Below are 461,373 nucleotides of genomic sequence, written 5' to 3'. Positions count from 1 at the left end.
GTGTAGTTCTTGATGAACGCCTCATACAATGGACGGCCGATGAGCTGGATGCCCTTGTCGTTCAGATTGCTGGGGTCGGTGCCGGCCAGTTCGCCCGCCTGCTCCTTGATGATTTCCTGCGCCTGTGCGGGCGTGTAGTGCGCATGGAAGAACTGGTTGATGGTCCCCAGGTTGATCGGCATGGGGTAGACCTCGCCGTCGTGCGTGGCATAGACGCGGTGCTGGTAATCGGTGAATTCGGTGAAGCGGTTGACATAGTCCCACACGCGCTTGTTGGAGGTGTGGAAGAGATGCGCGCCGTACTGGTGGATTTCCGCACCGGTCTCTTCATCCATATAGGAGTAAGCGTTGCCGCCGATATGCGGACGGATATCGATGATCTCGACGCTGTGCCCGTTCTCCGCCGCCTGCTGCGCGACCGTAAGCCCAAAGAGCCCCGCACCCACCACGAAAAGATCGGGTAGATTCTTGTTTTCGTCGTTGGCCATTGCGTTTCCTTTTCTTGTCGTTCGTCACGTCGTTACTCGCTGCACGCGTTTGTACATGTCTGCGGTGATTGTTGTTTCCATGGTACTCGCCGGGTTGGTGTTACCTCCCGTTCCCCCTCTGCAGTGTCCGTTTGCTGAAGAAATCAGCTTTTTCGAGTATAGGGAAATCGATTTTCCTGCCTACTCGAATTTGCCGGTTGTCTTGGGCAGTGAGAATTTTCGTCCTGATCGTTTTGTCTCGGCAAGGTTCCGACGCACGGTCCGGGCATGGGGTATACTGGTTAAGCCTTCACGTGGCGTTATGTCACCCAAACCCCCCAGGGCAGGAATGCAGCAAGGGTAAGTGGCCTCTGTCGGGTGCGTGAAGGTTTTCTTTTTCGATGACGAAAGGGATTGCCGAATCTGGTCATTCAGTGTGATGCTTCAAGAATCGTGATTTATAAGCCGGAATATTTGATTTTAGGATTCGATGGTCATGTGCTTGTCTTGGCCCAATCCGTGTTGGTTTAAAGGTCAGGATTGTTGTGTCGTTGGTGCATTAAAAGGTCTAGAAGTCATTCGGCGCGTTGTTTTTATGGCGTGGCGCAGTTTATCTATTGAGTCACACTTTTTAATGATAATTAGTAATAGCTGTTTTATTTGAATATACTGGTCATTGTTTTCAACAAATGAGCGGTGGGTTTCTTGATGAAACTCGATGAAGCCTTGTCGATTCGTCGTTCATGGAATGGGTGTGGATATGTACAAGACGCAGTCGTCTGGTGTGATATCGGGTGTCCAGATACCGTATGGGGGACTGCAGCCTAGGAAGCGGAGGTTGCCAGCGGCGGTCAGGGTGATTCTTTGCATTCTCGCAGCGTTTGTGGCGATAGGAGGGGTTTTGGTGGCGATTCCGGTGGGGTCTAACGCATATATGAGGCACGTCGTTCACAGCAAAGAGGCGGATACGGCATTCAGGGAGACTATGAGGGGGGAGGACCCTCATGCCTTTACGAAGGAGGGCGTCATCCATTCATATACCATCGATGATAGCAAGACTCAGCATGACCCTATGGGCGGTATCATGGTGACGCTTTATGCCAATGGAGACCCCAGTTTGGAAGTGCTGGTAACCATTGATAAGCCTCTTAATGAGGATGGCAGCAGAAAGCCTTTGATTGGTCAAGGTGGAGGATCCTCAGCAAAGTTGGGAAATCTCGTGGATGAGAATGAGAAGAGGCTTGGTGGCAAGCCGGCTGCGTGGTCATCTGAAGATGATGGTGTGCTGGTTTGGGCGACGGAGTTCGGATTGGATGCCGGTATTGGAGAGGAACGTTTAGGGGGAATATGAGATGCGGCTATCTGGTGTGAGGCCTGATGCCCGGATGCCTGGTGTCGTTGCGCGGCCCAGGGAGCGTAGGTTGCCGGCGGTGGTCAGGGTGGTTCTTTGTGTTCTCGCGGTGTTTGTGGCGATAGGAGGGGTTTTGGTGGCGATTCCGGTTGGATATGACGCGTATATGAGGCATGTTGTACATAGTAAAGAAGGAGAGACGGCATTGAGGGACACGATGAAGGGTATCGATCCTCATGCCTTTACGAAGGAGGGCGTCATCCATTCTTATACGATTGATGATAGCAAGACTCAGCATGATCCCATGGGCGGTATCCTGGTTACGCTTTATGCCAACGGTGACTTTAGCCTCGATGTGCAAGTAACTCTCGATAAGCCCCTTAAGGAGGATGGCAGTAGGGGGCCTTTGATAGGTGAAGGCGGGGGATGGTCGGCAAAGTTGGGAAATCTTGTGGATGAGAATGAGAAGAGGCTTGGTGACAAGCCGTCTGCTTGGATGTTGATGGATAATAAGGTGTCGATTCAGCAGGCGAAGTTGCGACTGCTGGACGCGGTTTAAAAATGTTCGGTTGCCGCTCGGGCGGAGGATGCGTCCGGAGGGGGCGGAATTTTAGGGGATAATGGATTGTGTAGATTCCTGTCGTATCTCAGGTTTGATTTTCTGGTCGGTGGTGTGGGGAATCTGACATTGGAGCGGAGCTTCTTGTGGTTGGTGTCGTTGTCTTTTGCTTGTCTGCGGTAAAGCAGTGGTTGTTTTGTGTTTGCTGGCCTTTGCTTATATCTTCGGGATTACTAGGGGAAACAAGGGTTTTACGAGCTCGAAAAGCAACAGTGTAAAAAACATTTATTTCGCCGATGTTGAATTTTGGGGACCTATCGCGTGTGCCGGTTGATGTCTTAAACGTGCTTGATAAAGGTAATGCGGTTTCTGTTGCAGGGGCTATTGCTTCTTGATGATTATTGACAATACATGCACTTTGAAATATGATGATTGCTGCTTTTGCGAATCTGGCAGGGGCTGCTCTCGATGAGATTTGGTTGGAAGCAACAAGGGGAAAGATTGTGGGGCGTATGAATGCGGTCGTATGGCATGGCAACGGCTGATCAGATGCCGTATAACGGTCTGCAGCCTAGGAAGCGTAGGTTGCCAGCGGCGGTCAGGGTGGTTCTTTGTGTTCTCGCGGTGTTTGTGGCGATAGGAGGGGTTTTGGTGGCGATTCCGGTGGGATATGACGCGTATATGAGGCACGTCGTCCACAGTGAAGAGGCGGATGCCGTGTTTAGACGTGGTATGAGGAATATAGATCCTCATGCTTTTACGAAAGAGGGGATTATTCATTCGTATACCATTGATGACGATAAAATTGAACATAGCCCTATGGGCGGTATCATGGTGACGCTTTATGCCAACGGTGACCGGAGCCTGGAAGTAATGGTAACCCTGGACAGGCCACTCAATGAGGATGGCAGTAGAGAGCCTTTGGAGGGTCAGGGCGGAGGCTACTCCCGAAAGCTGTACGATCTCGTAGCGGAGAACGAACGGAAACTCGCGCAGCGGCCAAGTGCAATGGTCAGCAGCGATAAGCGGATTCAGTTAGAACAGCCAGAATTAAGGAATGAGGAGTGATAACTGATGGCGGAGCAATGTGACTGGTCGAAGCTGACTGATAAACAGCGTAAAGAGATTGCCAATGACGGTTATAGCGATTATTCTTCTGGCGCTCCCGTAACGGTAAATGACAACCGTACAATTGTTGGTTGGGCGGTTGGAGGGACGACTGACCCGGGGCACAATGGCGGTCAGGTGACGATTGTCGCGAATAATCCAGATCCGAACAAAGCCACGAATATAGCGGTGCTGTATCGTGGATCCAGCAGTCCCCTCAAGCTTACTGATGATCATTTTGCTTCTGATTTGAAACAGGATTGGATTGATAATGATCTTCCTGAAGGGTTGAACATCCTTGGAAGTAAGCAGAGCGCGTCGTCCGTGCCTCAACTGGCATCCGCTTCAAAAACGCTGAAGGATGTGATTCGCAAATATCCCAATGCCAAGATTGATGTGTATGGTCATTCGCTGGGCTCGATGGCAGGTCAGTATGCCCTAGCTGATTTGACTCCTGAAGAAGCGGCCAGAATCAATGGCGGTTATCTCTATGAGGGGCCTAATGTTTACAACTCACTTAATGACCGACAAAAGCATATGGCCGATTCATATGCGGGAACCGGGAAGGTTTTCAATTATATTGATTACCTCGATATCATTGGTGATGTCGGCAACTTTGGCGATTACAAAATGGTCGGTGACCGTGTTTACGTAGATCCGTCTTCATCAAGTAAGTTCTGGATGGGTTCTACCGGGCTGATTGTACGGTTCTTGTATTCGGTGGCTCATGAGCATGGTTGGGGCGGATATCAGTTCAAGGACGGCAAGTTTGTAAAAACCGATCAGGTATCGCTTGCGCGTACCTGGCAAATGGTCGACCATAATATGGAGCATTTCGGCGACATCCGCAAAGCGTTGCAGAGTAGCGGTGGCGGTTTGTCCGATGGCGAGAAGATTTGGCTCGATTGCGATGAGGCTGGCATTTTTGTACAGGGTATGCTTGCCCTTATCGCCCAAGGTGATGTCCAGTTCAAGGACTGGCTTGACGAGTCATGCTCGAAGGCGGATGAGGAATGGAAAGGCACGTTGGCTGATGCCAGCGGTGTCGGCGGTAGTCTTTCCGGTCAGGAGGTGCTCGATGCCTTGGCCCAGGGTGGAGCCACTGAAACCGTTATCTGCGAACAGCCCAAAGGCCGTTACCATGAATCGTTTACTAAGTTCACAGCTGTCGGAGAGGATTTCACTGACCTGGCCGGTCGGATTCAGAATGCGGCCAAGTCCGTTGTCTCCACCGATCAGGATCTTGCCGGACAATTGGCGGCGATGGCATGAAAGATTCCCGAGATTCCAAGGATTCCGAGGGCGACGAATATGCGCAGCGCCGGCGCCGGGAACTTTTGGATCACATTGACGGTCAACTTGACGATGAGCGAAGCTCTCATCGTCGGCGTATGCAGTTTCTGGATGAGGCCGCCGATGCCATTGCGCAGTCGCGTACCAATTACGAATTGCGCTTGCAGGACTTGGGAAGCACGACGATGAGCATCGTGAACCGCCGGGAACGACCGCAAGACATGGCCGATCCGATGCATGCGGCCACCATTGATATAGAACGTTATCGGCAGGAAGGCTTGCAAATGGCTGATCGGCGGTTGCGTCGCATAGAGGAACTCCGCGGCCAGATCGACGAGGAACATCGCAGGTATATGCGCGAGTTGGAAGAGTCCAGAGAACAGGCCGGAAGGAAGGGGAATCGTTGAGTATCAATATCGGGCAGTTATGGGACCAGGCCAAAGACGAAGCTGGAAAACTTAAGGACGATGCTGAAAACGAATTCAACTCCCTTCTGAAAAGCGCCGAGAAAACGATGATTGCCGATGTCATCGCGCCGTTTCATACTGAACTGTCAAAGGCCGGCGAACAGAACAGGAACAATCAAAAGCAGCAGTGCCTGGCAACGGATAAACAGGCATGGAATGATTATGCGAGCAAATTCGACACCAGCGCGAAGGGGCATTGGGTCGATACGGCCAGAAAATCGATTAACGACCATGCCGACAAGCTTGATGGCATTTAATTGTTGCAAGTCGGTCATGTAGATACCCGATCAACTCCCTTTTGTGCGTCAATGATTAGGTTTCAATGGATTAAGGGTTAGCGCATAAACGCCTACATATGCGACCACACCGGCCTTTAGACTTTGAACTATGGCTATGAGTGGGAACGACGTATTGGATTTCAACGATAATGCCGCAATGTGTGCGGTAAGAGCGATGCTGGATGATAACTCCGAGACGACCTCACACACATTGCTTGTGGCCGGGGCGCCAAGCTCCGGGAAGACCGAGTTCGCGCTCGCAGCGACGCTTGAGGGCATTTCGCGATTCGGCGATTCCAAGGTTTTCATGGCGGTTTCGGGGCGTCAGGCGGCAGACAAGCTCTCTGACCGGATCATTCGCGCCGTTGGTTCCGTTTCCAGCGCTCGGCCGGTGACCACGCTTTCGGCGATTGCGTTTCGACTGCTTTCCGAGGTCCGTGAAAACAGACAGGAGCCGTTGCCGAAACTGTTGAACGGAGCGGAGCAGGATGCGTTGTTGCGTCAGGTGGTTGCGGTTCATGTCGGTCATGCCCGAAGCGGCGAATTATGTGATACCTGCGAGTTGATGCGGCAATATTTTGCTGCCGATGACTGGGTGAATACCGTTTATGGCGATGACGGAAGCGAAACGGGTGGCAGGCTCCGTGGAGCGAATGACGGGGCGCGCGGGCCCATGTCAGGTCAGCAAGTCGCGAACGTTTCGGGTACCGATGGCCAGGTTCGCCCAACTTTCGAGGTCCAGCCTCGTTCAACCTCGAAAGGCATCGGTTCCAGCGACGTTCTGTTTGCTCGTGGTATCAACGACGCTTTTGTAATGCAATTGCGTGACATGCTGGCTCGCATGGATGAGCTTGGTTTGGGTCCCGAGCGCGAGGACGAGGTTCTCCAGATGCTTGCCGATTCGCAGGACTCCGGTGAAGGGTACAGTCTGCGAATCGAGCGACTTGGCGTTCAATGGAGGCTCGCATTTGCGCTGCGACGTGAGTATGCGCAGGCCACGATTGACGCCTATCCGGGGGAGTTCCGGCTTGATTCCTCGCGTTTGCTTGTTGAAGGCGCGCAGGCGGCCGCACAGATTGCCGAGGCCGAGCTTCCGAAATTTGTGGTGGTCGATGACTTTCAGGATTTGACACTTGCGGGGCTATCGTTCCTCGAGGCGTTGGTGCGGCGCGACGTGAAGCTGTTGCTGGTCGGCAACCCCGACGAGTCCGTGCAGACCTTCCGCGGGTCCTACCCGGAATATCTGTTCACACGTGCGCAGCAGCCACCGCTTTCGGCCGAGTTGATGACCTTGCCAGCTCGTCGGATTCGTAAGGTAGAGGATATATCGGATAAATCTGAGACATCGCCGTCATATCTCGACCTGCTGGCTTCGCGCGTCTCGCTTTCCATCGCGGCGAACGAGGATACTTCTGTAGCATTGCCGAATCGTCCCGGGAAACTGCCGCGTTTGACTGCAAGCCTACCAATTGAGACGTTGAACGCAAACAATCCTAAATTGCAGGATGGCAGTGTCAAAACCGCGCTGTACCGTACCTCGCGCGAGGAGCTGGACGATGTGGTCTGGCGCATCAAGGAAGCGCATCTTGGTGCCGGCCGCGATTGGAACAGCATGGCCGTCATCGCCCACGACAATGACACGGTGCGTGCTTTCGGCGAGCGGCTGCGCAGCGATGGGGTGCCGGTGCGTTATTCCGCGGTCACCAAGCCGCTGAAGGACGACCCGAGTGTACAAGGGCTGTTTGCGCTGCTGGAGCTGGCGAAACTGCGTCACGACGGCATCGACGCTTCCGATATGTCGTTGAGCGAAACTGCAAGGTATGTGCGTAGTCGCGTGCAGACCGTGCTGGAAAGCCCGTTGGTGAGCCTGCGTTCGTCTTCAACCTCTAACGGCCCGTCCTCGCCCGCGCGCTTGGCTCCTGTGGAATCGGTGATGAAAGCCATCGCATCGCTGGCGCAGGTTGCCGGAAATGAAACGGACAGGGTGGTCGAGGCCGATAATACAGGTGAGATAGAGGAAACGGCTAAACCAGACGAAGCGGATGGATCAAGCAATATAGATAAGGCCGATAATGCCGACACGACGAGCAATCAGAACACCCCGGGCACCCCGAACGTTGTGGCGAATTTGCCGAAAATCGATGCCGCTTGGCAGGCTTGGCGGCAGCAGGCGATCACACGTCGCCCAGCATCCAGCGTTGAGGTGGACGAGACGCTTGTGGGTGGCGCAAATCAAAAAGATGAAAATTCAATGCCTTTCGGGCTGGACGCTATGTATATTCTGCTGGCGTTCAACGATGATGAGGCTAAAGATGCGGGTGCCGATGAGGTAGTGGAGCTGATTTCCAACGTGGGCGGTGATGCCTCGGTACGCGCCTTCGCGCACGTCTGGGACTTGGTGAGCCAGGTCGAGCAGGGATTGTCGGCTTTGCCGAGCCGTGAGCCGCAATATGCGCTTTCCGTGGCTTGGGACGCGTGCCATGTGGCGAATACCTGGCAGGTTCAGGCGCTCGCGAACAACGCCGATGGCCGCGCCGCCAACGACAGGCTTGACGTGATGATGCGGCTTTTCGCCTATGCTTCGGGTTCCGGCGCGAAGCAGAGCGTCGAGGATTTCATTGCCAGCGTGCGTTCGATGCGCATTGAAGCGGATTCATTGGCGAAGGTTGCGCCCATCGATGAGGCGGTGACGCTGACCACTCCGGCTGGTGCGGCGGGTGGTCATTGGCGTTTCGTGTTCATTACCGAGATCCAGCAGGACGTCTGGCCGAATCTCGCCGCTCGCAACACCATGTTCGGTGGCGAAAACCTTGCCGATATTGTATTGCATAACGGAATGCGCGACGAGCGCGAATCGGGTATGGCTGGGGGAGACCCGGAACTCGCTCAGGTGCTTTCGGCCGAGCAGAAAAGCTTCCTGGTGGCTCTGACGAGGGCGAGCGAACAGGTGACATTGAGCGCCGTGCTGAGCGATGACACCGTGCCGTCCGATTTTCTCTATACCTACGTTCCGGAGCGGTTCGACCGCGTGCGCGATGCTGATTTGCAGACCCGTGACTACACACAATTGGCGGATTCCGGCCGTTTTGCAGGACTTGATACCGACCCGCGCGGGCTCGTCACCGCTTCGCGTATCGAATTGATGCGCCAAGCTGATAGCAGCGAAAGTGGGAAGGGTAAAACCACTCGAGCTGCTGGTGGTGAGGTCGACAAGAATGAGGATATGGCTGGTGTTGCCGGTGTCGAAAACAATTCCTCACATTCGGCTGTCGGACTTGATGCTGAATCTTCCGCGCGTGTTCGCGACGCTGCCGTGTCGCTGGCGCTGCTTGACGATGTCGGACTCGAGGCGGCCAATCCCAATAGTTGGCCGTATACCTTCGATACGCAAGACAAAACTGGTGCAAGACCGGGGGATGTACAAGACGAAACCAGTGTGCAATCCCGAGCTATGCAGAATGTAAGTGCCCAGGGATCGTCACATCGTGATGAATCGATTTCGACATCGGTTGTGCCGAGTTCGCAAGCCTTGAAGAGCGCCCCACAAGGCAATGGGCCATCGTCTTCGGTTCCAACGGTAACGCTTTCGCCCTCGCAGGTCGACCGCATCTGGGCCTGCCCGGTCTGCTGGATGTTGGAAAGCCAGTTCGCCGGCCCGCGTCCGTCAAATGCGGCTACGAGTTTCGGAACGTTGATTCACAAGGTCGCCCAGCTTGCCAGCGAGGCGGGCTTGGATGCCCCCGATTTCATGGCAGGCAGTTCCGAAGACGAGCGTATAGCAGCAATTTCCGTTCAGATGATGGATATGTACCACGAGCTTGCCGATGACCCTGACGCGATTGACGATCCCGAACAGCGTTATCGTGCCGAAAGCAAGGACGAAGGCGCGCAGCAGACGCTTACCGATATCGCGACCTACTTCGTGACCTCAAACGATAAGGATTATCCCTACGGAAATCTCAAGAACTTTGCCGTAGGTCGCTTGCAACGTGCCGATAGCGAGTATGAATTCGCGGCAAAATTCGGTCTGGACGATATTCGCGCGGCCTATAACGCCATCGACGGCATCGATCCGATTGGAACAAATGAGCTGGTTGCCATCATGGGTGTGCTCAATGGCGGATGGCCGGAAGGTATAAGCCTTGATTTGCAGATACGTTTGACCGGGCGTATCGACCGCATGGAATGGCGGGATCTGGGCGATGGCAAGCAGCACGTGCGTCTGATCGATTGGAAAACCGGACATGCGCATAACGGCAAGCAGATGTTCAACGACCTGCAGCTGGTCTGCTATCAGCTTGGCCTTGCCTTCCCCGAGGCGAATCGACCGGATGAGAACGGTGATGGAATCGGCACTTCCGCGGTTCTGCCCAATGCCGGATTGCATGGTGCCGAAGCGCTCAAAGTCATGCCCGATATCACTCAAAGCGCCCTGTTCGATGTGGATTCCGCCACGGCTCCAGCACTTGGTTATCGGGTTCCGGAAACGCTTTTCCAGCCGCCGCTTTTTTATGCCGGTGCGTTGAACAGTACCGGTTTTACGCCTCGCAGTCACTATTCCGATTTGCAAAAACTTGCTGATTTGCCTGACCTGCCAGCCGAAGCGCCAGCGGGTGTAAGCGCTCATGCCTGGCAGCAGTTCCTTTCGTTGCGCGGCACCCAGGCAGTGTGGGCGTTGACCATGATTTCGCGTATCTTCTATGCCGCCGCGGCCTCGCGTTCCAGCGTTTTGGCCGCCCGTCCGCAACCCGACCACGTAGCGTGGTGCAGGATGAAAACGGTATGCCCGGCCTGCGCCGGCGAAGTGGATACGGTCTACGAAGTCAGGAGGGGCTGAAATGACGAATGACGATAAATTCTCCCGATTCAATGGCATCGACGGCGTACGTGTCGGCATGGGGTTATCGGATAGTGATAACCGTGGTGGTAACGAGGTGGCCGGAAACGGGAACAAAACTGATGGCATTGGCAGGAACCCTGTAAAATCACCGATGCCAACGCAGGCATCAATCCACGAACCGGCTCGCGATTCCGGCGTTGCGCATCAAGCTCCGACCGACAGCCCCGAGCAGGCCGCAGTCATCAACGCGCCTGAAGACGCCGACGTGCTGGTGGTCGCAGGTGCCGGGTCCGGCAAGACCTACACCATGACCCGCCGCATCATCAACCTGATCAAGGTCGGTGTACCGCCCGAGAAAATCCTCGGTTTGACATTCACGCGCAAAGCCGCCTCCGAGCTCCTAAGCCGCGTATCGAGCGCTGTGGCCGAAAACGCCCGAATGGCCGAACTCGATGCGAATATCGCTGGTACGAATGTAGCCGGCAATCCGCGTCGTGTCAATGTTTTCCTCAAGCCGCAGGTTTCCACCTACGACGCGTTCTTCCAGTCCATCGTGCGTCAGTACGGCCTTCTGGTCGGCTTCGATCAGAACACCCAGCCGTTGAGCGAGGCGGGGGCCCACCAGCTCGCCGTCACGGTCATCGACGAAAACATGGACATCCTGCGTGGGCAGGGATTTGGGAGTTTTTCGGATATTGTTTCGAAGGTTCTGAGCCTTTCCAACGCCATCAGCGGCTCGATGATCGGCGAACATTGCGCCAGCGTGCCCGAGGCTATTGCCCGGATCCGTCAATGGGATCAGGCGTTCATCGCGCAGATGGATGCCGCCATCGGCGACGAAACGGTGCCTGAAGATGAGCCTAAAGCCAAGCCGCCGAAACGTAGAAAAAAGGATACCGACGAGCAATTTGCGGACCGCATCGCCGAATACCATGAATCGTGCCATCAGCTGGCCGTCTATCGCAGTGCAGGTTTGCGCGATGTCGCCCAAAAACGCGAGATTTTGCTGACCTTGGTCGAGCGATACCATGAACGCAAGCAGCAGCTCAATATGGCGGAATTCAACGATTTCACGGTGGCCGCCTACGCGCTGATCACCCGTTTTCCGTCGATAGGGGAACGGCTTCGTCATCGCTATACGCACGTCCTGCTCGACGAATATCAGGACACGTCCACCACGCAGGCCGCACTGATTGCTGCTTTGTTCCATCCCGATGATTCTCAGTTGGGAACGATAGGTGATTCGGGTTCGCAGGGAAGCCTTTCTTCGACGCATTCTCAGCGACGAAACCCGGCATCAGCCAGTTCCGCGGTCAATGCCGTGGGCGACCCCTTCCAGTCCATTTACGCCTGGCGTGGTGCAAGCCCGGGCGCCTTCCGTATGTTCCAGCGCGATTTCGGTATGGATGAAACTGATAGGCCCTATTCGCTGAGCGTCACCCGCCGCAACTCCCGCGTGGTGTTGGAGGCCGCCAACGACCTGACCCAGCCGCTGCGCACCCCGGACCGCATTCCCTCAAGCTCGCCAATGCGCGAGGTGCCGGTGCCGGCGTTGACCACGATCGACGACGCCAAAGAGGGGACGTTGGGCGTGCTCGGTTTCGATACGCTCGGCCAGGAAATCGATGCCGTGGCACGTTTCGCCAAGGCTTCCATCGCAAGGCATACCCCGACTGACCCGGACCAGAAAGACGTTCGCCCGCACGTTGCCGTTCTCTTCCGAGGCAAGCAGAACATGCCCCAATTCGCCGAAGGCCTGCAAAAAGCGGGATTGACCACGCTGACCGTGGGGTATTCGGCACTGCTGGACCGCCCTGAAATCCGCGACGTGCTGGCCTTGCTCCACGTTGTCGCCGATCATGCCGATTCCGGTGCCCTGATGCGGCTTCTGGCCACACCGCGGTTCGGCTTAGGCAGCAGCGATTTGAGCGCTTTGGCTAAGCTTGCCAGCCGTCGCAACGACGAATACCGCTTCCGTGCGCTGGTCGAAGCCGGTCTTGTTCCAGCCGATGCCAAGCCTAGCGAGCAGCCGAAACTGGTCGCCGAGTATCGCGACCAGGTGCCCAATATGGTCTTCCTTGCTGACGTTCTGATGGACGATAAGCTCGAGTCTTCGCTGGATTCGCCTCGCACCGCTTCGCTTTTCAGTGCTTCCGGGCTTGCGGCCATCCGCCACGCCTCGCAGGTCTTGCGGCAGGTCAACGCCGTCATGAACCATTCGCTCACCGAAATCATCGAAACGGCAATAGAATCGCTCGACCTTGATATCGACACGGTCGTCTCGCTTGCGTTGCAGGAGTCCGACAGGCCGGTAGAGCCGGCGTTGGCGCGCTCGCCGATGAACGCTTTGGCGGATTTGGTCAATACCTATACGCAGGAAATCACGGAAGGCGCCACGCCCACGTTGCGCGGGTTTGTCTCCTGGGTGGATTCGCTGAGCAGTATTCCCGATGAGATGGCCGCGGTCCCGAGCGATCCGGTCGACGTGGTGCTGATGACCATTCACCAGTCGAAAGGCCTTGAATGGGATTCGGTGGCCATCGTCGGTATGAAAGCCACGAGTTTCCCTTCCAATCAGGGCGACAGGCTCAAGGTCGAGTTGGACGAGGACCATATCGGCGGGTTGCGCGACGGCGTCTGGCAGTCGCCGCAATATCGCGAGACGGCCAATACCTGGCTTGACAATCCGGCCGCCGTGCCCGTTCCGGTACGTGCCGACGCCGATATTTTGCCGCGATTCCCGCACGATGCTGGGATCGGCGAAGATCCGCTTAGCGCTTTGCGGGAACTTTCCAGCGTTGAAAGAACGGCAAATGAGTCCGAAGGGCTGATGCGCTCTTTCGATGCCATCGGTGGCGACGGTGAAAGCGGTGACATTGACGGGATTTCTGCATCTGGTGACGGGGCTGAGGCCACGTATCTTTCTCAGCAGGAAGAGTATGGCCGCAGGTTGCATGCCGACGAACGCCGGCTCGCCTACGTCGCGTTGACGCGCGCCCGAGAAGAAGTGCTGATGACCTATAGCCGTCACGCCGAACTTTCGCGTGACCCCGAGGCTGCAGGTACAGGTCACGATTCCAAACCGTCGAACTTCTATACCGAGGTGCACGATGCTTTGAGCTATAGGGATGATGTGGTCGTGGTCGAGGACGATGTGAGCGGTAACGATTCTGATGAAGTTCAGACGAATCCGAATACCAAGACCGTAGCTGTCGACGATATATCACAAAGCGATAGTTCAGCGATTGAGGAAATCGGCGATAGCGATACTGGTACTGATGCCGGAAATACTTCGGCTGTCGATCCGCTGGTTCCGCAGACGTTATCCGAACTGAATGCCCCGAAACCGGACGGCCTTTTCGTTGGTTCGCATGCCGAAGAATACGAGCGGGCCGTCGTCGAGGAAGCATGGCAAGCACCGCTTGACGACGACGAGAGCCAGAAGGAAGACGAAACGCTGCCGTGGCCTGCTTCGATGAGTGAGTCAGTGGCGCGTCGGTTGCGTCGTTCCGCGATGCTGACCAGGCAAATGCACGGGCGCCTCGTGTCGGAGGTCGAGGAAAGTAAAGCTCGAGACAGCAATAATGTCGCAAGTGGCGACGAACCCCAAACTTTAAAGGGAGACGGAAACGATGTCGTCAGGCAAGCCGTGGATCGCATAGCCGCTGAGCTGCCGGAAGGTCAATCGTTGGCCAAACGTACGCAGATGCTGCTGGCCGATGACGATTTGATGCCCTCGATGGAAATCAGGCAAAACAGCAACACCTTCAATGACACCTCGAACAAGGTCGGTAAAGACTCCAGCGATTTGTACGGGAACGCTTCGAGTACTGAAAGTGCCAATGCCCTCGACGTCAAAGTGCGTCGCCGCGGCGAGCGGATTCTTGCCAGCAGACGGCAAAACGTCACTTCGTTGCAAGCCAGCGCGGGCAATATGAGCAAGCGGGAAAGCGAGAATTACTGGCGTGCCCTTGTGCGTCCGATTCCTCGCGTGGCCTCGCCTGCCGCTGAAGCCGGCACCCGTTTCCATGCTTGGGCCGAGCGCTTTGTGGATGCGTACGGTGTCGATGAAGTTGTCGATATGCCTACAGACGATGGTGTTTCGTCGATAGCCGGCAGTAGCCAGGCCGAGACCCGAGCCTCGCTAATCGCCGGTCTCGTTGAGGCAGAGCAGCACCCGGAAGCCGGACAAACCGCCACGGACCGTAAGATTCTCAAATGGCAGCGCCGGCTGGTCGACGGACGTTGGGCAACCCGACGCCCATATGCCGCCGAAGAACAGATTGTCGTCGCGATTCCCGAGCTTCAGAACCGTATTGTCAACGGCAAGCTTGATGCGGTGTTCTACGGTGGGCTTGACGAAAACGACCCAAGCAAACGTTTCACGATAGTCGATTGGAAAACGGGCAAAAGGCCGACAAAGCAGGAGGATATCGACCAGAAACTGGCCCAGCTCGACATGTACCGGCTGATGTTTGCGCAAATGAAGAACATTTCGCTCGACAGTATCGATGCCACTTTGTATTATGTTAGCGTCGCCAGCGAGGAACTTCGGGGGATAGAAGCGCAGCCCAAATCCAAGCCGGAGATTTTGAAGGAACTGAACGCGGGAATTCCTGTGGTCAGCGACGAGGACTAGGCATTTATGCTATTGATGTATACCTATCGGTAGTATGTTATGCGTTGTTTATCTAACAGCAGGCTTCAAATGCCGCCGATAGCGCGTGTATGGCTTGCAGTGTAATGGACTATGGGTATGATGTAGTGGTTTTGACTTTTGACTGGGCTTTCGGCTGGAGTTTCTGGCCGGAAGGCGAATCGCTATGTCGGTAGGGGCCGGCACACAGCGTAGGGCAAACAACTATGAAGGGATGCGAACGTATGGAAAATGTTGCGAAAGGCGATGCCGGAATCGGAGTGGTCTATTCCCCGATGATCTGGAGCGATGTCGAAGCCATCACTCGGCAGTTCGATGAGACCTGGGGTGACTATGCCCTTCTGCGTGGCGACAAAAAGCTTTCGATGCTGCTTTCCTATCATTTCGTTTTGCACTATATCGAGCCTGCCACTCGCGGCGAGATTGCCCATAAAAACGGTGAGTTCATGGGCGTCGTGCTTTCGCGCGTCGTTGGTCAGCCGGTGATGTTCGGCAATGTTGCCGAGGAAATGGCGAAAATCGACGAACGGCTCAATTCGACTCCGGCCGGGCACAAGGCGCTCGCGGACCTCGAACTTGGTTTCGAGATCGAACGGCGCATGGAGCGCCAGACCGGCATCAACGACAAGGCGCCCGCCGAAGTCGAACTTTTCCTGGTGTCCTCGGCTTCCCGCGGCCAAGGCGTCGGTGGCGAGCTGTGGAAGCGCACCATGGAATATTTCGAGCGCTTCCATGAGCCGATGTTCTATCTGCACACCGATTCGGATTGCGACGTCAGCTTCTACGATCGTCATGGCATGAAGCGCATCGCCGAGCGCGAGGAGCAGCGTCACCCCGACGACGGCCGCGACCAGCAGATGGCTCCAAACAAAATGTACATTTACGCCGGCGTCCCCGGCAAGGTCAAAACAACCGTTTCCCAGAAATGAGCCCGCGTCGCAAGTAGCTTAAGGTGATGGCAGATGGCAGTACTCTTGCCGTCTTGTCATCTTGCCGTCTTGCTGGATCAGTCGGCCTGCGCCTTCGCTGCAGTCCCTTCCGTTCCTTCTCTCGGCTTTGCCGGTTCCATTGCCGGTTGCGCTCCCTGCTTCAGCTTTACCGGAACCTCGATTCGCGAGACGTGCTCCTCGAAATGGTCAGATTCGTAAGAACCGATGAGGCACATTTCAATGGGATCGCCGCAAATCCGATAGCCTTGTTTGTCGATTTCCACTTTCATCTCGTCATAGATTTTCGCGCATTCCAGGAACGGGCCTTTGAACGTCCGACAGGCATAAAGTCTCTTGCTGATGATGTAGGGGATCTTGGGATTCTTTTCGCCGGTGTAAAGCATGATCGACTTGGAGGGGAAGCAACCGTTCACTTTCTGCGTGGTGTCCACCAGATAGGTCGGTATGCTGCGTAACGTTTTCAGGCGTTCGTGCTTGTTGACGGCCATGTATTGTGCGAAGGCGTAGGGAATGTCCTCGTAAAACAGCAGATCGGTCGAAACGAGCTCGCAGGGCCGGTCGTCGAGCTCTTCGATGGTCATCACGGAGGTCTGGGCCTCGGAAATCGCGCTCAGGTCATGCTTGAGTTCTCGCACGATATCCTGTTGCTGCCGAGTGAGCCTGTCGATTTGCTCTTGTAGCGAGCTGAGCTTTTTGTCCAGCAAAGTCAATGTTGACTTGAAATCATGGTGTGTGAGGTATTCCTGTATGTCCTCCAGATCTACGCCCATCGCGCGCAGCTCCATGATGACATTGAGTTTGAAGAAATCTGTTGAATCATAGACCCTGTAGGAATTATAGGGATTCCTTTTGGGGACCACGAGCCCGAGCTTCTCGTAGTAATAGAGGGTGTCGATGCTGACACCGTAGGTTTCGGCGGTCTCTTTGATTGACTTACCGCCGTTGATGAGATGTTTGACGTGCATAAGCGATGTCACCTTTGAAATCTCTTGACCAGCACAAGGGTTGTTTGTCATCATTTTAGTCCTTTAAACCGTAAATAAATGCTAATTCGTATAGATTAATCGTTATATATGGATATTTCTGTCGTATTTTTTCTCGCATTTCTGTTTTGACTCCCGTATGACACGGGGGTATAGCCTGAAGCCGATTTATGGATTAGGCGATGTTTTTGCGTGTGCATACATGGCTCAAATCCTCCTTAGAGAAAGGAACGATAATGCCGAAAGTTACTACTAAGACCGGTGTATTGACCGGCAAGGAGCTCGAAGGCGGCGTTCACGCCTATCTGGGTATCCCGTATGCCAAGCCTGCGGTGGGAGCACTGCGTTGGCAGTCGCCGCAGCCGCTGGAGGCGAGCGACCAGGAGATTGACTGCACCGAATTCGGCAAGGTCCCGATGCAGAAGGTCGATCCCGTCATGGTCGACTCCTTGATGGAAATGAGCGAGGACTGCCTCAACCTGAACGTCTGGGTTAAGAACCCTGAAGGCAAGAAGGACCTGCCGGTGATGGTCTTCATCCACGGTGGCTCCTATATGGAAGGCGGCATCGCCGATCCCGAGATCAACGGCGCCCAGTTCGCCCGTCGTGACGGCGTGATCATGGTCAACATGAACTACCGCCTCAACGCGTTCGGCTTCCTCAACGTGGGTTCCCTGCCCGGCGGCGAGGATTTCCAGGATGCCAGCACCTGCGGTATCCAGGATCAGATTGCGGCCCTGAAGTGGGTTCATGAAAACATCGCCGCGTTCGGTGGGGACCCGAACAATGTGACGCTGTTCGGCGAATCCTGCGGAGGTGGCTCGGTGCTGCTGCTGTGCGTGGCTCCAAGCGCCAAGGGGCTGTTCAAGAAGGCCATCTGCGAATCCGGCCCGATTCAGCTTTACAATACCCCGGAAACCAGCGCCCCATATGCCAAGGAGGTCATGGAACTGCTCGGTTGTAAGACCGCTCAGGAACTGGCCGCTGTGCCGGTGGGTATGGTTCAGGAGATCGTATGCAACAAGTTCTTCTATAACCACGAGCACGACGTCTCGCTGCTGTATGCGCCGACCTGCGATGGCCGAGTGCTGCCGAAGAAGCCGCTGCAGGCGCTCAAGGACGGTGCCGCCAAGGACATCGAGCTGATGATCGGCACCAACGCCGACGAGTTCGCCTATTGGGGTCTCTACTGGGACCTCGCCACGCAGATGCCGGACTTCTGGCATCATCAGGCGGTCATCCACTTCGACGGCAAGCTCGACAACGACAAGTACGAGACCGCTTGGGCCAATGCCTATCCCGACCAGGATCCCGGCGAGCGTTACCTCGAGTACACCAATCAGATCGGATTCCGCGTCGGTACCGACCTCATCGCGCAGTATCAGGCCAAGTACAACAAGGTCTATCACTATCTGTTCAAGTACGAGTCCAAGGTTCCGGGCATGCATTCCTGCCACGCGCTCGAGCTGCCGTTCGTCTTCGACAACCGCGACGTCCCTGGGGTCAACAAGGGCCTGACCGGCGAAGTACCGCCTCAGGGTCTCGCCGACCGCATGCAGGATGCCTGGGCGTCCTTCGCCCGCACCGGTGATCCGAGCAACCCGTCGATTCCGACGTGGGAGCCTTACGACGCCGAAAACCGCAACACCATGGTCATGGATGAGGATGCATGGGAATGCAAGAAGAACATCAACGATAAGAACGACGAGCTGCTGCGTTCGGCGTTTGAAGAATGCCTGCTCGAAAAGTAAGAGAAAAGAACAATCATGGAAAAGAAACAAGCTCCCGCATATCGCTGGGTCATCCTGGTGGTCGTATGCCTGATCGGAGTACTGTCCAACTATATGCAGTATCAGATTTCGGCCATGGCCGTCTCGCTGACACCGCTGCTGAAGATCGATCCCGCCGGCTTCTCGACGCTGCTGATGATGCCGATGCTCACCGCGGTGTTCCTGAGCATCCCGATGGGCACGTTGGGTGACAAGATCGGCCCGAAGCGCGTCGTCTTCTGGTGTCTCATCATCGCCGTCATCGGTGCGTTCCTGCGTACCTTCTTCCTGAACTTCCCGATGCAAGCCATCTCGATGTTCCTGCTGGGTGCCGGTATCGCCGCGCTCAACGCGAACCTCATCAAGATCCTGAGCGTCTGGTTCGGTGACAAGGCGCAGGTCGGCATGGGCTTCTTCTTCGGTTCCGCCGGCATCGGCGTGATCTTGGCTCAGATGGTCGCCCCGCGTATGAGCGTGTTCGTCTCCTACCTGACCGCCGCGATTATCCTGACCATCTTCACCGTCATCTGGCTCGTGCTCATCAAGGATGTGCCCGACGGGGTTCAGCTTCCGCCGGCCTCTGGTGAATCCCCGGTCAAGTACTTCGGTGTGGCCGCCAAGTCCCGCAACGTCTGGCTTATCGGCCTGTGCTATGGCTTCTCGATGGCCGCTTCCACCGCTTTCGCCGGCTTCATCCCGCAAACGCTGCGCACCATCGATCACTTCGATGTGACCACTGCAGGCCTTGTGGCTTCCGCTGCCGCTCTTGGCTCGATCATTGGCTCCGTCATCGGCCCGCAAATCAGCTCCAGGCTGCGTACCTGGAAGTGGTACCTCGTGTTCACCATCGTGGTGGGCGCTGCGCTGATGTGCTTCTTCTGGGCCGTTGTCCTGGGTATGAAGGCCGCGCCGGCCATCCCGGTGCTCTTCATCATCATGATGATCTCCGGCACTTTCGGCGCCATGAACGGCCCGATCGTGCAGGCCATGCCGTATGCACTCCCTGAGATTCGTGGCAAGTACGCCGGCAGCGCCGGTGGCCTTGTCACCGCTGTCGGCCTGCTTTGCGCGTTCCTGATTCCGGTCATCGTCTCCAAGCTTTGCGGCCCGAACCTGATTCTGAACCTCGCCATCGAAAGCGGCATCTTCCTGATTTCTGCGGTGTTCGTCATCGCAATGCCGGAACTTGGCCCTGGCGGCAAGATCGCTCAACAGATCGCGGCCAGCGAAGGTCATAAGGCCTGAAATCAAGCCACGCTGCCGTAAATTGATTCATACCAGTGAATCAATGGTTTCATGAAAAGAAGGATCCATCGTTGTGATGGGTCCTTCTTTCGTTGTGCGAACTTCTTTGTTTCTTTCGGTTACGCTGCAGGCAATGAGTCCGAGCGGGTTGGATAGACTGGATATATACACTGAAAATATCGAATTATGTAATAGGTAAGTAGCGTCATGATTCAGTGGTTTCGGCAGTGAATCTTGCGATTTTCTTGCCGCTACCTTCGTCATCCCGCTTTTTGTGGAAAGGATTGATGGGCTGTGAATAATACAGGTCGTAGTGTGCCGAGCCAGCGTCACCGGTCGCCGTACGGGCGGCTTTTCGCCATTCCCGGTGCCAAGGCGTTCTGTATTTCCGGGGCGGTCGCGCGTCTTCCGATCTCGATGATGAGCCTTGGCATCGTCCTCGCGTTGAACCATATGTACAACAATTGGACGGTCGCCGGCACGATGAGCGCCGTCTATATTCTGGCCGTCGCCGCCGTCACGCCTCTATACGCTAGGCTTTTCGACCGCTTCGGCCAGCACAAGGTCGGCTGGGTCGCTCTGGGGCTTTCCGTGGTCTTTATGCTCGTCTTCGCGCTGGCCGCCTGGGCTCGCGTCCCCATTGCCGTCTTGTTTGTTCTCGCAATTTTGATGGGCTTGACGCAGTTCTCATTCGGGGCCTTGGTGCGTACCCGCTGGGCCTACGCGCTGCGAGACCCGAAAGACGCCGATCTGCTCGACACGGCCTATGCGCTCGAAGCCGGCATCGATGAGATGGTCTTCATTCTGGGGCCGATTCTCGCCGCGTTTTTGGCGACTTCGGTGAGTCCCGTTTCCCAGCTTTTCGTGCCGACCATTGCTTGCGCCGTCGGGGGAGCGGTCTTTTTCTCACTCAAAGACACCCAGCCTCCCGTCATCGAGACGGTTTCCGTCGTCGCCGCCTCGCCGACAGATGAGGATGTGAAGGCTGCTTCCGAAAACCTTGGCGGCACCGCCGGCTACCGGCTTGACGAGGATGGTGTGAGCCTTCAGCAGCTGCATACCCACGCGGCCAAGCCCAAGAGCGTGCTGCTATACGCCGGTATCATTCCGTTGCTGGTCGTTTTTGTAGTCTTCAACATGAGCTTCAACGAATTCGACGTCTCCGTCACCGCGATGATGAAGGCCATCGGCCGCGAGCAGTTCCTCGGTCTGCAGCTGGCGATGTTTGCCGTCGGCTCCTGCATCGGCGCCTTCATTTTCGGCTCCAAGAAACCGAAAGGTTCCAACTGGCAGCACATGGTGTTTTTCCTCACTGTGCTGACCATCGGTTATGTGTTCTGCCGTTTGGCGATGGACAACCTGATTCTGCTCGGAATCGCTTCCGTGCTTTCCGGCCTGTTCGTCTCGCCGCTGTTCGCCACCGGCAACCTCATCGTCAAGGACATCGTCCCGCCGAGTTCGCTCACTGAGGGGCTTTCGTGGGTCACCACCGCCGGCTCAGTCGGTACCTCGTTCGGTTCGTCCCTTGCCGGCATGGTGCTTGACGTCTCCAGCCCTCACGTTGGTCTGCTCCTGCCCATCGCTACGACGTTCGCTGCCGTTCCCCTGGCTATCTTGGGCTGGTTCCTGGCCCGTCGCAAGCAGTCCGCGTGAGTTGGAATTGCTGTTCCGGGGACGGGTGTACGTCCAGTTGCAACCGGCGATAAAGTCAGTGTGCTCAGTGAATTGAGTGTCAGTTCCAGGCATTCGTCTCTGGTTTGGGACAAACGAAAACGCCGAAAAATATTTGCACTTTTTTCTTTATTACGCTACAGTATTTTTTGTAGTCACCGATACCTGATTACAAATAGAAAGTGGTATGGCGATGGAAATTCTAACGCAAAAGGACAAGACCAATGTTTTCGTCGGTACCAAAGAGGTGCGTCAGGCGGCACGGGAGACTTTGGAATCAATCGGCGATGTGCGTTCTTCTCTGGCGCTGATGAAAGGTGAAACTCGAATCGATTTGCCGGACAATCTTTCACGGTTGTTAGTCAGCCTTTTTAGCGCGCTCGGTGAAGGCAGTGTCATCTCTATTGAGACGACTCCGGAAGAGGTGTCAGCCAGTACTGCTGCGGAGATGCTAGGTATCTCGCGCCCCACGTTTTTGAAGAGGGCCAAGGAGCAGCATATTGATTCCTGCCCGTCTCCGTCCGGCAAGCAACAGCGTTTCAGGACCAGTGACGTCCTTCAAATGCGCAAGGTACAGCGGCAAGCGAAGATCGAAGCATTCAACGCTTTGCGCGACGAGTTGGATCAGATGAACGTCTGATACAAAAGTAATATTCGTCACATTTGGTAATCTTGACTATATGCAAAAGGTCTTCGTGGATGCGAACGTGCTTGAAAGCAAAACGCTTCGGGATTGGTTGTATGCTTTTTACGCGGCTGGAGATGGCTTGTTCGAGCTGTATAGCAGTGAAGATGTGGTAGTTGAAGCGGCTCATGCTGTACGCAAACAGTGCAAGACCATGTCCGGCGCGGTCATGCTTCATGTCATCGAAATGATGAAAGAGTGCGTAGAGCTTGTCGAAGATTATGATTGCGAGCACCCTACGCCGCCGTATCTGGGCGCTGATGAGGATGACAGGCATGTTCATGCAGCAGCGGTAGCCAGTGGATGTGAATACCTGCTTACTGATGACGACGATATGTACCCAGACCAAGAAATTCGAGATGGTCTCCCGTATTGTGTCATTGGCTCTGACGATTTCTTCTGCATGGCGGCTGAATCGTCGCCAATGATTTTTGGCGAGGCGACGCAGGGCCAGATAAATTATTGGCAGCATCGCAGTGATGAGCCTGACAAGTTGTCAAAAAAGCTGCGTGAAGCCAAATGCCCGAAGTTCGCCTATCTTGTGGAACGAGTGATTATGCGTTTGGCAGGTTTGTCGCCGGCAGAAATTGACCGCGCCAAACCTTTGGGCGAAGAGTATTCGTTGACGGCTCGTAGTCATTCGCTTTCCGACCTTCAGCGTTTGCCTGACGACATCATTGGATAGCTGTGAGTGAACGATAAATGTCGTCTCTTCCCGTTGCTGTTTTGCCACTGCTTCTTGTTTGTCATGCCTTGGCCAATCTCGGCTGATTTTTAGTTCCTAGTAAGCGCTTTTAGTAAGTGGGCATATATCGACGAGGTAGGGCAATTACTCCCAAAGTCTGACTCTCAACTGTTTTGTCGTCAGTTGATGGCAAATAACCACTGATATTTCATGTTATACTTAAGTTAAGCATTGAAATTTCAGTTCTTAAAGGTTTAGATATCATGAAATATGTGCCGGTTACTGCGAGGCGAGACTTAAGGACGCTGGGCAGGCAGTTCGCGACCCAGCGCAAGCTGCTGAAGTTGCGGGTCGCCGATGTGGCTCAGCGCGCCGGAGTCAGCCAGAGCACGGTTGCGAATCTCGAGCACGGCAAGGCCGTTGGTTCCGATGCGCTGCTGTCCATCGCCCGAATCCTCCAGCTGGCCGATTACATGGTGCAGTCAGCAGATCCGTACTCGCACACCCTGGGCATTGTCCGATCAACTGAGAATCTGCCCAAGCGCGTGCGCTGAGGGGTGGTGGCCTAGTCTTGGGCGTTTCGGTACGATTGGTGTGATGTTTGATGAAGGAAGTGGTTGCGTATGAGTGAGCGGCAGGTTGAAGTTCGCACAGGACTTGGCGACGGCCAGGAACTTGTGGCCGGCACATTGTATTTCCAGGGGAACACGTCCACTTTTCTGTATGCCGACGAGTACATACGCGATCCCAGGGCGTTCGAGCTCACGCCGTTCCTGCAATTCGCGACACGGTCGTTTTCGTTCGATAAGCTCGGACAGTTTTCTGATGCCGCTCCCGATCGTTGGGGTAGAAGGATTATCGACCGTAACCGCAAAGGCCGTAATCTTCCCGAATCGGAATATCTCCTCGGCGTGAACGATGTCACAAGGCAGGGCGCTCTGAGGTTTTTCAGTGACGGTAAGCCGCTGGCAGGTAACGAGGGTGTTCCCGTCCAGGCCAATTTGCCGGATTTGCTGGACACGGCAGACGCGGTGCAGAACAACCAGGACGTTGATGACGCCTCGTTGCGGCGTCTTTACCAAGCCACGGGTTCATTGGGTGGCGCGCGGCCCAAAGCGTCGGTGTCTGACCGTAACGCCTTATGGATGGCCAAGTTCCCCAAGCCTGACGGCGAGAATTGGGATGTCATTGGTTGGGAGGCGGTGACGCTCGAGATTGCCGAAATGGCGGGGATTGATGTGCCCGAGCATCAGGTTGTCAAAATTAAGGACGCTGCCCGGAGGCAACGGACGGTGCTGCTGACGAAACGTTTCGATCGTGCCGGTGAAGGCACGCCTGAGCACTTGGTGCGAATTCCTTACATTTCGGCGTTGACTGCCTTGCAAGCCGTGGATGGAGAGGGCGGCGACTGGGAGGACTTGGTGGCAACCGCGCGGGCCGTCGGGGCCGATACCCATGAATTGTGGCGACGGGCGTTATTCGGCGCGGCCATCGGCAACCGAGACGACCATCTGCGTAACCATGGTTTCCTGCGTGTGGGCAACGGATGGCAATTGTCTCCGGCTTTCGATCTGAACCCTGAGCCTTACTATGACGAGGATGACAATATCCATGAACTCTCGCTGTTCGAAGAACCGCATGTGGACATCGCGGCGTTGGTGACTGACAAAGCGTTGGGTTTGTTCGGCATCAGTCATCCGGAGGCCAAAAGCTACGAGTCGTCGTTGCGTTCGGCGCTCAAACAGGCCATCGGGCGGGCGCGAATTCGGGGCCTTGACCATGCTTCCATCAAAGCGATGGAAACACGGTTTGCTTGGGCGTTGGAGCAGCTGGAGGATTAAGAGGCCGCCAAAGAGAAGCTACGAAACGCGGATTGAGAAGGCGGCTTTGGTATGTTTTGCCGCCTTCGGCAGTTAGTGCAAATTTTGCACTAACTGGAATTCTGTCCGCACGCCTCCGTAGATACGGGGCTGGGTTGTTGCTTATAACCCAGGGTATCGGACATGCAATCGGCAGGTATCTCCCAAAACAGGTTTTGCAACTCAACGTTTTTGGGTGTTCGGCGTGTCTAATTATTTTGTCAGGGAATTTTTTGGAAAAAATTTTTGGAATTTTCTTAAAACGTTATACATAGATGAGTTGGCGGAAGACAGTCGGGTGGTGGTGGCAGTGAATGGGCGAATACAGTGCGGTTGGCTGAAGTGTTGCAATGCAAAGCGTTTGGTGTGAAATAGACGATCTGAGAAACGGTGTTGCCGCTGTTCTGCAATTTAATGATAATTGTCTGAATATAAAAAACCGAAAAGTCGTATTAAACGTTTGAAAGAGAAGATTATGTTTCATTAATTAGGCAGAAATGCGGTGCTCGTGTCGTGGTCGTGTTACAGTTTTGCGTGTCTGAAGTGTAGTTCCGCGCCGGGGTGGTTTGCGGTGCGGGTGTTTCCATTGATACAGGGAGAAGAAGGATGATGTCTCGTTTCACTAAGTGGTTGCGCGGTTTGCGTGACTTTGCCTCCCATCGCGGGGGGGGGGTGCGTTTAGGGCTCTAGTTTGCCTTGTGGCGGGTGTGGCGATGGTGCTGCCCGGCACGGCGACGGCGGTCGAGCCCGAAGGCGGCGAGGCCTCCGAGCAAACGCAATCACAATCCTCTTCTGCACAGCAGGGTCAGGCAGTGTCGCCTGGCGAATCCCAGCAGAGGCAGAAGTCGTCCGAATCTTCAAAATCAACCAAGCGTGGCAAGTCCGGCCTCCAGCCGCGTGGCGGCGGTATCAGCCCGCGTAGCAGTTGCTATGTCAACGTAAGCACGATTGCCCAGTGTTTCCCGGATACGTATCTGGCGGCCAAAGTAGCCTCTGCGGAACATGTAAACGTGAACTCGACCTTCACGCAGGCAATGGTTAACGGAACCACAAGCTTGAGCGCGGGCTGGTCGAGTATCGCAAGCCTTGAAGGCATACAGAATCTCGCCAATCTGACGACTCTGGACTTGGCTCACAATCAGGTAACTGATTTGTCGCCGTTGGCTGGTCTGACCCACTTGACTTACTTAAACTTAGGTAATAATCAGGTGACTAGTTTATCGCCGTTGGCTGGTCTGACCCACTTGACGTCCCTGACGCTCAATGGCAACAATATTTCGAGTCTCAATGGCATGCAGTATCTCACTCATCTGACGGACGTGAACTTGGATACTAATCCGTTTACCGATGTGTCGCCGTTGAGCGGCCTGACATCGCTGAGAAACCTGGAAATGGCCAACGTCCCGGTGTCCGATTTGTCGCCGTTGGCTGGTTTGACCGGCCTGACCAGCGCGGGACTGTACTACGATCGCATCACTGATTTGTCGCCGTTGGCAGGTTGGACCAACCTGCAAACTTTGAATCTACAGAATGTAGCTGGCTTGGCAAATCGTAACAGTATTGTTGATTTGTCGCCGTTGCGCGGTTTGACGTCGCTGGCGTACCTGCGACTGACCGGCAACAAGATTACCGATTTCTCGCCGCTGAACAGCCTGCATCTGAGTCAACTCGAAGCTTCGGGACAGGTAGTGACCGAGACAGCATATGACGACGGCTCGCATGTGACGATGTCGACAGCGAAGAATATTGATGGGACGCTCATTGCCGCGTCGAATATCAGCCCGTCGGGTGGTTCGTATGATTCCGCTTCTCATGTGGTGAGCTGGCCTTCCGGCACCGCCAATCCCAAGTTCGATTTCGCGGGCTCGCTTCCCGGCGGAGTGACCGGCAGCGCCCCCGCAGGTACGGTGACGGGTGATCCGGTGTCGCATGTCACCGGTCATCCGACGGTGCGTTTCGATTCGCAGGGCGGCGGCAGCATACCGGACCAGGAGGTGCCGTGGGGCGGTACGGCGCATGCTCCGGCGAACCCGACGAAAGCGGGATGTACTTTCGGTGCTTGGCATACAGGTAGCGCAACAGGTCCGGTGTACGGCTTTGACGTCGTTTACACCACGGCTTCTACGGTGACGTTGTACGCCTCCTGGGTTCCGGCCTATCATGATGTCACGTTCGATCTGAACGGCGGCACGTGGGACGGCACGCCGCAGGGTGCGGTATCCACTGCGTATGATGCGACGGTTCCCGAACCGACGAACCTGTCGCACCTTAAGGCCCCGGCGCACAAGCAGCGCAGTGGCTGGCAGTATCGCAAGACGAGCAGCAGCGACGACTGGGCGACGTTCACGTTCGGCGGCACGCACATGCCCGACTGGCCGATCACGGTGCGCCCGGTGTGGGAGGGAATCCCCCACCAGCTGACGTATGACAAGAACGGCGGCTCGTGGTCTGACATGCCCGCTTCGCCCGTGCGGGTTGGCGAGGATGATACGGTGTCCCAGCCGAGTTTGACCGATTTCGCGCCTCCGTCGAACAAGCACCAGGACACGTTGACGAGCGGCTGGGAGTATCGCAAGACGGACAGTACGGAGAATTGGGCCGAGTTCAAGTTCGGTGTGACCCATGTGCCGGCTTATGACATTACGGTGCGTCCGAAGTGGGTGACCGACCAATATAACGTGTCCTACCAAAAGGGCGAGGCGACTTCGTGGGATAGTAAGCCCACGGCCGAGGACCATGACTATGGTTCGACATTGGCTTCTGCTCCGCCTATCACAGATTTGGTGGCTCCTGCGAACAAGCATCATGCTGCTTGGGAGTATTCGAAGGACAACGGTGCTACTTGGGGCCCGTTCGTGTTTGGCGGTCCGGGTTCCGGTACTGCAATTCCGGCTCACGACATCATCATTCGGCCGACGTTCGCGTGGGATCAATATGGTGTCTCCTACGAGCTTGGCGATGCGACCTCTTGGGCGGGTATACCTAGTGACGTTAATCATGATTACGGTTCGACGTTGACCGAGCCTGGTACTTCTGATTTGATGGCTCCTGCGAATAAGCATCATGACGCTTGGGAGTATTCGAAGGATGATGGTGCCACTTGGAATCCGTTCGAGTTTGGCTCCACTGGTACGCATATGCCTGCGCATGCGATTATTATTCGTCCGACATTCACCATGGATACGTATAGCGTTTCCTATCAGCTTGGTGAGGCGACGTCGTGGGCCGGCAAGCCCGGTGCTGCTGACCACGCTTACAATTCCACGCTGAGCGAGCCCAGTATCTCTGGCCTGAACGCCCCGACCAACAAGCATCATGATGCCTGGCAATATTCACAGGACAATGGTGCTACTTGGAACCCGTTCGAGTTTGGTTCCACTGGCACGCATATGCCTGCGCATGCAATCGTCATTCGTCCGACGTTCGCGTGGGATCAGTACAGCGTCTCTTATGAGAATGGCGATGCGACGTCGTGGATTGGCAAGCCTGCGGCCGTGAATCATGATTATGGCTCGACTCTTAGCGAGCCTAGTACGTCCGGTCTGAATGCGCCTGCGAACAAGCACCACGATGCTTGGCAGTATTCGAAGGACAATGGGGCGACATGGGATTCGTTCGAGTTCGGGCCCACTGGTACTCATATGCCGGCGCACGCGATTGTCATTCGTCCGACGTTTGCTTGGAATCAGTACAGCGTTTCTTACCAGCTTGGCGAGGCGACTTCTTGGGCGGGCATGCTCGGCCCTGTGGATCATGACTATGGCTCCACGCTCTCCGAGCCGAGCACGTCCGATTTAGTGGCGCCTGCCAATAAGCACCACGATGCCTGGCAGTATTCGAAGGATAATGGTGCCACATGGGATCCGTTTGAGTTTGGTTCCACTGGTACTCATATCCCGGCTCATGGCATCATCATTCGTCCGACGTTCGCGTGGGATCAATATGGCGTGACCTACCAGCTTGGTGAGGCGACCTCCTGGGCCGGCAAGCCCAATGCTGTGAACCATGATTACGGCTCCACGCTGAGCGAGCCTGCTACTACTGATTTGACGGCTCCGTCCAACAAGCACCATGCTGCGTGGCAGTATTCTCAGGATGGCGGTGCCACATGGAATCCGTTCGAGTATGGGTCTACGGGCACTCATATGCCGGCGCATGCGATTGTCATTCGTCCGACGTTTGCTTGGGATCAGTACAGTGTGTCTTACCAGCTTGGTGAGGCGACGTCGTGGGCTGGTAAGCCTGGCGCCGTAGATCATGATTACGGTTCCACGCTGACCGAGCCGAATATTTCGGATTTGATTGCGCCTATGAACAAGCACCATAATGCTTGGGAATATTCGAAGGACAGCGGTGCCACATGGGACCCGTTCGAGTTCGGCCCCACGGGTACGCATATCCCAGCGCATGCCATCATTATTCGACCGACGTTCTCGTCCGATCAGTATAGTGTGTCCTATCAGCTTGGTGAGGCGACGTCGTGGACTGGCAAGCCGAGTGCTGCTGACCACGCCTACAATTCGACGCTTACCGAGCCCGGCACGTCCGGCCTGAACGCTCCGGCGCATAAGCATCATGACGCTTGGGAGTATTCGCAGGACAACGGCGTGACGTGGAACCCGTTTGAGTATGGTTCCACCGGCACGCATGTTCCCGCCCACAGCATCATCATCCGTCCTACGTTTGCTTGGGACCAGTACGGCGTCTCTTACCAGAATGGTGAGGCGACGTCGTGGACCGGCAAGCCCGGTGCCGTGGATCATGACTATGGTTCGACGTTGGCCACCGAGCCTAGTACGTCTGGTCTGAATGCGCCCGCGCACAAGCATCATGCTGCGTGGCAGTATTCAAAGGACAACGGCGCAACGTGGAGCGCATTCAAGTATGGTGCCCCCGGTACGGGCACTGCGATTCCTGCTCATGACATCATTATTCGTCCGACGTTTGCTTGGGATCAGTACAGCGTCTCCTATGAGCTTGGTGAGGCGGCTTCTTGGGCCGGCATGCCTGGTTCTGTCAACCATGATTATGGTTCGACGCTGGCCTCTGAGCCTGGCACCTCCGATTTGACCGCGCCTGCGAACAAGCATCATGCTGCTTGGGAGTATTCGAAGGACAACGGCGCAACGTGGAGCGCATTCAAGTATGGTGCCCCGGGTACGGGTACCGCGATTCCTGCTCATGACATCATTATTCGGCCGACCTTCGCGTGGGATACGTACAACGTTTCCTACCAGAACGGAGAAGCGACTTCATGGACGGACAAGCCCGCGGCTGATCGTCACGACTACGGTTCGACGCTGGCTACCGAGCCTGTCACGTCCGGTCTGACCGCTCCTGCGAACAAGCATCATGCCGCCTGGGAGTTCTCCCAAGATAACGGCGTGACGTGGAACTCGTTCACGTATGGTGCTCCCGGTACTGGTACTGCGATTCCGGCTCATGACATCATCATCCGTCCGACCTTCGCTTGGGATCAGTACAGCGTCTCCTACCGGCTTGGTGAGGCGACGTCGTGGGCCGGCAAGCCCGGCGCTGTGGACCATGATTACGGTTCGACACTGGCTACCGCTCCGCTTACGTCCGATTTGACCGCTCCGGCGAACAAGCATCATGCCGCTTGGGAGTATTCGAAGGATAACGGCTCTACGTGGAGCCCGTTCACCTACGGAGGTCCCGGTACTGGTACCACGGTTCCCGCTCATGACATCATTATTCGTCCTACGTTCGCTTGGGACCAGTACAGCGTGTCTTATCAGCTTGGTGAGGCCACTTCTTGGGCGGGCATGCTAGGCCCTGTGGACCATGATTTTGGTTCCACGCTGACTGAGCCGAGTGTTTCGGATCTGACGGCTCCTGCGCACAAGCATCACGATGCCTGGCAGTATTCGCAGGACAACGGCGCAACGTGGAACACGTTTGAGTTCGGCTCCACGGGCACACATATGCCGGCGCATGACGTCATCATTCGTCCGACGTTTGCCTGGGATCAGTACAGTGTCTCTTACCAGAATGGTGAGGCGACCTCGTGGACCGGCAGGCCCGGTGCCACGAACCATGATTATGGTTCGACGCTGGCCACCGCTCCAGTTACGTCCGGTCTGACGGCGCCTGCGCATAAGCATCATGTTGCCTGGCAGTATTCGCAGGATAACGGCGCAACGTGGAACGGGTTTACGTATGGTGCCCCTGGTACGGGTACTGCGATTCCTGCGCATGCGATCATCATTCGTCCGACCTTCGCTTGGGACACATACAGTGTCTCCTACCAGCTTGGTGAGGCGACGTCGTGGACGGGCATGCTCGGCCCGGTGGACCATGATTACGGTTCGACGCTGACCACCGCTCCAAACACGTCCGGTCTGACGGCTCCTGCCAACAAGCACCATGCTGCGTGGGAGTATTCGCAGGACAACGGCGCAACGTGGAGTGCGTTCAAGTATGGTGCCCCTGGTACGGGTACTGCGATTCCGGCGCATGCGATCATCATCCGTCCGACGTTTGCTTGGGATCAGTACGGTGTCTCTTACCAGAATGGTGAGGCGACCTCGTGGACTGGCAGGCCCGGTGCCACGAACCATGATTATGGTTCGACGCTGGCCACGGCTCCCATCACGTCTGGTCTGACGGCGCCTGCGCATAAGCATCATGCCGCCTGGGAGTTCTCGCAGGACAACGGCGTGACGTGGAGTGCATTCACGTACGGCGGCCCTGGTACGGGTACCGCGATCCCGGCTCACGCCATCATCGTTCGTCCTACGTTCGCCTGGGACCAGTATCGTGTGGGCTACGCTGCCGGTGACGGGGCTAGCTGGGCCTCCATGCCAGGCACTGATTTGCACGACTATGGCTCAACCATTGCCACGGCTCCGGGTACGGTCGACCTGACCAATCCGGCGCACAAGCACCAGGAAGGCTGGGAGTTCAAGGCTGCGTCCGGTGGGTGGCAGAACTTCGCGTATGGCTCGACCACGATTCCGGCTTCGGACATCACGATTCGCCCGAAGTGGGTTATCGATCAGTTCAACGTGACCTTCGACGCTGACGGCGGCACATGGCCGACCATGCCGGGCGTCTCCGCTCACAACTACGGCTCAACCATCGCGACCGCGCCGGCTGGCGGGTTCTCGAAGGCAGGCTTCCTGCCCCGTGGCTGGCAGTATTCCATCAACGGCACGGACTGGAGCGCGTTCACGTTCGCGGACGGGGATGGCACCGCCACCACGATTCCCGCGCACGACATCACGATTCGTCCGGTTTGGAAGACGCAACTGACCATCACGTTCAACGTGGAAGGCGGTGACCCGATCGCGCCGCGCATATTGGCCGACGGCGATCCGATCGGCGAGCTGCCCACCCCGGTGCGTAGCGGCTACCGCTTCGACGGTTGGTTCGTGGAGAGCATGCTGCGCAGCCTGGTGCCTTACGACCCGACCGCGATCGTGACCGGCAACATGACCGTGATGGCCAAGTGGACGAAGCTGCAGGTCACTGAGCCGCCGAGCCAAGGCTGGCTCGAGACCCCGGAGGGCCACCACTGGCTTGATACGCCCGAAGGCCAGCACTGGCTCGAGAGCTCCAAGGGTCATGCGTGGGTCTCCACCCCCAAGGGCCATGCTTGGTTACAGACGCCCGAGGGCCAGCACTGGCTGTCGTCGCAAGATGGCCATGCCTGGGTCTCGTCTCCTGAGGGTCATGCTTGGCTGCAGACGCCGCAGGGCCATCAGTGGCTCCAGACTCCGCAGGGTCACGCCTGGTTGCAGACGTCTGAGGGCTCCGCGTGGCTCGGCACCGATGGTGGTCATGCTTGGCTGCAGACGCCGCAGGGCCATCAGTGGCTGCAGACTCCTGAGGGCCATGCTTGGTTGCAGACGCCCGAGGGTTCCGCATGGCTTGGCACGAATGGTGGTCATGCCTGGCTTGCGACGGCCGAGGGTCAGCACTGGCTTTCGACTCCTGCCGGGGCTGCTTGGCTGGCGACTTCCAACGGCCATGCTTGGCTGGCTACACCTGCTGGCTGGGCTTGGCTGAAGACACCGGCCGGCCAGGCCTGGCTGAAGACACTGGCCGGGCAGGCATGGCTTGCCACGCCCGAGGGTCAAAAGTGGCTCGCGTCCCAGTCGAAGCCGAAGTCTGTGGCGGCCACGGGTTCCGACACCGCGGTGCCGATGGGCCTGATGGTGTCCGCCCTGGTCATGGCGCTCGGCCTGCAGATGGTGCGCAGGCGCCGCCGTGACTAGGTGATTAAATACTGGCCGCGTCTCACACACCCAACCTAGGCGCGGCCTCAGCTGGCATTCGCATCTTGCCGGCTCTTCTAGGGCCGGGCGCTGTCTTAAGGGAACCGGGGTTCTGCCCCTAACGTTCCTTCAGACAGCGCCCGGCTTTCTTCTATTCGTTTCTACTTGTTGTGTCGGCGTTGTTCGGTTTTCACAGCTTAGTCCTCGTTGTTCCCTTGCCGCCGTATTGTTGCTATATAAATAAAGGTATAAAACATGTAGAGAGGGCGGGGTTGTTATGATTCGAGTTTCAGTGGTTGGTGCGCTTGGACGCATGGGCGGCAGCGTGGTCGAGGCTGTCAAGGCTGCGGACGATATGGAGATCGCGCAACAAATCGGCGAGAACGACGATATCGCTGCCATTACGCCGGACAATACCGATGTGGCTGTGGAATTCACCGTCCCGACCTCGTCGCTGGGTAACGTGTTGAAGCTCGTGGCGCAGGGCGTGAACGTGGTGGTCGGTACCACCGGCTGGACCGACGAGAAGCTTGATCAGGTCAAAGCCGCACTCGCCAAGGCCCCGCGTGAAGGTCAGTCTGTGTTCATCGCGCCGAACTTCGCCATTTCTGCCGTCCTTGCCGACAAGTTTGCCGCCGAGGCCGCCAAGTACTTCACTTCTGCCGAGGTCATCGAGCTGCATCATCCCGACAAGGTCGATGCGCCTTCCGGCACCGCCATCCACACTGCTCAGGCTATTTCCGTGGCGCGTAAAGAAGCCGGTTGTGCTCCGATGCCTGATGGCACTCAGGGTGAAGCGGCTTCGCGTGGCCAAATCGTCGACGGTGTGCACGTTCATGCAGTGCGCCTGCAGGGTCTCAACGCCCACGAGGAAGTGCTGCTGGGCAACACCGGCGAGCAGCTGGTCATCCGCGCCGACAGTTTCGATCGTGCCTCGTTCATGCCCGGCGTTCTGCTCGCGGTGCGTAACATTGCCTCTGGCACTCATCCCGGCCTGACCGTCGGCCTCGATGCGTTCCTCGACCTCTGAGTAGGCGGGGGCGAAGCGTCCCGCCCGAGAAGTAGCGTTGAGGTATGAGTGAGTCTTCTATGCATCTACTTGATTCAGCGCCATTCGGCCGGGTTATTCCCGCTATGGTGACGCCGATGCACGATGATGGTTCCGTTGATTTCGAAGCATCTGCGGCATTGGCCAAGCATCTGGTCGCTTCCGGCGCCGATGGCCTGTTGGTCAACGGCACGACCGGTGAGTCGCCGGTCACCCACATGGACGAGAAAGTCAAGCTCGTCCAGGTTGTCAAAGAAGCCGTTGACGTGCCGGTGATTTCCGGTGCGGGTTCCAACGACACCGCCCACACGGTTCGCATGGTCGAGCAGACTCAGGAAGCCGGTGCCGATGCGGTGCTGGTGGTCGCTCCTTATTATTCTCGTCCTTCGCAAGAGGGCATTTTCCGCCATTATCAGGCGGTCAACGAGTCGGCGGACAAGCCGATTATCGTCTACGACGTTCCCGGACGTACCGGTGTGCATCTTACGCTTGAGACTTATTGCAGGCTTGCGCAACTTGACCATATCAAAGCCGTGAAGGATGCGACGGGGGATATTGCAGGTGCCGTGCGCAAGCGTATGGAAACCGGCCTGACTTGGTACTCTGGAGATGACGCGCTGTTCCTGCCGTTCCTTTCCATTGGTGCTGTCGGCGTTATTTCGGTCATCGCGCACGTCGCATCGAACCCGATGCGCCAGCTTGCCGATGCGTTTGACCGTGGCGACATCCACGAGGCCCAGCGCCTTGCGGTTCGTCTCGCCCCGCTGGTCGATGCCATCAACGGCACCGGATTCCAGGGAGTTTTGGCCAAGGCCGCGCTGCACGAGCGCGGATGGCTTGATGAGACCACGATGCGTCTGCCGAACGTCGGGCCAGGGGAGCCGGAATTTGAGCGTGCCCACAAGGGCATGGTCGATGCCGGTATCTTGGAAGCCTAGTTTTAAGAAGGTTTTGACGATCGGGCAGGGCAAAAGCATAACTCATTACAGCGGGGAAGTCGGTGGCGCGTTACGCGGCTACGGGCTTTCGTCCGCTGTTTTTATTCCTCGTCTGCGCATAGGTGCAGACACTAAGTAAACAGAAGTTCAGTAATAGATATGACAGATACAGAAGAAAAAACCACAGCGCCAACCACGCATCGTCGTGGCAGCGCCAGCAAGGCACGCGCCCGCAAAAGTGAGGCCGCTGCCGAGAAAACCTCAAAGCGCAGCAGTGCTAAGACCAGTACGAAAAACGGCGAAAAGCGCACGAGCAGCAAGCGTTCTGAATCCCGCGGTTCCTCCCGCTCGGGCGGACGTCGTTCCAACGCTTCCGGTTCCTCCCGTGGCGGACGCGGCGGCAACCGCTCTAACAGCCGTCGTTCCAACCCGCGCGCCGTTTCCCGCACTCCGGGAACGTCTCCCAACCAGGACGCCGTGCTGATCGCCCCGCCGAAGTATCGCAAGGGCTCCATGCGCATCGTGCCGCTTGGCGGCCTCGGCGAAATCGGCCGCAACATGAATGTGATCGAATACAACGGTCACCTGTTGCTGGTCGATTGTGGCGTGCTTTTCCCTGATGAGGAGCAGCCCGGTGTCGATCTTATCCTTCCTGATTTCAGCTATATCAAGGACCGGCTCGACGACATCGAAGCGCTCGTGCTGACCCATGGCCACGAAGACCACATCGGCGGCGTGCCGTACCTCTTGAACCTGCGTCCGGATATCCCGCTGATCGGCTCCAAGCTCACGCTCGCCTTCGTCAAGGCCAAGTGCGAGGAGCATCACCAGAACCCGCGTTGCGTCGAGGTCACCGGCCGCGACAAGCTCAAGGTCGGCCCATTCAACCTCGAATTCGTCGCCGTCACCCACTCGATTCCTGACGCATTGGCCGTGTGCATCAACACGCCCGCCGGCACTGTCATCGACACCGGCGACTTCAAGCTCGACCAGCTGCCCATCGACCATCGCATCACCGATTTGGTCGAATTCGGCAAGCTTGGCGAGAAGGGCGTCGACCTGGTGATGGTCGATTCCACCAACGCCGAGGTTCCTGGCTTCGTGCGCCCCGAAAGCACCATCGGCCCCGAGCTCGAGCGTGCCTTCAGCGAGGCCACCCGCAAGATCATCGTCGCCTCCTTCTCCAGCCATGTCCATCGCGTGCAGCAGGTCGTTGACGCTGCGCACAAGGTCGGCCGCAAGGTCGTTTTCGTCGGACGCTCGATGGTGCGCAACATGTCCATCGCCGCCGATCTCGGCTATCTGCACATTCCCGAAGGCACCGTCGTCGACCTGAAGAAGGCCAAGGATATCCAGGACAACAAGCTGGTCTACATGTGCACCGGTTCGCAGGGCGAGCCGATGGCCGCGCTCGGCCGTATCGCCGACGGCACCCACCGCGACATCACCATCAACGAGTTCGACACCGTCGTGATGGCCAGCTCCCTCATCCCCGGCAACGAGAACGAGGTCTACGGCCTGATCAACAAGCTCGTGCAGAAGGGCGCGCGTGTCATCAACCGTGACAACGCGAAGATTCACGTCTCCGGTCACTCCAACGAGGGCGAGCTCACCTACTTCTACAACATCCTGAAGCCCAAGTGCGTCATGCCGATCCACGGCGAGAACCGCCACTTGGTCGCCAACGGACTCGTGGCCGTCAAGACCGGCGTTGATCCGAAGAACGTCGTGCTCGCGGAAGACGGCGATGTGGTCGATCTCTATCATGGTCAGGCTGCGGTTGTCGGCTCCGTGCCGTGCGGGTATGTCTACGTCGACGGCGACACCGTTGGCGAGCTTACCGACGAAGAGCTCGAGAAGCGCAAGATTCTCGGCACCGAGGGCTTCGTCTCCGCCTTCGCTGTGGTCGACACGGATGCCAAGAACGTCATCTCCGGCCCGAAGGTCTACATGAACGCGATGCCCGAAGATGAAAGTGAATTCGAGAACGTGCGTCATCAGATCGTCCAGCAGCTCGAGGACGCGATGATGGATGGCACCCACGACACCCACAAGCTCCAGCAGATCATGCGCCGTACCATCGGCAGCTGGGTCTCCCGTCAGCTTCACCGTAAGCCGATGATTGTCCCGGTCGTCGCCGACGTCGCTCACGACGTCATCGACGGCACCTCCTACGGTGACTGAAGTTGAGGCTGAATTCGGCTTGTTGATGTCTTGCTGATATTTGGGTGAGTTTATCTCTGAAAATCCTAAACAAGTTGTTATATGATTTCCCCGGTAGGTTTCGCGCCTGCCGGGGAATTTACGAATGACGAGGAATGAACGTATGAAAAAACTGTTTCCTGCCACTGCGATTGGCGCGCTGGTTCTGCTGATTGTCGGCACGTTTGCCGATTTGCGCATCGACCAGGCGCTCTACCGGCCTGGCAACGGGTTCTCGGCTTTCTTCGAACGTTTGGCACCGCTCATCGGCGCGACCGTTCTGATGATTGGCGCGGCGCTCGTGTTCTGGACCTACAAATTCGTCAGGGAAAACCTTGCAAAACTCATACTTTCCGGTCTTGTCTATCTTGGCGCGACATTGGTAGGCCTTGCGCTTTGCTATAAATACTGCCATTTGTTCGGTGTGGCGTACGGGGCCATCGTCGCTATTCTGATTGCCTGTATCGTCTACAAAATCCCCGACGAGCTGAAGCAGCGCTACCGCTGGGCCGGCATCGCGATCGTGGCGGTGTTCCTGGTTTCGATGGGTGTTTTGGAAGTCGCCAAAATCATCTGGGGTCGCGTCCGTTTCCGCGCGATGCAAGGCAATCTCGATCTGTTCACGCCGTGGTATCATCCCAACGGCAAGCATTACCTTTCGGCCGTGACGGTGGCCGACAACATCAAATCCTTCCCCTCCGGCCATTCGCAATTCGCCGGTTCCGCTTTGTTGCTTTGCCTGCTTGCTTTGGTCAATCCGCGTTGGAAAAACAAGGAAAGCATGGTCTACGGTATCGCACTGGTCTACGCACTGGTGGTCATGTTCAGCCGCATGATGCAGGGCGCCCATTTCCTCTCCGATGTCACCGTCGGTTTCGCCCTTCCGTTCCTCGCTCTCTGGTTGGCGCGTCATCTGTTGCTTAAGCAGCTCGCTCAGCATTATCCGCAAGAATACGAGCTTGCGTGATTCTATTGTTAGGTAATGAGTGAGAGCGGTGGCTACCGGAATTTCGGCGGTCGCCGCTTTTGTCCTAAAAACTTATGCGGGTTGACGGCCGAAGCCAGCGACCCGCACAAATTCATTCAACAATTAGGACGTGAAAATAATAGCGCCCTGCCGATGAAGCCCAACGAGGCGAAGCTTTGAAGACCCGGGCAATTGCCTCGAAGCGAACCGGCTTTAACCGACACGTCGAACATACCATGCCAGATATCTAAATACAACTTTGTCTAATTAATTTATGATTTATAAACAATTCATTCATTGACATTGTTACGTATTATCGTATGTTAAAAACTTGTGTGGGCCGTTAGGCAAAGCCAGCGACCCGCACAAATTAGCCAAATAGTTAAGGCGAAAAGGTAATAACGCCCTGCCGATGAAGCCCAACGAGGCGAAGCTTTAGTGACCCGGGCAAATGCCTCGAGATGAGATGGCTTCAACTGACATGTCAAATTTATCATAGCAGTGTCAGATTCTCAAATTTTCTCAAGATTCTAGATTTCGATATCAAGGAATCTTGATTTTTCTTTGATATTGCCGTTTTAATTTGCAATTCAAGTTGTTGTGTGTCACGTTGGTTATGCCGCGCGTACGCGGCGGGCATTCCTATGAGATGGATTGCTGAAACGTACGTGCGACCGGCTTGGACCAAAAGGTCGGCTGACATCTGAATAGTTGGAGGCCAGAAATGGCATCTTATAAAGGTAACAAGCCTGGGAACTCTGGGCTCTGCTGGCTCGTGACAACGGTGTTGCTCACGATCGTGCGAAAGGTTGGCTCACTTGTAGCTGCGGCAATTTTGCTAATTTGCTTGCTGTATGCGATTAGCAGGATGGAGTAGTGCCAGCACCTCATTGTTTTAACGGATAGTGAGGCAGGATTGGCGGCGGAGCAATCTGCCGCCTTTTTATGTTTATCTAAATTGTCATTTCACTGCAGAAACGTAGACCTTGTGGCTGCGGGGGAATTCGCGTTTGAATGCCTGCTTGACGGCATGCTTGCATTCTCGGGTGGCTTCGGAATCGGTGCCGACGTTGAAAGTCGTGCTTTCGTCGCGATAGCCTTGTTCGTGCAGAATAACGCCACTTTTGTCATGTTCGAGGCAGAGTGAACGGTCCTTTTTCGCGGTCAGAAACGTGAGTTTCTTATACTCCGATTTCGCCGTCGCCGCGTTCTCCATCATGCTCAATGCCTGTTTAACAGGAATCAGTCGCATAGTCCGGCCTCTTTCAGGTCATGCTCGAGCAGATGTGTGAACTCGTCTTTTTGCAACGTTGAGGATATAAAAAGCACGGTGACGTCTGCGCTGTTTTCTTCACTTGCAAGGTCGCTGCTTTTGCCCAAAGTATCCGCGTCTTTGACGATAAAGGCAACGCGTGCCGAACCCGTGCGTTTGAGATTGACGCGAAATTCGTAGACACATTGCCCGCCGACCCTAGCCGATACCGCCCGCTTGACCTTCGACATTCCGGTTTTCAGCTGCATATCCAAAGCGTTTTCGATGCAGTTTTTGATGGTCTTTTCGTCGTCGCGATGCTTCTTGAAAAACTGCTTGCACCCGGAACGTTCATACTTCACGTTCATCACATCACGACCCAATTTGTTACTCGATACTCGTTTTCAGCATAAGGAATTGGGCGACATTCCATTCAATCGTATGCTCGCTCTGGTGGCTGTCAATTGCCTTCGTTGACATCATCGCGTACTCGTTACATTGCCCCTGAAAACTTGTATGGGCCGCCAGCCGAAGCCAGCGACCCACACAAATCAATCCAATAGTTAGGACGAAATGAAAGACGCCCTGTCGATGAAGCCCAACGAGGCGAAGCTTTGAAGACCCGGGCATGAGCCCCGAAGTGAACCGGCTTCAACCGACATTCCGAGCGTATCACGGAGGCATTGAATCCACAACTTTTCTCAAGGTTCCTCGATTTCGATATCAAGAAATCTTGATTTTTCCTTGATATCGCTGTTTTAATTTGCAATCCATCTCTAGATGTGTCACGTTGGTTATGCCGCGCGTATGCGGCGGGCAATCCCTGAACCGGAGAACCGAAAACGTACGTGCGACCGGCTTGGGCCAAAAGGTCGGCTGAAATACAATAAAGAAGGGAGCCAGAAATGGCACCTGATAATGAAAACAAGCCCGGGAACTCTGGGCTCTGCTGGCTCGTGACAACGGTGTTGCTCACGATTGTGCGCAAGGTTGGTTCACTTGTGGCTGCGGCAATTCTGCTGATTTGTCTGCTGTACGCAATCAGCAGGATGTAGTAGTGCCAGCACCGTGCCGCTGTAATAAGTAGCGCGGCGGGATTATCCGGCGGCGGAGTAATCCGTTGCCGGACATCCTCCATGGTATTGCGCGAAGAAGTATCGATTCGGCATGTGCGCTGTGGGCGTGGTGCTGACGTGCCCCGTTGCCATAATGGAATCAATCTCTTGATTTTGCGGCGCAAGCTGTTGCTGCCGTATGCATGAAATAATAGAAGGAGCGAAATGCCAGGAGCGAATCTCACACGTGTTGAAGCTGAGGAACGCAAGTCCGTTGTCACCGGGCCGGTCAGCTATCATGTCGATTTGGATTTGACCAAGGGGCCGAAGAATTTCCCTTCGGTTGCAACGATTACTTTCGATGCGAAGCCGGGTGCTTCAAGCTTTGCCGATCTTATTGCCGACGAGGTCAGCGATATCGAACTCAACGGCGAGAAACTCGATCCGGCGAAGTATTACGTAGACAATCGCGTTGAGCTGCCGGCTTTGAAGGAACACAACACGCTCAAGGTCGTCTCTTCCTGCCAATATTCGACCACCGGCGAGGGCCTGCATCGCTCTGTCGATCCTGCCGATGGCAACGTTTATCTTTATTCTCAGTTCGAGGTACCGGATGCCCGTCGCGTCTACGCCGTTTTCGATCAGCCTGATATCAAGGCAACCTTCGATTTCGAGGTCATCGCGCCGCAATCCTGGCTGGTCACCTCCAATATGCCGGTCAAGTCGACCGAAAATCTTGATGCAATGACGGCCGACGGTACGCTAGGAACGCACCCTGCCGAAACCACCAAGCGCTGGGTTTTCGAGACCACGCCGAAGATGAGCTCGTACCTCACCGCCATCTGCGCCGGCCCGTATGCCGAATGGCACACCACCTATGCCAACGAGGATGGTCGTACTGTACCGATGGCGCAGTACTGCCGCCAGTCCTTGAAGGACGACTTCGCCAAGGACGCCGAATACCTCTTCGACATCACCAAGAAGGGCTTCGCCTTCTATGCCAAGACCTGGGGCGTGCCCTACCCGTATGCCAAGTTCGACCAGATCTACGTGCCGGAATACAACGCCGGTGCGATGGAGAACATCGGCATGGTCACCATCCGCGACTCCTACGTCTTTGGCTCCAAGGTCACCGACGCGCTGGCCGAGCGCCGCGTGGTCACCGTGCTGCACGAGCTTGCCCACATGTGGTTCGGCGATTTGGTGACGATGAAGTGGTGGAATGATTTGTGGCTGAACGAATCGTTCGCCGAGTTCATGTCGACCCTGTCGACCGCCGAAGCCACGGAATGGAAGGATTCCTGGGCCACCTTCACCTCAGGCGAGAAGAGCTGGGCCCTCAACCAGGACCAGCTGCCGACCACCCACCCCATCACCGCGCCGATCAACGACCTGCACGACACCGAAGTGAACTTCGACGGCATCACCTATGCCAAGGGCGGCTCCGTCTTGAAGCAACTCGTGGCCTACGTCGGGCGCGACAAGTTCTTCAAGGGCATCAACAGCTACCTCAACAAGCACAAGTACGACAACGCGACGTTGAACGACTTGCTGGTCGAGCTCGAAGCGGCGAGCGGACGCGACTTGAAGACCTGGAGCAAGCAGTGGCTCGAGGAAGCCGGCATCAATACGATTGCGGCTGACGTTGAAGAAAACAGCGACGGCACCATTAAGTCGTTGACTCTTACCCAGACCGCTCCGGCCGAGCATCCTGTGCTGCGCGTCCATCGCATGGCCATCGGCTTCTACAACCGCGATGCGGCTACCGGAAAGGTCACCCGTACCGACCAGATCGAGCTGGATGTCGACGGCGAAACCACCGTGGCTGCTGAAGCCGCCGGCAAGAAGCGTCCCGACTTTATCCTCCTAAATGACGATGATCTGACCTATACCAAGCTGCGTTTCGATGAGAAGTCACGCGAGTTCGCCGCCGAGCACCTCTTCGAGTTCGACGACGCCCTGGCTCGCGCCGTCATCTGGTTGGCATTCTGGGATATGACCCGCGATGCTGAATTCCCGGCCGAGCGCTTCATCGATCTGAGTCTCAAGATGCTCTCCACCGAACATGAGTCCACCACGTTCCGCTATGCGTTGAGCACTCTCAAGACCACCGCCACGCACTATGTTGCGCCTGCACGCCGCGAGGCCGTCGACAAGCATGTAGCCGAAGGTCTGTGGAATCTTGCCAACGAGGCCGAGGCTGGAAGCGATGAGCAATTCCAACTCGTCACCGCCTATTTGGGCTATGGCGAGCAGGGCGATGCCCTCTTCATCTCGAACGTCAAGAATCTGCTTTCCGGGTCGCTCAAGCTCAAGGGTCTTGAAATCGACAACAATATGCGTTGGGTGTTGGTTCGTGCGCTCGCAGCCGTCGGTGAGATGGATGATGAGGCCATCGACGCGGAACTGAAACTCCGCGACACCACCGACAATCGCGAATTTGCCTATGGTGCCCGTGCCTCCGTGCCGACCGCTGAGGCCAAAGCATGGGCGTGGGATGCTTCGATTCACGACCTGACTCTCACCAATTCCCAGCTTGAGGCGGCCGCGCTCGGCTTCTCGTCGAACCTCACCGGAAAGCTCGCCGTTCCGTATACTTCCAAATATTACGACACGGTCGATTGGATTTGGGAGAACCGCACTTTCCATATGGCCGAAACGCTGTTGGAAGACCTCTATCCCACTTACGCCGACCCGGCCGAGCTGGTGAACCTAGGCGATGAATGGTTGGAATCCCATAAGGATGCCGCCCGCGCCCTGCGCAACATCGTCATCGGCAACGTCGAATCTTCCCGTCGTGCCCTAAAGGTGAGCGCCTACAACGCCAGCCTGAAATAAGCTTGGTGGCTTGGCGGTTCCGGTGATTGTGAAACGAATCTGAAGAACCCCATCAATAATTGACATTTTCGCCGCTTGTCGCAGACTGATTTTGCTCTGCAGCAAGCGGCGTTGTGTATAAACGTCAAGAAAATGAAATGCGACGAAATCGGGCAGTGTTGGGGGTGTGCGCGGCGTTCGTGAAGGCCGCTGAGTAAGATGAGGCTCAGTAACATTCGTGCAAACGGAGGATGTGGCACTATGCCCAATATGTTTGGAACCGATGGTGTTCGCGGACTGGCGAACAGGGATTTGACCGCAAGACTGGCGCTTGACTTGGGCGACGCTGCGGTGCGCGTGTTGGGCGATTCCTCCGGCACCGAGGAGGAACATCGCGAGGGGCGTCGGCGTGCGTTGATCGGCCGTGATACCCGCGTTTCCGGTGATTTCCTCGCTTCGGCGCTCGCTGCGGGTATGAGTGCGGGTGGTTTTGACGTTATCGACGCCGGCATCATTCCGACTCCTGGTGTGGCCTACTTGACCAGCGAACTCAATGTCGAAATGGGGGCGGTGATTTCTGCTTCACACAACCCCATGCCCGACAACGGCATCAAGTTCTTCGCGCGCGGCGGCTTCAAGCTGCCGGACAAGAAGGAAGACGAAATCGAAGCGGTGCTTGGCAAAGATTGGGATCGCCCGACTGGCGCCGGCGTAGGCCGTGTAAGCCATGACATCAACACCGCTACCAATATGTATATCGACCATCTGGTCTCGGCCATTGCGCCGATCGCGCCTGACAAGACCCAGCCCAAGCCGCTTAAGGGCCTGAAGATTGTGGCCGATTGCGCCAACGGTGCAACTTCGGTGGTTGCTCCGGAAGCGCTGCGTCGCGCCGGTGCCGAGGTGCTGGTCATCAACGCTTCGCCTGACGGCTACAACATCAACAAGAAGGCCGGTTCCACCCACCCCGAGCAGCTGCAGGCCATGGTCAAGGCCTCCGGGGCCGCGATGGGCGTGGCGTTCGACGGCGACGCCGACCGCTGCCTCGCCGTGGACGAGGACGGCAACATGGTCAACGGCGATCAGGAGATGGGCATTCTCGCGCGCGCCAAGAAGCGCGAGGGCAAGCTCAATCACGACACGTTGGTGGTCACGGTGATGAGCAACCTCGGCCTGAAGCTGGCCCTGAAAGACATGGGCATTTCGACGGTACAGACCAACGTCGGCGATCGTTACGTTCTTGAGGAAATGCTCAAGGGCGATTATTCTATCGGTGGCGAGCAGTCTGGCCATGTCATCAACCGCGAATTCGCCACCACCGGCGACGGAACCTTGACCGCGTTGACGCTTTGCAACGAAGTCGTCAAATCCGGCAAGTCGCTGAAGCAATTGGCTGTTGATTTCCCGCAACTGCCGCAGCAGCTGATCAACGTTCCTAAGGTCGACAAGAAGGCTGCGCCTACCAATGCCAAGGTGCAGGACGCCGTCGCTCGTGAAGAGAAGCTACTGGGCGCTACCGGCCGTGTACTGCTTCGCCCGAGCGGCACCGAGCCGTTGGTTCGCGTGATGGTCGAGGCCGAAACGCAGCAACAGGCCGACGAGGTCTGCCAGCGTCTGGCCGCCGTAGTCGCGGAGGAGCTGGCGATCTGATGTTCTCGCGCAATACCAAAGTCGACACCGAATTGAACCATGCCGTCGAGCAGCTCATCAAAACCGGCGGCAAGGAGAAGATTCTTCCCATCGTGCAGATGGGAGAGCCCGTGCTACGCCAGGACGCCGCCAAATACGATGGCCAGCTGAGCAAGCGGACACTTGCCAAGCTCATCGAAGCGATGCATGTGACGATGCTTGAGGCCCCGGGCGTCGGCTTGGCTGCGCCGCAGATTGGCTTGGGTCTGCGTATCGCCGTGGTCGAGGATCATGTGCGCGTTGGCGGTAGGGGAGTCGACGACAATCCTGAAGGACATGTCGGTAGCAAAGACGGCCAGGATTCATCGAATCAGCAAAACGGTTCAGATGATAGCGAAGTCATCGACGATACGAACGACCCGCGCGAAATCGCCGAATTCCCGTTCCGTGCCATCATCAACCCGACTTACGAACCCATCGGTAGCGAGCAGCGCAGTTTCTACGAAGGCTGCCTGAGTTTTGCCGGCTACCAGGCGGTTCGCCGCCGCTGGCTTGACATCACCGCCCGCTGGCAGGACGAGGACGGCAACAAGCACGAGGAACATCTGCACGGTTGGCCCGCCCGAATTTTCCAGCACGAGACGGATCATTTGAGCGGCGAGGTCTACATTGACCAGGCCGAAATTCGTTCGCTTGCCACTGACGAGAATCTCGAGGACTATTGGTGCGAGGACCCCGTCCCAACCGATGCCGCCAGAGAGCTTGGTTTCAAACTTGCCTGAACCAATGCACTCAACTGGCTGCCTACCTGTATTCGTGCATTCGCAAGCCAAATATTAGATTGCCTGTTCCTGCCTATATTCGCGTTTGGTATCGGCATTGTGCGTCCTCGAGACAGCGGGAAAGCCGTTCGCGCCTGATTTACTTCGTCCCGTTTGCCCTCTGGCTGACGAGCAGAGCACCAGTCCAGGTCTGCGTATGGCATTTGCCCTTGATATGGTTTCGATGAGAATAAATCGTGTTGACCGAAATGCCGAGCTGCCTTGCGACTTCGCGAGGTTTCAGACCTTTTCTGCTCAGCTCGACGACGCGCAATTCCATGGGTGTGAGCGGGACTACAGGTAAACGCCTCTGTTTGGCGGCTTTCATGCGGTTCCGTTCCGCTGCCAGGTCGTGGCCTTTGGGTCTCGATTCCGAGAAATCCCTGTTATGTTTTCTTTGATCGCTTTCTCGTAGGGAAATTTCACTTCGTTGTGAACATTTCCCATTACGGGGCGTTGGAATTCGGCCCCGCCCGAGTGCTGCAAACTCTGCTGCGTTTTTGGTTTTATCTGAACTGGCGAATCCATTCAATGGCTTGTCGTTGCGTTTTACAGTGGTTTGACAATAAGGTATCCCGCGAGAACAAGACAATTGGCCACTGGATTCTTTGCCGCCTTGAGCAGACGATGATCCCCTTTTCTTGCTTCCGTCAGCCGCACGCAAACGGCGACGAGGTGTTTTCTCGCGATAAATGGCATCGATGATTCGCGGTAGTTCGTGATTCAGCTTGTCTTTGCTGACAACGCACCGCACTTGCAGCGACTTCGCCGATGGTCGGGTATAGCGTTCGATGTGCGAAGCAATTCCGATAATCACAACATCTGGTCGCAGTCGTTTGATTTCGCGTGGAATATTCCTTTTGGTCCTTTCCAAAAGCGAAAGTTCCAGGATGACGGCATCGGCCGGATGGGTATCGTGCGCACACTTTTCTAAGCCATCCTTGAGATTGACGGTGCCCCATACTTGCAGACGGAATCCGTTGTAATTCTGCAGGTTGTTCAGATAAACCCTTTCGCAGTTCAAGGCCAACGGATCATCTTCAATGATGACTATGTTCAGTTCGCGTCGTTGCGGTATCTTTTTCTTTCTCATATCTCGATTTTAGGCAATATATTACAAATTTGCCAATTTATCGGGCAAAGTTCAAGCTTTCTTTATTTTTCCCCTTCTGGTTTGACTTTTATGAAATTTCGTGCAAGTCAAGACTTAGCAATTGACTAGTTGGCTTGCGCGTTGGTAGGAGATCCCTAGGGCCTGACCGATTTGACGCAGGGTAAGGCCGACTTGTCGCAATCCTTTTGCGGCTTTCCGAGACTCCTGCGCCGCCAACGTGTTCGCCTTCTTGGACTGCTCGCGGTAGTGCTTCATGGCCTCGAGATGTTCTTCCACCTCTTCGGGAAACTTCATTTCCTGCTTGATGGCGAAATTGCGGTCTCCTGTCATGATTTCGATGAGGTCGCGGGCCATGGTGTCCACTTCGCTCAAAGTCCGTGCCTGTGTCACCCCGACACCGGGAATGGTAAGAAACCAGTATTTTTCATCTGGTTCGACAGTGACCGAATAACTATCCTGGTGAACTGTTTTGTTGCCGTGTGCATCGTAGCCTGCTTTGAGTTTTTTGGGCCTCATTGCTTATCTTTCCTTTCTAGAGCGATTGCGACTTCTTTCATAATCGTTTCCGCTTGATGCTTCGCTATTTCTTTATGTCGGGGAATGGGAATCATTCGATTATTCAGATAGTAGATTTCGTGGTTTCCTCCTTGTCGTCTGTGATAAAACTCAGCCCCTTTTGCTTTGGCTTCCTTCTTTATTTGTTTGACAAGTAACTTCCTTTGAACCATATAGTAAACCCCAATCTAGACTTAAAACTCAACTCTGCACTAGATAAATCGATATTGTGTATCGCTTTCCTCGTGTTCTTCGTAGCTTAGGGAATTTGAGACGTAAACCGAGCCAAAAACGACCATTGTGGTCGGATGCTATGGCTTATCCACATCTCGGGCGTGTCGCGTCTGATTTATCCACATGATCGGTGGATGGTCGAATAAGGTTTTAAGGGTTGACTTGGCTTATCGTGCAATCGTAATGAGTCCGATTTATGGAAGATGTCCTGTTGGCAACGGCTACGTGTAAAATAATGCTTAGCAAAATGTGAGCGTTCACATTACTGTAGAAAATATAACCAACGACGGTAATGCGAGGCTTACAGAAGCGAGGAATATGGCTCGTTGCGGCAGATAGGGTTATGGGCTTTATCGAAGGCAAAGGCGGTTCCGCGCGAAGACAGCAGTCCGGACGATAGTAAAGGAGCTAGATCACGATGGCAGTTGCAAAAGACACCACGGAGCAGGTGGCGGCGATAGCGGAGAAGATACGCGCAGGCAAGACCTCGCTCGGTATCGAATTTGGATCCACCCGCATCAAGGCCGTGCTTATTGATGACACGTATACCACGATTGCCGCCGGCGATCATGGATGGGAAAATCACCTCGAAAACGGGCTGTGGACCTACTCTCTTGACGAGGTGTGGTCCGGCCTGCAGGCGGCGTATGCGTCGCTCGCCTATGATGTCGAAAACGCTTACGGCGAGAAGCTGACGAAGATCGGCACGATGGGCTTCTCAGCGATGATGCACGGCTATCTCGCTTTCGATAAAGACGGCAAGTTGCTCGTCCCGTTCCGCACGTGGCGCAATTCCAACACGCATGATGCACACGAAAAGCTTTCCGAACTTTTCCAGTACAACATTCCCGAACGCTGGTCAATCGCGCATCTTTATCAGTGCGTTCTCAATAAGGAAGATCACGTAGCAAACGTCGCGTTCTTCACCACGCTCGCCGGTTATGTCCACTGGAAGCTCACCGGCAAGAAGGTGCTCGGCATCGACGATGCATCGGGCATGTTCCCGATCGATCCGGAAACCCGCAGTTGGAACCAGCACATGCTGGCGCAATTCTCGGCGCTTCCGGAAGTCGCGGCCCAGCCTTGGAAGATCGAGGATTTGCTGCCCACCCCGCTGGTGGCCGGAAGTGATGCGGGAACACTGACAGCCGAGGGTGCGAAACTGCTCGATCCGAGCGGCATCTTGCAACCCGGTACGCCGCTGGCCCCTCCGGAAGGCGATTCCGGCACCGGTATGGTCGCTACGAATTCTGTGCGCGTGGGCACCGGCAACGTCTCGGCTGGAACCTCGATTTTTGCCTCCGTCGTGCTCGATCATCCGCTCGAGCGTCTGCACCCCGAAGTCGATCTGGTCTCGACCCCGGCGGGCGACCCCTGCGGCATGAGCCACGCCAACAATTTCACCTCCGATTTGAATGCTTGGATGAAGGTCTTCAGCGAATTCGCCAAGGCCATCGGCACCCCGCTCGACGCCGGCACGCTCTATGGCACGCTGTTCCGCACGGCCATCGGGCCTGACGCCGATGACAACGCAGGCGGGCTCATCAACTACTGCTTCTACTCCGGAGAGTTCCTGGCAGGGCTTGAGGAAGGCCGTCCGGTCTTCGCCCGTGGCCCGGAAAGTCACATGAACCTCGCGAACTTCATGCGTGCCCAACTTTTCGGCGCGTTCTCGCCGGTCAAGATCGGCATGGACATCATGACCAAGGACGAGCATGTCAAGGTCGACTCGATGGTCGGTCACGGCGGCATTTTCACCACCCCGAAGGTGGCGCAGAAGATTCTTGCCGCTGCGTTCGACACCCCGATCAAGGTCATGTCGACGGCGGCGGAAGGCGGCGCCTGGGGTATGGCGGTGCTCGCCGATTACCTCTGGCACAAAGATACCCCGCTTGATAAGTACCTCGACAAGCGTGTCTTCGCCGATGCCCAATCGACCACCGAAGAGCCCGATCCGAAGGATGTCGCCGGTTTCGAGGACTTCTTCGCCCGCTTTACCAAGGCGCTGCCGATTGAGAAGGCCGCCATCAAGACCATTGACTTGGAAAGCTGAACCGAAGCTTAGCCAGGTCAAGGCTTACCAATCAAAAATGTTAACCCAACAATGAAGCACAACAAAAGGAAGTAATGATGACATTCGAAAATCCATTTGAAGGCAAGACCGTCTGGTTCGGCGTCGGCTCACAGGACCTCTACGGCGAGGAAGCGCTGCGTCAGGTCGCCGAGCAGTCCACGAAGATCGTCGACGCGCTCAACGCGACCGGCAAGATTCCGGTCAAGCTGGTGCTGAAGCCCACGCTGAAGTCCTCCGACGGTGTGAAGCAATTCATGACCGAAGCCAGCGCCGACCCCAGCTGCATCGGCGTCATCGCATGGATGCACACGTTCTCGCCGGCCAAGATGTGGATTCGTGGCCTTGAGGTGCTCACCAAGCCGCTGCTGCAGCTCAACACGCAGTTCCACAAGGAGATTCCGTGGGACACCATCGACATGGACTTCATGAACCTGAACCAGTCCGCCCACGGCGACCGTGAGTTCGGCTATATCGTCACCCGCCTCGGCATCCCGCGCAAGATCGTCGTCGGCCACTATACCGATTCCGAAGTCGCCGAGAGAATCGCCACTTGGGTCCGCGCCTGCGCCGGTTGGAACGAGTCGCAGAACATGCGCGTGATGCGCTGGGGCGACAACATGCGCAACGTCGCCGTCACCGAAGGCGACAAGACCGAGGCCGAGCGTGTCTTCGGCACGCAGGTCAACACCTGGGCCGTCAACGAGCTGGTCGGCTACTACGAGAAGGTCAAGGACGATCAGGTCAAAGACATCATCGAGGACTACAAGGCCAAGTACGACGTGGCCCCGGAGCTCTTGGATTCCCGCTATGAAGAGCTGTTCATCGCCGCCAAGGAAGAGGCCGCGATGGTCAACATGATGAAGGACAACGGCGCCACCGCCGCCGTCGACAACTTCGAGGACCTCGGCACCCTGCCGCAGCTGCCGGGCGTCGGTGCCCAGCGTCTCCCGAGCGAATACGGCTATGGCTTCTCCGCCGAAGGCGACTGGAAGACCTCGGTGCTCGTGCGTATCGCCAGCGTGATGGGCTATGGCCTTGAGGGCGGCTCCAGCTTGATGGAGGACTACTCCTATAACTTCGTGTCGGGCCACGAGATGGACATGGGCTCGCACATGCTTGAGGTCTCGCCCTCGGTCGGCACCATCGCCAAGCCGAAGCTCGAGATTCATCCGCTCGGCATCGGCAACAAGTCTGATCCGGTGCGTCTGGTCTTCACCGTCGCCCCGCACAAGGCCGCCACGGTCATCTCCATGGCCGACATGCGTGAGCGTTTCCGCTTGCTGATGGACGTGGTCGATGTGGTCGAGCCTGAAGGTTCCTTGAAGGCGCTACCGTGCGCCCGTGGCCTCTGGAAGCCACGCCCGAGCCTCAAGACCGCGGCCGAGTGCTGGCTGCGTGCCGGCGGTTCGCATCACACCTGCATGACCACCTCCTTCGGTCGTGAGGGCTGGGAGGACTTCGCCCGCATCGCCGGTGTCGAGCTGGCGACCATCGATGAGAACACGACCCCGCGCGAGTTCGAGCGCGATCTCGAGATCTCCGAAATGTATCATCGCCTCGACAACCGCTGCTGAAGTTGGCCAGCCGTTTGATGGCGGTTGAGCCGCCGAATACCGCCGAAAGCGTGTGGTATTCAAACTGCCGTCTTTTCGATGATGGTCATGCTGCATCACCCTTGATTGGCCGCTTGAGGCCGAACCAATAAACCAAGTCGGACACTCTGTGGGAATCCACGGGGTGTCCGACTTTTTGTTGAAAGTTCTGTCAAGAGCACTGGCAGGGCTCAGAATCTCTTCTTGAATATGTTTTGCTAGAAATTACTGTATTACAATAAAATGGACATACCGACTCGAATTGACAAACTGATGCTCCTGTGTAATATAGAAATTGAAGCTGATACACAGTTGTACCAAACAATTGGGTATCCAAGGAGAAGCGCCTTATCAAGGCGATTCTACCGAAAGATAACCCAAGTAAAGCTCATGTAATGACAGCACCAAGCAAAGGAGCCGAAATGAGTAACGTAAAGAAGGTAGTCGCGGTTGTAGCCGCTGCGGCGACGATGGTAGGTCTGGCAGGATGTGGTTCGGGCAGCCAAGGGAACAAGGGCTCTGACTCCAAGGCCGATTTGGTTTTCTGGGGCTGGGACACCGGAAACTCGATGAAGAAGATCATCGCGAACTTCGAAAAGGAAAACCCGGGCGTCACCGTGAAGTTCAATAACACTGGAACCGCCGAGAAAACCTCCACCGCGTTGACCAATGCCGTCGCGGCCAAGAAAGGCATCCCGGACGTGGTGATGCTTGAGGATCCGACGGTTACGCAGTTTGCGGTCACTGGTGACCTTTCGGATCTGAGCCAGTTTGGCGCGGATAAGCTGGCCGATGATTTCACCGCTGGTCCTTGGAACAAGCTGCAATATAACGCCAAGCCCTACGCGCTTCCAATCGACGCTGGCCCTGAGATGTTCTTCTATAACAAAGCTGTTTTCGACAAAGCCGGGGTCGACGGCGAGTCCATCAAGACCTGGGATGATTACTATGAGGCCGCCAAAAAGGTCAAGGCCGCTGGCTCCTACATCACCAACAGTTCAGGCAGCTCAGGCGATTACCAGCCGTTCACCGCGCAGGCTTGGCAGGCCGGCGCAAAGCCTTGGAAGGTCGACGGCGAGAAGATCACCATCGATATGACCAAGGATGAGGGCATGAAGCGCTATATCGACTTCCGTCAGAAGCTGATTGACGAGGACCTCATCGATACCAAGACCGCGAACTGGTCGGACGAATGGAACCGTGAGCTGAACGACGGCACCCTCGCCTCGCTGACCATTGGCGCTTGGATGCCGGTCAACCTCATTTCCGGCGCTCCAGATCAGAAGGGTAACTGGCGCGTAGGCTCGCTGCCTCAGTGGGAAGCCGGCAAGCAGGTATCCGCTGAAGATGGCGGTTCGGCGCTCGCCGTGCCGAAAGCCGGCAAGTCGCAGGCTGCGGCCTATAAGTTCGTGCGTTACATGACCCATGATGCTGGCGCTCAGCAGATGGCCGATTCCGGCACGTTCAGCAGCTTGAAGAAGATTCTGAACTCCAGCTCCTTCACCGATCCGACCACCGCTGCTAACAAGAAGGTCAACGATTACTTCGGCGGTCAGAATGTCAATAAGATTCTCGCGGAAGGCGCACAGCGCCCGGTTGAGAAGTTCCAGTATCTGCCGTACAACCCGTTTGCCCAGACTGCTTATGGCGACGAAATCTCCAAGGCGTATAGCAAGAGCATCACTCTGGAGAAGGCCATGGAGAATTATGCCCAGAAGCTCGCCGACCACGGCAAGCAGGAAGGCTACTCCGTAACCGTCAAGTGACGCACGTAGCAGCATAAATACATGAGTGGAGAAGATCGTGGCATTGCCGACGTTCTTCTCCGCTATTACAAAGGAGTGAATTTTGTCAACGAAAATAGCTGAGTGAACCAAAGTAAAACAAACCTAACCAATCAAACCTAACGAAGCAAATCAAACAAAAAGCAAAGTCAGTCAAGCAAGTCAAGTAGCCAAACTAGCCGAACAATCCAGCCGGTCCGGCCAAAACAAATCAGCCTGGCCAAACCAAACTGCAACTAGTAACTCCGGAATACCGCTTTATCCCAACCGGCTAATCATCAATAAGGAACCAACTACTATGTCTGTTCGTAATACGACAACTCTTAGCCGCGATGGCCGGGGGCCCCGTCGTCAATTCCGATGGCCGAAACTGCTGACGTCTGATGGGCGCGGCATCGCCTATGGCGGCGACTACAACCCCGACCAATGGCCCGAAGAAGTCTGGGACGACGACATTCGCCTGATGAAAGAGGCAGGTGTCAATGTCGTGGCTTTAGGGATTTTCAGTTGGGGGCGCCTTCAGCCCGCTCCGGATACTTGGGACTTCGACTGGCTCGACCGCATCGTCGACAAGCTCGGCAAGGCTGGCATCGCCATAGATATGGCCTCCGCCACGGCGACCGCTCCGATGTGGCTCTATGAATTGCATCCCGAAGTACTTCCCGTGGAATCCGATGGCACAATCGTCCATCCCGGCTCGAGGCAGTCGTGGAGCCCGTCAAGCCCGGTGTTCCAGGAATACGCGCTGGCACTGTGCCGCAAAATGGCCGAACGTTATAAAGACAATCCCTACGTCGTCTCTTGGCATGTTGGCAACGAATACGGCTGGAACAATCGGCATGACTACTCGCAAAACTCGCTTCACGCCTTCCGCAAGTGGTGCAAAAGGGAATACGGCACCATCGAGGCCGTCAACGACGCCTGGGGCACCGCGTTCTGGTCGCAGCAGGTACGTTCGTTCGACGAAATTGAGTTGCCGATGCACCCCGGCGACGAGACGATGGTCAATCCCGGACTTCAGTTGGATTTCGAACGTTTCGGCTCCGAGGCCCTGAAGGATTTCTATCGGGCCGAACGCGATGCAATCGCCGAAATCTACCCTGATAAACCGTTCACCACGAATTTCATGGTGGCTACCAATCAATGCGTGATGGATTATGCCGATTGGAGCGACGAGGTGGATTTCGTCTCCAATGATCAATATTTCGAGCCGGGCGTGAAACATCTTGACTCCTTGCTGTGCGGCGATGCCTTGGTCGATTCAATTTCGCTGCGTAAACCTTGGTATCTGATGGAACATTCGACTTCGGCGGTGCAGTGGAAACCTGTCAATGCACGCAAGCGTGACGGCGAATTGGTTCGTGATGCTCTGGCGCATGTGGCCATGGGGGCCGACGCCATCAATTTCTTCCAATGGCGGCAGTCGAAGGCTGGCTCCGAGACCTTCCATTCCGCGATGGTCCCGCACGCAGGCGAAGAAACCAAGGTGTTCCGTGAAGTCTGCGAGCTGGGCAAGGTATTGGATATGCTTTCCGCTGCTGGCTTGCAGGGCAGCGAGCTCGAGGAATCGGACACGGCCATCCTTTTCGACGCCGAATCCGAGTGGGCGGTGAACTGCAAGACGCTGCCAAGCAGAAAACTCAGCCACTGGAATGATGTTTCGGCATGGTACAGCGCTTTTCTGGACACTGGGCATCGTGCTGATGTCGTGCCGTTACGTGCCGATTTCAGTGATTATAAGACCATAATTTTGCCAAGTATCCTGCTGCTTTCCGACGAGCAGGTCCGGCGTCTCGAACGGTTTGTATCTCAAGGTGGCACGGCGATCGTCGATTATGCTACCGGCCTCGTCGATGAGCATTTCCATGTGGGGCTTGGAGGCTATCCGGGTGCCGGAAATGGTCTGTTGCGCAAGGTTCTCGGAATCAATGGCGAAGAATTCAACATCCTCGGTGCAATCGAGGGTGAACCGGATTCGTTACTTCTTAGTAATGGAGCTATTTCGAAACTATGGCAGACCGTGGTTCGTTCCCATGCCGACTCGGCGGCCGTGCTCGCCAGATATCAGGGACGCGGGGCCAAGGATTGGGAGCTCGAAGGCGTCCCAGCGATTACATGTAATGCATATGGCAAAGGGAAGGCATACTATATCGGCTGTGATTTGGATCGTGACGCGTTAGCGGCGCTCTCTCAGGGCTATCTGGGATCGGATACTATCAATGCCGATACCATCTCCGAAGCCCAAGCCAAGGCCGAAACCGAAATGCACGACCAAAACCATATCATCTACGAAAAGGAAGATGGTTTTGATAACAATTCGAGCGAAAATCGCGATCTGGTCCATATCCGCCGGAAAAGCGACAAGCAGGTTTTCGATTTCTACTTCAACCGTGGCCGTGGATCGGTCAAAGTAGGGCATATCGACGGCGATGTCCTGTTCCTCTATCGCGGCTATACCCGAAATGTCGAAAGCGAATCGCAGTGGCTTAAAAAGGGCGAGGATGTCGTGCGCAAACCCGCAGAGAATGCCTATATTCTTGAGCGCAATGGGATACTGATAACTAGACGACAGGGAATGTGATACATTAAAAACGAGGCAAAGGGGATATGAAATGTCGCACAACGGAACGCACCATGATTTCAGCGCGCATCACAAGCACGTTACGTTGCGCAGTGTCGCCGAGGTCGCCGGGGTGTCGCTGAAAACGGCGTCGAACGTCATCAATGGCACGGGTCGTATGACCGATGCTACGAGGAAAAGGGTTAAATCCGTCATTGAGGACATGGGTTACCGGGTCAATATCGCCGCCCGCAACCTGAATCGCGGGCTTACCGGTTTTATTACTCTTGCTGTGCCGTCGCTGACGCCGCCGTATCTCGCGCGATTGGCCAACCGCGTGATCGATGAAGCCCGCAAACACGGCTATTCGGTCTATGTCACCACCTACGCGGAGGGTTCGGCAAAAGGTGCACGCGACGTGTTGCATTCGTTCAATCCCACCGTTTCGGACGGGATGATTCTCTCCATGAGCGAGTTTGAGGATATCTCTCCGGAAGATTTCGATGTCGACTATCCGCTCGTTGTGGTCGGTTCGCGCACCACTTGGCGGCGTGCGGACCACGTGACCCCGGACGATATACAGGCCGCCGAAAGTGCGACCGCGTACATGCTCGATCACGGGAGTTCGCGTATTGCGGTTATCGGTGCGCGCGAAGCGTTGGACGCGAAAAAGCTGCGCAATGCGGCAGAAGGTAACGCGCAGTTGCGAATGAAGGGGATTGTCGAGGAATGTCGCCGGCATCGGCGTCAACTTGATCCGGCGCTTGTCGGGGTCACTCCCGGTGATTGGACCATCAGCGCCGGAGTTCGCGCCACGCATCAGCTAATTGATACTGGCGTTCCGTTTGATGGCCTGATTGCGCTGAATGACCAGCTGGCTTTCGGCGCCCTTTTCGCGCTGGCGACTAGCGGCATCAGGGTTCCCGGCCAGGTGCAGGTTATCGGTTTCGATAACATCGAGGAATCCGCCTACCTGCAGACTCCGCTGACAACCATGGATTCTTGCCTGGATTGGACAGCTCCCACCGCCGTGGAGAGGATCATCGGCAGAATTCACGGGGAGATTACGAGCCCCGAACTGCTCAAGGTCAAGTCCAAGCTCATCGTGCGGCAGACGACGCGACCGTAAATGCTTTACAGAGAATGGATTGGTGATTTTATTGATTGACGCGACACGGCGCTCGACGAGTGTTGCCATCATTTTCACCAGTTTCGTTAACGCTGCAAGCCTATAAATTTAGTGCTTTTGTAATGAATTTCGCTTCGAGATAGCATCGTATTCAGCCTACAGTATTGTGTAATAGGCGTTTTCGTGGAATGCACCATCTTATTTCCTTTGATGTATGAGCCATGAATCGCCGCTGGAAAGGTGCTTTTATGTTCGATCGTCGGCTCTTCACCCTCGTTCCGCGCAGTGGCGCGTTCGTCGCAGCGAAAGTGCTGAGCCTTTGGGTTTCGCTGCTCGCCGATATCGGATTTGCGTTCATCGCCGTAGGGCTACTCGGCAATCTTTTCCCTGTGCTCACGTCCGCCAACGACAACCTCAAGCCAGCGGTAGTAAAAAAGCTCTTACATGATTTCCAGGCGGTTCCGCAGGGTTATTCGGCCTTCCTTTTTGCGCTGGTCATGGTGGCGATCATCAAATATCTGGCCATTCGCGCTTCTCATTTCTTCGGTACTGAAGCTTCGGAACGCGTCAAGATCGCTTTACGAGAACGTTTGTATAACAAAATGCTTGATTTGGGACCCACTTATTCCGAGCATGTTAAAACCGCCGATGTGGTGCAATCGCTGGGTGAGGGTGTCGACCATATCCAAAGTTTCTTCGAAGCCTATCTGCCGCAACTCGTTTTCGCAGTTCTTGCGCCACTGACCCTTTTCGTCGCGGTTCTGCCACTGAACGCACCGACAGCGGCACTGCTGTTGGTCTGCGTTCCTATTATCGTCGGCATCGTCTGGTGGGTGTCGGTGGCGACATCGCGAGTGTTCAATCAATACTGGGACTCCTACACCGATATGGGCGCCACATTCCTCGACAATGTTCAGGGCTTGGAGACGCTCAAGACCTTCGATGCCGACGAAGCTGCCGCCAAACGCATGAATGGCAAGTCAGAGGAATTTCGCAAGACTTCCATGAAGGTCCTTCATCTCGAACTTCGCGCGCGCCTGGCTCTGGATCTGGTTTCTTTCGGGGCGACGGCCGGTGGCATCGCCATCATTGTCTGGCAGGTAGCCACTGGGCATCTGAAGCTGCCCGCGGCTTTGGTGGCTATTCTGCTTTCGGTCAGCTTCTTCGTGCCGTTGCGCAAGCTCGCTTCTTGCTCCGATACCGCGATGAACGGCGTGGCGGCGATCAAACGGATTTATGCGATGCTGGACGTTCCGGTTTCCGGAGATGGGCAGTCGGCTTTGCCGCAGGGTGTGGAGGATTGCTCGATCACCTTCCGCAACGTCGATTATACGTATAAACCGATTGCCTCTGTCGTCGATAGCGAGGCAGGCGATAATGGCAGTGCCTCCATTCAAGATATTGTCTCCAAGAATGACAATGCCTTGAATAGTGACACTACCGCAAAGAACGTGGCCGACTCCGATGATAGTAACAATTCGGAAGCCCACAAAGCCTTGGATGGTGTCAGTTTCACCGCGCGCGCGAACGGCTTCACCGCCATCGTCGGGGTGAGCGGTTCCGGCAAATCCACTGTCGGCGCGCTGATTGCCGGCACTCGCAACGACTATGAGGGTTCTATCCGTTTGGGCTACAGGGTGTTGGGAAGCGTGGGAAGCTGCGAGTTGCACAGCCTCAAGAATCGTTCGCTGTGCGACGCGGTCACGCTGGTCGATTCCCGCAGCCACCTTTTCACCGGTTCCCTGCGCGAAAACCTGCTGATGGCCAAGCCCGATGCCACGGCCAACGAAATGTGGCTTGCCCTCGAAGGCGCTCACATTGACGATTTCGTTTATTCCCAGCCGCAACGCCTCGATATGCGTATCGAACAGGATGCCAGCAACCTTTCCGGCGGGCAGCGTCAGAGGTTGGCCATTGCCAGAGCTTTGTTGCGCGAGAGCCCGATTTATGTTTTTGACGAGGCGACGAGCAGCGTCGATGCGGAAAGCGAAGCGCTGATTGACGTGGCGATTCGTGACTTGGCCCGCACACGAACGGTCATCGTCATCACTCATCGTCTGACACAGGCACGTGACGCGAATAATATTGTCGTTCTTGATGGCGGACGGGTCGTTGAAAGCGGCACGCACGATGAACTTATGTCGAGCCGCGGTCGCTACGCCACGATGTTCGAAACCCAGGCGTCGATTGAGCACGTTTCGCACCGCAACAGCTGGGGGAGTGCCTACGCCAAGCCGCAGCCAGCCAACCCCAAGGTGCGCAGGCCGTTTGATTTTGCGTTGCTCGATTATCAGAGTCACGATGATTTCGATGATTTTGGCAATCGTTCCTCCCAGACTCGAGACCCCGAGTCTTCGGAAACGCAGGTGCAACAAGGGCATCAGACGCGCCATCGCTTGGCTGCTACTGCCGGTAAATCAGTGAAAACCGAAGCCGCGCGCACCCATACTGCAACGCTCAAAGCGGCGGTGGGTTCCGCCAAACGTGCCGCATCTGCAGTTACCCAGACTTCGACGAGGAAATCCGGAGTCGCTTCGTCCGGTCTCTATAATTCCGCTCTTGCCGCTGCCGGGAGCCGACATTCCAATGGCACGCGTTCCTACGAGCCGGCCAAACGGCACGATGAAAGTGAAGCGATACTCGATGTCGCGAACCGTCCACACGGCGAGAACAAACAGATGGGGACGTTCCATCTGACGCTGAGGCTGCTTGGTTGCGTCGGTCGCCTGACGCCGTTCGTCGTGGGCGCAAGCGTTTGCGGGACCATCGAGCGCCTTGCGGAAACCTTCATGCCTGTTTTCGGCGTGCTGGCGCTGATGGCGGTTTTCGGTCATCCCGTCTGGGATGTGAACGTCGCCTTCGCGCTCATTGCCGCCGCCGTGTGTGCGATTGCTAAAAGTCTTATGCACTATGCCGAGGAATATATGAACCACGAAATGAGTTTCCGCGTGGTCTCGCTCTTCCGTTCCAAGGCCTTCGAAGCGCTTCGTCGGCTCGCACCCGCCAAACTCGCGCGGCGGGGCAAGGGCGACCTGACCACGCTGGTGACTTCCGACGTGGAATTGTTGGAGACCTTTTTCGCGCACGCCATTTCACCGGTGATTATCGCGCTGACGACTTCGGTGGTGATCGCGATAGCGCTCTTCACCTTAGACCCTTGGTTCGCGCTGTTGCTGATTGTCGCCCATCTGTTTGTCGGCGTTGCGCTGCCGCGTCTTTATGCGGGCAACGTGCGCGGAATCGGTGCCCGAATTCGCAACGATTCCGCCAAACTTGGTGACAGGCTCGTCGATGACATGCACGGTATGGACGAGATCATCAGGTTCAACCAAGGCCGTCGCCGCCTGACCGATATCATCGCCGAAGACAAGAATCTTTGGCTTTTCGAGAGCAGGCTGAGCCGTAAAGACGGTGTGTTCGGGGGGCTCGGCGCGGTTTCGGTCATCGTCGCCACGTTTATCGCGGTGAGGGTCATGTTCGGTATCGTTACCGCCGATCCCGTCTCGATGGCCATGTGCGTGGTCGCGGTCATGATTATTTTCAGTTCGTTCGGCCCGACCCTCGCCTTGAGCGATTTGCCTGGTAATCTCAACCAGCCGTTGGCCGCCGCCAGACGTATGTTTGCCCTCTTCGACGAAGTGCCTGCGGTCGAGGAAACCGGAAAGGACAAGCCGAAATTCGAAACCGTTTCGCTTAAAGACGTGACTTTTGGCTACCCGCTTTCTTCTGCCGGTTCGACCTCCATTCCCGCTTCGGCATTGGTATTGAAAGACTTCAATTTCACCACGTTGCATTCAGGGATACTTGGTGTGCAAGGCCCGTCCGGACACGGCAAATCCACGATTCTGAAACTCATGATGCGCTACTGGGATCCGCAAGAAGGTTCCGTCGATTTCTCCGGCGAGCCGTTGCCGAATGTCGAGGCGCATTATCGTCGCCGCGTCGAGACGATGATGGATCAGGACACCTATCTTTTCGACGGCACGATTCGAGACAATCTGTTGGTCGCAGACCCGCGCGCCACGGATTCCGAGATGTATCAGGCGCTTCAACGCGCTTCCATCGATACGGTCATCGAGGCGTTGCCGGACGGTTTGAACACCCAAGTGGGCGAGCTCGGTTCCAGGCTTTCCGAAGGCGAGCGTCAGCGCATCAGCCTCGCCAGGATCTTCCTGACCGGCGCTTCGTTGGTGCTTTTCGACGAACCCACGAGCCGCGTCGACGCTTTGAACGAATCAGTCATCTTACATTCGATTAATACGCTCGCCAACGAACGCCCTGTCTCCATTGTGCTGGTTTCGCATCGCGCTTCCACGATGCAGATTGCCGACCGCGTCATCACGCTCTAGATTTGCCGGGCAGGGTTTGATTCCGTCGACTCCTCATTATCGGCTGTCTACACTGTCGGCTGGATGCTTGTCAGTTCCGGAAGACCGCTGAGTGAAGGTTTCCCGCAACTATTTTCTTGCTCGGACGTTGACGGATGCTGGAAATCGTTCACTTCTAGGTATATGGACGTGGTCGGCTAGTAGTCTGGGTACCAGTTGACGACAAAAGGAGCAATGTCGATGAACGCTGAAGAAACCAAAGGAACAGCAACGGAAATCCCTGATATCGCGTTAAGCGATGGCAATAGAATTCCGCAAATTGGACTTGGAGTGCTGCGTATCAGCGACGACGACGTGACCAGTGTCGTCAAGTCTGGCCTCGAGGTCGGTTACCGCCATATCGATGCCGCCGCGGGCTATAATAACGAGCCTGGTGTCGGCCGTGCGCTCGCGGAAACTGGCTTTAATGCCGGCGAGAAGCGTAAATCGCTCTGGGTAACCACCAAGCTCAAGGATTCCGAGCAGGGTTACGACAGCGTTCTTAAGGCTTTTGACCGACAGTTGGGTGATTTGCGCCTTGACTATGTCGACATGTACATGCTGCATTGGCCGACGCCGTTCAACTGGCGCTCCGGCGAAACGTGGAAGGCACTGATGAAGCTGCGCGACGAGGGCCGTGTGCGCACGCTTGGAGTCTGCAACTTCCTGCCGGAACATCTTGAACGTTTGCATCGGGAAACAGGGGAGTGGCCTACGGTCGATCAGATTGAGCTGCACCCCACCTGGCAGCAGCGTGAAGTCGTCGCCTTCTGCAAAGAGCACGGCATCGCCGTCGAAGCGTATTCCCCGATGGCCCGCGGAGCCGATCTCAATGCTGGCGATGGTACCATTGCCCGCATCGCGCAAGCCCATAATGTTTCACCCGCTCAGGTCATCCTGCGTTGGCATATCGAAAACGGCACCATCGTCATTCCCAAGTCCGTCCATACGGATCGTCAGCGTGAAAACCTCGACCTCTTCGGCTTCGCTCTGACCCCTGAAGAGCACGCGCAGATTGATGCGCTCGACGGCCCGACCCGTGCTGGTCATGATCCGATGACTTTCACCTACGCCTGAGAAGCGAAATAAGGTAAGATGCGGTTTCCTATGGCTGGGAATGAAAGAAGTGTTCTTCCGTATGGAATTTGACGGGATTCGATATTTCATCGGTTTGTTTCGAGATCGTTTTATCGATGGAAATGCGTCATTGCATTCGGGACGTCGATACCGGTGAAGTTGGAACGAATTTCTCTTAAAGTGACAAAATTCACTTCCCTCGATTGTTTTATTTTGTTTAAAGTAATTATAATATAATTATTGTTGTTCGTCTTGGGGACAGCGGAATGGGCTGCGCTGGATAATCAGCGCTCATATTCCGGTTGATTTTTCAAGCAAGCAATAATTGCGGGTTACGTCTGTAACCTGTAAAAGACGCAAAGGAGCGTGTATTATGCCGCAAACAATTAAAGCTTCAGTTGCTTATGGAATTGGAAAGGGGTTCGCTCAGCCCGAGGATATCGTCATTGACGATCCGATCGGTGCTGAGGTGCTGGTGGATGTGCAGGCTTCCGGCCTGTGCCATTCCGATCTGCATTTGGTGGAGGACGATGATCAGTTCTTCCCGTTCCCGGCAGTCATCGGCCATGAGATTTCCGGCATTGTGGAAGCCGTTGGTCCTGAAGTTGAAGGTATCAAGGTCGGTGATCACGTCGTTGCTTCTCTCGAGCAGGTGTGTGGTCATTGCGCGAACTGCTTGAACGGTCATCCGCAGTCCTGTTCTCAGCAGCAGGAGTGCGTGCGCAGATCGGGTGAGAAGCCGCGTCTGTCGTTCCCTGACGGCCGTCCGATTACCCAGGCTTTTGGCACCGGCGGTTTTGCCGAGAAGGCGCTGATTCATGAGAACCAGCTCGCTGTCGTCAACAATGAGGTGCCGTGGGATCAGGCCGCCTGCATCGGCTGCGCGACCATCACCGGCGCGGGTGCCACCATCAACACCGCGCATGTACGTCCCGGTGACATGGTCGCTGTCGTTGGTACTGGCGGTATCGGTCTGAATATGATTTCCGGCGCTCGCATTTGCGGTGCCAAGAAGATCATCGCCATCGACGTTTTTGACAACAAGCTCGAGTTTGCCAAGAAGTTCGGCGCTACGGATGTCATCAATTCCAAGAAGGAAGACCCGGTTGCCAAGGTCCGCGAACTGACGAACGGCGGTGTGGATGAGGCGTTTGAGGCCATCGGCATGGCTCCTACGATGAAGCAGTGCTGGGATATGCTCGGCGTTGACGGGAATGCATACTGCATCGGTTTGGCCAAGCCCGATGCGACGATCAACCTCGAGATCAACCCGGCGGATCTGCTGGTTCACCAGCGCGGTCTCAAGGGCGTCTGGATGGGTTCGACCAACATCAAGCACGACATCCCGATGTACGCCGATCTTGCCGTCGACGGCCGTCTGAATGTACGCGACCTGATTAGCCAGCATATCAACCTGAGCCAGATCGACGAGGCCTATGTCCAGCTGAAGAAGGGCGAGGTCATCCGCTCCGTCATCACTGAGTTCTGAAATTCGGCACGTTGGTGAAGCGCTAATTGGAATTGGATTTATATCCGATTGCCGCTTTACCCGCTATGGGCCGGTTCCTGCCTTTGGGTATGGAGCCGGCCCATTTTTATTTCCGGTAAGTGGATATCGCCCTTCACTGTTTTTATCGAGGTTAAGATCAGGGAGAGGCGCCAAATACCTGAGACGGGTGGGTTTGCCGCCGGGGATTCTATTGCATGTGATATTGAGATTTAGACTGGTTATATATTGTATTTTATAATGTCGTATTCTGGTTTATTTTTTGCATTTATGTGTGCTTACTGTTTATATTGTGTGAGTTTTCTGCGTTACGAATGTTTGTAAATGTTGCAGAAACGCGACGTTTCTTCGCTGCTTGCTGATGGAAGTCCGACCATTGTAATGTGAGATAGGTTACATTTTCGAGAATAAAAGGAGTAACCATGCCACAAAAAATCAAAGCTTCGGTTGCCTATGGAGTAGGCAAGGGATTCGCCCAGCCTGAAGAGATTATCATTGACGACCCCATCGGCGCTGAGGTACTGGTGGACGTTCAGGCTTCCGGCCTGTGCCATTCGGATTTGCATTTAGTGGAGGACGATGATCAGTTCTTCCCGTTCCCGGCCGTCATCGGCCATGAGGTCGCCGGCATCGTCGAGGCCGTGGGCCCCGAAGTGCAGGGCATCAAGGTGGGCGACCATGTTGTCGCTTCACTCGAGCAGGTGTGCGGCCATTGCGCCAACTGCCTGAACGGTCATCCGCAGTCCTGCTCGCAGCAGCAGGAGTGCGTCCGTAAGCCCGGCGAGAAGCCGCGTCTGTCCTTCCCGGACGGCCGTCCGATCACCCAGGCCTTCGGCACCGGTGGTTTCGCCGAGAAGGCGCTGATTCATGAGAACCAGCTTGCCGTGGTCAACAACGAGGTGAAGTGGGACGAGGCCGCCTGCATCGGCTGCGCCACCATCACCGGCGCCGGCGCTGCAATCAACACCGCGCACGTTCGTCCTGGCGACACCGTTGCCGTTGTCGGCACGGGCGGCATTGGCTTGAACATCATCTCCGGCGCTCGCATTTGTGGTGCCAAGAAGATCATCGCCATCGACCTGCTCGACAACAAGCTCGAGTTCGCGAAGAAGTTCGGCGCCACCGACGTGGTCAATTCCAAGAAGGAGGACCCTGTTGCCAAGGTGCGCGAGCTCACCAACGGCGGTGTGGATGAGGCGTTTGAGGCCATTGGCTTCGAGTCCACGATGAAGCAGTGCTGGGATATGCTCGGCGTTGATGGCACCGCGTATTGCATCGGCCTTGCCAAGCCCGATGCAACGATCAACCTCGAGATTAACCCGGCCGATCTGCTGGTTCACCAGCGTGGCTTCAAGGGTGTCTGGATGGGCTCGACGAATATCAAGCACGATATCCCGATGTACGCCGACCTCGCTGTCGACGGACGCCTGAACATGCACGACATCGTCAGCCAGCATATCAACTTGAGCCAGATCGACGAGGCCTACGTCCAGCTCAAGCAGGGCAAGGTCATTCGCTCCGTCATCACCGAGTTCTGATGCAGCTAAATTAAATGGAGGGTTCAGCTCTATTGAGTTGGGCCCTTCCGACATGTTTACAGGTTCGTCAATTCTGATTTCATTTAAACAGAAAGAACGGCTCATTACACTCTTGTTGTTTTGCTCCGCAAGAGGGAATATACCGGGTGTCTTTCCGTGCACAATTTATACGCCTCTTTGTCTTCACAGGCATATGTTTCCGTGGGGACAAAGAGACATAATTGAGTCGTCTATTGCCCTGTAGATTTTCTGATTAATGATACTGATCAGAAAATCCGATAAGACATTTTATTGCTCAATGTTTAAAGTTGAGTCGACAACTTTTCTGAAGCCAGGTTGAATTAGTTTACGAGGAGCCCGGATATCTTCATCTTCTTTGTAAGTCTTTTCAGCATTTTTTAAAATCTTGAAAGCTTGTTCGGGAGCAATATCATGGTTTGAATTATGGATCATATACAATATGTATAGATTCTCCTGCTTTGTGCATTTAAAAGTAGCTTTGTTGGAAAAATATTCCTCACAGTATTGGAAGACATTGTCTAAGAATTTACCGTCGTCATTTGGGAAAAGGTTGTTATACTCAGTCGAAAAAATTTTCTTTTTTTGATTAGTGGCACGACTTGGATCTTTTTTGATTGCATATAAAATTTGCCCAACCAGTTCAAGGCTAATGGATTGATTTTTAGGATTTTCTTTGCAAAGATCTCCAACTTTACGAAGATAAGTTATTCCGCCCAGTTTAAGCCGTTGTTCAATTAGCAATTGGACGTGATCAGTGGATTTAAGATCAACCGGTGATATCGCATTCTGACTATTTGTATATTCTGCAATCTTAGAACGAACGTTTGTGTCTTCGGTAGTAAAAATACGAGCTAGAACTTGGACTTGAGCTAATCTTTCCTCCGAAAATTCGTCTTGATTTGAATTGAACATAGTCCGAACAGTTTGTCCGCCATTAACGACTTGATAATTATGAATAGTTAAGATCGAAACACTATTACCATTTTTACTTTCCTGTCTAACCTTCTCACAAACAATAGTTATGCCATTATTGTAGGTGAAAAAATTTGAAGGATCATTTTTTATTGTATTCAAAATGCCCTGATTGTAGTCACTCCGAGTCAAGAACCCACGAACATTTTCAAAGAGAAACCCTGAATCAAGATGCTCATTTTCAAGATTGCCGTATTCTTCAATATTACAATCCAAACGTTTATCTGAGTCTTTACCCAAAATTCTGATTATATCAGCCATGGTTAGTGTAACTAGATAAGAAACATTGCCCGTTGCGCTATCTATGTGTCTCATCATTTCATCGCTTTTTACTCTAATTTTTGCTGTAGTTAAGCGATTTCCTGTTCCTGGTTTTTCCGCAAGTGCATCTACAATGTCTGGTAGTACAAAACCGTCGATATGAATTTGGTTCTTTACTAAGAATAATTTTTGGTGCTCTCGGGCATTTTGTGATAAACCATTATCTTCATTAGAAACCAAGATTAAGTTCATTGACCAATCTTGATTAGACTCATCATAAATCTGCTGAATTTTTTGTAATTTTGTTTTAGTTTTGCAGGCAGTTAATCCAGACAGATCCATGCTACCATTTTGAACACCTGCAATAAATTTACCAGCATCTAAGACGACTTTGTCACTCAGGCTGCTTCCTTTTTTATAATTTTCCCTATATTTGAAATTGAAAAGATTTATAGTTGACTCTTCATCATTTATATATACAGCATCAACCCCTAGATCATCATTTTGAACGCCATGAATTTTCGCTAAATAATCAGTATCGATGATCATATTGTCGAGTACGTCAAATTCAGTAATTCCAGTTTTTATTGAAAGTACTAAAAAATAAAACCCAAATCGGGCTTTATCTTTTTCCGTAAGCAAAGCTGGATCCACCCGAACGTCATTTTCCGAATTCATGAATGAGTCAAAACAATTAATGGCAATCTGTTCTACCATAGTGTAATCCATTGATTGATCTAAATTACCAGGCATGTTCTACCTTCTTGTTTCTCTAATTAATAAAAAAGAATATTCATGTGAGCCCTTACTTGTAAGGGGCTCACAGACAATAGTCTCTATATCTGCTGAAGTCTATTATCGGCAATTCTTGCATCGAGACTGGTTCGTAACTGGATTTACTCGACCATCATTCATATCTCTAAAACCGAAATCGCTTAGAGGTTTTTCTTGATGGCATTTCGGACAAATACGCATTGGTCCTTTTTGAGAATCATATCGATGAAACTCAATGATCATTTTTCTATTATTAGGATTTGCCATTTTGCACTCTCCTTAAGCGAAGCGGGAAAATAATCTTCGGGGCTTTTGCAAGTATCCGATTTATAATACAACAGATTTATTGTTAGATATTAATATTTATCAAATAGTAATTCGTAAAATTGGATCGCATATATTCAGCGTGTTAATAGAACGCAAAATGACAGCGGGATGCGGACAATAAGTTGTGCACTTTTGGTTTGCAGCCATGGTCATCTTCGCACAGTGTTTCACCTTGTTGGCCGTTACCGATTGAAACGCCACACACAGGTGATCAGGGCTGCAAACCAAAAGTGCACAAAGACCAGACACTATACCTAAGCGCGGCAAAGTCGCCCGTTCCGTCATCGCTGAGTTCTGACTAATTTGGGGGTGTCTCTATAATGTAGAGACACCCCCAAATGGATTATGCATCAATGTTTGGAAATTTCTTCAAATATTGAGAAAAAGCGTCAGCTTTTTGAACGGCAAGAAACGCACCAAGATTGATTTCTGATATTGTCGTCTCCCATATTCCGGAAGCCGAATGCGCTTAACGGCTTTTCTTCCCCGCAATGGGGGCATACTCTTGTAGGTTCATGCCCGTTATACCCATTTGTTTGCAAGTTTGGTCGATCGTTGTTTGTCCTTGCAGCCTTCTTTATCGTCGTTGCTCTACAAGATAATAAATAGAAGTCCTATGTAGAATATTCCGGTATTAAAGAATCTTGTTGCATCCGTTTGCTGAGTTCTATATTACTTTTACTCAGTATCAGTAATGTCAGGTAAAGAGCAAATCCAATGAAGCCAGCCATCCACACTGCTTATTCTACGGCGTAATGTTGCTCCAGGTGCACAAACATTGAGATCAGTCATCAGGCTTTGAATCTCATCTACACTGGAATAATCTCCATTATCGATAATCTCACCATATAAACGATGGAAAATCTCGTGTTTCAGCATCTGTCTAACGAAACCAAGCTGGCGTTCGCGATAAGGCAGGGATAATAAATGATGCCCTAAAGGTGTCAAAACGGTATGTTGACGACGAGAACGATCAAAAAGGCCAAGATATTCACCCGCTGCTAGGTAGTAGTCCCCTTGTCGCCTGTCGAAATTCATATACTCAGCAACGTCTTCAGAATTGACTCCTCTTTCTCTGGAAGGGTCATCGAGCCATTCAAGAATTGCTACAACCCGCTCGAATCTATCTGCTTGAATGAATGGCGGATTAGCCGGATCCTCACGATTGTCATCGGTTTCAACGGTGGTGTCTTCATAAAGATTAGCTAAATCATCAGATGTAATGCTTGTGTCTTCAAAGGTGTAAGAGCGTTGATTGACAAGATGAATTGAAGAATAATTATTTGGATCGGTAAATTCATATTCGAATAGGTGATAGATGAGATTAGTGTATTGAGAGAAAACTAGCCTGATAGGTTTCTGCACACGTTTCAGCCAACGACGGTATGGATAATAGAGTTGTCGTATGTGAAAATCTGGATGTGGTACATTTTTGGCTTCCATGATAATTATGGACTCGTCATTTTCGAAGCCACCATCAATTTCGAGCTGTGCGTGATCAACATTGACATGCAGTGAGGTACCGCTAAATCGATCAACATAAAAATCAAAGTCATCTGTACCCATACGACCATTAAAAGTCTCAACGGTGTCAGGAGTACCAAGAAAATCATCGAGCATATGACTGATGATTTCGACGTTGATGGCGTCCGACTCCGAACTAATTTGTTGAGGACTGATGGATTCGAATTCCGGGAAATCTAAATGTGTCGATTGATCGTGCGATTGTGGTGGGAAAGATTTATACAAATTGATGTCTGATACTATATAACCCTTCCTTGAGGTTGGAAGAATGTTCAAGTTTGCGTTGCGAAGACAAGGGGGTAGGCTTTCCGTTGCATCCCATTTAGCCATTAGCCGAGGTTCTCGATATTTCCGGATCATATCGGCAGAAATATCGAAATAACCGTTACTAGATACTTTATCTTTAATATTGTAGTCGTTAAGTAAAAGTTTCCAAGCTTCCTCGGCTGAATATTTGTTACCCATAAATCAGCACCTCATTAATTTCGCCTCGCCGATCAGCACGTGAATTAACTACCCTGCGTGCCTTTACTTTTGTTATCTTGTATTCAGAATATAGTTCTCTTATTTCCTCGCAATCGCTATTAGACTCGATAAAATTGACTCCTTTATCATGTAATTTGTCGCACTCTTCTTTTAATTGTTGTTGAGCTTGATAATTAAACCCGCCCTCAGTGTATCCCGTAAATGAGCTTGAACTAGAAATCGGCATGTAAGGCGGATCTAGATAAACAAAAGAATCTGAATTAAGTGTTGCCAAAACCTCTGTATAATCTTCAGAAAAAATCTTTACGTCATTTTCTTGCAGGTACTTTGCCAGTGCTCTTATTCCTACTTCATTGACGATGTCAGGATTTTTGTATCTCCCATATGGACTATTGAATTGGCCTGCTGAATTAACTCTGTATAGTCCGTTAAAGCAGGTTTTATTAAGATAAATTATTCTTGCGGCTTTATCGATTTTTGATTTTTTTGAATAATTCGCATTTCTATCCATGGCGCGAATCTCATAGAAATAATCAGCACCTTTATCGTGGTTTTGTTCTTTGTGTTCCTTAAGCCTTTTAACTAGTTCATCCGTATCATCTCTAACACATGTATAAACGTTAATAAGTTCGGAGTTTGCATCATTGATAATTGCATGTTTCGGCTTCAAAGCAAGTAATACTGCACCTCCACCGAGGAATGGCTCTACATAAGTTTTATCGGTTGGGATTGAAGGTACGATCTCATCAAGTAGCTGCCTTTTACCGCCAACCCATTTCACAATTGGTCTTAATAAATTTTTCCGTCTCATGAGCAACCTATTCCTAGCTAAATAATAAAATAATTCTATGGAGAAGTTGCGACTGAATCGGTTCGGACCGAGTTGCGAAGTCATTACTTTTAAGTTAAGACAGTAAATAATAACAAGAAGATGATACTCGGCAGAGTCTTTAGATTTGAATAATGAACAGAATCTATTTTTTGAAGTATTCTTGAGAAAAGTTAAATATTTCTCTTATAGGAGGCTAAGTTGGAGCAACTTAATAAAAGTGAAGTGAAAATTAAATATTCAGGATGGAACGGAGTGGAGCCTACACGTTTTTGTGTAAATTGTGATTTAGAGAAACCCCTATCTGAATTTGGTTATAGAAATGTGAATAAGAAAAAAGAGGGGGCGGATCGAGATCCCAAAGTGATAATGCAATCTTGGTGTGATGAATGCAGACCAAAAAAAGAAGGGGAAACTTCTAATGAATATCGACGCGTTTCAACTAAGAATACTAAATTAGTTCGAATAACTATTAGTAGCTATGATACTATCCCATTTAAGACTTGCAGTAGCTGCCATAATGAGTATCCATTAGCGAAGTTCAGCTGGGTTAGAGATAATGCTGGTCATGTATCGTTATCGGAAACGTGCGTTAGCTGTTCAAAATAATAAATACTAGTCGATTTTCCATTTTGTTCTAATATTGTTGAATAGAATGGAACGCTATTTTTTTAAGGTCAAATGATGTCGCAATAATTAGCTTTTGAGTAACCCTTATCTGAACACTTACTTGAGGTCTAAGGCATTTTCGATTTGCCTCATTTTGAGCTTTCGGTTTTATCTCATTGCGGATGGCAATGGCCGAGGCAAAATCGTGTTTACAACCTGTGAATCGTAATTAAATAATTGAACAAAATATGGTGCTGGTAGCTTACTTTTATTATCGTTTAAGCAACCAATCAAGGGCGTAAATCTGTTGAATGCCGTTGTGACTGGTGGGGAGTTCGTCGTCTAGGGTGATGAGGGTTTTGGGGTAGTTGTCATCGAGGGTACGGAACGACGAGAGTTCGCGTTCTAGAGTTTTGGGGTCGCGTACCGATTCTGAAACCTGATAATAGGCCGGGCCGTCTGTGCCGTTGGTGACGAAATCAATTTCGCCTCCTGCGGATTGGCCGATGTACACCGTTCCCGCTCGGCGTTTGAGTTCGAGAAATACGATGTTTTCCAGAATTCTGCCGGTGTCGCGCACGTTTCCTGAAACGAGTATGCGGCGCAGGCCCATGTCCACAACGTAATATTTGCGTTCCTGCTTGAGGATGCGCTTGCCTTTCACGTCATAGCGCTGCGCAGGGTAAAGAATGAACGCGGAGCACAATGCCTCGAGTAGATTCGCCACTGTTGGCGACGAGATACGTGTGCCGGCGGAAGTCATGGTGTCGCTGATAGTTTTGGCCGCAGTGAGATCGCTGATATTGTCGAACATGAAGCGAGTGACCGCTTCCACCGCTCCCGCGCGCGTGCCGCCAAGGCGCTGTGAGACGTCTTTGATGAGGATAGTGTTGAGAATGCCCTCCAGATAATCGTGAATAAGTGTGTCGTCGCCGCTGAATTCTGTGGTCGCGGGGAAGGAACCGTCATGGATATAGTGAGACCAAGTGCGCTGCGCCGATTCGTCTTTAGGCGCGGCCGAACGATATTCGGCGAACGAAAGCGGCATGACCGGTATCTCAACGTATCGGCCTGAAATGAGTGTGGCAAGTGTGCCGCTCAGCAATGTTGCGTTCGAGCCAGTGACGTAAAGGTCGATATTGGAGCGAGTCTGCAGACTGTCGAGAACTTTTTGAAAGTTCGGCACGTTTTGGATTTCGTCGAGCATCACATAGTACGTACCTTCGCTTTGGCAGCGATCGATGATGAATTGATGGAGCCGGTGATAATCAAGCAGTGGTTCGTTTTCGAGACGTTCCAGATTAATTGAGATGATATGGTCTTGTGAAATCTCTGAAGCAGCAAGTCGGTTGGCGAACAATTCCAGAATGGTTGATTTACCGCAGCGTCGTACGCCGGTGACTACTTTGATGACGGGTTTGTCTTTCCATTGCTCCAAGTGGTGGAGATATTGCGGCCTATCAATCATAGTTCCTCAGATACTTACGTAAGTTAAAAAGTATTTTTAAACTTCTTATAAAAATATAGCAAGTTTAAAAATGCTTTTCAACTTATATGAAAACTGCATTAGGTTAAAAAGTATTTTTAAACTTGCTGTTTTGCTGAAACCTGCTTCTGTTTATTCGAATGGGTACTTCAACCCCCACTTACCGCGAATCTGGTCCATGAGCTTCATGATGCGCAGGGTGTCGGCGTGGGGCATTTCGACGCATTCCGTCTTACCGTCGAGGATGGCGTTGGCGGAAGCTGCGACCTCGTACTCGTAGCCGGTGAGTTGGGCGGGAACGTCGACGTGGCGGGTCAGCTTGTGGTCGAGGTCGTAGAGATTGATGCCCTCGATATTGTTGATGTTCTGGCAGACCATGTAGCCCTTGGTACCCCAAATGGCGCCGGAACGGTCAGAGGCGCAAAGCATTGAAGCCGTGGCGGTGGCCATCACGCCGTCGTTATAGTGCAGCGCGATGGAATCGGTGGCGTCAACGCCGGTTTCGTAAGGAACCATCGAGGTCGAAATGTCGGAAATCTTGCGCTCGCTGGTATCAGCGCCAAGCGCCATGTCGAAGAAATTCAGCGGATAAACGCCGACATCGAGCAGTGCGCCGCCAGCCATTTCGGGGTCAGTCATGCGGGCCTTGTGCGTGGTGGGGTAGCAGAGGTTGGCAGTGGCGGCCTGTACCTCTCCGATTTCACCGGACTTGATGAGGTCGGCGACGATACCACGCGAAGGCATGTAGCGCGTCCAGATGGCTTCAGTGCAGAGTAGACCGGTTTCCTTAGCGACGTCGAGCAGTTTCTGTGCCTGCGAAGTGTTGGCAGTGAATGATTTCTCGACCAGAACGTTCTTGCCGGCCTCGAGGCACGCGATGCCCTGTTCGGCGTGCAGCGCGTGCGGCGTGGCGATGTAGACGAGGTCGACCTTCGGGTCGGCCAGCAGTTCGTCGTAAGAGCCGTAGGAAACGTCGAACCCATACTTTTGCGCGAAATCTGAGGCGTGATCGGCGTCGCGTGCGGCCACGGCGTAAGGCTCAATCAAGTTGCTATACCGTGAATCGCCGGCCATCTCGACCAGTGTGTTCGCCATCGATTTGGCGATGCCTCCGGCCCCAAGAATCGCGACGTTGACCTTGAGCCCTTGTTCTTCTGCCTCTGCGCGTTTGCCGTTCAGCCTGCTCATGAAAACCTCCCTGTGAATCATGCTCAAAAAAATACTTATTATCCATGATTCACAAGGAGGTGTACATCAGCGATTTCTGTAGCGATTAATCCGCGTTGTCTGCCTTAGCGTTAGGGGCTTCGTTTGCTTCGCTATCGTCAGCGACCAAGCCCTTCTTCTCGTCGTGACGACGCCACCAGGAGGAGAGCACCGAGCCGGAAATGTTGTGCCAGACGCTGAAGAACGTCGAGGGAATCGCGGTGATCGGTGCGGCGGCGAACGAGGTCAACGCCAAAGTCGCGCCGAGGCCGGAGTCCTGCATGCCGACTTCGAAGGTGATCGCCTTCTGCTGCGCGTAGCCGAAGCCCTTCGGATAAACCTTGTACATGAGTCGCGAGAAGCCGAATCCGAGTCCGTAGCCGCAAAGGTTGTGGAGGATGACGACGGGGATGGCCAGCGCGGTGGCCTTGCTGAAGAGGCCCGCGTGGTTGGCGGCGACGACGATACCGATGATCAGGAGAATCGCAGTCTGTGAGATGATGGGCAGTACTTCGGTCACCTTCGAAATCTTGTCCTTGAAAATCGTGTGGCAGATTACGCCGAGGGCGACAGGGATGAGCACGACTTTGACGGCGGTGAGGAACAGCGATTGCCAAGGAATCGCCACATACTGCGAGGCAAGCAGCTGCATCAAAAGCGGAATCATAAACGGCGCAAGCAGCGTGGAAAGCAAACCGATGGAAACGTCAAGCGCCACGTCGCCGCGTGCGAGGAAACTCATCACATTCGACGAAGTGCCGGATGGGCAGCAACCTACGAGGATGACGCCCACGGCGAGTGGTCCATCGAGATGGAATATCCAGCAAAGGGCGACGGCGACGAGCGGCATGATGACGTAATGGGCCACTGTGCCCACAATCACCATTAGCGGCTGCTTCAGAATTCGTGCGAAGTCGTCAAGCGAAAGCGTCAGGCCCATGCCGAACAGCACAATGCCCAGAAGCCAGCTCGTGTCGTGCTTGGCCCATTCGCTGGTTTGCGGCACGAAATAATTGAACACCGCCCAGACGATGACGATGAGCGTGAACCATTTCGTGATCCAATCCGCTACCTTTTTCACCTTTTCCATCTTCTCTCACTTCTTTCTCTGTTTTTGGTGTTGAGTGCCATGCTAGGTAGACGTTGGGCGAATTGATTGAGTTGTCTCAAAAATAGAAAACTTGTTTCATATAGTGGACTCTTGATTCGGCGATATAGCTATTTAAAGGCATTTCTGGCTATAGATCGCGGGATTACTGGATTCCGTTGGACTTCTGTCAAGCGTTCGCGAGCAACCTGCCGGGATGTCCGTTTCTGTGATTTGTCGCAGACTGAAAGTGGAATGGAACTGTGGCACAGCAATCAGAAACGGTGAACGACAAGACATCTTCGACCCAGAAGGACGTTTTCGCCGACACTTCTGTTGCTATAAAGCAGTCGATGAAACATGGCAACGATGATTCGGTGAAGATAGGAGATTCCCGGGAAACTCGGGAGGCCGCGAAACTGTCGGCGAAACGTCGCAAAAGTGGCTCGGTAAAGGCTCTCGCGGAGTCCAAAGAAACTCAGCAAATTGCAAAGTCAACAAAGAAACGCGGCAAAGGTGGCACCCGAAAAGCGAGGAAGTCCGGCAAATCAGCCAAGACTGCCGAAAAATACGAACGCGGCACCCGCAGCTATACGATGTCGCATATTCGCGGCAAGAATACGAAAATCGAAGTCCTCGTTCGTTCTTATCTATTCCGACGCGGGTTGCGCTTTCGTAAGAATGACAAGCGCTATCCGGGCCATCCAGACATCGTGCTGCCCAAGTGGCGCACGATGGTGTTCGTCAATGGCTGTTTCTGGCACATGCACGAAGGCTGCACGAAATTCTCGATGCCTAAGTCCAACGTCGAGTTCTGGACAGCCAAGCTCGTGCGCAACCACGACCGCGATATCCGCCAGCATGCCGAACTCGAGGCTGCCGGTTGGAAGGTGCTTGTCGTCTGGGAATGTGAGTTGAGCAAGGCCCGTCGCGAGGAAACGTTGGATCAGCTCTATCGGCAGATTGTCGGAATGGATGGTACCAATCCCGTAAATCGGGGAGATGACAGATGAACCTCTCGAGAATTCCGAGACGGCTCCATTCCATTTTTAAACGGTAAATAAATTCTAAATGTTGCCTTTTATTTCTTTTTGCTGTTATTGATCGGGGCAATCTCACCTGATCCTCGTTCGATGAGTTTCGTCGGCAAGACAATATGGTGAGCTTCGCTTGTGTCGCCTTCCAATCGATTGAAAATCTGCTGTGCGGCTACGGTTCCCAATTGGTTTGCATCTTGTGCGACGACAGTAATGGCAGGATCGACGATATCGAAAAGTTCATTGTCGTCGAATCCCACTAAAGCGACATCATGTTCTTTCTTGAGGTTGTGTAATGCGCGAATTGTCTCTCTGGCAATCAAGTTCTGAGCAGCGAAGATTGCTGTAGGAGGATTGCTTCCTGCTAGAATCTGTTTGACGGCGGGAAATACGGTTTTCTCGTCAAGATTATTGATTACGATGGCTTTGCCTTTCGAGCCTAATTGTTTTGTAGCTTCAAGGAATCCGCGTTGCCTTTCGTGAACGGTAAACACTTGTGGATCCGCTCCGAGATAGGCAATTCTTGTGTGGCCGTGTTCCATGAGATGACTTGTGGCGAGAAAAGCTCCTTGGAAATTGTCAGCCATGATTGAATCGGCCGATATGCCCAACGGCGGGCTATCGATAAAAGCGACGACAAGGCCTCTTTTTACTTCGGGCAGTAAGAATGACTGATTGGTGATTGGCGTGACCAAGGCTAAGGCGTCGATACGATGGCTCAGCATCGTGGTGATGATGTTGTGATCTTGCTCGGAATCTCCAGTGAGTGCTGATGCCAACACGAGATTTGAATGTTGAGTGGCAATTGTGTCGATGGCCCAATGGATGGTGCTTGAAAACGGATTGGCCTTAGAGCCCACCAATACCCCGATGGTATTGCTGCGTTTGTTGTTCCGCCGCAAGTTGGCGGCATGCGAGTCAGGAAGGTAATTAAGTTCGTTGATCGCTTCAATCACTTTTTCATGTAACTCTTTGGAAACGTAGCGTTCTCCGTTGATGACACGGGAAACGGTTTTGGGTGAGACCTTTGCCAATTGTGCTACGTCCTGAAGGGTTGGGCGCGAAACAGGCAAAGGGTCTTCTCGTGTTGAAGGTGGCTTTATTGGTGGTTCCACAGTAAGACACTTTCGTGAATTGACTTTAATTGTTTCTTAGTCTATCATAGCTGACAACGATGTCTGACATCGTTGTCAGGTTGTAGAAGACAACCTCTCGTTTACATCAAGGAGGAGTATATGAGAAGTGGCAAAGTGGTAAAAGCTCTGTCGATTGTGGCTTCAGTAGCCATGCTGGCCGGCATGTCGGCCTGTGGCGGCAATGCGAAGTCATCTTCCGACAGCAACACAATTACTTGGCTGAGCGCACGTCCGGCGAGTGAAGGGACAATCAAATCCATCAATGCCATCGCCAAAGAATATGCGAAGAAGCATCCTGGGTTTAAGCTTCAGTTCCAGAACATCTCCGACCGTAATTCCTACAATCAGAAGCTGAAGGTCTTGGCTTCAAGCAACCAGCTGCCGGATATGTGGGACGCGGATCCTGATCCTTATTTCAAGCAGCTCGTTTCCAATGGCAAGACCGAAGACATCGGTGCGCTATACAAGGAACTTGGTGTGCAGAACAAGTTCTATAAGATTTCGACGGACTATCCGAAGCTTGACGATGGTTCTCTGCATCTGATTACTTTGAGCGCTAACGCCGAGTATTTCTTCTATAACAAGGATGCGTTCAAAGCTGCGAATATCACAGAAGCGCCTACGACGTTTGATGAGTTCCTGCAAGACTTGCCGAAGCTGAAGCAGGCTGGGTATACGCCGTTGGCTGTTGATGGCAAAGATCAGTGGCCGTTCTATCGCTATCTCGGTATGCTGCCATTCCGTGAAACTGGCAATACTTATCTTGACCAGTTGAAGGACGGCAAGGTCTCTATGGGCAATCCTACTGGTAAAGAGGCCATAGAATTCCTGAAGAACGTTTCCCAGTACTTCCAGGAAGGTTTTACCAACACCGACGCTACCGCTTCGCTCAATCTGTTCAAGAGCAAGAAGGCGGCAATGACCTATGACGGTACTTGGGATTTGCCTGAACTTGTTGGTCCTGACGGCAACTTGAAGTCCGACATCGGTTATTTCCGTATGCCGATTCTCAGCAGCAAGGACAAGACAAAGCCAACTGATTTCTTCGCAAACTCCGGTATCGGGACGGCTATTTCAAAGGGTAAGTTGACACCTACTCTCAAAGACTTCCTGAAGTATTTCTTCAAGAACTATGGTGATGTTGCGTTCAATAAGTACGCTACGATTCCGTCGGTGAAGCCTGATACCGAATCCGGTGCTCCTCAGGTTTACCGTGACATCCTCAAGGATATCGCTGGTGTTAATACGTACGCGAAGGTTTGGGATGTCCAGCTCGACAGCAACACCACGAGCGTGCTAGGCCGGCAGTGCCAGAGCCTGCTTGTCAACCAAGGCAATGAGGCTACTTTCATCAGCAGCGTTGACCAGGCGATCAAGCAAAACAAGGAGTCGAAGTGAGATCAGCGTTGCATTTAAGCAAGGCTGAAGTATCTCCGCGCGTGTCTGCCAAGAATCATCGGCAGACACGCGGTGGGGGTGCCGCATGGCCTTATTTCATGCCTGCTGTGGTTGTATTCACCATTATTGTGGTTGTTCCAATCCTGTGGACATTGGTGGTCAGCCTTTTCAAATGGAATGGCATTGGTGGAATGAAATTTGCAGGTTTGGCGAATTTCCAACACATGATTTCAGATCCTGTATTCCGTCAAGCCTTTGTCAATAATCTGATTTTCACCTTGCTTGGTACGTGTGCTCAGATGTTTGGCGGTCTCGTCATGTCGTTGCTGCTCATCTGTATCGAGCATTTCCGCAATTTCATGCGTACGGTTTATTTCGTACCTTGTGTCATTTCTTCCGTGGCCATTAGCCAGATTTTCTCTCAGCTTTTGGCAGTGAGTCCTCCCGGAGTCTTCAACTCGATCATCCAGGCTTTCGGAGGGCAGCCCCACGCCTTCCTTTCGGATCCGAAACTTGCTCTGGTCCTTGTCACGCTCATTGATGCATACAAGTTCGCTGGAATTTACATGGTGATTTACTATGCGGCCTTGCAGTCGGTCGATCAGGAGGTCTTGGAAGCGGCGTTGATAGATGGGTGCAATTGGTGGCAACAGCTGATTTACATCAGGATTCCGCTCATTCGTGCCGTTGTCGAGGTCAGCATGGTCATGCTCGTTTCCGGCTGCCTCAAAGGCTTCGATGTTTCGTATGTGTTGACCGCTGGTGGTCCTGGCTCATCCAGTGAGTTGGTGTCGACGTATCTTTACAAGACGATTTTCCTTTCCGGCAACTTCGGCTATGGCAGCGCCATCAGTGTGTTCTTGGCTGTCGAATGCCTTGTGGCCATTTGGATTCTTCGCAAGCTTTTTGGCAAGGATGAATAGGGGTAATCATGAATATGAAGAAAATGCATCCCGGGAAAGCGACGCAGGGGATTGTCTATGCCATTATCGCCGTCATCGCATTGGTGCAGATTTACCCGATTATCTGGGTAATGCTTTCCTCGCTCAAGACCCCGACCGAATTGACCAACGGATTATCGTATCAGTTGCCAAAAGGCATTTATTTTGGCAACTATGCGAGGGCTTTCTCGCAATCCAATCTGCTTCGTTATCTGCTGAACAGCTCAGTAGTCGCCGTGGTGACCATCGTGGTGACTATCGCGCTGGGAGCTCCAGCGGCATTCGCGATCGAAAAACTGCGTTTCAGGGGTTCAGGCAAGGTCATGTCCTACCTGTTGCTGGGGCTGTTGGTTCCATCATTCGCAGCATTGCTTCCACTTTTTGAAGCCTTTAACAAGATAGGTATCAATAATACTTATTTGGCTTTGATTATCCCTCAGATGGCCTTTAATCTGCCAATGTGCGTTTATTTGTATGCAGGTTTTATGAAAGACATTCCTGATTCGTTGCTTGAGGCAGGCTGGATTGATGGAGCGAGTACCTGGCAGGTATTTACCAATATCGTTCTACCGTTGTCTCGTAATACTACGGTGACGGTGATTACCTATAACTTCGTCTTTATCTGGAATGAATTCGTGTTCGCAAATACGTTCATGACCAGTCCGGAAATGAAGACTTTGCCTATTGGCTTGAATGATTTCGTGGGTATGTTCGGGCAAACGGATTTGGGCGCCACCTATTCCGCGATTGTGGTTTCCATGATCCCGACATTGATTTTGTATTTCTTCCTCAATAAGCAAGTGATTGCCGGTATGGCTGCTGGCGCTGTAAAGTAAGGAAAATTTTAATGAGAATTGATATTTCTCAGGGTTGGAGTGTGCTCCAGGACGTTCATGATACAGGTGAAAGGCTGCATCTATACGATGACCCGGATGTTACTGGAATCGGTCCTCAGATTTCGGAGTGGGAGCCCATCTCCCGTCTCGAGCATCTGCAATTGCTGTTTGCTCAGCATCCCTATTGGGGGCGCGATTTGCGCTACTTCAACGAGGCTCCGTGGTGGTATAGAAATGTCGTTACCATATCCGAAGACATGTTGGGCAAGCCATGCGTTCTTAAATTCGAACATGTCGATTATTACGCGAAAGTTTGGATGAACGGAGTGCTGCTGGGCCAACACGAAGGCTATTCAGCGCCTTTTGAATTTGACGTTTCTCATGTTCTGAAAGCCGGAAGCAATTGCCTGATGGTAAAAGTCTCCTCTCCGTGGGACACGGATGTGCGTGACGACAAATTCGACAACAGGACAAGTCAGGTTGAGCGCAATCTGGTAAAGGGCACGTACGAGCATTCGGACGGTTTGATTGCACGCGATGTCAATCCGGTTGGCATATATGGTTCCGTCTGTCTCGAAGTCAAGGAATCCTCTTATTTGGCGGGTGGAACGCGAGTATCGACTGCGATTGCAGAAGATGGAACCGGCCTGCTTACGGTACGTGGACGCGTTGGAGGGAACTCTTCGGCATTGGATATTCAGGTATCCGATTGTGAAGGCAGGAAAGTGGCCGGGCAACATGGTAGCGCCGATGGAGAGTTTGAAGTCACACTTAAAGTCGATAATCCTCAATTATGGTGGACTTGGGACTTGGGCGAGCCTATCCTGTATTCGGTTTGTGTCTCTCTTGACGGCCGCAAAGTGTTGGAAGAAGCTGTTGGATTCCGCAAGTTTGAGTTGGAACGAAGCAATGATCTTACTCGTTTCAAACTCAACGGTACTTCTTTGTATCTGCGGGGCACTTCCTACTTCCCGGATGTCTATATGTCAACCATGACCCAAGCCCGTTATGAACGGGATCTCATGGCCATCAAGCTTGACGGGTTCAATGCCATCAGGGTGCATGTACATGTGGAAAACGAAGAATTCTACAATCTTTGCGACCGTATGGGCATTGCCGTTCTTCAGGATTCCGAATACAACTGGACACAGCCCAAATCGGAGGAGTGGGCCGAACGTTTCACTTCCATTTATGTGCAAACCGTCAAGCAACTTGATTATCATCCGTGCGTGGCTTGCTGGATCTGCCTTAATGAGCCTGGTGGCGCGGATGCGGTGAGTGGAACCAATGGGTATGCGATGTCCGTGCGTCCGGGACCCGGTATTTATAAGGCTGTCCGCGAGACCGATCCCACCCGTCCGATTATCAAAGGTTCATTCTGTGCCGATGATCTGACCAGTGGAGATAGCCATAACTATGTCGGTTCTTTATACGGGCCGGAACCATATACCGATATTGATGGTTCAAGGGAAAAGCTCAATACGGAATTCGGTTTTGATGCTCCTGGTGATTTCAACAATTTGAGAAAACTTGGTCCTTTGAGTCAGCGTATTTCCAAGATGGAAGCCATCGCACCAGAGCTTCAGCAGTATCAACTTCGTTTGTTGAAGTATTACATTGAACATTACCGTTGCCAAAAAGGCAAACCCAACTGGGGGTATGTGCATTTCATGTTCATTGATTTGTGTCCGCAAAGTTTCTATGGGGTGCTTGATTGGTGGGGTTTGCCCAAGCCGGCATTCCGAGAGCTTGAGATGATTAATCAGCCGGTTGGCGTTTTCCTCGACCAAACGAAAGAGAAAGTCAACGGAGTGGTGGCGGTCAACGACGGTAAAGTCGCCATTGAAGATGCCGAAATTTTCTGGGACGTATGGAACGAAGAGACCGGTCAGCGCCTTGAAGGTCACAGGTCAGCAATCTTGGATACTGATAAGGCTTTGAATATCGAAGGGCTTACGGTTGAAAAAGGGCGAAGCTGCTGGAATGGTGTATTGACCATCAAGGATTCAACCGGAAAGGTCATTGCCCAGAACAGGTATGAGGATATCTTTGGGCACCCACAGCACCCGAAGGGCCATCCTGCCCGTATTAGCCACGAATATGGGGTAAGGGTGTATTCCATCTGAAGTTAAGGGATACAAACAATAGAGGTCGGTAATGAAAATTATCCATTACCGACCTCTATTGGTATCAAAAATAATCTTGATACTACGCTACTTGTCTACTGCTGCAGCTCTTCCAGCTGTTTCTTGGCCTTGTGAAGCTTGACGTAGATCTCGTTGCGCTTGGTGCCGTCTTTCGCGCGGGCGTGGTCGCCTTCGAGCTTGGTGATTTGCGCGGTGAGCTCGGCAATCGCCGACTGCTTGGCGAGTCGTGCGTCCAGATTGCTGCCGTCGCTGTCGCCGAAAATCACCTGTGCGCATAGGCTTTGCCACACGTCGTCCAGTGTTTCGCCGGTTACCGATAGGGAAGCGGTTTTGGGATCCTGCCATTTGCTGACGTAAGTCTGCGTCTGTGCCTCGCCTTGATGCCCGGCGCGAACGGGCAGAATGCGTTGCAGCGCGAAGACACATTGCAAATCGTTGCTGTCTGTTTGAGTGCTGCCGCTTTGAGCGTCGCCGTCATCTTTGCCAAGACTCGCGTCGCGCATGCAAATAAAGAAGATATTCGAAGCCGAACGCAGTTTCGCGATATGCTCCATCACCTCGACCGGTGCGTCCTTGCAGTTTTGTTCAATGCCCATCACCAGGATTTCGCGGGTTTTCTTGCCTGCGGCGACGTTGATGGTGTTTGGCCGCAGCAGTGCGAGCATGGTAATCGATTCCACGTCGCTGACGAACCGCTGCTTGAGCCGTGCCGAAACCGGCGGCTTCATATAGAACATCTGCTTGGGAATCACGCTTTTCGCTTCGGGGATGGCACAAGAACCAGGTAATCCCAACGAAGTTGCGCTTACGGTTGTGCAGTGTGCGACGGTCATTGTCGGCCTTTCTCCTTGAAATAATACATTCAAGCGCTTGTTTTCGCGTGGGTTGCCGCAGCGGAATTCGTGCGGCAAGCGCTCACTAATCTACAGTATATCGGTATGTCATATCGATGCGATTAAAACGAGGCAATATGACACTGAGATTCACTACAGTCTTTCACGTCCGGTGCGTCGTCGTATGTCGCACGGCGCGGTACTCGCGTGGAGACGTCCCATACCGCTGCCGGAAAGCGGCATTGAAACTAGTGGCGCTGGGAAATCCTGCGGCTCGGCTGATGTCGGCGACGCTGCTTTTCGAATTGAGTAGTTTGGCGTGGGCGTCCTCGCAGCGCAATTCGGTGAGGTATTCCTTGAAACTGTTGCCCGTGGCGCGCTTGAAAAGCCGACTGAAATGCTCGCGGCTGTAGCCGAACTGCTGTGCGACGAACGTTTCGTTGAGCGGCTCGGTGTAATGCTTGTTGAGGTACCCGATGATTTCCATGATGATGTTGCGGCCTCGCCTTATCTCTTCGGGTCGGCGGATTCCACAGGTAAATCTGGTGTATAGCAGGCTGAGCATTTCGTACAGCGCTGCGTTGATGAGGAAACTGCGGTCGCGTTCCTGACGATTCGACAATTCCATAATCCGCATGAGCAAGGCGACCAAAGAGGCTCGGTCGTCGTCGCTCGCCGTAGGTGCTAACCAAGAGCAACGGTAACGGTCGGCGAAAGGATAGAGTTTGGCAATGATATCGCCGTTGAAGGTCACGGAAATTCCGCGGTAAGGCGAGTCAATCAACGCGTGGTGCAGCTCATAAGGGCTGATGATCAGGGTGTCTCCTGACTCGATGTCATAGACTTTGTTGCCCACGGTAAAGCGCGCGTCACCGCTCGCCGAATGCACGATTTCCAACCCGCGATGCCAGTGTGGGTGGACATACTCGTAGTTGCTGTCGTGGATGATTACCAAGGCAGGGTATTCCTCCGGATATACGTCCTCCTCGAGATAGTCGGGGGTGATAACGGTGTTGTATGTCGGTTTGGGTGATGAAAGCGCCATGTTTCCTCCCTCCTTCGAGCATAACGTATGAATAAGTCTGAAACTACTGTTTTTAAGCCAAAAATAATCACAAAACAGATTTTTAATATCACAAAATACACTCATTCGCCTTTTTGAACTTGATAGATTCTCTATTGAACATCGTTGTTAAACAAAAACGAAGGAGTAACAATGTCACAAAGCACTGATAGCTCGCCTTCTCAAGATGAAGCCGTCGAGGTTCTCGACCCCAAGATTCGTAGAAGGATTATTCTGGTATGCCTGGCTGGTGCCATGGGTGGCTTGCTGTTCGGCTACGACACCTCGGTGATTAACGGGGCCGTTGACGCCATCGCCGGCAAGGTTTCCGGATTCAACCTGAACAGTCTGATGAGCGGCATCTCGGTTTCGGGAGCGTTGCTTGGCTGCGTTCTCGGCGCATGGTTCGCCGGCAAACTGGCCGACCGTTATGGCAGGGTCAGGATCATGCTGGTCGCCGCCATCCTCTTCCTGTTGAGCGCCATCGGTTCAGGCTTCGCACCCGGCGTCTGGATTTTCGTCATCTTCCGTATCGTCGGTGGCGTCGGTGTCGGCTTCGCTTCGGTGGTCGGCCCGGCCTACATTTCCGAGGTCGCTCCTACCAAGATGCGTGGCTTCCTCACCAGTTTCCAGCAGTTTGGCGTGGCCATCGGCATGTTCCTTTCAACCATCGTCAACAACCTGCTGGCCAAGGGTTCCGGCAGCGCCGACAGGCCGTTCTGGTTCGGTATCTCCACTTGGCGCTGGATGCTTTTGATGATGGTCATTCCCGCGGTTTTGATGCTGATCGCCTGCTTCAAACTCCCTGAGTCTCCGCGTTACCTGGTGATGAAGGGCCGTGACAAAGAGGCTATGGGTCTGCTTCGCAGCCTCAATGGTTCCACCAATCCCAAGGCCAAGGTCGCGCAGATTCGCGCTTCCCTCGGCAACGACACCACCCCGCGTCTTTCCGACCTTCGCGGACACACCTTCGGCCTGAAGAAAGTGGTGTGGATTGCCATTGCCATCGCGCTCTTCCAGCAGTTCAACGGCGTGAACATCATCCTTTACTACGATTCTAGCCTTTGGCGTTCCGTTGGCTTTAGCGAGCAGCAGGCGCTCAACATCTCCGTGATCCGCAGCATCGTTGCTTTCATCCCGACGATTCTCGCCATGGTCCTGGTCGATCGCGTGGGCCGCCGCAAGATGCTGTCCTTCGGCTCGGCCGGTATGACCATCTTCCTCTTGATCGCCACTTTCGGCTTCTATCACGCCACCATCACTCCGAATGGCGTTTCCCTGAGCGGTTTCTGGGCTCCGTTGACGCTCGTTGCGGTCTACCTGTTCTACCTTATTTTCTGCGGAACTTGGGGCCCGGCCATGTGGGTGGTCATCAGCGAGATCTTCCCGAACAACATCCGTGCCATGGGCGTGGCCGTTGCCACTGCTTTCAACTGGATCGGCAACTTCGTGGTCAGCACGACCTTCCCGCCGATGCGTGACGGCTGGGGCATCGGCAATGCCTATCTGTTCTATGCGGTTTTCGCGGCCCTGAGCTGGATCTTCGTGGTCAAGGCTCTGCCGGAGACCAATGGCGTTGAACTTGAGGATATGAAAGCCGAGTGAGTGCCATGGATTTGAAGATCGAAGACGATGAGCGCAAGCTCTTCTCGACCTGGACTGAGCTTGACGGCGACCTTGCTGGTTGTGACGAACATATCGCCCAGACCGTTTTGGCCTCGCGTCTGATGTTCGCCCGCGGCGACCGTTCGCGTACCGCCTATTGGCAGGTTCCCGAAGGCATCGACGTCATCGCCGACATCCCGTACATCGACGACGGTACCCGGGCGCACAAACTCGATGTCTACCTGCCGCACGATGTGGTGGTGCGTGGCGGCAAAACCACTCCGGTTTACATCGATATTCACGGTGGCGGCTTCATGTATGGCCACAAGGAGCTCAATCGCAACTTCAACGTTCATCTTGCCGAACAAGGATTCGTGGTGTTCTCGGTCAATTACCGGGTCATGCCGGAAAGCGATTTCCTGGGTCAGCTTACCGACGTGGAAGCCGCGTTCGCTTGGATTCGAGACCATATCGACGACTATCCTGCCGATCCGCGTTCGATTTTCCTCACCGGTGATTCCGCGGGCGGCACCTTGGCGCTGTATGCCACGGCTGTCGAACGTAGCCAGGAGATGGCCGACGCATTGGGCTTGAAACGTTCCGGGCTCAGTCTCAAGGGGTCCACGCTAATTTCTGGTCTCTTCGAGCTTAAGCCGTATCTTGACGCGGTCGATGGAGTTGGCGATATCGACGAGAGCTCACCGACCGGTTCGATGATGGTCATCTCTCCGTTCTTCTTCAAGACCTTGAAGGAGCGGGGCGAGCAGTGGGCTGACCTTGGGTTTATGGCCGCACATGTCGACTTGCCGCCGCTGTTCCTCAACACGAGCAACGACGACTTCCTGCAGGGTGACGCCATGCGGCTTGCCGCGGCGCTTTGCGACGCGGGTCGCGACTTCGAGCTGCACGACCGGCACGCACCCAAGGGCGTAACTCTGGGTCACGTCTATCCGGTCTGCATGAGCTGGTTGCCCGAAAGCCAGGAGACGTTGCGTCAGATTCGCGATTTCTCCTACAACCACCTCTGATCCATTGATCGGTGGCCGATTCCGGCTTGCCGATTGATATGGTTTTCAGCCAATGTCCTCGTCATCATTGCGATGATGAGGACATTTTTACGCGCCGTGGTAGGCGGGCCAGGTTTGCGTGTACAATACCTTATGTTGCCCGGGTAGCTCAGGGGATAGAGCACCGCTCTCCTAAAGCGGGTGTCGTCAGTTCGAATCTGATTCCGGGCACAAAATTTCCTCGTTGGTATTTTGCAATACATTATTATCTGATAGTCGAGCCCGATGTTCTCGGTATGCGGCACGTTTTATCGCTTGCTCAGGGGTTGTGTTGAGTGGGTTTTGTCGCGCGGTATAAGTTTTTCCTTTAACCCGGTATACGTGTTCTGTCTCAATTTAATCGTTCTTCATGGTTTGGAAACACTTGGCGGGCATATAATCCAAAACGTAGTTATACGTGTAAATATATGTGTTTTACGGCTGCATGTGTTACATGCTAATAACGAGTGCAGGGAAGAAAGGGAAAATTATGGCTTCGAAATCATGGGGCATAAAAATCGTGGCCGCGCTGGCTGCGGGCGCGGCGTTGATTTCCGTTGCCGGCTGCGGCGGTTCGGGTAATAATAATGCCTCGACGCCAAAGAAGGCAGCGACCACCGATGAGATCATCAAGGTCGACAACACCGAGCCGCAAAGCCCGCTCGTGCCCTCCAACACTAACGAAATGGGCGGTGGCAAGGTCATCCGTTATCTCTTCGAAGGTCTGGTAAGCTACGACGCCAAGGGCAAGCAGCATCTGGAAGTGGCGAAGTCCATCACTCCCAACGCTGACGCCACGCAATATACCATCAAGCTCAACGACGGATGGAAATTCACCAACGGTGAGCCGGTGACCGCTTCGTCCTTCGCCGACGCATGGAGCTATGCCGCCAATGTCAAAAACGCTCAGAAGCAGTCCAGCCGTATGTCCATCATCAAAGGCTACGACGAGCTGCAGGACCCGAGCGTTGCGCCCGATACCAAACTTTCCGGCCTCGAGGTCAAAGACCCGCTGACGCTTGTGGTCACCTTGAAGAGCCCCGATTCGGTATTCCCGATTCAGCTTGCACACCAGTCCTTCTTCCCGCTGCCTACTGCTGCGTACAAGGACATCAAGGCGTTCGGCAAGGCCCCGATCGGCGACGGCCCGTACAAGTTCAAGTCATGGCAGCCCAACACCGACATTCTGGTCGTGAAGAATCCGGATTATCAGGGAAGCCGCAAGGCCGCCAACGCCGGTATCGACTATCGTGTCTACACCAACGAGGACGCAGCTTACGCTGACCTGCAATCCGGCAACCTCGACGTGATGGAAGAGGTGCCGCAGTCGGCATTGAAGACGTTCCGCACCGATTCCTCGGTAAAGGCGTTCGTCCAGCCCGGTTCGTCCTATCAGGGCTTCGTCATTCCCGAAAGCCTGCCGCACTTCGCGCTCGGCAAGGAAGGCAACCTGCGTCGCCAGGCCATTTCCATGGCTATCAACCGCAAGCAGATCGTCAGCAAGATCTACCAGAACACGAAGACCCCGTCCACCGATTTCACTTCGCCTCTGGTTCCCGAACATTCGAAGGAACTCAAGAATTCCGCCAATCTGCAATACAATCCCACGAAGGCCAAGGAACTTTGGAAGCAGGCTGACGAAATTTCGAAGTTCACCGGCGATTTCAAGATCGCTTACAATTCCGATGCCGCGCACAAGCCGTGGGTTGACGCGGTGAGCAACAGCCTGAAGAACACGTTGGGCATCAACGCATCCGGCGATCCGTACCCGACCTTCAGCGACATTCGCAACCAGGTAACCGACCGGTCCATCAAGACCGCGTTCCGTTCCGGCTGGATGCTCGACTACCCGACGGCCGAGGACTATATGACTCCGTTGTATTCCTCCTCTGCAGCTGATGGCCATGGTTCCAACGACGGCGACTACAAGAGCAAGGCGTTCGACGCGGCTTTGGCCAAGGCGTTGAGCCAGACCGACGTGGCCAAGCGCACCGCTGATTTCAAGTCCGCCCAGGAAATCCTGCTCAACGACCTGCCTTCGATCCCGCTGTGGAACGAGGACGTAGCCGCCGCGGCTTCCACCAAGGTCAAGAACGTGCACTTCGACTACACGAACCTGCCTACCTACAACACCGTCACCAAGTAAGGCGACGGTTCGTAACTGACTGAATAAAACTGAATAAAACTGAATAAAACTGAATAAAAAGGGTCGAGCAATGGCTTATGAAACTGTTGCCCGACCCTTTCATGTTTGTGGGATTTGCTTTATCGAAATTGCTGCGGGCCCGGCGCCGAGAATCTGTATACAACTACAGATTCTCGGCGCCGGGCCCGTTAAAGAGCCAGCCGGTAAACCAGCCGCTATATCAGCCCTGCACGTAACTGCCGGTGGGGGATTTGTATCCGCAGTTCATCATCTCGCTGTTGTAGGCGATGACGCCCTCACCCTTGGCCGGAAGCACGATCAGGCCGCCGTCGCCGCGATGGGCCTCGATGTCGTTGAGTGTGGCGCTCGCGGATTCAAGCGGGGTCTGCCCGGCGAACTTCACGCGGTCCGAGACCTGATGGCAGGCTACTGTGCGCACGAACGCCTCGCCGATGCCGGTACCCGAAACCGCAACCGTCTCGTCGTTGGCATACGTTCCGCAGCCGGGCAGCGGGGTGTCGCCGACGCGTCCGTGCATCTGGTTGGTGATGCCGCCGGTGGAAGTCGCTGCCGCGAGATGGCCCTGTGCGTCACGGGCGACGGCGCCGATGGTGCCGTGCTTCTCCCATTCGTCGCCGTTGGTTTGCGCTTCGATGAGCGATTGCTTGCGCTGTTCAGTGATGAAGTAGCTTGGGTCGCGCGTCTCAACGCCCCAATCCTCAAGTTCCTTGTCCTGCGGGTCCGCGAAAAGGACGTGCTTGGTCTGCTCCTTGACGGCGCGTGCGGCGTCGATGGGGTTCTTAACCGTGTGCACGCCTGCGACGGCGCCGACTTCTCCGTCCCCGCCCATGAGGCACGCGTCCATCTGGGCGATGCCGTCGCTGGTGAGCGCCGCCCCATGTCCGGCGTTGAACTCGGTGGCGTTTTCCATCACGTGGATGGCGGCCACAACGGCGTCTTCGGCGCTGGCCCCGGCTTCGAGCTCGGCGTACCCGGCGTCGAGTGCGCGCTGCAGATCCCTCTCCACCTGCGCCTGACGTTCCGGCGTGCTGTGCTTGCCGCGGCTTCCGGCCCCGCCGTGAATGACGAGCAGGATACCGTTTTCCCCACCTTTGGTAACGATTGATTTGACTGGACTGGGTGATGCCATCGGTTCGTTTCCTTTCGATAAAGCGATAGAGGCCATTGCGCAACAATGCCCACTGCGCCATGACGCCCATTGAGCGTTTGTTTGGATATCTGACATGGTACGCCGCTGGGCATGACTTCATATTGTGTCCGTTTGAAGATGGTGATTCTTATTGTGAAATATCGAGCACAATGTTCGATTATGACCGTATATTATGGTCTATTGTCTCAAGGTAACAAACCTGTATCGTACCGGTATCATTTGCCGGTGTAAGGTGAGATATCCTGTCAACCAAACGTCAAGAGAAAGAGAATAGGGAAAAGATGACATTCAAATCTTGGGGTACCCGTCTCGCGGCTGCACTGCTCGCTTCGGCGACGCTGGTTTCGGTGGCGGCCTGCGGGTCGAATTCGACAAGTGACAATAGCGCGAAGGCGGATCCCAACGCTATTATTTCGGTGAACAATACCGAACCGGAAAGCCCGCTGGTGCCGGCCGATACCAATGAAATGGGTGGAAGCCGTATCATCCGCTACCTCTTCGAAGGCCTGGTCAGCTTCGACGCCAAAGGCAAGCAGCATATGGAGGTCGCGAAGTCCATCACGGCCAATCCCGAAGCCACGCAATATACCATCAAGCTCAACGACGGCTGGAAGTTCACCAATGGCGAGCCGGTGACCGCGCAATCCTTCGCCAAGGCCTGGAGCTACGCCGCCAACGTGAAGCACGCGGAGAAGCAGTCCAGCCGTATGTCTGTGATCAAGGGCTATGACGAGCTGCAGAAGCCCGGCGCCGCCGACGATGCCCAACTTTCCGGCCTCCAGGTTCCCGACGACCACACGCTGATTGTCACGCTCAACAGTCCGGATTCGGTCTTCCCGACCCAGATCTCGCATCAGTCGTTCTTCCCGCTGCCGAGCGTTGCCTATAAAGACATGAAGGCTTTCGGCAAGAACCCGATCGGCAACGGTCCGTACAAGTTCAAGTCATGGACGCCAAACAAGAACATCACTGTTGTGAAGAACCCGGATTATAAGGGCTATCGCAAGGTCAAGAACGGCGGTATCGAATACCGCGTCTATTCCAGCCCCGACGCCGCTTATTCCGACGTGGAATCCGGAAGCCTCGACCTGCTCATGGACGTGCCTCAGTCCGAGGTCAAGACCTTCCGCACCGATTCGACCATTCACGCCTACAGCCGCCCTGGCAGCTATTATCAGGGATTCATCATCCCCGAATGGGCGCAGCACTTCGGCTTCAACAAGGAAGGCATCCTGCGTCGTCAGGCGATTTCCATGGCCATCGACCGCGGCCAGATCGTTGACAAGGTCTTCTCCAACACCAAGACTGTGGCCACGGACTTCACCTCGCCCGGCGTTCCGGAGCACCAGAAGAACCTCAAAGGTACGGCCAATCTCAAGCACAACGCCGCTAAGGCCAAGGAGCTTTGGAAGCAGGCCGATGCCATCTCGCCGTATAACGAGAAATTCAGCCTCGCTTATCCTTCCGATGGCGGCCACAAGCCTTGGGTTGACGCGGTTTGCAACCAGCTGAAGAACACGCTGGGCATCCAGGCCGTGGGCGACGCCTACCCGACTTTCAGCGACCTGCTCAACCGCGTGACCTCGCGCACTATTCAGACGCCGTTCTTCTCGGGCTGGTCTCTGGACTATCCTTCGGCCGAGGATTATATGACGCCGCTCTATGCCTCGGAATCCGCCGATGGGCACGGTACCAACGACGGCGACTATAAGAATCCTGAATTCGATGCTGCGCTGCTGAAGGCGAAGTCGCAGCTCGATCCCGCCAAGCGTACGGCCGATTTCAATGCCGCACAGGAGATTCTCCTGAACGACCTGCCTGCCATTCCGCTGTGGTGCGGCAACGTTTCGGCGGTTTCGACGCCGAAGCTCAAGAACGTGGACTTCGATTACACGAACCTGCCCACCTACAACACCATTACAAAGTAGGGCAACAGCAGGGCGCTGTGCGTGTGTTGCGCAGCACGCTGTTCCGTGTTCGGAAAATAGTTAGGCAGATATAGCAGGGGCGTTCCTCCAGGATAGATGTGGAGGAACGCCCCTGTTGTTTACAGCTGTTCAGCTTTGCACGTGGCTTTCCGAGCCCGAGCGGTAACCGCATTTCATCGCCTCGCTGTTGTAGGCGATGACGCCGTGGCCTTTGGCCGGGACGATGATGATGCCGCCGTCGCCGTGGTAGCCGTCCACTTCGTCGAGAGTCGCCTTGGCAGCTTCTTCTGGGGTTTGGCCGGCGAAACGTACCCTGGATGCGATTTGGTTTGCCGCTACGGCCTTGACGAACGCCTCACCGATGCCAGTGCAGGAGACGGCGAGCGATCGCTGGTCGGCGAAGGTGCCGCAGCCGGGCAGCGGGGTGTCGCCGACGCGTCCGTGCATCTGATTGGTGATGCCGCCGGTCGAGGTGCCGGCCGCGATATGGCCTTGCGCGTCGCGGGCGACGGCGCCGATGGTGCCATGCTTTTGCCAGTCATCACCGTTGTTTTGCGCATCGACAAGTTCTTCACGACGCTCTTGCGTGATGAAGTATTCGTTGTCTTCGGTTTCGATGCCCCATTCGGCGAGTTCCTGCTCGGTGGGCTCGGCGAACATGACGTGCTTGGTCTTGTCTTTGATGGCCCGCGCCACGTCGATAGGGTGACGTGCGCTGTCGAGTCCGGTAGCCGCGCCGACCCTACCGTCGCCGTCCATCAGGCAGGAGTCCATCTGCACGATGCCGTCGCTGGTGAGCGCAGCCCCACGCCCGGCGTTGAATTCCGGGGCATCCTCCATCACATGGATGGCGGCGACGACGGCTTCTTCAGCGCTTGCCCCGGCTTCAAGCCTGGCGTATCCCGCGTCGAGCGCCCGGTTGAGGTCGGCGTTGACTTCTTCGGCGCTATGATTACCGCGTGCCCCTGCGCCGCCGTGGATTACGAGAAGCGGGCCGTCCTCTGACTTGGTGGTGATGGTGATTACTCGTGCGTTGTGACCCGTTTCGGGCATGGCTCCTCGTTTCCTCTATTTCGTTTCGTATTATGACAGTAAAGGCTTTTTCGGCCGATGGATTTATCCTAGGCGTAGCCGGGCATAATGCCGCGGTATTGGCTAATATGAATGCAGAAATCATGCTAGGCAACCGCCGAGTCCCAATCAAGGTTGCGAATACCAGGAAGGCAATGTGAAGGCGAAAACCAAATCCAGAACGGCATCTCAAGGCAAGACGAAGTCGAGGTCGAAACCGACGCAAAAAGGCAAGTCGAAACCCAAAGCCGTCTCGAAAGCAGCTGCGAAATCCGCGCCTAAATCAAGGAAACGCGGAGGGTTTCTGCGTAAGGTTCTTGCGCTTCTGGCTTGGCTGTGTCTGCTTGCCGCGTTACTGGGGACGGTGAGCCGCGAGCTGCCTGAGGAATTGCAATCGCTGCCGTATGTGCCTGTGGTCGCCGCGTTCACGCCGTGGTTCGCCGCTTTGGGTGTGCTTGCGCTTATGCTCGCTTTGGCATCGCGCAGATGGTTTGCGGCGCTGCTGGCGCTGGCGTGCCTCGGGCTTCAGGGATGGTGGCAATATCCCTATCTCATCGCTAAGACCCATCTTGACGATGCCGCGGTCTCGGCGGTCGGAGAGAGCCACGCGGATACCCACGATTCGTACGCGCGCGTGATGACGGCGAATGTCTATAAAGGTCGGGCTTCGGCCAAAGCGGTGGTGGATGCGGTGCGCGACCAGCGCGTGGAAGTGCTCGCGCTGCAGGAAACCACCAAGCCATTCGTCCGTGCGCTCAAAGCGGAAGGCATCGACGATTACCTGCCGTATTCCCAGATTTCCTCGTCGGACGGCAAATACGGCAACGCGCTGTTTTCAGCGACGGCATTGGACTCACCGGCCGACGACGATGTCGATTCCAGCGCTTCCTTCATGCCGGGCGGCACCGTTTCCTTCGGGGGCGGCAAAACGCCGATTCGTTTCGTTTCGGTGCATACCACTTCTCCCAAGCCGGGTTATTGGGACGACTGGCGCGCCTCGCTTGACGAAGTGGCGACGATGCGCTCGCACAAGAACGACAGGTACGTGCTCATGGGGGATTTCAACGCGACCACCGACCATACCCCGTTCCGCAATATCCTGGGTTCGCGCTTCCATGACGCCGCGCAAAGTTCGGGCAGCGGGTTCGTCTTCACCTGGCCGGCGAACAAACCTGGGGTGCCGAAATTTGCGGGTATCGACCATATCGTCCTCGATCAGGGGATTACCGCCGGGCAGGTGAGCACTCTTCCGATACCTGGGTCGGATCACGCCGCTCTGCTGGCCACCATTGCCGTGAAATAAGTGGTGGATGGTCCCTCAAAGCTCTTTCCATATCCTTTCGTATAGCTTTTGTATCCCTTTGTGGTAGCGGTTTTTGGCAGCGGTTCAAACGAAAATGTTATGCCGCGATTCGCTTTAATTGTTTTGTGATAAAAATTGTGACATGATACACATTCATCTACATAGGCGGCTAAGATGGGGTGGAGGCAGAGAATGCCGAACGTACAAGTGAGATTACAACGAGGAGTGCTCATGGACGAGAAAACATTGGTAGATAAGCTTTCTAAGGTTACTACCATCACTGATTTGCAAGCGGTTGCCAAAGAGGTCGGAAAGCCTATGACCGTCGAACAGGCCGACAAGGCGCTGAATCGTCTTTTCGGCGCGGAGAACGACACGGGCGAGCTCATGGGCGACTCTGTGGCCAAGGCCGCCAAGGATATCTTCGGCTGAGTTATCGCTCTGGTTGTTAAACCATTTGGGCTTATCCACATACGGTTTCGTGGATAAGCCCAAATTTTTGGTATAGAACCCAAATTCTTCGGTTGAAAACGTAAATTATTTGGTTCACGATCTAAATTTTGTAAAAGTTGGGGTCTATCCGCTGATAGCAACGGATAGACCCCAACTGTTTTTATTTATCTGTTTTTGTGTTTTTGCGCTCACACCGCGTTCGAGATGGCTTCCACACTGGCTTTCGCGTCGCCGAAAAGCATCGACGTGTTGTCGTTGAAGAACAGCGGGTTTTGCACGCCGGCGTAACCGGTGCCCATCGAACGCTTCAGGACAACGACCTGCTTGGCCTCCCAGACGCGCAGCACGGGCATGCCGGCGATGGGGGAGTTGGGGTCTTCGGCTGCTGCGGGATTGACGGTGTCGTTGGCTCCGATGACTAGAACGACATCGGTATCGGCGAAGTCGTCGTTGATCTCATCCATTTCCATGACGATATCGTAGGGAACCTTGGCCTCGGCCAGCAGTACGTTCATGTGACCGGGCAAACGCCCCGCCACCGGATGAACGGCGAAGCGGACCTCGACGCCTTGAGCGCGCAGCTTTTCGACCAATCCTGCGACGGCCTGCTGGGCCTTGGCGACGGCCATGCCGTAACCGGGGGCGATGATCACCGAGTTCGCGTTCTTGAGCATTTCCGCCACGTCGGCGGCGGTGGTCTCGTGCACCTCACCGGTGATTTCCTTGGCATCGCCCGACTTGGCCGGCTTTTCGCCGAAACCACCGAGGATGACGGACATGAACTTGCGGTTCATGGCCTTGCACATCAGGTAGGAGAGGATAGCGCCGGAAGCGCCGACCAGCGAGCCGGTGATGATCAGCAGGTTGTTGTCGAGCATGAAGCCCGAAGCGGCCGCAGCCCAGCCCGAGTAGGAGTTGAGCATCGAGATGACCACGGGCATGTCGCCGCCACCGATGGCCGCGACCATGTGCAGGCCGAGCAGCAGTGCGAGCACGGTCATGATGGCCAGAGGCCAGATCGATTGCGTCGGGATGAACCAGGCGATCATTGCAATCATGACAATCAACACCATCAGATTGATGATGTTGTGGCCGGGGATGATCAGCGGCTTGGACTTCATCTTGCCTGCCAGTTTGAGGTAGGCGATGATCGAGCCGGTGAAGGTCACGGCGCCGATCAGTACGCCGATGTAGATTTCAGCCAGATGTGCGCCGTTCGGATTCTTTTCGGTAAGCCACGAGTTATAGCCGATCAAAACCGCGGAGATACCCACGAAGCTGTGGAGCATCGCGATCAGTTCCGGCATCTGCGTCATCTCGACGGTGCGTGCCTTCCAAATACCGATGGAGGCACCGACGATGAAAACGAGGGCGATCAATAGGGCCGTCACCCATACCGGGCGTTGAGAATCAACGAGCGCCAAGGCGATGGTGGCGACGATGGCGATGAACATGCCAATCATGCCGAGGATATTGCCGCGACGGGCGGTTTCCTGCTTGGAAAGGCCAGCAAGGGAGAGGATGAAGAGCACCGCCGCCAGCAAGTAGGCGGATTGAGCAATGGATTCGAGTGTCATGATCTTTAGGCTTCCTTCCTGAACATGCTGAGCATTCGGTAGGTCACCAGGAACCCGCCGAACACGTTGATCGAGGCGATGGCCGCCGAAATCACGGCGAGCACCGTCACTAGCGTATTGGTCGAGCCGATCTGCAATAGCGAGCCGATGAGGATGATGCCGGAGATGGCGTTTGTCTGGCTCATCAGTGGGGTATGCAGCGAATGGGTGACGTTGGAGACGACGTAATAGCCCACGAAAATCGCCAGAATGAAGATCGAGAACGTCATCAGAAGCTTCGTATCGGCGAAGGCTAGCGCGATGGCGAGCAGGATGGCTGCAATCGCCGTCAGTACGGTGTTGCGCTTGATCTTCTGCGCCTTGATCGCCGCTTCCTTGGCTTTGGCAGCCTCTTCCTGAGCCTTCTTTTCCTCGGGGGTGAGCTGTTTGGCTTTGTCGTCAGGCTTGGCCGCAGCGGATACCGCGACTTTTGGCGGTGGCCAAAGAATGCTGTCATCTTTGGTCACGGTCATGCCGCGCTGCACCTCGTCGTCAAGGTCGAGCGTGACAATACCGTCCTTCTTCGGTGTCAACAGCTTCATCAGATTGACCACGTTGGTGCCGTAAAGCTGCGAGGTCTGCTGGGGCATACGGCTGGCGAGGTCGGTATAGCCGATGATGGTCACGCCATTGTCGGTGGTAATCTTCTTGCCGGGCTGCGTCAGCTCGCAATCACCGCCGCCGCTTGCCGCGAGGTCGACGATGACCGAACCGGGCTTCATGCCCTTCACTGCGTCCTTGGTGATAGTCAGGACGCCTGCGCCACGCACCAGAGCGGTGGTGATGACGATATCGGCGTTCGCGGCCTCTTTGGTGTAAAGCGCCAACGTCGCCTTCTCCTGATCATCGCTCAACGCCTTGGCGTAACCGGTGTCGGACTTTTCCTGCTGTGCACCTTCCGCACGAACAAACGTGGCGCCGAGCGATTCGATCTGTTCGGCGGCTTCAGGGCGCACGTCGAAGGCGCGAACCTCGGCGCCCATCGATGCGGCCGCTCCGATAGCGGCCAGCCCTGCCACGCCTCCGCCGATGACGAAGACCTTGGCCGGGGCCGTCTTGCCGGCTGCGGTGACCTGCCCGGCGAACATGCCGCCGTAGGATTCCGCGGCCTCAATGACCGCTCGATAGCCGGAGACGTTCGACATGGTCGAAAGCACATCCAGCGACTGCGCTCGCGAGATGCGCGGTACGGCGTCGAGCGCGAGAGCCGTGATGTTGCGATGGGCCAGAATGTCGAGCAGCTTGGCGTTGCTATGTGGTGCGAGGCGCGAAACCAGCATCGCGCCCGACTTCATCTGAGCAATTTCACCAGGGGTCGGGGTGTCGACGGTGACGACGATGTCGGCGTTCCAGACATCCGTTGCCTTGCCGATTGCTGCACCTGCTGTTTTGTAATCAGCGTCGGAGAAACTCGCCTCTTCTCCGGCTCCGGTTTCTATCGAGACATCATAACCGAGCTTTTTGAGCTGGCCGACGGTTTTGGGCGTCGCTGCAACCAGCCTTTCGCCCGGAGCCGTCTCCTTGGGTATTCCGATAATCACGCTCGCTCCTTTCCTTGGGGTGGTAACGTTCCTACATTCATTATTGCAGCGCAACTTCGCTGTTGTCGTCCAGTGCTCATCCTTGGGTCTTATAAACACTAGTATAGTCCGCTATTATGCATTATAAGATGAGTTAGCGCTTATTGATAATGGCCAATATCGCCATGAAAAATTGATTTTCAGGGATATTGACCATTTCATGTTACTTAAGATAGGTGAGTCTGAAAGCGTGCGAAGACGGAATCCGATCTTGCGCTATTCAAGATTGGATTGCGTACCAGCCGTCGCGGCTGTCGATTGCTGCTCGGCCTCGGCGTTTTCGAGCTTGGCTCGGACGTCGTTCAAGAGGCTTTGCGCGCGCTTGGCCAGTGCCTCGCCGACCTCCCACTGGTGCATCGACTGGTCGAGGTTCAATCCGCCGGCCTCCAGTGCTTGCACAGCTTTGATGAGATTGTCGCGCGCCTCTTCATACGGCATTTTCGCGATCTGGTCGCGTTCCTTGTCGGTGAGGCTCGAAGCCGGGGCGGCGGCTTCTGCCGCTTTCGTGTCTTCGTTCTTGTCGTCGTGTGAGTCCTTGTTTGCTGTTGCCATGATTAGTCCTTTATATCTTTTGTTGATTGATGTTATTTATCTGTTTGTTATATCCAAAGTCGAAGGCCGTTATCAATATTCTGATTTCTGATTTCGGCAATCTCGCTTTTTATTCCGGATTCACCGATTTCGCTTCGGTGACTACCTCGCCCTTCTTCAAGGTCAAGGTCAGCACGTCTCCGGGGGAGACCGCTGTTGCGTCGTCAAGCACATGCCCGTTCGCTGCCTGCACCACGGCGTATCCACGGTCGAGCGTGGATTGCGGGCTCAGGGCGCTTAGGCTGGCGTGCAGTTTTTCGATGGTCAGGCTGGCGTCATCCACGATTCTGGTCAGCCCGAGCTGCATGCGCTGTACGGATTCGTCGAGGAAACGCTGATGAGGCTCGAGCATCGTCTGCGGGTGGGTGAGGCTTGGCCGGTTTGCATAACCTTCGATAACGCGGATTTCGTTGTCGACGCGAGCCCGGACCCGCATGTTCATCTGCGCACGGGCGTTGGTGATAAGCTGCCATTGCTCGCGGACGTCCGGTACCACTTTCTTCGCGGCATCGGTGGGGGTGGAGGCGCGCAGGTCGGAAGCCAGGTCGATCAGCGTCCAATCGTCCTCGTGGCCCACGGCCGAGATGATAGGGGTCTCGCACGCCGCCGTGGCGCGCACCACGCCCTCGTCGGAGAAGCCGATGAGATCCTCGAAACTGCCGCCGCCTCGAGCGACGATGATGACGTCGACCTCAGGGTCGGCATCCAGTTTTTGAATGGCCGCGATGACGTCGGACGGGCATTGCACGCCCTGCACGTGGGCGTGAACGACCTTGAATTTCACGGCCGGCCAGCGCAGGTTGACGTTGGTGATGACGTCGCCTTCCGCTCGTGCTTGTGGCGCGCAAATTAGGCCGATGCATTTCGGAAATTCAGGGAGTTCTACCTTGTTCTCCTGATCGAACAGCCCCTCGCCCTTGAGTTTCTTGCGCAGTTCGTCGATTTGCGCTTTGAGATCGCCCGCGCCGATGCGACGGATGTCGTCGGCCACGAAGCTCAGGCGGGTCGCCTTGATCCAGATATCCGGCTTGCCGTGGATGACCACGCGGTCGCCCTGATGGAAATTCGAAGCCATTGCCACGAAATTGCGGAATCCCATCACTGAAATGGAGATGTCCTCAAAATTGTCGCGTAACGTGATATAGCCGGAACTGGCGCGTCGCATATTGATTTCAACGATCTGCCCCTCAACCCATGAGCCGGGCCAACGTTTCACGGCATCATGGTATTTCTGGCTGACCACACTGACCGGCCAAGGATTTTCCGGGGTGGTGTCCCGCGCGAGCCGCGGCAACTGGTCCAGCGGTTTCGGGCCTTGTTCGTTTGTGCCTGCACCTGGTGCAAACCCTGCTCGGTCGGGCGCGGTATACCCATATCTCGTATTGAAAGCCATGCCTCCACAATCCTCTTTATGAAGGACAAGAATTTATTTCCTAGAGGGCAACGCCAAGATTCCTTTTGTAATACGTATTATGGTACGTGTGGACAATTTTGTTTGTGATGCAATGCGACACACCGAGGCCGAAAACTTTGTGGTGTATTTCACATTTTGTTTCCGCGTTATTCCGCCATTGTTACTATATCTGGGGTCGAAACGCCGAATATATCCCTAGATATAGTATTCATGAAGTCGTATAGTGAGTGAAGACACAGAAAGTTACACGCGTGTGATTTCATTCATGTGATTTGTAGGATTCTGTATCGGTTTCTTTACTTTTAGAGGAAGGTATGTGATGCAGGCTCAGGTTCTGGATGCGCCCACAAAGCCGACGACGGCGACGAAAACCGTGTTGGTGGAGAAGCGTGACGGGCGGATTGTTGATTTTGATCCGGTGAACATCATCGCCGCGGTCAAGTCGGCCTTTAAGGATCTTGACAAGGAAGTCGGTCCTGAAGAAGAACAGATGATTCGCGATCTTGCCAACAGCATTGAAGGCGAAGTCAAGGAGCGTTACAGCGGTCCGGCCAAGATCGAGGACATCCAGAATCTGGTCGAGCACGGTCTGGTCGAGAACCACCTTTACGACGTAGCCCGCAACTATACGAACTATCGGCTGAACAAGGATATCGATCGTGCTAAGGCCACCGATATCAACGCCGCCGTCGACCGCTTGGTCAACAAGGATGAGACGCTGGTGCGCGAGAACGCGAACAAGGATTCCAATGTCTACGCCACCCAGCGTGACCTGCTTGCCGGCGCCGTCTCCAAGGCTTCCGCCTTCTCGATGCTCCCGAAGCGCGTCGCCAACGCCCATATGAAGGGCGACATCCACTTCCACGATGCCGATTATTCGCCGTTCACCGCCGAGACCAACTGCAGCCTGCCGAATTTCGCCGACATGCTCCACAACGGTTTCGAGCTGGGCAACGCGATGATGGACACCCCGAAGTCCATCGGCACCGCCGCCACGCAGATCACGCAGATCATCAAGGACATCGCGGGCGACCAGTACGGCGGCCAGACCGTCAACCGCGCCGACGAGATGCTCGACGAATACGCACGCAAGGACTATAAGAAGTTCCTTGACCAAGCGCACACCATGATTCCGGATTCCATGCCGGAAGATGTGGCTCAGCAGATCGTTGACGGACTCAAGGCCAATGAGCCCAAGACCCTGCACTTTGATGCCGATCGCAAGCCGATTCCGCAGGATGTTCCCTTCCATACCGACGTGTCGCGCATGGAACAGATTCGTGAGATCTATGCCAAGATTATGACCCGCAAGGCCATCTATGACGCCATGCAGACCATGGAATATCAGATCAATTCCAACCGCGTCTCCAACGGCCAGACCCCGTTCGTCACCGTTGGCTTCGGCCTCGGCACCTCGTGGTTCGCCCGCGAGATCACTCGCTGCATCTTCCTGGTGCGTATCCTCGGCCTCGGCCGCGACCACCACACCGCGATCTTCCCGAAGCTCACCTACGCCGTCAAGCACGGCGTCAACTCCGAGCCCGGCGACCCGAACTACGATCTGAAGCAGCTCGCGCTCGAGTGCTCCACCAAGCGTATGTACCCTGACATTCTTTTCTATGAAAACCTCGTCAAGATCACCGGCTCCTTCAAGGCGCCGATGGGCTGCCGTTCGTTCCTGCCTGCCTGGACCAACCCAGACACCGGCAAGGAGGAAGAGGAAGGCCGCATGAACCTCGGCGTTGTCACCGTCAATATTCCGCGTATTGCGCTGGAATCCCGCGGCGACAAAGATCGTTTCTGGAAGATCTTCGACGAGCGTATGGATGTCGCCCACGAAGCCATGCAGTTCCGCATCATGCGCTGCAAGCAAGCCAAGCCGATTAATGCGCCGACGCTTTATCGTTACGGTGCTTTCGGCAGGCTTGATGCCAACGACAACGTCGACCAGCTTTTCAACCGTGACCGTGCCACCGTTTCACTCGGCTACATCGGCCTTTACGAAGCGACCAGCGTCTTCTATGGCAAGGATTGGATGACCGATCATAGCTGGGACGCGGATGGCAAGGAATTCGCGCTTTCGATCGTTCGTAAGATGAACGCGCTGTGCGCCAAGTGGGCCAAGGAAGAGGGCTATCACTATTCGCTCTATTCCACGCCTGCCGAGTCGCTGACCGACCGCTTCAACCGTATGGACCGCGAGAAGTTCGGCCGTGTGCCGGGAGTGACCGACCACGACTTCTATACCAACTCCTTCCACTATCCGGTCTGGCTCTCGCCGACCCCGATGGAGAAGCTCGATTACGAGAAGGACTTCCCGTACTACGCTTCCGGCGGGTTCATCAACTACTGCGAGTTCCCGACCCTGCAGACCAACCCGAAGGCGCTCGAGGCCGTGTGGGATTACGCCCACAACATCGGTATCGGCTACCTCGGCACCAACACCCCGATTGACCACTGCTACGTCTGCGGTTTCGAGGGCGACTTCGAGCCCACCGAAGAGGGCTTCAAGTGCCCCGAATGCGGCAACTCCGATCCTGACAAGTGCAACGTCACCAAGCGCACCTGCGGCTACCTCGGCAACCCGGTGCAGCGCCCGATGGTGCACGGCCGCCACGAGGAGATCACGCATCGTGCCAAGCACATGAGCGGCGAAACCGGCCATGTGGTGCTGAAGGACGGCACCGAGCGCGAATGGTACGAAGAGGCCAAGTAGTTCGGTAACGTTGTAAGGTTACGTAACCTTACGTAATGTAAAAGAGCAAAGGCGGTTCATCGTTCGATGTGCCGCTTTTACTTTGCCTGAAAATTCGTGTGACCTTCGCAACGAATGCGAATCAAGTCAAGACAAGGAAAGCGACAATGGGAAAACTGGCAGGCGGTAAGCTGCATGATTTCGCGGCGGACGAGCAAAACCGCGGGCCCTGGATTCCAACGAAGTATGCCAACAATCCCAAGGCGGGCCAATGGACCAGCGGCAAGCTCAGCCACGACATGATTGCCGACTACAAGCCGCTGGTGATGACCGATGGCGAAGGCATCCGATGCTCCATCTACGTTGCGGGTTGCCCGTTCCACTGCGTCGAATGTTTCAACGAATCCATCTGGGACTTCCAGGCCGGTCATCCCTATACGCAAGGCCTTGAGGACAAGATCATTAGGGATCTTTCGCAAAACGTCGTCCAAGGTATTACATTTCTTGGGGGCGAACCCTTGCTCAATACCGGTGTACTGCTGAAACTTTCCAAGCGTATCCGCAAGGAATTCGGCCATGATAAGGACATCTGGTGTTGGACCGGTTATACATGGGAAGAACTGATGCGTCCCGGCGAAAGCGCCGACAAACTCGAGCTGTTGCATTATGTTGACATACTCGTGGATGGACGCTATATGAAGGACCATCACGATTCTCTGCTGCAATTCCGAGGATCCAGCAACCAGCGCATTCTCGATGTGCCCGCCTCGTTGCGTGCGCACGAAGAAACCGGTACATCCGCACCCGTGATCTGGCCCAAACTCCATGACCAGCACCGCTTCATCCCCGAGGTCTACGGCAAAGACCGCTCCGCCGGCGAAGGCGCTGCCAGTTAATTGCGACAACGGTGACTTGCATGAATCATTTCGTTTGTCAAGAGATGTAGGTCACAATACTTGCCTCTGTAAGCTGAATCATTGCGAAGGGTCCGGTTACTGGGAAGTCCAACGACTAATCTGACTAAATAGTATGTGTGTAAGCTCACAGCGTTTTAGGCGCCAGATTACGCAAAACGCCGGGAGATTACGAGGAATGGTAAGGATTCAGGCATGGCTGACGTGATGAAAACCAAGACAACGGAGCATGAAGTTACGCCCCTGCAGGTCGGGCTCGATATCGGTTCAACTACGGTCAAGGCCGTCGTGCTGGACAAAAGCAACGACTTGAAGGATGTGCTCTTCTCGGATTATCGGCGGCACAATGCCAATGTTCGCGCCACGGTGGCAGGCCTGCTGCGTGACATCAAGAAGCAGCTTGAGCAAGAGGGACGCGGCTCCCAGCCGATCAATCTCGCCATCACCGGTTCCGGCGGCTTGGGCTTGGCCGACGATATGGACGTTCCGTTCGTCCAGGAGGTCATCGCCGAGACCAAAGCCATCGACCAGGTCTATCCCGAAGCCGACGTGATTATCGAACTCGGCGGCGAAGATGCCAAGATTACCTATCTGAAGCCGACTCCCGAGCAGCGTATGAACGGTTCCTGCGCAGGCGGCACCGGCGCGTTCATCGATCAGATGGCCACTTTGCTGGACACCGATGCGTCCGGCTTGAACGATATGGCCAAGAATTACAAGCTGCTTTACCCGATCGCCTCGCGTTGCGGCGTGTTTGCCAAGTCCGATTTGCAGCCGCTGATTAACGACGGCGCCGACAAGCCCGATCTGGCCGCCTCCATTTTCTCCGCCGTGGCTACACAGACCATCGCAGGTCTCGCCTCCGGCCGTCCGATTCATGGCAATGTCGTGTTCCTCGGCGGGCCGCTCTTCTTCCTTTCCGAGCTGCGCGAAGCCTTCGCCCGTGCGTTGGAAGGCAAGGTCGACAAGTTCATCGTCCCCGAGAACGCCCACCTTTATGTGGCATACGGTGCCGCGCTGATGTGCGGTGACGACAACGAGCTCGATAGTGGTCAGCATTTCGAGCCTCACAGTTGCCAGGAGATCATCGACGACCTTGAAGCTTTGAAGAACAAGCCGGTCGACACCGCCACGATGCCGCCGCTTTTCCCGACTGAAGAGGACCGTCGTAAGTTCAACGAACGTCACGGCAAGGAACAGGTCAAGGTCGGTACGCTTGAAGGTGCGAAGGGCCCGCATTTCTTGGGCATCGACGCCGGCTCGACCACCATCAAGGCGACGCTGATCAACGACGACCGCGAGATTGTTTGGTCGTCGTATGGCACCAACGACGGCAGCCCACTTGATGCGGCCGTTGAAATTGTACGCAAGATTGAAAAGGCGTTGCCTGCCGAGGCATGGATTGCGCGTAGTTGCGCCACCGGTTACGGCGAAGGGCTGATCACCACCGGTCTGCACTTGGATGAGGGCGTGGTGGAGACCATGGCGCATTATCGCGGCGCCGAAATGGTGAGCCCCGGCGTCACCGCCGTCATCGACATCGGCGGGCAGGATATGAAGTACCTGGCCATCGCCGACGGTGTTATCGACTCGATTTCCGTCAACGAGGCGTGCTCGTCCGGCTGTGGCTCGTTCCTGCAGACCTTCGCCTATTCCATGGGTTTGACCATTGAGGAATTCACGCAGGCCGCGCTCAATTCCGACCACCCGGTCGACCTGGGCTCGCGCTGCACTGTGTTCATGAACTCGTCGGTCAAGCAGGCGCAGAAGGAAGGCGCGAGCGTCGAAAATATCGCGGCCGGCCTGTGCTATTCTGTGGTGCGCAATGCCCTTTATAAGGTCATCAAGCTGCGTGACGCTGGCCAGCTCGGCGACACCATCGAAGTGCAGGGCGGCACATTCCTCAACGACGCCGTGCTGCGCGCCTTCGAGCTGTTGACCGGCAAAGAGGTCACCAGGCCGAATATCGCAGGCCTTATGGGTGCGTTTGGTGCGGCGCTGACCGCGCGTATGCACTATGAGGATGCCCACGATACCGACGAGACTGCGGAACATACCAAGTCGGCCATCGTACAAGGTGATGAACTCGATCATCTGTCGATGACCTCCGAGCGCGACGTGTGCAAGCGTTGCCAGAACCGTTGCAAGCTCACCATCACGACCTTCCAGGACGGTTCGCGCTATGTCACCGGTAACCGCTGTGAACGCGGCGCCGACGCCAAGGCCGAACGCAGCGACCGTCCGAATCTTTACGATTACAAGTACAAGCGTGTCTTCGCCTATCGTCGCCTGACCGATAAAAAGGCTTACCGCGGCGAAATCGGCATCCCGCGGGCGCTCAATATGTACGAGAACTATCCGTTCTGGTTCACGTTGCTTACCAACCTTGGTTTCAAGGTCCGGCTTTCCGGCCGATCCAGCCACGAGCTTTTCCAGACCGGCATCGAGTCCATCGCTTCCGAGAACATCTGCTACCCGGCGAAGATGGTGCACGGGCATATCAAGTGGCTGCTCGACCGCGGTGTCAAGACCATTTTCTATCCGTGCGTTTCGTACGAGGAGAACCTGGTCGAGGGCGATACCGACAACCATTACAACTGCCCGATCGTTGCCAACTACCCGGTGGTGATCGAAGCCAACATGGCCGAGCTGCGAGAACCGGGTATCCGTTATATGCGGCCGTACTTCAACCTTGCTGACCACGAGCTGATGGTCGACCGCATCGTTGAAGAGTTTGCGTGGACCAACGTCACGCGCGAAGAGGCCGAGAAAGCCGTCAAGGCCGCTTACGCCGAAGACAAGATCTTCAAGCATGACGTGCAGCAGGAAGGTCTGCGCGCACTCGCCTATATGAAGGAACACAACTGCCGTGGTATCGTGCTTGCCGGCCGTCCTTACCATATCGACCCGGAAATCAACCACGGCATCCCCGAGACTATCTGCTCGCTGGGGATGGCGGTGCTTTCCGAGGACTCCATCTGCGAGCTGCAACCGGGCGAGAAGCTGCACCTGAGCGAATACCTGAGCAAGGATGAGAAGGATCCGCGCACCAAAGACGAAGGCGGGTTCCGCGAGGTCGGCGACCGCAAGGTTATCAATATGCCGCTGCGTGTGGCCAATCAGTGGGCCTACCATTCCAGGCTTTACGTGGCGGCGAATTTCGTCGCGTCCTATCCGGGGCTCGAGCTCGTGCAGCTCAATTCCTTCGGCTGCGGCATCGACGCCATCACCACCGACCAGGTCAGCGAAATCCTTGCGGACAAGGCCGATGTCTACACGTTGCTCAAGATCGACGAGGTCAGCAACCTTGGTGCGGCGAAGATTCGTCTGCGCTCGCTCAAGGCGGCCATCGAAGAGCGCGAGAACAATAAGGCGAAGCTTAAGAAAGCTGCGGATAAGGCTGAACTTGAAGCAAAGTCAGCTGCCGACGATGTTGCAAACATCTCCGAGACCGCAAACGAAGAAGATGCCATGGAATCTGCACAGACTACTGCTGAGGAAGCAGCCAAGAAGGCCGCTGAAGCGAAAGCTCGCGAAGAGGCCGCTGCCAAGCGCAAGGCTGAGCTCAAGGACGCCGAAAGCAAGCTCGAAGAGGCCAAGGCACAGCTCGCTGCCGCTCAGGCTGCTGTCGATGCTGCCGAAAATCAGGCGCAGAATGCCAAGCAGAATATTGACTCTGCTGCCGCTGATTCAGCTAATTCTGCTGAAGACTCCGATAACGTTGAGGTTCCTGCCGACAAGCAGGGCGAGTTCCGCAAGACTGGTTCCGAGGCCCCGACCCCAGGCCGTCAGGTGTTGCTCGACAGCGTGATGAAGGCGAATCCGAAGCTTACCGAGTCGATGAAGGAAGCGTCGCGCCGCGCCAACGGCGAGACTGTAGCGACAGGCAGTGCGAAAACTGACCGAGCCAATGTCATCTCAAAGGATGGCAAGAAGTCCGCAAGTAAGTCCGCTGCAGGTAAAACCAAGAAACGCAGCAAGGGCACACTTTCCGCTTACGCCCACAAGGTTCGTTTCCAAAAGGACATGCGCCGCGACTACACCATCGTCGCCCCGCAGATGAGCCCGGTGCATATGAGCCTGGTCGAGTCCGTCATCCGTTCCGGCGGCTACAAGTTCGACGTGCTCAAGATGGCCGACCAGCAGGATGTGGAGACCGGCCTTAAGTATGTCAACAACGATGCCTGCTACCCGGCCATCATGGTCGTGGGGCAGCTAGTCGATTCGATCATCAAGGGCAAGTACGACCCGAACAAGGTTTGCTTGGCTATCACCCAGACCGGCGGCATGTGCCGTGCGACCAACTATTACGGCCTGATCCGCAAGGCGCTGGTTGACGCGGGCTATCCTCAGGTGCCTGTCATCGCGCTTTCCACACAAGGAATCGAGGACAACCCCGGTTTCACCGCGACTCCGACGCTGCTGTGGCGCGCGGTGAAGGCGCTCGTCATCGGCGATCTGCTGATGAAATGCCATTATCGTGTTCGTCCTTACGAAAAAGTGAAGGGCAGTGCCAACCAGCTTTACGAGATGTGGGATAAGATCGTGCGCGAGACGATCGAGCACCACGGCCATTCCGCGACCGCCAAAGCCAAGATTGGCAAGGGCTATCTGCCGTATCAGACGCTTTTGAACGAGATTGTCAAGAGCTTCGACGCCCTGCCGCTGCGCAACATTCCGCGCAAGCCGCGCGTCGGCGTGGTCGGCGAGATTCTGGTGAAGTACCACCCGGATGCCAACAACCACCTGGTCGACCAGATCGAGGAACAGGGTTGCGAAGCCGTGGTGCCTGGCATCATGGAATTCATGACCACCCGTCCTTATATCACCGACTGGAACGAAAAGAACACCGGTATGGGCGGCAACAAGAAGGCCTACGCTGTGATGCGCTGGGGGCTCGATCGGATTCTGAACCCGGTGCGCCGCGCTATCGATTTGTCACATGGCAAGTTCAGCCAGGACACCCCGATGCCCGAACTCGTCAAGCTCGCCTCCACCGTCACATCAATCGGCGTGCAGGCTGGCGAGGGCTGGCTGCTGACCGGGGAGATCTTGGAGCTCATCAAGTCCGGCTGCCCGAACGTCGTGTGCGCTCAGCCGTTCGCCTGCCTGCCCAACCACGTCACCGGACGCGGCATGTTTGGCAAGATTCGTCGCTTGCACCCCGAGGCCAACATCGTTTCGATTGATTATGACCCAGGTGCTTCGGCCGCCAACCAACTCAACCGCATCAAGCTGATGATCGCCGCCGCCAAGAAGGCCGACCAGAAGCTGGCCAAGGCCGACTGAGTCACTGTTCGAATGGCTTAATGGGCTAAATGTGACGCTCTAGAGCACCTTAGCGTCACATTTAGCCCATTATCTTACTGATTTACATTAAATGCGACGCTAAGAGTGGGGAAGGCGTCGTGTTTAGCCCACTATCTTATTTACCACTCAGCTCGCCAATATTGCGGTGCGGCAGGAATGTCCTGACGCGGAACGCCGAGACGTGCGGCGGCCATCGCAGGCCAGTGCGGGTTGCGCATGGCGGCGCGGCCGATCGAGACTGCATCGACCTGGTGAGTGCGCAACATCGTCTCGGCTTGCTCTGGGCAGGAAATGCCGCCGACCACGCTCACGACGGCATCGGTGTCGGCCAATGCCTGCTTCATCTGTGCGCCGAGGACGGCGTGGAAACCCGGGCCGGAAGGCTGCAGCGGAGTGTTGACCAGTCCGCCGGAGGAGACGTCGACCCAGGTGATGCCGTGGTGCTTGACCAGTTCGCGCATCAGTGGTGCGGTGGTCTCGATGTCAAGCCCGCCTTGAACCCAGTCGGTGGCGGAAATACGGATGCCGAGCGGTTTCGACTTCGGCCACACGGCACGAATGGCGTCAACGACCTCACAGATCAGGCGCGAACGGTTTTCGAGACTGCCGCCGTATTCGTCGGTTCTAGTATTGGTCAGCGGTGAAAGCGCCTGATGGAGCAGATATCCGTGGGCGGCATGAATCTGGATGGCATCGTAGCCGGCGGCGTCGGCCCGTCGGGCGGCGGAGGCGAAGTCCGAGACGATCTGCGCGATTCCGGCCTTATCCAGTTTCGTGGTCGGCCGGTAGCCTTTGGCAATGGATTCGTCGGTCATACCGACCGTCTGCCATCCACCGTCTTCGAGAGACGCGGAACCGCCATGGACTCCGGGAAGCCAAGGCTCACCTGAAGCCCGGCCGCCTGCGTGGTTGAGCTGCACGGCCGCAGCCGCGCCCTGCGAGTGAATGAAGGAGACCAAGTGTCGATGAGCTGCTTCCTGTTCGTCGCTATATATTCCGAGGTCAAGTGGCGAAATCCGTCCGACAGGATTGACCCCGGTCGACTCGATGGTCAGCAACCCGAACCCGCCGGCGGCAATGGCACCATAATGCTGCAGATGCCAGTCGGTGGCTACGCCGTCCATTTTCTCGACGGCATACTGGCACATGGGGGAGAGGATGGTGCGGTTGCGCAACGTGAGTCCCGTTCCGTCCGAGGTGGGCAGGGTCAGCGGCGAAAACAGCGTGCTGCGATTATCCGTGGTCATAAAGTGCTCCTTTGATTGTCAACGATTAAGATATCTTCATTCTAGATGGTTGATAGCATTGCAGCTTTTGCAGGCTTAATTTGTATGCCTGACGTGCGCTTCTCCTATACTGGAAACCATGTCAAAAGCCAAGCAGCGCCGAATCCGCAAGTCTCCAGAGGAACGCAAGAAGGAGATCACGCAGGCAGCTGCCAAGCTGATCAGCACGAAGGGGTTCAACGGCATCTCGCTCAAGGACGTGGCGGATGAAGTCGGCATGAGCCAGCCGGGACTTTTGCATTACGTTGGTAGCAAGGATGGCCTGCTCTCGCCGTTGATCACGGATATCTATGACACGACGGGAACGCCGGATGATTTTCTGAAGTCCGGATTGCCGGGCAGCGATCCGCAAGGCCCGTTTTTCCCTGCGTATCTGCGATTTCTGGTGCGGCATAATGCGGGTAGAAAGATGATGGTCCAGCTCTATATGGTCTTGGAAACGGAATCGTTCAATCCCTCCCACCCGCTTCACCGGTATTTCGACGAACGTTCTGATTCGGTATGGGGATATTATTCGAAATTCGATTGGGCTTTGCCTCCAGAATTTCGTCCGTGGACCGACAAAATGCGGCCGGTGGTCAGACAGTGTACCGAGGTTATGGACGGCATTCAGCTCCGTTGGCTGCGCGATCCGCCGATCGATCTCTACGATGAATGGCTGGGTTTCGAAAAAATTATTTTTCCGGATGAGGTATGGCGACATTATCGCTGAAATGGTATTGCTACGATGCGTTATGGAAATAATGCCAAGCATAAGAGTTCTCATTCGGCAATACGGGAAAAATATATATTCGAAGTAATGTTTCATGATTCTAAATCAATTTATCTAGTATTTATAAGTTATTTATCGGTTTTCTAATTTCGTCATAAATGACAAAAATAATTATTTATAACGAGAATTAACACGAAATTGCCGTTATTGAAGGAAGAAACGGCTAAAAAGGTGGAAACCGATGAAAACGACAATGGAAATTATTAATTATCTGATTTGACAAAAAATGACAAACTTATTATTATCGCATTTATCTAATAGGTAGTAGATAAGTTCAAAGACGCTATCGTTGGATACATCATTGTTGATAATGAAAGAAGTGGATCAATGAGTGATTCCATAGTCGCCAGCAAAGCCGAGCGCCTTGCCGAGCACAATGCTGCGATAGAGGCAGCGGAAAAAGATCCGGATCTGAGCCCTGAGACGGGTCAAAAGGTCCCCAAGAAAAAGCTTGTCCGTTTCGGCGCAGGGTTCTTCATGTTCGGCTTATTCTGGATGACAGGTCTTGGCATCGTCTCCATCGTGCTGCTCCCGGAACATTACAAACAGGTTATCGGCGTACGCCCGGATGTGCTCATAGGCAATGTCAACGCCTGCACCGCTGTGGCGTCGTTGGTTGCCAACCTCGTTTTCGGCACTTTCTCGGACCGCTCACGTTCGCGTTTCGGTCGCCGTACCCCATATATTCTCTTTGGCGGCGTGCTTGGCGGGGTGATGCTCTTCCTGACGGGCACCACCAACAATGCCATTCTCCTTACCGTCTACTACTGCCTGTGCATGGTTGGTCTGAACTGCATGATTGCCCCTGTGACGGCCACTATTTCCGATCGTATTCCTTCGGGTGTGCGCGGCACCATGTCCGCATTCTTCGGTGCCGGTTCAACCATCGGTTCGCCGATCGGCTCCCTGATTGGCGCAAGGTTCGTCACTAATCTGCTACCGGGCTTCGCCGTTGCTGGCGTCCTGATGTTCCTTGGCGGCGTGGTTGCCGTTATCCTGATTCCGCGGGAGGAATCCGCGGATTATCTGCCGCCGGCCAAGAAAGGCTTCAAGGACATCGTACTGTCGTTCCGTCCGCCGAAGTTCTCCACGGGCCACGATTTCTACAAGGCTTTCGTCGGTCGTCTGTGCATGCTCATCAGTTACCAGATGATTGGCGTCTACCAGATGTATATCGTCGAGAATTACATTGGCCAGTCCGTCAAGCAGGCCGCGAACACCATTTCGGTGATTTCTGTGATTACCATGGTCGTCTCACTGCTTGGCTCCATCGTCGCCGGCCCGTTCTCCGACTTCATCGGGCGTCGTAAGGTCCCGGTCGTCGTCGCCTCCGTGTGCTTCGCCATTGGCATCGCGATGCCTTGGATCTTCCCGTCTTCGATGGGTATGTATCTTTACGCAGCCATCGCCGGTTTGGGCTTCGGCGTCTATTCCTCCGTTGACCAGGCATTGCTCGTCGACGTTCTGCCGAACAAAAACGAGGCTGGCAAGGATCTCGGCATCCTGAACCTTGCCACCACTCTGGGCCAGATGTGCGGCCCGCTGATCATGGCACGCATCGTGGTCTCCGTCGGCTATTCGTTGGCGTTCCCGGTAGCCATCGCGCTCGCGTTGATCGGCTGCGTCTTCATCATGTGGATCAAGGGCGTCAAGTAAATCTTACGGACTTGCCTTGAATGAGGTTCTGTATCGCTGGCTTTCGTCGGGTTGTGGAACAGCGGACATTGTTCCGCAACCCGTGCGGAATCACAAAATATGATAGAAAGATTTTAAGAAGGGCGGAGTGATGACTGCAGTATGGATTGCATCGACTCCTGATGCGAAATTGGTGGAGACGACGTTGGCGTTGCCACAAAACGGTGCTGTTCACGTAGCTGGCAACAACAGCGATACCGGCGGGCTGAAACTGACCGGTGAGACATTCCAGAAAATCCGCGGCTTTGGTGGGTGTTTCAATGAGCTCGGCTGGCAGGCGCTCACCAAATATACGGACGAGGAAACTGCCGAAACGGTGTTCCACGAGCTGTTCGGCCAAGACGAAATGAACTTCCGTTTCAACCGCGCTCCGATCGGTGCCAACGATTTCGCCGAAGAGTGGTACAGCTACGACGAAACCGACGGCGACTACGACATGAGCCATTTCAGCGTCGAGCACGATGACAAAACGCTGGTTCCTTATATCCAGCGTGCGCAGAAGTACCAGCCGGATATGCAGCTTTTCTCGAGCCCGTGGAGCCCGCCGACGTGGATGAAGTTCCCGAAGGCCTACAATTTCGGCCGCATCGTGATGACCCCGGAAAATCTCACCGCCTACGCCAAGTATTTCGTGCGTTATATCCAGGAATACGCCAAGCGTGGCATCAAAGTCACCCAGCTGCACGTGCAGAACGAGGTCTTCGCCGACCAGAAATTCCCGAGCTGCCTTTGGTCGAGCCACGACCTCAAGATCTTCATCCGTGACTATCTCGGCCCGGCCTTCGAACACGAGGGCATCGACACCGACATTTTCCTCGGGACGATGAACGGCCCGGAGGACATGTCGTGGACCGGCGGCTACGGGATGAAGCTCAACAACTACAACCGCTTCATCGATGACATTCTCTTCGACGAGAAGGCGTGCGGCTACATCAAGGGCATCGGCTACCAGTGGGCCGGGCAGAACGCCATCGCCCGCACCCACGAATCGTGGCCGGAACTCGAGCTCGAGCAGACCGAGTCTGAGTGCGGCGCCGGCGACAACTCCTGGGCCTACGCGGAATATGTCTTCCACCTGATGAACCATTACTTCCGCAACGGGGCCACCGCTTATGTCTATTGGAACATGGTGCTGACCGAGATCCTGAGTACGTGGGGCTGGCAACAGAACTCGCTCTATACCGTCGATTCCAAGTCCGGCAAGCTCACACGCAACCCGGAGTGGTACGTCATGCGCCACTTCTCGAAGTACGTGAAGCCGGGTGCCGTGCGGCTCGGCACGACCGGGCGCTTCAACTCGATGGGCATCGCCTTCCGCAACCCCGACGGCTCCATCGTCGTGGTGGTGCAGAACGCACTCGAACGTCCGTTGGACTTCAGCTTTGAAGACCCGGACGACGCAACGCATACGGTGAAGGCGAACCTCGCCCCACGTTCGTTCAACACCTTCGTCATCGACTGAAGGTTGCATTAGCGGATTGCGATAACCGCTGACAAATTTTGCGGGTGTGGTCGTCGCTTGTCGTCGACGGCGGCCATGTCTGCATTTTAGTATTTTTGTGTATTCAATGAAGATGACACGTAAGACAAGGATGAATAACTATGAGTGAAGCGAACCGGACGGCGAAGCTGCCGGACAGGATTCTTTTCGGGGCGGCATATTACGACGAATACATGCCGCGCAGCCTTGACCGCGTCGAAACGGACATGGAGATGATGCGGCATATTGGCATCAATACCATCCGTATCGCCGAATCGACGTGGAGCACGTGCGAGCCGCAGCCCGGTATCTTCGATTTCTCGCATATCGATCGCGTCCTCGATGCGGCGCAGCGCCACGGCATTTCGGTCATCGTCGGAACGCCGACCTACGCGGTGCCGACCTGGCTGGTGCGCATGCATCCCGACGTCCTCGCTGTCACCCCCAATGGCCCCGGCAAATACGGCGCACGGCAGATCATGGATATCGTCAACCCTACGTACTGTTACTATGCCGAGCGGGTCATCAGAAAGCTGATCGCCCATGTCGCCCAAAATCCTGCGGTCATCGGCTATCAAGTCGACAATGAGACGAAATACTATGATTGCGTTTCTGCCGATATGCAGGCGTTGTTCGTAAAATATCTTCGCGAGCGTTTCCATGACAATCTGGATGAGCTCAATGCCACCTTCGGCTTAGATTATTGGTCGAATTGTATCAATGCCTGGGAGGATTTTCCTGACGTCACCGACGCGATCAACGAGTCGCTGCGTGCCGAGTTCGACAAGTTCCGGCGCTCGCAGGTGGCTCAATATCTGGCTTGGCAGGCCGACATCGTGCGCGAATACGCCAGGGACGACCAGTTCGTCACCCATAATTTCGACTACGAATGGCGTGGTTATTCCTTCGGCGTGCAGCCTGCGGTCGATCATTTCAAGGCGGCCAAGGCGCTGGATATCGCCGGTGTGGATATCTATCATCCCACCGAGGACGAGCTGACCGGCAAGGAAATCGCGTTTGGCGGCGACATGGCCCGCTCGATAAAGGGCGGTCAGAACTATCTGGTACTGGAAACCGAAGCGCAGGGCCAGCATGGCTGGTTGCCCTATCCTGGTCAGCTGCGGCTGCAAGCCTACAGTCATCTGGCCAGCGGTGCGGACAGCGTGATGTACTGGCATTGGCATTCCATCCACAATTCCTTCGAGACTTACTGGAAGGGCTTGCTGAGCCATGATCTCGAGCCGAACCCAACGTATGAGGAGGCCGGTGTTTTCGGGCGGGAAATTGCCCGGCCCGAGGTGCAGAGGCATCTCAAACACTTGAAGAAACGCAATCAGGTCGCCATCATGGTCTCCAACGAAGCACTGACGGCACTGGACTGGTTCACGCTGGAAACCGGGTTCCCGGCGGATGGCGGGCTTCGCTATAACGACATTGTCCGAATGTATTTTGATGCGTTGTTCGAGCTGAACGTCGAAGTCGATTTCGTGCCTACCGACGTTGACACCGAAAAGCTGAGCCAGTACAAGCTCGTGGTGACCCCGGCGCTCTATTGTGCTTCGCAAAACACCATCGACACCTTGCGGGATTATGTCAAGGCAGGCGGGCATTTGCTTTCGTCGCTGCGTTCGTTTGTCGCCAACGACGATGTCACCGTTTGGCATGACCGGGCTCCGCACGGACTGACCGACGTGTTCGGGATGAGCTACAACCAGTTCACGCGGCCGAACAATGTCGGTGTTGTGTCAGCGGGGAAGGTTAGCGATATCTCCATGTCGGCTTCCACCGGGACAGGAGTTGAAACGCGGGCCAAGGCGTTGATTGAATTGCTCAAGCCGAATGACGATGATACGCAAGTGCTGGCCCGTTATCAACATCCAGTGTGGAGGGCGTACGTGGCGATTACTCGCCATGCTTTCGGTTCTGGTTGGGCGCAGTGGGTCGGTACCGTTCTCGATGCCGACACGACTCGCACGGTACTCGCCGAAGCCGTTAAGGTGGCGGGTGTCAAAGTGCTGGGTGCCGATTTGGCCGGTCAGGTGACGGTGCGGTCTGGGTTCGACCGGCTTGGGAAGCGTATTGTTTATTTTCTGAATTACTCGCCTGCCCCTGTGTCCTTCGCTTTTCCGATATCCGGCAAGGTCATCGTGGGCGGCGTCAAGGTCGCATCCGACGGCTCGGCTGCCGAAGATCCCGCGTCTGGTCCGGCGTCGGGAGAACGGATTAGAAGCGGAACCGGGCTGACGATTGGCCCTTGGAATCTCGTCGTTGTTGTCGCTGAAGGAGATGAGGACTGATGCTTAGACGAGTATTGGCATGCGGGTGTTTATTCGATGTATCGTTCAACATCGGATTGTGAATCGTAAGGCAATATAAGTTCGTTATAATAAATCAAAAATTCAAGGATGATAGTCATGAATACAAATGAACAACTACCGTATCAAAACCCAAATTTAAGTGACAACGAGCGTGTCGCCGATTTGTTGGGTCGTATGACGCTTGAGGAAAAGGTCGGGCAGATGCTTCAGCTCGATGCCCGTGGAGGCGATTTGGAACATCTCGTCGTCGAAAGGCACGTCGGCTCGATCTTACATACACGCCCTGAGGATTTGCCAAAAGCGGTCGAGATGGTGCGCACGCAGACCAGGTTGGGCATTCCGCTGGTCATCGGCGACGATTGCATTCACGGTTATTCGTTCTGGCCCGGTGCCACTATTTATCCGGAAGAGCTGGGCATGGCCTCCTCCTGGGACCCGGCAAAGGTTGAAAAGGCTGCTCGTGCCACGGCTGAGGAAGTCTCTACTACTGGTGTGCACTGGACGTTCTCACCGGTGCTCTGCATCGCACGCGATACCCGCTGGGGGCGTGTGGGTGAGACCTTCGGTGAGGATCCGACACTGATTGGTGAATTCGGTTCCGCCATGGTGCGGGGCTATCAGGGCGGTGCCAAGGCAGGCGAGCCACTGGCGAAAGATGCCATCCTGGCTTGTGCCAAGCATTTCGCGGGATATTCTGAAACGCAGGGCGGACGCGACGCCAGTGAGGCCGATCTTTCGCACCGCAAGCTGACTTCGTGGTTCCTGCCGCCTTTCGAGCGGGTAGCTCGCGAAGGGGTTGGCTCGTTCATGCTTGGCTACGAGTCCATAGAAGGCGTGCCTGTGACCTACAACCACTGGCTGCTGAACCAGAAGCTTCGCGGCGACTGGGGCTACAAAGGCATGCTGGTTACCGATTGGGACAACGTCGGCCGCTCCGTCTGGGAACAGAAGATCAAGCCAGACTTCGTCCATGCCTCGGCCGATGCGGTCAAGGCAGGCAATGATCTGGTGATGACCACCGAGCAGTTCTATGACGGGGCGCTAGAAGCGGTCAAGTCCGGTCTTCTCGAGGAAAGTGAGATTGACGAGGCCGTATCCAGGATTCTTGCGGTGAAGTTCCGGCTGGGGCTTTTCGAGGACCCGCGTCTGCCCGACCAGAAGCGGATCGATGCCGTTATCGGCAGTGAGGCGCACCGCCAGACCAATCTTGAACTGACCCGTGAATCGATTGTGCTGTTGCGTAATGGTTCGCGCTCTTGGGGCTGCGTCGACATGAGAAAGAATGCCGATGGTTCTTGCGATGATGCCGATAGTGATGCTTCAGAGGCCAGCTCACAGAAGACGGTAGGTGTCAACGATGCAAACGGCGGCAACGCCGGGACTGAAGACATCGTAAGTACTGAACAAGTCAATGATGGCGGCAATGACCTTTCGAAGGCAGACAAGGCAGTGCTGCCGCTCGATGGCAAAGCCATCCACCGTATCGCTGTTGTCGGTCCGCTCGCCGATGATGCCCAGACTCAGTTGGGTGACTGGGCCGGCAATTCCGGTCAGGTTTCCTGGATGCCGGAAGGCCAGCCACGCGACATGATCACGACTGTGGTCGACGGCCTGCGTGCCATTGGCAAGGATGACGGTTTTGAAGTCACCTATGCCAAGGGTGCCGAAGTGGTGGAGCTCGTCGACGATCCTGCCGGCCCGGTATTCCCGGACAATCAGCCGCGTCCGAAGGTCGCCCAGTCCGCGCCGTTCAATCAGGGGCAGCTTGACGAAGCCGTTGCCGTTGCCAAGACTGCCGATGCCGTGGTCGCTGTCGTAGGTGATGTCATTCCGCTGATCGGTGAAGGCCGTTCGACTGCAACGCTCAAGCTGCAGGGTGGACAGGTGGCGCTGCTTGATGCGCTCGCCGACGTGGCTAAAGAGCAAAGCAAGCCGTTCGTCGTCGTCTTGATGAGCTCGAAGCCTCAGGTGCTTCCAGATAGCGCTTTGAACGCCGATGCTTTGCTCTGGGCGCCGAGTCCGGGCATGGAAGGTGGCCGTGCCATCGCCGAAATTATCATGGGTATTACTGCCCCGAGTGGCCGTTTGCCGATTACTTTTCCGCGTGATGCCGGCCAGCTGCCGGTCTACTACAACCAGATTCGTGGACAGCACGGCTGGCGCTATGCCGACCTCACGCAGGACCCGGCCTTCGCCTTCGGCGAGGGCTTGAGTTATACCACCTTCGCTTACGGTGATCCGCAGATCGAAGGCGGCGATACGACGTTCGCCGTAGATGATACGTTGCATGTTTCGATAGACGTGACCAACACCGGCAAGCGCGTCGGCACCGAAGTGGTACAGGCCTATGTCGGCGATTTGGTGACGTCGGTGAGCTGGACGGATCGTGAGTTGAAGACCTTCCGCCGGGTCGACCTGAAGCCGGGGGAGACCAAGTCGGTCACGTTCGATATCCCCGTTTCGGTCTGCTCCATCGTCGATGCAGATGCCAACCGCATCGTCGAGCCTGGCGAGTTCGAGCTGCTGGTCGGTCATTCTTCCCGTCGCCGCGACCTGAAGCGCACCACGTTTATGGTTGAGTGATCATTCGTAACGGTAAGTTCGGGAATGTGTGTGAATCTCTAGTGGATGCTGGCGGATTCACACACATTTTTCTTTGATGCGCTGTCCGGTGTTCTCTATGTGCATGGTTCAAGCAGAGTAATGCGCAACCCGCGTAATTACTCGATAAACCGGATGTAAGAGAATACGATATAAAGTATGAATACTACTCCATGGGTGAGTTACGCGCACGTCGGCGCGAAGGTGAACGGCAAACATGTGGACAGTCTGCTGCGCTTCTTCGAATCCGGCGCCAAGCCTGAGCGCGACGATGGCTACGGGGTCGAGATTGAGCACCTTCCTGTGCGCAACGGCAGCGACCGGGCGGTCAGTTACGCCGAAACGAACGGCATCGAAGTGTTGCTGGAGCGGCTTCGTCCTTATTATGACGCCGACAAGGAGTTCGTTGAAGATGGTCATCTACTGGGGCTTGCGCGTCCCGGTATCAGCCTTTCGCTAGAACCGGGAGGGCAGTTCGAAACTTCCATCGGTGTATTGCATACGCCGCAGGAGTTGCTCGATATTTATGGCAAGTTCCGCGGCGAAATCAATCCGATTCTCGACGACCTTGGATTTCGTCTGATCAATTATGGCTACCAGCCGGTCACCAGTTTTGCCGATATCAAGATCAACCCCAAGCGTCGCTACGCGGCGATGAACGATTATCTCGGCCATGTTGGCGCCTATGGACCTTGCATGATGCGCTGCTCGGCTTCGACCCAGGTGAGTATCGACTGCAGCGACGAGGCGGATGCCGTTGCCAAAATGCGTATCGGCTCCGCACTCGGGCCGATTATCTCTATGTTCTTCCGCAATTCACCGTATTTCGAGGGTGCGGTAAACCCGTTCCCACTTCTGCGTCAGCGTATCTGGGACAAGGCCGATCCGCAACGAACCGGCATCACGCCGGGTCTTTTTGACCCGCGGTTCGGCTGGGAAGATTATGCCCGCGACGTGTTGGCCACGCCGATGATGTTCGCCGATCTGACCCACACCCCGGAAGCGGCAGGCTTGAGCGAGGACGAGCAGGAATTCGTGGCCTTCAAGCGCAACGCTGCCGATATCTACCCGGACCGTGAGCTTAATGCCTACGAGGTCAGCCACATTCTTTCGACCCATTTCAATGACGTGCGCCTGAAGAATTTCGTGGAGCTACGGCATTGGGATTCACTGCCCATCGAGCGCGCTGAATTGCTGACGCAAACCGTCAAAAACGTCTTTTACGACGATGCCAATTTCGCCCGTTGGAAGTCGTTCGTCGAAGGTCTTTCGATTGTCGACGTCGAGCTGGCCAAGGACGATTTGCAGGCGCGTGGCATGGATGCCAAGCCGTTCGGTAAGCCCATGGACGAATGGCAGCATGCATTGGGTCTCGAAAATACCCGGGCCGACATCCCCGGTGACCCGGTTCATCCCGATGTGTTTCAGAGGTGAGGCTCACATTTTTTTCGAGCGTTTGAAAAATGTGAGCCCGGCCGGTTTACCGGTACCCTTCCCACAGTGGCATCGGCATGAGTTCGACTTCGCATTCGGCCCACATTTCGTTCAAGTCGCGTTCGGGCGCACGCAGCCACCGCAGCTGGATGCCGTCCATCATGCTGAAACCAGCCTCAAGCAGGGCTCCTATATTCGTGCTTTCGGGTACATACCAAGGAATCTGCAACATTTCCTCGAGCAGGTTCTGGTCGCGCTTTCTGAAGTATTCGTGAGCCGGGTGTTTGGGGTCGATCGCCTCGGCGTCCAATGTTGAGAACATATGTACCTGTTCGGGGCGTTTGGCGTTGATGGCCACCACTTCACGCCACATACGTGCGACATTGGGCCGGTTGGTCATTCTGAAATTATCCATGATGGTTTCGGTGCCTGGGTCGTATATTTCATCGAGTACGATATCTAGCAATCCCTCTTTGTTGCCCACGTGATGAAGAACCCCGGCCTTGGTCATTCCAACAGTGTTGGCGATTTTCTGCAGTGAAGTACCGTAATACCCACGTTCTCCAAATGAAACGACAGCGGCGTTGAGTATGGCGGTGCGGCTATCGACGTTGGTGTCACGTTTTTTTGCATGGGAAAGATGCAACAGAATGAAAAAGGCCTCTTTTATATATACGACAAATTATTATTATTCCTTATCAGCTAGACTGAATGCAAAATGGTGTTGTATAACGTGTAATCAAGTGATATTTCTGGTCTATATACAGCGATGCCATGCCCTAACGGAACTTGAGGACACGGCATCGCTGTCAGTTATCAGGTTTGTCTTACTTAACCTTGCGGATCATCATGATGAAGATGGTGCCGACGAGCAGGAAGACGATGGCGACGGGGAAGACGCCCTTGTAGCCGCCACAGATGCCGATGAACATGGTGGTGAAGGCGGGTGCGAGAGCCTGGCCGATGGTGTTGGCGAGATTCAGGATGCCGAGGTCCTTGCCGGCTTCCTGCGGATTGGGCAGGACGTCGACGTTCAGTGCCTGGTCGACAGACATGTAGCAGCCGTTGCCGAGACCGGCGAGCGTCGCATAGATGTAGATGCCAGTGGTAGTAGGCATGAGCCACGCCACGAGCATACCCAGCGCGATGATGACGCAGGCGATGGCCACGATGAACTTGCGACGGTGCAGATAGTCGGAAAGCGGTCCGGAAACCACGGAAGCGAGAATGGTGGCAACCAGAGTGATAATCGACATGACCTGCATGGCGGTGCCGGCTGCTTTGACAGGAAGATGGATGTAGCGCTCGAGAATCAGAAGCTGGTAGCCGGAGATCATGAACGTGCCGATGACGAAAGCGAGACGGCCGAACAGGGCGAGATAGAAGTCGCGGCAGTTCTTGGTCGGCGGGATGAAGGAGCGGAGGATTTCGCCGACCGAAGTGGCCTTGGTGTTGTTCTCTGCGGACTTCTCACGTGGCCAGATCAATACGGTGATGATGCCGGAGAAGAGGAAGACGCAAGTGCCGATGGTCAAACCGGTGTTGAGCTTCGTCAGGAAGAAGCTGCCGATGAAGTTGCCGGCCTGCATGCCGACGATCTGGCCGGCGCCGTAGAGGGCGGAGAAGGTGCCGCGAACATCCTCGGGGATGCGGTCGGATAGCACTGCGACAGCGGGGGCGATCAGGCAGTTGATGCCGACCTGAACGATGCACCAACCGATGACCATCCAGACCAAGGAAGTCGAATGGGCAGTCAGGAAGTAGCCTGCAGCGCCGATGACGCCGCCGGCGACAATCCACGGTGTACGTTTGCCGATTTTGAACTTGGAGACATCAGAGAAGGTGCCGAAGACGATGTTGGAAATCAGCGCGAAGATCGAGCTGACGGCATTCATTGTGCCGAGCGCGCCCTCAGCGGAAATGCCCTTGATACCGGAGAAGACCTGGGGCAGCAGCACGCCTGAGCCCATGGAGAAGGGGATGGCCCACAGGATTGAGACCAGCGCGAAGCCTGTGGCGAAGCGAATCTTATGCTCCAATGGTTTTTGGGTGTCGGGTGCCAGATTCGGTGGTGTCACAAATATTTCTGTTTTTGTTTCTGCAGCCATGCATTCCTCCTTGATTTCATGGTAACAACGGAGTTACCGTCCGGTCGGTAAGTATTATATCAGACTAACTTTGACGGAATAAAGTTTTTCTGGGAATTCCTGCATACGGCCATTCGCTTCACGGCAAAATCAATAAAACGTGGTGTCGGTGAGTATCGGAAATATTCTAAGAGCTTAAAAATATCAATCGTATCGAAAATCCGGTAATGGTGAACTATGGCTTGTTTGACGCGCGTTTCGACGGTCAAGATTGTAGCCGGTTTGTAATAGCGTTATATAGTCTGCCGGCTTCAGTAGTCCCTCGCTTCTGGCCGGGTACGCACTTCGCATTACACGTCGTATCGGCATGAGCGGGACGAAAGTCATGGGGGAGAAGCGACGGTTCACGTCAAAGCAAGAAAAGAAAGAGGGATGGATGAGCAAGGAACTTGATGCTCCCCAGAACACGCAGGTGATGGGAACGGATCAGGAACACCCCAAACACCTGATACGCACGTTGCTGCACAGCCTGCGCGAATACAAGCGCGAAAGCCTGTTGGCTCCGGCTTTCGTGATGGTCGAAAGCGTTCTCGAAATCGTGATTCCCACCATCATGGCCCAGCTGATCGACCAAGGCGTCTCCGGCGGCTCCATGCCGGCGATTTGGAAATTCGGCATTATTCTTCTGGGTTGCGCCGTCGTCTCGCTCTTTGCCGGGTTCATGTCCGGGCGTTACGCGGCCATTGGCTCGTCCGGTTTCGCCAAGAACCTGCGCCACGATCTTTTCGAGAAGGTCCAGTCCTTCAGCTTCACCAACATCGACCGTTTCTCCACCGGTTCGATCATCACCCGCCTGACCACCGACGTCACCAACATCCAGTTCGCCTTCCAGATGATCATCCGCGTGGCTGTGCGCGCGCCGATGATGGTCATCGTCGCTTGGATTTTCTCCTTCAGGATCAGCCATTCGATTTCGATGGTGTTTTTGGTCATTATCCCGATTCTCGGGCTGGCTTTGACGGGGCTTGCGCTTTCGGTCCATCCGATTTTCGAAAAAGTTTTCCATACTTATGACCACCTGAACAACATCGTTGACGAGAACCTGCAGGGCATCCGTGTGGTCAAGTCCTACGACCGCGAGGAGCACGAGGACCGCAAGTTCGGCCGCGTTTCCGAGCGCATCTTCAAACTTTATTGCAAGGCCGAGCACGTCATGGCCTTCAACTGGCCGATTTTGAACACCTGCATCTACGGCGCGATGCTTGTCATCTCGTGGATGGGCACCAAGCAGATCGTCGCCTCGCATAACAATCCTGTGCTGGGTCTGACCACCGGCGACCTGACCGCGCTGGTCACCTACGCCATGCAGATATTGATGTCGCTGAACATGGTCTCGATGATCGTGGTCATGGTCGTCATCTCCCGCGCCGATGCCGAACGTATCTGCCAGGTGCTGAACGAAGTGAGCACGGTGCGCGACAACAGCCACCCGATTATGCAAGTGCCGAATGGTTCCATCAAATTCAACGACGTCACGTTCCGCTACTCCGAAGGTTCCGAGCGACCGGTACTCGAAGATATCAACCTCGATATCAAGGCCGGCAAGACCGTCGGCATCGTCGGCGGCACCGGTTCGTCCAAATCTAGCTTGGTCCAGCTTATCCCGCGGCTTTACGACGTCTCGTCCGGCTCGCTTGAGGTCGGCGGACACGACGTACGTGATTACGATTTGGTGGCTCTACGCGACGCAGTCGCCATGGTGCTGCAGAAGAACGTCCTCTTCACCGGCACCATCGCCGAGAACATTCGTTGGGGCAATCCGGAGGCAAGTGACGAGGATGTGGTGCGTGTCTGCAAGCTCGCCCAGGCCGATGGGTTCATTCGTGAGTTTCCCAAGGGTTACGACACGTATATCGAAGAAGGCGGTTCCAACGTTTCCGGTGGGCAGAGGCAGCGTCTATGCATCGCCCGAGCACTGTTGAAGAAGCCGAAGATTTTGATTCTTGACGATTCCACCAGCGCCGTCGACACCAAGACAGACAAGCTGATTCGCAACGCCTTCTCAACCGAGATTCCGGACACGACGAAGATCATCATCGCCCAGCGCCTCGCTTCGGTGCAGGAATCCGACGAAATCATCGTGATGGAAGAAGGCCGTATCCTCGACCACGGTACGCACGACGAGCTCTTGAAGACCTGCGAGGAATACCGTTCGATTTACGAATCCCAGACGAAGAACCAGGGCAAGGGGGATGATGACGATGAGTGAAGCAACGATGACTACGAAGAACAGCAACGAGCAGGACGTAACTGCTCAAAATGACACGAACCAAGCCAAGGGCGCGATGAAGAAGAACAAGCCCGGTAAGCCCGGTATGCCTGCGGTGCAGAAAGCGCCGAAAGGCACCACCAAGCGGTTGCTCGGCTATATCTTCCACTATCGCTGGCAGTGCGTTGTTGTCATCATTGGCATCTTGATCTGCGCTTGCACCCAGTCCCTGCCCTCGTTCGTCTTGCAGCCGTTGATCGACAACTGCATCATGCCCTTCATCCATGCGCAGACACCCGACTGGGGTCCGTTGATTCACATGACTATCATCGTCGGCTCGATTTATGCGCTGGGTATGGTCGCCTCATTCGTATGGAACTATATGGTCGTTGGCATCGAGCAGGGCGTCCTGAAGACGGTGCGTGACGAGATGTTCGAGCACCAGCAGAAACTGCCGATCCGCTATTTCGACACCCACGAGCACGGCGACATGATGAGCCGCTACACCAACGACACCGACACCCTGCGTCAGATGGTCTCTCAGGCTATGCCGCAGCTCTTGATTTCCGGGGCGTCGGTAGTAGCCGCGCTGTTCGCGATGCTTTGGCTTTCCGTGCCGTTCACTATCTTTACCATCGTGTTCATCGTGCTGATGATGCTTTTGGTGCGGGTGATTGTCAGCCGTTCCGGGCGCTACTTCATGCGTCAGCAGGAAAACATCGGCGACGTCAACGCGTTCGTCGAGGAATCCGTCAACGGGCAGAAGGTCATTAAGGTCTTCAACCACGAGGACGCCACGCAGGCCCGTTTCGACAAGAAGAATGAGGAGCTCTTCGAAGCATCTTCCAAAGCGAACATCTACGCGAACATCACCATGCCGGTCATTGGCAACATGGGCAACGTGCTCTACGTGCTGCTGGCCATTGTTGGTGGCATCGCGGGCATCAACGGCTGGTTCAACTTCGGCTTTTCCGGGTCCGGTACGCTGACGTTGGGCATGATTGTTTCATTCCTGACGCTTTCCAAGGCTTTGATTAACCCAATTAGCCAGATTTCCTCGCAGATCAACATGATTATGATGTCGTTGGCCGGTGCGGCGCGTATCTTCAACCTGATTGATGAGCCAGTGGAATCCGACAATGGTACCGTGCGTTTGGTCAGCGTCGAGCTTGCCTCCGATGGCCGAACCATGACGGAAACCGACCGCGAGACCGGTCACTGGGCGTGGAAGCGTGCCGCGGATGACGATGGCACGCGTTCGCTCGAAGCTGCCAGGAAACTCAAGGGTTCGGCCCGTGAAGTGGCCCTGAAGGCGCACGAAAAAGCAATCACCTCGCCCGACGGCCGCCTGACGCTACTGCGCGGCGACGTGCGATTCACCAACGTCTCGTTCGGCTATAATCCTGACAAAACCGTTCTGCACGACATTACCTGGTTCGCCAAGCCGGGGCAGAAGATGGCTTTGGTCGGTGCCACCGGTGCAGGCAAGACCACCATCACCAACCTGATCAACCGGTTCTACGACGTGCAGGAAGGTCAGATTCTCTACGACGGCATCGATGTCAACAACATCAAGAAGGCCGATCTGCGTCGTTCGCTCGGCATTGTGCTGCAGGACGTCAACCTCTTCACCGGCACGGTGCTCGACAACATCCGCTACGGCAAGCTCGATGCCACCGATGAGGAATGCATCGACGCCGCCAAGCGCACCAACGCCGACGGCTTCATCCGCATGCTGCCGCAGGGCTACAACACCGTGCTGCAAGGCGACGGTTCAGGACTTTCGCAAGGCCAGCGCCAGCTGATCTCCATCGCGCGCGCCGCCGTGGCCGATCCGCCGGCCATGATTCTGGACGAAGCCACCAGCTCCATCGATACCCGCACCGAGGAGGTCGTGGAACAGGGAATGGACGCGCTGATGAACGGCCGCACCGTCTTCGTCATCGCCCACAGACTTTCCACCGTACGCAACTCCGACATCATCATGGTGCTCGACCACGGCCGCATCATCGAGCGCGGTACGCACGACGAACTCATCGCCCAGCACGGCGAGTACTACCAGCTCTACACCGGCAAGCTCGAACTGGAGTAAAGCGCCGGATAGCAATGGGAGTTCCCTCAGGGTTCTGATGCCCGTCATAGTCGAAAGACTGTGGCGGGCATTTTGCATTGTAGACGTTTGTCGAATTAAACACATGGTGATTTTTAGTTGTCTAGTTTTTATTGCCCGTTTTTTATCAGAAGATATGGATTTAATCACAAAAATTAGCTTTAAGTGATAAAAATTAGACAGCTTGCTTTTATCTAGCCATTAGTTTACTATCGAGCTCTGGCCGTATACCGGTCAATAAAAATTGGGGTGTCTAATTTGGCACAAGTTATGGGAATTATTGGCTTTAAACAGGAAAGTATTTAAGTAAATCGTTTCTCACAGGTATAGCTGCAGGCAATGATGCTGTGCCGGTCACGAAAGATTGGTAAGGGTGGCATGAAAGTAACATTATGGTCTAAGTTGCTGCATAGTATTACTTCCCAATTCTCTACGAAATCTCTTGTGCTGATTCCTATTGCAGTCGGAATCAACCTTATCGGCGGAACCTTGTGCTCCACGCTGAAATTGCCGTTGTTCATGGACATGATCGGCACCATGGTCATCGCCTGCCTGAGCGGACCCTGGGTCGCGGCGCTCTGCGGGCTGTTGACCAACGTCTTTTTGGCCATTGTGGCCAACCCGGTCTACTTGCCGTATGCGCTTTCCAGTGTCTTGTGTGGCTTGGTGATCGGCTATATGGTCAAGGCGGGATTGCTCAAGAAACTGTGGGGCATCCTCTTGATCTGGCTGGCGTGCTCTGCGGTCAATACTGTCACCGCCTCCGCGATTACCGTGTTCGTCTACGGAGGGGCTACAGGCGTCAACGGCACCTCCCTGCTCACCGCGGCGCTCACTGTGGCGTGGAAGAATATCCTCATCTCGGTCTTTTCCTCATCGATGCTGGAGAATTTGATCGACAAGGGCATCACGCTGGTCATCGTCAGCATCGTGGTGCGTAAAATCCCGCGCCGCTTCATGAGCCAGTATGCTTCGGGCAATATCAAGACCACCAGTTTCAAACCGATCAAGGCGGACGTGGCGGCCCGCAGCTACGATCTCGAATCCATTCTTGCCGATGTGCGGAAGAGCAGGGATGACAATACCAGCGCTCTGCCAAGCGATGCCGAAATGGACGAGCGTCTGCGCCGGGCCGACGCTGTCCACGACACACCGGGAGCGATGGGCAAGGCCAATCCTCTTGTCAAATTCCTTGGTGTCTTCGTGCTTGGTCTCGCCGCGCTTCTTTGGCCTGATTTCACGCTTGGACTGGCCCTTGTCGTGGTTCTGTTCGTGCTTGCGTGGCGCGTCGGTTGCCTTAAGCCGTTCTCCAAACTGATGTTCGGGTTCGGCGTTCCAATGGCCGTGATGCTGATGTTCATCCAAGGTTTCTATAGTCCCAAGAACACCACCGTCATCGGCGATTTCGGTTTCGCCCAGCTCGGCTTGCAGGGTGTGCTTTATGCCGCGAAGATCGTCGCGACCGTGCTGGTCTTCCTCGGCAGTTTCTATATCGCCAACAAAACGACCTATATCGGCTCGCTGGTCTCGGCGTTGACGCAGATAGGCTGCCCGAGCAAAGTCGGCTACCTGATTTTCGCCTCGCTGAATGTGGTGCCGCAGATGCAGCGCAAGACGACCGTGATCCGTCAGGCGCAAAGCGCGCGTGGGCTGGCTACGGGCGGCGGCTTGATTTCACGCTTCAAGGCGTTCCTGCCGCTGATGGGACCGGTGGTCATGTCGTCGCTGACCGACGCCCAGGAACGCGGCATGACGCTGGAAACCCGAGGTTTTGGTGTCAAGGGCGTGCGACGCACCAACTATGTCAAGGTTTCATGGACTTTCAAGGACGCCGTGGCGCTGTGGTCGCTGCTTACCGTATTCGTGATAATCCTTGTCCTTTCGATTCTCGATCATACCGGAACGCTTTCGGTGACCTATCCGTGGGGAGGTGTGCGATGAACAACGTCGTCGAAGTCGAGCATTTTTCATTCACCTATCAGGACGCCAAAATCCCGGCGGTCAAGGACGTAAGTTTCACCGTGCGCGAGGGGGAGTTCCTCTGCGTCGTCGGAGCCAACGGCGCGGGCAAGACCACGCTGTGCAACGCGCTGGTTGGGCTTATTCCGCACTATTTCACTGGGCATAGTGAGGGCAGCGTTCGCATCAATGGCGCGGATACTGCCGAAGCCAGCGTGGCCGATTTGTCGAACTATATCGGCTTGGTCTTCCAGAATCCCTTCAACCAGCTGACCTACGCCTCCGGGACCGTTGCCGAGGAACTCGCCTACGGGTTGGGCAACCGGGGCGTCCCGCGTGAGGAAATGCGTCGTCGGGTCAAATTGGTCGCGCAGCTGATGCATATCGAAGACTTGCTCGACCGCGACCCGCTGGAACTTTCCGGCGGGCAGGTGCAGCGCGTTGCGTTCGGCTCCACGTTCATTCTCGAGCCCAACATCCTCGTGCTCGATGAGTGCACCACGCAGCTCGACCCGCTCGGCGCCTCAGAGATTTTCGACATTGTCAAGCAGCTCAACGCTTCCGGGGTCACCGTCATCATGGTCGACCACGACATGGAACGCGTCGCGCAGTACGCCGATACCGTCGTAGTGATGGACCACGGCCAGGTCAAGCTCACCGGAAGCCCGAGGGAAGTATTCTCCGCTTCCGATATCAATCGTTACGGCATCGATGCTCCCGACTACGTCAAGCTTTCAAAAGGTCTTGATCGACGTGGGCTTGGTGACGGGAAACTGGCGATGACCTACGACGAAAGCGTGGCGATGACCAAGGAGGTGCTGCAATCATGAAAATCGAATTGAACGATGTGGGCTACAGCTATCAGGCCGGTCGCCAGGCGCTCGAGCACATCAACCTGAGCTTTACAGGCAATCAGTCCGTGGCGATCATCGGGCAGAACGGCGCCGGCAAGACGACACTGGCCAAGCAACTCAACGGGATATTGCGTCCGACAGAAGGAACACTCAAAATCGACGGAACCGAAATCTCGGAACGGACAACCGCACAATGGGCCAAGCGGGTAGGCTACGTCTTTCAGAATCCCGACGATCAGCTGTTTCTGGAAACCGTGCGCGAGGAGTTCGCGTTCGGTCCGAGAAACATCGGCATGGATGAAGCGACCATCGAGCGGCGCATCGACGAAGTCGCGGCATTGACCGGTTTGCAAGACAAGCTGGACGTTCATCCTGCCGATCTGAGTCCGACGGAGAAGAAATTCTGCGGCATCGGGGCGGTCGTGATGATGGACCCGGACGCGGTGGTCTTCGACGAACCGACCTGCGGGCAAGACTACGCGGGGGACGCGCGGCTGCATGACCTGATCGCCGAGCTGAAGTGCGAAGGCAAGCTGTGCATCGCCATCAGCCACGATATGAAATTCGTGGTCGCCAACTTCGACCGTGTCGTGGTGATGTGCCAGGGGAAGGTGCTCGTCGACGGCACGCCGCAAGAGGTGTTCTCGCAGATTGACGTATTACGTAAGTCCTATGTCACGCCGCCTCCAATCACCAGAGTGGCGCAAGGGGCCGGGCTTAAGGAGACCGTCTTCAAGGTTCCGCAATTCGTAGATGCGATTGAGGGTGCACGTTCGGGTTCGGGATACAGGTCTTGAAAACGATTGGAAATCAACAATATCAACATGAAATAGTCGGCCATGGCGGTAATCGACCATGACCCAACAGAAAAACAAGGGGAATGAATGTCAATGAAAATTCTGAATTTCGGTTCATTGAACATCGATTTTGTCTATGATGTCGTCGATTTCGTCACCAAAGGACAGACGATCACTTCAAGCGGACTGAACCAGTATCCGGGCGGCAAGGGGCTTAACCAGTCCATAGCCGCGGGCAAAGCCGGTGCGTCAATCAGCCATGCCGGCCTGGTCGGCAAGGACGGTGTGTTTCTGTACGACCTGCTCGCCGAGGCCGGAGTGGATACGACCAAAATGAGAACCACCGAGAAGGAGCGCACCGGCAACGCGATCATCCAGCGCAACCAGGATGGCGACAACTGCATCGTGCTCTACAGCGGCGCCAACCGTACCTTCACCGAGGAATTCGTCGACGAAGTACTCTCGAAATTCGACAAAGGCGACTGGCTTTTGGTACAGAACGAGACCAATCTGCTGGGCTATATCGTTGAGCAGGCGCATCGGCGCGGTATGAAAGTTGCCATGAATCCTTCGCCGGCCGATGAGTTGTTGGATCAGGTCGATCTGAGCCTGATCGATTGCTTTATCCTCAACGGCGGGGAAGCGGAGGCGATCACCGGCAAGACCGGTACGCCGGAAACCTTGCTGGACGCGATGTGCGAGAAGTTCCCGGGTGCCGCCACCATCCTCACCTCAGGATCCTGGGGATCGGGTTACGCGAGGGGAACCCAACGTGTGCGCCAGCGTGCCTATCGCGTTCCCGTGGTCGACACCACCGCAGCGGGCGATACCTTCACCGGTTATGTCCTGGCCAATCTGGTGGCCGGCGAGGACATCGCCACAAGCCTTGATCGGGCCTCGCGAGCCGCGGCGATTGCGGTTTCTCGTCAGGGTGCGGCCCCCTCAATACCGTCGGCCGGCGAGGTCGACATTTTCCAAGCTTCACCGATTATTTCAACGGAGGAATAACACATGAATACCAGAAAACCATTGATCATCGATACTGACCCGGGCATCGACGACGCCGCCGCCATCACTCTTCTGGTGGACGAGCCCAGCGTCGATATCAAGCTCATCGCTTCGGTTTCGGGCAATGTGGGCATCGGGCACACCACCAACAACGCGTTGAAACTGCTGACCTTCCTCGGTCGTAGGATTCCCGTCGCCAAGGGTGCTGTGGCGCCTCTGATGCGAGACAACCAGTTCGCCACCGAAGCGCACGGCAAGGGCGGCATGGGCATGTTCGATTTCCCCGAGCCGGACACCTCGCTTTTGACCGTGAACAATGCGGTCTTGGAAGAGCGTCGCGTGTTGATGGAAAGCGAAGAGCCGGTCACCCTGCTCACGTTGGGCCCGCTGACCAACATCGCCCTGCTATTCGCCACGTTCCCGGAAGTCAAGGAGCACGTCGAACGCATCGTGATGATGGGCGGCTCGACCAGCCGAGGCAACATCGGCGTCTACGGCGAATTCAACATCTCCGTTGACCCGGAAGCCGCCAAGATGGTCTTCCGTTCCGGCCTGCCCATCACCATGGTGGGGCTTGACATCGGACGCAAGGCGCACCTTGTCGTCGACGATCTGGAACGTATGGAATCCACCGGCGAGGTCGGCGTCATGATCGGCGCGCTCTTCCGTTCCTACGACGGCGGCCACATCGAAAACGGCATCAAGATGTACGATCCCTCCGCCGCGCTGGCCATGATCGAGCCTGATATGTTCACCATGCGCGAGGCGTTCGTCGACGTCGAGATTTCCAGCCCCCTGACCCTCGGTGCCACCGTGGTCGACTACGACGGCATCATCAACAACAACCGCAACGTCACCGTTTGTGTGGACGTGGACGTCGAACGGTTCCGTAAACGTTTCGTTGAGCGGATCGCATCCGTTGAGCGCGAACAACAATAAACAAAAATACTTTTCGAAGGGAAAGGAAAGTACATGACTGATACAGCAGTCAAGGAGCAGAGCAACGGGATACCGGTTCCTGAGGAAGGGACCCCGGAGTTCGAGAAAATGAACAAGATGGCCAAGGTCGCCATTCCGGTGATTCTCGCCCTGTTCACGCTGGGCGTGCTGCAGCAGCAGGCGTTCGGCATGGTCTATGTCAATATCGGCAAGCAGCTGGGGCAGCCGGGTCTGGCACCGTTGATCACTTCGATCCCGGGCATCGTGCTGGGTATCGTGAGCGTCATCTACGGTTCCTTGGGTGACTTCGTTTCGCTGAAAAAGATGGTCTGTCTCGGCACCATCGTCTTCATTCTGGGCTCGGTGTTGGGTTGCTTCGGCACCTTCAGCATCTGGATCGTCATCGCGGCCCGCGTGCTTCAGTCCATCGGCTGGCAGGTCTCCGGTTCCATCTTCCTGGTGCTCGTTTCCAAGTATGTCGAAAAGCGCAAGCGCGTGCTGTGGTACGGCGTTTTCGTCGCCGTCTTCCGTATCGCCGCCGCTCTCGGCGTCTTCCTCGCTGGCTACATGACCCTGATTGATTGGCGTTGGCTCTTCGGCATCGGCATCATCGCGGTCTTCTTCCTGCCCGCCCTGGCCAAGAACCTTCCTGACCAGCATGCCAAGGGTGCCCACATCGACGGTGTCGGCTTCACGCTCATCGGCCTCTTCGCGGGTGCGGTGACCATGTTCTTCACCGATATGAACTGGGGCTGGGGCATCGCCTGCATCCTCACGCTCGTGGCTTTCGTCATCTACATCAACAAGGCCAAGAGCCCGTTCATCACCCCCAAGATGCTCACCAACCCGGCATTCGCCGTGACCATGACCGTCATCTTCGTCGGCTACTTCTTCAGCTACACCCTGAACGCCGGCGTCAACAACATCGGCCTCAACGTCTACGGCATCGATTCCTCCAAGGTGTCCAACCTGCTGGTCTGGTCGATCATCCTCGCCGCCATCATGGGCTTCGCCGCAGGCCCGATCATCCAGCGCATCGGCCGCAAAGCCTCGATCATCCTGGCTCTCGCCTGCATGGGCACCGGCTTGATCGCCATCGCGTTCCTGATTCCGGCCGGCAAGATCTGGGCGCTCGCCGTGGCACCGTGCCTTTACTACTTCGGTACCTCCTTCTTCTACCAGCCGATCGTCGATACCGCGACGTTGACTGTGGAACCCGAGGAATCCGGACGTGCGTTGGGCTTCAACGATCTGATTCAGGCCATTACCGGCTCCATCGGCGTGGCGCTCTTCGGCCAGATGATGGCGAAGACCTCCATGAGCGGCGGCAGCATCGCCGGAACCCCTGCGGGCGCTGCGTCTTCGTATGCCAATGTGTTCCTCATCGGCGGCATCGTCATCTTCGTGGCGCTCATCATCTTTGTCTGCTCGATGAAGATGATCTACAGCCATTCCCGCGCAGACAGCAAGAAGTGAGCGTTTCGCTGCTGCGTGAGTGTAGGCTTCGTCTCGGCGAAGTCGCATAGTCTGCCGGCAGACGCTGGCGGGCTTACCTAACAACGTGTCCTGGTTCCTTTACCTGATGGAGGAACCAGGACATTTTTATTTTGCTGAAACTATGACTTCACTAACCGTGTGATGGCGGCGATGGCCTCGTCCATCTTCTGGTCGGCGACCGGTCCACCCTTGGCTGCAGCCGTGGCGACGCAGCTTTCGAGATGATCGTCGAGAAGCAACAATGCCACGGATTTCAGGGCGCTGTTAGACGCGGCAATTTGGGTTAAAATATCGATGCAATAGGTGTCGTTTTCGACCATCGCGGTAATCGCCCGCACCTGGCCTTCGATGCGACGTAGACGGGTGACCAATTTTTTCTTGTCGTGGACATAACCGACGTTGGCGCATTGTTCGGAAATTTCGGAAGTTTGAGCGCAATCGAACGATTCCTCATTGCAATGAGCGCAGCAGGTTTCACCGGGTTTGTCTGCCGGAGTAGTTTTGGCAGTTGCCGGTTCGGATTCGTGTTTTTTGGCTTTGTCTGCCACTTTGTCTGGATGATTGTTTTCGCTCTGTACAGCGCTTTCCATCATTGTTCCTTTCCGCCTGTTTCCACATTTTTTTCGTGTATTATGCATTACGATGCTGAGCTGAATATATTGACATTATATACCCTAGGGGGGTATGGTAGGTTTCAGTTACAGTGAATGAATACGTCGAAGTTGTCGGAGATGATTCCGGCGGCGGAATGTGGGGCGATATGGTTGGCAACATTGCAGTGATTCTGGTGGCGCTGGTAGTGAGCGTCGTCATTGTCTGGTACTTTTTCGCACCTCGCAAAGCGGCTCAGGCGAGCCGCGAAGGCGCGTTGCAGACCGCGCATATCGTGGTCAAAGGCGGCTATACGCCTGCCGAAATCGACGTGGAGGCCGGCTCTCCAGTGCGCTTGCAATTTGATCGGCAGGAGGATGGCGAATGCTCGTCGCACGTCGTTTTCAGTGACCTCGGCATCGATCAGACGTTGCCGCCGTTCAAAACTACCGACGTCGAATTCACTCCCACCAAGCCCGGCGATTTGCCCTACGCCTGCGGTATGAACATGCTGCACGGCATGGTGCACGTGTTGCCGAAAGGCGCAAAAAGCAAAGGCTGATTTTGCAGCTGGTCAAATTACGTAATTGACAGCGATAACGGTAAATGCAAACGAATGAGCAATAGCGATAAAAGATAACGTGGATGTGAAATGGGGCAGTCAATGAGTCAAGTCAGCAAGCAGGCGGCGAGGCAACCTGTCGCAAGCCAGGCGCAAGGCCAGGAAGATGATCCGGATGCGGTGCGCAAAGCCGAGATCAAGGCGCTCGACCGCCGGCTTATTGTCGCCGCGGTGCTGACGATTCCGGTGTTCGTTTTCGCCATGTTTCATATGTGGCTCAAGGCGTTCGTGCCGATGGGCGTCATTGATTTCTTCACCAATCCGTGGGTCGAGTTCGTGTTCATCACGCCGGTCATGTTTTATTCCGGATGGCCGATTCACCGCACCGGCTGGCTGGCGCTCGCACACCGTGCCCCCGAAATGAACTCGTTGGTAGCGCTGGGAACCGCCGCGTCCTATACGTATAGCGTTGTGGTCACCGTGATGCCCGGTATTCTGCCGTCGAGCGCTCGCGACCCGTATTACGAATCTGTCGGCACGATTATTACCTTGATGTTGCTGGGTCAGCTGCTCGAGGCCCACGCACGGTTGGGTACCGGTGAATCCATTCGTGCGCTGATTAATTTGACGCCGAAATCTGCCCATGTTGTGCGCAATGGTAAGGAGCTCGACATCAATGCCGACCAGGTTGAGGTCGGCGATATCGTTGTCATCAAGCCTGGGGAGCAGCTGCCGGTCGACGGCAAGGTGATTTCTGGCCAGACGTCCATCGACGAATCGATGATCACTGGCGAATCCATCCCGGTTGCCAAAGGCGAAGGCGACAACGTAACCGGCGCGACCATCAACGGCAACGGAACCTTGCGATATCGTGCCACCAAAGTCGGACGTGACACCGTGCTCGCGCAAATCATCAAGCTCGTGCGTACCGCCCAGACCTCTAAGGCACCGATTCAAAAACTTGCTGATAAGATTTCCGGTTACTTCGTGCCAGGCGTCATTCTTATCGCCATCTGGACGTTCGTTATCTGGTGGGTGTTTGGTCCCGCACCGCAAGGTTTGTATGGCCTTGTGTCGGCTGTGGCCGTGCTGGTCATTGCCTGCCCTTGTGCTTTGGGCATCGCCACCCCGCTTTCCGTGACGATTTCTACCGGCAAAGCCGCGCGATACGGCGTGCTCATTCGTTCCGCGGAGGCGTTGCAGACCGCGCGTGACGTCGATACCGTCGTGCTCGACAAAACCGGTACCATCACTCGTGGCAAGCCCGAGCTCACCGATATCGGTTGGGTGGATGATGCTGCGAGCGAAGCTGGAAATGACAAGTTCGATGGGTATGACGATGGCGCTGAAGGTGACGAGATGAATGGGCGCGATAAGTCGACCGAGCGCGACGCAAGCTATATGCAGTCGCGCCGCGATGATCTGCTCTCCTTCATCGCCGGGGCCGAACAGGTTTCCGAGCATCCACTCGCACAGGCCATCGTCAAAGGTACCGAGCAGCGCAAGCTGTCTGTGCCCGAGGCGGATTCATTCGAAGCCGTGCCCGGCAGTGGGGTAGTGGCGAAAGTCTGCGGTCACGATGTCATCGTCGGCAATGCTGATTTGATGAAAAGTCGCAATATTAGCACTTCTATGTCGTCGCCTGCAAATGGTGGCAACGAAAGTTTTTCTGTAGCCGTAAACGGTAAAAAGACGGAAGCGTCTGATTCGGATGAAGCCAGCTCCGGGCATGAGGTCCATTCGCAATTCAGCCATATCGAAAAGTTGTTTGCCGATTACGCTCAAAAAGGCAAAACGCCGATTCTGGCAGCCGTCGATGGCAAGTTGGTCGCCGTGTTGGCTGTAGCGGATACCGTCAAGCCGGACTCGGCCAAGGCCATCGCAGCACTGCGCGAACGCGGCCTGCAGGTGGTCATGCTCACTGGCGACAACAAGACGACCGCCACTGCCATGGCCAACGAGGTGGGCGTGGATCGCGTCATCGCGGGCGTTCGTCCGGAACGAAAGGCCGAAGAAATCGTGCGGTTGCAGAACGAGGGCCACATGGTCGGGATGGTCGGCGACGGCATCAATGACGCTCCGGCGCTCGCGGCTGCAGATGTTGGCTTTGCTATCGGCACCGGCACCGACGTGGCTATCGAGTCCTCCGACATTACGCTGGTCTCGGGTAGCCTCACCGGCTTGGTTACGGCCATCGACCTGTCGCGAGCCGCCATGCGCAACATCAAGCAGAACCTCGGCTTCGCCTTCGGCTACAACGGCATCGGTATTCCGATCGCCGCCGGCATCCTCTACCCGATTTGGCATATCATGTTGAACCCGATGATCGCTGGCGCCGCGATGGCGTTCTCTTCGCTTTCCGTGGTCTTGAACGCGAACCGTCTGCGCTCCTTCAATCCGGCCACCGTCAAGCCGCGCCACTTCACCTTCAAACTGCGTGAACGTCACGTCGAGCTCAAGGGTGCTTCAAAAGATACTGAAGTCCCGGAAAAGAAACCCGAGCAAAAACCTGTTGACGCGTCTGAAGATGCGCCGCACAACAACAACCAACCCGCGAAAGCGAAAGAAGGAACCACTATGGATATGAACATGAACGGCAGCGCCAGCACCGTCAAGGACCCGGTCTGCGGCATGATGATCGACCCGAAGACCGCCGCCGGCAGCCAAGACTATAACGGCAAGACCTACTACTTCTGCAGCGACAACTGTGCCAAGTCCTTCGCCGCCGACCCCGCCAAGTACGCGGCGTGACGCCGAAATACTCTTCGAAAATTCAAGGCTGTGACCGTCCAAGCAAGGATGGTCATGGCCTTTTTCATTAGTGCTTGCGGTTTTATTTTGTAACTCCTCGATTGCGACGCGATGTCGCTCGTTATAGTGCGACACGCCGGGAAATCCGCGGAATAACTTGTTTTGAGACTAAATATTAACGAAACGTCTCAAAAGCTGTTAGGAACGTGTACCATAATTCTTGTGACTTGAGAAGTCAAACCTTCTAATAGTTATTATAACAGGTTTTTGTTAATCGTCCTGCGTTGATAATTATTTGAAGATATCTAGCAGAAAACAGCCATTTTTGCTGTAATCGCTTGGGTTTCTCGCGTAGGTATCGATAATCGCATTGGTGATAAAGCAGTGACGTTGATGTGATTGCCGGAACGACATGGAAGGTTTGACGTAACCTGTCGGATGTATCTGGCCGGTCTTGTCGACAATGACGTGCAACAGCGCCGTGCCGCGAGCCGGCGGGGCATATCCGCATACAAGCAAAAGGAGAGATGAGGATATGCAAGAACCAGTAGCAACATTGGATGGCTGGTACTGCCTGGACCTGTGGTGGAAGATGGATTGGCCGTCGTTCCAAAAGCAGAACCCTGAGGCGCAACGTAACGAGGTCAGCCAGTTCAAGCAGATGCTTGCTGAATTCGAAGCCAACGAGGAAGCCGGCAAAGGCAGCTGGTACCTCTTCGACGTCAGCGGCACCAAAGGCGACCTCGGTCTGATTCTGTATCGCGAGACACTGGACGAGCTTAACGAAATCGAGAACCGCTTGGCGAAGCTGCCGTTGTCAGCGTACCTCACCAGGGCCGGTTCGTTCGTTTCGGTCGGCGAGGCGGGAACCTATTCCGGCAAGCCGAAAAGCGATCGCGGCTGGGCCTATGTCAACCGCGCGGTCAAGCCGAAGCTGCCGAAGAAGCCATATGTCTGCTTCTATCCGATGTCCAAAACCCGCAACCCGGGTGCCAACTGGTATACGCTTCCCTTCGAGCAGCGCCAGGCCTATATGAAGGACCATGGCAAAATCGGCCGTTCGTTCGGCGGCCGTGTGCTGCCGTTCATCACCGGCGCGATGGGCCTTGACGATCACGAGTGGGGAGTCCTGCTCCTGGCCGACGATCCGTTGGTCTTCAAAAAGATCATCGAAGCGATGCGTTACGCCGAAGCGAGCTCCATTTATGGTGATTTCCCTTATTTCGTATCAGGTACGTATCTTCCCGTTGAAGACCTGGACCATTTCTTCCTCGATGGCTGGGAAGTGAGCCGCCCGAAGCCAGGTGCCCGCCACACGCTGGAAGGCGAGATCATTCCCGCCGGAGCCGATAAGCCGGTTCCTTCCCAACCAGCTATGCCGCAACATCCAACCGCGTCGGAACAATCAGCCGCATCCGCATCAAATCCGGAGGCCCATCATCATGAGTGACGCTGTATCCAAAACTGCGACCGAAGCCGCTACTAAAGCCGCCGACGCCGCGAAAACCGTCGGCCGTGCCGTGCGCAAACCGCCGATCTGGTTCTACGCACTGGTCGTCTTCGTCACCCAGCTTGACAGCGGTTCGGCGGGCACCCTGCTTTCCTCAATCGTCAAGACCTTCGGCCTTACGACGCTGAGCTCCTCGTGGGTCGCCGGCATCTACACGCTGGGCCTCGTGGTCGGCACGCCGATCATGGCGAACCTTTCCGACACCCGCGGCACCAAGAAGGTCTTCCTCTGGGAGCTTGGCTTTTGGTTCGTCGGCTGCCTGATCACCGCCATCGCCCCGATGTATCCGCTGATGCTCGCCGGCCGTTTTATCCAGGCCATCGGCGACAGCGGCATCATGGTGCTTGCGATGAACGAGCTTATGCAGGCCGCCCGCAAGAATCATCAGGGCCGCAGGGTCTCCTTCGTCGGCGTGGTCGCCGGACTTTCCGCCGTCGCGGGTCCGGCGCTTGCAGGTATGGCCATCGGCATGGCTAAGAACTGGCGCGTGTTCTATTACGGCATGCTTCCTGTCCTGCTCATCCTCTTCGTGATGGCGTGGTTCGTCATGGACAACCAGCTTGCGGCTACGAGCACCAAAACCGATCTGGCCGGCCTGTGCTCCTTCTCCGTGGCTCTTTTGACGCTGATGCTCGGCATCACCTTATGCCAGCATTTCAAGCAGTACTGGATCATGGTTCTCGTGCTCTTCGTCATCGCTGTGGTCGCGTTCCTGCTGTTCCTCTACTCCGAAAAGAAGCTTGACAAATCCACGATGCCGTTCCTGCCGATCAGCCTGTTCCACAACCGTTCCTACGTCCTGACGCTGGTACTTGCGATGGTCGGCGGCAGCCTCTTCTCTCTGTTCGTCTACATTCCCACCTATGTCTTTGTGGTATTTCACCTTTCCAAGGCGCTTTCCGGCATGACCATGATGGGCACTGGTTTGGGCAGTTTGATCGGTTCGTACGTCGGTGGCATTTTCGTCGACAAACTCGGAAACAAGAAGGCCTTGATCGTCTCGAGTGCCATCAACGGCATTTCCGTCATCGGCATCCTTCTGACGGCACACAGCCTTCCGGCGTTCTTCGTGCTTTCGACCCTGTTCGGCTTCGGCCTAGGCGCGTTCATGTCCTCGCCGCTGCAGGTCATCGCCGGACGCTTGGCCGCGCCGGACCAGCGTATGCAGGCCATCGGCGGCGTCTCGGCGTGCAAGAAGATCGGCATGACCATCGCCCCGCTCATCTTCGCCTCCGCCCAGCTCATCGGCAGTGTACACGGCAATCCGACGCTGACTTCGTTCCGCGCCATGTTCCTCGTCGCGCTGCTCATCGCGGTGGTGTGCATCGTGCTGACCCTATTCATCCCCTTCAACAAAGGAAACATCGATAATGACAAGTGAAAATTCCGACAACGCAACCTCCGCCCCGAAGAAGGCGGTGCTCCTGATGGCCTACGGCACTCCGTACAAAACCGAGGACCTGATGGGCTATTACACCAACATCCGGCATGGCGTGAAGCCGCCGCAGAAGTTGTATGACGAACTGGCCGGCCGTTACGAGGCCATCGGCGGCACCTCTCCGCTCGCCGAGATCACCGACGACCAGGTCGCCGGCCTGCAGGCCGCGCTCGACCACGACCATCTGGGCGAATATGTGGTGCGCAAGGGCTTCAAATACATCGAGCCCTATATCGCCCAGACTATCGACGAATTCGCTGACGCCGGCATCACCGATATCTACGGTCTTCCGCTGGCCCCACAATATTCGGTCTATTCTGTGGAAAACTATCACGAGCGCGCACAGGAAGCCCTGAAAAAGCATCCTGAAATCGCCTATCATCCCATCCGCAGCTGGTGGAAGGATGAGAACCTCATCAAGTTCTGGGCCGACCAGCTGATTGCGATGAAAGACCTCACCGACCGTGCTGACACCAAGGTCATTTTCAGTGCCCACAGCCTGCCGATGCGCATCATCAACGGCGGCGACCCGTACCTTGACGAGGTGACCAACAACGCCAAGACCGTGGCCAAGGCCGCCGGCTTACGTAGCGACCAATACACCATCGCCTGGCAGAGCGCCGGGCGCACCGGTGAGCCGTGGATCGGGCCCGACTTCAAGGAAACTGCAAAGGATCTCATTCAAAACGGTGGGATTTCGACCATCGTCTCGGGTTCTCTCGGCTTCATTGTCGACAATCTCGAGATTCTCGACGACGTCGACATCGAGCTCAAAGGCGAAATCGAATCCGTGGGCGGCAAGCTTCGTCGCCTGCAGATGCCGAACGCCGATCCACTGCTTGAAGCCGCGCTCGAAGACGCTGTTTTGAGCGCCGAATGACGGCAGCATAGTCAGATAAGCAAACCAACACAAAGGAACAACGATGGGCCAACAAGTCACGGCGGTGCTGCTGATGGGTTTCGGCACGCCATATCAATCCAGCGACATCATGGACTTCTGCACTTGCATGTTCGGCGGGCACAAGCCGAGCGAGCAGGTATACGAAGGTGTGAAATCGCATTATGACGCGCTAAACATGGGCGGCATCTCGCCGTTGGCCCACGTCACCGACGATCAGGCCGAAGCGTTGCAGTGCAGGCTTGATCGCGATTTTCCGGGCCGCTACAAGGTCTACACCGGCTTCAAATATATCAAGCCCTTCATCGAGGACGTGGCTGACCAGATCGCCGCCGACGGGATTACCGATGTGCGTGGCATTGCGCTCGCGCCGCAATATTCCACTTCGACTAACGAGGGCTACCATCGCCGTGCCGAGGCCCAATTCGCCAAGCATCCGCATATGGTCTACACTGCAGTGCGCGGCTGGTGGTCCGACGAGCATCTGGTTCGCTTCTGGGCCGACAGGCTTGCGGAAGTTCGTGAAACCGTCGCCAAGCCGAATACCAGAGTTTTGCTTGTTTCGCACAGCGTCAAGAACACCGTCATCGAAGGTGGCGACCCCTATCGCGACGAGGCGGTCAACAACGCCAAGGCGGTTGCCGAACGTGCCGGACTTGAAGACGGAAAGTGGTCGGTGGCTTGGCAGTGCGGCGGTCCTTCGGCCGACAAATGGCTGGCGCCGGACATTGAAGTCGCTGTGCGTGATTTTATGAGCAAAGGCGAGGCGGACACGTTCGTCGTGGCCCCGCTGAGTTTCATTGCCGACAACGTCGAGGTGCTCTACGACATCGATATCGAGCTCAAGGCCAACGTCGAAAAGCTCGGCGGCACGCTGATTAGGCTGCGCATGCCGAACGACGATCCGTTGCTGGTTGAGGCGTTGGAAGACTTGGTATATGAAGGCGAGATTCGAGCTGGGGCGAAGGTTGCCGCACCTTGCGCTCGATAACAACTATCGTAATTTAATAATTTGTAGTAATAAACGTTGAACCCAACAAAAGGTTGACAATCATGGCAGAACAGAAAACAGCAGTGTTGCTCATGGGTCTCGGCGCTCCCGATACCATTGAGGAAGTTCGCGATTTCTATACCGGCATCCACGGCGGCAAACCCAGCGAGGAAATGTACCAGTCGGTAAAGAAGCATTACGAGATCATCGGCGGCACTTCGCCGCTCGGCCGCATCACCGGCGAGCAGGCCGAGGATTTGCAGCAAAAGCTTGACCAGGACCATCCCGGCGAATATAAGGTCTATCTTGCTTTCAAATATGCAGAACCCACGATTTTCGGGACCATCGACCAGATTGTGGCCGACGGCTATACACAGATCGTCGGTCTGCCGCTGTTTCCGGAGCGTTCTTATGCCAGCGGTGACTACCACAACCGCGCCGAAACCCGGCTTGCGCAGTATCCGCAAGTCTCCTACCGTGCGGTTCGCGGCTGGTGGCTTGACCGTAATCTCATCGAATATTGGGCCGACAGGCTCAAGGATGAGCAGGAGGTCATCGACCGCCCGGACACGAAAGTCATCCTGAGTTCGCATAGCCTGCAGACGCGCGTGGTCAAAAGCGGTGACCCATATACCGAGCAGGCCGTCGAAGTCGCCAAAGCGGTGGCGAAGGCCGCCGGGCTTGACGAAAGCAAGTATGTCATCGCCTGGCAGAACGGCGGCAGCACACCGGAGGAATGGGTCCTGCCCGATATCAATGACGTGGCCAAGGACCTGGTCGAAAACCAAGGCATCAAGACCATCGTTTCGGGCTCGCTGAGCTTCATCGCCGACAATCTCGAGGTGCTCTTCGGTGTGGATGTCGGCTTCAAAAAGACCGTCGAGGGCTTGGGTGCCAAGCTCATTCGCCTCCCGTTGCCGAACACGGATCCGTTGCTCATCGCCGCGCTTGAGGATGCGGTGCTCGGGGTTTGAGAACGACATGGCAAAAGCGGTGCATAAATTCAGCTTTATGCACCGCTTTCTGTATTTTACTGCGAACCATCTAGGTTACGACGGATATCAGCGTTCTATTTTCTCCTCAAGATAGGCAGCCACCTCATCCACGGTATGCACGTCCTTCTCGGTCCCTGAGAATCCTCTATCGGTTTCTTGCCTACGGATCCTGCAGAGGATGCCTTCGGGGTCGTCCGGATCGGCGAAAAAGGCGAAACCGTAACGGGCCGACGGCCACTCTTTGGAATAGGAGATGTCCAAACAGCGGGGATCTATCAAGCCGTCTGTGTTCATATAAGAGAACTCGGTGTCGCCGTGGACACCGTTAGCGTATTCAAGGTACGTCGTCCACTTGTGCTTCCCATGCACCCCGTTGAGCCGGGCGAGCGGTTCTCCGCGTTGCTCCTCGATTTTCATCCAACGACTGATGAGATTGATGACATCGTTGGCCTTGCTAACGATTTGGCGGTCTTGTTCGTCGATGAACGTGTCATCTGAGTCGCATGCGATGTCAAGTGCTTCTGCGGCCCGGTGCACTTGCTGCAGTCTGTATGCGAACAATGCCATTCTGCATATGGCTTTGGGCCGGTTGGTGCCTTTGAGCAGCGTTAGATACCCGGGATCTTCGTTGCGGGCTTGCGAATGAAGCGGACAGTAGACGAGGTCGTAGATTGCTGTGTCGCTTTGGCCGGCATCTGTTGCGTTATCAGAGTTGCTGGCATCTCCTGTGTCACTGGACGTGGTTCCAGATACGCAAGTGACTGCGGAATGGTCCGTGTCGCTTGCCATGGTTGCGGGAGTGGCCGTATGTCTCTCAACCAGCGAAACCGCCCCGGGCTTGGGGTCGTTCAATGAGAAGTATCGAGGGCTGACATTGTATTGCAGAAAATCGATGGCCGCTTGCGGGTTCGAGGGGAAGTCGTCGATGTGTAGCGCTGCCTGCCGAGCACTGTCGGCAGTGGAAGGATCCGAGGCGAGTAGCAGGTATAGGTAAAGGCTTTCCGGCTTTTGAACCGGCATGGGGTCGAACCAGCTTCCGTCGCATAATATGATTTGGTACCCTTCCTGGTCTTTGACAACAGCCGAAATGGTCTTGCTATCCAAACCGTTGACGAATATCAGCGGGTCGAGTTCGACGAGAATGAAGAGCAGCGCCTTGTCGATGGAGCTGAAGCGCAGGATGGCCTCGGCTCTTTGATCGGAAGGTTCTTCGAACGACCATGTCACCCGCTTGCACGGCAGCGAATACGACAATGTGACGTGTCCGTTGCCGGTTCTGGGCGCAGCGATGGTGATGATGAACGGTTTACGGCCCGGAGAAAAACAAAGGATGCGCTGGATTCCGGCCGTTTCCTGTGTCAATTCCGTGATTGCATCGCTGACGGGATCTCCGGTCGGGACACTATTCTTCTTTACGGTTTCCGTTTTGTCGTTTGCAGGCGTGCCCGGGACGATGGAATCGGGAATGAACCACCAACCGCTTCCGGCAAGCAGATATCGGAGGTTGTCAAAAAGCCAATCCATGTCATGCTGGGTCTTGCTGCTGGTTTTGTCAACGTTTTCGTTGATTTCTTCATCAAGGTTACTGACGTTTTGGACGGCTTCGACGTCAACCCTAGTGCCGTTGAAAGCATCGGCAATGACATTCGCATCGGGTTTGATATTATCGGATTCGCTGTTTTCGGCTTTGTCGGTATCAGATTTGTCACAGTCGTCTTTGTCGTAGGATTTGTCATCTTCGGATTCATTGCCTAACTCATCATTGCCGGAATCCTTGCCAAGGTCGGCAATGCCTGGATTGGCCAATATTTCATGAACGTCCGCGCAGCTGAATTTCCGGATGTCGATGCCGATTCGTGCCGCCAGTTCATAGAGATTTTGCAGACGCCACGCCCACAAGGTGAATGCAAGGAGATAGTGCTCTTTTGAAGAGTTGTCCGGGTCCCATCCAAGCGGGTAGTCTTGGTTGTTGTAGCATTCTCCCTCGGTGCAGGCGAAGTGCAGGTGGTAATCGCTATATTTTGCGCTCTGTCTGTAAGTGAGGCAGACCTTGCCATCCACGTCCTTACCCAACGAGTAATACTGGGGTTTCACCAACGACGTGAGGAATTCCGGAGCGTTGGCGAGGTCATTGTAGTTGCCTTCGTTGCGTTTGCAATAGAGCTCGATCTTGTGCGTGAGCGTTTTGTGGTCAGGTTCTCCGTATGGGTCGTCCGTCGGTTTTCCGGGGTTCGCGCGGCCAAGGTAAGTGGCCAGATACAGTCTGGCCGCCTCGATCCCATGCACATTGACACTGCCGAGATCGACATTTCCTTCGTTACGCAACAGATGGCAATGGTAGATATCGGTGGCATCGTCGGACACCTGCTCAAGATAAAAATGGAACGGATACGTCTTGTCTTTCGCGGTGATCAGAATACCCCCGCAGCTTTTGATTTGGTCGGGCCAATGAGGGTAATCGGCACGATCGGCCGGTGCGTAGCCCAGCGGAAGCTCGGTCTGTTCAAAGCCTCGCTCGTCGAGAAGCGCCGAAAGGGTTGCCATGTCACGCCGGCGGGTCACGGCATGGTCGATGACGTTCCACATGTGGTCCATCCCATGCGAACAGCTTCTGGCATATCTCACCACGACGTCCTCGAGGTTCGCGTCGTGCTTGATTCCCAGTTGGTCGGCAAGCTCGTAGACGGATCGCATCAGCATGGAAAGAGTCGTGAATGCCCTGACTGCATCGGTGTACGTGGTCCTTGCAGGGATGTCGTCTTTCTGCCAGACGCTCCATTTGTAGGGTTCCGGACTGCTGATGTATTCGGAGGTCCCGTCCTCGTTTACATAGTCGATTTCGTAGGTAAATCCCTCTTTGATGTGTTTCCATGGATCTTCGTGAATGCGTCCGTACATGTATATCTGCCCACGGTTCGGTGGGCAAAATGAGAAGGAATCCCTATCCGAGCGCCCGGGTGAGTATGCGAGCATCTGTTTCGGGTTGACGTCAATTTCGTCGAGCTTTCGCGCCTCATCCAGCGACGTCTGGGCCGTACGTGGGTCGGAGAAGAAACGTAGATAATAATAAATACTTTCCGATTGGTTGAGCTTGATTGACGCGATGCCCTGGCCGTCTTTGAAATAGACGGTGAAGCCATCGTCGTGAAGGCTGGCGAACGTAACGTCGTTGGGGGAGAGGGCGTGGTGCGTAAGGAATGGTCGGAAATTCAGCGCCAGATAAAGAACGACCATTCCCGCTTCGCCTTTGATGTCGTAGTGCCGATATTCGTGCTTGAATACGCAAGGAGAATCTAAATCAGCAGAAGGGGTTACCTTGGATTCTCGGGGTTTCTGCTTTTTGGTTGCCTTGGTGACGAGGGTGTGGATCCGGAAGCCGTTGAGCTTGGGGACGATGCAGATCATTTTCAATGCGGGTTCGGGCGAAATGCAGATGATGCGCTTCGCTTGCGGCATGTCGGGTTCGGGATCTATTTTCGTGACGCGGAAGGCCAGGTCTGCCTCCATCCGTTTGTCTTCCGTGTCGAAGACGGTGTCTCCGCCGTATTCGTCCATCAGCGTGCGCCAGCTGTAATGGTCCATGAAGGGCTTGAGCAGTTCGAAAAGTCTGTCCATTCTCGCGTCGAGTTCGTTTTCGTGGGTTTCGGGGTTCTCGTGGTTTGTGTCATTTACGTTGCTGCCGGCGTCGCTGTTTTTGACGCTGCCATCGTCGTTGTCGGCAGTCGGATTACTGGGGTTTGTGGTGGTCATGGGCTTCTTCGGTGTAGCTGTTGCGGGGAATTTGGGCATTTACCTTCTTGTGTTTACGATAGCATCTCTCTTGCGTGTGGTTGCGGGAATACCGCGATGTAATGCGTTTATAAAATTATGGGAAATGATGTGATGATGGTAAAAGTTTGAAAGCGAGTTGAAGGTGGGGACGCGATTGTCTTAAAGCGGAGGATTACGGCCGCCGTCATATCTGCCGAAGCCTTTGAGCCCGCGAAGTTTTGCTGCCCGATGAATTCGCGCGAGGGCTGCCAAATTCTCGATTGTCCGGTCTATCTTTAGAGACATAACTTAAAATAATATTTCTCATTACGATATAATAAATTTTCATATTTCGAGACGAAACTTTGTTGAAGTGTCGCAAAAGACGATAAAAGCGTGTACACTGTAATCAGTGATTCGATGAAGGCCTTGTCTCTTATCTTTCGCTGTTTGTAACGGGTGTCCGGTTTTACTGGAGGACTGGAAATCCGCAGGTTGTGTGGTGAAGCGGCGTCGCTTGTTCTTTCTTCCCAAATTCTTTTGGCTCCCTTCACCATGCCCGTTTTGCCTCCGCCCGTTGGTTTTCCTTGATTAACGAATAACTTTGTTTGCTTGTAATACTCGTTGGTTTTCGAGGACTGCCATTTTCGTATAAACGGGATTTGATTGTGCATGTAAGGCTTGTTTTATGATTAATTGGGAATGGATGACCGATACGTTTTTGAGGAGTGGCAATGAGACGAGCGGTGGTGGGGATTGCGGCGCATGTGGATGCGGGGAAGACCACGTTGTGCGAGGCGATGCTCTATCGCGCCGGCGAGATTCGCAAGCTCGGGCGTGTGGATCACGGTGATGCGTTTCTTGATACGGATGCCATGGAGAAGCGGCGTGGAATCACCATTTTCTCGAAGCAAGCGATTCTTGATGTTCGCGGAGACAATGTAGGCGGTACTTCTGCAAAAGAAAGCAAGAGTTCAAAAACCAGTGCGAGTCAAGGCGATTTCGAGTTCACGTTGCTTGACACCCCTGGCCACGTCGATTTTTCGGCGGAGATGGAGCGGACGCTGCGGGTACTAGATTACGCAATTCTCGTGGTGGATGCCAACGGTGGGCTGCAGGGTTACACCGAAACGCTCTGGCGGCTGCTCGCCCGCTACAACGTGCCGACGTTTGTCTTCATTAATAAAATGGACGCGGTCGGAGCTGACAAGGCTGGGCTTATTAGGCAGATGCAACAGAGGTTTTCTGAAGGTTGTGTTGATTTTGAAGGGGACACTGAGCCGGGCGAGCAGGAAGAAGTCGCGTTGCTCGATGATCGCGGCATCGCGATGGACGAGCTTTTGGACTCAGGCAGGATTTCTGATGACACCTTGCGTTCGATGGTCACCGCGCGTGAGATGTTTCCTTGCTACTCTGGTTCGGCGCTGAAGCTTGAAGGCATTGATGAATTCCTTGCCGGGCTGGAACGGTTTACGAAACAGAAGGATTATCCCAGCGATCTCGGCGCTCGCGTCTACAAGATTTCGCACGACGAGCAGGGCAATCGTCTCACTTGGCTCAAAGTTACTGGCGGCTCGCTTAAAGTCAAAGCAACGCTTACGAACGAGCGTGATAGTAATTCCCAAAAATCCGAAAGTGTCGATCGAAGCGGTGGCCATACCCCTAAATCCGAAGGTGACAGCTCGGAAGACAGCAATGACTTGGCTGAATCCGATACTGCAATCTGGCAGGAAAAAGTCGACCAGATTCGGCGGTATTCCGGGGCAAAGTTCGAGTTGGCCGACGAGGTTGGGGCCGGTTCCGTCTGTGCGGTGACTGGATTGACGCAAACCTTCCCGGGTGAAGGCTTGGGAGTTGAGCCCGATGCAGGCGAATCTGTATTGCAACCAGTGCTCACTTATACCGTATTGCCCGGTAAAGCTAATACTGGTGACAATCAACAACATAATGTTGATGAAACGCAGGAGAGTGATTCGTCGACAGGCGAGCAACAGGCCAAGTCTGCCGAAGTCACGCCGGAATTGCACAAGATTCTGGTGGCGCTGCGAACGCTCGAGGACGAAGACCCGGCGTTGCACGTGCGCTGGGTAGCGAGGCTCGGTGAAATCCATGTGCAGCTGATGGGTGCGGTGCAGGTCGAAATCATCACGCAGATGATGCACGACCGCTTCGGCATCGACGTTCATTTTGGCCCTGGCGGCATTCTTTACCGCGAGACCATTACGGCCCCGATCGAAGGTATCGGCCATTTCGAGCCGTTGCGTCACTATGCGGAAGTTCATCTGCTGATGGAACCGGGCGAGCCGGGCAGTGGCATGCGTTTCGAGTCGCGTTGCAGCCTCGACGATCTCGACCGCAATTGGCAACGCGCGATTCTGACCCATCTGCGCGAGAAGGAACATCTTGGTGTGCTCCTGGGTTCGCCGATAACAGATATGAAGATTTCCCTTGTCGCCGGCCGCGGCCACGAAAAGCATACGGAAGGCGGCGATTTTCGCGAGGCCACGTATCGTGCGGTACGGCAAGGTCTGATGGAACTCAAGGCAAAAGGTGAGTGTCGGCTTTTGGAGCCGTGGTACAGCTTCCGCTTGGAAGTCCCGCAGGACATGTTGGGCCGCGCGATGGCCGATATCCAACGGATGAGCGGCACGTTCGACGCTCCAAAATCCGACGGTGACTACGCCGAGTTGGAGGGCAGTGCGCCGGTCTCCGAAATGCGCGACTATTCGATGGATGTCAATGCCTATACCCACGGTCGCGGCTCACTGACCTGTGTTTTTGCTGGCTATAAGCCTTGCCACTACGCCGACGAAATCATCAAGCAAACCGCCTACGACCCTGAAACCGACCTCGAGAACACTCCTGATTCCGTTTTCTGTGCTCACGGCGCCGGCTACGCCGTCAAGTGGAACAAAGTTCCGGACTTCGCTCACGTCGAAAGCGGGCTGCAATTTAAAAACTAGACAATATACTCTAGTAGCTTAGTCTTTTCTTTCGCCGCGCATAATTTCGCACGACATTAATATCATGGGGTGAGCGCGGGTTTGCCGTGCGTAAGGCTTGGGCTACGGGAGGTCGTGCGATGGCATATATCGATGTGCGGGGCGAAACAAAGCAATACAAAACCGGTGATACCACCATTTATGCGAATCGCGACGTGACATTTTCCATTAACCAAGGCGAGCTCGTGGTCATTCTCGGCGCTTCAGGCGCGGGCAAATCGACATTGCTGAACATCCTGGGCGGGATGGATACCTGCGACGCAGGCCAGGTGATTATCGATGGCAATGATATTGCGCAATATAACGCCCGGCAGTTGACAACCTACCGTCGTTACGACGTCGGCTTCGTTTTCCAGTTCTACAATCTCGTCTCCAACCTGACCGCGCGCGAGAACGTGGAGCTTTCCGCCGAAATCGTGCCGCACGCCGCCGACCCGACGCAGACGCTGATTGACGTCGGGCTTCAAAACAGGCTCGACAATTTCCCGGCCCAGCTTTCCGGCGGCGAACAGCAGCGCGTTGCCATCGCCCGTGCCGTGGCCAAGAAGCCGAAGATTCTGCTGTGTGACGAACCGACCGGCGCACTCGACTATCACACTGGCAAACAGGTGCTGCGCATTCTGCAGGATCAGTCGCGCAAGTTTGGCTCCACCGTCATCATCGTCACCCACAACGCCGCCATCGCGCCGATTGCCGACCGCGTTATCCACATGCGCGACGCCCGAGTACAGGGCATTGAAGAGCACGCGACGCCAGCCGATATCAGCGATATCGAATGGTGATAGGCATGGCAAGTGACGATACAATAGGCCCGGATTTTCGGCAGGAAGACACCGTTCGGATTCCTCCTATCACACCGGGCGCGGCTACTTCAAACGTCGATGGGAAAGATTCGGAGCCATCGCAAGGCCACACTTCGAAACGGATGCTGTGGCGCGATATTCGGCAGGCGTTCTCGAAATCGAAAGGTCGGTTCTTCTCTATCGTCTGCCTCGTGGCGCTAGGTTCCTTCGCGCTGGTGGGGCTCACCGTCTCCGGGCCAGATATGCGAGACACAGGCAACGCCTACTTTGCCGAGCACCATTTGGCCGATTTGAGCGTCATCTCGAGTTATGGGCTCGACAAGGCCGACCGGCAGCAGATTGATAAGGCGCCGGGAGCCTCACGCATCGAATACGGATATCTCAAGGATGTTGTAATACGAAATAGTGATGAAAGCGTTCGCGTGCTCTCTGCGCCGGAAGATATTTCGACCTATCATCTCGTGGCAGGTCGGATGCCGAAAACTTCGCGTGAAACGGTTATCGATTCATCGCACAAGGGCAAATATCCGATTGGCTCGACGCTGCGGCTTACCGAAAAGCCGGACGCTCTGGGACGTAAGGTGTTGCGTCGCGACAACTTCAAGGTCGTCGGTTTCGTCGATTCCACTGAAATCCTGAGTTCGGTGAATATGGGGCCTTCGACTTCCGGTTCCGGCTCGCTGGATGGGTATGCGGTGGTGACGCCAAGTGCGTTCAAATCCGATGATTATATGATTGCAAGGCTTACTTATACCGACCTTGACCATATGCACGACCATTATTCATCGAAATATAATGACGCGTTGCAAGTGCACAAGAAGGCGCTCGATAAAATCTTGGCTGGACGGCCCAAAGCGCGGCGGCAAAGCATCGAAAAGCAGGTCAAGCCGCAGATCGACTCTGGGCAGCAGCAGGTCAATGATGCCAAGCAGCAGCTCTCCAGCGCACGGCAACAATTGACCGACGGCAAGTCGCAACTTGACAGCGGCAGCCAGCAGTTGGCTGCCTCCCGACAGCAATTGGCCACGCAGGTCGCTTCGGCGCAACAGCAGATTGCCGCGGCGCAAACCAAGATTGCGAACGGGCAGAACACTTACAACACCAACAAGCAACAGTATGATACCGGAGCCGCGCAAGTCGGTGCGGCGGCTCAGCAGATCAGCAACGCATACGCGCAGCTCAATGCCGTGCAATCGCAGATTGACACCAACTCGGGCAAACTTGAGGCAGGCAAGAAACAGGCCGATGATGCGGTGGCGCAGGTCGAAGCGGCACAAACGGCCAATCAGCAGGGGATTGACGCTGTGCAGGGGCAGATTAATGCTGGCAACGCTCAGCTTCCATCACTTTCCGGACCCGCTCACGACGCTCTGCAAGCTCAACTTGCCCAGCTCAATACTCAATTGCAGCAACTTCAGGTTCAGACTCAAGTTATCGCGCAAAAGTCAGCAGAAGCCAAAGCCGGACGCGACGCTTTCGTTGTCAATACCTATAATCTCGGAATCGCGCAGATTCAAGCTGCTCAGGCGCAGCTCAACGCCCAACGCGCCCAGGTAAATGCCAGCAATGCCCAGCTTGCCCAGAAGCAACAGCAGTTGGCCGCCGCCAAGACGTCGCTTGACCAGGCCGCAGCCCAGCTTGCACAGGCCAAAGCCCATGTCCAACAATCGCAACAACAACTTGCTGCCAACCAGCAGCAGGCGCAGGCTCAGATTAATGCTGCTCAAACCCAATTGACCGATAAAACCAACGAATACAACACCAACAAGGCGCAGTTCGATCAGGCAGAGCCCGGTGCACAAAAGAAAATCAAGGATGCCGAGCGCAAGCTCAACAACGCCACCGCGATGCTTAATGCCCTCGAAGATCCGGTCTATTCGGTGGATTCCAAGCGCGAAACGCCTGGCTCTGACGGCTACAAGATCTACGATTCGATTTCCGTGATCGTCGATTCGCTTTCGCGCATCTTCCCGTACTTCATGTACTTGGTTGCCGCGCTGGTCACGTTCACCACGATGACCCGTTTCGTCGACGAGGAGCGCATCAACGCCGGCACGCTCAAGGGGCTGGGCTATTCCGACCGCGACGTGATGAAGAAATTCGTGGTTTATGGCTTCGCCGCTTCGATTCTGGGCGCGGTTATCGGCATTTTCGCGGGCCATACGCTACTGCCGATGATCGTCTATAACGCTTATAAAGTCGGCTTTAACGTGCCGGTGATCCATCTCGGATTCCACTGGCAAGTCACGCTGCTGGCTTTCGTGCTGGCCATGGTAAGCGCCGTCGTGCCGGCCGTGTGGAGCGCCGCACGCGAGCTCAAGGAACGTCCGGCCGCGCTGATGCTGCCCAAGCCGCCGAGCGCTGGTTCCAAGATTCTGCTGGAACGTATACCTTTCATCTGGAATCATCTGAACTTCACTCACAAAGTGACCGCCCGCAACATTTTCCGCTACAAGCAGCGTATGTTCATGACCATTTTCGGCGTCTGCGGTTCGGTAGCGCTGTTGACCGCGGGCTTTGCGGTGCAGGGTTCGATTTCGGCCATCAACCAGCACCAGTTCGGCGACGTGATGCATTACAATCTCATTGCGGCGGAAAACGCTCACGTCACCGATTCCCAGAATAAGGCCATCGGCAAGCGGCTTGAGAAATCCGATATCAAGCGCTCGATGCCGGTTCATTACGAATCGATAACCAAGGTTGCCGGGCACAACGGCGACAAGCAGTCCGTCACCATGCTCGTGCCACGCGATACTTCAAGCTTCGATGATTACATCAAGCTTGACACGCGTCAAGGCCATCATCCTCTTTCGCTGGAGCCGAATGGGGCGGTGATCTCCGAGCGTTTCGCAAACCTCGTACACGCCAAGAAGGGCGACACCATCGACTTCCAGAATGGCGCCGGCAAGACCTACCGTGTCAAGGTCACCGGCATCTGCGAGATGTATCTCGGCCACTTCATGGTGATGAGTCCGTCGGCGTATCGTTCGGTTTTCGGGCAACGCTACCAGACCAACGCTTATATGGTCACGTTGAAGGACGGCAGCATGGCCAACACCAAGCGGCAGGCAGCCTCATTCATGCGACTGGGCGGCATCGAGGGCGTGGTGCAGAACACGACGCTCATGCACCAGATTGATGTGGTGGTCAAGGCCTTGAACCAGATCATGTGGGTGCTCATCATCGTGGCGACCATGCTCGGCGTGGTTATCCTCTACAACCTCACCAATCTCAACGTCTCCGAGCGTGTCCGCGAGCTCTCGACCATCAAGGTGCTGGGCTTCTACAACGGAGAGACCACGATGTATATCTACCGCGAAACGATTTTGCTTTCGTTGCTCGGCATCGTCGTCGGCTACGGCTTCGGCGCATGGCTACACCGCTACATCATCACCGCCGTCCCGCCCGACGACGTCATGTTCGACCCGTCGGTCACCTGGCTCGCCTTCGTGGTGCCGCTGGTCGTGGTCGGTTTCATCACGGCCGCGCTGGGTTGGTTCGTCAACACCAAGCTGAAGCATCTTGATATGCTCGAGGCCCTCAAGTCCGTGGACTGATTATGCGGTTATAGGCAGATATAAGAGTACAAGAAAAGACCTGCCGGTATTGCTGCTGGCAGGTTTTTTGTAGTAATTGCCTATTTGTGATGTCTAGTCAGGGCCTGGTTGAAGAAGCGGTATTCGTGCTCGGTGGAGCCTAGGGCGGCGTCCATCATACAGTCGTAGGCGCTCATGGTTCCGGCGGCTGCGAGCTTGTCACAGATATGCAGCTCCTCGAGCGTGCGTGAGGCAAAGCCGGGATCGGCGTACATGCGGATCCACAAGCCGTAAGGATGGTGGTCGAGGTCAAGTCGGCGTTCGCGGACCTGCCGTTCCATTTCCTGCCCGATGACAGAATAAACCCAGTAGCACGGCATGACCACGGCAACCAGCGCGGCGTACGAACCGGTGTCGGTGAAGCAGTGCTCATGGCCAAGATAAGCGGCGGTCGTCTCGCTCATCGGCGCGCGCTCGACGCTGAAGCCGTGTTCCCGGTACCACTGCTTATGGAACGTCAGTCCCTCCTCGAGTCCGTACGAGGCGGCGTCGGCGAAGAACGCACGTTCGTGTGGGTCGGTGGCTCGGCTGCTCGCCAGCGCCAGCAGCGAAGTGTAGTCGGTGAGATAAAGGTCATCCTGATGTAGGTAGAACGAGAAATCGTCGAGCGGCAGCGTTCCGTCAAGCATACGTTCGATGAAGGGCATCTTGGCAATGCGCTCGCGGATTCCGGCGGTACGACGCCAATAATCCTCGATAAAACTCAGCCCGGTCGGGGAGTGCTGCCAAGTGAAATCGACAGGCCCGTGGCCGTGACCAACATGCAAACTGTCTGCTGCGGCAATGGCTCTGGTCATCCATGCTTTGGCACGTTTCGTGGTTTCGACCCAGTCGTTGCACTGTGGACGCAAGGCCGCGAGCGTGCTGGAGAGGGTGTCGCCGGTTCCGTGCACGTTTTGGGTTGGAATCGCAGCACCTTTGATGTGGGTGCTTAACGGTTCCCCATCACCTGCTGAAGTCGGCACCGCAAGAATATCAGTGCATTCTTCATTGCCGTTCAGTGCCAGCGCACCGCCTTTCGCATACACGGCGACATTAAAATGAGCTGCGACCGATTTTGCCAACCGTTCCATCTCCTCGTAGGAACGTGGAGTTTGCGGAACGGTGTAACCAGTGCTAGTCGAGCTATCTGACGAAGTAGGGCCGTTTAATGGTTTGTTTTCAATATTTCTAATGGTTGAAATATCGCTGTCTAATTCTGATTCATTGCCCATCGCGTCGAGCGCGGCCAGTTCCATCGCGTTGGGAGTGATGATATCGGCCAGCGGAATCAGTGTGGTCAACGCTTGCTCGGCCTCGGCGGTGAGCAGACGGTCGCCGGACTTGGCATACATCACCGGATCGAGCACCACGGTCGGCTTGCGTTTGCCATTGGTTTCGTAAGTATTCAGCAGTTCCAACAGCCATTCTCGCACGGTATCCACCAATTCCGGGGTACCGAGCATACCGATTTTCATGGAGTCGATTTCGGCATCGTCGCTTACGGCCTTGAGCTGAGCGAGCAAAAACGACGGTTCGACGTTGACGATGTCGGTGACACCTTGCGTGTTCTGTGCCAGTACGCTAGTCATCGCCGCATAACCGAAGACGCCCTGCGCGGTGAACGCTTTCATATCCGCCATCGTGCCTGCTCCGCCGATGGGGTCGGAACCTTCGATCGAGAGCACGCGCAGGCGGGATGGCTTGGTTTTATCGAGGTCGTTGTCATAGCGTTGCTGCATCTTGAACAATTCGGCGATGGCCTGTTCAGATTCATTGTTTAGAGTCTCTGCGGTATTTTTATTTTCCGTTGTGCTTGGATTGTCGTTTAAGGCTGTTGTCGTATTTTCCATATCGCTTTTATCTGAATTGTCCGAAATTTCATTGAAGTTAACAGAATTAGTAGTGCCGTTCATTATTGAATTTCCTGTGTCTAATTTTTACTGTTGCGCCATTGCCAAGCATGGTCCATCGGCCCCGAACCGGCGCCGAGGTCGAGACCGGCGGCGATACAACCGGTGAGATAATCTTTACCGCTTTGCACGGCTTCAGCCAACGATTCGCCCTTGGCGAGCCCAGACGCGATGGCACTGGAAAGCGTACAGCCCGTACCGTGGGTATTGGGGTTGGTGATGCGTTCGTGACGGAACCAAGTGATTTGCTTGTTGTCTAATAACAAGTCGTTGGCACCGTTGTGCCCATGTCCGCCTTTGACAAGTACTGCGCAACCTCCGCAATGTTCCGTGATGCGTTGTGCTGCTTCGATGATGCTTGCCTCGTCGTGAATGGTTCCGCTCGTAGTCTCGCTCAGTATTTCGGCTTCGGGGATATTCGGCGTCACCAAGGTGACCAGTGGAAGTAGCTTCGTGCACAGCGCATCAACCGAACTTTTGCTACTCAGCCGGTCACCGCTGGAAGCAATCATCACTGGGTCGACCACGATATTGGTGGCGCGAAAATACTTAAGCCGATCCGCAATGACTTCGATGAGTTCGGCATTAGGTACCATGCCGATTTTTACGGCATCGGGCCGAATATCCTCGAAAACAGCGTCAATCTGCGCAGCCAGCATGTCCGGAGAAGTGGCAGCAGAGGCTCGTACACCAGTCGTGTTCTGAGCGGTCAACGAGGTAATGGCACTCATTCCGTAAACCCCGCAAGCCATGAACGTTTTGAGGTCGGCTTGGATGCCAGCTCCGCCGGACGAGTCGCTGCCTGCGATGGACAGTACCGCCGGCAAGCGATACGGGTGAACGCCTGTAGTCGGCATAACCGGCAGTTCATCGACAGATGGATTATGCGACATCGTCACCCACGCTTCGCGCGTGCGTCGTTCCAGGAATCCACCATGGCCTTGGTGGTGGCCTGCGGGTCGTCGGCACCGGCGATGGCGGAGACCACGAACCAGCCGGCGGCCTCGGTCTGTGCCAGATCCGGCAGATCTTCGAGCTTTACGCCGCCGCCCACGACGATGGGGTAGTGGGATTCACGGCACAGCGCGTTGATGGATTTGGTGTCCTGCGTGTGACGCTTGTGATCCGCGCCGATGACGATGCAATCGGGCTTGGTGGTGCTGGGGTGCAGCGGGCCGGCGCCGATGTAGTCGATGGTGCCCTCAGGTAGGGCGTTGGCGGCCTTCACTTCATCAAGCACTTTGCAGCTCAATCCGATAATGGCGTCCGATCCGAGCAGTTTGCGCGCCTCTACTGGGTTCATGTCATCTTGCCCGATATGCACCCCGTCGACCTTGATGCCCATGTCCCGGCACTGCCAGGCCACGTCCGCACGGTCGTCGATAACCAGCGGAACGGAGTCGGACGCACCGGCCTGAGCGATGACGTCGGCGGTTTGCCGTGCGATTTCGGTGATGTTCCTGGCGTCGCCCGGCTTGACGCGAATCTGGACGAAGGTGATGCCACCGGTCAGCGCCTGCCGCACGATGTCGGGGACGGGCCGTGATTTGGTATCCGCCGGGCCGAGCACGATATATGAGCTCAGGTCAAAGCGGTCGCGCATGGACGGGAATGGTGTCGAATTGGTTGTAGTCAAGATGGACTCGATTCTGCAAATAATAAATATTTACGTCTATAAAAATGTGTGATTAGCGCAAGCGCATCATGATGTCAGATTGCGCCAAAACGGGATGCTCAGGCCAGAATCGGCGAGGCGGCGATCTGCTCGGGAGTGGTCGACCAAAGCCCGTCAAGGAACGCGACTTGGAAGGAACCCGGGCCGTGCGAGTTGGTCTCGCCGGTTTCGCTGGCACGGTTGTAGAGCGCACTCGCGGCGATGGCGGCGGTCAGGGGGTCGGCGACGGCCAGATACGTTGCGACTACACCGCCCAGCGAGCAGCCGGCTCCGGTGATTTTCGTCATCATTGCGCTGCCACCGGGCAGACGATAGGTGTGCTCGCCGTCGGTGACGAGGTCAGTTTCGCCAGAAACGGCTACTGCGCCCTGGCCTTTCGCGTCGCCCTTGGCGATGAACTTCGCCAAAACTCGTGCGGATTCTTCCGCAGCTTCGACGTCATCGGCCGATTCCACGCCGACGGGTCCGCTGGATTTCTTGGATTTTCCGGAATCCTTCTCGTCCTCGTTCAGCGGCAGCTCCCACATTTCCCGCAGTTTGATGATTTCGGAAGCATTGCCGCGAATGATGGTCGGCGGCGCCGCCTTGAACGACTTCAGGATATCGGTGCGCGTCGTGCCGAGCCCCGCGGCCACCGGGTCAAGTACCCAGCGGTGGTGGTCGGCGTGGAAGTGCCTGGCGATTTCCTCGAGCGCGTCCTCGTAGAACGGCAGCAGCGTGCCGACGTTGATGTAACTGGCGCCACTGGCCACCTCGCCGTCGGCGATGTCGTCGGGCAGGAAGCTCATGGCTGCCGCGCCGCCCGCCGCCAACTGTGCGTTGGCCACGAGGTTGATGGTGACGAAATTGGTGAAGGACTGGGCCAGAGGCGTCGTGTCCCGTACGGTCTGTGCGGCCTCGCGGATGCTTTCACGCAGCGGATCATCCGTTGCCAAATCGTTCAGATTGTTGAGGTTATTATTTGCTGATGAGTATGCGTCATTGACCATATTCGCGTCTCCCTACGATGGTATTAACCAACAGGTTCCAAGGGTCGAGCGTTGTGCTCGTCTCAACTTGCGCGCCCGCCGAAGCCGGTCCGCAGGTTCCCCTGCACTTACAACCACGACGCTATGTGCTTCATTGGACAAACGTTGTTCCGTTTCGAGAAGTGGCCGGCAAAGGGTAGTTGTTGCGCCGGTCACTTCAGCCAACACCTCAGCCGACAATTCGGCAGCTCCGGCACAGTTGGCATAGGGTCTTATGGGAAAGAAAAGCTACAGCCTCTATTTTCGGCATCGAGGCGACGCAAGACGTGGCGATATACTTGGACGGTTGTTGTTCTGATTCATCACGACCCGGGAGATTTCGGCTATGACCGCGAGGATACGATATTTCGACATCGCCAAAGGTATCGCGATGATTTGCGTGGTCCTCGGCCACAGCGTGCTGATGGTCGTTCCGATGAGCGAGGCGGCTCGGCTAATCTATGTGTTCTGTTTTTCGTTCCACATGCCGCTGTTCTTCGTGTTGTCAGGCTATTTCATGCATCCCGACCACCCGTTCGCCTGGCGCAAGGAATCCCGCGAACTGCTGCTCACCTATGTGCTGACCGCCGCAGCCGTGGTGGCCCTTCACGCTTTGCTCGCCCTGGCCTTGCGCCACGATGCGGCTCACGTCACGGGCACTTGGTTTGTCGCGGCATTGTACGGTTCCGGTGCCGATACCAGTAACGCGCTGATCCCCATGTCCAGAAGCATTGGTGCCATTTGGTTCCTTCTTGCGCTGTTTTGGGCCCATTTGCTGGTCCACATTGCCTATCGTTTGCCCGCCACACCTTTGTGGATTATCAGTTTCTTTGCTTTTGGTTATTTTTCATCACGTTATATTTGGTTGCCGCTGAGCGTTCAAGCGGGTTTGACCTCGGCGTTGTTTGTTTATCTTGGTTGTTTGGCAAAGCGTTTTGATGTGATGGATCTGCTGTGTCGCAGGCCTTACTTGTGGATTGTGGCGGCGATTCCGTGGGGCGTGGCCATGTGGAAATTCAGTTCATTTGGCTTGGCTACCAATGCCTTTGGCGATACCCCGGCACTTTCAATCATTGGCTCTGTTGGCGGCACTGCTTGTATCGTCGGTATTTCCATAGCGATTGACCGCTGGGCGGCTTCTATCGGCAAGGCATTGGCATTCATTGGGCGATACACCTTGGCGATTTTCTGTGCCCATCTGCTGGAGAATGATGTATTGCCATGGGTCACCATCATGGGCAAGACCCAGCCCATCGTCGGCTATCAGCTTGAGCCGTTCTTTATCTTTGCCGTCAAATGTGTGCTGATTGCCGTAATTGCAGTGGCGCTTTATTACGTTCCTGCAATCAATTCCGTATTCTTCCCTACGTTACGCAAAAACAAGAAGACGGCCACGCTTAATGAACAGACCACCTGAGGCTAAGCCGCAGATGGTCTGAATAATTGGTATCAACGAGATTGCCGGCATACGGCTAGTTTCGATGGCTGCTGGCGCATAACCTCAAAAGTCGGTATTAACAATGGAGTATTAAGCTCGACCAGTCTCGATAGTTGCCAGTTTTAGGCCTGAATGCCGGGTTGGCTATAGGTTACCAGCGCACGGAAATGCGCTGGTGGTCGTGCGGTTTGTCCGCATCGATTTCGTCGACCATCGCCACTGCGTAATCCGCGTAGCTGATGGCACTTTTGCCGTCTTTATCGGTGGTGTATTCCTCGCCGGCCAAGACGTACTTGCCGGTGCGCGGGCCGTCGGCTTGGAAATCGCCGGCAGGGCTTACGTAGGTCCAATGCACGTCGTCCCGCTTGCGCAGGGCGTCGAGTGCCTTGCCCATCGCCAGCGGCACGCCCTTGATATTGTCGGGGAACGAGTCGGAAAGCTGCTTGGTATGCGCCTTGTCGGTGTAGAGGCTGCCAGCGCCGCCGACCACGAGCAATCGGGTGTCGCTTCCGGACAGGGCATCGGCCAAGTGCTTCAACGAAGTGCTGTGCTCGTCAAGCTTGGCAGGGTCGAAGATGCCGAACGCGTCCACCACGGCGTCGAAACCGGTGAGGTCGGCGGCGGTAAGGTCGTAAAGATCCTTGATAATGGCATGCTGCGCTTTGGTCTTGTTTTCGCCTCGCACGATGGCGGTAACATCCATGCCACGGTTGACGGCCTCTTCGACGATCAGTCGTCCCGACTTGCCGTTGGCTGCGACCACTGCGATTTTCTTGCTCATAGATATTGATCTTTCTGTTTCGATTACTTGCTGTTTGATGGTTTGATTGTTGCTGCATTTGCTTGCAGCCGTGGGCTGGGCTAGTTTACTTGACGACCTTGAAACCACTGGTCCACTGCGTGCCGCCGTTCATGGCCAAGACCATCTGCAGCGCACCGAAACCCTCCATGTAGGAGGCACGCTTGAGCGGGCCGGCGTCCACGAAGCGCAAGTCTGCACCTTCGATGACGGCTTGCAGCACCTTCTTCGCATCCTCGTTGTCGGAAGCCGCCATCACTGTGGTCGGCGCGCCGTCGTTGGTTCCGCTGGCGAGGGTTGCGGCAAAATCGGTGTTGAACGCTTTGATGACCTTGGAATTCGGCAGCTTGGAAGCCAGTTCTTCGGCTGCCGAATGCACGCCTTGCGGCAGCGCCAGGTCCATGGTGCTGAAATCGACGGGATTGCTCGGATCCACGACTATCTTGCCGGCGAGCTGTTTGCCGTATTCTTTGACGACACTGGCTTCGGCTGGGTAGGGCAGTGCAAGGATGACGATGTCGCCGGTGATTTCCTCGCTCCACTGCGAAGCGGTGACGCCCGGAATGGCTGCGGCCTTGGCTTTGTCACGGTCAACGACCTGTACGTCGGCTCCCGCCGCTACGCCGATACCTGCTACGGCTGCCCCGATATGTCCTGATCCGAAAACGGTAATGCTTGTCATGATGTGCTCTTTTCTGTGTGGTTTATGTGGCTGGGTACTTATCTTGCGCTGTGTCTTGATTCCAAAATCTAGAATCTCAGCAGTTGCTGTAATTGTTACTGTAGCGGAGAACGGCGTTGAAAGTTGGTAGTTACATTGGGGAGGTATAGGCACTTAAGAGTAACTTTTGCGAGTTTCCAATGAAAATGTATTTCAAGAATTCTCAAAGATACGCTATTGGAGTAATGGCTATTTACGGATATAAAGTCCAAAAGTACTGTTAGTTTCTAAAAGTAACTATAAATCATCCTTGATTTGTCCAGATAGCAATGAAGTCGCAACGTTACCTTGCGTATACACTAATCAGAATGTTGCAAGGAAGTGAAGCAGAATGCTTCATTCGCAGGTGGACTAGGGCATCGGCAAGGTAAGCCAATGCAAGCCCGGCGTCGTTCTGGATGATAACTGGAATGAACGGTAAAACGTGAAGATGGGAGCGACATAAACGGAATGAAGATTGATGAACAATTGAACGATTCCAGCGTCGATCATACAGGCAACGGCAATATTCGCAATGGCAACACAAGCGATAACAAGACGAGCAAGGGCACTGGCGCAAAGTCGCTACCGGCATGTCCGGTCGAAACGACGATGACCCTGATCGGCAACAAATGGACCGTGCTGATCGTGCGTGACTTGCTGCAGGGCACCAAGCGCTTCAGCGAGCTGCGCCGCTCGGTCGGCAACGTCTCACAGAAAGTGCTTACCTCGAACCTGCGCGAGATGGAGGCCGACGGCCTGGTCAATCGCAAGGTCTACGCTGAAGTGCCGCCGCGAGTCGAGTATTCCCTGACCGAAACCGGTCGCAGTCTAAAAACGGTCATTGACGCCATGCGCACCTGGGGCACCTCCTACCAACAGGCCATGCTTCATCCGGTCGATTAACCAAATCAGTGAGAAAAGCACCAAAATCGGCCGAAAAAGGTGCTTTTCTCCTCAGTGACATCCAAAACCTGTGCGAAAAGCACTATTTTGGGCCTGTTTTGGTGCTTTTCTCACTGATAAGGTGTGCTGGATGTGTCGACGGTATGAGTCTGCTTCCACGGGTGTGCGTTGGGGTAAAGTGGCAGGACGAAGTTGTGACGTGGCGGCAACGCGGCAACGCGGGAACGCGACAATTAGGCAGGCAGGGAATTCGTGCTACAGATCAAAGACATCAGCAAGCAGTATAAGACCGGCGATTTCGTTCAGCAGGCGCTGGACCATGTGAGCCTCACCTTGCGCGACAACGAGTTCGTCGCGATTCTGGGGCCGTCCGGTTCCGGCAAGACCACGCTGCTGAACATCATCGGTGGGCTCGACCGTTACGATTCCGGCGATTTGGTGATTAATGGCACGTCGACCAAGAAATACAAGGACCGCGACTGGGATTCGTACCGCAACCACACGGTTGGATTCGTCTTCCAGAGCTATAACCTCATTCCGCACCAGACCATCCTTTCCAACGTCGAGCTCGCGCTGACCATTTCCGGCGTCTCGCGCGCCGACCGCCGCAAGCGTGCGGAAGAGGCCTTGCAGAAGGTCGGTTTGGGCGAGCACGTCAACAAGAAACCGAATCAGCTTTCCGGGGGCCAGATGCAGCGCGTAGCCATCGCCCGCGCACTGGTCAACAACCCGAGCATCGTCTTGGCCGACGAGCCCACGGGTGCACTCGATTCAGAGACTTCCGTGCAGATCATGGACTTGCTCAAAGAAGTTGCGAAAGACCGCTTGGTCGTCATGGTCACCCACAACCCCGACCTCGCCCATCAATACGCCAACCGCATCGTCGAGCTCAAGGACGGTGTGATTCGCGGCGATTCAAGACCTGTCGAACCCGAGGAAATGGCCGATGAGAAGCCTGCCGTTCATCGCACCATGGGCAAGGCTTCGATGTCATTCGCCACCGCAGTCGCGCTGAGCTTCAACAACCTGAAAAGCAAGAAGGCCCGCACCATTCTGACCTCGTTCGCCGGCTCGATAGGTATTATCGGTATTGCGCTGATTCTTTCGGTTTCGACCGGCGTGAACCGCTATATCGCTGATATCCAGAAGGAGACGTTGACTTCGTACCCTATCGAGATCAACGAACAGACCTTCGACATGAACAAAATCATGGACACCGCCCAGGCCGCGGCTGATTCCAAGGAGAAAGCCAAGCCGCGCAACGGTATCTACCCTGATGATTCCAGCGTCAAGGGTGCCGCGTCGGTGACCAACGGCATCACCAGCAACAATCTGAGCCCGTTCAAGACGTATCTTGACAAGCCCGGCAACGACGTGCGCAAGTATGTGGGCGATGTCGGCATCCAATATTCGTATTCGCCCAAATTCTCCGTGTTCACCCACGATTCGAAAGATACGCTCGTAGACGTGGATGGTGTGAAAGTCGGGGGAAGCTCCGTGGCCACACAGTCCGCAGCCAGCACGTTCGCCGGACTGGATTCTTCCTCCAACGATTTCGGCAGCCTGCAATCCCTGCAGATCTCCAAGCTCACCGGCAAAACCGACAACAACAAGGCGCCGTCCGCGTTCTCGGAGATCATGCCCGGCGAGCACGCCAACAAGCAGCCGATCAGTTCCGTGATCACCGACAATTATCAGATGGTCAAGGGGCATTGGCCGAAATCGAGCGACCAAGTCGTGTTGGTTCTTGACAAGAACAACCAGATTCCGCTGACCCAGGTCTACGAGCTCGGCCTGCTTCCCAGCGCCGATTATAACGATATGATGAACAAGCTTAACAGCGGCGAGAAGGTCAAGACGGACACTTCACGCATTGATTATTCCAAGGCGATGAATCAGTCGTTGACGCTCTTGCCCGCAGCCGACCAATACGTCAAGGGTGCGGACGGCCACTTCAAATATGTGGGTAACGACGCCGACCAGGTCGGCAAGCTCATGGATTCCCAGGCTGCGGTGAAGCTTCACGTTGTTGGTGTCATCCGTGCCGACGCCAACGCCAAGACCACACCGTTGTCACCGGGCATCGGATATACGCGCATGCTCACCAACTCGCTGATTGACTATGCCAAATCCAGCGAAATCGTCAACGCTCAGAAGGCAGACCCGAACCATAACATCTTGAACGGCATGACTTTTGCGCCCTCCGACGATGCGACCAAGGCCGCCAACGCCAAGGCCTATGTGGCCTCGCTGCCTGTCTCCGAGCAGGCGAACATGGCCAAGAGCCTCATGACCCAGGCACCCGGCGGCATGGGTGCGGCGAGCTCCAGCCAGCCTGCCGAGGTGACCCAGCAACGCAACGCCGCCGCGGCCGCCGCAGGCAATGCCGCCGTCGCCAGCAACCCGCAGGAAGCGGTCTCCGGCATGGGTGAACAGCAAGTGGCGCAGGCTTTCAGCAACTACCTCGCCACGGCTCCCGAAAACGTGCTGGTCTCGATTTACAACCAGTACGTCTCCACTGGCACCTACAACGGCAACCTTGCCGATTTCGGTGTCATCGGCCGCGACGCCCCGAGCTCCATCAAGATCTACGCGGACAGTTTCGATGCGAAGAACAACATCGAGGACGCTATCAAGCGCTACAACGACGGCGCCAAAAAGAAGGACCGCATCGTCTACACCGACTACGCGGGCCTGATGATGAACTCGGTGACCACCATCATCAACGTCATTACCTACGTCCTGATTGCGTTCGTCGCGGTATCGCTGGTCGTCTCGTCGATTATGATCGGCATCATCACCTACATCTCCGTGCTTGAGCGCACCAAGGAGATTGGCATCCTGCGCGCGATGGGGGCTTCGAAGCACAACGTTTCCACGGTCTTCAACGCCGAGACGGGCATCATCGGGCTATGTGCCGGCGTCATCGGCATCGTAGTGACACTGTTGCTGATAATCCCCGGAAACGCGGTGATGCACCACTTCATGGGCACCGACCGTGTCAACGCTGCTCTGCCGCTTTCCGGCGCGATAATACTGATTATCCTGTCGGTGGTCCTCACCTTGATCGGCGGTCTTATCCCGTCGCGCAAGGCCGCCAAGCAGGACCCGGCCACCGCGCTGCGCACCGAATAACCTAGACACAATCGATGCATATGCGCATGCGTCCCAAGTCGCATGCGCATATGTTTTCACCTTCAAGGTAAGTCATTTTCGTTGTGCCTCATCGCCTCGTGAACCTTGTATAGATTTTTGATATGGCAAGGTGCGTGGCGGCGAAGACGCGACACGGTAACCTAGTGCCCAATACGTTTCGATATAGCGAAAATATTGGGGGAGCACTATGTCCAGTGACACCGAAACCGGCTTGGCGGGCTGTCCGAAGCCCAACGATTCCCATACTGACGATGCGCCGACTGCGGATTTCCAAGCTGTAAAGCGCCGGAAGCGGCAGCGTCAGAAGCAGCAACTGGCCTTTGAGACCCGTGCCGTCCATGCCGGCTACGACCCTTACGAACACAATGGTTCGGTAAGCATCCCGATCTATCAGAGCGCCGCTTTCGCCATGCACGACGCGGTTCGCGGCGACGGCCTTTCCTCCGGAGAAATCGAGGGATTCTCGTACTCACGTTGCGCCAACCCCACTGTTGATGCGTTGGAACGTCGCTTGGCTGATCTCGAAGGCGGGGTTTCGGCGGTGGCGCTGGCTTCCGGAATGGCGGCTGTGTCGTTCGCATTGCTTTGCGCGGCGGAAGGCGGCGGCAGGCTTATCGCGCCCAAAGACCTTTACGGTGCCTCCATCGATGCCATGGAAAGCTTCTTTCCTCAGTTCGGTATCCATACCGATTTCGTTGAGGATATCAACGATATCGCCGAAGTCGAATCGAAAATTACGTCCGACACTCGTGCCGTTTTCGCTGAATCCGTGGCCAACCCCTCCACCAAAATCACTGATATCAAGCCGCTTGCCGACATGCTTCATCGCCATGGTGTCGCCCTTATCGTCGACAACACCGTGCCGACCCCGTACCTGTTTCGCCCGATTGAATTCGGCGCCGATGTCGTCGTCCATTCCACCACCAAGGGCGTCAGCGGGCATGGCAACGCCTTGGGCGGGGTGGTGGTAGACTCCGGCAAGTTCGATTGGGCCAACGGCCGTTTCCCGCAATTTACGCGAAAGGAACTGGTGGTCAGCGATGAACGGAAGAGCATCTGGAAGAGTTTCGTCGAGGCTTATGGTAACGCAGCTTTTGCTGGTCGCGTGCGCATTAAATACCTGCACAACCTTGGCGCGGTGATGTCGCCGGCCAACGCCTATCTGCAGTTAATCGGTTTGGAGACGCTTCCGCAGCGTTTCCGTCGCGAAACCGACACGGCCCTGAAAATCGCGCGTCACTTGGAAACGGTGCCGCACGTCACCCAGGTCAATTACTCCGGTCTCGATTCCAGTGCCGACAAACCGCTCGCCGACCGTTATTTTCCCAATGGCATCGGCCCCGTGCTTTCCTTCCGTTTGGAAGGCGACGAATCACATATCAATCGTGTGGTCAATGCCGTGCGAGTGTTTTCCTACGTTCCCAATATCGGCGACACGCATTCGTTGATCGTCAATCCTGCGCGTATCACCCACCGTGAGGTTCCGGGCGACTATCGCTGTGCCGCCGGCGTCGATGACCACTTGCTAAGGCTTTCAATCGGTTTGGAAGAGCCGTCCGATCTTATTGCCGACCTTGATCGGGTTATCGCGCAAGCGTACTGACTGGCTATGAATCTTATTCCTGAATACCTTCAAGCTCTTTACTACGCTTGTCGGCAGCGGCCATTGCCAAAGAGCTCACGAAGTTAACCGGCTGGTCGAAGTTGGGTTGGAAGAGCATATCGGTGGAGGCCAGTTGATCGACGGTGAATCCCGCTTGAATAGCCACGGAAATGAGATTGGCGGCCATGGAGATGTCGTGCTTCGCGGCGAACTGTGCACCCAAGATGTGTCCGTTCGCTCGGTCGTAGACGATGGTCGCAGTCACCGGAGTGGTGGAGAGCATGAATTCCGGACGGTAATTCTCTTGGATGGTGGCGGAATCGGCCTCGATATGACGCCGGTTGGCCAGGTCAAGAGTCATGCCGCTGGAAGACATCGACAGGTCATAAAGCTGGATGGCGCTGGTCGCCTGCGTGCCTGCGTAGGCCTTGGTGGGCTCCTCGATGTTCTCGCCGATCAGCATCGCCTCACGGATGGCGTTGGTGGCCAGTGGGCGGTATTCGTCGGTGTTCGTCGGGTTGAAATGAACGGTGGCGCAGTCACCGGCGGCGAATACGTCATCGAGAATGTCGTTTTCCGGAGTGGCGGCGCGCATGTATTTGTCGACGATGATGGCGCCATAACCGAGCGTGCGCAGCTGGGCGGAAACCAGGTTGGTATTCGGCACAAAGCCTGCGCCCATAACGGCCAGATCCGCTGTGTATTCGCCAAGTTCAGTGACCACAGTGACCCCGGAATCATCCACTCCGTCGCTGCCGGTCTCGGGACGGAAGGCGACGACCTTCTGGTTCATGGCCAGCGTCACGCCGTGCTCCTCGAATGCAGCCTCAGCCTGATCAGTGACCGACTTGTCGTAATTGTTGTCGAGCACATGCGGCAGCGCGTCGACGAGGGTCACCTTAATGTCGCGGGTGCTCAGCTGCTCGGCCAGCTCACAGCCGATATAGCCGGCTCCGACCACAACGACCGACTTGATCTTCTTGGTGCGTTCGACGATGCGCTGGCCGTCATTGAAGTCCTTGCACAGCATGGCACGGCCGCTGTCGAGCGCCTCGCGCAGGCCTTGGATGAAAGGCGCCGCCGGCGAGGAACCTGTGGTGATGACGAGTTTGTCAAACCGGTATTGCTTCGACTTTCCGGTTTCGAGATCGGTGGCGTTAAGCTTCTTGCCCTTGACGTCGATGTCGGTGACCTCGGTGCGCATATGCATGCTCGCCCCGGTTTCTTCGAGCTCCTCGGGGGAAGTGTAGAACATTTTTTCGGTGCTGCTGACATGATTGCCGGCCCACAGGGCGATGCCGCAGGAAAGGAAGGAGACAGTATCGTTCTTCTCGAAGACGTCAACGGTCCAATCGGGGTGATTGCGAAGAATGGAAGTGGTGGCATACGTGCCTGCATGCGTGCATCCGATAACAGCAACTGTAGTCATGAAAATCCCCTCTGATAATTCCGATGTGCCATGTTGTACTCCAAAGGGGGTAAAACTTAGGCTTTCTTAACATCATAGCTAGAAGGCTCGACGAATGCCTTGTAAACGTAGGTTTATTAAAACGTTTTAAGCGCTATTCTGGTTTGAAATTTTTACTTGTAGTCAACAATATCAAACAGGCCAGCAGGTTCTGAAATTGTGGTTTGACTTTAACATAGAAAGTTTTCTTCAAAAAGAAAATGTAAATATGTAAATAAATATGCGACATTCTAATATTTATTGCATATATAAATCGATTTGTCATATAGACGGATTATTTTTGTTGCTTCGGATAATGTATCGGCTTGCAGGTGGTCTTGGCATATATCCGGCATCGGATGTTGCCGGTGAATGGGGGATTGGGTCATGGCAAGAAAGTCGGGTTCTTTCACCGTTTCCACGCTGATGGTCGCGGCGAGCCTGTTTGTCGGCGGGGCCTGCGGATCGTTGGTGCGTCTGGCGTTGAGCGCGTTGCAGCCGGCCGATGTTACCTGGCCGTGGATGACCACAACCATTAATCTCACCGGTGCTTTTCTGCTCGGATTCATTACAGCGTATATGGCCGCGCTCGGCCCTGATATCGGCGTTTGGAGGGTGACCAGACTCGGGCTTGGAACCGGGCTGATCGGAGGGTACACCACGTATAGCACTTTCATGCTTGAAGTTGCTAAACGCATCAAAAGCGGCGAGGCGGCAATAGCCGTGGCATATTTGCTGGTCAGCATCCTTGTAGGGCTTCTTTGCGCGATGCTGGGGTTGGCGGTCGGCAAGGCCGTAGGCAAACGTCGTGCCCGGCGCGATGGTCTGGAACTTGATGCCGCTGAAAGCCAGGGGAATCGGGGCAATGGCTCTGACGGACTGAATGGGCAGGCCGAAGCCTCCATCTCTTCCGTTTCTGCCGCCTCTCAGGATTCGGCGGGATTGGTTGATACCGATGAATCTGGTGAATCAGTTAACCCTGTTAAGCCCGATAAGTCCGCTGATTTTGCTGAGCCAGCCGAACCTATCGATTCAATCGATTCAATCGATTCAACCGAACCCAATCGCGGCCGGTTGGTAGGCGTCACTTTCCTGCTTTTCGCCTGCGTGGCCGCCGCCGCATTGCTGCTCAACCCGCATTGGTGGCAGGATATCATCGCCCTCGGCCTGCTTCTTGTGGCCTCGCTGCTCGGCGGTTTGGGTGCGTTCGCCCGTTATGGCGTCGACGCGTGGGTCAACAACCACATCCACCTTCCCTTCCCGTGCGGTACCATCGCCGTCAACTTCACCGCTTGCCTGGCCATGGGCCTCGTGGCCGGTTGGTGTGCGACGCACGTAGGTCTGACGACTTTGCAATACCTGCTCGCATCCGGTTTCCTCGGAGGCTATTCGACCTTCAGCACCGCCAGCGTAGAAGGCGCGAAACTGGCAAACGGTGGCAAGCCGCTCTGGGCTTTCGTGCACACGGCGGGCATGATGGTCATCTCTCTTGCGTTGCTGATGCTCGGCATGATGGTCTGAATACTGTTTTCTGTATTGTTTAGTATTCATCGAGAATGGATACCAGAGGTTCTGCTACGATTTGGCTAAAGGGTGTATCCGGAAATCGCGAAAACGCGCGATTGACGGGCATTGCTTTGATGTAATACATACGGAAAAGAGATTGAAGGGAATATCATGGTAGGGCTTATCCTCCTGATTATCGTTCTGGTAATCATTATCGCGTTGATTATCTCGGGTATCTTTGTGGTGCCGCAGCAGCAGGCGTATGTCATCGAACGCTTTGGCAGGTTCCTTAAAGTCGAGCTGGCTGGCATCCATCTCAAGATTCCCTATGTCGACCGCATCGCCACCAAGACGAACATGCGTGTCAACCAGCTGAACGTCAAGCTCGAGACCAAGACGCTCGACAATGTCTTCGTCACTGTCGTCGCCTCCACCCAGTTCCGCGTGGACCCCAACAATGTGGCCACTGCCTACTATGAGCTCCGCGATCCGGCCGGCCAGCTGCGAAGCTACGTCGAGGATGCCCTGCGCTCCGCGATTCCTGCGCTTTCGCTCGATGATGCCTTCGCCAAGAAGGATGATGTGGCCGCCGACGTGCAGAAGACGGTGGGTGGCGAGATGGCGAAGTTCGGCTTTACCGTCGTCAAGACCCTGATCACCGCCATCGACCCGAGCCCTGCCGTGAAGACCGCCATGGACTCCATCAACGCCGCCCAGCGCGAGAAGGAAGCCACCCGCCAGCGTGCCGACGCCCAGCGCATCCAGATCGAAACGCAAGCTACCGCCGACGCCGAAAAGACCCGTCTGCAGGGCGAAGGCCAGGCCAATTATCGCCGCGAGATCGCCAACGGCATCGTCGATCAGATCAAGAGCCTGAAGGGCGTGGGCATGGATATCACCGACGTCAACAACGTGGTGCTTTTCAATCAGTACCTCGACGTGATGCGTTCGTTGAGCGAATCCGGAAACGCCAAGACGGTCGTGCTTCCGGCTTCCACGCCTGGCGGCTACCAACAGCTTTTCGACGAGGTCACCAAGGCGATGGTCACTTCCAACGAAGCGAAATAAAATAGATTGGATTCACTTGGCTGGCAGGCCATTTTCTGGTGAGTTGCAAGCCGAATATCCACTATACTAAGCAGTACCGGCCAAGATGCCCAACAAATCCGGCAGCTTGACCAGGACACAAGGATGTGTCAGCAAGCTGGGCGGACTCCTCACTCACCCGAGGAATCCGCCCAATACTTATTTTTCTGCGGTTTGACACTTTGGTGCTGGCAAACGGTATTCCAGTTGCGATGAGAGTCCGTTTTCCAGCACCAATTACAAAGCCAGTTTTGACGGCCGATCAGCTTGCGATGAACGCCGGTATGGCCTCGGCTGCATCGAGCCCCTTCTGATACATCTTCTCCAAGCCTTCGGAATTCTTGCTCAACGTGTCGAGCCCGCACAAGTCATCGGGCGCCAGAATCAGCACCTTGCCTTCGGCGGCCAGCTTTTCGGCCACTTTCATTTCTTCGTTGTAGGTGCGGTAGCGGTTCTTCAGGCGTTCCGCGGCGACGGGGTAGGAGCGTTTCAACAATGCTGCCGGAGCGGTGTCTTTCTTGGCTTCGCGCACGAAATCGCGCTGATGGGTGAGGATGAGCACGATGCGGTCGTAGCCCTCGTCCGCTGCTAGCTGCACCGGAATCGGGTCGGCGATGCCGCCGTCATAGTAGGGGATGCCGTCAACGACGTACGGTTCGCAGGCCACTGGCACCGCGCTGGAGGCCTTCATCACGTCGTAATTGTCTTGATGTACGTCAGACTTGTCGAAATAGCGTGCGTAGCCGTTGCGTGCGTCGCAGGCCACCACGGTGAACTCGGTGGGAGAGGCGGCGAAGGTGGGGTAATCCACCGGATATTCGCCGTCTGAATTGGAAAGCGTGCCATAAATATAATCCAGATTGGCATAATTATGGAGCTTGAAGAAATTGTTCGCGCTCGCGTATTCGGGCCGGAAGGCGTACTCGGTATAGAACTTGTAAGTGCGTCCGCGCTGGCCGGAAATGTAGGAGACCATGTTGGCACTACCTGCGGAGACGCCGTAGCACTTGTCAACGGTAATGCCATTGTCCATAAGCCAGTCCATCACGCCCGCCCCATAGATGGAACGGAAGCCCCCGCCAACATCGATTAAAGCAGTTTTCGTCATCGTCTCACCTTTCCTCGAAGGCCGAAGTCACTATCGTTAGTTAACCGAGCATACGTCTGCCTTACGGACAATGTTTCGGTGTTGGCCAATGGTTGCACAAACGATGATATTGTGACGAATTGTCAGATGGCGCAGGCGGTTATAAGAATTGATATCCCGATTTTCTGTGCGGTCAGGCATTGAGACGTTTGGCGGCGAGGGCGGTCATGCGCTCGCTGGGGTCCGAGTTTTCGAGCGTGACGCTGCCTTGGGCATCGGGGGTGGCTAGGGCGTCCGAGGCGGCGAGGAGGTCGTGCAGGCGGCGGGCGGTACCTTCGTTGCCGTCGATGATGGCGGTGGAGGCTGGGAGCAGCTCGCGGAAATAGTTGCGGTAGAAGACGAAATGCGTACAGCCCAGCACCACCGAATCGATGGTATCGAGATCATAGTTATCGAAATAACGGTGCAGTGTAGACATCACGAGATCATGGTCTTCAAGTTGGTCGTGCTCCACGATTTCCACCAGGTCGGGGCAAGGCTGGCGGTAGATGGTGTTGGTGGCGCTGAAACGCTGCATCAACGCAGTGAATTTCTTCTCGCGCAACGTCAATGGGGTAGCGGCGACGATGACCCGCTGTGGCTTGCCGTGCCCCCGGTCGCAAGCCACTTTCAATGCCGGTTCCATGCTGATGATGGGCAGATCGTAGGTGGCGCGCAAGTCGTCGACGGCGGCTGAAGTGGCGGTGTTACAGGCGATGACAATGGCTTTGACACCCTTGGCGACGAACTGCTCGACGATGGCGAAGGAAAGTTTGCGCACCTCTTCCGGTGTTTTGGTGCCGTAAGGCGCGTTGGCGGAGTCGCCGAAATAGACGATGCGTTCGTTTGGCATTTCCGTGTGGATTTCGCGCACGACGGAGATGCCGCCCAGCCCCGAATCGAACACACCAATGGGAGCGTTTAATGCCATGCCATCCTCTTTCACCGCGATTTCAACCAGTCTGATTGTAAGTTTAGCGATTTTGCTTCTCGTTTGTAGCGACTCGAACGAACATCCACACGATGGGCAACTGCTTTCCCACAGCGCGGTTGGCTCTAGGCGTGACGGATGAATCGGTGGGGCAGGTAGACTATGGCTTATGAGTCTTCCGCATTTCGTCTATAAAGGGCATGGCACCGGCAACGATTTCGTCATCTATATCGACCGCGAGGGCAAGCTTGAGCCTACTGCCGACGAGGTTCGCCATATCTGCGACCGGCATTTCGGCATCGGCGCCGACGGTCTGATCCGCCTGGCCAAGCCGGAATATGTCAGCGACCTTTCGGCAGTTGCAGTCGAGCAATGCCACGAGGGCGGGGCCGATTGGTTCATGGATTACCGCAATGCAGATGGAACGCTTGCGGAGATGTGCGGCAACGGGACCCGTGTGACGACGTTGCTTGCCCAGCGTGCCGGTATAGCGGATGCTCCGGGCGGCGTGCCTTTCAAGCTTGGGACGCGGGCCGGGGTCAAGACGTTGCGCTCGCTGGGAACGCTTGAGCCCTACGGCGACGACGTGTTCCAAGTCAGTCTTGGTGCCGGCAAAATCGGGGATTTGGATACCTATAAGGTTACGATTCCGGGAACTGATGGTGAGACTGCCGGAACGTTCATCGATATGGGCAATCCGCATGTCGTTTCGATTGTGGAGGACGGCAAGGCCACGTTACCGGCCGTCGAGGATTTGAATCTCATCGTCAAGCCCGTGGTAAGCCCGGCGATCGAGACCGATCAGAACGCCGAATTTGTTCGCATCGACGCTTGTGACAAGGTCGCTGATACGGGCCGTGCCACCATGCGCGTGAACGAACGCGGCTGCGGCGAGACGCTTTCCTGCGGTACCGGGCTCGGCGCCACGGCGGTGACGTTGAGGGCGAAGACCGGTGTGAGCCATTGGGATATCAGCATTCGCGGGGGCTTGGTGCATGTTGACGTCAGCGATGAGGACGTACGGCTTACCGGCGCTGCGGTCATCGTGGCGAAAGTGGAGCTGTTGTAAAAGCAAGAAACCCGCACAGCCGTCCATCGTGACGAATATGCGGGTTTCTTTTAAAGGTTTGTCAAACGCTCAGGCGAAGATCGCGGCGCCTTCCTTGACGAAGATCAGCGCGATGATGGCGAAGATCCAGACGATGTTGACCATCCAGTCGTAACGCATGCGGTAGTAGGTATTGAGACCCTTGCGCCAATGTTTGCGCGGTATCTTCTGTACCGTAACTGTCGCATGTGTTAGCGCCATGAACATAATCGTCGTGGCGAACATCATGGTCATGCACCAGGGGCAAAGCGCCTTGATGACGAACATGGACTGACTCATCAGCCAGTAAGCGTAGGAGATCGCGGCCACACCGCCCCACCATGCTGCCATGGAGAACCAGTAGGGAAGCTTGACGTTGCAGGCGCCCACCACGGCGACGGTGATGAAGACGGAATAGAAGCAAATACCGAAGAACGCGTTCGGGAAGCTCAGTCCGCCGAACTTGATGATCTCAGCCTGCCAGGATTCGGCGACAGTGGAGCAGGAAAGCACGGAGTTGACGTCGCAGCCCAACGCCTTGTTTGGATTTCGAGCCAGTTTCAGGGTATCCGCAGCCAACATCAGCGAGGCGAAGAGGCCGATGCCTGCGCCTAGGCACATCATGCCGTAATTCCAGATGGGACCATGGAAGAATCCGGTAGGTTCACGATTGTCGCTCAATTCAGAAGGCAGCTGGCCGTTGAGATCTCTCGGTCCTCTTTCCATGTTCCTCACGGCGGTGGTGCTGTGTTTAGTCGACATGCATATCCCTGCTTTCTTATGCCCCTAGCGTCTCATCGGCTGTCGAGCTCATAGGCCTACGATAGGTCTATGACTAGCGACGAATATAACGATTGCGGTCCGGCTTCCGGCTGGGATCTTCACTGTCATACGGTCTTTTCCGATGGTACCAAGACCCCTGCCGAACTTGTTGACCTTGCAAAAGCTAACGGCCTGCACGGTATCGCAATCACAGACCATGATACCACCGCAGGATGGGACGATGCTCAAAAAGCCGCTGAGAGTCGCGGTTTCCCGTTGCTGCGCGGCAGCGAGATCACCGCTCAGGACCATCACGTTTCGGTGCATATGCTGGCTTACCAGTATGACCCGGAAGACGAGGGTATTGTGAACCTGTTTTCCTCCACGCGTGCGGCGCGTATCGAGCGGGCGAAGCGCATGGTATCGCGTCTGTCGAAGGATTTTCCTATTACGTGGAACGACGTGATGAATCAAACCAAAAAAGGCGACGAGACGACGGTGGGCAGGCCGCATATGGCCGATGCGCTGGTGGATGCGGGTTTCTATCACACGCGTTCCGAGGCCTTTGCCGGAGCTATATCCTCTTCGAGTAAGTATTACATTCCGACGCCTTCGCCGAGTGCGTTGCAGGTCGTTGAAGTCGTGCGGCAGGCCGGCGGGGTGAGCGTCGTTGCGCATCCTGCGGATTACAGCCGCAACAGGGTTCTGCTTTCCGGCTCCCAGATTCGTGAGCTGGCCGATGCAGGGCTGGGTGGCCTTGAGGTCTGGCATCGCGGCAATGATACCGAAGATCGTGAGCGTCTGCTGGGTCTTGCTCGCGAGCTTGGTCTGCTCGTTACAGGTGGTTCAGATTGGCACGGGGACGGCAAGCCCAACAAGCTCGGCGAAAACCTGACCGCCGACAGTGTTGTGGCGCAAATCGTTGAGCGAGGGGCCATTCCGTTGATTTCCTGAGCTTGGGCTAAACGGGACTGAACTGAGATGGGCAGAGCCAAGCTGGCTCGTTGCGGCGTGTTCGCCGAGTACTTTTCTTAGCCGACGAATGGTGGTTTTGATACTGCAATATCGTCGTGAACATGGCCGGGGTTGGCCTAGAAAGCATCTTTAGAAAATGAAAAATACCCAGCTCGTGAATCAAGTCGCAAGAGGCTGGGCATTATCGATAAATATTATTCCGCAAGCATAATTATATATTTGCGGCTGCTGTGTTTAAAGAGCTCCAAAGCCGACGGCGTGCTTGGTTTCCGAACCGATGATGGCGTAGCCCAAGGCACCGGCCGGCACCATGATGTGGCGGTCCTTGTCATCGATCAAATCAATTGGCTCGCCCTTCGCCACTGCATCCGAAATGGCGCGGCTGACTTCATCGGCGCTTTGCTCGGTCGTGAAATTGACCGGACGTGCCACGTTCTGAATTCCGAGTTCGACATCCATGTGTTACCTCTTTCGTATTTGAATGGTTCTTAGGTTTTATTGTGCCCGAAGGCTGGTCATTACGCTTCTGGCTAGGATTGGCACGCTTGTCCACTGGCGGGGGAACAGACCAAATCGGTGAGAGGGAACCGATTTTTATCTCAGTCAGAAGTGTCTTGTTCCTTGCCATCTTTGCTTGAGAGCGAGGGCTTGGCGGTGTCAGAGCCATAAAGGCCATCAGTGTCATCGTCGGAATCCGCGTCGTCGGTTTCGTCAGCAGGAGATGCGCTTTCCTTGGCCTCCGTATCATCGTCCTTGCCCGTGTCGTCCTGTTCGGCCGCGTCATCAAGCTCCTTGACGATTTCGGAATTTGTACCATCTTCAGCGCCGTCCTCACTCTGGGCACTGATATCGGTTCGTGAAGCAGCGCGTTCCTTCTCTGACTTTTCCTCGGCTTCTTCAAGCCCCATCTCGGCGTCGTGTAGGGCCTGCTGCTCCTGCTCGAGTAGAGGAATCAGCGTCGTTGGTGCATCGCGGTCGACGTCGCCCTTCTTCGCAGCCTCGCCATAGGCGTCGTCTTCCTTGGAATACTGGACGTGCCATGAAACCTTGCGTTCCCCGGTTTCGTCCTCGTCCTCTTCCGACTTTGCTCCGGACTGGCTTTCACTTTCGGCACTTGCGGTGCGCTCTGAGCTTTCGGAGGCGTCGTCGGTATCGGCTTCGATGCCTTCATCCTCGGCCCCGGCCTGTTTCTCGGCTTCGCTCAATACCATTGTGGCGGAAGACGAGGGATTGGGCATGTTGGCATAGAGCGGCTTGGATTGTGCGACGGGCTTCTTGTCGTCGGTGCGATCGTCGTCATCTTCGGATACGTCTGAGGTGTCAGGCTTGAAATGCACCGGGCGATCGGCGGTGCTGTCGCTCAAGTTCACCAGTTTGGTGACTTCGGCGGAACCGGTTTTGTCGTCGTCTTCCTCTTCTTCGGCACGTCGTGCATTCCTGCGACCCGAAGCGGAAGAGACTTTGTCGTCTTTCGGTGGAACGACAGTCGAAGCGGCTGTGGCGGCGCCTGCGGCTTTGTTGGCCACGACGGTGAGCTGATGCGCCAGATGTTCGACCTGCGCCTTGAATTGCAGAATCTTGGTATTGTCTGCACGTCCCAAAGCTTCGATGAAATCGCCGACCTGCTCCATCTGCAGCCACAGATTGGCACGAAGCAGGATGAGGTCGTCGATGCGCGAGCCCATCATCGCGCCGTAGGCGTTCATCAACGAGTTGCGATGAGATTCATTCATTTTGGCGAATATCCAAGCCAAGTCGCGAGCTGGATCGTTGACCTGCACATCCTGCCAGTTGCCAACCTGTGTAATGGTGGAGTCGGTGAAGAGGAAATCGCCATCCGCGAATCCTCCGTGGGTCAGCGTGGTGGAGAAAGACCAAAGACCTTCGGTTTCGATAATTTTAGCCCAGCTGGAAGTGATGGCGGGCGGCACATGGCCAGCCTGCTGCAGACGCTTGATCCAGCCGGTCAGTTGGGCGCGAATTTGCCCGGTGGTGAAAGCCGGATATTTCGCCTCGGTCAAAAAATCGGTACGTTGCCGATGAATGGCGCCGATGGCCGTCCCGACGCTCGCGGCGTCCTGAATGGTAAGCAAATCAAGCTGCCGTGGCTCGCCTTCCACATGGGGGGTGACCAATACCGAATTCTTGCCGGTCGGGCTGCCAGTTCCCGCAGCGCTGAACGCCAACGCACGATCCACAGCGAAGCCCAGCCCGCTCATTTCATGGGATTTGGCGAGAACTTTCGCGGCTTTCGCACGTCCCGTGAGCAGCTTTTTGCCTTTCGGCTCACTGGAGACGAAGACATCGTAACGTCGTCCTGCGGTATCCTGCACCACAACGTAATCGATACCGACGGCGTTGTCGGCCTTGTCGCTGCGGTTATGTTCGCACACCCCGGCCATGGAGGTCTCAGGCATGGCGGCGGAGGCGAGGGCCGCCAGCATAAACTTGCTTCGTAAAGTCACATCTACCAGATTAATACACCCCTATGTCCTAGAGTTTGCGCGCTTTCAAGGGATTATTAGACTATCGGGTGCAGCTGGCACAATGAGAAGATATGACTACCCGCGATGCCCAGGAAATGCTTGAAGGACTCGACGACGCCCAACGTGCCGCCGCCACGGCCCTCGACGGTCCGGTTCGCATCATCGCGGGAGCCGGCGCGGGCAAGACACGAACCGTCACCCGCCGCATCGCCTATGCGTGCGCCAAAGGTGAATGGGATGCAAGCCGCGCGCTCGCGGTGACGTTTTCGGTAAAGGCTGCCGACGAGATGAAACAACGTCTGGCTGCGCTCGGTGTGGGTGACAAGGTCACTGCTGCTACCTTCCATTCCGCGGCATTGCACCAGTTGCGGCGCGTTTGGTACGACGTGAGCGTCGCACCGTTCCCACATGTCATCGAAGATGCGCAGGAGATTATGGATCGGGCACTTAAACGTGCCACCGGAACCGACGAATACGACGGTATCGCCAGACGCAATCTGCTTGCCGAAATTAACTGGGCGAAGGTCTCGCTCGTTGCTCCGGAGGATTATGAACGGGTTTGCGCGGCTACGCATCGCCTGCCTCCAGCAGAGCTTGCCCCGCAACGTTTCACGGACGTTTACACCGCTTACGAGCAAGAGAAAACTTCGCGCGGAGAGATGGATTTCAATGACATTCTGTTGTTGGGTTGCCACGTGCTCGAGGCTTTCGACGAGCAGGCTGCGCAGATCCGGCAATCCGTTGGCTGGCTCACCGTCGACGAATATCAGGATGTCTCGCCCCTGCAGCACCGTCTGATGGACCTGTGGCTTGGAGACGACAACCGCAACGTGTGCGTGGTGGGTGACCCGGCCCAGACGATCTATTCCTTCGCCGGCGCTTCGAGCTATGACCTGCTTAATTTTGCTGGGGAGTTCGGTAAGCTTTCCGCTGACGTCAATCTCAATACCGATTACCGCTCCACACCTCAGGTCGTATCAATGGCCAACCGCGTGCTCGCCGCCGCGCCTGACCGCGACCAATATTTGCGCTTGGTTTCTGCGAGAAGCAAAGGCGAGGGCATGCGCGTGGTGAAAACCGCATACGAAAGCGACGAAGAGGAGGCCCAGGGCGTGGCCAAGCGCATCGCTCAATTCGTAGCCGAGGGTGCGAAACCCTCGCAATGTGCAGTGTTGACGCGGCTTAACGCCCAGCAGCAGGTGGTTTGCAAGGCCTTGAAGGCACAGGGGATTGCCTATCGTACGCGTCGCGATGCCAGTGGGCAGGATACGATGCTCGAAGACGGCAACGAAAGTCGTCGCGAAGCCATGGAAATCCTTGCCAGCAGGCGCGAGCCCGGTGTCATGATCTCGTCGATCCACGCGGCGAAGGGCTTGGAATTCAAACACGTCTTCATCATAGGCTGTTCGGAAGGCTTGCTACCGTACGGTTCTCCCGCGCCGGGGGAGGCTTTGGAAGAGGAGCGTCGGCTTTTCTATGTGGCCGTTACCCGTGCCGAGGATTCGCTGCACCTTTCCTTCGCGCGCAGCAAGGACGGTGCCTCGACCTTCTCGCGCACCCCGAGCCGCTTCTGGTAGGTTTTATGATGCTGAAGCATAAAGAAAAGGCCGTTATCGACTTTTATATGTCGATAGCGGCCCTTCCATTGCTGCTCAATACGATTTTCACCGATCGGTTACGGTTTCAGTTTTGGGGTTTATCGTCATCGTCCGGTTTGTCGTCGCCGGAGTCCTTGGATGTACCATCTGTACCATCATCGCTTTTGCCGTCAGCGCCAGAGTCTTCGCCGTTTTTATCATCGTCGTCGCCCTGAGCGTCGAGCAGCTTTTCGAGTTCGGCGTCCCAGTCGATGCTGTGCTTGGATGATGAGATATCGCTGCCGTCGGCGGCAAACGTCGTGATATTTGCATCGGGATTTGTATTACTGTCGGATTCGGGGGTTTCCGGCTTCTCGACCTCCGCCTTTTCGCCGTCGACATCCGGCAGTTTCGGCAGCAGGTCAGGGTGCGACCACTTCTCATCGCGAGCCGCGTCGCCTTGTTCGGCGCCGATTTTCTCCCAGATATCGGCTGCCTCGCGCATGCGCTTCGGGCGCAGTTCCATGCCGAGCAGGCTTTCGAACGTGCGTTCCGCAGGGCCGCCGACCGCGCGCTCGCGGCGCACCATCTCGCGCAGTTGATCAATATGCGGCAGATGGGCCACACCGGCCTTCCACGTCACCGCATCGACCCAGCCTTCGACCAGGGCCAGCAGTGTTTCGAGGCTTTCGAGCGCTTCTTTCTGCTCCGGGGTATCCGCGATGCCGACCTTTGTCAGGTCCACGGCACCGGAAATCGAATCCGGGTCCATCGAAGTCGCGTCGCGTAGCTGCTCTTCCATCGCGTCCAGATCGATATTGATGCCGCGCGCATACTTGCCGATCAGCGCCTCGAAACGCGGCATGAGCCATGGTACGTGCGCGAAGAGACGGGCGTGCGCCACTTCCTCAAGCGCGAGGAACGCGAGTACTTCGGACTGATCGATTTCCAGCGTCTTGGCATATTCGATCGAGTTCTGCGCAATCAAGGCCCCAGCCGGGTTCTTTTGAAGCGCGATGCCTTGGTCGAAGCTGCCGCGCACCTCGTGCGAAAGCTGTCCGGCGGCATGCCCTAGCTGCGTGGAGAACGCGGTATTGCCGAGAATCTTGATGAGATTGGCCGGGTCCTTCATATTGTCGGGAATCGGCACGGGAATCGGGCCGGCGAAAACCCCTGCGATTTCCCCGTCACCGAACTCGTCGCCGAAGCGTTCGGAAATGACGCTGGAAAGCGCATCGCTCATGGACTGCTCGACCGGGCTAGCGAATTTCGCCCATGAATCGACGGTCGCGTTGACCCAATCGGCGCGGGTGAAGACTTGCGGAACACCTGGAGCAGGATCAATCGCGCTGGCCGTGTCAAGCCAAAGATTCGCCTCGCTCATCGCTTGCCGCACGGCTTCACCCTCGGTTGCGGTGACGGTCTGCTCGCTGCCTTCATCGTTGGCGATGGCCAAGGCCAGCGAAGTCGCCAGCTTTACGTTGACCGGCCCTTCGTCGGCGCTCTGCTGCATGTCACCCATCGTGTTGAGTCCGCTGGTGGTGAACGCATTCATCAACGCCTTCACTTCGGCGGGCTTGGGCAGCTTGGAAGGATCCTGACCGAGGAGCTGGTCTTTGACCGCATCAGGCAGCGCGCTCAACTGTTGGAAGGCCATGTCGCCCTGCATCTGACCGAAGCAGTCGATCAGCCACTGGTGAATCGCGTTTTCGTCCATCGGTATCGTCCTTTATCTTGGAAGTCCTATCAAGCAATATACAGTCCGTATGTTGATTCCATATTATGGTCTTCTATGGTCTTCTCGGCGCAAACTTCCGCTACCGACGAGATTGCGGCAATGTCGGGAATATGTTGCTTGCTGGGTGCTGTTTTTGTGGTTTCGTCAGGACTCTGAACGGAGATGCTGCGTCTGGACGAGGCAGCATACTGGTGAGTTATGGCACGCAGGAATCAGGATCAACGGTATTCGGACGATCAAACGCCGATATCTCCGTCAAGCGAAGAGGCGACGGATTCGTCGTCTTACGGCAAGGATGATTTCAACAACATCATCGGCTCATCCAAAACGGATAGTAGTGCTGCCGGAACATCCGGAACCTCCGGAACTGCTGAAAGCTCAAACGATACCGACGGAGATTCCCTACTTGATAACAGTGCCGAAATCGAAGAGAGCGCTGTTTCGGTTCCCGGCCATCTTGGAATCTGGCATCGCTTCACCGGCTATTGCTCGCGCCATTCGCTGCGATATTTCGCGGGGCTTATCTGCGCGGTGCTGTGTTTTCTGGTATTGCTGCTTCCTAGTCCCTACGTCATCGAAATGCCAGGCCCGACCCAGGATGTGCTTGGCAAAGCCGACGGTAAAGAGGTCATCGCCATCACCGGCGCAGCCACGTACAAAAGCCGGGGCAAGCTGCTGCTGCTCACTGTCAACGCGCAAGGCATTCCTGGTGATCCGACGCTTGGCATCAACACACTGATTGCGTGGATCGACCCCCAGCAGCAGGTCATGCCCAGCGAGGCCGTGTTCCCGGTCGGCCAGAGCACGGATGAATACAAAAAGACTGCTACCAAGCAGATGACCGGATCCCAGGATTCCGCGACGAGTGCGGCGCTCGCTTTTGCCAAAAAACACAATATAGCAGGAGCGAAAACCGCCAAGGTTCAGATGCACGTCGACGACATCGGCGGCCCGTCCGCAGGCATGATGTATGCGCTGGGTGTCATCGACAAGCTCACTCCGCAGGACGAAACCGGCGGCAAGACGATAGCGGGCACCGGCACCATCGACGGCAAAGGCAAAGTCGGCAAGATCGGTGGCATCCAGCTTAAGATGCTGGGGGCCAAGCGCGACGGCGCCACCTACTTCCTTGCACCCGCCGGCAATTGCGACGAGGTCGTGGGTCACGTGCCGAGCGGTCTGCGTGACATCAAGGTTTCGACGCTCGACGAAGCGTATCGCGCTTTGGTTGCCATCGGGCAGGGCAAGGCCGATAGCCTGCCGCATTGCACCGCGAACTAGCGGGCCGATACGAGCGATACAAATGTCTAGTAATGCCCGCAATGTGGATACGTCCGAACGTTGTTGCGTGTGCTGTTCCGTATCTTTGCTATATTGGAAGGGTGAATGAAACGGCATCAAAAAACGCTGAAGAGTTCGGTTTTCACGAGGGCGACATCGTGCAGGAATGGCTGTGGGATGACGACGTGAGTGAATCCACTCGAGAGAAAATCATGGATTTGACCGGTCAGGATCTGGTTGACGAGGATTATGATTCTGCTGTGGATGGCGTCATCATCTGGTGGCGCGACGGCGATGACGAAGACGCCTTGGCCGACACGATTATGGACGCACACGGAGTGATTGGCGAGGACGGTCCGTTGTGGATTCTTACTCCCAAGCCCGGTCGTCCGGGAGCTCCGGCTTCCAATACGGTTCAGTCCGCCGCCAAGACTGCCGGCATGAACGCCGCTACGCCTTTGACGGTTTCCGAAGATTGGAACGGCATCCGTCTCCGCGCCTTCGGCAAGGGCCGCTAAAGCAGCAACTTTTCTAGGTTATTTTCAAGGCTATGTAAAATCCCCACCGGCGTTTGAACCGGTGGGGATTTTGGCTATTGAGTTTCAGCTGCGGCTTAGAGGCCTGGATACAGCGGGAAGTCCTCGGTCAGCTTGGTGACACGGGCGTGCAGAGCGTCGACATCCGCGTCCTTGCCTTGGGCGAGAGCGGTGCCGATGATGTCGGCAACTTCTTCATACTGCGGGGCGGCGAAACCGCGGGTGGCCAGAGCTGAGGTGCCGATACGCAGACCGGAAGCTACGGAAGCCGGGCGCGGATCAAACGGAACGGTGTTGCGGTTGACGGTGATGCCGCATTGAGCCAGCAGGTTCTCGCCTTGCTGCCCGTCCATCTCGCTGTTGCGTAAGTCGACCATGACCAGATGCACGTCGGTGCCGCCGGTCAGAACGGTGATGCCCTGGGCCTTGACATCGTCGGCGTTGAGGCGGTCGGCGAGAATCTTTGCGCCTTCCAGCGTGCGCTCCATACGATGCTTGAAGGCTTCGGTGCCGGCGACCTTGAAGGCCACGGCCTTCGCGGCGATGATGTGCATCAGCGGTCCGCCCTGCTGACCGGGGAAGACGGCGGAATTGATCTTCTTGCCGTATTCCTTCTTGGCCAGGATGAAGCCGGAACGTGGCCCACCGAGCGTCTTGTGCGCGGTGGAGGAGACGACGTCGGCGTAGGGGACAGGGCTCGGGTGCAGGCCCGCGGCCACCATACCGGCGAAGTGGGCCATATCGACCCAGAACTTCGCGCCGACCTCATCGGCGATCTCCTTCATCGCCTTGAAGTCCTCGATGCGTGGGTAGGCGCTCCAGCCGCCGATGATGAGCTGGGGGTGGACTTCAAGTGCGCGCTGGCGGATGATTTCGGGATCGATGAGGAAAGTATCGGGGTTCACGCCGTAGGATTCGGCGTGGTAGAACTTGCCGGAGAAGTTCATCTTCGTGCCATGGGTCAGATGGCCGCCATGGTCGAGCGCGAGCCCGAGCACAGTGTCGCCCGGCTTGATCAAAGCTTGATAGACAGCGGCATTGGCCTGTGCGCCCGAATGGGGTTGCACGTTGGCGAATTCGGCGCCGAAGAGCTCCTTGGCGCGGTTGCGGGCCAGCGTCTCGATGCCGTCGACGAACTCGCAGCCGCCATAGTAACGGCGTCCGGGGTAGCCTTCGGCGTATTTGTTGGTCAGCACGGAGCCCTGCGCGTCGAGCACGGCGCGTGGCACGAAGTTTTCGGAAGCGATCATCTCAAGGCCGTTCTGCTGGCGCTTGAGTTCGTCATTGATAAGCGACGAGATTTCGGGGTCCGCTTGAGCAATGGGTGCATTGAACACGTCCGACGGACTCTGCACGACTGCAGGGTTGGATGTGTCGGCTTTATATGGTTCAGCCATTTCGAACTCCTTTTAATACTCGTTAATACTTGTGACCTGCCGGGAATGTAGCAAGTTGTTTCCGCCTCGCCCGTCTTTTGAAAATTGGAATTCAGCGGATTGTGCAGTCAAGTGATTTTGCCTCATTGCCGCACTGTTTTCATTATGCCAGAAAAGAGCATGAACATGCCCCGCCTGTCCTTTTTATGGACAACCGGCTATCGCAAGAATTGATAATCCGTTATATACTAAGGAATACTTATAATCCGTTATCGATAAAACGGTGAAAAGAAACCGTGGGCGATGAGGGGCTCGAACCCCCGACATCCACCGTGTAAAGGTGGCGCTCTAGCCAGCTGAGCTAATCGCCCGAAGACTTTACTTACTTTACCGCAACCGTTGCCCAGCGGGGTGTCGCGAAACGACGTACCGAATAGTGGCAAGAAAGGCGTATTATCGCACCAAGTTTCATATTTTTTGATAAACGTCAGTCTGATGTGATATTTTCGATTAAGCTGTAATCGATTTATATCAGATACTTCGTTTCTGCCAGAATCGACGGAATCTTGTCAGGGGGAGAGGCTGGTGGCGAATAACGGCAATAGGTGGGTCGGCAAACGTTACGAGTTGCTGACGGAGATTGGGCATGGTGGCATGTCCACCGTGTATCTCGCCCTTGATGCCACGCTGCACAAGCAGTGGGCGGTCAAGGAGATTCGCCATATCCCCGATAAAGAGCAACGTCGCTTCATCATCGACGGCCTGATCAGCGAGGCCAACCTCATCAAGACCTTCGACCATCCCGCCATTCCCCGTATCGTCGATTTGATCGAGGAAAACGGCAGCCTCTATATTGTAATGGACTATATCGAAGGCGAAACGCTTTCCAAAGTGCTTGCCGACCAAGGTGCGCAGGACGAGGAAACGGTGACCTCATGGGGCATACAGCTATGCGATGTGCTCGACTATCTGCACCAGCGCAATCCTCCCATCGTCTATCGTGATATGAAGCCTTCTAATGTGATGGTGACCCCGGAAGGGACCGTGCGCGTCATCGACTTCGGCATCGCCTGCGAGATGCCTCCCGCCAAAGGCCCGTTGCCGCAAGGCTACGAGGCGCGAATGGGCACACCGGGATATGCCGCCCCGGAACAGTACGACGAATTCGGACGTAGCGACGCACGGACAGATGTCTATGGATTGGGCGCTCTGCTTTACGTCATGCTTACCGGCAAGCCCATTAAGGGTGAGCCTTACGATGCGGCGCCGTTGCGGCAGGTGCTCCCCAACGCGTCGGCTGGGCTGGAACGTGTACTGACCAAGGCCATGCAACGCGATTCGGAACAGCGCTACCAGGATTGCGCGCAATTCGCCTACGACCTTGAGCACTACTCCGACAGGGATGCGAAGCGGCGCAAAACAATGCAGCTCAAATGGAGGACGTTCTGCGTGCTGTGCGTGGCGAGCGTGGTCGCTTTGGTTGGCGGCGGCGCCACGTTGGCGGCGGGTGCGGTCAATGCGAATTCAAACTATGACCTGAAAATGAGCTTGGCCGCGCAGTCCAGCGATGACAATGCTGCGGAAGCCTACTACGTAACGGCCGCGAACATCAGGCCGAGTGCCATCGATCCTTATGAAGGGATGATCAAGCGGTACGAATCCGACGGCGTTTTCAGCGCTTCCGAGGAACATCAGTTGCAACAGACACTTGACGATCATTCTGCGGTATTGCAGAAGCAGGGCGGCAATTGGGGCCGCCTGAGCTTCGACGTAGGCAAGCTTTATTGGTATTACTATTCCGTCGATCCCTCCAAGAGTCCCGAGACGGGAAGTGACATTACCGCGCAAACGCAATATCTGCGCATCACCGCCGCGTCGCATTGGATGAACGAGGCCAGCAAGACGAGTTTCAAAGACCAGAAGCTGGCCAAGCTCTATGCCACTATCGCGGATTTCAACACCACGATAGTTCCTCTGATCAACGAGGGTTCGGACGCCGGAAAGTACGCGCCTTATTTCAAGAGCATGAACGCGCTCATGCACATGATGCAGTCCAACAACAACGACGTGATGAAGCTTTCGACCGTCAATACCGTCCTTGAGGCGTTGCGCACTTATTCCCGTAAGTTCCGTGCCGATGGCGTCACACAGGAGCAGTTGAACAAGGCCATCGACACGGCGCAGAACCTGGCGCAAAGCGTCGATTCCACGACCTCCAAGTTGCGGCAGGCCAAGGATCAGGCGACCGCTTCCATCGCCCCTGCCAGACAGGCAGTGGCCGAGGCGTTCGTGGATATCGCCGGAACCAATGGCGCCGGCGGTGCCGCCAATAACGGCGGAAAGGAGATCAGGCTATGAGTTCAGGATTCAAGATTACCGCTGTCGTGCTGTTCTCGCTGGCCGTGGTCTGCGCCATCGTGGCCGTCATTTTGTATTTCGCTTGGAACGTCAGAGGAGTTCGCGAAACGCTGACAGGCAAGACGGCAGAGCTTCGCATCGCCCAGCTGCGTCGCGAAAGCGGGCGTTGGAAGACGGATGTGAGGCGGTCTGAACCACAGGAGAAGGGTACGCCTTGGCGCGCCAGCCAGATACACGGCGTATCCGATTCATTGGATTCATCCGAATTGCAACCGTTGGGTAGCGGCCAGCCCTCCGTTGGGGATTCTGCTTCCGCTGCGTTGGCGGATGACGAAAACGTGGGCACCACGATGTTGGATCAAAGCCAGCGCTCGCAAGCCGGCAGCGGCGGGGCGGATGGTGATGAACAGCTTTCGACCACCTTGTTGAATCAGGTTCGTCAAGCTGGCGTTAACGATGACGAGGGCGTGACAACGCTGCTGAAGGGTTCGAAGCACGTGGGGAAGCACATTGCACCCAGCACGGCGGCTGACGGCGAGAGGCTTGAAACGACATTGCTTGGTGGCACTTCCACCCGCTCGGCAGATGCCGGCGAGGAGTGGGTTCCGACGACGTTGCTGCCTGAACGCAAGCCGGAAGGCGGTGGTCGACGATGACGTTTGGTGTCGGGGCGGCGCTTTCGCTCGATTGCGTTGGCGGCTGACTGTCTTGTTTTTAAGTTTTGTGATTTGTTGGTTTCGGTTGGGTCTGAGTGGTTTGGGGCTTGGCCGGTTGATTGAAAGGAAAAGAAGATGAGGTTCACAAAGAAAGGCGTGCGTAGGTCGTTGGCGGCCTGCGTTGCTGGTGTCGCGGCTGTGGCAATGCTGGTGCCGGGTTCGGCGAACGCCGTGGAGACGAAGGGCAATTGCGTGGTGGGCACGAGCACCATCGCCCAGTGCTTCCCCGACACGACTTTGGCCGCTGATGTGGCGGGTCAGGCAGGAGTGAGTGTTGGAACCGTCTTTTCTCAGCACGTCATTGACAATGTTACTGCATTACGAGATAACTATGATTCGTTGGCGGGGGCTCAATATCTCACCAATCTAGATTATTTGGAGATTGCTCATAGTTCGTTGAGCGATCTTTCTCCGTTGGCAGGCTTGACCAGGTTGACTCATCTGGCTGCATCATATACGGCAGTTTCGGATATTTCCCCGCTAAGGGGGTTAACGAATCTTACGTATCTCTCTCTAGAGCGTGACGAAATTGTCGACATCTCTGCCCTTTCTGGATTAACGAGGTTGACGAGTCTGTCAGTTGAGGGGAACCATGTCGCTGATATTCGTCCGTTGAAGCCGCTTATGTCCTTGCCTGGTATGAGTCAGTTTGTAACTGATCAGACACCAGCTGCGGATCCTCAGCCGGCTGCGACATGGCTGCAAACTCCGAGGGGCTTGGATGGGGAATACATTCGTCCGACGACCATCACTCCGAGTTCTGGGGTCTTCGATCCTGTGACGGGTGTGGTCAGTTGGTCGGGTCTCAATGAGGGCGATCCGATAGGCTTTACTGTTTATTATCATTTCCCCAACCAAGCACCCAACATCTACAACTATTCGTACGACAGTTCTACGACGTATTCCACTTCTGGCCCGGCTGTGCCCTCGGCGGCGGCTCCGGCTCCCGCTCAGAAGCCGGCTTCTGGCAATCCTGCTCCTGCCAATGCGCAACAGCCGAAGGCTTCCGCTTCCGGTTCTCTGGCTGAGACGGGCGCACCGGTCTTTGGTATCGCTGGTGTGGCGGTGTTGACGCTGCTGCTCGGCGCGGGTCTGTTCCTGGCACGTCGCCATGCCTGAAGGTCAATCCCATTAATGGATAGGCTTTTGTGGCTTGAGGGCTTTTCGGTTTTATAGATGAATGATGTGAGGAATTAGGATGAGAAACAAACGTTTTCATGGTGTCCGTATAACGGTTTGTGTGGCTGCGTTGTGTGCCGTGTTCGGATGCGGTGCTGCCGTTGCAGCGTCAGCTGCTGGAAATTCTCTGAGTTCTCAGCCTAATTCCTCACAAACCAATCTATCGTCAGGCTCCCAAACTGATTCGTCAGCAGGCTCGCAGCCTCAACGGGCTCCATCATCAGGGGCAACTACGACTCCTGGAACTTCGACACCAGATCAGAGTCTGATTGATCAACTGGCCGTGGCCCCCTATGCGGGAAATACGCAAAATAAGCTGGCTTCTTGTATCAAAATCACCTATGGTAATTCAACAGGTAAAGATGTCAATTATTCTGGAAACTGGTGGGAAAACGGAGCAAACGGCTTACACATTTGGATGAATAGCAGCAAATCTCCGGTTACTGTATCGGTTGTCAAAGGCGCTGACTCCAACGGCTGCCAAGTTTCGAATAATATTGCAAAAGATCAGCAGGGGAACATCGCGCTTGTTAATGGCGGTAGCTCTCAAAGTGTATCTGTAACTCCGTTCAACAATGGCGTTCCTTCTTATGTATTTGTGCAGATTGGTTCTGGCTTTACCGAAAATTCGGGGACTGGTATTCCTTACACATATTCAGATAAACAGATTGTAAAACTTCCGATTTATTCAGATCTTCAACCGCCAAAGTTGACTATTGACGCAAAAGAAATACATTATTCGGACAATAATGAGGATGCTGGAATAGTAAAATTACAAAATTCCAAAGGTGAATCCAGCGGTGCCGGAATTGTTGTTCAGGTCAGAGCAACTGACTCCGATCAGTCAGTGACAACGGGGTCGAATTCGCCGAGTACTGTCCCGTCTGTTTCAGGGATAGATTACGACACGATAAGTATTCAATATCCTCAAAATCCCCAAAATCCTCTTTCCAAAGGACTGGGAAACATTAAATCTGAAAAGTGTGAGGACAACCCAGCTTTGGGATGTTACCAGTTCCATATCGACTTAAAAACGATGGAAAGTTTATATTACAAAGTGCCCAAACAATCTACAGCTGCGGTTCTTGTGAAATTTAATAAGTTCCACGTTTCAATTTCCGATAAGGCTGGCAATAAATCTGATTCCCTTCTCGGTGATATTTTCCCTCTCAAGCTTTCAAACAATCAGTGGAATTTATATAACACTCCAAACGGTAAAGATATGATACAAGGTGTTTCTGAGCATATTATTCCTTTGGGTGATGATGGAAAACCCGTGAAGGATGGTGGAAAGCTGGTTTTCTGTTCTGAACCGAAAAAGGTGAATAATGCAAAGGGCTGTGTGCAAAATACGGTAAAGGCTCATTCTGCATTGGTGGCTCCGGAATTTGTTCAACCATTCCAAGATCTTATCGATACGATTCAGAATTATGATCCAAAAATAACCTATTCTGTTGGCAGCACGACTAAAACAATTGAGATTTGTCCTGCGGTGGATGGTATACGACATTGCGCAGATTTTGTTAAGGCTTCGTCATTCAGCAACGACATGATGATTAACTTGACTGAAGGCATATATACACCGGTGAAGTTTAGTCTTACCTATAGATCCGTCGCTGATTCGTCAGGTAAAGGAGAAGATGACGCGACAGCGCCTCGCTCGAAGCCGGAAGTTTGCGCTAAGGAAAACATACTTGTAGATGGCACAGGTCCGACGGTGTCGGCAAACGGGGATTCGTTGCCTGTATCGGTTCCGAGCAACTCGTTTAGTCAGGAACTGCCTGGGAATAAGCAGATACCCGTGCTTGCAACTTCGGCAGCAAAGCCGGTGAGTTATAGCATACGCATTCAAGATGTGTTGCCAACGCACCTTTCGGATTCCATATCGGCTATGAATGAGGATGGGACATCGCAAGTTAATCTGACGAAAAAAGTGGGTTCCGATCAATATCCGTCGTATATTCAATACAACAGATACGAGACGTATGCGGATGTCCTTCGTGCGGCGAAACAGGAAGCAAAGGACGGGAAACCTGTTGACTGCTCATCGCAAAAAGGATGTCATACGACGGCTGTCAACTTGACAGCGGAGACCGTTCAGACTTCTTCTGGTGGCACTTTAAAAGAGGGCTCTCTGAAAAATCCGTTAGTGCTCGGTGAGGATGGTGCATATCTGCTTTCTGACATCGTCGTGACCGTAGCCGACAACGCCGGGAATCAAACCGTTAAGACCTTCAGCCAGCTTTTCCCCGAAGGGGGTAATGAAGACGGTAACCGCATTGTTGTCTTTGATGACGGACAGCCAAACGATCCCAAGAAGGCAGATCTCAAGGTTTGTGATATTGAAAAAGGCAAGCAGGGCGATTGTGCGAACAGCAAATATTGGCACAGAAATTCTGTGGAGCTCAACGTCTCGGTGAAAGATAAGTGGTTCCCCGTTACTTCCAGATTGTCAGGCAACGAAAACATGCTTGTTCCGGGCCAAAACAATCCGGGTCAGGTATCTCTCGGGAAATTCACCCAGGATGACAACGGCAACTGGACTGTGGATGTGCAACTGCCGATCAATCAAAAAGGGGAGGGTGTAGGTAAGACCACAGAGGGGCGCTACAGCTTCAGTTTGGCCTACACACCTATTGTGGGGGATACAATAGGTAGCGGCAACAATCCGCTTACCTTCGGTGTGGATTACACACCTCCGAAGATTTCCAAGGTGAATTTTGCGACGGTAAATCCCGTGCAATGGAACTGGGTATTTGCGCCTCAGAAAGAAACCATCGACATATCCACTTCCGATGATGTTTCGGGCGTCTGCAATGTCAACGACGATCAGTGCCAAGGTGACGGCCCCACATTCCATGGAGTCTTTTCCGAACACGGAACCAACAATCCTCCCAGCAAGGTCGATAGTCGAGATGCCGGCAACCATACCACAGAGGTATCGGTGAATTTCGGCGACGATTCCGAGCGGTTGACGCTCAAAGGTTCGACGCTGCGTATTAGCGACAGGGCCGGCAACGTCAGTTCGCTGGACTTGGGTGATACGGTGATGCATTCCGGTTATGTCCCCGAAAAAGACAAGCCCAAGCTGCTTTCCAACCTGCCCAAGGGCACCACGGGTATCGCCATCGATACCAAGACGCCGACGATCGGTGTGGTCTATGACAACAACGACGTGCGCAACGGAAAGTATTACAAAGCCAAGCGCACGGCCACGGTGAGCATCAACGAATCGAACTTCGACTTCATCAAGGGCAACGACAAATACCGTGATATCGTCGTCACCCGGGCCGATGGCTCGAAGGGGACGGTTGACGCCGACAAATTTGACAACCCGAGCAAGGACGGTTCGACGTGGGTAGCGCAGGTGCCGTGCGACCATGACGCCGACTGGACCTTCGACGTTTCACTGACCGACCCGGCGGGCCATGTCGCTGCGCCGTATCATTCGGAATTCACCATCGACACGCAAAAACCGATACTCGAGATGAAATTCGACAACAACTCCTCCGAGAACGGCAATTACTACAAGGCCACGCGCACCGCAAGCATCAAGCAGACGGAACGCAACTTCAGCCCTGCCGACACCGCGGTGACCGTGAGCGCGAAGGATGCCAACGGCACGGCTGTGACTCCGCCGGCTGCGGCGCCTTGGTCGGCGCCCAGTAAGGATTACGAGCGCACTACCTCGGTTGCCTTCACCGGTGAGCTGCACTACTCGATCAAGGTGACGGCCACCGACCTTGCGGGCAACACCGCCGAGGCCGTCGAAGAGCCCGAGTTCATCATCGATATGACCAAGCCGAAACTGGCGATCAGCCAGGTCGCCGACAAAACCGCCTACGCGGGCAAGGTGACTCCGCAGATTGATTTCAGCGACACTAATTTCGACCCGATGTTCGCCGACTACAAGCTGACGCGCACCAGGAACCCCGACCCGAGCAAGAAAGACCAGAACGCCAAGCGCGGCAAGTCGAACGCCAACGACGTTTACCTGCAGAGCAAGGAACAGGACAGCAGCACTTCGAAGTCCGTGGCCCTGCCGGACGTGGAGCACACCGTCGACAACGACGACGTCTACACGCTCGACGCGAAGGTGAAGGACAAGGCCGGCAACGAGAGCGAGCAGAAAGTGGTGTTCAGCTTGAACCGCTTCGGCTCCAACTACATCCTCGACGGGGCAACGCAGAACATTCTGGGGCGTTATATCAAGGTTCCGCAGGAAGTTCACGTCACCGAGATCAACGTCAGCGGCCTCAACTTCGACAAATCGCATACGGAATTGGTGCACAACCAATCCGTCAAATCGATTTCTTCGGCGAAAGACTACCACCTGGTAAGCGACCGGACCAGCGGCTGGCAGGAAGACACCTACGATTTTCCCGCTAGCCTCTTCAACGCCGACGGCTATTACCGGCTGCGTCTGACCTCGGTCGATGCTGCCGGCAACCTCTCGCAGAACACGATGAACAAGAAGAACGAGGCACGCAACGGCGATGCCCAGGTCAACTTTGCCGTGGACCAGGACATGCCCAGCGCTTCGGTGGACGAGCTCAAAAACAACTCCGTGGTCTATGCGCCCTCGCGTGCCCTCGTGGTCGATGCCAAGGACGACGTGGCGCTCAAGTCGGCCGAACTCAAGGTCGACGGGCGAACCGTGGGGCATTGGGAAGGCAAGCGGACGCTCTCTCCGATGAGCTACCGCCTCGAGGCCGATCAGCACGAGCACGCTGTGGAGGTGATCTCCACCGATATGGCGGGTAACCGTACCAAGACCGAGTATTCCGGCATTGTGGTGGCTACGAGTTGGTGGGCCTACATGATGGCGCGCGGGCTGCTGCTGCCGCTGATCTTCGGAGGCATCATCGTGGTGGCGTTGGTCGCTATCGGCGCGGTCGCTGCGGTTCGTCGCAGCAAATCCGTCGCCTATAGGAGGAACGTCTTTAGGCACTCCAAGTCGGAATAGACCGTGAAGGGTTCTTCGCCGGCTGTCGCTTCCGCTAGGAAGTTGATACACCGCTAGACCACTACTTAGCCATTGCGATTGCTGGCGGATGTGGCGGGCTTGGCGACAGGCGATAGGCAGCGGCCGGCGAGGAATAACAATTAAAAATTTTGCGTCGAAATCCGGCGCAAGCTTCTCCGGGCCAACCGGGGAAGGCAAGGAAAGGAAATGAAAATGGCAAGTCAGATTCGAATTACGCCGGATCAGATGCGTAGCCGTGCAGGTGAGTATGACCAGCAGGCCAGTGCTGTCGGCGATGTGATCAGCAGAATGGACACTCTGCTCAATGAACTCCAGGAAGAATGGGAAGGCGCTTCGAGCCAGGCCTATGCTTCGCGTTTCACCGAGCTTCGTCCCAGCTTCACCCAGGCTCAGCAGTTGATCAACGATATCGCCACCAGCCTGCGCAATACCGCACAGTCCCTGGAAGAGACGGATCAGAACATCGCTTCTCAGTTCCGCGGCTGACATGGTTTGCCGTATCTGGTGAGGGAACGGCTGCGGGTCGCAGTCCCCTCACCAGATTACGCGGTGTGTTCATATTGGTTTGCATCCACCGCCGATAATGGCAGAATGCGGACGATCAAACCAATCGTGTCATGGTTTTGGCGGAGGTAGCCATGCTTAGCAGTGCATATGCAGTAACATTAATCGATGCCCGGCAGCTTGAGAACTTTGCCGTCGAAAGCGGATCATTCGGTGTCTGCCATATAGGTTTCAGCCGGAATGGTTCCAATACCCCCAGCGCCACGGTCCGCACCGATAAAAACGGGATGACGCTGACCGCGGATTCCGGTTGTTGTTTGTTCGGCGACGACGGCAAGCCGGTCGAACGTTACGATGTGATGCGTAACCCACAAGGCTGTGTGGTCACGTTGCGGCAGGTCGCCCACGACACCGTCGCGTTGCTTTTCATTCATCCGATATCGCCGGGTACCAAAAAATTCCACAAAGTCGCATTTGCGCAGCCCACCGATATGCCGATCGGGCGAGGTGCGGACAATGCGCTCGTCTATGCGATTCCTTTCGTTTCGGAGCATCACGCCACGTTGCGTTACCGGGATGACGGCTTTTCCATCGTTGACAACGGGAGCGTGAATGGTACTTTCGTCAACGGCATGAGGTTGGCGGCAGGGCAGACGGTTCGCCTTAATCCCGGTGATTTGGTGCAGATCATGGATCTGGTGTTCACCGTCGGCCTTCGGTTTATTTCGCTTAATGCCCCCCAAGGCGCACTGCTTAAGACTTCGCGCAACTGGCATGAAGTCTCCCACGAGAACATCGCGGCTTCCTCTCCCAAGCCAGACGACGATGTCGAAGAGCCGGAACCTTTCTATCCCGCTCCCAGGCTGATGCATACCGTGCATGTCAAGACCTTCCATGTCGACGAACCGCCGCAATCGCCGAAGCAGAAGGACCAGCCTGCGCTGATGCAGCTGGGGCCCTCGTTCCTGATGGGCATCGGCTCGGTGTTCATGGCCATTTCGGCGATGTCCAATATCTCGCATGGCGGCAATATCATGACTGCGTTGCCTTCCCTGGCAATGGCTGTGGCCATGATCGGTGGAACCGTAATCTGGCCGATGATCAGCAAACGGTATACCAAGAAAGTGGAAGGCCGGGAGGAACGCCGTCGTCAAAACAAATACACCGATTATCTCAATTCGATAACCGCCAAACTGTTGCAGGAGCGCGACCGGCAGATCGCAATCCTGAACGAGAACCGACCGCCGCTGGCACAGGTGCTGCAACGGGCCTATGACCTTTCGCCGCACCTGATGGACCGCAATGCCACGCACGATGACTTCCTGCAGCTGCGGGTGGGGACGGGCCAGCAGCATGTTCAGGCCAAGATCGAGGCCCCGCAGCGCAGATTCAGTATGGATGACGACGCCCTACTTGATCAGGCGGAGGCGCTCGCCGACAAGCCTACAATGATGGAGGCCCCTGTGGCCGTCGATCTGGCGGCGACAAAGACTTTGGGCCTGGTGGGGTCGCGCCCGCTTACTTGGGATTTCGTCAGGGGGCTTTTGGCTCAGGTCTGCGGGTTCTACAGCTACAACGAGGTGAAGATAGCGGCTATCGTCAACCCCCAGGAAGAGCGTGAATGGGGATTCCTCAAAGACGCCCCTCATGCACGCAGCAACGACGGGAAGGTGCGGTATCTTGCAGGGGATTCCACTGAATTGTTGGCATTGGACACGATGCTGGGCAGGGTTTTGGCGGATCGTGCGGATGATCATGAAGCCTCTGCACGCACGTGCATGCCGTTCTATGTGGTGCTTTGCGCCAACAAGGATTTGACCTCGGGCTCCTCTAGTGTCGCGAAGCTCTCTCAAGTCGGAAAGAACAAAGGTTTTTGTGTCATATTCCTGGCCGATGAACTCAAGGATTTGCCGAGGGAATGCTCGCAGGTCATCGAACTTGCCAAACCCGACGATGCTCAATTGGCGCGTGGGGATTACGCGTTGGGCACCCCGGGCGTGCTTGCCGGGGTCTCGAGGATATTCGACCGTAGCGACGTCGGGGGCACGGAACGCGATTTTCGTCCTGATATTTTGCTGTCCGAAAGCCGCGCACAGGACTTTGTCCTGGCACTTTCGCGCGCGCATCTTGGCAGCTCTCAGGCCGAGGGGTCGATGCCGGAGTCGTTGGGCTTCATGGAGATGTTCAAGGCGGGCAGCGTGTTGCAGCTCAACGTGGCCGACCGTTGGAAGAAACATGATTCCTCCCGTTCGTTGGCGGCTCCGGTCGGTGTGGGGGCCAAGGGCGAGCTGGTCGATCTCGACTTGCACGAGGACGCGCATGGCCCGCACGGTCTGATTGCCGGTACCACCGGTTCCGGAAAGTCCGAGTTCATCATCACATGGATTCTTTCGATGTGTGTGAATTTCTCTCCGGATGAGGCCGCGTTCGTGCTGATTGATTACAAGGGCGGCGGCCTGGCCGGCGCGTTCGACAACGACCGGTATCGTCTGCCGCATCTTGCCGGCACGATCACCAACCTTGACGGTGCCGCGGTGACGCGAAGCATGGTCTCGATCCAGAGCGAACTGAAACGGCGCCAGGCATTGTTCAACAAAGCCTGCGATATCACCGGCGAGGCGACGATGGATATCGGCAAGTACATCTCGTATTGGCGTCAAGGGGTATTGAAGGAGCCCTGCCCGCATCTGTTTGTAGTGGCGGATGAGTTCGCGGAGTTGAAGCAGCAGGAGCCGGCGTTCATGGACGAGCTGGTTTCGGCGGCGCGTATCGGGCGCTCGCTGGGGCTCCACCTGGTGTTGGCGACGCAGAAACCGACGGGCGTGGTCTCCGACCAGATTGCGAGCAACGCGCGGTTCCGTGTGTCGTTGAAGGTGGCGGATGCGGCGGATAGCCGTGAGATGATTCGTCGTCCTGACGCGGCCGAGCTGGACCGGCCTGGCGAATTCTATCTTTTGGTCGGCTACGACGAGCTGTTCGTGGGCGGGCAGGCGGCGTACGCGGGCGGCTCGTATGTGGAACGCGAAGTGTACGAACCCAAGCGTGACGTGTCGGTGGAGCTGGTCGGTCTGGCCGGCGAGCCGTTGGCGCGGCTTCGTCCGGCGTCGGGTGGAGCTTCGGGCTCGAAGGTCTCGGAACTGAATGCAGTACTGGCGCAGGTGTGTGAGGTTGCGGCGGCGTCGGGGCTTTCGGCGCATGCCTTGTGGCTCGACCCGCTGCCGTCTCGTGTGGTCATCGACGGGCTACGGGAGAAATTCGGTTTTGAGGCCCATAAGAATGGTCTGGAGGCTATTGTCGGTGAGTTGGACGATCCAGAGCATCAGCGCCAGGATGTGTTCTCGATGGATATCGCTGAGGCTGGGAATGTAGCGATTTACGGTGTCTCGACTTCCGGTGTGGAGGCTTTGGCGATGTCGATTCTGTGCTCGTTGATGGAGGATTACACGCCCGACGAGTTGAATGTGTACGTGTGGGATATGGGTGCCGGCTCATTGTCCGCTTTGAGTGACGCCCCCCACGTGGGCGGCGTAGTCCTTGTTGACGATACAGAGCGGATGGATAATCTGTTTCTGTTGTTGGAGCGTGAGATGGGTCGTAGGCGTGACCTGTTCGCCATAAGCGGCGGTAGCTATGAGTCGTATGCTGCTTATCCGGCGGAAGACAAAGAGTCTGTGCCCCGCATTGTGGTGGCATTGACGGATATCGCTTCGTTCAATGAGGCGTATGAGAAATATATTGACAGGTTAACCGCATTGGCCAGGGATGCTCCCCGGTACGGTATTCATTTGATTATTACGGCCGGTTCGTGGAATCAGGTCAATATGCGATTGCGTGCGTCGGTAGGGCGTGTGTTGGTGACCTCGTTCGGTAATGATGACGAGTACACCAGTGTACTGAACGGGATGCATGGCGTGACTCCGCCGAAGGGATATCTTGCCGGTTTGTTCCAGAACGGTAAGGGAGTCACTCAATTCCAAGGTGCGAGCCTTTGCATGGATGCAGCGGGAGAGGCTCAGGCTGTCAGAGATCTCTGTGGTCGGCTGTCCGATGAATGGCATGGTGCTTGTGCAAGACCAATCCCGACATTGCCGGAGCATGTGGTCCCTTCGATGTTCAGGGGTCGGCATCACCCGTCTCTTTCAGTGCCGGTTGGCTATGCCAAGGAAGGCGCGATGCCGATGGAGTTCGACGCATCACGCGGAGCCATGCTGGTGTCTTCGGATGACAGTGACGCGTTGCATGACTGGCTGGATGCATTACGTTTCACGCTGTTCGGGCAAGAAAGAAACTATGTGGTGCTTGATTCTGCCCAGACGTTTACCGGTGCTGGCGACGGGAAAATTCTCAGTAATTTGGATGATATCGACAAATGGCTTGACGGCATGCTTTCAGCAACATTACATGCCGATGTCGTGCTTGTTCCTTCCTTTATGCAGCTGATGCAGTCGATGTCTGGCGAGACTTCTGAAAAATTCAAAAAGTATTTGGAAGATGAACGATATAAGGGTTCTGTAGCGTTGATCATGGCGAGTGAGGCGTGGCGTATGCGCAGCGGCTTCGATCCGTGGTACAAGGCGTTGACGGCGAATCCAAACGGCCTGTGGGTCGGCAACGGGTTCACCAATGAGAGTGTCTTCCCTCATCTGAGTGTCGCCGAGCCATTTAAGCGGGCCATGGGGCCGCATGAGGGCGTTGTCCATATTGGTGGCGGCAACGAACGTGTGCAGCTGCTCGAACTCGATAGCGCTGAGCAAGTCGAAGAAAGGTGAAAACAATGAGTGTTGATTTCAGCCAATGGGGCGTGCAGCAGCAGTCTCCATCGCTTCCGTCTCCCAAGTCGCCGGTGCAGAGTACCGGACCTGGAATCCATTCAGGGCAGAGCGGCCAACCTGCGTCTCAGGAATCCGGCGAAAGACAACATGCGGGCGGCGGCATAAAACGACAGACAGCTTCGCTGCCTGCGCCTGTGTCTCCGGTGCAAACTCCTTCCGAACCTGGCATACAGGTCTATGCAGATGAATCAGAGACCAATGCAGAGGCATTGCAAGATGTTGCCAAGGACATGAAAAAGACATCGAAAGTTTTTCTTTTGTCCCGAAACTCTGTATCGGATTGCAAAGGTAATTGGTCTGATGCTTTGTCTGATGTTCTTCAGGAAGCGCATGATGTGATTTTCGGTTTCTCCGAAACAGTGGGCAAACATGGCGATCAAATCGTTCAGGCAGTTGATGATTTGGTTAAAACGGATCAGGCTGCCGCTAAGGCTATCCATGCGAGCCATACGAGAAAGTGAGTGATTCCAATGGCATTCATAGCAATGATGAATGAGCTGTCCGATGCAGAGGAAAAACTGTCGGGGGCATCCCAGACGTTTTCTTCCGATGTCTCTGTTGCACAGCGTCGTAATCAAATGGCTTTGTCGTCTGGTAAGGGCGAGTGGAAGGACTCGGCGCTCGATCGTTTTATGCTGCTTCAAACTGGGTTGCAGGCGCTGCAGAATGCTTTGGATGATCTTGGTAAGACGTGTGCGGCTTGCTTAGATGATTTGCAGGTGTTAGCTGGTCAACGTGATGCAGTACTCAACGCCGCCGGTACAAGTTGTTCCTCTGGAAACAGGATATATTGCGAAGGGTCGGCGCATATCCTGTCTGATGTCATGGCAGTGAAGGGTACCTTGGGGTCGCTGTCCAAGGGGGTTGAGGATGCCTCGTCTGGTCTTAGAAATCTGGAGCAAGGGAACGAGTGCGACAGAATAAGACAAGCTTTGGCAGGGCTTAGTACTGGTATTCGCGCGCAAACTGACTTCGTGCAAAAGATTGGGAATGCGTGGAATGTCTATCAGCCGAATGTGCAGAGTTTCGACGATAAATATCATGGCAAATTCAGCCAGCCATTGGTCACCCAACATATGATGGATATAGCGGGGGGCGACACGCTTTCGACGGTTATGGATTATTACAACGGCATCAAAACAGTGAATGAGAAGGCTATGGAGAGCTTCAGTCGAATACTCACGCTCGTGTCAACATTCACGGATCTCAGCAAGGTTTTGGAGGGGAATCCGAAGCTCGCGGGCAAGATTGTGCAATATGTTGGGGAAGCTGACAGATCGAACGCTCTTACGAAAGATGAGTTCGAGGCAATTAAGAAGGCGATTTTTGCTTCTTCGCATGGCGAGGACGAGGCGAGTTTCGCTAAGCGATTTTTGAAGAAATTGCGTCCGGGTTCCGATTATGAGAAGTGGACTGATATTTCCAATGAGGTGAAGGACCCGGACATAGGCGTTTCTGGCAAAGGCAAGCTCAATGGTATCGCCAAAGGGGCAGGTGAGCTTGGCACCATCCTGCAGTTCACCAGCATAGGCGTTGACGGCTACAACGCTTACCAATTCACTAAGGGCAACAGCGGAGACAAATGGGCCGCGGTCGTTACTGAAGTTGGTGCGGACGCACTCGATGTGGGAATAACTTATGGGGTAACGGCTGCGGCCAGCTCGGTGGCACCATGGCCTGTCGGTGCAGTCATTGGCGTGGCAGCTGGTGCAGCCATCGATTTGGTTTGGGAGAAACAGAAACAGAAATCTTGGTACAAGAACGGTAAAGAATGGTTTCGTAATCAAGCCGACAAGGCTTTGGGGGGTACTCATCATGACTAATATCGGATGTTCTTGCCTAGGGGATTCCATTTGTTGGCTTGGCCCGTTTCGTTTCGGTGTGGGTTATAGAGATTTTGTGGAGCTGTACCATGCGGAGAACGATCGGTATATGCGTGTGATTGGTTTTTGTGTTGTTCTTTTTTTTGCCATTCCTGCTATTGGAACATCGTCTGTCTTGGTGAATCCTCAAAAGTTTGGAAGTGGAAGTGACCAGATCCAACTTGGAGATCTGCTTGCGGCGTTGTTGTTTGTGGGCTTTTGGCTTCTGGGTTTGTGGTTGTTGGTGTGTCCGCCGTTGCCGTTTTTGTCGCGTGGTGTGGTGTGTGGCCGGTTTTTTGCGGCTCATGGTGCGGTGGTACCGGATGGTGGTGTGCCGGATGGCTGGTCGGTGTCGTTGCAGGTGTCGCTGGGCACGCTGGGCGGCGAGGAGGTGGCGGCGGACGGCACGCTGGTGCGTACGCCGTATGCGTTCATGCGGCGTCGTCCGGTGTTGACGCGGCGGTTTTTGTTCATGGGGCTGCGTGATGTGTCGCGTGAGTCGGCGTTGTGGAACATGGTGGGTGTGAACTGGGCGTTTCGCAAGGATTGGAATGGCGAGGGGGTGTTCGTGCCGAGGGCGGTGCTGGGCGGCGCGCGTGGTGTGCGTCGCGGGGTTCGTGGTCGTGTGCGTGCGGGGTCGCGCCGGTATCGCCGTGCGGTGTGGCTGGCGCGTCTGGGTCGTGTGCGTCCGGAATGCGGGCGTCGGGCGTTGGCGTTGATGCGTCCGGAGCTGGAGTGGCTGGCGGAGGGCGAACGCCTCAACCAGCAACACAAAGACGACTCGAATCGGGAAGTGTCCCTTTCCGGTGCCGGGTTTTCAAAGACAGATTCAAGAACAGAAAGGGGACAAGCATGAACGAGCTGGAAAAAACTGCCGAGGAATTCCGTCTGGAGGCGGAGGCGGCTGGCTTGCATGTCGCTCAGGCTGCGGCTCAGGGCGATGTGGATCAGTGGAATGCTCGTGCCAGTGACTTACAGGGACAAATATCTCGTAAAAGACAGGCGATACAGAATGCTTTGTCGTACCGCTATGGAGCGCTTGCCAGTTTAGATAAGTTTAGTGCCGCCGTAAATGATCGTTTGTCGGCTCTTGGGGATTCGGTTGTGAAAGGGACGGATGAGGGTAATGCGAAGCGAAGTATATCCGGCATTTCGCGCGGCAACGACAATGTGATAGGCGATGCGAAGAAAGCGTGCAATGATCTGATATCTAGGTTGCAGAGAGATCTCGGCGATTTGAATGGTCAACTCTCTGACGCACAGAACAACGCGGCTGCTGCGGTTAAGCGCAGAGACGGGATCGGTAACCAGATTTCAGCGGATGCTTCGAAGCTGAGAAAGCTGCAGCGTGCCTCGAGCTGATTGTGGCATGGTCGTGGCTTCTGTTCTGGCTGATCGTATCTGGTTTGATAAATAAGGAAAGTACGAGGGGTGTTGTGATGGTGGTTGTGAATTATGATGGTTGGCTTCCGGTGGGTTCGCTGGTTCATTTGAAGGGCGGGGAGCGTCTGACGATGGTGGCGGGCCATATGCAGGAGGAGGCTGGTACGGGCACGTATTGGGATTATCTGGGGTATCCGTATCCGGAGGGGCGTGCCGATGCGTCGAGGGATTATTTCTTCAACAGGGATTTCATCGATGGGGTGTATTTCGTGGGGTATCAGGATGTTGCTGGTGGCGAGTACCTGGATTTCCTGAGGGAGCATGAGGCGGGGTTCCGTGAGGAGCAGGCGAGGCGTGCGGGCCGTGGCGGTGACTTGCACAGGGACACCGATTCTGTTGACGGGGACGACGGAACGGAGCCCTCCGGTGGCGGTGCCGAAGGCAGTACAAAAGAAGGGGAGGCTTGATGGCTGAGTCTGGTGTGTTGGATGGCAAGGTGCTGGTGGAGGTGTTGTTGCCGGCGGACGGTCGGGTGTATTCGTTGCGTCTGCCTTGCGCGTTGCGCGTGGGCGCGGCGGCCGATTTGGCGGCGCGTCTGGTGGCGTCGCGCGCCTCGGGTGTGTTCTCGTATTCCGGCGGTGCCGACTTGGCTCGTCGTGACGGGTCGCCGGCGGGGCAGTTGCTGCCGCCGGGGGAGCTGGTGGGTTCGTTGGTGGCGCGAGGCGTGCTGGTCGACGGCAGCCCGCTCGTGCTCGTGTAGGTGCGGTTTCAGAGTTCTGTTGTGTGTCTGAAGGGAATGGATGCTGTTGGACAGTTCTGAAAATGTGAGGTTTTCGGCGGTCGGGTCCTTGGATGGGTGTGGTGCCGCTTTGGGGGCAAGCGACCGGTCTTCGTGTTCGTCTCCGTCTGGTGCTTGGTCGTTTGATTTTACGTTGACTGGGCCGATGTGGTGTCGGTTCGCGCAGGCGTCGAACGCATACGGCAGAGGGATACGCCTCATTAGTGTTCCTCTTATCTTTGTCGGCTTCGGTCTTTTGTCTTTGGAACTCTTTCGTCCTATCAGATACACGCCGTTTGAGGCGCTTCTTTTGGCGGCTATTGGTGCGGTTGGTTTGTTGGCGTGTACGAGGTCGTATTCGTGTTGGCTGTTGATGCATACGGTGTTGTGGTCGGCGTGTGACTGGTTCGATGTCCCGGCGTTGAATACGTGGCAGGCGAAGGAGACGGTCTCGGCGTGGCGTGAGCACCGGTTCGACGCGCGCTGGCTGACGCCGTGCCGCCTGTGGGTGGACGGAGACGGAGTGGTGCTGCTGCGTCGGGTGCGGGGCGAGGAGCATGAGGTGCGTGTCTCGTGGTCGCAGTTGGCGTGTGTGCGGCTGACGGAGGAGGCGGTGGTGTTGTCGCCTTCGGCGAGTGGCCTGTCGGGTGTGGACATCATCCCTGCGATTGCGGATGTGAAGTTCGCGGACTTGTCCGGTTGTGTGCTGGTGGATCGGCGTGTGGTGCCGGATGTGGATGGGTTCGTGGTTTGGTGCCGGGAGCGTATCGCGGCGGCGTCGCCGCGGTTGCGTGGCCCGCGTCGTTGGTGGCGTGGGTTGTGTTCCTGGCTGTATGCGGATGGGAAGTATCTGGACGGCCCGCCGGCGTGGGCGGCGAACAAATGAACGAGACGCGGCACGTGGTTGTTGACGGTGGTGTTAGTGGAAGGAGTCGGTGATGGCTGATGGTTTGGCCGGAAGTTTCCGTCCCGAGTGGACGTCGGGATCGATAGGTTCAATAGCGTTCAATCCGGAGCAGTTGTATATGTTGATTGGTGGCCCGGATTATCTGCGTTTCCTGGTGCCGGAGAGTTTGTTGCCGTTCTCGTATGTGGGTGAACCGGATACGTTGGAGAGGTTGCGTAGCCGTTTGGTCTTCTCGTTCCAGGGTCTGGGTTTGGTTGATGCTAATGGCGTTCCGTGCCCGGCGTTGGCATCGTTGGTGGCTCCGGTGCGTGACTGTGCGTTCGCGGTGGCGGACGGGCTGATGCCCGTTGTTGACAAGGGCGAAGAGGAGTACCGTTCGTTTGCCGCTTATTTCGGTGCCCAGTCCGCTACGTTCACGCGTTTTGCGTCGGGGCAGCCTACCAAGGATGAGTTTAACCTGCTTGCTTTGGGCGGCGTCAATGACTGGGAAGTTTCGTTCGCCCGGGATTCCAATCTTTCTTCGGTATTCAGGCCCGCCCGTACACCTCTGTATCTGCGGTGTCGCAATAGGTCAGAGAAGGATATGTTGATCGACTTGAGGAACGGCAACACGGAGGCGGCCCGGGCGCTGGCGTCCGCCCACGGGGTTGATGCCGGGTTACTGATGGGGCTTGCGGCTGGGCTCGCTTCGGGGAAGTATTCGGTCTATCCGGTGCAGGGCGTGGATTACCGACGGACCAGGCTCGAGGCCATCCCTCAGGCGCGTGATTTGCGGGTGGGGCCCCAGCCGTGGGTGTTCTCGTTCATGGTGCCGGATGCCGGAGCGCTGATTCGTATGGTCTATGTGCCAAACCCAGACCCGAACCTGTCGGTGTGGGACGAGCATCGAACATTGTATTCATACATGGACATCGAATTCATAATGGGCGGGAGCTTGTTGGAACGTCTTTCCGGCGTGCCCCGTGCCGAATGGGGAGTGGCTCCGAAACCTCAAAATACTCAAGGGACAGAAAAGGAAAACCGATGACACAGTCAAAGCAGCAGTTGCAATCTGATATGGCCTCGGCCAATAGCAATGCGTGGCAGTGCGAGCAAAATGCGGCAGCAGCGCAGATTCGAGTCGATGCGCTTAATGCGCAGATTAGTGCTGTGAATGCGGCTATCAAATACGCGCAGGATTTCAAGAACGGTGCGCTCGATAATCTCAAAAAGCAGGATGATGGGATTATGAAGTTGCTGAACACACTTGGTTCCGAGGCTGGTATGGGTATCGGTGATTACGATGCTTGTTGCCAAGCGAGAAACATCAGCTCGGGCAACAAAGACTTCATTGATCAGATTGACAACCAATGTAACAGCATCATTAATCGTCTGAACCAGCAGCTTTCTGGCCTGTCAGGTCAGCTCAGCGATGCTCAGAACACTGTCACAGATCAGAACAAACAAGCCAATAGCGCAAGGCAGAGAGCTGCTTCGGCCCAGAGACAGCTGCGACAGATACAGAGTTGAACCCTATCTTCTTTCAAGGGATTTGCGGGGTGACAGTAATGGGAATGACAAGGAAAGGTGAATAGGTATGTTCAGGACTGATGAGTGGCTTCCGATTGGCTCGGTGGTGCATGTGGAGGATACGAACCGTCTGCTGATGATCGCGGGAGCGATGCAGCGTGACGAGGCGACGGGAAAGCTGTGGGATTACATGGGCTACCCTTACCCGGAGGGTAGTACGGATCCGCTGAAGGGCGTGCTGTTCAACAAGTCGGGTGTCGACGGCGTCTATTCCATCGGCTATCTGCCGGCCGAAGGGCTCAATTACCTGCAGATGCTCAAGGAGAACGAGCCAGAGTACCTCAAAGCCAAGGCGCAGGCCAGTTCTGGCGCTGATTCCGTTCCGGCGGATGACGGGGATGAACCGGCCGGTGACGGTGGCGAGGCGTAGCCCCTCTGCGTGACATGGTTGTGGCGCGTGGCTTGTTCTGAACGTGGGCGGCAGATGATGGTTTCGTTTTGGTAGTGAGAAGGGTCGTGCTTGATGGCTGAGTCTGGTGTGTTGGATGGCAAGGTGCTGGTGGAGGTGTTGCTGCCGGCAGACGGTCGGGTGTATTCGTTGCGCCTGCCGTGCGCGTTGCGTGTGGATGCGGCGGCCGATTTGGCGGCGCGTCTGGTGGCATCGCGCGCCTCGGGTGTGTTCTCGTATTCCGGCGGGGCTGACTTGGCTCGCCGTGACGGGTCGCCTGCGGGGCAGTTGCTGCCTCCGGGCGAGCTGGTGGGTTCGCTGGTGGCGCGAGGCGTGCTGGTCGACGGCAGCCCGCTCGTGCTGGTGTAGGTGGCCGTATATCTGAGATTTGTGATGTATCGGTCAATGGGGAGGGGGAGAAGGCGTTGGCGCGTCTGATACTGGAATGGCTGATCGAGGAGAAATATTAGGCATGGGTCTGGTGGACGGTAGCCGGGTTACACTGGTGTGATGGTCGAGGGAGAACGTCGCAACTGGGAACGCGCATGGCAGGTCGATGGCGGTACCGTGTCCGAGGAGGCTGAGCGCTGATGAGCGGTGCTGGAAATGTGGGGTTGCCAGCGGATAGCTTTGAGGGTGTGCAGAGTGCCGTCGGGTCGGGTAGAAAGTCCCCGGATTCGTCCCGGTCTGCTGCTTGGTCGTTTGATTTCACGTTGACCGGGCCGATGTGGTGGGAGTTCGCGATGGCTTCTAATGCTTATGGGCGTGGAGTTCGTCGTATTTTCCTGCCGTTCGCGGTCTTATTCACTGTTCTTTTGCTGATAATGATTCCTAAGTGGTCGTCGAATGACGATAAGGGCGTATTGGCCTCCATGCTCATTTTGACGGTCTTGATGTGGCTGTGTTGTGGCGGCCCGTTGGCTCGTTGGGGTGTGGCGAACAAGCTGGCAGCGTGTGTTTCGGATTGGTTTGCGGTGCCGAGCGCGAGCACGGCGGATATCTGGCGGATTCTGGGCCAGCGGCGGAACAGTTCCTTCGATGCTCGTTGGGTGACGCCGTGCCGTCTGTGGGTGGACGACGCCGGCGTGGTGCTCCTGCATCGTGTGAACGGCGAGGAGTTTGCGACGCGTGCGGCGTGGTCGCAGTTGGATTGTGTGCGGCTGACGGAGCATGCGGTGGTGTTGTCGCCTTCGGCTGGTGGGAAGGCGTCGATGGATATCATTCCGGCGGTGCCCGATGTGAAGTTCATGGATCTGAATGGCTGCGTGATGGTGGACCGTTTGGCGGTGCCTGATGTGGACGGGTTCGTGCGCTGGTGCCGGAAGCGTGTGGCTGAGGCAGACCGTGGTGCGCGTCATTCTTCTCATGGTTCGTCCTCGCGTGGCCCGGGTGTGTTGGCTGTGTGGTGGGGCCGGTTCCGGCGCTGGCTATATGGGGACGACGAGTTCCTTGACGGACCGCCGAAAAACTGGCTGCGTGGCTTGGGGTTTCGGGGCGGTTCCGGCGCATCTGTCTGAGCGTTTGCCGGTGATGGTGTTGTTGTCTGGTGAAAAGGAGATTGGTGATGGCTGAGGGTTTGGCCGGTGGTTCCCGTCCGGGGCGGGCGGATGGCTCGGTGCGGCCTTCCGGTCCGGCTGCGGGTCCTTCACCGAGGGTGTTGGGTCCGTTCCGTTTCGTGTTGGGCTACCGGGAGTTCAAAGAGCTGTTCCGCGCGGAGAACGGCGTGTACATGCGCAAGATCGGGCTGATCGGCACGGTGTGCGCCGGATGGACTATCCCTGCCTCGTTCATCGGTGGAATAGTGCCGATGCTTAGGGGGCGGATTGAATGGACCGTGAGCAATGTCGCTGGGAATTTCGGCGCTTTTTTGATTGGTTGTTTTTTTGTGTGGTGTCTGGTGCGTCCGCCGTTTCTGTTCGTGTTCCGTTCGGGTGAGGCGCGTTCGTTCTTCCGGTTCCATGGGGCGCGTGTGCCGGAGGGTGCGGACCCGCGTGGTTTGTCGGTGTCGGTTTCGGTGTCGTTGGGTGCGTTGGGCGGGCAGGAGGTGGCGGCGGACGGCACGCTGGTGCGTACGCCGTACGCGTTCATGCGCAGGTGGCCGGTGGTGTCGCGTCGTTTCGTGTTCCTGCCGGTGGCGGATTGGCGCAGTGATTCGGCGGTGTGGAACATGGTGGGGGTGAACTGGGCGTTCCGTCCTGAGTGGGACGGTGAGGGTGTGGCGTTGCCGCGTTCGGGCGTGCGGGATGCGTGGCGTCTGCTGTGGGAGGTGCATGGGCGTGTGCGTGAGGCGTCGAAGCGGTACCGTCGTGCGAAGCGTCTGGCGGGGCGTGGTGTGCGTGACGCGTCGGCCAGGGCGGAGGCGTTGGTGCTGATGCGTCCGGAGCTGGAGTGGCTGGCCGAGGGCGAACGCCTCAACCAGCAACACAAGGAACAAGAAGCTGGCAATGTCATCCTCGAGGAAGGTGGACGATGATCGAGCCTGTTAGTGACGAGGTTAGAGGGTCTGCTGCGGGGCCGTGGCTGGGGCCGTTCCGTTTCAAGATCGGGTTCGACGGGTTCAGGCAGCTGTTCCATGCGGAGAACGACCGGTACATGCGCAAGCTGGGTGCCGGGGGTGTGTTGTGCACAGGATGGGTGATACCAGGTGAGATCTATTATTTGATAACTAATTTGCTTCGCCATACGTTTGTGTTTTCGTGGTCGGAGTTGTGGGATGAGCTTTGTGGTGCTGTGGTTGCGTTGGGTTTTCTTTGGTTGTTGGTCCGTCCTCCGTTTGGTTTTTCGTTTCGTTTGGATGAGGTGGCTCGGTTTTTTGTGGCGCATGGCGCGAATTTCACCGGTGAGGATGTGGATCCGCGTGGTGTGGCGGTTTCGGTGTCGACGTCGCTGTGTGAGCTGGGCGGCGAGGAAGTGGCGGCGGACGGGACGGTGGTGCGCACCCCGTTCGCGTTCATGCGGAGGCGTCCGGTTTGGACGCGTGATTTCTTGTTCCTTGCCGTGCGTGACACCGGCCGGGATTCGGTGTTGTGGAACATTTCGGCCGAGGGCGGCGGCCTGTTCCGAAAGGCGTGGGACGGTGACGGGGTGGCGTTGCCGCGCGCCTGCGTGCCGGATCGACGTGCGGTCTCTCGTGAGGTGCGGGCGCGGGTGCGTGAGGCATCGGGCCGTTACAAGCGGGCGGTGCGTTTGGCGAAACGTGCCGGGCATAGCAAGGTAAAGCGTGATGAGGCGCTGGCGCTGGTGGCTCCTGAGCTGGCGTGGCTTGAGGAGGCGGACCGGTTGAACGCGGAAAACAGGCGGTTGCGCGAGGCCGGTGTGGCGCCGCCGGTAGCGCAGAGGCTGGTGCCGGTCCCCGGTCCGGGCCGTATGGGCCGGGCGCTTCGTGTGCTGTGGCGTTGGGTGAAGGCCGCGGCGAGGCGGCTGCGGGTCCTGGCCGTGCGCTACAACAGGCCGCTGCCCGACATTGTACGTGGTAACCGCCCTGTCCCGAAAAGGTCGGGTGATGGCAAGAACGGTGTCAGGGATTCCCATACGAAAGAACGCGCTGAGATGGCTTCCGCCACGCAGCCTTCCAAGGATTCTGACCAGGATGCCGCGTTGAAATCACCACTTTCCAAAGAAGGTGAGGGAACCCGTTGAATCAGGGATCACGAGGAATTATGACTTCGAAAGATGAGCTGAAAGCGGCCGTGGCATTGGATGTGAGACGCATAGCTGCGGTGTTGGAACTGATGATGCGCTTGACGGAGGGTGGGCATGATGGATGAGTCAGAAGCAGACAATGTTGTTGCCAATGGCGATACGGTTCCGATTGCTGGTTCGGTGGCCGGCCGGGATAATGGCAGCGACTCTGGTGCTGGTGCTGGTGACGATTGGGATTCGGTTGTCGGCCCGTTGCCGGCGGGTGACCGGTGGGACAGGTTGATAGGCCCTTTCGACCGTGCGGGCGATCCGGGGGAGGATGACGACGGCCGCCCCGTGAAGGTGCCGTGGTATGCGCCTCATAATCCTCGAAAGTCTCATGTGCTCACGTATGTTTTGGGAGTCACGGAATGCCTTGTCTCGCTTTTTCTGGCTTATGAAATGGCCTATTCGATTCGTGAGAAACTCGATCCATGGGTCATTGACATGGTGTTGATTGTGGCTGTTGCCGCGATGTTCGTTCAGGGGCTTTTGGCATGCGTCTTCGCGTTCCGTCTTACGTGCAGAACGCTACGGGTGTTTGGAATTGGCTGTAAGGCGTTAAATCTCGTGTGCCTTCTGTGCCTTGTCTTTATGCTGGTGATGGAGCGTGATTTCGCTTATCTTTCCGTTTGTATCACGGCTTTGTTGTATGTGGGGCTTGTCTCGCCGCTTTATATGAATATGGCTAGCGATTTGGAGCTGAAATCATGAGTTTTGATATTGGTTTTTGAATCTGGTCGCCTTGAGCCGGATGCTGGTGGGTATATATATGAATCGAGCGGATACTGCTCGGAAGAGAACTGCAAGGGTGTGAACAAAGTAGCCAGGGAGGGAGAGCGGTGATGAGAAATAAAAGACGTACGGAACACCGGAGTATCTGGGAGGGCACAGACGACGAGGCGTTGATTGCCCAAAGGGCCAAGGGCAGGGTGTTCGGGGTTGGGGTGCTGCTTATCATCTATGCGGTTTGTATGGTCGGTCTGCTGTGTTTTGCCTTCTATCTTGATGAATCTTTTTCGATTTCGGCGGATGTTTCGTTGTGCGTTTCCGTGTTGGGTTCGTTGGTGTTTGGGGTGCTTGCGGTGGTGTTTGCGCATTGGTCGACGACGGTGTGGTACAGGCGCCTGTGGGTTTCGTATCGTGTGTTGATTGCCGTGATGGTGGTGTTGTGCGTGCTTGTGACGGTCGTGGCGCATAAAGAAAAGTATGTGGGTGACTATCTTGCTTTGTTCGGTGCTCCGATTTTTTGTGCTGTCGGTATTCTTCGTGAGGCTGCTTTGGTGAATGTCACGAATGCGGGGAAGCCCCGTGCTGGGCGGAGGAAAGACAGGCGACATAAAAGGTGATGTGGGTGTTTGCGCTGTGCCGGACGACCTGTTCGGTTTCGGGCCCTTGCTGTTTGTGATGGTGGCGAGGCCATGTGTGGTGGATGACTGATCAGGGTCCATGCCGGATTACGCGGATTTTGACCAATCTTCAAGTAATACAGCGCTATGGTGATAAAAAGAAACATGAAGTGGTAAGCAACGGATTGTTCCGAAGGCGGTAAACGGGCCAGAGGAAGTGTTTTGCTGTAAACCGGGATCAATGAGGTCCTGGCGGGAAGTGGATAATGGGTTCGTCGCTGCCGTAACAGAGAGGTGACGAGGGTGACGAAGCAAGGTTATGCAGATCAGGGGTCGGATCGTCAGGATGGTAATCGTCCGGTGTACCGGCGAAAGGACGCGGTGCCGGTCGTGCCGTCGCGTGCCAAAGGTTGCCTGATTGCGATAGGTGTGCTGAACGTGTGCGCGGCGATATTTCTTAGCGCAGCGATGGTGATGGCAGGCACGTCGACGTTCAGGCCGGTGGAAATGGTATCGCTGGGCGCGGCGGCTTTGGTGTGTCTGGTGGTGGGCGTGGTGACGTTGGTGTTTGTGGGTGTGCGCTCGGCCTCATTGCGTGAGGCGGTGCGTTGGTCGTGCCGCGTGGGGATTGCGCTGCTGGCTGTGGCGGCTGTGGTGGATGTGGTGCTGCGCTCGAGCAGCGAGTATATCGCGGTGTGTTTCTTTGCCCTGTTCATGGGCGCGTTCTTGGTCGATGGCGTGCTGCATTTCCTTGATTTTGTAGGGTTGAAATCATGAATCCTGGCACGGGTGTCTATGATTTCTTGGCTGCATATTGCCGGTATTATCGTTAATGAATTAGAATGACTATATTCAAATAATTCTGCCAAGCCGTATCTTGGGATGCGTGCGGTGGGAGTGCTTTTGCTCAGGCTTGAGGGAGAGAGCGTGAAAGAGAAGAAAGTAAAGGACCACCGTTCCGGTGCGCGCACGCTGACCATCCACACTACGCGTGGCGAGCAGCTGGATTATGAACGCGCCGAATGGCTGGCCACGTGGCCTTCCCCCGTGCTGCTCAGATTCAAATACGAGGTCAAAGGCCATAAGAACCTTTTCTATTACGACATTACCGGTCTGCCCACACTCAAGGAATATCTGGGCATGGGCATCTCGCGCTCGCAGTACGTCTCGTTGCTGCGCTCGCTGGGCAGGCTCGGCGACCTGTGTTCGAAGGCGAACCTGCCGATGGAGATATTGCGTTTCGAACCGGAAAACGTCTATGTGGCCAACGATGGAATGCTCTTCTGCTGCCTGCCTATGGTTCCCGTCGTTCAGCAGATGTCTGTGCTTGGCCTCTTGGGGCTTCTCGCCGATGTGAACAAGGTGAAATTCGTGCTGCCTGCCGACCAGGAGCTCACCGCTCGCACGATGGATTTTGTGCGGCGCTCTCGCGTATTTTCCGCGTTTGATTTCAATGAATTTCTGGCGGATAACTTCGGTGGCGGTTCAAGCCGTTCGTCCGAGCTGTCTTCGCCGTCGCGGGATTTTTCGGCTCGAAGTCACCCGCAACAAGTCGTGTTCGATCCATTTGCCGCCGATGCGCAACGTTCCGACGCCCGTCGTCAAGACGTGCAAGGCGATATGCGCCGGCAGACCCCTGCCTCGAATCCTTCGTTCGGGCAGGCTGCCGCCAATCTGAATTCGGCTAATGCGCCCGTCGGGCCTAGTGGTGTGTCACTTCCTCCTCAAGTTGCTCCTAGGCAGATTCGGGCTCAGGTCCAAGCTCATGATCAATCTGAAGTTGAGACGCGAGTTCAGGCTCAGGCTCAGGTTCAATCTCGAGTTCAGCGACAAGCAGCGTTTGGTGTCGGCATGCCGGCAAATCCGTCTTCGACCAACGCCGGTTCCACTTCCTCTGCCAACGAACAAACCAAACCCAGCCTCAAATATTCCGCTTCTGTGCCCGCCCAATCCTCGCAGCCTTCCGCTCGGCCCAACCTACCCGCCGTTGAAGGTCATGAAGCCGAGAATGCAACGAACGATCGCGCAGGAAAGACGGAAGCCTCCTTTGATTCCGGTACCCGCGCGCTCTCCGGGGCTTTGCGGCCTTCGAACCCCGGTCTCGTCGGTGCAGATGCAGCAGGAAATCTGCAGGCGGATAACTACCCAGTAGCGTTAAATATGGCCGCGCCGAGCGGTATGAGCAATCAGGCATTCCCTGTAAATTCCGGCTTTTCCCCGCAATCTGCAGTGCCTCGTTCCTTTGCAGTGGTGCGTGACAGTGACGGTTCTCGACTGTGCTCGGCTACCACCACGGTGGTCATCGGGCGCTCAAAGCGTTGTGCCGCAAGGGTTACCGGCAACACCAATGTCAGCAGAATGCACGCTTCGGTCACCGATCTCGGCGACGGTCGGTTCAGCGTCGCCGATTTGGGGTCGGCAAATGGCACCACGGTGGCGGGCAGGGTCCTTCACCAGGGTGATCAGGCGCAGATAGTGCTCGGCGAGCATTTTAGCGTAGCTGACGAATCACTTCATCTCGAATAGTCCGTCTGTGCGTTTGTGGATTTTGTCTGCGTGTATGTTCTGCCGTGTTTATGGTTTTCCGTTGTATCAGATCGAGGAATTTGTCCGTGCTTTATCGTTATTCAACGCTTTTTAAATGATGCTTTCTTGTGTATTACAAGAAAGCTTTGCCGTGAAATCCTGTTCTACGTTTAAGACATCGGTAGTTTGTGTTTCCGAACTACGCTTGAAATACAGCAAAATGCCAATAATGTCCTGCAAATCCAATAAGTGTAATGCGTTTGGATTGTTTGGGACTTTACTCTTGAAATGTGTCCTGAAAGACGTATTGTCCTTTTTCGTCAAGTAGTATTAATATATGTTTGTACTAGTGTTTGCGATATTTATGTGAAGGCAATCGTATTGCGTCGCAGCGACCACGTATAGTGGCAACTATGCATAGACCACCTCAGGAGGCAGAACTGATGGCTGAAGAGTCGGAGAACAACCAAAGCTCGACGGGAATAGAATATGCTGGAAAACGCAAGTGGGGTTATGACGTTGACCAGGTAGACGATTTCCTTGAGCGCGCTCATGAAATGTATGACAGGAATGATGGCGAGCTCACTCAGCAGGATATTCAGAGCGCTGCGTTTACCTTTACCAAGGGTGGTTATGTTATTGCCGAAGTCGACGCCGCGTTGGCGCGCCTTGAGCATGCGGTGGTAGACAAGGAGACGGCCCGTCAGATTGCTGGCAACGGCAACGTAGCATGGCAGGCTCGTACCCAGCAGCTTTACAGCATGATTAGCTCTCATGCTAAGCGCAGCCACAAGGATCGCTTCATCCGCGGGGAGAAGAAGCGTCCTTCCTACGACGTCAAGCAGGTCGATCGTCTCGTCGATCAGATCATCACCAAGACGGCCGACGATTTGGGCGTCAGATCGATGAGCAGTGAAGAAGCCAAGGATTTGGCTGATCTCAACTCCAGCACCGTTGCCAATGTCATCTTCACTCAGCGCAAGGGTAACAAAGGCTATGACGAACGTCAGGTAGATTATTATCTCGATGCCTGCGTCCAGCTTTTGAGCCGCGTCGAATCCTATGCACGTATCACCGATTACAACGAAAAGAACGTTGCTGCAGGAGCTGCTGCGCCGGCTGGTGCGCCTGTTGCCGCGCCGGTGGCGGTTCCGGTCGTTCCTGAGACCCAGCCCACTGCTGCACTCAACAATGGCCCTGTCAGTCCATTGATCGACAGCAACGATACGACTTCGTTCGTGGATCCCACGATTCCTACTTCTCAATCGCAAGCGGCGCAGTCCACTGCGACCGCAACGTTTGATTTCAACTCCACGGCTTCCAATATTGATGCTCCGGTAATTCCGAATTTGCCTGATGGTGTCGCTGCGGCGGCCAGTACTGCTGCTCCGGCGCAAACCAACGCTTCCGGCGCCGATGCCAATTCCTCATTGGCGGCTTTGGCGAATATGGCTAATAGCACCAGTACTTCCAGTGAGCCGGAGACGGAGGCTTTCGCGCCTAAGGTCCCGACGCTCAACACCTCGCTTCAGGGCACGGCCGGAGCCGATAACAGTGGCGACCAGAAGATTGGTGAGTGACACTTACACCAGAAGCGTACGCTGTGCCATGGGTCGTTTATCATGAACACTGTGGCGAACGAACATGACGTTTCTTCGGCGGTCAATGATTCCACGAACAATTCCAGCGTATCGTGGGGCCTTGGCCGCCGTCTTTTGGTTACCATTCCGATTTTCATCGTGCTGCTTGGTGTTTTGGTCACGGTCTCCAACCTCACCAGCGTGCCGTGGAAAAGGGAACCGACGGGGCAGTCGGTGTCCACGCTTTCGCCCAATACCGCCGTCACGTTCGATAATCCGAATAATGTGCCGCTTCCACATCGTGATAGTTTCAAGGTTTCCTCCCGGACGGTCACGCTGGACATTAAACGTCCGGCCACAGGCGAGGTGCAACATATCAATGTTTTGATTCGTGCGCCGAAAGATCCTGCGGGGCCGAACGCAAAGCACCCCGGCGTCGTCTTCATGCATGGTGCAGGTTACGGAACTGCGGAAAACAGCTTCGGTGACGCCGCCGCAGACCTTTCCTCAGCCGGTTTCGTCACCGCCGTGCTCGACAAACCCGTCTGGTCGACCAACGATCTGACCCGCGACTATCCGGGAAGCGCGAAGGCCTACGACCAGGTCGCGCGTTTTCTGCGTACGCAGCCCAACGTCGATCCGGATAAGGTCGGGCTGTACGCGACTTCCGAAAGCACGTGGATTTCCCCCTATGTCATCAAATACGACAAGCGCATCGCCTTCCAGCTTCTCTTAAGTCCGATGGTCTACGGGCCTAGGCAATCGTTGGGTTTCTTCGTCGGGCAGGACTTCTCACTGGTCGGAGCCAATAACGGCTACCAGTCCATCGTCCGTCGGCTTTTCCACGCCGATACGGATATGATGGGGCTGACCAATCTTGACTTTCCGATGGATCTGCCGCAAGCCTATGCCGTGCCGACCATGGTGGTCTACGGTTCCAAGGACGTCTTGACCGCACAGGTCGAGGGGCTTCAACATATCCTCTATTCGGCTCACCGCGCCGGCAACCGGGACGTGACGGTACGCAGCTATTCCGTGGCGAACCACGTCTTGCGGCTTGGCGACGAGGCGGACACCGGCACGCCGTTCGCCGACGATTACATCAATGACGTCATTTCGTGGGCCGTCGGCACCACTGCGGGGCTCAAGCAGACCAGCGAGCTGGTTGCCGGCACCACCATACGTCAGTCCATCGCCGTGCCACTGGAGCTCAAAGCGGACCGCAATCTCACCATTTACGGCTCTATCGTCAACGTCGGCATGGTGATTCTGCTTCTCGCGGCCCTGTTGATGGCGCTGGCTGGTTGCGGCATCAAGGCGTTCCGTATGATTCGCGGCAACCATAACAAGGTGTTCGGTTTCATGCGCGGATTCGGCAGCGAGCTTTTGGCTGTTGCTTTGACCACGCTGGCCACGTTCGTGCTTTTTGCTGCAGGTCTTGGGCAGGTCATCATGGCCGTGGTCAAGCTCGGCTGGGGTGGCGCGCCCACGGAGAATCCGGGCATGATGTATTGGAGCTGGCCGGTCATTCAGGTGGTTTCGATTCTTGTGGTGTGGGCGTGGGCCCGCATCCTCGCGCGTTGCATCGAAGTCGCGCAGGTGCGTGGTCTGGCGCAGATTCCGCCGCGCAAGGGTGCGATTCGCGATGTGTTCAGTGGTCACAACCCGGTCTTCGCCTCGAAGCGTTTCGGCCGCGTTTTCTTCTGGCTGGTCGCCGCCGCAATGTTCAGCGTCCTGCTTTTCTTCGCCTTCTGGGGCTTGTTCATCTTTTAAAAGACATAAGGGTCGTCGATGGTCGCTGACATTTCTAGTATGGGTGTGGTGTTGCATAATCGGGAGGTGGTTTTCAATGGCGCTGTATCGTGACGAAGGCGTGGTGTTGAAAACCGTCAAACTTGGTGAGGCCGACCGCATCATCACGTTGATGACCAAAAACCATGGCAAAGTTCGTGCCGTTGCGAAAGGCGTACGGCGCACCAAATCGCGTTTCGGCGGCAGGCTTGAGCCGTTCATGCGCGACGACCTACTGATCGCTGAAGGCCGTTCGCTCGATGTGGTTTCCCAGGCTGCTTGCATTTCCTCCTACGCCGCGCGGATCTGCGTGGATTACGATGCCTATACCGCCGCCAACGTCATCGCCGAAACCACTGACAAACTCGTCTCAACCGAACATGAACCTGCCCAGCGGCAATATATGCTCCTGATTTCCGCATTGGCAGCGCTCGCCCGCGCCCGTCACCCGGCCGAAGCAATCAGCGATTCTTACGTGATGCGGGCTTTGGCCCAAGCCGGCTGGACCCCGCGCCTTTCCTCATGTGCCGTGTGCGCCAAACGCGACGATCTTGACTACTTTTCCGTGGCTTCCGGCGGCATTCTCTGCTCCACCGACCACACCCCGGATTCACGCCGTATCGACGTCGATGGCCGCGAGCAGATGGAAGCGCTCATCGAGGGAGACTGGAATATACTCGACCGCGTGCCTTTGAAGGCCGACATACGTCGATTTGTTGAAGAATGGGGTGAATATTACCTTGAGCGGCCCATCCGTTCGCTGAAGTTGCTAGATTCGTAAATATGGCTTTTGAACATGTGGATTACACGTCGCTCGACGTTCCCGCGGCGCCGTTCTCCGACCCCTCAATCATTCCGGCATTTCCGAAGAACAAGGTGCCCCGTCACGTCGGCGTCATCATGGACGGCAACGGACGTTGGGCCCAACAACGCGGCCTGACCCGCACTCACGGCCACCAGGCCGCCGAGCCGGTCGTTTTCGACACCATCGCCGGTGCCATCGAAGCCGGTGTGCGTTACCTGAGCCTCTATACGTTCTCGACAGAAAACTGGAAGCGCAGCCCGCAGGAAGTCCGTTTCCTGATGGGCTTTTCGCGCGACATCATCCATCGCCGCGTCGCTCAGATGGACGAGTGGGGCGTGCGCGTGCGCTGGTCCGGCCGTCGGCCGAGGCTTTGGAAATCGGTGATCGACGAGCTCGAGGTCGCCATGGAGCGCACCAAACACAATTCCACCATCGATGTGGTTTTCTGCATCAATTACGGCGGTCGTTCCGAAATCGCAGATGCCGCGGCGGCCATCGCCAAGGAAGTGCGAGACGGCAAAATCAGCGGTGATCGTGTCACCGAATCAATGATTTCCGAGCATCTTTACAATCCCGATATTCCCGATTGCGATCTGGTCATCCGCACTTCCGGCGAACAGCGCACCTCAAACTTCCTGCCGTGGGAAGCGGCTTACGCGGAACTTGATTTCGCGCCCGAGCTGTTCCCGGACTACGGACGTGAAGCCTTTTGGCGTTCCATTGACCACTACGTTCACCGCGACCGTCGTTTCGGTGGTGTCAAGACCAAAACAAAATGATCGGTCGCTGAACCAGATGCGATCAAACGCGCATCAAGTGCATATCACGGCATAGAACATACGAGTAGAGGCTCTTCCGGAATACTGCGGAAGAGCCCCTACTATGTGACGAGTTATTTGGTAAGGTACATAATCCTTACAAAGCCAACAATATCGTCGTGTCAGTTATTGCCCGACGACCGATTGATTCTCGATAATCTGGCAATGGATGCATGCCGGAATCGCGGAATTGATTGGCGGCAGATCGATGAGATTCTTCGGGAATGGATCGTCGCCCAAGGAACGCTTCTCAATCAACGAGACCAGCTTGCAGACCGCCCAATAGCCCATTTCGTAATAGGGCATGGCGACGGTGGTCAGTCTAGGGGAGAAGGTGTCGGCGATGTTGCTGTCGTTGCCAACGCCGATGACCGAAAGATCCTTGCCTACGGTCAGACCGCGGCGTGCGGCGCATTCGTAGATGTACCAGACGCGTGCATCATCGTAGCAGAAGAAGGCATCGGGCTTCTCTTCGTCGAAAAGCGATGAAACCATGCCAAGTGCGTCCCCGTCCTGCGAGACGTTGACAACCAGATTCTTGTCGAACGGCATTTTCGCTTCTTTAAGCGCCTTGCGATAGCCCTCAAGTCTCGTGGCCTGAGCGATGGTCGGCGCGGCGTTGCCGATATACGCGATCTTCTTTCCTCCTGCATCGATCAGCCGCTTGGTGGCGTCGTAGCCGATGGCGAATTCATCGGGCTCGACGATGGGGAAGCGGTTGTCGACAGTATTGGTGGAAATCAGCACCAGCGGCGAATGAACGAGATCCTCGGGAACCTCAGTGACCTGGCTGGAAGGCTTGGAATAAAGGAATCCATCCATGCCGTAACGCTGGAGCACGGAAATCTGGTCCGCCTGACTGGCCGAACCGTCCGTATCGACGAACAGGATGATATAGCCATAGTGGCTGGCGGCATCCTGCGCGCCTTGCAGCGTTTGCGCGGTGTAGGGGATGTCGTAGATTTCATCGGCGATGAAACCCAGAATCCCGGTTTTGCTGGTACGCAAGCTGCGCGCCATCGGATTAGGCTTGTAGCCAAGCTCGTCCGCAATTTCCCGCACCTTTGCGGCTATCTGTGTTTTTACACGTCCGGCATCCCTATTGTTGAGAACCAAGGAGACAGTGGAGATTGAGACTCCGGCCTTCTCCGCGACGTCTTTCATAGTCATCATGGTTTTTAATCTATACCTATTTACGGACTAAGTAAACCCTGTGGCTACAATTTGAAATAAATGTCTATTTCGTTGGAAATCGGTGTTTATTTCGTTTGACCCAGAATCTCGTCAACAAGCTGTTGCTTTTCTTTGATTTGACCGGAAAAACCGGGACGTATGTCAAGTTTAAGCGTGACTCCGGTGCGATATCCCTGACCTGCTAGCGCCATGGTCGCGTCTCGAACGGTTTTGAGCACGTCGTCAAGATCGCCTTCGATATTGGTGAACATCGCGTTGGTTTCGTTGGACAGTCCGGATTCGCGGATTATGTTTACGGATTGCGCGACATATTCGCTCAGCTCCGAACCGGTTCCGCTAGGTGCGATGGCCACGGCGGCGACGGTGTTGATATAGGGTTTACCGGTTTTCGGGTCGGTCGGGACGGTTTGTTTTACGGCATTGCGGTCGAAGTTTTCGCTCATGTTGATCTCCTTGAATTGCTAATTGCATGCTACCTTTAAGGCTTGGCATTGCCGGCCGCCGCGTTCGCGCCGTGTGTCAGGCTGTGTCGGTAAAGTGGGCACACGAGTAAATGTCTTGAAATGGCTGATTAAAGCCGAAAGCGGAAGGTGTGTCGTGGCTCAATCCAAACTTGATGAAGTCGTATCGCTGGCCAAGCGTCGTGGTTTCGTGTTCCCTGCAGGGGAGATTTACGGCGGCACGCGTTCCGCATGGGATTATGGTCCGCTCGGCGTCGCGCTCAAGGACAATATCAAGCGCGAATGGTGGCGTTCCATGGTGGTCACCCGTGGCGACGTGGTCGGCGTCGACACCTCTATCATTCTTCCTTCCGCCGTCTGGGAGGCTTCCGGGCACGTCAAGGTCTTCAATGACCCGCTGATCGAGTGCCTCAACTGCCACAAGCGCCAGCGTGCCGACAAGCTTGAGGAATCCTACGCCGAGAAGCACGGCGACAAGATGCCGGAAGACGGTCTCAAGTCGATTGTCTGCCCGGATTGCGGCACCCGCGGCCAGTGGACGGAACCGCGCGATTTCAACATGATGCTGCGCACGCATCTCGGACCTGTTGACGACGAGAATTCGTTGCACTATCTGCGCCCGGAGACCGCCCAAGGCATCTTTGTGGACTTCAAGAACGTCATGACTTCCTCGCGAAGCAAGCCGCCGTTCGGCATCGCCAACATGGGCAAGTCCTTCCGCAACGAGATCACCCCTGGCAACTTCATCTTCCGCACCCGCGAGTTCGAGCAGATGGAGATGGAGTTCTTCGTCGAGCCCGGCACCGACGAGGAGTGGCACCAGTATTGGATCGACACCCGCACCCGTTGGTACACCGACCTGGGGATCAACCCGGAGAACCTGCGCCATTACGAGCATCCCAAGGAGAAACTCGCGCACTATTCCAAGCGCACCGTCGACATCGAATACAAGTTCGGCTTCAAGGGCTCCGATTGGGGCGAGCTCGAAGGCGTGGCCAACCGCACCGACTTCGATCTTTCCGCGCATCAGGAGCATTCCGGCGAGGACTTGGCCTTCTTCGACCAGGCCAGTGGCAAGAAGTACATTCCCTACGTCATCGAGCCGGCCGCGGGCCTGACCCGTTCGCTCATGGCCTTCCTTGTGGACGCCTACGCCGTCGATGAGGCTCCGAACACCAAGGGCGGCGTCGACCGCCGTACTGTGCTGCGTCTCGATCCGCGTCTCTCCCCGGTCAAGGCCGCCGTCTTCCCGCTGAGCAAGAAGGCGCCGCTGCAGGGCATCGCCCACGACCTGGCCGCCGAACTGCGCCAGCATGACTGGATGATCGACTACGACGAAGCCGGAGCCATCGGCCGCCGCTACCGTCGCCAGGACGAGATTGGCACCCCGCTTTGCATCACCGTTGATTTCGATACTCCTGACGATCATTCCGTCACCATCCGCGAACGCGACTCGATGAAGCAGGAGCGCGTTGACCTCGACAACGTGGCTCGCTACGTCGCCGACCGTATCGGCGAGAAGCGCGTGCGCTATCCCGAAGGTCCGGCCTCGGTCGTCGGCACCACCGCAGCCGACGGAGGAGTAGACTTCGCCAAGGAATCCGGCATCGATGAGTCCGCCCCGGTAAAGGTCGCAGAGGCTGGCGGTCTCTACTGAGTCGCTCTGAGGACTAGTTAATACAAGTTCTGTAAAACTTCAACTGACGTTGTTGGGTGTCGGGATATACAATGTCTAGACACCCTCCAGGCCGGTAGGCCAAGCTTTATGTCTAGCCATCGCATATCCCGACACCCAACACTCAGCGGAATCTAACTGTTTGTATTTGGATTCAAAGTAGTCATCTCCAGTTATTGATAGCTATTTGATTGAAATACGTAGAGTTTGGATGTGTTGAGTGGTGGGTCGGGGATATGCGATGCTTGACCGTAAAGACTTGGCCTGAGCGGCCCGGAGCGTGTCAAGCATTGTATATCCCCGGCCCACCACGTCAGTCGAAGTATTGTTTTTCTGGATATCGAGTAAATAAAAAATAGGTGATACGTGAAGGATTTTAAGGAATGGCTGAGCAAAGTCGATTATTCGGAGGCTCGGCAGCGGTTTGATGACGGTTGGGATCAGGTGTTGGGGGAGTTGCCCGGGCTCGATTCGAGCGAAACCAGTGCTCAGGACGGCGAATACGAAGCGAAAGATGACGGTAAACCGTTACCCAAGATTGCTCCGGTCGATTTGGGGCCATTGCATATTCAGACCCCGGTCGTCCTCTCTCCGATGGCGGGCGTGACCAACTGGCCGTTCCGAACGCTGTGCCGCGCATACGGTCCCGATGGCTTGTATGTCGCTGAAATGATTACCGCGCGTGCGCTTGTCGCCCGCAATCCCAAGGCGTTCAGGCTTTGCCGTTTTGCACCTACCGAGCATCCCCGCTCATTGCAGCTCTACGGCGTCGACCCCAACATTACCGCCCAGGCCGCGCAGATGGTGGTCTATGGCAATCTCGCCGACCATGTCGACCTCAACTTTGGCTGCCCGGTGCCCAAGGTCACCCGTCGTGGCGGCGGTTCTGCTTTGCCGTGGAAAACCGATCTCTTCCGCGAACTCGTCCACCGCGTGGTCGAGGTGTGCAACGATGCCAATATTCCCGTGACCGCGAAAATCCGCGTCGGTATCGATGCCGACCACACCACGTTCCTCGATGCCGCCCGTATCGCTGAGGACGAAGGCTGCGCCGCAGTGACGCTCCACGCACGCACCACCGCTGAATATTATGGTGGCCATTCCGACTGGAGTCGTATCGCTGAACTGGTTGAAGCCGTAGATATTCCGGTCTTTGGCAACGGTGACATCTGGGGTGCCGAAGACGCGCTGGAGATGGTGCGCGAGACCGGTTGCGCCGGCGTCGCCATCGGTCGCGGTTGCCAGGGCCGCCCATGGATTTTCTCCGACATCAAACACGCTTTCGCCGGTTCCGACGAACGCTTCAGCCCGACGCTTGGCGGTGTCTGCCAGATTATCCTGGCCCACGGTGAGCTTTTGTTGCGCTTCTACGACGGCGACGAGACGATGGCCGTGCACGACCTGCGTAAGCATATCGCGTGGTATTTGAAAGGCTTCCCAGTCGGTGGCAACACCCGTCGGGAGTTCATGGAATCCGAAACGTTGGACGACGTGAAGAAAGTAATGGGCAGACTCGACCCATCCGTCACATATCCGGAACGCATTACCGACAAGCCGCGCGGCCGTGTTCGCTACGCGAAAAAGGTCCACGTTCCATACGGCTGGTTCGATTCGCGCACCACGACTCATGAAGAGCGCGAGCAGCTTTTCGGCGATGACCCGATGGATGCCAGCTACTAATTTGAATAGCAATAAAATTAATGTGGTTGAGTGGTGGGGTGGGGATATGCGATGTCAGACCGTAAAGACTTGGCCTGTGCAAAATCAAAGATTTTGCCTTCGCGCTCGAGACATCGCGCTCACTTCGCCTACAGAAAGTCCACTGGACTTTCTGCTTTACGGCTCAGCCCAGAGCGTGTCGGACATTGTATATTCCCACCCCACCACGCCAGTTGCGTATCCCTGTTGATAATTTCGAATAAAAATCAGAAAATTGGAAAAATATGTGGTACACCCCGGGAAATACTCTTAATTTAGGCGTGTTCTGCGATAGAGTAATAGGCATAACCGTGAAGTGACAGGAGACTATGGTGAGCGAGATTGCCCAGAATGACAATTTCAACGATAAGACGAGCATCAAGGTGGTCGGTGTCGGTGGTGCCGGGGGTAACGCCGTCAATCGCATGATTGCCGAAGGCTTGCAGAACGTTGAATTTGTAGCGATTAATACTGATGCGAAAGATTTACTCCGCAGCGACGCGGATGTGAAGATTTCCCTGAGCGATCATTCGAGTCGAGGGCTTGGAGCGGGGGCCGACCCCGAAAAGGGTGCTAAGGCTGCGCAAGATCATCAGTCCGACATTGAAGAGGCACTGAAGGGTGCCGATATGGTCTTCGTCACATGTGGCGAAGGCGGCGGCACCGGTACCGGCGCAAGCCCTATCGTCGCTCGTGCGGCGCATCAGCAAGGTGCGTTGACCATCGCTGTGGTCACTCGTCCGTTCGCTTTTGAAGGCCCGCAGCGTGCGGCTTCAGCCAAACTTGGTATCGAGAATTTGCGTAAAGAAGTCGATGCGCTGATTGTCATTCCCAATGATCGTCTCCTCGAACTTTCCGACAAGACCATTGGCATCGTCGACGCCTTCAAGACCGCCGATACCGCGCTTCTGGCCGGCGTGCAGGGCATCACCGACCTGATCACGATGAATTCCTATATTCACGTCGATTTCTCCGACGTCACCGCCATCCTGCGTGGCGCAGGCACGGCGCTCTTCGGCATCGGCTCGGCTCGCGGCGAGGATCGCGCCACCCAGGCTGCCGAGATCGCCATCAGCTCGCCACTCTTGGAAGAGAGCATCGAGGGCGCTCATGGTGCGCTCATCAACATCGCCGGCCCCACCGACCTGAAGCTTCAGGAAGCCAGCGACGCCACCGAACTGGTGCGCAAGGCCATCCACCCCGAAGCCCAGATTATTTGGGGTCTCGCGCTCGACGACGCTTACGGCGACGAAGTCCGTGTCACCGTCATTGCGGCAGGGTTCGATGCCGAAAGCAAGAAGGACGCCGAAAATCTCGATGAGGTTTCGAAGTCTAACTCGCACAATGCCGGCGAGCCGTCAGGCCAGGGCTATGGCTCCGAATCTGAGACTCCTCTGGTACATCACGTGCCTGATCTGGACACCCCGACCGTCTCGCATACCCCGGAGACTCAGTCCTACGACGATCCCGATGAATCGTCCTCGCCCGATGATCCCGGCGATCTCGATATCCCCGATTTCCTGCGCTAAAGAGTAGACGAAAGGATTTTTATGGCTGGATACATGAAAAAGGCGATGTCATATCTCGGTATGGCTGACGTTGTCGACGATGACGACGACGAAATGCAAGAGAACGAGGATGCCGCGCCTACGGCTTTCGATTCGGACAGCAACGTGACGCCGATCGCCACGCAAACCTCCCCGGTTTCTACTTCGGAGAGCTCCTCGTCTTCGCGCGCAGCTAAGCCTTTCCCGGGCCGCATCAACCGCATCACCACCATTCATCCCAAGTCCTACGACGAAGCCCAGAAGGTCGGCCGCGCCATCCGTGACGGCATTCCGGTGGTTTTGAACCTTACGGGTGTCTCCGAAGCCGTTGCTTACCGCATCGTCGATTTTTCGGCGGGTGTGGTCTTCGGTGTCCGTGGTTCGCTGGAGCGCGTCACTCCTAGGGTCTTCCTGTTGAGTCCCGCGCAGGTCAACATCAAGGTGGATCAGTCATCGTCCGATGAATCCGAAGACGGCCTGTTCTGAGGTTTTATGTTGATTACCATCCTTAGTCTGATCAAATGGGTTATCGCCGTCTATTCGACGGTACTCCTCATTAGGGTGCTTATTGATTGGGTGTTCGCATTGATACCTAGTTGGCGTCCAGGCCGCGTGATTGGGTCGATTGTCAATGTCTTCTACGTATTGACCGATCCGCCGCTGCGTTGGTTGGGCCGTTTCATCCCTGTTATCCGGATGGGCAATATGGGTTTGGACGTCACTCCTGTAGTCCTGTGGTTTATCCTTGCGGTAGTGGATTTCATCATTTAAGTAATATCAATTTGGTTTACGTGTACTGAAAGGTCATCATGGCATTACTCTCTGCAGAAGAAGTCCGTAATAAAGCGTTCCAGACAGTTCGTTTTAAAGAAGGCTATGATGTCGAGGAAGTCGATGATTTCCTGGATCAGGTCGCGCACACCTTGGAGGAAGAGGAACGGCAGATTTCCTATCTGCAGGGTCAGCTTTCAGGCTCACCTTCCGGTATGGGCCCTGCTGCGGCTTCCGGTATGCGAGCTGTCAACCAGAATTTCCCTTCCACGTCACCTTCGCCATTCTATCCGCAGGGCCCGCAGACCGGACAACCAAACGGTGGGTTCCCGTCTTCGCAAGGCCTCGGGACCGAGCAGAGCGATGGCGGATTCTCCTCTTCGCAACAGGTTTCATGGGAACAATAGACAAACTTATAGCAAGTATCTATGCGGGATTCCCGAAACTGACGGTAGACTGTATGGTATAACATCTATTCAAGAGTCAAAAATCAGAGGCATCATGCCCAAAGTGAGGTGTAAAAGTTTATGGCACTGTTAACGCCGAAAGATATCAGGGAACATGCCTTCCAAACCGTACGTTTTAAAGAAGGGTACGATGTCGAAGAGGTCGATGACTTCCTCGATCAGGTCACCGAGACCGTTGAAGCTCTCGGCAAGCAGGCTATGGCAAACGGCAACGGACAGTCGACGCAGTCGCTCGGTCCGGATGTCAGCAAGCTCAATTCCAAGATTTCGGATCTGACCAGTCAGGTTCAGACCCTTAGCCGTGAGAACCAAACCTTGAAGACGGCGGCCAGCCAGCAGCAGAAGGCTGCCAATCAGGCTGCAACGGCAAGCGTTGATGCCTCCAAGCTTGCAGAGGCTGAGGAAAGCAACAGGGCGCTGGCCGAGCAGAACAAGCAGCTGAAGGATCAGGTCGATCGCCTGAACGCTCAGATCGATCAGCTTACCGCCCAGGCCGCGCAGGCCCAGGGCAAGAAGGACATCGACAATCAGCTTGTCGCCGTCCAACACGAGCGCGACGAATTCCGCAGCGGCAACGAGAAGCTCTCCCGTGAGCTTGAGCAGGCCAAGAAGCAGCTTTCCAGCACAAGCCAGCAGACTCAGCAGATGCGCGATCTTTCCCGCCAGCTCGAGGAATCCAGGCAGCGTGAGAACCAGCTGCGTGCCCAGGTCTCCAAGCTTGAACCGAGCACCGAGACCGGCAGCCTGCAGAAGATCGCAGGAGCCGCGGCTGGAGCCAACAGCGAGCCTGAGCGCGCGACCGCCATGCTGACGCTCGCCATGCAGCTGCACGATCAGTATGTCGACAAGGGCAAGGCCAAGGCCAAGGAAATCACCGACGCCAGCCAGACCAAGTATCAGGAACTGGTCAACAAGGCCAACGATTATTCCACTCGCACCCGCAACGAGTCCGATGAGTACTCCAAGCAGGTTCGCGGCAAGGCTGAGGACTATTCCAAGCAGACCCGTTCCGAGGCCGATGCGTATGCACAGAAGACCCGTGGCGCCGCTGACGATTACTCCACGCAGAAGCATACTTCGGCCGACAACTACGAGTCCGAGGTTCAGCGTCGTGCTGCCGAGTACGATCAGAAGACACGTTCCGCTGCCGAGACCTATGCCCAGCAGGTGCGTGACAACCTCGCTTCTCAGTCCAAGGTCATTGAGGCCAATATCCAGAGCCTCAAGCAGTTCGAGACCGAATATCGTACCCGCCTGACCGAATTCTTGGGCCAGCTTGTCTCCCAGGTCAGCGATACGAATACGTACAACAAGATGGAAGAAGCCAAGAACTGATTCGGCCATCGATATGAAAAATGTATCACCTAAACGGCTGCGCACTCGTGTGGCCGTTTTCGTTATCGTAGCGGTTGTAGCGCTTTTGCTCGACCGCCTTACCAAGCTATGGGCGCAAGCCGCTCTCGGTGATGGCAGGACCGTCATGGTTATACCCGGATTTTTGGGTCTGACGTTGGTTCATAACCCCGGGGCATCGCTGGGGATGGGTTCGTCGGTCACATGGTTGATTTCCTGCTTCGCGCTGGTAGCCTGCGTGGCGCTGGTGTATCTGGCATTGACCACGGTTTCGCTGTGGTGGACGGCAGCTTTGATTATCGCCTTTGCGGGGGCTTTCGGTAATCTCATTGACCGGGTGATTTTCGCACATGGGTTCCTCAATGGAAAAGTAGTGGATTTCCTCAACTATGGCTGGTCCGTAGGCAATGTGGCTGATATTGAACTGGGGATTGCCGCCGTTCTCATCATCATCCTGTTGTTGGTCAACGTGCCGTTCAGCGCGAAAGACATCAAAGACAGCGACGATAGCGGCGATGCCCACAATTCCAATGATAGCCAAGACCGTAAGAACATCCAGGAAGAACCGGTGAAAGCTGTAGAGGATAGAGGGGCGGACGGTCGATGAGCCGCTTGGTGCCAGCACCCGATGCGTTGATCGGCAAGAGATTCGACGTGGCCGTGGCGAAAATGCTAGGTGTCTCGCGGTCCAAGGCTGTTGAACTCATCGAGGCCGGCGAAGTGAGTGTCCTCCAACATAAGATTTCAAAATCCGGCACACTGTTGAGCGGCGATACCGTCGAATTCGACATCGAAGAAAAACAGCCGGAACCGGAACCGCTGGCTGAAGGCATGGCCGTCGTCTATGAAGATGACGACGTCGTCGTGGTCGACAAACCTGTTGGTGTCGCCGCGCATGCTTCTGCGGGCTGGACGGGGCCGACGGTGCTCGGCAGCCTCTTGGCCCGCGGAGTGCACATCACGTCCATGGGCGCTCCTGGCAGGCAAGGTATCGTCAGCAGACTCGACGTCGGCACCAGTGGGCTCATGCTGGTATGCAAATCGGACTTGGCTTATCGCGAGATGCGTCGCCAATTCGCCCATCACGAAGTCACCAAGATTTATCACGCTTTGGTACAGGGCAACTTGACCCATGACAAAGCGACTATCGAAGCGCCTATCGGAAGGGCGAAAGTCTCAGATTTCCGTTTCACCGTCACGCCGCTGGGCAAAAAAGCAATTACTCACTGGGATGTGCTGGAGCGCTTCAGCGAGGCGACGCTCGTGAGCGTCAACCTCGAAACCGGCCGCACCCACCAGATTCGTGTACATTTCTCATCCATCGGTCATCCGCTGGTAGGCGATCCGATGTACGGCGCGAACCCCGTGCTGGCCGAGCGCCTGGGCCTGAACCGCCAATGGCTGCACGCCATGCGTTTGGAATTCAAGCACCCCCGCACCCACGTCCGCACAGTGGTAGAATCCCGCTATCCCGCCGATTTGCAGCATGCGCTGAGCGTCGTGCGCGAAGATAAGCGTGAAAAAGAATAGGTTTTGATAGTAAATAGCATCTAGTGAGCATGGTTCGCTAAAGGCTTTCAGCGTCTGACCGGCTCGGTATCGTGGAGAGCATGGCTCATTCGGGAAACTTTGTTCAATTACATAACCATACGCATTACTCGCTGCTCGACGGCGCGTCCAAGATTCCCGATTTGGTCAACCGCGCCAAAGAACTCGAAATGCCGGCCATCGGCATCACCGACCACGGCAATATGCACGGTGCCTACGAGATGTGGAGCACGGCTGTAAATGCCGGTATCAAGCCGATTATCGGCATCGAAGCCTATGTAACCCCGGAAACTTCGAGGACGGACAAGGGCCGCGTGCACTGGGGCACGGAAGCCCAACGCAGCGACGACGTCTCCGGCGGCGGTTTTATCACCCATATGACGCTCTGGGCCGAAAACGACGAGGGGTTGGTCAACCTGATGAAGGCCTCGTCCGTGGCCAATCTCGAAGGCCGTGTGGGCAAGTGGCCCCGTATGGATTATGACGTGCTTCAGACCTATCACAAGGGCGTCATCGGAACCACCGGATGCCCGTCGGGTATCGTCCAGACCAGGTTGCGTCTTGGCCAATACAAGGAGGCCTTGCGTGCCGCGCATCAGTTGCAGGACATCTTTGGCAAAGATAATTTCTACGTCGAACTGATGGATCACAATCTGGAAATCGAAAAGCGCGTCTCTGCCGACCTGCTCAAGATCGCCAAAGATCTCGGTGCCCCCATCATCGCCACCAATGATTCCCACTACGTTCACGAAGCCGACCGAGGTTCGCAGGACGCGATGCTTTGCATCAACTCCGGCTCGCACTTGGACGATCCGGATCGATTCAAATTCGACGGTTCCGGCTACTACATCAAATCCGCTGAGGAAATGCGGGCTCTCTTCAAAGACCTTCCCGAGGCCTGCGACAACACGCTGGAAGTAGCCGAACGCTGCAACGTCATGTTCGATGATCATGAAGACGGCGCGTTCATGCCACTCTTCGATTGCCCGGACGGCTGGGATGAGACTTCGCTCTTCCTACACGACGTGCAGCAGGGCCTCGAGAAACGCTACGACGGCAACGTGCCCGACAACGTGCGCAAACAGGCCGATTACGAGTGCGGCGTGATCTGCCAGATGCAGTTCTGCGGCTACTTCCTCGTGGTCGCCGACTACATCAACTGGGCCAAGACACACGGTGTGATGGTCGGCCCTGGCCGTGGCTCCGCGGCAGGCTCGATGGTGGCCTACGCGATGGGCATCACCGAACTTGACCCCTTGAAGCATGGCCTGATCTTCGAACGATTCCTCAACCCCGAGCGCGTCTCGCTGCCTGATATCGATATCGATTTCGACCCCGAAGGCCGCCAGAAGGTGCTCGATTACGTGGCCGACAAATACGGGCACGACAAGGTGGCCCAGTGCGTCATCTACGGCACCATCAAAACCAAGCAGGCCCTCAAGGATTCCGCACGAATCATGGGATATGAATTCTCCGTGGGCGACCGCATCGTCAAGGCGCTGCCGCCGAGCAAGAACGGCAAGGATGCAAGTCTCAAGGAGATGTTCGACCCGACCTCCAAGAAGTACGCCGAAGCGCGCGAATTCCGCGAACTTTACGATTCCGACCCCGATGCCAAGCGCATCACCGACGAGGCCAAGGGCATCGAAGGCCTGATTCGCCAGACTGGTGTGCACGCCTGCGCCACGATCATGTCGGCTACGCCAATCACCGATACCTCCCCGCTTTTGGAACGCACCGACGGCACGGTGACCACGACCTTCGAATACCATACCTGCGAAACGCTGGGGCTGGTCAAGAACGACTTCCTCGGCCTCTCCAACTTGACGGTCATCCGCGACACCCTGAAGAACATCGAGCTCAACGGTAAGGAGCCTATCGACTATACCAAGATCCCGCTGGATGACAAGGAGACCTACGCGCTTCTGACCCGAGGCGACACCCTCGGCGTCTTCCAGCTCGATGGCGACGGGATGCGCGCGCTGCTTAAAAGCCTCAAGCCTGATAATTTCAACGACATTTCCGCACTCATCGCGCTTTACCGCCCGGGCCCGATGGATATGGACTCGCACAACAACTACGCCAAGCGCAAGAACGGTTTGCAGCCCATCACCCCGATTAACGACGAGGTGGCCGAGGCGCTCGCCCCGGTGCTCGACGAGACCTACGGCCTGATCGTCTATCAGGAGCAGGTGCAGTCCGCCGCGCGAATACTGGCCGGCTACTCTCTTGGCCGAGCGGACGTGCTGCGACGCGCTATGGGCAAGAAGAAGCCTGAAGTGTTGGCCAAGGAGCAGGGGCCGTTCTTCGAAGGCATGAAGGAGCACGGTTATTCTCAGAAGGCCGCGCAGGACGTCTGGGATATCCTCGTGCCGTTCTCCGGTTACGCGTTCAACAAGGCCCATTCCGCAGCCTACGGGCTTATTTCCTACTGGACGGCCTACCTCAAGACCCACTATCCAGTGGAATTCATGGCGGCGCTGCTGCAGAACGAACGCACCAACAAAGACAAGACCGCGCTCTACCTCGGGGAGGCGCGGCGCATGGGCATCAAGGTGCTGCCGCCGGACGTCAACGAATCCCGGCTCGAATACGCCCCTGTCGGCAACATCATCCGTTTCGGCCTCGGCGCCATCCGTAACGTCGGCGACAATCCGGTGCAAGACATCATCGCCGAGCGCGAGAGCAAGCGTGGCAAATACATCAACTTCATGGACTTCATCCGCCGTGTGCCATTGAGCGTGCTCAACAAGCGTCTCGTGGAATCGCTGATCAAGGCCGGTGCCTTCGATTCCATCGACCCGAACCGCCGTGCGCTCTTCCAGATTCACGAACCTGCCATCGACTCGGTGATTAGCCTCAAACGCAAGCAGGCTGAAGGCCAGTTCGACTTGTTCAGCGACCTCGGATCAGACGGTGACGGCGGCGATGGGTCCGGTGAGGACGCGATGGGCGACGCTCAGGTCAGCGTGCCTGACATCGAGGAATGGGACAAGAAGACCAAACTGAACTTCGAACGCGAAATGCTTGGCCTCTACGTTTCCGACCACCCGCTTTCCGGCATGGCTTCCGTTTTGAACAGCCTGCGAGACATGTCTATCGCACAGTTGATCAACAGTGCTCCGAAGATGGACGACCGCCAGCAGGTCACCATCGCAGGGCTTATCACCTCCGTCGATCGGCGCGTCTCCAAGAAGGGCAACCCTTGGGCCATTGTCACCATCGAGGATATGGAAAGTTCCATCCAGTGCATGTTCTTTGGACGCGCCTATACTTCTGCGGCCGAATCGATGGCCGTCGATGAGGTGGTGCAGATTCGCGGTCAGATCGAGTTGCGAGACGAGACGGTGAGCATGCGCGCCAACGAGATGAACGTCCCGAACCTAGTAGCGGAAGATGAAAGACCGTTGGTGCTCACCTTGCCAAAGACCGCGTTGAACCGGCCGCATGTCATGCAACTGGGGAAGATCATCACCAATCATCCCGGCATGTGCGAGGTCAGGTTGGCCATTATGGATTCCGACGGCAACGCCAAGGTGTTGACGTTCGGCGACAGGTTCCGCGTGAAACGTGACACGTCGCTGTTCGCCGAGATCAAGATTCTCTTCGGGCCGAAGTGCCTGCCTGCAGCGTAGGAGCAGCACTTTGCGCCGTAAACGCGAGGTGATACAACCCGTGTTCAGATAGACAATGAATCTCAGAATGTGAGTTGTATCTCATCTCGATACATCGTGCAGAATACGATATAAAAGTATGGAAAATAACACCATGCGAATTATCGATCTGCGCGGAAAGCGCCTCACCCGAGCACAGATGCTGGAGGCCATGCCTCGTGCCGAAATGGGCACGAACGAAGCCAGCAGCGCTGTGCGTCCTATTCTCGATGACGTCAAGGCCCGTGGGGCAGCGGCCTTGCGCGATTTCGAGGAGAAATTCGATCATATTCGTCCGCACCATCTGCGCGTGCCCGTTGAGGCGATGCAGAGTGCGCTTGAAGAGCTGGACCCCGAGGTCCGCGCCGCCATCGAGGAATCGGTGCGCCGTATCCGCAAGGTCTGCGCCTCGCAGGTGCCGAAAGACTTCTATACCGACCTGGCCGAAGGCGCTCGTGTCGCCGAACGCTGGGTTCCCGTCGAACGTGTCGGTCTCTATGTGCCTGGCGGCAAGGCAGTCTACCCTACTTCCGTAATCATGAACGCCGTGCCCGCCCAGGTCGCGGGCGTCTCGTCGCTGGCCATTGCCACGCCTCCGAGCGCCGACAATGATGGCCTGCCCAACAAGACCATTCTCGCCACCTGTGCCATTCTCGGCGTCGACGAGGTCTACGCGGTCGGCGGGGCACAGGCCATCGCGATGTTCGCCTACGGTGCCAACGGAAGCGAGCCGCAGGATGGCGAGGTGCTGTGCGAACCGGTCGACAAGATCACCGGTCCCGGCAACATCTTCGTGGCCACGGCCAAGGGCATGGTCTCCGGCATTGTCGGTATCGACGCGGTCGCCGGACCCACAGAAATCGCCATTTTGGCCGATAAGACCGCCAATCCGAGCTGGGTGGCCGCCGACCTCATCGGTCAGGCCGAGCACGACGAGCTCGCTGGTTCCGTACTGATTACCGACAGTGAGGAGCTGGCCAAGAAGGTGCAGGAGAGCCTTGATTATCGCGTCCCGCGCACGATGTCGCACGAGCGTGTCGCCACCTCTTTGACCGGTCGTCAGTCCGGCATCATCCTCACTGACGGGCTTGATCAGTCCGTCGACGCCGCCAACGCCTATGCCGCTGAGCACTTGGAGATTCAGACCGAGAACCCGGACGAGGTCGTCAAGCGCATCAAGAACGCCGGCGCCATCTTCCGTGGTCCGTATTCACCGGTCCCGTTGGGCGACTACATGTCCGGCTCCAACCACGTGCTGCCTACCGGTGGCACCGCCCGCTTCGCCTGTGGTCTCGGCGTGCACACCTTCATGAAGCCGATCGAAGTCATCGAATACGACGAGCAGGGCCTGAAGCCGCTGGCGTCGTTGATCAACGCCTTCGCAGTCTCCGAGGATTTGCCCGCTCATGGCGAGTGCGTGCTGAGCCGTTTCATCGACGATCCGTATGACAAGGCTACGCTGAAGGACCAGGAGCGTAAGGCCGGCCTGCGCAAGTAGGATTGCCTGATTAACGTTTAGCGGTTTTGCTGTTCCGGCTTTCGGTTTCGGCAAAACCGCTTTGTTGTGGAGCGGTAGAGATTGCCCGATTATTTTGTTTCATCAACCGGTGATTTTCTGGCCGCTAAGGCCGCAAAACCGCTAACAATATATATTATTTATATTATCTACGTATATATCGCCGGACGGCGAAGAGGGAAGAATGAATCATGACCAATTCGATTCCACAGAATCTGCCGCTGCGTAATGACCTCATCGGAGAGGTGCCTTATGGCGCACCGCAGCTCGACGTGCCGGTGTGTCTGAATGTCAACGAGAATCCGTACCAGCCCACGCCTGCGGTGGTCAACGAGATTGCCGAAGACGTGCGCAAGATTGCCCCGACACTCAACCGTTACCCGGACCGCGAGCACACCAAGCTGCGTCAGGCCTTTTCGGACTATCTCGCACGTGAATCTGGTGTGAAACTTGGCGTCGAGCAGTTGTGGGGCGCCAATGGCAGCAACGAGATCATGCTCCAGCTCTTCCAAGCGTTTGGCGGGCCGGGACGCAAGGCGTTGGGTGCCAATCCGACCTATTCGATGTATCCCGAATATGCGCGCGACACATTCACCAAGTGGATTACGGTGGAGCGCAACGCTGACTTCTCGCTGAATCTTGAGGCTTTGCTGGAAGCCATTGATCGAGAGCAGCCGTCGATTATCCTTCTGACCAGCCCGAACAATCCGACCGGCACCATTCTGCCGATGGATCAGCTCGAAGCGGTGCTGAAAGCCGCTCAAAGCGCCAAGGTGGACGGTGCGGCGGCAGGCGTACACCCTGTGGTCGTGGTGGACGAGGCCTATATCGAATTCCGCACACCTGGCACGCCCACTGCTCTTCAACTGCTTGCGAAATATCCGAACCTCGCCGTCAGCCGCACCATGAGCAAGGCCTTCGCTTTTGCAGGTGCGCGTGTGGGTTATCTCGCCGCCGACCAAGGCATCATCGACTGTGTGCGCATCGTGCGCATGCCCTACCATCTTTCCGCCGTCACACAGGCCACGGCGCTCGCCGCGTTCAAGCACATCGACGAGCAGCTGAGCCAGGTGCGTCACCTGCGCGAGACCCGCGAGGCGACCGCCGCGTGGCTTAAAACGCAGACCTGGCACGGTAAGCCGCTTCAGGTCGCGGATTCCCAGTCCAATTTCGTCTTGTTCGGCGGATCGTTCGAAGACCGCGAACGCATTTTCGACGAACTGCTGAAGCGTGGCGTCCTCATTCGTGTGGTAGGGCCGGAGGGCTGGCTGCGCGTGTGCATGGGCACCGACGAGGAGATGGCCCGCTTCCGCGAGGCGTTGACGGAGGTCTTGGCGCAACTCGAAAACGAATAGTGGTTATTGCATTTTTCGTGTAATGAAGAATAGCGGTAAACACTGCGTCGAGTTTCTTCCCTGATGTATCCGGACGTTTTCGCCTGACTTCGCTATGAATTATGATGGTGTTAAGGCCTGTGATGTGTGTGAACCAGCGATAAAGGAGCGGATATGGCAAGAACGGCGACGATAGTACGCGAAACCAGCGAATCCAAGGTGGAGCTGAGCCTGAATCTCGACGGCACCGGCCAAACCGACATCGAGACCTCGGTGCCTTTTTATAACCATATGATGACCGCGCTCGGCAAGCATTCGCTGATTGATTTGAAGATTCGTGCCAGCGGCGACACCGACATCGACGTGCACCATACCGTGGAAGACACGGCCATTGTTTTCGGCGAGGCGCTGAAGCAGGCGCTGGGCGACAAGCGCGGCATCCGTCGCTTTGCTGACGCCACCGTGCCGCTTGACGAGGCGCTCGCCCGTGCTGTTGTCGACATTTCCGGCCGTCCGTATGCGGTGTGCACCGGGGAGCCCGAGGGCTTCGAATATGCCATGATCGGCGGGCATTTCACCGGTTCGTTGGTTCGTCACGTCATGGAATCCATCGCCTTCCACGCCGACCTCTGCCTGCATATGACGGTGCTGGCCGGCCGTGATCCGCACCATATCGCCGAAGCCGAGTTCAAGGCGCTGGCTCGCGCTCTGCGCTTTGCGGTCGAGCCCGACCCGCGTATCGCCGGCATTATTCCCAGCACGAAAGGGGCGCTGTGATGAGCGAACGCCGTGACGACGATAAGCGAGCCGATGATTTCGAAGATTTCAGGGACCGTGGGAACGGTTCCGGCAAGGCTGACGGATTCAATAATGCCAAAGGTTCGGACAACGTGAACGGTTCCGACGCTTCTGATAATCCCGGCAACGAGAACGACGGCCTGTTCAGCGACGAAGAACTCGAGGCGGCGCTCGCCGGTTTCGAAAAGGAATTCGAAGACGATCCGGAGGGCAAGAAATCCGGAAATATGGAGAACGGTGATGCCAGCCCGCGGTCAAACCCTGCGGATTCCGGTATGCCCGACGTAAGTCAGGACTCCAAACAGTCCGACCGCAAGATCACCGATGAGCTTGACCAGATGGACTTCGACGAGGAGTTGGAAGGTCTTATCGGCAACCGCGCGAAGGTCGCCATCCTGATCACCCGACTGATTTCTTCGGAATTGCTCGCGGCGTTCTGCCAGATTGCCGACATCTCCGCCGATTGCATGGCTGATGAAAACGGGGCCGTCGCCATTCTGCATAACCTCGACGGTGACGCGCCGGAAAATGCGGCCAGGGACCTGACCCAAGTGGTCAACGGCATGCCGGCCGTGCTTTCGGTCAATCGTGCCGACAAGCTCGTCTCTACGCTCTATATGAGTGGCGAACCGGGCCAGCAGTTTGCTCCGCCGGTGCTCTTCACCACCACGCCCAGGTGCGTCGAAGACCTGATGCTTGGCATCACCACTGTCGCCGAGCTCAAGGAGCAGGGTGAGCACATTGTGGCCACCGCCGATTTCGACCGCAAGAAGGCGCTTGGGGTGATTGCCGACCACACGCGTTCGCACGGCCGTGGCAAACCTAGCATTCAGTAAGCGGTGGTTCGGCAACAAGGTATGCGAGCTGGTAAGAGGTTGAGAGACGGACAAGTAAAGAAGTAACACTCAGACGGGTTTGAGAACCCGCCGATTTCTCCGGCTGAATCATTTCATATCGCATCGTGAATGATTCTTATGGAATACTTGAATCCGGACGATACTTGACATATCTAAACAAACTTACGTCAAACTTAGAGGAACGGGGAATGGCAATGACCGCAGTGGTGGTGTTCGATTACGGCTTCGGCAACGTGCGTTCGATGATGCGCGCGCTTGCGCATATCGGGCTTGAACCGACGCTGACCAGCAATCGCCGGCAGGCGCTCGAAGCCGACGGGTTGGTGGTGCCCGGCGTGGGTGCGTTTGCGGCGTGCATGGACGGGCTCAAGGCCGTGGGCGGCGATCAGATTATTCTCGAACGTCTCAAGGCGGGGCGTCCGGTGCTCGGCGTGTGCGTTGGCTTGCAGATCATGTTTGCGCAGGGCACGGAAGGCGGTTCTATCGCCAAAGGCCTCGGCGTAATCGACGGCAGTGTGGATTTGGTAGATGCCGACGTGGTGCCGCATATGGGCTGGGACACCATCAGTGCCCCCGACGATTCGGTGATTTTGCATGGGCTTGAGGATCAGCGTTTCTATTTCGTGCATTCCTACGCCGCCATGAGCGCGTCCGTTCCCGAAAATCCTGTGACCGCGTCAAGTGTGGCAGCCTCACAAACTGACGGTTACCGCGGGCATGCGCAATCCTCCATTGATGACGTAAGTGTGCAAAAGGTCGGGTTCTGCGACTACGGACGCAGCCATTTCGTGACATCTTACGAGCGTGGCCCACTTTCGGCTACCCAGTTTCACCCCGAAAAGTCGGGTCAGGCGGGTGCCCAGCTGCTCAAAAACTGGGCCGCGACCCTGTAGACAACATCTTTCGATTCAAAGGAGAACAACATGCTGACATTGCTTCCGGCCGTTGACGTCCGAGGCGGCAAGGCCGTGCGTCTGCGTCAGGGCAAATCCGGGTCCGAAACCGATTACGGCAGCCCGTATGAGGCTGCGCAGACGTGGTATGACGAGGGGGCGGATTGGATTCACCTGGTTGATCTCGACGCCGCGTTCGGCACCGGTGACAACCGCTCGAAACTACGCGAAATCGGCGAGAAGCTGGGAGACAAGGTCTATATCGAAATGAGCGGTGGCATCCGCGACGATGCCAGTCTTGAAGCCGTCTTTGAAGCAGGTGCAGCGCGGGTCAATATCGGTACCGCAGCGTTGGAAAATCCGGAATGGACCGCCCGAATCATCAAGAAATACGGCGATAAGGTGGCCATCAGCCTCGATGTCAAAGGTCATACGTTGGCTGGACGCGGCTGGACCAGCAAGGGCGGCGACCTCTTTGAAACCATGGACATGCTTGATAAGGCGGGTTGCCAGCGTTACGTGGTCACCGACGTCGCCCACGACGGCATGATGGACGGGCCGAACCTCACGTTGCTGCGTGAAGTCGCCGAACGCACGCCGGCCCACGTCACCGCTTCCGGCGGCATTTCCAGCCTCGACGATATCCGTGCGGTTGCGAAGCTCGAAAGTGTTGGCGTTGATGCGGCGATTCTCGGCAAGTCCCTCTACGCTCACGCCTTCACGTTGAAAGAAGCGTTGACGGTGGCAGGGCAGAAGTAGTGCTGCTGGGCTTGTAACGTATACCGATGCTTGTGATCGAGTAAGCCACATTGATGTTGGTGCTTGAACAAGTCAAGTCAGCGTCGTAATGGTTCATACGCGGTAAAACTTTTCTGTAATACATTCAAAAATCGGCAATACAATGTATCCGCATGAGTAAGATGCTCTTGTGGATGCACGCATTAAAAAGTAAAGAATACAAAGAAAGAGAGAATCAATGGAAGGCGCACTTTTTGACTTGGACGGCGTAATCGCCGATACGGCCGTCTATCATTTCCAGGCTTGGCGCAAGCTGGTGAAAGACCATTTCGACCGCGAGCTTCCTGATGAACTTGAGGAAAAGACCAAAGGCGTCAGTCGTGTCGATTCGTTGAAAGTGATCCTGAACTATCTCGGTGTCACAGTGCCGCAGAAGGAATTCGATGCGTTGGCCGCCGAAAAGAACGAGGCTTACCGCGGGCTTCTGGCTGGGCTCACTTCCGCTGATATTCTGCCGGGCATCCCGGAGCTCATCAAGCAGATGAAGCAGCACGGGGTCAAGCTCTCGTTGGCCTCGGCGAGTATGAACGGACCGTTTATCCTTGAAAAGCTTGGGCTTTCGGATACTTTCGACGCCATCGCCGACCCGAGTAAGGTGGCTGCCGGCAAGCCCGCCCCCGACATTTTCCTTGAAGCGGCTTCAGCCATTGGCGTTGAGCCCGATCAGTGCGTGGGTTTGGAGGATTCTGTCGCAGGCATCACCGCCATCAATGCGGCCGGTGCGTTCTCGGTGGGTGTGGGCAGTCCGAACGAGCTCGGTCACGCCAAGCTTTTGGTGCCGAACACGGCCGCGTTGAAATATGACGATATCGAAAGCGCGTGGGAGCGCCGATAATTCTAAAAATGAAACAAAAGGTCAGTCGATAGCAAATTAAAAATGGCGGAAACCCAGCAAATCGAAATTGCTATCGGCCGACCTTTGGCTGTCTCAAGTCGATGAAATGAGGAATGTGCGATCCGTTTTGAAACGAGGTTCCTGAAGCCGAATGCAAAATGTCTGAATCTTGCCGACAACCCAACGTTTAACTGGAATGTAATAATGCTGTGAGACCATAGTGACTATGGATAAACAGCAAGAATTCGCCTTGCGTACCGTTGAGGAACGCGACGTGCGATTTATTCGTTTGTGGTTCACCGACGTGCTGGGGACGTTGAAGTCCGTGGCCATCGCTCCTGCCGAACTTGAGGACGCCTTCGAGGAAGGCCTCGGTTTCGACGGCTCGGCGATCGAAGGCATGACCCGCGTCTCCGAAGACGACATGATCGTCAAGCCCGACCCTTCCACTTTCCAACTGTTGCCGTGGCGCGACGGCCCGCAAGGCACCGCACGCATGTTCTGCAACATCCTCACCCCCGACGGCGAGCCGTCACTCGGCGACCCGCGCCACGTCCTGGAGCAGGAGCTTCAAAAAGCCAAGGAGAAGGGATTCACTTTCTACGTCCATCCTGAAATCGAGTTTTATCTCTTCCAACAGCAGGACGATTGGGGAGTGCCGCCCACGCCCGTCGACTACGGCACCTACTTCGACCACGTGCCGCGCAGCCCAGGGATGGACTTCCGTCGCGCCGCCGTCAACATGCTTGAGCAGATGGGCATTTCCGTCGAGTATTCGCACCACGAGGTCGGCCCGGGCCAGAACGAGATCGACCTGCGCTATGCCGACGCGATGGCGACCAGCGACAACATCATGACTTTCCGCACTGTGGTCAAGGAGATTTCGCTCGAGCGTGGCATCCACGCCAGCTTCATGCCCAAGCCTCTGACCGACCAACCGGGTAGCGGCATGCACACCCACCTGAGCCTTTTCGAAGGGGATTCCAACGCCTTCTACGAGGCCGGCCAGGAATTCAACATGTCGCTGATCGCCCGCCAGTTCGCCGCCGGCATCCTTTACCACGCCCGCGAAATCAGCGCGATCACCAACCAGTACGTCAACTCCTACAAACGCCTGTGGGGCGGCAACGAGGCCCCGAGTTACGTCTGCTGGGGTCACAACAACCGTTCCGCGCTGCTGCGCATCCCGCAGTACAAGCCCGGCAAGGGCAATTCGGCGCGTATGGAATATCGCGCGCTTGACCCCGTGGCCAACCCGTATCTGGCGTTCTCGGTGCTTTTGGCCAGCGGCCTCGACGGCATCGAGCAGAAGATGACGCTGTGCGAACCCACCAGCGACGCGGTGTGGGACCTGACCGATGCCGAACGCAAGGCCATGGGCATCGAGCCGTTGCCGGAAAGTCTTGACGAGGCGTTGAAGGTTATGGAAAAGTCCGATTTCGTCGCCGGAGTCCTTGGCGAGCATGTCTTCGAGTATTTCCTGCGCAACAAGCGTCAGGAATGGGACGATTACCGCCGCCAGGTCACCCGTTACGAGCTGGAGAAGTTCCTGCCGAAACTCTGATTGCCTTATTTGCGTGGGTCGCCGAACCAGTTGTCGTAGATCAGGGCGAAATTGCGGTTGCCGTAGCTCGAGCATGAATCGCCCTCGTTGAAGCCCGCGGCCAGTGCGGCGGTGTTGGGCTGGTAAGGAGTATAGACGTAGAGCAGCGCAGTGGCTTGGTTGCGGATATAGACCTGGCTGCCGCCGCAGCTTTTGTTCGGGTGATATTGCACGTAATTGAGCGTGCCGGCGTGATAGCCGTACTGGCTTTCGTGGGCTTGATAATACTTGAAGCGTTTTGCCGAGCCATAGACCTGGTTGAAGAAGCCAGCGAAGTGTGGGTCGCAGTCGGCGTCGTCCGGGCAGCTCAGGCCCATGGCGGCCTTGTATTGGAAATCGGTAGGATTGGCCGAGCCGATGAGATGCTGTTCCTTCTGCATGACGGTCAGGAGTACTTTTTCGCTGACGCCGCAGGCCTGCGAGGATTTGTAGATGATGGCGCTCGCGGACTCGCCTTTGGCGCCTTTGTAGGCCTTGCACAGGCTGTTGGCGGCGATGTCGGTGGTGTCAAAGGTCTTGACAGGCAGGCAGTTGGCCGAGGTGCAGTTCGGGCCGTGCTTGATGATGAAGGCCTGAACTTCCGCCTGACTCATGGCATCGGCATTGAAGAACTGTGCGTCTGAGATGATATTGCCGGGGTCGAAATCGTATTTCTGGACCAGCTCTTCCTGCCGTTTCTGGGCGTCGGTTACTTCAATATGCCATTGGACCACGCGAATCAGCGCCATGACCAGCGCCATCACGCAGATTACCGCGACTATGCCGCCGAACACCACACCCACTTTTGCAGGAACGCCGGCCTTGCGCCACTTGCGTTTACAGACGGCGATGAATTTGTTGGGGGAGTGGGAACTGCTGCGGGATTTGGAAGATGATGTCACAATATCAATATTATCGTTCGCCCCTGAGAGTTTCCCTATAGAAAAGTCAAGGTTGCCGAAGTTGCCGGCACGATTATGCCAAAGTCACCCCAGCAGTTTGTGGATGCGCTTGAGACTGGCGGGGAACTTCGTGCCCAGCTCCTGCGCCCACAACGAGACGTAGAACTCTTCGAGCATCCAGCGGGCCTGCTGAACCTGCTTGCCGAAGGCTTCGCGGCGAGGGCCGGCGGGTTCGGCTTTGAGCTTTTCTTGGGCTCGCGTGACCAGGTCTTTGGCTTCGTCGGCCTCCCAGGCCCAGCGGACGTCACGGTTCTTGTCGGCTTTGGCCTTTTCCAGGCGCATCAGGTCGGCGTGCAGGTAACGTTCGATGTTGGGCAGCGCTTGCGGCGGGGTCTTGCCGATAAAGCCCGGGTAGACGAGCGTGGCGATGTGCTCGCGCACCGATTGCAGCACGGCCAGCATCGTTAGGTCCGCCTTGCCACCCACCGCCGAGTCGACGGCGGCGTAGCGCTTGAGGATGGCGATGACGTCGTGTGCCACTGCATAGACCGTGTCTTCGAAAGTTTCGGATACCCCGCTTACGGCTTCTGCCAACGCGGTGTCGTCAGCGAGCTTGTCGATATGGGGGAGCAGACGCTTGACCGCCGCCAGCTCGAGGTCGTCGACCAAGAGCTTCGTGGATTTGTATGGTGCGCTAGCGAGCATCAGTGCCTCGCTGCCGAGCCAACGCGAGGAGATGCGGTCTTCGGGTAGTTTCAGTTTCTCGTAGGCGGCTTGCCAGAGCATCTCAGCACGGGAGACCGTGGTGGCGCCGGCTTTGTTCAGAAGGTTCGCCTGAGCGACCACCTTGCCCTGCGACTTGGCCTTGCTGGCCTGACGTTCTACGGTTTTGCGGGCGCTGGCCTGCGCTTGGCGGGCAAACTTGCGTTGAAGTTCGACAAGCGATTTGCCCGTGCCGAGCACCCGATAACGTTGTGCCTTGCCGTGCCGCTGGGCCCGGAAGGTCGCGTCGTCGATGATGGTCGGATTGGTGTTACCGGAACTGTTTCGATTATCCTGCCCCGATTGTGCGTTGGAGTTGGCGTTATCCTTGGCCTGATTCGAGCCGGAACCGTTTGCGTACTTATTGTAGGGTTTCGTTGCGTTGTTGGTATTGGCGGCCTCAACGTGGTTGCTGTTACCTTTGCCGTTACGTTTGTTGCCATGACGGCCCTTGCCAGGCGCCGGTGGCAATGGTTCCTCGACGCTGAACGTGACACGTAGATATGGTGAGAGTTTGCCGAGCTGGTCGCTGTTGAAGTCCTCGGGGTGGATGGTGGCGTTGACACTGGTGATAGCGGCATAGGTGAAGGCGTGCGCGAAATCGGGCCAGCGGGTGGTGCCGGTCGCCTCGTCGACTGGGGGCAGGTTCGGCTTGCCTTCGGAACCCGAGCCGGGCAGGTTGGAGTAGCGTTCGTCGATGGCGGCACGAATCGTGCGGGCCGTGTCGGGAGCCGGCACAAACTGTACGCGCAGCGACTTCGGCAGCGACTTGATATAGCCCAGAATGAGCTCGTCCAGAAGTCCTGGCACATTCCATGTGAACTGCTCAGGTGTCAGGCGGGACAAGGCCTTGATGGGGACATGCACGGTCACGCCGTCGCCTGGATCACTGGGGTTGTAGATATAGCTCAGGTGCAAATCGATGGGGGTGCCGTCGGTTCCGAGCGTATGCCACTGGTCGGGGTAGTCACGCAGGTCCACGGATTCGTGCGATTGCAGGCGTTCGACCTTGTCCGGGTCGAAGTCAAGCAGATGCGGCTGTATGCCATGAATGGACTTGACCCACTTGCCGAGGTCGGCCACGCTGGTCACGTCTTGAGGAATGACAGCATTGTAGAAGTCGAAAAGATCCTCGTCGCTCACTGAATCGGATATCTGGCGGGTGCGGTTGGTGTCATCCACCGCATCCTGCAGAATGTCGCGGTTGGCCTCGACGAAATCATCGTAGGAGAAGCGCTGCTGGATATCGCCTTCGACCAGACCCTGTCGAATCAAAAAATCGCGGGCTTCGGGAGGGTTGATACGACCCCATTGTACCGGTCGGTCCTGCACGATCGGCAGACCGTAGAGCAGCACCTTCGAACTGGCGATGGCACTGCCGCGCGAACCCGACCAATGCGGCTCGGCGTAGGTGACGCGGGTGAGACTCCCGGCCAGCGGTTCGGCCCAGGCCGGGTCGATGGCGGCGGAATAACGAGCCCAGAGGCGGGAGGTTTCGGTCAGGTCGGTCGACATCACCCACGGTGGGGTCGATTTGGCCACCGAGGAGGCGGGGAAGAGCGCGAAACGGGTTCCGCGCGCCCCCTGATACTCGTTCTTCGACTGCTTGGCTGCACGTTTTATCGCGCGTGCCTTGGCAGCCCCCTTGAGCCCTGAGAAGTCCGAAGCCTTGGGCTCGCGTACCACCTGCATGCCCATCATCGAAAGCAGGCCGGCGAGCATGGAGGAGTGGATGCCCTGCGCATCCCACGAGCAGCACAGCGCATGAGCCGCCTGCTGGTTGACCGGCAGCATGAGAATTTCTGGGGCGGGACGCGAGATCGGTGCGGGCTTACCCACCTTGAAATGCATCTGCCGGCACATCTGTCGCAGCTGGGTGACGAGGTCTCGCCATTGCCGCAGGCGTATGAAACTGAAGTATTCGGACTTGCAGATCTTGCGTAGCTTGGCATTGCCGGTATGATTGCCATCATTGCCTTCGTCAGGGCCGAAAATATGGTCCCACATGTTGAGCGCCGTCAGGAAATCGCTGGTCTCGTCGGCGTAACGGTTATGCACGCGGTCGGCTTCAGCGCGGATTTCGTCGGGCCGTTCGCGCGGATCTTGCAGGCTGAGGAAGGCGACAATGACCAGTACCGCCGCCAGTGTGTTAGGCGTGGCTTTTTGCGCGGCTTCGAGAATCATACGGCCAAGGCGGATGTCAATCGGGATGCGCGAAAGCTGACGGCCGGTGTGGGTCAGGCGCACCTCGCCGTGCTTGCGTGCGATGGCCTTGAGCTCGGTCAGTTCGTTGAAGCCGTCGGAGACGGAACGGGTGTCGGGCGGGTCGATGAAGCCGAAGTGAGTCACATCGTTGGCTGTGCGGGCCACTCCCACTGAAAGCATGTGTAATACAACAGCACCGAGTGAAGTTCGCAGAATCTCCGGTTCGGTGAAGCGTGGACGGGATTCGTAATCGTCCTTGGAATAGAGGCGGATGGCAATGCCGTCGGCGATACGCCCGCAACGGCCGCTGCGCTGGTCGGCGCTGGCTTGGCTGATAGCCTCGATCGGCAGGCGTTGCACTTTGGCGGACTTGGAATAGCGCGAGATTCGTGCCTCGCCGGGGTCGACCACGTAACGGATACCGGGCACAGTCAGCGACGTCTCGGCCACGTTGGTCGCAATGACGATGCGCTGGTGGGAATGGCGTTCGAAGACGCGATGCTGCTCTTTGGAGGAGAGACGGGCATAAAGCGGTACGATTTCCAGCGCGTCCGGCCGACGCATATCGGCTGTACGTGGACCGAAATGATGGCGGACGGCATCCTCATACTCATGAATGTCGCGCTCGCCGGAGGCAAAGACCAGAATATCACGCGGCCCGCGGTCGTGCGAGGAGTGGATGACCAGTTCGGCGCAGGCACGTGCCACGGCGCGGGGCATGTCTTCACTGCCGGTGTTGCCTCCGGAACCGTTGCCGGTGTCGACTCCCGGAATCTCACCGTTTTCATCCGGCAGCGAGCCGTCGGCAAACCCCGGTACGTGTCGCATCAACGCGGGCATACCGCCCAGCGGCTCGTAGACAATCTGCACCGGGTACGTGCGCCCGGAGACTTCGATGACGGGAACCTTCGTATGCAGCGCGTCCTCGAAATGCTCCTTGAACTTCACTGAGTCGATGGTGGCCGAGGTGATGATGAGCTTCAGATCACGGCGCTTCGGAAGCAATGCTGTCAAGTAACCGAGCAGAAAATCGATGTTGAGGCTGCGCTCATGCGCCTCGTCGATGATGATGGTGTCGTAGCGTGAAAGGCTCGGGTCGTGCTGAATCTGGGCGAGGAGGATACCATCGGTGACAATGCGCAGACGGGTTTTTGGCGAGCTTTCGTCGGTGAAGCGGACCTGATAGCCGATTTCCTCGCCGAGTTTCACTCCCATTTCGTCGCAGATGCGTTCGGCCACGGTGCGTGCGGCCAGACGGCGTGGCTGAGTGTGCACGATCTGATGGCCATGTGTGCCGCGTCCCATTTCGAGCAGCATTTTCGGAATCTGGGTGGTCTTGCCCGAACCTGTCTGCCCGGAGACGATGACGACCTGCGAATCCCGCACGGCGCGCTGAATCTCGTCGCGCGCGGCACTGACTGGCAAATCTGTTGGATAATGGTATTTCATAAGCTCTCTAATAGTACGCACATACCGGGGAACAGGGGAGAATTACCCGGTATCTTTCGATAACCATGCGGTAAATTATCTGCTGCTGAGAGATCCAAAACTGTATCGAATGTCATACGTAAATCCTTGTGTGTTTACGTTTGACTCTGTCTCGACCGCAGCTATCGGGTATGGTTTCTATGCTTTTGGCTCTTTTCCGTTCCTACTCTGCAGTTTCACCGTTTAAACGGTGTACTTCAATAACGCGGTAACCTTTGGAACTGGCATATTTTGTAACGGAGAAATCGTCGCCGAGCTCTGCCGATAACCATTTAATCAGTGAATCGCTGCCAAGATTTTTCTGCACGACCAAATAGGCGTATCCGTTTGTACTAAGCCGAGGAAGCCAAGTCATAAGCAACGCATGCAACTCGTCCTTGCCCACGCGAATCGGCGGGTTCGACCAAATGAGGTCAAAGGTCAAATCTGGCGGTATATCGTCTGCCTTAACCGCATGAATAGGTTTGCCAAGCCCAAGTTTTTCCGCGTTGGCTTTCGTCAGTTCCAGCGCGCGTTCATTGACGTCAAGTGCCCAGATATCGGCCTCCGGCGACTCCATTCCAAGCGCCAACGCGATAGGCCCCCAGCCGCAGCCGATGTCGAGAAAAGTGCCATTTTCCGGTGCCTCCGGCGCATGACGCAGCAACACGGAAGTACCCAAATCGAGCCGATGCCCCGAAAATACCCCGTTGGAAACCTCAACGTCTACATCATGCCCGCGCAGCGAAACGTGCAAATTCCGCCGCACGTCGCGCGAAGACGGTTCCGCCGAAAAATATTGTTCCGCGTGCTGTTGGTGTTCTGTGCTCGCTTTATCTTGTTGTTTTCCTGCTATTTCGCTCATTTTTCCCCGTATATTTTGATTTTTAGTCTCTGGTTTTGCCGCAATAATAGGTTTCCAATATTAGTGGCATACCGGAACAGTGAAACGAGTTCACCTCACCGAATATGCTTGGTTCTGGAAAGACTGTTGACCGACGAAAGGTTGATTTATTGGCAGCAAACGACGGACGTAAAGACGTTCAGGACGGGCTTGACGAACGTGACGAAGTGTTGGGGCGCAAGTCTGACATCCTGCAGGAGAGCAGCGATGGACGCGCTCCGGGAGCCGAGGAGTGGAGCGAGCGCGAGTCGCGCAACGAGCTTAAGCACGTCACGGGTCTGGGCGAGATGCAGGACGAGACGGATGTCGAATACCGCAAGGTACGCCTCGAACGGGTCGTGTTGGTGGGGGTGTGGTCGAACGTCGACACCACCATCGAGCAGGCCGAGGAATCACTTCGTGAGCTGGCGGCTCTGGCACACACCGCTGGTGCCGTGGTCTGCGACGGCGTTTTGCAGCATCGTCTGAAGCCTGATGCCGCTACTTACGTCGGTCGCGGCAAGGCCAAGGAGATCGCCGGAATAGTCGCCCAATGCGAGGCCGATACCATCATCGTCGATGGCGATTTGGCGCCGAGCCAGCGTCGTGCACTCGAGGACGCCACCAAGGTCAAAGTGGTCGATCGCACCGCCGTCATCCTCGACATCTTCGCCCAGCATGCCACCAGTCGCGAAGGCAAAGCGCAGGTGGAGCTGGCGCAGCTGGAATACATGCTCCCGCGTCTTCGTGGTTGGGGCGGTTCGCTGTCCCGTCAGGCCGGCGGCCAGGCCGCAGGCGTCAACGGCGGCATCGGCTCCCGTGGCCCCGGCGAGACGCAGATCGAAATGGACCGTCGCGTCATCCGCACCCGCATCGCACGGCTCAAAAAACAGATTCGCGCGATGGCTCCGGCACGTGCTGTCAAGCGCGGTTCACGCCATCGTTATGGCTTGCCCACGGTGGCCGTGGTCGGCTATACCAACGCCGGCAAATCCTCGCTGGTCAACCGCCTGACCAATTCTGGCGAGCTGGTTGGCAATGCGCTGTTTGCCACTCTTGATACCGCGGTTCGTCGCGCCAAAGCCGCCGATGGACGTCTCTATGCCTACGTCGATACGGTCGGTTTCGTGCGCCGTCTGCCCACTCAGCTGGTCGAAGCATTTAAGTCTACGCTTGAGGAAATCGGTGAGGCCGACGTCATCCTTCATGTCGTTGATGCTTCCACCACCGATCCGTTCGCCCAGATAGAGGCGGTCAACGACGTGCTCGCCGGCATTGACGGCGTCTCCGATATCCCGCGTATCCTCGCCTTCAACAAGGCCGATCAGGTCGACCAGGGCACGCTCGACCGTCTGCACAACATCCGACCGGACGCGCTGATTGTTTCAGCTGCCGACGAAAGCGGGCTGGACGACCTGCGGGCAACAGTCGAAAAGTCCTTGCCTGTCCCGCAAGTCCATGTTGAAGCGCTGCTGCCGTATACCGACGAGGCCGGTTCCTTGCTTTCCCGCGTCCGAGAATACGGCAAGGTGGAAAAGGAGAATTACCGGGCTGACGGGGTCGCGTTACAGGCCGATGTCGATTCGCGTCTGGCCGCGCAGTTGATGGATCAGGCAATTGATTGAGTGTTCGCGTCTGTCATCGGACTTTAAAGTAATACAAAAGTCTTGTGACAGCAACGCTTGCGAAGGCGACGGCAATAGGCGATTCAGGCTTAATTTCAGTGTTCAAGGCCTGTAAAGATGCCTGTAAATAAGACAAAATCGCAACTGTGACGAATTTCAAATTATGTATGCCATCTGCTAAAATGAAGTAAGCCACAAATTCCGTTTTGTTGCTGATTGAACTTCGGCAAGGCGGAAACCGTCGGTACCGGAAGCTTGCGATTATTCGCGGTTGGGGTGTGCCGGTCAAGGTTTGCGGCAATCACAATGACGAGATGCATGGCGCTGCTATACGGCGGCGTTCGGCATGCTCGCATAACTGTGTGAAAGAGGTCCAAACGAATGAACGCAACGTACCCGCCGGTCATCGCGCCTCTTGGAAACACTTATTTTGAAAGGGTTCAATCATATGTCCAATTCGATTAAACCGACCAAGCTTGCCATCATCGGAGCCGGTGCCGTCGGCTCAACGCTCGCCTTCGCCGCCGCCCAGCGTGGCGTCGCCCGCGACATCGTGCTCGAAGACATCAACAAGGAGCGTGTGGAGGCCGAAGTCCTCGATATGCAGCACGGCTCCAGCTTCTATCCCTCCGTTTCCATCGCCGGCAGCGACGACGTGGAGATCTGCCGCGATGCCGATATGGTGGTCATCACCGCGGGCGCGCGTCAGAAGCCGGGCCAGACCAGGCTCGACCTCGCCAACGCGACCGTCAACATGATGAAGTCCATCGTTCCCGGCGTCATCAAGGTCGCCCCGAACGCCATCTATATGCTCATCACCAACCCGGTCGACATCGTCACCTACGTCATGCTGAAGCTCTCCGGCCTGCCGGCCAATCAGATTTTCGGCTCGGGCACCAACCTCGACACTGCCCGCCTGCGTTTCCTCATCGGTCAGCAGACCGGTGTCAACGTCAAGAATGTGCACGCTTACATCGCCGGCGAACACGGTGATTCCGAAGTGCCGCTGTGGGCCTCCGCCACCATCGGCGGGGTCACCATGTGCGACTGGAAGGCTCTGCCCGGCCACGAGCCGCTCGACGCCGCCAAGCGCGAGGAGATTCACCAGGAAGTCAAGAACGCCGCCTACCGCATCATCAACGGCAAAGGCGCCACGAACTTTGCCATCGCCATGTCCGGCGTTGACATCATCGACGCGGTCCTCAACGATTCGAACCGTGTGCTGCCGGTCTCTTCACTCTTGCAGGACTTCCACGGTATCTCCGACATCTGCATGTCCGTGCCTACGCTGGTCAACCGCTCCGGCGTCAACTCCCACATCAACACGCCGCTTTCCGATCATGAGCTCGCTCAACTGCGCCGTTCGGCCGACACGTTGAAGGAAACGGTGTCCAAGTTCGGCTTCTGATTGCTTTTGTAGTGTGGCTGTTTTCGGACCTGACGTTTTCGACGTTCGTCATTTCAGTCGGATAATTACGGATTTTGACAGTTGAATCCGTCGTTATCGATTGGCAAGGAATGACAACCCGCTGCTATATGGCTATATTCATTGCGTATGCCGCTTCTGCTTTTATCGAGTTAGAAGCGGCATACGTCGTTTCGAATGGTCGAAACCCCAAAGGCCGTTGTCCGTTCATTGAGATGTGAAACGCCCGGAAAATATGTGTTGTGTATAGTATCCATAACTCACGCAAAGAACGTCTGCCTGAAATGTCGCGATTAACGATGCTCGCATGGACGCTCAAAAAAGGGGAGAGCGTGGGCGAGATGGAGAAATAATTTATGCTGAAGACTGTCATATTTGCGTTATTGCCGATACTGGTCACCATGCTGCTCGGCGCTTTTGCCGCCAAACGCGGCGATTTCGATAGCACCGACAGCAGCCGTCTCATCAAATTCGTGATGAACTATGCGCTGCCGATGCACGTTTTCGGTGGTATCTGGGCCACCAAACGCAAGTTGATCGTCAAGGATATTCCGTTGGCATTGTGGATGCTCGGCGCCATGCTCGTCTCCTATTTTCTGCTTTATTTCATCTATTGGAAGATCGTCAAAAACCAGAGCGGGCTTTCCTCCCTGCGCGCGCTTTCGGTGGCCGATCCATCCATTCCGTTCATCGGTTCTGCAGTGCTTCCGCTCTTCTTCGACGAGACCATCAGTGCCATCGACATCGGCATCGCCAGCCTGATTATCAACGTGATTCTGGTCCCATTCGTTTTCGAGGCGCTCGCCGCGGACGTCAACAAAGAGGGTGGACCCAAGATTTCCGTGGGCAAGCGCCTGGTGAAAGGGCTCACCAAGCCGCTGGTGCTGGCGGCGTTCCTCGGCTTTATCCTTTCGATCTGTGGCTTCTCGATGCCCAGCGTTCTCGAGCCGACCTTCACGGTGCTCGGCAAGACGGCGGGTGGCGTGGCCATGTTCGCCACCGGCATTGTGCTGGTGACCCGTAAGATTTCCTTCAACCCTCACGTCTGGCTGACCGTCGGCTTGAAGAACATCGTCTATCCAGCTATTATTTGGGTGCTGATGGTCGCCACCGGTATGCCGAGCGAGCTGACGCGTATCGTCGTGATTACCATGGCCATTCCCACCGCCACGCTGCCTACGAATCTTGCCATCGATTATGGCATCCACGAGTCGGAAATGGCTTCGACTCAGTTCTTGAGCACGGTACTTTCGTTCATTACGTTGAGCTGTGCGATGCTGTTGTTGCAATAACGAGAATCGTTGGTATACAACTGGTTTTAAAGATTTCAATATTGAGATGTTGACGTTGTGCCGATGGTTTTGCCGGTCGGTTCCGACTGATTGTTGACGGCCTTCTGGCCGATTGTCGCTCGATGTTTGACATTGAAAAAGATTGTCGGTTTTAGTGTCAAAGCAATACGAAATGCACAATATTGTGCGACCTGTTTGTTCTTCGGCTCTGAGCCATAAAACCCAACTGAAGCTTAGGTTTTGACGCGTATAGTGTCACCAGTAACGAGACGTGTTCGACATATGAAAAGTGCGTTTGCGTCAATCGATGAAGCTGGGGAATATCAAGTTCTGTGCTTTGTCGCGGACGATCAGTTTACGGCAGGAGAGGGTATATGGCTTTGCGAGGGCAAGAGGCCGACAAGCAGACGGATAAAGGGGCGAAACTCGCGGATAGTCAGGGCAAGGCGAAGGGGCACCAGACCAGACTCATAGTGACACTTGGACTGACCCTGACGATTTTCGTCGTTGAGGTCATCGGTGCCGTCATCACTGGCTCGCTGGCGCTTCTGGTCGATTGCGCCCACATGCTTACCGATGTCGCAGTGCTCACCGCTTCGACGATTACGGCCGTGTTGATGCGCCGCCGGCCGAATAAGGAACGAACCTGGGGCTGGGCCCGTCTCGAGCCGATTACTGCCGGGCTTGGCGCACTGATCTTGATGGCCGTCGGCATTTACGCACTGGTCGAGGCGGTCCTGCGCCTAGCCGGCGTTTCCGGCGACGAGGTGCAGAGCGTCGGCATGCTGCTTGGTTTCGGCATTCTTGGCCTGGTGTTCAACGTGATTTCTGTGCTCGTGCTTTCCGGTCAGCACAAAGACAACATGAACATGCGCGCCGCCTTCCTGGAAACCATGAATGACGCGCTCGGCTCGTTCACCGTCGTCGTTTCGGCCGTCGTCATTATGACCACCGGTTGGCACGGTTTCGATGCCGTCGCCGGTGCGGTCATCGCGCTGCTTATTGTCCCTCGTGCGTTCGTTTTGATGAAAAATGCGGTAAAGGTTTTGCTGGAGGAAACCCCGGAAGGTTTGGATCTGGACGAAGTGCGCAAGCACATGAAAAGCGTCGATCACGTTGTTGACGTCCACGACGTCCACGCTTCAACCGTTGCGACCGGCATGCCGATTCTGACCGCACATGTTGTCGTGGAGCCGGGCCTTACGATGGCTCAAGGTGCTGACATCCTCCATCAGCTGCACACGTGCCTGACCGATCATTTCTCGGTCTCGATTCCCCACACGACTTTCCAACTGGAGCCGCAAGGCTTCAGCCAGTTGCAAAGCGAAAAGATTCACCGCTGATTCGGCGTTGATGCGGGGCGTAAGGCTGGACAAATCAAGTTATTTTTGTCAGAGTTTTTGTTCTTGTCATAGGGCATTGACGTAGGAGCCCATGTCTAGCCCGAGCTTGGGTTCGATGATCTTGAAGGGTAAGGGCGATTGTACAAACTCCAAAATGCCGGTATGCGGATTAACTGTGATACCGGCATTTTAGTTCGAGAAGAATATTGGCTCAGATTTTGCGCAGTACCGTGACGACCTTGCCCATCACCTTGGCGTAGGTGCCGTCGATGGGGGAATAAGCCGGGTTGTGTGGCATCAGCCAGACATGGCCATGGTCTTTCTGGAAGGTCTTAACCGTGGCCTCGCCGTCGAGCAGGGCAGCCACGATATCGCCGTTTTCCGCCGTCTCCTGCTCGCGCACCACCACGAAATCGCCGTCGCAGATGGCGGCGTCGATCATCGAATCGCCGTGGACTTCGAGCATGAAAAGATTGCCGTTGCCGGTAAGCCGTTCCGGCAGTCTCATCACATCGTCGACATGCTGTTCGGCGGTGATGGGTGTGCCGGCGGCGATACGGCCGACCAGAGGAATATCGTGCGACTGGGCGATGGCTTCGTCCGTTTCATCTTCAGAGCTGAACGGGAGCACGGTGGAGGTGTGATTGCCATTGGTGATGTTGGGCTCGTTCTCCACCAACTCGATGGCACGGCCCTTGTTGGCGTTCATTCTGATATAGCCCTTGTCTTCAAGGACCTCAAGCTGATGTTTGACCGACGACGGGCTCTTAAGGCCTGCCTCTTCACCGATTTCGCGGAATGACGGCGCGAAACCATATCGGGAAACATGGCTGCGCACCGCATCCAACACTTTTCGCTGCCGATCCGTCAATGGCTGATTCGGCGTGGCCTGGGCGAAGTTGCCATGCGGGTTATGGATGGGTGGGAGGGTGCTCACGATAGTTCCTTTCGGCGTTTGACTTACAGCATAACCCATTTTCGCAAGAATTTCAAACAGATGTTCGATTCCGCCTTGCTTTTTTCGAACAAGTGTGTCAATATAGAACAAACGTTCGTTAGTACAGATGTTCGAAGGAGTGCAGAGATGAGTGAAAAAGCTAGTAATTCCAAGACTCGCAGTGCCGCTAATCGTCGTCGCATCGCGCGCAACAGGGTTGTTGCGGCGATCGTGTTGGCTTTCGTCGTGTTCTTCGGCTGGCAGGCCATCGCCCCGCATGTCGCCAATTCCGCCACGGATGACGCCAACGTCGTCAGTTATACGGTTCGTCCGGGCGATACATTGTGGTCGTACGCCCAGCAGATTACACCGAAAAACAAGAACGTCGGAGATACGGTCGAGGAAATCATGGATTTGAACCAGCTGGATTCGGCTCAGCTGCAGCCGGGGCAGAGGATTGTGGTGCCGGAAGAGTCCTGAATCCGTGCGCGATTATCGTTTCCTGTTTCTAATCGCGAGATTGGCGAGTCGTGTCTAAAGTAGGTAGATAAGGCCGATACGTCTAATAGGAATATGGCTTTATGACAATATTAAATAGACAATTGAATTGAAATTTGTGGAAGTGCAGACACACCGATTCTCCCACCCTCTAGATATGGTGACAGTATGCATTGTCCTTTTTGCCAGAATAATGACACTAAAGTAGTCGATACGCGTATCAGTGAAGATGGTCATTCCATCCGGCGCAGACGCGAATGCCCTGAGTGCGGCCGTAGGTTCACCACGGTTGAAACGACGATGCTTCTGGTCACTAAGCGTTCTGGCAGCTTGGAGCCGTTCGACCGTCAGAAAGTTGTCAATGGAGTGCGCAAGGCGTGCCAGGGCAGGCCTATTGATGAAGATGCGCTGAAGCAACTTGGGCAACAGGTCGAAGAGGATTTGCGCAGCCAAGGCTTGGCGCAGGTCAAATCCGAAGATATCGGCAAGGCTATTTTGAAACCGTTGCGTGAACTTGACGAAGTGGCCTACTTGCGTTTTGCCAGCGTCTATCAGAATTTCAATGGTCTGGCCGATTTTCAGAAAGCCATTGATGATCTCAAGCGCGATAAGGAAGCTACGGGCAAATAAAGCATTTCAAAAAGTAACGAGATTCTCTGATACTCCAATATCTGAAATGTAGAAATCAAATGATTTCAGCATCTTTTGTCGTTGCATACTTTCATTAAGGCGAGTCATCTTTCCAGAGCATCAAGAATTTGCCGTGATAGTCCAATACTCGTTCAATGACGATCGACTGGAATTCACGGCGGTTCCGATTATGTCTTTTTGCTATTAAATGTTCAATAGATGCTTGTCGTTTTGGGTTTCGACGATGACCAGACGCTGGGTCGGACGAGTCAGAGCCACATAGAGATCGGCCGCACCGGAGAGGCGGGACGGCGCATCCTGTGCGATTTCGCTCGGCTCCACAAGAATTACCGCGTCATATTCCAGACCTTTGATCATTTGTGTATCGCAGACGCTTAACGGCGCGTCGCTGAGCGATTCGGCGAAACGGGAATCTGCATCCGCCGGCTCGCCCTGCCCGGCGATTCCCATCAGTTTCGAAGCGATTTCTTCGCCTTTAACGTCCGTCAAACGGCGGTAAAGATCCTGACGAATCCTGGTGTTCAGTGAATCGGGAGCGATGACGGCGACACGTCCCGTCCCGTCGTCGGAAATGAACTGTTGAACCAAGTCCATCGCCTCGTCACCGATGGTATGCAGAAGATCGGCCTCTGAACCGTCTTGACTGTCACAGCTCACATTTACACGTTTGACCGAATCGGCCATGGTGCGCACGCCTTTGGTGGTGGAAACGTAGAGCCCCTCGTCTTCGGCGAAACGGGTGGCCAGTTGCGAGACCTCCTGAGGGTTGCGATAGTTGATCGTCAGTTCCTTCAGGTCCCAACCCTCGGCCCCGAAGAGGCGGTCCATGGTTTTCTCCCAGCGGCGTGTTCCTCCCAGTGCCGAGGTCTGCGCCACGTCGCCCACAATGGTGAACGAACGCGACGGGCAGCGACGCATGAGCATCCGCCAGTCCATGGCGGTGAGTTCCTGCGCTTCGTCGATGACGATATGCCCGTAAGTCCATTCGCGATCGGCACCGGCTTTTTGCGCCACGGCTTCGGCGTCCAAACCGTTGATGTTGTCGACCAGCATAGAAGAAGTGACGATGCCGGAGCCGATGCCGGCCTGTGCCAGCGTGTCCTTAGCGAACTGTTCCTCTTCGGCGCGCTTGGCCCTCGCGGCGGCTTCGCGGGCCGAAACCTTCGGGTCGGGTCCGAGCAACTCCATGGCCTCGTCGAGCAGCGGGATGTCGGAAACGGTAAGCGGTGAACCCTTCGGCCGTGTCAACACCCTGATATCGGTATCTGAAAGCCACGGTGCGAAGCGACGCAGTTGCGCCGGCTTGGCGAACAGTTGGTCGATGAGCCAAGGCGCGTTCATCGGCAGCCATGAAAGGTTCAGGGTCTTGCGAATCTCGTCGTGCATTTTCAGCTGCATCGCCGCGTCGGAGATCTCCGACTGCTCCGGCGTGTAATCGAGATTTTCGACGTATCGGTTGCGCATCGCGCTCAAGACGCTGCGTACGAAGGTCTCGCGTGCCTTGTTGTGCGGGGAATGCGTGCGCTTGGCATCTTCCAGTGCCTGTATTATGTCAGCCTTGCGCATCGGTACGTCCATGCCGTTGATGCGCACCGTCGGCAGATGCTTCGGAACACGTTCTCGTGCGGCGATGGCGTTGGCGACGGCATGTGCCATGCGCGCCTCTCCCTTGAGCTGCGCGGCACGTGGTGAATCCAACTTTTGGGCGGCGAAGCCCGGAACGAGGTCGCCGATGGTGCGCGAGACCACGCCGGTTTCGCCCAACGAGGGCAGCACCTGGTTGATATAACGCAGAAAAGCGGGGCTCGGCCCCACCACGAGCACCCCGGAGCGCTCGAGCCTGCGACGGTGGGTATAGAGCAGATAAGCTGCGCGATGCAGCGCGACGGCGGTCTTTCCCGTTCCCGGGCCGCCCTGAACTACGATGGCGCGGTCCATCGGGGCACGGATGATACGGTCCTGTTCGCCCTGGATGGTGGCCACAATGTCGGTCATCTTGCCGGTGCGTTTGGAGTTGAGTGAGGCGATCAGTGCGCCTTCGCCGGTCAGCGTCCCAGCCTGCTGGGCGACACCCACCTGCCCGGAATTGACGTCGAGTACCTCATCCTCGATGCCGACCACCTTGCGGAAATTCAATGTAATGTGCCGGCGCATGACGATATCGCCGTGATGTGATGGCGTCGCCTCGTAGAACGGTCGTGCGGCCTCAGCCCGCCAGTCGGTCAGAATGGGCTCGTGGTTTTCGCTCGAGAGTCCCATGCGTCCGATATAGCGTTTTTCGCCCTTGTCGCTGTCGATACGCCCGAAAACCAGTCGATCCTCGACGCCACGCAGCTGAGTGAGTCTGTCCTCGTACATCGTGGCGAAGGAATCGCGCTCGGTGCGCATGGTGGGGGAGCCGTGGGCACCCGCGGCGCGGACCGTATCGAGTCGTGAGCGGGTCTGAGAGCGCAAAGAGTCCAGCCGTCCGTAAGCGCGATCGACCGCGTGCTGTTCTTCGTCGATTTGCGAGGAGTAGCTCGACATGTATACGTTCCCCTTTGTCTGGGCGGTTCCGACTGTGTTTGTTGCTTGAAAACTCGAATTAATAATCTTAGACCGTGCTCTCTATTTCCTTGGGCTCGATTGTGCTCTTGGAAAATGCCGTTTCGATTGATGAAAATTTCCGTTATCCAGACAGTGTCTTGATAGATGCTTCATTCTGAAGTCTGACAATTCTCAGGTATCACGAAAGCGTTCTGCCGGTTGCGTTTTTTGTATCGCGAAATGTTGGAATTGGGTTATCCGGGATATATAAAATCGAGGCGATTGTCGCAATACAAAACTTTTTAAAGGAAAAATTGTGTTTTTTGCGTTTCTGTGGGGAAGAATGGTGATTAGTGGGGTAAAGTGGTGAACTAGTTGTAAGACTTATTACAAATGTTGACAAATACGGAAATGAGGGAGGCGGAATGGCGGGACGCAATGCAAACCCCATCGACGGCGAACCGTTCCGTGATTTCTCCGGTTCTGCCAACCCTTCTGTGAACCCCGGCACAGCTTCCAATTTTCCCGATTCCGGCGCTCTGTCGACGCAAATTCCTGCAATGGATAACAGTGCCATGGCGGCGCCCTCGCCTCAAATGGAACCGTTGCTGCTGGGCACCTACACCCCGAAAATCGACCAGAAGGGACGCATGGCCTTGCCGGCCAAGATGCGAACCCAGCTCGGAGCGGGCATGGTGATGGCACGTGGCCAGGAGAAGTGCGTGTATCTCTTGCCGCAGACCGAATTCCGGCGTATAGCGGCTCGCATCCAACGTGCCTCGATGGGCAATAAGGCCACCAGAAGCTACTTGCGTGTCTTCCTTTCCGGTGCCGTTGAAGGTGAACCGGACAAGCAGGGCCGCATTTTGGTGCCGCAGAACCTTCGCAGCTACGCGGGTCTGGGAAGCGACATCGTCGTAATCGGCGTGGGCACCAGAGCCGAGATTTGGAACAAGGAATCCTGGGATGCCTATCTCGCCGCTCAGGAGGAAGGCTATTCGGATATAGCCGATGATGTGTTGCCGGCGGTGGAGTGGTGATGGTGGATCTGACGAATATTCATACCCCGGTTCTCTTGGATGAGTGCGTCCGGTTGGTCACTCCTGCGCTTGAACATCCCGGTGCGGTTGTAGTCGATTGCACCCTCGGCCTGGCCGGTCACGCGACGGCGTTTTTGAAGGCCGCTCCGCAAGCTCGTCTCATCGGCATCGACCGCGACGAGGAAGCGCTTTCCATGGCCACGCAACGTATGAAGGAAGAGGGGCTCGACGCCCGATTCACCCCGGTTCACGCCGCGTTTGACGAATTTGACGATGTGCTTGAAACCCTCGGATTGAAACGCGTCGATGCCGCCTTCATGGATTTGGGACTTTCCAGCCTGCAGATCGACGAGACCGACCGCGGGTTCTCTTATTCCCATGATGCCCCGCTCGACATGCGTATGGATACCAGCCAAGGTTTTGATGCCGCGCAGATTCTTGCGGAATACAGCGAGGCCGAACTCGTTCGGATTTTCCGTGAGTACGGTCAGGAGCGCTTCTCCAAGCCGATCGCCCGGGCCATCGTCCGCGAACGCGAGAAGGAACCGCTCAAGACCTCCCGCCAGCTGGACGTTTTGGTCGACCGCGTCGTGCCGAAATCCCATCGTGGGAAAGGCAACCCCGCCAAGCGCGTTTTCCAGGCCCTGCGCATCGAAGTCAACGGTGAACTCGACAAGCTCAAATGCACGCTGCCGCAGATTGCCAACCGGCTCGCCCTTTCCGGCAGATTGGTCGTCGAATCCTACCATTCGCTGGAAGATCGCACGGTCAAGACGTTCATGGCCCAAGGCCTTAACGTCGACGCACCGGCCGACCTGCCGGTAATACCTGCAGATGCACAGCCGTTCTTCAAGGAACTGACCCGTGGCGCGATCAAGGCAGATGAAGCCGAAATCGAACATAACCCGCGTTCGGCTCCCGTCAGGTTGCGCGGCGTGGAGCTGGCCCGCGAGATTCCCGAGCGCTGGCGCAACCGGTTCGTCCAAGACGCCAAAGGGAACTCCGGGCATAGTCCCGACGGGCGTGTCGAATTTTTGCATGACATACGTAACCATCAAGACAACCAGAAGAAAAGGAGGGGATGATGAGCAGCGCAACAGCACGATCGGTTCGTTCCCATGTCGCTCCGGCCGGGCGTGAAGACGATACTCGTGCGGCATCGTCCCGTCCCCGTCTTCAGGTCGTCGCCGGCGGCAAGGAGAAAAAGGAAAGCGAGAATGCGGCTTTCGGCATCTTCAGCCGTATCAAAACCGTTTCGGTGGTCCATGTCATCATCGCCGTGCTTTTCCTTTTCGCCGCGTTGCTTGGTTCGTTGGCGTTGCGCACCCAAATGGTGCAGAACTCCTTCGAGCAGGCGCAGGTACAAGCCAACATCAATAAGCTCAATCAGGATGTCGAAGACGATCAGGCGCAGCTCGACAGCCTGCAGGCAAGCCTTCCCGACCGCGCCCAGAAGATGGGCATGGTGCCGCAGTCCGGCCCATTGTCGATAGATCTTCAGGGGTATCAACCTACGGATAAGGGTCAGTGATATGCGTTCACCCGTCAGCACAGCCAAAAGCAAGCAGTTCCTGTCGCGTTGCGCCGTGATTGCCACGGTGCTCGCGCTCGTATTCGTGGTCTGCTTCGGCCAATTGGCCAATCTTCAGCTGCTCAACGGCCGCGAAATGGCTGAGGCCGCCACCGCGGGGCGCACCCTCAAAGTACCGGTCCACGGCATGCGCGGCAAAATACTTGACAGCAATGGAGCCGTTCTGGCCCAAAGCGTGGAACGTTATACTATCATCGGCGACCCGAAGGCCGCGCAGGAATACGACCCGATCTGCAGCACACAGATCACCGACAACTGCACCCAGACCAAGAAGCAGGGTGGCAAGACGCTCGGCGTGGTCGGTGCCGCGCGTGTGGCCAGGATGGCAGCGCCGATACTTGGCATGGATGCCATGGAGCTTGGGGGCAAACTCGCCGGTCCCGGTCGCTACGTGGTCTTGAAAAAGGACGTGGAACCCGCAGCCAAACGCAAGCTCGACAAACTCGGCCTCGGCGGCATCGTCTATGGCGAGCTTTCGCAGAACCGCGTCTATTCCGACGGTACGCTGATGGGTGCCTTCCTCGGCGGTGTCAACGACAAAGCCGACGGCGTTTCGGGCATGGAGCAGGTTCAGAACACGGCGCTCGCAGGTGCCGACGGCTACAAGATTTACCAGCAGGGCAACAACGGCGTCGAAATTCCTGGTACGTTGACCGATTCCAAGGCTGCGCGCAACGGTAGCGATGTCAAGCTGACCATCGATTCGGACGTCGATTGGTACCTCAAGAAAGTGCTGACCGAGGGCAAGGCCCAATACAAGGCAGACTGGGCGATAGCCTGCATCGAAGATATACGTACTCATCAGATCATTGCGCTCGACGATTCCGACGAAATTCAGGCCGGCAGCGACCAGGCTAAACTCAGTGTTTCCCGCGCAGTCTCGGAAACCTTTGAGCCCGGTTCCATCGGCAAGACCTTTTCGATGTCCGGATTGATGCAGCATGGCATCCACCAGATGACCGACCATTTCCAGGTCCCCGATCGGCTCAATAAAAACGGACAGGTCTTTACCGATGTCACCCCGCATCCTCTCTCCAACTGGACGCTGGCGGGCATCCTTCAGCAATCCTCCAACGTCGGCATGGTCATGTCTTCCAACGATTACAAGGATCAGGACCGCTACGATATGCTTACCAAATTCGGCATCGGCCAGCCCACCGGCCTCAACCTTCCCGGCGAATCGCGCGGTACGTTGACCAATCCCAACGCATGGGACAAGCGCACCCGCGACACCATATTGTTCGGCCAGGGCTACACCACCAATGTCATCCAGCTGACCAACGCCATTGCCACCATCGGCGACGGCGGCATCTACCGCAAGCCATCCATCGTCGATTCCACGGTCGACGCCGATGGCCATGTCACCAAGCAGCCGATGGACGAGGGCACGCGCATCATGGACGCCAACGTCAACGCGCAGCTGATGAACGCGATGGAGTCTTCGGGTGAGGAATACGCGAAGACGACGGGTGTCGCAGGCTACCGGGTCGCCGGCAAGTCCGGAACCGCGCAGGTGGCCGGCCCCAGCGGCAAGCTCGACAGCATCGTCAGCGATTTTTCGGGCATCCTTCCCGCCGACAACCCGCGCTTCGTGCTCACCGTGGTGATGCGCAATCCGCAAGGTGTCTACGGCGGCCTCACCGCTGGCGCGTTGTTCAGGCAAATCGGTGAATTCCTTATGCAGAAGTACGAGGTCCCCGCTTCGCAGCCGCGTAACAATGCTATTCCTGTGACATGGTGACGATGAAGGCAGGCGGTGACAATCGCATGAGGCAGGACAGGGCATCGGCGGTTGCCGGTTGCCCGGCGTTTGCAGCGTTACCAACGTTTGTAGCGTCCGTAACATTCCGAGCGTTGCCAGCGTTTCCGATGTGTCCAGCGTTTCCGACGGGAAAGGTCGAAGCATGAGCGTGGTAAGCGAAGCGATTTCGCGACGTGTGACCTTGGGTTATATCGCCAGTCATTACGGCTTCGATCTGGAGCCGAGGTTCGCTGACGGGGTCACGGTCACCTCGATTGCCGACACCCCGGATTCCGTGCGCCCCGGTGCTCTTTACGTTTTGAAGGCCGATGGCGATCCTTCGTTGCTTTCCGTGGCCGTGGCGCGTGGTGCATACGCGGTGTTGGTGCCGCCGTCTCTTTCCTCGCTTGCTCAAGCTGCAGGGGTTCCGGCTTTGCTGGCGACTCCCGACCCGGGGACGATGGGCGCTTTGGCTTCCGATATTGCCGGGACGCCTGCCAATACCATGGCGGTATTCGTCGTCTGCGGCGATGATGACGAGGAAATTCAAGCCGACGTCGTGCGCCTGGCCGATTTCCTGCATATGCTTGGAAACCCGGTGGGCATCGTGAGCCGTGCAGGTTCCAGTTCGCTGGAACGCGAGCTTCAAATGACCTATCCTTTGGGAATCCTCGACGTTCAGCACACACTTTCTGTTTGTTCCGAGGATGGGGCGGCGGCGATGGTAATTTCCGCTGACAGCGAGACTTTGCGTCCCGGTGCGCTCGAAGGCGTCAGCGTCGATGTATTGGGTTCCATTGATAACCTGGACAAAGCGGAATCGTCGGATATGCTCGAATCCGTAAAGCAACGTTATGGGTTCTCGATTGACGAACGCAAGCACTTGGTCACCTGTTCCGATGAATCCAGCTGGCTGGTCGGCCAGACCGCGGCTTCAGGCAGTCTGCAGGGGCAGCGAAGGCTTTCGTTGGCAATCGCGATGGCGTTGGACGCCGGGGTGCGTCGCAGTAATATCCGCAACGCCCTGCGCGTCTCGAAGGAATTGCGATGAGTGCTTTGCTCGAGGACATCGCGGATGATACGTTGAGCATGAGTTGATTGCTGTTTTATGTTGCAAACAACATTGAAGTAGACGAAAAAGGTGGCATACGTTGAATGTTAAGAGGACCGGGGATTCGGATTGCCGACCCGGCATGATGCCGATGACGATTGGGGAAATCGCCAAAGCTGTGAATGGCCGTACCGTTTTAGGTTCCGGTCGCAAAATGCCGGAGGGACCCGTTGCCACTTCCACATTCAGCGATTCACGGCAAATCAAGCCGGGATCGGTTTTCGTAGCCATTGACGGCGAACGCGTGGACGGGCATGATTTTGTTTCTTGCGTTGGAGCAAAGGGCGCGGTGGCCGCGCTGGTTGATCACGCTGTGGACGGGGCCGACGACATCGTGCAGATTGTGGTTTCCGACACGATAGTGGCCTTGGGGCTTTTGGCGCACCATAATATTGTGCGGCGGCGCCAGCTTGACTCGGCCTTTTCCGTCATCGGCATCACCGGTTCGGTCGGCAAGACCACCACCAAGGACCTGCTGCGTTCGCTGCTGGCCTCGCTCGGCGAGACGGTAGCCCCTGTCGGCTCGTTCAACAATGACATCGGCCTGCCACTGACCGCATTGAAAGTTGGGGAAAGCACCCGCTTTTTCGTGGCCGAAATGGGAGCTAACCATGTCGGCGAAATCGCCAATCTTACCCGTATCGTGCCTCCCGATCTGGCCGTCGTTCTCAAAGTCGGAGTCGCCCATCTGGGAGAATTCGGTTCGGTCGAACGCATCGCGCAGGCCAAAAGCGAGATCGTGCAGGGCTTGGTGCCTAACGGCATCGCCGTGCTCAATGCCGACGACGAACACGTGGCGTCTATGACGAAATTCGCGCCGGGCAAGGTGCTCTGGTTTGGAAAGGATGGCAGCGCAAAGCCTGATGTCGCGCGGATGAGTGCCACCGATGTTACCGTCGATGCTCTGGACCGCCCGAGCTTCACCATGGTGGCTTCGAACGGTTCTCGCGTCCCGGTGCATCTCGGTATCGGCGGTGCACATAATGTCATGAATGCACTTGCCGCAGCGACGGTCGCCGATTATTTCGGCATGCCCTTGGCTGATATCGCTGCAGGACTCGGTGACGTGAAACACATTAGTCCGCATCGCATGGCTGTTTCCACTGTTGAACTTCAAGATGCCTGTTTCACGCTGATCGATGATTCCTTCAACGCGAACCCCGATTCCATGCGGGCGGGGCTTGACGGCTTGGCTCGCTGGGAGGCTAAAGACAAATCCGCGGACAAGACTCAGCCTGCCGGCGAAATGTCGCAAACCGCTTCGGTCAAGAATACACAGGATACAAAGACCTCAAAACCCTATCGTATCGCCGTTTTGGGCGCGATGCTTGAGCTGGGAGGCGACGAGCTTAAACTGCATCAGCAGATCGGCGCCTATGCCGCATCCCTTGATATCGACGAGATCATTGCCGTCGGCAACGAAACCGACCAGCATTTCGACCGGTTGGCCGAGGCTTTGGCGCAGGGTGCACAGCAGGAAGAGGGAAACGCGAGCGAGGGCGCGGCGAAGAGCCGAACGCGTACCCCCGTCGTGGTGCAATGGGTACATAGCTCAGTTAAAGCCGAGCGGTTGGTCGCCGAGGCCGCCCGCCGGCATGAAAATACCGTCGTGCTGCTCAAGGGTTCGCATATTTCTGGGCTTTCCACCTTGGCCGAACGTTGGGCACACGCGCAAAAGCAGGAACGTAGAGAAGTGGAGCCGAAACATTGATTTCCCTCATCATCGGCATCGTGGTCTCCCTTGTAGTCACGATGGTTGGCACGCCGCTCATGATCAGAGTGGTGCACCGGCTGCACTATGGCCAGTACATTCGTCAGGACGGTCCGCAATCGCATCTCTTGAAGCGTGGCACGGCCACGATGGGCGGCGTGGTCATTATCCTCGCCGTACTGCTCGGCTGGGGTGCTTCAGCGGTGTACCGTGGGTTGACCGGCGGTCAGGCCATTTCATGGTCAGCCGTTCTTGTGCTTTTCGCGATGGTCTCGATGGGCGGCCTGGGATTCATCGACGATTTCGCCAAGGTGCGCAAGAAACAGAACACCGGGTTGAGTGTCGGCGGCAAATTCTTCGGCCAGTTCGTTTTCGCCACTATCTACGCCGTGCTGGCTTTGCTGATTCCCACCAAGTCGGGATTCCCCTCCGCCCAGGCGGGCATGAGCTTCATCGAGCACCCGTTCTTCAGCTTTGAATTCGCTGGCAAGGCCGTCTCCATCGTCGTTTTTGTCATCTGGGTCAATTTCCTGATGATCGCGTGGACCAATGCCGTCAACCTGACCGACGGGCTGGACGGACTGGCCACCGGTTCTTCGATGATTTCCTTGGCCGGCTACACCCTCATCGCGTTCTGGGAGAGTTACCACGTCAAGGGCGGCCCAAAGGTGGGCTATTCCTACGCGGTTTCTGACCCGCTGGATTTGACGATTATCGCCGCCTGTGCCGCCGTCGCGTGCTTTGGTTTCCTCTGGTACAACTCCAACCCGGCAACCATCTTCATGGGCGATACCGGTTCATTGGCTCTGGGCGGGCTTTTCGCCGCACTTTCCATCGCCACGCATACCGAATTCCTCGCCGTCATCATCGGTGGACTTTACGTCATCGAGGCCATGAGCGACGTCATCCAGGTCGGTTGCTTCAAGCTCACCCATAAGCGCGTCTTCAAGATGGCACCGATTCACCATCACTTCGAGCTGATGGGCTGGAGCGAGCAGAAGGTCGTTGTCCGTTTCTGGATGATCGAATTCATGTTCGTGCTGATCGGCCTCATGATTTTCTATACGGATTGGGCCTCGCATACCGGTCTGTTGCTTTAGAGCGCGAATACTTGTGGCGTTTGGCGACGGCAGGATAGGGGACAAGGAAAGGTGATTGGCATGCAGCATGCAGGGGATTCAGGTTTTTCGCAGGTTGATCGTACCGGTTCGGCAAACGGTTCGTCGCGTTTGGAAGTGAGCGGCAAGACCGTTTTGGTGGCCGGTCTCGGGGTTTCCGGACGTGGTGCCGTCGAAGCGTTGCAAGGCCGGGCAGGTCATGTACTGAGCGTCGACGAGAAGAAGCCGGAAGCCGACTTGCATTCTTTTGACGATATCGATTGGGATACGGTCGATATCGTGGTGGCCTCCCCGGTGTTCAACCCGCGTACCCCGTTTATTCTCGAAGCCCAGCGTCGGGGCATTCCCGTGGTCAGCGAAGTCGAACTGGCTTGGGCACTGCGCGTGCCGGCTGAGCATTCCGCCTCGCACGAACCTGCTGCATGGGTGGGTATCACCGGTACCAACGGCAAAACCTCGACCACGCAGATGGTTTCCGCCATGCTCACCCATTGCGGCATGGACGCACCGGCCGTCGGCAATATCGGCAAATCCGTGAGCCTGGCCGCGCTCGACCCGAAACACGACGCGCTGTGCGTGGAACTCAGCAGTTTCCAGATGCATTTCACCGATTCCCTTGAACTTGATTGCGCGGCCATCACCAATATCGCCGCCGATCACCTCGACTGGCACGGCGGCATGGCCAACTATGCGGCCGACAAATCCAAGGTCTTCCACAATGCCAGGCGAGTCTTGGTATTCAACGCTGATGATAAGCGTGTTTCTGCTTTGGCCGACGCCGCCCAGACCGGCCCGGAATGCCGCAAGATCGGCTTCACGCTCCATGCTCCGCAACCCGGCCAGATCGGCGTTGCCGACGGCTGGATCGTCGACGCCAGCGGACTGGCTGGAGCTCCGACCGGCGATATGAACGCGCTGGCCAAAGTTACCGAATTTTCACATCTGTGCGAGCCGGACGGCACGGTTTACCCGCATCTGCTTGCCGATGCCATCACCGCGCTCGCGCTTGCGATGGGCTTGGGTGCGGACCCGGGCCATTGCCTCGATGCCTTGCGTGCCTTCGCACCAGGCGGCCATCGCATCCAGACCGTTGCAACCGCACATTTGAATGATGGTAGCACCGTGCGTTTCGTCGATGATTCCAAAGCAACCAACGCCCATGCGGCCCACGCCTCACTTTCTAGCTACAAACCCAAATCCGTGGTCTGGATCGCCGGAGGACTCGCCAAAGGCGGCCATTTCGAAGATCTCGTCGCTAATCAGGCCAAAACCATCAAGGCCGCGGTCATCATCGGTGTCGACCAGCAGCCGATGCTCGACGCGTTCAAATCCAGCGCCCCGGATATCCCGCTTACGGTGATTGATCCGAAAGACAAAGCCAGCGTCATGGCCCGGGCCGTAGAGGCTGCCGGCAACTATGCCGAGGGTGGTGACGTGGTGTTGATGGCACCGGCTTGCGCTTCGATGGACCAGTTTGTTTCCTATGCCGACCGCGGTGCGCAATTCGCCGATGCCGCCCATGACTGGGTGCAAAAGCATGGTTAGACGCATATACGAGCGGGACGAAACGAAACCGGGCAGACGGCAACCCAGACGAAAGCCTCGCACCGGCCGCAATGCCGTATCCAGAAGCGCGCGGGACGAAAGCTCGGCACTACGAAGCGGAAGTAGAAGTAGAAGCGGAAGCACAAATAGAAATAGGAACAGCGGCAACGATAGCAGAAAAAAACCGCAATCCCGTCTCACCCTGCTCTATCAAAAAGCCAAGGTTGTAGGCGTTTCCGACCAACCGGATGATACGGGCGCAACCGACGTGCTCAAGGTCGACGACTATACCGGCATTCACGCCCTGCTGAACCCCCTTTGGTGTTACTACGGTTTCCGCATCTCGGTGATCGCCCTGACCTGCTTCGGCGTGGTTATGGTTTTTTCGGCTTCTTCGGTCACCATGATTGCCTTGGGCCTTTCGCCTTGGAAGCAGGCGATGATGCAAGGGCTATACTGCCTGCTCGGCCTGCTTTTCTGTTTTTTGGCGATGCGGGTCCACTCCGAAAGCTACCGCAGGTTTTCGTTCGTGTTCGTGATTTTCTCGATTTTCCTCCAGCTTCTGACCATGACGCCGCTTGGCGTTGAAGTCAATGGCAACAAAGGCTGGATCGGCATTCCCGACAAGTTCACCATGCAGCCGGCGGAGGTCATGAAACTCGCGCTGTGCATGTGGATGCCCTGGGCAGTGGCTTCGGCGGCGAAACACTACAAGCTCGAAGGGCTGAAAGCCTATGTGCCTATGGTGGTCATTTTCTTGGCTTGTCTGGGCGCCGTCATGCTCGGCGGCGATCTCGGCACAGCGATGATCCTTGTGGCCATCGGCGTCACGGCGATGCTGGTCGGTGGTTTCCCGACCAAATGGATGATTATTTCCGCCCTCGTTCTGGTGGCGTTGGTCGTGCTGTTCGTGGTCACGAGCCCGAACCGCATGCTTCGTATTACTGCTGCCTACCGTCCGTGCCCGGCTTCCGCGTTGCAGGGGGAGTGCTACCAATCGATGCATGCCAAATACGCCATGGCTTCCGGCGGCTTTTTCGGTGTCGGTATCGGCAATTCGCGCGAGAAATGGAACTACCTACCCGAGGCCCATAACGATTTCATTTTCGCCATCATCGGTGAGGAAACCGGGTTTGTCGGTGCTGCCGCTGTGGTCATTCTCTTCGCCATTCTCGGTTGGTGCATGTTCGTCATCGCCCTGCAGACACCCGACAAATACGCCTCGCGGGTACTTATTTGCATCGCCATCTGGATTGTGGGCCAGGCGCTGGTCAACATCATGGTCGTCATCGGCCTGCTGCCGGTGATGGGCGTGCCGTTGCCGTTCGTCTCGGCTGGCGGGTCGAGCCTGGTGATGTGCCTCTTCGCGGCAGGCGTGGCTACCAGTATGATGAGGAAGCAGCCTCAGATTCAAGCCAACATTGCGGCGCAACGTGTCTGAAAGATGTCGGATAATTCTTATTAGAAGATGTTGAAAACAGGATTTTCGAGGCAAGCCGAGGGAAAGAGCATATGAAACATATCGTATTGGCCGGAGGCGGTACGGCCGGGCATGTCAACCCGTTGTTGAGTGTGGCCGCAGCCATCAAGCGTGAAGATCCACAGGCCGCCATCAGCGTGGTCGGCACCGACGTCGGGCTGGAACGTGATCTGGTGCCGCAAGCTGGTTTCGAACTTGACACGATAGCCAAGGTGCCGTTCCCAAGACGCCCCAATATGCAGGCGCTGCGTTTCCCGGGTCGCTGGCACCAGGAGCAGAAAAAAGTACGCGCGATTCTTGAACGTCGTCAGGCCGATGTAGTGGTCGGTTTCGGCGGCTACGTTTCGGCTCCCGTTTATTCCGTGGCACATTCCATGGGCCTTCCGATTGTCATCCACGAGCAGAACGCCCGTGCAGGCATGGCCAACAAACTGGGTGCCCGTTGGGCCAATTTCATCGGTACCGCTTACGAAGATACCGGGCTCAAGACGCATGGAAACGCGGAAATCCGGCGTGTTGGGCTTCCGTTGCGGCCGGTGATGGCGGAATTGTGCCAAAAACTGGAAGATGACAGGGAGTCCGCACGTAAACTTGCCGCCGCGCAGCTTGGCATTGACCCTGCACGTCCTTTGGTGGTCGTCACCGGAGGTTCTCTGGGAGCGGTGAGCCTTAATGAAGCTGTAAGTGGCGCGGCCGTGGAGCTCTTGAAAGTCACGCAGATCATTCATCTCACCGGACGCAAGAAAAGCGCCGAAGTGAGTCGGCGTGTGCGTGACGTTGCGGGGGATCAGATGCTTACCGATTTGGACCCGGCCCACGCTGGTCTTGGCGATTATCATGTCGCCGAATATCTCGAACGCATCGACTTGGCGTTCGCCGCGGCTGATTTGGTCATCTGCCGTTCCGGCGCAGGAACTGTGAGCGAACTGGCCGCCATCGGCATGCCCGCTGTCTATGTGCCGCTGCCCATCGGTAACGGCGAGCAACGATTCAACGCCCAGCCTGTGGTGGATGCTGGAGGCGGGCTGATGGTCGCCAATGACGATTTCTCGTCGGATTGGGTACGCGAGCATATTCCTTCGTTGATTGCCGACCGCGAGCGTCTGCAGGCCATGGGCCGCAAGGCCTACGATTATGGCATCCGTGACGCCGCGCAAACCATGGCCGGAGTGGTTTTGGATTTCGCTGATTCTGGTTCCGCCCGTTAGCTCGTCGCTGCAAGGTTTCCGTTTTATATTCTTGATTGTCATACTTTCTTCGGCTTGCGAGTGGTTGAATTGCAAGTAGTCTGCGTGGGTTTTTGACTCGGGGTTCGTTGGGACATAAAAATCAGGTATAACGGCATCAGTGGTGTTTGTGCATCGTCAAAAACTTAGCGTCCAAGGAGCGTATCTTGCAGTCAACTATCAGCTCTGAACCCATCATTCTCGACCCGACGAAGGCCGCGTTCGGTCCGTCGGATTCCTTGACATCGTTGGGACGGACGCATTTTATCGGCATCGGCGGAGCCGGCATGAGCGTGCTCGCCGAAATGCTCCATGAAGAAGGCGTAGAAGTCTCCGGTTCCGATCGCGCGGCCAACTCCAAGACTGATCGGTTGACTGCTTTGGGCGTGAAGGTCTATTTCGGCCAGCGTGCCGAAAACGTGGCTGGTGTGCAGACCGTCGTCTATTCCAGCGCCATCAAACCGGATAATCCGGAAATTGTTGCTGCTGTGGCGGCCGGGGCTCGTATCGTTCATCGTAGCGACATCCTTGCGCTGCTGATGGCCAGCAAATGTGCCGTCAGCGTCGCGGGCGCTCATGGCAAAACTACCACCAGCTCGCTGATTTCCCATATCCTCGTTAATGCCGGGGCGCGGGCTGATGCAGATGGCAATACCAACGCTGGTGTACGAGCCGGTAAGAACGACAATGTGAGTGTCGAAGGTAGTGGAAAAACCAGCGCGGAAGTCGTTAAGCTCGCCGACCCGAGCTATGCCATCGGCGGTTCCATCCAAGGGCCAGACGGTGTCGCCATCGATGGCGGACATGCGGGTAGCGGCGACGTTCTAGTGGCTGAAGCCGACGAATCCGATGGCAGTTTCGAGAAGTATCGGCCGCAATTCGCGCTGATTACCAACGCCGAAGCCGATCACCTCGACCATTACGGCGATGCCGAACACTACCAGCAGGCGTTCGTCGAATATGCCAGCCATGCCAAGGGCTATGTGGTCATGTCCGTCGATGATAAAGGCGCGCAGGCCATCGTACGTGCGTTGCCGGTCGAAGTGGCTGCCAGAACAATCTGCTATACCACAGCGCAAACCGTTGATATCGCTCAAATCGCTGGCATGAATGACGCGGATCATAGCGCTGACGCACGTAAAGATGTCATACAAAATGATGTTGCCGGAACCGCCTGTCCGCAGCTTGTCCGCATCCTTTCGGAACAGGAAAGTGCAGGGGGTGGCACGGAACGGTTCACCATCGAACTGCCGGCTGGTTTCGCAGGATATGACGAAGGACACAGCATTCCTGTCACTTTGCGGATTCCCGGTATTCACAACGCCCGCAACGCGACCGCAGCAATGATCGTCACGACGTTGTTGGGTATGGACCCGGAACTCGCCGCCCGCACGGCCGCAACGTTCAAAGGTGCGTCGCGGCGTTTTGAAGTCAACGGCGTTGAGGATGGAGTCACTGTTGTCGACGACTACGCCCACCATCCCACCGAGATTGTGGCATTGCTCGATGCGGCACGTCGCCGTTACCCGGATTCCACCATTCGCGTGCTTTTCCAGCCGCATCTGTTCAGCCGTACGAAGTTTTTCATCAAGCGGTTCGCCGCGGCGTTGGCCAAAGCCGACGATGTCGTCATCGCGCCCATCTACCCAGCGCGCGAACGTCAGGAGGATTTCCCGGACATCACTTCGCAGGTTGTCGTGGACGCTGCAGGCAGTCTGGAACACAACCCTGCCGAGGGTTGGATTTCCACTTCGAAGAATCTTAAGGAAGGTGCCGAGACGCTGGTTCGCCATGCAAAGCCTGGCGATGTGCTGATTACCGTCGGGGCCGGCGATGTCACCACGATGGACGATGTGATGCTTGGTCTGCTCAAAGCGCGTGCGGGGGAGTCGCGCTGATGGCCGGCCGCCGTGTAACCAGCGGAAGCGGGGGCAAAAGCGGTTCGCGTCGTCGTGGACGTAATGGCCGTGGCACTGCTTCGTCGCCGCGGAGGTTTTCGGCTTCTGACGACGAAGAGATGGTCAACGATTTCGGTGTAGCTACCGGAAAGCGTAGAAAATCAGGGAATTCGGATTTTCGTTACGGCGAGAACGGGCGAACATCTGTTGACCGGTCGAGGAGAGGTTCCGAAAGCGGTTCCGGGCGTCAGGCGCGTTCCGTGGTCTCTGGTTCAACTGCTGGCGATGACACGACGATAAATCCGCGTCGCAGCAGCCGCAGGGTTGCCGTTTCGAAAACTGCGTCGGATAGCGGACGCTCTGGTCGATTCGATAAAACAGTTCAATCAAGCCAGTCCAACCAAACCGTTCGATCCTCTCATTCTCCAAAATCACGCAATAAAAAAGCCGTCGGTTTTTTCCATCGCCGCCAAGCCGCCAAACCGAAATACGGCATCGATGAGCCGCTGACCGATGCCGACCGGGGTGCGAAGCCCCAGACTGCGCGCTCGCCGCGTTCGGCTTCCTCACTCGGTGGGCCTACCAAGAGTTCTCCCGGGGGCTTCGTCGATGCCAGAGCGCTCAAAAATGAGGATCTGGTGGGGGAGACCTTGAGCCAGACCTCCAGTCCGTTGGGCGTCGCGGCCCGTCCCAAGGTCATCGATTTCAATGCGCGTCTGAAGGAACGTCGGCGGATCAGCGCGTGGAAGACGGCGACCAAGGTCTTGGCAGCTCTCGCTGTCGTGGCGCTTTTGGCGGCGCTTGGGTGGGTGCTCTTCTTTTCGCCGGTCTTTCTGCTTGACCCGCATCAGATTTCCGTATCCGGCGAGAATCAGTGGGTCAGCAAATCCCGAATCGTTTCCATCGCTGATAAACAGGCCGGCAAATCGCTGCTGCTGGTTTCGGGCGGGGACGTCGAGCAGGAGCTGAAGGACATTCCCGGTGTTTCGATGGCCAAGGTCGAGAAAATATATCCTAAAGGGCTGAAAGTCAGTATCACCGCGCAAGAGCCGGCTGCCATGCTTAAGACGCCTGACGGCAGCGAAACCGCCGTCGACGGCTATGGCCGCGTGCTCAACAAGGTCGGCGACGTTTCCACCAAGGGCATCCCGGTCATCGAAGTCGGCAATGTGGAGGCGAGCCTTCGCGACCGTTCCGTCCAGCAGGCGTTGAAGATCCTGAACCTCCTTCCGCACAATATGCGCGGCTCCATCACCAAGGTCACCGCAAAAACGCAGGATTCGATTACCACGGAGCTCAACGGCGGCCAGCGCGTCATCGTCTGGGGCGACGCCTCCGACATGAAGCTCAAGAAGGCCGTGGTCGACAAGATCATCAACGACCCCACCAAGATCGGCGACAAGCATCAGGTCGACGTTTCCGCTCCGCTGCGCCCGATCATCAAATAAGTGAACGCTGGCACATAGCTGATGTGCAAAAACGAAGACGCGAAGGAAATCAATGTTTTGCTTTGCGTCTCCCGATTTTGCTCGGACTTTGCCTTACGCTGGGAAAATCAGTGTTTGGCCATCAGCTCGTCGGTGTCGAAGAGGATAGTTACCGGGCCGTCGTTGGTCAGGCTTACGCGCATATGCGAGCCGAAACGGCCCTCTTTCACGTTGACGCCTTCGGCTCGTAGGGCCTCGTTGAATTGAAGCCAGATGCGCTTGGCGTGTTCGGGTTCACCGGCATTGATGAAGCTTGGCCGGTTGCCCTTTCGAACATCGCCGAACAGCGTGAACTGTGAAACCGACAGGATTTCGCCACCGACCTGGGCCAACGAAAGATTCATTTTTCCGTTCTCGTCCTCGAAGACGCGCAGTTTGCTGATTTTCCGTGCCAGCCAATCGATCTGTTCCTGTCCGTCCTCGTCGCTGACTCCGACGAGCAAGACATATCCGATGCCGATATGCTGTGGTTCGAATATGGTGTCGATTTCTCCGCTGATTTCGTCGACGACGTCGATATCGGCTTTACTGACTTTCTGCAAAACGATTCTCATGGTTCACAGTCTAGCGCGAGATGACTATTTGAAGATGAGTCTTGTGCATTCTCCGAAAACATTGATTTTTAAACTTCTTCACAACTCTTCCTGAGAGGATTTATGTCTGAAATTGATTTAATCTTATAAAAATTAAAGGAAAGAAGTTATTTAATCTCTAATGATTTTTAAAGATGCTCAGAGAACTATTAAGTAGATATCAATAGGTTTAGAAAAATGTGATTTGTCTTTGAGAAGTACCCGACTCTTTAAAATACTCAGATAGTTTGGCAGATTTTTGATGTTGATTTGCTTCGTTTTTTTGGAAAGAGTATAAATATTTATTATGGAAAATTTAACCGGAACTGCAAGGACAGGCAGTATCGGTGAACAATATATGCGATTGATTTGTTCATCGGCTGGTTATTCATCTGACAAACAAGGCCAAGATGTCAATGCAATAGATATCAATGTGGAATATCCTTTTGCTCAGCAGCGTGTCCAAGTGAAATGCACAACGGTTCCCCAATGGATATCAAATGGGAACTTCCTCTCATATCCGATTGAAAATCAGTGGAAAATAAAATGGAAAGAAAATGAGTATCCTCCGATTTTTGTGGTAGTTGTCATTCCTGACGAAGATGATTTGTTTGACATTACAGACGAAGGTAGCCTTTTAAGAAAGACGCAAGGATATTGGTTACGTCTCGATTTAGAAAATATTCCAGACACTGTACATATCCCTAAAACGAATAGACTGAATGAAGATGCGGTTAGGAGCTGGGAAACCTACTTGATACAGAGTAAGTATCCAAATACAATTTCGGAAGCTAATCAAAGGAGGTGAACTCATGACTACTAAACTTGTCGATAGGCTTAATGCTTACTTAAAAGAAAAAAATTGGAACCCTGTGCGGAATGGTGATTTTGGCACATTGTGGCAAAAGAATGAAAGTTTGGTAGGGATTCCCTCTAAACTTGAGACAGCGTCTTATGAATATGAAGGAATTCTGCAGAGGATTGCTAAGGGCGATGGCATACCCACTTCTAAATTAAATACTGCGTTATCTTTATCTGTATCATCGTATGACGAAATACGTTTTCGTGCTATTTCGTCTGATGAAAGTGGTGCGACTATTTCTTTAGATGAAGCTCAGGCACTTGCAAATCTTGCAACGAAATCATTGAAGTATGTTGGGGTCACAGCGAATAAGAAAAAGGCTGATATTCATGGATCTTATCCAAAGAGTGTAAGGGAAGAACTCACTGATGTTCGAGTGGGGCAGACTGAGCATGGTTCGTACATTATTCCTGTTTTTGTTGAGCTGAGAACACCCAAATTAGATACAGACGAAGAGGAGCTACTGGAAAAATTAGAAACAGGAATGGATTTTGTTGAACCGGATAATAGAAAAATGACTCGGACTCTTAACAGTGCACTGGCGATTCTATACGATACAGTTCAACATTCAACTGAACCGAATAGCAATCAATTGACAGATATGGTATATGCAGGAGTCAGTACCCAGCTTATTCAATCTACTGTCAATTTCTTGTCTACCCCGGAGCGCCCCGATATAGATATAGAGTTTAAATGGAGTGAAAGCTATTCTGCCCCGAAGAATGCTAAAAGTGTAAGTTTTGAAAGTTCGTCGGAAGTTATTAATTTCTTGGATCATACAAGACAAGCACTTAAAAGTTGGAGGCATCCGACTTCCAATAATATCTCTGGAATTTTAGTAGGTATGATGTTCCCGGAGGGGGATCTTACTGGAGATATTTTTATTCAATGTGACTATAATGGTCGTTCATCTATTGTCAGGGTAAAAGTAGATGCCGATCAACGCAATATAGCGCTTAGGTGGATGAAAGATCGTGTTACCGTTGTTGCGCATGGAAAGATTGAGAGTCGATCCGGACTACGAATGGACAATCCGTTAGAGCTACATGCGGTTGGTGAACTTATACATTGAGATGGTCTTTGAGGAGAAGTAATTTTATATCGTTGTCAATGTGTTTTTAGGATCTAACTCATTAACATAAATAAGATTTGTCTCATTTTATTCATATGTTCTCTTTTTGAGAATTTTCAAACGATGTTTGCATGCCCTGTTATAAAAGATAACGGCTTCTAGGTTGGGTGAAAGAAGCTAAATAGTCGTGTCAAAAATTGAAAATCAAGTTATTTCACTATCTTCGTGATACGATATGAAGACTATTGAGAATAATATATATAACTGTTTACAGAAAGCGGAGGCGAAATGATAATGGCAAAGACAGTAACCGTTGCAAGACGTATGAAAGTTTATACGCCGCCGACTGATGGAAAACCGCGTGACATGGTTGATGCCAAATGGTCTTCGCTGAGCAAAGCGGCACGACAGCTCGGCGTACAGGACAAAAAAGACAAGCCTTTGGCACGATGAAAATCCTCATGCTCAGTGGTCATGAGTGTTCTTCTGACGATCAGAGGGCACTTCGTGGTTTTCAATGTTGCACGTCTAATTCTCCAGAGTGGGAAATGGACGTGCAACGGTATATACGGGACTTGAATGTCCGGCACTTGAAAAAGGACGACAGTATTGACCGTATGGTGCTGAAAGTCGAAGGAGAAAGTACTATTTACGCGTTCTCTGAATTCGGTGTCGTTCGTGAGACTACTGAAAAGACGGAAGGCATGTATGCCATTTCGTTTATAGCCCGGAACAACATTGTAAGAGGCAAGGGCGTCGGGTATCTGATGCTGGATCAGACACTGCATTGTCTGAAAGATGACGCAGCAAATAATAATCGCACTCCCAAGGTTGTTACTCAAATAAATCCTGGTAATGCCGCAAGTGTCTCTTTATTCTCGTCATACGGGTTTAAAGACATGGGTCAGGATCAAGAACTTCCCGAATATCATATTTGGATGCTCAAATTTAAGCCAGAATCATTTGAGGATAAGCCTTATCTTTTCGAACCTATAACACTGGATTAACATTTCCCGCTGCTGGAAGCTTTAAGGATTTTGGAATGAAGTGTACCACTCAAGGCTCTTGGAAAATGGTCGTGAGACTAATTGCTAGAGTATTGGAAAGTTTTGGCTGAGGTTTCAATTTATGTTGATTATTTGAAAAGCAATTGCATATTCGATAATCGGATTTATCCATAGTTGAAGTTTTGGATTTTCTTTTTGTAAAGAATATGATTTAGCGTATGAGTGAAACGTTGTCACCTGGGGGGACAGGCGAAAGCTGTTGGACAAGCTATAGAGAGTACAAGCAAAGGCATCAATTACTTGTCAAAAGCATTTGTGCGGTTGTCGCATCTTTTAGGAATTGGTGATCCTGCACATGTGGGAAGACGTGATTTGAAGGCAGAACGAAAAGCTTACAAAGAGCTTTATGCGACTGATATGCCTGAGGGAATGAAGAACGTGCTTTGGTGCGGGTATTTGGAATCAGTTCATGGTCAAGAAAATGTAGCTAAGATTCTTAATGGTGCTACTCAAATAGCAAACGGATATGAAAACTGGCATAATCCGGATGATGTGGAGTTGGATTGGTTAGAGAAATTCAGAGAGATAGCAAAACGAACTAATGACGATGAGAAACAATTGTTGATGTCTAAGATCCTGAACGGTGAATTGAAAAGTCCGGGATTGTTGTCGAAACGCACTCTTGATGTGATTGATTCTCTTTCAAGAGGAGACGCCGATGTGCTAATGCTTTTCTTTTCTTATAGTTTTGTTCTCGAGGCAATTCCAGAGGATGAAGAGCATATTTGTTTTGTGGAACCCCAAGATTCTGAGGTGTTCTCTCGTGAGTTGCTGGTTCGACTTGAGGAAATGGGCGTAACTGCGTCGTCGATTCACGAGAATTGTAAGATACCTCGCGATGGCAGGGATATTCTTGTTGCCAAAGGTAAGAAGATTCATATTGACAACGAATATTCGGCTTTGGCGGGGTTCGTTTCTTTCCATCCTCTAACATCTATAGGAAGGGAAATTGCTACTTTTTGTCCAATAGGTACTGTCAAAATCAACTGGAAGGAGCGGGTTGAAGAAATGATTGACCATCCTCTGTCGGAGCGCTATGATTTGAGCTTCCCATTTTATCTGAACTGTTTTTAAAAGACAATAATATAAAATGTGTGATGTCAAACAGCACATGATAATTTTGGCTGATAAAGACATTTGACTGACAAACAGAATGAATCGTATATTCTCATAACCTAAAACGCAATTCAGCCATCGCATTTGTCTAATAGCTTTAGGTTTGTTTTAAACCGCTTTGCTGAGTTTCTCTTTAATGGGAATTGCTTACAACACCAAACAAAAACGCCGCCAAGGCGAACCCTGGCGGCGTTGTGTGAGTGGAGATGCGGGGAATTGAACCCCGGTCCGGTAACCGAACCCTCAGTCTTCTACGTGCGTAGTCCGCTGGCCTTTTGGCGGTTTTTCTGCCCCCATCCGTGTCGCGGACAATGGATGGCGAGCATATCTACAGTTAAAGTCCCTGAGTCACCCTGTGGTTCAATGGCTCAAGCAAGTCCTCTAATGACGCCCAACATCCTCCCGAAGACGAGAAGGAGTGGACGGAGCAGCTGCTCACTGGTTAATCCTGGCGCGAAGCTCAGGCAGCGAGAGCGAACTCAGTGCGATTAGATTTAGCACTTGTTGTTTCGTGGAGGTCATCTCGAGTGGACTCCACATTCTCGGCACGCTTCCCTGCGACGAACAGGTCACCGTCGAAACCGATCATCCCCAAATTTTGAATTATCAAATTATCAAGCCCGGTTTGTGCCGGAATACTTTAGAATAATACATCATATGGACGCTTGTTACGGCATGCTCCGTAAGCATAATGCTGTGGTTTCCGCATGTATAAAAGACGGGCACACAGCATCGGTAGCAGCGATTGCGCCGTGCTGCATGCTCGTCTGACGTTTTATGGCCTTAGTCGCCTTACTTTGCGTTCTTCACTGCCGTGGCGATCGAGACTGACGGGTCGAGGAAAGGCACCAGCGTGGACTGGAAGGCATGATAGACGTCGGATTTGCCCGGCCATACCGTGCCGATGACGTGGTTGCTCTGGTCGAGTTGGTGGAACCAGCTGCCCTTTTCGTGGTCGATCAGATGTTCGTCGACATACTGGGCGAAGGTCGCATACCAATCGAGATATTCTTCCTTGTCAGTGACCTTGTAAAGCGTTGAAGAGGTGTTGAGCGACTCGGCCAGCGTCCAATGCATGCGGTCGGTGACCACCGGTTCGCCGTTCCAATCGACGGTGTAGGCCATGCCAACCGTGCCGTTTCGGTTCCAACCGTCAGCGACTGCTTGGTTGAATAGGTGTTCGGCGGCATCGATATACGGTTTGGCTCCGGCGCGGTTGGCAAAGGAGCTCAGCGCCCACTGCGTAATCAGACGCGCCCATTCGATGCCGTGGCCCGGGGTGGCGCCGTAAGGCTTGAACTGGTCGTCCTTCTTGTCGGTGTTGTATTCGAGGTTGATCGACCAATCAGGGCCGAAATGTTCCGGGATACGCCAGTGGTTGTTCTCCGCCCAACCCACGACGTGGTCGATGATGCGGCCGGCGCGCACACGGTACTTGTTGTCGCCGGTGGCGTCGGCGACGGCGAGGAAGGCCTCGGTGGTGTGCATGTTGGCGTTGACGCCACGGTAGTCGTCGAGCTTGCTGAACGTGGAATCCCAAGTGTCTACGACGAGTCCTGCTTCGTCATCCCAGAAATATTCGTCGTAGATTTTGAGGACTTCGTCTAGTAGTTCCTTCGCGCCGGGACGTCCCGCAAGCAGGGCCGAGGACGCCGATAGGATGACAAAAGCGTGCGGATAGCAGGTCTTGCCTTCTTCGGGTGTGCCGTTAGCCTGGATTGAGGGATACCAGCCGCCATTCTCGTCGTCGTGCAGGATGCCGGTCAAGCCCTTAAGTCCGGCGTCCACCAGCGCAACGGCCCCGGGATAGCCCAGCATTGCGGCGATGGAGTAGACATGCGTCATGCGTCCGGTGATCCAGGTCTGTACGCCGTGCGACGGATCGATGCGGCCTTCGTCGTCAAGCCATCCTGAACCTCCTTGTGGTACGGGAAAGCCCTTGCCGAAGTTCAGCAGTTCGTAAGTTTCGTTGGCCATAAACGTACGGTTGGCCACGGTGCCCAGCTCGTATTTCGGATTCGTCATGGTATTCCTTTCATCTGCTCTGTATGCCGGTTGGCCTGACATCGACCTTTCGGCCATCCACTTCAAATATCGCTGTAATGTTGACAATACCTACTTGACCGTTGAGTTGTGCCTCTGTTATCGGTATGGATTCAGCTTGCCGATATGTCAGAAGACGGGTATTTTTGTCTGAACGCATTATATCGTTCATCAGTGCAGCACTTTGATATCGAAGTAATCCATGACCAGCTCGCAGAACATCATGTTGGACCAGCTGAACCATGGCCTCGTGTATAGGCTCGGATCGTTGACGTCGAAGCTTTCGTGCATCAGATGTGTGCCGTTGGTGGTGGTGGCCAGTGTATCGAGCAGGCGTGCCTTTTCGTTCTTATTGTCGCTGGTAAGTCCCTGTACCGATAGCGCGATGGGCCAGACACGATTCGGCTTGGTGTGGGAAGAACCAATTCCGGAGGCATAACGGCCGGAATAATAGTATGGGTTTTCGTCGCTCAGAAGCGTGCGTCTGGTCGTTTGGTAGGTCGGGTCGTTCTCGTCGCAGAAACCCAGATATGGTGCCGCAAGCAGATTGGGGATGTTGGCGTCGTCCATCAGCGTGGCGTGGCCGAGCCCATCGGTTTCGTAAGCGTAAACGGTTTCTCCGTCCTGGTTTCGTGTTCTGCCGAATTCGCGTATACCCTTGCCGATTTCGTCTCGTAGTTTCCTTGCGCGTTGCACGATATCGGGTTTGTTCAATTTTGCAGGAAGATTCGGATTGCTGTCATCGAAGAGACGAACGATATAACCGAGAATTACGTAGGCGAACATGTTGGCAGGTACCAGATAGTGGTAGGTGCAGGTGTCGTCGCTCGGGCGAAATCCTGACCAGGTCATGCCGGTTCTGGCTACTGGAGTACCTTTCCCATTGGTTAGGGTGTCGGTGACCAGATCGGTGTCCCTGAAAAAGAAATATGGTGAACTTCCATGATCCTGTTCCACGCTGAAAACTTTGAGTATGGAATCGATGCCTTTGATGAAGACGTCGTCGAAATGGGCGGTGTAGCCTGTATTGCGATAAAGCAGCCAGGCGAGTTGAACCGGATAGCACAACGAATCCACTTCATACTTACGTTCCCAAATCCATGGGCTATCGCTGTCTGTCTGGTCATCGCGGTTGCCCGATGCTCCGTTCGGGAATTCATTGAAGGCGTTGGCATAGGGATCGATGGTGATATAGAAGAACTGTCGACGGGAAAGACCTCCAATTATTCTTGCCATTTCAGGGTCATTGGCGGCTATCGGTAGATAAGGTCGAACCTGTGCTGTCGAATCCCGTAGCCACATGGCAGGGATGTCACCGGTAAGCGCAAACGTAGTGCCATCATCTTCGAGCCTCAAGGCAGAGGTCAGGGTACTCACGTAGGCCTTATCAAATGTCTGTGACCATAAGGCGTGTTCGTCGCCGCATAACGCGTGGATGCGCTGAATAAAATCCGTAACCGATTCAGGTGGTTTCTTCTTTGCTTTGGCAATCATCGGCGATTCTTCCCTTCGTTCGGATATCCGATTATCGATGTGCACGAACTAAAACACGAAAAACCGGCACCGCAGAAACCGATTCCTGCAATGCCGGCTTTTATACCAATTAGTATGTCGATTACTTACCGGTTTTGCACTTATTTCTCGGCTTCGGCCAGATAGTCGGGAATGTTTTCCGGATACTCGGGCCAAGCGCCGTTCTGCGTGCAGACGAAGGCGGCGGTGTTGACGGCGGCGCGGTGCGCTTCCTGTAGCGACGAGCCGGTGAGAATCTTGGCGGTGAACGTGCCGGAGAAGGAATCACCGGCGCCTACGGTGTCGACCACGTCGACGCGTGGGGTGTCGAGTGTGGAGGATTCACCGTCCTTGGCGATGATGGTGCTGAAGGTCGAGCCTCCGGTCAGGATGACGTAGTTCAGGTTGTATTTTTCCATGAACCAGTTGCATGCCGCCTCGTCGGAGGTGCCGCGGATGTCGAACATGTCGCGCAGCAGCAGGAGTTCGGCGTCGTTGATCTTGAAGACGGTGGCATAGCCGAGCAGTTCTTCGATCAGTTCCTTGGAGTAGTGGTCGCCGCGAATGTTGATGTCGAAGAACTTCATGGCGGTGGGCTTGGCGTGCTTTAAGAGCTCGACGATGGTGTCGTGGGATTCCTGGCTGCGCAGTGCGAGCGTACCGTAGCAGATCGCGTCGGCTTTCTGCACCATGTTGATCAGCTCGCGGGTGTAGAGGATGTGGTCCCAAGCCACGCCTTTGATAATGGTATATTCCGGGATGCCGTTCTTGAGTGCGACCTCGACGGTGGAGGTGGGCCATGCGTTGCGCTGCACGATGGACTCGACGCCGGACTTCTTGATGGCTTCGACGAGTTCATCGCCCAACGGGTCTTCGCCGACGGCGCTGATGGCGTGGCCTTCCGCGCCGTTCATCGCGGCGTGATAGGCGAAATTGACGGGGGCTCCGCCTGCGCGCTTGCCGGTCGGGAGCATATCCCAGAGCAGTTCTCCTAGAGATACAACGATTGGCTTGGTCATAATATGATCCTTTCTTACATCTTTTATAACAATTTTTAAGTTATGGTTTTTCAATTTTTATTCAGCTATCCGTCTTGAGTCAGGCAGTCGCTGCGGAGCCGGTTCTATTGCGTTGCATTTTGTCTCGTTCATTCAGTATTTCCGGGCGGGTGAGCGGCGCGGAAATAGGAGGGACGATCCAAAAACTGGGTGATGGCCGTGGCGGCGGCGCCGAGCACGGCCGCGTCGGTGGGAAGGCTGGAAAGGGTGATTTCGGTGGATTGCGCGATTTCGGAGATGACTCGTTCATTGACCATGGCCTGCGCCGCGTCGAGCAGCTGTTGCCCGCCAAGCGCTCCGATATCGCCCAAAACGATACGACGGGGGTTGAAGGCGTTGCAGATGGTGACGCATCCGTAGCCCACGTAACGGCCGATGTCGGCGACCAGGCGACGGGCCTCATCGACGCGTCCAGCATTGGCGTTTTGCTGCTCGGCGAGTGCAAACAACGCTTGGCATGCTTCGATATGCGTCATTGTCGCAGAGCCTTGGATGATGCCAAGCTTGTCGATTTGCTGGTGAATCGCGCCTGCGGAGCAATAACATTCCAAGCATCCCACATTGCCGCATTCGCACTTCCTGCCGTTGACCGCGTCAATGGAGACATGCCCGAGTTCCGTGGAAGCACCCAGATTGCCGTAGATGAGCCTGCCGTTTTCGATGACCCCGAGGCCGACGCCTTCGCCGAGCAGAAAGTACGCCAGACTCCCGGCGTCGTCAAGTCCACCGAACAGCCGCTGTGCCAAAGCGCCGGCACGAGCGTCTTGTTCGATGAAAACGGGAACAGGGCAGTCTTGCCCGAATTCCTTTTGGAAGTTGATATTACGCCAATGCGGCATGCTGGAAACCAGCGCGGCGTAACCGGTGCCATGCAAGTATGGGCCGGGCACAGCCATGCCGATGGCGACGATATCGTGGTCGGTTTCGAGCAGGGAATCGATGGTTTTGTGTGTGGAAGCGATGGCTGCGTCGATGGTATCGTCGCTGACTCGTGGCATGTCCGTGAGGCTCAGGCGCTCGCCGTTCAAGTCGAAGACGCCGATTTGCACCAAGCTGCGCGCGAATTTGACACCGATGAAATGAAATCGTTCGGTATCGATTTTTAATCCGATGGACCTGCGGCGTTTGCTGCCTTTCATATCGCCAGTTTCGGCGACAATGCCGGCCTCAATCAGACGTGCGGTAATTTTCGTGATGGCGGCGGGTGTCAGTCCCAGCGCCTTGGCAATTTGCGCTCGCGAGGAGACGCCATAGTGGTAGAGATGCCATAAAGTCCGTGAACGGTTGCGTTCGGAAACAACGGATTGCGGAGCAGAGGCGTGCGCCAAATCATCGGAAAAATCGGGCGTCGAAGGCGCCAAGTGGTCGATGGAGAAGGTCTGTGCTGCAGCAAGAGGCGTTGAGGATTCGCTGTTGTCACGCATCTGACACCTCCTCGGGCCAATTTGCATCTGCAACCGCCTTTTATAGCGATTACACATTGATGAACTGCCTTCATATATTAACGAGGTTAATAAGAAAAGGCAAATCCGATTACAAAGGAGATTGATTTGCGCTAGATTTTTAGCTGGTCGTTGTTTAACGCCGTACAGATATTGTGCCTCCGATTGTTCTGATCGGAGGCACAATTGTCTTTCGAATCAGTGAAGGTGCCCGTCGGTGACGAACAAGGCGTGGGCATCGCCTCTGGTCTTGTTGCGCTGGTATTCGTCGAAAATTTTGAGGCGCTCGACGGTGCTTTTCGCAAGTGGATGGGGAAGATTGTCACGCGAGAACCAGCCGACTTTGAGGCTTTCGTCGTCGCCGACGAATGGGTCGGCGTTGCCGCCCAGCTTGAGACGGCACAGGAAGGAATGGTCCATATATTGTGTGCGGTCGCCGTTTTCGTAAGTGATGATGTCCGACGACGAAACGACGGCGACCAAGTCGGTGACTTCGGCATCGACGCCGGTTTCCTCCTTGATTTCACGCACGACGGTATCGGCAGGTTGTTCGCCAGGCTCGTTGATGCCATACACCATCGCCCATTCGCCGGTATCTGCTCGCTGCCCCAGCAGAATCCGACCCTGCGAATCCTCCACAAGCCCGGTGACCCCATTGAGCCAGAGCAAATCGTGCCCGATTTTCTTGCGCAGCTGTAAAATGAACGATGGTGTGGTCATGAATATTCCTTTATTACTTCCTGGCGGCCGCGCGCTGCGCCATCCACTCTTCTACGTCATCGATCTGCTTAGGAATGTCCTTGGAAATCCATTCCGGGCCGTTTTCGGTCATCAGCACGTCGTCTTCGATACGCACGCCGATGCCGCGCATCTCCGGCGGAATCAGCAGATCGTTCTTGGCGAAGTAGAGGCCCGGTTCGATGGTGAAGACCATGCCCGGCGTGATCTTCGCGCCCTGATAGGACTCATAGCGGGCCTGCGCGCAGTCGTGCACGTCGAGGCCGAGATGGTGGGCGACGCCGCAAGCGAGCCAACGGCGATGCTGCTGGCCTTCGGGGGAGAGCGATTCCTCCACATCGACCTTCAGGATGCCCCAGTCGTGTAGTTTCTGTGCGATGACGCGCATGCAGGCGTGATGGATGTCAGAGTAGGTGGCGCCGGGCTTAGCAGCCTCAAAACCGGCCTGCTGTGAATCGAGCACCGCTTGATAGATCTTCTTCTGCAGCGGCGTAAACTTGCCGTCCACCGGGAAAGTGCGGGTGATGTCGGCGGTGTAGAGGCTATCGACCTCGATGCCGGCGTCAATCAGCAGCATCTCGCCGTGGCCGACGACGCCGGTGTTGCGCATCCAGTGCAGAATCGGTGCGTGCTCGCCGGAAGCGACGATGGTGTCGTAACCGACGGTGTTGCCTTCTTCGCGCGAAACGGCGTTGAATTCGCCCTCAAGCATGCGCTCGCTGCGCGGCTTGCCGACGGCTTCGGGTAGACGGGTCAGGATGCGGTCGAAACCGTCCTTGGTGGCGGCGACGGCCTTGCGGATCTCGCCGACCTCGTAAGAGTCCTTGACCATGCGTGCGGTCGAAGCGAATTCCTGCAGTTCATCATCTGCCTTTTCGTTGGCGGCCGGGTCGGGGAAACCGTTGGCTTCGCGCACGTTCTCGATCTCGGCTGTCACTTGCGGATCGGCCAAACGAACCACGCGCATCTGTACAGCACCGGCTTCCGCACCGACATCCTTGCCCAAAGCATCCGGCAGTTGGGCGATATCGTGAGTGGCGATGCCGGTCATCGCGTTAAGTTCTTTCAAGCCTGCACGCGGGCCGACCCAATACTCGCCGTAATGGGCGTCGACGTAATAGGCTTCGGTGCTGTTGTCGGCGCGGGGAGCCACGAATAGTTCCGGCGTATGCGTCTTGCCGGCCTTGGCCTCGTCGCTTTCCGGATCGACCGGGTTCAGCACGAGCACCGCTCCGGCTTCATAATCCTGTCCAAGTCCGGTGTAATAGGAGAATTCGGTGTTGGGGCGGAAGGCATAGTCGTCATCGTTGTTGCGCACTTTCGGCGTGCCGGCCGGAATGACGATACGTTCACCGGGGAAGCGCTTGCCTAGCGCCTCGAGACGTGCGGGAATGAACTTGCTGGACTCCAGCGGCTCGATTTGCGGTTCTTGGTTATCCCAACCGGTCTTCATGAATTCCGCGAATTTCTTCGACGTGGTGGGCCGCAACGTGCGATTGTTGGTCCTGTCTTCCATCGGTTGGTCCGCTCCCGGCGCTTCTGCCATTTCCTGTGCCTCGTATTCCTTGTCTTTCGGCGTAATGACTTCGCTCATACGTGTTCTCCTAATTGGTGAAATCTCGCTTGCCATTCTAATAACCCGTGCGGTCGGGCCGCAAGGAAATGTCGGAGCATGGAATGCGTCATCGGTGGCAGGATTTCACAGACGTGTCATTCGCCGTTCGGCTTAGCGCTTTCGAGGCCGTTTCATAGAATGGTTATGTCTATTTTTCAAGGGAATCAAGCCAAAACGAGGTCTTATGTCATTCGAGCATCCGAAAACCAACGGGGTCAGTATTCGCGAGGTCGAGCGCGAGATCATGAGCCGACGCACCACCCACGAGGAACTGGGCCACGACCTCGAGGTCATGGACCTGATGCTTGACCTCTTAGGGCACCCGGAAGACACGTTCCGCATCATTCATATCACCGGCACCAACGGCAAGGGTTCCACCGCCCGCATGGCCGAGGCCATCTGCCGAGCCTATGGCATGCGTACTGGGCTGTACACTTCGCCGCACCTTCAGAAAATTAACGAGCGCATCGCTGTTGACGGCCAGCAGCTTTCCGATGACGATTTCATCGATACCTGGATGCAGATTAAGGATTTTGTAGCTTTGGTCGACCACAAGATGGAGGCCGACGGCAAGGCGCCGATGAGCTATTTCGAAATTCTGACGGCGATGGCTGTTTGGAAGTTTGCTGACGCACCTGTTGACGTGGCCATTTTCGAGGTCGGCATGGGCGGCAAATGGGATGCCACCAACGCACTCAACGGCGATGCCGCGGTCATCGGGCCGGTCGATATGGACCACATGCAATGGCTGGGGGACACGGTCGAGAAGATAGCCACCGAGAAAGCCGGGATTATCAAGCACGAATCCACCGCCATCATCGGCGCGCAGCCGCACGAGGCCGAAGTCATGCCGATTCTGGAGCAGGCGGCTGTGGCCGAGCACGCCACGCTGATCCGCGATGGCGAGGAGATGGAGGTCGTCTCGCGTCAGCCTGCGGTCGGCGGCCAGCTGGTCACGTTCCGCACGCCGAATGGCACCTACGAGGACATCCCGGTTGCCAAGTTTGGCGAACATCAGGCTCATAACGCCTTGGCGGCGCTTGCAGCGGCTGAGGTCGTCATGCCGGTCAACGGACAGCTCACGCAGGACGTGGTGGCGGAAGCGCTGGGCGGGGTCAAGATTCCCGGGCGCATCGAGCAGGTGCGCACCTCGCCGACCATCATCGTCGACGGTGGACACAACGTCAACGCCGCCGAATCGCTGCGTGCGGCGCTCGAGGAAAACTACAGCTTCGAGCAGCTGGTCGGCGTGGTCGCCATGATGAAAGACAAACAGGTCGAGGAATATCTCGGCACTCTCGAGCCGATTCTGAGCCATATCATCGTCACCGAAAACTCGTGGCGAGATCGCGTGATGCCCGCTGAAGAGCTAGAGAAGATTGCCGTCGGCGTCTTCGGCCGCGACCGCGTCACCCGCATCGACAACCTTCCCGACGCCATCCAGGAGGCCGTCAACATGGTGGATGCCGATGACGAGCTCGGTGTTGGTTACGGCCACGGCGTGCTCATCTGCGGCAGCTTCGTCACCGCCGGTGATGCCCGCACGCTGCTGATGGAAAAGAAGAACCCGGAGCTTGCGCTGCCCAAGTCTCAGCGTGTGTCTGGCAAGGCTGCTGATGGCAAGAATGGCAACGATAAGGACGATTCCGGAACCGAAAATTCCAAGAACGAGGACGAGGATATCGTCTCCGAGGTCTTCGGCGACGCGTTCGGCGATTTCGGAGTCAAGCAGGTCCCGTTCGAAGGCGAGCCCGAGCCCGGCAACACCGCCGAGCAGCTTCGTCATCATGCCAATGGCAGCGACAGTGGTAATGGCAATGGTGACGGTGGCAACGCCGGCAAGTAATTCTAACCCGTGAGAAAAGCGCCTTTTTAACCCCAAAAAGGTGCTTTTCGCCGCAGTTAGATCGTCAGTCAGTGAGAAAAGCACGTTTTTGGGTCGATTTTCGTGCTTTTCGTCGCAGTCGTGGCATTAACGGCTGATTTGTTGGGTTGCCCTAGACGGTATGATATCTAAAGACGGCAAAAGCATCACAACAAGATGTTAAGGGTAAGCAGAAATAGCAGAGGAAGCATCATCCATGTATCTGAAGGAACTGACGCTCAAGGGATTCAAATCCTTTGCCTCTGCGACCACTCTGCGCTTTGAGCCGGGCATTACGGCTGTGGTCGGGCCGAACGGTTCCGGCAAATCCAATATCGTCGACGCGTTGACGTGGGTGATGGGGGAGCAGGGCGCCAAGAACCTGCGTGGCACCTCGATGGAAGACGTGATTTTCGCCGGCACCTCTTCGCGTCCGCTGCTGGGACGCGCGCAAGTCAGCCTTACCATCGACAATACAGACGGTACGCTCGATATCGACTACACCGAAGTCACCATCAGCCGCACCATCTACCGCAACGGTGGCTCCGAATACGCCATCAACGGTTCGCCCTGCCGTTTGCTCGACATTCAGGAGTTGTTGAGCGACACGGGCTTGGGCCAGCAGATGCATGTCATCGTCGGTCAGGGCAGACTTGACGAGATTCTGAAGGCCGACCCTGCCGGTCACCGCGCCTTCATCGAAGAGGCCGCGGGCATTTTAAAGCACCGCAAGCGCAAGGAACGAGCGATACGCAAGCTTAAGAACACTGAGGCGAACCTTGCACGCACCGACGATTTGCTCCATGAGATTCGTCGGCAGCTGGGGCCGCTCGGACGTCAGGCCAAGATTTCGCGAAGGGCCGCGAGCATTCAGATTTCCTTACGTGACGCACAGTCGAGGATTTTCGCCGAGGATGCCCAAAAATCCATGGAAAGTCGTGCGAAACTACGTAACGACTTGGGCGATGTGCGTCGAGAACTGGAAACCGCGCAACGTGATCTGGCGAAAGTCAAGGTGCATATCGAGCAAGTTGAGGCGCTGAGTTCCGAGTCCAGCCCGGCCATGGAGAAAATCAACGAGACATGGCACGAGCTTTCGAGCATCGAGGAACGGTTCCGTTCGCTGGCTTCTTTGGCCGATGAACGTGCGCGTTCCCTTGCCGGTCAGATGATTACGAACTTCGGCGAGGCCCCGGACATTCTCGAGTCCCGTGCCAAGGAATTGGATGGGCAGGCCGAAGCGCAGAAAAAGAACGTTTCCGACATGCGCATCGCGTATGACAAAGCGACGGAATCTCGCGCCGGCAATGAAAAACAGCTAGCGGCAGCCCGCCAGACCTTGACGGAACTGCGCAAGGCTGCGCAGGAGCACACTTCGAAGGTGGCCAATCTGCGACAGCTCAAGACCCGCGAGGAATCGGCCATTGAACTGGCGCAAAGCCGTTCCAAGGATTTCAACGGGCAACGTGAATCCATCGCCAAACAGCGTGATGATGCCACTGCCCAACGTGACGCTTTCGAAGCGGAAACGCAGAACGCTGGTGAGGAAGACAGCGCCGCTGAGCTCGAAGCGGCGAAAACCGCGATGCAGCAGCGTCAGGAAGAGCTTGACGCTTTGCAGGAGCAATTGCGTGCCACAACAGCCAAAGTAACGGCACTCAAGGCCAAGGCCGACGCACTGAACGAGACGTTGGAAAGCCGCAACGCTTCCGGCGAGCTGGAGCAGGACGATGCTGTGGCGGCATTGGGCAGGCTTGCCGACTTCATTCACGTTGAGGACGGCTGGGAAGAAGCCATCGCCCATGCGCTCGACCAGTTTGCCAGTGCCATCGTTGTGCCTGGCAAATCCAATATGGTTGAGGCCTTGCGTCGGGCCAGTGAAGGAAAGCTGGGGCAGGCTGTTGTATTGCATCCGCTTGAAGACGGAGCTGTTAATGACGCTGAAACCGGAAATACTAACGGGAAAGACAGCCAATATCCGGTTCGCTGTGCTTCGACTTTGGTAAGTGCCAATGATTCCGCTAAAGACGCTGATTTCGCCGAAAACGTCGTTCGTGCCGTTCGTCTGTTGCTCGATGACGTTGCTGCCGTGCCCGATATGGACACCGCGCTGGAAGCCGTGGAGGGCAAGCGGTTCAGCCAGGCCGTCACCAAATCCGGCGAAGTGGTCAATGCTGTGGGCGCCATCGGCGGTTCGTCGCGCTCGCAGAGTGATTTGTCATTGGCTGCACGTCGTGACAAAGCCATGGCAGAGGCGAAGAAACTTCAAGCTGAAGCGGATGCTATACAACCAAAGATTGAAGCGGCAACGGAGGCGCGAGACAAGGCCCGTCTTGAGGTCGATAGGCAATCGCAACAGCGTATCCAGGCCAAGGTGAAAGCCGACCAGGCCCGCAAGAACCTCAAGAATGTCGAGGAACGGGTCAAGCAACTGACTCGGCAATTGAACGGCCTTGACGAGAAAATCAAGCAGACTGACGATGACCGTCAGACCCACCAGCTTAAGCTTGAGGATTTGGCGCAAGCGCTGGAAACCGCGGAACATTCCGATACCGACAATGAGGACTTTGACGACTTGGACAAGCGCGTCCACGAGCTCGAGACCACGCTTGACAAGGCACGTGAGCAGGAAGTTTCGGCCAAGATTGTCTGGAATGACGCCAATCGCAAGGCTGATTCGTTGGTCCGTCAGGCCGGGTTGTTGCATGATCAGGCGAGTGAGGCCGTGGCAAGGCGCACAAAAATGAAGGCGCTCAATGAAAAGCGCGAACGTCAGCAGGCCCATGACCGGCAGATTGCCGCCGATGCACGAGGCATGGCTTCGTTGGTTGCCGCCGAGCTCAAGACTGTGGTCGCCAAACGCGATGAGCTTTCCAAGGCTGCTTCGAGTCATGACGCCCAGCTGAAACAACTGCGTGCACAACGCGACGAAGCTGAGCCAAAAGTGGCCACTTTGCAGCAGCGTGAACACGAGTTGGATGTGAATCGCGAGCGCTTGGCCGCGCAATATGGCCAGATCGAGCAGAAGGTCTCGGATACGTTGGGCATGGATCTCGAGGCGCTGGTCGATGAATACGGCCCCGACAAGCTGGTTCCGGTGCTGGACGACGAAGGCCACCCGATTCCGCTGGAAAATGCCGGGGATTCAGACACCCCTGTTGCCGGTAATGTCGAAAGTAATACGTTTGGTAATCGTCCTGATGCTTCCGCTGTATCTGTGGATTCCGCCGTTCAAAGGGCTAAAGCCACAAGAGCTGCAAGTGACAGTAGCAACAGCGGGAACATCCAAGACGACAGTGCAGAGAATACGTCTGAGCCCGATGGTCTAAACAGTTCAGGCGAAGACGCATCGAAGTCTGATGGCCGTTACCATTTAGCCGAAGATGCGTCTGAAGTCGATGATCAGCACGATTCAGACGAGGACGCGTCAGAAGCTCATGAACAGTATGTCTCGGAGCAAGACTCGCCAATCGACGCCGGTCACTATCAGATGGTGCCGTACGTGCGCGCCGAGCAGGAGAAGCGTTTGCACAAGGCCGAACGCGACCTGAAAGCGCTGGGCAAGATCAACCCGCTGGCGGCCGAGGAATTCGACGCGCTCGAGACGCGCAACCAGTACCTGAACGACCAGCGCAACGATGTCGCCAAGAGCCGAGACGATTTGCTGAAGCTCATCAAGGATCTTGACCACACGATGATTGAGGTGTTCAAGAACGCTTTCGATGACACGGCGGCAGCGTTTGAAAAGGTCTTCGCGACACTGTTCCCAGGTGGCAAGGGCCGTCTGCGTTTGGAAAACCCTGACGATTTGCTCACCACTGGTGTCATCGTTGAGGCCAGCCCTGCAGGCAAGCGCGTCAAGCAACTCAGCTTGCTCTCCGGTGGCGAACGCAGTCTCACGGCGTTGGCATTGCTCTTCGCCATCTTCACCGCGCGCCCGAGCCCGTTCTACGTCATGGACGAGGTCGAGGCCGCACTTGACGACATCAACCTGACTCGCCTGATCAACGCATTCAACGACCTGCGCAAGCATGCCCAACTCATCATCATCACCCACCAGCAGCGCACGATGGCCATCGCCGATGCTCTCTACGGCGTCACGATGCGTTCCGACGGCGTCACTGCGGTCGTGAGTCAGAAGCTCGGGCACGAATAGTAAAAGTACTTTAGTTTTGGGTACCGTGGAGCCTTGGGATATACAATGTTCGACACGCTCTGGGCTGAGCTGTTAAGCGGACAATCCGGTGGATTGTCCGTAAGCGAAGTGAGCGCGATATATCGAGCGCGAAAGTAAAATCCGGGATTTTACAGGCCAAGTCTTTACGGTCTAACATCGCATATCCCAAGACCCCACTACTTAAGTAGATAAAGTCACGTTGGAGGCAGGATTATCCGCAACCAACATCGAAATAGCAAAATTTAGTTTCGCAACGCCTTCGCGCGAGCCACGGTATCTTCGGCGAGAATGGTCTGGGCGTCGATGATGGGCAGGTCGGGAAGCGGGAAAGCCTCGTTTAGGACCGAGAGCTCGGTGCAGCCTAGGACCACGATATCGCAACGATAGCGAGCCGACGGGGATTTGTCTAGGAACGTGTCGATGACGGTGCGATAGCGCCCCAAATCAAGCGGCCCGCCGCTTTTCACATCGTCGTAGATGAGCGAATCGATGCGCTTCTGCAGTTTGTCGTCAGGCTCGATGAACGTATATCCGGCGGCTTCGATCTCACGCTGATACAGGCCGGAATGACGGGAGCCCTCAGTGCCCATGAATCCTACGCGCGGATGCGTTGCGACGGGCAGAGTCGCCTTCATGCGTTCCACGGCACCGGTCAGCATATTGAGAATCGGCACGTTGGTGAGCTCTTGGAAACGCGGCAGCATGAAATGCGCGGTGTTGCAGGGAATCGTAATGAAGCTGGCGCCGATGGCCGTGGCCTTGGCAATGTCATCGGCGATGACGGGGAAGGGGTCGTCGGAGCTGTCGCCCAGCATGAACGCCGTCCGATCGGGCACGGAAGCGTCATTGAAGACCACGTAATCAAGAAAATCCTGATCGGTGGTGGCATCGCTCATCTTGTCGATGAGCCGGATATACGATTCGGTCGCCAAAGTTCCCATGCCGCCAATGACGGCGAAAAACGGTCGTTTCACTTAAGATCCGCCTTCTGCTTGAAATACTCTGCGTAACGCTTTTTATAGATCGAGAACGCGTGCCGGATCAACAGCCAGCGCATCGGGTTCATATCCTTGCGATATTCCAGCGTCGTGCCCCAATCGCCGTCCGCGATCATCTTCATGCCGCGCCGCTTGTCCTCGCCATCTACCACGTAATCGCGGAAGATCGAGCGCGGAATCTCCATCCAAAGCTTGTCGCCGCGACCGATGACGGTCTTACCGTTAAACGCGGTGTCTTCCACCAAATCCTCGACGAAGTAGCGGGCGAGGTTGTAGCCGTTCAAAGTCACGAAATAGCTGGAACGGCCTTGCCGCAGGTTGATTTCGAACAGCTTGTAAGTCTGGTCCCGATCGTCGTATTTCATATCGAAGTTGGCGACGCCTTCATAGCCGATGTCCTCGAGGAACGCCATGATTTTCAGGCATATTTCCTCGTTGTAATCGGGGATGATGGCTGCGTAGTTGCCCACGGCCTCAGGCGTGGGGTCCTCGAGCAGCGGGTGGCCGAGGAACATCATGCGCACGCGATGGTGGCGGTCGACGTAGGCGTTGAGCACGCGCATGTGCGAGTCGTCGCCGGGGATGAAGTCCTGCAGGATCATTTCGGCGTGATAGCCGGCACCGTAGGCGAGGTTGATAAGCTTATCCAGCTCTTCCGGTGTTTCGATGACGAACGCCTTCTTGCGCCCCGGGAAGTCGATATCGAGCCATGCGGCGGAATCGGCCGGTTTCATGGCGACGGGGAAGTTGAACGGCAGGTCCTTGTATTCGCCGTTCGCCACACCTTCCTCGGTCATGACCTTGGTCTTGGGGTAGGGCAGCCCGTAATGCTCGCAGGTCTCGTAGAAGGTGTTCTTGTAACTCAGTTGCTTGTTGAGCGCCGGATCGAGGGTGTTGAAAACATAAAATAGCGCCAAGCCCCCGCTGTTCTCGCTTAAGAGGTTCGCATAGAGGTCGCCGCAGGGGATGAGCAGCAACGTGGTGTCAGGATGGCTGGATTTGAATGCCTTGGCGTAGTCGATGAGCGTCTTGCGGAACGTCACGGCCTCGCCGAATCCCTCGACGATATGGACGTCGACAATCTTGCTGAATCTGGTGGGCGCGAGCTGGAAGTGCGCGAAGGCCGTCGAAACGACACCATACGCCTCGTGGAAGGCACGGGCCATGCCGTAGGCGTTGATATCGCTGCCCAAAAGTACCGGTTGGAATTGCTTCATGGTGATTAGCTTACCTCTTAAAAAGTACGAAAATGGTGGATGATGACGGATTAACGCGGGAACAGCACGTTTGCGCTCTGGCGTGTTTATGGGGACGGCAGCACGCATAAGCCGTGACCTGAACGAGCGAGCTACTTTATTTTGCAGTCTTTGCGGGGACGATAAAGGATGTGTGATCCGTGGTCATTGGTGTTGTTTTTCGTATTGACCGGAATCGGCGGATTATCGTCGTGGCCCGTGCTGGGTTCGCTGCTCGCCCGATTTATGAATCCGCCTGGCCGAACAGCCTGGTGACGATATGCGTATCACCTTCGTAGGGGGCGTGTTTGCCGTCCACCTTGAGCCATTGCTCTTCGCCTTTGCCGACGATCAGCAGCACGTCGAAACCATCGTGCGCCTGTGCCTCGTCGATAGCGGTTTCCACGGCCTTCTGCCGGTCGACGATGATAGATGATTCCACATTGGGGTCGTTGACGGCGGCTTGCATGGTCTCGCAGATATCTTCCGCGCGTTCCCTGTCGGGGTCGTCGCTGGTGATGATGATGCGGTCGACGCGGTGTTGTGCGGCGTCGATGATTTCCTGCCTGCGATCCACGGCCTTGCCGCCCGCGGATCCACTTACTAGCGTAATGCGTGGTTTGTTCGCGCCATACCGCTCTATCGTGAAGTCGATCAGCGCGGAGACGCTGGCATAATTATGGGCGAAATCGACGATGGCGACGTTTGGTCCGTGCGTATCCTTGAACTGCTCCATGCGTCCTGAAATACGAACGTTCTCAAGGGCATGCGAGATTTTTCTATCATTGAGATCGGCGCCGGCCAGACCCGCAATGGTAAGCGCAGCAGCCGCGTTGGCATAGTTGAAATCGCCGTCCATGTTGAGCTTGTAGGTATCGGTTGTGTCCGCAACGCCGATATGGAACGCGGTACGGTCCTTATCTGCCGGCCAGGCGACAGTATCGGCTTCGGTACCGTTGCCGCGTTCCTCGGCCGTATGCAGCGCGAAAGTCGTGACAGGAACGCCAGCAGCTGCCGCGTCTTCCTTGATCAAATCGGCGTGGTCGCAATCGGCGCCCAGCACCAGCGCCTTGCTGTTGGCCGTGATCTGCCGTTTGCAATACAGATAGTCCTCGAACGTAGGATGCTCGATGGGGCTGATGTGGTCGGGGGAGATATTCAAAAATGCTCCGACGTCGAAGGTGAGTCCGTAGACGCGGTCCACCTTGTAGGCCTGCGAGGAGACTTCCATAACGAGGTAGCGCATCCCGTTATCAAGGGCTTCCCGCATCATGCGGAACGCGTCCATCGATTCCGGCGTGGTCAACGCTGAGGCGGTGTAGGTATGCCCGTCAAGGCAATTGTCGACCGACGAAAACAGAGCGGCCTTGCCGTCGCTGGCAGCGTTCAGAATCGCTTGGACGAAGTAGGCAGTGGTCGTTTTGCCTTTGGTTCCGGTGATGCCGATAACCGTCAGTTCGTCTTGCGGCCGGCCGTAGAATTGCGCGGAAAGCAGGCTCATTGCCTCGCGTATGTTATTGACGATAATGCCGACGGCGCCACATTCGGCGCTGAAATCCGTTTCCGCAACATAGGCCTGAAGCCCGCGTTCGTCGCAGCCGGCAAGATAGTCCGCTTTGAAATGCCCTTTGCAGCACAAGAGCGTTCCTTCACGCACTTGCCTGGTGTCATAGGTAATGGAGGTGAAAGCGTCGGTGGCGCCGCCAAAGCGGGCGGGGTCGCGCGACCAAGTCTCGCCTTGTATGATTTCCCGCAAAAGATGATGCTTTTCAAGCAATTCAACCGCAGTCGCCAATGTCAGAGCCATGCTAAACCTTTCTTGTCATTCATAAGGCTAGCGCATGGTGGGCGCGAAAATAAAGCGCGTGTGGCACAATCAAATGGAACTTACACATCGCGATTATTCTGCTGTCGAAGCTTTTATCCGTTTATGGGAAAAGGGCTATGCGGAAAGGTTTTACAGCCAGCTGTCGTTGACAGGTCTGCGACCACGCGAAAGCATCCATTTGTTGAATGATTCCTTCCACGCGTCATGGGCCTTGCGCTGCCAGTCCATGAGCTCGCCGAGCTTCAGGTTGCCGACCTGCGGGTAGAGCGTGGACATCGGCTTGATGAGGTCCACAGCTGCGGTGGTGTCAGCTGTGGCGTCGTGGAAGTCGCCGTGCGGCTCCACGCCGTAATATTCGGTGGTGTAGGTCAATGTGCGCTTGCCGTGGCGATGCGAAATCTCGCGGTCGATCACCAGCGGGTCGACCACCAAAAGTTCATCGGGCAGAGCCTGAAGTTTCCATCGCTTGAGATCTCCGGAAAGCATGCGCACGTCGAAAGGTGCGTTGTAGGCGAGCAGCGGGATGTCTTTGTTTTGGGCTGCGGTGACGATGGAGCCGATGGTGGCGATGGCGTCACCGGGTTCTGCACCGTTGGCCTCAAGGAATTCGTCGGTGAATCCGTTTACTCGGCTTGCGCCTTCGCTCATGTGATGGTGTGGATTGATCACCCATTCCGCCACGACGTCGCCTTCGTAGTCTTTTGCTGGATCGCGCAGGACCAGCGAGGCGGAAACGATTGCATCTTTGGCGTGAGTGCCGGTGGTTTCGGTATCGAAACCGAGTAACCAAGCTTTCCCGAGGGTAGTGTCGTCGCCCTGCGTAGGGGCTTGTGCTATGGCATCCAACATAACCGCCGCGTTGTCGCCATTCGATATTTTTTGTGTTGAAGTCATACTAATATTGTGCGTGTCGATTCCGACATTAAATTATCTTTTTCTCAAGATGAACGGGATTTATGGTTCTTTTTTGACTTTTACAAGTTGTTTATGATAAACGAATGTGGAGTATAACAAATTAATTTCAAAAATCTGTCTAATAAAACATATGAAATATTGAAAAATGTCATAATAAAATCTTGGGAAGGCGCGTGTCGGACGTCGTAAGGTCAACGTTTAGAATGGTACTGTGACACGAACGGATGAAGCACAGCCCAAGCAGTCAGAGCACGAGACCACCGCGCAGAAGCGCGCACGTTTCGAAGCGCTCGCGATGCCTGCCGTCAACGCGCTCTACCGTCAGGCGATGAAACTGACGAACAATCCGGAGGATGCCCAGGACTTGGTGCAGGACGCTTACGAGCGCGCGTTCAAGGCCTTCGACAGCTTCCGTCCCGGCAGCAATTTCGAGGCGTGGATGACCACCATCGAGCGCAATGCCTACTTCAACCAGTACGCCAAGGCCAAGCGTCGTCCTCAGCGTGCCAACGATTCGACCGGGGAGTATGACGATTGGGATATCTATTCCGCCTCCGATCATTCCTCGGAAGGGCTTAAATCCGCGGAACAGGAATATCTGGATGGTTTCGCGCCGGCCGAGATCATGCAAGCGTTGGACTCGCTTTCCCCTGAGCGTCGGCAGGTTTTCATCGACACCGCCATCGATGGCAAATCCTACAAGCAGGTTGCCAAAGAGCAGGGGATCAAGATCGGCACCGTGATGAGTCGGCTCAATCGCGCGCGCTCGCAGCTCAAGGACGAGCTGACCGAGTATGCCCGCCAGCGTGGCTATGGCAAGGAGACAGGAACAGAGTCCGGGGACGCTACGAAATCCGGAGAGAAGGATGAGCCTACGAAATCGGCGAAACCTACGAAATCTGCGGATCTGACAGAAAAAGCTGAAGCGACGATACCTGTGAAACCGGCAAGGCCTGTGAAACTCATCAAAAAAGACGGCAAGTAAGCCGAAACCGCATCTTCACTATCCGCGAACCCCAAAACAGCCAAAATGAGTAATAATAGTCAATTAGATGTAACGAAAGGAGAACGACGATGGACGGACGAATCGAGCGTACCAGCCGAGTGGTGGTGAGAAGCCAACATTCCGATGGCATGACGCGAACCGACATCGAAATTTCCCGTTACGATTCGAGCAATCGCGTCTCCGACGACGAATGCTTCAACCCGGAATCCTGCTGCGATGCCCGCGAAAAGGCATTGATTGACGAACTGCGCGATTTGCTGCGTCCTACCTCCGCCCCGCAATGCCTCATCGCCAAGCTTGAGGCGACGCTCGATCGCTGCTGCCTCGAGGAATCCTGCGGCGGCGAAGTCGCGTCCGCATAAGGTCTCCAGGTCTCCGCGACTTATCAAATTCGTTTCCGGCCACGCTTTTGTGCGTGGCTTTTTTGTAGGTTCCGGCTGGCATCGTCGTCGTCACCAATCAGGCAGCATAATTCATATACGAAAAATGCCCCGCATTTGCTGCGAGGCATTCTCTTTATTCGCTTAACCTAACGAACTCAGGCATTTGGCCTTTTGCCGTGGTTGGCCGCCTTTTTGCGGCGTGCCTTACGCTTACGTCCGCGCATTCCCATGATGGACTCCTTTACCTTAATGAATAAGCCTTAGGCATTATCGCACGTTGTTGCGACTTCACGCAAGCCAACGCTAAAGATTTGGCGCGGACTTGCAGTATGAGCCGTGTCGATTCAGCGCTGCTCTGCCTTGAAATAAAGGTTGGTCGAGCTGGTTTCACTGGGCTTGATGGCGATGAGGTCCTTACCGCTGTTGAACGCGTTGGCATAGGCTGTCTGCGGCTCGATGGCGACGCCGGCCGGGTGGCTCTCGGGCGCGAAACCGGTGCCGGTGCACATCTGGAACGAGGTGATGGTTTTGTCGCCACCGACGCTCACGGCCAATCCGTCGGGGCGCGTCAACGTGGCAAAGGTGTTGCCGTCGGCGTCACGTTCGACGTCGGTCCAAGCATCATCATACGGCTGCTCGGTGAGCGCCGTGGGCTGGCGCAGGTCGTACTTGCCGCTGACGGGCTCGGTGCCGGTGGGCAGCAGACGCTCGTTGACGGTGACGTGCGTGCGCGCCGGAATAGTAACCGAGCACTGTGCGTTCTGCCCGTCGATCTCGTCGCCGTAGCCACCGAATCCGTTGGCGATCCATGGGTGGATGGCCAAGGCCCAGGGCGCGTCAATGGTGTCGTTATTAGTGGCGGAGAGGGTGAGTTGAAGCCCATCGTCGCTCAAACTGAACACGGCGCGGACCAGCAGGTCGAAGGGGTAGCCTTTCATGTTGCCGGTCCGCCAGGTAAGCGCGACGCGATCCTCCTCGAGGCTTTCCAGCTTCCAGAACGCCCGGTAACCGTAGCCGTGGATGGCATTGTGTTTCTCGTGCTCGTCGATGGGCAGCGTGTAGGTCTTGCCTTCAAAGGTATAGACACCGTCTTCGATGCGGTTGGGGAAGGGGACGAGCAGCTCGCCGTTGGTGCAGGGCACGGGCTTGTCCGCGTCCCACGAGGCGATCATGTCCTTGCCGCGGTAGGTGAGTTTGCGCAGCGTTGCGCCGAGCTCGGTGACCACAGCCGTGTAGTCGCCGTGCGAAATAGTGAATTGCTGGCCCGAGCGTGGGGGCAGGTTTGGTGAAGTCATATCAACTCCTGTGTAGAAACGTATTTGTTACCGTTCACTATTCTAATGCATTGTCTTGCTCTACCACGTGCCGATTTTGGCGACAGTCGCGCCAAGCACGTTCACCAGGTCGTTCGGGTTCACACCAACGCTGAAGCCGCGCTTGCCGCCGGAGACGATGATTTCATCGTATTGCATTGCGCTTTCGTCAATCACGGTCTTGTGCTTCGTGCGTTGCCCGAGTGGGGAAATACCGCCGACCACGTAGCCGCTTTCGCGTTGTGCCACCTTGGGGTCGGCCATGGCGGCTTTCTTGGCGCCCACCGCAGCCGCGAGATATTTCATATCCAAGTGTCCGCTTACCGGTACTACGCCGATGACCCGTTCGTCGCCCGTGTCGGCCATGAGCGTCTTGAACGAACGATGCGGGTCGATGCCGAGTTTTTCCGCGCCCTCGAGCCCGTAGCCTTCGTCCATATGATCCGAGGAATGTTCGTACTCGTAGATTTTAAAGGGAATTCCCGCTTCACTCAGTTCTCGCGTCGCCGGGGTGGAGGCTGTCCCCGCTGTTTTCTTATGTTTCTTGCTCATAAGCCCTAAGTCTAATCTTTTGGTTTATCGGCACTGTTTCCAAATCCGTGTCTTGGCGGTCAGTGAGCTTTTGGAACAGGGTGTCGGTTTGGTCAAGTTTCGAGCATGCTTCATAGAGATGGTAACGGTTGACTGCATATAGAAAAGAAGCCACCGACATAAAAAGATCCCCAGCCAAACGGTTGGGGATCTTTCGTTACGAATCATGTTTCGCTAATGGAAGCGAAACAGTTCTGCAGCTTATCGCCGCAGCTTGCTCACTTGCTGAGTTCGGTGAAGTAGAGCAGGGTGCGAATCATGTTGCAGGTGAAGCCGTACTCGTTGTCGTAGAAGGCAACGGTGCGAGCCAGAGTGGTGCCGTCAATGGTGTTGACGTCGGTCTGCGTCGGATCGAAAACGCCACCGTGGGTGTCGTCGATGATGTCGGAGGTCACGATGCTGTCGGCGTTGTAGCCGAAGGTCTCGTTGTTCTCGAAGGCCTTCTTCGCGGCGGCGTTGATGTCGTCGGCAGAGACTTCCTTGTCGAGCACGGTGAAGAGTTCGGTGAAGGATCCGTCAGGAACCTGAACGCGCTGGGCGTGGCCCTGCAGCTTGCCGTTGACGGAAGGAACAACCTTACCGATGGCCTTGGCGGCGCCGGTGGAGTGCTCGATCGTGTTGACGGCGGCGGCACGGTTGTTGCGCGGCTTGGAGCCACGCGGGCCGTCGAGCAGCATCTGGGTGCCGGTGTAGGCGTGCACGGTGGTCATGAAGCCGACCTTGATGCCGAAGTTGTCGTCAAGCAGCTTGACGAGCGCCGCGAAGGAGTTCGTGGTGCAGGAGCCGGCGGAAACAATGTCGTCGGAAGGCTTGAGGATGTCTTGGTTGACGCCGAAGACGACGGTCGGGGTGGTCTCGTCCTTCGCCGGAGCGGAGATGAGGACCTTCTTGGCGCCGGCGTCCAGGTGGGCCTGGCTCTTCTCGGCGGAGGTGTAGAAGCCGGTGCACTCGAGCACGAACTCAACGCCATCGTTCTTCACCCACGGAATGTTGCGGGCGTCCTTCTCGGCATAGACCTTGTATTCCTTGCCGTCGACGACGATCGCGTCATCAGTGGAGGAAACTTCGACCGGGGTGCCGTCATCGTGGCGGAAGGTGCCGTGAACGCTGTCGTACTTCAAGAGGTAGGCGAGCATGGAAGGCGTGGTCAGATCGTTGATTGCTGCGACTTCGATGTCACCGGCCTCGCCACCGCGGGCCTGAAGTTCAAAAATGCGACGGAACGCAAGGCGTCCAATGCGGCCGAAACCGTTAATACCAATCTTTACTGTCATGTAATTCTCCCTAAAGGAACAGCTTGGGGACGCGGGCTCGCGCCCCATTGCTGTATATTTACCAACACTTGTTATTTTAACGTGTCTGCTGTACTAGAAAAGGCGTTTTGCCACGTTTCAGGGCTGAAACCGACCAATATTTTGTTAGCGTTCACAACTATCGGGCGCTTGACCAGCATCCCATTGGTTGCAAGGAGTTTCAGTTGCTCATCCTCGCTCATTTCAGGCAGTTTGTCTTTAAGTTTCATCTCGCGATAGGGCATGCCCGAGGTGTTGAAGAAACGCTTGAGCGGTAGGCCGCTCGCCTTGTACCAGCGCTTGAGCTCGGCGGCTGTGGGATTGTCGCCTTTGATGTCGCGTTCGGTGAAATCGACGTCGTTTTCATTGAGCCATCTGCGTGCCTTGGCGCAGGTGGAGCAGTGGTTGTAACAGACGAAAAGCACCTTGCCGTCTTCTTGTGCCGGATCGGGTTTTTCGGTTGTGGAATTTGCTGTGGTTTTTGCGTTGGCCATCGTGGGTCCTTTCATTGTGTTGCTGCCTTGATTCTAGGGTTTCTTGAGGTGGCGTGAAAGCAGGAAATGCAGGAAGTGTGACCAATATTGTGTTCGATGGCCCACAGTCAGGTTAGGGATGGTTGGTTTTACTCCAACTGGCAGGGTTTCCAATAAAAATTATTGGGCAAATTTCAAGCTTCATCGGATAGATATTTTGTGCCTGTGTGCGGTTTCGTCAGCGTGACTTGTTGAGCAGCACCGAGACGTGCGAAGCCAGAGGTCCCAGTGTTTCTGAAGCTTTGATATCTGTTTTCGACGTCGGTAGCGCAGCTTCGAAAGGGAAGGTGACGATGAGGGTGCCGTCGGAGACGCTGATGGATGCCGGTTGTTCGTCGAGTAGCTCATTGCTGACCCCAAGAACGGTGTCGCTGCGTATCGTGCCGTTGTCGAGTTCGTATTTGAGTCCCGTTTCGCTTACTCCGTGTGAGATATCGGCGTGAGAAAAGACGGAGACCATGCGATTTTTGGCATTGCCTCTCAGCGCATCCGAAGTGAACGATAACGAGCCGTTGCAAACGGCGGTGACCACGCTGTGCTCGCCGTAGAGCAGTCCGTGTCCGCCGTTGTGCGCCAGCAACGCGAGCATCTGGATATTGGCGATGGTGTGATCGACCCGTCCGCCTAGTCCGCCGTAAATACGGAAGTCCCGATAGCCCCTCGACCAGCCGGTTTTCAGCGCCGATAGCATGTCCGGGTCGTCGTGTTCGGGCGGAAGCGCTATGGTCTCCACTCCTTCTGGAACTCGTGCGTTTGCAGAGTCAAAGTCCCCGATAACCAAATCAGGCCGAATCCCCAATCCTCGAACATGGTCAAGCCCTCCGTCGGCGGCGATGATGAAAACACCGTCCGGAACCTCGTCGCCAGATGGCTCATTGCCGTAATAGCTGCCAGCCGCGAAAATGATGCATGATGAGGTCATAATATGGAGGTTACTCTTTTGAGGGCTCACATTTTTCCGGACCTTTCAAAAAATGTGAGCCAAATGAACATTCGATATTTTGAAAATTGCTCAGAAACGTTGGAATTATGGTGTTATGCTGTGAGCGATGTTCGTTTCGGGCTCACATTTTTTCAGACTGTCGAAAAAATGTGAGCCTGGAATATGAAAGGATTCATCCATGGCTGACCACCACATCGTCATTCGCCATATCACGCCGGCAGATTTTCAGGCCAAGGCTGAAGTACACTCTCAGACCTGGTGCGAGACCTATCAAGGCAAGCTGCCGCAATGGCTGGTAGACAAGATCACCCCGGAGTTTGCGCTTGAGGTCACCAAACGCCATGATCCGGCGAACGTGTTCGTGGCGCTGATGGACGATGAAATGGTGGGTTATGCCGAGCTGGTAAATCCCGCCCGTGAGCCCAGTTACTACCCTGACACTGCGGAACTGGCGGCAATCTACGTCCTCAAGCGTTGTCAGGGCTGTGGCATCGGACGCAAGTTGGCGCAGGCGGTGTTCGATGCGTTGCCGACCAAGCGCGTCGTGTTGTGGGTGCTGGAAAGCAACGAAAAGGCGCAGGGATTTTATCGTCATATCGGTTTCCACCCGACCGGTCAGGTGCAGGTGGAGGACAACGGTGCGATGAAGGATTTGGAATACGCTAATTTCGACACCTCGGCGTGACGCTCTGGTTTTGCAGCGTTGTCGCGCTCGATGGTATACTTGTGTTTTGGCTTGAGAAATCAAGAAAGTGGGTGCGCCCCACCTGGAAGCTTTTCGTAGCTTCGGGTTCAAGACATTCCTTGAATTTACAAGGAATCGGAAGTTTGGCATTTGCCGTTGCTTTCCGCTGTGTCGATTTATTTCGATGTCTGTGTTTTGAATTCCTGTTGCGAATGATGTTTTGTTCCGATGTCGGTTGTTCGATGTCGCGAAAGTTCCGGATGATGGCGCGTCCAAGAGCAGCAAGGATTGGAGTTCATCATCAGCGCAGAACCACGCATTAACGACGAGATACGCGTTTCCAAGGTACGTCTGATCGGCCCGAACAGCGAGCAGGTCGGGGTCATCGCGACCTCGGTCGCATTGAATCTGGCCAAGGAAGCAAATCTCGATTTGGTTGAGGTGGCGCCGAATGCGGATCCTCCGGTGGCCAAGCTCATCGACTATGGCAAGTACAAGTACAACGAGAAGATCAAGCAGCGCGAAGCGCGTCGCAACCAGAGTGCGGCCGAGATCAAGGAAATTCGTTTCCGTCTGAAGATTGACGAGCATGACTTCGAGGTTAAGAAGAGCCATGTCATCCGCTTCCTTCAAGGCGGCGACAAGGTCAAGGTCACCATCATGCTGCGCGGTCGCGAGCAGTCCCGCCCAATCGGTGGCGTGGAACTTTTGCAACGTCTGGCCGATGAAGTCTCCGAGTATAGCACCATCGAGTTCTACCCGAAGCACGAGGGACGCAACATCTTCATGACGTTGGCTCCCAAGGGCAAGAAGGTACACGCCAAGTCCGAGCAGCGTCGTCGCGGTGCCGACACTCGTGCCGACCGTCAGGCCCGCCAGAAGGCAAGGCTCGCGGCCAAGGAGAAGGAAAAGGCACAGGAGGCCGGAGCGGCGAAAGCTGCGGTCAATGAAATCAAGGCAGCAAAAGCTTCCGCTCCTGCAAAGTCTGCGAAGGCAGCGGAGCCGAAGGCCCCTGCGAAGTCTTCTGCCAAAGCAGCGTCCAAGGAAAGCAAGGCCGAAACTCCTGCAAAGTCGGAGAAGCCTCAAAAGTCCGGCAAGCCTGCTGTGAGTGCGGCGAAGTCTTCCGCCAAGTCGAAGCCAGCGGCTTCACCTAAGTCTGCCAAGCCTGCAAAACCGGCCAAGCCGGCACCAAGGGCAAGCAAGAAGTAATAGTAAATTTTTGTGCCGGCCGATGGCAACGTCGGCAGGTACAGGGCATCGAACGAATGAATTCGATATCCTTAAGATAAATAGGAGGGCAGCAATGCCGAAGATGAAAACCAATTCCGCCGCGAAAAAGCGCGTCCGCGTCACCGGTACGGGCAAGCTCATGCAGGCTGGCACCTCGATGCGCCACAACCTTGAGCACAAGTCCGCGCGCAAGCGCCGCAACCTCTCCCGCGACCAGGTGCTGGCCACGTCGCAGAGCAAGAACATGCGAAAGCTGCTCGGCCGCTGAAATCGGCTTGGTTTAAAGGGTTAATAGGTTTATAGAAAGCTAGAGGAAACAATATGGCACGTGTCAAGCGCGCAGTGAACGCTCATAAGAAGCGTCGCGTCGTTTTAAAGAGGGCTTCGGGCTACCGTGGCCAGCGTTCCCGTTCGTACCGTCGTGCGAAGGAACAGCTGCTCCATTCATTTAACTACAACTTCCGCGACCGCAAGGCGCGTAAGGGTGACTTCCGCAAGCTGTGGATTCAGCGTATCAACGCCGCAGTCCGCGCTCAAGGCATCACTTACAACCGCTTCATGCAGGGCCTGCGCCTTTCCGGCATCGAGCTCGACCGCCGCGCACTTGCCGAGTTGGCCGTTTCCGACCCGGACACCTTTAAGACCATCGTCGACAAGGCGAAGGCCGCACTGCCCAAGGACGTCAACGCCCCGGTGGCCGCCTGAGTGCGCCTAAGCGTCGTGCAGGTTGAGATTTCGCCGTTTACGTAGTTTTGCCAAACGGTGTTTTCTTCAAAGTCCCGCTTTTGCGGGGCTTTTTTGTTTGTGCCAATGATTGATAAGGTTAGCGGTAGATCGGGCAAGTAACCCAATGAATACTATGGTGCGTCTTAGTTTTGCCTCAAATGTTGGTCTCGTAGTTCTTTGGGTTCCAGTGGCCGAGCTTTCTGAAATGCCTATAATGCCTATGGAATAACACGAAATTCACCAATCCGCCGATTCTATTGTGCAATTGTGCTGTTTTACAGCCGATGATGCTATGTTAGCGATATGACTTACGACGGTTGGCCGAAGAACGGGCCGGGGATTCAATGTGGTGAATCCCCGGATCCGCAAGTCGATGATGCCGCTAAAGGACGTGCTTTTCTGGATTTTCCGGCTTCGACCTTCGCCGAAGTGATGGCAAGCGGCGCACGGAGTTTTATGATTATTCGCCGTAAGCGTCGCATGATTTCTGCTTTGAAGATCCTTATGGCCTTGGTCGTGGTCGTGGCGATCGGGCTGGCCCTGTGGCTGCCGGTCAATCAGTACGTCAACGCTCGCAAGCAGGAGGCGCAAGCGGTCGCCGCATTGAATCGCGTGCAGAAATGGCCGCGTGGAAAAATCGTTCAGGAACTCAAACGTGCGCAACAATACAATGCGTCAATCGCCATAAGCGGACAGAACTCGTTGGGCGAGTTTCCCGATCCTTTTTCCGCCGCGCCGGCGAAGAACAGCAAAGAACGAAACGCCACCCAGTCTGAACGCGACGAGACTTACCAATCGCTGCTCAACGAGGGCAAAGGCGTGATGGGAGTTATCCAAATTCCCAAGATTTCGCTGAAGCTGCCGATTTATCACGGCACATCTGACGAGGTGCTCGACAAAGGTGTGGGCCATCTTTACGGCACCAGCCTGCCGGTCGGCGGCGCTTCGACCAATGCTGTGCTTACCGGGCATCGCGGCAGGCCCAATATGGCGCTTTTTACCAGGCTCGACCAGCTGGACAAAGGCGACGTCATCTACCTCAATACGCTCAACCACGTCATCGGCTACCAGATTACGTCGATACACGTCGTCAAGCCGAGCGACACCCACCTTTACACCGTTGTGCCAGGCAAGGACCTGGTCACACTGATGACCTGCACACCCTACGGTGTCAATACGCAGCGGCTGGTGCTCACCGCCGAGCGCAGGCCGATTCCGAAGGCCATCCCGTACCCGGATGATGCGCAGGGAGATGCGTTGTTGAAGGCGTCGCTGATCGGGATTGCCCTCCTTGTTTTCATTGTCGCCATTCTGGCTTACAGGCACCGTCGTCACTGGCCGGTGCGCCATGGTCTTCGTCTTTAGGCAAGTTTTCAATATATCGGTTCGCCTTGGGCATGGCATATATTGTGCTGCTCTCGGTTGGTGGTGATGTCCATTTCTGGGCAAGATGTAATGCAATTATCGCTTTCAGGATAATTTCTGATTATAAGGAAACTCACTTAAGCGATAAAAAATAACTTATTAGAAAATCTTTCGACGTGGCTATTCTGCAAGCCTAAAACGTCATGCGTATATCGTTAGATATTATCCGTCAAAAAGTGAAAATGATTGTTCAAAGTGCGAATGGATGCTGCTTTGGTACAACGGAATACCACAAAATGTCTTACGATGGTTTCTAACAGGTGGTTGCATTGGAGAACCGCCTGACGAAATCGACAAGGCGGTCATCATGGTCACCAGGACAAAGCAAGGTAAGCGCTGGAAATCGGTATGGTGCGCGCTGTGCGCGATAGCCATCGTGCTGGCCCCACTGCTCGGAGCCATGTTCTCTTCACCGATTGCTGCGGTGACGGCCCAAGCCGACGAACCCGGAACCCAAGCCGTCGAACCCATCGATTACAAGCCCAAGCTCTACAAGATGCTGGGCTACAACAAGCAGATCGACACCTCGGAAGACGAGATACGCATGGACTTCGTGCTGCGTGTGGCTCATGGTCAGGTCAATACCAGTGCCGCCGACAGCACCAAGGGCGAGATCGCCAACTGTGCGACGGGTGTCTCGCCGACCGGCCGCAGCTGTGGCCTGAAGCTTATGTATGACAAGCATGGCACTTCTTCCGGTGGTCTTGACGAACTGAAGTACATCAGCACCATGGCCGGAGGTCTGGCCACAGCCGTCGGAGCCGCGAAATGGGCGAAGAACGTTGCCGATAGCTATACCATTCATTCGCTGATTCAGAACGGTGCATACGACTACCTGAGCATCTCCATCGAAGGCGATGCTGTCTACGACAATGGTCCCGACAAGACGGTTCTCGGCGGCGTGACCGTGCAGCAGTATGTCTACGCAGAAGTCAAGGCTCCCGGCGCCACGTCGTTTACCGGCAGCCGCGTCGACTCACCATACGTCACCAACATAGCCGCTAACTATCCCGCCAAGCTTTATAACGGTTCCTGCGACTCCAGCGGCTGCAACGGTCCACGTGCCTTTGTCGGCTACGATGGTATTCCGGCCATGACCGGCGGTGGTCAGCCGAACTGGGGCATGGTCACCGACAACGGCTTGGCGCTCGGCAGCTTCTCGTTGGGTGACGGCTGGGCCCCACCTAAAACCTTCTTCACTTATTGGTACAATCCCTCCGGCTCTTACTCCTGTTCAAAGGTCAGCGACTACTACTTCCAGTGGCTTGCGCTCAAGAACGGCAAGGATTGGGTGCCTGTCAGCGATCTGACGCCCAAAGCACAGCCGGTGTGGCAGGTCTCCCGCAACGGTGATCCGACGAGTGGCTTGTACGGGGTCAACGTAAACGGCGCCTTCAACTTCCCTGCGGCGCTTGACCAGCACATCATCTCTTTACAGGGGCCGCTCGGCACGCCAAGTCCCGCGCAGCTGGCCGATGGTTCAATCAACTTCAAGAAAGCCAAGGAGACTCAGGGCCTCGACGGCTACTTCAAGCTGGTCACCTGGCCGGTCACCACCAACGCCGATGGCTCCACCACCGGCTGCGCCACGCCCACCAACAAAAGCGTCTACAACCCGCTGACCGACTACCCCAACGGTGTCACCGAAGGCATGACCTCCAGCGAGATCGATTCCATCATCAGCACCGGCTGGACCATCGATACTGCCTACTACAAGTACACGCTGCCTGTGGTCGACCCGCCAGTGATTACCACGCCCGCGGACAACACCTATTCGCCGACCACTCATCCGACCATCGAAGGCACCGGCATCCCCGGCCACGTCGTCTATCTCTACGCCGAGGACCCGAGCAAGCAGATTCAGGTCGGCAATCCTGACGACCCCGATACCCGCGGTCGCTACGTGGGGGAGGCCACCGTCGACGGCAACGGGCACTGGTCCATCGTCGACAACGACAACGCCGTGAGCAACGGCCAGGTGAGGTATCACGCCTGGCAGACCGAGCAGGATAGCGGCTCCGAAATCGCCTCGATATTCTCCAACATCCAGACGGTGAAGTTCGGCGTCGACCCGGCTCCCGTGGTCAATCCGGTGGTCACGGTGCCGCATACCAAGCGCACGGAAAATGGCCAGCTTGAGGCGGGCGCGAAAGTGCATATTTCCGGTACTGCTGCACCGCTGATGGCCGGAGACACGCTGAAGGTCTACGCCAGCCATGCCACTTCCGCCAACGTGAACACCGTCGCTGCCACACCACCTACGGAGAGCGATCTGATTGGCGAATGCACGCAGACGCTTGCCGCCGCCGGCTCGCAAAGCTGGGCTTGCGACGTCAGCCCGTCGTACTTCCTGACGAAGACCGCGGACGGCGAGACCTTCCTCTTCCGTGCCAAGATTGTCAACACTGCAAGTGTTGAATCCGGGGTTTCCATCGAGAAAAACGTGGTCGCGGTGGATATGACCTCCACGCAGATTTCCATTTCGGACACCTCCAATTACCAGACCTTGAGAGGCACCGGTTATACATTGCCGGCGGGCAGCGCTGGCGATTCGGGCGCGACCATCACCGTTAAGTGGCCCGACAACTCGGAGAGCACGACGCTGGTGGCGACCGACGGTACATGGTCGGTGAATGTGCCGGCCGGCATGACGTCCTCCGGCACGGTCTATGTCACCGCAGACGACACCGAAACCAACGAAGCCGGCTGGGTGAGCCATTTCCTCAACGTTTCGCCGCCCGTAGTCGCCTTGCCCAAGACCGGCGATCGCAGTCGTTTGATGCTGATTATCGCAGGAATCGTGGCGGCGCTTCTAGCCGCCGGATTCAGCCTTTACCTCTATATCGGACACAAGATGAAATCAGGAAAGGTGGGCGACGATCCATAAACCAACGGCGAGGACGTCGCCGACGGGATGGCGGGTTTCAAGATCCGTCGCCCGTTGGCCTTCGGGCAGGTGGCCCGGCGTCCGTAAATCAATAATTTGCAATGCAATCACCAAAAATAATCTGTAAACCAATAAACCCAAACAACGATGTAAACAAAGAAAAGGAATCATCATGAATGTGACAACAGGATTGAAGCGCACAGTAGGCGGGGTGGTTGCCGCCGCCGCTGTACTCGCGATCGCACTGATGCCCTCGGGTTCGGCGATGGCCTCGCCCACCGGCATCAACGTTGATACCGCTGCTACTGCTACCATGACCATCAATGGAACTCGACAGGCGATGGTCGGCCATACGTTCAAGGCGGTCAAGCTGGCGTCCTACACGGATGCGCAGGCGGAAGGCACCGAACTTGCTTCGGTCTCGGTGACCTCGAACTCGGCTCTGGCCACGGGGCTGGACACGGCCTATACCGCGGCCAACAACAATACGCCAGTTGATGCCGGACACGTCGGCAACATCATGTCGGCGGTTACGGAGAAGTGGCTCGGCTTCACCTCCACCGCGAGCTCGACCAACGAGGATACGACTTCGAATAACTCTAGCCTTGCCTGGACGGGCAAGTTGCGTGACTTCGTCACGAAATTGGTGATACAGCCTGATTTCACAACGGTCCTCTCTACCGCACCTTCGGCGTCTGGCCCTGCAGTAGGCAGCCCCGGCGATCCCACCGACGACGCCACCGCTGTGTTCGGCAGCCTGACCACCGGTCTTTATCTGATTGTCGACACTACGGGAAGTCCAACGCAGATCACTGGTAATGCCAGCCCCGCCGCGATCCCGATGCTCGCCGGTACGGTGCTGAAGTCCACGGCCCCGCAGCAGACCTACGATCACTTCGCCAACGACCAGCTCATGGTGCTCGGCAGCGTCACGATGAAGAGCAACATCCCGACCTTGAAGAAGAAGATCAGCAACCCGAGCTATGGTTCGGCTTCCATCGGCAGCTTGGTGACCTATCAGCTGCTCGGCAGTATCCCGCTGACCACCGGCTTTACGCATTATACCTACAAGCTCACCGATACCCCGGCGGCAGGCCTGACCTACCAGGCGACCCCCAATCCGCTCAAGGTCGATGTCGTGTCTTCTGAATTCGGCGCTTCGGTTCAGTCCCTCACGCTCGGTGTGGATTATACGTTCACTCCGCCCACCAATCCGGGAGACCCGATAATCGTCAACCTTTCCCCGGGTATCGTCAACCTGGGCAAGACCCAATACGGCAAGTTCATCCGTGTCGAATACGTCATGAAGATCAATGACAATGCTACTAACAGCACGGTTTCCAACGGTGTAACGCTCGCGTACTCCAATGATCCGAGCCATCAGCCAAGCAATGATGACGGTGACGACACCGGCGGCAACGGAAGCGTTTCCACCATCGACGACACGGATCCCGGCACTGAGGCCAACATCTACTTCTATAGCTTCACGATGGATGTGCAGGCGAAGATCAATGCCGCCACCAAGCTTTCCGGCGCGTCGTTCAAGATCTACGATTCCGCCAATCCAACAACTCCGTTGAGGTTCAAGAAGTTAGCCGATGGCAGCTACAAGAAGGTCGCAAGCACCACCGCGCTCGATCCCGGCAACATCGTCGAGGAGATTGTTTCCGCTACAGGTGGACAGGGAGGATTGACCAAAGGTCAGCTGAAGGTGGACGGCCTGGGCTCGGACACTTACACGGTCGAGGAGACCGTGGTGCCTTCGGGCTACAGCGGTGCCTTCGCTTCGACGTTCACGGTGACTATGAACACGAACACCCCGAACAGCGCTGCGCAGCCGGCGTACTCGAACTCCAACGACGGTTGGCTTTTGGTGCAGGCCGCTTCGTGGCCGTATACTGCTGGTGCCAGCCACTTGATTGCCGTTCAGGAAGTCACTTCCTTCTCGCAGTTGCCGATGACCGGTGGCGCGGGTGCCATCGTGGTCGGGCTCGCCGTGGTGGTGCTGCTCGGCGGCGCGGGTGCGCTCTTCGTCTACATCCGCCGCAAGGAGAAGTCCCTGAGCCAGGAAGTCTGATGTTCTTGGATTTCTCATCCGAGAAAAACCTGTGCAGCCCATACGCCGTTATGAACGGTGTGTGGGCTGTATGGGTTTTCCTGCTGAATGGGGCAATCGCAAAGTCGGCTAATGAAGTGAAAATGGAACCATGAACGGATCGGACGCACTGCTTGGCCAGTTTCTGGCGCATATCGACGTGGAGCGCGGGTTGGCGAAATCCACAGTGAAAGCGTACGCGGCCGACATCCGCAAGTATCTTGGCTGGCTGGATTCGCAGGGAATCAAGGATTTGGCGGACATCACCAGCCACGACGTCGAGGCGTATGTCGCCGCGCTCGATAAGGCAGGGGAGAGCGGGCGCAGCAAGGCTCGGAGGCTCGCCAGCGTCCATGAGTTCCACAAGTTCGCACTCATGCAGGGCGTGGTGGTTGACGACGTTTCCGCGCGGGTCAAGGCGCCGAAGGCGAATGGGCACCTGCCGGACGTGCTGAGCATTGATGAGGTCACGCAGCTGCTTGACGCCGCTTCAATGGGCGGTTCCGATGACCCGGTGGTCTTGCGCGACAAGGCGTTGCTGGAGTTCATGTATGCCACCGGTTGCCGCGTTTCCGAAGCCGTCGACGCCGATTTGAACGATGTCGACACCGATGAACGGGTGGTGGTCCTGACCGGCAAAGGCTCGAAACAGCGGTTGGTGCCGATGGGGGAATACTCAATCAAAGCCTTGCAGCGCTACGTTTCGTTGGGGCGTCCGCAACTTGAGGCCAAAGCCAAAGGTGGCAAGGAACGCCGCGCGATATTCCTCAACAAACGCGGGCGTCGGATTTCACGGCAGTCCGTGTGGGAAGTCGTCAAAATGGCGGGGGAGCGCGCACATATCAACAAGCCACTGCACCCGCACACGCTTCGCCATTCCTTCGCCACCCATCTGATTCAGGGGGGTGCCGACGTGCGCACCGTGCAGGAGCTCTTGGGCCATGCTTCCGTGACTACCACGCAGATCTACACCCACGTCAGTCCCGAGACCCTCATCGAAACCTACCTGACGGCCCATCCTCGCGCGCGATGACATTGGCGTCTAGCGGATTATGATGGTTCATGGTATGACGTAGGCGATGAAGCGGGAGAATTCGATGGCACAGAACAGCACAAAGTCTCGCAGGACCAATAATAAAGGTATCGGCAAAAACGAGGCCAAAAGTGGGAACGGCAGCAAAGAGATAGATCACAACCGTGCCAAAAGCGAGAATAGTAGTAGTAAAGAAGTGAACCGTAACCGGTCGAAAAGCCGGAGTGCCAGGAAAAAGACGGGTCGCAGCCGTGCCAAAAGTGAGGGTGGCAGCAAAGAATTGGCGCGCAACCGGGCAAAAAGCCGGGACAGTAATAACAGTAATAAAAGAGCAGGCCGTAATCAGACGAAAAACAGAAGCAACAAGAACGCTTATAAGTCCAAAAGCCAATACCGTGACGGCGGGTTCAGCGAGGAACGGTGGCTTGGTGAGGAGAAGCCGAAACGTGCGACGCAAGGCAAGTTGCCGTTGCCGGGTACCGTGCATGTGCCGCCCGTTTCCGACGACGTTGCCAAGAAACATCACGGCGATTCAAAATCCCCTGTCCAAAGTGTGAACAGGCCTGTTGATAGCATAAAGGACATGCCTACCGATCTTCTTGGACGAAATTATGAGACTTTTCCCGCACCCTTGCCGCTCGACCATCACGGCCCGGCCCGCATCATCGCGATGTGCAACCAGAAGGGCGGGGTCGGCAAGACCACCAGTTCCATCAACATCGCCGGGGCGTTGAGTCAGTACGGCCGGCGAGTGCTCATCGTCGACTTCGATCCGCAGGGTGCCGCCAGCGTTGGTCTCGGCATCAACGCGAATACCGTGGACGCCACTATTTACGACGCCTTGTTCGATACGTCACTCGATGTTCACGACGTGGTGCAGCACACCGATTTCGAAAACCTTGACATTATTCCGGCGAACATCGATTTATCAGCCGCTGAAGTCCAGCTCGTCACCGAGGTTGGCCGCGAGCGCATCCTTGCCAGCGTTTTGCAAGGGGTACGCGACGAGTACGATGTCATTATTGTTGATTGCCAGCCTTCGTTAGGGCTCTTGACCGTTAACGCCCTGGCCGCTTCCGACGGCGTGATCATTCCAGTAGCCGCCGAGTTCTTCGCGCTGCGTGGTGTGGCCCTTTTGATGCAATCGATCGAAAAAGTGCGCTCGCGCATTAACCCGCAGCTTGAGGTCTACGGCGTTCTGGTGACGATGTATACCTCGACCTTGCACTGCGAGGAAGTGCTGCAGCGCATCTACGAGGCTTTCCAAGACAAGGTCTTCCATTCGGTGATTTCCCGTTCCATCAAGTTGCCGGATTCTAGCGTCGCAGCTGCTCCGATCACGATTTATGCGCCGAACCACAAGACAGCCAAGGAATATCGCGAGACCGCACGTGAACTTATCGCCCGCGGCATCATCGACTGAGAAAATTTTCGGAATATTGTTGAGCGACACTGCAAGTTTATTCTGTTCCCGAATGTATTGTGTAAGTGAGGTGTCATGAACGAAGACGAGCTGGGCGCTTCCGTTGATGACACGGCTTCGATCTCAACACAGGCAAATGACGACAATACAAACGTTGTGCAAAAAACTGAGACCGCGCGCTTTTCGGTCAATCTCGCCGTCTATTCCGGCCCGTTCGACGCACTGTTGACGATGATCGCCAACCGTAAGCTCGAACTTACGGAGGTTTCGCTTTCAGCAATCACCGAGGAATTCATCGAATACGTGCGCGGGCTTGACATGGCACGCGATATGGAGCAGGTCAGCGCGTTCCTCGACGTCGCCTCCGTTTTGGTGGAGGCCAAAAGCGCCGCGATTTTGCCAGGCGACGAGAACGGGGAACGTGATGAACAGAGCATGGAGGCCTTGCGCGAACGTGATCTGCTCTTCGCCCGTCTTGTGCAATATCGCGCATTCAAAAGTGCGGCCAACGATTTTCGTGAGCTATTCGCCGCCAATTCCGGGCGTTTCCCGCATCCGGCGTTCACTGACCCGGCCATCGCCGCCATGCTTCCGGAACTGGCATGGACGCTCTCGCCGGAGGATTTGGCGAAGATTGCCGTCGATGTATTCCTCAACGCTCCGGCCGACCAGGTCCGCCTCGATCAACTGCACGTCTCCCAGGTCGATTTGAAGCAGCAGTCACAGGTCGTGCGTGACCGGTTGCGAGGGTTGGGCGACGGCAATTCGATGACCTTCGCCGAACTCACCGCTGATGCCAAAAGCACATTGGTGGTCGTCGCGAGATTTTTGGCAATTCTGCTCTTCTTCAAGCAAGGTGTATTACAGTATAAGCAGGCCGGTCCTTTCGAGGATTTGCACTTACGATGGGTACCGGGTGCCAACGGTGGGGACGACGCCGTGGAAGTGAATGAAGGTGATTTCGCATGAGCGAGACCAATGATATGGCCGAAAACGGCATGGAATCGACAAACGGGAATGTGCGCGAAGCGAGCAGCGTCAAGATTGATATGGAAGAAACAAACCTCTCTGAAACCGATAATTCTGCATTGTATGACGCTCCTAGCGAAACCCAGAAAATGGGTGCGGAAGGGCAATCTGCCTCTGATGCTCCCGCGGATCCCAACTCTGTTTCAGCTTCCGCTCAAGGACCGGATACGGCACCCACGCGCCCCGAATATGTGGACTTTACCGTCGAGGATTTTCCGGGAGGCGTGGAATCTTGCCTTGAGGCGATTCTGATGGTCGCCGACCAGCCGCAGCAGGCCGCTGACCTGGGCCGTGTCCTCGCCCTTGACGAGGACGAAGTGACGGCAGCTCTGGAATCGATGCAGCATGAATATGACGGCGACGAAGCGCACAATCTTGCTCCTCGCGGCTTCGAGCTGCGCCATACCGCACGTGGCTGGCAATATGGCAACCGTGCGGTGTTCGAGCCGGTTGTTTCTGCTTTCGTCACCGATGGCCAGATGGCCAGGCTTTCGCAGGCGGCGCTTGAGGCGCTGGCCATCGTGGCTTACAAACAGCCCGTCACCCGTGCGCAGATAGCGGCTATCCGCGGTGTCAATTCCGACGGGGTGGTGCGTGCCTTGAGCGTTCGCGGTCTTATCCGCGAGGAAGGTACTGACCCTGATTCGCGCGCGGCGCTTCTGGTGACCACCGGACTTTTCCTTGAGAAAATGGGTCTTGATTCGCTCGATCAGCTTCCCGAACTCGCGCCGTTCATGCCGTCCGCCAGCGATGTGGTCAACCAGGCTGAAAATGCGACGGCCAGCGATATGGCTGACCGGGCCGAAGCTGACGCCGTCGACATGATGGAATAAACAAAATTTGTCAAACTGTCTCGGAAATCACAGTACTTGAATTATAGTCAAATTGACTATAAGTGGTATGTTGATGTTGTCGATGCCGGTACCGGTATCTACGTTGCCTCGGTAAGCCGTTACGTACATCACGCAAAGACTTGCCAGAAGAAGAAGGACATTATGACAACTCAACAATCCGCACAGGGGCAGGTGCAGGCGGGGAAGCCCGACGCCTCCACGCAGGAACCCAAGACCCTGACCCGCAACGAACGGCTTGACAGACTGCCGTTCAACAAGGCGCACCGCAAGTTGCTGATCGCCTCCGGCATCGGCTGGGCGTTCGATTCGATGGACGTCGGCTTGGTCTCGTTCGTGGTCACCGCCATCGCCAAGGACCCGCATTTCGCGCTGAACCCTTCGCAGAAGTCGTGGGTGCTTTCCATCGGCTTCGTCGGCATGGCCATCGGCGCGGCGCTCGGCGGCTATCTCGCTGACCGCATCGGCCGCAAGAAGGTCTTCACCTATACCCTTATTATCTACGGCTTGGCCGATGCCCTCATGGCTGTGTCCTGGTCGCTGCCGGTATTGCTGATAGCCCGTCTGATCATCGGTCTTGGCCTCGGTGCCGAGCTGCCCGTCGCCTCGACGCTCGTCAGTGAGTTCTCACCGGTCAAGCAACGCGGCCGTATGACGGTGTTGCTGGAGTCCTTCTGGGCTGTCGGCTGGATCGTCGCCGCCCTCATCGGTTTCTTCGTCATTCCGAACACCGGCGACTGGGGCTGGCGCTGGGCGCTCCTGATCGGTGCCGTCCCGCTTCTCTACGCCATCGTCACTCGCACGCAGATCCCCGAATCCGTGCGGTTCCTTGAATCCAAGGGCCGTGAGGACGAGGCCGAGCAGGCCGTCCGCTACTTCGAAAAAGCAAGTGGTGTCGAGCCTGTGCCGTCCCCGAACGGCAAGCCGCTGCCCAAGGTGCCGACCAGCGCCCTGTTCGGCCACAAATATCTCGGCCGCACCGTCGCCATTTGGCTGACCTGGTTCTTCGTCAACTTCTCGTATTACGGTGCGTTCACTTGGATGCCGTCGCTTCTTGCCGACCAGTTCGGTTCGCTCACGAAATCCCTGGGCTACATGCTCGCCATCACCATCGCCCAGCTGCCCGGCTATTTCCTGGCCGCGTGGCTCGTCGAGATCTGGGGCCGCCGCAAGACGCTTAGCATCTTCCTCGCCGTCTCCGCCGTCGCCGCCTTCCTCTTCTCGCAAGCCTCCAGCGTGCCCATGGTGCTGATCTTCGGCATGCTGCTTTCAGCCGCGAACCTCGGCGCGTGGGGCGTGCTCTACGCCGTCACACCCGAAATCTACCCGACTCGCCTACGTGGTGCCGCTGCCGGTGCCTCCGCTGCAGTCGGCCGTATCGCCGCCATCGTGGCTCCGTTGCTGATGCCGTGGTTCCTCACCATGTCTGGAGGCAACAAGGCCGTCGCCTTCGTGGTCTTCGCCGTCGCCTTCATCCTCGCCTGCGTCTCGGCGCTCGCCCTGCCTGAACTGACCGGAAAGGAGCTTGAGGACTGATTTCTCGCCGCACAAGTCGGTATATAGGTTTTCAGCTCCCCGGAATTCCAAGGATGCGAAAAACCTATATACCGACTTGTGCGGATTTATCGACGTCTTGGTAATCTCAAGGCGGAAGTTTTTTATTTATCGGTCGTCTCGTTAATGATGGAAGGTGCATCGAAATGTGGCAGGGCAATGTGACAGAACGCAAGGCAGGCCCGCCTGAAGTCGGTGTTTCCGTTATCATTTTCGCGCTTGCGCATTCCCATGACGAGCCCGACGGTAAAGCCAAACGCGACGAGTTGTGGATACCGCTCGTGCGCCGCGTTCGGGAGCCGTTCAAGGGTAGGTGGGCACTGCCGGGCGGTGATTTGCTGGCCGGACGATCGCTGGAATGGTCCGCTTACGTCGCGTTGGAATCGACCACGAACCTGCGTCCCAAATATTTGGAGCAGCTCTATACCTTCGGCGATCCGCATCGTTCCGGTTCCGCCCTGCCCATGGTCTCCATAGTCTACTGGGCGCTGATCGGCAGCGCCCAGGTCGACGATTTGCGCGACGGAGACAACGTGCAATGGTTCGCCGAATCTGCATTGCCGCCGCTCGCCTTCGATCATGACGACATCATCAAATACGCCTTGGATCGTCTGCGTTCCAAGATGTCGTATCCGGACGTGGCCTCGAAGCTCGTCGGGCCCCGCTTCACGCTCCGCCGTCTTCACGACGTCTACGAAGCCATCGCCGGACGCAGCTTCGATTTGGGCAATTTTCGACGCAAGATGCTCGCTTCCGGCCAGCTTGAGGACACGGGGGAGAAGCTGGCGGAAGGCAGGCACAGGCCCGCTGCCGTCTATCGTTATATACCCGGTGTGGTGGCCGAAGGCAATGAGGTATGGAAACCGTGGGACACGCAGCTCAACCCGAAAGTCGGCGATGGAAGTGTGAGCCGTAGTGGTTCGGGAAATTCCGATGACATACTTTCTCCGCTGACGACGGACTGAATGGTCGCGAACTGAGCTGATTGCGGACTCAGTATTATAAATAGAGCGTTTTGCAAACTTCAGACAAGTTCGGCTCAAATCCGGCTTCCCGACGCTTTGCAAATAGCATATCCGTGTCGGGATACGTGGATACTATTGTGAAGGTTTGTGTGTAAGTAGAAGGTTAGAGACATTCTATCTGGTCAACACTCAAGAAAAGGTAATTAGGAGAGGCTTTTATGGCGGTACGTGGTGATATTCGAAATGTGGCGATTGTGGCTCACGTCGATCACGGCAAGACCACGCTGGTCAACGCGATGCTCCAGCAGTCGCATGTGTTCAACGAGCGCGAGGAAGTGCCGGACCGTGTGATGGATTCCAACGATCTTGAGCGCGAGAAGGGCATCACCATCCTCGCCAAGAATACGGCAGTGCAATACACCGGTCCGTTGGCCGCCAAGTACGGCGAGCCGCAAGGCATCACCATCAACGTCATCGACACTCCCGGCCACGCCGATTTTGGCGGCGAGGTCGAACGTGGTATCTCCATGGTCGACGGCGTGGTGCTGCTCGTCGACGCTTCCGAAGGCCCGCTGCCGCAGACGCGTTTCGTGCTGCGCAAGGCGCTTGAGGCTAAGCTGCCGGTGATTCTTTGCATCAACAAGGTCGATCGTCCCGACGCTCGAATTTCGGAAGTCGTCAGCGAGACCACCGATTTGTTGCTCGGCCTGGCACAGGACGTCACCGAGGAAGGTGTCGACCTTGACGTCGACTCCCTGCTCGACCTGCCGGTCATTTATTGTGCGGCGAAGGCGGGTTACGCCTCCACCAACCAGCCTGCCGATGGCGGCCTGCCCGATAATGACAATCTCGAGCCGCTCTTCGACACCATCATCTCCAACATTCCCGCCCCGGAATATACGGAAGGTGCGCCGCTGCAGGCCCACGTCACCAACATCGACGCTTCGGATTACCTCGGCCGTTTGGGCCTGGTCCGTATCTATAACGGCACTCTGCAGAAGGGCAAGCAGTACGGCCTTTCTCGCGTCGACGGTTCGCTCGAAAACTTCAAGTTGACTGAGATTCTGCGTACGCAGGGCCTCGACCGCACGCCGGTCGAAGAGGCCGGCCCCGGCGATATCGTCGCCGTCGCAGGCGTTGACGACATCATGATCGGCGAGACCATCGTCGACCCCAACGACCCGAAGCCGCTGCCGTTGATTCACGTCGACGACCCGGCGATCTCCATGACCTTCGGCGTCAACGATTCCCCGTTGGCCGGTCGTGAAGGCAAGGACCACAAGCTCACCGCCCGCATGATCAAGGATCGTCTCGATCGCGAGCTCATCGGCAACGTGTCCATCAAGGTGCTGCCGACCGATCGACCCGACGCATGGGAAGTCCAAGGCCGTGGCGAACTCGCGCTCGCGATTCTCGCCGAGCAGATGCGCCGCGAAGGCTACGAACTGACCGTCGGCCGCCCGCAGGTGGTCACCAAGACCATCGACGGCAAGCTCAACGAGCCTATGGAGAACGACACTATCGACGTGCCCGAGGAATACATGGGCGCCGTCACGCAGCTCATGGCCGACCGCAAGGGCCGCATGGACTCCATGTCCAACCACGGTTCCGGCTGGGTCCGCCTGCAGTTCACGGTTCCGTCCCGTGGTCTCATCGGCTTCCGCACCGCGTTGCTGACCGCCACCCGCGGCACCGGCATCTCGAGCTCCATCTCTGCAGGATACGCCCCGTGGGCCGGTGAGATCACCACCCGTCAGAACGGTTCGATGATTTCCGATCGCGCCGGTACCGCCACGCCTTACGCTATGCAGCGCCTGCAGGCCCGCGGCAACTTCTTTGTCGAGCCGCAGTCCAATGTCTATGAAGGCCAGGTCGTCGGCATCAACAACAAGCCCGACGAGCTCGATGTCAACATCACGCTGGCCAAGCATATGACCAACATGCGTTCCTCCACCGCCGACGTGCTCGAGACGCTCACCCCGCCGATCAAGATGAGCCTCGAAGAGGCGCTTGATTTCGCCAACGAGGACGAGTGCGTCGAGGTCACCCCCGAGGCCATCCGCGTGCGCAAGGTCATCCTCGACCGCGACGAATGGTACAAGTGGCATGCACGTCAGCGTCGTCAGAACGCCGCAAAGGCTAACAAGTAAGTTTTGAAACTTCAACAACCGCACCTCCTGAATCTTCATATTCGGGAGGTGTTTTGTATGGGGAGGGCCAAGAAGTGGAACCAGACCTATGCTGGCTTTGACCGCCCGATGGGGCATACTGGCACTATGACTTCTCCTGCTGCAACCCCGAAAAACGTCGCCCGCAAAGCTGACCTGCCGTTCTCGTTCCAATACAACGCATGGATTCGTGCGTTGATTTGCGTGGTGGCCGGGATTGTGGTGGGAATATGTGGCACGCTGGTGCACAGGCTTGGCGCGCAATACAATGTGCCGATCGGCTTGGTGATTGCCTTGCTGATCATCGTGCTGTCAGCCTGGAGCGCCCGTGCACGTAGTGGGGTAACGGGGCTCGGGTTGCACCTGATCGCTTCTTCCGGTGTTATCGCTGTTGCGTCGATTACCGCCACGTCGGGCGATATCCTCCTGCCGATGGGTTTCTACAGTTCAGGTATCCCGTTCTTCAGCCAGAATGCGTTCTGGTTCTGGTTCATTGGCATGATTGCCATCCAGCTTGTAATGGTGTTTCTTCCACGGCGCTGGTTCACCATTCCCGCACCTAAAAAGTCTTCGGCAGTCCATCGCGATGCCGCAATGGCTGATACCGATGCCGTTTCCATTTCTGACGAGGTGGAGCGACCATGAGTAATGTGAACGAAAAGATTGATCGTGATACATCGCGACAAGCCGAGACGCCGGTTCCGCACACCCTGTTTTTCCTTGGGCCGCAAGGATCATTCACCCATCAGGCGGCAGCGAGCGCAGCAGAGACGTTGAGCCAAGGCGACTATAAAATCCCGCTTGAGGCGCGTGAAAATGTGCCGGCCATCATCCGTGACGTCGAAGCCGGCCAGGGCTGGGGCGTCATTGCTTGGGAAAACAGCGTCGAAGGTTATGTCGTGCCGAATCTCGACGCGGTGATCGATGCGAAGGATTTGGCCGGGTTGAGCCGTTTGAGTGTGGATATTGCGTTCGATGCTTTCGTGCGGGCTGATGGTGACGATAATATGCTGAATTCCAGCGAAAACGGTCACACGCCGCTGCGCGAGATAACGGCGCATCCCCACGGCTTGGCGCAATGCAAGAAATTCGCCGCAGCACATGATCTGACACCGGTGCCTGCTTCTTCCAACGCCGCAGCGTGTCGCGACGTGAAACCTGGTCAAGTGGCGCTCGGGCCTGCGTTGTGTGGCAAATTATATAGTCTCAAAACGTTCGAACACAACGTTCAGGATTTCGGCGGGGCCAACACGGATTTTCTCGTGGTCGCTCCAAGAGACGACGTGCGTGCCGTTCTGCAAGCTTACCGGCAAACTGACATCGTCGATTTCGAGACAATCATTGCGGTGATTCCGTTGAGCACCGGCCCCGGCGTCATCGCCAAACTGCTCGATTCGGTGCGAGACGAAGGACTGAACATGACCAGCCTCATGTCGCGGCCGATCAAAGGCCACGCTGGCACCTACAGCTTCATCATCACGCTCGATGCCGCGCCTTGGCAGGCCAATTTCAGCCATCTGCTCCACCAGATTGTTGCCGAGGGGGATTGGGTCAAGACCCTGGCCGTCTACCCGCGCGGCGAGCATCCGAACCCGCCGGTGGACACGTGGATGCTGCCGCAGGGCGGAATATGCCGAAAACGTATTCATTCGAGCGATGTAGAGACGAAAGAGGAAAGGGAATTGTTGTGGTGAAATCGGTCGGAATTGTCGGTCTTGGTCTTATCGGCGGTTCGCTGGCAAGGCGATTGGCCCAGCGCGATGTGGAAGTGGTGGCTTGGAATCACAACGAAAGGCCGTATGACGCGGCTCGCCGGGACGGGATTACCTGCGTGGGTTCGTTGGAGGAACTTGCCGCAGCCAAACCCGAGGTGCTTTTCCTGTGCAATCCGCTTAAGGTTATGCCCGAAATGTTGCAACGGCTCGCCCCGGTGCTCGACCGTGAGACGACCACGCTGAGCGATGTCGGCAGTGTCAAGGGGATGGTGCGGCAGCAGGTCGAAGAGGCCGGGCTTGCCGATTGCTATGTCGGGGCGCATCCAATGGCAGGTACCGAATTTTCCGGGTTTGCGGCCAGTGATCCGGCTATCTATGACGAGGCGCTGTGGGCTATTAGCGTTGACGAAACCACCGATTATCAGCGTTTCCTTAAGGTGGCGACGCTGATTACCGGTGTGGTCGGCAACCGCATCATCGTTCTTAACGACACGACGCACGACCGCGCCGCCGCCATGATTTCGCACACCCCGCATGTCGTTTCCACAGCGTTCATCAACGAACTGAGCGCCAGCCCCGACCGTAATATCGCTGCAGCGCTCGCTGCCGGTTCCTGGCGAGACATGACCCGCGTGGCCCTGACCGACCCTGAGCGCACCCGTGCGATGATTGAGGAGGACGCCGACAACGTCGAAACGTTGTTGCGCGATCTGGCCGCCCGTTTGACAACATTCGCCGACGACCTGCAAGTCCATGACGATGCCGCGCTGACACGCTTTTTCGCCGCCGGTCAGCCCTTCCGCGACTACAAACTGCGCGAACGCGAGTCCGTCGAATCCCAAGAATCCAGCAGAATCGGAGAATCGCACGAATCCGGAAAGCCGGAAAACGATGATACCGAGCGTATCGTTATTTCCGTACCCAAATCAGGCTGGCAGCAAACGTTCTTGGATTCTGCGCGTCGCGGAGAACACATCGTCCGTTTTATCCAGCCTTGGCAGGTCGAAGTAGAGACGCGTTCCGCCATTTAGACAATTTCGTATTCCGCATTATGAAATTTGCTTTCCTCAGTTAAAGTGCAGTCGGGCTTTTCAGAAACTTCAGTCATCACATTTGACGGTTGATCCCGCCTTGGCGCATGGCCGTTGTTTGCGTTCGGGGATTGGTTTGAGTGCTACAATCCGCTCTTGTGGAATATCGACGTCTTGGGCGGGACGTGAGCCGTTGGCGGCTGGGTCGCGGGTGATGGAAAGCGTTTGCCCATCCCAAGAGCGGACATGGCCGATGAAATCGCGGAACTGCCGGCGCCCGGTCTGCGCGTCGTATCCGTCCAACGTACGTACCATGAGCCTTGCGCCGGCAGGAATCGATTTCGGCAGTGGCATGGCTCCTCATTTCGCGTTGACGGCATTTGCAATCATGAACATGCTTTTATCATAGGTCGTTTGCATAATCGGCAACAGGTTTGCGGCCGGTTGCGGGCATGTCGACAGCGCTGTGAACGGCCGGAAATACAATAATAAAAGAATGGAATAATAAGGTAATACTCAAATACCGATCAATATAGAATCGGTTTGTGAGATTTCGGTTTTGGCAACGAAAGGGGAGCGATGGGATATCGGCATTATATAGATCAATTTCTCGCCTTCCTCAAGGCTAACCGGGGGCTTTCCGACAATACCGTGAAAGCCTACCGTATCGATTTATTGGAATGCTTGGGCTTTCTTGCCGATTCCGGCGTAGCCGGTTTGAACGATGTCGGACTTGAGGATTTGCGTGGCTGGATGGCGAACGAATCCGGGGACCATGCCCGCAGTTCCATGGCACGCAAGACCGTGGCGGTGCGTAACTTCTTCGCTTGGGCCGACGAGCACGACATCATCGCCACCAATCCTGCGGCAACGTTGATGACGCCGAAGATTCCGCAGACATTGCCGACTGTCTTGAACGAATCGCAGGCCGAGCGGCTGATGGACACTGTGGATGCTGATACAGGTAAGAAACCCAAGGACGAAGCGCTCGCCTTACGCAACGCTGCGATGGTTGAGCTACTCTATGCCACCGGCATTCGCGTGGCTGAGCTGACCGGGTTGGATTTGGGCGATGTCTCCTTCGATACGAGAACCGTTCGCGTCACTGGCAAGGGAGACAAGCAGCGCGTTGTTCCGTTCGGGGCACCGGCATCACGCACGCTGGAGGCTTGGCTAGGAAGTGCAGGTCGACCGGTACTTGTCAAGTCTCGAAAGCAATCTGCAAAATCCAAAAGGAATACTCAAGGAACAAGAAAATCCTCTGAAACCGTAGGGGCAGGCCAAGGAAAAACAAGAACGGCCAAGTCGCAAGATTCCGAAAATGCCCTCTTTCTCGGCGCTCGCGGGGCGCGCATCGACCAGCGCATCGTGCGCGAGGTGGTCCATGAAAAGGCCGAAGAGGCCGGCGTTCCCGACATCGGACCGCACGCCCTGCGACACAGCGCGGCGACCCATCTGCTCGACGGTGGCGCCGACCTGCGTGAGGTGCAGGAGATGCTTGGACACTCCTCGCTTAAGACCACGCAACGCTATACGCATGTCTCAATCGAGCAATTAAAATCACGCTATAAACAGGCTTTTCCGCGAGCATAAAATAGGAAAATCCGTTTTACACCGAATTATGTTGTGAGTGCTGAATTTCAGTTGTTTATTACATGAATGTTAACTTGCATAATCCATGAGCCAGCGTATAAATTAAAGGGGAAAGCAATGGGGTTGGCATATTTGTCGACCTTTTTTGTTTGATACGTGGTTTTCCGCGCAATAAGACAAAAGATAGGAGAAATCTTATGAAGAAGAAAGGTCTGGCCCTCGCAGCTGTAGTCTGCTCGGCGGCCATGCTCCTGAGCGCTTGCGGTGGCTCCGGCTCCGGCTCGAGCTCTTCCTCGAGCTCAGCGTCCAAGGGTGACAAAGATATCATTTCCATCTTCAACACAGAACCTCAGAACCCTCTCGTTCCGGGCAATACCAACGAAACCGGCGGCGGCATGGTCTTGCGTGGCCTCTTCTCGCAGCTGGTTCGTTTCGATGCCAAAGGCAACCCCGTCAACGACGAAGCGCAGTCCATCAAGCCGAATGCTGACGGCACACAATATACGATCACGCTGAAGCCGGGTCTGAAGTTCAGCGATGGCACCCCGGTCAAGGCCGAAAACTTCACCAAGGCCTGGAGCTATGTCGCCAACGTGAAGAATGCTCAGAAGTGCTCTTCCTTCTTCTCCACCATCAAGGGTTACAAGGATCTTCAGAAGGCCGATTCGCTCAAGGGTGACGAACAGCTTTCCGGTCTGAAGGTCGTCAATGACACCACCTTCACCGTAGATCTGGATTCCCCGGACGCCACCTTCCCGGTCAAGGTCGGTTATTCCGGTTTCGCGCCGCTTCCTGATTCCTTCTTCAAGGATCCGAAGGCCTTCGGCAACAAGCCCGTCGGCAACGGTCCATACAAGTTCGATTCCTGGAATCACAACACCGACATCAAGATCGTCAAGAACCCCTATTACAAGGGTGAAGACAAGCCGCAGAACGATGGCGTTGATTTCAAGATCTACACCAAGTCCAGTGCTGCCTATGCCGATATTCAGGCCGGAAACCTTGACGGCATGAACGCCATCCCTCCAGAGGACACCAAGAGCTTCCAGACGGATTCCAGCGTGCAGGCCTACAACAAGCCGGGTTCCTCAATCCAGCAGTTCACCATTCCTTCCGACCTGCCTCATTTCCAGGCAGGCACTGAAGAAGGCACGCTGCGTCGTCAGGCCATCTCCATGTCCATCGATCGCAACACCATCGTCAAGAAGGTGCTCAACGGCACCGGCGAGCCCGCCCATGAGTTCACCGCCCCGGTGATCCCGGGCTATTCCGCAACGCTCAAAGGCAACGAGAACCTCAAGTACAACCCGAAGAAGGCCAAGGAACTGTGGACCAAGGCCAATGCCATTTCCAAGGACACCGATACGCTGAAGCTCGCCTACAACTCCGACGGCACTTCCAAGCCCGTCTTCGATGCGATGGTCAACTCCATCAACAACACCCTTGGTTCCGGAGTCACCGCAACGGATCCTCTGCCTACTTTCCAGGAATTCCGCGACGCCATCTCGAACCGCAAGGTCAAGGGCGGCTTCCGTTCCGGCTGGATGCCTGATTATCCGTCGGCCGAGAACTATCTGGTCCAGAACTTCTCGACTTCCGCAGGCCATGGCAATGGCTCCAACGACGGCGATTACAGCAACCCGAAGTTCGACGAGCTGACCGACAAGGCCTATGCTGCCAAGTCCGTCGACGAGGCGAACAAGTACTATCAGCAGGCTCAGGAAGTGCTTCTGAACGACCTGCCCGCCATCCCGCTCTATTACATGGCGAATGACGGTGTGGCCGCCAAGGGCGTCAAGGGCTTCGCCATCGATTGGCAGTCCTACCCGACCTTCATCCAGATGCACAAGTGATGCATCGCTGAACGTTCCTCCCGGCCAGTGTTGTTGAGCCCGGGTGGAAAGTTCGATGATTGCAGGGAGCGCGTGTTCGTACATGCGCTCCCTTTTTCATATGGTTATTCACGTTTCCGCATTTCATACCGGCCGGGGCGGAATCTTGGCGTTACGCTTTTCGTTGTCGGCTTTTGGTGTCCGTATAGTGTTCGTTTTTGTACTTTCGTAACATGAATGCGCTTCAATGACAGTTTACGGCTGAACTTATCGCAGACGTAACAATTTCCGTCTGGATTGTTGATATCCGGACGTAACGATAGCAGATTGCAGAAGGACAGAGGGATGAAGAGAAGACTGTTGGCGGTTTCCGCCGTGCTGTGTTCCATGGGTATGCTGCTCGCCGGTTGTGGCTCGAACGGCGGAAGCGATTCCGGGCAAAAGGACTCGAAAAGCGTCATCACGGCATTCGACACGGAGCCGCAGAACCCGCTGATACCAGGTAACACCAACGAATCCGGCGGCAACCGCCCGGATTCTCTGATTTTTGCGGGGTTGGTCTCCTTCGATGCCAAGGGCAAGGCCTCCAACGAGGTGGCCCAATCAATCGAAGGCAACGCGAACTCGACGCAATATACCGTCAAGCTCAAGCCGGGTTGGAAGTTCAGCGACGGCACGCCGGTGACCTCGAAGTCCTTCACGAAGGCGTGGAGCTACGTGGCCAATGTGAAGAACGCGCAAAAGTGCTCGTCCTTCTTCTCCACCATCCAGGGCTATGACGACCTGCAGAAGGCCGGCAGACTCAAGGGCGACGAGCAGCTCGCCGGTCTCAAGGACGTCGACGATACGACCTTCACCGTCACGATGTCGAAGCCGGACGCGACGTTCCCCATCAAGGTCGGCTACCTCGCCTTCGCGCCGCTGCCGGAGAGCTTTTATAAGGATCCCAAGGCGTTCGGCAACGCCCCTGTGGGCAACGGCCCGTACAAGCTGGAAAGCTGGAACCATAACACCGAAATCCGACTGGTGCGCAACAATCTCTACAAGGGCAACGTGAAGCCGAAGAACGACGGCGTCACATTCAAGATTTACACCAAGGTGGACTCCGCTTACGCCGATGTGCAGGGAGGCAACCTCGATGTACTCGACACCGTGCCCACGGCCGATGCCAAGAACTTCCAGACCGATGCGAACCTGCAGGCCTACAACCAGCCCGGTTCGGTGATTCAGATGTTCACCATTCCTTCGAACCTGCCGCATTTCGTTTCGGGCACCGAGGAAGGTACACTGCGACGTCAGGCCATTTCCAAGGCCATCGATCGAAAGGGGATCATCAAGAAGGTACTCAACGGCACGGGCACCCAGCCGGTCGATTTCACCTCGCCCAAGACCCCAGGATTCTCCAAGGATCTTAAGGGCAAAGACAACCTCGTCTACAACGCAGCCCAGGCCAAGGAGCTTTGGGCCAAGGCCGATGCCATCTCCAAGGACAACGACAAATTCACGATCTCCTACAACACCGACGGTGGCTACAAGGCCATTTACGACGCCATGATCAATTCCATCAAGAACACCCTGGGTATCGACGCCTCCGCCGACCCTATGCCGACCTTCCAGGAATTCCGCAACGCCGTCGACAAGCGCAGCATCAAAGGCGGCTTCCGTTCCGGCTGGCAGCCTGATTATCCTTCGGCCGAGAACTACCTGTTCCAGGAATATGATTCCGCCGCGGCCCACGGCAACGGTTCCAACGACGGGGACTACAGCAACCAGAAATTCGATGCGCTGATGGACCAAGCCTACGCGGCGCCTTCCACCGACGCGGCCAACGCCATCTACAGCCAGTCGCAGGAAATCCTTCTGAATGACCTTCCGGCGATTCCCATGTATTATGATAATGCTCACGGCGTGGCTTCAAAGAGTCTGAAGGGTCTGGTGGCCGATTGGGAAAATATGCCGGTATACAGCCAATTGCATAAATAATCATCAGTCTGTTTCGCCTTGAAATAAGGGGAAAATTCTTGTGAAGGTGATCTCGCAACGACATCACCTTCACATTTTTTAAACATCCTTGACTTGTGCCTGCGCTACACTTACAGACATATGTCTAAAAGCCGAAAGGGTTATCAGTGCTTTTAAGCTATTTGGCAAATCCTCGGCTTAGGAAAATAAGGAGTTAACCGATGGGCAAGTATCTTCTGCGCCGTATCCTGCAGATGATCCCCGTGGTTCTCGGCACAACATTGTTGGTCTACGCCCTTGTTTTCGCGCTTCCCGGCGACCCGGTGAAGGCGATGTTCGGCGACAAACCAGTCAATGCTGCGGTCGCAGCCCAGATTCGCGCGGAATATAACCTTGACAAGCCATTCATCATCCAGTACCTGCTGTTCCTGAAGAACGCGCTGACACTCAATTTCGGCAACACGTTCGCCGGTCAGCCGGTTATCAGCGAGATCGGCCGGGCCTTCCCGGTCACGATCAAGCTGGCGTTGATGGCGTTCGTTTTCGAAGCCGTTTTCGGTGTGGTCTTCGGTATCATTTCCGGTCTGAAAAAGGGGAAGTGGTACGATTCCGTCATCCTTATCGTCTCCCTGCTCCTGATTTCCGTGCCGACCTTCGTCACCGGCTTCCTGGCACAGTATTTCCTCGGTGTCAAATGGCGTTTGCTGCCGGTCACCGCTGGCAATGACCCCGGTTTCCTTGATTTGCTGATGCCGGCTGTGGTGCTCGGTTCCGTTTCGATGGCCTATATCATCAGGCTCACGCGTTCCGAAGTATCCTCGAACATCGCCGAGGATTACGTGCGTACCGCACGCGCCAAGGGCATGAGCAACCGGTCCGTCATCGTGCGCCACGTGCTGCGTAATTCGCTGATCCCCGTGGTTACCTATCTCGGCCAGGACCTCGGCGCGTTGATGAGCGGCGCGATGATTTCCGAGACGATCTTCAACGTGCACGGCATCGGGTTCCTGACCTATCAGAGCATCCTCAAAGGCGAAAGCAACATGGTGGTTTCCATCGTCACGCTGCTGACCTTGATATTCGTGGTATGCAACTTGATTGTCGATATGCTTTACGCGGCGCTTGACCCGCGTATCAGGTACGCGTGAGTAAGGGAGGAGACCAAATGAGCGACAAGAATACAGAAACTACTATGGCCAATTCCCGTGTGCTTCCTGGGCAGGAACGTTATGTAGCCCCGGCGGACGCAGTGAAACTGCAGGATGTCGATTCGGTTGACGAATCCGCACCTGCCACCAGCATGTGGGCCGACGCGTGGAGGACGCTTCGCAAGAACCCGCTGTTCATCGTGGCGGCGATATTGATTCTCTGCGTCATCTTCGTGGCGCTGTTCCCGGGCGTCTTCACCCGCCAGAATCCCAACTTCTGCCAGCTGGAACATTCCCTCGACAAAAGCAGCCCCGGTCATCCCTTCGGCTATGACACTCAGGGTTGCGACGTCTTCACCCGCACCGTCTACGGCACCCGCACCTCGCTGAGTGTTGGCATCCTGACCACGCTTTTGGTCATGGTCGTTGGCTCGCTGATCGGCGCCCTCGCCGGCTTCTTCGGTGGTTGGATCGACGCGGTCCTGAGCCGTTTCACTGACATCTTCATGGCCATCCCTCTGCTGCTCGGCGCTATTGTGGTGCTGCAGATGTTCCGCACCTCCGGGTCGGTATGGAAGATTGTGCTGGTGTTGACGCTGTTCGGCTGGACGCAAACCGCGCGAATATCGCGAGGTGCAGTGATGGAAACCAAGAACCTTGAGTTCAACACGGCTTCCACCGCGCTCGGCTCCACGCCGTGGCGCAATCTGATGCGGCATATCCTGCCCAACTCGATGGCTTCGATCATCGTGGTGACCACCACCTCGCTTGGCACCTACATCGTTTCCGAAGCGACGCTGAGCTTCCTTGGTATCGGCTTGCCGAGCACCACCGTGAGTTGGGGCGGCGATATTTCCAACGCGCAGACCATCCTGCGCACCGATCCCTCGGTTCTCTTCTATCCGTCGGCCGCGCTGGCCATTACGGTGCTCGCCTTCATCATGATGGGCGATGCCGTCAAGGATGCGCTTGACCCCAAGAGCCGTACGGCGTGAGTGCGGAGGAAAACACGATGAGCGAAATGAATAGCGAAAACGAAAAGAACGACAAACTCTTCGAAATGCAGAAGGAGCAGGGGCCGATTCTCGAGGTCAAGGACCTCAAGGTCGACTTCACCACCGGCGACAAGCGTGCGGTGCATGCGGTGCGCGACGCTTCCTTCAACGTTTACCCAGGCCAGTGGGTGGCAATCGTAGGCGAATCCGGTTCGGGCAAGTCCACTTCGGCCATGGCCGTTCTGGGTCTTCTTCCTGGCACCGGTCACGTGGTAGGCGGCTCCATCAAGCTAGAAGGCGAGGAGATCTCGCACTATACGCGCAAGCAGTATGAGCAGATTCTCGGCGACAAGATGGGCTTGGTCCCGCAGGACCCGATGAGCAACCTGAACCCTGTCTGGCGCATTGGCACCCAAGTGGAAGAGGCTTTGAAGGCCAACCACATGGACATCTCGCATGAGAAACGCTCGAAGCTGGCCAAGGCGTTGGCCGGCGGTGAAGTCGCGGTGAAAAGTGAGGACGACGAGACCTTCATCGGCTCCAGGGAACTTCCCGACCTGCTTAAGGCCGCGCAAGCCGCACTTGCTGAGGCCGGCGTAAGCGGTGAAAAATCCAAAAAGAAAATGGACTATTTCACCGCCGAATGGGTTCCCGGTTCGGAAACCCGCTGGCGCGTGGCCGATGACCTGATCAAGGCAGGCGTGAGTGACGACAAGGCCTGGGGAATCGCCAAGCAGTACGTGCTCGGCAGCACTATGACCGACCGCATCGCAGGCCTTCTTCAAGAGGCCGGATTGCCCGACGCAGCGACCCGTGCCCGCCAGTATCCGCACGAATTCTCCGGCGGCATGCTGCAGCGCGCGCTCATCGCCATCGGCCTGGCCTGCCGGCCTGATCTGCTGATCGCCGATGAACCCACCAGCGCCCTCGACGTCACCGTGCAGAAGAGGATTCTCGACCATCTGCACACCCTGACCGACGAACTTGGCACAGCAGTGCTCTTCATCACCCACGACTTGGGGCTGGCCGCCGAACGCGCCCAGCACATCGTCGTGATGTACAAGGGCCAGGTCGTCGAATCCGGTCCGTCGCTTGAGGTGCTCCAGCATCCGCAACATCCTTACACCAAGCGTCTGGTGGCTGCCGCGCCGTCGCTGGCTTCACAGCGCATCATCTCCGCCAAGGAGCACGGCGAAAACGCCGATTCCCTGATGGAGCATCATGTCAAGGGTGAGGAAACGCTTGAGAAAAGCGAGCACATCATCACGGTGAGCCACTTGACCAAGGAATTCAAGCTTCCGCGCAAGAAGGAAATGTTCAAGGCCGTCGACGACGTGTCGTTCTCGGTCAAGCGCGGCACCACGCTCGCGATTGTCGGCGAATCCGGTTCGGGCAAATCCACTGTGGCCAACATGGTGCTGAAGCTTTTGAAGCCTACTAGTGGCACGGTGACCTATGAAGGCAAGGACATCAGCGAGTTCGAAGGCAAATCGCTTCTGGACTTCCGCAGGCATGTGCAGCCGGTTTTCCAGAACCCGTACGGCTCACTTGATCCGATGTATTCGATTTACCGCTCCATCGAGGAGCCGCTGCGCATCCACAAGATTGGTGACAAGAAGAGCCGTGAGAAGCGCGTGCGCGAACTGCTTGACCTCGTGAAGATGCCACAGTCGGTGATGCAGCGCTACCCGAACGAGCTTTCCGGCGGCCAGCGTCAGCGCATCGCCGTCGCTCGCGCCATGGCGTTGAATCCCGATGTCATCGTCTGCGATGAAGCCGTTTCCGCTTTGGACGTGCTGGTGCAGGATCAGGTGCTGAGGCTTCTCAATGACTTGCAGGCTGAGCGTGGATTGAGCTACCTCTTTATCACCCACGATTTGGCCGTTGTTCGTCAGATCGCTGACGAGGTCGTGGTGATGCAGAAGGGCAAGCTCGTCGAGCACGCCACCACCGATGAGGTCTTCGAGCATCCTCAGAAGCAATACACCAAGGATCTGCTTGACGCGATTCCAGGCGGCCATCTGAAGCTTGGTTTGGACTGAGTTTGCGAGTCGGTGAGACATAGATATAGCGAGCTTCAGACCAGTCGATAAGTTATAACGTATTTGGCTAAAGGTTCAATTAATCCCGTCACTTCGTGTGGCGGGATTTTCATATTCTGCAAACGAACGTAAAGTTGTGCCCGTCGCGACCACGCAAGCGTGTATCGTCGGGACCATGAGCATAACAGTGACTACTTCGAATCTCAACGGCATCCGCGCGGCCAAGCGCAAAGGCGTCCTCGACTGGGCCGAGGCCAATACCCCCGATATCTGGTGCATGCAGGAGGTGCGAGCCCCGCAGGAAGAGATCGACCCGATTTTCGACGCCATGGCCAAAGGGTACGAAAAGGCCGGCAAAGTGAGCGGAGCCGACGAGCTGGGGCGGATGGACGAGGTCTGCCGTATCAAGGGACGTGCTGGTGTCGGGCTACTTTCGGACCTTAAGATCGAGGAACAGCGTTACGGCTTGATGGACTTGAGCGACGATGTGGATTCCGGACGTTGGATCGAGGCTGACGTCACCACGCCGGAAGGCATGAAACTGACTGTTGCCAGCGTTTACGTACACGCCGGCAATACCGATGACCCCAACAAAATGACCCAGAAATATCGCTTCCTCGACCGCATGCTTCAGCGCATGGGCCAGTTGCGCGACGAGGCCGAAAAGGGCGGGCGTCAGGCGCTGCTCTGCGGCGATATGAACATCGCCCACACCCCGCTGGACATCAAGAACGCCAAGGCCAACGAGAAGCATTCTGGCTTCCTGCCCGAAGAGCGCGCCTACGTTGACAAGTGGCTCGACCCAGCACAGTATGATTTCGTCGACGTGATGCGTAATCTGGCCGGCGACGTGCAGGGCCCGTACACCTGGTGGAGCCAGCGTGGACGTGCCTTCGACAACAACGTCGGCTGGAGGATCGATTACCAGCTGGCCACGCGCGGACTGGCGCAAAAAGCCGTCTCGTTCGACATCGACCGTGCGCCCTCCTACGACACCCGTTGGTCCGATCACGCGCCGCTGAGTGTGGTCTACGACATCTAGGCTCACATTTTTTCGGACGTTTAAAAAATGAGAGCCGAAGTGAACATTTTGCTACGGGCATATCTGCACAATCGTTGCCATTACTGGAGTTACGAGCTCAACGGCGAAAAAACGAATGTTCGTTTGGCTCCCATTTTTTAAAACACTTCAAAAAGTGGGAGCCATGCCGGGACATAGCCCGGTGATAGTCTTGAATCATCATTTTAGGTTTTGAAACGAGGAACTATGGGATTGTTCGGATTCGGCAAAAAGAAGCACAACAAAGACGATGACGAGGCCGAAGTCAAGGCGAAAGAGGCCGAGACGAAAGACGAGGATTCGGCTGCAGAGGCCGAGGATAACGGCACCGATGCTGACAAAGACGCCGCCAAAGATAGTGAAAGTGCAGAATCCAAGGATACGGAAACAGATTCCAACGAGGATGAAGACGCCGATGAGCACAAGGTTCCCGACGAGCCGAGCGAGGCCTACCCGGACCGCGGCGACCTCTACGGGCCGTGGGACATTGAAGAGGAGGAGGCGCCGAATTACGACGAGTACCTCGATATGGGCGCCTACTACTTGCCTTTCATGCCAGGCATCGAACTTCGCGTGAAGGCGAACCGTGCCAGTGGCCAGGTGCTCGGCTGCACCATTTCCTACAAGACCTCCAGCCTCGAAATCGAAGCGCTTGCGGCTCCGAAGACCCTGAGCCTCTGGGATGGGGTGCGGGAGGACCTGCTCGCCGCCAATCCCAAAGCCAGTGAGGAGCCCGGCATTTTCGGCACCGAAATCAAGCTGCCGGTTGTCGTCAAGGGTGGCAAGAAGCTCATCACCCGTATCGTCGGCGTGGATGGCCCGCGTTGGATGCTGCGCGGAATCTTCTCCGGTCGCGCCGCTACCCATCCGGAAAGCCCCGAGACCAAAGCGCTGAACCAGTTCTTCTCCGATATCGTGGTCGACCGTGGTGAGGAACCGCTCGCGCCGCGCGACGTCATTCCGATGCATGCCCCGGTTTCTCCCGAGGAACGTCGCAAGGCCGACGAAGCCGCCGCCGAGGCCGACAAAGACGGCAAGGGCCACAAGATTCCCAAGCGTATCAAGGGCCCGTTCGTCGCCGACCAGCAGACTGAGGTGCAGACGACCATTTCGCGTGGCCCGATGTTCTCGGAACTGCGTTGATTTATCGCACACACGATTCGCCGGTTTGCCTTTGCGGGCGGGCCGGCGAATTATGTACGGGCATCAACGAGACGAAAAAATAGAGAATATCGGAACGTAGTTCTCTCGCAATTTTAATGCCAACGATGTTGGCGCCAGTAATTGTGAATATCGGTCGATATTGCGATAGAACGATAGCAAGAGTCAATAGAACTGACAACGAAACGAATAGAGATTATGGCAGAAACGAAGAAACGTCAGGGATTCGCAGCGTTGGCTGCGGCGGGCAACGGCGAGGATTTTTCCGTTATTGACGCCATCGGCGGCATTCGCGGCGTCGTCGAATCCATGCTGCCCGGTTTCGTGTTCGTGGTCATGTTCGTCATCACCTCTGACCTCAAGCTGACGATTATCGTTTCGGCAGTGTTGGCCGTGCTGCTGGTTGTGGTGCGGCTTTTCCAACGCCAGACCGTGCTCGGCGCGCTGGCCGGGCTGATTTCCATCGCCATCTGCCTGATCTGGGCGTGGAACACCCACGAGGCCCGAAACTATTACATGTACGGGTTCCTTACCAACAGCATTTATATCGTCGTCCTTGCCATTACCCTGGCCATCCGCGTGCCAGGAGTCGGTTTTCTGGTTGAGTTCATCCGTTCGCTGCCTACCGAGCATTTCCGAGCTTGGCTTGCCGATTGGCGTGGCGACCGGAAGCTCATGCGCGCCTACGACATCGTCACGGCCATGTGGATTGGCGTGTTCGCGCTGCGGCTGGTGGTGCAGGTGCCGCTCTACCTCACTAACCACGTCACTTGGCTGGGAACGACGCGGCTCTTGATGGGACTGCCGTTCTGGGCGTTGGCGATTTGGGTTTCGTATCTGCTGATTGCCGACCCGATGAGGCATCATCCCAAATTTAAGCCGGAAGACGTTGAGGATAACAAAGTCGAAAATGGCGACGGCTCTGGTATTGGCAATGGTGATGCCGTCGAAGACGGCGTGAAGGCGGCTAAAGCCACGGACAAGGGTCAACGATAGACTGATAATCCGGTTACGGGGATATGTGCATTCCGGTATCAATGAATATCGTCAGCAATATGTCTTACGAAATGAATAATCAAACGCGGGATTATAGGTATCCGCCGCGTCCAAATGAATGTTAGAAGCAGAGGTCAGTATGCAAGCCACAGTACGTATCGAGCGTTACGCCGACCAAGGGCGCTGCGTCGCCCACATCGATGGGCGGGTGGTCTTCGTGCGGTTCGCGTTGCCCGGCGAACTGGACACCATCGAACTGGACGAACCGCACAATCGCGACGACCGCTTCTGGACGGGCGAGGTCGTTGACGTCGTCGAGCCCTCAGAAGATCGAGTTGAACCGCTCTGGCCTTTGGCCGGGCCGTTGGCGCAAGGTGGAGGAGTCGGCGGCGCCGATCTGGTCCACGTTTCGCTGCCGGGCCAGCTTAAGTGGAAGTCCGCGGTCATCACCGACCAGATGCGCCGTATGGGTCATCTCGATATCGACGATGTGCCGGTAGCCCGTATGGACGGTGATGTCGATGAAAAAGGCCTGCACTGGCGCACCCGCATTGAGCTGATCGCCGACGAGGAAGGTCGCGTTTCGATGCGCCGCCGTGCCTCGCACACCCGCGTACGCATTGACACAATGCCGCTGGCCACGCGTGCGCTGCTTGCCGTCGCACGCGACCAGAAACTCTGGGACGAGCAATTCGAGCCCGGTGCCAAAATCCGTGTTGCCGTGCCTGAGCCTCGCGATATCCACACTTCTCGTGCGTCGAACAAGGCGTTGCTTGAAGCCATTGGCGACAATTTCGCCATCACGGTCGATGGCCACCTGCACGCCGGCACGAAGCGGCTCAAAGAAGTCGTGGACGTGGATGGCAAACGCTACAAGTACGGCGTCGAGGCCGACGGCTTCTGGCAGGTTCATCGCATGGCGCCGCCCACACTGGTCAAACATGTCATGCGCTTGGTCAGCCAGGAGCTTTCCGGTGTGCAGTCTGCGACGCTTTGGGATTTGTTCTCCGGTTCCGGCCTTTTCACCGTGCCGCTTGCCAAGACCTTCGCCCACACGAACATGCTTTCCGTGGAAGGCGGACGTATGGCGGTGCGTAACGCCGCTCGAAACCTGCATATCGCTAAGGATGCCAATGTCACGGTGATGCAAGGCGATGTCTCGCACTGCCTGCGCCGTGTGCCCGAAGAGCTGGCCAATCCCAACGTCGTCGTGCTCGACCCGCCCCGCGCAGGAGCCAAGGCGCAGGTCTGCCGCCAGCTCGCCGAAGCCGGAACACACGCCATCGTCTACATCGCCTGCGACCCGACCAGCCTTGCGCGCGACACCGCCACGTTGACCAAGCTCGGCTACACCCTGAAATCGATTCAGGCCTTCGATATTTATCCTATGACCCACCACGTCGAAACGGTGGCGTTGTTCGTACGTAACGGCGAATGAAGTAGGTCGTAGCGATGCGTCGGGGATTGTCAATCGTGCTGAGCGTGTGCCTTGCGTTGTCGGCCATACCGGCACTCGCTTCTTGCACGCCGAAGAACGCGGCGGTAGGGGATACCACTTCTGCTTCCCGGCACATCAACCACGACAGTGTTGACAAATCCGACCTGCTGATCGGTGTCGTCACCACCGGCGACGAAGACCTTGACCGTACGGTGCTTGACGCCTTTAGCAAAGCCGATATCAAGGCTGTCTATGCTCCCATGCCCGACGGAACCACAACGCTCGATCCGGTTCAATCATTCAAGGATATGGCCCGCAGGCCTGTCAATGCTTTCGTAGTCAATAGTCTCAATATGCAAGGCAGACAGGCGAGGGGCTGGAACGAGGCTTTGCAAACGGCTCGAGACGCCGGTATCCCGGTGATACTGGTCAATGCAGGCAAAGTTTCGAGCGACGCGAATCTGTATGCGGAATCGTTGCGAATCGTTCCAACCGTGGAAGGCAAAGGTACGGTTCCGTTTGACCAAGCGGTGCAAGCCGCAATCAATGACAATCCGCACAGCAAGACAATGAGCGTGACGTTACCGTAAATATGCGGCTGCGGCCCACCGCGAACGGGGCCAACACGATAGAGTGCAGGAACATATACTGAAACACAGAACAGACCGCCTGCGGGATTTGAGATGGCGGTGGGTGAGTGTGACAAATCAAGGCAGTGACCGTGATCCGACTTATGAGATCGGGCACGGGTAAGGGGCAATCAATGAGCGCAACCGGAATGTTCGAGCAAAGCGACAATGGCGGGAACGCTGGTGACAACGTGAAAAACAACGGTAATGGCAAAAGCAACGCCAACGGCGGGCAGCAGGGCACGTCCGCAATCCGTCTTCCCCAGATTTCTGAAGTCGGTCTCACCGATGCTGAAGTCGCCGAACAGGTGCAGCAGGGCAACGTCAACAAGATTGACACCGAAAGCTCGCGTTCACTGGGGCAGATTATCCGCGAGAACGTCTTCACGCTCTTCAACGCCATTATTTTTGTCGCCATGGTCTTGGTGCTCCTAACCGGCCAGTGGAAAGACGCCGTTTTCGGGCTGGTCATCATCATCAACTCCGGCATCGGCGTCTTCACCGAAATGCGGGCCAAGCACACGCTCGACAAGCTCTCGATTCTGGTAGCTTCGAAATCGCTGGTACGTCGCAACGGGCAAGACGTCGAAATCGAGCACGAGGACATCGTGCTCGGCGACTTGCTTTGGCTTCGCAGCGGTGAACAGGTTCCTGCCGACGCCACTATCGTGCATACGTGGGGGCTTGAACTTGACGAATCGATGCTCACCGGCGAATCCCGCACCGTCAAAAAAGGCGAGGGGGCCGAGGTCTATTCTGGCTCCAATGCGACTTCTGGCATGGCCCTGGTGCGCGTGGACGCGGTGGGCGAGCACGGTTACGCCGCGAAGTTGACGGCTAAAGCCAAAGTCTACAAGAAGACCGTTTCCGACTTGAGCAAAGGCATCAACACCATCCTCAAGGTGATGACCGTCATCGTCATTCCGCTTTGCATTTTGCTCGTTGCCTCGCAGATTCGTACCGTCGGCGGTTGGCAGGTCGCCTTCTCGACCGGTGCGTGGCGTTCGGCCATCGTCTCGGCCGTGGCCGGCGTGGTCGGCATGATTCCCGAGGGACTGGTCCTGTTGACCTCGCTGAACTTCGCGATTGCCGCGATGCGCTTGGCCCGTCAGCACACGCTCGTCCAGGAGCTGGAAAGTGTTGAAACGCTCGCCCGCGTGGATGCCCTGAATCTTGATAAAACCGGCACTATTACCGACGGCGGTATCGTCTTCAACCAGGTTGTGATGCTCGGTGACGCAGATAGCGCAAGTCCGGCCGCCGATGCCGATATCGTCGTGGACGCTCCTTCCGGTGAAAACGCCGTTCATGCCAGCGTGACCGTCGGTACCACCGATGACGAGAAAGCCGCGGCGGTGCAGGCTCTTTACGACCTTTCCAACGAGGAAAACCCCAACGGCACAGGGGAGGCGGTACTCAAGGCGTTGAATGCCAAGGGTGTCCATGCCCAGGCCGTCGATGTCCGCGTGCCGTTCTCGTCGGCCCGCAAGTGGAGTGCCATCGTGCGTGGCGGCGACGTCTGGTATATGGGTGCCCCGGAAATGCTCTTCAGTGGCTTTGTTGGCGACAGCACGGCTGCCAAAAATATGGTGGCCAAGTACGCCAACCAGGGTATGCGTGTACTGCTGATCGCCCGTGCGGCCGGAGCTTGCACGACGCCCGAGGCCGCGACGAATTTTGAGAACGACCCGCGTTTGATTTCGGCTTCCCAGCCGGTTGCGCTGGTCCTGTGCCAAGAGCATATCCGTGACGACGCCGAGGAAACGCTGGAATGGTTCCGCGAGCAGGGCGTGCGCTGCCGCATCATCTCCGGCGACAGCCCGGCCACCGTCGGTGCCATAGCCAGAACCGTTCGCCTGACCGGAGATCGGGAGCCGGTGGCGATGGATGCCCGTGAACTGCCCAGCGATGTCAAGAAGCTTTCCAAGGTCATGGAAAATGTCGACGTGCTCGGCCGCGTGTTGCCCGAGCAGAAGAAGGCCATCGTCGACGCGCTGCATGAAAGCAAACACGTCGTGGCCATGACCGGCGACGGTGTCAATGATGCGTTGGCGCTTAAAGAGGCCGATCTGGGCATTGCGATGGGCAATGCCGCGCCCGCCACCAAGGCCGTGGCGCAGGTCGTGCTGGTCGATTCCAAGTTCTCCCACCTGCCTAGTGTTGTGGCTCGCGGCCGTCAGGTGATGGCCAATATGGAGCGCGTCTCGTCGCTCTTCCTCGTCAAAACGGTCTATTCCGCGCTGATTTCACTCGGCGTGGTCTGCACGTTCATCCCCTTCCCGTACCTGCCACGCCATATTACCTATATCGGCGCGTTGACCATCGGCATCCCGGCCTTCATCCTTGCGCTTGCACCGAACAACCGCCGCTATATTCCTGGCTTCCTGGGGCGTGTAGTGCGTTTCGCATTGCCGGGCGGCATAGCCGTGGCGCTTTCCGTTCTGCTGACTGCCTGGACGTTGCCGGGCTTCATGAACTGGAACCTCTCCAAGCCGGGCGACCTCTTGAAACTGCGTGATATCTGCGCCATCGTCGTCTTCGTACTCGGCATTCTGGTGATGGCACGTGTGGCCCAGCCGCTCAAATCGTGGCGAGGCGTGTTGGTGGCCGCGTTCGCAGCGGCAGGTTTGATTGGCATGTTCATCCCGATTGTCTCGAACTTCTTCGAACTGGTCATTCCGACCGGCTGGACGTTGGTCGCCACGATTATCGTGCTGGCCCTTTCCATCGTTATCTTCGTTGGCATCCAGACCATCGCCGATTTCTTCGGCCGGCTTTACTCAAATATCATCAATCGCAAGAAGAACAAGAACAAGTAGGCCGTAGACCTGCGGTTTTTGCAATAGCTTGGTCAAGTATGCAGATTCAAGATTATTGTCAGCAACGAAAATGTTGAACCTGTATGCTTTGTTTTGTAATGATAATTCGTGAGTTTTTAATATTTTTAATAACCTATATGTGTTCCTGAGCATTCCTGTGTTTGGTGGTCTCACATAGTGAATTGTCCGCTTTCGTTGATTTTTCAAGCGTTTTATCTTGTAATTATTATGGAATCGACGCGGGAGCGGCATTATTAACGTTTCCGACTTTCGATTGACCGATAATGAAATAGGTACATCGTCAAAACGTTCGGAGGGTTTCAATGTCATTGCGGGACGAGCAGCTGGACACATTGCGGGTCGGGGAGAGGGTTGTCGATTATTACCGAATCGCGGATCTGCCGGGCATTGAACACCTACCGTATTCGTTGAAGGTCTTGGTCGAGAACCTGCTGCGCCGCATCGACGGCGTCAACGTTACTGAGGGCCAAGTCAACGAATTGCTCAAATGGGACCCCAACGCCGAACCCAGCCACGAGATTGAATTCGGGCCATCGCGCGTCTTGATGCAGGACTTCACCGGCGTGCCGTGCATCGTCGATCTCGCCACCATGCGCGACGCCGTGGCGGATTTGGGTGGCGATCCTGAGGTCATCAACCCGCAGGTCGAGGCCGACATGGTCATCGACCACTCCGTGCAGATCGACAATTACGCTGTCTCCGATGCGGTCGCCCGCAACATGGACCGCGAATACCAACGTAACGGCGAGCGCTACCGTTTTCTGCGCTGGGGCCAGCAGGCGTTCAAGAACTTCCGTGTCGTACCGCCGGGGACTGGCATCATCCATCAGGTCAATATCGAATACCTTGCCAAGGTCGTTATGAGCAAACCGGGGGAACGTGGTCGTGACCTCGCCTACCTCGACTCCTGCGTCGGCACTGATTCGCACACCACCATGGTCGGTGGACTTGGTGTGCTCGGCTGGGGCGTCGGCGGCATTGAAGCCGAGGCGGCCATGCTTGGCCAGCCCATCTCCATGCTCGTTCCGCGCGTGGTCGGCTTCAGGCTGACCGGTTTCATTCCCGAAGGCGTCACCGCCACCGACGTGGTGCTCACCATCACCCAGATGCTGCGCGAGCACGGCGTGGTCGGCAAATTCGTTGAGTTCTACGGTGACGGCGTCGCTTCGGTGCCGCTGGCCAACCGTGCCACCATCGGCAATATGAGCCCTGAATTCGGTTCGACCTGCGGCATCTTCCCCATCGATCAGGTCACGCTGGATTATCTGCGCCTCACCGGTCGCAGCGAGGAACAGATCGCGCTGGTCGAGGCCTATGCCAAGGCCAATCGTCTCTGGGGTGACACCAGCGACCCCGATTATGTCGAACCGGAATATTCCGAATATATGTCACTTGATCTCGGCACAGTCGTTCCCTCGATTGCCGGCCCGAAGCGCCCGCAGGACCGTATTCGGCTAGACCAAGCCAAGGAAACGTTCGAAAAGACGTTGCCGGATTATGAGACGCCGAAGACCAACCAGGATCCAGTTCCGGTGCATACCGATTTCCGTGGTGACTTCGAGATCACGAACGGTGATGTCGCCATCGCCTCCATCACCAGCTGCACCAACACCTCCAACCCGTCGGTGATGATTGCCGCTGGGTTGCTCGCCCGTGCCGCCCGAGAGCATGGTCTGAAGCCGAAGCCGTGGGTCAAGACCTCGCTGGCCCCGGGTTCGCAGGTCGTGGCCGACTATCTCAAGAAAGCTGGCTTGCAGGAGGATCTGAACGCGCTGGGTTACGAGCTGGTCGGTTTCGGCTGCACCACCTGCATCGGCAACTCGGGTCCGTTGCTGCCCGAAATCTCCAAGGCCGTCAACGACAACGATTTGACCGTGGTCTCGGTGCTTTCCGGCAACCGTAACTTCGAAGGGCGCATCAGCCCTGACGTCAAGATGAACTATCTGGCCTCGCCGCCGCTGGTCATCGCCTATGCCATCGCCGGCACGCTCGATTTCGACTTCGAAACCCAGCCGCTCGGCACGGATGCCAAAACTGGCCGTGAGATTTTCCTGTGCGATATCTGGCCAAGCAATGAAGAGATTGATAAGGTCGTCTCGTCGTCCGTCAACCGCGAGATGTTCGTGCGTGACTACGCCGACGTCTTTGAGGGTGACGAACGCTGGAAGTCCCTCGACGTGCCGAAGGGCGAGCGCTTCGCTTGGGACCCGGATTCGACGTATGTGCGTAAGCAGATCTTCTTCGATGGCATGAGTGCCAAACCGCAGCCGGTCGAGGATGTGCATGGTGCTCGTGTGCTGGCATTGCTTGGAGATTCAGTGACCACCGACCACATTTCGCCGGCCGGCGCGTTCCCCGCCTCGAGCCCCGCTGGCAAATATCTGCTGGAGCATGATATCGAGCCCAAGGACTTCAATTCCTACGGTTCGCGTCGTGGCAATCACGAGGTGATGGTTCGTGGCACGTTCGGCAACATCCGTTTGCGTAACCAGCTGCTCGCCTCGGTGGGTGAGGAAGTGCGCCCCGGCGGGTTCACCTATGATTTCGTCACTGGTAAGCCCTCCACGATTTTCGATGCTTCCCTCGATTACCGTAAGGCTGGTACGCCTTTGGTCGTGCTCGCCGGCGCCGAATACGGTACCGGATCCTCGCGCGACTGGGCTGCCAAAGGCACGCTGATGCTCGGCGTCAAGGTTGTCATTGCCAAGAGCTTCGAGCGCATCCACCGCTCCAACCTCATCGGCATGGGTGTGCTGCCCCTGCAGTTCCCAGAAGGCCAATCGGCGGAGTCGTTGGATCTTGATGGTACGGAAACCTATGATTTCCAAGGCATTGATGTGCTCAACAACGGCACCATCCCCGAGACGGTCCACGTCGTCGCCACGAAGTCCGCGGCTGACGGCAAACCAGCACCCAAGCCCATCGAGTTCGACGCCACCGTCCGCATCGACACCCCCGGCGAGGCCGAGTACTACCGCAACGGTGGCATCCTCCAGTATGTCCTGCGCAAGCTGATGAAGTAGACATAATAGAGCCCTGACCGACGTGTTCCGTAAAAACGAAATCTCGTCGAGATAACAAAAAATCGGGAACGGCGGATCAATTCCGTCATTCCCGATTTTTGTTATCTGAAAACCGTGTTATCGACTTTGTGAAACCGTGTTGTTCCTTTAGTTGTCGCTGTTGCCGAAAATCTGGAGCAGATAGAGGAACATGTTGATGAAGTCGAGGTAAAGGTTCAGCGCGCAGATGATCGAGATGCGGTTGTACATCAAGGTGTCGCCGGAACGCTCGGCCACGTCGAACATGGCGCGCGTCTGCTGGGCGTCATACATCGTCAGACCTGCGAAGATGACGAGACCGATGGCGCCGGTGACCATCAGCGTGGTCTGTGAAGGCGCAAGGAACATCATGATGACTTCGCCGATCAGCAGCACCAGAAGCGCGACAAAGAGAATCGGGCCGGCCTTGAGCATGTCCTTCTTGGTGGTCAGCGAAAGCATGGTGAGCACGAAGAAGAACGCGACGCACATCCCGAGTGCGATGCCGATGGACGGCAGGCTGTAGGTATAGAAAATGGTCGCGAGTGTGAAGCCGGTCAGCGCCGCATAAAGGTAGAACAGCACGTGTGCGGTGCTCACCTTCATCTTGTCGATGCGCCAGCCCAGCACGATGGCAATGGCCACCTGCACCACGGCCAAGCCGATCCAGCCGATGGTGCCTGTCGTCATCAGGAAGCCTTCAAGCGCACCGGTCATCTGCGTCAAGATGGCGACAACGGCGGTGAGCAGCAGGCCCAGCGTCATCTCGCCATAGGCCTTGGTGGTGGAGACGTGGCGTGCGTGCTCGAAGGAATAGGCGGTCTGCCCGTTCATCGTCATCGTCGGCGCGGCTGTTCCTGCGCCTGCACCAGCGTAGGCCGGCTGCCCATACTGAGGTTGCTGATATTGCGGTTGCGCGTAAGGCTGGCCATACTGCATGTTGCCCTGACTTTGACTATAGGGCTGCCCGTATGGCTGGCGCTGCGGCTGGGGTTGCTGGTTATATTGCGGTTGGCCGTAATTCTGTTCGTACGCATTTGGTTGGCCGTAATTTTGTCCGTAGTTCTGCCCGTATGGCGCTGGCTGTCCGTAAGGCTGCTGTGCGTTGTTATTTTCAGGCTTGTTCCCGAAAGCCATGCCTGCTCCTTTTATCGATTTCCGATTGAAATTTTCGTTATGACTAAATAATACCGGAAGACTCTGGCAATTGGCTGAGTGTGAACAATAAAGAATGAGGGAATAACATTTCGCCGGTTTCTTGATATATAGAAACCGGCGAAATGATTGCCTAAAGCGGCGCTTTGGCGACCTTATTATTTCGTTGTCTTCGCTATCTCTTCGGGTCGAAGGCCTGTGAGGTCGGCGCCTCCTCCTGCTGGGGCGCGCCGTTGATATCGCGGTGGATGTTCTGCATCTGCGTCTCGATGTTCTGCAGACTGCGTGCGCAGTCGAGCAGCGTCTGCGAATGTTCGGTGAGTTTGGCATCCGGCAGGTTGGACTTGTAGCGCAAGGCGTGCTCGAGGCTGGCCCAATAATCCATGGCGATGGTGCGGAACTGCACCTCGACCGGCGTGTAATGTTCGCCGGTGGAGAGGAAAACGGGCACCGCATAGATGACATGCAGGCTGCGATAACCGTTCTGCTTCGGGTTCTTGATATAGTCCTTGACGCGCAGCACCTGGATGTCGGACTGGCTGGAAAGATAGTTGGCCACGGAGTAAACATCGTCGCGGTAGTTGCAGATTACGCGGATGCCGGCCACGTCGAAAAGGTTGTCGCGAATCGATTTCGTGCACATCGGCAGGCCGCGGCGCTGCAGCTTGCCCAGAATCGAATTGACGGATTTGAGTCTTCGTTCCATATGGTGGATGGGGTCGTGAGCGAAGTGGACGTGGAACTCGCTGTCGAGCACCTCGAGTTTGGTGCTGATCTCGTACATCGCGCCTTCGTAGACCTGCATCATGTCGATGAATTCAGTGATTTCCTCGGCCGGGAAAGGCGGCTTTTCCGGCTCCACGCTGCCGGTTTCGGCCACCTTTTCAAGCCTTGCCTGGATTTCTGCGGTGTTAATGCGTTCGTGTCGATCAAGTATCACGTCTTCCCATCTTAACGAGAGCCGTCTATCTAAACTGGACGTTTCCTTAAAAACCAACACAAAAACCATAGGTTATGCCCGTCGTTAGAATCGCGAATGAAAGGTTGAACGTTCGATTACCTGGAGGCGGAAATATGGAAACGAATGGCAGCAACGCACGTGTCGTTTCCACTATTGGGCCTACCGCTTCGGGCAAGACGGGCTTGGGCATCGCACTGGCGCAGCAGCTTGCCGGGCGCGGGCAGCATGCGGAAATCGTCAATGCCGACGCTTACCAGATGTATCGATATATGGATATCGGCACGGCCAAGGCGAGTGCCGAGGAGCAGGCTGCGGTGCCGCACCATCTGCTCGACATCATTGATCCTGGTGAAACGATGACGGTCGCCAGGTTCCAGAAACTGGCACGTCAGGAAATTTCAGACCTGCAGGGCGGGGGAGTGCGGCCGATTTTGGTTGGTGGTTCCGGCCTGTATGCACGCGCGGCTATCGACGATATTTCGTTTCCCGGCACCGATTCCGCGGTGCGTTCGCAGCTTGAACAGCGGGCTGAAAGTGAAGGGGCGGGCGCGCTTTACGACGAACTGAAACGCAAGGACCCACAAGCCGCCGAGCGCATGGACCCTCATAACGCACGCCGCACCATACGAGCGCTGGAGGTCATCGAGATTACCGGCAGGCCTTATTCTGCAAGCCTTCCGCGCTATCGTTACGTCATCCCGTCTGTACAGATCGGCCTTGATTTGCCGCGCGAGGAACTCGACCGGCGTATCGATATCCGCACCGCGCAAATGCGTGAGCAGGGTTTCGTCGACGAGGTGCGCCACATCCGTCCGCTTCTCGGCGTCACCGCTTCGCGTGCGCTGGGTTACGCGCAGATCGAGGCGTATCTCGATGGAAACATGAGCGAGGACGAGGCATTCGCCGACATCGCGCAGAAAACGAAGCGTCTGGCTCGCAAACAGATGGGTTGGTTTGGCCGCGACCCCCGTATCCACTGGCTCGATGCGCTCGACGATGATTTGGTGGATAAGGCGCTCGACGTCGTCACCTGTGCCGATGCTGGCGACTACGACGAGGCCGACACCCATGCTGACGAGCGTCATGTTACCCATCATCTGGGCGACATCGCCACCCAGTGAGAAAAGCACCAAAAACGGCCCCAAATGGTGCTTATTGCACAGCACCAGTGAGAAAAGCACCAAAAACGGCCGAAAATCGTGCTTTTCACCGCAGTAAGCCCTGAATCAGTGCGAAAAGCACCAAAACGGGCCTTAAAAGGTGCTTTTTGCACTGGTTACACGTGCTCAGCTCAGTGTGCAGGTCCCTGGTCCCATCCGGAGATAAGGAAGATGCGCGTCGGGTTGGCGAGTCTGGTGATTGAGCCGTACATGCGTTCCAACTCCGAGATGTCGTGCTCGAACAGCGCAAGGTTGGTTGCGTTTCGGTAGCTTTCGAACGTGACCGTGCCCCAGTTCAGATCCCAGCCCACCGCGTGAGTGAGTTCCGAAATGAACATGCGCAGCACCATCCCGTTGCCATAGGCAAACGGATGCAGTGCGTTCAGCTCGTCGTAGATGCTTGCCAGAGCGTGGATAAAACCGGCACGGTCGAGCCCGGCAAAACAGCTGCCCCCGTCGAGTTGCGAGAAGATATTGGCCGCCCCGGTTTCGATAAGCGAGGACGGGAAATAGGGACTTTGCTGTTGATGGTGTTGACGGATTGGTAAGTCATCATTGCGGTTTGATTGGTTCGTAGCTCTTCCATTGGTCTGGCATGCGGTATTGCCATCATCACGTAGCTTTCCCGCACCGGCCACCGCCCCAACGAACAGCCCGCGATGGATGGTTTTCAGTTCCTCGAGCCCGCCGCGTGCCGGCCATCCGTAATCGATTAGCCGCACTGAACGGGCGAAAATCCGGTCGTCACGTAGCTGAGATTCATTGCATCTCTTTCGTCGTGCGGTTAGTTCAGGTGTTTCGACGAAATTCGAAAGATTAATGGTACCGCGCTGGTAGCCGTTCGCGGCCGTCACCATCGCATCGCTCGGCACGATTGCCGAAAGCTCGCAATTTTTATAGGAGAATGCGATGGCGCTCGCACGTTCTGCAGGGGTCATGACCATATCTCCATCGTAAGGCCAAAGGCGAAAATACCTGGACTTGCGTGCCGTTGTGGAAAACGAATGCAATGGACGGACTTCGAGGGATGATCATAAGTATTGAAAATTCATATGAAAGAATAATCTGATAATCCTGTCGGCATTTTGAAAGGGTTGGGCAGGTTGGTGGCTCAACGCGCCCAACGGGACGGGCTTGAAGTAGAATCACTGTTGTTATGGCACGCAAGACACAGACGAATGGCAAGAGTTCAAAGACCCGTCGCGGTAAAGCGAACGGGTCTTCTTCGGATAGGGAAACGGCGGCGACGAAGGTCATGCCGCCGGCTGACGCTTCGTTCTTCGTTCGTCATGCCACGCTGTGCCGCATCGCTGGTTTTTTCATGTTGGTGATTGTCGCCATCATGTTCTGCGCTTCCGAATGGTTCCATGTCGACGGGTTCCTGGGCCATTGGCTGCACATGGTCGCCGCCGGCCTGTTCGGCGTGATGAGTGTAGTGCTGCCGATCTTTTTGCTGGTCGTGGCCTATCAGGTGCTTCTTGACCCGGCTAAACACAAGCGCAACCTACGTCTGATTATCGGCTGTGCGCTGCTGTTCTGGTCGATCTGCTCGATTATCGACGCCATCGTCGCCTCACCGTCGCGTGATTTCAATATGGACGTGCTACGCAGTGCCGGAGGCCTGCTCGGTTTCGTGCTGGGCTCACCTTTGGCTTGGGGACTTTCCAGCGTATTCGCCGTCATTATTTTCGTGGTCGTCGCTATATTTTCGCTGCTGCTCATCATCAAACTCGATATCACCAAGATTCCCGAGCGCATACAGGACTGGTCGCAACGACACAAAAACGGCGATGGCAACGAGAACGATGCCGATACCGGAAGCGTTGGTGTAGGCACGCAGGGCGATCAATTCCCGAACGAAGTGCGTGTCGGTGACGAGACGTTGCAGCTTGCCGAGGGTGTGCCAGCCCACGACGGCAGCGAGGAAGACAATGAAACCGATGCTGCGCCGCAGCCTCGCAAACGTGGTATCGGTGCATTCTTCTCCCGTATTTTCGGCCATTCCGATAATGATGGCGACGATGTTACGAAACTTGAGCGTTACGCCGGCGATGAGGCCTTTGACCGTGCCGCTGACCTTAATGGTCGGAGTGACGAGACGCAGCTGATTGAAGGACATCCGCAGGATCTGGTCAACCCGGTCACTGGTGAGATTCAAGGTGTTGGTGGCGCTCCCGCCTCTGCTTTACCCGGTATGTCTGGTTTCAACGCAGGAAGTAACGGGGTTGGTGCAACGCAGGCTGTTCCGATGAACGGCCAATCCAGCGCTTTCGGTGCCCCGCAAGCCGCAAGTCCCACGGGTCCATACGGCTCAAGCGCCGAACCTGATGCTTCTGCCGCAGGGCAAGCCACCGATCCGTGGGCTGCAGTCGGCAAAGACGGCAGTGCAACCGAGCCTGTACTTCCACAAGTCAAAGGCATCGCCGGAGGAGCAGCGAACCTGCCCGCTTCCATCGCCAATCATGACGGTGACGATTCGGTCGCTCGCCATGAGGCCGAAAATGCAGCTGACGAAGAAGACAACAGGCCCTATCATCTGCCTAGCCTCGATATTCTGGTGAGGGGCAAGCCGCATCTGGCGCGTACTCAGGCCAACGACAACGTCATCAAGGCGCTGACCGCCACCTTCCATCAGTTCCACGTCGATGCCAAGGTTGTTGGCTTCTTGCGTGGCCCTTCGGTCACCCAGTACGAGGTCGAGCTCGGCCCGGGCGTCAAGGTTGAGAAAGTCACGAATCTTCAGCGCAACATCGCCTATGCCGTGGCTTCCACCGATGTGCGTATCCTTTCGCCGATTCCCGGCAAATCCGCCATCGGCATCGAGATTCCGAACATCGATCGCGAAATCGTCCACTTGGGAGACGTATTACGTAGCGACAAGGCCTTGAACGACCCGAATCCGATGCTTGCCGGCGTCGGCAAGGACGTCGAAGGCCATTTCGTCACCGCCGATCTCACCAAGATGCCGCATTTGCTGGTCGCAGGTGCTACCGGTTCCGGCAAGTCGAGCTTCATCAACTCCATGCTGACATCATTGATCATGCGGGCCACCCCCGAGCAGGTGCGTCTGATTATGGTCGACCCCAAGCGCGTAGAGCTTTCCGCTTACGCCGGTATTCCACACCTGCTGACGCCAATCATCACCGATCCCAAGAAAGCCGCACAGGCGTTGGAATGGGTGGTCAAGGAGATGGACGCCCGCTACGACGACCTTCAGTACTTCGGCTTCCGTCATATCAAAGACTTCAACAAGGCCGTTCTCGCCGGTAAGGTTCACGCTCCGCTCGGGTCCAAACGCAAGGTGGCTCCGTATCCGTACATTGTCGTGGTCGTCGACGAGATGGCCGACCTGATGATGATGGCCAAGAACGACGTCGAAAGTTCCATCCAGCGCATCACGCAGCTCGCTCGCGCCGCCGGCGTGCACCTCGTGCTCGCCACTCAGCGTCCGTCCGTCGACGTCATTACCGGCCTGATCAAGGCCAACATTCCTTCGCGTCTGGCTTTCGCCACGTCGTCGGCCACCGATTCCCGCGTCATTCTTGACTCAACTGGCGCCGAATCGCTGATTGGCCAGGGCGACGCGCTTTTCCTGCCGATGGGTTCCGCCAAGCCGATCCGTGTGCAGGGCTCGTGGGTCGGGGAATCCGAGATTCGCAAGGCCGTCGAATTCGTCCGCACTCAGCGCAAGCCGCACTATCGCGAGGATATCGAGGAAATGGCCAAGAAGGCCGAAGAGAACGAGACGCACCCAGACGAGGAAATCGGCGACGACATGGACACGCTTTTGGAGGCCGCGAAACTTGTGGTCACCACGCAGTTCGGCTCAACCTCGATGCTCCAGCGCAAGCTGCGCATCGGTTTCGCCAAGGCCGGCCGCATGATGGACCTGCTCGAATCCCGTGGCGTCGTAGGCCCGTCAGAGGGTTCCAAGGCCCGTGAGGTCCTGGTCCAGCCCCAAGACCTGACTCAGGTTCTCGACTTCATCCAAGGCAAAACCAGCTCGATTTCGCCATCGTCTCCCGATGACAACGCGCAGGCTCAGTAAATGATTGCGGTATCGTAGCCGCGCTAAGGTATTGGATATGCAACAACGAGATGGGAAACAATCACTTCTGGACGGCTGGAACAGTCCGCCGAATCTGGTGACCTACACGCGCATCGTGCTGGTCCTGATATTTTTGTGGATCGATATTGCCGCAGGCCCTTGGGGACAACATAGCCCGTGGATGCGTTTTGCCGCAGCGATGCTCTTCATCGTGGCCGCGTCCACTGACAAGCTGGACGGCTGGATGGCCCGTACCTATAACCAGGTCACGGAGCTCGGCAAGCTGATGGATCCCATCGCCGACAAACTGCTGATATGCTCGGCCCTTGTCGTTGCCTCGGTGTTCGGCGAGGTGCCGTGGTGGGTCACCGCGCTGTTCCTCATCCGTGAAATCGGCATCACCGTCATGCGCTTCTTCGTCATCGACACCGGCGGCAGAGTCATCGCGGCCGAGAAAGCCGGCAAATACAAGACGCTTACCCAGTGCATCGGTTTGGGCATGCTGTTGATGCCGGTGTGGGCTCTGTCTTCGAACATCACAGACCCGGGGCGGGTCGCCTTTGGCGGCGGTGTTCCCGCGTTCTCCCATCTCGGAGCGGGAGTTCCGGTTTGGTGGTTCTGCTATTACATCGTCACCGATATGCTCATCGGTATCGCGTTGGTTTTGTGCCTCTATTCCGGCTATGTTTATGTCCGTAATGTGGTGCGGGCGCGAAAAACCAAGTAGGAGCTTGTAGAATCTGCCCCAAACCAATTACTTACCGAACGGTAGGCGGGTTTGGGGCGTTTTTATCACATTGAGATATGTCGGATATCCTTGTTACCAATAGGTAACCGATAGATTGCCCATTGAAGGAGGGAACATGCGGGAATATATGGAAACACCCGATGGGGCCTCGCAGGCTATACAAAATCTGGAAGGTATGGTCGCAAGCGGTGCGGTCTCGGAAATCCAACCACGTTGCGACGAACTGGCTGCCCGTATCCTCAGCGGCGCCAAGACCCAAGGCTTCAAGATCGCCGCAGCCGAATCCCTGACAGGCGGTCTATTGGCCGACGCCTTCGTGCGTATTCCCGGCGCTTCCGACGTTTTCCTTGGCTCCGCGGTGACTTACGATATCAAGGCCAAGGCGAGCGTGCTAGGCGTAGATGCGGATTTGCTGGATCAAGAGGGTGCCGTACACCCGGAAGTGGCCCGGCAGATGGCTTTGCGAACTTCCCGACTTTATCGCCAGCCACAATATGGTGATAAGGTTCTAGGGCTATCGACCACCGGTGTGGCCGGTCCGGGCCCTGACGGCGACAAGCCGGCGGGTTTGGTTTATATCGGTATCAGTGTTCCTGCTAACAGTAATACCGATGTCCGGCGGACGGTCGCGGCCAAGCTGCGGCTTTCCGGCTCAAGAGAAGAGGTTCGGAGACTTAGCGTACTGAACGTATTGCAGCTTGTGACGCAGCTCACAACGCTCACAGAGGAATAAAAGCTCCCTTCAACTGTTGATGAAAGTGACAACATGAACAGCACTAGGTAAAAGAGGGGTGGCGTAATGGAAACGATGACTCGACCACAGGAGCAGATGGGAATGAACACGCTTGCATCAGGGGCGACGCGCCCAAGCAATGCGCGCAACAGGGACTTGACCCCTGCTCAGCGACGCGCGGTGGCTTTCGCGCAACAACAGGTTTTGAAGGCGCGTGCCGCCAAGAAGGCAAAGGATGAACGCCAGGCGGTACTCAACAGGATGTGGCAGGAAGAGGACGCTGAGCAGTCCAAGCCTCGCGCGGCCGCACACAAGCATGATACCGACGGCGAAAGCCGCGATATCTCGTTGCGTGAAGCCATCGGACACGTGCTGCGCGACCTACGTACCCGCGACCACAAGACCCTGCGTGAGGTCAGCGAAAAGGCCGGCGTCTCACTCGGATACCTTTCCGAAGTCGAGCGCGGGCAGAAGGAGGCCAGTTCCGAACTGCTGGCGTCCATCGCCGAATCGCTGGGTCTGAGCACCTCGCAGATGCTGCGTATGGTGGCGGATTACCTCGACTACAATGAGGCGTGACCCGCGGTTTCGTACCATTTTATTGAAGAGCTCATCGGCCTAGGTCGGTGGGCTCTTTTGATGAATGTCGACATCTCTTATCGATATTGGTGCTGCCGTCATTTTCCTTTATTGCGTTTCGAGCCCACGGTTGCGATTAAGGCGAGTGTTGCGAACTCATTGACGAACTTTTGCCGTTTGATGCGAAAGACGTCGTCTGATATGGCAAGGGCAAAGATTGTCCTAAAGAATTTCGCGCATAGATTCGTATTCGACAGCGCTGATAGACTTCTCGATGTGAAAGAACGTGAATTTTGGCAGTTGTTGGAAGAAGTGCTTGGACGGACGTATGGGCGTTCGTTGGCGCACGATCAGGTGTTGACGGCGCTTGACGGCATGACAGTGGTCGAGGCGCTCGCCGATGGTGTCGAGCCGCGCGTTGTCTGGAACGTGCTGTGTGACCAGCTGCAGATTCCCGATTCGAAGCGTTGGGGCAAGGACCACAATGCGCCGCCACTGCCTGCAAAATAGATTCTATTGGCTTCAGCTTTTTGGCAGTCTTTCGGCGCGTCCATTCGAACAAATGTTCGTATGTTGTTCTATGATTATTTTGGAAGTCAGGAATGGAAAAACGAGGTTAGAGGCCCAAAAGCCCGGAAAACCACGGCGTGTCGAAAAGGCAAGCATTCGACCACATAACCCCGTTCAGCTTGCATTAGTGACGGATGGCTCCGTATTCTGGTAGTGCAGGAGCGGACGTAAAGGAGAACGATGGCACAGCAATCAAAGACTGCGAAGGGCAGCAAAGCCAAGAACGCCGAGCCTCAGGCCAACGGTGAGCACGGCATCGATCCGCGTAAGCAGGCGGCGCTCGACACCGCGTTGAAACAGGTCGAAAAGGACTTTGGCAAGGGCTCGGCGATGCGGCTTGGCGACAAACCGGTGCAGAACGTCGAGGTCATTCCCACGGGTTCGCTGGCGCTCGATATGGCGCTGGGTATCGGAGGATTGCCACGTGGCAGAATCGTCGAGATCTACGGCCCGGAATCTTCCGGTAAGACCACGCTGGCATTGCACGCGGTGGCCAATGCTCAGAAAGCCGGCGGTGTCGCTGCATACATCGATGCGGAACACGCACTCGACCCGGTCTACGCCAAGAAGCTCGGCGTCGATACGGATCAATTGATTATTTCCCAGCCGGACAACGGCGAGCAGGCGCTTGAAATCGCGGACATGCTGGTGCGTAGCGGCGCGCTTGATGTCGTGGTGATTGATTCGGTGGCGGCTTTGGTCCCCAAGGCCGAAATCGAAGGTGAGATGGGCGACAGCCACGTCGGTCTGCAGGCTCGTTTGATGAGCCAGGCGCTGCGTAAGATGACCGGTGCATTGGCCCAGTCCAATACCACCGCCATCTTCATCAACCAGCTGCGTGAGAAGATTGGTGTCTTCTTCGGCAGCCCGGAGACTACGACCGGCGGCAAGGCGCTGAAGTTCTATGCTTCTGTGCGTCTCGACATTCGCCGTATCCAGACCTTGAAGAACGGTGACGAGGCCGTTGGCAACCGCACCAAGGTCAAGGTCGTCAAGAACAAGATGGCGCCGCCGTTCAAGTTCGCCGAGTTCGACATTCTCTACGGAGAGGGCATCTCCAGGGAAGGCTCGGTGCTCGACATGGCGCTACAGTGCGATGTCGTCAAGAAGTCTGGTTCCTGGTTCACCTATGAGGGCGACCAGCTGGGGCAAGGGCGTGAGAACGTCCGTCAGTTCCTCAAAGACAATCCGGCTTTGACTGATGAGATTGAGCGCAAGGTGAAGATCAAATACGGTCTGATCCCTGACGATTCCAAGCCTGAAGGTGACGGCGAGGTGTCCGCGGATGATACCGCCAATGCAACTGAAGCCGGCAAAGGCGCCCCGTCCTCGGATTCGGGCGCAAAAGCCTAGTCTTTCGGAGTCGACTGATGATCAGCGTCGAAGAATTTTTGCAGGGTCGTCATCTGCCGGATATTTCATCCGGAGATGGCGGCCATGGCTCAACCGATACCAGTCGTGTTGCTGAGGCGGACCTGTCGGGTAATCGCACAGCCATATCTGATTCGGATACGAGTGCAGCTGGCGAGGATTCGGTCGTGGCCGTATCGGATTCATCGGTGTCCGGTTCACGGACCAGTAGGGTAAGTGACGGCTCAACGTCAAGTCGGAATCGCCAATCAGTCCGGGCCAAAAGGCCCAATCGGGCCCATACGCATGCGGTGGCGGTGACGAGCAATTACACTAGCGGATTCGGTGGCAGTCTCGATGTCGAAGACACGTTCAACGGCAACCGTGGGCGCAGAAAATACGGCAAGTACGGTCGTAAGCATGGCGGTATTCGTTATCGCAAATATCGCACGGGTGCGCCGACGAAACGTGTGCCGGATGATCCTGCTGACGTGGATGCCTGTCGTGAGGCAGCGTTGACTTTGCTTGATGCCGCTGCACGTTCTTCCGGAGCGTTGATCAAACGCTTGGTCAGCAAAGGCTATGACCCGGTGGTCTGCGAAGATGTGGTGGCGCGTCTGGTCGATGTCCATCTCATCGATGACGAAGAATATGCGCGCTCCGTTGTACGTAGCTGTGCAGGACGGATGCTCGGTTTCAGAGGCACCATCATGGAGTTGAAGCGCAAAGATGTCGACGACCGACTTGCGCAGCGTGTGGCTTCTGAAGCCCGGGAACAGGGGGTCTTCGAAGATGCTGCCTGGCAGCTGGGACGCAGGGTCGCTGCGAAGACGGAAGGCTTGGAGCCCCAAGTTCGACGTCGTCGGTTCTGGAGCGCCGGTGGTCGCAAAGGCCACGACCCGGAAGCGTTACGTCGTGTCGCTCACGAGCTATTTGACAATCAGGATGTCGTCTGAGTCCCATATCTGTTGCGTGATGTACCTTTGCATACGCCTGTAAATGTGAAGTGAGACCTCGTATACCCCGGGTTCTGTCGTGTGTTGTCACACGGACGGTCATCCATCTCGACCTGGCGTCGCCGCCAGGCTCCAGCAGCCTACCCGAAGGCCGGGCGAGCAACCCGTGCCGGAACAAAAGTCCCGGCGTGCCTTCTGCTTGGCCTTGCTCCCGATGAGGCTTGCCAGCGGCCAACTGTTGCCAGTGGCCCGGTGGTCTCTTACACCGCCGTTTCACCCTTACCCGACCGAAGTCAGGCGGTCTGCTTTCTGTTGCGCTAGCTCTCAGGTCACCCTGGGCGGACGTTATCCGCCATCGTGCTCTGTGGAGCCCGGAAGTTCCTCAGCCGGCTTGGACAAGCCAAACGCGGCCGCGACCATCAAGAGGTCTCACAAGCATCTGATTATAGCAAATGTGAAAGCACGGCGTTGCGGAAAAGCGAAAGGCGTATTTTCTGGGTAACGTTCAGCTTGCCTCAAGGTAAGACGCTAGACTGGAACTAGCAGCACAGCAGTGAGGTTGCTGCTGGCACATCAGGCGGGGCAGACCCGCCGAACCTAACAGGAGGTCGACCATGGATATTGTCGTCACCGGACGTCACATGCAAGTCAATCAAAAGTTCCGTGATGTTGTGGACACGAAGATGAGGCGTGTCACGTCGATTGCCCCGGACGCCGCACGCGCCCAGATCGTCGTATCTCGCGAAGGCAACCCACGCCAGGCCGACACTGCCAAGCGCGTCGAGATTACTATCGAGGCTGGAGCCACCGTGGTACGCGCTGAAGCCTCGAGCTCCGACGAATACAGCGCCCTCGATATCGCGCTGGACAAGTTGACGCTACGTCTGCGCCGCGTGCGTGATCGCCGTAAGAGCCATCGTCCCACCCGCAAGGAACAGAAGACCGTCGACATGGGTGTGGTGCCAATCGACGAGCCGATCAACCCGGAACCCACCGCGTTGCAGGAGCCCGAAGAGATCGCGCATCCGCTTTCCACCGATCTCGGCCCCGGCGAGAGCGTCGAAGTGCAGGTCGGGGATACCCCGATCGTCATTCGCCGCAAGCTGCATATCGCCGAGCCAATGACCATCGACGAGGCGCTCTACGAGATGGAGCTCATCGGTCACGATTTCTTCCTCTTTGTCAACAGTGAGACCCATCGTCCGTCCGTCGTTTATCGTCGCCATGGCTGGAGCTATGGTGTCTTTGAAATCGATACCGCTGAAAACGTCAGGAAGGCGCAGAAGGCCGCGAAGAACAAGAAGTAGGTATGGGGTTCCACATTCGGCAGGTTTTGAAGCCTATAGACTGATAAACAGAGCTTATAAGTAAGTGGATGCCAACGATAGATTCTCATCGACCCACCGGAAACTGACCGGTGGGTCGATTCACGTATGGTTGTAAATCATCGGATTTTGCAAGGTTGTGCAGGCGATAATGCGGAAAATCTGCGCCGTCGCGTAAGATAGTCGCTAGTCTGTGCCAAGCCTTGGTTGGCTTGGTCTTGCTCGTTTATGGGAAACGAACTAGGGAGCGAAATTGGTAGATATCGTCGATAAGGCCCTCCGTATGGGCGAAGGCCACCAGATCAAGAAGCTTGAGAATGTGGCCAAGGCGACTAACGCGCACGAGGATGAGATTGCGGCGCTGAGCGACGAGGAACTTGCCGGACAAACGGCGAAGTTCAAGCAGCGTCTCGACAACGGCGAGGATTTGGACAAGCTCATGCCCGAGGCTTTCGCGACGGTACGCGAAGTCTCTAAGCGTACACTCGGCCAGCGGCACTTCGACGTGCAGCTGATGGGCGGCGCAGCTCTGCACTGGGGCAACATCGCCGAGATGAAAACCGGCGAAGGCAAGACCTTGGTGGCAACGCTTCCTTCCTACCTCAATGCGCTGAGTGGAGAAGGCGTCCACATCGTCACCGTCAACGACTACCTCGCTAGCTACCAGAGCGAGCTGATGGGCCGTATCTTCCGCTTCCTGAAGATGAACGTCGGCTGCATCATCACCGACCAGAAGCCCGCCGAGCGCCGCAAGCAGTACGAGGCGGACATTACCTACGGCACCAACAACGAGTTCGGCTTCGACTACCTGCGCGACAACATGGCGTGGGAGAAGAACGAGCTGGTGCAGCGTGGCCATCATTACGCCATCGTCGATGAGGTCGACTCCATTCTTATTGATGAGGCTCGTACGCCTCTGATTATTTCCGGCCCCGCCGAGGGCGGCGTGACCCGCTGGTACCGTCAGTTTGCCAAGCTCGTCACCAAGCTCACGCGTGACGAGGACTATGAGGTCGACGAGAAGAAGAAGGTCGTCGGCATTCTCGACCCGGGCATCACCAAGGTCGAGGACTTCCTGGGGATCGACAATCTGTACGAGCCCAGCAACACCGCGCTGATTGGCTACCTCAACAACGCCATCAAGGCCAAGGAACTCTTCTTGCGCGACAAGGACTACGTCGTCACGGGCGGCGAAGTCCTCATCGTCGACGAACACACCGGTCGTGTGCTTCCCGGCCGTCGTTACAACGAAGGCCTTCACCAGGCCATCGAGGCAAAGGAAGGCGTCGAAGTCAAGGCCGAGAACCAGACCTTCGCGACGATTACCTTGCAGAACTACTTCCGCATGTACGACAAGCTTGCGGGCATGACCGGTACGGCAGAGACCGAAGCCGCCGAGTTCATGAACACCTACAAGTTGGGCGTGCTGCCGATCCCGACCAACAAGCCGATGATCCGCGTCGATCAGGACGATCTGATCTACCGTACCAAGAAGGAAAAGCTCACCGCCATCATCAAGGATGTCGCCAAGAGGTACAAGAAGGGCCAGCCGGTTCTGCTTGGCACCGCTTCCGTCGAATCCTCCGAAGTCGTTTCCTCGCTGCTTGACGTGGCAGGTATTCCTCACCAGGTGTTGAACGCGAAGCACCACGAGAAAGAAGCGGCGGTCGTCGCCGTTGCAGGTCGCAAGGGTGCTATCACCGTGGCCACCAATATGGCAGGCCGTGGTACTGATATCATGCTGGGCGGCAACGTCGAGTTCCTCGCCGATCAGAAGCTCAAATCCGAAGGCTATTCCGCGGATGATACTCCTGAGGAATACGAGAAGCGTTGGCCAGGAACTTTGGCCGAGATGAAGGAACAGGCCAAGGACGAACACGAAGAGGTCACCAAGCTCGGTGGTCTTTATGTGCTCGGCACCGAACGCCACGAATCCCGCCGTATCGACAACCAGCTGCGCGGCCGTTCCGGACGTCAGGGCGATCCGGGTGAGTCCCGCTTCTACCTGAGCCTTGAAGACGATTTGATGCGTCTCTTTAACACCCAGCTCGTCGCACGAGTCATGGCCAAGGGCCTGCCGGAGGGTGAGCCCATCGAGTCCAAGAGCGTTTCCAAGGGCGTGCGCACCGCGCAGAAGTCCGTGGAATCGCGCAACTTCGAAATGCGTAAGAACGTCCTCAAATACGATGACGTGATGAACAAGCAGCGTAAGGTTATCTATTCCGAACGTCAGGCCGTGTTGCGCGGTGTCGACATCCATGAAGACATTCTGCGCTTCATCGACGAAACCATCGAAAGCTACATCAAGGGTGCCAATAACGGCAGTGACAAGCCCGAGGAATGGGATTGGGACGGCCTGTTCAGTGCTCTGAAGACGGTCTACCCGATTTCGGTCGAGGAGGACGACGCCAAGAAGAAGGCGGAAGGCCTCAAGGGCGAAAAGGCCGTGGATGCTGTCAAGGAATTCATCGTTGACGATGCCAAGGAGCAGTACTCCGGTTACGAAGACAAGATCGGTGCCGACGGGTTGCGTCAGCTTGAACGTCGCGTTGTGCTCGCGGTGCTCGACAAGAAGTGGCGTGAACACCTCTATGAGATGGACTATTTGAAGGACGGCATCGGCCTGCGTGGCATGGGCCAGCGCGACCCGCTGGTTGAGTACCAGCGCGAAGGCTTCCAGATGTACAACAAGATGATCGACGCCATCAAGGAGGAAAGCATCCAGCTGCTCTTCCACGTCGACATCCAGCAAGTTGCCCAGACCGAAGATGCCGAAGCTGAAACCTCTGCCGAGGACGAGGCCGTCGACGCCGCAGCACAAGCCGCTGGAGTCGGGTCTGTCGATGACGGTGAAGCCGCTGAATCCACGGCCACGGTCGCCTCTGCACCTTCCGATCCTGATGCCACTGATGAAGACGCCGAGGAGGCCGACATCGCCGAAACTGAAGAAAGCGATGAAGGCAACCCTGAACCCAGCATCGTCGGCCCGGAGCCGATGAGCCACGCTGAGGGCAAGGTTCCGGCCAACAAGCGTCCGAAGGCTGAGGAGCTCAAGAGCCCGTGGGCCGATGGCAGAACGTTCCCCGGCACCAAGAAGAACGATCCATGCCCTTGTGGTTCAGGTCGCAAATACAAGATGTGTCACGGGCAGAACGAGAAGAAGTGAAACTCGCAATGATTATCCGGTAGACCAAAGTCGACGGATATGAAAAGCGGTGGCTGACAAATGCATTTGTCAGCCACCGCTTTATTTGTCTATGTGGTGCGAATCTTTAGGCCCTAGTCTTCAGACCCTCGACCCGTCGTCGTAATAATCCGTTTGCGTCTGCCGGAACCCCTTGTGCCGGCTTAAAAGGCCCACGCCGCCGACCAAGGCGCACAGACCGAAAATGATACCAAGAGTGGTCGTGAATCTTCGGAAGAACAGTGCGGCGATCAGTCCGACAATGCCGATGATGAGCAATGCCCAGAACACGACCTTGACCGGATTGAGATGGCCAAGGTCAGGGTTCGGGGGAGTAAAGTCGTCCAAGCTGTCCATGTCGTCAACGGTGTCCAGCCAGCTTTTACCCTCGAAATCGCGTGGCCCATGCGCTTTTCCAGACGAAGACGATGAAGAAAATCCGTCGGTAAAGGAATCCGGCGTGATGTCCTCAACGGAAAGAAAGGCTTTCTTTTCCTCGCGTTTCGCGTGTTTCTCGAAGCGCTTGGCATTCCTGGAACTACTGATGTCGTCGAGATCATCGGCATGCTCGGCCTCGAACTGCTTCCAGGCGTCCTCAACGGATGCAGCGTCGGAGGGAGTGCTGTGGTCACTCCCTTTCCCGCTCGATGCGGCGTCGGAACTGGCGCTCGAATCGGCGTCGTCTCGCTTGTCGTCACTGTTGTTGCTATCCTTGAGGCTAGTCATACCGACCACTCTAACCCAGCGGTCGGCCAATTGTGTTTCTAAGTGCATGCCCGTGAGACGTGCGTGAACCAGGGAGGGAGAGCTCGTGCTTTATTGGTTCTTTGTCAAGGGACTTGGTCCGATTGCCCGGTGGCGCATGCATCCAAAAGGCGTCGGCGTTGAAAATATTCCCAAGACAGGAGGCGGCATCATCGCTTCGAACCATCTGGCTGTCATCGATGACGCGCTGATTCCGTTGACCAGCCCGCGCATGATTCATTTCATGGGCAAGGCCGAATATTTCGAGGGCAAAGGCATCAAAGGCAAGTTCATCAAATGGTGGTTCACTTCCGTCGGCGTGTTCCCGGTAGACCGTTCCGGTGGCTCGAAATCGTTGGGAGCGCTGGCCCACGCCCGCGAGATCATCGAGGATGGACATCTCTTCGGCATTCATGTGGAAGGCACGCGTAGCCCCGACGGCAGGCTTTATCGTGGCCATACCGGTGTGGCCAAGCTAGCGCTGGAAACCGGTTGCAGCATCATTCCCACGGCTGTCATCGGCAGCAGGAAGATTCAGATGCCCGGTCAGGTTATCCCAAGTTCGGGGCACACCAAAGTCATTTACGGCAAGCCGATTCCTGTCAAAAAGGTCGATCCCGACACCATCACCCACGAGGAGCTGCGTGAGCTGACCGACCATGTCATGGCCGAAATCGCCAAGCTCAGCGGTCAGGAATACGTCGATGAATACGCCCAGACCGTCAAGGCGCGGATGAAGAAGACACGGGAAGCCAAGCAAATCGCCGCGGCAAAGTAACGATGAAGGCAAGCAGGGTCCGTCAGGAATCGAGCATCAACTAATCCGGAGAATAAACCCTTAGACCACGGTAAGGGTGATGACGGTGGGGTTGCCGTCATTGCCGCGCACGCGGACCTGTGCGCCGGGGTCGGGGGATTGGAAACGGACCTGATGGGTGAGATCGCCCAAAGGCGCGGAAATCTTGACTTTCAATCCCAAGGCCTCCAGCGTTTTCTGCGCGTCACCCTCGTTCTTGCCGCGCACATCTGGTATGGTCACCGTCTCAGGTCCCTTGGAGACTACGACATCGACCTTGTCGCCCCAATGCAGCTGTGTGCCAGCTTTGACCGACGTGGAGATGATGGAGCCGGCCGGAACCGAATCGTTGAATTCCTCGGTGTAGTTCGGCTTGAGCTTCGCGTCGTTGAACGCTGCCTGCGCGTCGTCCTTCGAACGTCCGATTACGTCGGGCATGCTTACTGGCATCGGCCCCTTGGAAAGGATCAGCGTCACCTTGCTGTTATGCGCGATGGTGGTTCCGGGCTTGGGCGAGACGGATTTCGCGGCTCCTGCGGGCAGGTCTTCGGAGTATTCGTCCTTGTTTTCGTCGTGGACGATATTGGTGAAGCCGGCCTGGGAGAGCGCTTCCATCGGTTTTTTCCCGTCGACACTCGACGGGTCGAGGATGTCTTTGGGAATGGTGACGTGTCGGACGCCCTTGGAAACGACCACCTTGAACGTCGCCTTGGTGCGCTTGCTCACGTGGTCGCCCACGTTGCCAGGATCGGTGGAGATGACCGAGCCCTTGGCCACCTTGTCGCTGAATTGCTGAGAGACCTCATAGGGAACCCCGGTCACCTTAAGGGTGCTTTCGTAGGGTTTCCATTTGACGTCGGTGATCCGGCATACGCTGCCTTTCGCGCAACTCAGATCTTCGGGTTTCGGCACGCTGTAGTAGCTGCCAGGGCCGAGGAAGTACCACCAAGCCACGCCGCAGGCTGCGAGTACCGCCAAAAGCGCCAGGATGATAGTGGTGATGACTACCGGTTTACGTAGTTTTGAACGCTTCACAGGCTTGGTCTTGGTGGCAGAACTATTGCCTGCCAAATCCGCGGACTGATCGCCGTCCGGTGCATCCATCAAACCGATGGTCATGGTCGGGTTGTTCGCTGCGGCCGTTCCGTCGTTGGCCAGTGTGCGGCCCGCAATGGCCTGCGTGGCGGCGTTGGGCGCGGATTGACGCTCGTACGTGCCCGGTTGCATCGCCTGTGTTGCTCCGAATGCCGAAGCTCCGGACGAAGCCGCCGAAGTGGTAGCGTACGTCGAAGACTCCGGGGTGGTGGGAACGCCGGAAGCTGAGGAAAAGGGTTCAGAAGTTTGGGATGACGCCGATGCCGGATTGGGCTGCGCGGGATTTGAAGATATGCCGTTTGATTCGCTTGCAGGCGCGGGAGGGGCCGGTACCTCGGTTTGGTAGACGTCGCCATCGTTATGTGCGAGGTGGGAAGGTGCGGTGTTGACAGCCGCGGAAGCTGGTGGCGCCGCCGTGCCAACGAGTGGGGAAGTGGTTCCTTTCCTGGCTGTTTCAGTGCTTTGATTCGACGGAATATAGCGGTATTGCCAGCCGTCGGCGCCGATTCGTGAGCTCAGCGTCTTCAACTCTTGCAGCGCGGCCACGGCATCAGCGGGACGGTTTTCGACTGTACGGGCCGTCAGATGACCGATAAAGGCCGAAATCGAAGGGTCGATGTCCGGGCAGACGGTTTCGAGCGCCGGAACGTCCTCATGGACGTGCTTGAAAACCATCGTCACCGGGTTATCGGAAGTGAACGGCACTTGCCCGGCCAGCATCTCCCAAGCCATGATGCCCACGGAATACAGGTCGCCTTGTGGGGTGGCGATATTGTTTTCGATCATTTCCGGGGCGAGATAGGCTGCTGTGCCCAAGAGCATGCCGGTGGTCGAAAGCGTCGCTTCGCTCATCGCTTTGGCCAGCCCGAAATCAGTGATCTGCACTCGTCCACGGTCGTTCAACAAAATGTTCTCGGGTTTGATATCGCGGTGTACCACGCCGGCCCGATGTGCGCTTGCCAACCCGTCCAAAGTCTGCGAAATGATACGTACCGTCTCGTGGACGCTGAACGTGCCACGCTCGTTCATTTCATGGCGCAGGTTGACCCCGTGGACGTATTCCATCACCAGGTAGTCGCGTCCGCCGGCCGTTCCGGAATCGTAGACCTGCACGATATGCGGATTGCTGATGGCCGCGGCGCTGCGGGCCTCGCGGTGGAACCGGGCGACGAACTGGTCGCGGTGCGGCCCTTGGGCCAGCTGCGTGTGCATCACCTTGATGGCCACGACTCGTTCGAGCCGTTCGTCTTTCGCCTTGTAGACCGTAGCCATGCCGCCGTCAGCAATCGGCCCCAGGACGCGATAGCGCCCGTCGATCAGCTGGGTTTGCGGCTCGTTTTCGGCTTCGCTCATGACTTGGTTGCGTTCCTTGGCTATTGATGGGTATGAATGTCTCAATATTACATGCCGCAAGGTACGGAAGGGATTTCAAGCGGACGAATAGCGGATGTATTACTTTAATTTGTCTGGAATGAAGCGTGCGCAGGCGGCCGTCAGTTCCGCTCGACTTGTGGAGGCTATGTCCGTTTTTTCGATCGCGCTTTTCGCTTGATTCCATAAATCGTGGATGCGTTTGCGTGAGATATCGATAGCTCCGCTTGAGGCGAAGAGGCCAAGTACCGCACGTACGTCGGCGTCGGTTCGGTTGGGTTGCCGGTACATGCCGATCAGTTTGTTGCTCTCCGCTTTATTGCTCGATTTCAAGGCATCGGCGAGCAAAACGGTGTGCTTGCCTTCGCGGATGTCCCCGCCGATGGGCTTTCCAGTGGTTTGCGACGTGCCGATTACATCGAGAAGATCGTCGGTCAACTGGAACGCGATACCTAGGGGCAATCCGATGTCATGCGCGGCCTGGTGGGCGGCTTCTGGAGCCATGCCTGCGGCGCACAGCCCGAGTCCAAGGGGAGCGATGGTGGTGTAACTTGCTGTTTTCCAGGCAAAGACATTGAGTGAAGCATTGATGAGTTCGTCCGGTTGTTCCAAGCTGATGGTTTCCGCGCCCAAATCCAGCGTCTGACCGATTTCAACGGCCCGCTGCATTCGGAGGAACGTATGCAGATTGGCATCGGCGTATTGCAATTCCGGGCTTTTAAGCGCGTTTGCGGCGATGTCGGCGGAAGCCGTGGCGAGCATATTGCCGAGCATGAGCGCCAGTCCGGTTCCGGAATTGTCCGGTGCGTTTTCTTGCTGCAAGGCGACATGGGCGCTGGGGCGGCCGCGGCGCAACGGTGAATCGTCAATGATGTCGTCGTGGATCAGGGCGCTGGTCTGGTAGATTTCGATGGCACAGGCCAAGTCGAGCATGGCATCTGGAACGTTGTAAACTGTTGAGGAAATTTGGCTGAGATTATTGATCTTGACTGCGTTTGTATGATTTTTGTGGTTTTGAGTGATAGCTTTGCTGCTACCGTTGGTCGCTGGGGCTGGCGACTTCTGATAGGACTCGAATGCCGTCAAAGCAAGCAATGCCCGAAGCCGCTTGCCACCACTATTGGCAGCCAGACCCTCATTGAAAACCTTCTCCAGAGTCGGTTGCAGATTTGTTGTCACTTCCCAAGAATGGTTGTTCCTATACATCCATTTCTCGCATAGTTCGGCGATACGTCGGTCGATGACACGGTTATCCACTCTTGCTTGCATAGGTCCCAAGATTATCCACATCAGCCTACTTGACTATTCACATCGGGGTTTATATCGACAGAATGGCGGATTTCCAACGCTAAGAAGCATCCGACCACAGTGACCGAAATCGGCACGGAAAAGAAGCGAAGTGTGCCATAGTGAATCGGACAGGATGGTTTATCCGTTTTTCGGTGACCACTGGCAAAGAGAACAACAATAAAAAAGAATACAAAGGAGTAACCATGGCAAAGCAAACATCAACGAAGTCGAACGGCAAGACTTCGCAACGCAACTCGGCGTCAATGCCTTCGGATTCACGGTCTCATCGTGCGACGGATGGCCGCAGAAAACCGAATACAGGAAACGCTTCCACTGCTAAGAACAAGCGGGGAACCAAGTCAAGGAAACGGGCGATGTATGGCATGCCGATGAATGCATCCGGGCCGAACCGGAGCAAGAAACAAGATCAACAGCATCGCTGCTGCGACCAGTTTGACAATCAGGCCCGGCATGGTTGCAGTGGCGGGCGTGAGGGGTTTGGCAGGGGTGTCGATCTGGATGACGTGGATGAGCAGATCATCGACGCCGCGATAGCGCACCATGCCGCGGACGTGCTCGAGGATTTCGCACACGATTCCGAAGAATCTCAAGATCCCCAATTGGAAGCCTTGGCTCGTCGCTTGCAGGAGTGCAAAATGGAGAAAGGCATCGCACAGGCTAACCGCGACTGGCTTGATGAGCCCTTCGAGGAATGGAACGACAACCTGCGTAATCACGTGCACAGTATGTCGGAGGAGCATGCGCTGGCGATCTGCGTGTCCATGGCGGATATGCTTTCCTCTCGTGACGCCCTGATCATGTCGTTGGTGGGGGCGAACCATGCAAAAGTGGGGGTCAAGGCGATGCTAGATTTGGCGGCAGAACCACACGATCCAGCCAATGTCATCCGGCTTTACCGGCTCTTGGACGCCGCCTTCAATGACACCGATGCCTCGCCCGACCTTGAACGTTGCAACTGTGGAATCGACATGCTTGCCGATATGGCGGGACTGGTCTGCGGGCGCTTCGAGGTGCAACCGCTGACCGTCGCGGCGTACGGTTCTTGGTGGGTTGGCAGCGATGACGCGCTTGATTATGCGCGTGAGGCGCTGTGCCTGGATGAACAATGCACGCTCGCCCGCATTATCTGCTCTGCGATAAATCAGGGTTTGCGTCCGGCATGGCGGATGTAAACCGCAAAAGACATTCTCGCGCCGCGAAAAGACCGTCTTTAGCCATGGCTGAGTGCGAATCGAAAATGGTATGAATTACAAATAAGACATTTTTGCTATTTTTGACGAAGCCATTTGCTTTCAATGGGAATAATCGTCCTTGTTAGATGGTTGACTTTTATAGTCACGGAATTTGTAATGTGGTGGATTCGCGCTGTTTTATAGGCGTGGGGATAATTTTCATTCACTTGAGGAGGGTACGTTTGGCCAAGAAGGAACAGGCAGCAACCGTAGAGTCTGAGCAAAGCGAGGATATCAAAGTCACTCGCAAGTCGAAGGCCACCCGTTCGTCTTCTTCAACTGCGACGCGCAAGGCGACGGCCAAAACGAAGAAAACCGAGAAAACCACTGCTGCGAAAAAGCCGACAAAGACTTCAAAGTCGTCAAGAAAGTCAAAGAAGAACAAGGAAGCGACCAAGCAAAAGCCGGTTAACGCTGATATCGAGGAGAATTCCGAGGATATTTCAGAGGATGACGAGCTTCAGGACGCCGATCTCGAAGACGTTGAGGAAGTCGACGAGGATGAGGATTTCGACGATCTGTCGGACGATTCCTCCGCTCTGCCCGATGAGGACGACGAGGATGAGAATTCTGAGCCCGAGGACGAAGATGAGGATGATGCCGCTTCCCATCGCAAGGCAGCCGAATTGCCGAAAGCGAAGGGTGCGTTTGTCGTCAGCAACAATGACGACGACGATGACAATCTGACGCCTTCCGGCAACCCGAAGCGCCGTGTGGTCGCGGCCGGAGCCACCGCCGATCCCGTTAAGGATTACCTGAAGCAGATCGGCCGCGTAAGCCTGTTGAACGCCGAGCAGGAAGTCGACCTTTCCGAGCGCATCGAGGCCGGGCTGTATGCCCAGCATCTGCTTGATACCCAGAGCGATGGCATGGACTTCAAGCGCAAGCGCGAGCTCAAGTGGGCGGCGAATGACGGCAAGAAGGCCAAGGACCACCTGCTGGAGGCCAACCTTCGTCTGGTCGTCTCGCTGGCCAAGCGTTACACCGGCCGCGGCATGCTCTTCCTTGATTTGATTCAGGAAGGCAACTTGGGCCTTATCCGCGCCGTCGAGAAGTTCGACTGGAAGAAGGGCTTCAAGTTCTCCACCTACGCCACATGGTGGATTCGCCAGGCCATCACCCGCGCCATGGCCGATCAGGCCCGCACGATTCGTGTGCCCGTCCACATGGTCGAGGTCATCAACAAGCTTTCCCGCGTCCAGCGCCAGATGCTGCAGGATCTGGGTCGCGAGCCTACACCCGACGAGCTGGCCCGCGAGCTCGACATGCCCGTTGAGAAGGTACAGGAAGTGCAGAAGTACGGCCGCGAGCCGATTTCGCTGCACACCCCGCTCGGTGAGGATGGTGATTCCGAGTTTGGCGATCTGATCGAAGACACCGACGCCATCGCACCGAGCGAAGCTGTCGCGTTCTCCCTCTTGCAGGAGCAGTTCAAGCAGGTGCTTGAAACGCTTTCGCCTCGTGAGGCCGGCGTCATCAAGATGCGTTATGGTCTTGAGGACGGCCAGCCCAAGACTTTGGACGATATCGGTCGCGTCTACGGGGTCACCCGCGAGCGCATTCGCCAGATTGAGTCCAAGACCATGTCGAAACTGCGCCACCCGTCACGCTCGCAGACACTGCGCGACTTCCTCGACCAGTGATTGTATTTTTCGGATACCCGCCGTCTCGTACGGCGGGTTTTCCATATGGCATAGGCGTTGAATAATTGGAAATCCGACGTTTTATGACCGTTCCCGATCGGTGCGAAACGGTGTTGGCGAGGCTGTTGGGTATTCTAATAACTCGTGGCCGAAAGCCTGATACTCGTTGGTAAGGTAGGTAGAAAAGCGAATGGTTGAGGAATACAGTGCCAAGAACCTGTCCGTGCTGGAAGGGCTCGATGCCGTGCGCAAGCGGCCCGGCATGTACATCGGCACCACCGACAGCCAAGGACTCATGCACTGCCTCTGGGAGATCATCGACAACTCCGTCGATGAGGCGCTCGCCGGCGCCTGCAACAAGATCGTGGTCACCCTGCATACCGACGGTTCCATCGAAGTGGCCGACAACGGTCGTGGTATCCCGGTGGATGTCGAGAAGAAAACCAAGCTTACCGGTGTCGAGGTCGTCTTGACCAAGCTGCACGCCGGTGCGAAATTCGGCAATTCCTCGTACGGTGCCTCGGGCGGCCTGCACGGTGTCGGTTCCTCCGTGGTGAACGCTTTGAGTTCGCGCTTGGACGTCGAGGTCGACCGCAATGGCAAGACCTATCACATGGCGTTCCATCAGGGCCATCCCGGGGTCTACGACGACCCGGACGCCGAACATCGTTCGCCTGACAACAAATTCAAAAAAACCCGTAAAAACAAGCCGACCGAACTTGAAATCATCGGCAAGGTGACTCCCAAGACGACCGGCACGCGTATCCGCTATTGGGCCGACCCGGAGATTTTCAACGACACCGCGCGTTTCAGCTATGAGCAGTTGATTGACCGCGTGCGCCAGACCAGCTTCCTGGTGCCGGGCCTCAAAATCGTGGTCATCGACGAGAACATCCCCGAGACCGGTGACGCGGCCGTGGACGATATGTTCGAGGTCGATACGCCGCAGCCTGAGGAATCGGCGGCTGAAAGCGGCTCGGATGCGGATGCCGTTTCAGCTGCTGAAGCTCCGACGCTGGCTTCTGCGTTTGATGATGATAACGATTCGACGATTTCGTCGGAAAGTTCCGAAAACGGTAGTGCCGATGGTGATACAGAATTATCGGAAAGTAATAACGAGATCCGTGCGGCTGACGGCGACTCCGAAACTGCGGATAACGATGATGCCCATTCATCAGACGAATCTCAAAACGACAGTACCGGTAATAATACCGCCGAAGCCAACGCGTCGCTGAACATCGAAGCGGACGGAGCGCCTGCACGTCCGCACAAACGCGTCGAAGAGTTCCTACACACCGGTGGCGTTAAGGACTTCGTCGATTTCCTCTCCCACGGCGAGCCGGTCTCGACAGTCTGGAACATTGCCGGCGACGCCACCTATACCGAAGAGACACAGGCTGTGGATGCCAACGGTGACCTGCATGCCGAGAAGATCAAGCGCGACTGCTCGGTCAATATCGCCTTGCGTTGGGTCAACGGTTACGACACCACCATCCGCAGCTTCGTCAACGTGGTGGAGACGCCCGGCGGCGGTATGCACGTCGATGGCTTCCTGCAAAGCATCACCAAGCAGGTGCGCAAGGCCGTCGAGGCCAACGCGCGCAAGCTCAAAGTCAATCTCAAAGACAGCAAGAACAAGGTCGAGCGTGACGACATCCTCGCCGGCCTCGTCGCCGTGGTCACTGTGCGCATCGCCGAACCGCAGTTCCAAGGCCAGACCAAGGACGTGCTCGGCACGGCTCCGGTGCGTCCGATCGTCTCGCGCATGACCGACAAGCAGTTCGGCGAGATGATCAACGGCTCGCGCCGCGGCTTCAAAGAACAGTCCGGAAGGGTGCTCGAAAAGATCGTCGGCGAGATGCATGCGCGTATTCAGGCGCGCAAGACCAAAGAGGTCACCCGTCGCAAGAACGCGCTCGAATCCGCCTCCATGCCGGCCAAGCTTTCCGACTGCCAGCCGGGCAACGATGACGTGGCCGAACTGTTCATCGTCGAGGGTGATTCCGCACTTGGCACCGCCAAGGCCGCACGCAATTCCGGCTTCCAGGCGCTTTTGCCGATTCGTGGCAAGATCCTCAATGTGCAAAAGGCCAGCATGACCCAGATTCTGGCCAACAAGGAGTGTTCGGCGATTATTCAGGTCATCGGCGCGGGGTCCGGTGCGAACTTCGACGTCACACAAACCCGCTACGACAAGGTCATCATGATGACCGATGCCGATGTCGACGGCGCCCACATCCGCATCCTCCTGTTGACGCTGTTCTACCGGTTCATGCGCCCGCTTATCTCGCACGGCCACGTCTACGCCGCTGTGCCGCCACTGCACCGCATCGCGCTGGCAGGCAAGCACAAAGGTGAGTTCATTTACACCTATTCCGACGACGAGCTGGCCGGTAAACTCGCCGACCTCGACAAGAAAGGCATCGCCTACAACCCTGATGTGCAGCGCTACAAGGGCCTGGGTGAAATGGACGCGGACCAGCTGGCCGATACCACCATGGACCCGCGCACCCGCATGCTCCGCCGTATCTCGATGGAGGAAGCTGAGGACGCCAGCGGCATCTTCACCCTGCTGATGGGCGACGAGGTGCCGCCACGCCGCCAGTTCATCGTCGACAACGCCGATGACTTCGACCGCACCAAGATCGACACCTGATCGTCTGACAACGATTTCGCTGTACCTTGCCCATGCCGTGATAATGACGGTATGGGCAAGTTTTTATATAAGGCGGAAAAAGTCACCTCGCAATGTTTTCGCAGTTGCGGATATGTCCCATATCGTGAGATACGGTTGCTTGTTGGTGTCGGGCTCGTCCCCACCTGTATGAGAGAATGAAAACGTTGTCTTTGCTCGGCTTTTCAGCCGTCAAAGCGCGGAACTGTAGTCATGGCCCAAAGGAGCTATCGTGACCAATCTGCTGCTGGCCGTCATATATCTTGCCTTCATTTCGCTGGGGCTTCCCGACTCGCTGCTTGGCGCGGCATGGCCCAGCATGCGCCCGCAGATGGGCGTTCCGCTTTCCTGGGTCGGCGGAATTTCCATGATTATCTCGGCGGGTACCATCGTCTCCGCGCTGCTCTCCGACCGTATGACGCTGCGTTTCGGCACCGGTAAATTGACCGCTGCTTCGGTAGGACTGACTGCCATAGCGCTTTTCGGGTTCTCTGTGGCACCCAACTACTGGGTGCTCGCGTTGATTGCGATTCCTTACGGTCTCGGGGCCGGCGGCGTGGACGCGGCGCTTAACAACTACGTCGCCATCCATTACGCGAGCTGGCATATGAGCTGGCTGCACTGCATGTGGGGCATCGGCGCCTCCGTAGGCCCCTACATCATGGGATTCGCGCTTTCCAACGGCCAAGGCTGGCCGTGGGGCTATCGCTACATTTCCATCATTCAGATTGTGCTCACGGTGATTATCGTCTTCTCGCTGCCGCTTTGGAAAAACCGCAATGACGTTCCGGCGGTGGCTGGCTCGGACCAGAGTGAGGATAAAACGCCCGTCGATGAAACCGAAGCCGTTGCACAAACCGAAGCGAAAGCTGAAACGGAACCCAAGCCCGTCAAACCGCTGGGTGTGCGCGGGGTGCTCGCCATACGCGGCGCCAAAGAGATTCTCGTGATGTTCTTCTGCTATTGCGCCATCGAGACCACGTCGGGACTTTGGGCCTCGAGCTACATGGTCGGCCATGACGGCATCAGCAAGGTCACCGCGGCAAGCCTCGCGAGCCTGTTCTACCTGGGCATCACCGCGGGTCGAGCGTTGAGCGGGTTCATGACGATGAAGTTCGACGACCCCACGATGATTCGCATAGGACAGGCCGTTCTTGGCATCGGTATTGTCGTGATGCTCATTCCGTTGCCCGGGCATGTCGCCACCGTTGTCGGCCTGGTGCTGATCGGCCTAGGTTGCGCACCGATTTACCCGTGCGTCATCCATTCCACTCCCGCCTATTTCGGTGTGGAACGCTCGCAGGCGATTGTCGGGGTGCAGATGGCCTGCGCTTACGCCGGTTCCATGATTATGCCTCCCGTGTTCGGTCTTATTGCCCAGCACATCACGATAGCGCTCTATCCGTGGTATCTTCTGGTATTGCTGGTACTGATGGTGGCGATGCACGAGATGCTGCGGCGCAAAGTGAGTCGTCAAGGCTGATATCTGAGTGTTCTTGATAGTCGACGAGCAACGTCGTGAGGCGTTGCGATAATCGAACATATGTACGAATGTCTGGATCTGTTTTCGCCGCCCACCGCGGCGTGGTTCAGGCATGCGTTTGCCGCGCCCACTGATGCCCAGCAAGAGGCGTGGCCGCATATCAAGGCCAAGGAAAATGTCTTGGTGGTTGCCCCCACCGGCTCCGGCAAGACCTTGGCCGCGTTTCTTTCCGCAATTGACGGGTTGATTGGCGAGCAATTATCGAATCATGATGATTCTGTAGCCGAATCCAAGAAGACGGGCGCGATTGGGGAGCAATCAGGCCGGTTTGCTGGAACCGATGACTCTCATAAACCGGCGGCTAAGTCTAAAGCGGTCAAGTCCGGTACATCCGGTAAGTCGGGTGTCAAAGTACTCTATATTTCGCCGCTGAAGGCGCTGGGGGCCGACGTCGAGCGGAACCTGCGTGTCCCATTGGAGGGCATTGCCGCGCAGTGCGTTGCGGAAGGTTTGGAGCCGCCTGATATCGACGTGGCGATTCGTTCGGGGGACACCACAGCCAAGGAACGTCGTCGTATAGCGACGCATCCGCCGGATATCCTGATCACCACTCCCGAATCGCTGTATCTGCTCCTGACCTCGAAGGCGCGGCGCATCCTGAAAGGTGTCGAAACCGTCATCGTCGACGAAGTGCATGCGCTCGCGGCCACCAAACGCGGCGCGCATCTGGCGTTGAGTCTGGAACGGCTCGATTTGTTGACCGGTCGGAAGGTGCAGCGCATCGGGCTTTCGGCGACGGTCAACCCGCCGAAGGAAGCGGCGTTCTTCTTGGGCGGCGACCAGCCCGTCACGATTGTCGACGCAACGGATCCGGTGCATATGGACTTGAAAATCATTGAGCCCGTCGCGGATATGGGTGCGCTGGGTACTGCCTCGGATGACGAGGGCGGATTCCATGTCGGGGATCCTGGTGGAAAAGCTGGAACTCCAGGCAAAGGGGCTGGCACCAGTACTGGTGGATCTCGCCACATAAGCGGCGTCAGTCCTGCCATGCGCGCTTTGGCGGAAGCCCGCAAGAATGGCGTAACCGGTGATTTGGGCATGCACGCAAGTCGATACCGCGAAATCGGATCGGGCGTCGAGGATTCTGTCGAATCGGGCCATGCCACGAATCCAAAGTCGGTTGCAGTTCCAGATTTAAACGTGCAGAATAATGATGGCAGACTCGATGGCACGAACCTGCCTGTCAAACACGGTGATTATTCCTCGCCGACTGCTTCCGCCTCACACTCCATCTGGCCGGCGGTCGAGCGCAGCATTCTCGATGAAATCCTGAGTCACCACAGCACCTTGGTGTTCGTCAATTCGCGAGGACTGGCCGAACGGTTGACCGCACGTATCAACGACCTGTACGCCGAAACCGAATGTGGTGTTGAAGTCGACAACCGTTCCTACGGCGACGGCAAACATTACGATTCCGTCGTCGGTTCCTCCACATCCTTGGTCGGCTCGCACCCGAAAAACGAGACCATTGCCATGGCGCACCACGGTTCTGTTTCCAAGGAGCGGCGCAAGGTCATTGAAGATGACCTGAAGCATGGCCGCCTGCGTTGTGTGGTCGCCACCAGCAGCCTCGAACTGGGCATCGATATGGGTTCAGTCGACATGGTCATCCAGGTCGCGCCGCCGTTGTCCGTTTCGTCCGGTCTGCAGCGGGTAGGCAGGGCCGACCATCGCGTTGGCGGAGTTTCGCATGCGTTGTTCTATCCGTTGACCCGTCAGGAACTGATTACTTCCACGGCGACCGTTGAAAGTATGAGACGCAGTGAAATCGAGCCTTTGGCGGTTCGTCACAATCCCTTGGATATTCTGGCACAGCAGACGGTCGCAGCAGCTGCCATGGATGATCTGAACACCGATGATTGGTATGCAGCCGTTCGTCGGACCGCACCGTTCGCCACGCTTTCGCGAGATATGTTCGACAATGTCGTCGGCATGTTGACCGGTGCCTACAATTCCGAGGAATTCTCGGCTTTCCGACCGCCGCTGCAGCTCAATGTCGAGGAGGGCATCATCTCCGCCCGCCCCGGAGCCCAGCGCCTTGCCGTCACCAGCGGCGGCACCATTCCCGACCGAGGCACCTACACCGTCGTCCTGCCTGAAGCCGATGCCGGATCGGGCCGCAAGAAAGTGGGAGAGCTCGATGAGGAGATGGTCTACGAGTCTCGCGTCGGCGACGTCATCACGCTTGGCACCTCGACCTGGCAGATTGACGAAATCACCAACGACCGAGTGGTGGTCACGCCGGCTCCCGGACGCACCGCGCGTCTGCCGTTCTGGCACGGGGAAGGACCCGGACGCGACGCAGGTTTCGGCGCGCTGCTGGGCGCGTTCATCCGTGAAATTAGCAACGGCCTGATACCAGCGTCATCGTCAGCGGTGAATATATCGCAATCCGATAAAGACAGTGCTGAGCCATTTTCTACTGATGCTTCGTCGAATGTTGCTGACTCGTCGGATTCTTCAAAGTATACTGACAGCGCACATTGGAATGACAATGGCGAGCCTCATTTCGATGTATCTACCGAGAAACGCTTGCGTGACAATGGTTTGGACGATAACGGAAGAGCCAATCTTGCCCGCTTGCTTGCCGAACAAAAGGCCGCGACGGGATCGCTGCCCACTGACAAGACTATCGTCATCGAACATTGTCAGGACGAGGAAGGCGATTGGCGTATCATTTTACATTCGCCGTTTGGCCGTCGTGTCCATGAGCCGTGGGCGCTCGCCATCACCAACCGGCTCAAGCGCAAGTATGGTTTCGACGGGCAGACGTATGCCACTGACGACGGCATCGTAGTTCGACTTCCCGAACAGGACAGCCATGTCAGCGCCGCTGAGCTGTTCCAATTTGATGCCGACGAATTGCTGCGAGATGTGGAGGAGGAGATTGGCGACTCGGTGCTCTTCGCCACCCGATTCCGCGAATGTGCCGCCCGCTCGCTCTATATGCCGAGGATGAACCCTGGCAAGCGGGTGCCGTTGTGGCAGCAGCGCTTGCGTGCCTCAGAGCTGTTGGCTGCGGCCAAGACTCAGCACAATTTCCCGCTCGTCTTGGAAACCGCCCGCGAGTGCTTGCAGGATGTCTATGATTTGCCTGCATTGAAGCGGCTCATGACCGATATTGATAACGGCAAAATCGAAGTGAAAGACGTCGAGACGCAAAGCCCCTCGCCGTTCGCTCAGAACCTGCTCTTCGGTTTCGTGGGTTCGGTGATGTATGAGTACGATTCGCCACAGGCCGAGCGCCGCGCCTCGCTTCTGGCAATGGATCCTGAGGTTCTGGAAGAGCTTTTGGGCAGTGGCCATATCGCCGATGTGCTTGATCCGAAAGCCATCAAACAGGTGGAGGACGAGCTGGGCCACCGGCAGTTCTGGAACGAGCTGGAACCCGATGACGTCAGTGGCAGGATGGTGCGGTTCGCCAAGACGCATGGGCCATTCACTGCTGACCAAGCGGTCAAAGAGCTGGGCTTGGATGCGGTTACGGTGGTGCATGAGCTCGATGACCTCAAGGCCCGCGGCTTGTTGATGACTGGAACGTTTGTCAAAGACCGGCCAAGTCCGCAATATTTGCATCGTGAGGTGTTCCGGCGGATTCGTTCGCGCTCGCAGACGTTGACCCGCAAATCTCTGAAACCGGTCAATCCGGAAATCTATCAATCGTGGCTACTTGTCCGGCAGGGAATTGGCATAAAAGCCAGCGAAGGCGCTTTTGGGCATGGATTCGGCGATAAACGCCATTGGGCCGGCGATGAGCAGGCAGCTGATGACGGGGCAATCGAAGACATGCCATCGCAGACCCGGTCTGCTTGGCCGCGCTTTACCGGAGCAGATGGCCTGTTGCATGTCATCGAGCAGCTGGAGGGCATGCCCTTGCCGGCCGCGATGTGGGAGTCGTCGGTATTCCCAGTCAGAGTGCCTGATTTCAACTCATCCATGCTTGACGAGCTGCTTTCAGCCGGCGAGGTCATTTGGGTGGGTTCCAAGGATGAAGGCGCAACTGCTAGTCCGAAATCGGCCATGAAGCCTGGCAAAATCGCGTTCTATCTTGCCGATTCGCCGTTGCTCGCAAGTATTAATAATCGGCAAGATCTGTCTGGTCGATTGGTAGGTGAAAACATAAAACTTCAACTTCCGCCGATTTCAGTGGTTGACAAGCATGCTGACGATGACCGGTTGCAATCCGATACTGTTTCTGCTGATCAGGAAAGTTCCGCCGACAATGGCATCGTCGCATTGCTGGCTCTTGGTGGCTCCTATCGTGCGGAACAGCTGGAACATCAATGGCTGCTTCGTGGTGGTGACAAACCGCAGGAAGTCGTGAACCCTCTGACTGGTGAGGTAAGGATGTCATCTATTGGCGACTCCGGTTTCGAACGGGCAGTGTGGTCATTAGTGTGGCGAGGCCAAGTAACCAATTCGTCGTTTGCTCCGGTTCGTGCGTTGCTGCAAAATGGCAACGGTTCTCAAACCTCTCGTCGCTCATACACAAGAACGTCGCTGAGCCGTCATCGGCTGCATGGTCGTGCGCGAGTGGAACGTCGGCCTCAATTGCCGGGGACATTGGCCGGTCTGTGGTCGGCGGTGCCGAAGTCTCAGGACGTGCGGGCGGAACAGCGTGCCATCGTGCAGGTCGAAACGCTTATTGATCGCTATGGTGTCATCGCGCCTCCATTGATGGATATGGACCCCGGAGACTTGAGTTTTTCGGATATTTATCCGGTCTTAAAGCAGATGGAAGCCACTGGCACGTTAGTTCGTGGCATGTTTGTGAAAGGCCTTTCCGCCGTCCAGTTCGCCGAACGCACCACTATCGATCAGTTGCGTCAGTGGCGTACGCAAAACGCTCCGCTTGCGGTGGCGTTGGATGCTGCAGACCCCGTCAGTCTTGCCGGTGGTGCGGTTGCATGGCCATCGTTAAACCCATCCGATGGTCTTGAAGGTATAGCCAAAAGTGGCAGTGACGAGACTGGCCAGGAGAACGATTCGGTTGCTGTACAGCCGCCCGATGCCGCTACCGATGAACTGATCAACATTCCGCAAGATGGCAGTGAAAACGTCGGTTCAATCAAATCGTCGGTTCCGTCAAGCAATAGTCTGCCCACCGGTACCAGTAGTACCAGTGTCGGGGCCAAGCATAAGCATGGAAAGCCAGTTCAGCCAATGCGCAAGGTCGGTTCCATGGTCATCTACATTGAAGGCAAGCCTGTGCTCTACGCCATTCCGTCCAGCCATCATCTGCTGTGTTTCAAGGCCACTGATTTCGAGCTGCAACGTGCCATCACCCAACTGGCCGACACCCTGCGCTCGCAGTACGAGTCAGGCCGGCGAAGCGGCAACAAACGTGGCAGCGTCACCTTCCGTGATGTCAATGGCGAGCCTCTTACATCTTTGAACCATTACACGCAACTGTTGCGTACCGCCGGTTTCACCCCATCCCCGCAGGGAATGAAGCTCTATCGATAATCATAAATGGATAACGAAAGCAGTCGCAAAATGGGCAGAATTGTGTATTCATTGAGATTGTGATATCGTCATTGACATCATTCTGGTACATGCAACTGGTGGTGTATGTACTGTAAACGGCACCGTAATACTATTGAAGAGGATGGTTAAGGTGTCGGTGATTCTGCCTTCTATCAAAACCGTATCCTGTATGGCCAGGGCAGCCAAAGCTGCCACGGTAGGTGATCGTCATTTTGGCGTATTGGCAAAGACTCCGGATGTTGGAACTTGCCGGTCACGAGTAGAAAATGCAATTGTGGACGGTCGCAATGCCGGTCTGGCGCAGGGCAGATTGATTTCGGTTGTCCAAACGGTCGGGGTTGATACCGATGACGAGTGAGGATCGCGGTTATTCGCTGCTGCTTGTCGTCGTGGTCACCGGAATGACGACCTATATGCTCTACCCGTTGTTGACCGTCCAGTTGTTGAAACAGGGGTTCAATACCGCCGATGCCGGCCTCATTCTCGGTGTGTTATCCGGGGTCGGCCCGTTATGTTCGTCGGCCTGTGGGCAGGTCATGTCGAGAACCGGGGCAAAGCCTATCGCGGTCGCCGGTCTTGCCCTGCGTGCCGGCGGATTGGCCGTGTTCGCTACCAATGCCACGTTGCCTGTTTATCTGGTATGTTCCGCAGCGGCGTCGCTGGGAAGCAGCAGTGCCAGTCTGGCGGTCAAAACGGAACTGCTGCGCCGCTCTACGTCGCGCAGGATGGTGACCTTGCGGTCGATGGCTGTGAACTCGGGCGCATTGGTGGGGCCAGCGGTCGGCGCGGGCCTGTTTGCATTGTTGGGGTTCAGACGTCTGGTATTGATATCGATTGCACTGTATGCCGTTCTTGCGTTGCTGATGATTTTGCTAAGGTTCAGCCCGCCGGAGGGATCACGCAAGGCATCCGAGGATTCATCGGTTGCGAAAGACCGGCGTGAGCAGAGCCGGAAGCTGTTCGGTCGTGACAGCGCCTTCCCGATTCTATTGGCGTTGACTTTTATCTACTGGACCGTCTACGCGCAGTGGTCGTTGGTCGTGCCCATCGGTTCCTATGCGGGATTCCATACGCAGACCGCCTCCAACGCGGTGTATATGGGCAATGCGGTCTTCATTCTTCTTTTGCAATATCCCCTGCTGATGCACGCTCTCGGCAACGTGAAGGACACGACAATTCTGCTTTTGGGATTTGCTAGCTTTGTGTGTGCATTCGGTGTCCTACTGGCTCCGACCAGTGCATTGCAGGTCGTGGTTTTCGCCCTGTCATTCAGTCTTTCGGAACTGTTGATCAGTCCGACGCTTGACCTGTTGACGGGGAAGATCCGTGCGGCGGGTTCTATGTTGGGGCGTGCATATGGATGGACTGGCACTTTTTCCGGCATCGCGTCGTTGGTTGGTTCGTCGGTCGGCGGATGGCTTATCAAAGTGTGCAACGGGATTTCCGGAGTGCCGCTTCTCTGTCTGCCTCTCGTAGCCTGTTCGCTGTTCCTGATTGTGTTGTTCAAAAAGAAGAAGCCTTCACTATGATGCATTAGCATTTTTCAAATATAGATGTAATGCAATAACGGTTTTGCATAGATGATTAAAGAAAAACAATATGGCCGTCATCTGGATGGGAAATTCAGATGACGGCCATATGAATAATCAGTCCATCGTTATGCCACGTACTCGATCGGTGCAGGGAGATCCACGCCGGAAGCGTCGCGGCGCATATCCGGCTTGGGCAGTTCGACGGGTTGGCCGCCGGAAGTGCTGGCGTAGAGCGGATAGGTGCCGATGGCCGCGCAGGTCAAGGTGTTCTGGCCTTTGAGGAAGCGCTGGGAACGCACACCGCCGGTGCCGCGGCCCTTGGTGGGATACATTTCCAGCGGAGTCACCTTGGCCGCTCCGGTTTCGGTGCCGGGCAGGGCCGCGTCGTCGCCGGCAACGGTGAGTACTACGGCTCCGGAGGCCGAATACAGGCCATTCTCGCCTTCGTCGTAGGTCCAGGCGATCTTGCCGGCCGGCACCACATTGAAGGCGACAACATGCTGCTTGTCGGCCAATCTAATACCGTTCATTCCGCCTGCGGTTCGTCCCTGTGGACGTACGACCTTGGCCTCGAAGGTCAGCAGCGAGGAGTCCGAGGAGATGAAGACAATACGGTCATCGTCGGCTGCGGGTGCGGCGAATACGACGGCATCCCCGTCCTTCAAGTCGATGACGGGCCAGGAATCCATGGTGCTGGGCGATTCTCGGTTCCAGCGCTTGACGATGCCGTGGCGGGTGCCGATGGCCAGCGGGGTAGCGGCGGCATCGGAGCCGTTTGCGTTGCCGTTGCCAGAATCGGCAGATTCGCTCTTGCCAGAGACGTCGCCCACGGCAATCGCAGTCACCACGTGTTCGCCCGAAACCGGTTCGGTGCTGGTGGTCATTCCCAGCAGTTCGTCGGCATTTACGCCGCCGGAAACATTCAGGTTCTCGCTTGCCGGCAGCGACGGCAAATCGGCGACATGGGCCAGAACCAGACGCCCGGCCGAAGTAATGAGTCCATAGCTCGAAAGCGTCGTGCTGGCGAAAATGGAAACAATTTGATCGTCGTGAGCGCGCTTGCCGTTCGCCTCACGCGTCTGCCAAAGGTCGACGGCGCTCGGTGAAGTGCGGGCGATGAGCCCGGTGGCGCTCAGCATCACGGCGCAAGGTTCGTCGTCAAGCCGTAGTGCCGCAGTCGCTTCCTCGACTTTGCCAGCCTTCTTGGCCTTCTTTGCAGCTTCCACATCCTGTGCCGCCTGAGAAACCGTGTTCTCCACGCGGATGGCGGCCAGAGCGGAGGAATCCGGGTTGGCATTGGCACCATCGCTCGTAGAAGCAGAGGAAGCCAGGGATTGCACCGGCGTCAGGCTGCCGTCTTCGTGACGTTCCAGCAGCACGGTGCGCCGCGGGTCGCCCCACTTCTTCACGGCCTCGTCCATCTCGGAGATAATGACTTCGTCAAGCCGCTCACCCGAAGCGAGGATTTCATTGAGCTCGTCGATCTGCTTCTTCAAGTCGTCCTGCTCGGCCTCGAGCTCGATACGGCTCATCTTGGTCAGTCTGCGCAGACGAAGATCGAGAATGTATTGAGCCTGAATCTCGTCAAGGTCAAAGACGGCCATCAAGCGCGTTTTGGCGGCATCGGCGTTGTCGGAGGTGCGAATAACCTGGATGACCTCGTCGATATCGACCATTGCCAGCAGCATGCCCTCGACCAAGTGCAGCCGTTCCTGCGCTTTGCGTAGACGGTATTCGCTGCGTCTGTGGATGACATTGCGCCGATGCTCCACCCAGACTTCGAGCATTTCCTTCAAGCCCATGGTGTGCGGCCGTCCGTGGACGAGCGCCACATTGTTCATCGTGAAATTGTCTTCCAGCGGCGTGTTCTTGAAGAGCTGGGCGAGCACGGCGTTGGGGTCGAAGCCGGTTTTGATCTCGATGACGATGCGTGTGCCGTTATGACGGTCCGTGAGGTCGATGGCCCCGGAAACGCCTTCGATATGGTGGTTCTTCACGCCTTCCGAGATACGTTCGAGCACACGTTCTGGGCCCACCATGAACGGCAGTTCGGTAACGACGATGGCTTTTTTGCGTGCAGTCACGTTTTCGATATGCGTGGCGGAACGGGTGGTCAGCGTCCCACGTCCGGTCTTATAGGCGTCACGGATGCCGTCGCGTCCGATGATGATGCCGCCGCCCGGCCAATCCGGCCCGGGCACGTAGTCCATCAGCTCATCAAGCGTGGCGTCGGGGTGTTTCATCAGATATTTTGCGGCGGCGACCACTTCGCCGAGGTTGTGCGTGGCCATGTTGGTGGCCATACCCACCGCGATGCCCGAAGCACCGTTCACGAGCAGGTTCGGGATGGCGGCCGGCAGCACGTCGGGTTCCTTGAGCTTGTTGTCGTAGTTGGGGGAGAAGTCGACGGTGTCTTCGTCAATGTTCGCGTTCATCCCCAGTGCCGCTGGTGCAAGCCTTGCCTCGGTATAACGCGAGGCCGCCGGTCCGTCGTCAAGCGAGCCGAAATTGCCGTGCCCGTCCACCAACGGCAGGCGCATCGCGAACGGCTGGGCAAGGCGCACCATGGCCTCGTAGATGGAGGAGTCGCCGTGCGGGTGCAGTTTGCCCATCACCTCGCCGACGGCACGGGCGGACTTCATGTACGGCTTGTCCGGGGTCAGGTTCATCTGGCCCATCTGGTAGATGATGCGTCGCTGCACCGGTTTGAGGCCGTCGCGCGCGTCCGGCAAGGCTCGCGCGTAAATCACCGAATAGGCGTACTCGAGGAACGATTTGCTCATTTCCTCGTCGAGCGGCGTTTCGACGATGTTCTCCTTGACCGTGTGCGGGTCATAGGCTGGTTTGGCCGTTTTGCGACGTTGAGCCATACTGAAAAGCACCTCTATCTGCTAAAAGACAATCCGCTTCATCATACCGGTTGCCCTCGTCGGCGAATGTTGCCGCGCCTGCCGTTTTCCGTGTGCGGTGATTCAATGGGGGCATGAGTGTTGAAGTCGAGCCTATGGATGAACTGCTGAAATTCCGCCAAATCGATGCGTATAGCAGCAGCCGTCATATTTCCGCTGTGCTGCCGGCTTTGAGCGCTGCCATCGGCCATCCGATGCCGACTTCTATCCATCCCGATCCCGAGGCGGCAAGGGTTGCGTTGGGCTTTCCGAAGGCTGATTCCGCGGTCGTCGTTTTGGTGGACGGCCTGGGCTTCTGGAACCTTGCCATGCGCGCAGGTCACGCCCCGTATCTGCGTGGTTTGATGAATAAAGAATGTAATGCAAAACCAATAGCGACCTGTATTCCCAGCACAACTCCGATTGTCATGGGTGCGTTCGGCACCGGCACCTGCCCAGGCATGACGGGCATGACCGGTTTCACCCAGCGAAATGCAGAAACAGGGGAGGTGTGCCAACTCATCAGTTTCGCCGGTGCACCCGATCCGGAGGACTTGCAACAGCAACCCACGATTTTCGAACGTCTTGTGGCAGACGGCGTGCGCGTCACCAGCGTGGGTCTGCCCAAATTCGCTCATTCGGCCCTCACCCGTGCCGCCTTGCGAGGCCCGGAATATAAGGGATCGCAACACGAAGAGCTCCGTGTGCGTGCCGCTATCAAAGCCGCCGCCAAACCGGGAATCACGTATTACTATATCGATGCCGTCGATAAGGCCGGGCATCACCATGGTCCATTCAGCGAGGAATGGGCAACGGCTTTGGAAAACACGGATGAGCAGTTGAAGTCGTTGAGACGTGGCCTGAAACCCGGCACCCTGATGGTGGTCGTCGCCGACCACGGCATGGTTGAGGTTGATTTTGACCATCAGATCGATATCGCAAATCGGGAGAATCTGACGCGCGATGTGGCGTTGGTTGCCGGTGAACCGCGTATGACCATGCTATATGCCGAACCGGGTGCGGATATTGATGCCATGGTCAAACGTTGGCGTGAGGAATTGGCCGATCGTGCGGAAGTTTTCACGCGCGGTGAGGCCATTGAACGCGGTCTATACGGCGATGTCGAAGCGCGTGTGAACCCGTTGCTCGGCGACGTCATCGTTTGTGCCAAAGGCAACGCCACGATTGTGGATTCACGTACCCAAAGTGAAGGGGCGATGGACCTTCTTGGCGTTCATGGCTCGCTCACGCATCTCGAGCGCGAAATTCCGTGCCTGATTGATGTGGCCTAACTCAAGCAGGTAAGATGCGTTTCACTGCCTCGATTACCCCCGATGAGACTGATACATCTGATTGAATATTGGGGATGTCGCTCTAATAAACGACTGACCAATGGTTCCGAAAATCACTCTCCGAAGAGGATTTCGTCCCAGCTGGGAACTGCGGAACGACCTGACCTACGTTTGTTGTGCTTGTGTTCGTCGTGATGTTGGCTTTCGTTCGTGCCTTTGCTGCTTTGCCGCTCATTGGCATTTCCGGCAGTGCCGGAACGATCATTACTTGTTCGTGCTTCGTCTCTGGACGCAGTGAATATCTGTGGCTGCGCCGCGGGTGTGCGGTCCGGCAGCGGCAACGACGACAGGGCGTCGACCGGCACAGTTGCCATGTCTGTGGAATCCGACATTGGCGAGTTTTCTGAAGTTGGCTGTGGGTTGAGAACCGGTGCGGGGTAAGGCAACGACACGTAGCCATCATCTGCCGAATCCTGTTGTCTGCCGCCTTGATAAGCCGAATCGTCGGTCGCATACGGTTTGGCTGTCTGCGATGGGCTCTCGTCCCGTTCCTGCATCGAGGCCACAGTGCTGGCAATTCGCGCAGAACGTACGGAGTTGCCGGGCAACGGTCGACTCGGCGCGAATTCTGAGCTGGTCATCGTCTCGTTTTTGTGTTCTTGCAGTGAAGCTTGTGCTGCGGAGGATGGCGTTTCCTCGGCGTTTTCCCAGGACTGGCCTGAATTTTCGCTTTGTGCACTGGCATTTTCCGCCCTGCTATCCGAGCGTTCGGACTGCCGCGTCGTGTCCCTTTCGCCGAGCAGTATCTGCGCCGCCGCGTTCTGACATTCGACGGTGTTATCGTGCATGTTCCAGGTCCACTCGGCGCGTATGCGATTGCGCTGGGTGCTGAATGTCGCCGTAATCATCCATGGCTCGCGCCCCCGGCGTGTCGCACCCCACTTGACCGATTCCATACCTATGCGAGCGGCTGCGAGTGTGCGTGCGATGAGCTCTTCGACGGAATGAACCTTGCTTCCTTTCGGTGCCGAAACCGCCAGAAACTGCTCGATGGCGTATTGTTTTTCCGTCTCTACGGCGGCCGAAAAACGTCGTACCAACGCTTGGCTCAGACCGTATTTCTCGGCTACTTTTTCGGGTTGAGCGCCAGCACGAATAAGTGCCTGAATGCTTGAAATCGGTAGGGTTTGTGCCAGTCCTGGGTTGCTCGCCTCATCGGCTTCGCTTAAGATCTGACGTGCCTCTAAGATGGCATGTTCCAGTGTGTCGTCCACCGGTATACGGAACCTCAATCCCTTCGAAACGAACACCAGCTCGCCATCCTCGTCGACATGGTCGAACCGAGCATCCGCAACTGAACTGATTGGCATGCGAGCACCACTTTCCTGGAACAATAAAACTACGAGAATTTTACTTTATTCCATTATGTCCCTCGTGTCGTACTTTACGAATTTCCGAAATCGTGTATCCTTTAGCCCGTAAAAGACATTTTGACACGGACGCCAGCGGTATAGGATACCGTGAACCAACAAAGAAAGGAATGCGAGATGGCCCAAGATTACGATTCCCCTCGTAACAAGGACGAGGATGAGGAATCCCTCCAGGCGTTGAGCAAGAGCAACCGGGATTCAGCCGAGGACATCGACGACGACGAGAACGCCATCGCCGAGGACTACGAGCTGCCCGGCGCGGACCTCAGTAATGAGGATTCATCGGTGACCGTCATCCCCATGCAGGGCGACGAGTTCATCTGCTCGGAGTGCTTCCTCGTCAAGCACCGCAGCCAGCTTGACCATATGGGTCCCAACGGCCCGGTCTGCAAGGAGTGCGCTGCCTGATGGCCTACGCCGAAAGCTATAACGAACCGGAAAACGTTGAAGTGCTCCTGAAGGCTGATGCCAATGGGAACGTGCCTGCCTTGCGTTACGCGCACGCGGGCGACGCCGGTGCCGATTTGACCACTACGCAGGATATCGAATTGAAGCCGTTCGAGCGCGCTTTGGTGCCGACGGGCGTTTCGATCGCGCTGCCCAACGGTTATGTAGGCCTTGTGCACCCCCGCTCCGGGTTGGCGGTGAAAATGGGGTTGACGGTTCTGAACGCACCGGGCACCATCGACGCCGGATATCGCGGCGAAATCAAAGTGCCGCTGATCAACCTTGACCCCGAGCATACGGCGGTTCTGCACGCGGGAGACCGCATCGCGCAGCTGGTCATCCAGCGCTACGTCGAGGCTCGTTTCGTTCCTGCGGCCACGCTGCCGGGCAGCGATCGGGCTGAACGCGGCTTTGGTTCCACCGGGATGGCGAGCAAATAGGAGCGGGCCGTCCTGCAATCAGATAGAATAAAGCCAATAAAGGTGATGGGAGCGGGCATGGGCGATACGGTTTCGGACAACAATTCGGCGAGGATTCTGGGCTGTGAGATTAGCACGGACCCGCTCGATCCGTTGCAGCCCATCGTGCGCGCCTGCCGTGCTCACCATCCCGATGCAGATCTTTCCATCCTTGAGCACGCCTACCGCAGAGCCGTCTGGCAGCACCGCAACCAACGCCGTCGTTCCGGTGAGCCTTACATCATTCATCCGTTGGCCGTGGCCCAGATTCTCGCCGATCTCGGCATGGGTTCGTTGGTGGTCGCCGCCGGTCTTTTGCATGACACTGTTGAGGATACGGATTACACGCTTGATCAATGCCGTGAGGAATTCGGTGACACCGTTACCGGTCTGGTTGATGGTGTCACCAAACTGACCCGAATGGAGGTCGGTGATTCGGCGCAGGCCGAGACCATCCGCAAGATGGTGGTCGCGATGAGCCGCGATGTACGTGTGCTCGTCGTCAAACTGGCCGACCGACTCCATAACGCCCGTACCTGGCGCTATGTCAAGCCTTCCAACGCCCAACGAAAGGCCCGCGAGACGCTCGATGTCTACGCGCCGCTTGCCAACCGGCTTGGTATGAATGCCATCAAGACGGAGCTCGAAGAACTGAGCTTCAAAGTCCTCTACCCGAAGATCTACAACGAAATCGTCGTGCTCGTCAACCGTCGCGCCGGGCAGCGTGATGTCTACTTGAAGCAAATCGTCAGCGAGATCAACGAGGACCTTGCCGACCAGCACATCAAGGCCACCGTCACCGGCCGGCCGAAGGACTACTTCTCGATCTATCAGAAGATGATCGTGCGCGGCCACGATTTCTCAAACATCTACGATTTGGTCGGTGTGCGTATCATTGTCGACACCATTCAGGACTGCTACGCGGTGCTCGGCGCCGTCCACGCCCGCTGGAGCCCGATTCCCGGCAGGTTCAAGGACTACATCGCCATGCCGAAGATGAACATGTACCAGAGCCTGCACACCACCGTTGTCGGCCCCGGCGGCAAGCCCGTCGAGATTCAGATTCGCACCTGGGACATGCACCGGCGCAGCGAATTCGGTATCGCCGCCCACTGGAAATATAAGGAAAACGGGCAGGCAGGGCGGAAGCTCAGCGAACCGGACAAGGGCGACCGCAAGCGCGAAAGCGAAGAGAACCAGGATCTCAGTGAGGCCGACAATCTCAAGTGGATTCAGCAGCTTGCCGACTGGACCAGCGAGACCCCGGATTCCGACGAATTCCTTGGTTCTTTGAAAGAGGACCTGGGCAGTGCCGAAGTCTACGTGTTTACGCCGAAGGGCAAGATCATCTCGCTGCCTGCTCATGCCACGCCGGTCGATTTCGCCTACGCGGTGCATACCGAGGTTGGCCACCGCACCATGGGCGCCCGCGTCAACGGCCGCCTCGTCCCGCTCGACACGGTGCTTGAAAGCGGCGATACCGTCGAGATTTTGACTTCCAAATCCGAGACCGCCGGCCCTTCACGCGACTGGCTGAGCTTCGTTAAAAGCCCAAAGGCACGCAACAAGATTCGCCAGTGGTTTAGCAAGGAACGCCGCAGCGAGGCCATCGACGAGGGCAAGGACGAGCTCACCCGTGCCATGCGCAAGCGTAGCCTGCCGGTCTCCAACCTCTTGACCCCGCAGGCGCTGGTCGGTGTGGCCGACGAGCTCAATTTCGACAACGCCGATGCCGTGTTCGCTGCCATCGGCGACGGCCAGGTCTCCACGCAAAATGTGATTTCACGTCTGGTCAAAGACGCCGGTCAGGACGAGGTCGAGGAAGACGTCGAGCAAGAGGCGTTGCCGCTCAAGCACGCCGAACGCCGCCGCGACACCAACAAACTCGGCATTTCCGTCAAAGGCGTGGAAGGCGTATGGGTCAAGCTGGCCCGCTGCTGCACCCCGGTTCCCGGCGACAAGATTCTCGGCTTCATCACCAAGAATGAGGGCGTCTCGGTGCATCGCGCCGACTGCCAGAACATGCTGAACCTGAAGAAGCAGCAGCCCGACCGCGTGGTCGAGGTCGCCTGGACCAGCGCCAAAGGCCTGTTCATGGTCAAGATTCAGGTGGAGGCGCTCGATCGTCCGCATCTGCTGAGCGATGTCACCCAAGTCCTTTCCGACCACGGTGTCAACATCATCAATGCCACTGTCGCCACCGGCTCCGACCGCGTGGCCACCAGCCAGTTCTCCTTCGAAATGGCCGATCCGCAGCATATGAATACGTTGTTGAGCGCCGTGCGCAAGATTGACGGCGTTTTCGACGTCTACCGCCTCACGGGTGCCAAGGATTCCGCCGTCCCACACATGCGCAAGATGTAGCCGCCTTGATTCCTGTGTTTTATGCTGAAAATGCTCTTGGCTGAGCAGACTAGGAATTTAAGCATAAAAAGCACGATATTTTGTGCTTAAAGTGCTGACGAATAGGACTGTAAGCATTTTAAGCACAAAAAGCGTGGGATTTTGCGCTTATATTCCTGTTGAACTCATAAGCCCCTTGCCGCTGATTGTGTACAGCGGCAAGGGGCTTATGAGTTTGTTATTATTTGGTCGAAAAGCTACTTCACGACTTCAACGGAGACGATGCCGGCTGGTTCCAACGGCATGTCGTTACCGTCTGTGGGCAGATTCTGCAAGCGGTCGACCACGGACTTACCCGCGTCATCCGCTACTTCGCCGAAGATGGTGTGGTGGCCGTTGAGCCACGGGGTCGGCACGGTGGTGATGAAGAATTGCGAGCCGTTGGTGCCGTGCGGCTGGCCGTCGCGTCCACGGCGCAGCCCGGCGTTGGCCATAGCGAGCTTGTAGGGCTGGTCGAAGTTGAGGTCATCGGCGAACTCGTCGTCGAATTCATAGCCCGGGCCGCCGGTGCCATTGCCAAGCGGGCAGCCGCCCTGGATCATGAAATCCTTGATGATGCGATGGAAGGTGAGCCCATCGTAGAAGGGCTTGTTCGACTTTTCTCCGGTGGCGGGGTTGGTCCACTCCTTTTCGCCGGTGGCAAGACCGATGAAGTTCTTGACGGTTTCCGGCGCTTTGTCGTCGAAGAGGTTCAGGACGATATCGCCCTCGGTGGTATGCATGATTACATTTGTCATGAAGAATATTTTCCCACTCTGTTAGGACGAGCAGCATCCGGCGGTCGTATACAGGGTGCTGCAAAACGTTGAATTTCTAACGGTTATTGTACTGGTTATAACGAATGTCAATAGGTTTTTCTGGCCGTCGCGTTGTGTCGAAAGCGTAAGAGCGGGTATGGTTACGGAAACGAATCCAATGAAACGGGGGAATAGATATGACGTCACCAAACGATCAGCAGAGTGCCGGAAACACGAACGGGAAAACGCCTTTGGACGATTTCCAAGGCCCGCAGGAACCGGTCAGGGTCAACCACACCGTCCGCAATGTCATCATCGCAGCCGTGGTCGTGGTACTGGTCGTCGTTCTCGCTTTCTTTGGTTATCGCGGATTCGCCGGCAAGAAAGCGAATGAAGCGAAAGGCAGCGAGTCCAATCCGGTCAAGATAGGCGTGGTTGGCGTCACCAGTCCTGAATGGCCGATTTTCAAGGCCGAGGCGCAGAAGCAGGGCATCTACGTCAAGTTGGTGGATTTCCAGGACTACACGTCTGAAAACCCGGCGCTCGATTCCGGAGATCTTGATTTGAACGAGTTCCAGCACATCCTTTACCTAGCCGATTACAACGTCAAGAACCACAAGGATCTGCAGCCGATCGGCGGTGTCGCGGTCTATCCGCTGGGCATCTATTCCAGCAAATACAAGGACGTCAAGGACATTCCGGCCGGCACCACCGTTCCCGTCCCGAATGACGAAACCAACCAGGCCCGTGCGCTGGGCGTGCTCAAATCCGCCAACCTCATCAAGCTCAAGCACCCGTGGACCGCGTTCACCACTCCGGCCGACATCGACACCGCCGCCTCGAAAGTGAAGGTGCTCCCGTTGAAGGCCGAGCAGGTCGCCAATTCGCTCAAGGACCCGCAGGTCTCCGCAGGCGTGATCAACAATGATTACGTCAAGGACGCCGGGCTCAAGGCCAATGACGCTATCTATCACGACAGCGCCGAGACCAAGGAGGCCAGGCCCTATATCAACATTTTCGTCGCGCGCAAGGCCGATGCCAACAATCCCACATATCTGAAGCTGGTGAAGATCTTCCACTCCAAGAAAGTCGCGGCCGGTATCATGAAGAAGTCGGACAACAGCGCGTCTTTGGCCGACAAATACAGCGCCGAGCAGCTGCAGGGCTTCCTGCGGGACGTTGAAAAAGATGCGAAGGCCAAAGACTGACGATTTCTTTTTGAAGGTTTCTCCGACCGGTTGACAGCTTGTGGCGTTTGTCCGCTGCCAATCGGTTCGGTATATACTCGGGCAGGAACTGTAGAGAGAAACGTCAGGTAAGAACGTTAAGCACTAACTTTAAGAAGCGAGGAATATGAGCGAGACAATCATCGAGCTCGACCACGTGGTCAAGGAATTCAAGTCGAAAGACAAAAAGAAGCCGATGCGCGCTGTCGACGACGTAACGCTGAGTATCAACAAAGGCGACGTCTTCGGCATCATCGGTTACTCCGGCGCGGGCAAATCGACGCTGGTGCGCATGATCAACGCCTTGGAACGCCCGACTTCCGGCTCGGTGCGCGTTTTGGGGCAGGACATCACCGGGCTGAACGAATCAGGCCTGCGGCCGCTGCGCCGCAAAATCGGCATGATCTTCCAGCAGTTCAACCTTTTCTCCACCAAAACCGTCGCGCAGAACATCGCCTACCCGCTGGTGCTCGACCATTGGCGCAAGGACTATCAGGAGCGTCGTGTCAATCAGCTCCTGAAATTCGTCGGGCTTGAGGAACATGCCAACAAATATCCCTCCCAGCTTTCCGGCGGCCAGAAGCAGCGCGTCGGCATCGCCCGGGCACTGGCCACCAACCCTGAGATCCTTTTGGCGGACGAGGCGACCAGTGCGCTCGACCCGGAGACAACTGGCGAGGTGCTCGACTTACTACAGCAGATCAACCAGCAGCTTGGCGTCACCATCGTGCTCATCACCCACCAGATGAACGTCGTGCAGAAGATCGCCAACCGTATCGCCGTGATGAGCGACGGCCGCGTGGTCGAGCGAGGCGATGCGTATAGTGTCTTCGCCGCTCCGAAACAGGAAATCACCAAGCGTTTCATCGCCACGGCCATTTCCGGTATTCCCGATCCCGAGCGTGTCGCTGACATGCACCGCCAGTGGTCCGGCCGCATCGTCACCGTGCTCATCCGGCAGAAAGACGCCCAAAACGAGCTGGATAATTTGGTCGTGCCATCCTCAGGTCAGAACATTTCGGGGCTTATCGCCAAATACGGGGTCTCCACCAGTCTGATTTACGGGGGCATCGATACCGTCGCCGGCTATGCAATCGGCGCCATGACCTACGAGTTGGCAGGGGAGCCGTCGGTCATCGATGGGTTCCTTGACGAATTGTCATACGACAGCGACGTGTTTGATTTCGGCACGGCGCAGTCTCCGGTGGATTATGATACGGCGGTTTCGACGCCGTTGGGTGGCCTGAAAGCGCACCCGGCAGAGGGCAGTGACACTGGCGGAGCTGGGAATGCTGATAACGCCGATAGCGTCAGTAACGCTGATAATGCAGATGGCCCCGATGCGGCTGAAGCAGTTGGTGCTAGCCTCGATAACGCTGCAGAGTCCGGGAAAGGGGAGAAAGCCTGATGAATACGTTTAATTTCGCGACCAGTTCGTTGGCGGCAAAGCCTATGGGAACCATCACGTTGGCGGCGGACCAGGATTGGTCGATCCTGAAGCCGATGCTCTTCCAATCCATCGCCCAGACACTGGAAATGGTGTTCGTCACCCTCGTCGTCGGCGGCATTCTGGGCTTGGTCCTAGGCGTCATTCTTTATGGCACCCGTCCGGGCAATCTTTTCGAGAATTCCGTGGTCTACCGCATCCTTGACATCATCGTCAACATCGTGCGGCCCATCCCGTTCATCATTTTCCTGGCGGCGATTCAGCCATTGACCATGAAGGTCGTTGGCACGTCGATCGGCACCGCTGCGGCGATTTTCCCGATGATCATCATGGCTACGTTCGCCACGTCAAGGCTCGTTGAGCAGAATCTGGTGCCGGTCGACAGGGGAGTGATCGAGGCGGCGCGTTCCATGGGCGCCTCTACTTTCACCATCATTCGTACAGTGCTCATCCCCGAGGCGCTCGGCCCGCTTATTCTGGCCTATGCGTTCCTGTTCATCTCGATCCTCGACATGTCGGCCATGGCCGGCTACATCGGCGGTGGCGGCCTTGGTAATTTCGCTATTTCCTATGGCTACCAGAAGTTCGATCCCGCCGTCACCTGGACGGCCGTAATCATCATGATCGTGCTGGTACAGGTCGTGCAGGCCATCGCCAACATGCTGGCCAAACGCATTCTCAAGCGTCAGAAGTAGCTAGGTAGATTCTGTCTCTTATGCAATGCATATAGCTGATGTAATGGAATCTGAAATGGCGACACCCGCTTTCTGCTTTCAACGGCAGGAAGCGGGCGTTTCCTTTTATTTCCAGCGTTTTGAGCCAAGCGATTCCCGAAATAGCGAGGTTCTTCCACGCGTCATAACGAATACGGATAATTGTTTTTGGTTTTTCGATATTTCCCGCTGTTTCAGCCGTGTATTCTTGCCCTCAAGACATAGCAATAATCATCAATAGGGGAAACATATGTCATCAACAAATCCCAATACGCAACCCGATTCCAATCTGAACCCATTGTCCGCCGGCCTGGGCCCGGAGGAGCCGGTACGTGTCAATCACACTAAACGCAACGTCGTCATCGCGGCCATCATCATCGTGCTGGTAGCAGCCCTCGCTTTCTTCGGTTACCGTGGTTATGCCGCCAAGCAGGCAAGCGCGGCGAAAGGAACTCCCAGCAATCCGGTCAAGATCGGCGTGGTCGGTGTCACCAATCCCGACTGGGTCGTTTTCAAGCAACAGGCGCAGAAGCTCGGCATCTCCGTCCAGTTGGTCGATTTCCAGGATTACACCTCCGAGGATCCGGCAGTGGATTCCGGCAGTCTCGACATGAACGAATCGCAGCACATCCTGCTGCTCGCCAACTACAACGTCAAGAACCACAAGGACCTGCAGCCCATCGGCGCCACAGGCGTTTTCCCGCTGGGCATGTATTCCACCAAATACAAGGATGTCTCGCAGATTCCGGCCGGAGCCAGCATCCCCGTACCCAACGACGAGACGAACCTTTCCCGCGCCCTGGGTGTGCTCGATCAGGCCAAGCTCATCAAGCTCAAGCACCCGTGGACCCCGTTCACCTCGCAGGCCGACCTTGACGAAGCCAATTCCAGGGTCAAGGTCGTGCCGGTCAAGGGCGCCCAGGTGCCCAAGTCGTTGAACGATTCGGATGTCGCCGCCGGCATCATGAACAACGATTTCGTCGCCGACGCCGGGCTCAAGCCCTCCGAGTCGATTTTCCGCGATGACCCACACAGCAACCACGCTCGCCCCTACATTAACGTCTTCATCGTCAAGAAAGCGGATATCAACAATCCGCTCTATCTGAAGCTCGCCGGCATTTCCCACACCAAGGAGTTCAAGGCGGCGTTGCAGCAGAAATCGAAGGGCACCTGCGTTTTTGCCGACCATTACAGCGGCTCGCAGCTGCGCGGGTTCTTAAGCGACGTCGAAAGCGACATGCGCAAGTTGCAAAGCGCATGAGGTGTGGGCCTCGGAGCGCATATGTAAAGCACGGCTTACGTTTCGTAATAAAATAACCGCTTGGTATTCTTAAAAGGGAACAGATAAGAAAGAGTATTACATTATGACAGAGCAACTGGAGATTTCCGACGATCTGATCGCAATCAGGCATCATCTTCATCAATATCCCGAACTTGGCTTCAAGGAATATGAGACGACCAAATTCCTGCGTGACCAGTTGGCCTCGCATGGCATCGAGGTCTTGGACACTTCGCTCGAGACCGGATTGGTGGCCGAGATCAAGGGCGAGCAGCCTGGCCCGCGAGTCGTGGTCCGCGCAGATATCGACGGCTTGCCCATCCATGAGCAGTCCGGCCTGCCCTTCAGCTCCAAGAATCCCGGTGTGATGCATGGCTGCGGACACGACATCCACATGACCGGCTTGCTCGCCGCCGCTTTCTGGTTGGCGGAACACCGTGACCGTATCAAGGGCACCGCTGTCATCCTCTTCCAGCCCGCCGAAGAGACCGGCCACGGCGCACGCCATGTCATCGAAACCGGCGCTCTGGGCAAGGTCGATGCGCTCATCGGCACGCACAACACCCCCGATCACAAGCCCGGCGAGATTGCGGTGAGCAAGGACCCAATGATGGCCGGATGCGTGAGCTTCGGCGTCACCTTCCACGCAGAAGGTACCCATGCCGGGAAACCACATCGTGGCACCGGCCCCATCGAGGCACTGGCTTCCACAATCCTTTCGCTGCAGACTATCGTCAGCCGCAACATCGACCCGTTGCGCCCTGTGGTGCTTTCCATCACCGAGGTGCACGGCGGCGACGTGTGGAACGTCATTCCCGATACCGCCGGATTCCTCGGCACCGTCCGCTATTTCTACAAGGACGACCACGATCGGGTCACCCGTCGTTTCCGCGAGATCGTCGAATCAACGGCAGCGGCCTACGATATCACCGCCGACATCAAGTGGGACGAGCTCGCGGTTCCGCTGGTCAGTGATGCAACATTGATTGGCCCCGTGGCCGATGATCTGCCGAGCTACGCCACCTCCGTCCCGGTCATCACATCCATGGGTGGCGAGGACTTCGCGGACTTCCAACAACTGGGACCGCTGGTCTTCGGCTCCATCGGTTCCAACGGCCAGCCTGGCCACCACGGCATCCACAGTCCTGAATTCGTGGCTTTGGACGAAGCCATCAAACCCACGGCGGAATTTATGGTCAACGCCTTGCTTCGCGTGGAAAGCGAACTCGCCTGAGTTTTCGCGTTCCGTCCGTCAGTTGTGCTGATGCCGCCCCTGCCTTTCGAGGTCGGGGCGACATCGTTACAACCAATGTTTGATGACTTATTTTCCAATCTGCGTTTTATGCTGATGTGTGGTCAAAAAGACATTCGTAAAGCCGTATTGTTTTCGGGCGTTTACCAAAAGCGACAGGTGAACGGATATGATGAAGACATGACTCAACTACGTTTCGCTTTGGCCCAGATCGACACCTGCGTGGGCGACCTCAACGGCAATGCCGCCACCGTCCTGCAATTCGCGCGCATGGCCGCGCTCAACAAGGCCCAAGTCGTGGTCTTCCCGGAAATGACCCTGACAGGCTATCCGATCGAGGATCTTGCTTTCCGTGGCACCTTCCGCAAGGCTGCCGCGCACAAGGCTGACGAGCTGGCGCAAACACTCGAAAAAGAAGGCCTCGGCAACCTTTACGTGGTAGTCGGCACGGTGGGAACTTCTTCGGCCGCCGATGTCGACGGCAAACCCACCAACCGCTTGGTGGTGCTGCATTCCGGTTCGGTCTGGTCGACTTACGACAAGCATTTCCTGCCCAATTACGGCGTATTCGACGAATTCCGTATCTTCGAGTCCGGCCAGCATTCCGTGATTCTCGATATCGACGGGGTCAAGGTCGGCGTGGCCATCTGCGAAGACATCTGGCAGGACGGCGGCCCAGTAACCGAGCTGGCTAGCCAAGGTATCGACATGTTGCTGACGATCAACGGCTCTCCGTATGAAGAAGGCAAGACTCATACGCGGCTTGATCTGGCCGTTCGGCGTGCGCACGAGGTTGACGCCCCGCTCATTTACCTGAACCAGGTCGGCGGGCAGGATGATCTGATCTTCGACGGCGGCAGTTTCGTGGTCGATGCCGACGGTACCCTTGTCGAGCGCTCGCCGATGTTCGTGGAAAATCTGAGCTATTTCGATTTCGATTCAGCGGCTGTGTATCAAGAAGTCGGCACCCTTGCCGCGCTGCGTGACCCTGATGAGGAAGTCTACACGGCCTGTGTTCTGGGGCTCAAGGACTACATGGCCAAGAACCACTTCACCGGCGTCGTGCTCGGCCTTTCCGGTGGCATCGATTCGGCGCTGGTGGCTGCGATGGCCGCGGACGCCGTGGGCGGCGAGAATGTACAGGGCGTCTCCATGCCGAGCATGTATTCCTCCGACGGTTCCAAAGACGATGCCGCCGATTTGGCCAAAAATATCGGTGCTCACTACGACATCCAGCCCATCGAACCGTTGTTCAAGGCCTTCCAGACCCAGCTTGATTTGAAGGGCATCGCTGCCGAGAATCTGCAGGCGCGTATCCGTGGCGTCATCGTGATGGCCTATTCCAATTCCAAGAACCTGCTGGCGCTCGCCACCGGCAACAAGTCCGAGCTGGCCTGCGGCTACTCCACTATCTATGGCGATGCGGTGGGTGGCTACGCCCCAATCAAGGACCTCTTGAAGACCCGCGTCTGGGAGCTTTCACGCTGGCGCAACCGTGCGGCCGCGGCAGGCGTCGGTGTCGGTGGCTTGAGAATCGTCGGCAACGAAAACGGGGGAGCGGGAGTGCCGCTCAAAGACGGCGTGATGATTCCTGTCGCCAGCATTGAAAAAGCTCCGAGTGCCGAGCTGCGTCCCGGCCAGAAGGACTCCGATTCGTTGCCAGAATACGTGCTCCTGGATAAGGTCCTTGCGGCCTACATCGAAAAGGCCCACGGTCGCGTCGATTTGCTCAAGGATGGCTTCGACGAGAAGACGGTGGATACGGTGATGCGCCTGGTCGACCGCGCCGAATGGAAGCGCCGCCAGTACCCGCTCGGCCCGAAGGTGACTTCGCTGGCGTTCGGTCGTGACCGTCGATTGCCGGTCACCAGTGCCTTCCGCGAGTAGACTCAACGCCTCAAATGCAACGCTAAACGCACTTCTTTGCGGACACAGAAATATGGTCATTGAAAAGCAGTCAACTGATATGACGCAAATACGATGACATGCCGATGAAATGAATGAAGAAGTGGTTAGCTTGCATTTGGTAGTGTGAATTGATTAGTATTTTGCTTTGGGCGAAGAAGTCTAATGGGGACCGTCGGCCCGTGAAGAAGAAAGATACTACTATGAGCAATCCGATGCCGCAGCCAAACGTTCCGCTTCCCCCGTTTCCCCAATCTTCGGGTTTACCCGCCGGTAATGTTCCCACGCCGGATTCGCAGCCAGGTACGGTGCCGATGCCGCAGCCGGTGGCCGTGCCGCAACCTGCATCGCAGAATCCTCCGATCGACCCGACGGTCCAGCAGTATCAGCCCGGCTACAACACCATTCCGGTCCAGACCAGCGCCGCACCGGTAGGTCAGCTCTATACGCAACGTAGTCTGGTCAAGTGGATTCTTCTCGGCATCATTACGTTGGGCATCTATAACATCGTCATCATGACCGGCGCCACGGATTCGCTCAACACCATCGCCAGCCGTTATGACGGCAAGAAAACCATGCACTACTGCTTGCTCTATTTCCTGATAGCTCCGATAACGTTGGGTATCGCCTCGCTTGTCTGGTATCACAAGATGAGCAACAGGGTCGGCGATGAGCTCGTGCGCCGGGGCTACGAGCGTTCCGTATCGGCCACCACATATTGGCTGTTTTGCGCGCTTCCTATGTTTCTGGCCCCATGGTTCTTGATTGCAGCGTTCTTCATCGCGCCTTTCGGTATCGCCTCGGTGGCTTGCTCGGCTTTGGAATTGGTGTATTACTATAAGTACCTTGATGCGATGAACACGCTCTGTGCTGATTACAACAGGCGTGGCTGAGCCGATGTACTACGCCCTCGGGTGAGCCGAACGCGATACGAAAGTATCTGGGTTAAGGTTTAAAAGGCTCACATAGACAGATGAAGGGGAATCGCGATGGCAGATAATACGCAAAATGCGAATGATGACGAAAATAAGCAATGGTATTTCAATACCGCCACCGGCAAGCCTGAACTGGGCAAGCTTTCGCCGGTCAGCCAGCGTAGCGGCCCTTACAAGTCCCGCAAGGACGCCGAGGACGCTTGGAAGATCGTCAAGGAACGCAACCTGATTTGGGATGAGCAGAACCGTAAGTGGAACGCCTGGGACAATGATTCCGGCTCCGAGGAGGGGCAGCAAAATCAAGAGTCTTGATTGAAGGTTTTCATTTTGAACAAAGAGACGGGTCGATAGGCAAATCAAATCCCATTGTCCCGTTTCTTTTGTCTGAAATGAAAATGTGATGTACGTCACATTATTTTCGAGTACTGCTTAGTCAAATTCATGAAAAGCCAAAAATCGCGAAATCGTTCGAATGATTGGATTTTCGGAATTTCTGCATTTCTCGGGAAACCGGCAAAAAGCTCGAAATAGTAAAAAAGTGATGTAGGTCACACTATTTTGGGCCTCACTGTGACGAAGACCACTCTACAATGGTTAATGAACGCAACGTGAAGATGCGTTGCTCCACTAATAAGGAGTGCTAAATGACCGCAGTAGATCAGACTGCTCTCTCTCAAGAAGAGCTCCAAGCAAAGGCTTGGGATGGCTTCGTCGGAGGGAATTGGCAAAAGGAAATCGATGTTCGCGATTTCATTCAGAAGAACTATACGCCGTATGACGGCGACGAGTCCTTCCTTGCCAAGGCGACCCCCAAGACGAAGGAAATGTGGGAGTATCTCGACAACAACCAACTTGCCGTAGAGCGCAAGCAGCGTGTGTATGACGTCGATACCCACACTCCGGCCGGCATCGACAACTTCGGCCCCGGTTACATCATGGACAAGGAACACGATAACGTGATCGTCGGCCTGCAAACCGACGAGCCCTGCAAGCGTGCCATGATGCCGAACGGCGGCTGGCGTATGGTCGAGCAGGCCATTCAGGAGGCCGGTAAAGAGGTTGATCCCAATATCAAGACCATCTTTACCAAGTATCGCAAGACTCACAACGACGGTGTCTTCGGCGTCTACACCAAGCAGATCAAGCTTGCTCGCCACAACAAGATTCTCACCGGTCTGCCTGATGCTTACGGCCGTGGCCGCATCATCGGTGACTATCGTCGTGTCGCCCTTTATGGCGTCAACTATCTGATTGCCCAGAAGAAGATCGACAAGGATTCGATTCCTTATCGCAACGACTTCACCGAAGCCGAGATCGAGCATTGGATTCGCTTCCGCGAAGAGCACGCTGACCAGATCAAGGCTCTGAAGGAACTCATCGCCCTCGGCAATGAGTATGGCCTCGACCTCTCTCGTCCGGCGCAGACCGCTCAGGAAGCCGTGCAGTGGACCTACATGGGATACCTCGCTTCTGTCAAGAGCCAGGATGGCGCGGCCATGAGCTTCGGCCGTAACTCCGCCTTCTTCGATTGCTACTTCGAGCGCGACCTGAAGAGCGGCAAGATCACTGAGACCGATGCTCAGGAGATCATCGACCAGATCGTTATGAAGCTGCGTATCGTCCGCTTCCTGCGTACGAAGGATTACGACAACATCTTCTCCGGCGATCCGTACTGGGCCACTTGGTCCGATGCAGGCTTCGCCGACGATGGACGCCACATGGTCACCAAGACCTCGTTCCGTCTGCTCGCCACCCTGACCATGGATCACCTTGGACCAGGGCCGGAACCAAACATCACGATCTTCTGGGATTCCAAGCTGCCTGAAGGCTACAAGCGCTTCTGCGCCCGTATCTCCATCGACACCTCGGCCATCCAGTATGAGTCCGATCGCGACATCCGCAACCACTGGGGCGACGATGCAGCCATCGCTTGCTGCGTCTCCCCGATGCGTGTTGGCAAGCAGATGCAGTTCTTCGGTGCTCGCGTGAACTCCGCTAAGGCTCTGCTTTACGCGATCAACGGCGGCCGCGACGAGATGACCGGTATGCAGGTCATCGACAAGGGCGTCATCGATCCGATCAAGCCCGAAGCCGACGGCACCCTTGACTATCAGAAGGTCAAGGACAACTACGAGAAGGCCCTTGAGTGGCTCTCCGAGACCTACGTCGAAGCGCTGAACATCATTCATTACATGCATGACAAGTATGCGTATGAGTCCATTGAGATGGCTCTGCACGACAAGGAAGTCTACCGCACCCTCGGCTGCGGCATGTCTGGTCTGTCGATTGCTGCCGATTCGCTCTCCGCTTTGAAGTATGCAAAGGTCTATCCTATCTACAACAAGGATGCGAAGAACCTCGAAGGCCATGAGAACGAGTATGTCGAAGGTGCTGACGACGACCTGGTGGTCGGCTATCGCACGGTCGGTGACTTCCCGATCTATGGCAACGACGACGATCGTGCCGATGATCTCGCCAAGTGGACCGTTTCCACGGTTATGGATCAGATCAAGGCTCTGCCGGTCTACCGCAACGCGGTTCCGACTCAGTCCATCCTGACCATCACCTCCAACGTGGTCTACGGCAAGGCGACCGGTTCCTTCCCGAGCGGACACAAGAAGGGCACTCCGTATGCTCCTGGTGCCAACCCGGAGAACGGCATGGATTCGCACGGCATGCTGCCGTCCATGTTCTCGGTCGGCAAGATCAACTACAACGACGCGCTGGATGGCATTTCGTTGACCAACACGATTACCCCTGACGGCCTCGGCCGTGACGAGGAAGAGCGCGTTACCAATTTGGTCGGTATCCTTGATTCTGGCAATGGCCACGGCCTCTATCACGCCAACATCAACGTGCTGCGCAAGGAGCAGCTTGAGGACGCCGTCGCGCATCCTGAGAAGTATCCGCACCTCACCGTGCGTGTCTCGGGCTATGCCGTGAACTTCGTCAAGCTCACCCGCGAGCAGCAGCTCGATATCATTTCGCGTACGTTCCATCAGGGTGCTGTCACTGAGTGATAGTTTGCCTTTAAACAACGTGGTGAACAATTGATTTTGAAGGGACGGGGCGTCAGTTCCGTCCCTTCAATCATGTTTCGCGGGCATGGAAACCGTCCCAAGTGGATAGGAATAATCGGTTTTCACTTGCGGAATATTCGTTGTATGCATTGCGCTTGAGGCACACCGAACGAATGGGATTTAAGCTTGGAATCCGTTACTATGGAATCAGAATCTGACAAGGAGGGCAATGATGTCCGAAACCACTCAATTTAAAACCACAACGCAGCATATGTTGAAGACTTCGAAGGTGTATGCCAAGCACACGTTGATGGGCGGTCTCTCGGGTTTTCAATCTCCTATAGGATTGGATCGTCATGATCGTATCAACGCGCTGCGTACTGGCGACATCGGCTTCGTCCATTCCTGGGACATTAACACGTCCGTAGACGGGCCGGGGACCCGTATGACCGTATTTATGAGCGGATGCCCGCTGCGCTGCCAGTTCTGCCAGAACCCCGACACCTGGAAGATGCGCGACGGCCAGCCGGTCTATCTCGACGATATGATCGAGCGCGTCACCCGATACAAGGACGTCTTCCAAAGTACTGATGGGGGAGTCACCTTCTCAGGCGGTGAATCGATGATGCAGGGTAAGTTCGTCTCGCGCGTTTTCCATGCCGTTCGTAAGGAAGGCATTCACACCTGTCTCGACACTTCCGGATTCCTCAACAGGGAATGGACCGACGAGATGATTGACGATATCGATCTGTGTTTGCTCGATGTTAAGTCCGGCGACGAAAAGACCTATCACGAGGTGACTGGCAGCCAGCTTGCGCCGACCATCGACTTCGGTCAGAGGCTCAACAAGGCCGGCAAGAAGATCTGGGTGCGTTTCGTGCTCGTCCCGGGGTTGACCGATAGCGTCGAAAACGTCGAGAATGTGGCCAAAATCTGCGAGAGTTTCGGTGATGCCGTCGAACATATCGACGTGCTCCCGTTCCACCAGCTCGGCCGCCCGAAGTGGCATCAGCTCGGCATTCCTTATCCGTTGGAGACCAAGGAAGGCCCCTCCAAGGAGCTGAAGAAGCGTGTCCATGACCAGTTCAAGGCCCACGGTTTCGAGGTCTACTAAAGAAAACTGAAACCCAGAATAATTTGTTGTTCATGCACCGGACAGAGGAATCATGCAATCCCCGTCCGGTGTTATAGTATGCAGCATAAGCGCTGATCCGTTATCGGCGGGGAGCTTTCGGAAGAACGGTCGTTCACTTGAGGTGAGCGGCTTATTAGAACCGACGGGTGGGCCCGAGACAGCCTGTACTTCAAGCGGTTGCGTTGCGTGGTACGTTTAGTATTCACAATGTAACAAGCGAGGTGGTACCGCGGTAACGGCGCGTGTTAGCGTCCGCCATCGTCCTCGTGGTAGTAATGACATCTGCCAAGCGAGGAGACAGCGGTGAGCGAAACCACCAATTCCCATGTGTATCCCAAGGCGTCCGTAGGCGAGCAAAGCGCGCACGTCGCGCCGAACCCGAGCTTCCCCAAAATGGAAGAATCGGTGCTCGACTATTGGGACAAAGACGGCACCTTTGAAAAATCCGTCGAGCGCAACCCCAGCGGCGACCACAGCGACAACGAATTCGTCTTCTTCGACGGCCCGCCGTTCGCCAACGGCCTGCCGCACTACGGCCACCTCTTGACCGGTTACGCCAAGGACGTCATTCCACGCTACCAGACCATGAAAGGTCGCAAGGTCAACCGCGTGTTTGGCTGGGACACCCACGGCCTACCCGCGGAGCTCGAGGCGCAGAAGGAGCTCGGCATCGAATCGGTCGACCAGATCGAGGAAATGGGCATTGAGAAGTTCAACGATGCCTGCCGCAAGTCCGTTCTCAAATACACCAACGAGTGGAAGGATTATGTCCACCGTCAGGCTCGCTGGGTCGATTTCGAGCACGGCTACAAGACGCTGAACACCACCTACATGGAATCGGTGATGTGGGCGTTCAAGACGCTCTATGACAAGGGCCTCGCTTACAAGGGCTACCGTGTGCTGCCGTATTGCCCGAAGGACCGCACTCCGCTTTCAGCGCACGAGCTGCGTATGGATGCCGACGTTTATCAGGACCGTCAGGACATCACCCTTTCCGTCGCCGTTAAGATGCGTGATGAGGACGACGCTTACGCCGTCTTTTGGACGACTACGCCTTGGACCGTGCCGACCAACTTCCTTATTGTCGTTGGTGAGGATATCGATTATGTCGAGGTCAAGCCTACTGAAGGCAAGTTCGCTGGGAAGAAGTTCTACCTTGGCAAGCCGCTGCTCGGCTCGTATACCAAGGAACTTGGCGAGAATTATGAGGTTGTTCGTGAGCTCAAGGGCAAGGAGCTGGTCGGCCGTCGCTACTGGCCGGTTTTCCCATATTTCGCAGGTGAAGAAGCCGAGTCTGAAGGCCATGTCCCCGGACCGAACGCCTACCAGATCCTCGCCGCCGACTACGTCGACACCGTCGAAGGTACCGGCATGGTCCATCAGGCTGTCTATGGCGAAGACGATATGAACACGCTGAACGCAGCCGGCGTCAATTGCATCGACGTGCTCGACGCTAGCTGCACCTTCACCTCCGCTTGCCCGGACTACGAAGGCATGTACGTCTTCGACGCCAACCTACCCATCCTGCGCAACCTGCGCAACGGCGACGGCCCGCTGGCCCGCATCCCCGAGAATCATCGCGCGCTGCTCTTCCAGGAGAAGAGCTACGTGCACTCCTACCCGCACTGCTGGCGTTGCGGCACCCCGCTGATCTACAAGCCGGTCTCCTCCTGGTTTGTCTCAGTGACCAAGATCAAGGACCGTCTGCTCGCCAACAACCAGCTGATCAACTGGATTCCCGAGAACGTCAAGGACGGCCAGTTCGGCAAGTGGCTGCAAAACGCCCGCGACTGGTCGATCTCCCGCAACCGCTTCTGGGGTTCGCCGATTCCCGTCTGGGTTTCCGACGACCCGAAGTACCCGCGCGTCGACGTTTACGGTTCGCTCGACGAGCTCAAGGCCGACTTCGGCGACTACCCGCGCGACGGCGAGGGCAACGTCAACATGCACCGGCCCTATATCGACAACCTCACGCGCGTCAACCCTGACGACCCCACCGGCAAGTCGCACATGCACCGCATCTCCGACGTGCTCGATTGCTGGTTCGAATCCGGCTCCATGCCGTTCGCGCAGTTCCATTACCCCTTCGAAAACAAGGAATATTTCGAACAGCACTTCCCGGCCGACTACGTGGTCGAATACATCGGCCAGACCCGCGGCTGGTTCTACGTGCTACACGTCATGGCCACGGCCCTGTTCGACAAGCCCGCCTTCAAGAACGTCATCTGCCACGGCATCGTACTCGGCGACGACGGCCAGAAGATGAGCAAGCACCTCAGGAACTACCCGGACGTCAACGGTGTGTTCAACGACTACGGCTCCGACGCGATGCGCTGGTTCCTTATGTCCTCGCCGATTCTGCGCGGCGGCAACCTCATCGTCACCGCCGACGGCATTCGCGACACGGTGCGCCAAGTGCTACTGCCAGTCTGGAGCTCGTACTACTTCTTCACGCTCTATGCCAACGCGGCCAACGGCGGCAAGGGCTACGACGCTCGCGCACTGAAACCCGAGGAAGTCGCCGGACTGCCGCAGATGGACCGTTATCTGCTGGCCCGCACCCGCAGGCTCGTGGTTTCGGTCGAGCACGCGCTCGATACTTTCGCCATCTCTGATGCCTGCGCCGCGGTGCAGGACTTCATCGACATGCTCACCAACTGGTACATCCGCAACAACCGCGAACGCTTCTGGAATGAGGACGGCAACGCCTTCAACACGCTTTACACCGTGCTTGAGGTGCTCATGCGCGTCATGGCGCCGCTGGCCCCGATGGAATCCGAGTCGATCTGGCGCGGCCTGACCGGCGGGGAATCGGTACACCTGGCCGAATGGCCGTTCGTCACCGTGCAGGATGAGGAATCCCACGATGTCGGTGCCAACGCCGAATCGACCGGTGAACTCAACCAAGGCAAGGAAACCGAGCTGGGACGCGTCTTGGTCGACGAGCCGGCGTTGGTCGACGCCATGGAGCAGGTGCGCGAGGTCGTTTCCGGCACGCTTTCGCTGCGCAAGTCCTGTCAGATTCGCGTGCGTCAGCCGCTCGCCAAGCTCACCGTTCTGGTCGACAACCCTGATGCCGTCGCCGAATATGATGATATCCTCAAGACCGAGCTCAACGTCAAGGACGTGGAATTCTCAACGCTCGCCGATGCTGGCAAGCACGGTCTCAAAATTGTTCACGATCTGAAGGTCAACGCACGTGCCGCCGGCCCAAGACTCGGCAAGCAGGTGCAGTTTGCCATCAAGGGTTCCAAGTCCGGCAAGTGGCATATCGACGAATCCGGTGCGCCGGTGGTTGAAACACCGAGCGGTGACCTCAAGCTGGAAGAGGGCGAGTACACGCTCATCAATCAGGTTGAGGAAGTCGGTGCCGAAGACCGCGCCAACGACGTTTCTGCAACGCTTCCTGGCGGTGGCTTCGTCATTCTCGACACCGCCTTGAACGATGACCTTATCGCCGAAGGGTATGCCCGCGATGTCATCCGCGCCGTGCAAGACGCTCGTAAGGACGCCGACCTCGACATCGCCGACCGCATCAGCCTCAAGCTCGATGTGCCGGCTGCCGATGCGCCGAAGGCCGAGCAGTTCCGCGACTTGATCGCCCACGAAACACTTGCCACCTCGCTCGATATCAATGCCGACGCGTCTGTCGACGAACTGAAGGTCACAGTCGCCAAGCAGTAAGTAGCTGTTGTTGTTACCCGTTGCTGTGTTCCCGTTGCTGATTCAGCGGCAACACAGCAACGAAAAACAGCAGGAAGCCAATGTGGTGAAGCGGTAAAACCATAAAAGGGTTGTGAATCAACTGGTACAATCACCGATTGATTCACAACCCTTTTATATTGCTTTGGCTCTTAAATTTATTACTTTGTGATAATCTTTAATTTTTTACGCTTTGGCAGGTTTTGGCTTTCTGGCAGTCAAAAGTCTGAAGCTCTCTTAGCGTAGTTGAATAGCGATAGGGAAGTACTTGTATATATAAGCGAAAAGCATCAAGTCCCGTCACTTGATGACGCTGAGCACTCCGTCCGAGCCGATGGCCGGCAAAACGTTCGGGTCGCCTACCTTGGAGGGGTCGATACCGATGCTGTGGCAGAACTGCTCCGAGCTGTGCGAAAGGTCGCTGAACACGTCTACCGGCCAGATGTGTCCGTCCACCCGGATGGTGGGGGTGAAGAAGCTGTGGGTGCCTTGCACCGTGGTGTAAAGCTCCCTGCGTTTCGAGTTATAGTTCGTGGCTTTGGTGATGTAGTCCGCATACATGCCGTTCATCGCCTCGTTGGCGACATCGGGTTTTACGCCGGCCTTGATGGCCTGGGCCGCGATCTGGTCGTTGCTGACGTCTTTGTAATGATTCTCGTTCGGTTGGAAGTCGCGTTCGAACAAGGCTGAGACGAAAGCGGCCGTGTGGTCGGGGTCGTGCGCCGAAACGTAGGCCACGGCGCTGGCTGTGCGCGTTGAATATTGCTTGGTCTGAGGGGTGTCGAGGAAATTGACCACATGGAATTCGAGGTTGATCTGCCGGGCGTTTTCCATGCGGATCAGCGTCGGCTCGAGTTCGCGTGCGAGCTTGCCGCAGTAAGGGCAGAGGAAGTCCTCATAGACTTCTACGGTCGGGGCTTTCGGATTATACTTCGTCTTGCTGTAGGCGCGCAGTCCGCCCTGTTTGGTCGCGTTCGCAGGCTTGTTTGTTACATGCTGCAGTTGCGCATAGGACTTCGACAGCGCCTCGGGAGAGCTTTCGGCAACGGCGGCCTTGTGGCTGTTCCATACCCTTATTCCGGTGCCCGCCACAATTGCCACCACAATGATCGCCGTGATGATCAGGATGACGTTGCGCAGTTTGCGTTCCTTTTTGGCGTGCGCCTCCGGCTTTTCCCCGCCGGGCGCAGCAGTCCCAGCTTCCTGAATCGGTTCGGTTTCGGCACGTACTGGTTCCTCAACGTTGTTGTCGGTATTCACTTCAATCTCTCCCATTGATATCAACGATGAGGATATGGCATATTAGCGAATCGATATCGTCATCAAATTTGAAATACAACTGAAGCTTATATTGTATTATGTCATACGTCAAGTCAAAAGATTTAGGCAAATACATTTAATACGTCAATATAATTACTTAAAATCTTGTAGTTATGTGAATATATAGGCGTATGTAAGACAGATTACTTTCATTTAAATGGTTATATTTACAAAATATGACGTATATGCGTTTATCGTGAGACATAGAAAACAAGCAGCGGCCTCGTCGATTCGCCGGCTCGTTACTCTCCGGATTATTCGTCCGAAGTTTCTCCGCCAGCTGCTGGTAGCACGTCTGGGTTGCCAACGTCCATCGGCTGCAGACCAAGATTGCCAATGAAACGCTGAACGATTTTCCCGTCGTTATCGGTGGTGTTGAGTTCTGATACCTTTCCGTTGATGCGGATGGTCGGAGGGAAGAAGCCCTTGGTGCCGTGCAAGGCGGTGAAAAGCTCTTTGCGCTTCGTGGTATAGACCGTAGCCTTGCTGATGAACGAAGAATATGGAGCCTTTACGGCCGTTTCGGCGACGTCTTGGCTCACCCCGGCTTTGGCCGCCTGTTCGACAATCTGCTCGTCGGTGACGTCTTTGTAATGGATTGCGTCGGGCTGGAAATCCTTTTCGAACAACGCCCCGACGAAGGCCGTTACGTGGTTCGGGTCATGCTCGGAAACATAGGCCACTGCGTTCGCCGCCCTGGTGGAGTAGCGGTCGGTGGAAGGGGTGTCGTACAGATTGACGATGTGGAATTCAAGGTTGATCTGCCGCGCCGCCTGCAGCTTCTCGAGTGTTGGCGTGAGCGCGCGGGTCAGGTCGCCGCAGTAAGGGCAGAGGAAGTCCTCGTAAATCTCCACGGTCGGGGCGTCGGGATTGCGTTCGCTTTGCCGGTAAGCCGGCAGTCCGCCAGCTTCGGTGGAATTAGTGGGTTTGTCGCTGACTCTCTGCAACTCGTCATAGGCTTGGGCCTGGGTTTCGGGCAGAGCCTGCTTCGATGACTTCTTGTTTTGGTTGATGCCGATGGAAATGCCGATGACCAGAATCAGCACCATCACGATGAACGCCGCGATGCCGCCGATAATTATTTGTGTACGGCTGGTAGCACCGCTGCCGTGGCCTGCGCGTGGTATGTCGTCTTGGACGCTTTCAGGTGGTGTGGAAGTGAGAAGTGATGGGGCTTTTCGTTTTTTGGGAGCGCGTGACCGTGAATGCCTGCCGACGTTGTTCATTTCCTGATCACCCGATTCCCCTTCAAGAACGCTTCCGGACATTGCCGAATTGTCAATTACGCCACTGTGGCGAATTTTATCGCTTTGTTCAGATAATCGGCCGTTCGCAGAAAATAAACAAATAGTCAATTTCGGCATATACGGGGGTTGTTAACGTATAACAAGGACGAAGACAGCAAACAGTTTTGTGGCAAATATCAAACCTAAAATGATTCTATTCGAATCTGATAACAAAGGTGAGGTTTGAGCAAGATCTGAGAAATTCGGGTTAATGCTGTGGTTTGTTCGTGATCGTAGATCTATCGGACCTTCTCAAACCCTTTTCGGCTCCTTGCTCGCTCCGATGGAGGGCAGCACACTGCTATTGCCCACATCCCGAGACTTGATGCCAACACTGTGCTCAAAGTCTGCGGCAACGTCGACGTAATTGATGTCTTTCAATGACCAAATGCAATTGTTGACGCGAATCAAAGGCGTGCCGAAGCCGCCGTTCGGGTAGAGGGCGGTGTCGCACAGTTCCGGACGGTGAAGAGTGGTGTAGGTGGTCGCTTTGCTCATGTATTCGGCGTAAGTGCCTTGCATGGCTTTTGTTGCCACGGTCTTGTCTATCCCTGCTTTGACGGCCTGACAAATAATCTGATCATCGCTGACCGGTTTGTAAGCGGTTTCGCTGGGTTGAAAATCTTTCGCGAAAAGCTGGGATACGAAATCCATCAGATGATCGGGGTCGTTGTCTGCGATATAGGCGGCGGCGCTCGCCGTGCGCAGCGAATAGTGATCGGAGGATTGGCCGTCGAGGAAGGTAATCGGATGTACCTCGATATTGATTTGCTGTGCTTTGTTCATTTTCTTCAGTGTCGAGTCCAAGTTGCGATTGAGCTCGCCGCAGGAGGGGCACATGAAATCGAGATAGATTTCCACAGTCGGCGCCTTGGCGTTGAGCTTGGCTTTCTTGCAGGCGTAGAGGCCGGCTTTATCCGTCGCATTGGCGGGCTTTTGCGCCACCGCCTGCAGATCGCGATAGGCGGCGGAAGTGGTCTGGCTTTTGATCTGTACGGACTTGCTGTGCCGGCTCCATCCGGTCACGCCGATTACCGCCACCAATGCCACGACAATCAGCATCACGAGGGCGCCTACCAGTGTCTGCTGACGACGCTCTTTCGCCGCGATTGCGATGGCTTTGGCCTCGGCGGCCGCCTTGGCTTCGCGCCTTTGTGCAGCCTGTTTTGAAAGGGCGCGTGCCTGCGTTGCACGCGTGGTTGTGGAATGTCCTTTACTGTGTTTACGTGACATCTTGCTCAGCTTCCCGTGTTGCTCCGTTGCGCATTGCGGCAAATAAAACCCTGACTTCTTTAAATTATACAAGTAGGAGTGAAATTTTTGGTGCAAATGTCAGACCTGCATTTTAATGTATTGCATCTGTTTTGTATTCGAAGTGATTATTAGACAAAGGGTAATGATATTTCATCCTTTGGAACGATGGCGGAAACGTCGTAAACCCGTATTCTTAGGTATTGGTTAGGGGACTATCAACGGGTATTGCCGGCGGACTTCGGGTATCGTGGCGGCGCTCGCAGCTTCTAAAACAAGACAGACATTATTAAAAATTAAGATAAGAATCGTTGACATCTACGGCTGACAGCCGCGGGAAATAGTGAATGAAAGAGAATTTTAACGTTATGAGTAGGAACATGAACGGTCTGGCCGCGCTTGTGGCAAGCGTGCCGACCATACCGCTGAGGCCTGTATCCATGCCGTCTTCGGCTCCGGCCGGTTCCGGTCAGCATGTGCTTACCGGGCATGGCATATATGATGAGGCAGCAATGACGAACAATACTGCTGCGAACAATCGCAATATCACCAAAGCTGCGTCGGACTATCTCTCAAAGGCAAGACTCGACAGCGTTGCGGTGACTGAACAGAGCAATGCTACTTCAATGATGACAGGTACTTCCGATACGCTGGCTGCGAACGCTACCCGTCAATCGGACAAAAGAGCGTCTTCCGGCTTTTTGGGCAGGATTCGTTCCGGCCGGTTGGGGCTGACGACTTTCGACATCAAGATGATCGGCGTGGTGCTGATGGTGGTCGACCACGTCCATCAGATGTTCGCCTCGCAAGGCGCACCGAGCTGGCTCGACTGGTTCGGCCGGCCTGTGGCCACGTTGTTCTTCTTCGTCAGCGTCGTCGGCTTCTCGCATACGCACAGCAAAAAGGCCTATATGGTGCGGCTTTACGTGTGCATGGCGCTCATGGCCGTTATGGATTACGTGCTGCAACAGACCATCAACTACGACGGCGCGCAGCTGGTCAACAACATCTTCCGCGATTTGTTTATTGGCACGATTTTCATGGCCGCCGTCGATTGCTTCGAGGCCGCGTTCAAGAAGCGCGGGAACAAGGCTTCCGCCGGGTTTGGCGCGGGAGTGCGGGGCGGCGACGAACGCACCGGTTCGATGCATGGTGTCATTGGCCGCAACACTGCTGTTTCAAGTGTGGCGAGCGGTTCTGCGGCTGGCCAGAATATTATGCATGCAAACCGTCATGCCAGCAGCGTCACCCGAGGCTTCCGCGTCAAGAAGAATTTGGAAGGTTTGCTGCTCCTCGCGCTACCGTTCATCCTTTCGCTTGCGCTGCTGCCGTTCATGAGCCATGCGAACGGCGCGGAAAGCGGAACGATGCTCTGGGTGTTGCGTGCGCTGACCGCTTTGGATCCCGCGATCCTGCTTGCCGAAAACACCGTCATGGTGCTGCTCATCCCGGTAATGTACGCCCTGCGCAACGTCCATCACAGTCTGGTATGGCAGAGCGTTGCGATTGCCGTGGTCGCGGTGCTATACGCCTTGACCGGGCAGACGCAGTGGATGATGATTTTCGCCATCATCCCGATTCTGCTCTACAACGGCGCCAAGGGGCGTGGTGACAAGTACTTCTTCTATATCTTCTATCCTGCCCATATTGCTGCGCTTTATGTGCTCGCGAGCTTTGTCTGAAAGGGTATTGCTCAACGGATTTGACAAGAAATTATTAATCTCGAAATGAGATATGAAAAAGGTTCCGCTGCAACTTCATCGTCGCAACGGAACCTTTGGGTTTCTATTGTGCCATTGCACGATGCTGAAATAACACAATAGAATTCCGTAACCATACCATCATAGATATTTCTGCTGTATCGGCAGCGCCTTGCCATCCGGGCCTATGGACGGCAGAATCTCGGGATTGCCGACCTGTGCACGCGCAAGCCCCACGGAATGAATGAAGGTCGGGGGAATGTCCTGGAGCGTGTGAAGCTTGCGATAATGCCACATCTCACCGTTGATGCAGATGGTGGGGGTGGAGAAACGGAACTCGTCCTGCATGTGGACGTAAAGCTCCTTGCGTCGCAAAGTGTACTTCGTGGCCTTGTTGACGTAGTCGTTGTAGGTGCCTTTCGTCGCGCTTTCGGCGACGTCTTTGCTCACCCCGGCCTTGAGCGCCTGTTTGACGATTTCCTGATCGCTGACCTCGCGGTTGTTGTTTTTGTTCGGCTGGTAGTTCTTGCTGAAAAGGGCCGTCGAAAAAGCGAGGAGCTTGTCGGGCTCGTGGGAAGAGACGTAGGCGAAGGCGCTGGCCGAACGCGTGGAATAGTGGTTCTTCGTCTTGGAATCAAGGAAATTGACGGGGTGGATATAGAGGTTGATCTGACGAGCCTTCTGCATTTTCTGCAGCGGCTCGGAAAGGCCTCGCTCCACGCTTGCGCAACCTGGGCAGAAGAAGTCGACATAAAGATCGACACTGGGGGCCTTCGGATTGTAATCACTGGCTTTGAACGCGGGCAGGCCACCCTGCTTGGTCATGCCTGTCGGTTTCTGGGTCAGCGTTTGCAGCTGCTGGTAGTTGTGTTCTTCGCCGTGTTTGTGGTCCCAGTAGGCGTAGCAACCCGCAACGACGATGATTACCGCCAGGACCGCGGCCAGGATGCTGCAGACGAGGATAACGTGGCGCTGCTGTACTTTGTCGTGGGTTTCGAGGGCTTCTTCCTTTTCTATGGCTTCTTCTATTTGTGCTGATTCTGAGGCTTGTGCTATCTGCGCTTGCGTTTGACTTTGCGTCTGCTTTTGGCTCTTGCTTGCCTTGAGAGCGAATGTCTTGATTTTGCCGTTTGCTTTGCTCGCTTTATTTGCGGGTGTTTTGACGTTCTTGTCCACGTTTTTCGTATTCTCGTTTGTTGTTCCAGGCTTCTGAGCGTCATTGCCGTCATTGACTTGACCGTTGCCTGTTGCCATGGCGTATCTCCCCTTGACCTGCTTCGTGCTGTGATGAAAATCTCAGTTTTATGTCTCTCTGACACTCTACTAGTTTTTGTGTCCGAACACCAACGGCACCAGTATCTGAGTCGATATTTGGGCAAGTCTGCGGTTAATCGTCTGTAATATATCAAACGTTTAATCTGATAAATCGTGTCGAGAACAAATGCGTACAAACGACTGTGTGTATCTTTTGAAGTCACGTTATTGACTTGGGCACGTAATTGTTCTTATTCGTTTGCTAAAGTATCTCGTATAAATGTGCGATAACAACGAGGTAATTGGCATGATGCTCTCGCAACTGAGCGAAGCCGAAGAGGAGGGTTATGGGCCTAAATATTTGGTTTATAACCGGGGTTTGGTCCATTACTCCGACTCCCAGCTTTTGATGTACGACAAGAATAGTAACGTGTTTCACAACCAGCAATGATGTTAAACAACAATGAGAGGAATGCATAGATGCGTGAACTCAGCCTGGATGATCTCAATGCCGCAGCCAAGATTGGTGGGCCAAGCACATTATCCGAAAAGACGATGTTGGAACCTGCCGCTGGCACTGAAGGTATCGTCGCGCCGGCAAAGTATTTGGATGGAACCTCATCGACATATGTGTTCGAAGACAGGTTCATAGACGGGCAAGCCAAGAAAACGGTGCTAATTGATTCCCGAACTTCCCAAAACAATCGTCTTGAGGATTATATTTCCAAGGCCATTAAAGACGGGCATCCGGTATTTGCGAATATGCCGAGAATTCAGGTCACTTATCAAAGCGATGATGGTACCGGAACAATCCAGCCGGAGCGTTATCTGGACGTTGATCTACCGCATCGTGCTTTTGACGCGCACATCAGAATCGGTTCGGTTGATGGCACTCCCACTTCGCAGTTGCCGGAGTACATCAAGGCCAGAAACTCCACTCTTGCGGATATGCGTGCAATTTTCGATTTGTCTCCCATCACGGTAGCTATGGGTGCTTGGGATTCGACGCGTAACAAAAACCAGCTTCGCATTGCTTCATCGTTCAATGGAGAGATTATCGGGGTGTTGGCCAACCAAGAAGATGGGAAACCTGTGTATCGTGCTGGTGCTCGTGTGGATCCGATGGCGGCAAGCATGAAGTTCAATAAGGATGAGGCGCAACAGATTGAGGGCAGGATACATGACGATCTGACCGATAAAACAGATAAAAAATTTATTAAAGAAGGTAACGGATCGACAATTGGAATTGGTGCGATTCCTCCAATGGCTGGGAGAAAAGGAAAGAACGGGAAAGAAAATCCTCCAGACGGTATCGCGGTCAGTAACATCATTCGAACTCATGTGCTGAGTTTTAGTACCTTGCGCTCGATGAGTTTCGGCGCAGGTAAGGAAGGTGATGAGGCAATTCGCGCGCTACTTGCGGCCATGCTGCTTGACGCCATGGCTGGTAGCAACACCGAATTGAATTTACGCGCCAACTGTATGCTTCGTGAGTCAGCAAAACCTGTGACGATTTTGGATAAGCGTTTTGGCGAGCAGGAAGAGCTGGAGATGTTGAGTCTTCAACATGCTGATGAGCTGTTGGAACAGGCTTACCAGCAGGCCCACGAAAAAGCGAAAGTTGACTGGAACGGGCAGATTCTGAATGTGGACGGTAATGAGTTGGTTCCGAACCGTGCTTCGGATAAAGACTCTGATAATGATTAGTGGGTGCTGAGATGCCATTTGTCATTTCCGCGCATTTTCTGATGGATACCTATCAGGGGTCGGATGATACCGGTCAGCCCGAGGCGTATCCATCGCCGGAACGTCTATACAAAGCCCTGGTTTCAGTGGCGCACACCGTATTCGGATTCCATGCTGCTTCATCGGAGAACGAACGACATTTTTTCGAGAGAGACATTGCCGCTGTCTTTCAATGGTTTGAACAGAATCCACCTGACGCAATTCATCTGCCTGGTAAAATGCGTCGCAACAGTCGTCGGAACAGAGATGTCATTGCATACAGGGACAAGGGATATTGGGATAAGGGGCAGAGTGCCAAAACAATCGAAAAAGTCGATGGGCTCCATGATGTCCAAAGCCTCAAGGAGTCAAGGGTGGGTATTGCCACGGCGTACGACGATATCGATGGTAACTTGGTTTGGCAATGGTCAATGGCCCCTGACAAACAGGTCTGTGACACGATTTCGGCATTGTGTTGGGAAGTGCCTTATCTGGGGGAGGCTTGTTCTCCTGTTGTGCTCCATGCCCGTGAGATGAAGGAAGAGAAGTATCCTCTATCCGGATCATTGATACTCGATAAGCAACCGCTGTCGTTGAGGCATGCGTCCTTGAATGAGGAATTCCAGATTCCCGAAGAAGGACATCTGCGTGAGTTGGAAGATGCGTACGCAAAGGTAAATCCTCATCAGAAGGCACGAAAAGTCGCCTTTTCGGAAAATGAGAAGACGGTGGTCTCCAATACGTTGACTCAACATGTGCGCAATGTTGGATATCTACGTCCTGATGCCGAAGACGATTCGTCCAAGCTTCGCGCTCCATGGTCCATCGGGATTTTTATTCCGGTTGAGGTTTTGGACGAAAAGAAAGACCAGTGGAGGCCACGTGAATCACAGTATGTGGCTTGGTGCGTCGCATTGCACCGGCTTCTAGTGCGGTTGGGTGGATTCGGCGTGACACCAGTGTTAACGGGAAAATATGAGCCAGACATCGAACGACCGGCCAATAACGTCGCCATTCAGATATTGCGCGATGGAGATTTGCCAATCGACTCAGATGTGTCGCGGCGAATGGGCTTGCCTGGTTTCCTGGTCATGGTACCGCGGGACGCTGCCGGAAGCGATATCAGCACGATTGTTTCGCTATGTGAATCGCTGCGCGGTCGCCGACTGTACTACTCCAAACATTTCGAGACATTGCGCTTGGGCAAAGCCGTGACGGATATCGATCTATCCCAGTTCTGGGAACCGGTTCGTCCGGGCTTTCGTCGTTTATGGTCGCCTTCGCCTTTCTGTTTGCGGGAAACCAGACCCATTCCGAATGCGGATCCAACCCGACGTTGGAGAGCCCGTGAAGATATAGCGTTGGCCGTGGGCCATGTATGGAGAGACGCTTTCCAGCCAGATTCTTTTTCTTCGAAAGAAGAGGAATATTGGGGCTTCGTCAATGCAGTGCTGGCCGCTGATTCTCCTGTGCGGGTTTCCAAAGCATGGACCGTCGCGAGAACACAAATGGGCGATTACGCACATAGGACTGATTCATCAGTGCCATTGCTTGGCGCGATGGCTTCATTGGATCTGGATTTGAAGACTGAGAGGGAAGTCGCGGCAATTGGACAGAGCCGACATCTGGGTGGCGGATTACTGGTACCCGTCGATTACCCGGAGCGGTTGGCTGAAGATATTGTGCGTGGAGGCGAGCGCCGATGAATTCTGGTATCCAAACTTATGTCGATGAGCGATTTGACCAATTTGTCTCTGCTTTTCATGATGGTCGCGAACCGTATCAGTGGCAAAGACGGCTGATGCATTATGTTCTTGAGCATGCGCAATGGCCGAATGAGATCGCGGCTCCAACCGGTGCGGGGAAAACCATGGTCATGGATATTCATGTGTTCCTCAATGCGCTTGCTGGATTATGCGAGACGGAGCATGTCAAGGATGACGCTGATGCTGAGTTACGGCAACTTGTGGACATGAATATAGCCCATATTCCTCGCAGACTGGTCATCACGGTGAACCGGCGTTCTTTGGTCGACGATCAATACGAGGAAGCGGTGAGACTGGAGAATCTCTTGGAAGATGAGCAAGTGTGTGCTGATTCTCCCATTCTTTCAGAGGTCGCCGAAGGTCTCATACGCCGTGCTGGCATGGTCCGTGACATTCATGGCAATCGCCAACCAGCAGTCTCTTCCCCTTGTAGGGTGACTCGTTTACGTGGCGGCGAGGCCGCGGATAACGTCAAGAATGAATGGCGTTATTACCCGACCCAATGCCAGATTCTTTGCGCCACACCCGATATGTTTGGCAGTCGTCTGCTATTCCGCGGATACGGCATCTCGAAAGCTGCACGACCCATGGAAGCAGGTTTGTTCGCATATGACACCGTTCTGATTCTCGATGAGGCTCATCTCAATAGGCAGTTGGCGCAGACCGCGACCGATGTGTCGCGGTTGGAGGCTTTGCAGAAGAGCAAGGTTGCGGAGTCTGTGTCTCCTTTGCAGGTTGTCCGAACGACAGCGACACCGGTCGACAAGGACGATGTTGAGTCGGTGAAGGTAGACGTTGAAGACTTCCAAAAGGATTCGTATCTTTGTCGTAAACTGACCAGTTCTAAACCTGTTCGTTTAGACAAGGTGGAGTGCTCTGATAAGGAATATGCAGAACATATTGCGCAGCGATGCTTGGAATTATTTGACGCCCATGGCGGTGTTGTGGGCTGTATTGTCAATACGGTGAATACAGCTGGCAAGGTCGCTGATGCATTGGCAGAGCTGCTGCGGAAGAGCGGACAATATGATGTTCATTCGGTCAAAGACGCGATTCGCTGTTTTGTTGGTCCCATGAGGCCATATGACAAGAACCGATTGCAGGATCAGGGCGTATTTTCGGCGTTCTGTGGTGATACGGAACAGGATTCCGCATTGCGATTCGTCATTGGCACGCAGACTCTTGAGGTTGGTATCGATGCGGATTTCAGCGCGTTGGTGACTGAGTTGGCGCCGGGGAGTTCTTTGGTACAGCGTGCAGGACGTGTGAATCGGCGAGGATTGCGCGAAACAGGTCCCATAATCGTCGTCGTTCGCGAAGACGAAAAGAAAAGGAAAGGGGTGTATCGCCAGGAGGATTTAGATCAAGCGCTGGCTTGGTTGTGTTTACTTGGTTCGGATTCCGGTTCGGACATCGACCTGAACGTATGGAATAGTGTGGAGGATCCGGCTCCCATACCCGATTTGGATCGGATGGCGTTGCAGCGTTTGGAAATATGGGATGTCGAAAATCTGTCAAGCACAGATGAACGATTGGCGGCTGAGCATGAGTCGTATGCCCGTAGTCCAGCGGATATCAATTTATGGCTTCGCGACGATTTATCTCCTGAGACTGCCCCTGATATCGGAGTGGTGGTTCGCGATTTGCCAGGGGATGGGGTTAGTGCGGCGCAATTGGTGTCTTTGGCGCCTCCTGTGGCTGAGGAATCATTCCCAATACGAAGTTATGGTCAGCTTAAAGATATCGGTGCTGTCTATACGAAATCTGGGGAAAGAGGGGAGAAGGACAAAGACTTTGGCCCTCTGTTGATTTACCGTCCTTCGGCGGAGGGCAAGCCTGTGGTATGGGATTGTGAAACGTCGCTGGATAAGCTGGTTCAGCCGGGTGACATATTGGTCGTTGACACGTCGGCTCCGCTCTTTAACGGGAATACTCATGTGCTGGATTGCTCCGGAGGCAAGGCCAATCAGACGGAACGAGATGTGTACGACCGGTGTCAAGACTCTGGATGGGTGCTGAAAGCCCAGCTATCAGATAACGAAGATGGATTCTACTGTATCTTGGATAATCTGGACAAAAAACAGGCTGCTATCGATAGCGCGGATACGGAATTCGACAATGACGATTCTGTGATACCGACAATCCAACAAATCGCTGATGAGTTGGGTAGTGCTTCTGCAAGAAAGGTATTTGGGACTTCTTACAATCCTGAGACCAAAATCGTTGTCTACCCAGCGATAAGAACGGAAGCGGAGAGCCATGACCAGCATGATGAAATTTGGCTGGCCATAGAACCACTTGCGAACCTTGACGAGCATGAGTTGCAGGAGATTCGCATTGATGGGACTGGTCGCATTGTGTATCTCAATACACCGGATGGGCATCAGCCATGCGTCGAGAGGCGTGCTTCGGATTTGATGACGATTCTTGGCTTTGATGAGTCGCTTTGTCATGAAGTGGCGGACGCTGGTCGGCATCATGATGACGGGAAAAAGGATTGGCGTTTCCAGAGGCTTCTGCATTATCGGTTCGGAAAAGCCAAAAGCTATGAAGACTCAACGTATCGTGCCAAAAGCCGCTTCCGTTCTGTTGCCTGGGAGCAGCAAAAACGAAACGAGTTGAATTTAGCCGGTTGGCGTCATGAACAGCGTTCTGCGGCGGAATACTGGGCGAGTCCTGATCGAAATCATAGTGGGTACGATACTTGTCTGGTCACTAGGCTTATCGGGACCTCGCATGGGCATGGAAGGTCCGTGTTCAGGGCGTCTGCGGAAACCGTGCTTCCCGGGAGCGTGAAAGAAAAGGATATCAGACTCAATCCAAGTTTGAAGTTGGATTCTGTGGTCGAAAGCGCGCAGGAATTGTTCGACACAGGCGCCTGGCAGACCATTGTCCATCAGACTGATTGGAAATACGGATTTTGGGGAGTCTCTTATCTCGAGGCTATTTTGCGTGCCTCGGATATCACCGTCTCGAAGGAGGGTTGATGGAGTATGGAACTCATATTGAAAGGTAATTGCAATGATGCTTTCGCACACCTCTATTTAGTTGGACTAGCTTCGATTCTTGAGGACGCCGATCTAAGCCACCAACGGGTCTGCCTCATTCGCTGGAAAGATCGTGAGCATGCGGTGTTGAAAAGCAGTGATGACTTATCGTGGCAGCAGTGCGCAGATATCGTCCATGAACACGCGCAGCGTTGGAGCAAATCCTATTGGCTTAATGCGACAGGGGAATATTGGGAATCGCCTAAAGAAGATGATTCCAAGACATCGACGAAGCTCTCCGCTAGGAGAGCTACATTGAGTCCGCGACTCGGTAAGCCGAATACCAGGCAATGTTGGCAGAAGCTCGAGAATGATCGGCATAAAGCCATCGACCAATTGGAGACGTCTCTGGATTATGAGTATATAGGTGCGTTGGGCGAGCCTTCGTATTGGTCAGGCGATCTCACTGACAAAAACTACACTCCCGATTATGGTGCATCGAGTTGGGAGATGGTGGCTCGTAATCGAGGACAAGAATTTATTTCCGGACGTCTGTTGCCTCTTGCCCAGGCTGTGGCCAACCGAAAGGTCGAGAAGGTGCTGAGCGGCTTACGGGGCGATAGTGTGGTCGATGAGGCTGGGAAAGATAACCAGTTGAGCCGTACTCCCACTGGATTGAGGCGACCAAGCAAAACCGATAATGCCCAGGCGTGGTGTGCGTTGTTTGGAGTTGCGGCGTTTCCTCAGTTCAAATCGACCACATTGAAGCGAGGTGCCAAATCAGCCAAGGCGAATCGAGGCGCCACAACTGGATTTTTCAGGATCAAAAGTTCTGGACAATATGCTGTTCTACCGCTTTATGAGCAGTTCTGGACTGTGCAAAAGTACCGTTCCGTCGTGCGTAGCCTGTGGCTGGAACAAGCTGCGATTTGCGAAGTGTGTGCTTCTGAGGAGACGAGTGGTGAAACTAGGGTTGACTCTTTTACGGGCAGAGGTAGCCAGTGGTTGAAGGAACAAGGTGTAGCCCAATACGTGGTGTTTCCACAATACAAATCCAACAATGTCTCCGCTCCAGAGCGATGGCTGCAAAAAGGCGTGATTTTTGATGTTCAGGGAGGCGACTGATGAAACAGGGGACGACCGATCTGATTTTGAATTTATTTGTTGGGCTCAGCAGCTTGAGTGCGTCTGGAAATGATTTTCCTTGAATGTGATAGATATCAGGTTTTGGTGTCTTCAGCAATTATTTAAATGATTAACAACAGTTTTATTCATTTTGACGTTTGAAAATTTCATAGTGATAATTTACAGTTTTGTCGGTTGCGAGCGGTGAATCATTCCGTTTACTGTGGTTTTGTCGCTCGCACCACTTTTGACGCGAACTAAAGTTTTTTCTTGCTTTTCTTTCAATCTGGATGTCGCATTTTTCTTTAGTGTTCGCGATGACTGCCAGGATGTTAATCGCATCAATGCGATAAGTTGTAGCTGTCTCAGGGTTTCAATTCCCTGAGCTTCATTGAGGAGGCTACGATCTGGTCGGTGTGATTGCCACGCAGAGTCTTAGGGCTCTAATTCCCTGAGCTTCATTGAGGATTCGCGCAGCGCTACAACAAGCGTTTCCTAGGAACCGCGTCTCAGGGTCCTAAAGCCTTGAGCTTCATTGAGGAGACATGAACGGAGGCGTTGACACCAGCGGAAAACTCGTCTTAGGGTTCTAACTCCCTGAGCTTCATTGAGGAGGACTGGGCAATGCGCCGGAGGTCATGGCTAACGGGAGTCTTAGAGGTTTAGCTTCCTGAGCTTCATTGCGGAATGTCGTCAGCGTCTTCAGCCTCGTTCATATTCACTCGTCTCAGGTTTTCAATTCTTTTAGCCTCATTGAGGATCCGGTGAGGTGGATGTACTAATCGACATTGATATATCTCGGGGTTTCACTGCTCTGAGATTCATTGAGGAGAGATAGCCAAGCAGGAAAGCAGGGACGCGCTGGTCTCAGAGTTTCTAACTCTGTGAGCTTCATTGAGGAAATTATGTTCCGGTTGACCCCAGCACCAACATGCCCGTCTCAGGGTTTCAACCCCTGAGCTTCATTGGGGATGGGTGATGGTGTAATAGTCAAGCTTGGGATTATGATCTCGGGTTCCAAACCCTAAGCTTCATTGAGGATGCCATGCCGCCGCGAAATGCCAAGAGCCAAGCGAGGTCTCAGGGTTCTAACTTCCTGAGCTTCATTGAGGAAACGGCGAATGGAATCGGTACAACGTGAAATACTGGTCTTAGGGGTCTAATCTCCCCTGAGCTTCATTGAGGACAGCCAATCATCCTGTCAAGGATGATGATGGATTTTTGTCTCAGGATTTTAAATTCTGAGCTTCATTGAGGAGTCCGGGTCGAGCCGAGCGGCCGCGGTCGTTGAACAGGATGCCGTTTTGGGATTTCAGCGCTCTGAGCTTCATTAAGGATCTACTTCGAAACCTGTGGACATCAGCGTGGCGTATATATCAGTACTTTACCGTTCTGAGCTGTAGTGAGGAGATTACAGCAACGCCGAACAAGATGATCTGGCGAACTCTCAAAGTTTCAACCCCTTGGGCTTCATTGAGGATTGGTACGGCAATTTTCCACAGGACGTTCAAGCATGTTGTCTTAGGGCTTGATACTCTGAGCTTATTGAGGAGACACACAGGAGGAAGGTGCTGGTAACAAGGGCACCGTCTCAGGGTTTTAATGCCCTGAGCTTCATTGAGGATTGTAGACCATTTTAGCCATGTACTGGCGGAACGCGGTCTCAGGGTTCTAACTCCCTGAGCTTCATTGAGGGATTTCGGCGCTGGTCGGGTTGGCGTCCTGGCTTACCGTCTCAGGGTTCTAACTCCCTGAGCTTCATTGAGGGCTTGCTGAAACTGTCGGCGCGTGCCGTGTCGCTTATGTCTCAGGGTTCTAACTCCCTGAGCTTCATTGAGGGGGCATCGGTTCCAAACGGGTACTCGACCTGCTCGGGCGTCTCAGGGTTCTAACTCCCTGAGCTTCATTGAGGGTGGCTGCTCAGCTACGCGGCGTTCCTGTTCGTCATAGGTCTCAGGTTCTAACTCCCGGAGCTTCATTGAGGGGAGTACCTTCCTGGCGAGCCCAAAGGCATGCGCCACCGTTTCAGGGTTTTAACTCCCTGAGCTTCATCGAGGGTTCACCAAAGAGGACCTGAAGGATCTCGGAGTGTCATATCTTAAGATTTTACAGTCTTGAGCTCCATTGAGGGTTGACCTGCAGACTGACTTGTTCACGGATGCGGTATCTTAGGACTTTACTGTCCTGAGCTTCATTGAGGAGACCTTGCGGATGTGGTTCGCTGGGAGAGACCACGTCTCAGAGTTTTTACTTCCTGAGCTTCATTGAGAAAAGTTCTAGGAAACGTTCTTCAATGGCGACACTGATGTCTTAGGGTTCTAACTCCCTGTGCTTCATTAAGGAATGCCCATCTGTGCGTACATATCGGCGTACGACGTGTCTCAGAGTTTCAAACCCTTGAGCTTCATTGAGGGACGTCCGCATCTCGTCAGTTCATCGAACACAGCATGTTTCAGGGTTTCGCCCCTCCTTCTGAGCTTCATTGAGGAGGCGACATCATGGACAAAGGCGCTTTCGCCGACACCAGTCTCAGGTTTCCAACCCCCTGAATTTCATTGAGGGGTGATCTACCAAGCCATCGATCCGAATTCTAGGTCATCTCAGGGTTCTGACTCCCTTGAGCTTCATTGAGGAGTCGCTATGCCCGACTCGCGGCTTCGCGCGGCCATAGGGTCTCAGGGTTCTGACTCCCTGAGCTTCATTGGGAGGATTTCTGATATCAGGTTGAGTGTTGGATATTCTCGTTTCTGTTGATTTACGAAATATAGCGGCTGGGAATTAGACTGGAGACATCGTCAATACTCAACTGAAAGGAAGCAACATGGCTGAAGAAAATGGCGAAAAGAAGCCGGAACCGGAGAGCTTTAAGCTCGATCACACCAAGGTGAAGGCACCGTATGTGCGGTTTATCGACACCGAGACGGGCGAGAAGGGCGATGTGATTTCCAATTATGACCTGCGTCTGGTGCAGCCCAACGAAAATGCCATTCCGACCGGCGGCCTGCACACCATCGAGCACACCATCGCGGTGTTGTTGCGCGAGCGCATTCCGGGCTACATCGACTGCTCGCCGTTCGGCTGCCGCACCGGCTTCCACCTGCTAACCTGGGGCGAGCATAGCACCGAGGATGTGGCGAAGGCGCTCAAGGAATCGCTCGAGTTCATCGCTTACAAGGCGACTTGGGACGACGTGCCGGCCACGGACATCAAGAGCTGCGGCAATTACCGCGACCACAGCCTCTTCACCGCCAAAGAATGGTGCAAGAAGATTCTCGACGAGGGCATCAGCTCCGATCCGTACGTGCGCAAGGTGGTCTGATTTGCGCAATTTGCAACCTCATTTTGAGGTCTGCGATTAGCCAAAATTTGAAACGTAAGAGGCACCGGTACAATGATATTCGCCGGTGCCTCTTCCGTCTTGCAGTTCTGTGGCTTGCAGAAAGCGATACCGCTTCAGAGCAAACGATGTGTACTGGTTGATCGCACAATGAAAGATGTGATTAGAAGGCCGCCTTCGTTCAATGATGAAAGACGAAACACCGACGATATGACGACCGGCGTCGGCTGTTGTTGCGATTCTCGATTGTCGGTATCACGATCGCGGAAAGCCTGCGTGTTAGGCTTTCGTTTGGTATTGATAATTAGCATATTTAAGGTAGGCGGTTTCATGAGTGAGCAGCAGTCGGGCGAACGCATTCGGAAGGCGACGCAGGCGGATTTCGAGACCATCCTGCACAACTTTGATCGGGCACGCAAACTCATGGCGGCAAATGGCAACCCGACGCAGTGGGGTACGACCTGGCCGCCGGCCGAGCTCGTGCAGCAGGATATCGACGGCGGCAACGCTTTTCTTTTGGTGGACAACGAGGGCGAGAACGGCTCCGAGCGCATTCTCGCGCAGTTCGCCATGTTCACCGGTTTGGAGCCGACCTACGCCGAAATCGAGGGCAAGTGGCTTGACGACGATGATTACGCCACGATGCATCGTCTCGCCTCGTCCGGTCTCAAGCGCCACAGTGCCAAGAACTGCCTTGACTGGGCGGTGAAAACATACGGCAATGTGCGCTGCGATACGCACCCCGACAACAAGGCCATGCAGCATGTGTTCGAGGGCGACGGGTTCCAGCGCTGCGGGTTGATTCACGTCATGAACATCACCGACAAGCCCGACGTGCGAGTTGCTTATCAGCGTCACGAACGCTGATGCTGCTGGGCAGGTGGCGTTCCCGGTCACTTTTTCTGGCATGTTTGGAGATATCGGATTATCGATATTTTGTATGACAAATTGAGATTGTAGATTTACGATGAGCTGATTCGTTCTGCAAAGTGATAAATTTGCCGGTTGTGTGGCTGTTTTGGCCTGACGTTTGCGTTCGTCAGCGACCCGCGACACAATAATGTCTATGACATTGAACGCATTGGAACCATGGCCGTTTTCATCCGCCCTCGGCAAGGCGAACTACACTGCAGCGCTGCGACGCTACCCGGGGCAGGCCATCGTCGACCTCAAGGCGATGCGCGACAACATGCGCCACTTGGTCGAGGTCGTCGGCGGCCCGAAGTCCGGCACGGCCGTGATGGGCGTGGTGAAGGCCGACGGTTACGGGCACGGGCTCATTCCTTCGGCTTTGGCGGCGCTCGCGGGCGGCGCGACATGGTTGGGAACCGCGCAACCGCGTGAAGCGCTGCTGCTGCGCATGGCCGGCATCGATTCGAGCCGTTGCCACATTCTCACTTGGATGTACAACGGACGCAACGCCCCGCTGATCGAACTCATCGCCAGTGACATCGACATTTCGGTTGGCTCGCTCGACGGCATCGACGCGGTGGCCGCCGCTGCACGCAAGCTTGGCATGCCGGCGCGCGTGCACGTCAAGGTCGACACCGGTTTCGGCCGCAACGGCTTCACCGAGGCCGGGTTCCAGGCCGCGCTCGACAAGCTCGTTCCGCTCGCCAAGGAAGGCGTGTTCGACATCGTGGGGCAGTGGAGCCATTTCTCTGTGGCCGATGCGCCCGACGTCCCGGAATTTGTAGAAGCGACCGATCAGCAGATCGAAAGCTTCAAGCAGTTCACTTCACGGATGGAGAAGGCAGGTATTCCGCCGCAAATCCGTCATATCGCCAATACCGCAGCCACGCTTTCGCGTCCGGAAACGCGCTTTGAACTGACCCGACCGGGGATCGGACTTTACGGGTACGAGGCTGATCCGGCGATGGGCACGCCGTCGAAATATGGGCTGAAGCCAGCCATGACCTTGCAGGCTCAACTGGCCACGGTCAAAAGCGTTGAAGCTGGACACGGGATTTCGTACGGACGCACCTATATCACCGACGTGGCGACCAGCACGGCCATCGTGCCGCTTGGCTATGCCGATGGCATCCATCGCTCAGCTTCCGGGTTCGACGAAGCCGGCGCGAAGCACACGAAGAAGCCGGGCGGGCCGGTGCGTGTGATGACCTCCGAGGGACCGAAGCTGATGCGTGTTTCCGGGCGTGTGTGCATGGACCAGTTCATCATTGATCTGCACGGCGACTCTGAAAAACTCAACGTGCATGAGGGTGATACTGTCGAACTCTTCGGCCCAGGCCGGGGTGAACAGTTCGTGGAGCCGACCGCCGACGACTGGGCGCGCGCCGCCGACACCATCAGCTACGAGATCTTCACCTGCCTGCGCACCCGCATCCCGCGACTCTATCTGCACGCGGCCGAAGTGCTCGAGCCGCAGGATATGAGCAAGCTCAGTCCCAAGACGTTGTTGTGAGTGCTGTGATTACTGCGTTGCTGTGAGTGTCGTGGTGATTATGTTGCTGTGATGTTGTTGATATGAACATTACTTTGATGTGGTTCCAGTGAGTTTGCAGTGATCTTGCTGCTGTGATGTTGTAGACAATATTCTGTGCATGCTATGTTGGGTGGCCGTCGCTTTTGTGACGACCACCCTTTGTTGGCTTTATAGAGAAGGTCGTAAAAAGTCAATGGAGACAAGTCGGCCCAGCGTTTGCAGGAGCGTGATTTGCCGGCGATTTATCTTGCAAAGAGCGCTTGCGATAACTGAGGTTTAGGTCAACGAAACACCCTCGACCGCAATGGGATTGCGTTTCTGTATCCTTAGTTATAGTCTTATTGACTATAAGTGAGAAACAGACGTTTCTATCATCTTCGAGTAAGAGAAGAAGGCGGACAAAACCGATGAATCTTCTGGAACGAGCGCGAGGCGCATTGGTCGGTCTGGCGATTGGCGACGCGCTGGGAATGCCGACGCAAAGCATGTCTCATGACTCCATAGTCAAGGCCTATGGTGGCCCGATTCGCGACTTTCGTGACGCGGTCGACGACCAGCCGATTGCTCCGTCGATGAAAGCGGGTTCGGTGACCGATGACACCGATCAGGCGTTCATTCTGGCCTGCAGGCTTATTGATGATGGCGGCGACCTTGATGTCATGGCCTATGCTCAGGATTTGCTGGCGTGGGAGCAGCGTATGCGGGCCAAGGGCTCGTTGGACCTGCTCGGGCCTTCCACCAAGGCCGCGTTGGAAAAACTTTCGCAAGGCGTGTCGCCGGAACTCACAGGCAAGTACGGCACCACCAATGGTGGGGCCATGCGGGCGGCACCGGTCGGCATCGCGTTCGCGCCCGGTCAGGATTTGTGCGCTGCGGCGCGTCAATCCTGCATCGTCACGCACAACACTACGCAGGGGATTGAGGCCACTACGTTGGTCGCCGCTGTGGTGAGTTTCGGGCTCGAAGGCGGACAGCTCAGAGACAACATGCGCAAGGCGATTTCCCTGGTGCATGGGATGGGCCGGCTCGGCAATTGGAGCGCCAAGGCTTCGGTGGCTGCGAGGGTGGAGGCGTTGATCGACTACCTTGATTCTCCGTCCGGTCGGGTGGTTTGCCGCGAGGATGATGACTTTGCCGCATTCCTTCGCGATATCGTCGGCACCAGCGTTGAAGCCAACGAATCGGTTCCCGCCGCATTCGCCATAGCCTACAGGTTCGCGGGCAGACCGTTCGGAGCCTTGTGTTTCGCGGCGTCTCTGGGTGGCGACACGGACACGATGGCCGCGATGGCCGGTGCGATGCTGGGCGCTGCTTACGGGCCCGATACGTTCGGCGAGGAACGGGTACGGAAAGTCGAGAAACTGAACGTGCTTGACGTGGACGGCGTCGCGTCCGGGCTGGTTGCGTTGAGAAACCGTGATGCACGATGAATGCCGTTGACCATTCGACCGAATTATCACACTGTGATAACAGTCTGAAATCGGATAATTGCTTTCGCCGTGGTTCTGTGATTTCGCTCGGACAGGCGATAGTGGACGTCTCGATGCAGATTGACGCCATCCCAGACCCTGGTGAGAATCTTTTCGCGAATCATAGCCAGACCGCGGCCGGCGGTTGCGGTTTCAATGTGCTATACGCAGCTCGGGAGATGGGGGCAAGAGCTTCTCTCGGTTCCGCATTGGGGAATGGCCCTTGGGCAGATGTCATCAAAAGCGCGCTCTCGCAAAACGGTATCAAGCATACGGGCATGAACCTTGAAGGAGAGGACTCCGGTTTCTGCGTGGCGCTGACGGACAACCACGCCGAACGCACCTTCATTTCCACTCGCGGCGCCGAATGCCATGTGCCGAAAGCGGCTTTCGACAGGATCCATCCCGGTGAAAGCGACGTGGTTTATCTCAGCGGCTATACGTTGGTTTCCGGGACTTGCGCTGCTCTGTTATCGTTTTTGGATAAGACTCGGCAACAGCGATTTACCGCGGTTTTCGATGTCTCACCTGTCATTGACGAAGTCGATTCGGCGACGTTGGAGCGGATGATTGAATATCGGCCGATATGGACGTGTAACGAGAGCGAAGCCGATTTACTGGCGCGCAGGTTGGGAATAGAAGAAGCCAGGCCGGATTCCGCTGATTTGGTACAGCATGATGCTGTAACGAAGGGCCGTTCGCTCAATAATCACGCAATGAACGTTGCTTCAATTAATGGTCGTCCCCAAAATGAGGCTTTGGCAGAAAATCTTGCTGGCAGAACCGCGGAAATGTCGTCCTTGCAATGCCAAATTCCAGATGAGTCCAAGCGCTATACACGACTTGTGCAGGCATTGAATGCCCCTCTTATCATTCATTGTGGTTCTCAGGGAGCTTGGCTGTGTCTGCCTGGTTCTTCTCCACAGCTGATTCCCGGTTTCCCGGCCCAGGCCGTGGATACCAATGGTGCCGGCGATTGCCATACCGGGGTGTTGTGTGCGTCGTTGCTGATGGGTATCGACTTGCGCGAGGCTGTGTCGCTAGCCAATCTTGCCGCCTCGATTTCGGTCGAAAGCCGAGGTGCGGCCACGTGCCCGCCCTCGCCACGCATCGTGCGAGACGTCCGTTTCAAAGAAGTACTTCTGCGTGATTACACACGGCTATTGCTCAGCAGATTGCCGGGCAAAGAGAAACAGGAAGGTAAATTATGAGTGATGAAGGGAAAAGTTCGTCGCTGAGCGTCGAGGAACAAGGCATCGACGTCATCGACGAATCCGAGCGCAAAGGCAAACCCTCGAGCCTGTTCTGGCCTTGGTTCGCGGCCAATATTTCGGTGCTGGCCATGTCGTACGGTGCTTGGGCGTTGGGCTTTGGGATCTCGTTCTGGCAGGCGGCGGTTACCACCATCATCGGCGTGGTGGTCTCGTTCCTGTTGGTCGGTATTGTCTCGATTGCGGGCAAACGCGGCAACGCGCCGACCATGGTGATCACCCGCGCCATCTTCGGCGTGAAAGGTGCGAAGGTACCGGCCGCGATGTCGTGGATCGCGACGCTGGGCTGGGAAATTTCGCTGACGGTGACGGCGGTACTTGCGATGGCCTCCACGTTGCAGAAGCTGGGCATGGGCTCCGGGCCAACGGCCAAGATCATCTCGGCTGTCGTGGTCGTCGGGCTTGTGGTGGTGGCTGGCATCTTCGGCTATGACCTCATCATGAAATGCCAGCAGGTCATCACCATCGTCACCGGAATCGTGACCGTCGGTTTCTTCATTCTGGGCTGGGGCAGCATCGATTTTTCAAAGATCGGCAGTGCTCCCTCCGGCGGTCTGCCGGCGATGCTCGGCTGCTGCCTGTTCGTGATGACCGGTTTCGGCCTGGGCTGGGTCAATGTGGCTGCTGATTATTCGCGTTACCTGCCGCGTAATTCCTCCAATACGGGCATCGTGGCATGGACCACGTTCGGCGCCTCAGTTGCCAACGCTCTGCTGATTATCTACGGGCTGCTGCTTGCCGTCTCGAACGGCTCGCTGTTGAAACACGTCGGCCTTGACCCGGTCGGTGCGATGGCATCGATTCTGCCGACGTGGTACTTGGTGCCGTTCACCTTGGTGGCTGTGCTTGGGCTGATGAGCGGGGCAATTATGGACAACTATTCCAACGGTCTCGCTCTGCTTTCCTTCGGTATCAAATTGCCGCGTACCGTCGCCGCCGGGCTTACCGCAGTCCTGACCGTGATCGGCGTCATCTACGTGACCTTCTTCTCCGAGACCTTCATCGGCCCGTTCCAAGGATTCCTGATTACGCTGGGCGTGCCGATGGCCGTCTGGGCTGGCATGTTCGTGGCGGACGTGCTGATGCGCAAGCGCGATTACGATGGCGCGGATCTCTACAATCCTGCAGGCCGTTACGGCTCATGGAATGTCAAGGCACTGGTGATTCTGGTCGTCGGCACAGTGCTCGGCTGGGGTCTCGTGGTCAATTCGTCAGCGAGCTGGCTGAGCTGGCAGGGTTACCTGCTTTCTCTTTTCGGTGGCAAATCCGGCATCTGGGCGCAAGCCAATCTCGGCGTCATCGTGGCGCTCGTGGTAGGTCTGCTCGGAACCTTGATTTTCCAGCGTGGTGACATCAAACGACAGGAAGGAATCAACTGATGATTGACAAGGATGAATGGCTGGTGGTCGTGGACCGCCAGAAGGTGTTTGCACAAAGCGATTGGTCAGATTGGGCATGTGCCGATGGCACTTACTATGCCACCGACGAACCGTTCAAACAACTCGCCAAAGCGTACGGCGAACGGGTCGTCTATACCCGCTATATCGCGCCGGACAAGCCGCAGGACGCGTGGATTGACTACTTCAAGGGCTGGCCGCAGTTCCTCGTGCCGCCGGACGATCCGATGTACGACTTCACCGACGAAACTGCCGAGCTTGCCAAAGGACATCCTGTGGTGAGCAAGACAACGTTCGGCAAGTGGGGGACGGAGCTCAAGAACGCGGTTCAAGACGCCAAGAAAATCGCGGTGTGCGGAGTGGCGACTGACTGCTGCGTGCTCCAGACCGCCCTGGCCGCTGCGGATGATGGTGTCGCTGTCCGGCTGGTCGAGGACGCGTGTGCGGGAAGTACTCCCGACAACCAGAAACTGGCCATCGAGACGATGGAACTGTTCACGCCGCTGATTACCGTAACCAACACCAAGGAATTACTGGGCTGAATGTCTGCGTTGTTGCTGATATCGCTGCCGCATATGCGATGTGGGCTATCATCGGATACATAGTGTCAGGTTCGATTGGCGATATTCGCAGACGTGCGGGTGGCTTCGCTTATTGAAAAAGGGGAGGCGCGTGATGGAAACGGCAGATGGTGAGGAAGTGCTGAGCGATGAGGGCTACGATGCCTTCGACGAAGAACGTTGGGCTCCCGAACCGCCGAAATCCCAGTCCCGCACCGCCTTCCAGCGCGATCGTGCACGTCTCATCCATTCCTCGGCGTTGCGCCGGCTTGGCGCGAAAAGCCAGATTCTGGTGGCCGGAACCGATGATTTTGCACGCACCCGACTGACTCATACACTTGAGGTCGCCCAGATTGGTCGTCAGATCGGTTCGATGCTCGGCTGCGACCCCGATGTGGTCGATTGCGCTTGCCTCGCCCACGACCTTGGCCACCCGCCTTTCGGACACAACGGCGAACGTGTACTGGCTGACATCGCCTCCGGCATCGGTGGCTTCGAGGGCAACGCACAGACCTTGCGGTTGCTGACGCGGCTGGAACCGAAAATCTTCCATGAGGACGGACGTTCGGCCGGTGTCAACCTCACCCGTGCCTCGCTCGATGCGGCGGTGAAATATCCATGGACGCTTGCGGAAGCTGCGCAACACCCGAAAGGGGAGCGGAGCCTCAAATTCTGCGTCTACCCGGATGATGTCGACGTGTTCAACTGGCTCAAAACGGGCGCTCCGAAAGATGCCAAACCGATGGAATGTCAGGTCATGGACCTTTCCGACGACATCGCCTACAGCGTCCACGACGTGGAAGACGCCATTGCCACCGGCGCTTTCAATCCGCTGGCTTTGGCCGATTCTCGGGTGCTCGACGGCATCGTAGAGGCCACCCGCGAATGGTACGGGCAGCAATGGGACCCCGATGAGCTGCTCGAAGCGTTGCACCGTCTGAAGAAGCAGCATATGTTCCCCTCGCATTTCAACGGTTCGCGGCAGGCGCTGGCCCAGTTGAAGAACATCACCAGCTCGCTGATCGGTCGGTTCGCCGGTTCCGTCGAACAGGCAACGCGTGAAAAGTATGGTCAGGGCCCGTTGACGCGTTACAGCGCCAATGTCGTCATCTCTGACGAGACCAACTACGAAATCGTCGCGCTCAAAGGCATCGCCGTCTACTTCGTCATGGCGCCACGTGAACGCGAGCCCTTGCACGATCAGGAACAGCAGATTGTCGCCGATCTGGTCGACGTGCTGATGACAGATTCGCCGCGGCCTTCCGATGCACTCGAGACCGTTTTCTTGGAGGATTGGAACGAGTCCACCAACGATGACGAACGGCTGCGCGTGGCCATCGACCAGGTGGCGAGTCTCACCGACGGCTCCGCGATGACACTGCATTCCCTGATTTGCTAAATGGCAGGTGATTGCTCTCATGCACCGCGCGCGGTAAGGTGAACAATTATGGCTGGAATGATTCTCAAACAGGACGTGGAAAAAGTGCGCGCCACGGCGGACCTTTACGATATCGTGTCGTCGACGGTGACGCTCAAGCCTTACGGTAGTGGTACTTTCATGGGCCTGTGCCCGTTCCATGACGAGAAAACCCCCAGTTTCAGCGTCCGTCCTTCGCTCGGCGTGTGGCATTGCTTCGGTTGCGGACTCGGTGGCGACGTGTTCGGCTACGTGGAGCATAAGGAGAACATCGACTTCCGCGAGGCCGTGGAGCTTCTGGCTGATAAATACCATATCGAATTGCATTACGAGAAAAGCGACGGCAGCCGGGAGGAACATCACGGTTCCAAGCGTGCCCGTCTGCTTGAGGCAAACGAGGAGGCGCAGCGTTACTTCGTTTCCCAGATCATGACGCCTGAGGCGCTCGCGGCGCGAAAGCTTTTGGGCGGGCGTAATTTCAGTCAGGTCGATTGCCAGCGTTTCGGTTGCGGTTATGCTCCGAAGGGTTGGGACAATCTTGTCCGGCATCTGGCCGGCAAAGGTTTCACCCAGCAGGAGATGCTGGATGCCGGCCTTGCACGTCAGGGACAACGTGGCATCTACGACTATTTCCGGGGCCGGGCCACATGGCCGATTCGCGATTCCACAGGGCGTACGCTCGGTTTTGGCGCCCGCAAGCTTTACGACGACGACAACATCAACTCCAAGTACATCAACACTCCTGACACGCAGCTTTACCGCAAGACGCAGGTGCTTTATGGCATCGACCTTGCCAAGTCCAGCATTGTCAAGAAGCGTCAGGCCGTCATCGTCGAAGGCTATACGGACGTGATGGCCTGCCATCTGGCCGGTATCGACACGGCCGTGGCCACTTGCGGCACCGCGTTCGGCGAGGATCATGCCAAAATCATCCGTCGCCTTATCTCCGACGATTCCTTGGGTGCCGTTCAGTTGGTCGGTCCTTTGAATGTCGAAGGGCAATCCCTAAGCTCGCGTATCGTCTTCACCTTCGATGGCGACGCGGCGGGGCAGAAGGCCGCCATCCACGCTTTCGGGCTGGATTCGGCGTTCCTTTCCCAGACCTTCGTGGCCGTTGCCGACAACAATCTCGACCCCTGCGACCTGCGTATCCAGCAAGGCAACGAGGCGGTGCGCTCGCTGATCGAACATGCCAAGCCGCTTTATGATTTCGTTATTGACACTGCCATCACGCGTTTCGACACGTCGTATACCACCGGCCAGATGGGTGCGGTGAAGGCTGCGGCCCCGCTGATCGCGCAGATTCGCGACCGTTCCCTGCTCGATATCTATACTCGCAAAGCGACCCGCCGTATCGGCGTGGACCTTGACATCATGCGCCGTGAAGTCAACAACGCCAGGCGGCAGCTGCACGTACGCGACGATGATGCTTACGCTCCCAAACGTCGGGGCGGCGGTTTCGAATCGCGTAACCGCAGTGACGAAAACCGGTATGCGAATCCTGCTGCGCGTAAGGCCTTGCAGCACCGTGATGCTTCCGATCAGGCCTATTTCCGTGTGGACGATGCAGTGTTCATCTGCGAACAGCAGTTCATGGCCGTGCTCATCCAGGTGCCACGAGCCATCGATGTCAACTCGTTTGCCAAGCTCACCCTCGCCGATTTCATGACCCCGGTGTTCCGCACACTCTTTCAGGCAATCGCTGCAGCAGGTGGGTTGCCGGATAGCAGTACGCCGCAAGGGCTATGGATGCACAACCTCACCAAGGCCGGCGGTCCGATGCTTGAGCAGGTCATCAACGAGCTGGCCGTCATGCCGCTGCCGTTGCCAGGTGGCGATGACCAGAATGGCAATGCCAACGGCGCTAATGCCGGTCAAGCGGGTGCCAATGGTACGGATCCTTCCAATTCCGCCGCTTCCCAGCTTCGCACGCCCACGCAAGAGGAGCAGCGCTACGCTGCGGAACTCACCGCACGACTGCTCGATGTAGGCTACATGCGCCGTATCGGCGCCGCAAAACGTAAGATGGCGCAGATGCCCGACGGCGAGGAGAAAATCAAGATTCTGGGGCAAATCACCAATATGGAGGCCGCCAGAAAGGATTTGCAGGCGCAGGTTTACGGCAATGCTGTGGCCTGAGCATTGCACTGTTCGCGACACGACAAGCCGCAGTAAATTTCCACAACTTTTTTTGATGAATTCGGTCGCTTTTCGTTACCTCAAAAGAGGCCAATAAAATCTAGGAATTTTCTTCTCGATTTTCGTATTGCAACTCAAAATGGTCGCTGGAAGCCCGGTTTTTCGTACTTTTCTGCTCCAAAATACTCATACAATAAGAATTAAGAGAACGAATAAGCGCTTGCTGCAAGGCAAATTTCTTGCCGGTATGCCTTTTCGTTGACCGTTGTGTCGGCCTTGTGTGGATAGGGAAACTGGATGATCGAGACGTTTGGGTGTGTCGGGCGAGCATGTCACCTTCCGATTGGACTGCTTCGATGAGACGCAGTATTGATGTCGTATATTTCCGATTGACGGCTTGGCTGGTGTATTGATGCGCAAGTGGATCGTCAAGGAACTGAAAAACGACACCATTTTGGTGGTGGCGACGATACTCGCCATCATCTCGTGTTTCATCGTTCCACCGGATCGTCAGTATCTTGGCTATATCCACCTGAATACCATCTCGCAGCTGGTCTGCCTTATGCTCGTGGTCTGTGGCTTCCAGCGCATCGGCGTGTTCCATATCATCGGCACCAAGCTGCTCGAGCACGTGCATACCGAGAGCGCGTTGGTGATCGCGCTGGTCTCTCTGACGTTCTTCTCGGCGATTTTCATTACCAACGACGTCTCCTTGGTCACGTTCATTCCTTTCGCGATTTCTGTTTTGGTGATGGCGAAAATGGAGGACAAGGCCATTCTGGTGGCCACGTTGATGACCATCGGCGCCAACACCGGAAGCATGCTCACGCCGGTCGGCAACGCGCACAATCTTTATCTCAAATCCGTCTCCAAGATGCCGACTTCGGAGTTTCTTGAAGTAATGGGGCCGTTTTCGTTTGCGTCTGCGATCTTGCTGCTTATCGTCATTCTCGTGGCGTTCCGTCGTCGCAGCAGTCAGGCTGATTTCGCAAGTCTCGGGCGCAAAGGCATTGAGCAATCGCTTTTCGCCCCGCAAAGCGAGCAGCAGCCCGACGAGGTTCGTGTGCTCAATTACGGCGCAGGTTACGGCGGTTGGCGTTCGATTGTCTACGTCGTCCTGTTCCTCATCTGCATCTTTACCGTCGGCGGCTCGATTCCGCTTTGGCTGATGTGTCTGCTGGTGTTCGGCGCGTTTCTGGTCTGCGACCGTCGCGCGTTCTTGAAGGTTGACTGGACCCTGCCTCTGACCTTCGTGATGTTCTTCATCTTCATCGGCAATATGCGCCGCGTGCCGGAGTTCTCAAATTTCGTGGCCTCAATCGTCAACCAACACCCGATGGAAGTCGCCGTCGCCTCGAGCCAGCTCATCAGCAACGTGCCCACTTCCATCCTGCTTTCTGGCTTTTGCAGCCAGTGGCGCGAGTTGATCATCGGCACGAACCTGGGCGGGCTGGGCACGCTGATTGCCTCGATGGCGTCGCTGATTTCCTATCAGCAAATCGCCCGCAAATACCCCGACAAGAAGGGCCGTTATCTGCTGGTCTATACGGTTGTCAACGTGCTGTTTTTGGCAGTCTTGCTCGGTCTGGCGCTGATTATCAACTGATTAAAATATTCTCAGTTTCAAAAGTCTCTTTACCGGTTTTGCCGGAAGCACTGATTATTCACTAATTAATTAGAATCGCCTAGCAGGGCAATGAATATTTTGTTGTCCCGGCACTTGTGATGCTCTGCAATTCGCCTTTGTCTGTCAAGCTTTCAAGCGCATTGATGATTTCTCCGGAATCAGTACCCAATTCGGTTTGGATTTGCTTGAGGCTCATGGCTTCTTTCCGCTCCGACAATAGGTGTTTGGTGATTTGCTCGAGTGTGTCAATCTCGAATTGATTCGTTTCCAGACCAGTCCTCCATTGCCGCAATTGGGATTTGACACTATCGGGCAGCTCGGCCAATGTTTTCGAATCGACATTGCCATTGAGGAGCTGCCAGACTTTGTTGCTTGCGAAGACCACGGACGAAAATGGAGTTACGGCAAGCACTTGACCTCCGACAAGAGCTTCTGTGGGGTTCGTGGTGAAGAGGTGCGGGCTGCCCAGAGGGAACGTATAGCGCTTGGCTTTGCCGGAACCAACGTCCGGATTATCGTTACCAGGATTTTCTGTTTCGTTTCCCGATTTATCTTCATTCTCATCGTTGTCGCGCGACTCCGGCCAAGCGGAATCGAGTACTGGCTTGGGCAGGATCATCGCTACAGAACCTGGGCCGACGCGAAGTTGTGGGCTGGCAAGGCTCTGCGAGTAGGCATCGAGGATGCGTTGCACACCGGTTCCGTAGTTCTCACTCAAGTGCAGGGCTTCGAATATGTCGGCAAGCAACGGATTGCGGGACTCGCTGACCCCATTGAGCAAGTCATTGACCTCGAAACCGTCGACCAGACCACCGGGTGAGACGATTTCGATGCTCGAATCGAAGATGCTGATCAGTATCGGACCGTTCTTGTCGTAATCGCGATGCAGAACGGCGTTGACCAACGATTCGCGCAGTGCGGCTTCGGGCCAAGCGTTGTCGGGGTTGTGCCGGTTCAGAAACATCATCGTGGCGTCGATCTGGTTCAAGGCGGAGCCAGAAACGTTTTGCCGTTCGGTCAGATTTGCCTTGGTGTCGCCTTCGAACACGGCGCATTTGACGAGATAGGGGCATTGGTCGGAAAGCAATAGTGCGGTGTTTGTAGCCTGTTTCTCGGCATCGAAAAGGTGCAGCCGCATCAGGTTTTCGTCAGACCACTCAAGTCCTGCAGAAGCGAACGCCGGCTCTGTGTATTCAAAGGTCAAATTCTGGTTCATGCTCAGGCGTTGGTCAAAGGGCAGCGTAGCGGGAAACGTCTCGGCAGTTTGCCAAGCGTCGTTGTTATCAGCGTTCTGGGGCGTCTCGTTGTCCGAATCCATGTTTTGAGTTTATCGTCTGTTTGCGACACAGATTCAAGTTTTCCATTGCAATTCCGCCATATTTTGGCACTTATATGATTGCCATATTGTTCATCCGGATTCTTTTGAATAGTGTCAATTTTCATATCGGCTGTTGATTTTTAATTCGGTATTTTTCAAACAGCTAGGGGAAAACAGTGACTTTCGGCACGGGGCATGGTCTCTTGAAATATGTGACGATAAAAATATGGAAAACGAAAACATCACAAGCTATGCAACACAGGCGTATCCCATACAACAACAGACAAGAATCAAAGAGGTTTTACGGGCCGAAGGTCTGGTCCGTGATTTTGGGTTCAAGCTGGGGCCGATTGACCTGACGGTTCGCGAAGGCGAGACGGTGGCGATTATCGGACCTTCGGGTTGCGGCAAGTCGTCGCTGCTGCGGGCGATGGCTGGAATGGACAAGCCCACCCGAGGCACAGTGACATTCGATGGCAAGGTGCTGGCCAAGCTTGGCGAGAAGAAACTGGCCCAACTGCGTGCCTCGCGCTTCGCATTCATTTTCCAGGACTACATGCTACTTGAGAACCTGACCATAGGGGAGAACGTGGCATTGCCCGCCTCGATTCGCGGCGAGCGAATGGGTGATGACGAGATGTTGCGTGCTCTGGCATGCGTCGGTCTCGCCGACAAACCGCTGAACACACCCGTCACCAGTCTTTCCGGCGGACAGCAGCAACGAGTCGCCATTGCCAGGGCGCTCGCTATTGGTGCCGATGTGCTCTTCGCCGACGAGCCGACCGGCAACCTCGACCCGAAGGCACGCGATGAGGTCATCGAAACCATCCGTGCTTCCATGCAGGCCGGACTCAAGGCGGCGCTGATTGTTACGCACGACCCAGTGGTCGCTTCATCGGCCGATCGTGTGGTGCTGATGGCTGATGGTCAGATTGTGCGCGAATATGGCAACGGGCTTTCCGCTCTGCAAATCGAGGATTTGTTGCTGGGAGGCCGCGATGAGTAAGCCCAGAACCGAGAGAATGAAGAATGTGAACCGTACGGATGTCGAAGTCGGTCTACGTAATACGGTTGGCATGAGCGGCGCAGGCATTACGGGGGCTGGGGCGCGAAACAGTGTCAGAATGACCGGCGTGCACATCGTCTCCTCGCTCTGGCGGGGCAACAGACGCTTGCAGTTGCTCAACGGTGCAGCGAACATGGCGGCGATGACACTGATATTCGTGCTCGCATGGGCTGTGAACTCGGTTCCCAGTGTGGCCGGTGACTTGGGGACGTTTCTGGTCTTCATGGTTGTTGCCGCAGTCCTGATTGACAAGACGACCACCGACCACGCCTTCATCACCAAGTGGGACGACCTGATGCGTTTGAGAATAATGGGTGCCACTCCTCGTTGGCTGATTCGGGCAATGATCGGCGTGCAGTTGCCTATTGCTCTTATTTCTGCGCTTGGCGCGTGCGTACTTGGTGTGCCGGGCAACGCATTGTTCTACTTCCTCTTCAGACTCATCGGCACTGATGCGGTCAAGCGCACCGGTTTTGGATTCTTTAACGCGGTTTGGCAGACCGTCCTGATTTCCTTGGTTTGCGCGATGATTTCCGCTTACTTTTCCGGCAGGAAGGTCGGTAAATCGCGACTGGTGCTTTCCGCCGTCCCGGAGCGTACGATAAGGCGGAGTGTATATACCCGGTTCTCCAATATTGTCCGCAACTTCATTACCGTGGCCATGTTCGTCGTCGGTATCGGCTGGGGTATCGCCTCTTCACGCTCCAACAGCGATGCGGCACAGATGGGTAACGGTGTGATGCCGATTTTGGTCTGTTGGGGTATCGCCCGACTGGCCAAACCGTTGCTGCGTGCCATCGGCGGTGGCATCAGCAAGCGGCTGCGCGGCCGTTCGTGGGCGGACATCGCCCTGCGTGATGTGGCGGCGCTCAAATCCATGTCGATTTTCAGCATCACTGTGGTGGCCGTGGCCGTATTCGTGTTTTTCTATGGGTTGCAGACCTTCCAGGACCATGCTGCCAGCACCTCGTTGCACGCGATTTTCGATGGCACGTCGGTGATGGAGACCAAACAGGCAGGGAAAGCCGGCACCGAATATCTACGCTCAGTGGCAACCAAAGCCGATTCCCGCGCATTGGTGCTGTCGCCGACCACGCAGGTGAGGTATCTGTACTCCGATTCTGGTGGTTGCGACAAACAGATGAAGGAAGATCTGGCCGAAGGCTATCCGTTGGGTGAAGGCCTCTCTTCGGTCATCGATAGCGGTTCGCTCTCGGATTTTATACCGGTCGGCGCGAGGCAAGGCGACGTGGATGCCCGCAATGGCGTGGTGTCGGCGGGGGAAAGCAAAATCGGCCAACCAGTCTGCATAGCGGGAGCGGACGGTCACTGGCATCGCAGCAAAGTCACTTCCGTCATACGAATGGGCGGCGGAATGACCGGCAATCTCTATGTACCTCGTTCGCTTAACCCAATGGAAAACCATCATGGCAGCCGCATGGCAATCATTCATAAGGACTGTACGGGCCAGGCCCGTATGTTGGCGTCAGATAAAGGTGGTTCTGTGAGCGTTTCAAACACTGCGGATGTCATCGACCAGCTGCCGTTTGGTGCGGTGTCTCAGCGCGAGTCCGCGGGTGGCAACCGAGTCGGTGTATATTTCTTCGTCTACCCGATTCTGCTCATTTCGGTGGTGGGTTTGGTCTCCGTGGTCGCCAACGATGCGGAATCGCGCCGTCGCGAGGTCAGAGCTGCTTGGATGATTGGTATGAACGAGCGACAGTGGGCTATAACCGGCTGTATTCGTACAGGTATTGAGGTCGGTACGGCAGGACTGCTTTCGATGGTGGCTGTCGCCATTTCCGCCAATCTCACCGAGCAGCCTAGGCTCGCCGGCTATTGGCATGCGGCGCGGGTATATGTGCCATGGCCGCAACTAGGCATGATGGCGATTGCGTTGCTGATTGTCATCGGCTGCGGTGGTTTGCTGTATCGTTCGGTTTATCGTGGCGTTGTCCGGAACAGTGGCCGATGAGTCTCGGTTTCAGTCCAAGGTGCCGCCGAGCATGGCGGTCAGTTCGGTGCGGTTGCGGACGTTGAGGCTGGCGAAGATTTGGCTGGCGTGGTTCTTCACCGTTCCTGGCGAGAGAAACAGCTGGTCTGCGATTTCCGAATTGGTGTGGCCTTGGGCGATAAGCAGGGCGATCTGCTGGTTTCTTGGTGTCAGCTCCGCAAGTAAGGCACGGGTTTCCGGACTGGCCTGAGAGATATCGGAAGCGCTGCTTGCCGTGATATAGAAGTCTTCATTGTCTTCTTTGTTTTCATCGGTGTTTCTGCCGGATATGGATTCGTGGGTGATTCCGAAAGGGGAGATATCGGACTTCCCCGTGGTTCTTTCGTCTATGGCTTGTTTGCCAGAGTCGGCCGAAAAAGCCACATTCTCGCTGTTTTTATCGTTATGATTGCCGGATTGCGAGATGAGACGCATGGCGTGTGCGGTGGCGCTCGCGCCGATGATTCGACCTCCTGCGGCCGCGCGATGGATGGCGTCGGCAAGATCAGCCGTGGAGATGTCCTTGAGCAGATAACCGACCGCGCCGGCTTTCAGAGAATTGATAAGATTGTCATCCTCATCGAACGCAGTGAGCAGAATGCATTTGATGTCAGGGCATTTGTCATGCAATCGTGCAATTAGCTCAGGGCCGCCCATCTGCGGCATGCGCGCGTCGATTAGTGCGACGTCGATTGAATTGAGGGTGCTGTCCGGTAGCTCAAGCACTGCCTGACCGCTTTGCGATTGTGCGGTTACTTCCACGCCGGGCATATAGGTGACGAGTTCGGCGAGTCCTGTAAGGATAAGCTCCTGATCGTCGACGATAAGGAGGTGAATGGGCTGGTTGGGCGTGGTTACTTGGGATTCGTTGGCGTCGCTCATGACTTGTTCGCTCCTTTCGTGGGCGTTGTTGCGTTATTTTCTCTACTTTTCTGGGAAGTACGGTCTGTGACATCCGAATTCAATGGCCATGATGGTTTGGTTGGTTCCTTCTTGTTCGGTTTCGGGATGGTCACCGTGATGCTGGCCCCGCCAAGCGATTGTGATTCCCCCAACTTGAGGTTTCCGTCGATTTGCTCCATGCGTTGGCGCAACGCCGCGAGACCGAAGCCGTGATGGATATCTTCCGCATCGATGCCCGGCCCATCGTCCTCGACCCGCAACGTCGTCTCATGACCGCCGACGGCGATGGTGAGACGCACCTTGGTGGCATGGGCATGACGTACGGCATTGGTCAGTGTCTCCTGCAAGGCGCGGAACAGCAGCGTCTGTTCGTCGCTTCCTAGCAGACTGACCTCTCCGGCGATGTCGGTCTGCATCTCAAGTCCGGCTTGGCCGAACGAGCGTGCCATGGCTTCTATCGACTCATTGGTGAGCGTTTGACCGAACGCCGCCGGATCCAGGGCACGGGCCATTTGACGGACTTCGGACAAGGCGCCCTCGGCAATCTCGTCGGCTCTGGTGATGGGTTTGCTGATGGCTGCCTGTTCTGCTTCGGTCAGGCTGGTGGCGGCGAGCGTCGCATTGGTCGCGGATTCATGAGCATAGTGTATCGCGGTAAGTTGTTGGCCTATGGAATCGTGCATTTCACTGGCCATCCGTGCTCTTTCACGCGAGAGCGTCAGCGATTCAATCTGCTCAATATTTTCTTGCAATTGGTCGTTGGCTCGTTGCAGTTTTTCTGATTGCACGGTGTAGACCATAAAGAGGATGCCGGCGAACAATATGTAGTTTGATGTGGCGATGAAATCCGGAACATGCAGGCTTTGCAGATCATTGAGTATCGGGGAGAGTATCCACATGGCGGCTGCGGAAAGCACGATGGTGATGTATCCGAATGCTGCATTGAACAGGATCGACAATTCGGCTATGACGATGTAGGTCAGCAGTTGTCCGCCGTGGCGCAGATACGGCGCCGACCAGATGCAGACCGCTATCAGAATCAGCGCAGCCGCACGTTGCCAGAACAGTTTTGGTGCCTTGAGCATGGCAACATAGAGCAGCGCAATGAGTATCGGCTGTAGGACCATAAGCACGAAGTGACCCACATAAGCCGAATCGGGAAGCAGAAAAACGAATCCCAAAGCGAATATCACTGCCGAATATTTTGGAAACTTGCGTTTTGGCGCCTGCCAGTCAATACTTATTTTTGATGATTTCGTCATTGAGGTGTCTTCGCTGTATCTGGTTGTCCGATTCCTCGGCGAGGAGCTACAACTCCATCTCCGAGCCAAGTGACCCCGGCGAGATTCGAACTCGCGACCTACAGATTAGAAGTCAGTTGCTCTATCCAACTGAGCTACGGGGCCGAACACCAATGTCTGATTATATCAGCACTCACGACGCAAGAATGGCCGGAACGTCACGATGACTATTCATCGTTGCGTTCTGGCCACTCGATTACTGAAGCGCTGAAGTTTCAAACAGCTAGGATTTAGTAGACGGAAGCTACTTCGGTGGCGGTGCGCAGCGCGATCGCCACGTCCTCAGGAGTCACCTCGAACGGCATGTTGGACATGGTGTCATCCTTGCTGCAGGCGAGTTCGCCGACCTTCAAAAGGTCCTCGTCGCTTGGGTTCTCGACGCCGATCTGGGCGAGAGTGGTGGGCAGACCGACCTTGCGGAAGAAGCCGTAGGCCTCGCGCAGGTCTGCTTCAGGGCGGTCTTCAAGCACGAACTGGGTGAGCGTGCCGTAGGCAACCTTTTCGCCGTGCAGATACTTGTGCGTGCCTGGCAGCACGGTGAGCGCGTCGTGGATGGCGTGCGCCGCGGCGAGGCCGCTGGATTCGAAGCCTAGACCGCTCAACAGGGTGTTGGCTTCGATTACGTTCTCGACTGCCGGGCTGCACAGGCCCTGACGTACCGCTGCGACGGCCTTGGGGCCATCGGCGATGAGCAGGTCATGGCAGAGCTTGGCCAGCGCGATGGCCGCGTTGGTGGAGTGTCCGCCGGTCATCGTGATGGCGTTCGACTGCTTGCAGGCAAGCGCTTCGAAATAGGTCGCATAGGCATCGCCGAGGCCGGAGATCAGGAAACGCACCGGCGCCTTCGAGATGATGGTGGTGTCCATGATGACCATGTCCGGGTTCTTAGGCAGAGGCAGGTAGTGGTCGAATTCGCCGCCGTCGGTGTAGACCACGGAAAGGCGTGAGCACGGGGCGTCGGAGGAAGCAGCGGTCGGGGAGATGATCACCGGACGCTTGCCGAAGTGCGCGACGGCCTTGGAGGTATCGAGCGTCTTGCCGCCGCCGATGCCGATGACCGCGTCGTTTTCGCCGAGCGCCGCAACGTGCTTGTTGATTTCGTTGTCGGAGCATTCGCCGCCGAATACCACAAGCTGGTACGGGGTGTTGCTGCTTTCGAAGCTGGAGACGATCTGATCGTGATAGGTCTTCTCGATGAATGGATCGACGATGATGTAGGCGCCTTTGCTGCCAAGGGTGCGGTACTGGTCAGCAAGTTCGTTGATGGCGTTCGGTTCCTGGATATAGCTTCCAGGAGAGCACAGAATCTTCTTCAAGGTGTCCTTCTTTGACATTGATGAATAAAACGTGATGTATGTCACATCATCTTCAATTCTATTGGTTAAAGTCATGCCACATGCCGATATCATGTGAGCGTTAACGATTTCTTCTTTGACGTTGTTTCGTCGGCGTTATCTTCAGGACAAGCCTTTGGGATATGGTGGAATCATCGAATAATGAATATCACCGATTGCTCATTGATTGGGCGGGAATCGTTCGAGGTGGCCGGTGATAATGAGGAATGGAATCGTATATGGCAACGAAACTGAACAAGCGACAGATCAAGCAGCTCAAGGCTCTGGCGAGCAAGATTTCGCCGATGCTGTGGATCGGCAAGAACGGTGTTACCGACGCCGCGGTGAAGCAGGCTTCCGAGACGCTCGAATCGCATGAGCTTTTGAAGGGCGTGGTACAGGACGGCTGCCCGATTGACGAGCAGGAGGTCGGTGAGACACTTGCCGGTCAGATCGGTGCGCAGCTGGTGCAGATCATCGGCCATCGTTTCGTGCTCTATCGGCCCTCGAAGAAGCCTGGCATCACGAAGATTGAGCTCGTTCACTGACACCAGATTTGCATTAGTGCCGGTAAACTGCACTTAGGAAATCCTTAAAGTCCGTTTGCCGGCACTAGTACGAATTAAGTGTCAATAACAGTGAAATGCCATCGATATGTATCGGTGGCATTTTTGTTGAAACCATACGTTTTGCAAGGAATTGAACAGCGATATTTTCTCGTTCCCGCCGCGTAAAGTGGGGTTTGGCTCTGGTTCCCAACGATACTTCGGAGGTATCATGGCAGCTCACGCACCAAAAGTAGCAGTGATTATGGGTTCGGCAAGCGATTGGGAGACGATGCGTCACGCTTGCGACACCCTCGACCAGTTCAACGTCTCCTATTCGAAACAGGTAATTTCCGCCCACCGCACGCCCGAATTGATGGCGGATTTTGCGCACAACGCGCGCAAGAACGGCATCAAGGTGATTATCGCGGGAGCCGGGGGAGCCGCGCACCTTCCTGGGATGGTCGCTGCGCAGACCACCTTGCCGGTTATCGGCGTGCCGGTGAAATCACACGCGCTTTCCGGCGTGGACTCCCTGCTTTCCATCGTCCAGATGCCCGGAGGCATCCCTGTGGCGACGACGGCCATCGGCAATTCAGGCGCGCAGAACGCCGGACTGTTGGCAGTCAGTATTTTAAGTATTTCCGACGATTCCTTGGCGCAAGCACTCGCTGACTACCGCGAAGGTCTCAAGAAGAAGGTGGAGGAGTCTAATGCCCAGCTTGTCTGAAGAGACCAACGGCAAAATTGAAACGCTGATGCCGGGCGCAACCATTGGCATCATTGGGGGCGGGCAACTCGGGCGCATGATGGCGCTTTCCGCGCGTTACCACGGCTTCCACATCGGTGTACTCGACCCGACGCCGGATTGCCCGGTCGCTCAGGTCGCCGATTTCCAGGTCACGGCCGATTATGACGACAAAGCAGCGATTCGTGAGCTTGCCGAACGTAGCGACGTGCTCACCTACGAGTTCGAGAACGTGGATGCCGATGCCATCGATGAGGTGCGTGGCAGCGTCGCCGTTCCACAGGGAACCGACTTGCTTCGAGTAACGCAAGACCGTGTTTTCGAAAAGCAGTTCATCAACGATCATGGTACCCAGACCGCGCCTTGGCGACAGGTTGATAGCCTTGCAGACCTCGACAAAGCTATCGAAGAAATCGGCTGTCCGGCAGTTCTGAAGACTCGTCGTGGTGGCTACGACGGCCACGGACAAGTCGTGCTGCGCGGACCAGAAGATTTGGCTGAGATCCATAAGCGAGACGAACAAGAAGGCACATTCCCGCCCTCTGTCTTGGAAGGTTTCGTCGATTTTGCTTTCGAAGCCTCGATTCTGATTTCCGGCAACGGGCATGATTTCGTCACGTTCCCCATCGTGCGCAACGAGCATCGCCACAACATCCTGCACCTGACCATCGCGCCCGCGCAGGTCAGCGACGAGATCGCCAAGGAAGCCAATGCCTTGGCTTTGCGGCTTGCGAAAGGCTTTGAACTGGCTGGAACACTCGCCATCGAACTGTTCATCACCAAGGATGGCCGCGTGGTGGTCAACGAGCTCGCCCCACGCCCGCACAATTCCGGCCATTACACCATCGAGGCCTGTTCCATCGACCAGTTCGACGCCCACATCCGTGGCATTGCCGGATGGCCGTTGCCACAGCCAAAGCTCTTAAGCCCGGCAGTGATGGCAAATGTTCTGGGCCAGCACGTCGCTCCGACACGCAAACTCATTGCCAAGCATCCTGAGTGGTACGTGCACGATTACGGCAAGGCTGAGGTTCGTCAGGACCGCAAGATGGGCCATATCACGGTGCTGACCGACGATACACAACGCACGGTCGACGAGCTCGAAGCCACCGGCTGCTGGGACGATTTGCGACAATAATGGCGAAGTGCCAAAGGGTTTGCCGCATGCATCGTTTTGATGATGTTCGCCGAAAGTGATGCCTTAAAGATTGCCTACATTCTGCCTTCGGCGGTGTAACCGGCCTTTTCAAGGCGGACGAATACGGCTAAAATGGTCTTATCCATGATACGAGCGCCGAGGATTCCAACTATTCCGGCAGCCAAATAATGATGTGAATGAAAGAGGCTTGTGACGGTGGTAACCAACGAGCAACGCGATAATGAACGTTCCGTACGCAGAATGCTGTCCCGCGGCAGACGCGGCACCCAGCATACCTGGCAGAAGGATGCCGTGTTAAAAGCGCTTGCCGGTTGCGACGATTTTGTTTCAGCGCAGGACCTCTATCGGATCTTAAGTGAGGATGGGCAGGGCATCGGGCTCTCCACTGTCTACCGTCAGCTCAACGCGCTGGCCGACGACGGTAGGGCCGACACCATTCACCTGAACGATCAGCAGATGTTCCGTATCTGCAAGGATGGCGAGCACCATCATCATCTGGTCTGTGAGAACTGTGGCAAGACTGTGGAAATCGAGCCTCCCGAACAGTGGGTGCGCAAAATCGCTGAAGAGCATGGTTTTACGGTCAGTTCGCATACGCTGGAGGTTTTCGGATTGTGTCCGGACTGCCAGCGGCTTGAAAGCTCCGACATCGACTAAAGAACCGGCTTGATATTCGAGTATTTGGAGTATTTCGGTATCTGCTTCATAGGATTTGAGTCGTTAGAAAAGGATAATGGCCAGTTGATGATAACTGGCCACTATCCTTTTTGTTTTAGGTGTTTACTGCGCCCTTACTTCTTGCCGCTCTTGTCGGTTGAGGTCATGGATTTTACGATTTCGACAACCTGCTTCGGCTTGAGTTCCGGCACGTAGGCGTTGACCACGGCAATGCCGATTTGCGCGAGTTTGGCCGAATCGGGGTAGCAGATATAGATTGGGGCCGGGCTGGGCTGGAACTTCTTCTTGAAGAAGAACAGCGACTTGAAACCGTAGGCCGGCTCAAGCACGTCGGCCGCGATCTGCAGAGCATGTTCGATGATCTCAGTGCCGCTTGGCGATGTCGCTGTTGCATCATCTGTGCTCTTTGTACCCTCGTTCTTGGCTTTGCCAGTATCCTTATCCTTGGTTTCGGGCTTGCCGGATTGATTGGTTTTTGCGGTTTCGTCTGTCTTTTGGACTTTATCGGCCTTATCTGATTTATCGGATGATTGACCAGCCTTGTCGCCTTCGACGGCTTTATCTGCGGCAGCGGGCGCTTTCTCGCCCATGCCCGCAAGCGGGGCCGCCGAAAGGCTCATGAATTGCACGGCATTGGCTGGATCGGTCTGGCCCTGGTCGCGCAGACGCTCGGCCATACGGGCGATAAGGAATTCCATGATGCCGTTGGGGCTGTCGGTGCGATGGCGCATGAAGTCCAGCGTCCAGCCGATGACCCGGCCGTCGCGGTAGGTTGGCAGCCAGCTGGTGACGCCGAGAACCGTGCCTTGTGCGTCCACCGCATACAGCAGCGCCACGCGGTCGTCGCGCAGCTCCTCGATACCGCCGAGCGTGAACTTCATTTCCGGTAGCGCCTTGAGCTGGGCCCATTGCTCTGAAATGTCCACGATCTGTTGGTCGATGTTGAAACCGGCCTGGTCGTAGGTGGTGAGCACGTCGGTGATGCCGTCGCGCTTGGCCTTGTTGATGGCGGTACGGATATCCTGCCATTTCTTGCCTCGCGTCTGCCACTGGCTGGGGTCTAGAACCATTTCGGTGCCGACCTGGATGGAGGACCACCCCATGTTTTCAAGTTCCTTGCGCTGGTCGTCGTGGACGGCGTAGAAGGAAGGAGACCAGCCTTTTGCGGTGCAGAACGCACTGAATTTGCGCAGGTCGTCCATGTATTCGCTGGGTTCGCCGAAGGGGCCGGTGACGGTCAGGGCGATGCCGTGGAGCACGCGGTAGGCGATGGCGGAACGACCGGATGGTGAGAACCAATAATGGTTGCCTTCCCAGGTGGTCATGAAGCTCATTGATTCGCCGCCGAGGGTGACCAACGCTTCGGCTTTCTTGCGGTCGCGCTCGTCGGGGGTGACGTTGTCGCGGAACCAGAGGATGAAGACGATCAGCACCGTCAGCCAGAACAGGACGGTGAGGGCTTCACTCACCAGCGTCGCCAGCGTGGTCTGAGGAACGATGAGAGCTGTGGACTTGCGTCCGCCGAAACCGGTGGGCAGAAGCCTGCGCAGCATATCCATGATCATAAGCTTGACGGTCGGGCGCGGCTTGAAGTCCTGGGGTGCGGCAACGGCGAAGCCGATATAGACGCCGCTGGTGATCAGCAGCATGCCGGCCATCGCGATGATGCCGCTCCGAACTCGGGAGGTGCCGGTGGAAACGCTGAAATGCGGGAGCTCCCGAACCATGAGGATGATCAAGACCAAAGGCGGGAGGGCTGTGGTGATGAAAGCCGGCATGAAGTTGTAGCGGCTCGCCATGCTCGGGCTGAGAGGCGTGATGGTGAAGGGGAAAATAACGTAATACAGAACGGCGAACACGACAGCCGCGCCATTGAGCACGATGCTCACCCATGCCGCCAGACGACGCCCGTGGTAAAGGCCCCATGCCACCAAAGCGAGGGCGGCGATGGGCAGCAGCATATGCAGCCAGAGACCCGCGATGGCAATGTGCTGTCTCGTGGCGACCAAGCGCAGGCAGCTGGTCACCGACTGGTTGACACTGCAGGAAGTCAGGAGCGAGGAATCGCCCCAGATGGAGGAAGTGAAGAGGCCGAAGGTCGTCAATGGGCCAAGATGGGAAGTGGAGGTCAGCGCCAACAGCGGGCCGATGGCGAGCACCAGTTGGGCGAAAGCGAAGAGGCGACGGATCTCATAGTCGGTGCTGTTGGCCCATTGGATGTGTTCCTTGATTGGACCGTGCATCAGAAGACCGGTGAGCTGGCCAACGATTGCCGCGCCGAGTGTGCAATAGTCGCCGGGATTGCCGCTGAAGAGCAACAGCGTGCCGATAACGGTATAGCCGAGCAGCAGGATACGTCTGCGCCAGAGTGCCGATTCGTAGGCGCTTTCCGCCATCAGCGCTCCAATGATGATGGTAAGAGGGGAGAGCAGCACGGGCAGGCGCTCCATGCTCTGCCAGTCGTGCATGGCCATATCGACCAGAACGCAGACCAAAAGTCCCAGAGTCGAGCCGACGATGGCGCTGAACAATGCCGCGAACGTCGTTTTGAGAGCTCCAAGCCGTGATTGCGCCACGGCAAGGATGATGACGACCAAAAGCGTGTAGACGATAAGCATCAGGGGACTGCGTACAAATACCGCGGAACGCAGGATCTTCGTCAGCCACGGGATGATGTCTTGGCTGTGCAATGGCTGCTGGAACGGGTCATGCGGTTTTGCACCGTTCTGCATTCGTCCGAGAAGGATTTCGGTGAGACTTATGGTGCGCCCGTAGGCCGGGATGCGCATATGGCGGATGGCCGAGGCGACCATATCAAAGATATTGACGAAAAGGAACACGGCAGCAACGACGATGGCGAAAAGATGTCCGCGCATCCAACTGACGAGATCATGGCCCAGCACGGTCCAGCTTGAAGGGCCACCCTTTCTACTTTTCTTGTTTTTCGGATCTTCGTGATTCTGCATGCTCAATGACTTTCGTTCTTCGCTTCGTCTGACCATCATATCTGATGCAATAACAACATTGTGATGGATTTTGCTTTTTTGTAATAACTTTTAATCGTCGAATGTGTTGGTATTGTCGCTCACTACTTCCAGCAGAGGATAGGAATCGATGCTTTTGCCGGTCTTGCCGAGGCCGGTCTCGGTGCCGAACATGTCGATTTGGGCGGTCATTCCGGCGTTGACGGTGTGCCAGTCGTGTCCGGTGCCTTTGACAATCACCGTGGTTACCGACATCCCCGAGTCCATGGCCACTTTGGAGATGGCTTTCTGGTTCTTCTGTGATTTCGAATCGACCTGGCCGGCCGCGGAGAACCACGTCTGCTTTGAAGGCGCGTTGCGTTTGATGATTTTGATCGGGACGTGTTTATCAAAGGCCTTTTCATCGCCGCCGAAGTATTTCTTCACCGTGCTTTTGTGAGAACCGGTGGTTGGCTCAATTTCGCCGCCCGCAGAATAGATATGACCATAAAGGTCAGGATGCGCCGGTCCGAGCTGGGTGGCGCAGGTCCCTCCCTGCGAGAACCCGCCAATTAGCCATTTGTCAGGGGATTTCTCGACGGGAAGATTGGACTTGATCCAGTTGGTCACATCCTTGGTGAGGTAGGTTTCCGCGTTGCCTGCAGGTGTATCGGCGCACAGGGAATTGTGCGTCAATGAACCGTTCTGGTCCGGAGAAACCGCAATCGGAGCCAGGCCGTAGTGCTTGGCCGCGTAGGCATCGAGCTTCTGGCCGAGCACTCCGGCGGCGAAGAATCGGTCCGGTGTGCCGGGTTGGCCTGCCATGACGATCATGACCGGCAGTTTGGGTGGGTTCTTTGTCAGGGCTGCCGGCGGAAGGTATACGTTGGCCGTGCGCGCCTTGAAATGAGACTGGGTCGCGGGAATATCAATCGAATGGACTTGCCCTTGTTTGGGCATCGTCGGCAGCTTGCCGTCCTTGCCGAGTTTTTCCCATTTTCCGACGGTGTCGGTGGACTTGTCGGTTGCTTTGCCGACGATGCTCGGGTCGAGTTTGGAGAATTGGTTGTGCCCGAAAAGCGAGCCCAAAGTAGTGTATTCGCCGTAGATGCCATCCACCTTTAGCGCGCAGGTGACCAATGCCAGGACGATGGTGATGATGGCGACGACGCGACGCAGTTTCCCTGAATCCACGCACGCGGCGATCAACGCCGAAATCACCGCGAGACCGTAGGTTATAGTCGTTTCCACCAGACTTCCGAGGCTTACGCCGAAGACCATGAAAACGTCGGAAAGCAGCCAGACGACGACACGGCCCACCAAGCCGCCGACCACGCCCCATCCGAGCTGCTTTAAGAGAGGATCACGCCAGCCGTCCTTGGATTTGAGGACGACGACGATGACCAGACCGATAATCGTTGCCACCAACAGGGAAGTGGGTAGCCAGCCCTTGAGCAGTTGAATGTTGAAAAACCAGTCCATCATTTCCTTGAGTTTCGTAAAAATTCTTCCGTCATGATTCTAGACGCAGGGCAACGCCAAGAACAATCAGTCGCAAGAATGATTGTCGGATTCGTTCGAACTTTCACAGGAAAGATATAGTATCGTGTCGTTATGATTATTGGAAACGTTGCAAGAAACGATATGAATCTTTTCTGCGGGCTTTCCGTGTGAAAGCCGGAATATGAGGTTTTACGGCCATGTTACTTGGTAATGAACAGGGCATGGCGATGCAGACGGACGTGAGCGGATACCGCAATACGCGTAATTGATTGAAGGAAAATCAGATGGACGAGGTCGAAAAAGCGAAATTCGCTGAGAAAAAAAATTCACGTGATGTGCACGTTGGGCACGGTGAACACGATGTGTCTTCACCAGTGCGGGGAACCGCTGCAGACGGGAGCGACGGTTCTGCGAACGAAAGCAATGTGGATGTGAAATCGGAACCGAAAGCAAAAGTGAAAGCCGACATGAAATCCAAGAGGTTGCACATTCCTGCCTGGCTTTATGTGCTGCTGTTCGTGATCTTCGACATCATCATGGCGCTTATCCTGCAGCAGGGTGTCTCCCAAAGCGGCACCCGAGTGAAGCTGGCCAGTCCGCTTACCGGTGTGTGGGGCATGATTTCCAAGATGTGGGAGAAGGGCAATTTCGTCCTCGTCCTGAACCTGCTTTTGCTGGGTCTCATTTATCTTGCTGTGGTTATGTTGTTCAACCGTTTCTGGATTGCGACGCCGGTGATGTTTGTGCTGATTATGCTCATTTCGATTATTGAGCATTTCAAGGTCAGCGTTCGATATGAGACAATTCTGCCTTCTGACCTTAGCTTCGTCTCTAACGGTGACGCTGGGTCGCTGATGAGCTTCATTCCCTCCGGTTCTGGCGGGCTGATTGCCGGCGTTGTGATTGCGATGGTCTTGGTAATCGCGCTTTTTGTCGCGCTGAACCATTTCGATGTGCGGCACGGGAAGGTGTTCGGTTTCGATAGCAGTAAAGTCCGTAACGATGGCAGTGATGGCTTTGACCAAAGCGACCATAGCAAAGGTACGGTCAAAAACGATGATGCTGATAAGAATAAGGCAATCGGCGATGATGAGAAAGTTGACAGAAGCGGTAGTAATAAGGATGAAAGCAATAAGATAAAGCGGAAGGGTCTCGGTGCTGCCCTGCGTATTGTGCTTATCGTCGTGCCGCTGCTTTTGGTGACCGGTTTCAGCTACCAGGTCGGCCAAATCAATACTTTTACCCATTCCTTCGCCAATACCATGGGCTATATCCCCTCGATGTGGGATTCCGTTTACGACGCGCAGCGCAATGGTCCACTGGTTTCGTTCCTGGGCCAGGCCCATCCCAAAGTGATGGATCAGCCCAGCGATTATAGCGAGGCGACGATGAAACAGGTCACCAAACGCTATAGCGCTGAAGCTGCGAAGATCAACAAGACGCGTACGACGAAGATGGACGACGGCAGTGTAGTCTTCATCCTCTCCGAATCGTATTCCGACCCGTCGCGCGTGCCTGGGCTCAAACTCAACCATGATGCGATTCCCAATACCCGCGAGATCAAGGAACACACGACCGGGGGCTACATGCTTTCTTCCGGTTACGGCGGCGGCACTGCGAACCTTGAATATATGAGTCTGACTGGCATGTCGATGGCCAATTTTGACCCGTCACTCACGAGCCCGTACCAGCAGCTCATTCCTGGCGAAAAATGGACGCCGACCGTCAACCAGCTGTGGGGGAGCAAAGAGCATTCCGTCGCATTCCACCCCTACGAGCCGTCGATGTACCTGCGCGCCAACAATTACAAGAAGTTTGGCTTCTCGCACTTCTATTCGCTGGAACCACCCGAGGTCATCGCGCACCGCCAGAAGATTGATTCTTCACCCTACGTTTCCGACGCCTCGGCCTACCAGAGCGTCTATGAATCGATGAAAAAGAATCCTCAGAACGAATTCGTCCAGCTCGCCACGATGCAGAACCACATGCCGTACCACAACTGGTACAAGGGCAATACTTTCAAGGCCGAATCGACTGACCCGTCTCAACCGCTCGGCGCCGATGAGAACGAGTCGATCAATACCTACGCTAAGGGTGCGAACATCACCGACAAGGCCACCGCCAAGTTCTTGGAGCAGATGGACTCGCTTAAGAAGCCGGTCACCGTCGTCTTCTATGGCGACCACTTGCCGGGCATCTACAAGACCGCTTCGGCCGACGAGAAAAACTCGCTGGCGCTGCACACTACCGATTACTTCATCTGGTCGAACAAAGCCAGCGGACGGCAGGGCTACAAGAGTCCGGACGGAACCTATTCCTCGCCGAACTTCTTCATGGCGCAGGCCGCCGAACAGAATAATGCCAAGGTTACGCCGTTCCTTGCCTTCCTGACCCAGCTGCACGGTAAGGTTTCTGCGATGGAACCGCCTGTGGTCAACCAGATTCAGGGTTGGTCGCGCATCCCCGAAGGTCAGCCGATCTACCTCGACCCCAATGGCCATCCGATGGCTGCGAGCGATTTTGACAAGGAAACCAAGCAGCTCATGCACGACTACAAGCTCATCCAGTACGACGTCACCGCCGGCAAGGGCTACCTGAAAGATGCCGGTTTCATGGGCTGAGTTTGTTCAGGTTCCGTCAGCAAAAGGTCGATCGACATCAATCAGGAAATGGTTGTTCTCCATTATTCCAGTTTTGGTATCGGTCGACTTTTTGTTGCCTTAATCTCCAGGTATCGACGCGATATTCCATCTGGTCTGTATTAATTGAGTATACGGTTTTACCTGTTCTTCGCCATCGGTGAGTGCGGATAGACTTAAGAACACATGTGAAATCAATTCGGAGGGAGACGACATGGAACGCAGAGTATTGATGTGTCGCACTCATCCGGTGCTGGAATTTGACTATGATATAGACTCCGGTCAGGCGGTTGGTACGGGTGTTGTGCTCGATGAGCGTCGGCTGCCTCGCGAACTTGTTGACCACGGAAAAATAGCCGTGTATGCAGGTCGCATCAATGCATGGTGGCGTTCCCGCGCGATTCCTCCTACCCGTGACCGTATCCGGGAGGTTCTGGAAGTCACAGGTGCCTCGTCGACTGTTGATTTGCTCAATCGCTCATTGGGGTTGAGCCTTTCCGACCAATTCTGGGTGAAGCCGCAGGATTCCGACGCTAGTTGGGAAGACCAAAACTTTTTCGACAATACTTTCGACGAACGTTTTGGCGAATTGCTGCTGACCACCTATTCTTCGTCGCATGAATTCAGCTTTGATGTTCCGGACTCCTCGACGGGTGGCGACTTGCCAAAACGTTGGATTATCAACGAAAACGGCAAGAGGATTTTGGTCAAAGGCGGACGAACCGGGCAGGAACCGATTAACGAAGTCATCGCAACCAAGCTATGCGAAAGGCTTGGGATCAAAGCCGTTCACTATTCACTGGGAGCCGAGCAGAATCGTTTCGTTTCTTTATGCGACGAGATGCTTAAAGATGATGAGGAATTGGTTTCAGCCTGGCAATTATTGGGAAGTGTCAAGCAAGCTCATGGAGTGAGTGCTGAGCAACAGTGGCTTCAGATAGCAGAGGCCTTCGGTGCGAATGCTGATGCTATTCGTGCAGCTACTGATGACTGGCTTTTGGTTGATTTTCTCATGCGAAACACGGATCGTCACTATAACAATTTCGGCGTGATTCGTAACGTCGAAACTTTCGAGGTACGTCCGGCGCCGCTCTTCGATACGGGAGCCTCGTTATGGGCTGGGGAAATCGAAGTGGACAACCGCGACTACAAGACCAAGCCGTTCTTCTCGTCACCCAAACGGCCTTCCGCACGTCGTCAGCTCGAGCTCGTCTCCGATTGGAATCACTACGATTTGGACAGACTCACGGATTGGCCCGAAGAAGTAACGACGCAGCTTACGCGTACGCGCCTGTTGCCCGATGCCAAAATCAACGACATCGGTAAGGCATTGGAAGGGCGCGTATCTATCGTTAGTTGGGTGAAATCTCACCATTAATCTTGTGCTTTAATTGACAGTCTGTATATGATTTAAGTTATTTTAAAGTCATGAGATGAAGCAATTGTCCCGTTTCCCACTAAATTATGATGGCAACTATGCGTTTATCTGCGTTGCTATCATTAATTAAGAAGTCTATAAAGATTTGAAAGAAAGCTTCGGCTAAAAGCAAAGGGGCGATGATGGCAAAGACGTCGGATGGGATTCAGCAGCAAGAAGAGTTCACTTGGATTCCAGTTTATGAAGCCATTGCTACCAAACTTTTGGATTATCGGGATAATCACGGTGCGTTAGTGGATATCGTTGAGCAGATTTTGGGTGAACGTTTCAACGACATGGACCCGTTCACGTTCTTCTCGATGTTCAACTGGAAACTGCAGCAGGAAGATAAACGCATTGATGCCATCAAGACCATTCTCGCCCAATTTGATTTGGATATGTCGCTGCCTGGAGATTTTGACGGAATCCCGGTGACGAATCCACAACATTGGCAATATTGGGATGACAGAATCGACACTGTGGAGCATAACTGGGAAATGTTCGAAGCCGCTATGCGCTGCGCGGATGAGGATGTGGACGATAATGCTGACGATGACGCAGGTGATGATCAAGACGCTGTAATTGTTCGGGATTTCATCGCTGCATTCAATCGCATGGATAAGCAGGATGATATCAGCCTCACGAAGCTGACCAAGGGGCTGTTCTGGATAAGACCCGAAGCATACCTTCCAATTTATGGCGATCTTGAAAAGTATCTAGCGGTTAAATTGCAGATTGAGCTGCCTCGATCCGTAGATGGCGAGGTTTATCTTGAGTTTCTGGGTGAACTGAGCGATTTGACTTCCAAAACGCCTTATCGTCTTTCATATGAGGCCCAGCAGTCTGACTATTGGTATCCTCCACGAAAGAAGCGTGATAATGGTATCGACGCGGAACAATGGGAGCAGATTCTTCGTGATTCGACGATAACCACCGCAAATAACCTTATTACCTTGAAATGCTTGGCGGAAAACCCAGAGGGAATGACATGTGCGGAGTTGGGCGATCGATATGGCCGAGGAATGCACTTCTACCTCAGCAATATCTCGACATTGGGGGAGAAAGTCGCCAAGAAAGTCGGTTTGGCGGCTATCGACCAGCCAAATAACTCATATGCATATTATTCGGTGCTATGTCTGGGACAGTCTGTGGCGAAACATCGTCACGGAACTTATGCATGGAAATTGCGCCCGGAAGTAATGGAGGCGCTCAAGAACATGGATCTTTCGAGCTATCCGCTGTATGCCGATAAACCAGAAACTTCAACCGAGTCCGAGTCCTCGCCGATAAGCAAGGCCGAGGTGGAACCGTATGGCGACAAGGATTTCCTGGATGACGTGTTCTTAACTTCTGATGACTTAGGCGAGCTGAAAGGGCTGCTGGAACGCAAGAAAAACGTGATTCTGCAGGGCGCTCCAGGTACGGGCAAGACCTTCGCTGCCAAGCGGCTTGCGTGGGACATGTTGGGGTGCAAGGACGACGGCCATATCAAGTTCGTGCAATTCCATCAGAACACGAGCTATGACGAATTCGTGTATGGGTATCGTCCGACTGACGACGGCAACGGATTCAAGATGGTGCCGGGTGTGTTCGTGGAGTTTGTCCGCGAGGCAATCGCCCATCCCGACGAATCGTATTTCTTCATCATCGATGAGATCAACCGTGCCAATATCTCGAAAGTGTTTGGCGAGCTGCTTATGACCATCGAAGAGGACCATCGTGGCCCTGACGAGAGCGTAACTCTTACGGTTTCGCAAGAGCCGTTTTATGTGCCTGAAAACCTGTATATCATTGGCATGATGAACACG

General features: G+C 55.8%; 323 protein-coding genes, 3 tRNA genes, 3 other RNA genes, 5 pseudogenes, 1 CRISPR repeat array and 1 riboswitch (2 of these 336 cut by a window edge). Of the genes and pseudogenes, 244 read left to right on the top strand and 90 right to left on the bottom strand.

Annotated features, from left to right (window positions below; all coding sequences use genetic code 11):
- Nucleotides 1-488 carry the beginning of a UDP-galactopyranose mutase gene (gene glf, locus OZX72_RS07530; protein ID WP_277158091.1) on the bottom strand. Its footprint begins 691 nt before the window's first position, so the window shows 488 of its 1,179 coding nt (coding positions 1-488); the start codon lies at nucleotides 486-488; its stop codon lies beyond the left edge, outside the window.
- A 280-nt stretch (nucleotides 489-768) separates the two neighbouring features.
- Here glf and ffs point away from each other — a divergent pair.
- The 10 genes from ffs (at nucleotide 769) to OZX72_RS07480 (ending at nucleotide 15,948) form a co-directional block, all read left to right on the top strand.
- Nucleotides 769-865, top strand: an RNA gene (gene ffs, locus OZX72_RS07525) — signal recognition particle sRNA small type.
- 320 nt (nucleotides 866-1,185) lie between these two features.
- Entirely contained in the window at nucleotides 1,186-1,818 is a 633-nt protein-coding gene (locus OZX72_RS07520) for a DUF1310 family protein (protein WP_348519664.1), read from the top strand.
- A 1-nt stretch (nucleotide 1,819) separates the two neighbouring features.
- Nucleotides 1,820-2,377: a DUF1310 family protein gene (locus OZX72_RS07515; RefSeq protein WP_348519663.1), complete on the top strand. Its 558-nt coding sequence runs from the start codon at nucleotides 1,820-1,822 to the stop codon at nucleotides 2,375-2,377.
- A 531-nt stretch (nucleotides 2,378-2,908) separates the two neighbouring features.
- On the top strand, nucleotides 2,909-3,445 hold the full coding sequence (locus OZX72_RS07510; protein ID WP_277158088.1) for a DUF1310 family protein: 537 nt from the start codon (nucleotides 2,909-2,911) through the stop codon (nucleotides 3,443-3,445).
- A 6-nt stretch (nucleotides 3,446-3,451) separates the two neighbouring features.
- Nucleotides 3,452-4,756, top strand: a complete 1,305-nt coding sequence (locus OZX72_RS07505; RefSeq protein WP_277158087.1) for a hypothetical protein — start codon at nucleotides 3,452-3,454, stop codon at nucleotides 4,754-4,756.
- Nucleotides 4,753-5,184 (top strand): hypothetical protein, encoded by a 432-nt coding sequence (locus OZX72_RS07500; protein ID WP_277158086.1) that lies wholly within the window; start codon nucleotides 4,753-4,755, stop codon nucleotides 5,182-5,184. The genes OZX72_RS07505 and OZX72_RS07500 overlap by 4 nt, the downstream gene beginning before the upstream one ends.
- Nucleotides 5,181-5,501 (top strand): hypothetical protein, encoded by a 321-nt coding sequence (locus OZX72_RS07495; RefSeq protein ID WP_277158085.1) that lies wholly within the window; start codon nucleotides 5,181-5,183, stop codon nucleotides 5,499-5,501. Before OZX72_RS07500 ends, OZX72_RS07495 begins: the two co-directional genes overlap by 4 nt.
- A 130-nt stretch (nucleotides 5,502-5,631) precedes the next feature.
- Nucleotides 5,632-10,359 (top strand): PD-(D/E)XK nuclease family protein, encoded by a 4,728-nt coding sequence (locus OZX72_RS07490; RefSeq protein WP_277158084.1) that lies wholly within the window; start codon nucleotides 5,632-5,634, stop codon nucleotides 10,357-10,359.
- 1 nt (nucleotide 10,360) lies between these two features.
- A complete protein-coding gene (locus tag OZX72_RS07485; RefSeq protein ID WP_277158083.1) occupies nucleotides 10,361-15,001 on the top strand; it encodes a UvrD-helicase domain-containing protein in 4,641 nt (1,546 codons plus the stop codon).
- Between the two features lie 242 nt (nucleotides 15,002-15,243).
- Nucleotides 15,244-15,948, top strand: a complete 705-nt coding sequence (locus tag OZX72_RS07480; RefSeq protein ID WP_277158082.1) for a GNAT family N-acetyltransferase — start codon at nucleotides 15,244-15,246, stop codon at nucleotides 15,946-15,948.
- Nucleotides 15,949-16,025: 77 nt separating this feature from the next.
- Here OZX72_RS07480 and OZX72_RS07475 read toward each other — a convergent pair whose 3' ends face one another.
- A complete protein-coding gene (locus OZX72_RS07475; protein WP_277158081.1) occupies nucleotides 16,026-16,934 on the bottom strand; it encodes a MerR family transcriptional regulator in 909 nt (302 codons plus the stop codon).
- Nucleotides 16,935-17,188: 254 nt separating this feature from the next.
- On the opposite strand from OZX72_RS07475, the gene OZX72_RS07470 reads away from it, so the two are divergent.
- The 13 genes from OZX72_RS07470 to OZX72_RS07410 all read left to right on the top strand — a co-directional run bounded on the left by OZX72_RS07470 (nucleotide 17,189) and on the right by OZX72_RS07410 (nucleotide 38,441).
- Entirely contained in the window at nucleotides 17,189-18,703 is a 1,515-nt protein-coding gene (locus tag OZX72_RS07470; protein WP_277158079.1) for a carboxylesterase family protein, read from the top strand.
- A 15-nt stretch (nucleotides 18,704-18,718) separates the two neighbouring features.
- Entirely contained in the window at nucleotides 18,719-19,966 is a 1,248-nt protein-coding gene (locus OZX72_RS07465) for an MFS transporter (RefSeq protein WP_277158078.1), read from the top strand.
- 417 nt (nucleotides 19,967-20,383) lie between these two features.
- Nucleotides 20,384-21,619, top strand: a complete 1,236-nt coding sequence (locus OZX72_RS07460; protein ID WP_277159408.1) for an MFS transporter — start codon at nucleotides 20,384-20,386, stop codon at nucleotides 21,617-21,619.
- Nucleotides 21,620-21,824: 205 nt separating this feature from the next.
- Entirely contained in the window at nucleotides 21,825-22,277 is a 453-nt protein-coding gene (locus tag OZX72_RS07455; protein WP_277158077.1) for a hypothetical protein, read from the top strand.
- A gap of 40 nt (nucleotides 22,278-22,317) precedes the next feature.
- Nucleotides 22,318-23,007: a PIN domain-containing protein gene (locus OZX72_RS07450; RefSeq protein WP_277158076.1), complete on the top strand. Its 690-nt coding sequence runs from the start codon at nucleotides 22,318-22,320 to the stop codon at nucleotides 23,005-23,007.
- A gap of 263 nt (nucleotides 23,008-23,270) precedes the next feature.
- Complete coding sequence (locus tag OZX72_RS07445) at nucleotides 23,271-23,561, top strand: helix-turn-helix transcriptional regulator (RefSeq protein ID WP_277158074.1); 291 nt, start codon at nucleotides 23,271-23,273, stop codon at nucleotides 23,559-23,561.
- A 69-nt stretch (nucleotides 23,562-23,630) separates the two neighbouring features.
- On the top strand, nucleotides 23,631-24,848 hold the full coding sequence (locus OZX72_RS07440) for a type II toxin-antitoxin system HipA family toxin (protein ID WP_277158072.1): 1,218 nt from the start codon (nucleotides 23,631-23,633) through the stop codon (nucleotides 24,846-24,848).
- A 716-nt stretch (nucleotides 24,849-25,564) separates the two neighbouring features.
- On the top strand, nucleotides 25,565-33,106 hold the full coding sequence (locus OZX72_RS07435) for a leucine-rich repeat domain-containing protein (RefSeq protein WP_277158071.1): 7,542 nt from the start codon (nucleotides 25,565-25,567) through the stop codon (nucleotides 33,104-33,106).
- A gap of 277 nt (nucleotides 33,107-33,383) precedes the next feature.
- Nucleotides 33,384-34,136, top strand: a complete 753-nt coding sequence (gene dapB, locus OZX72_RS07430; protein ID WP_277158069.1) for a 4-hydroxy-tetrahydrodipicolinate reductase — start codon at nucleotides 33,384-33,386, stop codon at nucleotides 34,134-34,136.
- A 44-nt stretch (nucleotides 34,137-34,180) separates the two neighbouring features.
- The gene (gene dapA / locus OZX72_RS07425) at nucleotides 34,181-35,092 is read left to right on the top strand and encodes a 4-hydroxy-tetrahydrodipicolinate synthase (RefSeq protein ID WP_277158068.1); all 912 of its coding nucleotides are present in this window, start codon (nucleotides 34,181-34,183) and stop codon (nucleotides 35,090-35,092) included.
- Between the two features lie 159 nt (nucleotides 35,093-35,251).
- Nucleotides 35,252-37,276, top strand: coding sequence for a ribonuclease J (locus OZX72_RS07420; RefSeq protein WP_277158067.1), 2,025 nt, complete (start codon nucleotides 35,252-35,254; stop codon nucleotides 37,274-37,276).
- Nucleotides 37,277-37,418: 142 nt separating this feature from the next.
- On the top strand, nucleotides 37,419-38,261 hold the full coding sequence (locus tag OZX72_RS07415) for a phosphatase PAP2 family protein (protein WP_277158066.1): 843 nt from the start codon (nucleotides 37,419-37,421) through the stop codon (nucleotides 38,259-38,261).
- Between the two features lie 15 nt (nucleotides 38,262-38,276).
- A complete protein-coding gene (locus tag OZX72_RS07410) occupies nucleotides 38,277-38,441 on the top strand; it encodes a hypothetical protein (RefSeq protein ID WP_277158065.1) in 165 nt (54 codons plus the stop codon).
- 781 nt (nucleotides 38,442-39,222) lie between these two features.
- Here the strand turns inward: OZX72_RS07410 and OZX72_RS07405 are convergent.
- Nucleotides 39,223-39,480, bottom strand: coding sequence for a hypothetical protein (locus OZX72_RS07405; protein WP_277158064.1), 258 nt, complete (start codon nucleotides 39,478-39,480; stop codon nucleotides 39,223-39,225).
- Between the two features lie 23 nt (nucleotides 39,481-39,503).
- A complete protein-coding gene (locus tag OZX72_RS07400) occupies nucleotides 39,504-39,881 on the bottom strand; it encodes a hypothetical protein (RefSeq protein ID WP_277158062.1) in 378 nt (125 codons plus the stop codon).
- 912 nt (nucleotides 39,882-40,793) lie between these two features.
- On the opposite strand from OZX72_RS07400, the gene pepN reads away from it, so the two are divergent.
- The 3 genes from pepN (at nucleotide 40,794) to OZX72_RS07385 (ending at nucleotide 45,796) form a co-directional block, all read left to right on the top strand.
- A complete protein-coding gene (gene pepN, locus OZX72_RS07395; RefSeq protein WP_277158060.1) occupies nucleotides 40,794-43,406 on the top strand; it encodes an aminopeptidase N in 2,613 nt (870 codons plus the stop codon).
- Between the two features lie 240 nt (nucleotides 43,407-43,646).
- Complete coding sequence (gene glmM, locus OZX72_RS07390) at nucleotides 43,647-45,035, top strand: phosphoglucosamine mutase (RefSeq protein WP_277158059.1); 1,389 nt, start codon at nucleotides 43,647-43,649, stop codon at nucleotides 45,033-45,035.
- Nucleotides 45,035-45,796, top strand: coding sequence for a peptide deformylase (locus OZX72_RS07385; protein WP_277158058.1), 762 nt, complete (start codon nucleotides 45,035-45,037; stop codon nucleotides 45,794-45,796). Before glmM ends, OZX72_RS07385 begins: the two co-directional genes overlap by 1 nt.
- Before the next feature lie 139 nt (nucleotides 45,797-45,935).
- Here OZX72_RS07385 and OZX72_RS07380 read toward each other — a convergent pair whose 3' ends face one another.
- The 3 genes from OZX72_RS07380 to OZX72_RS07370 form a co-directional block, all read right to left on the bottom strand.
- Entirely contained in the window at nucleotides 45,936-46,928 is a 993-nt protein-coding gene (locus tag OZX72_RS07380) for a LuxR C-terminal-related transcriptional regulator (RefSeq protein ID WP_277158057.1), read from the bottom strand.
- A 114-nt stretch (nucleotides 46,929-47,042) separates the two neighbouring features.
- Nucleotides 47,043-47,465: a hypothetical protein gene (locus OZX72_RS07375; RefSeq protein WP_277158056.1), complete on the bottom strand. Its 423-nt coding sequence runs from the start codon at nucleotides 47,463-47,465 to the stop codon at nucleotides 47,043-47,045.
- Nucleotides 47,462-47,677 carry a type II toxin-antitoxin system HicA family toxin gene (locus OZX72_RS07370; RefSeq protein WP_277158054.1) on the bottom strand — a complete coding sequence of 72 codons (216 nt, stop codon included), beginning with the start codon at nucleotides 47,675-47,677 and terminating at the stop codon, nucleotides 47,462-47,464. The genes OZX72_RS07375 and OZX72_RS07370 overlap by 4 nt, the downstream gene beginning before the upstream one ends.
- A 479-nt stretch (nucleotides 47,678-48,156) precedes the next feature.
- Between OZX72_RS07370 and OZX72_RS07365 the strand changes: the two genes are divergently transcribed.
- The 9 genes from OZX72_RS07365 (at nucleotide 48,157) to OZX72_RS07325 (ending at nucleotide 65,366) form a co-directional block, all read left to right on the top strand.
- Nucleotides 48,157-49,791 (top strand): FGGY-family carbohydrate kinase, encoded by a 1,635-nt coding sequence (locus OZX72_RS07365; RefSeq protein ID WP_277158053.1) that lies wholly within the window; start codon nucleotides 48,157-48,159, stop codon nucleotides 49,789-49,791.
- Between the two features lie 77 nt (nucleotides 49,792-49,868).
- Nucleotides 49,869-51,386: an L-arabinose isomerase gene (gene araA, locus OZX72_RS07360; RefSeq protein WP_277159407.1), complete on the top strand. Its 1,518-nt coding sequence runs from the start codon at nucleotides 49,869-49,871 to the stop codon at nucleotides 51,384-51,386.
- 440 nt (nucleotides 51,387-51,826) lie between these two features.
- Nucleotides 51,827-53,170, top strand: coding sequence for a sugar ABC transporter substrate-binding protein (locus OZX72_RS07355; protein WP_277158052.1), 1,344 nt, complete (start codon nucleotides 51,827-51,829; stop codon nucleotides 53,168-53,170).
- 316 nt (nucleotides 53,171-53,486) lie between these two features.
- Nucleotides 53,487-55,769, top strand: a complete 2,283-nt coding sequence (locus OZX72_RS07350) for a beta-galactosidase (RefSeq protein ID WP_277158051.1) — start codon at nucleotides 53,487-53,489, stop codon at nucleotides 55,767-55,769.
- Between the two features lie 31 nt (nucleotides 55,770-55,800).
- The gene (locus OZX72_RS07345) at nucleotides 55,801-56,877 is read left to right on the top strand and encodes a LacI family DNA-binding transcriptional regulator (protein WP_277158050.1); all 1,077 of its coding nucleotides are present in this window, start codon (nucleotides 55,801-55,803) and stop codon (nucleotides 56,875-56,877) included.
- Nucleotides 56,878-57,125: 248 nt separating this feature from the next.
- Nucleotides 57,126-61,226: an ATP-binding cassette domain-containing protein gene (locus OZX72_RS07340; RefSeq protein WP_277158049.1), complete on the top strand. Its 4,101-nt coding sequence runs from the start codon at nucleotides 57,126-57,128 to the stop codon at nucleotides 61,224-61,226.
- 213 nt (nucleotides 61,227-61,439) lie between these two features.
- Entirely contained in the window at nucleotides 61,440-62,321 is an 882-nt protein-coding gene (locus tag OZX72_RS07335; protein WP_277158048.1) for an aldo/keto reductase, read from the top strand.
- 373 nt (nucleotides 62,322-62,694) lie between these two features.
- Nucleotides 62,695-63,810, top strand: coding sequence for a zinc-binding dehydrogenase (locus OZX72_RS07330; protein WP_277158047.1), 1,116 nt, complete (start codon nucleotides 62,695-62,697; stop codon nucleotides 63,808-63,810).
- 440 nt (nucleotides 63,811-64,250) lie between these two features.
- Nucleotides 64,251-65,366 carry a Zn-dependent alcohol dehydrogenase gene (locus OZX72_RS07325; RefSeq protein WP_277158046.1) on the top strand — a complete coding sequence of 372 codons (1,116 nt, stop codon included), beginning with the start codon at nucleotides 64,251-64,253 and terminating at the stop codon, nucleotides 65,364-65,366.
- A gap of 288 nt (nucleotides 65,367-65,654) precedes the next feature.
- Here the strand turns inward: OZX72_RS07325 and OZX72_RS07320 are convergent, their stop codons facing one another.
- From OZX72_RS07320 to OZX72_RS07310, 3 genes are all read right to left on the bottom strand, one after another.
- Complete coding sequence (locus OZX72_RS07320) at nucleotides 65,655-67,337, bottom strand: AIPR family protein (RefSeq protein ID WP_277158044.1); 1,683 nt, start codon at nucleotides 67,335-67,337, stop codon at nucleotides 65,655-65,657.
- A 1,062-nt stretch (nucleotides 67,338-68,399) separates the two neighbouring features.
- The gene (locus tag OZX72_RS07315; protein ID WP_277158043.1) at nucleotides 68,400-69,710 is read right to left on the bottom strand and encodes a hypothetical protein; all 1,311 of its coding nucleotides are present in this window, start codon (nucleotides 69,708-69,710) and stop codon (nucleotides 68,400-68,402) included.
- A complete protein-coding gene (locus tag OZX72_RS07310) occupies nucleotides 69,703-70,542 on the bottom strand; it encodes a DNA adenine methylase (protein WP_277158042.1) in 840 nt (279 codons plus the stop codon). The genes OZX72_RS07315 and OZX72_RS07310 overlap by 8 nt, the downstream gene beginning before the upstream one ends.
- Before the next feature lie 219 nt (nucleotides 70,543-70,761).
- Here OZX72_RS07310 and OZX72_RS07305 point away from each other — a divergent pair, with 219 nt between their 5' ends.
- The gene (locus tag OZX72_RS07305) at nucleotides 70,762-71,169 is read left to right on the top strand and encodes a hypothetical protein (protein ID WP_277158040.1); all 408 of its coding nucleotides are present in this window, start codon (nucleotides 70,762-70,764) and stop codon (nucleotides 71,167-71,169) included.
- A 271-nt stretch (nucleotides 71,170-71,440) separates the two neighbouring features.
- On the opposite strand, the gene OZX72_RS07300 is transcribed toward OZX72_RS07305, so the two are convergent.
- The 3 genes from OZX72_RS07300 to OZX72_RS07290 form a co-directional block, all read right to left on the bottom strand.
- A complete protein-coding gene (locus tag OZX72_RS07300; protein ID WP_277158039.1) occupies nucleotides 71,441-72,637 on the bottom strand; it encodes an ATP-binding protein in 1,197 nt (398 codons plus the stop codon).
- A gap of 150 nt (nucleotides 72,638-72,787) precedes the next feature.
- Nucleotides 72,788-73,843: a Gfo/Idh/MocA family oxidoreductase gene (locus OZX72_RS07295; RefSeq protein WP_277158038.1), complete on the bottom strand. Its 1,056-nt coding sequence runs from the start codon at nucleotides 73,841-73,843 to the stop codon at nucleotides 72,788-72,790.
- A gap of 85 nt (nucleotides 73,844-73,928) precedes the next feature.
- Nucleotides 73,929-74,951, bottom strand: coding sequence for a bile acid:sodium symporter family protein (locus OZX72_RS07290; protein ID WP_277158037.1), 1,023 nt, complete (start codon nucleotides 74,949-74,951; stop codon nucleotides 73,929-73,931).
- Nucleotides 74,952-75,544: 593 nt separating this feature from the next.
- Here OZX72_RS07290 and vsr point away from each other — a divergent pair.
- Nucleotides 75,545-75,961 carry a DNA mismatch endonuclease Vsr gene (vsr, locus tag OZX72_RS07285; protein ID WP_277159406.1) on the top strand — a complete coding sequence of 139 codons (417 nt, stop codon included), beginning with the start codon at nucleotides 75,545-75,547 and terminating at the stop codon, nucleotides 75,959-75,961.
- A gap of 68 nt (nucleotides 75,962-76,029) precedes the next feature.
- Here vsr and OZX72_RS07280 read toward each other — a convergent pair whose 3' ends face one another.
- Nucleotides 76,030-77,019, bottom strand: coding sequence for a LacI family DNA-binding transcriptional regulator (locus OZX72_RS07280; RefSeq protein ID WP_277158036.1), 990 nt, complete (start codon nucleotides 77,017-77,019; stop codon nucleotides 76,030-76,032).
- Nucleotides 77,020-77,220: 201 nt separating this feature from the next.
- On the opposite strand from OZX72_RS07280, the gene OZX72_RS07275 reads away from it, so the two are divergent.
- From OZX72_RS07275 to OZX72_RS07260, 4 genes are read left to right on the top strand one after another with little or no spacing between them, the layout of a single operon-like run.
- The gene (locus OZX72_RS07275; protein WP_277158035.1) at nucleotides 77,221-78,519 is read left to right on the top strand and encodes an extracellular solute-binding protein; all 1,299 of its coding nucleotides are present in this window, start codon (nucleotides 77,221-77,223) and stop codon (nucleotides 78,517-78,519) included.
- Nucleotides 78,516-79,442 carry a sugar ABC transporter permease gene (locus OZX72_RS07270; RefSeq protein WP_277158034.1) on the top strand — a complete coding sequence of 309 codons (927 nt, stop codon included), beginning with the start codon at nucleotides 78,516-78,518 and terminating at the stop codon, nucleotides 79,440-79,442. The genes OZX72_RS07275 and OZX72_RS07270 overlap by 4 nt, the downstream gene beginning before the upstream one ends.
- Before the next feature lie 8 nt (nucleotides 79,443-79,450).
- Nucleotides 79,451-80,296 carry a carbohydrate ABC transporter permease gene (locus OZX72_RS07265; RefSeq protein WP_277158033.1) on the top strand — a complete coding sequence of 282 codons (846 nt, stop codon included), beginning with the start codon at nucleotides 79,451-79,453 and terminating at the stop codon, nucleotides 80,294-80,296.
- 11 nt (nucleotides 80,297-80,307) lie between these two features.
- The gene (locus OZX72_RS07260; RefSeq protein ID WP_277158031.1) at nucleotides 80,308-82,422 is read left to right on the top strand and encodes a sugar-binding domain-containing protein; all 2,115 of its coding nucleotides are present in this window, start codon (nucleotides 80,308-80,310) and stop codon (nucleotides 82,420-82,422) included.
- Nucleotides 82,423-82,517: 95 nt separating this feature from the next.
- Here OZX72_RS07260 and OZX72_RS07255 read toward each other — a convergent pair whose 3' ends face one another.
- On the bottom strand, nucleotides 82,518-83,276 hold the full coding sequence (locus OZX72_RS07255; protein WP_277158030.1) for a DUF4391 domain-containing protein: 759 nt from the start codon (nucleotides 83,274-83,276) through the stop codon (nucleotides 82,518-82,520).
- Nucleotides 83,277-83,439: 163 nt separating this feature from the next.
- Nucleotides 83,440-84,321 carry an AraC family transcriptional regulator gene (locus OZX72_RS07250; RefSeq protein WP_277158029.1) on the bottom strand — a complete coding sequence of 294 codons (882 nt, stop codon included), beginning with the start codon at nucleotides 84,319-84,321 and terminating at the stop codon, nucleotides 83,440-83,442.
- Nucleotides 84,322-84,492: 171 nt separating this feature from the next.
- Between OZX72_RS07250 and OZX72_RS07245 the strand changes: the two genes are divergently transcribed.
- The 4 genes from OZX72_RS07245 (at nucleotide 84,493) to OZX72_RS07230 (ending at nucleotide 89,136) form a co-directional block, all read left to right on the top strand.
- The gene (locus OZX72_RS07245; protein WP_277158028.1) at nucleotides 84,493-85,944 is read left to right on the top strand and encodes a sugar porter family MFS transporter; all 1,452 of its coding nucleotides are present in this window, start codon (nucleotides 84,493-84,495) and stop codon (nucleotides 85,942-85,944) included.
- Nucleotides 85,945-85,949: 5 nt separating this feature from the next.
- Nucleotides 85,950-86,972 carry an alpha/beta hydrolase gene (locus tag OZX72_RS07240; RefSeq protein WP_277159405.1) on the top strand — a complete coding sequence of 341 codons (1,023 nt, stop codon included), beginning with the start codon at nucleotides 85,950-85,952 and terminating at the stop codon, nucleotides 86,970-86,972.
- 137 nt (nucleotides 86,973-87,109) lie between these two features.
- Nucleotides 87,110-87,182, top strand: a tRNA-Arg gene (locus OZX72_RS07235).
- Nucleotides 87,183-87,480: 298 nt separating this feature from the next.
- The gene (locus OZX72_RS07230; protein ID WP_277158027.1) at nucleotides 87,481-89,136 is read left to right on the top strand and encodes an ABC transporter substrate-binding protein; all 1,656 of its coding nucleotides are present in this window, start codon (nucleotides 87,481-87,483) and stop codon (nucleotides 89,134-89,136) included.
- A 220-nt stretch (nucleotides 89,137-89,356) separates the two neighbouring features.
- Here the strand turns inward: OZX72_RS07230 and OZX72_RS07225 are convergent, their stop codons facing one another.
- Entirely contained in the window at nucleotides 89,357-90,286 is a 930-nt protein-coding gene (locus OZX72_RS07225) for an isoaspartyl peptidase/L-asparaginase (protein WP_277158026.1), read from the bottom strand.
- Between the two features lie 302 nt (nucleotides 90,287-90,588).
- Here OZX72_RS07225 and OZX72_RS07220 point away from each other — a divergent pair, with 302 nt between their 5' ends.
- Nucleotides 90,589-92,235: an ABC transporter substrate-binding protein gene (locus OZX72_RS07220; RefSeq protein WP_277158024.1), complete on the top strand. Its 1,647-nt coding sequence runs from the start codon at nucleotides 90,589-90,591 to the stop codon at nucleotides 92,233-92,235.
- Between the two features lie 129 nt (nucleotides 92,236-92,364).
- Here OZX72_RS07220 and OZX72_RS07215 read toward each other — a convergent pair whose 3' ends face one another.
- Nucleotides 92,365-93,288 (bottom strand): isoaspartyl peptidase/L-asparaginase, encoded by a 924-nt coding sequence (locus tag OZX72_RS07215; RefSeq protein ID WP_277158023.1) that lies wholly within the window; start codon nucleotides 93,286-93,288, stop codon nucleotides 92,365-92,367.
- A 175-nt stretch (nucleotides 93,289-93,463) separates the two neighbouring features.
- Between OZX72_RS07215 and OZX72_RS07210 the strand changes: the two genes are divergently transcribed.
- Both OZX72_RS07210 and OZX72_RS07205 read left to right on the top strand, forming a co-directional pair.
- Nucleotides 93,464-94,609: an endonuclease/exonuclease/phosphatase family protein gene (locus tag OZX72_RS07210; protein WP_277158022.1), complete on the top strand. Its 1,146-nt coding sequence runs from the start codon at nucleotides 93,464-93,466 to the stop codon at nucleotides 94,607-94,609.
- Nucleotides 94,610-94,840: 231 nt separating this feature from the next.
- Nucleotides 94,841-95,041, top strand: a complete 201-nt coding sequence (locus OZX72_RS07205) for a hypothetical protein (protein ID WP_277158021.1) — start codon at nucleotides 94,841-94,843, stop codon at nucleotides 95,039-95,041.
- Nucleotides 95,042-95,250: 209 nt separating this feature from the next.
- Here the strand turns inward: OZX72_RS07205 and pntB are convergent, their stop codons facing one another.
- The 4 genes from pntB to xseA all read right to left on the bottom strand — a co-directional run bounded on the left by pntB (nucleotide 95,251) and on the right by xseA (nucleotide 100,242).
- Nucleotides 95,251-96,639, bottom strand: a complete 1,389-nt coding sequence (pntB, locus tag OZX72_RS07200; protein WP_277158020.1) for a Re/Si-specific NAD(P)(+) transhydrogenase subunit beta — start codon at nucleotides 96,637-96,639, stop codon at nucleotides 95,251-95,253.
- A gap of 5 nt (nucleotides 96,640-96,644) precedes the next feature.
- Nucleotides 96,645-98,219 (bottom strand): Re/Si-specific NAD(P)(+) transhydrogenase subunit alpha, encoded by a 1,575-nt coding sequence (locus OZX72_RS07195; RefSeq protein ID WP_277158019.1) that lies wholly within the window; start codon nucleotides 98,217-98,219, stop codon nucleotides 96,645-96,647.
- Nucleotides 98,220-98,474: 255 nt separating this feature from the next.
- Entirely contained in the window at nucleotides 98,475-98,810 is a 336-nt protein-coding gene (locus tag OZX72_RS07190) for an exodeoxyribonuclease VII small subunit (RefSeq protein ID WP_277158018.1), read from the bottom strand.
- A gap of 109 nt (nucleotides 98,811-98,919) precedes the next feature.
- Nucleotides 98,920-100,242: an exodeoxyribonuclease VII large subunit gene (gene xseA / locus OZX72_RS07185; protein WP_277158017.1), complete on the bottom strand. Its 1,323-nt coding sequence runs from the start codon at nucleotides 100,240-100,242 to the stop codon at nucleotides 98,920-98,922.
- 340 nt (nucleotides 100,243-100,582) lie between these two features.
- Here xseA and nrdD point away from each other — a divergent pair, with 340 nt between their 5' ends.
- The 3 genes from nrdD (at nucleotide 100,583) to OZX72_RS07170 (ending at nucleotide 109,161) form a co-directional block, all read left to right on the top strand.
- Complete coding sequence (nrdD, locus tag OZX72_RS07180) at nucleotides 100,583-102,979, top strand: anaerobic ribonucleoside-triphosphate reductase (RefSeq protein ID WP_277158016.1); 2,397 nt, start codon at nucleotides 100,583-100,585, stop codon at nucleotides 102,977-102,979.
- Nucleotides 102,980-103,134: 155 nt separating this feature from the next.
- Nucleotides 103,135-103,854: an anaerobic ribonucleoside-triphosphate reductase activating protein gene (gene nrdG / locus OZX72_RS07175; RefSeq protein WP_277159403.1), complete on the top strand. Its 720-nt coding sequence runs from the start codon at nucleotides 103,135-103,137 to the stop codon at nucleotides 103,852-103,854.
- Nucleotides 103,855-104,067: 213 nt separating this feature from the next.
- Nucleotides 104,068-109,161, top strand: a complete 5,094-nt coding sequence (locus tag OZX72_RS07170) for an acyl-CoA dehydratase activase-related protein (RefSeq protein ID WP_277158015.1) — start codon at nucleotides 104,068-104,070, stop codon at nucleotides 109,159-109,161.
- 140 nt (nucleotides 109,162-109,301) lie between these two features.
- Here OZX72_RS07170 and OZX72_RS07165 read toward each other — a convergent pair whose 3' ends face one another.
- The gene (locus tag OZX72_RS07165; protein WP_277158014.1) at nucleotides 109,302-110,429 is read right to left on the bottom strand and encodes a tRNA-dihydrouridine synthase; all 1,128 of its coding nucleotides are present in this window, start codon (nucleotides 110,427-110,429) and stop codon (nucleotides 109,302-109,304) included.
- Between the two features lie 118 nt (nucleotides 110,430-110,547).
- Here OZX72_RS07165 and OZX72_RS07160 point away from each other — a divergent pair, with 118 nt between their 5' ends.
- The 6 genes from OZX72_RS07160 (at nucleotide 110,548) to OZX72_RS07135 (ending at nucleotide 120,768) form a co-directional block, all read left to right on the top strand.
- Entirely contained in the window at nucleotides 110,548-111,180 is a 633-nt protein-coding gene (locus tag OZX72_RS07160; protein ID WP_277158013.1) for a TetR/AcrR family transcriptional regulator, read from the top strand.
- A 387-nt stretch (nucleotides 111,181-111,567) separates the two neighbouring features.
- On the top strand, nucleotides 111,568-112,896 hold the full coding sequence (locus OZX72_RS07155) for an MFS transporter (protein WP_277158012.1): 1,329 nt from the start codon (nucleotides 111,568-111,570) through the stop codon (nucleotides 112,894-112,896).
- A 130-nt stretch (nucleotides 112,897-113,026) separates the two neighbouring features.
- Nucleotides 113,027-114,397, top strand: coding sequence for a glycoside hydrolase family 30 beta sandwich domain-containing protein (locus tag OZX72_RS07150; protein WP_277158011.1), 1,371 nt, complete (start codon nucleotides 113,027-113,029; stop codon nucleotides 114,395-114,397).
- A gap of 140 nt (nucleotides 114,398-114,537) precedes the next feature.
- Nucleotides 114,538-116,712, top strand: coding sequence for a beta-galactosidase (locus OZX72_RS07145; RefSeq protein ID WP_277158010.1), 2,175 nt, complete (start codon nucleotides 114,538-114,540; stop codon nucleotides 116,710-116,712).
- A gap of 117 nt (nucleotides 116,713-116,829) precedes the next feature.
- The gene (locus OZX72_RS07140; protein WP_277158009.1) at nucleotides 116,830-119,316 is read left to right on the top strand and encodes a glycoside hydrolase family 3 N-terminal domain-containing protein; all 2,487 of its coding nucleotides are present in this window, start codon (nucleotides 116,830-116,832) and stop codon (nucleotides 119,314-119,316) included.
- A gap of 177 nt (nucleotides 119,317-119,493) precedes the next feature.
- Nucleotides 119,494-120,768 carry a glutamate-cysteine ligase family protein gene (locus OZX72_RS07135; RefSeq protein ID WP_277158008.1) on the top strand — a complete coding sequence of 425 codons (1,275 nt, stop codon included), beginning with the start codon at nucleotides 119,494-119,496 and terminating at the stop codon, nucleotides 120,766-120,768.
- 46 nt (nucleotides 120,769-120,814) lie between these two features.
- On the opposite strand, the gene OZX72_RS07130 is transcribed toward OZX72_RS07135, so the two are convergent.
- Both OZX72_RS07130 and OZX72_RS07125 read right to left on the bottom strand, forming a co-directional pair.
- The gene (locus OZX72_RS07130) at nucleotides 120,815-121,414 is read right to left on the bottom strand and encodes a TetR/AcrR family transcriptional regulator (protein WP_277158007.1); all 600 of its coding nucleotides are present in this window, start codon (nucleotides 121,412-121,414) and stop codon (nucleotides 120,815-120,817) included.
- A gap of 181 nt (nucleotides 121,415-121,595) precedes the next feature.
- Nucleotides 121,596-122,876 carry an MFS transporter gene (locus OZX72_RS07125; RefSeq protein WP_277158006.1) on the bottom strand — a complete coding sequence of 427 codons (1,281 nt, stop codon included), beginning with the start codon at nucleotides 122,874-122,876 and terminating at the stop codon, nucleotides 121,596-121,598.
- Between the two features lie 454 nt (nucleotides 122,877-123,330).
- On the opposite strand from OZX72_RS07125, the gene OZX72_RS07120 reads away from it, so the two are divergent.
- From OZX72_RS07120 to OZX72_RS07085, 9 genes and pseudogenes are all read left to right on the top strand, one after another.
- A complete protein-coding gene (locus OZX72_RS07120) occupies nucleotides 123,331-125,124 on the top strand; it encodes an ABC transporter ATP-binding protein (protein ID WP_277159402.1) in 1,794 nt (597 codons plus the stop codon).
- A 76-nt stretch (nucleotides 125,125-125,200) separates the two neighbouring features.
- A complete protein-coding gene (locus tag OZX72_RS07115) occupies nucleotides 125,201-127,216 on the top strand; it encodes an ABC transporter ATP-binding protein (protein ID WP_277159401.1) in 2,016 nt (671 codons plus the stop codon).
- A 396-nt stretch (nucleotides 127,217-127,612) separates the two neighbouring features.
- Nucleotides 127,613-128,218: pseudogene (locus OZX72_RS09510) on the top strand (ECF transporter S component); the annotation flags it as partial.
- Nucleotides 128,219-128,395: 177 nt separating this feature from the next.
- The gene (locus tag OZX72_RS09505; RefSeq protein WP_348519679.1) at nucleotides 128,396-129,175 is read left to right on the top strand and encodes an energy-coupling factor transporter transmembrane component T; all 780 of its coding nucleotides are present in this window, start codon (nucleotides 128,396-128,398) and stop codon (nucleotides 129,173-129,175) included.
- A complete protein-coding gene (locus OZX72_RS07105; protein ID WP_277158004.1) occupies nucleotides 129,172-130,023 on the top strand; it encodes an ATP-binding cassette domain-containing protein in 852 nt (283 codons plus the stop codon). The genes OZX72_RS09505 and OZX72_RS07105 overlap by 4 nt, the downstream gene beginning before the upstream one ends.
- Entirely contained in the window at nucleotides 130,020-130,844 is an 825-nt protein-coding gene (locus OZX72_RS07100) for an ATP-binding cassette domain-containing protein (RefSeq protein ID WP_277158002.1), read from the top strand. The genes OZX72_RS07105 and OZX72_RS07100 overlap by 4 nt, the downstream gene beginning before the upstream one ends.
- 87 nt (nucleotides 130,845-130,931) lie before the next feature.
- Complete coding sequence (locus OZX72_RS07095) at nucleotides 130,932-131,852, top strand: ribokinase (protein ID WP_277158001.1); 921 nt, start codon at nucleotides 130,932-130,934, stop codon at nucleotides 131,850-131,852.
- A 3-nt stretch (nucleotides 131,853-131,855) separates the two neighbouring features.
- Nucleotides 131,856-132,791, top strand: coding sequence for a nucleoside hydrolase (locus tag OZX72_RS07090; protein ID WP_277158000.1), 936 nt, complete (start codon nucleotides 131,856-131,858; stop codon nucleotides 132,789-132,791).
- A gap of 33 nt (nucleotides 132,792-132,824) precedes the next feature.
- Nucleotides 132,825-134,267 (top strand): MFS transporter, encoded by a 1,443-nt coding sequence (locus OZX72_RS07085; protein WP_277157999.1) that lies wholly within the window; start codon nucleotides 132,825-132,827, stop codon nucleotides 134,265-134,267.
- A 140-nt stretch (nucleotides 134,268-134,407) separates the two neighbouring features.
- Here the strand turns inward: OZX72_RS07085 and OZX72_RS07080 are convergent, their stop codons facing one another.
- A complete protein-coding gene (locus tag OZX72_RS07080; protein ID WP_277159400.1) occupies nucleotides 134,408-134,707 on the bottom strand; it encodes a metal-sensitive transcriptional regulator in 300 nt (99 codons plus the stop codon).
- Between the two features lie 341 nt (nucleotides 134,708-135,048).
- Between OZX72_RS07080 and OZX72_RS07075 the strand changes: the two are divergent.
- The 6 genes and pseudogenes from OZX72_RS07075 (at nucleotide 135,049) to hemH (OZX72_RS07050) (ending at nucleotide 144,003) form a co-directional block, all read left to right on the top strand.
- Nucleotides 135,049-138,192, top strand: a pseudogene (locus OZX72_RS07075) (HAD-IC family P-type ATPase).
- A gap of 535 nt (nucleotides 138,193-138,727) precedes the next feature.
- Nucleotides 138,728-139,642 (top strand): hydrogen peroxide-dependent heme synthase, encoded by a 915-nt coding sequence (hemQ, locus tag OZX72_RS07070; RefSeq protein WP_277157998.1) that lies wholly within the window; start codon nucleotides 138,728-138,730, stop codon nucleotides 139,640-139,642.
- On the top strand, nucleotides 139,635-141,083 hold the full coding sequence (locus OZX72_RS07065) for an MFS transporter (RefSeq protein WP_277157997.1): 1,449 nt from the start codon (nucleotides 139,635-139,637) through the stop codon (nucleotides 141,081-141,083). Before hemQ ends, OZX72_RS07065 begins: the two co-directional genes overlap by 8 nt.
- The gene (gene hemH, locus OZX72_RS07060) at nucleotides 141,073-142,020 is read left to right on the top strand and encodes a ferrochelatase (RefSeq protein ID WP_277157995.1); all 948 of its coding nucleotides are present in this window, start codon (nucleotides 141,073-141,075) and stop codon (nucleotides 142,018-142,020) included. Before OZX72_RS07065 ends, hemH (OZX72_RS07060) begins: the two co-directional genes overlap by 11 nt.
- A 43-nt stretch (nucleotides 142,021-142,063) precedes the next feature.
- Nucleotides 142,064-143,029 (top strand): ferrochelatase, encoded by a 966-nt coding sequence (gene hemH, locus OZX72_RS07055; RefSeq protein ID WP_277157993.1) that lies wholly within the window; start codon nucleotides 142,064-142,066, stop codon nucleotides 143,027-143,029.
- 62 nt (nucleotides 143,030-143,091) lie between these two features.
- Complete coding sequence (gene hemH / locus OZX72_RS07050; RefSeq protein WP_277157991.1) at nucleotides 143,092-144,003, top strand: ferrochelatase; 912 nt, start codon at nucleotides 143,092-143,094, stop codon at nucleotides 144,001-144,003.
- 87 nt (nucleotides 144,004-144,090) lie between these two features.
- Here the strand turns inward: hemH (OZX72_RS07050) and OZX72_RS07045 are convergent, their stop codons facing one another.
- Together OZX72_RS07045 and OZX72_RS07040 are read right to left on the bottom strand one after the other, a co-directional pair.
- A complete protein-coding gene (locus OZX72_RS07045; RefSeq protein ID WP_277157990.1) occupies nucleotides 144,091-147,774 on the bottom strand; it encodes a hypothetical protein in 3,684 nt (1,227 codons plus the stop codon).
- A gap of 296 nt (nucleotides 147,775-148,070) precedes the next feature.
- Complete coding sequence (locus OZX72_RS07040; protein WP_277157989.1) at nucleotides 148,071-148,448, bottom strand: hypothetical protein; 378 nt, start codon at nucleotides 148,446-148,448, stop codon at nucleotides 148,071-148,073.
- A 60-nt stretch (nucleotides 148,449-148,508) separates the two neighbouring features.
- Here OZX72_RS07040 and OZX72_RS07035 point away from each other — a divergent pair, with 60 nt between their 5' ends.
- The 3 genes from OZX72_RS07035 to OZX72_RS07025 all read left to right on the top strand — a co-directional run bounded on the left by OZX72_RS07035 (nucleotide 148,509) and on the right by OZX72_RS07025 (nucleotide 155,136).
- Nucleotides 148,509-150,737, top strand: coding sequence for a TetM/TetW/TetO/TetS family tetracycline resistance ribosomal protection protein (locus OZX72_RS07035; protein ID WP_277157988.1), 2,229 nt, complete (start codon nucleotides 148,509-148,511; stop codon nucleotides 150,735-150,737).
- Between the two features lie 119 nt (nucleotides 150,738-150,856).
- Entirely contained in the window at nucleotides 150,857-151,558 is a 702-nt protein-coding gene (locus tag OZX72_RS07030; RefSeq protein WP_277157987.1) for an ABC transporter ATP-binding protein, read from the top strand.
- 5 nt (nucleotides 151,559-151,563) lie between these two features.
- Nucleotides 151,564-155,136, top strand: coding sequence for an FtsX-like permease family protein (locus OZX72_RS07025; protein ID WP_277157986.1), 3,573 nt, complete (start codon nucleotides 151,564-151,566; stop codon nucleotides 155,134-155,136).
- A gap of 80 nt (nucleotides 155,137-155,216) precedes the next feature.
- On the opposite strand, the gene OZX72_RS07020 is transcribed toward OZX72_RS07025, so the two are convergent.
- From OZX72_RS07020 to OZX72_RS07005, 4 genes are all read right to left on the bottom strand, one after another.
- Entirely contained in the window at nucleotides 155,217-157,007 is a 1,791-nt protein-coding gene (locus OZX72_RS07020; RefSeq protein ID WP_277157985.1) for a bifunctional hydroxymethylpyrimidine kinase/phosphomethylpyrimidine kinase, read from the bottom strand.
- 80 nt (nucleotides 157,008-157,087) lie between these two features.
- Nucleotides 157,088-157,924, bottom strand: coding sequence for a bifunctional hydroxymethylpyrimidine kinase/phosphomethylpyrimidine kinase (gene thiD, locus OZX72_RS07015; protein WP_277159399.1), 837 nt, complete (start codon nucleotides 157,922-157,924; stop codon nucleotides 157,088-157,090).
- A gap of 38 nt (nucleotides 157,925-157,962) precedes the next feature.
- Nucleotides 157,963-158,703, bottom strand: a complete 741-nt coding sequence (locus OZX72_RS07010) for a thiamine phosphate synthase (RefSeq protein WP_277157983.1) — start codon at nucleotides 158,701-158,703, stop codon at nucleotides 157,963-157,965.
- A gap of 98 nt (nucleotides 158,704-158,801) precedes the next feature.
- On the bottom strand, nucleotides 158,802-159,731 hold the full coding sequence (locus OZX72_RS07005; RefSeq protein ID WP_277157982.1) for a hydroxyethylthiazole kinase: 930 nt from the start codon (nucleotides 159,729-159,731) through the stop codon (nucleotides 158,802-158,804).
- Nucleotides 159,723-159,844, bottom strand: a riboswitch (TPP riboswitch). It overlaps the preceding gene by 9 nt.
- A gap of 251 nt (nucleotides 159,845-160,095) precedes the next feature.
- On the opposite strand from OZX72_RS07005, the gene OZX72_RS07000 reads away from it, so the two are divergent.
- Nucleotides 160,096-161,166, top strand: a complete 1,071-nt coding sequence (locus OZX72_RS07000; RefSeq protein ID WP_277157981.1) for an acyltransferase family protein — start codon at nucleotides 160,096-160,098, stop codon at nucleotides 161,164-161,166.
- 172 nt (nucleotides 161,167-161,338) lie between these two features.
- Here the strand turns inward: OZX72_RS07000 and OZX72_RS06995 are convergent, their stop codons facing one another.
- Together OZX72_RS06995 and OZX72_RS06990 are read right to left on the bottom strand one after the other, a co-directional pair.
- A complete protein-coding gene (locus OZX72_RS06995; protein WP_277157980.1) occupies nucleotides 161,339-161,968 on the bottom strand; it encodes an NAD(P)H-binding protein in 630 nt (209 codons plus the stop codon).
- An 85-nt stretch (nucleotides 161,969-162,053) separates the two neighbouring features.
- Entirely contained in the window at nucleotides 162,054-162,668 is a 615-nt protein-coding gene (locus tag OZX72_RS06990; RefSeq protein ID WP_277157979.1) for an NAD(P)-binding domain-containing protein, read from the bottom strand.
- 630 nt (nucleotides 162,669-163,298) lie between these two features.
- On the opposite strand from OZX72_RS06990, the gene OZX72_RS06985 reads away from it, so the two are divergent.
- From OZX72_RS06985 to OZX72_RS06975, 3 genes are all read left to right on the top strand, one after another.
- Complete coding sequence (locus tag OZX72_RS06985) at nucleotides 163,299-163,592, top strand: winged helix-turn-helix transcriptional regulator (protein WP_348519678.1); 294 nt, start codon at nucleotides 163,299-163,301, stop codon at nucleotides 163,590-163,592.
- Between the two features lie 252 nt (nucleotides 163,593-163,844).
- Nucleotides 163,845-166,727, top strand: coding sequence for an ABC transporter ATP-binding protein/permease (locus tag OZX72_RS06980; protein WP_277157976.1), 2,883 nt, complete (start codon nucleotides 163,845-163,847; stop codon nucleotides 166,725-166,727).
- A gap of 208 nt (nucleotides 166,728-166,935) precedes the next feature.
- Entirely contained in the window at nucleotides 166,936-168,351 is a 1,416-nt protein-coding gene (locus tag OZX72_RS06975) for a PLP-dependent transferase (RefSeq protein ID WP_277157975.1), read from the top strand.
- Nucleotides 168,352-168,364: 13 nt separating this feature from the next.
- Here the strand turns inward: OZX72_RS06975 and OZX72_RS06970 are convergent, their stop codons facing one another.
- Nucleotides 168,365-169,780: an FAD-dependent oxidoreductase gene (locus OZX72_RS06970; RefSeq protein ID WP_277157974.1), complete on the bottom strand. Its 1,416-nt coding sequence runs from the start codon at nucleotides 169,778-169,780 to the stop codon at nucleotides 168,365-168,367.
- Between the two features lie 405 nt (nucleotides 169,781-170,185).
- Between OZX72_RS06970 and OZX72_RS06965 the strand changes: the two genes are divergently transcribed.
- Both OZX72_RS06965 and OZX72_RS06960 read left to right on the top strand, forming a co-directional pair.
- Nucleotides 170,186-171,319: a CrcB family protein gene (locus OZX72_RS06965; RefSeq protein ID WP_277157973.1), complete on the top strand. Its 1,134-nt coding sequence runs from the start codon at nucleotides 170,186-170,188 to the stop codon at nucleotides 171,317-171,319.
- A 156-nt stretch (nucleotides 171,320-171,475) separates the two neighbouring features.
- On the top strand, nucleotides 171,476-172,372 hold the full coding sequence (locus tag OZX72_RS06960) for an SPFH domain-containing protein (RefSeq protein ID WP_277157972.1): 897 nt from the start codon (nucleotides 171,476-171,478) through the stop codon (nucleotides 172,370-172,372).
- Nucleotides 172,373-172,652: 280 nt separating this feature from the next.
- Here the strand turns inward: OZX72_RS06960 and OZX72_RS06955 are convergent, their stop codons facing one another.
- Nucleotides 172,653-173,498, bottom strand: a complete 846-nt coding sequence (locus tag OZX72_RS06955; protein WP_277157971.1) for a patatin family protein — start codon at nucleotides 173,496-173,498, stop codon at nucleotides 172,653-172,655.
- Nucleotides 173,499-173,670: 172 nt separating this feature from the next.
- Nucleotides 173,671-174,447, bottom strand: a complete 777-nt coding sequence (gene murI / locus OZX72_RS06950; RefSeq protein ID WP_277157969.1) for a glutamate racemase — start codon at nucleotides 174,445-174,447, stop codon at nucleotides 173,671-173,673.
- Between the two features lie 169 nt (nucleotides 174,448-174,616).
- On the opposite strand from murI, the gene dapF reads away from it, so the two are divergent.
- The gene (gene dapF / locus OZX72_RS06945; RefSeq protein ID WP_277157968.1) at nucleotides 174,617-175,516 is read left to right on the top strand and encodes a diaminopimelate epimerase; all 900 of its coding nucleotides are present in this window, start codon (nucleotides 174,617-174,619) and stop codon (nucleotides 175,514-175,516) included.
- 69 nt (nucleotides 175,517-175,585) lie between these two features.
- Here dapF and OZX72_RS06940 read toward each other — a convergent pair whose 3' ends face one another.
- Entirely contained in the window at nucleotides 175,586-176,260 is a 675-nt protein-coding gene (locus tag OZX72_RS06940) for a vitamin K epoxide reductase family protein (protein WP_277159398.1), read from the bottom strand.
- 105 nt (nucleotides 176,261-176,365) lie between these two features.
- Here OZX72_RS06940 and OZX72_RS06935 point away from each other — a divergent pair, with 105 nt between their 5' ends.
- Entirely contained in the window at nucleotides 176,366-177,250 is an 885-nt protein-coding gene (locus tag OZX72_RS06935) for a PHP domain-containing protein (RefSeq protein WP_277157967.1), read from the top strand.
- Between the two features lie 255 nt (nucleotides 177,251-177,505).
- Here the strand turns inward: OZX72_RS06935 and OZX72_RS06930 are convergent, their stop codons facing one another.
- Complete coding sequence (locus OZX72_RS06930; protein WP_277157965.1) at nucleotides 177,506-177,730, bottom strand: DUF3107 domain-containing protein; 225 nt, start codon at nucleotides 177,728-177,730, stop codon at nucleotides 177,506-177,508.
- Between the two features lie 140 nt (nucleotides 177,731-177,870).
- Nucleotides 177,871-179,736 carry a phosphotransferase gene (locus OZX72_RS06925; protein ID WP_277157964.1) on the bottom strand — a complete coding sequence of 622 codons (1,866 nt, stop codon included), beginning with the start codon at nucleotides 179,734-179,736 and terminating at the stop codon, nucleotides 177,871-177,873.
- A gap of 92 nt (nucleotides 179,737-179,828) precedes the next feature.
- Between OZX72_RS06925 and OZX72_RS06920 the strand changes: the two genes are divergently transcribed.
- Nucleotides 179,829-181,334, top strand: a complete 1,506-nt coding sequence (locus OZX72_RS06920) for an ATP-dependent helicase (RefSeq protein WP_277157962.1) — start codon at nucleotides 179,829-179,831, stop codon at nucleotides 181,332-181,334.
- Nucleotides 181,335-181,440: 106 nt separating this feature from the next.
- Here the strand turns inward: OZX72_RS06920 and OZX72_RS06915 are convergent, their stop codons facing one another.
- A complete protein-coding gene (locus OZX72_RS06915; RefSeq protein ID WP_277157959.1) occupies nucleotides 181,441-183,051 on the bottom strand; it encodes a zinc-dependent metalloprotease in 1,611 nt (536 codons plus the stop codon).
- 219 nt (nucleotides 183,052-183,270) lie between these two features.
- On the opposite strand from OZX72_RS06915, the gene OZX72_RS06910 reads away from it, so the two are divergent.
- Nucleotides 183,271-184,353, top strand: coding sequence for a S16 family serine protease (locus OZX72_RS06910; RefSeq protein WP_277157957.1), 1,083 nt, complete (start codon nucleotides 183,271-183,273; stop codon nucleotides 184,351-184,353).
- A 101-nt stretch (nucleotides 184,354-184,454) separates the two neighbouring features.
- Complete coding sequence (locus OZX72_RS06905; protein ID WP_277157956.1) at nucleotides 184,455-184,871, top strand: DUF3052 domain-containing protein; 417 nt, start codon at nucleotides 184,455-184,457, stop codon at nucleotides 184,869-184,871.
- Between the two features lie 95 nt (nucleotides 184,872-184,966).
- On the opposite strand, the gene glyA is transcribed toward OZX72_RS06905, so the two are convergent.
- Nucleotides 184,967-186,286 carry a serine hydroxymethyltransferase gene (gene glyA, locus OZX72_RS06900; protein ID WP_277157954.1) on the bottom strand — a complete coding sequence of 440 codons (1,320 nt, stop codon included), beginning with the start codon at nucleotides 186,284-186,286 and terminating at the stop codon, nucleotides 184,967-184,969.
- 276 nt (nucleotides 186,287-186,562) lie between these two features.
- Nucleotides 186,563-186,636 (bottom strand) — tRNA-Val (locus OZX72_RS06895).
- Nucleotides 186,637-186,850: 214 nt separating this feature from the next.
- Between OZX72_RS06895 and OZX72_RS06890 the strand changes: the two genes are divergently transcribed.
- From OZX72_RS06890 to OZX72_RS06755, 28 genes are all read left to right on the top strand, one after another.
- Nucleotides 186,851-188,623: a serine/threonine-protein kinase gene (locus OZX72_RS06890; protein ID WP_277157952.1), complete on the top strand. Its 1,773-nt coding sequence runs from the start codon at nucleotides 186,851-186,853 to the stop codon at nucleotides 188,621-188,623.
- Nucleotides 188,620-189,279 carry a hypothetical protein gene (locus OZX72_RS06885; protein ID WP_277157951.1) on the top strand — a complete coding sequence of 220 codons (660 nt, stop codon included), beginning with the start codon at nucleotides 188,620-188,622 and terminating at the stop codon, nucleotides 189,277-189,279. The genes OZX72_RS06890 and OZX72_RS06885 overlap by 4 nt, the downstream gene beginning before the upstream one ends.
- A gap of 135 nt (nucleotides 189,280-189,414) precedes the next feature.
- Nucleotides 189,415-190,458: a hypothetical protein gene (locus OZX72_RS06880; RefSeq protein ID WP_277157950.1), complete on the top strand. Its 1,044-nt coding sequence runs from the start codon at nucleotides 189,415-189,417 to the stop codon at nucleotides 190,456-190,458.
- A 2,209-nt stretch (nucleotides 190,459-192,667) separates the two neighbouring features.
- Nucleotides 192,668-195,484 (top strand): Ig-like domain repeat protein, encoded by a 2,817-nt coding sequence (locus tag OZX72_RS06875; RefSeq protein ID WP_277157949.1) that lies wholly within the window; start codon nucleotides 192,668-192,670, stop codon nucleotides 195,482-195,484.
- 213 nt (nucleotides 195,485-195,697) lie between these two features.
- A complete protein-coding gene (locus OZX72_RS06870) occupies nucleotides 195,698-195,991 on the top strand; it encodes a WXG100 family type VII secretion target (RefSeq protein WP_277157948.1) in 294 nt (97 codons plus the stop codon).
- Nucleotides 195,992-196,143: 152 nt separating this feature from the next.
- Nucleotides 196,144-200,778: a type VII secretion protein EssC gene (gene essC / locus OZX72_RS06865; RefSeq protein WP_277157947.1), complete on the top strand. Its 4,635-nt coding sequence runs from the start codon at nucleotides 196,144-196,146 to the stop codon at nucleotides 200,776-200,778.
- A gap of 5 nt (nucleotides 200,779-200,783) precedes the next feature.
- Nucleotides 200,784-201,302, top strand: a complete 519-nt coding sequence (locus OZX72_RS06860) for a hypothetical protein (RefSeq protein ID WP_277157946.1) — start codon at nucleotides 200,784-200,786, stop codon at nucleotides 201,300-201,302.
- Between the two features lie 9 nt (nucleotides 201,303-201,311).
- Complete coding sequence (locus tag OZX72_RS06855) at nucleotides 201,312-202,664, top strand: hypothetical protein (RefSeq protein ID WP_277157944.1); 1,353 nt, start codon at nucleotides 201,312-201,314, stop codon at nucleotides 202,662-202,664.
- Nucleotides 202,657-203,559 (top strand): hypothetical protein, encoded by a 903-nt coding sequence (locus OZX72_RS06850; RefSeq protein WP_277157943.1) that lies wholly within the window; start codon nucleotides 202,657-202,659, stop codon nucleotides 203,557-203,559. The genes OZX72_RS06855 and OZX72_RS06850 overlap by 8 nt, the downstream gene beginning before the upstream one ends.
- Nucleotides 203,556-204,065, top strand: a complete 510-nt coding sequence (locus OZX72_RS06845; protein ID WP_277157942.1) for a hypothetical protein — start codon at nucleotides 203,556-203,558, stop codon at nucleotides 204,063-204,065. Before OZX72_RS06850 ends, OZX72_RS06845 begins: the two co-directional genes overlap by 4 nt.
- 77 nt (nucleotides 204,066-204,142) lie before the next feature.
- Nucleotides 204,143-204,553, top strand: a complete 411-nt coding sequence (locus OZX72_RS06840; protein WP_277157941.1) for a DUF4176 domain-containing protein — start codon at nucleotides 204,143-204,145, stop codon at nucleotides 204,551-204,553.
- Nucleotides 204,553-204,846, top strand: coding sequence for a hypothetical protein (locus OZX72_RS06835; protein ID WP_277157940.1), 294 nt, complete (start codon nucleotides 204,553-204,555; stop codon nucleotides 204,844-204,846). The genes OZX72_RS06840 and OZX72_RS06835 overlap by 1 nt, the downstream gene beginning before the upstream one ends.
- 391 nt (nucleotides 204,847-205,237) lie before the next feature.
- Nucleotides 205,238-205,750, top strand: coding sequence for a hypothetical protein (locus tag OZX72_RS06830; RefSeq protein ID WP_277157939.1), 513 nt, complete (start codon nucleotides 205,238-205,240; stop codon nucleotides 205,748-205,750).
- Between the two features lie 52 nt (nucleotides 205,751-205,802).
- On the top strand, nucleotides 205,803-206,798 hold the full coding sequence (locus tag OZX72_RS06825) for a hypothetical protein (protein ID WP_277157938.1): 996 nt from the start codon (nucleotides 205,803-205,805) through the stop codon (nucleotides 206,796-206,798).
- Nucleotides 206,795-207,280, top strand: coding sequence for a hypothetical protein (locus OZX72_RS06820; protein WP_277157937.1), 486 nt, complete (start codon nucleotides 206,795-206,797; stop codon nucleotides 207,278-207,280). The genes OZX72_RS06825 and OZX72_RS06820 overlap by 4 nt, the downstream gene beginning before the upstream one ends.
- A gap of 67 nt (nucleotides 207,281-207,347) precedes the next feature.
- Complete coding sequence (locus OZX72_RS06815) at nucleotides 207,348-207,710, top strand: DUF4176 domain-containing protein (protein ID WP_277157935.1); 363 nt, start codon at nucleotides 207,348-207,350, stop codon at nucleotides 207,708-207,710.
- Between the two features lie 93 nt (nucleotides 207,711-207,803).
- Nucleotides 207,804-208,097 carry a hypothetical protein gene (locus OZX72_RS06810; protein WP_277157934.1) on the top strand — a complete coding sequence of 98 codons (294 nt, stop codon included), beginning with the start codon at nucleotides 207,804-207,806 and terminating at the stop codon, nucleotides 208,095-208,097.
- A gap of 221 nt (nucleotides 208,098-208,318) precedes the next feature.
- Nucleotides 208,319-209,245, top strand: a complete 927-nt coding sequence (locus OZX72_RS06805; protein ID WP_277157933.1) for a hypothetical protein — start codon at nucleotides 208,319-208,321, stop codon at nucleotides 209,243-209,245.
- A 47-nt stretch (nucleotides 209,246-209,292) separates the two neighbouring features.
- Entirely contained in the window at nucleotides 209,293-210,201 is a 909-nt protein-coding gene (locus OZX72_RS06800; RefSeq protein ID WP_277157931.1) for a hypothetical protein, read from the top strand.
- A gap of 341 nt (nucleotides 210,202-210,542) precedes the next feature.
- Nucleotides 210,543-211,367 (top strand): hypothetical protein, encoded by an 825-nt coding sequence (locus OZX72_RS06795; RefSeq protein ID WP_277157929.1) that lies wholly within the window; start codon nucleotides 210,543-210,545, stop codon nucleotides 211,365-211,367.
- A 117-nt stretch (nucleotides 211,368-211,484) separates the two neighbouring features.
- Nucleotides 211,485-212,123 carry a hypothetical protein gene (locus OZX72_RS06790; protein WP_277157928.1) on the top strand — a complete coding sequence of 213 codons (639 nt, stop codon included), beginning with the start codon at nucleotides 211,485-211,487 and terminating at the stop codon, nucleotides 212,121-212,123.
- A gap of 131 nt (nucleotides 212,124-212,254) precedes the next feature.
- Nucleotides 212,255-212,758, top strand: a complete 504-nt coding sequence (locus OZX72_RS06785) for a hypothetical protein (protein WP_277157927.1) — start codon at nucleotides 212,255-212,257, stop codon at nucleotides 212,756-212,758.
- A gap of 303 nt (nucleotides 212,759-213,061) precedes the next feature.
- On the top strand, nucleotides 213,062-213,535 hold the full coding sequence (locus OZX72_RS06780; protein WP_277157926.1) for a hypothetical protein: 474 nt from the start codon (nucleotides 213,062-213,064) through the stop codon (nucleotides 213,533-213,535).
- 150 nt (nucleotides 213,536-213,685) lie between these two features.
- Nucleotides 213,686-215,284, top strand: a complete 1,599-nt coding sequence (locus OZX72_RS06775; protein WP_277157925.1) for an FHA domain-containing protein — start codon at nucleotides 213,686-213,688, stop codon at nucleotides 215,282-215,284.
- Between the two features lie 443 nt (nucleotides 215,285-215,727).
- Entirely contained in the window at nucleotides 215,728-216,864 is a 1,137-nt protein-coding gene (locus OZX72_RS06770) for a DivIVA domain-containing protein (RefSeq protein ID WP_277157924.1), read from the top strand.
- 42 nt (nucleotides 216,865-216,906) lie between these two features.
- Complete coding sequence (locus OZX72_RS06765; RefSeq protein ID WP_277157923.1) at nucleotides 216,907-218,637, top strand: alpha/beta hydrolase; 1,731 nt, start codon at nucleotides 216,907-216,909, stop codon at nucleotides 218,635-218,637.
- Nucleotides 218,638-218,713: 76 nt separating this feature from the next.
- Nucleotides 218,714-219,436: a DNA repair protein RecO gene (gene recO, locus OZX72_RS06760; RefSeq protein ID WP_277157922.1), complete on the top strand. Its 723-nt coding sequence runs from the start codon at nucleotides 218,714-218,716 to the stop codon at nucleotides 219,434-219,436.
- 2 nt (nucleotides 219,437-219,438) lie between these two features.
- Complete coding sequence (locus tag OZX72_RS06755) at nucleotides 219,439-220,239, top strand: isoprenyl transferase (RefSeq protein ID WP_277157921.1); 801 nt, start codon at nucleotides 219,439-219,441, stop codon at nucleotides 220,237-220,239.
- A 165-nt stretch (nucleotides 220,240-220,404) separates the two neighbouring features.
- Here OZX72_RS06755 and OZX72_RS06750 read toward each other — a convergent pair whose 3' ends face one another.
- Complete coding sequence (locus OZX72_RS06750; protein WP_277157920.1) at nucleotides 220,405-221,451, bottom strand: LacI family DNA-binding transcriptional regulator; 1,047 nt, start codon at nucleotides 221,449-221,451, stop codon at nucleotides 220,405-220,407.
- 86 nt (nucleotides 221,452-221,537) lie between these two features.
- On the bottom strand, nucleotides 221,538-221,915 hold the full coding sequence (locus OZX72_RS06745) for a thiamine-binding protein (RefSeq protein ID WP_277157919.1): 378 nt from the start codon (nucleotides 221,913-221,915) through the stop codon (nucleotides 221,538-221,540).
- A gap of 154 nt (nucleotides 221,916-222,069) precedes the next feature.
- On the opposite strand from OZX72_RS06745, the gene OZX72_RS06740 reads away from it, so the two are divergent.
- The 18 genes and pseudogenes from OZX72_RS06740 (at nucleotide 222,070) to glnA (ending at nucleotide 243,240) form a co-directional block, all read left to right on the top strand.
- On the top strand, nucleotides 222,070-223,590 hold the full coding sequence (locus tag OZX72_RS06740; protein WP_277157918.1) for a glycine--tRNA ligase: 1,521 nt from the start codon (nucleotides 222,070-222,072) through the stop codon (nucleotides 223,588-223,590).
- Between the two features lie 555 nt (nucleotides 223,591-224,145).
- Nucleotides 224,146-225,288 (top strand): tRNA dihydrouridine synthase DusB, encoded by a 1,143-nt coding sequence (dusB, locus tag OZX72_RS06735; protein ID WP_277159397.1) that lies wholly within the window; start codon nucleotides 224,146-224,148, stop codon nucleotides 225,286-225,288.
- Nucleotides 225,289-225,635: 347 nt separating this feature from the next.
- Complete coding sequence (gene ftsZ, locus OZX72_RS06730) at nucleotides 225,636-226,835, top strand: cell division protein FtsZ (protein WP_277157917.1); 1,200 nt, start codon at nucleotides 225,636-225,638, stop codon at nucleotides 226,833-226,835.
- A gap of 21 nt (nucleotides 226,836-226,856) precedes the next feature.
- Nucleotides 226,857-227,339, top strand: coding sequence for a cell division protein SepF (locus OZX72_RS06725; RefSeq protein WP_277157916.1), 483 nt, complete (start codon nucleotides 226,857-226,859; stop codon nucleotides 227,337-227,339).
- Between the two features lie 6 nt (nucleotides 227,340-227,345).
- Nucleotides 227,346-227,624 carry a YggT family protein gene (locus tag OZX72_RS06720; RefSeq protein WP_277157915.1) on the top strand — a complete coding sequence of 93 codons (279 nt, stop codon included), beginning with the start codon at nucleotides 227,346-227,348 and terminating at the stop codon, nucleotides 227,622-227,624.
- Nucleotides 227,625-227,662: 38 nt separating this feature from the next.
- A pseudogene (locus tag OZX72_RS06715) lies at nucleotides 227,663-227,782 on the top strand (DivIVA domain-containing protein); the annotation flags it as partial.
- Between the two features lie 369 nt (nucleotides 227,783-228,151).
- Entirely contained in the window at nucleotides 228,152-229,426 is a 1,275-nt protein-coding gene (locus OZX72_RS06710; RefSeq protein WP_277157914.1) for a DivIVA domain-containing protein, read from the top strand.
- 13 nt (nucleotides 229,427-229,439) lie between these two features.
- Nucleotides 229,440-230,051, top strand: a complete 612-nt coding sequence (locus tag OZX72_RS06705) for a signal peptidase II (RefSeq protein ID WP_277157913.1) — start codon at nucleotides 229,440-229,442, stop codon at nucleotides 230,049-230,051.
- Complete coding sequence (locus tag OZX72_RS06700; protein ID WP_277157911.1) at nucleotides 230,048-230,974, top strand: RluA family pseudouridine synthase; 927 nt, start codon at nucleotides 230,048-230,050, stop codon at nucleotides 230,972-230,974. Before OZX72_RS06705 ends, OZX72_RS06700 begins: the two co-directional genes overlap by 4 nt.
- Nucleotides 230,975-231,054: 80 nt before the next feature.
- The gene (gene dnaE / locus OZX72_RS06695) at nucleotides 231,055-234,627 is read left to right on the top strand and encodes a DNA polymerase III subunit alpha (protein ID WP_277157910.1); all 3,573 of its coding nucleotides are present in this window, start codon (nucleotides 231,055-231,057) and stop codon (nucleotides 234,625-234,627) included.
- Nucleotides 234,628-234,745: 118 nt separating this feature from the next.
- Entirely contained in the window at nucleotides 234,746-236,143 is a 1,398-nt protein-coding gene (gene hisD, locus OZX72_RS06690; RefSeq protein ID WP_277157908.1) for a histidinol dehydrogenase, read from the top strand.
- 209 nt (nucleotides 236,144-236,352) lie between these two features.
- Nucleotides 236,353-237,516: a histidinol-phosphate transaminase gene (locus OZX72_RS06685; protein WP_277157906.1), complete on the top strand. Its 1,164-nt coding sequence runs from the start codon at nucleotides 236,353-236,355 to the stop codon at nucleotides 237,514-237,516.
- 153 nt (nucleotides 237,517-237,669) lie between these two features.
- Complete coding sequence (hisB, locus tag OZX72_RS06680) at nucleotides 237,670-238,272, top strand: imidazoleglycerol-phosphate dehydratase HisB (RefSeq protein WP_277157905.1); 603 nt, start codon at nucleotides 237,670-237,672, stop codon at nucleotides 238,270-238,272.
- Nucleotides 238,272-239,129: a hypothetical protein gene (locus OZX72_RS06675; RefSeq protein ID WP_277157904.1), complete on the top strand. Its 858-nt coding sequence runs from the start codon at nucleotides 238,272-238,274 to the stop codon at nucleotides 239,127-239,129. Before hisB ends, OZX72_RS06675 begins: the two co-directional genes overlap by 1 nt.
- A gap of 215 nt (nucleotides 239,130-239,344) precedes the next feature.
- On the top strand, nucleotides 239,345-240,043 hold the full coding sequence (gene hisH, locus OZX72_RS06670) for an imidazole glycerol phosphate synthase subunit HisH (RefSeq protein ID WP_277159396.1): 699 nt from the start codon (nucleotides 239,345-239,347) through the stop codon (nucleotides 240,041-240,043).
- A 30-nt stretch (nucleotides 240,044-240,073) separates the two neighbouring features.
- Nucleotides 240,074-240,802, top strand: a complete 729-nt coding sequence (priA, locus tag OZX72_RS06665) for a bifunctional 1-(5-phosphoribosyl)-5-((5-phosphoribosylamino)methylideneamino)imidazole-4-carboxamide isomerase/phosphoribosylanthranilate isomerase PriA (protein WP_277157902.1) — start codon at nucleotides 240,074-240,076, stop codon at nucleotides 240,800-240,802.
- A 217-nt stretch (nucleotides 240,803-241,019) separates the two neighbouring features.
- Nucleotides 241,020-241,676, top strand: coding sequence for a beta-phosphoglucomutase (gene pgmB / locus OZX72_RS06660; RefSeq protein WP_277157901.1), 657 nt, complete (start codon nucleotides 241,020-241,022; stop codon nucleotides 241,674-241,676).
- Between the two features lie 226 nt (nucleotides 241,677-241,902).
- Nucleotides 241,903-243,240, top strand: a complete 1,338-nt coding sequence (gene glnA / locus OZX72_RS06655) for a type I glutamate--ammonia ligase (protein ID WP_277157900.1) — start codon at nucleotides 241,903-241,905, stop codon at nucleotides 243,238-243,240.
- 5 nt (nucleotides 243,241-243,245) lie between these two features.
- On the opposite strand, the gene OZX72_RS06650 is transcribed toward glnA, so the two are convergent.
- The 3 genes from OZX72_RS06650 to OZX72_RS06640 form a co-directional block, all read right to left on the bottom strand.
- The gene (locus OZX72_RS06650) at nucleotides 243,246-244,109 is read right to left on the bottom strand and encodes a hemagglutinin (protein ID WP_348519677.1); all 864 of its coding nucleotides are present in this window, start codon (nucleotides 244,107-244,109) and stop codon (nucleotides 243,246-243,248) included.
- A 135-nt stretch (nucleotides 244,110-244,244) separates the two neighbouring features.
- The gene (locus OZX72_RS06645) at nucleotides 244,245-248,576 is read right to left on the bottom strand and encodes a DUF3418 domain-containing protein (RefSeq protein WP_277157898.1); all 4,332 of its coding nucleotides are present in this window, start codon (nucleotides 248,574-248,576) and stop codon (nucleotides 244,245-244,247) included.
- 202 nt (nucleotides 248,577-248,778) lie between these two features.
- Nucleotides 248,779-249,459, bottom strand: a complete 681-nt coding sequence (locus OZX72_RS06640) for a methyltransferase (RefSeq protein ID WP_277157897.1) — start codon at nucleotides 249,457-249,459, stop codon at nucleotides 248,779-248,781.
- 206 nt (nucleotides 249,460-249,665) lie between these two features.
- Here OZX72_RS06640 and hflX point away from each other — a divergent pair, with 206 nt between their 5' ends.
- The 4 genes from hflX to OZX72_RS06620 all read left to right on the top strand — a co-directional run bounded on the left by hflX (nucleotide 249,666) and on the right by OZX72_RS06620 (nucleotide 255,163).
- Nucleotides 249,666-251,102 carry a GTPase HflX gene (hflX, locus tag OZX72_RS06635; RefSeq protein WP_277159395.1) on the top strand — a complete coding sequence of 479 codons (1,437 nt, stop codon included), beginning with the start codon at nucleotides 249,666-249,668 and terminating at the stop codon, nucleotides 251,100-251,102.
- 448 nt (nucleotides 251,103-251,550) lie between these two features.
- The gene (locus OZX72_RS06630) at nucleotides 251,551-252,510 is read left to right on the top strand and encodes an L-lactate dehydrogenase (protein ID WP_277157896.1); all 960 of its coding nucleotides are present in this window, start codon (nucleotides 251,551-251,553) and stop codon (nucleotides 252,508-252,510) included.
- A gap of 374 nt (nucleotides 252,511-252,884) precedes the next feature.
- Nucleotides 252,885-253,820, top strand: coding sequence for an AEC family transporter (locus OZX72_RS06625; RefSeq protein WP_277157895.1), 936 nt, complete (start codon nucleotides 252,885-252,887; stop codon nucleotides 253,818-253,820).
- Nucleotides 253,821-254,194: 374 nt separating this feature from the next.
- A complete protein-coding gene (locus tag OZX72_RS06620; protein ID WP_277157894.1) occupies nucleotides 254,195-255,163 on the top strand; it encodes a cation diffusion facilitator family transporter in 969 nt (322 codons plus the stop codon).
- A gap of 211 nt (nucleotides 255,164-255,374) precedes the next feature.
- Here OZX72_RS06620 and lexA read toward each other — a convergent pair whose 3' ends face one another.
- Nucleotides 255,375-256,139, bottom strand: coding sequence for a transcriptional repressor LexA (gene lexA / locus OZX72_RS06615; protein ID WP_277157893.1), 765 nt, complete (start codon nucleotides 256,137-256,139; stop codon nucleotides 255,375-255,377).
- Nucleotides 256,140-256,247: 108 nt separating this feature from the next.
- Here lexA and OZX72_RS06610 point away from each other — a divergent pair, with 108 nt between their 5' ends.
- Both OZX72_RS06610 and nrdR read left to right on the top strand, forming a co-directional pair.
- Nucleotides 256,248-256,580 carry a LysM peptidoglycan-binding domain-containing protein gene (locus tag OZX72_RS06610; RefSeq protein ID WP_277157891.1) on the top strand — a complete coding sequence of 111 codons (333 nt, stop codon included), beginning with the start codon at nucleotides 256,248-256,250 and terminating at the stop codon, nucleotides 256,578-256,580.
- 186 nt (nucleotides 256,581-256,766) lie between these two features.
- On the top strand, nucleotides 256,767-257,228 hold the full coding sequence (gene nrdR / locus OZX72_RS06605; RefSeq protein ID WP_277157890.1) for a transcriptional regulator NrdR: 462 nt from the start codon (nucleotides 256,767-256,769) through the stop codon (nucleotides 257,226-257,228).
- A 204-nt stretch (nucleotides 257,229-257,432) separates the two neighbouring features.
- Here the strand turns inward: nrdR and OZX72_RS06600 are convergent, their stop codons facing one another.
- Entirely contained in the window at nucleotides 257,433-259,775 is a 2,343-nt protein-coding gene (locus OZX72_RS06600) for an AAA family ATPase (protein ID WP_277157889.1), read from the bottom strand.
- Between the two features lie 560 nt (nucleotides 259,776-260,335).
- Here OZX72_RS06600 and mraZ point away from each other — a divergent pair.
- The 12 genes from mraZ (at nucleotide 260,336) to OZX72_RS06540 (ending at nucleotide 275,684) form a co-directional block, all read left to right on the top strand.
- Entirely contained in the window at nucleotides 260,336-260,815 is a 480-nt protein-coding gene (gene mraZ / locus OZX72_RS06595; protein WP_277159394.1) for a division/cell wall cluster transcriptional repressor MraZ, read from the top strand.
- A complete protein-coding gene (gene rsmH / locus OZX72_RS06590) occupies nucleotides 260,815-261,900 on the top strand; it encodes a 16S rRNA (cytosine(1402)-N(4))-methyltransferase RsmH (RefSeq protein ID WP_277157888.1) in 1,086 nt (361 codons plus the stop codon). The genes mraZ and rsmH overlap by 1 nt, the downstream gene beginning before the upstream one ends.
- Entirely contained in the window at nucleotides 261,900-262,346 is a 447-nt protein-coding gene (locus tag OZX72_RS06585) for a hypothetical protein (protein ID WP_277157886.1), read from the top strand. The genes rsmH and OZX72_RS06585 overlap by 1 nt, the downstream gene beginning before the upstream one ends.
- A gap of 1 nt (nucleotide 262,347) precedes the next feature.
- Entirely contained in the window at nucleotides 262,348-264,147 is a 1,800-nt protein-coding gene (locus OZX72_RS06580; RefSeq protein ID WP_277157885.1) for a penicillin-binding protein 2, read from the top strand.
- Between the two features lie 163 nt (nucleotides 264,148-264,310).
- The gene (locus OZX72_RS06575; protein WP_277157883.1) at nucleotides 264,311-265,198 is read left to right on the top strand and encodes a UDP-N-acetylmuramyl peptide synthase; all 888 of its coding nucleotides are present in this window, start codon (nucleotides 264,311-264,313) and stop codon (nucleotides 265,196-265,198) included.
- Nucleotides 265,199-265,340: 142 nt separating this feature from the next.
- Nucleotides 265,341-266,969, top strand: a complete 1,629-nt coding sequence (gene murF / locus OZX72_RS06570) for a UDP-N-acetylmuramoyl-tripeptide--D-alanyl-D-alanine ligase (RefSeq protein WP_277159393.1) — start codon at nucleotides 265,341-265,343, stop codon at nucleotides 266,967-266,969.
- On the top strand, nucleotides 266,966-268,069 hold the full coding sequence (gene mraY / locus OZX72_RS06565; protein ID WP_277157881.1) for a phospho-N-acetylmuramoyl-pentapeptide-transferase: 1,104 nt from the start codon (nucleotides 266,966-266,968) through the stop codon (nucleotides 268,067-268,069). Before murF ends, mraY begins: the two co-directional genes overlap by 4 nt.
- A gap of 129 nt (nucleotides 268,070-268,198) precedes the next feature.
- The gene (gene murD, locus OZX72_RS06560) at nucleotides 268,199-269,632 is read left to right on the top strand and encodes a UDP-N-acetylmuramoyl-L-alanine--D-glutamate ligase (RefSeq protein WP_277159392.1); all 1,434 of its coding nucleotides are present in this window, start codon (nucleotides 268,199-268,201) and stop codon (nucleotides 269,630-269,632) included.
- Nucleotides 269,625-271,073, top strand: coding sequence for a putative lipid II flippase FtsW (gene ftsW, locus OZX72_RS06555; protein WP_277157880.1), 1,449 nt, complete (start codon nucleotides 269,625-269,627; stop codon nucleotides 271,071-271,073). Before murD ends, ftsW begins: the two co-directional genes overlap by 8 nt.
- Nucleotides 271,074-271,144: 71 nt before the next feature.
- Nucleotides 271,145-272,320 (top strand): UDP-N-acetylglucosamine--N-acetylmuramyl-(pentapeptide) pyrophosphoryl-undecaprenol N-acetylglucosamine transferase, encoded by a 1,176-nt coding sequence (locus OZX72_RS06550; RefSeq protein WP_277157879.1) that lies wholly within the window; start codon nucleotides 271,145-271,147, stop codon nucleotides 272,318-272,320.
- 182 nt (nucleotides 272,321-272,502) lie between these two features.
- On the top strand, nucleotides 272,503-274,236 hold the full coding sequence (murC, locus tag OZX72_RS06545) for a UDP-N-acetylmuramate--L-alanine ligase (protein ID WP_277159391.1): 1,734 nt from the start codon (nucleotides 272,503-272,505) through the stop codon (nucleotides 274,234-274,236).
- Nucleotides 274,236-275,684 carry an FtsQ-type POTRA domain-containing protein gene (locus tag OZX72_RS06540; protein ID WP_277157877.1) on the top strand — a complete coding sequence of 483 codons (1,449 nt, stop codon included), beginning with the start codon at nucleotides 274,236-274,238 and terminating at the stop codon, nucleotides 275,682-275,684. Before murC ends, OZX72_RS06540 begins: the two co-directional genes overlap by 1 nt.
- 107 nt (nucleotides 275,685-275,791) lie before the next feature.
- Here the strand turns inward: OZX72_RS06540 and dtd are convergent, their stop codons facing one another.
- Nucleotides 275,792-276,277 (bottom strand): D-aminoacyl-tRNA deacylase, encoded by a 486-nt coding sequence (dtd, locus tag OZX72_RS06535; protein ID WP_277157876.1) that lies wholly within the window; start codon nucleotides 276,275-276,277, stop codon nucleotides 275,792-275,794.
- A gap of 325 nt (nucleotides 276,278-276,602) precedes the next feature.
- Here dtd and OZX72_RS06530 point away from each other — a divergent pair, with 325 nt between their 5' ends.
- The 4 genes from OZX72_RS06530 (at nucleotide 276,603) to OZX72_RS06515 (ending at nucleotide 280,370) form a co-directional block, all read left to right on the top strand.
- Nucleotides 276,603-277,103 carry a DUF4365 domain-containing protein gene (locus OZX72_RS06530; RefSeq protein WP_277157874.1) on the top strand — a complete coding sequence of 167 codons (501 nt, stop codon included), beginning with the start codon at nucleotides 276,603-276,605 and terminating at the stop codon, nucleotides 277,101-277,103.
- A 4-nt stretch (nucleotides 277,104-277,107) separates the two neighbouring features.
- Nucleotides 277,108-278,229 carry a hypothetical protein gene (locus tag OZX72_RS06525; RefSeq protein WP_277157873.1) on the top strand — a complete coding sequence of 374 codons (1,122 nt, stop codon included), beginning with the start codon at nucleotides 277,108-277,110 and terminating at the stop codon, nucleotides 278,227-278,229.
- A 380-nt stretch (nucleotides 278,230-278,609) separates the two neighbouring features.
- Nucleotides 278,610-279,236, top strand: a complete 627-nt coding sequence (locus OZX72_RS06520; protein WP_277157872.1) for an N-acetyltransferase — start codon at nucleotides 278,610-278,612, stop codon at nucleotides 279,234-279,236.
- A gap of 300 nt (nucleotides 279,237-279,536) precedes the next feature.
- Entirely contained in the window at nucleotides 279,537-280,370 is an 834-nt protein-coding gene (locus OZX72_RS06515; RefSeq protein ID WP_277157871.1) for a DUF2806 domain-containing protein, read from the top strand.
- 240 nt (nucleotides 280,371-280,610) lie between these two features.
- On the opposite strand, the gene ssrA is transcribed toward OZX72_RS06515, so the two are convergent.
- The 7 genes from ssrA to OZX72_RS06480 all read right to left on the bottom strand — a co-directional run bounded on the left by ssrA (nucleotide 280,611) and on the right by OZX72_RS06480 (nucleotide 288,799).
- Nucleotides 280,611-281,005: a transfer-messenger RNA gene (gene ssrA, locus OZX72_RS06510) on the bottom strand.
- Between the two features lie 199 nt (nucleotides 281,006-281,204).
- The gene (locus OZX72_RS06505; protein ID WP_277157870.1) at nucleotides 281,205-282,437 is read right to left on the bottom strand and encodes an AGE family epimerase/isomerase; all 1,233 of its coding nucleotides are present in this window, start codon (nucleotides 282,435-282,437) and stop codon (nucleotides 281,205-281,207) included.
- Between the two features lie 189 nt (nucleotides 282,438-282,626).
- Nucleotides 282,627-283,949, bottom strand: a complete 1,323-nt coding sequence (locus OZX72_RS06500) for a glycoside hydrolase family 125 protein (RefSeq protein WP_277157869.1) — start codon at nucleotides 283,947-283,949, stop codon at nucleotides 282,627-282,629.
- Nucleotides 283,950-284,089: 140 nt separating this feature from the next.
- Complete coding sequence (locus OZX72_RS06495) at nucleotides 284,090-284,986, bottom strand: carbohydrate kinase (protein WP_277157868.1); 897 nt, start codon at nucleotides 284,984-284,986, stop codon at nucleotides 284,090-284,092.
- A gap of 128 nt (nucleotides 284,987-285,114) precedes the next feature.
- Nucleotides 285,115-286,449: an ROK family transcriptional regulator gene (locus OZX72_RS06490; RefSeq protein WP_277157867.1), complete on the bottom strand. Its 1,335-nt coding sequence runs from the start codon at nucleotides 286,447-286,449 to the stop codon at nucleotides 285,115-285,117.
- A 216-nt stretch (nucleotides 286,450-286,665) separates the two neighbouring features.
- Nucleotides 286,666-287,187: an NUDIX domain-containing protein gene (locus OZX72_RS06485; protein WP_277157866.1), complete on the bottom strand. Its 522-nt coding sequence runs from the start codon at nucleotides 287,185-287,187 to the stop codon at nucleotides 286,666-286,668.
- Nucleotides 287,188-287,200: 13 nt separating this feature from the next.
- A complete protein-coding gene (locus OZX72_RS06480; RefSeq protein WP_277157865.1) occupies nucleotides 287,201-288,799 on the bottom strand; it encodes an aminopeptidase P family protein in 1,599 nt (532 codons plus the stop codon).
- A 205-nt stretch (nucleotides 288,800-289,004) separates the two neighbouring features.
- Here OZX72_RS06480 and OZX72_RS06475 point away from each other — a divergent pair, with 205 nt between their 5' ends.
- Complete coding sequence (locus OZX72_RS06475; RefSeq protein WP_277157864.1) at nucleotides 289,005-290,666, top strand: folylpolyglutamate synthase/dihydrofolate synthase family protein; 1,662 nt, start codon at nucleotides 289,005-289,007, stop codon at nucleotides 290,664-290,666.
- A 235-nt stretch (nucleotides 290,667-290,901) separates the two neighbouring features.
- Nucleotides 290,902-294,840: an AAA family ATPase gene (locus tag OZX72_RS06470; RefSeq protein ID WP_277157863.1), complete on the top strand. Its 3,939-nt coding sequence runs from the start codon at nucleotides 290,902-290,904 to the stop codon at nucleotides 294,838-294,840.
- Nucleotides 294,841-295,103: 263 nt separating this feature from the next.
- Here OZX72_RS06470 and OZX72_RS06465 read toward each other — a convergent pair whose 3' ends face one another.
- The 4 genes from OZX72_RS06465 to OZX72_RS06450 all read right to left on the bottom strand — a co-directional run bounded on the left by OZX72_RS06465 (nucleotide 295,104) and on the right by OZX72_RS06450 (nucleotide 299,816).
- Nucleotides 295,104-295,835 (bottom strand): amino acid racemase, encoded by a 732-nt coding sequence (locus OZX72_RS06465; RefSeq protein WP_277157862.1) that lies wholly within the window; start codon nucleotides 295,833-295,835, stop codon nucleotides 295,104-295,106.
- Entirely contained in the window at nucleotides 295,832-297,076 is a 1,245-nt protein-coding gene (locus OZX72_RS06460; protein ID WP_277157861.1) for a carboxylate--amine ligase, read from the bottom strand. The genes OZX72_RS06465 and OZX72_RS06460 overlap by 4 nt, the downstream gene beginning before the upstream one ends.
- 262 nt (nucleotides 297,077-297,338) lie before the next feature.
- The gene (locus OZX72_RS06455; protein WP_277157860.1) at nucleotides 297,339-298,901 is read right to left on the bottom strand and encodes a UDP-N-acetylmuramoyl-L-alanyl-D-glutamate--2,6-diaminopimelate ligase; all 1,563 of its coding nucleotides are present in this window, start codon (nucleotides 298,899-298,901) and stop codon (nucleotides 297,339-297,341) included.
- Nucleotides 298,902-299,051: 150 nt separating this feature from the next.
- A complete protein-coding gene (locus OZX72_RS06450) occupies nucleotides 299,052-299,816 on the bottom strand; it encodes an exonuclease domain-containing protein (RefSeq protein ID WP_277157859.1) in 765 nt (254 codons plus the stop codon).
- Nucleotides 299,817-300,132: 316 nt separating this feature from the next.
- On the opposite strand from OZX72_RS06450, the gene OZX72_RS06445 reads away from it, so the two are divergent.
- Both OZX72_RS06445 and OZX72_RS06440 read left to right on the top strand, forming a co-directional pair.
- Nucleotides 300,133-300,822 carry a sigma-70 family RNA polymerase sigma factor gene (locus OZX72_RS06445; RefSeq protein WP_277159390.1) on the top strand — a complete coding sequence of 230 codons (690 nt, stop codon included), beginning with the start codon at nucleotides 300,133-300,135 and terminating at the stop codon, nucleotides 300,820-300,822.
- Nucleotides 300,823-300,911: 89 nt separating this feature from the next.
- Nucleotides 300,912-301,205 (top strand): hypothetical protein, encoded by a 294-nt coding sequence (locus OZX72_RS06440; RefSeq protein ID WP_277157858.1) that lies wholly within the window; start codon nucleotides 300,912-300,914, stop codon nucleotides 301,203-301,205.
- A gap of 365 nt (nucleotides 301,206-301,570) precedes the next feature.
- On the opposite strand, the gene OZX72_RS06435 is transcribed toward OZX72_RS06440, so the two are convergent.
- From OZX72_RS06435 to OZX72_RS06415, 5 genes are all read right to left on the bottom strand, one after another.
- Nucleotides 301,571-302,521: an aldose 1-epimerase family protein gene (locus tag OZX72_RS06435; RefSeq protein ID WP_277157857.1), complete on the bottom strand. Its 951-nt coding sequence runs from the start codon at nucleotides 302,519-302,521 to the stop codon at nucleotides 301,571-301,573.
- Nucleotides 302,522-302,581: 60 nt separating this feature from the next.
- Nucleotides 302,582-303,091 carry a Cys-tRNA(Pro) deacylase gene (gene ybaK, locus OZX72_RS06430; RefSeq protein WP_277157856.1) on the bottom strand — a complete coding sequence of 170 codons (510 nt, stop codon included), beginning with the start codon at nucleotides 303,089-303,091 and terminating at the stop codon, nucleotides 302,582-302,584.
- 257 nt (nucleotides 303,092-303,348) lie between these two features.
- Nucleotides 303,349-304,404: a type I glyceraldehyde-3-phosphate dehydrogenase gene (gene gap, locus OZX72_RS06425; RefSeq protein WP_277157855.1), complete on the bottom strand. Its 1,056-nt coding sequence runs from the start codon at nucleotides 304,402-304,404 to the stop codon at nucleotides 303,349-303,351.
- Nucleotides 304,405-304,475: 71 nt separating this feature from the next.
- Entirely contained in the window at nucleotides 304,476-304,847 is a 372-nt protein-coding gene (locus OZX72_RS06420) for an arsenate reductase family protein (protein WP_348519676.1), read from the bottom strand.
- A 286-nt stretch (nucleotides 304,848-305,133) separates the two neighbouring features.
- Nucleotides 305,134-305,877 carry a thiamine diphosphokinase gene (locus tag OZX72_RS06415; protein WP_277157853.1) on the bottom strand — a complete coding sequence of 248 codons (744 nt, stop codon included), beginning with the start codon at nucleotides 305,875-305,877 and terminating at the stop codon, nucleotides 305,134-305,136.
- Between the two features lie 199 nt (nucleotides 305,878-306,076).
- On the opposite strand from OZX72_RS06415, the gene OZX72_RS06410 reads away from it, so the two are divergent.
- The 6 genes and pseudogenes from OZX72_RS06410 to OZX72_RS06385 all read left to right on the top strand — a co-directional run bounded on the left by OZX72_RS06410 (nucleotide 306,077) and on the right by OZX72_RS06385 (nucleotide 312,851).
- A complete protein-coding gene (locus OZX72_RS06410) occupies nucleotides 306,077-306,583 on the top strand; it encodes a GNAT family N-acetyltransferase (RefSeq protein ID WP_277157852.1) in 507 nt (168 codons plus the stop codon).
- Nucleotides 306,584-306,871: 288 nt separating this feature from the next.
- Nucleotides 306,872-307,534, top strand: a pseudogene (infC, locus tag OZX72_RS06405) (translation initiation factor IF-3); the annotation flags it as partial.
- A 352-nt stretch (nucleotides 307,535-307,886) separates the two neighbouring features.
- Nucleotides 307,887-308,081, top strand: a complete 195-nt coding sequence (gene rpmI / locus OZX72_RS06400; protein WP_277151572.1) for a 50S ribosomal protein L35 — start codon at nucleotides 307,887-307,889, stop codon at nucleotides 308,079-308,081.
- Between the two features lie 53 nt (nucleotides 308,082-308,134).
- Nucleotides 308,135-308,518 carry a 50S ribosomal protein L20 gene (rplT, locus tag OZX72_RS06395; RefSeq protein ID WP_277157851.1) on the top strand — a complete coding sequence of 128 codons (384 nt, stop codon included), beginning with the start codon at nucleotides 308,135-308,137 and terminating at the stop codon, nucleotides 308,516-308,518.
- Nucleotides 308,519-308,842: 324 nt separating this feature from the next.
- The gene (locus OZX72_RS06390; RefSeq protein ID WP_277157850.1) at nucleotides 308,843-309,904 is read left to right on the top strand and encodes a class C sortase; all 1,062 of its coding nucleotides are present in this window, start codon (nucleotides 308,843-308,845) and stop codon (nucleotides 309,902-309,904) included.
- 367 nt (nucleotides 309,905-310,271) lie between these two features.
- Nucleotides 310,272-312,851 (top strand): LPXTG cell wall anchor domain-containing protein, encoded by a 2,580-nt coding sequence (locus tag OZX72_RS06385; RefSeq protein ID WP_277157849.1) that lies wholly within the window; start codon nucleotides 310,272-310,274, stop codon nucleotides 312,849-312,851.
- Here OZX72_RS06385 and OZX72_RS06380 read toward each other — a convergent pair.
- Nucleotides 312,825-313,025, bottom strand: coding sequence for a hypothetical protein (locus tag OZX72_RS06380; protein ID WP_277157848.1), 201 nt, complete (start codon nucleotides 313,023-313,025; stop codon nucleotides 312,825-312,827). The two genes, OZX72_RS06385 and OZX72_RS06380, sit on opposite strands and share 27 nt — an antisense overlap.
- Here OZX72_RS06380 and OZX72_RS06375 point away from each other — a divergent pair.
- From OZX72_RS06375 to OZX72_RS06325, 11 genes are all read left to right on the top strand, one after another.
- On the top strand, nucleotides 313,024-314,928 hold the full coding sequence (locus OZX72_RS06375; RefSeq protein ID WP_277157847.1) for an isopeptide-forming domain-containing fimbrial protein: 1,905 nt from the start codon (nucleotides 313,024-313,026) through the stop codon (nucleotides 314,926-314,928). The two genes, OZX72_RS06380 and OZX72_RS06375, sit on opposite strands and share 2 nt — an antisense overlap.
- 130 nt (nucleotides 314,929-315,058) lie before the next feature.
- Nucleotides 315,059-315,979, top strand: coding sequence for a site-specific tyrosine recombinase XerD (gene xerD / locus OZX72_RS06370; protein WP_277157846.1), 921 nt, complete (start codon nucleotides 315,059-315,061; stop codon nucleotides 315,977-315,979).
- A 583-nt stretch (nucleotides 315,980-316,562) separates the two neighbouring features.
- A complete protein-coding gene (locus OZX72_RS06365) occupies nucleotides 316,563-317,402 on the top strand; it encodes an AAA family ATPase (RefSeq protein WP_277159389.1) in 840 nt (279 codons plus the stop codon).
- 75 nt (nucleotides 317,403-317,477) lie between these two features.
- Nucleotides 317,478-318,371 (top strand): segregation/condensation protein A, encoded by an 894-nt coding sequence (locus OZX72_RS06360; RefSeq protein WP_277157845.1) that lies wholly within the window; start codon nucleotides 317,478-317,480, stop codon nucleotides 318,369-318,371.
- A gap of 149 nt (nucleotides 318,372-318,520) precedes the next feature.
- Nucleotides 318,521-319,264, top strand: a complete 744-nt coding sequence (gene scpB, locus OZX72_RS06355; RefSeq protein ID WP_277159388.1) for an SMC-Scp complex subunit ScpB — start codon at nucleotides 318,521-318,523, stop codon at nucleotides 319,262-319,264.
- A 162-nt stretch (nucleotides 319,265-319,426) separates the two neighbouring features.
- Nucleotides 319,427-320,818: an MFS transporter gene (locus OZX72_RS06350; protein WP_277157844.1), complete on the top strand. Its 1,392-nt coding sequence runs from the start codon at nucleotides 319,427-319,429 to the stop codon at nucleotides 320,816-320,818.
- Between the two features lie 164 nt (nucleotides 320,819-320,982).
- Nucleotides 320,983-321,801 carry an NUDIX hydrolase gene (locus OZX72_RS06345; protein WP_277157843.1) on the top strand — a complete coding sequence of 273 codons (819 nt, stop codon included), beginning with the start codon at nucleotides 320,983-320,985 and terminating at the stop codon, nucleotides 321,799-321,801.
- A gap of 218 nt (nucleotides 321,802-322,019) precedes the next feature.
- The gene (gene typA / locus OZX72_RS06340; RefSeq protein ID WP_277157842.1) at nucleotides 322,020-323,951 is read left to right on the top strand and encodes a translational GTPase TypA; all 1,932 of its coding nucleotides are present in this window, start codon (nucleotides 322,020-322,022) and stop codon (nucleotides 323,949-323,951) included.
- Nucleotides 323,952-324,008: 57 nt separating this feature from the next.
- A complete protein-coding gene (locus OZX72_RS06335; protein WP_277157841.1) occupies nucleotides 324,009-324,614 on the top strand; it encodes a hypothetical protein in 606 nt (201 codons plus the stop codon).
- On the top strand, nucleotides 324,611-325,663 hold the full coding sequence (locus OZX72_RS06330; protein ID WP_277157840.1) for a prephenate dehydratase domain-containing protein: 1,053 nt from the start codon (nucleotides 324,611-324,613) through the stop codon (nucleotides 325,661-325,663). Before OZX72_RS06335 ends, OZX72_RS06330 begins: the two co-directional genes overlap by 4 nt.
- A complete protein-coding gene (locus OZX72_RS06325) occupies nucleotides 325,657-326,715 on the top strand; it encodes a prephenate dehydrogenase/arogenate dehydrogenase family protein (protein ID WP_277157839.1) in 1,059 nt (352 codons plus the stop codon). The genes OZX72_RS06330 and OZX72_RS06325 overlap by 7 nt, the downstream gene beginning before the upstream one ends.
- 69 nt (nucleotides 326,716-326,784) lie before the next feature.
- Here the strand turns inward: OZX72_RS06325 and OZX72_RS06320 are convergent, their stop codons facing one another.
- Complete coding sequence (locus OZX72_RS06320) at nucleotides 326,785-327,069, bottom strand: DUF6725 family protein (RefSeq protein ID WP_277157838.1); 285 nt, start codon at nucleotides 327,067-327,069, stop codon at nucleotides 326,785-326,787.
- A gap of 225 nt (nucleotides 327,070-327,294) precedes the next feature.
- On the opposite strand from OZX72_RS06320, the gene OZX72_RS06315 reads away from it, so the two are divergent.
- The 13 genes from OZX72_RS06315 to acnA all read left to right on the top strand — a co-directional run bounded on the left by OZX72_RS06315 (nucleotide 327,295) and on the right by acnA (nucleotide 347,434).
- Entirely contained in the window at nucleotides 327,295-328,308 is a 1,014-nt protein-coding gene (locus OZX72_RS06315; RefSeq protein WP_277157837.1) for a tyrosine recombinase XerC, read from the top strand.
- Between the two features lie 197 nt (nucleotides 328,309-328,505).
- Complete coding sequence (locus tag OZX72_RS06310; RefSeq protein WP_277157836.1) at nucleotides 328,506-330,161, top strand: ABC transporter substrate-binding protein; 1,656 nt, start codon at nucleotides 328,506-328,508, stop codon at nucleotides 330,159-330,161.
- A gap of 324 nt (nucleotides 330,162-330,485) precedes the next feature.
- The gene (locus tag OZX72_RS06305) at nucleotides 330,486-332,123 is read left to right on the top strand and encodes an ABC transporter substrate-binding protein (protein WP_277157834.1); all 1,638 of its coding nucleotides are present in this window, start codon (nucleotides 330,486-330,488) and stop codon (nucleotides 332,121-332,123) included.
- A 200-nt stretch (nucleotides 332,124-332,323) separates the two neighbouring features.
- Nucleotides 332,324-333,250 (top strand): ABC transporter permease, encoded by a 927-nt coding sequence (locus OZX72_RS06300; protein ID WP_277157832.1) that lies wholly within the window; start codon nucleotides 332,324-332,326, stop codon nucleotides 333,248-333,250.
- 17 nt (nucleotides 333,251-333,267) lie between these two features.
- The gene (locus OZX72_RS06295; protein WP_277157831.1) at nucleotides 333,268-334,245 is read left to right on the top strand and encodes an ABC transporter permease; all 978 of its coding nucleotides are present in this window, start codon (nucleotides 333,268-333,270) and stop codon (nucleotides 334,243-334,245) included.
- Between the two features lie 17 nt (nucleotides 334,246-334,262).
- Nucleotides 334,263-336,287, top strand: a complete 2,025-nt coding sequence (locus OZX72_RS06290) for an ABC transporter ATP-binding protein (RefSeq protein WP_277157829.1) — start codon at nucleotides 334,263-334,265, stop codon at nucleotides 336,285-336,287.
- Nucleotides 336,288-336,462: 175 nt separating this feature from the next.
- Complete coding sequence (locus OZX72_RS06285; protein WP_277157828.1) at nucleotides 336,463-337,329, top strand: exodeoxyribonuclease III; 867 nt, start codon at nucleotides 336,463-336,465, stop codon at nucleotides 337,327-337,329.
- A 225-nt stretch (nucleotides 337,330-337,554) separates the two neighbouring features.
- A complete protein-coding gene (locus OZX72_RS06280) occupies nucleotides 337,555-338,490 on the top strand; it encodes a DUF3710 domain-containing protein (protein ID WP_277157827.1) in 936 nt (311 codons plus the stop codon).
- Nucleotides 338,491-338,706: 216 nt separating this feature from the next.
- Nucleotides 338,707-339,504, top strand: coding sequence for a DUF3159 domain-containing protein (locus OZX72_RS06275; protein WP_277157826.1), 798 nt, complete (start codon nucleotides 338,707-338,709; stop codon nucleotides 339,502-339,504).
- Nucleotides 339,505-339,643: 139 nt separating this feature from the next.
- Entirely contained in the window at nucleotides 339,644-340,942 is a 1,299-nt protein-coding gene (locus OZX72_RS06270) for a TRAM domain-containing protein (RefSeq protein ID WP_277157825.1), read from the top strand.
- A 14-nt stretch (nucleotides 340,943-340,956) separates the two neighbouring features.
- Complete coding sequence (locus OZX72_RS06265) at nucleotides 340,957-341,532, top strand: hypothetical protein (protein WP_277157824.1); 576 nt, start codon at nucleotides 340,957-340,959, stop codon at nucleotides 341,530-341,532.
- A gap of 173 nt (nucleotides 341,533-341,705) precedes the next feature.
- Complete coding sequence (locus OZX72_RS06260; protein ID WP_277157823.1) at nucleotides 341,706-344,390, top strand: HAD-IC family P-type ATPase; 2,685 nt, start codon at nucleotides 341,706-341,708, stop codon at nucleotides 344,388-344,390.
- 323 nt (nucleotides 344,391-344,713) lie between these two features.
- Nucleotides 344,714-347,434 (top strand): aconitate hydratase AcnA, encoded by a 2,721-nt coding sequence (gene acnA, locus OZX72_RS06255; protein ID WP_277157822.1) that lies wholly within the window; start codon nucleotides 344,714-344,716, stop codon nucleotides 347,432-347,434.
- Between the two features lie 147 nt (nucleotides 347,435-347,581).
- Here acnA and OZX72_RS06250 read toward each other — a convergent pair whose 3' ends face one another.
- Nucleotides 347,582-348,589 (bottom strand): Bax inhibitor-1/YccA family protein, encoded by a 1,008-nt coding sequence (locus OZX72_RS06250; RefSeq protein ID WP_277157821.1) that lies wholly within the window; start codon nucleotides 348,587-348,589, stop codon nucleotides 347,582-347,584.
- Nucleotides 348,590-348,782: 193 nt separating this feature from the next.
- A complete protein-coding gene (locus OZX72_RS06245) occupies nucleotides 348,783-349,547 on the bottom strand; it encodes a GTP pyrophosphokinase family protein (RefSeq protein WP_277157820.1) in 765 nt (254 codons plus the stop codon).
- A gap of 134 nt (nucleotides 349,548-349,681) precedes the next feature.
- Between OZX72_RS06245 and miaA the strand changes: the two genes are divergently transcribed.
- Complete coding sequence (gene miaA, locus OZX72_RS06240) at nucleotides 349,682-350,689, top strand: tRNA (adenosine(37)-N6)-dimethylallyltransferase MiaA (RefSeq protein ID WP_277157819.1); 1,008 nt, start codon at nucleotides 349,682-349,684, stop codon at nucleotides 350,687-350,689.
- A 170-nt stretch (nucleotides 350,690-350,859) separates the two neighbouring features.
- Here the strand turns inward: miaA and OZX72_RS06235 are convergent, their stop codons facing one another.
- Nucleotides 350,860-351,666, bottom strand: coding sequence for a Fic family protein (locus OZX72_RS06235; RefSeq protein WP_277157818.1), 807 nt, complete (start codon nucleotides 351,664-351,666; stop codon nucleotides 350,860-350,862).
- Between the two features lie 218 nt (nucleotides 351,667-351,884).
- Between OZX72_RS06235 and OZX72_RS06230 the strand changes: the two genes are divergently transcribed.
- The 7 genes from OZX72_RS06230 (at nucleotide 351,885) to OZX72_RS09500 (ending at nucleotide 359,712) form a co-directional block, all read left to right on the top strand.
- Nucleotides 351,885-354,776 (top strand): DNA translocase FtsK, encoded by a 2,892-nt coding sequence (locus OZX72_RS06230; RefSeq protein WP_277157817.1) that lies wholly within the window; start codon nucleotides 351,885-351,887, stop codon nucleotides 354,774-354,776.
- A 37-nt stretch (nucleotides 354,777-354,813) separates the two neighbouring features.
- On the top strand, nucleotides 354,814-355,503 hold the full coding sequence (pgsA, locus tag OZX72_RS06225; RefSeq protein ID WP_277157816.1) for a CDP-diacylglycerol--glycerol-3-phosphate 3-phosphatidyltransferase: 690 nt from the start codon (nucleotides 354,814-354,816) through the stop codon (nucleotides 355,501-355,503).
- A 196-nt stretch (nucleotides 355,504-355,699) separates the two neighbouring features.
- Complete coding sequence (locus OZX72_RS06220) at nucleotides 355,700-356,257, top strand: CinA family protein (protein ID WP_277159387.1); 558 nt, start codon at nucleotides 355,700-355,702, stop codon at nucleotides 356,255-356,257.
- A 66-nt stretch (nucleotides 356,258-356,323) separates the two neighbouring features.
- The gene (locus OZX72_RS06215) at nucleotides 356,324-356,836 is read left to right on the top strand and encodes a helix-turn-helix transcriptional regulator (RefSeq protein WP_277157815.1); all 513 of its coding nucleotides are present in this window, start codon (nucleotides 356,324-356,326) and stop codon (nucleotides 356,834-356,836) included.
- A 276-nt stretch (nucleotides 356,837-357,112) separates the two neighbouring features.
- Nucleotides 357,113-357,346, top strand: a complete 234-nt coding sequence (locus tag OZX72_RS06210; RefSeq protein WP_277157814.1) for a DUF3046 domain-containing protein — start codon at nucleotides 357,113-357,115, stop codon at nucleotides 357,344-357,346.
- A gap of 240 nt (nucleotides 357,347-357,586) precedes the next feature.
- Nucleotides 357,587-358,759 carry a recombinase RecA gene (recA, locus tag OZX72_RS06205; RefSeq protein WP_277157813.1) on the top strand — a complete coding sequence of 391 codons (1,173 nt, stop codon included), beginning with the start codon at nucleotides 357,587-357,589 and terminating at the stop codon, nucleotides 358,757-358,759.
- Nucleotides 358,760-359,184: 425 nt separating this feature from the next.
- The gene (locus OZX72_RS09500; protein ID WP_348519675.1) at nucleotides 359,185-359,712 is read left to right on the top strand and encodes a regulatory protein RecX; all 528 of its coding nucleotides are present in this window, start codon (nucleotides 359,185-359,187) and stop codon (nucleotides 359,710-359,712) included.
- A 47-nt stretch (nucleotides 359,713-359,759) separates the two neighbouring features.
- On the opposite strand, the gene rnpB is transcribed toward OZX72_RS09500, so the two are convergent.
- An RNA gene (rnpB, locus tag OZX72_RS06195) (RNase P RNA component class A) lies at nucleotides 359,760-360,144 on the bottom strand.
- 182 nt (nucleotides 360,145-360,326) lie between these two features.
- On the opposite strand from rnpB, the gene raiA reads away from it, so the two are divergent.
- Together raiA and secA are read left to right on the top strand one after the other, a co-directional pair.
- Nucleotides 360,327-361,019 carry a ribosome-associated translation inhibitor RaiA gene (raiA, locus tag OZX72_RS06190; protein WP_277157810.1) on the top strand — a complete coding sequence of 231 codons (693 nt, stop codon included), beginning with the start codon at nucleotides 360,327-360,329 and terminating at the stop codon, nucleotides 361,017-361,019.
- A gap of 271 nt (nucleotides 361,020-361,290) precedes the next feature.
- Nucleotides 361,291-364,203, top strand: a complete 2,913-nt coding sequence (gene secA / locus OZX72_RS06185; protein WP_277157809.1) for a preprotein translocase subunit SecA — start codon at nucleotides 361,291-361,293, stop codon at nucleotides 364,201-364,203.
- 120 nt (nucleotides 364,204-364,323) lie between these two features.
- Here secA and OZX72_RS06180 read toward each other — a convergent pair whose 3' ends face one another.
- Nucleotides 364,324-364,947 (bottom strand): DUF308 domain-containing protein, encoded by a 624-nt coding sequence (locus OZX72_RS06180; protein WP_277157807.1) that lies wholly within the window; start codon nucleotides 364,945-364,947, stop codon nucleotides 364,324-364,326.
- Between the two features lie 85 nt (nucleotides 364,948-365,032).
- Between OZX72_RS06180 and OZX72_RS06175 the strand changes: the two genes are divergently transcribed.
- Nucleotides 365,033-365,743: a lysophospholipid acyltransferase family protein gene (locus OZX72_RS06175; protein WP_277157806.1), complete on the top strand. Its 711-nt coding sequence runs from the start codon at nucleotides 365,033-365,035 to the stop codon at nucleotides 365,741-365,743.
- 60 nt (nucleotides 365,744-365,803) lie between these two features.
- Here OZX72_RS06175 and OZX72_RS06170 read toward each other — a convergent pair whose 3' ends face one another.
- Nucleotides 365,804-368,209, bottom strand: a complete 2,406-nt coding sequence (locus OZX72_RS06170) for a Stk1 family PASTA domain-containing Ser/Thr kinase (RefSeq protein ID WP_277157805.1) — start codon at nucleotides 368,207-368,209, stop codon at nucleotides 365,804-365,806.
- 99 nt (nucleotides 368,210-368,308) lie between these two features.
- On the bottom strand, nucleotides 368,309-369,496 hold the full coding sequence (locus tag OZX72_RS06165; protein ID WP_277157804.1) for a polyprenyl synthetase family protein: 1,188 nt from the start codon (nucleotides 369,494-369,496) through the stop codon (nucleotides 368,309-368,311).
- A gap of 224 nt (nucleotides 369,497-369,720) precedes the next feature.
- Between OZX72_RS06165 and OZX72_RS06160 the strand changes: the two genes are divergently transcribed.
- From OZX72_RS06160 to OZX72_RS06135, 6 genes and pseudogenes are all read left to right on the top strand, one after another.
- Entirely contained in the window at nucleotides 369,721-370,710 is a 990-nt protein-coding gene (locus OZX72_RS06160) for a hypothetical protein (protein ID WP_277157803.1), read from the top strand.
- Nucleotides 370,711-370,952: 242 nt separating this feature from the next.
- Entirely contained in the window at nucleotides 370,953-372,413 is a 1,461-nt protein-coding gene (locus OZX72_RS06155) for an RNA polymerase sigma factor (RefSeq protein ID WP_277157802.1), read from the top strand.
- 190 nt (nucleotides 372,414-372,603) lie between these two features.
- Nucleotides 372,604-375,069, top strand: a complete 2,466-nt coding sequence (locus tag OZX72_RS06150) for a toprim domain-containing protein (protein ID WP_277157801.1) — start codon at nucleotides 372,604-372,606, stop codon at nucleotides 375,067-375,069.
- 250 nt (nucleotides 375,070-375,319) lie between these two features.
- Nucleotides 375,320-376,570 carry an MFS transporter gene (locus OZX72_RS06145; RefSeq protein ID WP_277157800.1) on the top strand — a complete coding sequence of 417 codons (1,251 nt, stop codon included), beginning with the start codon at nucleotides 375,320-375,322 and terminating at the stop codon, nucleotides 376,568-376,570.
- A 60-nt stretch (nucleotides 376,571-376,630) separates the two neighbouring features.
- Nucleotides 376,631-380,323, top strand: a pseudogene (locus OZX72_RS06140) (DEAD/DEAH box helicase); the annotation flags it as partial.
- 2,144 nt (nucleotides 380,324-382,467) lie between these two features.
- Entirely contained in the window at nucleotides 382,468-383,649 is a 1,182-nt protein-coding gene (locus OZX72_RS06135; RefSeq protein WP_277157799.1) for an MFS transporter, read from the top strand.
- 128 nt (nucleotides 383,650-383,777) lie between these two features.
- On the opposite strand, the gene OZX72_RS06130 is transcribed toward OZX72_RS06135, so the two are convergent.
- Entirely contained in the window at nucleotides 383,778-386,522 is a 2,745-nt protein-coding gene (locus OZX72_RS06130) for a DNA topoisomerase IV subunit A (protein WP_277157798.1), read from the bottom strand.
- A gap of 113 nt (nucleotides 386,523-386,635) precedes the next feature.
- On the opposite strand from OZX72_RS06130, the gene OZX72_RS06125 reads away from it, so the two are divergent.
- Complete coding sequence (locus OZX72_RS06125; protein WP_277157797.1) at nucleotides 386,636-387,832, top strand: nucleotide pyrophosphatase/phosphodiesterase family protein; 1,197 nt, start codon at nucleotides 386,636-386,638, stop codon at nucleotides 387,830-387,832.
- Between the two features lie 113 nt (nucleotides 387,833-387,945).
- Here the strand turns inward: OZX72_RS06125 and sepH are convergent, their stop codons facing one another.
- Complete coding sequence (gene sepH, locus OZX72_RS06120; RefSeq protein WP_277157795.1) at nucleotides 387,946-389,202, bottom strand: septation protein SepH; 1,257 nt, start codon at nucleotides 389,200-389,202, stop codon at nucleotides 387,946-387,948.
- A gap of 177 nt (nucleotides 389,203-389,379) precedes the next feature.
- On the opposite strand from sepH, the gene OZX72_RS06115 reads away from it, so the two are divergent.
- From OZX72_RS06115 to OZX72_RS06105, 3 genes are read left to right on the top strand one after another with little or no spacing between them, the layout of a single operon-like run.
- Complete coding sequence (locus OZX72_RS06115; RefSeq protein WP_277151701.1) at nucleotides 389,380-389,670, top strand: DUF4193 domain-containing protein; 291 nt, start codon at nucleotides 389,380-389,382, stop codon at nucleotides 389,668-389,670.
- Nucleotides 389,670-390,149 (top strand): dUTP diphosphatase, encoded by a 480-nt coding sequence (gene dut, locus OZX72_RS06110; protein WP_277157794.1) that lies wholly within the window; start codon nucleotides 389,670-389,672, stop codon nucleotides 390,147-390,149. The genes OZX72_RS06115 and dut overlap by 1 nt, the downstream gene beginning before the upstream one ends.
- Before the next feature lie 57 nt (nucleotides 390,150-390,206).
- The gene (locus OZX72_RS06105; RefSeq protein WP_277157793.1) at nucleotides 390,207-392,531 is read left to right on the top strand and encodes a bifunctional (p)ppGpp synthetase/guanosine-3',5'-bis(diphosphate) 3'-pyrophosphohydrolase; all 2,325 of its coding nucleotides are present in this window, start codon (nucleotides 390,207-390,209) and stop codon (nucleotides 392,529-392,531) included.
- A gap of 236 nt (nucleotides 392,532-392,767) precedes the next feature.
- Here OZX72_RS06105 and OZX72_RS06100 read toward each other — a convergent pair whose 3' ends face one another.
- The gene (locus OZX72_RS06100; RefSeq protein WP_277157792.1) at nucleotides 392,768-393,307 is read right to left on the bottom strand and encodes a peptidylprolyl isomerase; all 540 of its coding nucleotides are present in this window, start codon (nucleotides 393,305-393,307) and stop codon (nucleotides 392,768-392,770) included.
- Between the two features lie 197 nt (nucleotides 393,308-393,504).
- On the opposite strand from OZX72_RS06100, the gene OZX72_RS06095 reads away from it, so the two are divergent.
- The 11 genes from OZX72_RS06095 to ileS all read left to right on the top strand — a co-directional run bounded on the left by OZX72_RS06095 (nucleotide 393,505) and on the right by ileS (nucleotide 409,903).
- A complete protein-coding gene (locus tag OZX72_RS06095; RefSeq protein WP_277157791.1) occupies nucleotides 393,505-394,515 on the top strand; it encodes a MetQ/NlpA family ABC transporter substrate-binding protein in 1,011 nt (336 codons plus the stop codon).
- Nucleotides 394,516-394,660: 145 nt separating this feature from the next.
- Nucleotides 394,661-395,941 (top strand): methionine ABC transporter ATP-binding protein, encoded by a 1,281-nt coding sequence (locus tag OZX72_RS06090; RefSeq protein WP_277157790.1) that lies wholly within the window; start codon nucleotides 394,661-394,663, stop codon nucleotides 395,939-395,941.
- 44 nt (nucleotides 395,942-395,985) lie between these two features.
- Complete coding sequence (locus OZX72_RS06085; protein ID WP_277159386.1) at nucleotides 395,986-396,675, top strand: methionine ABC transporter permease; 690 nt, start codon at nucleotides 395,986-395,988, stop codon at nucleotides 396,673-396,675.
- A 268-nt stretch (nucleotides 396,676-396,943) separates the two neighbouring features.
- The gene (locus OZX72_RS06080) at nucleotides 396,944-397,954 is read left to right on the top strand and encodes a MetQ/NlpA family ABC transporter substrate-binding protein (RefSeq protein ID WP_277157788.1); all 1,011 of its coding nucleotides are present in this window, start codon (nucleotides 396,944-396,946) and stop codon (nucleotides 397,952-397,954) included.
- A gap of 103 nt (nucleotides 397,955-398,057) precedes the next feature.
- Entirely contained in the window at nucleotides 398,058-399,206 is a 1,149-nt protein-coding gene (locus OZX72_RS06075; RefSeq protein ID WP_277157787.1) for an amidohydrolase, read from the top strand.
- A 198-nt stretch (nucleotides 399,207-399,404) separates the two neighbouring features.
- Nucleotides 399,405-401,111 (top strand): NAD+ synthase, encoded by a 1,707-nt coding sequence (locus OZX72_RS06070; protein ID WP_277157786.1) that lies wholly within the window; start codon nucleotides 399,405-399,407, stop codon nucleotides 401,109-401,111.
- Nucleotides 401,112-401,311: 200 nt separating this feature from the next.
- Nucleotides 401,312-402,022: a DUF4234 domain-containing protein gene (locus tag OZX72_RS06065; protein WP_277157785.1), complete on the top strand. Its 711-nt coding sequence runs from the start codon at nucleotides 401,312-401,314 to the stop codon at nucleotides 402,020-402,022.
- A 96-nt stretch (nucleotides 402,023-402,118) separates the two neighbouring features.
- Complete coding sequence (locus OZX72_RS06060) at nucleotides 402,119-402,376, top strand: hypothetical protein (RefSeq protein WP_277157784.1); 258 nt, start codon at nucleotides 402,119-402,121, stop codon at nucleotides 402,374-402,376.
- A 332-nt stretch (nucleotides 402,377-402,708) separates the two neighbouring features.
- Nucleotides 402,709-405,084, top strand: a complete 2,376-nt coding sequence (gene pflB, locus OZX72_RS06055; RefSeq protein ID WP_277157783.1) for a formate C-acetyltransferase — start codon at nucleotides 402,709-402,711, stop codon at nucleotides 405,082-405,084.
- 232 nt (nucleotides 405,085-405,316) lie between these two features.
- Nucleotides 405,317-406,198 (top strand): pyruvate formate-lyase-activating protein, encoded by an 882-nt coding sequence (pflA, locus tag OZX72_RS06050; protein WP_277159385.1) that lies wholly within the window; start codon nucleotides 405,317-405,319, stop codon nucleotides 406,196-406,198.
- A 324-nt stretch (nucleotides 406,199-406,522) separates the two neighbouring features.
- Entirely contained in the window at nucleotides 406,523-409,903 is a 3,381-nt protein-coding gene (gene ileS, locus OZX72_RS06045) for a mupirocin-resistant isoleucine--tRNA ligase (protein WP_277157782.1), read from the top strand.
- 318 nt (nucleotides 409,904-410,221) lie between these two features.
- Here the strand turns inward: ileS and OZX72_RS06040 are convergent, their stop codons facing one another.
- From OZX72_RS06040 to OZX72_RS06030, 3 genes are all read right to left on the bottom strand, one after another.
- Nucleotides 410,222-411,196 (bottom strand): thioredoxin domain-containing protein, encoded by a 975-nt coding sequence (locus tag OZX72_RS06040; RefSeq protein ID WP_277157781.1) that lies wholly within the window; start codon nucleotides 411,194-411,196, stop codon nucleotides 410,222-410,224.
- Between the two features lie 299 nt (nucleotides 411,197-411,495).
- On the bottom strand, nucleotides 411,496-412,509 hold the full coding sequence (locus OZX72_RS06035; protein ID WP_277157779.1) for a thioredoxin domain-containing protein: 1,014 nt from the start codon (nucleotides 412,507-412,509) through the stop codon (nucleotides 411,496-411,498).
- A gap of 270 nt (nucleotides 412,510-412,779) precedes the next feature.
- The gene (locus OZX72_RS06030) at nucleotides 412,780-413,760 is read right to left on the bottom strand and encodes a thioredoxin domain-containing protein (RefSeq protein WP_277157778.1); all 981 of its coding nucleotides are present in this window, start codon (nucleotides 413,758-413,760) and stop codon (nucleotides 412,780-412,782) included.
- A 386-nt stretch (nucleotides 413,761-414,146) separates the two neighbouring features.
- On the opposite strand from OZX72_RS06030, the gene OZX72_RS06025 reads away from it, so the two are divergent.
- Complete coding sequence (locus tag OZX72_RS06025) at nucleotides 414,147-415,460, top strand: TraX family protein (RefSeq protein WP_277157777.1); 1,314 nt, start codon at nucleotides 414,147-414,149, stop codon at nucleotides 415,458-415,460.
- A gap of 159 nt (nucleotides 415,461-415,619) precedes the next feature.
- On the opposite strand, the gene OZX72_RS06020 is transcribed toward OZX72_RS06025, so the two are convergent.
- Nucleotides 415,620-416,732 (bottom strand): thioredoxin domain-containing protein, encoded by a 1,113-nt coding sequence (locus OZX72_RS06020; RefSeq protein ID WP_277157776.1) that lies wholly within the window; start codon nucleotides 416,730-416,732, stop codon nucleotides 415,620-415,622.
- A 480-nt stretch (nucleotides 416,733-417,212) separates the two neighbouring features.
- Here OZX72_RS06020 and cas7u point away from each other — a divergent pair, with 480 nt between their 5' ends.
- The 14 genes from cas7u to OZX72_RS05950 all read left to right on the top strand — a co-directional run bounded on the left by cas7u (nucleotide 417,213) and on the right by OZX72_RS05950 (nucleotide 439,977).
- On the top strand, nucleotides 417,213-418,439 hold the full coding sequence (gene cas7u, locus OZX72_RS06015) for a type I-U CRISPR-associated RAMP protein Csb1/Cas7u (protein ID WP_277157775.1): 1,227 nt from the start codon (nucleotides 417,213-417,215) through the stop codon (nucleotides 418,437-418,439).
- An 11-nt stretch (nucleotides 418,440-418,450) separates the two neighbouring features.
- The gene (gene csb2, locus OZX72_RS06010; RefSeq protein WP_277157774.1) at nucleotides 418,451-420,163 is read left to right on the top strand and encodes a type I-U CRISPR-associated protein Csb2; all 1,713 of its coding nucleotides are present in this window, start codon (nucleotides 418,451-418,453) and stop codon (nucleotides 420,161-420,163) included.
- On the top strand, nucleotides 420,160-423,210 hold the full coding sequence (cas3u, locus tag OZX72_RS06005) for a type I-U CRISPR-associated helicase/endonuclease Cas3 (RefSeq protein WP_277157773.1): 3,051 nt from the start codon (nucleotides 420,160-420,162) through the stop codon (nucleotides 423,208-423,210). Before csb2 ends, cas3u begins: the two co-directional genes overlap by 4 nt.
- 6 nt (nucleotides 423,211-423,216) lie before the next feature.
- A complete protein-coding gene (locus OZX72_RS06000; protein ID WP_277157772.1) occupies nucleotides 423,217-424,335 on the top strand; it encodes a hypothetical protein in 1,119 nt (372 codons plus the stop codon).
- A 1,517-nt stretch (nucleotides 424,336-425,852) separates the two neighbouring features.
- A CRISPR array of direct repeats spans nucleotides 425,853-426,393; the repeat unit is 36 nt; unit sequence GTCTCAGGGTTCTAACTCCCTGAGCTTCATTGAGGG.
- A 763-nt stretch (nucleotides 426,394-427,156) separates the two neighbouring features.
- A complete protein-coding gene (locus OZX72_RS05995) occupies nucleotides 427,157-427,654 on the top strand; it encodes an S-ribosylhomocysteine lyase (RefSeq protein WP_277157771.1) in 498 nt (165 codons plus the stop codon).
- A gap of 441 nt (nucleotides 427,655-428,095) precedes the next feature.
- Nucleotides 428,096-428,539 (top strand): N-acetyltransferase, encoded by a 444-nt coding sequence (locus OZX72_RS05990; RefSeq protein WP_277159384.1) that lies wholly within the window; start codon nucleotides 428,096-428,098, stop codon nucleotides 428,537-428,539.
- A 199-nt stretch (nucleotides 428,540-428,738) separates the two neighbouring features.
- Nucleotides 428,739-430,097: an alanine racemase gene (gene alr, locus OZX72_RS05985; protein ID WP_277157770.1), complete on the top strand. Its 1,359-nt coding sequence runs from the start codon at nucleotides 428,739-428,741 to the stop codon at nucleotides 430,095-430,097.
- A 428-nt stretch (nucleotides 430,098-430,525) separates the two neighbouring features.
- Nucleotides 430,526-431,548 (top strand): ADP-ribosylglycohydrolase family protein, encoded by a 1,023-nt coding sequence (locus tag OZX72_RS05980; protein WP_277157769.1) that lies wholly within the window; start codon nucleotides 430,526-430,528, stop codon nucleotides 431,546-431,548.
- Between the two features lie 77 nt (nucleotides 431,549-431,625).
- Nucleotides 431,626-432,798, top strand: coding sequence for a PfkB family carbohydrate kinase (locus tag OZX72_RS05975; protein ID WP_277157768.1), 1,173 nt, complete (start codon nucleotides 431,626-431,628; stop codon nucleotides 432,796-432,798).
- Nucleotides 432,795-434,237: a cytosine permease gene (locus OZX72_RS05970; protein ID WP_277157767.1), complete on the top strand. Its 1,443-nt coding sequence runs from the start codon at nucleotides 432,795-432,797 to the stop codon at nucleotides 434,235-434,237. Before OZX72_RS05975 ends, OZX72_RS05970 begins: the two co-directional genes overlap by 4 nt.
- The gene (locus OZX72_RS05965; RefSeq protein ID WP_277157766.1) at nucleotides 434,237-434,797 is read left to right on the top strand and encodes a cysteine hydrolase; all 561 of its coding nucleotides are present in this window, start codon (nucleotides 434,237-434,239) and stop codon (nucleotides 434,795-434,797) included. Before OZX72_RS05970 ends, OZX72_RS05965 begins: the two co-directional genes overlap by 1 nt.
- A 133-nt stretch (nucleotides 434,798-434,930) precedes the next feature.
- Nucleotides 434,931-436,214 carry a deoxyguanosinetriphosphate triphosphohydrolase gene (locus OZX72_RS05960; protein WP_277159383.1) on the top strand — a complete coding sequence of 428 codons (1,284 nt, stop codon included), beginning with the start codon at nucleotides 434,931-434,933 and terminating at the stop codon, nucleotides 436,212-436,214.
- Between the two features lie 48 nt (nucleotides 436,215-436,262).
- Complete coding sequence (gene dnaG / locus OZX72_RS05955) at nucleotides 436,263-438,371, top strand: DNA primase (RefSeq protein ID WP_277157765.1); 2,109 nt, start codon at nucleotides 436,263-436,265, stop codon at nucleotides 438,369-438,371.
- A 412-nt stretch (nucleotides 438,372-438,783) separates the two neighbouring features.
- Nucleotides 438,784-439,977, top strand: coding sequence for an SLC13 family permease (locus OZX72_RS05950; protein ID WP_277159382.1), 1,194 nt, complete (start codon nucleotides 438,784-438,786; stop codon nucleotides 439,975-439,977).
- Nucleotides 439,978-440,056: 79 nt separating this feature from the next.
- Here the strand turns inward: OZX72_RS05950 and OZX72_RS05945 are convergent, their stop codons facing one another.
- Nucleotides 440,057-441,316, bottom strand: coding sequence for an ATP-binding protein (locus OZX72_RS05945; protein ID WP_277157764.1), 1,260 nt, complete (start codon nucleotides 441,314-441,316; stop codon nucleotides 440,057-440,059).
- A 226-nt stretch (nucleotides 441,317-441,542) separates the two neighbouring features.
- Between OZX72_RS05945 and OZX72_RS05940 the strand changes: the two genes are divergently transcribed.
- Nucleotides 441,543-442,322, top strand: a complete 780-nt coding sequence (locus OZX72_RS05940) for an ABC transporter ATP-binding protein (RefSeq protein WP_277157763.1) — start codon at nucleotides 441,543-441,545, stop codon at nucleotides 442,320-442,322.
- A complete protein-coding gene (locus tag OZX72_RS05935) occupies nucleotides 442,315-444,357 on the top strand; it encodes a hypothetical protein (protein WP_277157762.1) in 2,043 nt (680 codons plus the stop codon). The genes OZX72_RS05940 and OZX72_RS05935 overlap by 8 nt, the downstream gene beginning before the upstream one ends.
- A gap of 9 nt (nucleotides 444,358-444,366) precedes the next feature.
- On the opposite strand, the gene OZX72_RS05930 is transcribed toward OZX72_RS05935, so the two are convergent.
- From OZX72_RS05930 to OZX72_RS05915, 4 genes are all read right to left on the bottom strand, one after another.
- Entirely contained in the window at nucleotides 444,367-445,257 is an 891-nt protein-coding gene (locus OZX72_RS05930) for a response regulator transcription factor (protein ID WP_277157761.1), read from the bottom strand.
- Nucleotides 445,254-446,459: a sensor histidine kinase gene (locus OZX72_RS05925; RefSeq protein ID WP_277157760.1), complete on the bottom strand. Its 1,206-nt coding sequence runs from the start codon at nucleotides 446,457-446,459 to the stop codon at nucleotides 445,254-445,256. The genes OZX72_RS05930 and OZX72_RS05925 overlap by 4 nt, the downstream gene beginning before the upstream one ends.
- A gap of 151 nt (nucleotides 446,460-446,610) precedes the next feature.
- Nucleotides 446,611-446,684, bottom strand: a tRNA-Arg gene (locus tag OZX72_RS05920).
- A 125-nt stretch (nucleotides 446,685-446,809) separates the two neighbouring features.
- Entirely contained in the window at nucleotides 446,810-447,913 is a 1,104-nt protein-coding gene (locus tag OZX72_RS05915; RefSeq protein ID WP_277157759.1) for a glycerol dehydrogenase, read from the bottom strand.
- A 239-nt stretch (nucleotides 447,914-448,152) separates the two neighbouring features.
- Here OZX72_RS05915 and OZX72_RS05910 point away from each other — a divergent pair, with 239 nt between their 5' ends.
- The 4 genes from OZX72_RS05910 (at nucleotide 448,153) to OZX72_RS05895 (ending at nucleotide 451,022) form a co-directional block, all read left to right on the top strand.
- Nucleotides 448,153-448,461 carry a YhbY family RNA-binding protein gene (locus OZX72_RS05910; RefSeq protein ID WP_277157758.1) on the top strand — a complete coding sequence of 103 codons (309 nt, stop codon included), beginning with the start codon at nucleotides 448,153-448,155 and terminating at the stop codon, nucleotides 448,459-448,461.
- A 229-nt stretch (nucleotides 448,462-448,690) separates the two neighbouring features.
- Nucleotides 448,691-449,188 carry a 5-(carboxyamino)imidazole ribonucleotide mutase gene (gene purE / locus OZX72_RS05905; RefSeq protein ID WP_277157757.1) on the top strand — a complete coding sequence of 166 codons (498 nt, stop codon included), beginning with the start codon at nucleotides 448,691-448,693 and terminating at the stop codon, nucleotides 449,186-449,188.
- Nucleotides 449,172-450,344 (top strand): 5-(carboxyamino)imidazole ribonucleotide synthase, encoded by a 1,173-nt coding sequence (gene purK / locus OZX72_RS05900; RefSeq protein WP_277157756.1) that lies wholly within the window; start codon nucleotides 449,172-449,174, stop codon nucleotides 450,342-450,344. The genes purE and purK overlap by 17 nt, the downstream gene beginning before the upstream one ends.
- A 261-nt stretch (nucleotides 450,345-450,605) precedes the next feature.
- The gene (locus tag OZX72_RS05895; protein WP_277159381.1) at nucleotides 450,606-451,022 is read left to right on the top strand and encodes a transcriptional repressor; all 417 of its coding nucleotides are present in this window, start codon (nucleotides 450,606-450,608) and stop codon (nucleotides 451,020-451,022) included.
- A 134-nt stretch (nucleotides 451,023-451,156) separates the two neighbouring features.
- Here the strand turns inward: OZX72_RS05895 and OZX72_RS05890 are convergent, their stop codons facing one another.
- Together OZX72_RS05890 and OZX72_RS05885 are read right to left on the bottom strand one after the other, a co-directional pair.
- Nucleotides 451,157-454,009 (bottom strand): DUF2156 domain-containing protein, encoded by a 2,853-nt coding sequence (locus OZX72_RS05890; protein ID WP_277157755.1) that lies wholly within the window; start codon nucleotides 454,007-454,009, stop codon nucleotides 451,157-451,159.
- Between the two features lie 90 nt (nucleotides 454,010-454,099).
- Nucleotides 454,100-455,491, bottom strand: a complete 1,392-nt coding sequence (locus OZX72_RS05885; RefSeq protein WP_277157754.1) for an alpha/beta hydrolase-fold protein — start codon at nucleotides 455,489-455,491, stop codon at nucleotides 454,100-454,102.
- Nucleotides 455,492-455,793: 302 nt separating this feature from the next.
- Between OZX72_RS05885 and OZX72_RS05880 the strand changes: the two genes are divergently transcribed.
- The 3 genes from OZX72_RS05880 to OZX72_RS05870 all read left to right on the top strand — a co-directional run.
- Nucleotides 455,794-458,130, top strand: coding sequence for an LTA synthase family protein (locus OZX72_RS05880; protein WP_277157753.1), 2,337 nt, complete (start codon nucleotides 455,794-455,796; stop codon nucleotides 458,128-458,130).
- A gap of 232 nt (nucleotides 458,131-458,362) precedes the next feature.
- The gene (locus OZX72_RS05875) at nucleotides 458,363-459,526 is read left to right on the top strand and encodes a HipA domain-containing protein (RefSeq protein ID WP_277157752.1); all 1,164 of its coding nucleotides are present in this window, start codon (nucleotides 458,363-458,365) and stop codon (nucleotides 459,524-459,526) included.
- Nucleotides 459,527-459,708: 182 nt separating this feature from the next.
- Nucleotides 459,709-461,373 carry the 5' portion of an AAA family ATPase gene (locus tag OZX72_RS05870; RefSeq protein WP_277157751.1) on the top strand. 363 nt of this gene lie beyond the right edge of the window, so 1,665 of the gene's 2,028 nt are visible here — the first part of the coding sequence; it begins with the start codon at nucleotides 459,709-459,711; the stop codon falls past the right edge of the window.

This window comes from Bifidobacterium sp. ESL0769 (assembly GCF_029395495.1).
Classification (GTDB): domain Bacteria; phylum Actinomycetota; class Actinomycetes; order Actinomycetales; family Bifidobacteriaceae; genus Bifidobacterium.
This window is presented reverse-complemented; position numbering and strand designations above follow the sequence as displayed.

Bases quoted from the DNA above. Each gene is read 5' to 3' on its own strand.
- OZX72_RS06710 (WP_277157914.1), top strand. From the start codon at position 228,152: ATGGCACTGTTAACGCCGAAAGATATCAGGGAACATGCCTTCCAAACC.
- OZX72_RS07215 (WP_277158023.1), bottom strand. From the start codon at position 93,288: ATGCCCGAAACGGGTCACAACGCACGAGTAATCACCATCACCACCAAG.
- OZX72_RS07030 (WP_277157987.1), top strand. From the start codon at position 150,857: ATGGCATATATCGATGTGCGGGGCGAAACAAAGCAATACAAAACCGGT.
- OZX72_RS06305 (WP_277157834.1), top strand. From the start codon at position 330,486: ATGAAGAGAAGACTGTTGGCGGTTTCCGCCGTGCTGTGTTCCATGGGT.
- ybaK (WP_277157856.1), bottom strand. From the start codon at position 303,091: ATGAGCAAGAAACATAAGAAAACAGCGGGGACAGCCTCCACCCCGGCG.
- hisB (WP_277157905.1), top strand. From the start codon at position 237,670: ATGGCAAGAACGGCGACGATAGTACGCGAAACCAGCGAATCCAAGGTG.
- OZX72_RS06470 (WP_277157863.1), top strand. From the start codon at position 290,902: ATGTATCTGAAGGAACTGACGCTCAAGGGATTCAAATCCTTTGCCTCT.
- OZX72_RS07475 (WP_277158081.1), bottom strand. From the start codon at position 16,934: ATGCACGTCAAACATCTCATCAACGGCGGTAAGTCAATCAAAGAGACC.
- OZX72_RS06860 (WP_277157946.1), top strand. From the start codon at position 200,784: ATGAGTGTTGATTTCAGCCAATGGGGCGTGCAGCAGCAGTCTCCATCG.
- OZX72_RS06270 (WP_277157825.1), top strand. From the start codon at position 339,644: ATGCAAGCCACAGTACGTATCGAGCGTTACGCCGACCAAGGGCGCTGC.
- OZX72_RS06630 (WP_277157896.1), top strand. From the start codon at position 251,551: ATGTCCAATTCGATTAAACCGACCAAGCTTGCCATCATCGGAGCCGGT.
- OZX72_RS07445 (WP_277158074.1), top strand. From the start codon at position 23,271: ATGAAATATGTGCCGGTTACTGCGAGGCGAGACTTAAGGACGCTGGGC.
- OZX72_RS06790 (WP_277157928.1), top strand. From the start codon at position 211,485: ATGATGGATGAGTCAGAAGCAGACAATGTTGTTGCCAATGGCGATACG.
- OZX72_RS06975 (WP_277157975.1), top strand. From the start codon at position 166,936: ATGTCCAGTGACACCGAAACCGGCTTGGCGGGCTGTCCGAAGCCCAAC.
- purE (WP_277157757.1), top strand. From the start codon at position 448,691: ATGGCAGCTCACGCACCAAAAGTAGCAGTGATTATGGGTTCGGCAAGC.
- OZX72_RS07450 (WP_277158076.1), top strand. From the start codon at position 22,318: ATGCAAAAGGTCTTCGTGGATGCGAACGTGCTTGAAAGCAAAACGCTT.
- OZX72_RS06955 (WP_277157971.1), bottom strand. From the start codon at position 173,498: ATGACGAAAACTGCTTTAATCGATGTTGGCGGGGGCTTCCGTTCCATC.
- dapB (WP_277158069.1), top strand. From the start codon at position 33,384: ATGATTCGAGTTTCAGTGGTTGGTGCGCTTGGACGCATGGGCGGCAGC.
- OZX72_RS07320 (WP_277158044.1), bottom strand. From the start codon at position 67,337: ATGGTAGAACAGATTGCCATTAATTGTTTTGACTCATTCATGAATTCG.
- OZX72_RS06725 (WP_277157916.1), top strand. From the start codon at position 226,857: ATGGCTGGATACATGAAAAAGGCGATGTCATATCTCGGTATGGCTGAC.
- OZX72_RS07065 (WP_277157997.1), top strand. From the start codon at position 139,635: ATGAGTGACGCTGTATCCAAAACTGCGACCGAAGCCGCTACTAAAGCC.
- OZX72_RS06530 (WP_277157874.1), top strand. From the start codon at position 276,603: ATGGAAAATTTAACCGGAACTGCAAGGACAGGCAGTATCGGTGAACAA.
- sepH (WP_277157795.1), bottom strand. From the start codon at position 389,202: ATGCCAATCAGTTCAGTTGCGGATGCTCGGTTCGACCATGTCGACGAG.
- mraZ (WP_277159394.1), top strand. From the start codon at position 260,336: ATGGATAACAGTGCCATGGCGGCGCCCTCGCCTCAAATGGAACCGTTG.
- OZX72_RS07375 (WP_277158056.1), bottom strand. From the start codon at position 47,465: ATGAGGCCCAAAAAACTCAAAGCAGGCTACGATGCACACGGCAACAAA.
- cas7u (WP_277157775.1), top strand. From the start codon at position 417,213: ATGCGTGAACTCAGCCTGGATGATCTCAATGCCGCAGCCAAGATTGGT.
- rplT (WP_277157851.1), top strand. From the start codon at position 308,135: ATGGCACGTGTCAAGCGCGCAGTGAACGCTCATAAGAAGCGTCGCGTC.
- OZX72_RS07120 (WP_277159402.1), top strand. From the start codon at position 123,331: ATGGGAACGGATCAGGAACACCCCAAACACCTGATACGCACGTTGCTG.
- OZX72_RS06460 (WP_277157861.1), bottom strand. From the start codon at position 297,076: ATGAAGCAATTCCAACCGGTACTTTTGGGCAGCGATATCAACGCCTAC.
- OZX72_RS06600 (WP_277157889.1), bottom strand. From the start codon at position 259,775: ATGTCGAGCTACTCCTCGCAAATCGACGAAGAACAGCACGCGGTCGAT.
- OZX72_RS06095 (WP_277157791.1), top strand. From the start codon at position 393,505: ATGACGTCACCAAACGATCAGCAGAGTGCCGGAAACACGAACGGGAAA.
- OZX72_RS06320 (WP_277157838.1), bottom strand. From the start codon at position 327,069: ATGCCACTGCCGAAATCGATTCCTGCCGGCGCAAGGCTCATGGTACGT.
- pflB (WP_277157783.1), top strand. From the start codon at position 402,709: ATGACCGCAGTAGATCAGACTGCTCTCTCTCAAGAAGAGCTCCAAGCA.
- OZX72_RS05945 (WP_277157764.1), bottom strand. From the start codon at position 441,316: ATGGATTCGGACAACGAGACGCCCCAGAACGCTGATAACAACGACGCT.
- OZX72_RS06260 (WP_277157823.1), top strand. From the start codon at position 341,706: ATGAGCGCAACCGGAATGTTCGAGCAAAGCGACAATGGCGGGAACGCT.
- OZX72_RS06880 (WP_277157950.1), top strand. From the start codon at position 189,415: ATGAGGTTCACAAAGAAAGGCGTGCGTAGGTCGTTGGCGGCCTGCGTT.
- OZX72_RS07520 (WP_348519664.1), top strand. From the start codon at position 1,186: ATGAAGCCTTGTCGATTCGTCGTTCATGGAATGGGTGTGGATATGTAC.
- hemH (WP_277157995.1), top strand. From the start codon at position 141,073: ATGACAAGTGAAAATTCCGACAACGCAACCTCCGCCCCGAAGAAGGCG.
- OZX72_RS07330 (WP_277158047.1), top strand. From the start codon at position 62,695: ATGCCGCAAACAATTAAAGCTTCAGTTGCTTATGGAATTGGAAAGGGG.
- hisD (WP_277157908.1), top strand. From the start codon at position 234,746: ATGGAAAATAACACCATGCGAATTATCGATCTGCGCGGAAAGCGCCTC.
- OZX72_RS06755 (WP_277157921.1), top strand. From the start codon at position 219,439: ATGGCTTTTGAACATGTGGATTACACGTCGCTCGACGTTCCCGCGGCG.
- OZX72_RS06930 (WP_277157965.1), bottom strand. From the start codon at position 177,730: ATGGATGTCGAACTCGGAATTCAGAACGTGGCACGTCCGGTCAATTTC.
- OZX72_RS07105 (WP_277158004.1), top strand. From the start codon at position 129,172: ATGAACAACGTCGTCGAAGTCGAGCATTTTTCATTCACCTATCAGGAC.
- OZX72_RS07480 (WP_277158082.1), top strand. From the start codon at position 15,244: ATGGAAAATGTTGCGAAAGGCGATGCCGGAATCGGAGTGGTCTATTCC.
- OZX72_RS07510 (WP_277158088.1), top strand. From the start codon at position 2,909: ATGGCAACGGCTGATCAGATGCCGTATAACGGTCTGCAGCCTAGGAAG.
- priA (WP_277157902.1), top strand. From the start codon at position 240,074: ATGCTGACATTGCTTCCGGCCGTTGACGTCCGAGGCGGCAAGGCCGTG.
- OZX72_RS07310 (WP_277158042.1), bottom strand. From the start codon at position 70,542: ATGAGACGGAAAAATTTATTAAGACCAATTGTGAAATGGGTTGGCGGT.
- OZX72_RS07505 (WP_277158087.1), top strand. From the start codon at position 3,452: ATGGCGGAGCAATGTGACTGGTCGAAGCTGACTGATAAACAGCGTAAA.
- OZX72_RS07040 (WP_277157989.1), bottom strand. From the start codon at position 148,448: ATGCACAATCAAATCCCGTTTATACGAAAATGGCAGTCCTCGAAAACC.
- OZX72_RS07095 (WP_277158001.1), top strand. From the start codon at position 130,932: ATGTCAATGAAAATTCTGAATTTCGGTTCATTGAACATCGATTTTGTC.
- OZX72_RS07230 (WP_277158027.1), top strand. From the start codon at position 87,481: ATGGCTTCGAAATCATGGGGCATAAAAATCGTGGCCGCGCTGGCTGCG.
- OZX72_RS06345 (WP_277157843.1), top strand. From the start codon at position 320,983: ATGTGGCAGGGCAATGTGACAGAACGCAAGGCAGGCCCGCCTGAAGTC.
- OZX72_RS05875 (WP_277157752.1), top strand. From the start codon at position 458,363: ATGGAACGCAGAGTATTGATGTGTCGCACTCATCCGGTGCTGGAATTT.
- OZX72_RS06815 (WP_277157935.1), top strand. From the start codon at position 207,348: ATGTTCAGGACTGATGAGTGGCTTCCGATTGGCTCGGTGGTGCATGTG.
- OZX72_RS06855 (WP_277157944.1), top strand. From the start codon at position 201,312: ATGGCATTCATAGCAATGATGAATGAGCTGTCCGATGCAGAGGAAAAA.
- OZX72_RS06805 (WP_277157933.1), top strand. From the start codon at position 208,319: ATGAGCGGTGCTGGAAATGTGGGGTTGCCAGCGGATAGCTTTGAGGGT.
- OZX72_RS06765 (WP_277157923.1), top strand. From the start codon at position 216,907: ATGAACACTGTGGCGAACGAACATGACGTTTCTTCGGCGGTCAATGAT.
- OZX72_RS06675 (WP_277157904.1), top strand. From the start codon at position 238,272: ATGAGCGAACGCCGTGACGACGATAAGCGAGCCGATGATTTCGAAGAT.
- OZX72_RS07420 (WP_277158067.1), top strand. From the start codon at position 35,252: ATGACAGATACAGAAGAAAAAACCACAGCGCCAACCACGCATCGTCGT.
- OZX72_RS07500 (WP_277158086.1), top strand. From the start codon at position 4,753: ATGAAAGATTCCCGAGATTCCAAGGATTCCGAGGGCGACGAATATGCG.
- OZX72_RS06785 (WP_277157927.1), top strand. From the start codon at position 212,255: ATGAGAAATAAAAGACGTACGGAACACCGGAGTATCTGGGAGGGCACA.
- OZX72_RS07315 (WP_277158043.1), bottom strand. From the start codon at position 69,710: ATGGGTAACAAATATTCAGCCGAGGAAGCTTGGAAACTTTTACTTAAC.
- hemH (WP_277157993.1), top strand. From the start codon at position 142,064: ATGGGCCAACAAGTCACGGCGGTGCTGCTGATGGGTTTCGGCACGCCA.
- OZX72_RS06915 (WP_277157959.1), bottom strand. From the start codon at position 183,051: ATGGACGAAAACGCGATTCACCAGTGGCTGATCGACTGCTTCGGTCAG.
- OZX72_RS06490 (WP_277157867.1), bottom strand. From the start codon at position 286,449: ATGCGTGACAACAGCGAATCCTCAACGCCTCTTGCTGCAGCACAGACC.
- OZX72_RS06580 (WP_277157885.1), top strand. From the start codon at position 262,348: ATGCGTTCACCCGTCAGCACAGCCAAAAGCAAGCAGTTCCTGTCGCGT.
- OZX72_RS07470 (WP_277158079.1), top strand. From the start codon at position 17,189: ATGCCGAAAGTTACTACTAAGACCGGTGTATTGACCGGCAAGGAGCTC.
- OZX72_RS06825 (WP_277157938.1), top strand. From the start codon at position 205,803: ATGGCTGATGGTTTGGCCGGAAGTTTCCGTCCCGAGTGGACGTCGGGA.
- OZX72_RS05950 (WP_277159382.1), top strand. From the start codon at position 438,784: ATGCGCAAGTGGATCGTCAAGGAACTGAAAAACGACACCATTTTGGTG.
- OZX72_RS07025 (WP_277157986.1), top strand. From the start codon at position 151,564: ATGGCAAGTGACGATACAATAGGCCCGGATTTTCGGCAGGAAGACACC.
- OZX72_RS07340 (WP_277158049.1), top strand. From the start codon at position 57,126: ATGTTCGATCGTCGGCTCTTCACCCTCGTTCCGCGCAGTGGCGCGTTC.
- OZX72_RS06960 (WP_277157972.1), top strand. From the start codon at position 171,476: ATGGTAGGGCTTATCCTCCTGATTATCGTTCTGGTAATCATTATCGCG.
- OZX72_RS07125 (WP_277158006.1), bottom strand. From the start codon at position 122,876: ATGGCTGCAGAAACAAAAACAGAAATATTTGTGACACCACCGAATCTG.
- OZX72_RS06310 (WP_277157836.1), top strand. From the start codon at position 328,506: ATGAAGAAGAAAGGTCTGGCCCTCGCAGCTGTAGTCTGCTCGGCGGCC.
- OZX72_RS06480 (WP_277157865.1), bottom strand. From the start codon at position 288,799: ATGAGCGAAGTCATTACGCCGAAAGACAAGGAATACGAGGCACAGGAA.
- OZX72_RS06275 (WP_277157826.1), top strand. From the start codon at position 338,707: ATGGCAGAAACGAAGAAACGTCAGGGATTCGCAGCGTTGGCTGCGGCG.
- OZX72_RS07290 (WP_277158037.1), bottom strand. From the start codon at position 74,951: ATGGAAAAGGTGAAAAAGGTAGCGGATTGGATCACGAAATGGTTCACG.
- OZX72_RS06720 (WP_277157915.1), top strand. From the start codon at position 227,346: ATGTTGATTACCATCCTTAGTCTGATCAAATGGGTTATCGCCGTCTAT.
- OZX72_RS07150 (WP_277158011.1), top strand. From the start codon at position 113,027: ATGACTGCAGTATGGATTGCATCGACTCCTGATGCGAAATTGGTGGAG.
- OZX72_RS06250 (WP_277157821.1), bottom strand. From the start codon at position 348,589: ATGGCTTTCGGGAACAAGCCTGAAAATAACAACGCACAGCAGCCTTAC.
- OZX72_RS06215 (WP_277157815.1), top strand. From the start codon at position 356,324: ATGGAAACGATGACTCGACCACAGGAGCAGATGGGAATGAACACGCTT.
- dnaE (WP_277157910.1), top strand. From the start codon at position 231,055: ATGGCTCATTCGGGAAACTTTGTTCAATTACATAACCATACGCATTAC.
- lexA (WP_277157893.1), bottom strand. From the start codon at position 256,139: ATGGGTTATGCTGTAAGTCAAACGCCGAAAGGAACTATCGTGAGCACC.
- pflA (WP_277159385.1), top strand. From the start codon at position 405,317: ATGTCCGAAACCACTCAATTTAAAACCACAACGCAGCATATGTTGAAG.
- OZX72_RS06230 (WP_277157817.1), top strand. From the start codon at position 351,885: ATGGCACGCAAGACACAGACGAATGGCAAGAGTTCAAAGACCCGTCGC.
- OZX72_RS07165 (WP_277158014.1), bottom strand. From the start codon at position 110,429: ATGACCACGGATAATCGCAGCACGCTGTTTTCGCCGCTGACCCTGCCC.
- OZX72_RS06390 (WP_277157850.1), top strand. From the start codon at position 308,843: ATGACTTACGACGGTTGGCCGAAGAACGGGCCGGGGATTCAATGTGGT.
- OZX72_RS07115 (WP_277159401.1), top strand. From the start codon at position 125,201: ATGAAGAAGAACAAGCCCGGTAAGCCCGGTATGCCTGCGGTGCAGAAA.
- OZX72_RS06285 (WP_277157828.1), top strand. From the start codon at position 336,463: ATGAGCATAACAGTGACTACTTCGAATCTCAACGGCATCCGCGCGGCC.
- OZX72_RS07160 (WP_277158013.1), top strand. From the start codon at position 110,548: ATGTCAAAAGCCAAGCAGCGCCGAATCCGCAAGTCTCCAGAGGAACGC.
- OZX72_RS06770 (WP_277157924.1), top strand. From the start codon at position 215,728: ATGGCTGAAGAGTCGGAGAACAACCAAAGCTCGACGGGAATAGAATAT.
- OZX72_RS06290 (WP_277157829.1), top strand. From the start codon at position 334,263: ATGAGCGAAATGAATAGCGAAAACGAAAAGAACGACAAACTCTTCGAA.
- rsmH (WP_277157888.1), top strand. From the start codon at position 260,815: ATGGTGGATCTGACGAATATTCATACCCCGGTTCTCTTGGATGAGTGC.
- OZX72_RS07455 (WP_277158077.1), top strand. From the start codon at position 21,825: ATGGCGATGGAAATTCTAACGCAAAAGGACAAGACCAATGTTTTCGTC.
- nrdR (WP_277157890.1), top strand. From the start codon at position 256,767: ATGCATTGTCCTTTTTGCCAGAATAATGACACTAAAGTAGTCGATACG.
- OZX72_RS06160 (WP_277157803.1), top strand. From the start codon at position 369,721: ATGGCAAAGCAAACATCAACGAAGTCGAACGGCAAGACTTCGCAACGC.
- OZX72_RS06075 (WP_277157787.1), top strand. From the start codon at position 398,058: ATGACAGAGCAACTGGAGATTTCCGACGATCTGATCGCAATCAGGCAT.
- OZX72_RS06265 (WP_277157824.1), top strand. From the start codon at position 340,957: ATGCGTCGGGGATTGTCAATCGTGCTGAGCGTGTGCCTTGCGTTGTCG.
- OZX72_RS05915 (WP_277157759.1), bottom strand. From the start codon at position 447,913: ATGTCAAAGAAGGACACCTTGAAGAAGATTCTGTGCTCTCCTGGAAGC.
- OZX72_RS07300 (WP_277158039.1), bottom strand. From the start codon at position 72,637: ATGATTGATAGGCCGCAATATCTCCACCACTTGGAGCAATGGAAAGAC.
- OZX72_RS07415 (WP_277158066.1), top strand. From the start codon at position 37,419: ATGAAAAAACTGTTTCCTGCCACTGCGATTGGCGCGCTGGTTCTGCTG.
- glyA (WP_277157954.1), bottom strand. From the start codon at position 186,286: ATGGCTGAACCATATAAAGCCGACACATCCAACCCTGCAGTCGTGCAG.
- OZX72_RS07370 (WP_277158054.1), bottom strand. From the start codon at position 47,677: ATGGTTCAAAGGAAGTTACTTGTCAAACAAATAAAGAAGGAAGCCAAA.
- OZX72_RS06625 (WP_277157895.1), top strand. From the start codon at position 252,885: ATGCTGAAGACTGTCATATTTGCGTTATTGCCGATACTGGTCACCATG.
- OZX72_RS06820 (WP_277157937.1), top strand. From the start codon at position 206,795: ATGACACAGTCAAAGCAGCAGTTGCAATCTGATATGGCCTCGGCCAAT.
- csb2 (WP_277157774.1), top strand. From the start codon at position 418,451: ATGCCATTTGTCATTTCCGCGCATTTTCTGATGGATACCTATCAGGGG.
- OZX72_RS07245 (WP_277158028.1), top strand. From the start codon at position 84,493: ATGTCACAAAGCACTGATAGCTCGCCTTCTCAAGATGAAGCCGTCGAG.
- OZX72_RS07460 (WP_277159408.1), top strand. From the start codon at position 20,384: ATGATGAGCCTTGGCATCGTCCTCGCGTTGAACCATATGTACAACAAT.
- OZX72_RS06850 (WP_277157943.1), top strand. From the start codon at position 202,657: ATGACTAATATCGGATGTTCTTGCCTAGGGGATTCCATTTGTTGGCTT.
- OZX72_RS06130 (WP_277157798.1), bottom strand. From the start codon at position 386,522: ATGGCTCAACGTCGCAAAACGGCCAAACCAGCCTATGACCCGCACACG.
- OZX72_RS06445 (WP_277159390.1), top strand. From the start codon at position 300,133: ATGCCTGCCGTCAACGCGCTCTACCGTCAGGCGATGAAACTGACGAAC.
- OZX72_RS07155 (WP_277158012.1), top strand. From the start codon at position 111,568: ATGAGTGATTCCATAGTCGCCAGCAAAGCCGAGCGCCTTGCCGAGCAC.
- essC (WP_277157947.1), top strand. From the start codon at position 196,144: ATGCTTAGCAGTGCATATGCAGTAACATTAATCGATGCCCGGCAGCTT.
- xerD (WP_277157846.1), top strand. From the start codon at position 315,059: ATGAACGGATCGGACGCACTGCTTGGCCAGTTTCTGGCGCATATCGAC.
- OZX72_RS06350 (WP_277157844.1), top strand. From the start codon at position 319,427: ATGACAACTCAACAATCCGCACAGGGGCAGGTGCAGGCGGGGAAGCCC.
- hemQ (WP_277157998.1), top strand. From the start codon at position 138,728: ATGCAAGAACCAGTAGCAACATTGGATGGCTGGTACTGCCTGGACCTG.
- OZX72_RS06610 (WP_277157891.1), top strand. From the start codon at position 256,248: ATGAGTGAAAAAGCTAGTAATTCCAAGACTCGCAGTGCCGCTAATCGT.
- OZX72_RS06125 (WP_277157797.1), top strand. From the start codon at position 386,636: ATGAGTGTTGAAGTCGAGCCTATGGATGAACTGCTGAAATTCCGCCAA.
- OZX72_RS07020 (WP_277157985.1), bottom strand. From the start codon at position 157,007: ATGGAAAATACGACAACAGCCTTAAACGACAATCCAAGCACAACGGAA.
- OZX72_RS06970 (WP_277157974.1), bottom strand. From the start codon at position 169,780: ATGACTACAGTTGCTGTTATCGGATGCACGCATGCAGGCACGTATGCC.
- OZX72_RS05885 (WP_277157754.1), bottom strand. From the start codon at position 455,491: ATGATGGACTGGTTTTTCAACATTCAACTGCTCAAGGGCTGGCTACCC.
- dut (WP_277157794.1), top strand. From the start codon at position 389,670: ATGGCCTACGCCGAAAGCTATAACGAACCGGAAAACGTTGAAGTGCTC.
- OZX72_RS06385 (WP_277157849.1), top strand. From the start codon at position 310,272: ATGGTCACCAGGACAAAGCAAGGTAAGCGCTGGAAATCGGTATGGTGC.
- OZX72_RS07400 (WP_277158062.1), bottom strand. From the start codon at position 39,881: ATGAACGTGAAGTATGAACGTTCCGGGTGCAAGCAGTTTTTCAAGAAG.
- OZX72_RS07325 (WP_277158046.1), top strand. From the start codon at position 64,251: ATGCCACAAAAAATCAAAGCTTCGGTTGCCTATGGAGTAGGCAAGGGA.
- OZX72_RS06415 (WP_277157853.1), bottom strand. From the start codon at position 305,877: ATGACCTCATCATGCATCATTTTCGCGGCTGGCAGCTATTACGGCAAT.
- OZX72_RS05910 (WP_277157758.1), top strand. From the start codon at position 448,153: ATGGCAACGAAACTGAACAAGCGACAGATCAAGCAGCTCAAGGCTCTG.
- OZX72_RS06105 (WP_277157793.1), top strand. From the start codon at position 390,207: ATGGGCGATACGGTTTCGGACAACAATTCGGCGAGGATTCTGGGCTGT.
- OZX72_RS09505 (WP_348519679.1), top strand. From the start codon at position 128,396: ATGGGCAAGGCCAATCCTCTTGTCAAATTCCTTGGTGTCTTCGTGCTT.
- gap (WP_277157855.1), bottom strand. From the start codon at position 304,404: ATGACAGTAAAGATTGGTATTAACGGTTTCGGCCGCATTGGACGCCTT.
- OZX72_RS06745 (WP_277157919.1), bottom strand. From the start codon at position 221,915: ATGAGCGAAAACTTCGACCGCAATGCCGTAAAACAAACCGTCCCGACC.
- OZX72_RS06870 (WP_277157948.1), top strand. From the start codon at position 195,698: ATGGCAAGTCAGATTCGAATTACGCCGGATCAGATGCGTAGCCGTGCA.
- OZX72_RS06450 (WP_277157859.1), bottom strand. From the start codon at position 299,816: ATGACTTCAACACAAAAAATATCGAATGGCGACAACGCGGCGGTTATG.
- OZX72_RS06550 (WP_277157879.1), top strand. From the start codon at position 271,145: ATGAAACATATCGTATTGGCCGGAGGCGGTACGGCCGGGCATGTCAAC.
- OZX72_RS05965 (WP_277157766.1), top strand. From the start codon at position 434,237: ATGATTGACAAGGATGAATGGCTGGTGGTCGTGGACCGCCAGAAGGTG.
- OZX72_RS07410 (WP_277158065.1), top strand. From the start codon at position 38,277: ATGAGTGAGAGCGGTGGCTACCGGAATTTCGGCGGTCGCCGCTTTTGT.
- OZX72_RS05930 (WP_277157761.1), bottom strand. From the start codon at position 445,257: ATGAGCGACGCCAACGAATCCCAAGTAACCACGCCCAACCAGCCCATT.
- OZX72_RS05935 (WP_277157762.1), top strand. From the start codon at position 442,315: ATGAGTAAGCCCAGAACCGAGAGAATGAAGAATGTGAACCGTACGGAT.
- OZX72_RS06440 (WP_277157858.1), top strand. From the start codon at position 300,912: ATGGACGGACGAATCGAGCGTACCAGCCGAGTGGTGGTGAGAAGCCAA.
- OZX72_RS07000 (WP_277157981.1), top strand. From the start codon at position 160,096: ATGACCGCGAGGATACGATATTTCGACATCGCCAAAGGTATCGCGATG.
- OZX72_RS07135 (WP_277158008.1), top strand. From the start codon at position 119,494: ATGAATACTACTCCATGGGTGAGTTACGCGCACGTCGGCGCGAAGGTG.
- OZX72_RS05995 (WP_277157771.1), top strand. From the start codon at position 427,157: ATGGCTGAAGAAAATGGCGAAAAGAAGCCGGAACCGGAGAGCTTTAAG.
- OZX72_RS06435 (WP_277157857.1), bottom strand. From the start codon at position 302,521: ATGACTTCACCAAACCTGCCCCCACGCTCGGGCCAGCAATTCACTATT.
- OZX72_RS06475 (WP_277157864.1), top strand. From the start codon at position 289,005: ATGTCATTCGAGCATCCGAAAACCAACGGGGTCAGTATTCGCGAGGTC.
- OZX72_RS06835 (WP_277157940.1), top strand. From the start codon at position 204,553: ATGGCTGAGTCTGGTGTGTTGGATGGCAAGGTGCTGGTGGAGGTGTTG.
- OZX72_RS07170 (WP_277158015.1), top strand. From the start codon at position 104,068: ATGGCTGACGTGATGAAAACCAAGACAACGGAGCATGAAGTTACGCCC.
- OZX72_RS06070 (WP_277157786.1), top strand. From the start codon at position 399,405: ATGACTCAACTACGTTTCGCTTTGGCCCAGATCGACACCTGCGTGGGC.
- murI (WP_277157969.1), bottom strand. From the start codon at position 174,447: ATGGCATTAAACGCTCCCATTGGTGTGTTCGATTCGGGGCTGGGCGGC.
- pntB (WP_277158020.1), bottom strand. From the start codon at position 96,639: ATGACACTCGAATCCATTGCTCAATCCGCCTACTTGCTGGCGGCGGTG.
- OZX72_RS06585 (WP_277157886.1), top strand. From the start codon at position 261,900: ATGAGCAGCGCAACAGCACGATCGGTTCGTTCCCATGTCGCTCCGGCC.
- OZX72_RS06940 (WP_277159398.1), bottom strand. From the start codon at position 176,260: ATGGAAAGAGGACCGAGAGATCTCAACGGCCAGCTGCCTTCTGAATTG.
- OZX72_RS06990 (WP_277157979.1), bottom strand. From the start codon at position 162,668: ATGACAAGCATTACCGTTTTCGGATCAGGACATATCGGGGCAGCCGTA.
- OZX72_RS06985 (WP_348519678.1), top strand. From the start codon at position 163,299: ATGACCCTGATCGGCAACAAATGGACCGTGCTGATCGTGCGTGACTTG.
- OZX72_RS07385 (WP_277158058.1), top strand. From the start codon at position 45,035: ATGTTCTCGCGCAATACCAAAGTCGACACCGAATTGAACCATGCCGTC.
- vsr (WP_277159406.1), top strand. From the start codon at position 75,545: ATGTCGCATATTCGCGGCAAGAATACGAAAATCGAAGTCCTCGTTCGT.
- OZX72_RS06375 (WP_277157847.1), top strand. From the start codon at position 313,024: ATGAATGTGACAACAGGATTGAAGCGCACAGTAGGCGGGGTGGTTGCC.
- OZX72_RS07295 (WP_277158038.1), bottom strand. From the start codon at position 73,843: ATGAGCAGGCTGAACGGCAAACGCGCAGAGGCAGAAGAACAAGGGCTC.
- OZX72_RS06750 (WP_277157920.1), bottom strand. From the start codon at position 221,451: ATGATGACTATGAAAGACGTCGCGGAGAAGGCCGGAGTCTCAATCTCC.
- OZX72_RS05895 (WP_277159381.1), top strand. From the start codon at position 450,606: ATGCTGTCCCGCGGCAGACGCGGCACCCAGCATACCTGGCAGAAGGAT.
- OZX72_RS06360 (WP_277157845.1), top strand. From the start codon at position 317,478: ATGAACGAAGACGAGCTGGGCGCTTCCGTTGATGACACGGCTTCGATC.
- OZX72_RS06335 (WP_277157841.1), top strand. From the start codon at position 324,009: ATGGGGAGGGCCAAGAAGTGGAACCAGACCTATGCTGGCTTTGACCGC.
- OZX72_RS06090 (WP_277157790.1), top strand. From the start codon at position 394,661: ATGAGCGAGACAATCATCGAGCTCGACCACGTGGTCAAGGAATTCAAG.
- OZX72_RS07350 (WP_277158051.1), top strand. From the start codon at position 53,487: ATGTCTGTTCGTAATACGACAACTCTTAGCCGCGATGGCCGGGGGCCC.
- OZX72_RS07485 (WP_277158083.1), top strand. From the start codon at position 10,361: ATGACGAATGACGATAAATTCTCCCGATTCAATGGCATCGACGGCGTA.
- OZX72_RS06830 (WP_277157939.1), top strand. From the start codon at position 205,238: ATGCATACGGTGTTGTGGTCGGCGTGTGACTGGTTCGATGTCCCGGCG.
- OZX72_RS05890 (WP_277157755.1), bottom strand. From the start codon at position 454,009: ATGCAGAATCACGAAGATCCGAAAAACAAGAAAAGTAGAAAGGGTGGC.
- OZX72_RS06810 (WP_277157934.1), top strand. From the start codon at position 207,804: ATGGCTGAGTCTGGTGTGTTGGATGGCAAGGTGCTGGTGGAGGTGTTG.
- alr (WP_277157770.1), top strand. From the start codon at position 428,739: ATGACATTGAACGCATTGGAACCATGGCCGTTTTCATCCGCCCTCGGC.
- OZX72_RS06520 (WP_277157872.1), top strand. From the start codon at position 278,610: ATGGTCTTCGCTGAGCAAAGCGGCACGACAGCTCGGCGTACAGGACAA.
- OZX72_RS07100 (WP_277158002.1), top strand. From the start codon at position 130,020: ATGAAAATCGAATTGAACGATGTGGGCTACAGCTATCAGGCCGGTCGC.
- OZX72_RS06410 (WP_277157852.1), top strand. From the start codon at position 306,077: ATGGCTGACCACCACATCGTCATTCGCCATATCACGCCGGCAGATTTT.
- hemH (WP_277157991.1), top strand. From the start codon at position 143,092: ATGGCAGAACAGAAAACAGCAGTGTTGCTCATGGGTCTCGGCGCTCCC.
- OZX72_RS06365 (WP_277159389.1), top strand. From the start codon at position 316,563: ATGCCTACCGATCTTCTTGGACGAAATTATGAGACTTTTCCCGCACCC.
- OZX72_RS06000 (WP_277157772.1), top strand. From the start codon at position 423,217: ATGGAACTCATATTGAAAGGTAATTGCAATGATGCTTTCGCACACCTC.
- OZX72_RS05940 (WP_277157763.1), top strand. From the start codon at position 441,543: ATGGAAAACGAAAACATCACAAGCTATGCAACACAGGCGTATCCCATA.
- glnA (WP_277157900.1), top strand. From the start codon at position 241,903: ATGGATAAACAGCAAGAATTCGCCTTGCGTACCGTTGAGGAACGCGAC.
- nrdD (WP_277158016.1), top strand. From the start codon at position 100,583: ATGCAGGCTCAGGTTCTGGATGCGCCCACAAAGCCGACGACGGCGACG.
- OZX72_RS06165 (WP_277157804.1), bottom strand. From the start codon at position 369,496: ATGCAAGCAAGAGTGGATAACCGTGTCATCGACCGACGTATCGCCGAA.
- OZX72_RS06180 (WP_277157807.1), bottom strand. From the start codon at position 364,947: ATGACTAGCCTCAAGGATAGCAACAACAGTGACGACAAGCGAGACGAC.
- OZX72_RS06500 (WP_277157869.1), bottom strand. From the start codon at position 283,949: ATGATTGCCAAAGCAAAGAAGAAACCACCTGAATCGGTTACGGATTTT.
- pgsA (WP_277157816.1), top strand. From the start codon at position 354,814: ATGCAACAACGAGATGGGAAACAATCACTTCTGGACGGCTGGAACAGT.
- OZX72_RS06300 (WP_277157832.1), top strand. From the start codon at position 332,324: ATGGGCAAGTATCTTCTGCGCCGTATCCTGCAGATGATCCCCGTGGTT.
- OZX72_RS07145 (WP_277158010.1), top strand. From the start codon at position 114,538: ATGAGTGAAGCGAACCGGACGGCGAAGCTGCCGGACAGGATTCTTTTC.
- typA (WP_277157842.1), top strand. From the start codon at position 322,020: ATGGCGGTACGTGGTGATATTCGAAATGTGGCGATTGTGGCTCACGTC.
- OZX72_RS06135 (WP_277157799.1), top strand. From the start codon at position 382,468: ATGACGAGTGAGGATCGCGGTTATTCGCTGCTGCTTGTCGTCGTGGTC.
- dapF (WP_277157968.1), top strand. From the start codon at position 174,617: ATGAGTCTTCCGCATTTCGTCTATAAAGGGCATGGCACCGGCAACGAT.
- OZX72_RS07255 (WP_277158030.1), bottom strand. From the start codon at position 83,276: ATGACCGTCGCACACTGCACAACCGTAAGCGCAACTTCGTTGGGATTA.
- OZX72_RS07035 (WP_277157988.1), top strand. From the start codon at position 148,509: ATGAGACGAGCGGTGGTGGGGATTGCGGCGCATGTGGATGCGGGGAAG.
- OZX72_RS07220 (WP_277158024.1), top strand. From the start codon at position 90,589: ATGACATTCAAATCTTGGGGTACCCGTCTCGCGGCTGCACTGCTCGCT.
- dtd (WP_277157876.1), bottom strand. From the start codon at position 276,277: ATGAGAATCGTTTTGCAGAAAGTCAGTAAAGCCGATATCGACGTCGTC.
- OZX72_RS06845 (WP_277157942.1), top strand. From the start codon at position 203,556: ATGAACGAGCTGGAAAAAACTGCCGAGGAATTCCGTCTGGAGGCGGAG.
- OZX72_RS07490 (WP_277158084.1), top strand. From the start codon at position 5,632: ATGGCTATGAGTGGGAACGACGTATTGGATTTCAACGATAATGCCGCA.
- OZX72_RS07335 (WP_277158048.1), top strand. From the start codon at position 61,440: ATGTCGATGAACGCTGAAGAAACCAAAGGAACAGCAACGGAAATCCCT.
- OZX72_RS05980 (WP_277157769.1), top strand. From the start codon at position 430,526: ATGAATCTTCTGGAACGAGCGCGAGGCGCATTGGTCGGTCTGGCGATT.
- OZX72_RS07515 (WP_348519663.1), top strand. From the start codon at position 1,820: ATGCGGCTATCTGGTGTGAGGCCTGATGCCCGGATGCCTGGTGTCGTT.
- dnaG (WP_277157765.1), top strand. From the start codon at position 436,263: ATGGCTGGAATGATTCTCAAACAGGACGTGGAAAAAGTGCGCGCCACG.
- ftsZ (WP_277157917.1), top strand. From the start codon at position 225,636: ATGGTGAGCGAGATTGCCCAGAATGACAATTTCAACGATAAGACGAGC.
- thiD (WP_277159399.1), bottom strand. From the start codon at position 157,924: ATGCCGACTACAGGCGTTCACCCGTATCGCTTGCCGGCGGTACTGTCC.
- OZX72_RS06235 (WP_277157818.1), bottom strand. From the start codon at position 351,666: ATGACCCCTGCAGAACGTGCGAGCGCCATCGCATTCTCCTATAAAAAT.
- OZX72_RS06935 (WP_277157967.1), top strand. From the start codon at position 176,366: ATGACTAGCGACGAATATAACGATTGCGGTCCGGCTTCCGGCTGGGAT.
- OZX72_RS07465 (WP_277158078.1), top strand. From the start codon at position 18,719: ATGGAAAAGAAACAAGCTCCCGCATATCGCTGGGTCATCCTGGTGGTC.
- cas3u (WP_277157773.1), top strand. From the start codon at position 420,160: ATGAATTCTGGTATCCAAACTTATGTCGATGAGCGATTTGACCAATTT.
- OZX72_RS07045 (WP_277157990.1), bottom strand. From the start codon at position 147,774: ATGACCACCACAAACCCCAGTAATCCGACTGCCGACAACGACGATGGC.
- OZX72_RS07275 (WP_277158035.1), top strand. From the start codon at position 77,221: ATGAGAAGTGGCAAAGTGGTAAAAGCTCTGTCGATTGTGGCTTCAGTA.
- OZX72_RS06295 (WP_277157831.1), top strand. From the start codon at position 333,268: ATGAGCGACAAGAATACAGAAACTACTATGGCCAATTCCCGTGTGCTT.
- recA (WP_277157813.1), top strand. From the start codon at position 357,587: ATGGCACAGCAATCAAAGACTGCGAAGGGCAGCAAAGCCAAGAACGCC.
- OZX72_RS05960 (WP_277159383.1), top strand. From the start codon at position 434,931: ATGGAAACGGCAGATGGTGAGGAAGTGCTGAGCGATGAGGGCTACGAT.
- OZX72_RS06910 (WP_277157957.1), top strand. From the start codon at position 183,271: ATGGCACGCAGGAATCAGGATCAACGGTATTCGGACGATCAAACGCCG.
- pgmB (WP_277157901.1), top strand. From the start codon at position 241,020: ATGGAAGGCGCACTTTTTGACTTGGACGGCGTAATCGCCGATACGGCC.
- OZX72_RS06085 (WP_277159386.1), top strand. From the start codon at position 395,986: ATGGGAACCATCACGTTGGCGGCGGACCAGGATTGGTCGATCCTGAAG.
- OZX72_RS07205 (WP_277158021.1), top strand. From the start codon at position 94,841: ATGGACGAGAAAACATTGGTAGATAAGCTTTCTAAGGTTACTACCATC.
- OZX72_RS07260 (WP_277158031.1), top strand. From the start codon at position 80,308: ATGAGAATTGATATTTCTCAGGGTTGGAGTGTGCTCCAGGACGTTCAT.
- OZX72_RS06700 (WP_277157911.1), top strand. From the start codon at position 230,048: ATGAGCCGCTTGGTGCCAGCACCCGATGCGTTGATCGGCAAGAGATTC.
- OZX72_RS07380 (WP_277158057.1), bottom strand. From the start codon at position 46,928: ATGAGAAAGAAAAAGATACCGCAACGACGCGAACTGAACATAGTCATC.
- acnA (WP_277157822.1), top strand. From the start codon at position 344,714: ATGTCATTGCGGGACGAGCAGCTGGACACATTGCGGGTCGGGGAGAGG.
- OZX72_RS06920 (WP_277157962.1), top strand. From the start codon at position 179,829: ATGACTACCCGCGATGCCCAGGAAATGCTTGAAGGACTCGACGACGCC.
- OZX72_RS07190 (WP_277158018.1), bottom strand. From the start codon at position 98,810: ATGGCAACAGCAAACAAGGACTCACACGACGACAAGAACGAAGACACG.
- OZX72_RS07345 (WP_277158050.1), top strand. From the start codon at position 55,801: ATGTCGCACAACGGAACGCACCATGATTTCAGCGCGCATCACAAGCAC.
- OZX72_RS06080 (WP_277157788.1), top strand. From the start codon at position 396,944: ATGTCATCAACAAATCCCAATACGCAACCCGATTCCAATCTGAACCCA.
- OZX72_RS05990 (WP_277159384.1), top strand. From the start codon at position 428,096: ATGGCGGCAAATGGCAACCCGACGCAGTGGGGTACGACCTGGCCGCCG.
- OZX72_RS07405 (WP_277158064.1), bottom strand. From the start codon at position 39,480: ATGATGGAGAACGCGGCGACGGCGAAATCGGAGTATAAGAAACTCACG.
- OZX72_RS07240 (WP_277159405.1), top strand. From the start codon at position 85,950: ATGGATTTGAAGATCGAAGACGATGAGCGCAAGCTCTTCTCGACCTGG.
- OZX72_RS06030 (WP_277157778.1), bottom strand. From the start codon at position 413,760: ATGTCACGTAAACACAGTAAAGGACATTCCACAACCACGCGTGCAACG.
- OZX72_RS07090 (WP_277158000.1), top strand. From the start codon at position 131,856: ATGAATACCAGAAAACCATTGATCATCGATACTGACCCGGGCATCGAC.
- raiA (WP_277157810.1), top strand. From the start codon at position 360,327: ATGGATATTGTCGTCACCGGACGTCACATGCAAGTCAATCAAAAGTTC.
- ftsW (WP_277157880.1), top strand. From the start codon at position 269,625: ATGGTTAGACGCATATACGAGCGGGACGAAACGAAACCGGGCAGACGG.
- OZX72_RS06620 (WP_277157894.1), top strand. From the start codon at position 254,195: ATGGCTTTGCGAGGGCAAGAGGCCGACAAGCAGACGGATAAAGGGGCG.
- hisH (WP_277159396.1), top strand. From the start codon at position 239,345: ATGACCGCAGTGGTGGTGTTCGATTACGGCTTCGGCAACGTGCGTTCG.
- OZX72_RS07365 (WP_277158053.1), top strand. From the start codon at position 48,157: ATGGCAGTTGCAAAAGACACCACGGAGCAGGTGGCGGCGATAGCGGAG.
- OZX72_RS07250 (WP_277158029.1), bottom strand. From the start codon at position 84,321: ATGGCGCTTTCATCACCCAAACCGACATACAACACCGTTATCACCCCC.
- OZX72_RS06800 (WP_277157931.1), top strand. From the start codon at position 209,293: ATGGCTGAGGGTTTGGCCGGTGGTTCCCGTCCGGGGCGGGCGGATGGC.
- OZX72_RS06995 (WP_277157980.1), bottom strand. From the start codon at position 161,968: ATGAGCAAGAAAATCGCAGTGGTCGCAGCCAACGGCAAGTCGGGACGA.
- araA (WP_277159407.1), top strand. From the start codon at position 49,869: ATGACATTCGAAAATCCATTTGAAGGCAAGACCGTCTGGTTCGGCGTC.
- OZX72_RS07085 (WP_277157999.1), top strand. From the start codon at position 132,825: ATGACTGATACAGCAGTCAAGGAGCAGAGCAACGGGATACCGGTTCCT.
- OZX72_RS06685 (WP_277157906.1), top strand. From the start codon at position 236,353: ATGACCAATTCGATTCCACAGAATCTGCCGCTGCGTAATGACCTCATC.
- miaA (WP_277157819.1), top strand. From the start codon at position 349,682: ATGGAAACGAATGGCAGCAACGCACGTGTCGTTTCCACTATTGGGCCT.
- OZX72_RS07440 (WP_277158072.1), top strand. From the start codon at position 23,631: ATGAGTGAGCGGCAGGTTGAAGTTCGCACAGGACTTGGCGACGGCCAG.
- OZX72_RS06840 (WP_277157941.1), top strand. From the start codon at position 204,143: ATGGTGGTTGTGAATTATGATGGTTGGCTTCCGGTGGGTTCGCTGGTT.
- OZX72_RS05970 (WP_277157767.1), top strand. From the start codon at position 432,795: ATGAGTGATGAAGGGAAAAGTTCGTCGCTGAGCGTCGAGGAACAAGGC.
- OZX72_RS06060 (WP_277157784.1), top strand. From the start codon at position 402,119: ATGGCAGATAATACGCAAAATGCGAATGATGACGAAAATAAGCAATGG.
- OZX72_RS06025 (WP_277157777.1), top strand. From the start codon at position 414,147: ATGAGTAGGAACATGAACGGTCTGGCCGCGCTTGTGGCAAGCGTGCCG.
- OZX72_RS06525 (WP_277157873.1), top strand. From the start codon at position 277,108: ATGACTACTAAACTTGTCGATAGGCTTAATGCTTACTTAAAAGAAAAA.
- OZX72_RS06040 (WP_277157781.1), bottom strand. From the start codon at position 411,196: ATGGGAGAGATTGAAGTGAATACCGACAACAACGTTGAGGAACCAGTA.
- OZX72_RS06150 (WP_277157801.1), top strand. From the start codon at position 372,604: ATGGTTGAGGAATACAGTGCCAAGAACCTGTCCGTGCTGGAAGGGCTC.
- dapA (WP_277158068.1), top strand. From the start codon at position 34,181: ATGAGTGAGTCTTCTATGCATCTACTTGATTCAGCGCCATTCGGCCGG.
- OZX72_RS06495 (WP_277157868.1), bottom strand. From the start codon at position 284,986: ATGACCAAGCCAATCGTTGTATCTCTAGGAGAACTGCTCTGGGATATG.
- OZX72_RS06485 (WP_277157866.1), bottom strand. From the start codon at position 287,187: ATGACCACACCATCGTTCATTTTACAGCTGCGCAAGAAAATCGGGCAC.
- OZX72_RS07225 (WP_277158026.1), bottom strand. From the start codon at position 90,286: ATGGCATCACCCAGTCCAGTCAAATCAATCGTTACCAAAGGTGGGGAA.
- OZX72_RS07265 (WP_277158033.1), top strand. From the start codon at position 79,451: ATGAATATGAAGAAAATGCATCCCGGGAAAGCGACGCAGGGGATTGTC.
- OZX72_RS06645 (WP_277157898.1), bottom strand. From the start codon at position 248,576: ATGAAATACCATTATCCAACAGATTTGCCAGTCAGTGCCGCGCGCGAC.
- scpB (WP_277159388.1), top strand. From the start codon at position 318,521: ATGGGTGCGGAAGGGCAATCTGCCTCTGATGCTCCCGCGGATCCCAAC.
- glmM (WP_277158059.1), top strand. From the start codon at position 43,647: ATGCCCAATATGTTTGGAACCGATGGTGTTCGCGGACTGGCGAACAGG.
- OZX72_RS06170 (WP_277157805.1), bottom strand. From the start codon at position 368,209: ATGAGCGAAGCCGAAAACGAGCCGCAAACCCAGCTGATCGACGGGCGC.
- OZX72_RS07355 (WP_277158052.1), top strand. From the start codon at position 51,827: ATGAGTAACGTAAAGAAGGTAGTCGCGGTTGTAGCCGCTGCGGCGACG.
- OZX72_RS06540 (WP_277157877.1), top strand. From the start codon at position 274,236: ATGGCCGGCCGCCGTGTAACCAGCGGAAGCGGGGGCAAAAGCGGTTCG.
- purK (WP_277157756.1), top strand. From the start codon at position 449,172: ATGCCCAGCTTGTCTGAAGAGACCAACGGCAAAATTGAAACGCTGATG.
- OZX72_RS05880 (WP_277157753.1), top strand. From the start codon at position 455,794: ATGGACGAGGTCGAAAAAGCGAAATTCGCTGAGAAAAAAAATTCACGT.
- OZX72_RS06705 (WP_277157913.1), top strand. From the start codon at position 229,440: ATGAAAAATGTATCACCTAAACGGCTGCGCACTCGTGTGGCCGTTTTC.
- OZX72_RS06575 (WP_277157883.1), top strand. From the start codon at position 264,311: ATGAGCGTGGTAAGCGAAGCGATTTCGCGACGTGTGACCTTGGGTTAT.
- OZX72_RS06330 (WP_277157840.1), top strand. From the start codon at position 324,611: ATGAGTAATGTGAACGAAAAGATTGATCGTGATACATCGCGACAAGCC.
- OZX72_RS06115 (WP_277151701.1), top strand. From the start codon at position 389,380: ATGGCCCAAGATTACGATTCCCCTCGTAACAAGGACGAGGATGAGGAA.
- OZX72_RS06640 (WP_277157897.1), bottom strand. From the start codon at position 249,459: ATGAGCGAAATAGCAGGAAAACAACAAGATAAAGCGAGCACAGAACAC.
- recO (WP_277157922.1), top strand. From the start codon at position 218,714: ATGGCGCTGTATCGTGACGAAGGCGTGGTGTTGAAAACCGTCAAACTT.
- OZX72_RS06315 (WP_277157837.1), top strand. From the start codon at position 327,295: ATGGGATATCGGCATTATATAGATCAATTTCTCGCCTTCCTCAAGGCT.
- OZX72_RS06455 (WP_277157860.1), bottom strand. From the start codon at position 298,901: ATGGCTCTGACATTGGCGACTGCGGTTGAATTGCTTGAAAAGCATCAT.
- OZX72_RS06220 (WP_277159387.1), top strand. From the start codon at position 355,700: ATGGTCGCAAGCGGTGCGGTCTCGGAAATCCAACCACGTTGCGACGAA.
- OZX72_RS06020 (WP_277157776.1), bottom strand. From the start codon at position 416,732: ATGGCAACAGGCAACGGTCAAGTCAATGACGGCAATGACGCTCAGAAG.
- OZX72_RS06280 (WP_277157827.1), top strand. From the start codon at position 337,555: ATGGGATTGTTCGGATTCGGCAAAAAGAAGCACAACAAAGACGATGAC.
- OZX72_RS06505 (WP_277157870.1), bottom strand. From the start codon at position 282,437: ATGACGAATCCGAAATACGAGCTGGGCACCGTGGCCAACCGTACGTTT.
- xseA (WP_277158017.1), bottom strand. From the start codon at position 100,242: ATGGCTTTCAATACGAGATATGGGTATACCGCGCCCGACCGAGCAGGG.
- pepN (WP_277158060.1), top strand. From the start codon at position 40,794: ATGCCAGGAGCGAATCTCACACGTGTTGAAGCTGAGGAACGCAAGTCC.
- OZX72_RS07005 (WP_277157982.1), bottom strand. From the start codon at position 159,731: ATGGTCAATGACGCATACTCATCAGCAAATAATAACCTCAACAATCTG.
- murF (WP_277159393.1), top strand. From the start codon at position 265,341: ATGATGCCGATGACGATTGGGGAAATCGCCAAAGCTGTGAATGGCCGT.
- OZX72_RS07140 (WP_277158009.1), top strand. From the start codon at position 116,830: ATGAATACAAATGAACAACTACCGTATCAAAACCCAAATTTAAGTGAC.
- OZX72_RS06100 (WP_277157792.1), bottom strand. From the start codon at position 393,307: ATGACAAATGTAATCATGCATACCACCGAGGGCGATATCGTCCTGAAC.
- rpmI (WP_277151572.1), top strand. From the start codon at position 307,887: ATGCCGAAGATGAAAACCAATTCCGCCGCGAAAAAGCGCGTCCGCGTC.
- OZX72_RS06965 (WP_277157973.1), top strand. From the start codon at position 170,186: ATGGCAAGAAAGTCGGGTTCTTTCACCGTTTCCACGCTGATGGTCGCG.
- OZX72_RS06885 (WP_277157951.1), top strand. From the start codon at position 188,620: ATGAGTTCAGGATTCAAGATTACCGCTGTCGTGCTGTTCTCGCTGGCC.
- OZX72_RS06380 (WP_277157848.1), bottom strand. From the start codon at position 313,025: ATGATGATTCCTTTTCTTTGTTTACATCGTTGTTTGGGTTTATTGGTT.
- OZX72_RS06035 (WP_277157779.1), bottom strand. From the start codon at position 412,509: ATGTCCGGAAGCGTTCTTGAAGGGGAATCGGGTGATCAGGAAATGAAC.